The organism is Cellulosilyticum sp. ST5, assembly GCF_046529625.1.
Lineage (GTDB): Bacteria > Bacillota > Clostridia > Lachnospirales > Cellulosilyticaceae > Cellulosilyticum > Cellulosilyticum lentocellum.
Map to the genome: position 1 here is coordinate 115,344 of NZ_CP132338.1, position 461,373 is coordinate 576,716.

The window sequence follows — 461,373 nt, forward strand, 5'->3', positions numbered from 1 at the left end:
TAGGAATATTAATAACAATCATCATCTTGCTGCTAGGTTATATTGGAGTAATAGAAATGCAGATTAGAAGTATGAGTGAGCAGCTAGAAAGAAGACTAAAGGCGCATACACGTCAAAATATAAGCGTGCAGCTAGTCAGTAAAAACTTAAATCAATTGGTGATTTGCATTAATAAGTGCCTAAAGGCAGAAGAAAACTTACGTTTAAAAAGCATGCAAGAAGAAAAGCAATTTAAAGAAATGATTGCTAATATTTCTCATGATCTAAGAACACCTCTTACGGCCATTCAAGGCTATCAGCAGCTTCTTGAAAAAGGAGAACTCAGCGAAGAACAAAGAAAAAGGTTAGCAGTTGCCAGAAAACATAGTGAAGAACTAAAAGGTTTGATAGATCACTTTTTCGAATATGCTTATCTTTTAAATACACAGCCAGAAATAAAATTAAAGCATATCAATTTAACAGGGCTAGTAACCGATTGTTTAATTGCCTCTATCACAAGTTTTGAAGAAGCGAATAAGCCTCTTGAGTTTGAGGAAACAGCACCTGTTTATGTAGAAGCAGATGAAGAAATGGTAACTAGAATTGTGCAAAATCTTATTCGCAATAGTGTAGAGCATTCAGAAGGAACTATAAAAGTAGAGGTTTTAAGTAATAAAGAAGGAATACTTCGTTTCATCAATCCCGTTAGGGAACCGGAAAAAATAGATATCCAGAGATTATTTGAAAGATTTTATTCTGGGGATGAGGCCAGAAGCCGTATGGGAGGGCTTGGCTTATCTATAGTCAAATTATTAGCAGAGCAAATGAAGGGGAACGTTACTGCTGAAATAAAAGGAGATTTACTTGAAATTAAGGTGACATTACCATTAGCGCAATAAGAAGCTTAGGGAGGGATTATAATGATTGCGATTCAAACAAAGAGTTTGACTAAGAAATATGGGAAGAAAACAGCTGTTGATGGACTAAATTTATCAGTGAATCAAGGAGAACTTTTTACTTTATTAGGGGTGAATGGCGCGGGGAAAACAACCACTATCAAAATGCTTTCTTGTCTTATAAAGCCTACAGAAGGAGATGCTACATTACTTGGTGATAGCATTGTTAAAAGTCAGTATGCGGTAAAAGAGAAAATCAATGTTTCACCACAGGAAACAGCAGTGGCACCTAATTTATCAGTCAAAGAAAATTTAGAGCTTATGGCAAAAATCTATGGATGCAACAAAATAGAGAGTACCCAAAAAGTTGATGAGATGCTACGCATTTTTAGATTAGAGGAAGTGACAAATGATAAAGCGAAGACTTTATCTGGAGGCATTCAAAGAAGACTGAGTATTGCCATGGCACTTATTTCAGAACCGAAAATATTATTTTTAGATGAGCCTACATTGGGGTTAGATGTTTTATCAAGAAGAGAACTTTGGAGTGTCATTCAACATCTAAAGGGGAAAATTACGATTATTTTAACCACTCATTATATGGAAGAGGTAGAAGCACTCTCAGATCGTGTAGGCATTATGGCAAATGGAAAAATGAAAGCCATAGGAACAGTGGAGACTTTAAAGGAACAAACACATACAAAGAGTTTGGAAGAAGCCTTTGTATCCATTGCAACTATAGAGGGGGGGAAACAATGAGAGTATTTGCTTTTACATCACGAAATAGAAAAGAAATTTTAAGAGATCGTTTAAATTTGATGTTTGGACTTGGCTTTCCACTTGTGTTGTTGTTTCTTTTATCAGCCATTCAAGCTAACATTCCAGTAGATTTATTTGTAATTCATAAGCTTATTCCAGGCATTGCTGTATTTGGTCTTTCTTTTATCTCACTTTTTTCGGGTATGCTTATTGCCAAAGATAGAGGGACGTCTTTTTTAATGAGACTTTTTACTACTCCACTTACAGCATCTGATTATATTCTTGGCTATACTTTGCCGCTATTACCTATTGCGATTATGCAAAGCTTAATTTGCTTTATAGCTGCATTTTTTCTGGGGTTGGAGATTAGTATGAATGTCGTTTTAGCACTCCTTGTTATGTTACCAACATCTGTTTTATTTATAGGATTTGGCCTTTTAGCAGGTACTTTATTTAATGATAAACAGGTGGGTGCTGTATGTGGGGCACTCTTAACCAACTTAAGTGCTTGGCTTAGTGGAACTTGGTTTGATTTAAGCTTGGTAGGCGGTTGGTTTAAAACAGTTGCTTATGCCATGCCTTTTGCTCATGCTGTAGAGGCGGGAAGAGCCGCTCTAACAGGTAACTATAGTGAGATCATGCCCCATCTGTGGTGGGTGATTGGTTATGCAGTCGTTATTATGGCTGTTGCGATCATCATTTTTAAAAAGAAAATGAATAGTGACCAGATTTAAAAGAGAAAAGAAGTATTAAGTTATAAGGGAAAATGATAATTGTAAGCGAGGAATTACTGCGAATAGGTTCTAAACAAAAAGGAGAGTGTGTTTAACTAGATAACACACTCTCTTTTGATTCTCTAAAATAGGTTGTCAGGTTAATAATGAGGAAATAATTAATAAATTAAGCATAGTTCAAATAGTCAAGTTTTGATAATAGGTATCAATTAGATATTGACAATAAATCTCAACTAGAATATACTAAATTTAAGAAAAATGAAAATTATTATCAAGATATAATTTTTATCAAAATAAAGAGGGTGATGATATGCCTTTAACAATGGCAGGTATCGGAGAAAGCAACTTGATTAAGAAAGTTGGCGGTAAAGAAGAAGTAAGGAGATTTTTAGAAAGTTTAGGCTTTGTTATGGGAGGTAAGGTAACAGTAATCTCCAAATTAGATGGCAATGTGATTGTCAATATTAAAGAATCAAGAGTAGCTCTTAATAAAGAAATGGCTAGTAAAATTTTAATATAGAAAGGACGTACTATGAAAACGCTAAAAGAAATGAAATGTGGTGAAACCATTAAGGTAGTTAAGCTTCATGGTATGGGAGCTGTCAAAAGACGTTTGATGGATATGGGACTTACTAAAGGAACAGAGGTTTATGTGAGAAAAGTAGCACCTCTAGGTGATCCTATTGAAGTAACAGTTAGGGGCTATGAACTGTCTCTTAGAAAAGCAGATGCTGAAATGATAGAAGTTGAATAAAGATAGCAGAGGTAGAAGGGAGTAATCAAATGTCAATTAAAATAGCACTTGCCGGTAATCCAAACTGTGGTAAAACAACATTGTTCAATGCTTTAACCGGCTCAAACCAATTTGTAGGAAACTGGCCTGGCGTAACAGTAGAAAAAAAGGAAGGTAAGCTTAAAGGGCATGAAGATGTCATTATCATTGACTTACCAGGTATATATTCTTTATCGCCATATACTTTAGAAGAGGTGGTAGCTAGAAATTACCTCATTAATGAAACGCCAGATGTAATTTTAAACATTGTAGATGGAACAAATTTAGAAAGAAATTTATACCTTTCTACCCAACTTATTGAACTTGGTATACCGGTAGTTATGGCTGTCAATATGATGGATATAGTCAGTAAAAATGGCGATCTCATACATATAGATAAGCTTAGTCAAAAATTAGGATGTCCAGTTGTAGAGATTTCGGCTTTAAAGGGTAAGGGGATTAGTGAAGCTGCTGAAAAAGCAGTTCAGCTAGCAAAAGGTAAAAAAGCAGTTCAAAGAGTCCATGAATTTTCTGCGGAGGTAGAAAATGTACTTACCCATATTGAAAGTAAAATAGCAGATGATGTAAAAGAAAATCAAAGACGATTTTTTGCTATTAAACTTTTAGAACGCGATGAAAAAATAAATAGTTTAATGAATAAAGTACCAGATGTATCTGTAGAGATTAATGGGCTAGAAGAGTCAATGGATGATGATACAGAAAGTATTATTACCAATGAAAGATACCTCTATATTACCTCTATGATTAGTAAGTGCTACGTTAAAAAGAATAGAGATCAACTGAGTGTATCAGATCGCATTGACCGCATTGTAACCAATAGATTTCTAGCACTTCCTATCTTTGCAGTAGTTATGTTTATCGTTTACTATATTTCTGTAACCACAGTGGGAACTATAGCCACTGATTGGGCCAATGATGGTGTATTTGGTGAAGGATGGCAGCTTTTTGGTATGACTATCCCAGGTATTCCAGTTATTATTGAAGCCGGCTTAAATGCTATAGGCTGTGCAGACTGGTTAAAAGGATTAGTCTTAGATGGTATAGTTGGTGGTGTAGGTGCTGTTTTAGGCTTCGTACCACAAATGCTTATTTTATTTATATTCCTTGCCTTCCTTGAGGCTTGTGGTTATATGGCAAGAGTCGCTTTTATTATGGATAGGATCTTTAGAAAGTTCGGTTTATCAGGTAAATCCTTTATTCCTATGTTAATAGGTAGCGGCTGTGGTGTACCAGGAATCATGGCATCACGTACCATTGAAAATGATCGTGATAGAAAAATGACAATCATGACAACGACTTTTATTCCATGTGGTGCAAAGCTTCCTATTATTGCACTTATAGCAGGTGCGTTATTTAATGGCGCATGGTGGGTGGCACCAAGTGCTTATTTTGTAGGCATAGCAGCTATTGTTATTTCGGGTATTATTTTAAAGAAAACAAAAATGTTTGCAGGGGACCCAGCTCCTTTTGTTATGGAACTTCCAGCATATCACTGGCCAACAGTCGGTAATATCTTAAGAAGTATGTGGGAACGTGGTTGGTCCTTTATTAAAAAAGCAGGAACTATTATTTTATTATCGACAGTCATTGTATGGTTTACTTCTAACTTTGGATTGGTAGATGGTAAACTAATCATGGTAGAAGATTTGCAAGATGGCTTTTTAGCAGATTTCGGCAAGCTATTAGCCCCTATTTTTGCTCCTTTAGGTTGGGGAGACTGGAAGTCATCAGTAGCAGCACTTACAGGTTTAGTAGCCAAAGAAAATGTAGTAGGTACCTTCGGAGTATTATATGGTTTCTCAGAAGTAGCAGAAGATGGAACAGAAATTTGGAGCACCCTTGCAGGCCAAATGCCAGCACTTGCAGCTTATTCTTTCTTAGTGTTTAATTTACTTTGTGCACCTTGTTTTGCAGCTATGGGAGCCATCAAACGAGAAATGAATAATAAAAAGTGGTTCTGGTTTGCAATAGGTTATCAAACTGGCCTTGCTTATCTGGCATCATTATGTATTTTCCAAATTGGTCAGCTCATCACCACAGGCGCATTTGGTTTAGGTACAGTAGTGGCTATTGCGGTAATACTCATGGTGATTTATCTAATAGTTAAACCTTACAGTAAAGTAACGAATAGCATACAAACAAATGATTTAAAAGGCTTATAATGTATATAGCAAGGTTTATGATTTAAACAAGAAGGGATGTGTGCATATGGGAACTTTTATAGTGGGCAGTATAGTTGTAGTCATTATGGGAATAGCTATTAGGAGCATTATTAAAGATAGAAAGAATGGCAAGGCGTGTGGCTGCGGTCAAAGTTGTAAAGGTTGCAGTGGACACTGCAATCATTAGAAGCAGGTAGCAAAGGAGACATCTATGAGTAGAGCATGCATTCAATTAGAAGAAATGACCCAAAAGAAATTGGCAAAGCAGTTAGCTTTTCAATGTGCCCCTTTATTAGTGGGCATTAAAGTTTCTAATATCTTTATTGTAAGTATAGAAGATGAAGAGCATGTCAAAGCATTATTTAAAGAAAGTAGGATTTCGTATGATATCCTTTTTAAATGTGAAAAAAGAATAGTATTTTTCTTGTATCATAAAAAGCATTTACAAAAGCATCTTCTAGAAAGTAAACAACAGCAATTAATGAAGCAATTAGGATATGAGGAAAGTAGCCTAGAAGAAATTTTAAAACAAGTAGCAAGTAGGTATCAATGCTATATGAGTTTCAAACAACAATTCCCCCATGAACTAGGTATACTCCTTGGTTATCCACATGAAGACGTAAAAGCCTTTATAAAGAATGAAGGAAAAGATTGTTTATGTACAGGATATTGGAAAGTTTATTCTAACGTGAATCATGCTAAAAAAATATTTGAAAGCTATGATCAGGCAAAGCAAATGGTATTACAAATGGTTGCAAATGGTATGGACATTAAAGAGATTGTAGAAAAGTATCATGATAAGAAGCAAAGGCCATTGGCTGTTTAAGGTAAAAATAAAGAGGGTGGTAACAGACTGTATTTGAGGCTGTGTACCACTCTTTTAAGTTGGAATATTTAGGAAAATTAGCAGGAAAAGTTGCAAATGATTTGCAATAAGATTATAATAAGGGACAGTAGAGTATAGAAAGGAGGGGACCGAGGTGAGTGAAAAACATAAAAAGATAACAGTCATGCTAGGGTTATTGTTGATTGTTTGTATGTTATTTTCAATTGTGTATATTAATAAAGAAAGTCATCATGATTGTACTGGCCAAGGTTGCCCTATATGTTTACAGATTCATGTAGCTAGAGATTTACTTAACAGTATTAAAGGGGCTGTGCTAGGTGCATTATTAATTCAACCATTGTGCCTTATTAGAGTACATATCCAAGCTGGCGTAGCAGTGAATCTTTCTCAGTCATCGCCTATAACCCTTAAAGTAAAACTTCTGAATTGAAATGATGGTGTTTAAACAAAGAGAAGAACCATATTAAATTTGGAGGGATAGAAATGAATAAAAAAAGAACAGCATTAGCGAGTATTTTTCTCATATCAACAATGCTTTTATTTGGCTGCACAAATAAAGAAGTATCTGGGCCTCAGTCAGACAGGTTAAATATCGTGACTTCAGTTTTTGCACCCTATGACTTTGTAAGACAAATTGTAGGGGATAAAGCGGAGGTGAGCATGCTGTTACCACCGGCGGCAGAAAGTCATTCTTATGAACCGACACCACAAGATATTATCAAGATTCAAAATTGTGATGTCTTTATTTATGGAGGTGGAGATTCTGATGCTTGGGTAGATGGCATATTAGAATCTATTGATAATAAAGATATGAAAGTTATTAAGATGTTAGAATGTGTTGAACTTGTAGAAGAAGAAATAGTGGAAGGTATGCAGCATGAACACGATGAAGAGGATGAACATGCTAAAGCAGATGAACATGATGAAGCGGATGAACATCAAGATGAAGAAGCTCACCAGGAAGAACATGAGGAAGATCATGATCATGAAGCAGTTGAATACGATGAGCATGTATGGACCTCACCTAAAAATGCTATTAAGATTGTAAAGGCCATCGAAGCGGCTGTTATTGAAGCAGATGAGATAAATAAAACTGATTATGAAGAAAATACATCAGCTTATGTAAAACAATTACAAGATTTAGATGCAGCCTTTGAGAAAGTAATTGCTAGTGGTAAAAGAAAAGAAGTCATTTTTGCAGATCGCTTTCCACTACGTTACTTTGTAGAAGAATATGGGCTTAGCTATTATGCAGCTTTTCCAGGGTGTTCTACAGATACAGAGCCTAGTGCAGCAACAGTTGCCTTTTTAATTGACAAAGTGAAAGAAGATCAAATACCTGTGGTATTTCATATTGAGTTATCTAATGAAAGGATGGCAGATACCATTTGTGAGGCTACAGGAGCTAAAAAGCGCCTATTTAATGCTTGTCATAATATCACTAAAGAAGACTTTGAAAAGGGTGTTACCTACTTAGATGTGATGAAAGCTAATGTAGAAACCATTAAGGAGGCATTCAATTAAATGGCACTTATAACATGTAAAGAAGTGAAAATGGGATACGAGGGGAAGATCATATTAGACAATGTCAATTTTACTGTTAATCAGGGTGATTACCTCTGCATTATTGGAGAAAATGGTTCAGGGAAAAGTACATTGATGAAAGGCTTATTGAAACTTAAGTCAGCCTTAGGAGGGAAGATTGGTTATGGAGAAGGATTAGTAGCTAATCAAATTGGTTATTTACCACAACAAACAGATATTCAGCGTAATTTCCCAGCTAGTGTATATGAAGTTGTTTTATCTGGGAGGCTTAATCAGTTAGGCTGGAGACCTTTCTTCAACAATAAAGACAAAAAAGTAGTACTAGAAAAAATGGAATGGATGGGCATTAAGCATCTTAAAGGTCAGAGTTTTCAAGAACTATCAGGTGGTCAACAGCAAAGAGTTTTGTTAGCAAGAGCACTTTGTGCAACGCAAAAGTTATTATTACTAGATGAGCCGGTAGCAGGCTTAGACCCAGTTGTTACAGCTGAAATGTACGACCTTATTAAGACAATTAATGAGAAACATGATATTACAGTTATTATGATCTCTCATGATATAGAAGCAGCTATTAAGTATGCTTCTCATATATTACAGTTAGGTAATAAGCAGCTGTATTTTGGAACAACGAAAGATTATTTAAATAGTGATATAGGAAGAACTTTTGTAGGAGGTGGAGCCAATGCTTAGTACCTTATCAGAAATGCTAGCTTATCCATTTTTAGTAAGAGCACTCATTGTAGGGACTTTAATTTCCCTATGTGCAGCCCTCTTAGGTGTAAGCTTGGTGCTCAAAAGATATTCTATGATTGGAGATGGCTTATCTCATGTAGGTTTTGGAACCTTAGCGATAGCCACAGCTCTCAATATGGCTCCCTTACAGCTGACTATACCAGTGGTTGTGCTAGCTGCCTTCTTTTTACTACATTTAAGTGAAAGTAGTAAGATAAAAGGAGATGCTGCTATTGCACTGATTTCAAGTGGTTCTTTAGCAATTGGGGTAATGACCGTTTCACTTACAACAGGCATGAATACAGATGTATGTAACTACTTATTTGGGAGCATTTTATCCTTAAGTCAAGCGGATGCAACCTTAAGTATTTATTTATCTATAGCAGTTCTTGTTTTATTTGTCATTTTTTATGTACGTTTATTTGCCATTACCTTTGATGAAACCTTTGCAAGGGCAACAGGTACTCATACAAAAGCTTATAATATGGTAATCGCATTTTTAACAGCTATTACTATTGTATTAGGGATGAGAATGATGGGAGCCTTGCTTATTTCAAGTCTTATTATTTTCCCTGCTTTAACAGCTATGAGGGTGTGTAAGAAATTCTTATCGGTAGTAATCTGTTCGGCTATTATCTCGTTAGTTTGCTTTGCAACTGGAATGGTGATTTCTTATGAATTTGCTACACCATCAGGTGCTAGTGTGGTTTCTGTTAATATTGTTATGTTCTTAGTATTCTCAATGATTGGTATGATTAGAGGAGGGGTAAAACGATGAAAGAAGCAATACGTATAGTAACAATAGTACTGGGGCTTTCTTTCATCATGACAGGGTGTACTACTAATGAAACACTTAGTAAAGACCAAGGAAGTAAGACTCAGAAAGAGCAAGAAGCAGCAGAAGAAATCATATTACCCAGTGAGAATACGAACACAAGTGATATTGTTAGTGATGAGCAAAAAAGTGTATCCCCTAGTGAGAATGATGTGACAAGTATAAATGAAGATGTAGAGGTATTAGAAATCACAGAAAAAATGTATGTGAGCTATGTGAATGAGATTTATACTAATACAGCTGAATATGAAGGGAAGAAGATTAAATTAGAGGGTATGTTTACTTCTGCTTATGATGAAAGTACCAAGCAAACCTATTATTTTGTTTACCGAACAGGTCCAGGCTGCTGTAATAATGATGGAAGTATGTGTGGCTTTGAATTCACTACTAGTGACACAATACCTGAGGAAAATGATTGGATAGAAGTTATTGGTACTTTAGAGAGCTATGAGGAAAATGGCTATACGTATCTTACTTTAAGAGATGCAGAGGTAACTATTAAAACTGAACGTGGGCAAGAGATAGTTTATCAATAAAAGAAAGACACTTGTGAAAACAAGTGTCTTTTTATGCGTAAAAATATATTTTTTTATGTTACTAAGTTAAGAATAGCAGATCATGTATAACAAGTCTAGTATTTGAATGTATCATTTACTAATATAGTTATAGGATGACTATAACGATGTAGGGGGCAAGTGTATGTTAATATTAAGGCCAACGAGTATAGAAGAAGCAAAAATAATTACAGATATTAAAGCTAGGGCATACAATGATGAAACACGAAGGTTTGGACCAGGCAGAGATGGGGGACCTATGGGTTATGATAGCCTAGAGGAGAATCAAAGAATTATAACGTTGTTTGAAAATTATAGCATTATCTTAGATAAACAAATTATAGGTTGTTTTTGGATTCATTCCATAGAAGAAGCAACAGCAGAATTAGAAGACTTTTGTATTGACCCGAAATATCATAATAAAGGATATGGTTATGAGGTCTTAAAGCTACTAGAGACATTAGAGGAAAGATATAAAAGGTGGGTTTTAACAACGCCTTATTATAGCGTAAGAAATCAATACTTATATGAAAAAGTAGGATTTAAGAAGATAGGAATGCTTGAAAATGATTTCTTAGTTTTATATGAAAAAGTACTTGATTAATGGCGCATATTTTTTTCAGAAAAATACATGAGTTTGCTTGGTAGAGGTAGTAACAAGTATAATAAAATAAGTACATATTGGGTTAAAGTATTCCAGATGATAGTGAATGGATAAAAGAAATGAGGAAAAGTATGAAATATAGATATGTGGTAGATTACAAAGGGGACAAGAATTTAAGAGAGAGCTTTAATACGTTAGCTATAAAAACATTTGATATCAACTTTAATGACTGGTATGAAAAAGGACTTTGGGGAGAACAATATATTCCTTATTCCCTAGTAGATGGTAAGAAGGTGGTTGCTAATATTTCTGTTAATCTCATGAAATTTCAGCAAGATGGCATAGTTAAGAATTATATCCAACTAGGAACAGTAATGACAGATGAAGCGTATAGAGGTCAGGGACTAAGTAGATATTTAATGGAACAAATACTAGTGGAGTATAAAGAGAAAGTAGATGGTATCTACTTGTTCGGTAATGATAGTGTATTAGAATTTTATCCTAAGTTTGGATTTAAGCCAGCAAAGGAGTATCAATATAGTAAAAAGGTTTGTACGAAGAGCAATATGAAGACAGCCCAAAAGGTTAATATGTCAGAATGCAGTAACTGGGAAAAATTATTTACAGTTAGTAAAACAGCAGAACTAAATGGTAGATTAACTATGAGCAATCAAGGACTATTAGGTTTTTGGATAACAGGCTATAAGAAAAATAGCATTTATTATATGCCAGAACAAAAGGCCTATGTTATAGCAGATATAGAAAATGAGGTACTAACACTCCACGAAATTTTTGCAGGTCAAAGATTAGCATTAGATGAGGTAATTACTGCTTTTGGCGGTGGTATTAAAGAAGTAATATTAGGATTTACACCTTATGTGATTGAAGGGTATACAATTAAACCTTATCATGAAGAGGATTGCACCTTGTTTATTATAGGAGACAACTTAAAGATTGTTGAGGAACAAAAGCTAATGTTTCCAACAGTATCACATGCATAGTTTTATAAGTATTATTGAACTAATAATGAACAGAATGATATAATTAGCAATATAGAATATTTAAATTAATATTAAAAATGATGAGTTATTAAAGAGAAAGGAGAATTTTTATATGAGAAGATATGTTATTTGTGCATAGCAAGGGCTATTGCAGATTAAATTATGAAAAAATAGCCGTTGCTATTCCTAAACAATATTAATTTTTAGGAGGGCACAATGAGCTATAAGAAAGCTGAGGCAGTATTGCCAAATGAATTATTAGAGATGATACAAGAGTATATAGATGGGGAGTATCTTTATATTCCTAAGAAAGAAGAAAATAGAAAAATATGGGGAACCAATACTTCTATACGACAAGAACTTCAACTCAGAAATCAGCAAATCTATGCTGATTACAAAAAAGGAATATCTCCTCAAAAGCTAGGGGAGAAGTACTATTTGTCCTTGAAGAGTATTCAACGTATATTATTACAAGAGCGTAAAAAAAATGTATGAAAAATTATTTAGAGCAGCCAAAAGAAAGTAGTTCATGGCTGCTTTTACTATGGAGAAATGAAAGGAGCAACTATGATTATTTTAATAGGCGGTGAAAGTCACACTGGAAAAACTTTATTGGCACAAAGACTGCTTGAGAAGTATCACTTTCCATATACAAGTCTTGATCATATAAAGATGGGCTTAATTCGAGGGGATAAACATTGTGATTTTACAGCACTTGACTCAGATGATGTGATAGCTGAAAAGTTGTGGGGCATTGTTAAAGGGATGATTCAAACCTGTAGGGAGAATAAGCAAAATATCATTATTGAAGGATGTTATTTACCAGTGGAGAGGGTAAAAGAAGTTCTAGGGGAGGAAGTTATTGCATGCTATTTAATTTTTTCAAAGGATTATATTAGAAATCATTTTGATAAAGTACTAGAATATGAAAATGTTATTGAGCAAAGGAACTATTCAGAAGAAAGAAGTATAGAAACATTTATAGCAGAACATCAAAGGTTGAAAGCAAAGTGCATAGCCCATAGGGTTAAATATATTGAAATTACTGATGATTATAAAAGTGAGATAAAAGCTGCTTATGATTACATTGAAAGTAGTATGAAGCTAGAGTTAAGAACCTATGAGGAAGCAGACCTTACTGAAATTGGACAATTATTTTATGATACTGTTCATACAGTTAATGCTAAAGACTATTCCCAAGAAGCTCTAGATGCCTGGGCAAGTGGAAATATAGATGAGGTAAAATGGCATCAATCCTTACTGAGCCACTATAGTATTATTGCAAAATTGAATGATAAAATTGTTGGATTTGGAGATGTTGAAGGTAATTATCTCGATCGCTTGTATGTACATAAAGATTATCAAAATCGAGGTGTTGGTAGAGCTATTGCAGAAAGATTAGAAGACTATGCAAAGCAAAATAAAGAAACCACTATTACTACATATGCGTCTCTTACAGCAAGACCATTTTTTGAGAAAAGAGGCTACCTAATAATAGAAGAGCAGCAAGTTAAAAGAAATGATGTATTACTTAAGCGTTTTAGAATGGTAAAAGAGCTATAGATAAGTTATTAATCAAATAAAAAGAGGTCGTATTCATTCTGAAGAATATGGCCTTTTTACACTGTGAGAGAAAACCTTAAATGGAAAGTATAGGAGATATGACATCCGTTTTTTGTAAAAGATTCAAGTTAAATGTTAAATTTATGTTAAATAATAGGTTTTTAAGTAAAATTTCAGTAAAAAAACTTGTGTTTTATCATATATATGAATACAATAAGTGAGGAGGTGGAGAAAAAATGGCGACTATAAAACAGATTTCTGAAATGGCTAATGTATCTATGGCGACTGTGTCAAGAGTACTTAATAAGGATGAAACAATTGCTGTTAGTGCAGAGGTAAGAAACAAGATTTTTGATATTGCCCATGAACTCCAATATATTCCACCCAAAAAACGTCGCATGAAAGCCGAAAAAGGCATTACTATTGGCATTGCAGATTGGCATATCATTAGAAAAGATGCCCACCATGTTAAACTTTCAGATTATGTTGGAATCGCAAGTAGATTTTGCACAGATCCAGTAGAATTTAAAAGGATGACATATGGTGAAGACTTACAAGTAGATGGCATTATTGCTTTGGGACGCTTTTCAGAGGAAGAAGTACTCTATCTTAAGAAACAAAGCTATATGATTTTGTTTATTAATTCAGATAGACAAGATTATAAATATGACCGAATCATTATGGATTATAATGAAGGACTTATGCAAATGGTGTCATACATACTAGATGAACAAAAGTATGAAAGTCTAGGCTACATCGGCGCGTACTATGAGCAAGATGGTATTGTGATTGGAAAAACACGACATGAAGCACTTGTGACGATTCTTAAAGATAAAAATAAATATCAAGAAGAGCAATTTTTTATTGGTGAATTCAGTAAACAAAGTGGTTATGAAATGGCAAAAAAAGCTATTAGAGCTAATCATCTAGCCAAAGCAGTCTTGTTAGGCAATGACCAAATTGCAGAAGGTGCTTTAGAAGCTTTTGAAGAAGAAGGTCTTAAAGTACCAGAAGATGTTAGGGTCATTATTTATAAAGATATCGAGACATTAAGATCAAAATATCCTAGCTATATAGCTATTGAAATGTTTCCAGACTTTGTATGGGAAACAGCTATTAAGCTTTTAATAGAGCGTATAACAGGGGCAAGAACAGAAACGATGACTGTCATCTTACCTTCTAAATTTTGTGAGGGTAAAGTTTAAACTAGTTTTTAAAAACGTAAGTTTTTAAATATATACTTTTTAAAATTCAAAATTCTAATTGATGGAGGGAACAATGAAAAAATTTGGATCAATGCTTATGGCAATGGCATTAGGAATGAGTATGCTTGTAGGGTGTGGAAGTGGCACAGCTAATACAGGTACAACAGGAACAGAAGAAGGCGCTAAAACAATTGATAAATTAACAGTTGCATTCGTACCTTCTAAAGAGCCAGCAGAAATTGTAACAGCAACAGAGCCTTTAAAAGGAATGTTAAAAGAAGAGTTAGCTAAAGAGGGATACAACGTAGGCGAAGTAGAAATTACTGTAGGGACAAGCTTTGAAGCAGTAGGAGAAGCACTTAGTGCAGGGACAGCTGATGTAGGTTTAATTCCAGGTGGGACATACGTATTATACGATGATGGAGCAGAACCAATCTTAACAGCAACACGTGATGCATTAAGCATTGAATCTGATAATGCAAAAGACTGGAATGATAAAAAACCAACTACAGGTCTTGATGAACAAGTAACATTCTATCGTTCATTAATCATTGCAGGTCCATCAGAAAAAGGTCAAGAGCTTGCAGCTAAAGTAAATGCAGGTGAAGCATTAACATGGGAAGACCTTAACTCAGCAAACTGGAGCATGATGTCTACAACATCACCAGCAGGTTACATTTATCCATCATTATGGTTACAAGAAAATTACGGAAAAAGTCTTACTGATTTAGCAAGTGTAGTACAAGCAGATTCTTATGGTAGTGCAATGGCTCGTCTTGCATCAGGTCAACTTGATATCGTAGTTGGTTATGCAGACTTACGTCGTGACAATGAAGAAAAATGGACATCAGAATTCGGAAGAACAGCATCTATTTGGGACGAAACAAATGTAATTGGTGTTACACCAGGTATTTACAATGATACAGTAAGTGTAAGTACAACATCTAAAATTATGACAGATGAATTTAAAAAAGCACTTCAAAATGCATTTATCAATATTGGTAATACAGACGCAGGTAAAGAAGTTATTGCTATCTACAGTCACAATGGTTACCAAGTAGCGTCACCATCTGACTATGATAATGAACGTGCAGCTCAAAAATTAATTCAAGAACTTAATGCAGCAAAATAATAAGTCATATTAAGGTAATGGGTGAGTTTTTAACTCCCCATTATTTTTAGCGTAAAGATAAAAAAATTGTACTAAAATAATAATGTTAACACTAGTTCGCATTATTAAGGAATCTTATTAACAGAGGGAATGGAGCGTTATATGATTAAATTTGATAATGTAAGTAAAGTTTATCCAAATGGTTTTAAGGGACTTAAGAATGTTTCTCTTGAAATTGAGCAAGGTGAATTTGTAGCCATTATTGGCCTTTCAGGAGCAGGAAAATCGACACTTATTCGTACTATTAATCGTGTACATGATATTTCAGAAGGGACATTAACTGTAGACGGCACAGATGTAAGTACCTTAAAAGGCAAATCTCTTAGAAAATTCCGTAGAGGAATAGGTATGATTTTTCAATCCTTTAACCTTGTTACAAGAACAACCGTTATTAAAAATGTTTTAACTTCTAATATTCCAGATTTACCATTTTGGAGAGTACTACTAGGGTGTTATCCTCAGGAGCACAAAGTAGCAGCATTAGAAGCTTTAGATAAAGTAGGTATTTTAGACAAAGCGTATGTGAGAGTTGATCAACTTTCAGGAGGACAACAACAAAGGGTTGCCCTTGCCAGAACGTTAGCACAACATCCAAAGATTATGCTAGCAGATGAACCTGTTGCGGCCCTAGACCCTGTAACAGCAAAACAAGTTATGGATGATTTCAAGCGTATTAATAAAGAAATGAATATTTCAGTACTCATTAATATTCACCACGTAGATTTGGCACTTGAATATGCTGACCGTGTTATTGGTATTAGAGCTGGTGAAATAGTGTATGATGGTCCAAGTAAAGATGTAACTAAGGAAATCTTAGACCAAATTTATTGTGGTCAGGAAATTGGAGTAATGGAGGAGAAAAATGAGTTGGTACGATAAAATTTTTCCACCTAAGAAAATCCTATTAAGCGATGGCAAAGAAGTACTAGAAAAACGCTCACGTATGCCGTTGATTATTTTATTATTAGTTATTGCAGGGGCTATTTCTGTTAAAATCACAGGCTTTAATTTATCAACTCTTATGGAAAGAGGAAATGAGTTCTTTGTTATTTTAAAGAAAATGTTTCCACCAGAAACAAGCTATTTAAGTGCCATTTGGAAGCCTTTATTTGATACCATTAAGATGTCATTATTGGGCTCAGTTGTTGGTGGCATCATGGCAGTACCATTTGCTATCTTAGCAGCAAGTAACATCGTGAGTAATAAAGTGCTTGTAAGTATTATACGTTTATTTTTAAGTTTAGTAAGAACAATGCCAACTTTAGTGGTTGCCCTAATTGCTACTTATGTATTTGGTCTAGGAACCTTAGCTGGAACAACGGCTATTGCCATCTTTACTTTTGCTTATATTGGAAAATTACTTTATGAGCAAATTGAAACAGTAGATATGGGAGCTTATGAGGCAATGGAAGCTATAGGTGCTACAAAGCTTAGAGCCTTTCTTGCGGCAATAGTGCCACAAGTGCTACCAAGCTATATTGCTAACTGCTTATTCTGCTTTGAAGGAAATGTACGTTATGCATCTATTCTAGGATATGTAGGTGCAGGTGGTCTTGGACTTATTTTAAATGAGAAAATCGGTTGGAGAGAGTACAGCAGTGTTGGAATGATTCTTGTTACCCTATTTATAGCAGTTATGATTATAGAAGGTATCAGTCATTATCTGCGTAAGAAATTAACTTAATAAGGAGGGGAACGAGATGAATGCAGAAATTAAAAAACAATTAGAAAGACAACCTAAAACATGGGTTTTTCAAATCATTTGTGCACTTGTTTTTGTGATTCTTGTGGCTTGGTCTAGTAGTGCAGTTAAGTTTACAGGGCTAGCGCAAGGAGGCATGGATATTGCCAAAAATATTTTGGTTGGTATCTTTACGCCAGATCCAGAGCTATTATTTAACTTTACAAATCAAGGTGTACCGTATCTTTTATTAGAAACAATGTGTATTGCTTTCTTAGGAACAATTGTAGGAGCTATACTTGCTGTGCCAATTGCATTCCTTAGTGCAACAAACATTGTACCGAAGCCTGTTGCCTTAATAGGCCGACTTATTATCATGGCAGTAAGAACAATACCTGCTTTTGTATATGGGCTTATGTTCATTAGGGTAACAGGACCAGGTCCTTTTGCAGGACTTTTAACCATGTCTCTTTGTTCTATAGGAATGGTTTCAAAAATGTATATTGAATCCATTGAAGATATGGATATTAAAATATTAGAGTCATTAGATGCATGTGGATGTACTACCTTCCAAAAAATTAGATATGGGATTTTACCACAACTTATGCCAGACTTTGCATCAACTATTATTTATCGTTTTGATATGAACCTTAGAGATGCTACTGTTCTTGGACTTGTAGGAGCAGGTGGTATCGGTGCACCACTTATTTTTGCTATGAATGCCTATAGATGGAATGAAGTAGGTGCAATTCTAGCAGGTCTTATTATTTTAGTTTTAGTCATCGAATTTATTTCAGGTAAAATCCGTGTTAAACTGGCTAGGGGGTAAGGTGATTGGAAAGACGACTTAAAATTTATTACACATCAGATACGCATGGTTATCTTTTCCCTACAGACTATGTGAACAAAGAAGAAAAACCCATGGGCGTATTAAGCTGCAGTAAGTCTTTTGAAAAAGATGGTAATACCCTTATTTTAGATGGAGGGGATACCATTCAAGGATCGGCTTTTGCTAAATATATGTGGGAAAATCAAGCAGATGGCTGTGCTATTTCAGAAGTCTTTAACACAGCAGGGTATGATTATGTGACACTGGGTAATCATGATTTTAATTACGATTATAAAGGTGCGCATAGATATCTTAGTCATTTAAATGCGGCGTGTTTACTTGCTAATGTCATTGATCATAAAGGTGAACTTGGGTTAAATCCTTATGTGATTCATACCTTAGAAAATGGTTTAAAAGTAGGGCTGATTGGTCTTGTAACAGACTATGTATCTCTGTGGGAAAAGCCAGAGCACCTTCAGCATTTAGAAATATTAGATACCTTTGAAACAGCTCAACGTACCCTTGAAGAAATACGCCCTTTATGTGATATAACTATAGGGATTTATCATGGTGGTTTTGAAGCAGATCTTCAAACAGGAAAAACCTTAGCTAAAGGCAAAGAAAATGTAGGCTATCGCATGTGTAAGGAATTAGCATTCGATGTACTTTTAACAGCTCATCAACATATGCCAGTAGAAGGCACAGAAATTCATGGAACTTACGTTCTACAACTACCTTCTAATGCAGTAAAGTATGCAAAGCTAGAAGTGGTTGTAGGTGAAAAAGGTAAAGTGATAACAGCGGATTGCCTGACTCCAGAATCAATTAGTTTAAATGAAGTACCAGAAGCCTTAGTAGAGATGCAGGAGCAAGTACAAAGGTGGCTTGACCAAAAGGTAGGACGTTTTTCTAAACCTATTGAACCACTAAGTAAGTTAGAACTAGCCCTTCAAGGTTCTAAGCTAGCTGACTTTTGTAATAAGGTGCAACTTGCACACACAGGAGCAGATTTTTCTTGTACAAGCCTAGGAAATAATCCAATTGGCTTTAATGAGGAAGTCACAACAAGAGACATTATGGCAGCTTATCAGTTTCCTAATACCATTAAAGTATTAGAAATCGATGAGGCAACTTTAAAGAAAGCACTAGAACGCTCAGCGCAGTATTATACTTTAAAAGGCGGCGAAATAGTTATTTCAGAGTGTTTTGTAAGTCCTAAGGTAGAGCATTATAACTACGATTTCTTTGCAGGCTTTAACTATACTTTTGATATTTCTAAACCAATAGGGGAAAGAGTGATAAGTATCACTGTGAACGGAAAACCTCTAGAAAATAGGAAATATACAATTGCTATGAGTGATTATAGAGCTACAGGTACAGGTGGCTATGAATTTTATAGTGAATGTCCATTAGTAAGAGAATATGGTGTGGATATTCAAGAACTAGTTATTGAATACATTCGTAGTCATGAGTGTATTAGGATAGATGATAAAATTAATTTTGAAGTTAAATTTTAAAAAGTATATATAAAAAAGCCTTGATTATACTTGTAGGCAAGTATAATCAAGGCTTTTTCTAGTTGATGATATGAAATATTTGATCTTGTAAACAAAAAATATTTAATTATAATAAAAAAATAATTATATTTAGCAATTAATGATATAATTAAATTATATTTATTTCAACATAGAGGAGGCTAGAATGTCCATATATATTTTACTTGTAGCAGCAATTATATTGATATGTGTAGTACTCAATAAAATGTCCAGTAAGCTAGGTATTCCTATGCTACTTGCATTTATTGTGCTTGGGATGCTATTTGGTTCAGATGGTATAGTAAAAATCCCATTCGATAATTATGGTATCGTAGAGCAAGTTTGTTCGATTGCTTTAATTTTTATCATGTTTTATGGAGGATTCGGAACCAGTTGGAAACAAGCTAAGCCAATTGCCGTTAATGCAGTACTCCTTTCGTCAATAGGTGTTATTTTCACAGCACTACTAACAGGTCTTTTCTGTTATTTCTTATTAGGATTTGATTTTCTTGAAAGTATGTTAATCGGAGCTGTTATTAGCTCTACAGATGCCGCATCTGTATTTTCTATATTGCGCTCTAAACGACTTAATTTAAAGGATAATACGGCTTCATTATTAGAAGTAGAAAGCGGGAGTAATGACCCTTGTTCGTATATGCTTACAGTTATTATTTTAGCCATGATGAGTGGAGACTTTAGTGGTGGTCAGCTTGCTTACATGGTTTTCGCACAAGTTGTTTATGGCATTGCTATAGGAGCTGGGATTGCATTAATAGCAACTTGGTGTTTGACTAAAATTAAATTTGCAACAGATGGTTTTGACACTATATTTGTATTTAGCATGCCGCTTATTGCTTATGCAGCATCTACACTACTTGGAGGAAATGGTTATTTAAGTACCTATATTTTAGGTATTATTTTAGGGAATCAAGCGATACCTAATAAAAAATCATTAGTTTACTTTTTTGATGGTATTACAGGCTTAATGCAAATGTTAATATTCTTTCTTTTAGGCCTTTTATCTTTTCCATCTGAATTACCAAAAATCTTATTACCTTCATTAGCAATTGCTATCTTTGTAACTTTTGTTGCACGTCCATTAGCAGTTTTTGCTATTTTATCACCTTCTAAAGGAACAATAAATCAAAAGCTATTAGTTTCTTGGTCAGGGCTAAGGGGAGCAGCTTCAATCGTTTTTGCTATTATGGCTACTGTTAGTCCAACGTATATGAAAAATGATATTTTTCATATGGTATTCTTTATTGTTTTATTTTCAATCAGCTTACAAGGTTCTTTAATACCATTTATGGCTAAAAAACTTGATATGATTGATGATAATAGTAATGTTATGAAGACTTTCAGTGATTATTCAGATGAGGAGCCTATACAATTTATTAAACTTCCAATTTCAAAAAATCACTTATGGAGTGGTAAAAAAATAAAGGAGATTTCCTTACCCCCGGATATTTTACTTGTATTAATCATAAGAGGGAATAAACGAATTATACCTAAAGGGAGTACAACCATTCTCTCAGGAGATGTTATTATACTTAGTGCTCTTTCGTTGCAAGAGGATTTTGAAGCACATCTTACTGAAATGAAGATCGATAAAGATAATAATTGGATAGGAAAACCATTAGCAGAGATTACACTAGGGCCAGAAAAATTAGTTATTGTGGTTAAACGTAATCATAAAGTTATCATTCCAAATGGAAAAACAATCGTTAAAGAAAATGATATTTTAGTGATTAGTCAATTATAACAATAGTGAAATAATAGAGCTCATAAGCTAGGAGATTTATAGCTTGTGGGCTCTATTGTTGTATATTGAGTATAGTATAGCAGAAATAAATCAAAGAAACAGTAGATAAAATTGAATATTATGAAAAAAAGTTATATTATGTAGTTTTTATCTTGGTTTTAAGAAAAGTATTCATACAAAGCACTAACACTGTATATTTTCTACACCGTTTTCATTTGTGAAAAATGATAAAATTTAATTTAATTAGTTTTAAAAAATAGATAAAATACACATGAAATAATTAAATAGGATGAATGAAATGTTTTGGTGCAACCATAAAAGGTGTAAATATTTAACAATAATAAATGTCATATTGCACAATAATATAATTTGTATTATGAGTTAAAATGTAAAAAGTGTAGTTAAAATGATATATAATTTGAAGTAAATATAGAAAAAATGAAATTGAATTGAAAAGTTAAAATGCATTTAATAGAATAAATATAGTGTTAAAGTTTCTTACTGAAAAAAAAGGAGAATAATATGAAAAAATTTGTTAAAGCACGAACGAAAAAACGAACAGCTTTACTTTTAGCAAGTACCTTAGTGACGTCGACGATTATACCTTCATATGGAAATCCAATAAGTTTTCAAGGTGAAGAATTGATAGATAATACTAATTCTGTACTGAATAATTCATATGTAACTCAATATACAACAAATAGTGCTCTAGTAATAGGGTCAGAATTAATGCCAGAGCTAAATATTAACTATAGCTATGACTTTGCTAAGAAGCCAGAAGATTTTAGCATACCAACAGATGGAAATAAGATAGGAACGGTTACCTCGACAGATGGATTTGTTACTGTGGATGGTAAAGGGAGTATGTATTATAAGGATAATCAACATGGAGTTGCTGTAGCAGATGGCAATACCTTTCAAGTAAAGGTGGCAGGAAATGCTGTTATTACCTTTAAATTGTGTCAATATGGAAGTGGTGGTACTATTACAGCTGAGACTGATGCATCAGGAGGAAAGTTTTATCCAGAAGGTGGAATTGATTTAAAAGTTGTAGCGGATGGAGGAGAAGTAGCTTATGTATATAAAGGTGAGCCGGCAGTGCTTACTTTTACCATCAATGGAAGTGGTTATTTACATGGCTTTACAGTAAGAAATACTACTGAGGATGTGACACCTTGGATCGAAAAAGACTTCTCTATTTCTATTGGAAACACAAACCTCATAGCAACAGGTGCAACAACAGAAGCAGGTAAGGCATCAGTAGCAGTAGATAAAGGTGAAGTATATTATGCTCAAAGTAAAAAAGCATATGTGAGTATTGATTTAGGGAATGAAGTACTAAGTGAGGATTTATTAACTAATAATAGTCCGGATGTAGTAGAGTCTTTACACATAGCTGGTAATGGTGATGTTGTTGTAACTTTTATAGATAAAGAAACATACCCTCATACTTATAACATTAAAGTTCAGGATACAAGTCAATTTCAAAAGCCCACTATAACAGATGTATTTTCCGTAGATTATACAAAAGAGGCTAATATAGCAGATTTTACTAATACTAATCCAATTAATGATTTTTATACAGTAAATAATGGGATGTTATCAATTCGTAGAGGAATAAGCTCAAAGGCACCTTACTGGAAAGATCAATCCCATGGCTTATATTTATATACTGGGAATGAGATTAGTGTGGTAGTGGCAGGAGATGCTGAGATTACCTTTGCTGTCTGTATGTATGGTAAACCATATGGTATATTAAATGAACCTGATTTACCAGAAGGTGCAAATGGTTCATTTGTGTCAGGTGAAAATCATATGCAATCATCAGCATGTGGTAATACAATAACCTATCATTATACAGGACCAGCAACAACGTTAAGATTTGTATTAGCTTCTAGTGATAATACTTCAACAGGTGAAAATTATTTACATAGTACAACTGTAAAAAACACAGGTGAGTTAACAGGTTCAACAGTAGTAAATCCACAAGAGGCCATGCCAAATGAAGTTAACAAAGATGATACTTTCTCAGTTATACCAGTTGGACATAGATTAATGTTTGGTCATGATAATACATCTGCTTCAATTAACAATATGACAAATGTTGGTTATTATTTATTTGATGCTACAACAGATTTTTCGAGTTTAGAAGCAGATATTAAAATAACAGCCGTAGGAAACAGCACTAACTATGGTGTGTATACAGGTTTATTTGAACCAGAGAAGAATATTACTCAATTAGTGACATTAGGTATTCGCGGTGGTGGAAGTGTAAGAAATATTTATAATAAGACACCTAATAATACAATTGGTGCTGGTGGAATCAATAGTCAGTATGCTGTAGGTGATACTATTCATGTAAAAGTACAAAGAACACCTGAAGGCTTTTATTCAGAAATGACAACTAAAGAGGGGACAACATCTGCACTAGTAAAAAATTCAAATGCTGAGTTATTGAAAGTAGAAGGAGGAAGTGTACGTTTTGGTTTTGCCTTTGCTAATGTGAATGGTGTAATTAATAATCTAACTTATACTACTGAAGCAGGTAAAGTACTTTATAAGCAAACAGACTGTTATGAAGCAGTTGGTACGCCTCCTGTTGTAAATACAGTAAAAGATCCAGTATTATCAGAAGATCGCACAAAGCTAACTGTGACATGGACAGGAGATAATTGCGCAGATGATGGTGCCTATCAAGTTGAGTTATCTAAAGATGGAGGAAATCATTTCGAAGTACTATCTAACCAGGTAACAGAAAAGACATACACAGCAGAAATTGATGGCGATGGTACATATGTATTTCGTATTTCTGGTGTTTGCGGTGAAAATACAACACCAGCATTAGAATCTTTAAGTATTACGGTACAAGCGCCATTAGAAAGTCCTGTTTTAACAGCAGATAGTGGTGATACTCAAATTAATTTAAGCTGGACAGCTATTAATGAGGCAACTCAGTATCAAGTTTATAGAAAAGCATCTGAAGAAACAGAATATCAACTAATAAAGACAGTAGAAGGTTTAACTTATCAAGACGTTGCTGTAAAAAATGAAGAACCTTATTATTACTATGTAGTAGCTCAGTCAAATAATAATGAAAGTAATCCTTCTAATATTCTTTTGATGGTACCTACAGCAGGTCGCCAAGGAGAATATGTTTATGAAAATGAAGCTACTAATATTTTTATTACTAAGAAATCTTACGACACAGTTTATAAAAATGAAGCAACATTAGAAGGAGTTGTAGATAACAAGGGAACGCTTGCATTAGAAGTTAATAATAGTGTTCATGCTTCTATTAACCTCAATAAAAATGAGGCCTTTGCGTTTAAAGCCCCTTTAATAGAAGGTAGAAATGATGTGAATTTATTATTTACCGATGAAGAAGGAAAAGTAACACGTAAGACATTTAACTTTGTTTATTTAACACATTATGACCTTGTAGTAAATGAATCTTATACCGGGATAGATGGAGAAGTAGCTAGCGATGGAACCAATACAAAGATGTATCGTACATTGCAAGCAGCTGTGGATAGCATACCATTAAATAATACAAAGCGAGTTGTTATCCTAGTGAAAGAGGGTAATTACAGAGAGTATTTAAGAATTGCATCACCTTACATTACACTTATTGGAGAAGATAGAGAGAAAGTTAACATTAATTTCTTTGATAAAGATATAACTAAGCCAGGTGGCGATACTGATAAACGTTGTGCTATTCATGTGAAATCATCAGCTACTGGTTTTTCAGCAGAGAACCTAACCTTCGAAAATACCTATGAATATTTAGGCGACGGCAGTATTTCAAATGAATCAGCAGATGCAATACGTATAGATGCTAAAGAATCAACTTTTGTAAATGTTAAATTATTAGGCTATCAAGATACTTTGCAAGCTAATAGCAGTCAGCAGTACTTCTATAAATGTTATATTGCAGGTAATATCGATTATATTTATGGTAATGGACAAGCGCTATTTAATGATTGTGAGCTGGTATTTAGATATAATGCTACTAAAAATAGTGGTTATATCACAGCACCTAAAACAGATCCAAAAGTAGATTATGGTTATATCTTTAATAACTGTGTGATTACTGCAGAAGAAGGCTGTAATGGTTCTAAATATTTATTAGCACGTCCATGGGGGGCAGATGCTAGCGTTACGTTTATTAATACATATATGGGAAGTATCATTAACAAAGTAGCACCATATGCTGATATGAGTCCTAATTCATATAAGGAAGCACGCTTTAGTGAATACTATTCTTATGGACCAAGCTATGCCATTAACAGTGACCGCCCACAGATTTCAAAATCACAGGCGGAAACAATGCTTACACCAGCTTACTTAGGCTGGAATCCATATGATGTTTCAGAAAAAGTTTCTATGGACCACTTTGTAGGCAGCATTACAACACTAGGAGAAGAAAAATTCATTGAGACAGACTATACCAATGATAATGCAGATCCTGATGCAACAGATGATACAGGATTAGGTGCATTTAATCTAGAAGGCTATGCACAAAGAGTTACTGGTGGTGGAACGCTATTAGAGTCTTCTAATAGATACTATCAAGTAGCTACTGCGGCGGAGTTTTTAGAAGCACTTTCTACTATTAAGAAAACAGGGAAAGCAAGTGTCATTGAGTTAACACAAGATATTAACCTGGGTTCTAAGGAAATAGGGGATGTACTAAATAAATATAGTAGTATTATTAAACCTGTTAATAATCAACCTTTATTGCATCCTACACTTTTAGAAACAGGTATTTCTACACTGTATATTAAAGATATGAGTAATCTTACTATTTACTCTAAGAATGGTTCAGCAATTAAACATACTTGTATCGATATTAGTAATTCATCTAATATTATTATAAGAAATATTGTATTTGATGAATTATGGGAGTGGGATGAAGCTACTGCCGGGGATTATGACCGCAATGACTGGGATTATATGACTATTCAAAATGGTAGTACGAATATCTGGATTGACCACTGTACTTTCTATAAGGCTTATGATGGCGTTGTAGATATCAAGAAAGCCATAAGTAGTCAAACAACAGATGTAACTATTTCGTGGTCAAAGTTTTTACCAGAGAGTGAATCACGTTTCTTTGATGAAATGCTAGATTTATTAGAAGCAAATCCAGAGGCATATCCATATTATAATGAGTTAATTACTCATTATGATATGACTAAGGAGCAAGTTAGAGCTTATGCAGCAGCACAAAAGAAAACACATCTTGTAGGTGCGTCTGATACAGAAGCTTATACAGAAAACTTACAATTGACATTAGCAAACAACTACTATAAGAATTCAATGGACCGTATGCCTCGCTTACGTGGTGGGAATAGTCATGTTTACAATTGTATTTTAGATGCTTCAGAAATTTTAGAGCTTAAAAATAGCATTGAAAATCCAGAAGCAGCATTAAAGGTAGTAAGTAATGGGGCCATTTCAACTTGTGGTGCATCAGTGTTACTAGAAAATACATCAATTAATGGGATTATTAATGCTTTAGCAAGTGGTAATGGTAATAGCCCAGGAGGTTATATTAATGCTGTTAATTCTCTTTACTACTTAAATGGTGAACTTACAGATTTAGCAGTTACTGATAATGCTGGGGCAGGCATGATTCTTAATGCAGAAGAATTTATTTCTAAGCTACCATATAAAGATCATAAGTTATATGATGTAAATCAGTTGAATGCTAAGGTCTTACCTAAAGTAGGAGCAGGGGTTATTAACATGTCTAGTGTGCAATGGCAAAAGACAACTTATAATGATCCTTCAATTGGAGAAGACTTAGTAAAAGAATATGATGTTACCTTTGATTATCAAGGAGCAACAGCTAATAATACTATAACAACAATGAAAGTTACACTAGGTAAGGCTTATGGAGAGCTGCCAACACCTGAAAGAAGCGGATATACTTTCCTAGGATGGTATACACAATTATCAGGTGGTCAAAAAGTAACACCAAATACTATTGTTACTCAAGAACAGGAACATACGTTATATGCTAGGTGGAGTAAGCAAGATAGCGGCTCAGGTGATAGTAGTAGTGGCGGAAGTACGACCAAACCAGAAAAGCCGGAAGTAGAAGAAGTTAAGCCAGAAGGTACTGACAAAGAAGAAGTATTAGATACAAACTTTAATGATATATCAGGACATTGGGCAACTGAATCTATAGCATATGTTATTAATAAAGGCATATTAAAGGGTGTAAGTGAAGAGAGCTTTGCTCCTAATGCCCCTATGACAAGATCTATGTTTGCAACTGTTCTCTATCGTTTAGTAGGTGAACCAGAAGTAATAGGCAATAATACCTTTGTGGATGTAAAATCTGAAGCATGGTATGAAAAGGCTATTATCTGGGCAAGTAAGCAAGGTATTGTTAGTGGGATAGGAGCTCAGATGTTTGATCCAAATGGAACAGTAACACGTGAGCAAATAGCAACTATGTTATATAATTACATAACAGCTATGGAAATTGACATCACAAAAGAGACTCAGACAGTAGCATTTACTGATCAAAAAGAAGTATCACCATGGGCAAAAGATGCAATGACGCTCATGGGTGAGTTAGGCATTATCTCAGGAGATGAGAATAAGAAATGTAATCCAAAAGCACAAGCAACGAGAGCGGAAGTAAGTGCTATGATTCATAGATTCATGAAGCTAGTAGAAGAACAAAAATAAGAGTAAAAGAGCTATACAACTGACATGAGTTGTATAGCTCTTTTACGTCTACTATTTTGGTACAGAGTAGAAACATCTTTTTGGAGAGATAATACGTTCTTCAGCTTTAAGTTCTTTGATTGCTTTATCAAGGTCTTTTTTCTCAGCACCAAGAGCAGCTGCTATATCGCCAGGTCTCATAGCCTCTGAATTAGAAAGTAATTCAACAACTTTATCTTTTAATTCCATAGTCAATCACCTTTCTTTTATTACTAAAATGATATTAATAGCAATACTATAGCATAAGTTTAAATACTTATCAAATGATAATTATTCTTTTAAGTTTTTTAATAGTCTATTGTCGTTAAACGAAATAATCATGTGAGGATTCCAAATGGAAAAACATGATTAGGAATAAATAACTTTCAAATAGAAAACCCTATTTTAAACAATGAAAATAGAGGAAAAAGGAATGATAATAAAAGTTTCAAAAGAAGATAAGATGTCAGAATCTCTATTAATTGGTATGCTACTTGCCTTTGTGGGAGGATATTTAGATATTTACTCTTATTTGGCAAGAGGAAAGGTATTTGCCAATACACAAACAGGCAATTTAGTTTTACTAGGCTATAACATTGCACAAGGAGATATGAAAAAGGTTATTTATTACTTGCTCTCTATCTCAGCTTTTATAGTGGGGGTTTGGCTTGCTAAAATAATAGAGCACAAAGTTAAGGGTGGAAAGTACTTTTATTGGCTTCACATGATATTAGTCATTGAAATAAGTACTTTATTTATGGTGATGCTTATTCCAGAAGGAGCCTTTAATGTACTAGCTAATATGATGCTATCCTTTGTTTGTGCTATGCAGGTACAAAGCTTTCGTAAGGTAAATGGTAAAGCTTACTCCACCGTTATGTTTACAGGTAATCTAAAGAATCTAGCAGAGCAGGCCTCTCATTACTATATAACCAAAGAAACCGAAGCGCTAGAAACTAGTCTTATTTATTTAAGCATTATAGTGATGTTTGTTATGGGAGGATGGTTGGGGGCACTGACAACTATAGAATATCATGTAAAAGCAGTTGGTCTTATTAATATTGTTTTAGCCATTGTTTTAATTCTCTTATACCAAGAAAAAAGGAAAATATAGCTCCTTATTTTACTTCATAAATAATAATAAGGTAGTCTTAAGAATAAGGTGGGTATAAGATGAGAGTATAAGTGTTAGGAGATTGAGGGTGAAATGAAGTGAGTTATGAAACGATGAGTGACTTTTTTACAGCCAGAGTAGAAGGATATGACGCACATATGCTAAAAAATGTTGGGGGATGTAAGGAAGGGTATAAAAAATTGGCAACCTTCATTCCTAGGAATACTGTCAAGCTTTTAGACTTAGGTTGCGGAACAGGTCTTGAGTTAGATGAGATTTTTAAAGTTTTACCTGGTGTAGAGGTGACAGGAATAGACTTAACAAAAGCTATGTTAGACAAGCTTAAGGAAAAACACCCTGATAAAGCATTGAAACTTATTCATGGCAGTTATTTTGAGTGTGATTTAGGAATAGAACAATATGATATAGCCATTTCTTTTCAGACCATGCACCACTTTTCTCATGAAGATAAAGTTCAGCTTTACACAAAAATTTATAAAAGTCTTAAGATGGGCGGGCAATATATTGAATGTGATTATATGGTGGAATTACAGGAAGAAGAGGATTACTGGTATAGTGCAAATGCTAAAGTAAGAGAAGAATTACATATTCCAGCAGGAGCATTTTATCATTATGATACGCCTTGTACTGTATCTAATCAAAAGAAACTCTTTCAATTGGCAGGATTCAGTCAGGTTAAAGATGTATGGCGAAAAGAAAATACGACTATTGTAATAGGTAAAAAGTAAAAATAGAAAATGTCCAAGATGTACTTAAATCAAGTAGCACTTGGGCATTTTTCTTTTAGTTTAAATATAAAGTAAGATAAGTATTTATTAATTTATACTAAAATCAATCGAGGTGACAAATTGAGACAAAAAATATGAAAAGTTAAGTGTAAAATAAATAAGAGAGAGTAAGAAGATTTCGGAAGGTGGAAGTACAATGATACCAGAGCCGGTTTGTAGTAAAAAACAATATATACTCCATGAGATGGTGAATAAATATATATTAATCACTATTATAATATGTACATTAATTTTTTTGTTAGCTTCCTTTGGTTTTACTTGTATTATTTTGACATATGTGCAGTTTATGATAAGAGAATATATTTTAGCATTACCTCTAGGTATTACAATTGTTCTTGACCTTTTTTTAGTAAGCGTCTTTATAAATGCAAAAAAGCAAGCTTATGAGTATAATTTATTAAGTAATAAGCAGATTCAAATAACTATGGATTATTATAAAGAGTACACTATGGATGGTGAAAAGAAGATTCCATGGGAAGAATTCTTTAGTATCACAGAAAAAAATGAGCTTTATATACTAGTACTAGCAGAGGAACATCCTAGAATATGGGATAAAAGAAAATTGATTAAGGAACAAATAGAAATTTTGGAAATAGCTATTAAGAAAAATAAAACGAGAAGAAAAAGAAGTAAGGAGGAAATTAAGAACCAATTACAAGAGGAGGCTAAGGAAGATGACATACATGATATATCGTATGGATTCAAAACAAAATATATAACCATATTCTCTGCTGTTTATGGTGGAATATTACCTAATGTAGTGTTTACTCTACCCTTTATAGTAGGTATAGTAGCTACGATTGGTGGCGAATGGAATATTGCCTTATGGTGTGCATTAGGTGTAGTACCACAACTTATAACAGTTTTTGTATCAAGTTATTGGAACAGTGGATTTAAAGAAACTATAGTATTTTTGATTATTAATGAGGAATGCATATGGATTAGTGACCAGTTAGGAAAGTATAAGTTTGAATGGAAAGAAATTAAAGGTATTATGGAGAGCAAACATTTATTTTATGTGGTTATAGATAGTATTAGTAGGATACCTATCTATAAATATGTGCTTAAAGAAAATGAATATGCTTTATTAAAAGAAAAGACAAAACCTAGGAACTATTTTAAATGCTATTTTGGAAGGTAATCATAAATATTATAAATTCATTAAGAAAGGAGACAATATGGAACATGAAGAAAGAATACTAATTAATAGAATTTCTAAACAGTGTTATGTAAATGAAAGAGTAAAAATTGCATGTAAAAGTAAAGGATGTGTTGATTTAATTTATGTGTTATTAGTGTTTGTAATTTCAGTTAGTACATCTAGTGAAGCTCGAAGATTTTTATTAAATGATTTAGGAGTAGGTGTATTATTGTGTCTAGGTGTATTTTTAGTAATTGGATTTTTACTAATTGAGCGAAATAAGGCTAGTAGATATTATAATTTACATATGGGAAAACAAGGAGAGGAACAATTTGTTTTATTACCTAAAGGTTTAAGAAGACATGATGAAGAAAATATAATTAGTTGGGTAAGTTTATCTAAAGTGAAGAAAAAAGAGGGTATCATTAGTTTCCATAAAACATGGGAGGAGTTTTTTATTTGGAATGAAGAGTGCATATCAGCTGAAATAAAAGAGTATTTAGAAACCAAATTAAGAGGAATGAAGGAATAGTTAAGTAAAATGACATCTAAGAAAAATATAGGTATAGGCTAATCTAAGGATTAACGTCTATGCCTATATTTATTAAAAGAGAGAAATAGAATTTTAAGCAAGACTCTTAAGGTGCAAAGAAAAAGCTTTTCTGTTATAATGAATTCACAACATTAAATGAGTATACATGAACTTGAAGGCATAAATATACTAGTTTAGTATCAAGGAGGAACAAAAGAAATGCATAATGATATTTTTTCAATAGGTAGCATTACTATTCATGGTTATGGGCTCATGATAGCAATAGGTTTTATGGTTGCATTATTAGTAGGTACATACAGGGCGAAAAAGAAGGGTTTAGATCCAGAGGTAGTCAGTAGCATTGCTATGTTAGCCATTGTATGTGGTTTTTTAGGAGCCAAATTATTATATGTCATAGTTGAATTTGATGATTTTCTTAAAAGTCCAATGGATGTTATTGGTTCAGAAGGCTTTGTTGTTTATGGTGGTATTATTGCAGGGGCGTTATCAGCCATTATTTATTGTCGTATAAAAAAAATCAGTTTTATGAGCTATTTTGATTTGATGATGCCATCTGTAGCGATTGCACAAGGTTTTGGAAGAATAGGATGCTTCTTAGCAGGCTGTTGCTATGGCATGGAAACGCAATCGATGCTAGGTGTGATATTCCCAGAAGGCAGTTTAGCACCAGCAGGTATAAAATTATTACCAACCCAATTATTTTCTTCAGCTGGGGACTTCCTTATTGCAGGCATTTTGATTTGGTTTTCAAGAAAATCAAAGTGTAAGGGAGATACAGGAGCACTTTACTTACTTCTTTACGGGATTGGTAGATTTGCTATAGAATTTTTAAGAAATGATGAAAGAGGCATTGTGGGGATGCTTTCTACTTCTCAATTTATTTCTATCTTCTTTGTGATAGGAGCGCTGATTTTATTTTTAATCAATCATCGAAATAATAAAATGAATACAACGCTAGATGCTTAAAAGTAAGATAAGTAGATGGATTTTATTTAGATAAAATAGAAATAATAAGCCACAGTATTTCTTTCATGTAAAGAGAAACTGTGGCTTATTATTTTAATATCATTTATTTAGAAGGATATGAAATGTCCTAGTGGATGGTATAAGCTGATATACCATGTTCCATGGCATCAAGGCCTTTAAACTCTTCATCCGTATCTACACGAAGCCCAATAGTTTCAGAAAACAAAAAAATACTTGTAGAAAAAGATACAGTTGGATTATTTGTTAGTTTACCCTTGATAGGAAAGAAAAGTGATAATAAAATAAAACAAATCAAGTAGTTTATTTTACTTAAAAATTAAGGTAATCAGATAGTATTTTAACTAGAAAAATTAAAAATTTATTATTGATGGAGGTTCATTATGAATTACGGTTTTTTTGATGAAAAAAACAGAGAATATGTTATTACTAATCCTAATACACCAGCACCATGGGCTAACTATTTAGGTTCTCCTGAATATGGTGCTATTATTTCTCACAATGCAGGGGGCTATAGCTTTGTAAAAAGCGGGGCTAATGGTCGTATTTTACGTTATGTGTTTAACCAAGAAGATAAACCAGGCCGTTATATTTATTTAAGAGATGATGAAACAAGTGATTATTGGTCAGCGTCTTGGCAACCTGTAGGTAAGAGTCTTGAGACCTATAAAAGTGAATGTCACCATGGAACAGCTTATACTAATATTAAAGCGGATTACTCAGGAATTCATTCAGAAGCCTTATACTATGTGCCACTTAACAAGACTTATGAAGTATGGCGCTTAAAAGTAACCAATACTAGCGACAGGCCTAGAAATCTTTCAGTATTTGGTTATGCAGAATTCACTAACGAAAACAACTATGAAAATGACCAGGTTAACCTACAATATACATTATTCATTACACGTACATACTTTAAGGACAATAAAATTCTTCAAACGATTAATGAAAACTGTCACAAAGGCTGCAATGGTAGCAATCGTAAAGAACGTTTCTTAGGTTTAGTTGGCTCAGAAGTAGCTTCTTACAATGGTGATAAAGCCAGCTTTTTAGGACGTTACCGCAGCTATGGAAATCCTATTGCAGTAGAAAAAGGAGCTTGTGATAATGTTCTTAACTACAATAGCAATGGTTGTGGTGCACTTCAAACTAAGATTACTTTAGCACCAGGAGAAACCAAAGAAATGGCCTTTGTACTTGGTCAGTATAATGATGAAGAATCAGCAGCTATTTTAGCAAGTTATGAAAATTTAAGTAAAGTAGACCAAGAGCTTGAAGAACTTAAAGCTTACTGGCATGGTAAACTTAGCAACCTTTATGTGCAAACACCAAGCAGTGAATTTAATAATATGATTAATACATGGAATGCTTATCAATGCTTTATTACCTTTATCTGGTCAAGAGCAGCATCTTTTATCTACTGTGGCCTAAGAAATGGTTATGGTTACCGTGATACCGTTCAAGATATTCAAGGAATCATTCATCTTGATCCAGAAATGGCTAAAGAAAAAATTATCTTTATGCTTTCAGCTCAAGTAGATAATGGTGGAGGCTTACCACTAGTTAAATTTGATCATAATGCAGGACATGAAGATACACCAGATGACCCTTCTTATGCTCAAGCAACAGGTCATCCTGCATACCGCGCTGATGATGCACTTTGGTTATTCCCAACCATTTTAAAATACATTGGTGAATCAGGAGATAAAGATTTTATTAACGAAGTGATTCCTTATGCTAATAAAGACGAAGGAACAGTTTATGATCACTTAAAGAGAGCGATTAACTTTTCAATGGAACGTCTTGGAGCACATCATATGCCAGCTGGTTTGCATGCCGATTGGAATGACTGCTTAAGACTGGGTAAGAAAGGAGAATCTTCTTTCGTAGCTCTTCAACTTTACTATGCCATGAGTGTACTTCGTGACTTTGCATCAGACTTAAATGACACAGACTATATTGCTTACTTAGATGAAGTTCAAAAAGTATTAGGTGATACAATCCAAGAAAATTGTTGGGAGGATGACCGCTTTATCCGTGGATTTAAAGAAGATGGAGAAGTGATTGGCTCTAAGAAAGATCCAGAAGCAAGCATGTGGCTAAATCCTCAATCTTGGTCAGTTATCAGTGGTCTAGCAACAAAAGAACAAGCAGAGAAAGCTTTAGAATCAGTTTATAGGGAACTTAATACTAAGTATGGTGCACGTGTTATGGCACCATCTTATAAAGATCATGCCTTTGACGGTGCCCTTGCCTTACTTTTCAATGGTTCAACTAAAGAAAATGGTGGTATTTTCTCACAACCTCAAGGATGGATTATCCTAGCTGAAGCTTTAATGGGGCATGGCAATCGTGCTTTTGAGTACTTTATGGAAAGCTCACCAGCAGCTCAAAATGACAATGCAGATGTACGTATATTAGAACCATACGTACATGGTCAATTCACAGAAAGTGTTGAAAGTCCATTTGAAGGACGTTCACATGTACACTGGTTAACAGGTACAGCTTCTACTGTGATGGTAGGCTGTGTAGAAGGTATTCTAGGCCTTCGTCCTGACCTTGACGGTATTAAATTAGAACCAGCTATTCCAAGCGATTGGAAGACATTCACTATGGATAAAGTATTCCGTGGTAAGAAGTTACACATTACAGTTAATAATCCAAGTGGAGCTGAAGGTGGCTATAAAGCTTGTTACTTAAATGGAGATAAATTAGATAGCAATTATATTTTTGCAGCAGCGCTGAAAGATGAAAATGAAATTATTTTAGAGATGTAATAGAATGAAATACCACTCAAGTTATAAGCATGGATGACTTGGGTGGTATTTTTTGTTGAAAAGGTAATAGAGTATCTCATTTGGATACAAGCAGCTATTGACTAAAGTTGTATACTAATAACGTAAGTTAGAAGTATGATTTGAAGGGAGGAAGAGCAAATGTGGATGATTTTTGCATTTGGTTCAGCCTTGTTTGCAGGGCTTACAGCTATTTTAGCTAAGTGTGGTATTAAGCATACAGATTCTAATGTAGCTACAGCCCTTAGAACAATAGTTGTTTTATTCTTTTCTTGGATGATGGTTTTTATAGCAGGAAAGCAAGGAGAATTAAGTGCCATTGAAAGTAAAACCTTGATTTTTTTAGTATTATCAGGAGTGGCAACAGGAGCCTCATGGCTTTGTTATTTTAAGGCCTTACAGGTAGGAGATGTTAATAAAGTAACGCCTATTGATAAGTCTAGTACCATATTAACCATGTTATTAGCTTTCATTTTATTAGGAGAGCCAATAACATTCATCAAGTTAGTAGCCATGTTTTTAATTGGTGGTGGGACGTATTTGATGATTCAAAAGCAGGAAGGGGTTACAAAGGAGTCAAAAGGGAAATCTTGGCTTGCCTTTGCCATTAGTTCGGCTATTTTTGCCAGTTTGACCTCTATCTTGGGTAAAGTAGGTATTGAAGGTATAGATTCTACACTAGGAACAGCTATACGTACCATTGTCGTTTTAGTGATGGCATGGCTTGTGGTATTTATTACAGGAAAGCAACATACCATTAGAAAAATTGATAAGCAAAGTTGGCTATTTATTATTTTATCAGGTTTTGCAACAGGAGCTTCGTGGCTTTGCTATTATAGAGCGCTCCAAACGGGTCCAGCCAGTGTTGTAGTACCTGTTGATAAACTGAGTATTTTAGTAACCATTGGCTTTTCTTATGTTGTATTTCGTGAAAGGCTTCATAAGAAATCAGCATTGGGACTTTTCTTTATTGTAATAGGAACCTTAGCTTTATTATTATAAGTAGGTAAAAGAAAGTAGCTAGTAAACAACTGGGGGACAAAAGCAATAATAGACTAAAAGACTAACAAAGAAATGGGGCGATGAGATGATACAAGATTTAAGATCACATCACTTTCAAAATGAATATAGTTATAATGCACCGGTTCAAGGAGATATAACTTTTATATTTGCAGGAAGAGATGTACTTGTAAAAAAGCATGAAGGAGAAATAACTTTCCCAAAATATGAGGATTTAGCACATAAGGAAGTTAAATTCATTTACTTATTTACCATAGATGATGCGCAGTATTATTTAGCAGATATAAAAGGGCAACAAATCATAGAGGGCTATAGCTTTGAAAACATTAATTTATTACGAACGCTTAAGCCACAACATGTAGCCTTTGCAGCTGTCACAGCATATCATTTATTTAATTGGTATAGAACGAATCAATTTTGTGGTTGCTGTGGTAAACCTATGGTACATAGTGGAATGGAAAGAGCCCTATGCTGTAATGCCTGTGGCAATGTGGTTTATCCTAGAATTTCGCCAGCAGTTATTGTAGGTGTAACCGATGGCAATAAACTGCTTATGACTAAATATGCAGGGAGAGATTATAAAAAGTATGCCTTAGTAGCTGGTTTTTGTGAAATTGGTGAAGCGGCAGAAAAAACCATAGAGCGAGAAGTTATGGAGGAAGTAGGGCTTAAAGTAAAAAATATTCGCTACTATAAAAGTCAACCATGGGGGTTTGCAGGTGATTTGCTTTTAGGCTATTTTGCAGAAGTAGATGGTAGTAACGAGATTAAGCTAGACGAAGATGAATTATCAGAGGGTGTTTGGATGGAAAGGGAAGCTATTTCGCCAGAAGGTGATGGTATCACTCTTACTTCAGAAATGATTTTACACTTTAAGAATCACATGAAATAGTCAAGAACTACAGATTCTTATTTAATAGAAAACAATATACCAAAGAGAAGTGGCTTTTAAAGGCAATGTCATTAAGTTAAGATGACGAAAAAAGATCTCTATACCAATCAAATGGTATAGAGATCTTTTTTTGAAAAAGTAGTTGACAAGACAAAGAAAATGTGTGGCCGCTCTCACTACTGATTGAATAAAGAGGTAGTGAGAGCGGCCCTTGTAATTAAAGGAAACTTAGTTACAAGGAGGACACATATGAAACCCAAACAAATTAAAAAGCTTTTAGTAGATGAAATCCAAAAGTTAGCTGACAATCCGCAAGATTATTGTACCAATCCAGGTAGTGATTTTTTACGCAAAAGAAAATTGCCCATGAATAAAATTTTAGCTGGAATTATTGGAATGGGAAGTGGGAGCCTTACAAACGAATTATTAGATCTATTTGGTGCATCTGCAGATACACCCACTTCTTCTGCGTTTGTTCAGCAGAGGAAAAAGATAAAGCCCGAAGCGTTTAAGAAGATATTTGACGGCTTTTCAAGTAAACTTATAGATAACTTTAATGAAGATATGCCCATACTTGCTGTTGATGGGTCTGATGTACAGATTCCTACCAATCCTGATGATTTAAATTCATTTCATTCTGGAAAAGATGGAAGAAAATCATATAATCTTCTGCATATAAATGCGTTGTATAATATAAATTATTCTATTTATCATGATGTGATAATACAAAAATCTAAAGAAAAGAATGAACATAACGCTCTACAAGAAATGGTTGATCGTTCTGAAATTCCTAAAGCACTCGTGATAGCTGATAGAGGTTATGAATCTTTCAACAGCATGGCTCACATTCAAGAAAAAGGATGGTTCTTTCTTATTCGTGTCAAAGATGGAATTAATGGTATAAAGAATGGATTGGATTTACCCAAAACAGACTGTTTTGATATTGATATTTCTTTAAAACTTACAAGAAAGAAAACGAATGCAGTCAAAGAACTTTTCAAAGACAAAAATCATTATCGAAGTGTTTCTTCAGCCCAACCGTTTGATTATTTACCACTTAAAAACAAGAAATCTGAACCTGCTAAATTCTATGAATTACACTTCCGAATAGTGAGATTTCCTATTTCAGAAACTTCCTATGAAACAATAGTTACAAATCTAAATAGTGAAAAGTATCCTCCTGATGAGGTAAAAAAACTGTATGCTTCTCGTTGGGGGATTGAAACATCTTTTCGAGATTTGAAATATACGATTGGAATGTTAGATTTTCATTCAAAAAAGGTGATGTGTATCCAACAAGAAATCTATGCACATATGATAATGTATAACTTTGCAGAAATGATTACCTCCCACGTAGTCATTGAAAAAAAGCAAAGAAAGCATACATATAAAGCAAATTTCTCAGTTGCAGTGCATATGTGTAGGTTATTCTATCATGGAAAAGCAACATCACCTGATGTAGAAGCCATAATTGCAAAAAATCTCATTCCTATAAGACCTGATAGGCATAGGGAACGAAACTTAATTGTTAAGATTTTTCATGGCTTCCTTTATAGAGTAGCATAAATCTTTGTAAAAGAATATAAATTTTGAGGCAGATGCAAATCTGTCTATTTGTGGTACCTGGAAATAGAAAAAGAAGCTGAAGAAATAAATCTTCAACTTCTTTTCCTAGGGATGCGTTTCTATCACAATGTTAACTTAATGACATTGCTTTTAAAGGAAAGCCACTTTTTTAGTGAGCAAAATATTTCCATGTCTAATTCTGATTAAGTAGTGAAGTAGTTCCATTGATTGACCTACAAGGGACTCAAGTGAATGAACCTCTTTACACCCAAGAAAAGTTAAAAAGGAGCAAATTGATAAAACGAGTAAAATGATGTAAAATAGGTGAATATGTAGAATGAGGAGGAAATATGAAGAAGGTAAAATTATATCATAACTTTATTAAGCGTAATGCTTTTTATCTCTTATTAAGCTTATCTCTTATAGGAATGACAGGTTGTAATACTAATCCGTCACAAAATCCATCAGTAGAAGTGGCAGGAGAGGTGGAACAAACCCCTACTCCACAAGAAGAAATGCAGGATGGTACTGTAGCAACTGAGGCGCCTCAGGAGCAGATGCCACAGGAAAAAGTAACCGAAGCTGAGATTCATTTTATAGATACAGGGAATTCAGATGCTATTTTAATTATGGCAGAAAATCAGGCGATGCTTATTGATGGTGGGGACAATGATGATGAGCAGCTTGTTGTTAGCTATCTAAAAGATCAGGGCGTTACTGAACTAGAGTATGTCATAGCTACACACCCTCATGCAGATCATATTGGCGGCTTAGATGCAGTCATTGAGTCTTATAAAGTGAAGCAACTATTAGTAGCTAATGGTGATGCTGAGACCAAGACTTATCGAGACTTTATTAATGCAGCCATGGATAAAGGATTAAGTCCTAGTGTACCTTTAGAAGACAGTAAGTTTCCATTAGGTAATTCTTACTTTACAGTCATGAATACCAATGGCGGGGATGATACAAATAATCAATCCTTAGTCATTGAATATGTCAATGGCGAAGATAAAATGTTATTTATGGGTGATGCAGAGAAAGAAGTAGAAGAAGAGCTTTTACCAAAGCTTTCAAAGGTAGATTTATTAAAAGTAGGTCATCATGGTTCAAGTAGTAGTACAACGGAGGAGTTCTTAAAAAAAGTAAATCCAACTTATAGCGTCATCTTATGTAGTGCAGGTAATAAATATGGTCATCCACATAGAGAAACGATGATAAACTTACAAGGTACAGAGGTACATAGAAGCGATGAATGCGGTACCATTGTTTTTAAATCAACAGGAAAAGGCTTAGTAACCGATTGTAAAATAGGAAGCTACACATCAGGAAGTGATACTAAAGCAAGTACTTCACAAAGTGATACCTCAAACAATACCTCAAGTAATACTACTTCAAGTAATACTACCTCAGAAAATGATAATTCAGATAGTACTACTGCTTCAAATAATATAAATCAAAGTACAGGAAATACAGAGGTTGTTTATTGGACACCAAAAGGAAAAAGTTATCATACAACGAAAGATTGTTCTGCATTAGTTAATAGCAAAACTATCTTAAGTGGAACCATAAGTGAAAGCGGTAAATATGATCCTTGCGATAGGTGTCATTAATAGAATAAAAAGATAATGTATAAAACTGATTTAGGAAGCTATGATGATTCTTAAGTCAGTTTTTTATTTGTTGCCACTCTGTTGTTCCAAATATTCAGCCTAATATTTACTTATTGTGTCAGCTATATTAAGATTAGCTTAAGTGAATGTTAGTTTTGGGATATTTAAATTAAAAGACTTAAGATATATTGGAAATATGGTCATAGAGATAAAGTAATTTAAAAGAGGTGGTCATATGAATAATAGTATTTGTAGAAGCGCATTAGATAGTGAATATAAGATATTAGATCAATTAGCATATGGATCAGAGGCATATTGGCAATATAATCAATCTTACATGGATATATTTAAAGAAAAATACAATATAACAGCAGAGTCGATTAAGCAATATGAAGTACGAGTATTAGAGGTGGAAGGTGAAATTACAGGCTTTTGGGGAGCTAAACGATATAGAGAAAAACTTGAGTTAGAGTATTTTTATATAGAAGTAGGGCATATCGGTAAAGGCAATGGTAAACTTCTGTGGAAGGATTTATTAAGTTGGTGTAAGGCACAAGGCATTTTAGAAATGGAGTTTGTAACAAGTGAGCAAGTGATACCTTTCTATGAAAAACAAGGAGCAAAAGTTATAGGAAGGGTAAGCTCGGAGATAGATGGAAGAGCTATTCCTTTATTAAGATACAAGCTAGAATAGAGAGTGTGATTGATAAGTAGATTACATATAAAAGAGGGGGATAATAAGATGTTAAGACTAAGACCATTTAAAATGAGAGATGCAGCTTATTTAGTGAACTGGCTAAAAGATGAAAGAAGTTTCAAAATGTGGAGTGCAGATAAGTTCGACTATCCTTTGTCAGTAGAGCAACTAAAAAATTATAAAGAGATGTATGAAGAGGATGAATTCGGCTGGATTTTTGTAGCTTTAGATGATAAGGGAATACCAGTAGGACACTTTTTGATGAGGATGGCAGACTATGAGAAAAATAGTGTACATCTTGGCTTTATTATAGTGGATCCTAATATAAGAGGAAAAGGCTATGGCGTAGAGATGGTAAGCTTAGGGGTGAAATATGCTTTTGAAATACTCAAAGTAAAGAGAGTGACTTTAGGCGTATTTGATGTAAATCCAGTGGCAGAGGCCTGCTACAAAAAAGTTGGATTTGTTACAGAAACTTATCACAAAGATATTTTTACTTATGGTGATGAAAAGTGGGGAATATTTAATATGGCTATTTGTCGATGATTTAATTTGGTTATTTGAGCGTCATTGAGAGAGGTGGATTATCATCATAAATGCCCGGACAAATTTTGATTGAGTTACAATAAGCAACAACAATCTATTACAAAAGGGGATGAGGTAATGAAGAAGGTACGAAGGGGAGCACTTATTTTGGGCATCATTTTGTTAAGTGTTATACTAGCTATTATAGGTCATGCAATTTTACCAGCAGATTTGAACTCGGTAGAACTAAATAGTATATTAGTAAAGAAATTTGGTTTCCCAGTGGTGGCTTGCTTATATTTTCTTGTGCTTTATTGCCACTGTAGTATGAGTGTTTTTCGTTATGGAAAAGAAGCAAGCTTAAATAAATGGCAGATTGGTGTGCGTTTTGGTCTTGCTTTTGGACTTTTATATCAAGTAGGAATGCTGGAAATTACTCCAGATCTAACTTCTTTTACCCTAGAATTTGTAAAGCACCAATTTTTAATAGGATTAGGAGATTTCTTACCAGTACTCATACTTTGTGTATTACTAAGCTTATTATTGGAGCGGAAAGAAAATAATAAAAAATGTTTACTACCTCTAGAAAAGAAAACAGTAACAGTGATCGTGATTGCACAAGCCTTCTTTTTAGAACGTATTGTAGGTTATGAAATAGGAATAGTGGCTAGTGCATATGAAGCATGTAAGTGGCCTTGTGTTTTTTGGAATTTGGTCATGGGTATAACCTTTGGGGTTAGTTATGTTTTATTATTACCTATCTTTCAGCAGTATAAAAATAAAGCCATTCATCTAATGGGAGTAACAATAGGATTAAACTGGCTATGGTTTAATGGGTTTATAGTACTAGTAATAGAAGGGACTTTAGGTGTTATGCTTATAAGGGGACTATTAGATGTAGGAGTCTTAGTATTAGTAACCTTTTTACTAGAAAAAGGTTACTTAAGAGATGAGTTGGAGCTATAATTTTAGAAAAATAATTAGTAGCAAGTGATTGATAACATGGGATATTCTTATATTTAAAGTTGTCAGAAAAACGGGATCTTTATTAAGCTAATAGGTAGCTTCACCAATAAATAAGTCGGAGACCGGTAATAAATGGATCTCCGACTTATTTATTTTGTTTTATAGTTCAAGTGCTTCTACTAATTCAGGCTTAAGAATGCCTAGAATATTGCTACGATGAAGAGCATTTTCTGGACAATGATCAATAGCATAAGTGCCTATCAATCTTGTATTTTTCCTGGATGAAGGATAATTACCTTCAAAAGAACATTTAAAAAGCTGATAAGCAGGCTGTTGACTTCCAGGAGCTAGACAATCTGGCTTAATAACGAGTATCTTACCAGTAAAATTAATATAGTGAGTACAGGGAATACAGTCGTCCATGGTATAAAAGCTTGTTTTTACATTTTCCATTTTCATAATATCACCGTACTTATAAAGCTGCTTAATATATGTTTATGCAATAAGTTAAAAAATATTAGATGTATAATTGATAAATACCCTTTCTTAGATGATGGAGATGACTAAAAAGTATGTATTTATTCAAGAACTCTAGGTAGGACCATAATAAAGATAAGAATGTTATATAATGTTGAGACGGACATTTAGCGATAGTTAAAGTATATAATACCCCCTAGAATAATGAGATAGCATTCTAGAGGGGAATTTATTATTTTGTATAGTTATCGAAGTAACCTTGAATGAAGATGATAGGAGTACCTTTATCACCACTTCCACTAGTTAAGTCTGAAAGTGAACCGATAAGGTCTGTTAATCTTCTAGGAGTAGTACCTTGAGCTGCCATGCTGCCTACAAGATTAGCTTCTTTATTACGAATATAATCAGAAATAGCTTCTTTAAGGGCATCACCGCTTAAATTAGCGAAGTCATTATCAGCTAAGTATTTAAGCTTAACTTCATTAGGCTGACCATCAAGTCCTTTTGTATAAGCAGGAGAAACAACTGGATCTGCTAATTCCCATATCTTACCTACAGGATCTTTGAAAGCCCCATCGCCATAAACCATAACTTCTACTAGTTTACCAGTTTTTTCTTTAAGTATAGTTTGTATACGGTCTACTACACTTTGGCAGTCACGGGGGAAAAGCTTTACAGTTTCTTCTGTAGCTTTATTAGAACCAAGAAGACCATAAGCTTCGTTATAGCCACTTCCGTCCATAGATGTACATAGAATATCATCTAAGCCATAAATCGTTTCTGCTCCATTAGCTTTTAAAATACGTTTAGTACGAACTCTTGTATGGATATCACAGGTAAGCACATGCTTAGTATAATCTAAAATGGTTTTGGGTTGATTAGAGAAAATAACTTCACATTCGGCACCACAAGATTCTACTAAGCTTTTATAGTAATCTATGTAATCAACACCTGTAAATGTATGTTTGTTATAACCAAATAAGTCACGGAATTCTTTTTCTGTTAATACATCTGTCCAAGGATTGATTCCTTTTTCATCTAAAAGATCTAGGTCTACAAGGTGATTGCCTACTTCATCAGAAGGATAGCTGAGCATAAGAACAACCTTTTTAGCGCCCTTTGCAATACCACGAAGACAAATGGCAAAACGATTACGACTAAGAATAGGGAAGATGACACCAATTGTATGATCACCAAATTTGTTAGCAACATCCTTTGCAATGGCATCAACAGAAGCATAGTTTCCTTGAGCACGAGCCACAACTGCTTCTGTAACGGTTACGATATCTTGATCTTCAATACTAAAACCTTCAGCTTCAGAAGCTGCTAACACACTATTTACGACGATGTCTGCAATATTGTCACCTTCACGAATAATGGGTGCACGAAGCCCTCTAACAACAGTTCCTACCATTCTTTCCATTTCAAAATCTCTCCTTAAGTCTGTATTTTTAAAAAACTCATCTCTTGTACTATACACCATAACTATGATATAAGTAAAATAAATAGTAATGATAAAAGATATAAGGAGAAGTTATATGTCAGTACCATTAGGTTTATATAAGATATTTATAGAAGTAGCTAAGTGTCAAAGTTTCTCTAAGGCCTCCAAGAATTTGTATATTACGCAACCTGCAGTAAGTCAAGCTATTATGCAATTAGAGGAGCAGCTAAAGGCTAGAGTTTTTACTAGAACGGCTAAGGGGGTAATATTAACCAGAGAGGGAGAGTTGCTTTATGAATATGCACATTCGGCCATTAAGTTAATAGAGGCCGGGGAGAAGAAGCTATTAGAAACTCAAAATCTTTTAACTGGTGAATTGCAGATTGGCGTAGGAGATACCATATCTAGATATTATCTTTTACCTTATTTAGAAAGTTTTCATAAGAAATATCCTTCTATAAAACTTAAAATCATTAATCGTACAACAACTAAGCTATGTGATAAAATCAAGGCAGGAACCATTGATTTAGCCATATGTAACTTACCTATTGACGATAGCCAGATTGAAGTGAGAAATTGCATGGAAGTACATGATATTTTTGTAGGTGGTAAGAGCTATAAGCAGCGTTCTAAAGTGCCACTTAGCTTTGAAGAATTAAGTGACTTGCCACTCATTGTATTAGATCAGAACTCTGTTTCTAGAAGGTATGTAGAGCAGTTTATGCTTAGGAAGGGCGTAAAAATGAGACCGGATATTGAATTAGGTGCTCACGATTTACTTCTAGAATTCGCCAAGATTGAATTAGGCATTTCATGCGTGATTAAGGAGTTTTCAGAAGAATACCTAGAGAAGAAAGAATTATATCATTTAAAATTACAAGAGGAAATTCCATCTAGGTATATAGGCGCTTGCTATTTGAAAAGTGTACCGCTATCTTCGGCAGCAATGACATTTATAGAAGGTTTACAACTTCCTATAAAATAGAAAGAGATATTTATTTCGTAAATCGATATAGGTATAGCTGAAATAAAGCAGGATATTATATTTATGCACTCGTCAAAGAAATATTAAAAGGAAATAGAAAAGGAAGTTCAAAAAGCCAATCTAAAAAGACGTAAAACTTTTATAGATTGGCTTTTTGAAGTTATAAATATAAGTAACTTATCTCACTTGATTAAACACATATGAATTATTCTTCGTGCCAAGAAGGGTTTAAAGTGGTACCACTAACAACATATTTTTTATCAACGGGTTCGGCAAAGGTTTGTGAGAAGATAGTAGACCAAGAAGCAATAAACCAAGCTTCTAATACAACAAGATGAATATCAGTTGCACCTACGGGGACATCAATATGTTTATTAACACCAGCTGTAAAACCATCTGTAGTAGTTGAGATTTCTTGACCATTAAGCTTGTAGCTTACAGTAAATTTAGCAACATAACCCCCAGTGTTTCTAACAATGATAGTCCCACCTTTTTGATTATTCATTAGAAGCCCTACAGTTTGTAAATTTTGTTGTTCTGTTTGATTCATTATTTTCAACTCCTTTAAGATTGATTTGATATAGTTAGCATAATAGAAAAAGGAAGATGATAGGTGGATTTTCCTTAAGGAGAAAAAATAGGGGCTGTAGGAAAGAATTATTGACATGAGTGGTGAAAATTAATGACAGGTAAGGATGAGAAGACTATTTTCGACAAAAAAATCATTTGTTTTAATATATAATATTTAAAAAATGGAAAGTAGGCTTTATTAACTAATGAAAAGATTTTCTGAAAAACATAGAAATAGTAGTAAGTTATTTTTCTTGTTAGTCATTATAACACTATTAACAGTAATGATAATTTGTTTATCTTATACTGGTATAACTGTTGAGAAAAGAGAAGCTACTAGGGGGTATATGGATTTAGTATCCGAGAATTTTTCAGAAAAGGTTGTGAAGCTAGATGGAGAATGGGAGATTTATCCTGATCTATTAAAGAATGAGGATTTTAGAGCTGATGATTATATACAAGTCCCTGGTAGTTGGGGAAAAACAGAAATAAAGAAGGAAGCCATTAAAAAACAGACGTTTCTAACCTATAGATTAAAGTTGAAACTACCTAAGCCAGAACAGTATTGTTTAAAACTTCAATTTGTATCTAGTGCCTATCGTGTATTTATTAATGGTGAGCAAGTTTGTGAAAATGGTAAGGTAGGGGTTTCAAAAGAAGAAGAGAGGGCAAGCTGGAAAAATAGGCTGATTCCATTTTTTAGTGAAGGAAAAGAAGTGGAATTGATTATTCAGGTTTCTAATTATCACTGTACTAATGGTGGGATGATGAGGAGTATTTTGCTATCCACACAAAGTACTTTATATGATTATGAAACGTTAAATGTGATTAAGAGTGCTCTTTTTATAGGAATGTTTATTGGTATAGGGTTTTATCTAACTTTATTAAATCAGTCAATGCATAATCGGTATAATTACACCTATTTAGGTATGTTTTGTATGGCATCTATGTTATTAGGCACCATTATTGATGGAGGGATCCTATTTTACATATTTCCAAAGCTACCATTAGGTATGGCCATAAAGATAGAATATTTAGCTTATATGGTACAAGTTATAGCGATGCAGCAATTTATTTGGAATATGTATCCGAACCTATACCACAAACAATTTTATAGAATCATAAGAGCCATAAATCTCATTTATGTAGGGCTTATCCTAGTAACCTCTAATCTAACCGTTGTATATAGTAAACCTGTATATATATCAGTCTTGTTAGTTAATTTTATATGTTATTTAATCTTAATTATAAAAGCCATTATAGTCAAAAGAAAGTATGCTTATACACTACTAATAGGTTCTTGTATGATGTACTTAGGATGTATCATTGAGATTCTAAATAGTCAGTTCTATTTTAAAGAGCCCATCTTTAATAATAATTTCTATATATTAGGAGTGCTTATTTTTTTAATCTGTCAATCTTATGTATTAGCTAGTACCGTTGATGAAGCATTTATTCAGTCTAAGCATGCAAAAGATATGGAGATTGCTTTTTTACAGGCTCAAATTTCACCACATTTCTTTTTTAATATATTAAACAACGTCTATTACTTAATACATATTAATGCTGAACAAGCAAAAAAATTATTGTATAGTTTTTGTCAATTTTTAAGAGTAAAGTACAAATTTGATTATAGAAAAGCCGTTTTTTATTCCTTGAAAGAAGAGTTAGAACTAGTGGAAGCCTATGTGAATCTAGAAAAAAATAGATTAAATGGTTTATTAGAATTGACCATAGAAGTAGATGAGATGTTACTACAAACATCCGTTTTACCCTTGATTATACAGCCATTAGTAGAAAATGCTATTAAGCATGGTTTTAAATCTACATTAATGCATATTCACATTACAATAGAAAAAAAAGATAAAGAAATTCATTTTAAAATCAAAGATAATGGGAAGGGTATGAGTCAAGACCGTATGATTCAAGTGATAAGAGGAGAAGAGCTAGATGCGGGTATTGGACTCAAAAATGTAAATTATCGACTATCTAAGTGCTATCATACGCAGTTAATTATAAATAGTAGATTAGAAGAAGGAACAGAGGTAGCATTTAATCTGCCATTGGAGGTGCAAGATGAAAGTGGTTATTGTAGATGATGAGATCAATGCAACAGACTATTTAGTATATCAGTTACAGGTATATCAAGAGATAGAGATCAAGGCTGTATTTAACGATGCTTGTAAGGCTTTAGCCTATTTACTAAAAAATCCTTGTGATGTACTTTTTTTAGATATTGATATGCCTAATATAAGTGGCATCTATATTGCTGAACAAATAACAGGACTTTATTCAGATATTAAGGTTTGTTTTGTAACAGCTTATAATGAATTTGCTGTAAAAGCTTTTGAACTAAGTGCCATAGATTACATTTTAAAACCATATACTAAAGAAAGACTAGAATTATCACTAGATAGGCTTAAAAAGTATACGGGAGAGGTAAATCAGTCCCTTAATCAGTTAAGTGATGAATACCATTATGACTTAGAAATGATTTGTGGATATGATGAGGAAAATATTATTCTTATTAATTATCATGAGATTTTTTACATAGAGACCTTACAAGGTAGTTTGTTTATTCATACAAAAGATAAAATTTATAAGGGTAATAAGACCTTGAACTTTTATGAAGAAAAACTGAATAAACGAGCTTTCTTTAGAACACATAAATGTTATCTAGCTAATTTATCCAAGGTTGACCGTTTTAAGCCGCGTATTAATTATACCTATGATATGTACTTTAAAGAAATCAAGGACGTTATTCCTATAAGCCGTAATAAGGTAAAGGAAATGAAGCTTTTCTTTAATCAGTAAGAATAAGGGGTTTTAAAGAAAAAGGAGGAGAAAGAAATGCAGGTAGAACAAAGTGTAAAAATGGAGCAATTAAGACCAGGTGATATTTTATTATTTTCAGCCATTGAAACAGATTGGGAGTCTTCGTTAATAGCGCTGATTACTAACTCACCAGTGAGTCATACTTCTATTAGTTATTATACTAACGGATATATAGTAGAAGAAAATATGCCTCATACGCAAGTAGTGGACATCAGGAACTCGGAAAGCAGGAAAGTTAGAACCACTTATATTATGCGCATGGATACTACAGCAAAAAGTCTAGTTAAAGTTGTAGATATAGCAGATCGTTATGCACAGGTAGAATTAGCTTATCCTATGAGTGCACTACCTTGTGTAGCTATCTATTTAGTGATTAAAGACTTAACCTATTCTTTAAAAGCACAAGGCATTATCACAAAAATTGTTAAGTTAGCCATGGGCGCTTTGATTGCCTTTTTAAATCAAAAAGATGGTAAGGCAAATTTTCCTATGCACTGCTCACAATTTGCTTATCATTGCTATTTGCAAGCTAGTAAAGAAGCAGCATTAGAAGCAACTATTGCAGCCGAAGCAGCAGGAAAGTCAAAAGAAGAAATGATAGAAGCCGGGAAAGAAGCAGCTAAAGAATTTAAGATTGTATTAAAAGATGAAGGAAAAGAAAATCTTTTAAAAGCAGTAGCAACTTATATAGATAATCATTATGATCAGTTAGAAAAGCAATTAGTAGCTGGTGCAAATCATACTTTACAGGTAGAGCAAGAACGGATAGAAGAAAAAGAAGTACTTTATGAAATGCTTTATCATGAAATAAAAGAGGTTAAAGCAGTAAGTTGTAGCAGCAATCAGAACGCTGAATTAACAGAAGAACTAGTCATTACGATTTATCAGTTTTGTCACTTGTTAAATGAAGTATATGGTGAGAGAATTGGCGCCATTCAAGAAGGGATAATAGGAGGAGAAAACAGTGAGAAAGCACTAGAGAATGAAGTGGAAATTGCTACTGACAAAGTCAAAGTGCTTCATACTATAAACAAGATTATAGAAATGGGAGAATATTTTATTGCACCTGGTGATTTGCTAAGTCATACTGAGAACTTAAAGGGTATAGGGGTATTGGATTATAATTCATAAAAAGCATAGTTGCATATAATCTAGATTGAGTTGAGGCTATATAAGGCAAATAGAGGTAAGAATAAGTAGAATGTACTTTGAAAGCAAACGAATAGGTGCTAAAATGATATAATAGTATAGCACAATAACAAAAGCAAAGACACAAAATAAAAAGCACTAGGAGGTATCACATGGATAATTTTATTTTTAATGCGTATACAAAGATTTACTTTGGAAAAGGTATGATTAAAAATTTACCAGAAGCAATAGAAGTACATGGGAAAAATGTACTATTGGTATATGGCGGCGGAAGCATTAAAAGAAATGGGATTTATGATGAAGTGAAAACACTTCTTTCAGAATGCAAGATAATAGAGTTATCAGGTGTCGACCCTAATCCAAGAATTGAAACGGTTAGGGAGGGCGTGAGGCTTTGTAAAGAGCATCAAATAGATGTGATCTTAGCAGCAGGTGGAGGTAGTGTTATTGACTGTGCTAAGGTTATTGGTGCAGGTTACTATTATGATGGCGATGCTTGGGATTTAGTGGTAGAACCAAACAAGATTACAGAGGTTCTTCCTATCGTAACCATTTTAACCTTAGCAGCAACAGGCTCAGAAATGAACAAGAATGCAGTTATCTCTAATATGGCTATTAATGAAAAGCTAGGAACTGGTTCAATGAATATGATTCCTCAGGCTTCTATACTGGATCCAGAGTATCTGTATACATTACCTGCTATTCAAACAGCAGCAGGGACAGCCGATATTATGTCTCATATTTTTGAGAACTATTTTAAGAAAGAGGAAGATACCTTTATTCAAAATAAATTAGCAGAGGGCTTACTTGAAACTTGTATCAAATACTGTCCTATTGCTTTAAAAGAACCAGAAAATTACGAAGCAAGAGCTAACTTAATGTGGGCAAGTACCTTAGCGCTTAATGGGTTAGTAGGCGCAGGCAAACCAGGAAGTTGGACTTGTCATCCTATCGAACATGAATTAAGTGCTTTCTATGATATTACACATGGCATAGGTTTAGCTATTGTAACATCAAGATGGATGAGACATATTTTAAATGAACAAACAGTAGGTAAGTTTGTAGCTTATGCGAAAAACGTATGGCATTTACCAGAGATGACAGATCCATTTGCTTACGCTAATGCAGCTATTGATGCAACTGAAGAATTCTTTAAAAACTGTGGTATTCCAATGACCTTTAGTGAAATAGGTATTAATGAAGAGCACTTTGAAGTCATGGCAGAAAAGGCAGTTAGAATTGGTGGTCTAGGAGAAGCTTATGTACCACTTACAAAAGAAGATGTAATCAGTATTTTAAACATGTGTTTGTAAAATATTTTAAAAAGGCTATCTAAAGATTTGAGGATCTCTAGATAGCCTTTTTGCTTTGTCTTTGATAACCCTTTATTTCTTAGATAAGAGCTAAAAGGATAAAGTTCAAGATAAAGAGAACTGCAGCTACAGCAAGGATTGGATGAATTTCCTTTGCTTTCTTTTTGCAGATTTTAACGATGCAATAGAAAATAAAGGCAGTACCAATACCATAAGAAATGTTATAGCTTAATGCCATGAAAAGACCTGCAAAGAAAGCAGGAATAGCTTCATCGAAGTCAGCCCATTTAATTTCAGCAAAAGATGAAAGCATCATCATACCAACGATAACTAAAGCAGGTGCAGTTGCAGCAGAAGGAACAGCACTTACAAAAGTTGAAAGGAAGGCACTAGCAGCAAAGCAAAGTGCTACAACAACACTTGTAAGACCTGTACGTCCACCAGCACCGATACCAGCAGCACTTTCTACATAAGTAGTCGTGTTAGAAGTACCGAAAAGAGCACCAATAGAAGTAGCAGTAGCGTCAGCAAATAAAGCTTTATCCATTTTAGATTTGAAGCCACTATTAGTTTCCATTGATTTTTCATCCTCTTCACTAAAGATACCAGTGCGACGACCAGTACCAATGAAAGTACCAATTGTATCGAAAGTATCAGATAAACTAAATGAGAAGATTGTAATAAGTACTAATGGAATTTTAGAGACATCTGAGAATAAAGAACCCAGACCTTCAGCAGTGAAAATAGCTAAGAAAGTACTAGGTAAAGCTTTGCAAGCCTCTGAAAAGCTGATAGTATCAGCAGTTGTAGTAAGTCCCATAGGAATACCAATAATAGTAGTTGCTACAATACCGATTAAGATAGCACCTTTTACATGAAGTACTTGTAAAACAACGATTAATACAAGACCGATAATAAATAACCAGAAGACAGGTTGATTTAAAGTTGATAAAGCAGGAACACCGGCTTCAAAGTTAATAATACCTACATTAAGAAGACCAATGTAAGCGATAAATACACCAATACCTCCACCAATAGCATTTTGTAAGCTGTGTGGAATTGATTTAATGATGTATTTACGAATCTTTGTAACAGTAATAAGGATATTGAGGATACCGCAGATAAATACCATTGATAAAGCTTGTTGCCAAGTAAATCCTAAGGTGAAGCATACGGTATATACAAAGAATGCATTAAGACCCATACCTGGAGCTTGAGCATAAGGAACGTTAGCTACTAAGCCCATAACTAAGGTTCCAATGATAGAAGCAATAATGGTCGCAAGGAAAACTGCACCCCATTCCATACCAGCTTGGCTTAAAATACCTGGATTGACAATGATGATATAAGCCATTGCAAAGAAGGTAGTAAGACCAGCAATTACTTCTGTACCGACTGTAGTGCCGTTTTCTTTAAGCTTGAAAAACTTTTCCATAACTATTTTCCTTTCGATATTATGTAGATTAATATTTTGACTTTATGAAAAAATTATAAAGAACAAAACATAAATGAATTGTACTAATTATTAGAGAAATTATCAATATGTAAAATGAAATTTTATATCTAAATTTGTAGGAGGTTAGTTAGAAGCTTTACTAGAAAGCCCTTTAAGGTTCAGTAAAAAACAAATGACAACTTCTATTAGAAAGAAAAAAATGATAGACAAAGCTATTGTTTTATATTATGATAGTTAACATAATTTTAAAAAGCAGAGCATCGTATAAAGTTGAAGATATGGTTCAACAGTTTCTACCAAATCACCTTAAAGGATTTGACTACGATATGAATCTTATATTTTGCATATCTACAAGGGACTCATTATACGGTCATGCACAAAAAGCATGGAGGCGTCAATAATGAATGTAATAAGAAGTTTTACAAATGGGCAAGGAGCTAATGTGGCTAACATCTATAACTTAGATGGAAGAGTACCAGTAGCTAAAGCCATTCCTTTCGGGCTTCAACATGTTTTAGCCATGTTTGTAGCTAATATCACACCTATCATCATTGTGGCAGGGGCTGCAGGTCTTTCTAGCCAGCAAAGTGCTGCGCTTATTCAATGTGCCATGCTAATAGCAGGTATCGGTACTATTATTCAACTTTATCCTGTTTGGAGAATCGGTTCAAAAATGCCTATTGTTATGGGAATTAGTTTTACCTTCGTATCTATTTTGTGTTTTATTGCAATAGAGTATGGCTATAATGCCGTAGTAGGGGCAGTACTTATTGGTGGATTGGTAGAAGGCGTACTTGGTTTATTTGCAAAGTACTGGAGAAAAGTTATTACACCAGTAGTAGCGGCTAGTGTTGTAACTGCTATTGGTTTTTCACTTTTAAACGTAGGAGCCTATTCTTTTGGCGGAGGAAATGGCAGTCCTGATTTTGGTTCAGCTTCAAATCTTTTATTAGGAGCAGTAACTTTAGTGACTTGTTTAGTATTTAATATCTTAGCTAAGGCTCATTATAAACAATTATCTGTATTAGTAGGCCTTATAGTAGGTTATATTTTTGCTATTTTTTTAGGAAAAGTAGATTTTAGTGCAGTAGCAACAAGTGGCATTATTGCACTTCCTGAGTTCTTACCTTTTAAACCAGAATTTAATTTAAATGCGATTATTTCAGTTATACTTATTTTCCTTGTTTCAGCAACAGAAACAATTGGAGATACTTCAGCTTTAGCTGTTTCAGGCTTAGATCGTGAAGCTACAGAAAAAGAAATTTCGGGTTCTATTGCTTGTGATGGCTTTATTAGTAGTATTTCAGCACTATTTGGTTGTATGCCAATTACGTCTTTTAGCCAAAATGTAGGGCTAGTAGCTATGACAAAGGTAGTTAACCGTTTTACTATTTTAATGGGAGCTATCATTATGGTATTAGCTGGTTTATTTCCTGCCTTCGGTGCTTTATTAGCTACTTTACCTGAACCAGTATTAGGTGGTTGTACGTTAATCATGTTTGGCTCAATTGTAGTAAGTGGACTTCACATGCTTGCTAAATGTGGTTATAATCAAAGAAATATGATAATTGTAGCACTTTCGCTAAGTGTAGGTATTGGTTTCACACAAGTGCCAGAAATCTTTGCGATTTTTCCAGAAATCGTTCGTAACGTTTTAGCAGAAAACTGTGTAGCTGTTGTATTCATTATGGCCCTGGTACTTAACTTGGTACTACCTAAGAGCATGGAGAATAACTAAAAAAGTGGTAATCCATTTTAATAAGTCAATGCATACGTATTAAAAACTATAAGCAAAGAGAGGAATTGCAATGAAAGCCCTAAAGGAACGTATTATTAAAGATGGTAAAATTAGAGAAGGAAATGTACTGAAAGTAGACGCTTTCTTAAACCACCAATTAGATATTGAGCTTTTTGAACAAATGGGAGAAGAATTCAAAAGAAGATTTGAGGGGAAAAAAATCACTAAGATTCTTACTATTGAAGCTTCAGGAATTGCCATCGCTTGTATTGCAGCTAGATATTTTAAGGTACCAGTCGTATTTGCGAAGAAAACACAAACTAAAAATATTGCAGGAGATGTTTATACGAGTAAAGTAGAATCTTTTACTCATGGCAAAGTATATGACATTATTGTTTCAAAAGAATTTTTAAAACCAGAAGATCACGTTTTAATAATCGATGACTTTTTAGCAAATGGAAAAGCATTGCTAGGCCTTACCAAGCTTGTACAAGATGCAGGTGCTACGGTGGTAGGGGCAGGAATTGCTATTGAAAAAGGCTTTCAGGATGGTGGAAAGCTGATTCGTGAAAGTGGCATTCAGTTAGAATCTTTAGCCATTATTGATGCTATGAGTGTTGAAGAAGGTATTACCTTTCGCGAATAATAAATAAGAGTTAAGTAGTAATGGAAGAATAAATAGAAAGATAAAGAGAGTGAGCCTCAGATATAAAACGTATCTGGGGCTTTTTACATGTAGAGAAAAAGTACGATTTATTAAATTTATTAAAGTATAGCTACGATAAAATAATCTATTATTCTAAGGTATCCTAAAACAGACAAAATAATGGAAAGGTAAGTTATACACAAATAAGGATTAATAGCAGCATAACTTAACCTAAGAATTATACTTGATTCAGTTCTCTAAAAATAAAAAAGAAAAGCTTATAAAATTAATGTTAAAAATGTATTATTATTTCCAATAGACAGAATTAATTATTTGACAATAAATATTATTTGATATAATATATAAGTATAATAAATAGAAAAAATACATAAAAGTAAGGAGAGATTAATGATGAAAAAACTATTTAAATGTACGATTTGTGGATACGTAGCTGAAGGAGATGAAGCTCCAGAAATTTGCCCAAAATGTAATCAAGGAAAAGAAAAATTTGTTGAACTTAGCAGCGAAGATGCTGAAAAAATTTATGCTTCTGACAGAACTAACAGCATTCATGCAGAAATTATTTTATTAGCAGAAAAGATTGCTGAGCTTTCAAAAGAAGGTATAGAAATCAAACTTGATCCAATGTGTGTAGCTGCTTTTGAAAAAGCAAAGAATGAAGCTTGGGTTATAAAACAAAGATGTAAAGCAGAGCTTGCAGGACATATGTCTAAAGGTAAATGGTAAGCATTAGACTTACATAGAATTTATGCTATATCAGTTAAGGTATATCTATAAGCAATAAAAGAATAAATCCAAAAAGCTATAAAATCACTTCGTTGATTTTATAGCTTTTTGGGTTTATTCTTATTTGTAAGCGTTTAATCTAGCCTTATGTAGCGCAGAATAAATCTAAGAGGTAATAAGCTTCAAAAATGACTAAAAAGAGTAAAGAGAGTAATGATGACATTAGAGAATATAATAAAATGTTGTGAAGGCCTAACCCCAACAGAAAATCAATTAGCGCAGTACATTTTGCAAAACAAAGAACAGGTTCAAAATTTATCTATTCAAAGTCTTGCTGAGAGAACCTTTGCATCCAAGTCTGCCATCCACAGACTATGTAAGAAATTAGGACTTAATGGTTTTAATGAGCTTAAGGTAAAGGTAGCTCAGGATCTAGTAGAAGATCATAAAACTAGGACACAAATAGATGTTAATTTTCCATTTACGGCCCATGATACACAGAGGACAATAGCAGAGAAATTATTAAAATTATATGAAGCCTCTATTACAGATACGTACCATTCTATTGATATGGAGGATTTAAAAAAATGTGTTACCTTATTACATGACGCAGATATTATTGACATTTATACACAGGCACATAATCTAAATGTAGCTGAAAATTTTCAAGATAAAATGCGTTCCATTGGTAGAAGTGTTAATTGTCCCAAATCGACTTATGAGCAGCGTTGTATTGCAACTGCATCTAAGAAAAATCATGTAGCAGTTATCTTATCTTATTCAGGAAGAGCAAGCTTTGTATTACCTATTGTAGAAATACTAGGTAAAAAGCAAATAGAAACCATTTTAATAGGTAGACTAGGAAATAGTATGATGCAAAAACATATCAAGCATCATTTATATATAAGTGATAAAGAAGATCTTAGAAATAGAATCTCTCAGTTTTCTTCTCATATTGCTATGCAATATATATTAGATGTTATTTTTAGTTGTATTTTTAAACAGGATTATCAAATGAATATAGATTATATTCAAGAGGTCATGGGTCTTATTGATGATAGAGATATTAATGAGGAGAAATAATACTTCTAGAGCTTGTTAGTTTATTAACTAATAAGCTTTTTTATGTATAAAATGGATAAAAAGTATCAAAAAGTTTCAAGAGCATAAATAAGCCCATTCACATTTTTAGAAAAAAGCATCAGAATGCTCTGTAGAGGTTGAAGGAAATACATAAAAGAAATATATTAGAGATGCTAATAGAAATGAGGGATAAAAAATGAAAAAAGCGATATTTTTAGATATAGATGGTACCTTAATAGATTCTTTAGGTGGTCTTACAGAGATTTCACCAAAAGTTGAAAAAGAAATTCGTATGCTGCAAGAAAAAGGAGTCTATGTTTTCGTTGCAACAGGAAGGCCTTATGCATTTATCAATAAGTCCTTATTAGAATTTGGTTTTGATGGCTTTATTTTAACCAATGGTGCACAGGTTATGATTAATAATGAAACTATTTGTAGTAAACCGATGGGAAGTGACTTTATCAATCAATTGGTATCGACACTTGAGGAGAAAGGCATTCAATATGTTTTAGAAGATGATAAGCATGCTTATATGAAAGCAAGCCACAAAGCGTTTTATCAGTTTTATGATAGTGTAGGGATAGGAAAGGAATGCTTTATAAGTGATTATAATCTTGAAAAGCTTAATGTGTATAAAGTCGAGATCATGTGCCCTAATGAGGAGGTTTTAAATCAGTGTGTGGCGTTTATTAATCAGCATTCAGAGTATGGCTGTTTTCAGAGTATAGACGAAATTCATCTAGAAGTTTATTTTAAGGAAAATACAAAAGCAGCAGGCATAATAAAAGCTACAGAGTATTTGAATATTCCTATAGAAAACACCTATGCTTTTGGAGATGGAAGAAATGATATAGAAATGCTAGATATTGTTGGTTGCGGCATAGCCATGGGAAATGCTTCTGATGAAGTAAAGCAATATGCAAATGTAGTTACTGATACGGTACACAATGATGGCGTAGCTGTAGGGATTAGAAAATATATTTATGACAATAGATGAGAATTTTAGGACATCTGTGAGAGAGTAATTTATTAATGACTACTCCATAGATGTCTTTTTTATTACGCTTATGCTCTTTATTGAAGAATTTTCAAAAATAGGAATAGTATCTACAAAAATGCTTCACTATTATGAGGAGATGGGTTTAGCAAATAAATATAAAAATTACACAAAAGCCAATTGAGAATGAAAATCAAGGTTGGATAATATTACATCTATCGATTAAATGGGATTTATAGTAAAATCTAGAAAGACTTAACATGAATGCATTTGAGTACAAACAAATAAGAAGGAGAATACACATGAAAAAAAGTATAGCATTAATAATAAGCGTATTAGTACTGGCACTAGGTCTTGTAGGATGTACTAACAATAATCAGTCAGCAGAAACGCCAGATACGACTAATAATCAAATAGAAACAAAGGTTGTGACAGATGTAAAAGGTGAAGTAGAGATTCCTGCTAATCCTCAGCGCATTGTAGATATTAGTGGAGCCAGTGATATTTTATCTATTTTAGGATATGAGGTAATAGGAACAGCTAATAGTGATGGTTATGATTATACAAAATTCCCATCTTATCTAGAAGATGTATTAGGAGAAGCAGAAATTCTAGGTTATAGCATGTTAGCTGAAATGGACGTAGAAGCTATTATTGCATTAGAACCAGATCTCATTATTATTTCAACAGTTCAAGAAAAGATGTATGATCAGTTATCAAAAATTGCTCCAACTATTATGATTGAAATGAAACAAATGGATTGGAAAGAAGATTTCATGCATGTAGCTAAAGTCATGGGAAAAGAAGCAGAAGCAACAGCATGGATTGATAGTTACTTAGAAAAAGCAGAAGCAGTTGGTGCTAAGATTAAAGAAACTTATGGTGAAGATAGTTCATACTTATCTTTCTTAGCAAGTGGCGGTAGCTTATTTATTTTCGATGGTGCAGGGCTTGGAACCATTTTATATGATGATATGGGACTTGCTAAACCAGAAGGAATGCCACAGCAAGAAAATATTAGCTTGCCTGTAGTAAGCTTTGAAGGGTTAGCAGAGATTGATGCAGATTATATCTTTGCTATTGCAACAGATGAAGATATGGTTTCTTTAACAAACAGTTCAATTTGGAATGGTACAAAAGCAGTAAAAAATAATCATGTTGTATCATTACCTGCAAGTCCGTATTTTAATCAAGGATATAGCCCTATTGGTAGATTAGCATTCGTAGAAGAAGTTGAAGCTTTATTAGCAAGCATCAATGAATAAGAAAGTTTTTCTCTTAACGGTAGGTTGTAGTGTAATAGCAATAGTAGGGCTAGTTATTGCTATATGTGCAGGTGCAAAAAGTATTCCCTTACAAGTGGTATGGGAAAGTATTTTTAACTACCAAGATGTTCTAGATATGCAATTAGTCCGAGATGTAAGAATACCAAGAGTCATTAGTACCGCCTTTGTAGGCGGTATACTTGGTATGTCAGGCGCTATGATGCAAGGGGTGACGCGTAATCCAGTAGCAGAGCCTTCTCTAATGGGGATTACTCAAGGTGCTACACTTGCAATTGCCATTTTAGGTGCAAGTCCTATGATTTATGGCTTATTAGGCAATACGACTGCAGCATTTATTGGTGCCATGATCAGTGGCCTATTAGTATTAGCATTTAGTATGAAAAGTGCCCGTAATATGAATATTTCTAGATTATTATTGGCAGGAACGGCCTTAAGTACGTTTTTTATATCAATGGCAACGATCATTGCACTACTAACTAATAAATCACAAAACCTCGCATTTTGGATTTCAGGTGGGTTTAGAGCAGTTACTTGGGAGAGTGTTAAGCTATTAGTGAGTGTTGGCGGAATAACAGCCATTCTGGCACTACTTTTAGCACCTAAGATTAATATTGTAAACCTAGGTGAAGACGTTTGTATTGGACTTGGTCAAAATCCAACGAGAATACGTATGTATACATTGTTATTAATAATTCCTATGTGCGCCGTATGTGTTGCTGTGGCAGGAAACATTTCTTTTGTTGGTTTAATCGTACCTCATATTTTAAGAAAACTAATTGGACAAGATTATAGGAAGCTTATGCCACTGTCCTTTTTACTAGGTGCTACTGTTGTGATTTGGTCGGATATACTGGCAAGGCTAGTTAATCAGCCTTATGAAACACCAGTAGGATTATTTACCTCTTTAGTAGGGGTGCCACTATTTATTTGGATGGTTAGAAAGGAGAGCTAAAAATGAAAAAACGTATTTTAATCGCTAGTATCATGACTAGTCTTCTTTTGCTAGTAGCCATTTTGATAGCAATGAGTTGGGGAAGTTATACCATAAGTTTTCCGAATATACTTCAGACCCTTTTTGGAAATGGTAATAAGCTTCAAAGTATGACCATTTGGGATATTAGGTTACCACGCATTTTTGTGGCACTAGTGGTAGCTCTATGTTTATCAACATCGGGCTGCGTGCTTCAGGGAGTAACGAGAAATGAACTAGCAGAGCCTGGAATTATTGGAATCAATGCAGGAGCAGGTCTTGCAGTGGTACTACTCATTAACTATGGTGGAACGAATTATTATAGTCAAATTGGAGATTTATCATTATTTCTAATGCCTTTTGTAGCTATTATAGGAGCTCTTTTAAGCGCAATAATTATTTATCGTTTAAGCTATAAAAGAGGCATCTCACCAACTAGGCTCATTTTAGTGGGTATTGGCGTTAATGCAGGCATTAATGCGATTATTACTTTATATCAATTAAATATGTCAAAAGGTGATTATAATCAAGTGCTAACCTGGATTAGTGGAAGTCTCTGGGGAAGCAGTTGGAAGTTTTTTTATGTCATAGCCCCATTAGCTATTATATTTTTAGGCTTAGTCTTTTGGAAAGCTAAGACGCTAGATGTACTTGATCTAGGAGATGAAATTGCTACTGGATTAGGGGTTAAAGTAGAAAAAGAGCGAAGAATCTTAATGTTTTATGGTGTAGCGCTAGCAGCTATTGCTACTGCTGTTGCAGGGAATATTACATTTCTTGGATTACTAGGCCCTCATATTGCTAAAAAAATAGTAGGTCCTGTTCATAGAAGACAAATACCACTTGCTGCAATGATAAGCTGCATAATCATTTTGATTGCCGATACTTTTTCAAGAAATATATTCTCACCAATTGAAATACCAGCAGGTATTACTATTGCAATTATAGGCGTACCTTATTTTGTTTATTTAATGATGCGTGAGTAAACTTTTTAATTAAAAAGCTAGGAGGAACAAATGGAAGCAATTGAAGTAAGTCAATTACAAGTTGCTTATGAGCACAAGTTAATTATTGAAAATATGAATCTTAAAATTCCTATGGGAAAAATCACTATGATTATTGGTGCTAATGGTTGTGGTAAATCTACGCTATTAAAAACTATTGCACGTATTATTTCACCTAAAAAGGGAGAAATCAAATTAAATGGTATCAATATTCAAAAACAAGCACCAAGAGAAATTGCTAAAAAGATGGCAGTGCTTCCTCAAAGTCCGATAGTTCCTTCCGGCCTTTTAGTAAAAGAATTAGTGTCTTATGGAAGATTTCCTTATCAAAATGCTATGGGGGGAATGAAACAAGAAGATGTTGAGAAAGTCAATTGGGCAATGGAAGTTACAGGCATTTTAGAGTTTGCCGATCGCTCAGTAGATAGCTTGTCAGGTGGACAAAGACAGCGTGCTTGGATTGCTATGGCACTCGCACAAGAAACAGAAATCCTAGTATTAGATGAACCAACCACTTACTTAGATATGGCGCATCAGTTAGAAATACTAGAGCTACTACAAACCTTAAATAAGCAGCAAAATAGAACAATTGTTATGGTATTACACGAATTAAATAATGCCACAAAGTTTGCGGATTATATTATTGGCGTCAAAGAGGGGCAAATCGTATTTGAAGGCAAACCACTTGAAGTGATTACCAAAGAGAATTTATTTGAGCTGTATGGCATTGAGGCAACACTACAATTAGATGCAGCAAAACAATACCCAATCTGTGTAGATTTTAATTTAGCAAAGCACTAAGGCACATTTAACCCAAGGGGATTAAGAAAATGATTGGGGTTATGAGAGGGAAAAAGTAAGGAGACAATATGTCTAATCAATTATATAGTAAAAATTTTATGATATTAGTCATAGGGCAAATTATATCGCTATTTGGAAGTTCAATTCAGCGATTTGCCCTTTCTTTATATCTATTAGATTTAACGGGATCTGCTAGCATATTTGCCACTATTTTAGCTATTTCTATGCTACCCATTGTTTTAGTATCCCCTATAGCAGGAATACTAGCAGATAGAGGAGATAAGAAAAAGTGGATGGTCCTACTAGATACTATAAGTGGCGTCATATTAATGATTTATTCGCTTTTTATATTTCAAGGAAGAGACCACGTTGTCATTGTAGCTATAATGATGGTTCTGCTTTCTGTGATATCCACCTTATATCAACCTATAGTTAATACCTGTATTCCTATTCTGGTAGCTGATGATCAGCTAGTAAGAGGTAATGCCATTATTCAGCAGGTGGCATCATTAAGTAATTTCTTAGGACCTCTTATAGCAGGGGTATTATATGGCGTGCTGGGAATAAAAGGTGTTATTATACTTAATATTATAAGCTTTCTTTTTTCTGCAGTAATGGAAATGTTTTTAACCATACCCTTTACAAAGAAAGAAGGGGGAGAGCCATTTACCAAAGTATTCGCTAATGAAATGAAAGAAAGCTATCATTACTTAAAAAATGAAAATCCTATTATATTCCGTATGATTTTTATTTCAGGCTTATATAACTTATTTTTAGTACCTATTTTTAGTGTAGGAGCACCTTACATCATTAAAGTCATTTTTGGTATGTCTTCAGAAGTATATGGCATGGTAGAAGGCTTTATTGCACTAGGAATGATTATAGGCGGGATGATTATAGCTGTTAAGCCGAAGCTGTTCCATATTAAAAAGGTTCATAGAATTTTATACATCACAGCTGTATCTATTATGATGATGGGAGTAGCAGTTTATCTTCATAGCAATCGCATGATAAATGCGGGGATGAGCACCATTTTATTTGCCGTATTTGGCATGCTTATTATGCTCATATTAGGGATTGCTAATGTTTTAAGTGCCAGCTATATTTATCAAGCTGCAAAATCTTCAATGCTGGGCAAGGTATCTGCATTTGGGGCTGCCTTTGCTACTTTATGTATTCCTTTAGGGCAGCTCACCTTTGGGCTTTTAGTAGAGAGCTTTTTAACAAAGCTTGAGCTTATTCTTTATCTATCAGCAGTATTGACATTAATGGTTACATTATTAGTACGTTGGAATGTTAATCAGATTAAAGATGAGGGGTAAACAGACATAGTATTTTGTGAAATTAGAATATAATATTTTTGTGAATTATAGTTGAAATCTCATTTAAAATAGTGTACCCTAAATTTAGGTTCTGTACGACTGGCGGATAAGTGGGAGCACCCACAGGGAGTACAGAAATTTAGAAATGCCGACCGCCTGGGCGACCTTTGTAAGGTTACTCAGGTGTCGGCATTTTTCGTTTTTAGAAAATAAGATGATTGGGACTAAAGATGATGTTGGCACTGAGATGACTCAAAAGTAATTATAAATGATGAAAAGGAGAATGTAGATGATTTCATTAGAAAACGAATTAAAACAAAATCCATATCCAGGTAGAGGGATTATCATCGGCAGATCAAAAGATGGTAAAAAGGCAGTAACAGCCTACTTTATTATGGGGAGAAGTGAAAATAGTAGAAATCGTATATTCGTAGAAGACGGTGAAGGCATTCGTACACAAGCTTTTGATCCTTCTAAATTAATAGATCCAAGCTTAATCATTTATGCACCTGTTCGTGTACTTGGCAATAAAACAATTGTAACGAATGGAGATCAAACAGATACCATTTATGAGTTAATGGATAAACAGCAAACTTTTGAACAAGCCCTTAGAACCAGAGAATTTGAGCCAGATGGTCCTAACTACACACCTAGAATTTCAGGGATTATGCATATTGAAAGCGGTAAATATAACTATGCCATGAGCATTTTAAAGAGCAATAATGGAGATCCTTCAAGCTGCAATCGTTATACCTTTACATATGAAAATGCCAAAGCGGGTGAAGGGCGTTTCATCCATACTTATAAATGCAATGAAGATCCACTACCAAGCTTTGAAGGAGAACCAAAGTTAGTTGAAATTCCAAATGATATTGAAGATTTCACTCAGATGTTATGGGAAAGCTTAAATGAAGACAATAAAGTTTCTTTATTTGTAAGATATATTGATCTTGAAACTGGTAAATATGAGACACGTATTGTTAATAAAAATAATTAAAGACCAATAATAAAAATATGTATCATTAAATAGATAAAATTAAATAGACGAAGTAAGTCATCAAAAATGAAGGACTTGATTGGTAGTAATAAGCAGTCAAGAAATAATGGTGATAAACCATTTATATAGGATGTAAATAAATGAGTGGAGGGATAGGAATGAAAGAATTAGAATTGAAATACGGCTGTAATCCAAATCAAAAACCATCAAGAATTTATAGCGAAGAGGGTACACTTCCTATTGAAGTATTAAATGGCAAACCAGGTTATATTAACTTCCTTGATGCTTTCAATGGTTGGCAATTAGTTAAAGAGTTAAAGGAAGCAACTGGACTTCCAGCTGCAACTTCTTTTAAGCACGTTTCACCAGCTGGAGCTGCTGTAGGGCTTCCTCTTACTGATGTAGAAAAGAAAATCTACTGGGTAGAAGATTTAGGGGAACTTTCACCACTTGCAAATGCTTATGCAAGAGCTAGAGGTGCAGATAGAATGTCTTCATTTGGTGACTTTATTGCACTTTCAGATGTTTGCGATGTGGCTACTGCAAAGATGATTGCAAGAGAAGTATCTGATGGGGTTATTGCTCCTGGTTATGAAGAAGAAGCACTTGAAATTTTAAAAGGTAAGAAAAAAGGCGGTTATAATGTGGTTCAAATCGATCCTAACTACGTACCAAATCCTATTGAGCGTAAAGAAGTATTTGGTATTACTTTTGAACAAGGCCGTAATGAACTTAAAATTGATAAAGCGTTCATTAGCAACGTTGTGACAGAGAACAAAGAAATCCCAGAAAGTGCACAAATTGATTTAATTATTTCACTCATTACTTTAAAATATACACAGTCTAACTCAGTATGTTTTGCTAAGGGTGGTCAAGCAATTGGTATTGGTGCTGGTCAACAATCAAGAATCCATTGTACACGCCTTGCTGGCACAAAAGCTGATAACTGGTTCCTTCGTCAATCTCCACAAGTACTTGGTCTTCAATTTGTAGATGGCATTCGCCGTGCAGACCGTGATAATGCCATTGACCTTTACATTGGAGAAGATTACATGGATGTTTTAGCAGATGGTGAATGGGAAAGAATTTTCAAAGTAAAACCAGCTGTATTTACTAGAGAAGAAAAAAGAGCTTGGCTTGATCAGATGCAAGATGTAGCGCTTGGTTCAGATGCTTTCTTCCCATTTGGTGATAATATTGAAAGAGCTGTTAAGAGTGGTGTTAAATATATTGCTGAGCCAGGAGGTTCTATTCGTGATGAGCAAGTAATTGAAACTTGTAATAAACATGGGATAGCGATGTGCTTTACAGGCATTCGTTTATTCCACCATTAAGATGAAATAATCAATTCAATTTGAAATAGGATATTATAAGACATTATGTTTTATAATATCCTATTTTTGTATGCTTGGATGTAAACGGGTATTAACTGTTTAGCCATCCTTTTTGTTAAAGCAGTAGCATTGAATAATAAGTTCATAGAGCCTATAATACAAGAATGAATAATAAAGCATGCTAAGGATATGAAGAAAGAAGGCACAAATGATGAGAATTGACCCCACTTTATATACAACTATTCCTTCCCCAGAAGGTAGATTAGAAAAAGAAATGGCTATTTATCCCATTCTAGAACAGCTAGGTATTCCTTTTGAACGTTTAGATCATGAAGCAGTGGCAACTATAGAAGACTGCGGAGAAATTGATCGGTATCTAGGAATTACCATTTATAAAAATTTATTTTTATGCAATAGTAAAAAAGATCACTATTATTTATTAGTGATGCCAGGAGATAAAACGTTTAAAAGTAGTCCTATTGCTCAGCAAATAGGTTCTACTAGACTATCATTTGGTACACCAGAAGTATTAGAAGACTATTTAAATTTAACACCAGGCTCTGTAAGTATTACAGGATTACTTTATGATCAAGAAAAAAGAGTACAATTACTTATAGATGAAGCCATTTTAGATACAGAGTATTTTGGTTTCCACCCTTGTATCAATACCACTAGCTTAAAAATTAAGACTTCTGATTTAATAGAAAAATTGATTCCCTACTTGAATCATCCTATTACCTACGTAACAATATAAATATATTCGTAGCTATGCGTTGAATAATACTGCTATAAAGCCTTATAATACAAGAATAAAGTAAACCATTAAAAAGTGCCGAGGAGACTACTATGCCAATTAATAAAAAGATGCTAACGACACTCAGAAAAATGATTTATCCAGAAAAAGACTTAAGAGAAACATACAAGCTAGAGCGCAGAATGGTGAATTTTGCCCATCCTCATGTGCTTAAGCCCTTTTATAAAATTTGGGATCATGAGATTAAAGTAGGTGATCATCAAATTCCTGTAAGACTTTTTTTCCCTCATAAGGAAGGCGTTTATCCGCTGATGATCTTTTTTCATGGAGGAGGCTTTGTAACAGGAAACATAGATAGTTATAGCAAGGTTTGTACACGTCTCGCTAATAAGACAGGTCACATTGTTCTATCCGTAGATTATCGTCTTGCACCAGAGCATCCTTTTCCAGAAGGACTTGAGGATTGTTATGCAGTAGTTAAAGAAGTTGTATCTCATACCCTATTATTTAACCATCCGTTAGAAAAAGTGACCTTAATAGGAGATAGTGCAGGGGCTAATTTAGCAGCGGCTGTGTCTTTGTTAGCCAGAGATAGAGGGGAGTTTCAAGTAGAGCAGCAGATTTTACTTTATCCAGCCACCTATAATGATTATAGTGATGCTTCACCCTTCCCATCTGTTAAGGAAAATGGGAAGGATTATTTGCTGACTCAGACACGTATGACTAACTACCTCAGCTTATATGTGAGTGACCCTAAGGAACTTCAGAATCCTTATGTGGCACCTTTATTAGCGCAGGATTTAACTAATCAACCAAAAACCTTGATGATTACAGCAGAATTTGATTTGTTAAGAGATGAGGGCAGGGCTTATGGAGAAAAGTTAAAGGCTGCTGGTAATGAGGTAGAGCTTTATGAGATTCCAGAAGCTATTCATGGTTTTTTTGCACTACCCCCTTTGTTTGAAGAGGTAAAAACGTGTTATACTATAATTAATCGTTTTTTAAGTAAGGGGACAGAAGATGAACGAAACAAAAACACCAGCTTGGAGGCGTCTAGATAATGCTGCCAAGATTTTTCCACCCACTAGTAATAATCAAGATACAAAAGTATTTAGATTTGCTTGCCGATTAAAAGAAGAGGTTGAACCAAAACTTTTGCAGCAAGCTTTAGATAAAACCATGAAGTCCTTTCCGCTTTATGCTTCTATTATTAGAAAGGGCTTGTTTTGGTATTACTTTGAAACAAGCCGCTTAAAGCCTAAGGTTGAAGAAGAAAGTAAACCACCTTGTAGTGCACTATATCATGAGGATACCAAGAATCTATTATTTGAGGTGACTTACTATAAAAAGCGCATTAATTTAGAAATTTATCATGCACTAACAGATGGTGTAGGAGCATTGCAATTTCTAAAAACCATAGTGCGCCATTACTTGGTTTTAAAACATAAGGAAGTCTTTAAGGATTATATACCAGAAATCGACTATGATGCTTCTACGGCGGAGAAAGAAGCAGATGGTTTTAAAGCACATTTTTCCAAAGGTAAAAGTGCTAAAAATCCTTCTCTAGGAAAAGCCTATAAGATTAGAGGAGAAAGGCTAGAGGGGGATATTCTTAAAGTAGTTAATGGCGTTGTATCTGTAAAAGCAGTTTTAAAAGAGGCCCATGCGTATGATACAACCTTGACGGTTTATTTAGGTGCAATACTGATAGCTTCTATAGGGAAAGAGATGGCTATCAAGGATAGAAAACGTCCTGTGGTGGTATCTGTTCCCGTTAATTTGAGGCCATATTTTAAATCAGCTTCAGCACGTAACTTTTTTAGTGTGGTTCATGTACCTTATTATTTCGGAGACAAGGATCCAGAGCTGACAGAGATTATTAGTTATTTAAAGAGCTTTTTTGAAAAGGAATTAACGACAGAAAAATTCCAGCTACGTTTAAATCGTTTAGTTGCTCTAGAACATAATTATATAACAAGGGCTATACCATTAGTCCTTAAAAAGCCTACCCTACGTTTTGCACATCATTTATCTAGCAATGAGGTAACCACTAGTTTTTCTAATATTGGAAAGGTTACTATGCCAAAAGAGTTAGAACCGTATATTGATGCCTTTGACGTTTGTGTAAGTACCACTAAGGTACAGGTTTGTTTATGTTCTTATGGAGACAAGCTTTCTATTAGCTTTACTTCTCCTTTTATCAGCAGTCAGGTACAAAAGCATTTTTTTAGAACTTTAACAAGCAGGGGCATAGAGGTAGAACTTTCCACTAATGTAGTGGACAACTTAGGAGAAATCAGTGGATAAAGGAGGCGAAAAGGATGAAGTGGTGTGGAAAATGTAAGGTTAAAATCGTAGGAACAGAAAACTATTGTCCTTTATGCCAAAATGAATTAAGTAAGCTAGATACCATAGAAGAAGATTTATTTCCAACAGCTTATGAAGGAACAAAGGAAAGGCATATGGTGATGAAGGTACTTGCCTTTCTCATGACATTAATTGGTATTATATCTGTATTTCTCAATATTTTATTTCCAACTAAGATTTGGTGGGCACTTATAGTCATTGTTACCTTGATTTGTATTCGTATTAGCTTAAGGATTGCTATTGCTAAGCATAGAAATATTTTAAAGTACTTATTACACCAAAGTCTTATTATTATTGTTTTAACATTGTTTATTGATTATGTCACAGGACAGAATGGTTGGGCAGTTACTTTTGTTTTACCAATTATCTTTACTTTAGCCATGATAGTGATGTACTTACTTTCAAAGATTTTACATTTGCAAGCAGGAGAATACATGATTTATCTATTATTAGATGCCGCATTTGGGGTCATTCCCGTTGTATTTATAGCTACTAATAGTGTAAAAACACCCATTCCTTCACTTGTTTGTATCATGGTAAGTATTATTTCGGTAACAGCGCTTATTATTTTTGAAGGGACTGCTATGTATAGTGAGCTTAAACGAAGATTGCATATTTAGTGAAATGTTTTAAATTGAATGAAAAAGCAAAAGTGATATGATATAATCATCCTGTTAGATAAATCGTCTATAAAGGAGAATGAGAAATGAAAAAGAAATTAGGTATATTTTTACTAACTATGCTATTAGCTACATCTACAGTTTTTGGTGCAAGTATTAAAATTGTGGTTAATGGGGAAGAAGTAAAATCAACTGTGGCACCTGTTCAAAAAAACAGTACAACTTTAGTACCTCTTCGTTTAGTAAGTGAAAAATTAGGTGCAGAGGTAAAGTGGTATCCAGAATATAAAGGTATTACTATTTCAAAAAGTAATCTTGTTTTAACGATGTATATAGGAAAGAAGAATCTTAATATCTGGAATAGTTCTACACAAAAAGAAAAAGATATTGCTTTAAGTGTAGCTCCACAACAAATAAGTGGTGTAACAATGGTACCTTTACGAGCCATTTCAGAAGGATTAGGGTGTGAAATTGCTTATGAAAATGGTGTGATTAATATTATTTCTTCTGTTGAAGAAACCTACCAAACAACGGAAAATGAAGCTTATATTGAAAAAGAGTTAAGAAATAAATATAGCGTATGTAGTACAGATATAGGGAATATTAATATGTTTTTCTGGGTGTATGAAAACGTTAATAGAGATGAAGATGCTTCTTGGGATTATGAAATATACGGTAAATTTGAAGAGGCTGAGTTAAATAAAATATTCCAAATTAAAGATGCTACTACCCAAGAGAAGGTTAAAGCACAGCTTAAAGCACATATGGAAAATGCTGCTAAAGAGTTAATTGCAAATCATGCTAATGTAAAATTTGTAGGGGCATATGATTGTAGTTACTATGAGGATGTAACGGATTTAGATACGTATGTGCCTGTATTTTTCTGTAATTGGAGCAATTACATAGAAGATGAGGCTGGTACCTATTCTGGTAGTATACTTGATCAATTTGGATGGATTACTGAATGGGATTCAGAAGAATGGTAAAATAACAAAGTAAGGCGGCTATGAAAAAAAGCATAGTTGCCTTTTTTACATAGCTGCCTTATATAGCAAACAATTAAAATATAGGGTCACTTTTTATAGTAACTTCTACTCAAAGTATATAAAGTCGGGTACAATAAAATAAAACAAGAGAAAAGGGGGAAAATAGATATAATGTCACCAATAAGCATACATTTACTAGAAAATAGACATTTTGATGAGCTTTTTGAATTTGAAATCCAAAATAGAGCTTTTTTTGAGAATATGGGCTTTGGACGAGCTAATAATTATTATGATAAAAAGCAATTTGAACTTATTCAGGAAGAAATTATACAAGAGCAAGCACAAGGTAAACACTTCATGTATCTAGTAAAAGATAAAATAGGAGTTATTGTAGGGAGAGTTAATTTAATAGATGTGGTAAGGAGCAATTTAAATAAAGCAGAAATTGGCTATCGCATGGGGGCGGCTTATCAGAGTAAAGGATATGGAACTAAGGCGGTAAGCTTAGCTATAGAACAAGCTAAAAAGGTTCATCAGTTAGAGCGACTAGAGGCAGGGACTAGTCCTTATAATATTGGATCACAAATAGTACTTATAAAAAATGGTTTTCAGTTTAAAGATAGAAAAAAGCAATCTATTTACCACAATGGCAGGTGGGAAGATAGTATTTTGTTTGAAAAGGTTTTAGATGAAATGCTAATAAAATAAATTAAACAGGTAAGGAAGAGAAGATGTATAAAATAGGTGTTATATCAGATACACATGGTTTACTAAGAGAGGAAGTGATGAGTCAGCTTGAAGAATGTCAGCTTATTCTTCACGCAGGAGATATTAATAAGCCAGAAATCTTAATGTCTTTAATGCAGATTGCACCTTTAAAGGTCGTTAGAGGGAATAATGATAAAGGAGAATGGGCTGAGGCACTTCCTGAACAATTACGTTTTACTGTAGAAGGAAAAAACTTTTTCATGGTACACAATAAAAAGGATTTTATTAAGGATAGGACAGGTATAGACGTGATGATTTGTGGTCACTCACATAAGTATAGTTGCAATTTAGAAGGAGAGACTTATGTATTAAACCCAGGAAGCTGTGGTAAAAGAAGATTTGATTTAGCTGTTACAATGGCAATCCTTACTATAGACCAAGGACAAATAGAAATCACTCAAATAGACCTGCCACATTAACACATAAAAATTTTAAAATAGGCTCATTCTATTGGAGAAAGGATGTGTTATCATGGCTAATAAACCTGGCTCAAATAATCCAATGCAAAAAGGCGAACGTAGACAAAAACTTCATGAGGAGCAAAATAATCATGGAGAGCCAAAGAAAAAAACAAGCTATAGAACGCCAGTCAAATAGGTAATAGTTAAATAATAAAGGTGTACATAGGTATAGATTCTAAGTACACCTTTATTATTTTGCCAATTATTATACGCGTATGGTATTAACCTTATATATATCAAAAATAACCTTTTAACTTATTAATTTACCTGTTATCAGTAAAACAATATTATTTTTAATAATAAAGATATAATAGGGATGCAAGGAGAAAGATAGGATTGGATGAAATTTGCAAATAGGGATGAGAAGGGAGTCAGGTAAAGTGATAAGTGATAAGGTAGCGGCAAATGTGAATGAACAAGAGTTTAGTGTTACTGTCCAGACAAAATTGATGCAGAATTATAGGGTCGGGTCTATTATTCAGGGTGGAGCAAATATGTGCAGTACTTCTTGCATAGGGGAAGCAGGATATGAAGATGCACTATTTGTCACAGATTCGAGGGGAGAAATTTATTGTTTAAAGCAAGATTCAGGTAGTACAACTGGAATGGTAGGGGAAAAGATTGGAATGCATGGTAATCATGTTGCATTGGGAAGAGATAGTAATGGCAAGCTAATTATCTTTAGTAGCCAAGCAGAGCAGCTTTATTGCATGCAAGAGAAGAAGAAGGGAAGTTTTACGTTTAATTCCAGTGAAAATGTAGCCATTCCATTGCCAGTGAATGCTTCTTCTATAGAAGCCATTTGTGTGAAACAGATTAAAGAAGGAATGAGTATTGCCGTGTTTTATAAGACGCAGCTTGATGCAGCTTATTATGTGGCATATGGGATTTGGAAAGATCAGGCACCAGAATTTAGGTTATTGCCTTCTACTTTCGGCAATACAGCATGTATTTGGCTAGGGAGCCAAGAAGAAGATTTAGCTTTAGCTGTCGTTGACAATATCGTGGCTACTTATCATTTGGCTAGTAAAAAAATAGAAACTTATAGTTGTGATACGATTCTTCGTCCCATTGCTATTAAAAATGTAATTGGGCAAGCTGGTGAGGATATTATTTTTGCTATTATAAAAAATGGTAAGAATGCAGATTTGAGTGAACTTAAACTAAATCAGGACAAGAAAAACTGTGAAGTTATACCTTTATCTAAAGATAAATACTTTACTAGTTTTGATATTTGTAAGGTGCAAGAGGGTGAAATTCACTTATTAGGTATTGCTACAGATAATGTTTTATATCATGCAGTTAAGCAAATAGATGAAAGTCAAACGACATCAGATTTAACACCAATAAGTTCGGGTATAGCACAGGTAAGTTGTTGTGGAAGTTATGCTAAGGAATTGACGGCATTTATAGTAGGTACAACACAAAATAGAGTGGCCCACTTTATTTATGAATTAGAAACAGGCAACTGGAATAGGCAATATACAGATTTGCCAACGGATACAGAGCATATTGAAGTTTATTCTGCTTATACTTCTGAAGTAATGGCTTATGATCCAGCAGGTGCCCTGTTAATTGCTACACCTGTTGAGATTTGGGCATCAGAACTTACTAAAATTGAAACGAGGAGTGGGGTTTATTACGTAGGACCTCATAATAAGATTTTAACGTCAACTGATACAAGAGGTGTTTTATCCATTAGCCAAGAAACGAATATGCTTGCAAGTAGTGAAATAATCATCCATTTACCAGCAGTAATGGCAGAGGATGAGACGCTAGTGATTAAGCAATTTGAAGGAGTTCAAACAAAGCTATATCAAGTTGATTCCAACCAGTTAATGAACGCAAAAAAAGCAGATGGAACTTATTTATTAGAAGATACTTATCGTACAGCTGAAACAACTACAAGTTTAGCAAATGCTATTTCTAAGTGTATGGGAATGGTAGAGCAGGTACCTGTAGGGCATAAAAGTATGAATACTAGAGGAAAAGCAAAAGGTGTATATAAGGGGAAAATTATACAGTTAGACGAAATAAGAAAATTAAGAGTCCCTGAGAATCCTCAGCATTGGAGCTTAGACTTTAGTGGAAATCAAATGTGCTACCAAGATTTATCACTTGAAGAAGCTAATAATCAAATATTACTCATGAAACAAGGTAGTACCAATGTTCAAGGCATATTTAGCTGGATCACTAAGATCGGTGACTTTTTTAGAGGAGTTGTTGATAAAGTTATTGATGTTGTAAAGATGGTAGTTACTACTGTTGTTGAAGGCATTAAGGTAGCTTTTGATTTTATTGTAGACGGTGTTAAATATGTATTTGAACAAATTGTTACTTTTGTAGAGGAAGCTTTTGATGTGGTAGAGATCATTTTTGATAAGGTGAAGGTTGCTTTTAAAGAATTATTCCAATGGTTAGGCTTTATTTTTAATTGGGATGATATTTTAAGGAGTAAAGAAGTTATTAGTTATTTAATGCAACAACAATTAGCTTTTATACAAGGTTCAGTAGAAGGTACTAAGGAAATTGTCATGAAGGGTATTGATGGCATTCAAAGCAAGGTGAGTACAATTTTTGACTGGGCAATTAAAAATATTGCAGGCAAAGAATCTTTACTAGGATATATTAAAGAAAATACACTAGATGATCCAGAGATGGAAGAGGCGTATAGTAATAATTTTTTAATGGAGCAGTTTGAGAAAAATAGTCCTGCTATAGAAAGTGTAGTTTATGAAGCATTAGAGCAGGATAGTGTATTAGATGAATTTATTAAAGAACTAGAAAAGTTAATTGATTTTACAGAATCACAAGAAGCTTTTACAGAAGCTATAGCATATTTTAAGCAAATAGGTAAAGCACCAGATGAATTATTTAATAACCTATTAGCCGGCTTATTTAAAATAATAGAAGGGATTGTTCAAGCGACTTTATCAGCTACTCAAGCTGTGCTGGGTGCATTATTCGATATTGTAGAGTACATAGTGGGCGCAATAACTAAGCTATTAACAACAGAAATAAAGATTCCTTTTATTTCACCATTTTATAAAATGATTAGTGGTAATAGTGCACTAACATTATTAGATCTAGCGTCACTTATTATAGCAGTACCTGCAACTATTTTCTTTAAAATTGCTAAAAATAAAGCACCATTTCCTGACTCGGCAAGCATTGCAAGCTTTAAAGAACAGGTGAATGCAGAACGTATGTTAGCAGCAGCCGGATTTAAGGTGACGAATACTTTAAAAAGCTGTGTGGGTGCTGCTAGTGAGGTGGTTCAAGAATTATGCAAAGTCTTTGGAGCAGTTAGTAGTTTCTTTTTCTTTTCTTTTGCTGGAATTACTGATTGTATAAAAGATGCACCGAGTGCTATACAAATAATGCCTTTAATTGCAGAATTTTGTTGGCAAGGATTTAGCACACCTTGGATTGCATCAGATGGGGCACCAGATTGCTTTACAGAAGATGGGCAAAGCAAAGTAAATTGGATCTATGTTAATCTAGGGTTAATAATAGATGGTGCATTTTATATACTAACTAAGAAATATGCAGATAGTGCAGAAGATCCAGGTAGACTAACTACAGCTATATATGGTTTGTTGCACATTATACCGACTACCCTTGCTTGTCTTCATGCAAAACCAGTAGCTATTGCAGCTAATGCTATTTCTCCAATTGTAGAGATATCAAAATTATTACTCTTAACAGAGGTTAGTGCAAGTACAGAAGGCATAAGTATAGCTTGTGCAGGTGTTATTGATGGCATGGCAGCTATTGCAATGCCAATATTAGTGACCTGTTCATAAATCATTAATAAGCATTACAAAATAAAAATAAATAGGAGTGAAGTATATGGGAGATTTTAATAATGTTTTTATGAGACCCAACTTAAGTAGTCAAGGAACAGTGCCAGCATCAGGAGATTATGCATTTTCACCGGATATATGGCCATCAGGATATGAACCTATTACTGACTGGCAAGTTTCGCTTGTATCAGAGGATAGTTATACAAAACAATCAACAACAGATACAGTTCTAGGAAAAGATAACTATTTTTACATAAGGTGCAAAAATAATACCGATCGAACCATTTCTAGTAACGTTTCATTATATTATGCCCCAGCATCAACTATTACTTGGCCTAGTATGTGGCAAGATAATATTATTAAAACAGATTTAGGTGAAAACAAAGCACATATTGATTATTTAAAGCCAGGTAAAATAGGAACTATTGATAGACCTTTTGTATGGAGACATGTACCAAAGCCTAATAATGGAGATCATTATTGTATTATTGCTCAAATTAATGATGATCAAAATACGAATCCATTTCCAAGAGTAGATACACAGCTAGATCAAGCTAAATTAATGCTGAATAATCTGAGATGGGCTCAGAGAAATATTACTATTGTTGATAAAGGAGCACCTACTTTTTCTTATACGGCTGATATTAGTGTACCTATTAACATTACACCAGGTAGTAGAAAGTATAAAGTAAGTGTCATGCCTAAAGGATATATGGGTTGGGAAGTAGAATTTGTATGTAGTATGGGAGACTCTGAAAATAAGGCAATTAAGTTACAGAGAAATAAAATCACATCAGATAATATGATTTTAGGATGTAGCTGTACTTTGGATCCAGGTTATTCAGCTAAGATTACAGTATATATGTATAATACTTCAGGGCAGCCATCAGCAGCTGGCGCAGAAGTGCCTTTAGAAGTCTCCTATCAAATAGACGATTCAGAGTTAAGGGAAGCATGCCTAAGAGGATTAGTAGATCCTACGTATTCTAATCGACTTCATGCTGCAATAGAAGGTGTAGAAAACGGATTAAAAGGTGGTATTGTGTATTATACTAAATTAGGTTCTTATTCTTCTCTAGCAAAATAATGATTTTACGATATTTTAGGATATGAGAAGGTATCTGCAGCATTTATTATAAAATGAAGGATATATGAGCGATTTATATCAGGTAGTAGGTGGGATGAATTTTACACCTACGGAGATGTAAGATGATAAAAGGCGATTTAAAGAAGAGACATACTTCTTTAAATCGCTTTTTAGTTTTATATAAGTATAAGAAAAGTTGGCTTTTTATTGTCAATCTAAAAAGGTATATAAATGATATAATGAAGAAAAGGAGGCTTTAATGATGACAATTGCTGAAGTAAGTAGAAAATATAACCTTTCTCCAGATACACTGCGTTATTATGAACGTATTGGGCTTATTCCTGCTGTCCATCGTAATAAAAGTGGTATAAGAGATTATACGGAAGAGGCCTGTAAGTGGGTAGAGTTTATCAAGTGTATGAGAAGTGCAGGTATGCCCATTGAAGCGTTAATTGAATACGTAGCGCTATTTGCACAAGGAGATGAAACTATTGAAGCGAGAAAAGATCTTTTAATAGAACAGCGAAGACTTCTAGCAGAAAAAATGGAAGAAATCAGGGCAACTATAGAACGCTTAGATTATAAAATAGAAGGATATGAAAAGGGACTTGTAATAAAAGAAAAAGAACTAAGAGAAATGGAACTATAAGAGTGAATTGAAAAAGGTACTACTAGGATGGATGAAACTTCTAAGTAGTGCCTTTTTAGTTTTAAATAATAAGTTATTATATGAGCAAAGTAAATCAAGGCGTTTGCCATAAACATTACTACTATAAAAATACTGTTATAAAGAGTTTCAAATAGGATTAGTTCAAGTAAAGTCTTAAATTAACGAATTTAAAAGTGTTTTTATCTTTTAGCTCTAGAATTACTTTATAGGTATTACCTTCGCTTAAAGTCATATTTATAAATGGATAGTAACCTACCGAATTACGTCCAACCTCCCCTTTATTCACTAATTCATTAGTTGCTTCGTTATAAACTTCATAGCTGGCATTTTTACCAAAAGTAGTAACATCAAAAGTATAAGATCCAGTTTGAGTGGCGTCTACATAAAAAGTATATTTGCCATCACTAATAATGTTTTCGAGTAAATGAATACCCTTTAATTGCGTATTACTTCCCAAAAAGATTATTAGAACAATGGTAAGAATGCTCATTCCCCATATCCATGGCTTTTTTTAATCCATATATAAGTTTTTCTGCATATATGAAGACCTACCTTTACTTGAAATTTATTTTTGTAGATGGATGCATTTTTTGTAATACAATAATCCCATCATACGCTTGTGAAGGAATCATTTTTAAGGTGTAAAAAGTTTTAAGAGCTTTTTGCCAACTATTGAACTCGGCACCAATATTTGTCATAGCTATTTGGGTATCAAGTATTTCTTTAAGCTCATTATTTTCTTTTGCTGAGGTAAAATCCATGAAGTAGATATTATCCTCTAGATTTTCAAACTGAGATGTTAGAGCATTAGTATTGTTTAGTGTTATAATCATATCTTTTCCGGAACTATTTACAACATTAAAGGAGCTTTCTAAAAAATCAGTACCAATGGCGTAGTAAGCCTTACCATAGCTTTTTGCAAGTCGTTCTCCCATACAAGTAAATCCTGCAGATGAAGATGTTTTTTCTATGTGTCCATTATGACCAGTAATAAAAAGCATTTGATTTCCTTCGTAATTGAGTATCCAATCAATTTTATCTTTCATATATTGGTCTCTCATATTGGCATAATGCACCCCTGCGCTACGCAAGGTTGCATTTTCTTTAATAGACTGGGCGCATTGCAGGGCAAATGCAAATTCTTTCTCACTTGATTGAGCTATGAAATCATTCTTAGAGGCCATCATTATTTTCATTAATGCATCTACTTTTGTCACTGCAACCTTTACCTTGATTTGATTCTGAGTATAAACCGTTTGATCATTTAAATCAGAAAGTAGAGTTGAATATTGTTTTGAAAGCTGCTTATTTACTTTGTTAAGATAGTTAAACAAAAGCTCTTTGCTATTATCATAACGCTGCATATCAAAGCCATAGAACTTTAGCTTTTTATTTTCAGGTGCTGTTTGGTTATAATTTCTCATCCACTCAATTAAATCAGCCATTTCTTGGGTTTTATAAATAGCAAATCCTATCTCAGCAGCCGCCTCTTTAGCAGTGCCATTCCCTCCTGAAATATAGTCATTCACCTTTGCACTTCCACCAAAATCACCTTCTATTGCAAAGATGCGACAATTATTATGTTCTATTAAAGCTTTAAATACATCGAGCTTTAATGTCTGTAATTCACTATTGCCATGGGTTGCTTCGCCGAGGCCTACAATTTTAATATCTGGAGCTACAGCTATCTTGTCTACTGCTGAAATATAGTTTTGGATGGCTATAGATGGTTGAGCTTTAGTAGAGCTTACAAGAAAACAAATTGATAAAATAGCTGATAAGACTAGGTATCTCTTTTTTCTCATTTATACTTTTCTCCTATAACTTTTATGTTGATATTTCCAAGCTATGTATCTAACTAGTTTTATTAATAATTATATAATTGATTGAAACATTAATTAGAAACTTAATTAAAAAATAATATTTATCACTATATTACATAATGGATAGAGTAGAGAGAGAGTTTCATTATTGTGACCAGTATAGGACTTACAAAAGAAGAAATAGAAAAGATACAACAAGAATTATAAAAAACTAAACACCAAAAAGGCACTACTAGGAAGTATTAAACTTCTAAGTAGTGCCTTTTTGTTTCCAGACTCTTGTATTTTACCTTTATAAAAGCTAACCTGGCCTCAAAAAGAGCATAGTATGGCTCCTCAGCACTATATGATTTTTAGGGCTATGGGGATAGCGAGTATAAAAGTTAAACCAATGAGTGAGGAGCTCCTTAAAGTCTTGGCCGGTGCACCCTACTCTAGGAAGCAAAGACCTTAAGACTCTGGTTTAAAACTTTGTTTGATTAGTTTTTGCAATTATATATATGTGGGCAAGCAGTGGAATCCCAAATAAAAAATGAAAAATTTATGTGCTATTTTTGCATATAACCTACCATGACAATTGTCACCCCTAGCTTCGTTTTCTTGTCACTGTTTCGCACCACCTTACCCATGTTACATTATTATTATCAAATCACACCATTAGAGTACAAAGGGGAGAGGAGAAGCTATGGGAGCTTTTGTTGAGGTTAATAAATTAGTTAAGATGTATGGGGATTTTTGTGCTGTTGATCATTTGAGTATTAGTATTGAAGAAGGGGAAATCTTTGGGCTTTTAGGGCCCAATGGTGCTGGCAAGTCAACTACCTTAAGTGCTATTACCACTTTAAACAATTTTGAAAAAGGAAGTATTAAAGTTGGAGGTTTTGATATTGTAAAAGATAAAATGAAGGTCAAAGCATTAGTAGGAATGGTGCCACAGGATATTGCTGTTTATAAGCACTTAAATGCTTTAGAGAATGTGAAATTCTTTGCTTCTTTTTATGGATTAAAAGGAAAGGCATTGGAGGAGGCAGCATTAGAAGCGCTTGAATTCGTAGGACTAAGTGAAAAGCTTAAGATGAAACCAAGACAGATGTCAGGTGGTATGCAAAGACGACTGAATATTGCTTGTGGTATAGCGCATAGGCCAAAACTTATCGTTATGGATGAACCTACCGTTGGCGTAGATGCTCAGTCTAGAGAGCATATTTTAAATTCGATTCGTATCTTAAAACAAAGAGGGACTACGGTGATTTATACATCACATTATATGCAAGAGGTAGAAGAAATTTGTGATCATATTGCTATTGTGGATCATGGAAAGCTTATTGCTAATGGAACTAAAGAAGAGCTAGTATCCTTGGTAACAGATATAAAAGGCTGCAGTATCACAACGAGAATCACAAGTAAGGTAGATACTGAGCAGCTAAAAAAAGAACTTTCAGTACTACCTGGAGTCGTGAGAGTTAACTTAGACGAAAATGAAATCCACTTAGACTTATCTATTAAATGCGAAAATATCATGCCAATCCTGGAGATAATTAATGCTTATAAGCTGCCTATTATGAATGTGACAAGTGAAAAACCTAATTTAGATATGACGTTCCTAAGTTTAACAGGACGAGAGTTAAGATAGGGGAAAATTACATGAAAGATATAATTTTAAATGAATTTAAAAGTTTTTTGCGTAATCCCTATTTAATCCTTGTTCTTATTATATTTCCAGTAGTATTAGTTTATATTTTAGGAAGTTTCCTAGATGAGGTACAGACTGCTGACCAAGCTATTGGGGAGGTTCATTTAGGCTATTTCATAAGTAAAGATCAAGAAGATGAAGCAGAACAAATAAAAGCAGTACAAATAAGAAGCTTGCTAGAAAACACAAAAGAGAAGCTAAATAAAGCAAACGTTATATTTGAAGAAGTGTCTTTAAAGGAAGAAGGGTTAACACTTTTACAAGAGCAACAAGTTGATGCTTATCTTGTTTATGAGGCAGGTAGCTTAAAACTTTACGAAGGAACAGACGTTTATTTAAACCATACAGTCAAATGTATGATAACAGGTATGTTAAAGCAAATGCATGTTTATGAAATAGCTACTAATAGTTTAAAAACTAGCAGCTTTCATTTTGACGAAATGCAATCAGTGAGTGAAAAAACATATACAGTATCTAAAAAGTTACAAACACAAATGTCAATGATGGATTATTATGCTATTGCCATGACCATTATGACTGCTTTCTTTGGGAGCATTGGTTCTTGCATGGCGTTTACAGATGAGAAAAATAGTAAGACAATTAATAGGCTTATTATATTGCCACAGAATCGCTTTAAGCTTTTTGCGGGAAAAGTAGTAGGTTTGATGCCACAAGCTATTTTGCAGGTGACAGTTATTATGTTAGTAAGTAGCTTCGTTTATGGCGCTTCTTACGGCAAGGATTTAGCTAGTAATCTTCTATTATTTGCATTATTTGCAGGAACGTCGGTTACTGTAAGTGCTATTGGCATATTATTAAGTTTAATTTTTAAGAAATCTATGGTAGTCCTTTTATTTGCAGTGAATTGGCTCCTCTTGTTTTTTAGTGGTATATTTGCCATGGCAATGGCAATAAAACCGCTATGTGATTATTTGCCACCTTATATACTTAATCAAGCAGCTATTAAGCTCAGTTTATTTGGAGAATCCCAAGAGGTTTGGTACATCCTAGGTGTTGAATTAATCATTATAATGGGTGTTCTTGTTTTAGGTGGCATTATTTTTAGCAAAAAACAAGAGGAAAGGGGCTAAGTTATGAAAAATATAGTAACCTTTTTTGATATGAGTTTAAAGCGCAACTGGTTTTCAATTATTTTGGCTATTGCATTAGGTGTATTACTTTGTGTGATGCAAGAAAGTTTTGGTGGTAACTTTAATACAGCTTTTAGAGAAATGAAAGTGGCAGTTATAGATCAAGATAAAAGCGCTTTATCAAAGCAATTGATCAGCTATCTTAAAGAAGAAATTGGCATGCAAATTGATACAGGAAAATCCTATGAGGCTTATAGCAATGAGTTGCTAAACCGAGAGCTGTCAGCTATAATTGAGATAAATAAGAATCTTCAAAACGATCTAGTGGCTCAGCGCACTATTGAGCCTATTCAAGTGACTACCATTAATAACTATGCCAATGAAGCTTTTATCAAAGCCTATATAGAGGTGTATATGGAAAGTGTAGAAGTACTGGGTGCTACTAGTGGAGGAGATAGTAAGAGGTTCGAGATACTATTAGAGGAAATGCAAGTAGGTCATCATGGACTAGAGCTTATAAGTGCTAGTGAGACCATGATAGAAAGATATACAGCCGGTATTGGTTTTAAGTTAACACAAGGTTTTTATTTGAATTTTATTTTCTATATTGGTTTAATTATTGGATTAATGATTGTAACAGATCATGTAGAGGGTACTTTAAGGAGAATCCAGAGTACACCGATGAGACCAATGGAGTATATTTTAGGAATAGCTCTTTATGCACTCATTGTAGGTAGTATTTCGGCTGTTATTTATATAGGTTATCTAGGCTTTAAGCAAAGTGATGTAGGATTACCTTTTTGGATGGTGGCCTATTTGTTATTAGTATTTGTCTTAATTGTTATTGGCATTTCTATGATTTGTTCCTTTATAGTGAAGACGAAAGTGGGAGTGGTTTTTTCTATTTATGGTGCTGGATGTATGGCAGCTATTTTAGGTGGTGCTTACTTTGAAACCAATATGGCACCAGAATTTATGAGGCGTCTTGCTAAGATTGTGCCACACTATTGGTATATGGAATGTATTAGAGGTATGCAGGGAAGAGGAAGTTATAATCCTATGGGGGCTTTAATTATTTTAGGATTATATGCCTTGTTCTTTATGTTATTAGGAACAGTATTATTTAATAAGCAGCTTACAACGAATGAGTAAGCCATAAGGATGGGGAAAATGAAAGAAACAACAAGGGTATTTGCTATATATAAGGTGATTGCGTTAGCCATAAGCTTGGTTTTCATGCAGCAATATAGCAAGGAAGCTGTTTTTATAACAGGTTCAGCCCTTGCTTTTTTATGCATTTTTATAATAATGTATGCGCTTGATTTAAAGTGCAATGGGTGGAAAAGAGAAAGTCTAAAGGGTAAGTGGCTGGGGAAAGTAAATCTATTTTTAATTCTTCTTTTAGAGGGAGTATTACTCGGATTAGGAATAGAAGAATGGCAGCCTATTTTTATTGTATTAGGGATAGAACTTATAAGCTATTTAACAGAGGAACATTACTTCTATGGCTTGAGCGTAGCCGGGTTCATAGTGATGCTTGGGATTTACCCAGGGACTATTAACTTGGTTCTTATTAATATATTGGTATTAATAACCTTATTGATTACAATAAATGATAGTAAAAAGCTAAGTTTTTATAAAATACTTAATAGTGATCAAAGGGAACAACTGATTCACCTAGAAGAACAGATTAAAGATAATGAAAGGCTTTTTAAAACGATTAAATACTCAGCAGTCTTAGAAGAAAGAAATCGTTTATCAGCCAGATTGCATGACAAAATAGGGCATAGTATATCCAGTAGTATTATTATGTTAGAGGCAGCTATGCTTCAGATGAAGAAAGACCAAGAAAAGGCACTCATTAGTATGCAAAAGGCCACAGCTCATTTAAGAGAAGGTGTAGATGATATTAGGAAGGCATTAAGAGAAGAAAGGCCCATTAGAAGTGACCTAGGAAGTAATGATATTCAGCTTCTATTAGATGAAGCTAATGCAAAACATGAATTACATACTATTTATCGAACAGAAGGTAATCTAGAACAGGTTAACTTGGAATTATGGCAGTGCATTAAAGAAAATGTAGGAGAGCTTTTGACCAATGTATTAAAGCATTCGAAGGCTAGTGCTTTTACTGTGGAGATTAAGGTGATGACTGCTATGGTGAAGGTGAGCTACTATGATAATGGGGTTTGTAAAGGTAAGCTAATTAAAGGGTTAGGCCTAGAAGCAGTTGAAGAACGTACCATTAAATGTAATGGGAAATGCTTTTTTGAAATGAATGAAATGGGTTTTAAGGTGATAAATATCTTTTTAATTTCATAAGGGGGAATTTCTGTGATTCATATTGTTTTGGTAGATGATGATGCCATGATTAGAGAAGGGCTAAAAATGATTATAGAGACCCAGGAAGATTTTATTTTAGATTCTGTATGTGAAAATGGGGAGAAAGCCATAGAGGCCTGCAGACTTTATAAACCAGAAGTGACACTTTTAGATATCAGAATGCCTGGCATGAATGGTATTGAAGTTGCTAAGCTCCTTATAGAGGAGAACATTAGTAAACCATTGTTATTAACAACCTTTGATGAACCAGACTTGATTTTAAATGCCATGAAAGCAAATGTCTATGGCTATATTTTAAAAAGTGCTTCAGCAGATACCATGCTTTCTGCTATTCGAACAGTAGCTTTAGGAGGAAATGTTTTTCAAAAGGATGTTATGGAATTTATTACTTCTCAGGTATCAGAACAAAAGCAAAAGGAAAATCATTTATTTGATAGCTTAACAGAAAGAGAAGTGGAAGTAGCAGCGGCTATTGCAGAAGGCTTGTCTAATAAAGAGATTGGGAAAAAGCTATTTATTTCAGATGGCACTGTAAGAAATCACATTAGCGTTATTTTAAGTAAAACAGGACTTGAACATCGTACCCAAATAGCAGTAAGGTATTTGACTCGTTAAGAGGTGTAAGTCATTAAGGAGATGAAGGAAATGAATAGAGAAATGCTTTATAAACAAATGGAAGACTTAAAAGAAAAAGGACGTATAAAGGAACTATTTGAATTAGTAGAGAATGAACTCTTATCAATAACGAACATGTCTTGCACTTTACCATGTTATCAAGTATTGAAGGCTATTTCCTTTGAACAAATACCTTCTACACTCAGTAAATTAATAGTAGCTTGGTTAGCCTTTTTAAATGGTGATAATAACTATGCTTATGGCAATATGAAAAAGCTTGAAGAAGAAGAAATGACCAATAAGCAGTTAAAAGCTTTTTATTACTCGCTTCAAGCTTTAATGACCTTTAATACAGAAGCGAAGAAGAAGCTAGCCCTAGCAAAACTAAGTGTAGACATACTACCACCTGAGGAGAGTTCCTTATTTATGGCTAATGCCAAGCTTACCTATGGTCAAATGCTGGCAGGTTTCTTAAGGTATAGAGAAGCGACTAGATTATTTGATGAAGCTTATCGGATGTTTTTTAACCTGGGATTAGATTTCCCAGCTAGCGTAGCCCTTACAAACAAACTACTTAATTTATATTATCTAGGAGACATGAGAAGGGTGATTGAAGAAAGTAATCAAATATTGATTCAAATAGGCGATATGAGTGAGAGAGATAAGGGATATTGGGACATTATTTATTTACCACTTGGTATGTGCTATTTTCAAATGGGAAAGTTAAAACTGGCATGCAAGTATTTAAAATTAGCTAAAACGTGTATAGAAGATACACAAATGCTTCATATGCAAGGTGTAGTGGAGCCTTTTTTAATGAAGGCTTATTACTTGCTGGATGAACAAAGGCATATGCAAGAAGTGATGTCAGATCTTTTAGCTAGATTAGGGCATATGCATTATATTTATAGAGAACTATTTCAATGCTTGTACTATGTTTTAACAGAAGATACGACTTATACAAATAAAGAAGAAATAGAGGCAATGATTGAGCGCCTTGAAATGGAATTTACAAAAAATCATTATCAAGGGCAGTATCAAGTAGTGGAACTTTTACTCTTGCTTCAGCAAAAAGGGCTGAGCCATATTATAACCATTCCTTATTTATTAGATATGTTGAAAAAAGTGCGTTTTACAGGTATGAGGACACAGCTTCAAGAACTGCTTATTTTCTTAGCGGAAATTAACTTAAAAGCTAATAGGGAAAAAGAGGCTATCAGTTGTTTAAAGGAAGCTGTGCAAGTTCAAAGAGAAACAGGTATTGTAGCAAGCTTTTACTTATTGGGAAGAGAAATCCTACCTTTGCTAAAAAAGATAGATCAAGAAGTATACCTTCTCGTAGCACAATTTCATAAGGAGAATGAAACGAGTAAAGTAGGCATTAAAAAAGAAGAGTATCTTTTAACACCAAAGGAAAGAGAAATCTTAAGCCTAGTAGCAGAAGGAAGAAGTAATGCAGAAATAGGAGATCAGCTTTATCTAACGATTGGAACTGTTAAATGGCATATGAATCATATATTGGGAAAACTAGAAGTGAAAAATCGTATACAAGCAGTGAGTGAAGCCAGGAAGTTAGGGGAAATTACCTAACTTTAGTTAGGCGAAGGACGTTACCAACTTTGTTACAATGAAGGAGGTTTAACAAAGGAGGTAAGAAAATGGAAACTCTAGAAAGTCATTTTCATTTATGGTATGGTGTCATATTTTTTATTTTGCTTTATGGGATTGCTATTTTATTTGTGCCGTTTTATAAAAAGATGGATCGTAAACCAGCTACAGCTTACATGGCATTTGTAATTGCTTTTGCTATAGAAATGCATGGGATTCCTATGAGTATGTATTTTATTTCATGGCTTATAGGTAAGAGGCTTCCAGAAGGGGTATTATGGGGGCATACACTAGTAAATCAAATAGGATATTTAGGAATGTATCTCAATATCGCTCTAAGTATAAGTGGTATCATGATTATTGCTAATGGTTGGTATAATATCTATCATAAATATTGGGCAAAAGAATCAGGTAAAGGGAAAGTGGTTAAAACAGGCATTTATAAGTATATTCGTCATCCACAGTACACAGGCTTTATGATGATTACTTTGGGGATGCTATTAGAATGGGCGACACTCCCGATGCTTTTAATGTGGCCTTTTATTGTATGGCTTTATAATAGGTTAGCAAGAAAAGAAGAAAAGGATATGATAGAAGAGTTTGGTGAGGAATATCTCAGTTACATGGAAAGAACCAAGCGCTTTATTCCATTTGTAATATAAAGAGGAGAAATAGAAATGATACATTTTAAGACATTAATCATAGGGGTAGTAGGTCTTATAGTAGCAGTCACTAGTGGTTGTATGGCTGAAGAAGCAAGCAAGACGGTAGATGATATTTTAGGGAGAAGTTATCAGGAAATGAAGGTAAGTTCTACTTCTATTAATGAAGCAAATCGATTATTAACGCAAACAGTAGCTCAGAAAAAACAGAATGAGCCTCAAGGAGATAATTTAAGTCCAGCACTTAGCTTTGATGAAGTGGAAGGTGCTAACTGCTATGCTATTTATATGTTTGACAAAACAGCTAATCATTGGTTACATTGGCGTGCTATTGTAACGAATGCCACGGATTTAGAACAAGGTGCTTATACAGAAACAAAGGATTATATAGGACCCTATCCACCTAAAAGTAGAGACCATAGTTATTGTATAGAAGTTTATGCTTTAAAACACAAACCAACTAATGAGATAGGAAAGATGGATGGTACTAATTCTTATGAAAAGGTTGTTAAAGCACTTGACCATGTCAATGACGAGTCGGGAAATATACTAGGTTATGGCTCTGTCACAGGATACTATAAGCATGGAGACATGACAAAATAAAAATAATAGATATATTGAAATAATAAGGCCAAGAAGATAGTAACCATATTTTCGTGGCTTTATTATTGAAGGATAAAAAGTGACAAAATTTACTCAATAACCATGCTAAACTATTAAAAAAGATAGGAGGCAAGAGAAATGAAAAAGGGAGCAGTAGCTTTAATTGTAAGTCTTATGCTAATGACTATAGTATTTGCTAAAGAGCCAACAAAAGTATCAGTTGTTATTAAAACACAAACAATACAGTGTAATGGGGAAGCACAGAAGAAATTGGTTATCCAGCATAGAGGAACTACCTATGTACCATTAAGAGAATTAGGAAATCTGTTGAAGGTTAGTGTAAGTTATAAAGATGATACTATTATTGTAGGAAGTTCTCAAGCAGCAACTAGTGTACAAAGTACTGAAGTGGCTGAAGTAAAAGCACATATAGTGCAAGCAGAAATGAAGTATCAGCACTACCAGGGAAATAACGTGATGGGTGCAGGAAATATGATTATTTATAATGGTACTACCTATATGCCACTTCGAACCTTTGGAAAAATTGTAGATGCCGATATCTCCTATGAAAATGGGAATATTATCATAGGAACAGTAGGGAAAAAGGACAAAGAACTTAATCAATCTACTAATCAAACAAAGCCTGTTCCCCTAGGGACAGAGCAGTTAGTAACAGTAAAATCAGGATTAAAAGAATATAGTGCCAAGATTAAGATTAATGAAGTATTAAGAGGTGATGAAGCCTGGTCAGTATTAGAAGAAATAAGTAGTAACAAGCCCGCACAAGAGGGGAAAGAATATGTTTTAGTGAATTTTTTAGTGGAAGTGGTATCTGTACAGGATGAAGGCGTGGTAAGTTTTGGAACTAATCTGTCTGGAAGCGAAAGTACCAATATGAAAGGAGCAGTAAGATTATCCTACTATGACTTTATACCTTATAGTAACCAAAATACCAGATATGAGTCTCAATATGTAAAAATGCCATATACAGCACTTCAAGGAATAGTCAAATCGGGAGAACAATTAGATGCATGGGGTGTTTATGTAATAGATGAAAAAGATACAGCACCTAAATTACTATTTGGATATAATTTTTCAACTGCTACAGGTGGTACATGGTTTAGTTTGAGTTAAAGAAAAGAGTGATTGTGTATGTGTCAAAAGGAAACAGTATACTATAATCAATATGGGCAGATTGAAATAATAGAAGTAGTAGAGTCTCAGTTAAATTATAAGTTACATAACCATAGTCATTCATATACAGTTTTATCAGTCTTAAAAGGAAGTATAGAACTGAAACCAGAGCCAAACTATTTACTATTAAATAAAGGGGATATTTACTGTATAAAGCCCTATGAAGTACACAAAATTGCTTCCATAAAAGCGTATAGCTTAATAGCTATTATTTTACCAATTACCTATTTACAAGTAAAAGATGGGATTGCTATAAGAAAACAAGTCGAAAAAGGTTTAATGAAGACCTATCTTTATAGTCAATTAGAAGTTAATAAACGAAAAATTTTATTAGATTATATAGAGAATGTTAAGCAAGATGAAGCTGATTATGATTTTAATGAGGAGATAGAAAAGGTTATTCAGTGGTGTAAGCAACATCCAGAGAGATTTTTTTCGTTAGAGACGATAAGCAAAGAAACTTATTTTAGTCCCTATCATTATTTACGTACTTTTAAAAATCAAGTTGGGTTAACACCCCATCAGTTTCTGATTCAAAATAGAATTAGAAAAGCTCAGCAACTTTTAAGAGAAAATAGACAAGTAGCAGAAGTGGCTTTGCTTGTGGGATTTTATGACCAAAGCCACTTCATAAGACATTTTAAAGAATTAATTGGAATAACACCTAGTGCTTATAAAAAAGTATGTACTAACAAAGAGCAGGAATAAATTTAGCAAAGAGGAAGAGGCCTTCTTTACCTGCTATAACACGATGTGGAAGATTAGAGGGTAGAAGCGAAATAACTCCTGGGGTGTAGGTAAGTGTATTTTTACTAGTAATACAGGTGCCAGTACCATTAAGAATTTCATGAGTTTCAAATTGGATTTCATGAATATGAAGCCCAATTTCTTTGTGAGGGTCAATACGTACTAGGTGAAAGCTGAAAGCACCGTTAGTGTCTTTAGAAGTAATAAGGTGCTTCAAGGCAACACCATCAAAGGTGGGATGTGAAGACCAAGGGATAGAAGTAAAATCAATTGGTTTATCAGGTAAATACCCTGTTCCAGTTTCAAAGGCATTCAATAGATTCATCATAAACAACTCCTTTAATTTATTGAGTTTAAAAACCTTGATAATAGATAATATAACAGATAAATCCTAATATAAATTGTATAAAATTGCTGCATATTGGAGGTAAAAATGGAGGAGCTAGGATACCAAATAAGAAAAGTGTTAGTAGGAATAAGTCTAATAAGCGTAGCTTTATTGCTAGGATGTAATAGGATTAATACTCATCCAGAAACTATAAAAGAAAATAATTCAGGAACAGTGGTACAAGAAGAGGCTTTGATAGAACAGGCACCTATAGCTAAAGTAATAGATGACCTAGAGTGGAAATGGACGACAGATCCTAAGGAAGAAACCATGCTTAATGGGCAATTAATTTATCCTAAAACTTCTTTGTACTTAACAAGTAAGACAAATCCTACGCTCTGTATCGATTTAAAACATCAAGTAGTGGGGATTTACCAAGAAGATGAACAAGGAAGAGGCATTTATCCTAAAGATGCTTATTTACCTTTAAGTAATTGGTTTGCAGGCGGGGGAGAAAATATCATGATTAAATTAGAAAATGCTACGAGCTTTTATGTCATGGTAAATCCTGTTGAAGAAGGCACTCCAGATTATATAGGAAGAGGACCAAGTACGTCATGGCAAGATTATTTACCTATTGCCAAGGTGACCTACAAGTTAGATGAGAAGGGCAGTATAAAAGAAATGAGCGGTGAGATATATGAAGTAGATTACAGTGCCTTTTTCAAAGAGAGTAAGCCAGTTCCATTGCAACTTGAATATGCTGTATGGGAAAGAAAAACCAAGCATGGACCAAGTAGTTGGTATAGGCTTTATTTGAATTTAAAAACAAATCGAGAAGAAACCATAGATTTAGGTTTGTACTTATCTAAGCCTCAGTTAGTGGTTAAAGAAGAGATAAAGGATATAAAGTTGCCCAAGGAAACAATAGCTGTACTACAAGGAACATATGAGGAGCAGGAGCGTGTAATAAAAGAGTATTTTATACTTTATCTTAAAGATGATTATTTAAGGCTTCAATATACAGAGCTAAATAATGAAGAATTTACCTATACCAAAGAAATATATAAGCAGGCTGTAACAGATGGACAGGATATACAGTTAGGTGAAATGAAAGTACGAAGTCAGCCTTATATAGCGGATGAAGGATATCATCCTGTAGTGTGCAATGGGAGCTTGCTAGGTGGTTCAAAGGATAATAGGGTTTATTCTTATTTAGAAATGTGTCACTATATTCATCAAGATGAACATTATAAGGTTTATAGCCTAGAAAAGGGCTACATAAAGGAAATTGAACATTCTCAGTTTAGTTTAAAACAAGATAATGTGATCAATGCCAATTCCTATAGAGGGGAAATACAAATAGATGAAAAGATGCCTTATCTAGCAGTTAGTGGTACATGGGAAGCAATGCCTAGAATACCTAAGGCGCAAAGTATAGATAGTTATCAAAAGTTTTTCCCTAATGCTACAATTTTACAAAACTACCGTATTGATATTGAAGGAGACGGGCAAGATGAAGTGGTACTGATACTACAAGAAGAAGGAAATACAAAGCTAATACTTCGAAAAATAGGTAATGATGGCACTGTACATACTATGAGAGTGACTATTAATTTAGTTACAGGAGACAAAGGAAGGATTGTAGCTATTGCTGATGTGCAAAATGATGGTGTTATGGAAATAGTTGTTGAATCTGAAGAGTGGGGAAATCCAGGATATAAGGTATATGGTTATCAAAATGGCTCATTGTATGAAGTATTTGGTGATGTGGAAGATATACACTGTTGGCACTAAACGAAGATGTATTTTAAAACATAGATTGAGCCATAATAAGCAGAGTAATGTTTAATCATATAAAAAGGAGCATCATTTATGATCAGTCGTGTACTTTCTATACTTTTATTAACAACCTGCTTAGTAAGTAATAGTGGAAAGGCTCAGGTTATTCCTGCAGAGATCGATAGTTCTAGAGAAGCTGAAGTAATTAGGATTACTTTGCAAAAATTAGATCAAGTATTAAAGGATAAAAACGGTGTTCCTATGTTACAGGTTCAAGGCAATATCCCTGTAGTTACTATAGGAGGTAACCAAAAAGCTACTAAAAAGATGAATGATTTTTATCAAAATAAAAGGAAAGCTTTTGAAGTACAGCAAGCTATTGATTTTAAACAAGCCCAAGAGGATTATAAAGGGCGAAGTGAGGAAGAAAGAGCCTACTGGGAAGGTTATGGCTTAGGTATGAGTTATATGCCAGAAAGGCTAGATGAAAAGGTAATTAGTTTGATAGAAAATAATGATGAATATACAGGTGGTGCACATCCTAATAGTTGGCGTTATGCTCAAAATTTTGATCCTAATACGGGCAGGCGATTAACTTTAAAAGATATTACCACAGATGAAAAAGCAGCTATTACTTTTATTAATCAAGAGTTACTAAAACAAACTAATAAGTATGAATATAAAGAGTATTTTTTTGAAGGCTATGAAAAAAATATCAAGGATATTTTAACAGAAGATACTTGGTACCTTTCAGATAATGGGTTTGTGGTCATCTCTAACGAATATATTATTTCACCTCATGCGGTAGGTATTTTAGAATTTTCGATTCCTTATGAGGTATTCCCTTATTTAAAGAAAGAATATAGACCATTAAGCAAAGGAGTACCTAATGAAGTGACTTCGCCTATGGAAAATAAGGTATACTAAGTCGTTATATATAGGTTTGGTTTTACTAAGAAATGGTGTATGTATGAGTATATGATTTTGAAAAATGAGAGGGATAGAGCGCCTTAATTACCCCAAATAGCTATATGGATGTTAGAATAAAAGAGATATAAAGTACATCTTTTGTAGATAAATAAGATGTTAGGGAGGAGAAAATGAGTAAACAGGAAATAAACTATAATGAAAGGCGAGTCACTATCAAAGACATTGCAGAAAGCTTAGGGGTAAGCACAGCTACAGTATCTAATGTAATTCATGGAAAGACCAAGAAAATATCAGCCAAAACAGTTGAAAAAGTGCAGGAGCTTTTAGAGGTAAGTGGCTATATTCCTAATATGGCAGCAGTTTTATTAGCTCAAAATAGCTCTAAGATTATATGTGTTATGCTCTCAGATGATCAAAAATACAATGGACAAATGCTAAAGGATCCCTTTGTGAGTGATATACTAAATAGCTTATCTAAATGTCTTAATCAAAAGGGCTATTTTATGATGGTCAAGGAAGAATCACGTTTAGAACAGATTGTACAGTATGCTTCTATGTGGAATATGGCAGGGCTTATTTTAATTGGCTATTGTAATCAAGATTATCAAAGTTTAAGAGCAAAAATGCGCATCCCTTTTTTGGTTATTGATGGCTATGTGAATGAAGCTGAAAAATATTCAAATGTAGGTATTGATAATGAAGGTGGAGGCTATCAAGCAGGAAATTATTTAGTACATAAAGGTCATCGTAAAATTATGTTTTTATCAGATAATGATACTTGTGGCGATCATGAACGCTATATGGGCTTTAAAAGAGCACTTTTAGACAATCAAATAATAGTTATGCCAGAAGATTTTAAGTTATTGCCTTTTGATGAGAAAGAGCGTTTTGCTTATTATAAGCACTTATTGAAAGAAATAAAAAAATACACGGCTGCTTTTTGTGCGTCTGATGTATATGCCATTGAATGGATGAATTATCTTTTAGACCAAGGCGTAAAAATTCCAGAAGATTTTTCTATTATAGGATTTGATGATATTCAGCTAGATCAGTATGTAAGGCCCAAATTAACAACTATCAAACAAGATATGAATAAAAGAGCAGAAAAGGCTATAGAGCTACTTGAAGCGCTGATAGCAGGAGATGAAGCAATAGCAAACGTGGTACTTCCCACCTCCTTAGTGACAAGAGAAAGTGTAAAAGATATAGGTGATAAGTGACAAAAAGAAGTTGCTTTTTTTAGTTTAGGTTACGCGCTTAACCTGTTGATATATTCAGGTGCTATAGTAAAATAGGAGTATCTAGATAGGCTTTGCGCAAATGCCTCTAATAAAGAGGTGATGGTTTTGAAAAAAGAAAACACTACGTTTTATAAAGAACTTAAAAGCATTGCTGTGCCTATTGCATTGCAATGTGCTTTTCAATCTTCATTTAGTTTGGTTGATCAAATAATGGTAGGGCAATTAGGAAGTATTAGTATAGCAGGAAGTGGTATAGCTGTTAAATACAGTAGCCTTGTGACGGTTACATTATCTGCTATTTCAACTGTTGCTGCTATTATGATTGCGCAATATTGGGGCAATAAAGATGAAGAAGGGATGAATGTAAGCTTTTTTTCCAATTTATATATTGCTATAGGAATTGCTATTTTATTTTTAATTCCTTCATTAGGAATGACCAAGGATATCATGAGGATTTATACAAAAGATACAGCTATTTATTTAGCAGGTGCTAAGTATCTTTGGATAATAGCTCTAAGCTTTGTGCCAATGGCCATTACTATGGTTATTTCTGCGCTATTAAGAACCTTGGAAAAAAGTAAGTGGCTATTATATGGAAGTATAGTGGCTATGATGCTTAATATAGTAGGCAATTATTTCTTTATCTTTGGAAACGGTTCCTGCCCTGAAATGGGCATCGAAGGAGCTGCTTTAGCAACTCTTATAGCTAGAGTAGTTGAAATGAGCTTACAAATTGGATTTATTCTAGTACTCAAGAAAAAGAAACAAATCATACTTAAACCATTAGTACTTCCTAGTAAAGCGTTCTTAAAAAAGGTAATTATTATTGTTCTTCCCATCTTGGCGTGTGAGTTCTTATGGAGCTTGGGAGAAAATATTTATGCAGGTATTTATGGAAGATTAGGTAGAGATGCTTTAGCTGCGATGACATTAACTAGCCCAGTACAAGGCTTATTAATAGGGTTGTTTAGCGGCGTATCAGTAGCAACTGTTGTTATGGTAGGTGGTAGATTAGGAAAAGATGATTATGAAGGCGCTTATGCAGTTGCAAGAAAGCTTTTAAAAATAGGTGTTATAGGTTCCTTAGGAATTAGCATAATTTTATTGATTTGTGCCAGATTTTATGGAAGGCTATTCAATGTAACTGAGGAGGTAAGTCAGCTTACTTGTTATATTTTGTATAGTTTCAGCTTCGTTTTATTTGCCAAGATTGCCAATATGATTTTAGGTGGGGGTATTTTAAGAAGTGGGGGAAATACAAAATTAACTTTAATTATAGATATAATAGGAACTTGGGGATTTGGTATTCCCTTAGGCTTTTTAGCAGCTTTTATCTGGCATTTACCTATTTACTTAGTTTACTTTATCTTATCATTAGAAGAACTAGTACGTTTAGGGCTTTCTCTTATTTTATTTAAAAAGAGGAAGTGGATGAAGAATATTACATAGAACTAACAATAGGAAGTAAGGAGGCCTTTAAGAATGGAAATAATGAAGGTAAATGAAAGAGATTATGAAGTGGTGAAGCTTTTAGGTAAAGGAAAGGGCGGCTACTCTTATTTAGTAAGAAATGAAGAAAAAAGCTATGTGCTTAAACAAATTCATCATGAGCCTTGTGAGTATTATCAATTTGGAAATAAACTTGAATCAGAGTTAAATGATTACCAGAAATTATTAGCTATTGGTATTTTAATGCCTACTTTAATAGAAGTAGACCAGAAGAGAGAACGTTTGCTTAAGACATTTATTGATGGTGAAACCATATTTGAATTAGTGCTTAAAGATCAAATGAAATCATCTTATTTACAACAAATGCATAAAATGTGTAAAGTGCTTTATGAAGCGAAGCTGAATATTGATTACTTCCCTACTAATTTTGTGGTACAGGAGGGGTTGCTTTATTATATTGATTATGAATGTAACAGCTATATGGAGGAGTGGAACTTTGAAAATTGGGGAGTTCATTATTGGAGTAAGACTAAAATATTTTTAGATTACATAGCAACACATTGATAGTAAATGTACCTCTTAAGAAGATAGAATGGGAAGAAGGGTTGAAAAATTATAAAAAATATAATACAATTAATATGATTAATATGATTTTTATTAATTAAAATGTTGGTAAAAAGAAAGGAAGGTATAATATGAATTTAAAGGGAACTAAAACAGAGAAAAATCTACAAGAAGCATTCTCAGGGGAGTCACAGGCAACAAATAAATATACATATTATGCATCAAAAGCTAAAAAAGAAGGCTATTCTCAAATTGCAGCTTTATTTGAAGAAACTGCTCGTAATGAAAAAGAACATGCAAAGCTTTGGTTTAAATTACTTCATGGAGGCATTGGCTCAACAGAAGAGAACTTAAAAGATGCTGCAGGTGGTGAACACTACGAATGGACAGATATGTATGCTACTTTTGCTAAAGAAGCAAGAGAAGAAGGATTTGACCACATTGCCTTTTTATTTGAAGAAGTAGCTAAGATTGAAAAAGAACATGAAGAACGCTACTTAAAACTTCTAAGTAACCTTCAAGGAAATACAGTATTCCAAAAAGACGAAGAAATAGTATGGATTTGTAGCAACTGTGGACACATTCACAGAGGCAAAGAAGCACCAAAAGTTTGTCCTGTATGTGCACATCCACAAGGTTATTTTGAAGAAAGAGCAACTAATTACTAATAATAAAATAGGTTCTGTTAGATAAAATTGCGGATATAATCTCCCATAGAAGATTATATCCGCAATTAACGAATTTCTTTATTCAGCTAAAATCATAACGGTATCTAAGTTCTATAAGAATACCCCTACCAAAAAGTGAATATGTTGGTAGGGGTATTGAGTATTATTTAAGGTTGAGCATATTTCGGAGATAATCAGCACTAATTTGAATACTCCTAATCGGATCATTATCTATCCAATTTTTATGAGTTTCAAGGATAATGCCTTCTACACCATTTGCTAATGCAATTGATGTGAGAGTATCCAAATCTATATTTCCCGACCCTAATTCAGTCGCATCTTCTGTTAGTATCGGAGTCATATATGGTCCAGACTTGGTACACCCACGATCATTTATATGCCATAATTTCATTCTATCTCCAAGTTTCTCCATTAACGCATAAACATTAGCCCCTCCATCTGCTATCCAATAGCTATCAAACTCGAAGTTAATATATTCAGGATTAGTTTCTTCAATAAGAATGTCATAAGCTGTTTTAGTAGATGTTACCTTTTGCAGTTCACAATTGTGATTATGATAAAGCAGCTGAACCCCTTCATCTAAAAGAGCTTTTCCAGCGGCGTTAAGACGCTGAGCAAGCTTTGTTACTTCGCCTAAGTCGCTATAATCAAATCTATACATACCAGTTATAACCACAGTATTTGTTCCAAAACTTTTAGCTTCGTCTGCTACAGCCTTTGCGTCGTTTTCTATGCTAGAAAGATTACTGTGCAGACTTATTACTTTGAGTCCACTTTCTGCAATTAGTTTATGCCAATCGAGTCCACCGCCATCTCCAATAGGCATTCCAGAAAACTGAGTCATTAGTTTAACTAGTAGTGATGATTTATGGATCATAAAATCATTTAATTCAATTGCATCATAACCTGCGGCCTTAATATTTTGCAATGTCTGCAAGGCATTGTCATAGTTGTTGCATAATGACCCTATCATAATCTGTTGGACAGCTGTTGGAATGTGTTCAGCATTTGTAATAGTGCTAACCACCTCTTTATCATGTGCTTTAAGTATTTTATTAACTTGGTGAGTTTTATATGTTTTATAACCAGCAATAAATATCAGCATACCCATTATAATAAATAGGAAAATGCTTATTATGTTTCTAATAATTTTTTTCATTTCATAACTCCTTTTAGTAGTGTATCATATATAATAATATCAACATCTGTTGATTTTACAATCGACAAATAATACTCAAATGTTGATTTTAACGGAGGAACTATGACAGTGAAAAGTAACATTAGTAAGAGAGTGCTCTTAACAAAGGGTTTGGTACAGAACGCTTTGATACAAATGCTAAAAGAAGCTAAAATAAACAAAATAACTATACTAGAATTATGCCAAGTAGCCGGAATTAATCGTACAACATTCTATAAATACTATGGAAGTCAATATGATGTATTTGATGAAATTGTTAAAGAGTATTTACAACAAACATCATTTACTGTTTTAGAAAATCTTTCAGATGGTAAAAGTGGTTATGAATGTTTAAGAGAAACTCTGCAATATATAAAGGATCATCATGAATTTGCAAAACTTATGCTGCAACAAGATCATTATAGTCTACTTTCTAATATAAAGTATTTATTCCCGCAATTTGATGATATTATAATCAATTGCTTACCAGAAACATTAGATATAAATACAAAAAATGCTATTGCTACCTATGTTCAACATGGGTCAGTCAGTATCCTTAAGGAATGGGTCCTATCTGATTGCAAGGTGTCTCCAGAAGAAGAAGCTCAATTAATCTTATATATTGCTGGAAGATCAATGAGTATTCAATAAAGTTGATATTTACGATGAGTTAGTGACTATATAACTCATCTTTTTATATTCTTATAACTTATAAAAACACTGCCCCTCTGCCTCGATAAGTTTCTATTCTGGTATCTACGCAAGGGATTACACTATGAATAAGTATATTTTTGCTGCGTACAACTTCCTTTTCATCACAAAATAATTGGAGCCATTTGAACCAGCAGAGATAGTTGATAAGGAACTTTGTAGATACCCCTTTAAAACGACGTATCCAAGCTTTATACAGGCTGTGTAATGCGTTAAGGTGATTAATATGATAAATACCCTCTTTGTGCCTGCCACGCTTAATCTGCTTATGGTTCAGTTTGAAATCTTTAGCAAACTGAATGTAAGACTTATGCGAATCCGTACATATAATGGAGCCTTGTTCAATACGTCCTTCAAATAGACGTTCTAAGTCCTTGCTTGTAATCCTTCCGGTACATACAGGCTCAAGAATAATATTATTGTTACGATCTATTGCAGTAGCAATACATACCTGCTCATAACTGATACCACGTACCTTTACTTGCCCGCCTCTATGTCTTGCAGGGCGGGGCATAACAAATCCACTCTTCTTATGGTTCCCTTTGTAGCTGTATGCTTGAAAGGTTTCATCCATTTCCACAACGCCTTTAACTGCACCTGTCCCCATATATTCACGAATACAATCCAAGAGCTTATGTCTCATATAGAATGATGTTTTAACGCTAACCCCTACATGAGCAGCACATTTCCTAATACTTAGTCCGAGCAACATACATTTAGCATACTCCATCCATTTAGTTAATGGGAGTTTTGTGCATGATAAGACCGAAAGCGTTAAATCATTGAAGTTCTTTTTACAATCCTTACATTTATAGCGTTGCTTATCCCCTAACTTGCCATTTTTAACAACAGCAAGAGAGCCGCAATGCACACAGACTTGACCGCCATTGAAACGATGTTCTTTAAACTCAGTCTGAATATCTTTGGACATAAATTGAAGAGATAGTATCTCTCCTATAAAGTTAAATAATTCTCTTAGTTGTCCATCAGAAAGTGTTCGAATATCGTTAATTAACTTATTGAAATCTGTCATATACGGCTCCCTTAAAAAGTTTAATAGTTAAATTATACCATTTATTGGGAGTTCTATACAAATGTCCTCAAGTATGTCTAACAGAGCCATAAAATAAAATAAAAATGCAAAGCCTAGTAAAATAAGGCTTTGCATTTTTTTATGTATAATATGGAGCTTTCTTTTGTAGTACTTAGGCAATATAGTAGGAGAGAAGACAACATAGCTTGATTGAAAAGGCAGTGGAAGAACGATACAATTAAAATGATTAAAAGTACTAGTAATGCATTGCTAACAAGAAGATGGAGGAAAATTCAAATGGTATTATCTACATATCAAGTCAAAGAGATAGAAGCATTAAAAATACTAGGAAGAACTGCTAATAAAAAACAACCACTTACCTTGTTCTGGACAGGAAGTGGAATAGAATGTCATATAAGGGCAGCAGAGCTTTGGATAGAAGTAGAAGCTGACTACAGTGCCTATGAGCCTTGGATAAGTATTGTTATTAATGGTACCTATGTAAGTAGAAGAATGGTAGAGAAGGGAAGAAGTTGGATTTGCATTTTTAGAGGAATGAATCCAGAGGTTATTAAACAGGTAAAAATCATTAAAGAAGTACAAGCTATGTCAGGAGACGAAGATCATCTACTTCAGATCCATCAGCTTAAAACAGATGGTAGCTTCTTGCCAGTAGAAGAAAAACCTTACAAATTAGAGTTTATAGGAGATAGTATTACATCAGGAGAGGGAAGTATAGGTGCTAAGATAGAAGAGGATTGGATTTCAATGTGGTTTAGCACTGAAAATAATTATGCCAGAATGACAGCAGATGCTTTAAGTGCAGAATATCGTCTTATTTGTCAAAGTGGTTGGGGGGTCTATAGCAGTTGGGATAATAATCCTCATGCAGCTGTGCCACTTTATTATGAGAAAGTATGCGGCCTATTAAATGGCAAGAGAAATGAGTCACTAGGAGCAAAAGAAGAGAATGATTTTAAGGCATGGCAACCTAATGCCATCATTGTTAATTTAGGAACCAATGATGGTGGCGCTTTTAATTCACCAGCTTGGAAAGATGAGCTGACAGGTGAAAGCTTTAAACAACGTTTAAATGAAGATGGCTCTTTTAACAAAGAAGATATTGAGTGTTTTAAAGAGGCAGCAGTCACTTTTTTACATAAGCTAAGAAAATATAATAAAGAAGCTTATATAGTATGGGCTTATGGGATGTTAGGGGATGTTATGGCACCTTTTATAAAAGAAGCTATAGCAACTTATGAAAAGGAAAGTGGAGATAATAAAGTAAGTTTTATAGCGCTACCAGATACGACAGATCAAACAGTGGGAGCAAGGCAACATCCAGGAGAACTTTCACATAAGCAAGCTAGTGAGGTTTTAGTATCATATTTACAAAGCATCTTAGTTTAATACTTTCCATAACCTTTAGGTAGGCCGTAGGTCATTTACTTAAAGGTTTTTTCAATCTATCTAAAAGCATAGATAGAGCAGACAAGGATGTTATTGATAGGATAATGGTCAAATAGTAGCTACACATGTATATTATGTTACGAAAAGTAAATAATAAGATTGAATATTTATAAAAAGGTGATATAATAGAAAAACACCTTAGAAATGGAAATAAGCGGCTGAAAGATACGACGGCTTGGTAGGCATATCTACTAAGCTACTTTTTTGATGTCTAAAATGCAGAAAAGGAGAGTATATGAAAGCAGAGGAACACAAGGATTATAAAGAAGAAGCACATCAGTTAGAATTAACTAAGGCATGGATTACAGCTCAAAGTGAGACATTAAAGGAAGAAGGTCAGACATTAGAACATGAAATTGCAAGCTTGCGAAAAGAGGTAAGTAGTGCTTTTGATGAACGTTTAGTTTTGAAACTTCAGATGAGGCAAGGGCTAACAGAGGACTTAAATAAATATAGCCAAATACAAGCAGCACCTTATTTTGGAAGAATTAACTTCAAAGAAAATTTCACAGACAACTTAGAGGTTGTTTATATTGGTAAGTTCGGACTTTATGACAGTGAAAAGGGAGATATGTTAGTCTTAGATTGGCGTACTCCTATGGCTAACATTTACTATAGCGGTATTGATGAGGATGTAGCTTATAAGGCGCCTGATGGCATAGTAGAAGGTAAAATGCTTTTAAAGCGAAGATATGTCATAGAAGAAGGTAAACTCACAGAAATTCATGATGAGAAATCCTTGCAGGATAATTTAAAAGACAGCTTGCAGCAAGGAACGGGCTTTTTAATGGATGCTTTAAATAAGTCTACTAGTGGACGTTTAAAGGAAATTGTAGCCACTATTCAGCAGGAACAAAATCAAATTATAAGAAGTGAAAGCTTTTTGCCAGTAGTCGTTCAAGGTGTAGCTGGGAGTGGTAAAACGACTATTGCACTTCATCGTATGGCTTATCTTATTTATAATCAGCAAAATCCTAAAGCAAAATATATGGTAGTAGCACCTAACCAATTATTCTTAAAATATATCTCAGATATATTGCCTGATTTAGGAGTAGAGCATGTGGTTCAGACTACCTTTGAAGCTTGGGCACTTGATAAATTAGGAAAAGGGATTAAGCTAGGGAAACAAAGAGATAAGTTAGATACTTTATTAGTTGAGGCAGAGGAAAAAGCACAAATCTTAGCTTTAGCTAGCAAATTAAGAGGCTCCATTTTATTTGCTAAAATAATTGATAAAAAGTTAAAAAGACTAGAAACTAGTATTATTGCACCAGAGGGGATTCAATATGAGGGGATCACTATAGTAAGCTATAAGGAACTTCAACATATGTTTCTAGTAAGTAATGGAGGTCTCCCTTTAATGACAAGGGTAAAGCTATTAGGTGATTATATTAAGAAAAAGCTTCAAGACAAGCAAGCAGATATTAAAGAGTTGATCGAACAAATTTATGCTAGAAAACTAAAAGCACTCAAAGCTTCAGTGACAGATATAGAAACTGTACGTCAAGAAATTATTGCTCTTTATGATGAAAGAGATGAAAAAATCAAAGATATTAAAAAGTGGTCTATAGCTTATACAAAAGCTTATATCAAAAACATTGCTTTACCATCTGCACCTACTTTTTATCAGCAGATGTTTGAAGAAGAAAGTCTTTATAAATGGCTAGAAGGAAAAATGCCGGAGGAAGCACTTAAATCAGTTATTGTTTTAATACAAGATCAGCTTAGAAAACAATTTTTTGAAACAGAAGATTTAGGGCCACTTGTTTATATTCAAAGTCAGCTTTATGGTCTAGATGATGAAAGGCAATATGCGCATATCGTAGTAGATGAAGCACAGGATTTAGACGAAATGAAATTATTGGTGCTTAGAAAGGCTTCAACCAATGATGCCTTTACGTTAGTAGGAGACTTAGCACAAGGCATCTATGGTTATAAAGGAATTAATAATTGGCAAAGAGTCATGGATAGAGTCTTTGAAGGAAAGAGCTATCATTATTTTGAGATGACTACGAGTTATCGTTCTACCATTGAAATTATTGAATTAGCCAATAAGGTACTAGGAGCAAATAAGGATCGCCCCGTTTTATTAGCTCAGCCGGTTTTTAGACATGGACATAGGCCAGAGCTTATCCACTGCATAAGCGAAATGGACAGAGTAAATCAAATTTATAATAAGATTAAAGTTTATGAGGATCAGGGCTTAGTATCCATTTGCGTGATTACTAAAGATCTTGCAGAGGGTGAAGACCTATACCGTGCACTTAGAAAGAAAGGTCTAGAAATAGAATGGCTGCAAGATGAAGAAGAACAGTATAACGGACAAGTAGCAGTGATGCCAAGTTATTTAACTAAGGGATTAGAATTTGATGCTGTTTTACTTTATGATGTGAGTGCAAGTAAGTTTAAGGCAAAGGATTTAGATATTAAATTACTTTATGTCATGATTACGAGGGCACTTCACGAATTAAGTATGTACACCATAGACTTACCGACAGAGCTAGTAGCATCCTGCTTGTAACCGATGAAGTTGCTATTATAATTAGAAATTTGTCGTGGATTTTACGGACTATTTGGGCAAAACTGAGATAGGGTGGCTACCTGCCGTGGTTCTGCTCCGCATTTTCAGTAGACACTAAGTTCACTTTACTTATAGCAGATAGAGACAACAAAAATAGCTCTTCAAGTATAATAACTTGAAGAGCTATTTTGTGCTCCAGACTCTTGAAATGAACTTTCACAGCTAGCTAAATAGACCTTAAGCAAGGCGCAAAATGGCTCCTCAGCACGTATGCGTTATAGCGTAGTGCCTACTAAGACTAGCGATGAAAGTTAAACCAATGAGTGAGGAGCTCCTAAAAGTCTCGGCCGGTGCACCCTATGCTAGGAAGCTAAGACCTTAAGACTCTGGTTTGAAACTTTATTTGATAATGAGATGTATAAAAACATTTAAAACAACTTATAAGTGGCGCCTTCCTTGCAGCACACCAGTGAACATCTTCCTTAAGTCCAGAGGTACCTATAACAATAGATTGAGACTTGGCTGACCCGGTCAGTTCCTCAGGTTGAAGCTGTGGTAATTATGCCGTGGGAAGTTATTTATTTTGTTTTTACACTTATGTATATGTATTCAGGAAGCCGAATCCCTAATAAAAAATGAAAAATACTTGTCGTTATGCCTTCTTTCCCTACTTCGTCACTGTCCTTAAAGTTTATGATGTCAATAACATTTGTGAAAATGAGGGGGAGGACTGTCTGGAAGAGTGACTTGGGAGAATTTTTTAGAGGCACTTGGCGAACGTTTTGGATGGGTCTTAGCACGAGTGTTTGACCACCGGGAGTTTTCGTGCGTTCATCCAAATAAATGAGCCTAGTGCCTCAAAAAATTTGAACCGGAACTCTGGAAGACAGCCCTCCCCCTCATTTTCTTCCAAACGTTATTCTCATAAACGCCAAGGCAAATTTCTATTTGTATGATTGAATAGGCTTAGGCTATAAAAGGTCTAAGTTAACGGAAGAATAATGTCGATATATATCATAATCTATTGATGTATGAGATAAATAAGAGAGAATGAACACTGGGAGGAACTGAGATGGCACTAATAGCTAGAGATAAAGAATTAAACCAAATGATTGTGTATTTAGAAGCAGTCATAAGAGGAGAAGCACCTTTAAAGCCTAATTTTAAGAATGCTAAACACAATCGCCTTTTATATATATTTGAAGAAATTTTAGAGCTGAATAAAAACTATATGACTATAGCACTAGAAATATTAAAAAAGAGTGCGAGCTTAAGTGAATTTGATGTTAATATGAAATTTTCTTCTAATCAATTAAAAGATATTGTAGCAACAATGATTGAAGGCAGTTCTAATAATATGACTATGATTGAGGAAACTGCTACTAGTTTTAATGAAATGACTAATGCTGTAGAGCAAGGTACAAAAAATATTAGTTATATTAGTGAAGAGTCTCATCATTTAGTAAAACGTAGTCAAGATAATATCGCACATATTCATCAGATTTCTGAATTAAAAGAGGCCATTGGAGAAAATGCGAAGATTATGCTAGATAAAGTTACCGTTTTAAAGGATATGTCAGCTAAGGTAGATGAAATGGTAGATGGTGTAAGAAGCATTGCTGAACAAACCAACTTATTAGCTCTTAATGCCAGTATAGAAGCAGCTAGAGCAGGAGAACAAGGTAGGGGCTTTGCAGTAGTTGCTGAGGAGATTAGAAAACTAGCAGAAAGTACTAAACAAAAGCTAGAAGATATGCAAGGCTTTACAGAAGGTATCAGAAGTGCGACAACAGAAAGTATTAAAAGTGTTGAAGTGACTCATGTATCCATAGAACATATGAGTGGAACCATTGATACAGTGACTCATAGCTTTGAAGAAAGTGCTAAGGGTGTAGAACAGGCTATGAAGGAAATCAATCAGTTAAGCTATACGATGCAAGAAATGAATGCCTCACTTCAAGAAATGAGACAAGCTGTTTCAGTTATTAGAGATGATTCGGAGCAAATTAGTAATATGGCAGAAACTATTGGGATAGAAGCAGACCGCAGTGCTACTCAGTCTGAAAAAATAAGTGAAATAGATCAAAGTTTTTCTCATTATATAGAAGAAATGGTAAGCAGGCTCAATAAAGGAATACGTCCTATGAGTAATGAAGAATTTATAGTAGTTATTGACAAAGCCATAGCTTCGCATGAAGGGTGGGTTAATAAATTAAGTGATATGGTACAAAGCAGATGTATCGTGCCACTACAAACCAATGGAACAAAATGTGAATTTGGACATTTCTATGGTGCTTTAAAAGTAGAGCACAGTGCACTTAAAGATAAATGGCAAGCGATTGACCCGGTTCATAAGGCACTTCATCAGAAAGGTCATGAGGTGATTCGTGAACTACAAAAGAATGGTGGCGGTAGAGCAGAAAGTTTAATGGAAGAAACCAAGAAAATGTCCAAACAAATAGTCCAAGGTTTAAGTGAAATCAAGCAAATGACTAAGTCGTTAACAAGTCAAGGAGAAAAAGTATTCGATAGTATGATACTAAATAAAGCGTAGCAATAAGATAGAAAAGATAGTGATGGTGATGATAACAAAGTGGCGAAAGAAGCCTGTTATCATCACTATTTTCTTGTAGGTAAAAATATGTAAAAAGTATATTGACAGTGGTGTTTAGTAGTGATAAAATTTAAGGTTTGGTTTTTTGGGGTAAATGTGCTATAATGATAATAGGAATACAAAGAAGTAAATAATCTTGGAGGTGAAATAGATGTTTAAGGTTGGTGATAAAGTTTTTTGCCCTTTAAGAGGGGCGGGTATAGTTGCAACAATTGAAGAGAGAAAAATGCTAGATGAAACGAAAGAGTACATTATTATTAAGCTTCAATCTTCAAATACAACAGTTATGATTCCTACTGATAAAGTAGAAGCTTCTCATTTTAGATTCGTAAGTGATGAAACAATGACTAATGAAGTATTAGAGAAGTTAGCTGACAAAGAAACAGAGATTCATGCGTCTACTGTACTCAAGCAGAGAATGAAGGTTAATAAAGAAAGATTAATGGCAGGAAGCTTGGCTGATTATGGAGAGGTTATTAGAGAATTAACACATATTCAAAGGGGTAAGGCACTTAATGCCAGTGAAAATGCCATGCTTATGGAAGCAAGAAAATTCTTGGCAGATGAACTAAGTTTAATCAAATCTATTTCCATGAAAGAAGCAACAAAGTTATTAGATAAGGTTTTGGCATAAAAAAGCAGTTTAAACATATGTTTAAACTGCTTTTTTATAGTTATGCATTTAAGCTTGTGCAACTAATTTACTAAGTTCAATAATGGTCTTTGTAGCTAGAAGCATATGATTTACAACAGTAAACTCGTATTTACCGTGATAATTATAAGCACCTGTGAAAATATTAGGGCAAGGTAAGCCATTAAATGAAAGTCTTGCGCCATCCGTACCACCACGAATAGGTTCATGAAGTGGTGTAACGCCTACATTTTGAATAGCTTTTTCAGCTAAAGCCATAACCCTTGGATGTTGATCAATAATCTCTTTCATATTAAAATAACTATCTTTAAGAGTAACCTGGATAGTGTCTTTACCATATTTCTGATTAAGTTGGTCAGCAAGAGAAAGCATCATAGCTTTGCGTGCTTCAAACTTAGTTTTATCATGGTCTCGAATAATATAATGGAGTTCAGTATGTTCCAGAGTACCTTTCATATCATGAAGGTGATAGAAGCCTTCATGTCCTTCGGTAAGCTCTGGTACTTCATCAGCAGGCAAAAGACTTTGATATTCACAAGCAATGGTTAAGCTGTTTTTCATTTTACCCTTAGCATCACCAGGGTGTACACTAATGCCTTCAAAAGATACTGTAGCAGAAGCTGCATTGAAGTTTTCGCACTGAAGCTCACCTACTAAACCACCATCTATGGTATAAGCAAAGTGAGCATTAAATTTTTTAACATTAAAGTAATCTACACCTTTTCCAATCTCTTCATCAGGGGTAAAACCTATACGGATAGTTCCATGAGGAATTTCCGGATGATTAATGAGATATTCTATAGCTGTTAATATCTCAGCTATGCCTGCTTTATCATCGCCGCCTAGAACAGTAGTACCATCAGTTGTAATGAGCGTTTCACCAATAAAATCATTTAAAATAGGAAACTGCCCAGGGCTTAAAGTCACCCCGGTTTGAGCATTGAGAATGAGGTCACCCCCCTTGTAGTCTTTAACGACGTGAGGTTTAACATTTTTACCTGAGTAGTCAGGCACAGTATCCATATGGGCGATAAAGCCAACGATATCTGTGTCGTATGTTACATTACTAGGTAAAGTAGCCATGACATAGCCATATTCATCTAAGGATACATCTTCAAGTCCTAAGGCCTTACATTCCTCTAATAGCATTTTAGCAAACTCTAACTGTGTTTTTGTACTAGGAAAGGTGGTACTTGTGTCATCAGACATTGTATCGATTTGAACATATTTTAAAAAGCGATTTATTAATTTTTCTTGCATTTAAAGTCCTCCTTTACTGTCTTTTACTCTAGTATAGACATATTTGCAGATTTTCATCAAGTAGCTTTAGCTACTATATTTTTAATGAAGGATTAATGAATAATGATTTAAGACTATGATATAATACATTTAAATAAATGTAAGCGGAGGAAAATATGGCTAGTTTCAAAGCAATCTGTATAAAAGGTGGAGAAGGTATTGCTCAAGGTGACATTGTTAAGGCATGGAAAAGCTTTAATATCATGTTTTATAGAAAAGCATTTAGGTTTAAAGTAGGTATGTCACCTGAACAATTTTGGGAGCATTTTGTTTGCTTAAATCGTTATTATATAGTTGAAAAACCTACCATAAAGAGACGTTTTAGAAGACCAAAGAAACAATTTTTAAGAGTGGAGTTCCCTAATATTTCAGAAGAACAGCTTATTTTATTATATAATTATGCTTTCTCATATATTGAACTTATTAAGCAAAAAAATCCTGATCTTATTCAAACTTTTAATTATAGTATTGTATCTACACTAGAGAAATTAGAATACCTTTATGGTGTTCTTTCACCTTATGAATTTAATGAAGCAGTCAAAGATTCAGAGCAAGTATTTAAAGGAATATATAAAACAGCAATTAGTCTGGAACTGCAGACTTTCCCACAAAACATGAATTATAGCCAAATGCTTCAAAACTTTAAAGTGGATAATCAAATTCTAGGTGAATTTTTTAAGGAACTTAATAAATCAGAATAATGCGTTGGTAGAGGGAAAAAGTTAAATAATAATAATTGTAAAGTAATAATAGATTGCATATAGGTGATAAAAAGATTACAATAAAGATACTAGTTTAATATTATAGAATAGAGACAAAATGGAAAAGGACATAAAATTAGAGCATAAGGAGATTGAGCCATGATAAAAAGTAATTTATTATCAAGAGTAGAGACTATGCAATTTGTTTTACCGGAGCATTTGAATGGTATGGGGAATATGCATGGCGGAGAAATAATGAAGTTGATGGACAATACAGCAGGTCTGGTGTTTGTAAGACATGCAGAAGGAAATGCTGTAACGGCAGCTGTTAATGATTTAAAAATGATAAAACCTATTCCTGCTAAGTCAGTGGTTAGATGCGTAGGAGAATTAATAGAGACTGGTAGAACTTCCATGAAGGTATGTGTACAGGTTTTTATAGAAGATGTACAAACAGGTAGTACAACTTTAGCTTCAGAGGGATTATTTATTGGTGTGGCTGTTGATCAGGCAGGAAAGCCAAGGGAAGTAGCCAAAGTAAAAATTGAGAAAACAGCTTAAATAAAGAAGAAACGGTTTATACATAATGAAGGCTTGGCTTTGGATGAAGACAAAGAGCCGTAATGTGCAATAAGCCGTTTTTTTGTTAGTACTAAGTGGAGGTATACAATCATGTTTAAAATAAAGGCAGAAGAATATAGTTGCCCTGTTGAAGCGTTATCTAATATTTTAGGTAAAAAATGGGTGGCCACTATTATATGGACATTACAAAAAGAGGAGAAACGTTTTGGACAGCTTCAACGCGAAATAGACGGATGTACTAAGAAAATGCTTTCACAGCAGCTAGATTTATTAATGGAACAAGGAATTGTAGAAAATGAAAAAGTGATAAGTGGTAATACAATGGAATCTAAGTATTATTTGAGTGAAACGGGATTATCATTACTTCCTATTGTGGAGCAGATGATTGAGTGGGGAAATAATCATTTAACTTGTGATTAATAAGTGACCTGGTTACAGAAAAGTGTCTAATTGTTATGATACGCTATTTCTGATAGATTAATTATTGATACCTAGTGGATTGGTTATGTATGAAGAAAGTAGAGGTGAAGTGAGTGGAGAAGCTTAATTTAGTTGTAGTATTTATAGAAGGATTGGTATCCTTCTTATCCCCTTGTGTTTTGCCTATTTTACCAGTGTACTTAGCAATGCTTTCTCAGAACACTGATAATGAAGGACAAGCAAAACGTAATAGGAAAACATTATTAATTAACACCCTATTATTTGTATTAGGTATATCTACAACCTTTCTTATTTTAGGAACAGGGGTAGGATTTATCAGGCCGTTTTTAATGAGTAATAAGAATGTCTTTTTAGGTTTAGGAGGACTACTTATTATTGGTATGGGCTTGTTTTATATGGATCTACTCAAAATAGATGAACTTCAACGAGAGAAACGTATGCACTATCAAGTAAAAAAGATGAATCCTTTAGCTGCGTATATTTTAGGGTTTACTTTTAGTTTTGGTTGGACACCTTGTATAGGACCTATGCTAGCGTCTGTTTTGGTAGTAGCTTCTACAAGTAGTAATGCACTAACAGGTTACTTGTTAATAGGTGTGTATACTTTAGGATTTGTAGTACCATTCTTGCTTTTAGCAGTATTTGCGGAAAAAATGATAGAGCTTTTAGAACGTGTTAAGAGTAAGGGGCTAAGCATAAAAAGAATAGGTGGTATGTTACTTGTATTAACTGGGCTTGTTTTTTTAATGAATGGATTAACAGGACCGAAGGAAGTCATTACTAAGCCTACGAATGAAAAAGTACAAGAACAAAGTTCGTCAAAAGAAGAACAATCAAATGAAGAAGCAGAAGTAGATGAAGAAGCTGTTTTAGCACCGGATTTTATTCTGGAAGATCAATATGGTAATACACATAAGCTTAGTGATTATCAAGGGAAAACAGTGTTTTTAAACTTTTGGGCTACCTGGTGTCCACCTTGTAAAAAAGAGATGCCAGATATAGAGAAGCTTTATGAAGAATATGGTTTAAATGAAGACGAGGTGATTGTATTAGGTGTAGCCATGCCTAATATAGGAAGAGAAGGCAGTAAAGAAGACATTATTGCATTCTTAGAAGATGAAGGGTATACCTTCCCTGTTGTATTTGATGAAAGTGCTGAACTTATGTATAACTACCAAATCACAGCATTCCCAACCACTTTTATTATTAATCCTAAGGGTGAGGTTGCTTTATATGTGCCAGGAGCTATGGATTTGAGCACAATGAAAGAACTTGTAGAAAAATATTAATAAACAAAACAAAGGAGGATACAGCCATTAGCTGATCCTCCTTTGTTTTGTTTATTAAATAAAGGATGTCTAGTATAACGTATCAATAGCAGATTCAAAAGAGGTACATTGATAAACCATAAAATATTTAACGAATTCTCTGGTAAGGGTAGTAATATCACTAAATACATAATTGGTAGTACCTTTGATAAAGACAATTTCACTGCAAGTAGTATAAGCCATAGTTGGAATAAATTCTTTAAAAGTCCAGTCCATATCCTCAGCACCTGTTCCAAAGGCAGAGGTAACATCAATGACCATATTAGAAACCCTATATTTCTTTAAAAGATAAAGCGCATAGTAGAAAGGGTCACGATAGTCATTGCCAACACAAGGCTTTTTCCATTGCATAAAGACGATGTAGAGATCAGGTCTATAGCAAACATGACAGAAAGCTGTATCAAACATACTTTCACTCCTTTATAAGGTGGTCGTATTTTATTTATATATTCTAGTATAGCTTAATTGTACCTAAAATTAAATATATTTCGATTAATATGTTCATAAATTGTTAATCTTTTTACTTTGATGAGATTTTAAAATAGAAGATTAACAATTTAATGTGTCTTATTTTTATCAATTATCAAAAATTGTTTTAGAAAAATAATAATATATTAGGTGAAATTTGGCATAAAGATTGTGTTTAGATTAATAAAATAGAGATGTATATAAAAATAAAACAGATATAATAGAAGTGGCAAGTCACTATAGTCTGTAGGAGGGATTTTATGGATTTAGTAGTACTAGTACCTATTTGTTCAATCATTGCATTACTATTTGCAGTGTACTTCAGCAGAAAAGTACTAAAAATGAGTGAGGGAACAGAAAAAATCAAAGAAATTGCATCAAGTATACGGGTAGGAGCAAAGGCATATTTAATTAGGCAGTATAAGGGTGTGGCAATCTTTTTTGCAGGAATGTTTGTAGTGCTTTTTATTTTAAGTAGGCTTGACTATGTAAGTGTTTTTGTACCGTACGCCTTTTTAACTGGAGGATTTTTCTCTGGATTAAGTGGCTTTTTAGGTATGAAAATAGCAACATCCGCTAACTCTAGGACGACCTGGGCATGTACAAAGAGTTTAAACTCGGGACTTAGAGCAGCATTTTCTAGTGGTGCAGTAATGGGGCTAGTAGTAGTAGGTTTTGGCTTGTTAGATTTAAGTATTTGGTATTACATATTAGAATGGTATTATAGAGCATTACCAGAAGCAGAGCGTATTGTTTATATTACTTCTTCAATGCTAACCTTTGGTATGGGTGCTTCTTCTATGGCATTATTTGCAAGAGTTGGTGGAGGAATCTTTACTAAAGCAGCAGATGTAGGAGCAGATTTAGTAGGTAAAGTAGAAAAGGGAATTCCAGAAGATGACCCTAGAAACCCCGCTGTTATTGCAGATAATGTGGGGGATAATGTAGGAGATGTAGCAGGACTTGGAGCTGATCTTTATGAGTCTTATGTAGGTTCTATTATTTCTTCATGTGCTTTGGCTGTGGCAGCAGGCTTAGGGATGAAGGGTGTTGTTATCCCTATGTTGGTAGCGGCTATAGGGGTTATTGCTTCAGTTCTAGGTACCTTTTTTGTAAGAACAGGGGAAAAGGCTTCCCAAAAGATGTTACTTAGAGCTTTACGAAAGGGTGTTTATTTCTCAGCTATCGTCATTATGATTGCAGCTTATTTCCTCGTTGTTAATGTACTAGGACAGGAACATGTAGGTATTTACTTTGCTATTTTAAGTGGACTGATTGCAGGTATTGGTATTGGCTTTTTTGCAGAATACTTTACAAGTAGTCAATACAAGCCTACAAGACAATTAGCAGAGTCTGCCCAGACAGGTTCAGCTACTGTTATTATTAGTGGTATTTCAATAGGTATGCTGTCTACCTCTGTACCTGTTATTATTGTGGGTATCTCAGTTATTGCCAGCTATCTTTTAGCGGGTGGTGCTGATAACTTTAATATGGGCTTATATGGTATTGCTATTTCAGCTGTAGGTATGCTTTCTACATTAGGGATTACCTTAGCCACAGATGCTTATGGACCTGTGGCAGATAATGCAGGTGGTATTGCAGAAATGGCAGAGCTTGAAAGTGTGGTAAGAGAAAGAACAGATGCACTTGATTCATTAGGTAATACAACTGCAGCTACAGGTAAAGGCTTCGCTATTGGTTCAGCAGCCCTTACTGCTTTAGCATTTATTGCAGCATATAAAGATTCTATAGAACTGTTAGTCAAACAAAGAGGTTTAGATTTTACCTTTGATTTATCGATTATTAACCCACAAGTCTTAATAGGTTTATTTGTAGGTGGTATGGCTACCTTTGTATTTGCAGCATTTGCTATGAGTTCTGTTAGTAAAGCAGCAGGCAAAATTGTGGTTGAGGTAAGAAGGCAGTTTAATGAAATTCCAGGACTAATGGAAGGTAAGGCTAAGCCAGATTATGCTGCTTGTGTAGATATTTGTACAAAAGCATCTCAAAAAGAGCTAGTTAAAATTGCTTTATTAGGTGTTGTTTCTCCATTAGCAGTTGGCTTATTATTAGGTCCAAATGGTGTAGCAGGTTTATTAGCTGGTGCCACTACTACAGGTTTTATTCTGGCTGTAATGATGGCTAACTCTGGTGGTGCATGGGATAATGGGAAAAAGTATATTGAAGAGGGTAATTTAGGTGGCAAAGGTTCTGATGCACATAAAGCAGCAGTAGTAGGTGACACCGTAGGAGATCCATTTAAAGATACAGCAGGTCCAGCCATTAATATTTTAATTAAACTTATGGCGATGGTATCCATCGTATTTGGTATGTTTATATTAACCTGGTCTATCTTATAAATTTCAAATAAAAGGTTACTTCATTAGAGGTAACCTTTTATTTTTCTATACTATATCTTAATATATTCCATCTCATTGCTTAAGCACCATGTTTTAATTTGAAATTTATGTATCAATGATGTATCATGTCAATTAACTGATAGATACTGCTTTGGATAGGAGGTTGCTTATGCAAATGACCTATATTGGACATAATCATGTCCATGACATGGATTTTAAAATTGAACGTCCCGATGGATGTGGTGATTATCTTGCGCTGCTTATAAAAAGCCCTGCTTTATTTCATGTGAATGGACAAGATGTATATACCTCACCTAATATATTTTTTCTATACCAAAAAGGAACACCTCAATATTATGAGGCTTACAAACAGCCTTTTTCTAATGATTGGTTTAATTTTACACTTGATTCTGGTGATGAGGATTTCTTGAAAAAGCTACATATTCCATTTGAAAAGCCTATTCCCATCAATAACATGCAATACTTTTCTTTGCTGATTAAAAATATGACATATGAATATTACGCTGGGCAGAATTATGGCCGTGAAGCATTAGACCATTATATGAGGCTTTTTTTATTAAAAATAGCTCAGGTCATACCCGCTCTTAATAAGGGCATTGAAAAGATTCATCATGACAAATTCTCTCTTTTACGTAGCAAGATTTATAGCGCACCTTATGAGAAATGGTGCATTGAGGGTTTAGCACATGAGGCTACGCTTAGTCCTTACTATTTTCAGCGTTTATACAAAAAAAACTTTGGTGTCACATGCTTAAAAGATATTATTAATGCGCGTATTGAATATGCTAAATACTACTTATCACAAACCAATCTTTCTATTAAATATATTGCTGAAACTTGTGGCTATGAAAATGATGTACACTTTATGCGTCAATTTAAATCTAGCACAGGTTTGACTCCTAGTGAGTTTCGCTTACAACAATACAAATCTTAAAAAAGCATTTTTCATCAGTAAACAAGCAAGATTAGTCATTGTTAAGACCTTTTGTTAAGGCTATCATTAATCTATATGGATTAAGAAAGAGGTGGAACCAATGAGTTTTTCTAAAGATTTTATGTGGGGCGTGGCAACTGCTGCTTATCAAATAGAAGGTGCTTATAATGAAGATGGAAAAGGGCTTGGGATCTGGGATACCTATTCTAGACTTCCTAACACCATTAAAAACGGAGAAAATGGAGATATAAGCTGTAATCATTATCACCTTTATAAAAACGATATTATGCTTATGAAGGAAATGGGGATCAAGAACTACCGTTTCTCTATTAGTTGGCCTCGTGTATTTCCAGATGGCATAGGTAAAATTAATAAGCAGGGTTTAGACTTTTATTCTGACTTGGTGGATACCTTATTAGAAAATGGGATTACCCCTTTAGTGACGCTCTACCATTGGAATTTACCCAATGCCTTGCAAAGAAAAGGAGGGTGGCTAAATCCAGAAAGTAGCGATTGGTTTGCTGACTATATAAAGGTAATCGTTGACCATCTTTCTGACCGCGTAACTTATTGGATTACGATTAATGAACCTCAAGTTTTCGTAGGATTAGGTTATAAAGATGGGGTGCATGCGCCGTTTTATAAACTTCCTACAAGTGAACTGACACAAATGTCTCACAACATTCTTTTAGCTCATGGAAAAGCTGTTAGAACCATTAGACAGTATGCAAAGAAAAAAGCGATTATTGGCTTTGCTCCAACAGGTCCTTGTTCTATTCCTCATTCAAGATCAACAGAGGATATTGAAGTAGCTAGAAAGTGTAGCTTTGCCCTGGATCGAGATAACTTTATCTTTACAAATAGCTGGTGGGGGGACCCTATTGTATTTGGCCAATATCCAGAGGAAGCCTATAAAGCCTTGGGAGAGGATATGCCTTCCATTAATCCAGGAGATATGGCTATTATCTCAGAGCCTATTGATTTTTATGGTGCTAATATTTATCAATCTCAAAATGCTTTTGCTACTCCCAAATATCCAGGGCAACCAGTAACGAGTTTAGGATGGGCAATTACGCCGGAAGTCTTATATTGGTCACCTAAATTTTTATATGAGCGATATAAATTACCTATTTTAATTACTGAAAATGGTATGGCAGGTTGTGACTTAGTTCATCTAGATGGCAGGGTGCATGATGATTATCGTATTGATTTTTTGACTCGTTATATTAGTGCTTTAAAACAAGCTGCTGAAGATGGCATAGAAGTGATGGGATATATGCATTGGTCATTTCTAGATAACTTTGAATGGGCAAAGGGGTATGCGCCTCGATTCGGTCTTGTATATGTTGATTATCTTACACAGCGTCGTATCATCAAAAACTCAGGTTATTGGTATAAAAAGGTTATGGGTACAAATGGCGAAAGTTTATAAATTATTTCTATGAACCTATTAAGCTTGTTACATAAAAACAGAGAATTGCTGAGAGTACTGTAAGCTGTTCCCTGCCAAGTAGACAATTAAAAAATAAAAATTTTTTCTGCCAGTAGGTATAATCTACTGGCAGTTTTTATGATGCTTTAAATACATGTCACGTTTTTCACTGGGGCTAACACACCTAAATGTTTATGTACCATCTATAATATGTTAATCGAGACACATCACTAAGCTTGCATAATACACAGATAGTTTTAAAAAATTATGAGGATATTTAAAGAAAAATACAATTTGAAAATTGCAAAATATATTTACTTCAATTATAGTTAATATAAGCAAGGGGAAAATAAAATGACAAGAAGTAGGGTTAAAAAGAAAGGGGAGAAGAAATGAAAGGATTTAAAGCATTAGGAGCTGTAGTTGGATTAAGTGTATTATTGACTAGTACTATTATTTTAGGCGCAAGAACAAATCAAGAGACAAAGCTTGTACCTATAAAAGACGAAGCAGAATTAGTAAGGCTATTAACAGATAAAAAAATACTTGTAGAACCAGAAACTTTAAGTGAGTACGAAGTACTCAGAGGCTTAGAAAACACCGTGCCTAATACACAGGACATTGTAGCCAATGATCAGACTAGCGATATGAAAAGTGCCACATCAGAAGGTGGTTATTCAGAAACTAATATTCAAGAGCAAGGAGTGGATGAAGATGATGTACTAAAAAATGATGATAGATACATCTATAAACTAGTAGACCATAGTAAGATTATGATTATGGATACTCAACCTAGTTTGCATATTATAGGGAAGATAGAAAGTGATATGGTTCAGTTTAACAGCATGTTTTTAGAGGGTAACCAGCTTATTGTCATAGGTAGTGAAGGACGTCGTTATGAACCTAGAGAAATTCCAATTACTTTAGAAAACGGTGAAGTGGTTAATCAAATCGCTAGGCAGTATACCAATATTAGCATATACGATGTAAGTAATAAAAAAGAACCAAGATTAAAACGTGAAATTTCTGTACAAGGCAATAAACATACAATGAGAAAGATCGAAGATAAGCTTTATTTGGTTACAGAAAGTATGATTATGAGGAAAGCAAATAATGCTTATACAAAGGAAGATATATTGCCAGCTTATAAGGATAGCTTGCAAGGAGAAGAACTACAATTAGCTAAGCCTAACCAGATTTATGATGTACCCTGGGCTCAAACCAGATATATGTTAAATACAACTGTATTAACAACAATAGATTTAAAACAAAGTAAACCTACAGAGCTGAAAATGCTTTTAGGAGCTATAGGTAATGTTTATATGGATAAAGAAGCAATGTTTCTAGAAATCTATGGTGGCTATAGTACCATTAGCCGCTTTAATGTGGAGGGACAGAGCTTAAAGTATGTAGGAACAGGTGTCATAGAAGGCAGGTTATATAATCAATTTGCTATGGATTTATATGATAATTATTTACGCGTAGCCACCACTAGCTATAATCAGCAAACGTATGAAACCATAAATAATCTATTTATCTTTGATAAACAAATGAATCAAGTAAGCAGCTTAACGGGTTTGGCTCCTACTGAACGTATTTATAGTGCTAGATTTGAAGGGAAAACAGGGTATTTAGTAACGTATAAGCAAATGGATCCTTTGTTTGTACTAGACTTAAGCAATCCTAAAGAACCAAAGGTAAAAGGTCAATTAAAAATTCCAGGAGTAAGTACTTATCTCCATCCCATTGCAGAAAATTTAGTAGTTGGTATTGGAATAGCCACTATGGATGAAGAAGAAGGTGGCAGTCAATATAGCAATGCTTCGGCTCTGCAAGCAGGAATTAAACTATCCCTTTTTGATGTGAGTAATCCAAATGAACCAAAGGAAGTGAATAAAATTATTCTAGGAACTAGAGGGAGCTACAGCAGTGCCCAATATAATCACAAAGCAGTTACTGTTCATAAGGGAAAAGCAATGCTAGCTATTCCTGTTACAATTATTTATAATAAAGAAAAAAACTTAGAAAATTTTTATGGCGCGTATGTGTTTGCAGTAGAAAATGGTAAGTTGGTAGGAAAAGCTAAACTAGGAAGGCTTACTAATAGCTATGGGTATTATTATGGCTATAATGAAGATCGAGTGTGTTACATAGGTAACAAACTTTACTACTTATATGAAGATAAAATAAATGAGTATGAAATAAGTAACTTTAAACGACTTCAAACTTTAACAATGCAATAAAATAATTGTTACTTTCTTTAGAGGGGAGTATAATGTTGATTAAGAATTAAGAATTAAGAATTAAGAATTAAGAATTAAGAATTAAGATAAATAAGAAATAGCAAGGGAGCTTGTGGGAGCAGGCTGAGAGGAAGTCATCTAACTTCGACCTTTATAACCTGATTTGGATAATACCAGCGAAGGGAGCAACCAGTGAACTCATAGTAGGTCATACCCTAATGGTATGGCCTACTATTTTTAATTATATAAAAAATAAAGAAGGAGAAAGTCAATGCTTGATGATGTGATTGAGAAAGTAAGAAAACTAGTACCACTTATACATTGTATTACAAATTATGTAACAGTTAATGATGTAGCTAATAGCTTATTAGCAGCTGGTGGTTCGCCTATTATGGCAGATGATTTAGGAGAAGTAGAAGAAATGACAAGCTTATGTCAAGGTTTAGTCCTTAATATTGGAACGCTTAATCGAAGAATAACAGCTTCTATGCTCTCCGCTGGGAAAAAAGCTAATGAATTAGGACACGTAGTGGTACTAGATCCAGTGGGAGCAGGTGCTTCAAAGCTACGTACAGAAACAGCTCTTCAGCTAATAAAAGAGATTCACTTTGATGTTATTAAAGGGAATATTTCAGAGATTAAAACTTTAGTCTTTGGTGATGGGAATACACAAGGTGTAGATGCCGCAGAAGGTGATGTTGTAACAGAAGAGAATTTAGATGAAATGATTTGTTTTGCTAGAAAGTTAAGTGAAAGGACAGGGGCTATTATTGCTATTACAGGAGCTATTGATCTTGTGGTAAATACCAGTAAAGCTTATGTAATTCGTAATGGTAACCCATTAATGGCCAAGATTACAGGGACAGGCTGTATGCTCACAGGCATTATGGCAGCTTATGTAGCAGCTCATAGGGAAAAGGCTATAGAAGCGGCGGTGATGGCCATAAGTGCTATGGGATATTGCGGAGAAATTGCTTATGAAAAATTAAAGCAAATAGAGGGAGGAACCTCGACCTATAAAATGCTAATGATTGATGAGATAAGTAAACTAACTGATGAAAAACTAAAAGGGGGTTGTAAAATTGAAGTGCGATAAAAAGGATTTATTACTTTATGCTGTAACAGATAGAAGCTGGGTAGGTAAAGCCAGCTTAGAAGAGCAAGTCAAAGAAGCTTTAGAAGCTGGAGTTACTTTTTTACAACTAAGAGAAAAAGAGTTGTCAAAGGAAGCCTTTATTGAAGAAGCAAAAAGAATAAAAAAGCTAACAGATTTTTACCATATTCCTTTTATCATTAATGATGAAGTAGAAGTTGCCTTAGCAGTAAATGCAGATGGTGTCCATGTAGGACAAAAGGATATGGAAGCAGAGAATGTAAGAAAACTAATAGGACCTAATAAAATTCTAGGTGTATCAGCCCAAACAGTAGAGAAAGCCTTACGTGCAGAAGCTAATGGTGCTGATTACATAGGTGTAGGTGCTGTATTTTCCACCTCAACCAAGCAAGATGCAAAAGGGGTATCTTTTGAGACCTTAAAGGCTATTTGTAATGCTGTACATATTCCAGTTATTGCAATAGGGGGGATTACCAAGGATAATATGGTGCAATTAAAAGATTCAGGGATTGTAGGGGTAGCAGTGGTATCCGCTATATTTGCTAGTCAAAACATAAGAGAAGCAACCTGTGCCTTAAAGGAGAAAGCAGAGCAAGTAATAGGTAGGTGAAATAGAAATTTGTCGGGGACTTTACGGGCTATATGGGCGGAACTGAGAGAGGGTGGCTACCTATCGTGGCTTGGCTCCGCATTTCCAGTAGGCACTAAGCTCACTTTTTTGGATGAACGCCCACAAACTCGGTTCCCGGGGGCACGTGGGCTAAGTACCATCCAAAACGTTCGCTAAGTGCCTACTGAAAATACTCCGAAGTCACCCCGTCAGGCAGCCACCCTCTCTCAGTTCTACCAGCAATAACGCGTAAAGTCGCCTCCATTAAGTGTTTTCAAGAAAAAACAAAACTTGTTATTATCTTTTTTCTGCACTTTTCACTTAGGGGTTTGAACGCTTAAGAGATCAATAATGCTTGTAAGGCTCCCTAGCTTCCTTACAGAGCTACTTCTTGGCAAAACAGACTTATAGGAAGCTTTATACGTTATTGCCTTGGGCGCCTGCCCCCGGCTTCGAGTATTTTTTAACTGTCGTTACGCCTTCTTTCCACGCTGCTTCACTGTCTTGGATGTTTATGAGGTCAACAACGTTTGTGAAAATGAGTGGGTATGGGTGCCTGGAGTAGTGACTTGGGAGCATTTTTTAGAAGCACTTAGTGAACGTTTTAGATGGGTTTTAGGCAGCTGTTTGAACGAAGTGAGTTCTGCCGTTCATCTAAATAAGTGAACTTAGTGCTTCAAAAAATGTGAACCGGAACAACGGAAGGCACCCATACCCACTCATTTTCTCTCAGACGTACTTCTCATAAACGCCAAGACAAATTTCTATTTATGGTACCAATTGAATGGATAGTTATCAAAGAATAATAAAGATAAAGGGGTAATGAGATGAAAAAAATATTGACGATTGCGGGTTCAGATTGTAGTGGTGGTGCTGGCATTCAAGCTGATATGAAGACGATTACGGCGCATAAGATGTATGCCATGAGCGTGATTACAGCTTTAACAGCTCAAAATACCACAGGCGTTTATGGTGTAGTGGATGTAGCAGCTGATTTTGTGGGAAAACAGTTAGATGCTATTTTTACAGATATTGTACCTGATGCTGTAAAGATTGGTATGGTATCTAATGAAGGAATTATTAAAGTAATTGTAGAAAAACTTGTACAGTATGATGCAAAACACATTGTAGTAGATCCAGTCATGGTGGCTACTAGTGGTGGTAAACTATTAAATCTAGGTGCAGAGAGTGCTTTAGTAGAGAAGCTCTTACCATTAGCTGAAGTCATTACTCCTAATATTCCAGAAGCTGAATGCTTATGTGGTTTTTCGGTTCAAAGCAAAGAGGATATGTTAAAAGCAGCTGAAGTGATTTCAAATAACTTGTCAGGGGCTGTACTTATTAAAGGAGGGCATTTCACAGAAGGTGCTGATGACCTATTATATAACAAAGGAAAAGCGCTATGGATTGTAGGAGAAAGAATTGCTACAGATAATACCCATGGGACAGGGTGTACATTATCTTCAGCTATAGCATGTAACTTGGCAGTAGATTTCACTCTAGCTGAAAGCATAGAAAAAGCAAAGTTTTATGTAAGAGGTGCATTAGAAGATGGGTTAAATCTAGGTAAAGGGAACGGGCCTTTAAATCATTGTTATAACCTAAATAAATGATAAGCATCTTAGTAGAACAATTAAAGCCACCCAATATCCTTTAAGTAAAATCTATGAGGAGAGATTTGGTGGCTTTTCTTTATTTTAATTTAGAATGAGAGACTAAATAGTGTTTTCAATTTTAAAATTATTAATGTGAATAATTATTTATGAAATGTTTTTAAATATTTAGAGAAGATTTGTTACATCTGCTACGATCTGTTCTACTGTTAAGCGATTTTTATAAAGTACGTCATTAACATCATAGCGATCAAGGAATTCTTTCCTCAATCCATAATTGAGTACCTTCACATCTGAAGCACCATAAAATCTTGTAATTTTCTCACCAAAACCACCGTCTAATATACCATCTTCTAAGGTAATAACGATATCATGAGTTGCTTTAAGGGATTCTAATAATGGTTTATCAATGCCAGTAATATAGAGTGGATTGATAAGAGTTGGGGTTATACCTGTTTGATCAGTAATGGCATTTGCAACCTTAGTGCCTAGCGTATAGAATGTACCCAATGCCACAATAGCCACTTTATTTCCTTTGTGTGTGACTTGATATTCATTAAGTTTACTAAAATCCTTAATAGCAGGTTCACCAGTAGAAAGCATATTCCCTCCTGGCACACGGATAGCTACTGGATGTTCCTTTTGAGTAGTACTCCAATCAAGTAGAGCTAGATATTCTTCTTTGGTAGTAGGTGCTAAGTAAACCAGATTTGGGATATTAGCCATTAGAGGAATATCATAGATTCCAAGGTGTGTTACATCATTCATACCATATACGGAAGCAGCATACACAATGATGGTTGCTGGATTATTATTAATACAGAGATCTTGAGAAAGTTGATCAAAGGTTCTTTGAATAAAGGTGCTATAGACACCATATACAGGGATACCACCATTAGCTGCAATACCTGATGCAAGTGCAACAGCGTGTTCTTCAGCAATGCCCACATCCACAAATTGTTTACCGGCTTCCTTCCTTTTATCTTCGGTGAAGCCCAAGACTGTAGGCGTTGCAGAAGTAATAGCAACTAGGGCCCGATTTTCTTTCATTTTTTGTAGCAGAAAATCACTTGTTATACTAGAGTAATCCTCACCGTCAAAAGTAAGGGTAGGTTTCCCTGTCTCTATGTCAAAGGGCATACACCAGTGCCAAGACTCCTTGTTTTCTTCAGCTAAGGCATAGCCTTTGCCTTTTTGTGTACAAATATGAACAACGATTGGATGGTCAATATTTTTTACTTTTTCAAAAGCAGTAATAAGCGTTTGTATATCATTACCTTCTTTTACAAAAAGGTAATCAAGACCCATTGCTTTAAATAAGTTACATTCGGCCTTTCCTTCTGTCTCTCTAAGTAGTTTAAGGTTTTTGTAAAGGCCACCATGGTTTTCTGCAATAGACATATCGTTATCATTAACAATAATAATGAGGTTGCTATTAAGTTCCGGTGCAAAGTCTAATCCCTCTAATGCTTCGCCGCCACTTAAAGAACCGTCCCCAATAATAGCAATGATGTTTTCCTTATCTCCTTTTAAATCCCTAGCTTTTGCTAAACCACATGCAAGGCTGATAGAAGTTGAAGTGTGACCGATGGTAAAGAAATCATGTACACTTTCCTTTGGATTACTATAGCCGGTTATATCATCATAATGTGCTTCGTAAAGGAAAGCATTTTTTCTTCCTGTAAGCATCTTATGGCAATAGCTTTGATGAGAGACATCATACACCATTTTATCTATTGGTGAATTGAACACATGATGAAGTGCGATTGTAGCTTCCACCATACCGAAGTTTGGTCCAAAATGTCCACCACGTTTACTTAGTTTTTCTAAAAGTGCTTGACGCATTTCCTCTGCTAATTCCTTTAACTGCCTATCATTTAGTTTATGTAAATCTGATGGCTGATTGATTTGTTCTAAATACATTGTGTTTCCTCCTAACGATGTTAAATCTCTTTAATGGTTTGATTAATTCTAAGTAAGCTTACCTGTTTTACTCTATCTTCATAGTGTTCTACAAAGGATGAGTCTATTGTAAGCCTTGGAGTGAACTCCAAGTCAATACTTTTTTGTTTTTCTCTATTTTAGGATTAAGATAGGTGTAAGTTAGATGATTAAGGGCATAATAAAACCTCCAATAAACATGAAGTAGGTGCAGACTACTAAGTGTTTATTGGAGGTTTTCTGCTTTACTCGGCAGGTGTATTTCTAGATACCCATTGATTGTTAGTAGCAGATTTCTTTGCTTTATCGTGAAAATATTTAGTGCCTTCGGTGCTTTGATTAGATGAATCGCTGCACCATTCATTATTAGTGGGTGATTTAGGTGCCTTGGAATTACTCATAATATGTGGCCTCCAATATGATTGAGTTTAAGAGTACATATTTATTATGATGCAAGGACGCTAAAAACATACCGGAAAATCATGGTTGAAGGCAAAGTGATGTTTTTAATAAAAAGTAGAAGCTTTGACTCATGTAACTAAGTTACAGAGATAAAAGCCATTTATTAATAAGATAAAAGTAATTAGAAAAAAAGGAGGACATTTATGGCAATCCAAAAAAGAAAAAGATATGCAAGTGTATTAGAGAAAGAATGCGTGGCTTGTGGCACTTGTATTTTAGTATGCCCTAAATTAGCCATTACAGTACCGAGAGGCATTTATGCAGAGGTGAACACAGATTTATGCATAGGCTGTGGGCTTTGTAAAAAAGCGTGTCCAGCCTCTGTGATTGAAATGATTACAAATTTAGCAGAAGAGGAGATTAATAAAAATGAAAAAGAAAGAATGGTATAATTATTTATGGATTTTCTCTTCAATCTATTTGATTTTAGGGTTTATTAATATTCTTTTTGCATGGGTAGGATTAATTTGTTTCTTTGTTCCACTTATTATTTCCATAGTAAAAGGAAATAAGACTTATTGTAATAAGTATTGTGGTAGAGGGCAACTGTTTGAAGTTTTAGGCAATAAGCTAAAGTTATCTAGAAGAAAAGATATTCCTGCTTTTCTTAGAGCTAAATGGTTTCGCTATGGCTTTCTCATTTTTTTCTTAACCATGTTTGTGAATATGCTATTTATAACCTATTTAGTCTTTGCAGGAAATAAGGGTTTAAAAGAAGTTGTTACTTTGCTGTGGACGTTTAAGTTACCGTGGAACTGGGCTTATACAGAAAATATAGTAGCACCTTGGATAGCACAATTTGCGTTTGGCTTTTATAGTGTGATGTTAACCTCAAGTGTGATGGGCATCATAACAATGGTATTATTTAAGCCACGATCATGGTGTGTTTATTGCCCTATGGGTACTATGACACAAATGATTTGTAGAGGAAAACATCATTGATTTTAAAAGTAGCTGTTGCAAAAGGAAGGTGTTTGCAACAGCTACTTTTATACTTATAGACGATTGGATTATACAAGGATAAAATATATATCTTACATCAAATAAAATACATTTTAGTAAAAAATTAAACAATTATAAATAAATTTGATGACAAAATAAATAATATGTTGATATAATCAGTTTACACATTATTTAAACGAGGTGACTGGATGCTAGAATTGCTTTATTTAGAGGTAGATATATTAGGAATTGTTATTTTGATGATGTTGTTATTTAATCTCATAAAAAATCAGAGGAGAAAGATGCTACTCGACCAAAATTTATTTGCACTATTATTGATAACCAATCTATTTCTATTAATATGTGATGCGGTCATGTATCTTTTAAATCATAGACAATTTGCTTATGCCAGAGAATGGAATATAGTTATTACAACCATCTACTTTATTTTAAGTCCATTAATTTGCTTTTTTTGGCTGCTTTATAATGATTATAAAATAAATCAGAATAAGAAAAGATTATTAAAATATATGCCTATATATGTTATTCCCACTATAATAAGTACCTTTCTAACATTATTAAGCCCTATTACGGGATGGATTTATGCTATTGATAAATATAATGATTATCACAAGGGGAGTCTATTTATAGGCATTCCTCTTTTGGCATTTACTTATTTATTTTATGCGGCTTATTTAACCATAAAAAAAGGGAAGGAAAGTGATGATTTAACAAAAAAGGAATTATATCATTATATGCTTATACTTCCTATAGTCCCCTTTATTGGAAGTGTTGTGCAGTCATTTATATGTGGCGTATCGATTACTTGGATTTTGGTTACGTTGACGTTGCTAAATATGTATATTAATATACAAAATCATCAAATTTACACAGATCAGTTAACAGGTTTGTATAATAGAAAATTTATTGAAAACTACTTGTTAAATAATATGCAAAAGCCTAAGGATGGAATATTATTTGCATTATTTATTGATGTAGATAAATTTAAAGGTATTAATGATACCTTTGGTCATTTAATAGGGGATAAAGCACTTATTCAAATTGCTACTATTTTGAAGAGAGCTTGCAGTGTGAAAAAGGATTATTTAGCTAGAATGGGTGGAGATGAATTCCTTATTGTGGGGCGAAGAGCTAGTAGAGATGAAGTTGAGGCAATGACAAGGCAAATACAAGAACGAGTCGAAATATTTAATAAATCTGGACAAGCAGAATATATACTTTCCCTCAGTATGGGATATACCGTATTTGGTGAAAATAATATCCATACGATGGATGCATTTATTAATGGGGCAGATAAGCAAATGTATTGTCATAAACGCTCAAAGTAGTTAAAATGCAAATCGAATAGTAAAGTAAATTCAAAGGAAGTATCATATATGAACGTCAATAATAATAGAGGAGTGTACTAAATGCGTGATGCATTAGTTACACTTCTTTTTTGTTTGTGAAAATAAATATTTTTGAGTATGACTAAAGTCAGAAAGTCATATGACCAAAACATATGACCAAGGTTAGTTACCTAGACAGGTGGCTTTCGATACAATAATCATGTAGAAGCAGGGAGGCGTGAAAATGAGGATTTTACTAAAGTATACGATTAAATCTATGTTAGAAAAGAAGTCTAGGACCTTTTTAATTATATTAGCCATTAGTTTAGCTGGTGCTTTATTTTTAGCTTCTAGTCAGCTATCAGATAGTATTACTAGGATGTATGAAAATAATTTAAGGCAGGAGATAGGACAGGTAGATGTGGTTGTTAAGCCTAATAATCAATCTCCTTCGTCTTTTATAAACCCGCATTTAATGAGTGAAGTAAAAGAAAGCAAGGTGATTCCTTATGTAGGTGGTATGGGGGCATATAAGGTAGGTGTTAATACCTATGAAAACATCAGTATTAACGGCTATGAATTAGAGGATTATAAGGCCATTAATAAACTGAGTTTAGTGGCAAACAGTCAGGTAGAACCTTTCACTGGACCTAAAATCATTGTGAGTGAAAAAGCGGCAAAGCATTATGGGTTATTAGTAGGAGAAAGTATAACACTTAAAATAAATGGTGTTAATAGAAAGCTCATGATAGTAGGAATTGCTGAAAGACAAGGGATTTTCGCAGGTGAGGGAAATGGTTATACCAGTATAATGCCTATGGAGACTTTAAGTGAATATAGGGGTGGTAATGGAAAGCCTACAGCTTTGTATGTTCAATTGCAGGAAGGCATAAGTGAGGAGCAGCTGATAGGAACATTAAAAAGTATCTATTCACGTTATGATGTGGAAGCAGTTTTGGATAAAGCGGTTTTTAAAGAAAGCATTGCTTGGATGACAGACCCTTTTATGCTTATGACATACATGGTTATCTTTATGAGTTGTTTTATTATTTATTCTTCCTTTAAAGTCATTATGCTAGAAAAGTTGCCAATGATGGGTACCTTTAGAAGCATTGGTGCTAGTAAAAGAAAGATGAATCAAGTACTGCTTTTAGAAACTTGCTTTTATGGCGTAGTAGGCGGCTTAGTAGCAGTTATCTTAGGCATAGGCATTTTATACATCTTAACCTGGGTGATGTCTTCTAGTTATATTTCAGGGAAGGTAGAAATGAGTATTACATCTATAAGTTGTCTTTTAACGTTTGTGTTAGCCAACGTCATTGCTTTCTTTAGTACACTAGTACCTATTTTAAGCACGAATCATATTTCATTAAAGGACATTATTTTAAATATAAAAGCTCACAAATCTCAGAAGCGTTTTAGAAGTTTTTTAGAGGGAAGTGGCCTTATTGTTTTTGGTTTTATTTTAGGGAGAATGGAAAGTCCAAGTATAGGAACGGTATATGCAGTAGCAGCACTATTTCTCATCATTATAGGGATGATTAAAATTTTACCACTTGTTGTTTTATACAGTGCAGAGGTATTAGGCATTATTTTTGAAAAGCTATTTGGTAATTTAGGAGGTTTAGCAAGTAAAAATATTAAAAAGAATAAAAGCGTTTTAAATAGTATTACCTTAATTACTATAGGAATCAGTATTTTGCTGATGATTACTACTTTAACACAAAATGTATCAGATCAAATTTTAGACCTATTTGACGGTGTTTTTCATTTTGAAGTATGGGTAGAAACGGGAGAGATGGACGAACAAAAAGCAAGGAACATTCAAAGAAATGATGGTGTATATGAATCCTTAAAGTTCATGGAGGACTTTTCGGTAAGGGTAGATGAATTAGAAAATAGAGAAATAGCTATTGAAGCCTATAAAAATGATGACCTTATAAGGTTTAAGGATTATAACCTATTAGGTGATGCACCACAGCTATTAAAGCAGCTTCAAGAGGGGAGATATATCATTGTGAGTGAAAACTTAAGAAAGAAGTTTAAGCTCAAGGTAGGCGATCGATTAACCTTGAATTTTGACAAGGAGAAGAAGCATTATGAGATTATCGGGTTTATGGATACCATATGGGAAAATGGTAGGTTATGCCTACTTCCTATGAAATATTATAAACGTGATGCTGATAAAATTTACTATGATTGCATCCAAGTTAAGGTGAAAAAACCAGAAGAAGAACAGCAAGTAGTAGAAAGCCTAGGTAGTTCCTTTAAAGATACTTGGACCAATATTTATACGACTGAGGATATTAAAAAGTGGAATCAAGATAGTAATGCTTCTCTTATGGGGATGATTAATGCCTTTGCTATTTTAGCCATGCTTATTGGCATTATAGGAGTGGTCAACAATCTAGTTATTAGCTTCATTGAAAGGCAACAAAGTATAGCCATCTTACGTTCTATTGGGATGAGCAAGCGGCAAGTACTGGGAATGATTTTTATAGAAGCCTTGGGTTCTGGTTTAATAGGTGCTATAGGAGGTATTATAGGTGGCATACTGGTCATGCTCAATATGGATGCCGTTTTAAGTGCACTTAATCTACCAGTAAAAATGGAAATTATACCTCAGCTTTTTATAAGCTATTTGGTAGGAGGTGCACTCATTACTTTAATAGGTTCTATTTTACCAGCAAAGAGAAGTTCAAAGCTGCAGATTATTGAAGCTATTAAGTATGAGTAATCTGGTAGTAGGAGATAAGGAGGAGTAATAGTGTCAGAGGTTGTTATTGAAACGAAGGGCTTGTGGAAAAGCTTTGATTTAGGTGATGAAAAAATACACATTTTAAAGGATATTAATCTAACTATTGAAAAAGGAGGGTTTTATTCTATTATGGGACCTTCGGGTTCTGGAAAGAGTACCTTGTTGTATCTTTTAGGGGGTTTAGATAAGCCTAGTGAAGGCAGTATTAAAGTGAATGGAAAAGAATTAATGACCATGAAAGACCAAGAAGAAAGTATTATGAGACGAAGAGATATGGGGTTCGTTTTTCAGTTTTATAATTTAATTCCTAATTTAACAGTAGAGGAAAATATTATGCTGCCTATTTTATTAGACGGTAAAAAATTAAAAGATTATAAAGAAAGGTTAGAAGAACTGTTGGAGAAAGTAGGACTTACTGCTAGAAGAAAATATACACCGAGAGAACTATCAGGAGGACAGCAACAAAGAGTAGCGATTGCTAGATCTCTTATGAGCAATCCCAATCTCATCTTAGCAGATGAGCCTATTGGTAATTTAGATAGCAAAACAGGTATAGAGATTATGGAATTACTTCAACGTATTAATAAAGAGGAAGGAAAAACCATTGTGCAGGTCACTCACTCTAGAGAATCTGCTAATTATGGGACTCATTTGATTGTAGTGAAGGATGGACAGATTAGTAAGCTAGAGACTGGTAACAACGAAGTAAGAAAAATCGTTTGATATGGAAGGGGAAGATTTTGTGAGTATAAGAATAGGAGCTATAGTTTTAGGAATAGGAGCTTTAAGTTTATTAGCAGGTTGTTCTAAGGAAGTGAAGGCAGATGCTAAAATGGAAGAACAAGTTGTAAAGGCAGATATGAAAGTAGAAGCTTGGGGAGAAGTAGAAGGAACCATTATTAAAGAAATTTATGTTGATTTTCCAGCAACTGTAGAAGCCATTAAAGTAAAAGAAGGGCAAATTGTAAAAAAAGGAGAGGAACTAGTTCTTTTAAATTATGAGCCTTACAAGCAAACCATTTTAATGAAAGAGAAAGAAGCGACTTTAGAAAGTATCACAGCAGAAGCTAAGCTAACAGAAGCCACAGGGCAGGTGAAAAATATAGCCGCTTTAAATGAGGAGCTTAGTTTATTAGAAAAGCGTTTAACAGATGGTCAAGATCCGGAAATACTGAGCATAGAAAGTGAACTGACAACAATCAGGCAACAATTAGAAGATTTAGAAGAAGATTATAAGGTACAAACGGCTTTATTAGAGGTGGGAGGAAGTTCATCAAAAATAATCAAAGGCATAGAAACGCAAAAAACAACGTTGCAAACACAAATAGATACCTTAGAAGCTAAAAAAAGTACTTTAGTAAAGGAAAAAACATTAGAATTAGAGAAATTAAAAGCTGAAATCGCCAATGCTAAAGATGGGCTAAGTACTACAGAAAAAGGTAATAATGCCATGGTACAGACGAGTGCCTTGAAAGATGAAATAGGTAATTTAGAGATTTCAATGATGAGAGATAAATTTCAAAAAAGTTATATTAAAGACAATGCAATTATTACGGATATAGAGTCTGCTATCATATCTAAAATCAACGTAGTAGAAGGTTCTAGGGTGGGTGAACAAAGTGGTAGTGTACTTCACCTTATTGATCAAAACAGTTTAAAGATTACAGCCCATGTTCCAGAAGAATTTATTAAATCGGTAGCTATAGGGAGTGAGGTAGAAATTGTGCCCTATGCAGATAAGACTATTAGTTTACCTGGCAAGGTAACAGCTATTGCTGGTGAAGCTGTTAAAGAAAATGGTGAAACAGTAATTGATATAGAAGTAACTCCGGATGAAGTAAGTCCTTATTTACAAGCGGGTTATGGCGTAGATGTTTTTATTGGGTAAAAGAATGATGAATATAAAGAGTTGCCTAAATATTGAAACCAACAGACGTAAAGGGTTATAATGAAAAGAAAACATAGGGATAAAGGGGCTTTAGCATGAGTCAATTAGAACGCTATATTATTTATGTGATTAGTCCATTTCTGTTAATGACTGTTTTTTATTCAATGATGGTTAATACAGGGGGTCTAGGTTGGTTATATGTACCTATTATTTTAGTAGCCATACTTACGATTTACATGGAATTATTTATATTACCCAATCCAGCGTTAACAAGGCGCTTTTGGTTATTACTCATTTGCTTAGGTTTATGCAATTTGTTTATTGGATTATTTGAAACAGGTAGCACGTATCATATTTATAATTTTTTATTACTATTTGCACTTATGCGCTATAAGGGAAGAGGAAAAGCAGGGATTCTTTTAGCAATAGATTTCATTGTAATAGGAGTAGTTATTGCCTTTAAAATGCCTATAAGTGAAGTTTATTTCACTACTTATTTAAGTTGGATAAGAAACTATAGTATCGTCTTTTTGGGACTTTCAATCCTTCACTATATGATTATTCAAAATCAAGAATTAATGCTTGCTAAAAAGCAACTGATTGAAAAAAACCTAGACCTAAGTTATGCCTATGAGCAGCTTAAGAGAGCTTATGATGATTTAGAAGATTTCACCATTATGAAAGAAAGAAATAATATGTCTAGAGAGATGCATGACACAGTAGGGCATACGTTAACAACTTCATTAGTAGAATTAGAGCTCTGTAAAATGCTTGGAAAAGATAATGAGGAATTAATGAATAAGCTAGAGCATATTAGCAGTCAAGTGAGAAAAGGTTTAGGGGATTTACGTATGACAGTACGTAGGCTTAAAGAGGACTTGGATTGGGAACAAGAAATTTATGCCATAGGTGAGCGCTTAAATGAGTATACAGATATCAAAGTAAAATACATAGTAGGGGAATTAACAGGCATTTCCACACAGATTTTAAGATGTGTTTATCGTATTATACAAGAAGGAATCACCAATGGGATTAAGCATGGAAAAGCTACAGCGTTTATGATTGAAGTAAAAAGAGAAGAAAGACATTTATGGATTGAGATTTTAGATAATGGACTAGGAGCCATAGCCTTCAAGCAAGGCTTTGGCTTAAATGCTATGAGAGAACGTGTAGAAGCATTAGGAGGAACGCTTCATTTTGAAAGCTATAAAGATGAAGGATTTACTATACAAGCACAGATCCCATTAGAGGAATAAAGAAAGGAGCGAAATCATGATAAACATAGCTATTGTAGATGATCAAGAGCTTATGAGAGATGGATTAAGGCGTATATTAAGTACATACGAAGAACTTCAAGTAGTGGCTACTGGGAAAAATGGCTTTGAAGCACTAGAAATCTGTAAGCAACATCAGCTAGACGTTTTGCTCCTAGATATAAGAATGCCAGAAATGAATGGGGTAGAAACTGTAAAAAAACTTAAAGAAGAAAAATATAGGGTAAAAGTAGTCATGCTTACTACTTTCGAAGATGAAGAATATATTGTGCAAGCTATGGCTTATGGGGCTAGTGGCTATTTATTTAAAGATATGCCTTATGATCAATTAGCAGAATGTGTTAAAGAAGTGCATGAAGGACGTTTTATGATGCCTCAAAAGGTAGCAGAAGTATTAGCTAAGAATATTTATGCACCAGAGGCACTTAAAAAAAGGGAGAATCCTTATGATTTTACAGAAAGAGAAGTACAAATTGCAGAAATGATGAAAGATGGTTTTACCAATAAGCAAATTGCTAAAACCCTTTACATATCAGAAGGAACAGTAAAAAACTATGTTTCTAATATTTATGCTAAAACGCAAACAGAAAATAGAGTAGAAGCAGCTAATCTCCTAAAAAGCATTTTTTAAGTATAGCTAGCTAAAGATAGATGAGGAGTGAAATGATTCACTATCTATGACAAAAGAAACTTGACGCCCTATATTATTGGAAATGAGAGGAGGGAAAATATTGGACAAGCCTTTAAGCTATAGCACATATAGCAAAGGTAATCAAAAGGTGGTTTTTAGATATATTGTAAGTGTAGCCATCTGTATTATTTTGCTAGGTGTTACCAAAATCATTATTAACAGCCAAAAAGATGAGATGAATGTTTGGGAAATCAAGCACCACTATTATTCTCATTTGTATAGTAAAGGAAACGAAGTAGAACCACAACTGATAGAAAAGATTAAAAATCTAGATGATGTAGAAGGAATCTACCCGTATTACAACTATTATCAAGCCTTCCAAGGATTTCTGAGTAACATTGATAGTACAACTTACTTCTTAGAAAGAAAAGGGATTGTGAAAATAATGGAGCAGTTAGCGCCAGAATATGATACAAGCCGGATTCCTGAGGAAAATCAGTTTAAAGCCATATTAAGTCAAAGAGTAGTAACGAATAGAAAGTTACAGTTAGGTGATATGACCATTAAGGATAATCAAACAACGTATCAGGATACTTTTGAATCTACACTTCCTATAGGTTTTTGTCCCACAACTGTTGAGGATAATGGATACTATTATTTGATTTTAGCTAAAAAAGGTAGAGTTAGTCAGATGAATACGGCAGTAAGAGCGATGCTCCCGGAAGGAGTCTATTATGAGGATTTAGCAAGCGTTACAAAAGAAAATATGCACGGCTTTAGTGATTTAGAGCATACCTTCAATATTATTATGATGGTAATGACTTTAGTATTATCGGTAACTACCGGGTTTCTAACGTATATGCATTATTTGGCTAGACGAAGAGAAGTTGGCATTTTAAGTGCTATTGGTTATAGCGACAGTATGCTCATTAAAAGAATGTCTAAAGAAATTTTGATAAGTACGATTATAGCTACTATATTAGCTATATTGATTATTAGTGTGATTGTAAAAGGTCTCAATATTTTTTTAGCAAAACCTAATGGCTATATGCTTTTTAAGATGGACTTAAGTATTATCAAGCTATTAATCATTGTCCCACTTTTTATGATGATTTTTTCACTTATTCCAACTTGGATTTTATTACGTACGACGACACAAGTCACACTGGTTCAAAGGGGATATTAAATGTTTAAAGTAGAAAATGTGAGTTTGTTGTATGATTTAGATAAGGAAGATAAAACCCATGCTTTAACCCATATTAATTTAGAAATTAAGGAGGGACAGTTCTATGGTATATTGGGACCTTCAGGAAGTGGTAAAAGTTCACTACTTTATTTGTTAAGTGGGATTCAAAAGCCTACTAGTGGCAAGGTATACTATAAAGGAGCAGTTTTATCTGAGATGGAAGAAGAAGCTTTAGCAGCTATTAGATTAAAGGAGTTTGGCTTTGTTTTTCAAAAACATTTTTTAATTCCATATATGGACGTATTACATAACACCCTGGTACCACTTAATTCAAAGAAACCAGATGATGTGGAAAAAGCAAAAAGCTTACTAGAACGTCTAGGCTTAGAGCGAGAACTGAAGAAAAAGCCTTATGAGCTAAGCGGAGGACAATGTCAGAGAGTGGCAGTGGCTAGAGCCCTTATTAATGAACCTAAAGTCCTTTTTGCGGATGAGATTACAGCTTCACTTGACCATAGAGCAGCTAGTAGTGTGATGGAACTGCTAGAAGAAATAAAAGCACAAACAACTATTTTATTTGTAACCCATGATGAAACGAAGATAGCCATGGCAGATGAAATGATTTATTTAAGAGAGGGTCAATTAGGAGGCGATAAAGATGAGGACTAAGGAGGAATGGATGTACACTTTGAAAAGAAGCATTCCTACCTTAGTTGTACTTGTTTTACAAATAGGCCTTATTATTTTCTTGCTAAGTATAGGACATAGCGTTGTAGAAGGTATGCAATATGGATTGGGTTATAGTATTAGGCAGGTTATAACGATAGATGTTAACGGTGGAACAGATAAACAAAAAGAATCTGATATCAATACCTTAAGTCACATAGAGGGTGTAACAGAGGTGTTTGAGGGAGAATGCTATTATATGAGAACACCTATGTTGTTTTTTAACACAGGAGGAACGCCTTTTATTAAGGTGCAAGAAGGACAGTTAGAGGCTTTAATGGAAAGGTTAGATGTTAAGCTTATAGAAGGAGATTTACCAAAAGATGAAGATCAAATATTAGTAACAGCAGAGTCTTTGGCGCTCTATGATGCTCAGATAGGAGACTGGATTGGAAGGGATTATATCGACGAGGATTTAGATAAAAATTACCAGATCTGTGGCGTGATTAAAGGCAAGGCTAATATTTATTTATCAGAAATGTCAGGACCTACTAAGGGATATGTGGTAACTTTTGCGTTCCCTTATGGAGATGTAGTAGAAACTGAAGTTCTTCGTTTATTTAAACAAGTAGCGTCTATTGGTTGCTATAGTGAAACAAGACTTTTTGAAAAGACGTTAATCCATAATATGCTCATACTAGGAGGCGTTGTTGTTACTGTGTTTTTCGCAGGCTTAGTAGCTACTATACTTAATTTACTAAGCAATGAACTTAAAGGGAGATTAAGTGAAATTACTTTATTAAGGCTTATTGGTTATAGCTATGGAAAAATAAAAAGACAGCTTTTTAGTTATTATGCTATTCTACTTTCAATAGGTGGTTTAATAGGTGTTGGGGTTGGAGAGATAGGGGTTATTTTATTTAAGTATTTATACTGTGAAGCAAGGGGTATCTATTTCAACGCTTGGCACAATACGTTTATTGTGGTTCCGGCAATCATGATTTTGATTTTGTATGGACTAACAATAAGATGCATGAACTTAGAGTTAAAACAAAACAGCTGGCAGAAAAGTATGTATGAGTAAATAGAATTGTAAGCTACTACAAAGTATAAGGAAAGTTTATACTTTTTTTTACCTATAAGTTACAAAAATGAAGATAAGACTTGAAGAAGCTTGTAAAATATGGGAAACGGTATTAAAATAAAATAAGTTAAAAAAGTCAGAAAAATTAGAGGAGAAAGCCTATGAAAAAAATACTATTTGTAGCTTCAGAGTGTGTTCCCTTTATAAAAACAGGTGGCCTAGCAGATGTAGTGGGAACCTTGCCAAAGATGTTTAATCCAGAGAAGTATGATGTAAGAGTAATCATCCCAAATTATACTTGCATACCTGAACAATATAGAAGTCAGTTTGAATATGTAACCCATTTTTATATGGATATGGGCTGGTTTCAAGAGCCTTTACATGTAGGCATTATGAAAATGGTTTACGAAGGCATTACGTACTATTTTATTGACAATGAATATTATTTTAGTGGTTGGGCACCTTATGGTACCATGCGCTTTGATATCGAAAAATTTTGCTTTTTTAGTAAAGCAGCTTTAGCTGTTTTACCTGTTATTGATTTTAAGCCAGATGTTATCCATTGCCATGACTGGCAAGCTGGACTTGTTCCTGTATTTCTAAAGAGTTTATTTAGTAGTAACTCATTCTTTAGGAACATAAAAGTCATTATGACTATACATAATCTTAAATTCCAAGGAATTTGGGATGTTAAAACAATTAAAGGCATTACAGGCTTACCTGAGTACTTATTTACACCTGATAAGCTAGAATACTATAAGGATGCCAATATGTTAAAGGGCGGACTTGTCTATGCGGATTATATTACAACAGTAAGTGAAACCTATGCAGGAGAAATACAGATGCCTTATTATGGGGAAGGATTAGATGGACTACTTCGCGCTAGAAACCATGAATTATGTGGTATTTTAAATGGAATTGACTATGAGGTTTATGACCCTGTTAAAGATGAAAGCTTATATCAGAACTATTCTGCTAGAAATTTTAGAAGTGAAAAAATTAAGAATAAACGAGGCCTTCAAAAGCAGCTTGGTTTAGAAGTAAATGACAAGAAATTTATGATTGGTATTATTTCCAGATTAACTGATCAAAAAGGTCTAGATCTTATTGACTGGGTAATGAGTGGTATTTGTGATCAAAATGTACAATTAGTTGTTGTGGGCACAGGAGAACCTCAGTATGAGAACATGTTTGAGCATTATCAGTGGATTATGCCTGAACGTGTATCTGCCAATATTTTTTACTCAGATGATTTAGCTCATAAATTATATGCAGCGGCGGATACACTTTTAATGCCTTCACGTTTTGAACCTTGCGGCCTTGCACAACTAATGGCTCTAAGATATGGTACAGTACCTATTGTAAGAGAAACCGGTGGCCTAAAAGATACAGTACAGCCTTATAATGAATATGAAAAAACAGGTACAGGCTTTACCTTTGCAAATTATAATGCCGATGAGATGCTTTATGTTATTAATTATGCAAAGCGCATTTACTTTGAGCATAAACGTGAGTGGAATCAGATGATTGAAAGAGGTATGAATACCGATTTTTCATGGCGTACTTCTGCTAAGAAGTATGAAGCACTTTATGACCAGCTTACTTGGTAAAATGTTAAAAGGGACAAAACTATTTATATGAAGGTGACTAAATAATCATAAAAGATAGGAAGTAGGCATTGACAAGAAAAACTTTTAAAGCTATACTACGAAAAATATACTAAATTCAATGAAAAGGAAAGTATCCTTTTGAAAGTTCATACAGCGAGTTGGAACAGAGTGGAAGTCCAGCATGAAGTCATAGGGAGAAGAGGACCTTGGAGAAGCTATCTGAATTTCTAAATTTAGAATGTAGGATGTGACGTTAACTGCGTTAAAGTTTTCAAGTGGATTGCAGAGGCAATCAATTGGAGTGGTACCGCGGAATATTCCGTCTCTTATTATTTTAATAAGGGGCGGTTTTTTTTATTCTTTTTTATACTTTTATAGGAGGTTAAGTGATGGAGCAACTACAGATTTGCATATCAAAAGAAGTAGAAAAAGCATTTACGGATTGTGGTTATCAAGCAGAATATGGTAAGGTAGCTTGGTCTAATAGGCCGGATTTATGTCAGTTTCAGTGCAATGGTGCTTTAGTGGCAGGTAAAGTATATAAACAAGCACCATTACAGATTGCAGAAGAAATTGCAAGTAAGTTAAAAAAATCCAGTTTATACAAAAGTATTGTTTGTGTAATGCCAGGATTTATCAATATAACACTTACAGATGATTTCATTGCTAGGTACTTGAATGATATGGCAATGGCTCCTAAGTGGGGATGTAGCGAGATTGGGAAAGGAAAGAAAATGATTTTAGATTATGGTGGACCTAACGTAGCTAAGCCTTTACATGTAGGGCATCTCAGAACCGCTATCATAGGAGAGAGCCTTAAAAGAGTAGGGAGATTTTTAGGTTATAAGGTCTTAGGAGATGCCCATTTAGGTGATTGGGGACTCCCAATAGGATTAATCATTACAGAGTTAAAAAAACGTTCACCTAACTTACCTTATTTTGATTCAAGTCATATAGGAGCTTATCCCAAAGAACCGCCTTTTTTAATAGATGAATTAGAAGAGATGTATCCTACAGCTAGCAGATATGCTAAAGAAGTGCCTAGCTTTATGGAAGAAGCAAAAGAAGCTACTTATTTATTTCAGAATGGACATAGAGGGTATGTAGCTTTATGGAAGCATATTCTAGATGTATCTATAACAGATTTAAAAAGAAATTATAAACAGCTTAATGTTTCTTTTGATTTATGGAATAAGGAAAGTGATGTGCAAGGCTATATTCCTACTATGGTACAACAACTAATTGATCAAGGGGATGCTTATGAAAGTGAAGGAGCACTTGTGGTAGATGTAAAAGAAGAATCAGATCAGAAGGAGATGCCTCCTTGTATATTAGTCAAATCAGATGGGGGCACTCTTTATAGTACGACTGATTTAGCAACAATTGCTATGAGAAGAATAGATTATAATCCTGATGAAATTATTTATATTGTAGATAAGAGACAGGCAATGCATTTTGAACAGGTTTTTAGATGTGCAAGAAAGACTCACCTAATAGATGATAAAACGAAATTAATCTTTCTTGGCTTTGGAACTGTAAATGGAAAGGATGGAAAGCCTTATAAAACAAGAGATGGAGGTGTTATGCGTCTAGAAAATCTTATCAAAGAAGTAACTCATAAGGTCTATGAAAAAGTTAGTACTAATAAAAGTATTAAGTATGAAGAGGGCATGGCAATTGCAAGTAAGATAGGAATAGCTGCATTAAAATATGGAGACTTATCTAATCAGATTTCAAAAGACTATATTTTTGATCTTGATAGATTTACTGATTTTGAAGGGAATACCGGTCCTTATATTTTATATACCGTTGTACGTATTGGGTCCATTCTAAGTAAGTATAGGGAGGAGGGCCAAGATAATCTTGGAAGCAAGATAGAAGTGAGCGTACCATCTAGCAAGAGTGAAAGAGACTTAATGCTGAAGTTAACTAGATTTAATGAGATTATTGAAGCTAGTTTTATAAATTATGCACCACATAGAATTTGTCAATACATTTATGAGGTTTCTAATAGTTTCAACCATTTTTATCATGAGCATAATATTTTAAAAGAACAGGATAAGAATAAGCAGGTTGCTTGGATTAATCTTATAACCTTAACTCAAGCTATTTTAACCGTAAGTTTAGAGTTGTTAGGCATAGAGGTACCAGAAAAGATGTAGTGAAAATAGATAGAAATAAGAGGTGTAGCCAAAATGATATAAATACATTTTGATTACACCTCTTTAGTTTTTATTCTTGAATAAAAGAAAGCTCAATTTTAGTGGTCTGTGGTACTAATTGAGTTAGTTTTACCCCTGCAGCTTCAAACATTTTCTTTGAAGCTTTTACGGCGTCGGTATCGGCATATTTATCTGAAAGGTAAATGACTTCTTTAATGCCACATTGAATAATGGCTTTACAGCATTCATTACAAGGAAAAAGTGCTACATAAATTCTAGCACCTACTAAAGATTTACCTCTAGCGTTTAAGATAGCATTAAGTTCAGCATGTACAACAAAAGGATATTTGGTATCTAAAAAGTCTCCATCTCTTTCCCAGGGAAATTCGTCGTCTGAACAGCCTAAAGGAAGGCCATTATACCCCACACTTAAAATGGTATTTTCATTAGCAGAATCATGAGAAGCTCCACTCACAATACAAGCACCTACCTGTGTACTTGGATCCTTACTTCTCTTAGCTGCTAATAGGGCGATGCCCATAAAGTAATCATCCCAGGAAATATATTCTTGGCGTTTCATTTTATCCCTCCTCATGAAATAGCAATCTTTAATCATTACACCTAGTATAATATGATAGAAGTTATTGTTCAACACACTTCGTAGATAATTACCAAAATCAGTGAGGGATTTTTGATGTTTTTTTGTTAGCACTTTCTAAGGAAATTGTGTATAATAGAATTCATCAAAGAGGATAATAATTATTCTCTAAAATAAATTATTTATCAGTATCGAAAATGTTTCGGACGTTATAGATGCAAGACAAGATAAAGGAAACAATGTGAAGGTTAAGTAAAAGAGATGGGGTGTTCAGGTGACGATTGAAATTAGAAAAAGAGATGGTAGATTAGAGCCACTTTGTGCGAGTAAAACCAAAAAGATGGTAGAGTTTGCCTGCCGTAATTTAGCTGGTTGTGATCCAATAGAACTAGAGTTAGATGCTAAAATTCAATTTAGAGACAAGATGACAACTAGAGAAATTCAAAAAGTGCTTATTCAAACTGCTATTGAGAAGGTTATTCAGACTAATGAAGATGCTTATGGCAATCAAGTTAAACAAACGCATATTAATTGGCAGTATGTAGCAGCTAGGCTTCTAGTATATGACCTTTATAAAGAAGCGGCTATTAGTAGAGGTTATACGCATTTTGGATATGGTGACTATAAAGAACTTTATGAAGAACTAATTCATAGAGGACTTTACGGGGATTACTTAAAAATGAATTATACAGATACTGAAGTAGAGGAATTAGCAGCCTATATTAAACCAGAGAGAGATGACCTTTTTAATTATGAAGGCATTAAGCTTTTAGCAGACCGTTATTTAGTAAAAGGTTATAAGGGAGAAGTAATGGAATTACCTCAAGAAAGGTTTATGACCATTGCGATGCACCTTGCCATTCCAGAAGGCGAGAAAAGAGTTTATTATGCAAAGCAGTTTTATGATCTTCTAAGTCAGTTGAAAATGACAGTTGCAACACCAACTTTAGCTAATGCAGGAACGGCTTTTTATCAACTAAGTAGTTGCTTTATTTCTACTGTAGGGGATAATCTATGGTCTATTTATGATGTAAATCAAAAATTTGCTCAAGTATCTAAGCATGGTGGTGCATTAGGGATTTACTTAGGAAAAGTAAGGGCTTTAAATAGTGAAATCAGAGGGCATAAGCGTTCGTCAGGAGGGGTTATTCCTTGGGTAAGATTATATAATGATACAGCTGTAGCAGTAGATCAATTAGGTAGAAGAAAAGGAAGTGCTTCTGTTACATTGGATGTATGGCATAGTGATTTATATGATTTCCTTGAGCTTAAAACGAATAATGGGGATGACAGACGAAAAGCTCATGATATTTTCCCTTCTATTAGCATTCCAGATTTATTCATGGAAAGACTTTTAAAAAGGGAAAATTGGAGCTTGTTCGACCCTTACATGGTTCATAAGGAAATGGGCTTTTACTTAGAAGATTATTTTGACGATGAAGAGGATAAAGCCTTTACTACCCGTTATCTAGCTTGTGAGGCTAATGAAAAGTTAGAACGTATTACGATACCTACGCTAGATATTATGAAAAAAATCATGATTAGTGCAGTAGAAACAGGTACACCTTTTATATTCTTTAGAGATACAGTAAATAGAGCTAATCCAAACAAACATTTAGGCATGATTTATGCTTCTAACCTTTGTCATGAGATTGCTCAAAATATGAGTGCTAGCGAACTCATAGCAGAAGGGACAAAAGAAGTAAATGGTGAAATGGAAGTATATAGTCGCATTAAACCAGGAGATATGGTAACTTGTAACTTAAACTCTACAAATCTTGGCAGAGTTGAGAGAGAGGAATTTAAGGATATTATTCCACTTCAAATTCGTATGTTAGACAATGTTATTACACTTAATCAGCTTCCTGTTAAAGAAGCTCAGCTGACGAGTGATAGGTACAGAGCAATAGGTTTAGGTACAAGTGGTTATCATCATTACTTAGTTAATCATCATATTTCATGGGAAAGTGAAGAACATTTAAAAGTAGCGGATGAGCTATTTGAAGATATGGCATATGAAGCCATTAGAGGATCTATGGAGTTAGCAAAAGAAAAAGGGGCTTATCCAGGATTTGAAGGATCAGAATGGCAAACAGGTGTTTACTTTGAAAGAAGAGGGTATACATCCCCTAGATGGCAAAAACTTAAAGAAGAAGTAGCCAAGTATGGTCTTCGTAATGGCTATATTATGGCAGTTGCCCCTACAGGAAGTACTTCTAATATAGCTAATACTACAGCAGGTATTGATCCTATCTTTAAGAAATTCTTTATTGAGGAGAAGAAGGGAAGCTTTACACCAAAGGCGGCACCAGATTTATGTGCTGAAAACTTCTGGCTCTATAAAGAAGCTCATCATATTAATCAAAGCTGGAGCATTAAAGCTTGTGGTATTAGGCAGCGTCATATTGATCAAGCACAATCATTTAACCTATATGTGACACCAGAAGTTAAGGCCAAAGACATTTTACAAATGTATATCGATGCATGGCAAGAAGGGGTTAAGACGCTTTATTATGTACGTAATCAATCACTAGAAACAGATGAATGTACTAGCTGTTCAAGTTAAGGGAGAGGGAGAAAACATGTTAAAAAAACGTATATTTAATGAAAAAGGTGATCGTGGTACCCAACAAATGATTAATGGAAATACCACCAATCTAAGAGAATGGAACCGTATCAAGTATGATTGGGCACAGACTTTATACCGTACCATGCTCAATAACTTTTGGATTCCAGAAGAGATTGCTCTTAATGAAGATGTAAAAGGTTTTCCTTTTTTAACAGATGGAGAGCGTCATGCTTTTGATAAGATTATTGCATTTCTTAACTTCTTAGATTCTATTCAAAGTGAGAATCTGCCACACTTATCACGTTACATTACTGCTCCTGAAGTTGCTTCACTTCTTAATATTCAAGCTTTTCAAGAAGAGATCCATGCTCAAAGCTATTCGTATATACTAGATACAGTAACCAATCCTGTAACGAGAGATAAAATTTATGACCAGTGGCGAGAAGATGAAGAACTACTTAAGCGAAATCGCTTTATTGCAGATATTTATGAACGTTTTAATGAAGAACCTAATGACAAAAACTTTTTAAGAGCGATTATGGCCAACTATATTTTAGAAGGGATTTACTTCTATTCTGGCTTTAGTTTCTTCTATACTTTAGCAAGACAAGGAAAGATGACAGCTACTAGTACCATCTTTAAATATATTAATAGAGATGAAATTACTCACTTAGTAGTATTTCAAAATATTATTAAAGAGCTTAAAAAAGAAAATCCAGAACTATTTACTGAAAGTATGATAGAAGAGTTTAGAGAGATGATGCGTGTCGGTGTAGAGCACGAAATTGCATGGGGACAATATGTAACAGCTAATGAGATCATGGGTATTAATGACCAGCTAATAGATGCTTATATCAAGTATCTTTCTAATCAGCGTCTTAAAGCTATTGGTTTAGAAGAACTTTATCCAGAAATTACGACCCATCCTATGGCGTGGATTGATAGTTTTTCTAAATTAAATAATACTAAAACAGATTTCTTTGAGGCTAAGGTGACGAATTATACGAAAGCTGCAGCATTTGATTTTGATAGTCTAGAGTAGTTTAAGTAGACTTATAATGAAAATATTGGATGAAAAGATGGTGGCATTAAAAAATGCAACCATCTTTTTGATGTGGCAAAATATTAAGAATAAATAAATTATTGCATAGAAAAGATGCTTTTTATTTTAAAGTAAGGTATCCTTATAAGGAAAGGGGAGATAAGAATGATTTCACACAAAAATTTGTTTAACAATAATAATATGAAGGAGATTGCTTCATTAGGAAGTGTCAAAGTTTTTGAACATGAAAAAGATTTAAGTTTGAAAACACCAGAACAAGCTATCGCAGCTTATTATGCTTCAGAAATGAATATTCGTAAAAGGCAGGTACTTATTGAACTGAATAATAATGCCTTTACCATTAGTGCAGGTGCTATGCAGTGGATGGCTGGAGATGTTAACATGGTAGCAGACGTGAAAGGTATTGGAGACTTATTTGGTAAGGCGATATCTTCTAAAGTAACGAAAGAATCTGCCATTAAACCTAAATATCAAGGGACAGGCTTATTGATGTTAGAGCCTACGTATAAACATATTTTATTAGAAGATATTTCTACATGGGGTGGACTTGTATTAGAAGATGGTTTGTTTTTGGCCTGTGAATCTCAAATTACTCAGAAAGTCATTGCAAGAAGTAATTTGTCTTCAGCGGTACTTGGTAATGAAGGCCTATTTAATTTATGTCTAACAGGACAAGGCATAGCAGTTCTAGAAAGTCCAGTACCTAGGGATGAATTAATAGAAATTGAGCTAAAAAATGATGTGCTAAAAATAGATGGTAATATGGCTATTGCATGGTCAAACAGCTTAGAGTTTAAAGTAGAAAAATCAAGTAAAAGTCTGTTAGGCTCAGCTGTTTCAGGAGAAGGCTTTGTAAATGTTTATAGAGGAACAGGAAGAGTATTGATGGCTCCAACTGCTTAGTAATAAGAAGTTCTATTCGAAGTGCTAAATAACTCATTTAGATGAGGTATTTAGCACTTTTTTATTGAGCAAAGTAAGTGGAAAAAATTGTTTTAGTCGTTTCTTAAATTGCTAACTTACTTAATGTGCATATATTTTGAATTATTAGAATGTTAAAATTAGTAAAGAGTTAGTTAAAGGAGGGATGAGGGTGAATATTATTGAAGCGAGAGGAATTTATAAAGATTTCATAGTAAGAGAAAACAAAATAGAGATATTAAAAGGAATAGATCTAATAGTAGAAACAGGGAAATTGATGGTGTTTATGGGACCATCAGGTTCAGGAAAAACTACTTTGATTAATCAGCTCTGTTTGTTAGATACTCCCACCCAAGGAACAGTCTATTTGTTTGGTGAACGAATGGATGAATTAAGTGAAGAAAAAAAGGATGAAATAAGATGTCAGAAAATGGGTATCATTTTTCAATCTGTTGCTCTAATTCCTAAGTTAACAGCTTTTGAAAATATTGATTTTGTATTAAGAATGATGAAATATCCTCCAAAAGAGAGAATGGAGAGAGCTAAAGAGTGCCTTGCGCTAGTTGGACTTGAAAAGAGAATGAATCATATGCCGTATGAAATGTCAGGAGGAGAACAACAGAGGGTGGCTATAGCAAGGGCGATTGCAGGGAAACCGTTATTGATTTTTGCAGATGAACCTACAGCAGAACTAGATTCAGAAACAGGAGCTAGAGTCATTCATTTATTTAGGAATCTAGTAGAGACTCAGCAAACGACAATTATTATAGCTTCTCATGATCACTACACAACCAAGTATGCTGATCAAATTGTTTATTTGAGAGATGGGCAGGTGAAATTACAAGATGAGTAGTAGTGATAGGGCAATGATAACATGTGAAAGCATTTTTAAGATTTACAAATCTAAGGAAGTAGAAGTATTAGCTTTGCAAGGGTTAGATTTAACTGTAGAAAAAGGGGAACTTGTAGCTATTATTGGTAACAGTGGGAGTGGAAAATCAACCCTTCTTAATATGATAGGAGGTTTAGATAAACCTTCAGCAGGAAGCGTGATTGTAGCTGGGATTAATCTAGAAAAAATGAATAACAAAGAGTTACAACAATATTTTCTAAAAACAGTAGGGTTTGTATGGCAGAACAATGCCCGTAACTTAATACCCTATTTAACAGCAGTAGAAAATGTAGAGATGCCTATGATTTTAGCAAAAGAAAAAGAAAAAAGAAGTAGGGCATTAGAACTGCTGAAGTGTGTAGGTTTAGAACATAGAATAAGTAGTAAATTACAAGAGTTATCAGGAGGAGAACAGCAAAGAGTAGCCATAGCGTTAGCATTAGCTAATAGGCCTAGGGTATTATTGGCTGATGAGCCAACAGGTTCGGTAGATTCACTACAAACGAAAAAAATTATGGAGGTTTTACAAAAAGTTAATAAACAAGAAGGGGTGACAGTTGTTATTGTTACTCATGATCAAGAACTATCAAAAATGGTAGATAGGGTTATTAATATTCGAGATGGCAGAGTAAGTTCTGAGTTTTTAGCAAAACAAGAAGAGCAAGCAAAAGATGGGGAAGTAGGATTGGAGAATATTTCAAATACGCATGATGAGTGGATTGTTATTGATAAGGTAGGACGCTTGCAATTGCCTAAAGACATTGTAAAGGAGCTACATCTTAAAAACTGGGATAAGCTTCAGGTTCATATGGAAGAAGAACGTATCATACTAGAAAGGGGAAAATAAAGTGAAAATCAAATTACTGAGATGGGGAATTATAGGGTTAATAGTCATAAGTATAAGTGGGTGTTACTTTTTGCCGGAAGAAGAAAAGCCTGTAGAAGCCCCTGTATTAATTGAAACGCAAGAAGAACTTTATTCAACCACAGAAGCAACAAGAGGGGATTTACAAATCACTAGTGAAGGAATAGGTTCACTTATAGCTAGTGAAATGGAGGCTATTAAATTTAAAACAGGAGGGAAAATAAAAGTCTTTTATGTCCAAAATGGCGATACAGTCAAAACGGGAGATCTGCTAGCTGAAATTGAAGTAGGTGATATAGAAGAAGAGATTCTGTTAGCTGAGATTGATTTGGAAAAGCAGGGATTATTATTAGAAGAAACTAAATTAAACGCACAAAAAATGGCTAAGCAAAATAGTCAAGCATTAGAAAATAAAAAGATTGAGCTAGAAGGTTTAAATAATTCATTAGAAGAAACAGATAAAAGAATAGAAGTAAATCAATCCCTATACAACTTAGGGGGTTTATCTGAACAAGAGCTTAAAGCGAGTCAAAATGTATTAAAAGAACAACAACTTAAAGTGAAAACACTTGAAACAGAGATAGAAAATTTACAAACTAGTATTGATGCAAAAGAGCAAGAGATAGCTGTAAGGAAAGGTGAATTGGATTATAAGGAAGCTGACATTAGATTAGAATCTTTAAAAGAAAACCTGGCTGCGGCTAAGCTCTACTCACCCGTAGATGGTGCTATTGTGTTTAAAACAGATACATTAGAGGGTGAATACATAAGTTCAGAAGCTATTATTTTTCAAATTGCCAAGACGGATGATTTTTATGTGGAGTATGTAGGCGATTTAGCAGGACAATTTAAGGTAGATGAACAAGTAATACTTCAATATGATAACAAAGATTACAGAGGTGTAGTCATTATGAATCCTAGAACAGCACCAACAGAGAACGCAAGTGTTTACGAAAAAACAGCACGTTTTCGGTTTGATAACATAGGTGAAGTAGCAAATCCTATCAAAGGGAAATTAGTTAAGATTACGAAGCTAATTGCAGAAAGTAAAAATACGATTATAGTACCTTCTGATGTTGTGCAATCAATAAATGGTAAGCCTTATGTGAATGTGTTAGAAAATGATATCAGGGTACAAAAAAATGTAGAAACAGGTTTATATAATAATGCTTATACAGAAATCAAGCAGGGGATAGAAGAAGGAGAAATAATTATCTTGAAGTAATCCAATAAATAGAAAGGAGAAGCAAATGCTACATATTATTATAAAGAAGATGCAGAGCAATAAAACTTTGTTTATATGTCTAATAATAGGAGCTGTACTTGTAACTGCTCTTACTTGTAGCATCCCTCTTTATACATCAGGTGCTTCAACAAAAGTTCTTAGAGAAAGTCTAGAACAGATACGAAGTGATACTGATACTTATCCAGGAGAAGTGACGATCGAGTACCCTGTTCAGTTTGATACATCTGAGGGAAATCCGATGGATAAAGTAAATGAGATAGAAGCTAAGGAAGTAACCCCACTTAAACAGCAGCTGGGACTTCCTATTGCAACTGAAAAAACTACCATTAAGACTGCGGATGCTGACTTATATAGGCTTATAAAGCCAGATGATAAGGAAAATTATGATAAAGTAAGTGATGAAATATGGGCTATTAAAGATATGGAAGAACATATTTCAATTGTAGAGGGAAGAATGTTCCAGCAAGAGATAACAGATGACTGCTTGGAGATTATCTTATCAAGAGGAGCTTATAGTAAGTCAAGTATGACATTAGGTGAAGAAATCGCGCTGGTACAGCATGGGGACTGGTATGGAAGAGGTGAGATGCCCAAGAAGTATATCAAAGTAAAACTTGTAGGTATTTATGAAATGGATGACCCAAGTAATGATTTCTGGAGACTTAGTAAGATAGATTATGCTAAAGGTATTATGGCTCCTTATAATGCTTTGGTAGAGCAACTATTTGTAGAGCATCCTGAGTGGATGGCCAAAGTCTACTGGCAAATAGGTTTTGACTATAAGCAAATGGAAATTTCACAGGTTAGAGCTATTAGTAGCAGAATAGACAAGGTGGGAATACGCTTATTTAATCGTTTGATAAGTTCTAAAGTAATAGCAAAGTTTTCTTCTACCTTAAAAAGCTATGAGATTAAAGAGAAACAGCTGATTTTTACCATTTGGATATTAATTTCTCCTATCATGTTAATGTTGGTACTATACATTTGTATGATTTCACAACTCATTGTTATGAATGATCAAAATGAAATAGCAGGCTTAAAAAGTAGGGGAGCGAGTAAGTGGGATATTCTTAAAATTTATTTATGGGAAATTTTTATTATAAGTAGTATTTCTTTTATTGTAGGCCCATTATTAAGCCTATTAATATGTAAGCTTATAGGAAGCTGTAGCGGCTTTTTAGAATTCGTGGGACGAAAAGCCCTACCTATTAAGGTGAGTGTAGAGATATATGCTTATGCACTAATGGCACAAATTATCTTTTTTATGACCATGATTATACCTGTACTTATTTATTCGAAAGTTAACATTGTTGAGCACAAGCAAAAGAGTAAGAAGAAGAAAAACCTATGGCAAAGGACATGGATTGATATCATATTACTCGTTATTTGTGCCTATTGGTACTATAGTTATATGAGAAACGAACAAATGATAGTTACAGAAAATATTGATCCATTATTATACTTAGTAGCCACGTTATTTATTATTGGGCTGAGCCTTTTATTTATTAGGGTATATCCATGGTGCATTAAATTGATTTATACACTTGGTAAAAATAAATGGGCACCTACTTTATATGCAACTTTAAATCATATGAGTAGAATTAAGGGGGGCGAACAGTTCATTATGCTATTTATGATAATGGCCATTGCTATTGGTATTCTTAATGCAAATGAAGCCCGAACCATTAATACTAATAGAGAAAATAGCATTAATGCTAGGAATGGGGCAGAAGTGGTAGTAATACCTTCATGGAAAGACCGTAATGCCTTTTTTTCTAATAAGAGTGTAACAGGAGAAGAGTTAGGTGTTGTAAGAGTTGATTACTGGGAAGGTGGTAATGACTATGAGTATGAAAAACTAGATGAAGTTCAAGAGGTAACCAAAGTTGTTACTAAAGAAGCAGATAGGACTATGGTGGGTAGTGTGATTATACCATCTACTTCTACGATTATGGGTGTTGAGCCGACATCCTTTGGAAAGGTGGTATGGTCTGACCGAGAGATTTTACCTGTATCCATTAATGAGTATTTGAATATTTTAGCTAAAAAGAACAATGCCATGTTTGTATCGTCTAAAATAAAGGAATATGGCACAGTAGAGGTTGGAGACACCATACGTGTTAGTCTGAAAAATAGTAAGGGCATAAGTTTAGGAGAAGTAAAAGGTGTTATTTGTGGTTTTATTGATTATTGGCCTTCCTTAACTAATAAAGTATATAAACCAGGACATAAGAATGAAGACCCTTATCAAGATAATATGATGATTATTTGTAATTTAAATTACCTACAAAATAGTCTAGGAACACTTCCTTATAATATATGGCTCAAGAAAGCATCAGGAGTAACGGATCAAGTTTTATTAGATGTCATAAAAGAACAGGAAATAAGTTATAAAGAGATTCATTTTACTAGAAGCCAAATTATTGAGAAGAGAACAGATGCCTTTAATATGGGTATCAATGGTATGCTCACTTTAGGTTTCATTATTATTATGTTAATTACTTTAATTGGATTTATTATTTATTGGATGATATCTATTAAAGGAAGAGCACTACAATTTGGTATTTTAAGGGCTATGGGACTTAAACAAAAGCAAATGGTAATAATGCTTGCTTTAGAGCAGCTGTTTATATCGGGTATAGCCGTTACAGTAGGCATTTTAATTGGAGGGTTAACCAGTGACTTGTTTATTCCACTAGTATATAAAGCAGTAAGTGATGTAACACAAGGGTATCCCTTTAAAACGTTTTACTTAAGAATAGATTATTATAGAATATATATCTTTATTGTCATTGTATTAATGAGTGGATTAGGCATTGTAATAAGAGGTATGAAGAAGATGAAGCTTTCACAAATTATTAAATTAGGGGAAGAATAAGAAGAAAATCAGGGAGACCGTCAAAAGAAGCGATCTGCCTGATTTTTTTATTTGCATTGCCACCCCTTTTATAAAAAGCTATAATATAAAAATAGTCTATGAAGAAATATACTAGAAAGGGAGAATATAAATGACGAAATCAACTCCTTCATTTTATAAAATGGTATTGGCATTGGTTTTGCCCATGGCACTTCAAAATTTGATTAATGTCGCTGTTACTTCTGCAGATGTTATTATGCTAGGCAAAGTAAATGAAACAGTGCTTTCAGCCTCATCCTTAGCGGGGCAAGTACAATTTGTAATGACACTCTTTTTCTTTGGGATTACCTCTGGAGCGGCGGTACTTACAGCACAATATTGGGGACAAAAGGATACAAGAACCATTGAAAAAGTAATGGTTATTGCACTTAGAATATCCCTTGTAGTAGCACTATTTTTCACAGCTACTGTTCTTATTTTTACTGAGCCAGTTATGAGGATTTTTACTAAAGAAGTTGATGTTATTGCAGAAGGTGTGAAATACTTAAGGATTATTGCTTTTTCGTACATATTGACGGCCATTACCATGGTTTATCTTAACATCATGCGTAGTGTTGAAAAGGTAATGATTTCAACGCTGGTTTATTTGATTTCACTGATTGTGAATATTATTTTAAATGCTATTTTTATTTTCGGACTTTTAGGCCTTCCTGCCTTAGGCATACAAGGAGCTGCTCTTGCTACACTTATAGCACGTTTTGTAGAATTGTTAATTGTAATTGTTTATGCAACTAAGTTTAATCACACGATTCGTTTTCACATAAAAGATGTGTTTACTAAAAATCAATTGTTAGAGAAAGACTTCTATCGATATTCAGTTCCAGTTATTGCTAACGAACTGATGTGGGGAGCAGCTTGTGCTATGAATACAGTCATTATTGGTCACATTGGTAAATCAGTAGTAGCAGCTAATTCAGTAGCCCAAGTCACAAGGCAATTAGCCACAGTAGTTTCCTTTGGAATTGCTGGGGCAGCAGCGATTATTATTGGTAAGACCATTGGAGAAAAAGATGAGGAAACTGCTAAAGTGTATGGCAAGAAGTTTGTCCACCTTAGTTTATATGCTGGCGTAATAGGGGGACTTATTATCTTAGTCATTAGGCCAATTGTGATGAGTAACTTAGCACTTACTAAAGAAGCACAAGGTTATTTATCAATTATGATGTTTGTAATGAGCTATTTTGTAGTGGCACAGTCTTTTAATGCTAACTTAGTAGTAGGTGTTTTTAGAGCAGGAGGAGATACGAATTTTGGTCTTATTATCGATGTTGTAACTATGTGGTGTGGCTCATTATTATTAGGGTTTTTATCAGCATTTGTGTTTAAATGGCCAATTGCTATTACATATATTTTGTTAATGAGTGATGAGCTCATTAAGATTCCGCTTACACTTTATCGCTACAAGTCTATGAAATGGCTAAGAAATGTGACAAGAACCATTACTTAGCTGTTAAAGTAAAGGAGGAGAACGGTGAGTCAGAAAAAGAATGTAAAGGAGCTTTTAGCAGAAAGCTTCAAAGAACTTTTACTTGAATGTGCCTTTGAGAAAATTACTATTAAGATGATTACTGACCGAGCAGGTGTCATACGCCCTACCTTTTATAACCATTTTGCAGATAAGTATGAAGTATTAGAATGGATTTGCTATACAGATATTTTTGAAGCAGCTAGAATACTTATTAATACGGACATGTTGGTTGAAGCAGTAAAATTACTTTTTACCAAGTTAGAGGTTCATAAGGACTTTTATACAAGGGCAGTGAAAATAGAAGGGCAAAATGCTTTTGAAGAAATTTTTTATCAGCATTTAGTAGAATTGTTTGAGGAAAGTTTTAAGATAAAGGGAAAAGAAATAAAAGGGCATAATTTATTAACCAATCATAATGTATCCCAGTACTATGCCAAAGGATTAACTTTTTTAATTCAGCAGTGGCTCTTAGCAGGCTTACCAGTAGAAGCCAAAGAAGTCACCAAAAGCTATTATGATTTAATGTCTCATTCACTTGAAGAAATTATTGAGGGAAATTCATCCTTTAATTAATTAAAAGTAATAAGCGTTATACTACAAAAAATTTATACAGAATAATAATGATGTTTAAAAGCGGCTACATTAGCTGCTTTTTGTCGTTTTTAGGACATAAATCGGCGATTAATGTAGCTGTCATTTTGATCACCCCCTTTTTATAATAAGGTTAATTAAAAATATGAAGGAAAGGAGTGAAACAATGCAGTTTTGGGAAATCGTCATTGTAGCTATTGGACTAACCTTAGAGGCTTTTAATACAGCTATTATTAAAGGTGCAGGCCAAAGAAATTTAACTAAAGGGAAGTTATTTGGCATAAGTTTAGTGTATAGCATCATACAAATAAGTCTTTTAGGTCTTGGTATTTTTCTAGGTTGGTTACCGATGAAGCATTTACAAGGACAACATTTTATAGGAATAAGTGAATGGTTTTCAGCCTTTATTTTAATAGGCATGGGTGTTAAAATGCTAGCTATTATGATAAAACATAAGCAAATTACAGAGCAAAGAGAAAAGGATTTGAATTATAAAGACATCATTAAACTTGCACTTACCACTGGCTTTGATTTGATTGCATTCGGTGTAGTATTAGCACTTTTAGGTACCTCTATATTAAGGGGTTTAATACTTGTTTTTAGCTTAACGGCACTTCTTGTGACCTGTGGTTTATGGATGGGTTATAGACTAGGGACAAAATATAAGTATGTAGTTGATGGCTGTAGTGGCGTAATTCTCATCACCATGGGTGTAAAGGTGGCTTTACACTATTTTCAGCTTATTTAAAGGAGGACGGATTAAATGTTAAACGTAAAGTATCATGTGGAAAAAGCTGTATTAAAACAATTATTAGGTTATCTTAGGAAGGATCCGGAACAGCATTTAAGTAGTATTGTTTCTTTATTACGAAAGGTGGATACAGGAAAGCTTTATACTAGCCAATTTGATATGGTAGAGGAGCTTCTTAAGGAAGAAGATAATAACTGGGTAGAGCTTATGACTAAGCTGACCAAAGAAGTACATCCTCACATTTTAGAAACTATTTTTAGTAATTTCTTGTTAAATGCCTCTATTAAAGGATGGGAAGAAATAGAGAAAAATAGGGAGAAATATGGGCATGATATTCCGTTTACCTTGCTTATTGATCCAACCACAGCTTGTAATAAAAAGTGCATTGGCTGTTGGGCAGCAGATTATAATAAAGCACTTAATTTAAGCTATGATGAGTTAGATAGCTTATTCACTCAAGGAAAAGAATTAGGCATTTATTTTTATATCATGACAGGTGGCGAACCGCTTATTAGGAAAACAGATATTTTAAAATTAGCTAAAAAGCATAATGATTGTGTTTTCATGATTTTCACTAATGGTACCCTTATTGATGAAGCGTTTTGTAAAGCTTTGTGTGAAGTAGGTAATATTGTACCAACTATTAGTGTTGAAGGTTTTGATGATGCTACAGATGGTAGACGAGGTAAAGGTTCATGGGAAGATATTAAACGTGCTATGGCAGTTATGAGAGATAACCGTGTGCCTTTTGGCTTTTCAACTTGCTTTACAACAGCTAACTGCGATAGTGTTTTATCAGAAGCATTTATTGATATGATGATTGATAGAGGAGCTTATTTTTCTTGGTACTTTACTTTTATGCCTATTGGATGTGGTACAGATACCTCTTTAATGGCTACGCCTGATCAAAGAGAAAAGCTTTATCGTACCATTCGTCACTGGAGAGAAACGAAGCCTATTTTCAATATGGATTTTTGGCATGATGCAGAATATGTAGGTGGTTGTGTAGCTGGCGGTAGACGTTATTGTCATATTAATGCTAATGGTGATGTGGAGCCTTGCGTATTTTGTCATTACTCAAATGCTAACATTAAAGAGGTATCGCTAATAGAAGCTTTAGGGCAACCTTTATTTAGAGAATATCAAAAGAATCAACCTTTCAATGACAATCAATTTAGACCTTGTCCTATCTTAGACAATGCGCCTAAAATTGCTGAAATGGTGAAAGCTTCTGGTGCTAAATCTACAGAATATGTTAATCCAGAAGATGTGGATGATTTAGTAGCTAAGACCATAGAGTATGGTAAGACTTGGGCAAAACGTGCAGAGCCATTGTGGGAGGAAAATTTAGCAAGTAAAGCAAAAGTTAAAAAGCAGGGAAATACTTGTGGATAGTAAAGAAGTGAAAACAGGGTACAAAGGTATACGCATCATAGGCTTTACAAGTCTTATGCTTCTTTTAATCTACTTGTTTTTTAAAGATACATATGTAGAAATAGGTTTACAACTTAAAACAGCGGCATTAGGAGGAATTCTACTCATTGCTTTATTAGGAATAGCCTATGTCATATGCGATGGTATTTTAGTTGCTATATTTGCTAAAAAACATAGGTCTACCTATACCTATAAAGAAGGCATTTTAACTGTATGGTATGCTACTTTTTATAAAGGGATTACCTTTGGAAGTGGAACAAAGGTGGCACAAATGTATATGCTAAATGAGCAGGGAATACCACTTGGAATCAGTGGAAGCTTTTTAACTTTAAATTATGCCTTGCATAAGTTGTGCGTGCTTTTATATATGAGTCTAACTATTTCAGGATGGCAGCAACACTTAGCCCATTCCTATACAGGGTATATTTATTTTGGATATGGTCTTAATCTCGTTATTATTGGATGTTTAGTACTGGCATGTACTTGGAAAAGATTTCATGAGCTCATTTTGTGGCTGCTTCGTAAAGGACTGGAAGCTATTAATAAAATAGAACTTTACGAAGGGGTAGAAGCATTTTTAGTAGATTTAGAAAAAGAGAGCCGTACTTTCTTTAAGGCGAAAGGAAGACTTATTATTTGTACCCTACTTAATTTAATTAAATTAAGCTGTTGGTATATAATTCCTTATATTGCTTACTGGAGCATGACTAGAGAAATGCCACCTATAGACTTTTGGGAAGGAATGGCACTTGCCTCAGCAATGAATTTATTAGTAGGCGTCATACCAGCACCAGTAGGAATGGGATCTAGTGAACTGGTTTATTTAATGCTATTTAGCAGTTTATTTGGTAAGTTAACCACTGATTCTACTATGCTACTTTATCGAATGGCTAGTTATTATTTACCCTTCTTAATAGGAATAGGGGTAGTCATGATGAGGCGATTCAATAAAATAAAAGAGGGGGAACCCTGTGAAACTTAAAATTATAAATATCAATTAAGTTATATAGAAAAGAGAAGGATGATAAGTCTTTTAAGATGAGGCATCCTTCTTATTTTTTGCTAACTTTATAAAAGAAAATACTTAGGTGAGAATGGTAGTTGTTAATAAGCAATAGGATATGGAGCTGTCTACTCATTGAAATTATATAAGAAAATCTATGTCAGCAATCCTTCTATCAGGTGTATAATAATAAAAATAGTAACAAGGGAGTGGAAAGGATGAATTTATTTGAACATGAACTACAGATAACGAGTAGACAGATGCTTGTAGATATTACAAGTGCAGTAAAAAAAGATTTAGAAAAAAGTGGGGTAAAAGAAGGGATTGTAGTTGTTTACTGTCCTCATACTACTGCGGGGATTACCATTAATGAGAATGCAGACCCCGATGTCAAAACAGATCTTATTTATGGTTTTGAAAAGGCTTATCCTACTACAGACAAAGAGTACCTTCATTATGAAGGGAATTCTCATTCACATTTAAAAGCCAGTACAGTAGGAAGTAGTGAAACACTCATCGTACATGATAGTGAACTTATCTTAGGAACGTGGCAAGGTATTTATTTTTGTGAATTTGACGGTCCTCGTGTACGCCATTTTTATGTGAAAATTATGGAAGGCTAAGAATAAGCAAAAACAAAGTGATGGGGCAAGCTGCATAATTCTAAACCGTTATCCTCATAATAAAGGCAAGAGTTTCACAGCATAGATAATGAGAAAGGGTTTTTAGATGAAATATATAGTACTTTCCCCAGATCAAAAGCTTATTGGGTTTGAAGATAGCGAACATGTTCTTGAATATTGCTTGGAAGTAGATAATGATAGCTTAGATGATTATTGTGAAGAGCAAGAACTGGTTTATGAGACTATGACACCTACTGAAATAGGACAAATTTACACGAATATTGGTGCTATTTCAGGAGGCTGTCAGATTTTTTTAGTAAGTGATGTACTTAATCTAATGGAAGAAAATGCAGTAGATGATTATTATATTGAAGAGGCCAAGGCACTCTTTGAAGGCAAAAATCTTCTAAAAGAAATGACTTGCCCTGGCTATATAGAAGATCTATTAGGAGAACTGACACCTATTTATCCTTCTAATTTAACAGAAGGTATTTATTTTATGGAAAATATAGATGCACCTAATGATGAAAAGGATAATGGTTAGGACTGTCACTCAGTTATGCCCTCAATTTTACTAAGTATAAGGGAGGTGGCTTTAGTAAGGCCGCCTCTTAATACCTTATATTGCGCATGAAAGTCTTTAGGATAATGAGGAGATAAATTAGAATGGATGTAAAGTGAAGCTATGCCGCTATTATAAGCACCTTCACAGTCAGCATTATAATCATTACCAATCATTAAGCAATCTTGAGGAAGCAGTTTCTCATTTTTTAAAAGTATTTCATAAAAAGCTGAGTCGGGTTTACAGCAGCAGTAATCTGAAGAAAAATAAATACCATCAAAATAATCTTCAATACCTAAGATACGCATTTCTTTTAAGGTAAATTCTCGTTGGGCATTGGAAAGTACAAAAAGTTTCTTGCCAGCTTTTTTTAAGCTACTAAGTAATTCATGAACACTAGGATAGAGCTTAACATACTTAGTAGAGAGAATCCGAAAGAACTGCATAGCCGAAAGTGTTAAATCAGCAGAAGGTATGACTGCTTTAGCAAGAAATAAATCTCTAAATACCTGTTCTAAAGGAAAATCAGGATAAGGTGTATGTGTTTGCTTAGTTTTATAGATATTTACTTTTTCTATGTAGGCATCCTTTAAAGTGGTAGCTGTATAAAGAGCACCATTAAAAGCATAAAAAGAACTAAGCTTTTGCCAAAGTAGTGAAGATTCTTCATTAGTATGAATGTCAATTAAAGTACCATATAAGTCAAAAAGATAGTGTTTGTACATATAAATCTCCTTTGTGAATATTCTGAGTTTATTATAGTTATAAAATGAAAAGTTATCAACATTAAAAAGGATTAAAGAAATAGTAAAGTAGTAAGGGATTAATCTTAAAGGAATGAGGATGTAGGGAATGAAATATCAACCAACTGAAAATAATGTGAGTATATATGGAAGAACTTTAACAAAGGCAGGAATGCTTTATCTTGGCTATTCTTGTACAGGGATAGCTTTTACTTGCGCAGCTAGAAGTGTAAAAGCACGTTTATGGAGTAACAGTAATGCATGGGGAAGTGATTTAAAGGCAGTAGTGGCTGTTTTCGTCAATGATGAACTATATAAACGTTTTGTCTTAGAGGAAATAGAGGCCGATTATGTCCTTTATGAATCAGAGGAAGTGAAGTCTGTAAAAATAAGTTTAATCAAGTTATCTGAAGCGGCTTTTGCCAAGGTGGGGATTAAAGAAATTGATATAGAAGGAAATGATGTGCCAAGACCTATCGGGCCAAAAGCAAGAAAGATAGAGTTTATAGGTGATTCCATTACTTGTGGTTATGGGATTGAAGGAGAGTGGAACAAGTCTATCTTTAACACAAGAGAAGAAAATCCATGGGAAGCTTATGCAGCTACTACAGCCAGAGTACTTGAAGCGGATTATCATCTTGTTTCCTGGAGTGGTAATGGTATTATATCAGGGTGGACTGAAACAGGTGAAATCAATGATGAATGTTTGATGCCAGAGCTCTATGAATATACAGATTTAAGTTTAGAAAAGTCACTAGGGCATGAAAGTTATGAGAAATGGGATAGTAAGCGTTTTGAGGCAGATTGTGTAGTGGTTAATTTAGGAACCAATGATGCGAGTTATACTAAGCATGAGCCAGATCGTATAGCTGCTTTTGGAAGAGGTTATTATCAGTTTTTAAAACGTATAAGAGAAAAACAGCCTAAGGCTTATATTGTTTGTACTTTGGGAGTTATGGGGGCAGACTTATATCCTGAAATAGAAGCTCAAGTAGCACGTTTTAAAAAAGAAGAAAAAGATGAATGTATAGCTACTATGGCCTTTCGTTTACAAGAAGAAAGTGATGGAATTGGTACAGATTGGCATCCTAGCATGCTTACACAAAAAAAGATGGCAGAGCAACTTATAAATAAGCTTCAAGGTTTACTGAGTTGGACATAGATAAAAAGATTTTATTTAAAAATAAAATAACAGTTTGACAGTTGTATGGAAATCGTATATAATAAAAACGTACTTGATATATGTTTATAGATTTCACGCATTATTAGAGATTATAATATATATGATTAAGACGTATATATGTGATTTCTAACAATGCGTGAATTTTTGTTTATATCCATTACAACAATTATTCATAATAGGAGGTACCGCATAATGACAGGTACAGTTAAATGGTTCAACGCAGAAAAAGGTTTTGGTTTCATCGCTAGAGAAGATGGAGATGATGTATTCGTACATTTCTCAGCTATCCAAGGTGACGGATACAAAACTCTTGAAGAAGGTCAAAAAGTTAACTTTGAAATTACTCAAGGTAACCGTGGCGCTCAAGCAGAAAACGTTACAAGAGCTTAATTAGCGAACTAAAAGTCCAAGGGATTAGTCCCTTGGACTTTTTTTGCTATATTCTTTATGAGGTGAGAAATCTAATAGATGAAAGTCCTAAAATATATAAATGAATATTTTTACGATTTCTGAATAGAATGATGCTATTTTCATGCTAAAAGCTATTATAAAATTTAATTATAGATACATTTTAAGGAGGAATTAGCATGAAAGGAATAGAATTGAATGGTAAGTGGCAATTTAAAAGCCGAAAAGATCAGGATTGGTTAGAAGCTTATGTACCAGGCACTTTATATACAGATTTACTCAGATTAGGCAAGATGAAAGATCCTTTTTATGGTGAGAATGAGGAAGAAGTAAAGGCCTTATCAGAATTAGATTATGAATACAAGAGAAGCTTTGAGGTTTCAGAAGCATTATTGACTCAAGATAAAATTGTTCTTGAATGTAAAGGAATTGATACGATAGCAGAGATTTTTATTAATAAGCAAAGCGTCGGAAAAACTCAAAATATGCATAGAACTTATGAATTTGATGTAAAAGGTATACTAGAAGTTGGAATGAATGAGATTCATATTATTATTGATTCACCACTTCAATACATCAAGCAAAAGGATGAAGAAAAATCCTTATGGGGAGTATCAAGTACAGTCCCAGGTTATCAACATATTCGAAAAGCTCACTGCGCCTTTGGGTGGGATTGGGGACCACAACTTCCTGATATGGGTATTTTTAGAGAGATTGCTATTAAAGCATATAGCGAGGCAAGACTGACAGATTTATATGTCAAACAACAACATAGTACTGATGGTGTAAAGCTAGGAATAGAAGTAGAAATAGAAAAGCTTACTTCAAAGGAATTACTTGTTGAATGTCAAATAAGTGATGCTAAAGGGCAGATGGTTGCTCATACATACGAGGCAGCAAATGACTTAACAGCATTTAATATAAATATTGAGAATCCAGAACTATGGTGGCCTAATGGATATGGTAAGCAACCACTTTATGAAGTTAAGGTTATTTTAAAGAATGAAGATAAAGAGTGTGATGTTTTAAGGAAAAGAATAGGTCTGCGCACCTTAAGGATTAAGAAGGAAAAGGATCAATGGGGGGAAGGTTTCTGTTTTGAAATAAATGGCTTGAGTATTTTTGCGCTAGGTGCCAATTATATTCCAGAAGATAATTTGATGGGAAGAAATACACTAGAAAGAACGAGAAGAATATTAGAGACTTGTATTCGTTCAAATTTTAATTGTATACGTGTTTGGGGTGGAGCTTATTACGCAGAAGATTATTTTTATGACTTATGTGATGAACTAGGGCTTATTGTATGGCAAGATTTTATGTTTGCTTGTGCAGTATACAATTTAACAGAAGACTTTAAAGACAATATTATGGCTGAATTTGAAGATAATATTAGACGACTAAGAAATCATGCAAGTCTTGGATTATGGTGTGGTAATAATGAAATGGAATCAGCTTGGTGCTATTGGGGACTTCCTGAAGACCAGAAGCTGAGATTGGATTATCTTAAAATGTTTGAAGAAATACTTCCAGAAATGGTAAGAAAGTTTGATCCACAAAGATTTTATTGGCCATCCTCTCCTTCTTCAGGAGGCGGATTTTTTGAGCCAAGCGCACAGGATAAAGGAGATGCACACTATTGGGATGTATGGCATGGTAAGAAGCCGTTTGAGGATTTTGAAAATCAGTATTTTAGATTTGCCAGTGAATATGGTTTTCAATCCTTTCCTAGCATGAAGACCATTAGAACGTTTGCAGAAGAAAAGGACTTTAATATATATTCTCCAGTTATGGAGCAACATCAAAAATGTATTGATAATGGTCATGGGAATGCAACAATAATGTACTATATGGCTCAATACTATCCATACCCAAAGAATTTTGAGATGACTTTATATGCATCACAAATTTTACAAGGAGATTGTTTAAAAGTTGCTATCGAACATTGGAGAGGAAATCGTGGTAGATGTATGGGATCTACTTATTGGCAATTAAATGATTGCTGGCCAGTAGCTTCTTGGGCAACTATAGACTATTTTGGAAGATGGAAGGCATCTCAATATTATGTAAAAAGGGCTTATGCACCAGTGCTTATATCTGCTAAAGCAGAAGAGGGAGGATGCAGCTTATACATTACTAATGATACATTAGAGGTGTTTAAGGGAGAAGTAAGTTGTCAGATTGTACATCAAACTAAAGGAGTACTTCATGAAGAAGTATTTGGAGTAACAGCTGAGAGCTTATCAGTAAGGCATATGATAACCATTCCGTATCAGCAGTATATTACTAATAGAAGTGATGAAAGAAATATCTACATTGTTTATAAGCTCTACAGTGATAAAGTATGTATTAGTTCAGATACATTATTATTAGTTAAGCCTAAGCAATTTGAATTTAAGGAGCCTGGGTTAAAAGTTGATATAGTAGAATATGAAGACCATTTCGGAATAAAAGTAAAAAGTGATGTATTTGCAAGACGTGTAGGAATTGAGTTTAAGGAAATCGATACGATATTAGAAGATAACTATTTTGATGTATATCCTAATATAGTCAAAGAAGTTAAGTTGATGAAAGCAGACTTAGATAATGATATAACAAGAGAAATGCTACAAGATCAAATCAAGCTTACTAGTGTATATGATTTAATGTAAGCAACAAAGTGAAGAAAGGCAAACTGTAGTTGCAGTTTGTCTTTTTTCAATGCACAAATAATAAATTGAAAATTAAAAATAAATATAACTTTAAAAATTAGATAATTGAGTATACAATATATCTATACGATATATTTAGAGGAGGTGTTTAAGATTCTAGAGTCTATTGTTTTAGGTATGGTACTAGAAGATGATCTAACAGGCTATGATATAAAAAAGCTTATAGAAAATGGTATTGGTATTTTCTATAAGGCTAGTTTTGGTAGTCTGTATCCTGCACTGAAAAAGCTAACTGTAAATGGGCATTTAACTACTTACGAGCAACCTCAAGGGGGTAGACGAAAAATATTTTATCATATTACAGAGGAGGGAAAACAGCATTTCTTTGAGTGGCTTTCAGCACCTATAAATATACTTGATGGAACAAACACGCATTTAGCTAAAGTATACTTTTTTGATAAATTGCCACCAGAAATCCGTGAACATCAATTACTGGAACACGAAATGAATAACATTAATTATTTGAATAAACTTCAAGCGCTAGAAAAGGATTTTGATAAGATAGAAAATAAGGATGGCTTTTACTATAAGCTATCTACTCTTTACTATGGCATTTGTATAACACAGGAAACAATTCGATGGTGCCGCCATGTTCGGAGTCAAAAACAACTATCTGAATTAATTGAAGGAGAGGTAGAATAATGAATGGATTAGGAGCCAGGCGTTCTATACTTGTTTCATCGCATTATAGCTGTGAAATACATTGTTATCATTTAGATGGATATAAGGCAAAGAAAGGATGGCTTGTCTAACAAGTCAAAGGTGATGTTATGCTAATGAAATCTCCAAGTAATGCTTTAAGTCCTTATTACTATAAAGGTGGTTACTTTCATGGGATACATTATGGTAGCTATTATGATGATAGGGAAGCTTTGTTTTCTATGATGGAAAGAGAAGAAGTGTTCATTTTAAATTCTTCAGAAAGGAGAAGGATTTTAATCGATTTTTACGGAACAAGTGTATCTCAATTGATGTTAGACAAGGTTGTAGAGCATATTAGGCATTTAAGTCCTAGAATTATCAAACTTGCAATAGCAACTGATAAGAGAAGTCTATGGCATATTTGTAAAGCGATTAAAAAAGCAAATATATTAGAAAACGGACAACTTTACTTTAGTACAGATATGGAAGAAGGAAAAACATGGTTAGTTAGTGATGAATTTAGAAACAAGGCTTAATTTTAAAGTAACAAATAAAAATGAATAGCTTTCATTAATTAGGGCGTATTGCGTGGAATTGTGCAATATGCCTTTTTAACTTGAAAATAACCTTAAAAAACTTTTCTAAACCTTTAAGATTAATTTAAGGAACGGCTAGTATACTCATTACATAATCAGTCAGCTAAGCGCTATGATATAAATAATCAATAGGAAACGGAAAGGGAGGAAAAGCAATGGCTAGTACAAAAACCAATTATGTTTTTGAGCGTGTAGAAAAGAAGTACTTGCTAACGAAAGAAAAATATCAAGCACTCTTAAAAGCAATAGAACCTTATATGGCTCAAGATGAATATGGTATGCATACTATTTGTAACATTTACTATGATACACCTACCTATGATCTCATTCGAACTTCCATAGAGAAACCTAAGTACAAAGAGAAGCTTCGTCTGAGAAGCTATGGTAGACCTAATAAAAAGGATACAGTGTTTATAGAAATTAAAAAGAAATATAAAGGGGTTGTTTTTAAAAGGAGAGTTTCTTTAACGTTAGAAGAAGCAGAGCGTTACTTAAATAGTGGTATCAAGCCTAAAAAAGAGAATCAGATATTTAAAGAAATTGATTACTTTATGGCATTTTATAAACCTATTCCAAAGGTTTACTTAGCTTATGACAGAATTGCTTACTTTGGTAAAGAGGACTCTAATATTCGTATTACCTTTGACCATCATATCAGAAGTAGGCAGGGAGATCTAAGCTTAGGAAAAGGAGATTATGGTGATTTTCTTTTAGATAACAACGAGTACTTAATGGAAATCAAGGTACCCTTAGCCATGCCACTGTGGTTAGTGCATACGTTATCAGAATTAGAAATTTATCCTACTTCCTTTTCGAAGTATGGAAATGTTTATAAACAAAGCTTATTAGAAATGAGGAGGGAACAAAGATGCTTACAAGCATACTAGATACAGGAGCAGGAACAGGAACACTTCAATTAGGAAACGTTTTAATTTGTACAGGAATAGCATTGATTTTAGGTGTAATCATTGCTTTAGTTTACATGTCAGATGGGAAATATACGAAGAACTTTACAGTATCTTTGGTGATTTTACCAGCACTTATTCAAGCGATTATTGCAATGGTTAATGGTAATTTAGGAACCAGTGTTGCTGTTTTAGGAGCTTTTAGTTTAGTAAGGTTCCGTTCAGTACCAGGTAATTCAAAGGATATTTCTTATATTGTATTTGCCATGGCAATTGGACTAGCTACAGGTGTAGGCTTTGTTAGCTTTGCGGTATTAATGACAGTGATTATTGGTATAGCATTCTTCCTATTATTTAAAACAAAATTTGGAGAAAAACAATCTCCAGAAAAAGAATTAAAGGTAACTATTCCAGAAAATATTGATTATACCACTATATTTGATGATCTATTTGCAAAGTTTACAAACAAGGTAAGTTTAGAAAGAGTAAAAACGACTAATTTAGGTAGTATGTATGAACTACATTACATGATTGCTTTAAAAGAAGAGAATAAAGAAAAACAATTAATAGATGAACTACGTTGTAGAAATGGTAATTTGCCTATTGTATGTGGTAGGCCAAAAGTAACGAAGGAAGAACTGTAGATAAGACTGATTGAGAAGGTGGTATGATGAATAAGAGATTAAGAAAGAATATACGCTTGCTAGGCATGATAGTTTGTATAAGTTTATTTACAGGTTGCAGTAATAAAAAAACAGACATAGCTAGTCAAACGCAGCAAGAAACACTCACAGTAGAAGAAAATCAATCCAATAAAGAAAATACCATAGGAGAATCCTTAATAGCTCAGGTCGTTAACTACGAAGAAGATGATTACTATACATCATGGGAAAATACTGTGGCAGCAACTATTGAATTAAAGGAAGACCAAATTAGTTTTGAAGGAAATGGTGTAAAAGTAGAGGAAAGTACGCTTACTATTGAAAAAGCAGGGACCTACGTAATAAGTGGAACATTAGCAGATGGAAGTATTATAGTAGATGCAGCAGATAAGGCAGCAGTACGCCTTGTTTTAAATGGCGTAGATATTAATTGCACTACAACTGCTCCTGTTTATGTCAAACAAGCCGGTAAGGTAGTTTTAAGTCTAGAAGAGGGGACAACCAATCGCTTTACAGATGGAGAAAGCTATATATTAGAAGATGCCAGTAGTGATGAGCCTAATGCAACTATTTTTAGCAAGGATGATTTAACTATTAACGGAAAAGGTAGCTTAGAAGTAATAGCCAATTACAATAATGCCATTACCTCTAAAGATACTTTGAAATTAATGGAAGGCACATTACAAATAGAAGCAGTTGATGATGGGATCATGGGGAAAGATGCTGTCATCGTAAAAACAGGTAATGTTCAAATCACAGCAAAAGGTGATGGTATTAAAGCCACTAATGATACAGATGAGACAAAAGGGTTTGTAGCCATAGAAGATGGAAACTTTAATATAGTAGCAGGAGCTGATGGCATTCAAGCTAAAACAAATGTCTATATCGCAGAAGGAACGTATACGGTAGAAACTGGTGGAGGAAGTGCTAATGCAGTTAAAAAGCAAGAACAAAATCAAGTGGCTGGACCTATGGGAAAGGGCCAAACTAAGGTCAGCACGACAGCTACGCAAGTAGAAGATATTACAGCGACTACTACAACGGAAAATACAGATGAATCAACTAGCTACAAAGGCATTAAAGGAAGCAAAGCTATTTATATTAGTGGAGGTACTTTTACATTAAACACAGCGGATGATAGTATCCATAGCAATGATACCATTGCCATTAGTGGTGGAGACATGACTCTAACATCGGGAGATGATGGTATTCATGCAGATACCCAGCTAAATATAGGAGAAGTAAAATTGACTATTACAAAGAGCTACGAAGGACTAGAAAGTAGTGAAATTAATATTACTTCTGGAGAGATTAACGTAATGGCTAGTGATGATGGTGTTAATATAAGTGGAGGAAATGATGCTTCCGCTATTAATGGAAGACCTGGACAAAATAGTTTTGCAAATACAGAGGATGGCAAGCTCACTATTAGTGGAGGCACTCTTTTTGTAGATGCTTCAGGTGATGGTTTAGATGCAAATGGTTCAATTGAAATGTCAGGAGGCACAGTTGTTGTAAATGGGCCAACCAATGATGGCAATGGTGCATTAGATTATGATGGTAGCTTTAATATAACTGGTGGTGTATTCATCGCTGCTGGTAGTGCAGGTATGGCACAAGTACCTTCAAGTAGTTCTACTCAACCAAGTATAGCCATGACTTATTCAGCCAATAAGCAGGCAGGAGAAATGATTCATTTAGCTGATAGTAATGGTAATGCTCTACTGACTTTTGCACCTACTAAAGCTTACCGTTCTGTAGTCATTTCTACACCTGAAATAAAAACAGGAGAAAGCTATAGTTTTTATGCAGGAGGTAGCGTTGCAGGTAATGCTACTAATGGCTTATATGAAACAACTGCTGCTTATACACCAGAAGGAGAGGCTGTTAGCTTTACACCAACTGACATAGTCACCTATTTATCAGAATCTGGTGTGACAACAGGAAACAGTGGTTTTGGACCAGGTGGTAATGGTGGAGGTGGAAGAGGTGAAAAGCCAGATAAAGGAGCTGCAACTCAGGATGGTACTACACCTCCAGCTATACCAGATGAGAGTAATAGACCAGCTTTGCCAGAAGGTACAATGCCTTCAGAAGGAACAATAAAACAAGGTGAGGAAGGTATGACACCACCAGAAATGCCTACAGGGGATAATACTACAGAAGGTATGGCGCCACCAGAGAAACCTACTGGGGAAAAAGGTGCAAATGGAACACCACCAGAAAAACCAAGTACTGAAGGCAATGTAGATACTACAACAGCTCCAAGTGAGAATAGTAGTGCACAGTAAATAAAAGCAAGGACCATTGTCCTTGCTTTTATTGTTAACACTAATTAATTACCTGTTTTATATATCGTAGGTGCAGCTGCATAAGTATCCCAAGAAATAATAAGAGATTCTGTTAACTGTTCTTTATTATAGGTTTCTCTAATAGTTTTAACTTTATAGCCTTTATAGCCAGAAGAAATTAATGAACGTGTTCCTTTAGGTAGCGAACTATCTTTTTTATAACGAACAGGTGAAGGAATAACTTTGTAAACTTCACTTTTAAGGACATAAGTTGTATCTAATAAACTGTGATTAGAATATAAATCAATACAAAGCTCATTATCTTTTGTATAAGCGACGATATAAAGAGGATATTCTAAGGTATTAGTAAACTTAAAATCAATAGAATCCCAATTGATTGTAGCATCTAGTCCCAGAGGTACATAAGAAGAAGGCCTAGAATGAGGCAGTCTTTCTGTAGGAAGTAAGCCAATTTGCAAGATGGCATTATATAAAGTAGAAGAAACTTGGCATACACCGCCTCCAACACCCTGTACCATTTGATAGTTGGCAATAACAGGTGCATAGGTATAGCCTTTATCTAGCGTTGTATTACCTACTATACCATTAAAACTAAAGGTTTCGCCAGGCATCAGTAGGATATTATTAATGGTAGCAGCACAAACAATAATGTTGGTAGCGTTACCTGTACCTGGAGTAAAACGCGTGTGATAAGAGGTGACAAGGGTATCAACAGTTTTTAGTACTTCCGTAGTAATATCAGGATTGCTTGTTGAAATAAAAGAATTCATATCGATAGTTGTTATGTCAGCCAACTGTTTATAGTCCATTAGATAGTGATGAAGTTTTTCTAGAAGCGCAGTCTTATCAAAAGAAATGGTTGCAACATGAGGTGTTAGCTTAATATCACCGCTTGGTGTAATGTGAATAGCTGCATCTTTAGAATCAACAGTTTGACTAGTAATCAAATTGATTGCAGCTGTTTGTAATTTTTGCTCATCAAAATTTAATGAGATTTCAAAGTTTTTAGGGGCCTCTCCTTCTAATAAAGCTGTTTTATCTAAAAAAGATAACTGATTAGGATAGTGTAAGGCTTCCTGAATAATGGCCGTCAAGTTTGTATCAATTAATAAATCGCCTAAAGAAAGCTGAAGACGAGTATCACCTAATGTTAAGATTAATTGCTTATCTAAAATAGGGTTTAGATAATACTCGTTAACAACAGTGATGGCTTCTTCAGCTGTTTGATTACCTATATCTATATTATTAATAGAAATATTTTTATAAAGTCTTACATCGTACTGTGCAAAAATAGAAGAAAAACCTAGGATACCACTTATAATAATAGCTAGTCCACCACAAAGAAGTTGCAAAACAAGAAGTTTAAGTATGTAAATTTTATTTTTTATCATAGGCAACTAGTTTTTGAAGAAATTTAAGATATTATGAATACGAGTTTCTTCAGTTTCGACTAAAGTGGTTTCTTCTTGAATGAGTTTTTCTTTTAAGCGGACTTGTTGATGATACTCAGCAATGATGGCATTTAAGCGATCAATCTCTTGTTTAAGATTTTCAATATCATTAAGATTAGCAGTAGTATATTCATCAATAAACCCTTTTAACTTAGTTGAACGTGTATGACCATCATCTAATAGTTTATCAATATTCATAGCTGAGGCTTTAATGATATTATTGACGGTTGTTTTCTTGACAAAGTCAGGTAATTCTGCTGGTAAAGCATTGATTAAGTTTTCTAATAAGTAAACAGAATCTGTAACAGCAACAGTATCTAGGTCATACTTAGTATAAATTTCTTTAATACTTAAATGACGGTCATAAGTAGCTGCTTTTTTGATATCTTCTTCAGAAATAGGGTTTGGCATAGTCGGTGGCTCCTCTATTATTTCTTGTACTTTGATAGTTTCTTCAGTCTCAATTTCCGGCGTTACTTCTACAGCTTCTTCAGAGGTAGCGAAAGATGAAACTTCTTCATCGGTAGTGGAAGTATCTTTTTCAACAAATTTATACTTTTCCAATATAGACATCATTTTTCCCATCTAGTTGACCCTTTCTCTTATAATATTTTATTTATAATATGATATGTATTATGTAAGTGTTTAATAGGATGCCTCCTATAAGAATCAGAGAGGCGGATAAGATATAATAAGCCTTGCGGGTTAATTTATAATCTATAAAATGTAATAACCAATTAATGAAATACATTAAAACATTAATGATTATTACAGTTGAGCATGTCCCTATTAGTAGATAAAAAAAGAGCATTTAGGTACCTCTACATCATTGTTTAATAGAATCTTAATAAAAATAATAAGATATTTAACGTCATACAATATTATATAATATTAAATATCTTATATCAACATATTTAAAAAAATGATAAGATTCGAGAATTAAAATAATTTATAATGAGGTTTCTCTTCTCCAAAAAGCTGCCAGCGAATAAAATCATCTAGAAAAATAGCAGGCAAGGATAAAAAGAACCATATAAAGCTAAAGGGCAAGCAGACTTGACCTAATATGTTAAAAGGAAGATGGCTATAATCCCAAATAGCAAGATGTAGGCCTAAGTTGAGGATGACTCCAGCTACAAATTCTAAGGCAGTAATAAGAATGGCAGACATGGCCATTTGCTTAATTAAGGAAAAATCATAACTAAAGGTGCTATTGATAAGACCAATTAGAAGGAAGCAAAGGCCTCCTAAAATGCCCATAGTCCAGTGAGTACTTCCACTAAAAAGGATTTCAATCATCATATATAAGAGTCCACCTAGACTAAATAGGGTAAAATATTTAAAAAAAGTTTTCATATCAATTTTCCTTCCAAAGAAATGTTAAAGTTAGTATGAACGGGGAGGTATTGACTTATACTAAGGTTTAAGTTATAAAAGAAGGATATGTGAAACATAAATAAAGAAAACAGAGACAACATGGAGAAACTAGAAATGGAACAAAGTACTTTTTTGACACAGTTTTTATTGTTAAGTAATCCACTAACAGTGGCATTTATTGGTGTATTAATCATTTTATTTTTTGGTATTAGACAAATGGAAAAAAGAAAAATTAAGTTTTCCATTCGCATGATTATAAGTACAATAATTGGGCTTGTACTTGGACTTATTATTCAATGGGTAGCTGGATTTCCAGAGATACCAAAAGATATTGTGTGGTTAAGTGAAGTATCTAGCTGGTATGGGCTAGTAGGGAATGGTTTTATGGATCTTTTAAAGATGCTTGTCGTACCACTGGTATTTTTATCTATTGTGAGAGTTATTATGAATATGCAAGGAGAAGGTATTGGGAAGCTCACTGCCAAGACTATAGGAATGCTTTTAGGAACCACTGTTATTGCGGCTATTATTGGTGTTATTGTAGGACAAATCTTTGGATTGGGTTCAGGAGATATTGTGGTTATCCAAGATGCAGAAATACGTGAAATGTCATCTATTGTAGAAACTTTTAGAGGACTTCTTCCGGCTAATCCTGTTAAAGCCATGGCAGAAGCTAATATTGTTGCAGTCGTTATCTTTGCAGCTTTTATTGGTATCGCTATTAGAAGGATGAGCAAAAAGCATGGGGAAGTGATAGAGCCATTTGTAAAATGGATAGAGGCCTTTTACAAGATTATTTTAAGTGTAGCTATGACGATTATTAAATTTATGCCTTATGCAGTTATTGCACTTTTAGCTAATACAATTACTGCAAGAGGTGTAGGAGCCTTAAGCTCAGTGCTTCATTTTATAGTAGCTATTTATTTAAGTTTAGCCATTATGTTTGTGATTCATTTAGGAATAGCTCTATTGAATGGTCTTAATCCTATTCAATATACAAAGAATGTATTAGAGCCGCTAGTACTTGCTTTTACATCACGCTCTAGTTTAGGGACTTTACCTGTAACGATTGAAGCACTTCATAAGAATGTGGGAGTGGATGAAGGAGTGGCTAGCTTTGTAGGAAGCCTTGGCTCCAATATGGGTATGAATGGTTGCGCTGGTATTTATCCGGCTTTAATGACAGTGATGTTAGCCAATATGACAGGCACACCAATGGACTTTAGTTTTTATGTGATGTTAGTCATTATTATCACTATTAGTTCCCTAGGTATAGCTGGTCTACCAGGAAGTGCTACTATTGCGGTATCTGTGGTTATATCAGGAATGGGAATGGGTGCGTATTTCCCACTAGTAGGTGGGGTTATTGCTGTTGACCCTATCATTGATATGGGACGTACTATGGTTAATGTAAGTGGGACACTTATTAGTGCTACTACAGTGGCAAAAACAGAAGGTAAATTAAACAAAGAGATATTCAGTAAGAATGAATAAAAGAATATAAAGAATGATAAATAGAAATAGTTAAAAAGGAAGAATTTTAGAATAGTAAGTTCTAAAATTCTTCTTTTTTGCATTGCAAAATATTTACTCATATAAAAATATAAGATATAGTATAATTATGTAGAAATAAAGGGGGAATTATAGCATGAAGCAGTTTAAAAAAGTAAGTTGTATTTTATTAATGCTTCTAGCGTGTAGTACAGTGGTGCAAGCAGAAGAGATAACACCAGTAGTGACTACCAATCAAACAACTGTTTATAGAGATACAAGTGGAATGAAGTTAGATTATATACAGATACCGGGCTTTCTAGTAAGTCCTCTCCAACAAAAAGGAGAGGTGCTAGCACCTTTTAATCAATCTAGGATTGGCTATTTTCATCAAGGAATAGATATTAGAGCAGCTGAAGGAACCCCTATTTTTGCAAGTGCTGATGGCATAGTGACTAAAGCAGCACCTGATTCAAAGGGTGTCACTAAAGGCGGCGGACATATGATTTTTATTGATTATGGCAATGGTGTAGAAGCAAGATACATGCATTTAAGTGCTTATGGTGTAATAGCTGGTGATGATGTAAAAGCTGGTGATATTATTGGATTTACAGGAAACACAGGTGACAGTAGTACACCGCATCTGCATTTTGAATACTACATTGGTGGACAAGCTATCGATCCTGCTTTTATTTTTGAAGCAAGTGGCATTATTGGAGATGAAGTAGTAGTGCCTATCAGTCAGAAAAACAATGAAGAAAGCTTTTTGGTTATTCAGGGATAAAAAATTAAATTTATGGGAACCTAAAGTGAAAAGGATACGTCTAAACTAATGGCTAGTTAAGTTTAGCAGATTATTAATTGACTTTAGGAGAAACAAAAATGAAAATAAACAAAAAACTTTTAGCAGTAATCATGACATTGGTAATTGGAAGTGCAGCTTTAACAGGTTGTGGGCAAAAAACAGAACAACCATCAGTAACGCCAACTGAGTCTCCAGCGGTAGATGAAGTTACACCAACTGAAACACCAGTGGTAGATGAGAATGCAGGCGGAGTGACAGGAGAAGAAGTGACAGGAGAAACAGATCCAACACCAGCCCAAGAAACTTATTTTGTAGCAGTTGATGGTATTGAAATGCCAGCAGGAATGGCTATGGATAGCACTATGTTTGCTGATACTTATGGTATTGATACAAGCTTATTAAACAGCTATTATGTACAAATGCCAATGATGAATGTACATGCAACAGAGGTTGCTGTATTTGAATTAAAGGATACTAAAGATGCTGATAAAGTAATGGCTGGTATAGAAAAAAGACAAAAAGCTTTAGTAGATCAATGGAAAAGTTACTTACCAGAACAGCTTGAATTAGTTGAGAACTATAAAACAGCACAAAAAGATAATATGATCTTATTTGTTATTAGCCCAGAAGCAGATCAAATTGTACAAAAATTTGAATCAGCAAAATAATATAGAATAAATATAAACGAATAGGTGTAAAAAATAGAGATAATAAAAAGCCATGGATTCCCATGGCTTTTTATTTATAGTCCTAACTCACAAGCAACAGCTTCCACATGACCTGCTACTTTTACTTTACGATAAATTTTAGTAAGAATTCCCTTTTCATCAATCATAAAAGTACTTCTTTCAATACCCATACTTATGCGTCCATACATATTTTTTTCTTTAAGTACATCATAAAGTTTACATACCTCTTCATTGCTGTCCGAAAGGAGCACGAAAGGAAGATTGTATTTAGCAATAAATTTATCATGAGAAGCAAGGGTGTCACGGCTTATACCTAAAATAATAGTATTTGCATCAGCAAAGGCATTAAAGTGGTCACGAAAAGCTTCCGCTTCTCTGGAACAACCTGGTGTATTATCCTTAGGATAAAAATACAAAATAACTTTTTTACCTAAATAATCACTTAAACGATGCTCCTTTTGGTCCGAACCCATTAAAGTAAAATCAGGAGCAACCATACCTTCTGTTAAAATCACATCTGACATTATATAACCTCCTTAGTAATAAAGTTCTAATTAATAATTATTATCCTATAAAAAGTATTGTTTGTAAAGAGAATCGTGTGTAAAATAAAAGAAAAAGTATAAGGAGCGCCTATGTATATTATTATTTCACCAGCAAAAACATTTAAAATACCTGATAATACATCTCTTAAGCCTTATGTACCACTCACTTTTCACGAGTCTACTAGAACTTTAGTAAAGCAGCTTTCACAATATACCGTAGAGGACTTAAAGCAGCTCATGAAAATGTCAGAGGCTTTAGCAGAAGTAAATGAGGCCAGATACAAAGCATTTTTTAATCCAAGCCAAGACAGCTATGAAGCTATCTATGCTTTTTATGGTGAGGTTTATAAAGCCCTCCAAGTAGAAAGCTTCGATCATGAAGCTATAAGCTTTATGCAAAATCATATGGGCATTTTATCGGGTTTGTATGGTTTAATTAAGCCTTTAGATAGGATACAAGCCTATCGACTAGAAATGGGGACAACACTTTCAGTAGGAGAGAAGAAGAATTTATATGAGTTTTGGAAAGACGATTTAACAAAATATGTCTTAGCTCAGCTGGAAAGACAAAAAGAAAAAGGCTTTTTGGTCAATTTAGCTTCAGAAGAATATAGTAAAGTATTAGACTTAAAAGCAATTAGTAAACAATATCCAGTTATTCAAATGAGCTTTAAAGAAGCTAGTGGAGAAAATTATAGAGTAGTAGGTATGTATGCTAAAAAAGCTAGAGGTCAAATGTTACGCTTTATTTGTGAAAATAAAATAGAACAAGTAGAGGAGTTAAAGCAGTTTTCAGAATCTGGATATAGCTGGAATAAAGCACTATCTACAGAGAAACATTTAGTATTTACAAGAAATAAATAAAATGAAAAAGATGAAAAGGGAAAAGGCCTTCCAGGGGAGTTGGAAGGCCTTTATATGGGGTTAAAAATAGATAACTTAAGTATCTAGGATTACATCATAAAGGTTTAATGTGATGATTAAGTGAAGGGAAAATGATAATTAGAAGAAAACATAAAAATACAAAAAAACATTATCCATATATTCAAAAGTTACAGAAAATATGATATAATAATTTGTATAATATGATTAATAAATAGATGAGAAGAGGTGGTTATATGGGTGAAGCTGCTACAGTTGCTTGCCAGCCAATGACATTCCAAGGTGAAGAAAGTCGTCATAGCAATAATTTTTGTGTTAATCAGTTACCGCATAAAGATAAATTACTTTGGCATATCATTACGAAAACGGATACTGACACAGAAATTAGGTTTAATGTAAAAGAACATCATACGTACAAAGAGGATGATCTAAGATTTGAGAATATCCAAAATGGTACGATTACCCCGTATTATGCTTATAGAAACCTATATATATCAGAAGTAAAAAATGTCACTGGCCATTTTATTGTAAGAGTAGAAGCTATTGATTAGAATAATAAATTAAATATAATTAGAAAATATGAAAAAGATGTTCTTTTAAAGGACATCTTTTTATTTTGGGGTGTTTAAAGGAAGAACCCAAAGATGAGGAAGTAGTGGAATCAAAAGAAGAATAAGGTAATGCACTTTCTTCAATGGTGACAAATACCTTGCTAATAGGAATATTAACAGTATTTGTGTAAATAAGTGAAAAGAATAAGAAAATAATATATAATAAATGTAGTTGAAGAGAGGAGCGTAAGATGAACGCATTTGAAAAGAAATACAAACCATCTAAGAAGCAATTTATTATTCCTACTATTGTTTTTATTTTATGTGCGGTAACAAGTATTTTTTTGTTTTATCAGGGCAAGGCAAGAAGTATAGATCCACCTAAAACTAGTTTTCTTGTACCGGGAACTACTATACTTGATCTAACACAGTCAGGTCGATATACGATTTATTTAGAATTAGATACTTTATTTGAAGGTAAGCATTATGAAGCACCTGAAGTTATAGAGGGACTAAAATGTGAAGTGATGAAGGATGAGACTAAAATAAAGGTTGAAACAGCAGATTTGAGTTATAGTTATAATAGAAATGGTCAAAAAGGCGAATCGTATTTTAATTTTACTATCGAAGAGCCAGGAAGCTATACTATTATTACGACTATAGATAATGAGCAAATGAAGGAAGCTGTATTATCTGTAGGACTTAAAAATGAAAAAATGGTTAGAGTACTGCAATTTACTGTAGGTGCCAGTGTATTAATGTTAGTTGGAATATTTGAATTTATAGGTTACATGATTTATGGTCTTATTAAGTTAATGATTTATAAAACTAAATTAAAACAAAATACATATTGATAAGAGCTAAAAATAAAGAAGCTGGATATTAAAACTAATATAGCGTTAGCAATAAAAAATGGACTAGAATAAAACTATTAAAGGAGGGTGTATAATGGGAAAACTTTATCAATTCCCTGAACATAAGCGTTATAATTCCTATAAAGCACCTACCTATTCAGAGGATCAGCAGCTTTTACAAGGGATGATGCATGCGCTTATTGCAACTTATCAAGAAAAAATTGCCCAATTGGAGAGCTATAAAGAGGAAATTAGGGCGTTGAATGAAACAAAGTGTGATACAGCTAAGGAGATGCTACAGTTAGTTAAACAAATGCAGAAGTTATTTTTCAAGTATGGTGTTTATTGTAACTTCTATCGTTTTTATACTTTAAATCAATTATATATACTCTATTTTAACGATACAAATTTAATTTATACCTTTGAGGATAATCATCGAATGGATGTTAATCCATATACGCCAAGTCAATTTGAGGAACAGTTTAGTAATTATCCTTTTACTTTAAATTTAGAAGATGAAGTGTTTGAAGCTTTTGATAAGCAAATACAAGATTTGAGAATTACTATAATTACGCTGACCAATACACAAATTTAGTAGCTAGGAAGTTAATGTGAAAATTGTTATTTTAAAATCCAACAATAGTCTAATAAAATAGATTTAAATTCAAAAATTCTCAAAAATTGACAGTTAATTCGATTTACTATACGATAGAAATGATGTAAAAGGAAGTTGTAAGGTAAAGAGGATGTGATTGTTTGAGAGTATCTTTGAGAATAAAAGTAACGGCAATGACTTCATGTATTATTGCAGCCGTTTTCTTATTGACTGGAATTGTTTATTATGAAAGTATTCACAGCTATGCTACACATAGTGTATATAAACAAGCTTTAGGTATTAGCCAAGTAGGGCAAGCCATGATAAATGGTGATGCTCTTCAAAGAATTGAACAATTAAAGGATAAAGAAAATGAGGATTATAAGGAAGTTAAGCGTGTTTTAACAACATTAGGACACTTAATAGAGAGGGGAGATATATTTGCTATAAATACCTATGAACAAAATCTTGTTTATTTATCTGATAGCGTAAAAGAGAATTTTGTATTAAGTTATGAGCGTTTACCAAAAGAAAGATTTATAAGCGTGTTAAATAAATTAAAAATAGGAGAACCTTTCTATTTTAAAGACTATTATGATGAATATGATAAAAATATACTACGTGGCGTTTTACTGCCAATATTTAATTCCGATCAACAGCTAGTGGGGATGGTAGGCTATAAAATAGAAAGAGCTCTCTTTTATTTAGATTTATATTTGGTTAGATGGCTCATTATATTAAGTACAGTAGTGTCTGCATTGGTTTGTATAGTACTAAACTATTTTGGCTTTAAAAGGGTATTGAGACCTGTTGATAAGCTAATGAATACTATGAACAAGGTAGCTAAAGGTGATTTTAAAATAGAAGCAGATGTCAATCGGAAAGATGAGATTGGCAAAATTAATAGAAACCTAATTAAAAGTTGTGAACGTATTAGCCAGATGTTTGAGCATATTACTATTTCATCTACTAGCTTAAAAATGATTGCAGAAAGAATCTTAGAAACTTCCAAGAGGGGGTTAGTTGCTTTGGAAGAGATTACAAATTCAACCAGAGAAATTTCTCTTATTTCATATGAGCAAGTAGATAAACGAGAAAGTGCTAAATTGGCTATTACCTATTTAGAGGAAGATATGCGAATTGTTGTGGCTGAAGTAGATAAAGAAAAGAAGGAGTGCAAAGTGAGTGAGGAACTTATTGAACAAATGGCTACTCATGTAAGTACAATTAAGCAAAAAATATATGAGTTAGACCATGTGTTTGAGATTATTGATAAGCATACCGTTAATCTAGCAGCTGTTACAGAAAGACAAATGGCTGTATCAGAGGGATTTACAGCTATGGCAGAAAGTTTAAATCAAGAATCAGAAAGCTTGAATAAAAGTGTATCGCGGGTAAAAGTGTAATAGATAAAAAGAAGTATCTTTTGGAGGTTAGGTTGCAAAGGATACTTCTTTTGTTATATGATTAATATTAAATGTCCAATGCTATGACACAATGACAAACTTAAAGAATCAAAGGGAGAAAAATGATGTATAGTTTTAAAAATGATTATAGTGAAGGTGCTCACGAAAATATATTAAAAGCAATGGTAAACTCTAACTTAGAACAAACGTCAGGTTATGGAGAAGATGCTTATACAGAAATAGCCAAAAAGCTATTAAAAGAAAAAATAGAAGATGGCACAGCCGATATTCACTTTTTTGTAGGTGGAACACAGGTTAACTTAACCGCCATTTCAGCTTTTTTAAGACCTCATGAAGCAGCTGTTGCTGCAGAAACAGGACATATTAATGTTCATGAAACAGGAGCAATTGAAGCTACAGGCCATAAGGTAGTAGCAATGAAAGCTCAAGATGGAAAATTAACACCTGCACTTATAGAAGAGGCTTTAGATAGACATACAGATGAGCATATGGTAAAACCCAAACTCGTGTATATTTCTAATTCAACAGAGATTGGTACACATTATAACTTAAAAGAATTAGAAGGACTTAGTGAGTTTTGTAAGGCACATGGCCTCATTTTATTTATGGATGGTGCACGATTAGGTTCTGCTTTAACAGCCCAGGACAATGAAATCACCTTAGCAGATTGTGCGAGATTAACGGATGCTTTTTATATTGGTGGTACTAAAAATGGTGCATTAATGGGTGAGGCTTTAGTGATTACTAAAGAAGAGCTTAAAGCCGATTTTAGATTCCATATTAAACAAAAAGGAGCATTACTTGCTAAGGGAAGATTATTAGCCATTCAATTTATTGAGTTATTTAAAGAAGACCTATTCTTTGACTTAGCTGCCCATGCTAATCAAATGGCTAACCAATTAGCTGAAGGTATAAGAGCGGCAGGTTATAGCTTCTTAACAGAGTCAGTAACAAATCAAGTATTTCCCATTTTTCCAGATGTGCTTTTAGAGCAGCTTAAAGAGGAATTTGATTTTTCTTTCTGGGAGAGAAAAGACGAAACACATACGGTTATACGTCTAGTAACTTCATGGGCTACTAAGCCAGAAGAAGTAGAACGCTTTATAGCTTTTATTAATCAATAAGATAAAAATATGAGTAAGTATTTTACAGTATCCTCTCATTAAAAAGGAGACAAAGAGAAGTGCTAGGGGCTTCTCCTCGTCTCCTTTTTTAATAACAATAGGGTATGAAGTTACTATAGGTAGATTAATCAAATAGCTTCTTTTGAGAGTTTACATGCTTGATAACTATAAATACATAATAAGATATATCCAATAACTTGGAGATAAGATAAAATGAGTGGCATAAGTTGGTAAGAGAATAAGTAGCTATCTGTTAGGACTAAACTCATATTTAGCGTTTCTAAAACGCTAAAATAAACAAAGAAATGTAGCGTATTTTTATGTGGTCTATATAAATAAGCAAGAATGAGGCAAACAAGTGCAGGAAAAATATAGCGTTCATGCATATGATGACCCAAAGTGAAAATACCTGTAATCATTAAGGCTCCATAAAGCGCTAAGTTATTTTTAGTACTATCTTTAATGGCTAAAAAAGCAGTATAGCCAATGGAAAATAGGATACCTATAAGACCAATAAGCTTATAGCTTAAACCCAGGAAGGTGGCTGTATCAGGTGCCCAAAGACCATTAATAATAGCTATAAAGTTTGTGGCATTTAAAGAACCATAAGGATAAGATCCCATAGTTGAAAAATAAAGTTTAAAGAGCCATAAAGGGTCCTTTTTGGTAATAAGGAAAGGTAAGCAAATAAGGATGAAGACTCCAAGAGCAATCAGTCCAGAAATAAGAGTTTGCTTAATCACTGTTTGAGCTGGCTTTTCTTTGCAATAGTAATAGTAACCAATAACAAAGATAGGACCAAATAAAAACATCTGAGGCTTAATAAGTAAACCTAAAACAAAGGCTATACTTGCATAAAGGAGTCTCTCATTGTATAAGCTTATAAGCATTAAAATAACAAAAAAAGAAAAAACAATATCTACCTGTCCCCAGATACTAGAGGTTAATAAGACAGCCGGATTAAAGAAAAAGAAAGCGGCTAGTAGTAAGGGGCTTTTATGTTGTCCTTTTTCAGCATAATAATAAATAAGAAGTGTTGTTAATAAATCAAAGATAATAATAGGAAGTTTTAAAAGCATAGAGTGAAGTATATGAGTATAAGGTAATTCAGTAAGTCTTAATAAAATACCAATAGGCCATAAAATAAGTAAATAGCCAGGAGGATAATCAGCAAATTGCATGGACTCATAAAAACTTCCGGGACCGTAATTAGCCATGCCCAAAGCCCATCCGGACCAACAGGTCATATCTGTAGGATGTCCGGTATAAAAGAAAGCCAAAAAAATGCGTAAGCAGATTCCTGATATGAGCAGAAGGGCTAGCTTTGTTTTAGAAGAAGTCTTTTGAATAGTACTTAATAAAGTGAATTGTTTGTAAGTTAGAATGTAAATAACACTATAAATAATCATTAATAAAAGTATGATATTAGCAATTAATTGAAATTCATTTTCCATAATAATTTCCCTTTGGCAAAGTTTTAGCAATATATTAGCACAAAAATCAGATTCTTCCAAGGGGTAATAATCATTAGAACATTTTGATGGGTTAAACCTGATTAGGTTTGGCATGAGTGAATATATCTTCAATGTATTTTTCGTAGTTTTCTTTTTGTGTGTGTTTATTTCCAGAATAAATTTTATGTGAAGTAACGGCACTATTTAAAAGAGTAGGTGTTAATGAGGTTAAATGATGAAATTTACCTATGTCGTATAAATTTCTAAGTGTTTTACTGATTTTTAGAAGTGAGTCATAGTATTTGCCATTGGCAAAGCCCCTAAGTTTTGAGGCATCATGGGGTTTTGCATAAAAGAAAAGGGACTTAGCTAGCCACCCATGTTTAGCAAAGCCATCTTTAGTTGTATAGGATAGAACAAAGTTAAGGTAATCAGTAAACTCGGTAAATGGGCCCGTGGTGGTTTTTATACCAACAATAGGATACCATAAGTCTTTGATTTTCCCGCTATTGGTTCCAGAAGAGCTATAAAAAGCAAGAGTTACCTTTTCTATGCCATAAGGGTATTTAATGTCTACATTAATTAAGCCTATCATCCTAAATGGCGATACCGTATAAAGATTGACTTTAAAACTATCTTGATATATTCTGATTATTTCACTTGAGTTTGACATCATTATCACCTGAATCAAATTTATAAAATGTAATAAAGAGATAAACCATATAGTTATGGAGGGCGTAACTATATGGTTTATCTTTAAAGTTAAGGTTTATGCAAACTATAAGAAGCTTTCTTCGAGTTCTTTGAGATCACTTCTTATCTCGTCAAGTTCTACATAGCTTTCTTTAATCTCCAATAGTCGCTGAAGAAATACCTTTTCTTTTTCTGTTAAGTCCAGTTCATCGTACCAAGGTCTTTCTTCTTCGGTTTCATCAAAATAATAGGAGGTGTAATATAAATGAATTAAAAAATCCCCTAGATACCAGTAATCCATTTTTTTTACATATTTTTTATTGTCTATATAGCGAGCTAATCCAAAATCTATTAATATGAGTTCATTACTATCTGTTAAGATAACATTAGGAGGTCTAATATCACGGTGAACAATATTGTTTTTTTGTAGTATGGCAATAATGTCTAGCATTTTAAAGGCAATTTCATAGATTTCTTTTTTGGTAAACTGATGGCCATCTTCCATGAGTAAATCTTCAAAAACTTGACCTTCCATATATTCTAATATATAGCCTTTTGCATTAGGAAGATTAAATTTTCCCATAAACTTAGGAAAACAAGGGGAATCTAATTTTTTTAATAGTACTTCCTCGTAAAATAATTTTTCTTTTGTTTCCCTAAGCATATTTTTTTTGAGTTGTTTAATAATATATTTTTTGGACTCATGACTTTCAGCTAGATAAACTATGCCATATCGCCCTTCAGCCAACATCTCAGTAATAGAGTATCCATTTATTTGTTCTCCGGGTTTATAATATTTATCCATATACACAACATCTACTTTTAATTAATTTTTTGTGATTATCTGCTAAAAGAACGGCTACGACTGAAAGAACGACTACGACTGAAAGAGCGGCTACGGCTAAAAGAACGTCTAGAAGAACGTCTTGAACGGCAGCGGCAATTTCTACGGCCCCATGAATTGCAACCACAACGATTAAAACAATCACTTGAACGGCGACGACACCTTCTGCAACGTCTTGACCTACGACTAGATCTTCTAGAAGAGTCACTTGAACTACTATTAGAGCGACTTACTTTGAAATGATTATGCCCTCTACATGAATCTGATCTTAAACAACTCATAATACCATCTCCTAATAATATGATTTAACTAGAATATATATTAATATATTGTAGTCATGGTACATTATATGACTCGTATCTATTTATTGTGACAGGTTTGTACTTTGCACGACGTAAAATAATTCAACTATTTTTCAAACTTTCGATTTATTTCATCACTACAAAAGGCTATTTCACAAAGTAGATGATCTTTGTAAAATAGCCTTTTTGTTTTAGGCGTTTAATTGTAATTTCTATAATAACTGTTTGTTCCTTAAAGAAGAGTATAAAATCATAAGACGTATTAGTGCTATAATAAAGAAGATTAAATATATTCTTTTACAAGGTCGATAAAAGCTTTCATTGCTGGAGTAACACATTTATTTTTATGATAAAACACTTGTCCATACATATCTAACTGAAAATCTATGATATTGAGGGGATGAAGAAGTTGTGCTTGAAGTTCATTAGTAATAGAAAACTGAGGAAGAATAGAGAGGCAAATGCCTGAAGCAACAAATTTCTTGATGATTTCTGTATTACCAATTTCCATAAAAGTATGGAAGGGTAGTTTTTTAGATAGAAGTAGCTCCTCAAATGTATGACGATAGCTACAGCTACTTTCTGTAAAGATGAAAGTTTCAGAGGATAAATCTGATAAGTGAAGCGTGTGCTTATTACAAAGAGAATGTGATTTTGGAGCAATGACACATATGGGGTTGGCATATTCCAGCTCTTTAATCCAAAGATCAGAATTGATATGAGTGTCAAATGTCCATAGTAAATCAATAGTATTGGAATTAAGCATAGTAGCGAGCTCACCATAGGTACCTATTTTAATGATAGTATTTACCAAGGGATATTTTTTGTGATAGCTCTTGATGATTTGTGGAAGGTAAGTAATACATAATGATTCTAAAAGTCCAACTCTAAGTTCACCTGAAGGTATAGCAGAATATGACAGTTCTTGTCTGGCATTAGTTACAGCAGCTGTGATTTGTAAGGCATATTTCATAAAGGTTTTTCCGGCTGAGGTTAAGGATACGCTTCTACCAATCCTGTCAAATAAAATAGTATTAAGTTCATTCTCCAACTGCTTAATTTGCGTGGTAACATTTGATTGTGTATAGCCAAGTTCTGCTGCTGCTTTAGAAAAACTATTTAACTCAGCTACTTTTATAAATGAAATAACATTTCTAATCCCCATAAGTACTCCTATCAAAATTATTTATTCTAAATATAAAATGTATTAATTTTACTTATGATATACCGTATGATACGCTGAAACTATAAAATAAGCAATAGTTTTTGCAAAAAGGACGGTGCTATGATGAGAAAAATAAAGATAGGTTTTCTTGGACTTGGTGTTATAGGATCTAAGTTATTAAATATCATTCAAGAAAATAAAGAGAAAACAAAAGAAGCATTTGGAATTGAATTTGAAGTAGTTGTTATTATGGTTCAAGATGTCTTAAAAAAGAGGGATGTAAATACTGAAGGGATTAAAATGACTACTGAAGCAAATGACGTTGTTAAAGAATCTGATGTGGATATTTGCATTGAATGCATGGGTGGGGACGGAGTAGAGAAGACGAGAGAAACTGTACTTTTGGCACTTCAAAACCATAAGCATGTTATTATGTCTAGTAAAAAATGTCTAGCTATGTATGGAGACGAAATAATACAAATGGCACAAGAAAATGGCGTGCAGATTAGAGTTGAAGCTTCAGTAGGGGGTGGCATTCCTATATGTAGATCATTAATGCATATGTCAAAAGGAGAAACTATTATCAAGTTATTTGGAATAGTAAATGCTACATCAAATTATATATTAACTTCAATGAGTAAGAATCATGCATCATATGAGGAGGCATTACTTGGAGCAAAAGTAAATGGTTATGCAGAAAATGATTCATCTGAAGATGTTGATGGTTGGGATGCAGCATATAAATTATGTATTTTATCACGTTTATGTATGAATTTATCTATTAGGTATCAGGAGCTACGTCCTATTTCTTTAAGAAATAAGAATGCAGTAGATATAGATAAGGCAGAGCAAGAGGGGAAAATAGTAAAGCAGATCATCTATGCATATAAGAATAATACTGGGAAATTAGAGTGTTATATTGGTCCTTATGCTATTAGAAAAGACAGTCATTTGGCTATGGTTAGTGATAATAATAATATGATATTCATTGAGGGGGAGTATAGTGGAAAAAGAGCTTTTTATGGTGAAGGTGCAGGAGCTAATGCTACCGCAAGCGTTATGTATGATGATTTGATGGATGTTATTTTTGCAGAGTATAAGTATAGGAATGCAGTAACAAGTCATATAAGCAATATAGATGTATTAAGTATAGAATTGTAAATCGAATACTAGAGTAAAGTGGGTTAGTGATATGGAATGGAGGAGAAAAATGAAAGAGTTTGATTCAGAGTTTTGTCATGTAAAATGTATAGAAGAAGATGATGTGGTGCTACTTACTTGGAAAAAGTTTGCATGTGGTGATGATTATAGAAAACCAACCACCTTTGCTTGGGAACTTTTTAAAAAGAATAATGTAAGTAAATTTATAGTGGATGCAAGAAATGGTTTTGAAGATGACCCAGCCGATGTGGAATGGGGTTTCTCGGTATTACTACCTGGAATGGCTAAAACGTCTTGTAAGATAGTATGCTTTATTATGAATGAAGTAAGTTCTATTGAAGAAGAAATGGATATGTGGACTAAAGAATTCAGCAAGTATTTTAAGATAGTAAAAGCAACTAGCTACGAAGAATATTTAGAAAAGTTTAATAATATTTCTTGACCCTTTTATATTTTCTGCTTATCATAAGTTCAACAGGTTGTACGGCTCAATAGAGACAAGGAGAATAAATGGTGGTAAATGGGCTATATCATGTGATTTTCAAGAGAAAGTCTATAAGGAGGAAATGATGATAAGTTTAAATGAAGCTAATCAAATTTTCAAGGAAGCTTGCGAGTTGAATAAAGGTGATTGGATAGAACATTCTGAGTATGTTGCTAATCTAGCAAGAAAAATAGCTATAAAATCTGGTTTGAATTCAGAAAAAGCCTATATTTTAGGTCTACTTCATGATATTGGAAGAAGAAATGGAATAGTGCAAGCAAGACATGCCATTGAAGGGTATAAATACATGATGGATAAATGTGAAGAGATAGCCAGGATTTGCTTAACTCATACCTTTCAGTACAAAGATGTAATGGGTATATATGATACATGGGATTGCTCGAAGGAAGAGGTAGAAATGGTTAAAGATTACCTAGAGCATATTACATACGATGATTATGACAAGCTTATTCAATTTTGTGATGCAGTTTCTCTAGCTAAGGGGTATTGTATTGCTGAACAAAAGATGGTTAGCTCTGTTCTCAAATTTGGATTTAAAGAAACCACTATAGCAAAGTGGCAATCTATACTGTTACTAAAATCCTATTGGGATAGTAAGGTAAGTGGAAATGTATATGATTACTTTAACGAGTAAGAGGTAGAAATAAACATAGGAATCAGTTCTATTACTTCATAGAATATGGAAGTGACCTATGAATTAATTTGCAACATAAGATTACTCAGTGAAAGGAGTAGAATATATGAATGTTGTTATTATTAATGGAAGTAGTAGAAAAAATGGTGCTACAGCAAAAATATTAAAAGGAATATTTGATGGTGTATTTAAGCATTGGGAAAATAAGCAAATTAATTTTAAACATATAGAATAAGGATAGTAGATAATAAAATGGTTGATCAATGAAGAGAAAAGTTTTGAGTAATAAAAAAATATAACAGGGACTGAGAGGTACATTTGATAAGATGAAAAAGACAGCAGGAAAACATGAAGAAATCTCATATGAAAAAGGTAAAATGAGTGAGTTAGAGGACATCGTTAAGATTTTTAAAAATGCAGCAGAAGAAATGCTTCATCATCAGATTAATCAATGGGATGAAGTATATCCTAATGAAGCAATATTAAAAGCAGATATAGAAAATGAAGAATTATTTGTTGGCAAAATCAATAATGAAATAGCTGTTGTGTATGTACTCAATCAACTATGTGATGAGCAGTATAGTAATGGGAAATGGACAGAAGACCAAGGAAGTTTCAAAGTAGTTCATCGGTTATGTGTGAATCCTACTTATCAAAATAGAGGAGTAGGTAGGCAGACGATGACTTATATTGAAGAGGAATTAATTAAAGAGGGTAAAAGAGCTATTAGATTAGATGTTTTTTCAAAAAATCCCTTTGCACTAAAAATGTATGGGGCACTAGGATATAACGTGGTTGGAGAGGCTCACTGGAGAAAAGGGTTATTTTACTTAATGGAGAAGCTAATAAATAGAAATTTGTCTTGGCGTTTATGAGAAGTACATCTGAGAGAAAATGAGTGGGTATGGGTGCCTTCCGTTGTTCCGGTTCACATTTTTAGAAGCACTAAGTTCACTTGTTTAGATGAACGGCAGAACTCACTTCGTTCAAACAGCTGCCTAAAACCCATCTAAAACGTTCACTAAGTGCTTCTAAAAAATGCTCCCAAGTCACTACTCCAGGCACCCATACCCACTCATTTTCACAAACGTTGTTGACCTCATAAACATCCAAGACAGTGAAGCAGCGTGGAAAGAAGGCGTAACGACAGTTAAAAAATACTCGAAGCCGGAGGCAGGCGCCCAAGGCAATAACGTATAAAGCTTCCCATAAGTCTATTTTGCCAAGAAGTAGCTCTGTAAGGAAGCTAGGGAGCCTTACAAGCATTATTGATCTCTTAAGCATTCAAACCCCTAAGTGAAAAGTGCAGAAAAAAGATAATAACAAGTTTTGTTTTTTTCTTGAAAACACTTAATGGAGGTGACTTTACGCGTTATTGCTGGTAGAACTGAGAGAGGGTGGCTGTCCTAGCGGGGTGACTTCGGAGTATTTTCAGTAGGCACTTAGCGAACGTTTTGGATGGTACTTAGTCCACGTGCCCCAGGAACCGAGTTTGTGGACGTTCATCCAAAAAAGTGAGCTTAGTGCCTACTGAAAATACGGAGCCAAGCCACGTAGGATAGTCACCCTCTCTCAGCTTTGCCCCAATAGCCTAGTAAAGCCACCGACAAATTCCTATAAAAGACGAGGAGGAGCAATATGAATAAGCCATATTCATTAGTAGCAGGAGACAAAGTAGCCATTGTAAGTTTATCTAGTGGCATACTTGGAGAAGCATTTTGTAAGCATCAGATTGAATTAGGGAAAAAACGTTTAAAGGAGTTTGGTCTTGAAGGCGTTTTTATGCCAAATGCACTACGAGGAATAGAATATTTAAAAAGTCATCCTGAAGCAAGGGCAGAAGATTTAAAAACAGCGTTTTTAGATGATGCAATAAAAGGGATTATTTGTGTGATTGGAGGAGATGACACCTATCGTTTATTACCTTATTTAATGGAAGATCAGCTCTTTATTAAGAAGGTAAAAGAAAGCCCAAAACTTTTTACAGGGTATTCTGATACGACCATTAATCATTTAATGTTTTATAAGTTAGGGATGGGAACCTTTTATGGTCCTAATTTTCTGTGTGACTTAGCAGAGCTAGGAGAACAGATGTTACCTTATACAAAAACAGCTTTTGAGTTGTATTTAAAAGAGACAGATGAACCTCCTATTATACAATCAAGTGCCCACTGGTATGAAGAACGTACAGATTTTTCGGTAGATGCAATAGGAAAAGAAAGAAAGGCTCACCTTGAGACAAGAGGCTATGAACTTTTGCAAGGACCAGAAAAGTTTCAAGGTAGACTATTGGGCGGATGTATAGAGAGCCTTTATGATATGTTATCTAGCAATCGTTATGAAGATGAGAAAGTGGTATGTGAGCAATATGGCATTTTCCCTAGTCTAGAAGAATGGCAAGGTAAAATATTATTTCTTGAGACCTCGGAAGAAAAGCCATCTCCAGAAGAACTAGAGAAAGAACTTATGGCACTTAAGGAAAAAGGCATCTTTGAGGTGATTAATGGCATTCTTGTAGGAAAACCACAAGATGAAACGTATTATGAGGAATACAAATCAGTATATTGTAAGGTGGTAGATAAGGCTGATTTACCAATTGTTTATAATGTTAATTTTGGACATGCACAACCTAAGTGCATTATTCCTTATGGTATTGAAACGGAAGTGAACATGCAAAATAAAACAATTCGCTTTAAGGAGCCATTGTTTAGTAGAAAGTAAAGATAATAAAAACGACATAAGGGAATGAATTAAAAAAGTAAATTAATAGGAATTTGAAAGTAGATGAAAAAGGAGGAATGCTCAAGGTGAATAGTGAACCAATATTTAGATATGCAGAAGAAAAGGATGTAGCTTTAATTCTGGGCTTTATTAAAGATTTAGCAGAATATGAGAAAATGTTAGAAGAAGTAGTTGCTACAGAAGAAATGCTTCGATACTGGCTATTTAAAGAGAAGAAGGCAGAAGTCCTTTTTGTTATGGAAAACGAAAAAGAAGTAGGCTTTGCTTTATTCTTTTATAATTTTTCTACTTTTCTTGGACAAGCAGGTATTTATTTAGAAGATTTATTTGTGCTTCCAGAATATCGTGGTAAAGGCTACGGGAAAGCGATTTTAAAGCAATTAGCAAAGCTTACTATAGAGCGTGGCTGTGGTCGCCTAGAATGGTCATGTCTAGACTGGAATAAACCAAGTATTGACTTTTATTTATCATTAGGGGCAACACCTATGGAAGAATGGACCACCTATCGTGTAACAGGTGATACTTTAAAGAAACTATCAGGGCAGTAATGCGACAATTAGCTTACATATGGTTTAATATACATAAGGTCTTAAGTCATATAGTGGAACAAGACTGTTGGGAAAACAATTATAATAAAGAAGCTTATGATTTACACTTAGTAAGGGGGAAACGTATGGAATTAGAGGAAGTGATGTACAAAAGAAGGAGTTCAAGAGAATTTCTGACAAAGGAAATAGCAGATGAAGATATAGATACTTTAATGCACTACGCTATGAGTGGACCAAGTGCTTGTAATAAAAGGCCGTGGGAGTTTTACATTATTAAAAATGCAGGTATTAGAGGAGAGTTAAGGAAGGTAACAAAATATACAGACCATATGTCACCACTTATTATTATTGTTGCTGGTAACACAAAAAGGGCACTTGCTTTGCAGCTCAATGATTTTTGGATACAAGACTGCTCTGCAGCAATAGAAAATATTCTACTCGGGGCAACATCCTTAGGTATTGGTTCTTGTTGGTGTGGGTTAAAACCACAAGTAAGACCAGTAAAAAAGGTTCAAACTATTTTAGGTATAGAAAAACACATTGTACCACTAGGTTTAATTCATTTAGGTTATACGGCTCAAGAACCCGAGCAAAGAAGTCAATATGATAAAAAAAGAATACATATCATGGAATAACATATTTGGGGAACTTCTATTATTAGTGAGGGAAGAGTGTATGGAATTAGAGAAAGTCGTATATCAAAGAAGAAGTTCATCATCGAACTTATATCAATATTCGTAATACGAAGTAAAATCTTTTACTTAAAGGAGTGTAAGAAAATGAAATATGAATGGATTGATCAATATCTTCTAGAAAAAAAGGGTGTTACTAAGGATTTGAAGAAGGAATGGAATTGGATACGTTATTTGTTAGGGGATAAAATGTTTGCAGCTATTTGTTTGGATGAATGCGATAAACCCTATTATATTACTTTAAAATTAGACCCCATAGAGGGTGACTTTTTAAGACAGCAATATGATGATATTGTACCAGGTTATTATATGAATAAAGTACATTGGAATTCGATCAAACCAGATGGAAATGTTCCTGATGAGTTAATGAAAAACATGCTAGATAAGTCATACCAGTTAGTATTGTCTAAGTTAAGTAAGAAGAAGCAGCAAGAACTACTTCAAGGATAGAGTGCCCTATATATTAATAAATACAAAAACATGTCTTCAAAGAAGCATCAAAGCTTAATGAAGACATGTTTTTTAGTAACTAAGAACTATTTTACTATAGCTTCTTTATTATGCACCTTCGCTTAAAAAGCGATATTGTGCTTTATATAAATTGTAATAAAGTCCCTTCTGCGCTATGAGTTCCTCATGTGTTCCACATTCAGCAATATTAAGGTCGTTAATTACCATAATCTTATCGCAGTCACGAATGGTAGATAAACGGTGAGCAATAATAAAGGAAGTTCGTCCTTTAAGAAGCTCCTTTGTTCCTTCTTCTACTAAGGTTTCGGTTTGTGTATCAATATTAGAAGTTGCTTCATCTAATATCAAAATACGAGGATTAGCCAGTAGTGCCCTAGCAAAAGCTAATAGTTGTCTTTGCCCTAATGAAAGTCTAGAACCTCTTTCATTAATCTTCGTTTGATACCCATCTTCTAGGCGCATAATAAAGTCATGAGCATGAACAGCTTTAGCAGCAGATACGACCTCTTCGTCCGTAGCATCTAGCTTACCATAGCGAATATTCTCCATAATGGTATCAGAAAACAGGAAGGTATCTTGAAGCATAATTCCCATTTGCTCTCTTAAAGAACCAAGCTCTACTTCTTTAATATCATGTCCGTCAATTAAGATACGTCCCTCGGTAGGATCATAAAAACGGCTAATCAAAGAGATAATGGTTGTTTTACCAGCCCCAGTAGGACCTACTAAAGCGATTCTTTCACCAGGTTTAATCATAAAATTCACGTTGCGTAGCACTTCCGTTTTTTCATCATAAGCAAAGGAAACTTGCTCAAAACGTACTTCACCTTCGATAGAAGAAAGTGAAGGTGCATCTGTTTTACTATAAATGGTAGGTTCTACATCTAAAATATCAAAAATACGGTCAGCTGCTGAAAAGTTAGAAATCAGCGTATTATAAAAGTTACATAGATTCATAATAGGATTCCAAAACATTCCTACGTACATAGAAAAGGCCAGCAGAGTACCAATCTGAATTTCTCCAGAAGTAACCAATCGGTAACCAAACATATAAACTAAGACAGCACCTAGACCAGCAGAAATATCAACTAGTGGCCAAAATAAATCATTAAGCTTGACAGCATGAATAAAAGAAGAAGAAAGTTCACTAACGATTTCTTTGAAGTTACCTGCTGTTTGCTTTTCTTCTGCATAAGCTTCTACGACTTTAATACCAGAAAAGTCTTCGTGAGTAAAAGCATTCATAACAGAACGTTTGCTACGGTAAGCATCCCATCTACGTCTTGAGAAAACTTCAATATAAAACATGGCACCTATTAAAAATGGCAAAATGATTAAGCAACCTAAAGCCAATTTTACATTTAAAGCTAGCATAAAACAGGAGATGCCCACTAGTGTAAGAAGTTCTGGAATGAGGGACTGAATACTTTGAGTAAATAAATTCTGAAGTGCATTTACATCACCCATAATGCGAGCCAGTATTTTACCCACAGGCCTTGAATCAAAGAAATTAAAAGATAAGCCTTGAATGTGGGTATAAAGTTGATGACGGATCTCTACTAAAATTTTATTACTTACCTCTGCTACTAAAATATATCGTATTTTAGAAAAGCCCCAAGCAGCTAAGTTACAGGCGCATAAGAAAAGTCCCATAATCAGAAGACCGTTGACATTTTTATCAGCTACATAAGTATCTATAGCCCTTCCTAAAAGGAGGGGATTAATTAAATTACAAAGCATCACTAAGATCATGAGTGAAATAACAATTGCACTTTTTCTTTTATAAGGTTTTAAATAGCCTAACAATCGTTTAATGAGCTGAGACTTACTTCTAGATAAAACCTTTTCTTCTTTTCTAATGTTATTAGCAGACATAAGTCGCCTCCTTTAGCTGCTCCTCAAAGCTTTCAAATTGCTTTTGATAAATGGCATAATAACGACCACGCTTTTTGAGCAATGTTTCATGGTTACCTTGTTCTACGATTTTACCGTTTTCTAAATAAAGAATGATATCAGCATTTTTTACAGCAGAGATACGGTGAGCAATCATAAAGGTAGTTGTTTGATAATTTTTTTCTTTAAGATGAGTGAGAAGCTCATATTCAGTTTCAGTATCTAAAGCTGAGGTAGCGTCATCTAAAATTAAAATAGGTGCTTTCCTTAAAATAGCTCTAGCAATAGCGAGACGTTGTTTTTGGCCTCCGGATAAGCCAACGCCTCTTTCTCCTATTTGTGTACGATAACCTTCTTCTAATTCTGCAATAAAAGGTGTTGCACAAGCTAAATCACAGGCAGTTGCAACTTCTTCCATAGAAGCGTTTGGTTTTCCAAAGCGTACATTGTCAGCAATAGTATCTGAAAATAAGAAAGTATCTTGCATGACGATGGACATATTTTGTCTGAGTGTATGTAAATGCCACTTTGAAAGTGGTATGCCATCAATGAGGATTTCACCACTAGAGGGCTCGTAATAGCGTCCAATTAAATTTAAAAGTGAGCTCTTACCAGAACCGGTAGTTCCCATAATGGCTACAGTACTGCCTGCTGGAATGTCTAGGTTAATATGTGATAAAACTTCTTCACCCTCGTTATAATGAAAGCTTACATCCTTAAAGCTAATATGTCCGTTAAGGGTATCTGGACAGTAAGCATCATCAGGACTTGTGATTTCTGCTGGTCGATCTAGTATGGCAAAGATTTTCTTAGCAGAAGCAGAAGTACGAGAAAGCATATCGGTAAGCCACCCTAGTTGACGAAGTGGCCAGACGATATACCAAATGTAAGTATTAAAGGCTGTTAAGGTACCTAAAGTCATTTCTTCTTTGAGAACCATATAACCACCGAAGATAATCATGGCTACCAAAGCGGTATTAGTGAGAAAGTCAATAATTGGAAAATACTTAGACATATAGCTTGCTTGCCTCATGTTAAGTTCGTAGTAACGCTTATTTAGCTTTAAGAATTTTTTGACTTCATATTTTTCACGAGCAAAAGCTTTAATTAAGCGAACACCTGCAATATTTTCCTGAGCAGTGGTATTAATCACTGCTGTTTGATCACTGAGTTCTCCATAGCAAGCACCAAAAAGCTTTTCTAGCTTAAGGGTGATAAAGCCAATGGGTATTAAAAGGATTAAACAAATAAAAGCTAATTTAGCATTTAAGCTAAATAGAATAATAGTGCTTAATACAATATAAAAGATATTTTCAATAAGTAATCTCAGCCCAAATCCTAAGGTTTGCCAAATGTTTTCTAAATCTTCACCGATACGAGCCATAAGCTCACCTGTATTCATATGATCGAAGTAAGCAAATTCAAAGGATTGAATATGATTAAAAAGCTGATTTTTTAAATTGAGATGTACTTTAGTGCTCATCAAATCATAAAGAAATTCCTTGGTGTAACCCAAGATAGCTTTAAGCAAAGCTAAAACCAAAAGCCAAATCACTAAAGATACGACTAAATTGCTTTTACCGCCCAAGATAGCATCATCAATAAAAGATTTTTGAATGAGTGGTACAATCTGATCAATACCAATAACCGTAAACATGGCTAAAGTGGCAATACCAATCATGGCGGGATATTTAAAAACATACTTAAAAACACGAAGCATAAAACGTAACCTCCCCTAGAAAATATATTTTTGGCGTACAAAAAAAGGCCATGTTAAACCATGACCTTTTGGACGCAATAAAATATTAAAAAATTAATCAAAAAGGATATTCATGGTGAATAGCCTATCCGGAAATAGAGATAGGACTAATAACATTATTTAATTTTGTAAAGCCATACATACGAACATTTTTACGATTATTAAACATTAGTCCTACCTCCTTCTTTAAAATTTGAAATCTGTGATTATTATATACATAAGTATAATATTAAGTCAATGTTAAAATTTTAATTGTTAAAATTTGATTAAGAATGTACCAGTAGAAAATTTTCTTGTTAAAATAGCTAATAACTTATAAAAATTGCCAGGAAGTTTAGTTATTTAAATGGTTGATTGCAACAGAATTTATGATATATTAGAATTTGATATTTAAAATAGAATGCTATGGGGAAAAAGAGAGGGACGGTAGGATGTTACTCATTTATTTAATTGCAGCACTTTACTATTTAGAAAGTGTTTTTCGAATAGTGTTTAGTGGCAAATTTTTAAGTTCAGGACTGTTTTATAGCTTATTATTTGTTGTGCCAGTAGGTGTGTTATGCTATTTGATTTGTACGGCTTTCAAAGAAGAAAAAAGGAATACGGTAGGTTGCACTTTATTAGGTGTGATTACTTTTGTTTTTATATCACAGTTCATTTACTATAAGATTTTTAGGATGTTTTATACCTTATATTCAGCATCTAATGCAGGTCAGGTTTTTGAATTCTGGGAAATTATCATGATTAAATTAAAGAATGATATAGGACCAATCTCATTAATGCTTGTACCATTTGTATTATTACTTATTGTTAAAAAGTGGATTAAACCATTTAAAGTAGTAAAGGCTAAAGAAAGATTTGCTTTAGGAGGTATAGCAATACTAGCACAATTGATTGCTGTAGGTTTCCTTCATTTAGGAGCGAAGGATGCTTATTCTCCTTATGATTTATATTATCAGCATCATTATCCTATTATTGCAGCAGAAAAACTTGGCCTTATGACGACTTTAAGATTAGATGCTAAGCGTACTTTATTTGACTGGAACCCAGGTCTAACAGAAAGCAATCAAGAAGTTGTCCTGCTTTCACAAGCACCTGATGATGATATGGATTTTCCAGATAGTAGCGTACCAGCTATGAGCGAAAATGTAGAAGAAAATGTTGATTATAATGAGTTAGATATTGATTTTGATAAACTTATTGCAGAAGCAGATTCAGAAGAGATGAAAGCTATGCATACTTACTTTAAAAACGTAAAGCCTACAGCTAAAAATGAATATACGGGGAAATACAAAGGTTATAATTTGATTACGATTACAGCGGAAGGCTTCTCACCTTATGCTATCAGAGAAGATTTAACACCAACACTTTATAAGCTTTCCAAAGAAGGCTATCAGTTTACAAATTTCTATACGCCATTATGGGAATTAAGTACTTCAGATGGTGAATATGCTCTATGTACAGGGCAAATTCCAAAGAGTGGTATATGGAGTATGGCAAGTTCTGGAGCTAACGCAATGCCATTTACTTTAGGAAATCAGCTTGCAAAGGAAGGCTATAAGACTATGGCGTTCCATGACCATGACTATGATTATTATGATAGAGATATTTCTCATCCTAACCTTGGCTATGATTATAGAGCTAAGGGAAAAGGGTTAGATATAGAAGAAGCTTGGCCAGAGTCTGATGTAGAAATGATGGATGAATCTGCAGCCGAGTATGTTCATGATGCACCTTTTCATACGTACTATATGACAGTAAGTGGTCATATGAATTATTCCTTCTCAGAAAATGACATGTCTAAGAAAAATGAGGATTTAGTCAAAGACTTAGACTTATCAGAGACAGCCAAAGCTTATTTAGCTTGTCAGATTGAATTAGATAGGGCTATAGAAAGTTTATTAAAGCAATTAGAAGAAGCTGGCGTATTAGACCATACTTTAATTGCAATTACACCAGATCATTATCCTTATGGTCTTAATAATGAGTATATTAGCGAACTAGCTGGTAAAACAGTAGATGAAGATTTTGGTATTTATAAAAGTACTTTTCTTCTTTATACACCTGGCATGACACCTACAGTAATCGATAAGCCTTGTTCTAGCCTAGATGTATTACCAACCTTATCTAACTTAATGGGCCTTGAGTATGATTCTAGATTATTTGTAGGAACAGATATTTTCTCTTCTTCAGAGCCATTAGTGATGCTTTATAGTCGTAACTTTATTACAGGTAAAGGGCGTTATAATGCCTTAACCAAGGAGTTTACCACAGCTATAGGTGCTGATGTAGATGAAGATTATGTAAGAGATATGATTGATACAGTAGATGCTAAGTTTTACTATTCAGCCAAGGTACTGGAAGAAAATTATTACGAAAAGATTTTATCAGCTATAAAAGAATAAGCATTGTATTTGACAATGTGATATAGTACAATGCAAACATAGTGATAAAAAAGAAAGGAGCTTATGTTATGAAACTTTTTGCTATCAAACAAGGATACACCCCAATGGCAAGTAGCAGTATGTCAAAAACAGGTATGTTACTGTGGGTTGGGGATACTATGCCTTTTTTTAGAAAAAAGTGATGACATTAAGCTTTTTTTAGGTAAGTAGCTCCAACTCTAAAGAGGTTTCTTCAAAAGAAGGACCTCTTTTATTGTGCAAAAAAGAAACCAATAAAACAGAGAAAAATAGGAGCGAAATATGAAACGTATACAAAGAAATATTTTTATTAATTATATTTATACTGGCATTAAGTGCATGGATATGACGAGTTCCATTTGGGTGTTATATTTAGCTTATAGAGGGATGAATTTAGCTGAGATTGGACTTTTAGAAGGCATATTTCATTTGACTAGTATGCTCTTCGAGATTCCAACAGGTGCTATAGCGGATTTATTAGGTAGAAAGAAAACAATTGTATTAAGTAGGATAAGTGCTTTAATAGCCACCCTTCTAATGATTAGTGCTAATGGTTTTTGGGGTTTTGCGATAAGCTTCATTTTTTCAGCCGTTTCTTTCAATTTAAGCTCAGGCTCAGAAGAAGCACTGGTTTATGATAGCTTAAAGCAACTTGGAAAAGAAGAACAGTATGTTAAAGTAAATGGTCGTTTGAATTTTATTATAGAAGTGACTCAAGGTATAGGTGCTTTTTTAGGCGCATTACTAGCTGAAAGATCATACCTGTTAAGCTATAGTATTGCTATTATTTTTACTATAGTGGCACTGTTATTAGCTTTAGGTTTTGAAGAAGCTCTTATTTATGAAAAAGAGGAAAAAGTTAGTTTTAGAGTGCACTTTAAGTTAACTATGCAGCTTATTAAAGCTAATATGGAACTAGCCTTTTTGCTAGTCTATTATCCAATCATTTTAGCGATTTCAGCTATTATTTATTTCTATGGACAGCAGTATTTTGCAGAACAAGGAGTGAGTAAAGTAGGTATTGCCATTATTTTCTTACTCAATAGTGTTTTAGCTGGAGGAGGGGCTTTGGCCTCTAATTACTTAGTTAAGAAATTAAGGCACCATACTACAACTATAGTAGCTTTACTCATAGCGGTATGTATGGTAGGCTTTTATTGGAGTGAGCAGTGGTTTAGTATATTGCTATTTTGCTTTATAGGTGGATTAACAGCTGTTTTACAACCGATTAGTAGTGGAGCTATGAACAAACTCATACCTTCAAAACAACGAGCTACTTTAATTTCAGTACAAAGCATGGCTTTTTCTATTATGATGATTTTATTTTTTCCACTATCAGGAGTAATAGGTGATTTAGTTGGATTGAAAGTGACCTTTGTTTTACTAGGACTTGTTTTAGTAATCTGTGTTGGTATTGGATATAAAATAAGTAAGTATTTCCTAAGTTATAAAGGTGATAAAACGTATGTGCGTATATAAAATGGGAAAGCTAAGAATAAGTGCCACTAGGCAATGAAGACGGAAATGGATGATGAAAATAAGGAGGAACAAACAGATGGTTATCAAAGTAGATTTTGATTATGATGCAGATTATATTTATTGTCCGGATGGTGTATCATTAGATATGGATACGCTTATTAGAAGGTTTAATAACTGGATTTATGATGAAAGTATTAATCATCCTTTTTGGATAGATGATACACATTGTGGCGTTTGTTATCGTGGTGATGCGATCGCTTATTGGCTGAACGAATGTGTCTTAGAGAAAAACGAAGATGTAGCTAAGGTAATAGAGCAAATGATAAAAGAAGATAAAGCCTATGATTACGCTATTATGTTATAAAGTAAGTTAAATTGAAAAGCCAAAAGGATAAAGGTCCTTTTGGCTTTTTGTTTTAAGCAGAATACTTGTCACAGTATTATTGCATTGATGAATATTTATATTTATAGTAAAATAATTATAAATATTTAAACTATTGGGTTGTAATACTAGCTCAATCGTTCTAATCTTCAATAAATGAAAGTGGGGAGAGTATATGTCTAAGGATACATCTATACGTGATTTTGGAATTGGAGTTGTACTAGTTATTATAGGGCTTTATAACATTTTTAAAAATACAACTATTGGAGTTATATGGATTAAGCAGTTATTTGGGTTCAATTTGCCAGGAGGAGCAGTAACGATTCCGTTATTAGTAGGTATTGCTATTATCTTTTTTAATCTTAAATCACCTATAGGTTGGATTATTACTGCTATTGGTGCTATTGTCATTATGATTCAAATCATACTTAGTTTAAATATTATTTTTCATGCAACCAGTTTGATAGATTATATCTTAATGTTTGGTGGTACTTTTGGCGGGTTAGGTTTAATAGCAAAGGCACTTCTTCGCCACTAAATAATGATAAAAATCCTCTAGCTTAATTTCTTTTGTTTGTCGTATAATAAGAAAAGATAGTAGGATAAGGAGGAAGAAAATTGGCAGAAGAAAGAGAATCTCGAATGAAATACATAGGACAGCTTGTAACCTTATTCGCATTAGAAATCCTTATGCTGTTATTTAGAATAGCAGTACCTATAGGTGCTACTATAGGTGGGTTACGCGGAGAATACCAATGGCTTATTAGTGAAGTCATTTATATGGTCATAGAAGGTTTCTTAATTATTATATTAGTCAATCATCTTATTTTTAAAAATGCTTATAAAGAAATGGGTATTATAAGTTTTAAAGAAAATATTTTTTCATTATTAAGCAATTTATGCTACCTAGGTATAGCAGCTGGTATTACTTATGCACTCAATTATATCTCAGGAGGAAAAAGTGCTTATAGTGTCACTTATATCATAACTCATGTTTTAATCTTTTTTGTAAGTACTGCTTTTTTACAAGAAGTGATTTATAGAGGATGCATCTTGAATGACTTTTTAAAGCTAACGGGAAGAAAAGCCTTTCTATCGATTTTAGGAGCTACTTTGCTTTTTATGTTGGTTCATGTGCCCCTTACCATGCTAGAAACTAATTTTGAAAGTTTATTTGCAGGTAATATAAGTCAGGTAGCCATGGTGTCATTTGGGATAGGTCTTTATTTAAGCTTACTTTATTATTGGACTAATAATTTATGGATTTGCATCATTATACATGGGACTTATAACTGTATTAATGTAGTAGCAGATGGCTTGTTACAACCTGTTTTCAAAGTTGTTTATATTTTGGGAGCGCTTATTTATCTTTTATATGCAGGTATTCATTATATGAAAGGTGAGGTAATAGAAGACGAAGAAGAAGATGATGATGATCTGGAACAAGTCGTAGAAGAATCGATAAGTAAGTTACCAGCTACTGAAGAAGCAGAGGGTGGTTTAGCATATCAGATGATACAAGGGATAGAAGAACTAGAAGAAAAAGAAGTAGAAACTGAGATTAGTAGTAAAACGACTAAGCTAGATGAAAAAGCTAGTTTTTCAGAGGATTTAAACAAGACAGCTATTATTCCTATGGAGGAACAAAATAAAGACTTGAGTGAAGCAGCTATTATGTCCTTAGCACATCAAAAAGAAGACTTAAGTAAAACAACTAGATTTCCTATAGAAAAGATAGAACAAGAAAGTAGCCAAGTAGATTTAAATCAAACAGCTATTATTAATTTAAAAGATTTAGAAGCTACAGAGGAGCAAGAAGATCTAAGTAAGACGGCTATTATTAAAGTTGCGGATTTAGAAGCTGCTGATAGCAATTCTAAGCCCGCGAAAAAAGTAGTAGACTCAAAAGAAGGGGTTGTAACGAAGTTTAAAGAAGAACCAAGCTATATGAATCACTTAGAACGTTCCTTAGGAGAATTTGAAAGCATTTATAAACAAATAACGCCAACTGATCCTCCTATAGATATCTTATCTTTCCAAGGGGAAAAGTTTAATGCCCTAGTGACCAATGGCATGCGTTATCTGCCTATGAATGTACCAGAGTATCTTAAAGGAAATGCTTATGCAGAGCTTGTTATGTTTATAGATAAAAGCTTTGATATTTCAGATGAGGGATTTTTAAAAGAAGAAAATAGTTGGTTACTACAAAGCCTAAGAGATTTAGCAATGTATCCAAGACTGACTAATAGCTATTTAGGCTGGGGACATGCAGTTGGAAATGGAGAAGAGAGAACGCCTTATTATAGCGGTAGTGATTTATGTGGTATGCTGATTTATCCACCTGTTGTTCAAGAGGATATGAAGTTTTATACCTTTAAAGAGGGAGAAAAAACAACTTACATTTATAATGTTATGCCTCTTTATACAGAAGAAATTGACTTTATATTAAAGCATTCTGGTGATGCTTATTTCGATCGCATTCGTGAATTAGGGATCTCACAGGTAATTAAGAAAAACAGGCCTAATGCTTGTTTAGAATAAAGTAGTGTAAAAAATAAGTTAGCTTGTTATTTAACAAGCTAACTTATTTTTACGTGAAGTCATTTTTGCAAGATAGAAAAAGTATTTGTTTCATTGCTAAATGTAAACACTAGCCTACCTTTTTATGAAAATCTTTTGGGGGAGTGACAAAATGATTAACTAATAAACCAATTATAATGCCAAATAAAGTTTCAATAATACGGTTTAAAGTATAGTGAACAGGTGCCTTATAGGCATTGGCTGTTGTTACAGCTAAAAACACAATACAAGCAATAGGGATGCATCCTTGTCGTTTAAGTAGGTTAAGAAGATAAATGATGGTGATAATACCTAATGCAATAATAAGGTAAGTACATAAAGTACCTAAGTAGGATATGGGAATCGTTTGTTTAACAAAGCGGCATACATAAAGAAAACATAGACCTATAGCACCTCCAAGTATTGTACCAAAACCACGAATAAAAGCCATCTTGCGAGAGTTGCTAGAAGTATCTTGCAAGCAGAAAATAGTAGTCATACAAGCAAAAAAAGGCTCAGCTGGAAAAAGTGATAAGCATAAAAAAACAGCTAATGCCGTTTTAGTTGTACGTAAACCAATCTTGGGTAAATCAGGTAATTGCATAAAAATAATCCTTTTCAATCTAGTTTAATTTAAATCATTATCAATAGAATTATGTTAACCTTAAGCGGCTTATTTTGTCAATATTGTATTTAGGGTTGAAAAATTAATTTGAATATTGTATATTTATTGTAAAAGTTTACAGAGTTTTGAGAAAATATAAAATCAACTGATAGGAGAGGGGACCTTGATGTTTGTAATAAAACAAATACAAAGAGAACAAGTAGGGCTTGTAGCTGAGATTATTAGGGAAGCCTATAAAGAACAAGCTAGATTGCTTGACATAACAAAGGAGAATTATCCTAGTTATGCAGGGTTTGAAAGTAAAACGGATATAGAAGAAGCACTTTCAAAGGGCTTCAAAGTTTGTTTGCTTTATGAGGAAAAGCAAGCGATAGGAACCATACGCTACTGGATAGATAGGAATAATAAAGAAAAAGGGTATATTAGTCGTCTGGCAGTGTTACCTACATTTTGTAATAAGGGAGGGGGCTCACTCCTATTGAAACATGCTGAAAATGCGTTATATGCTCGAGGTGTGAAGCGTATAGAAATTTGTTTTATTAAAGATTGTAAGGAATTTGAAACTTTTTATAAGGAGAGGGGCTATAAAGTAACGACCGACTTAATGGTAAATGTCTTGCCATATGGCGTAAGATATATGGAACTTAATAAAGTTACTAATTGTCTGGTTATGGATCAATGTTAGGTGTATTCATCCTAAAATAGTTGTATACTATAGAGGAAAGAAAGGGTGAGTGAGACATGAATTTAGACATTAACAAAGACTACGTCTTAAATACAGCTAAGGAAATATTAGCACTGCATAGTCCTAGCGGCTTTTGTTATGAAGTAATAGATCTTATTAAGCAAAAAGCAAAAGCGTTTGATTATGCCTTTGAAACAACCAGAAAAGGTTGTGGTATTATTACCATTCCAGGGAAAAGTAAAGAACAAGTGATTGGCTTATCTGCTCATGTAGATACTTTAGGGGCCATGGTACGTTCGATTACTAGTGCTGGCACTTTAAAGTTTACTTTAATTGGTGGACCTATTCCTGCTACTTTAGATAGTGAATACTGTCAGATACGTACTAGAGAAGGGAAAGTTTACACAGGGACCTTTTTAAGCACAAGTCCAGCTGCTCATGTTTATGAAGATAGCAAAAGTAAAGAACGTACACCAGAAAAAATGGAAATCCGTATTGATGAAGTAGTTCGTACAAAGGAAGATGTATTGGCCTTAGGTATTGAGTCAGGGGATTTTGTTTTTATTGAACCTAAAACAGTTATTACAGAAAGTGGCTTTATCAAATCACGTTTTATAGATGATAAAGGAAGTGTAGCAGCGCTCATGGGACTATTAGAGCTTTTACACCGAGAAAATATACAGCCACACTTTACAACTAAAATTTTTATTTCAGTTTATGAAGAAGTAGGACATGGTTCTAGTTATATTCCAGAAGATATTACAGAAATGATTGCAGTAGATATGGGGTGCATAGGGGAAGACTTGAATTGTAGTGAATATGATGTTTCTATTTGTGCAAAGGATTCAGGTGGACCCTACGACTATGAAATGACTACAAAATTAGTAGAACTAGCTAAAGCAAACAACTTAAAGTATGTAGTAGATATTTATCCTATGTATGGTTCTGATGTAGGTGCTGCCCTTCGTGGTGGCAATAATATAAGAGGTGCATTAATTGGACCTGGTGTGCATGCATCTCATGGGATGGAGCGTACCCATTATACAGCCCTAGAAAATACCATTAAACTGTTATATCTATACCTAACTCATTAATAGCAAGTAGTAGAATGTTGGCTAGGGAATAAGTAATAGCTATTTAAATCAATGATATGAGCCAAATTTAAAATACTAATGTAAGCGTCACAGTGCTACAAGCCTGTGACGCTTTTTTAGATGGAGCATGCATTTCATACCCCAAAAACTTCAACTTAATAGGCCGAAAAAGTAACTTAATGGGTAAGTTATTGCTGAATGAGCTACTGTTACCTATAGTCATAGTATAAAGATCATAAAAGGGAAGGGGAAATAAGATGTACTGTATAGAAGTGAATCATTTAGTTAAACAGTTTGGAGAGGTTAAAGCTGTAGATGATATTAGTTTTAAAGTAGAACAAGGGGAACTCTTTGGATTTCTTGGTATTAATGGGGCCGGAAAATCTACTACGATTAATATGCTTTGCACGCTTTTAAAAAAAACATCGGGAGATGTTTATATTAGTGGGTTAAGTTTAGGAAGGGAAGATAAGCGTATTAGACATAAAATAGGAGTTGTCTTTCAAGGAAATACTTTAGATGAACGCTTAACAATCCGTCAAAACTTATATACAAGAGCTTATTTGTATGAAAGCAATGGGGAAAAGGTTAAAGCTAATATTAATAAGGTATGTGATATTTTTGATATTGGTGAACTGTTAAATAAAAGCTTTAAAGAACTTTCGGGAGGACAAAAGAGACGTTGTGAAATTGCAAGAGCTTTATTGAATGAACCGGATATTTTGTTTTTAGATGAACCAACTACGGGACTTGATCCTCATACAAGAAAGGTTGTATGGGAGCTTATTGAGGACTTACAGAAAACAAGGGGAATGACAGTCTTTTTAACGACTCATTATATGGAGGAAGCTGTAAGAGCTCATCATGTAGCAGTCATGGATGCCGGTAAAATAGTAGCTTTTGATACACCACAGCAGCTTAAAGAAAAGTATGCTAGTGACCAGTTGAAATTAGTACCCAATCACAAAACAGAGATACTTAACTACTTAAAGGCAGGTCATTTTGCTTTTGAAGAAGAAGGAGCACGTATTAATGTAGAATTACCTAATAGCTTAAGTGCTATAGAAGTACTCCAGGATTTAAAACAGTTTATGACAAGCTTTGAAATGGTTCAAGGCACTATGGAAGATGCATTTTTGAATATTACAGGAAAATGTTTGAGGGAGGCATAGAAGTGAAAATATTAGGTGTATTAGTGAAACGTCATATGTTAATGTATTTAAAAGACAAGCAGAATGTTTTTTTCTCTTTTTTATCCATGCTTATTATTTTAGCATTAAATACCGTTTTTTTAGGAGATGTCAATATTAAATATCTTCAAGAGTTCGCCAATATAGAAAAAGCCAAAGCACTCTATGTAACTAATAGTTGGTTAATGGCAGGAATTATGATTGTTAATGCTGTTATGATCAGCTGCACTATGCTAGGCATTATGATAAAAGATGAAGAAGACCATAAATTGCAAGGTTTTTTAGTAGCCCCTATTAGTCGTTTTAAATTAGTATTAAGCTATATTATTGCAGCCACTATTACAGCCTTTGCTTTTGGAATAGCCACCTTTATATTCTCTCAGTTTTATATTTTAGGAGTAGGAGGAAGCCTATTAAGCCCTTTGAGGATGTTAGCAGTTATGGGAGTGATGTTAGTCAACATTGTTTCTAGTGTGGCTATGTTATTTTGCATCACATCTTTTGTTCATACGATGAATAGTTATGGGGCTTTAACAACAACTTTAGGAACTTTAATAGGGTTTGTCTCAGCTATTTACTTGCCTATGGGAAGTCTGCCAGAGAGTGTGCAAAGTGTACTAAAGGGCTTTCCTATTTTATATGGCACTGCTATGATGAGAGAACTTTATACTACCCCAGCTATCAATACTGTATTTGAAGGAGCCCCTACAGAAGCTATTTCACTTTATAAAGAATATATGGGTGTTAGTATAACTTGGGGAGATACACAAATGAGTAATGGTATGAGTTTACTTATTTTATTAGGAAGTGCTATAATATTCACAATATTAGCAGGAGTGATTGCTAAAAAAAGAAGAATTTCCGATCGATAATGAATAAAGGGGAAAGGTATGAAAATTATTATTGAGGATGTAGTAGAGGGAGAAGAGGAAGCCATTATTATTAGATGTCATGAATTAGATGAAGCTTTGTTACAGACCATTTATGGCATTAAAATGCAACATCAAAAAATAGTAGGTTTTGATAAAGGGATCATTCATATGATTATTCCTAACGAGATTTATTATTTTGAAGCAGTTGATAATAAAATATTTATTTACTGTAAGGAAAAGGTCTATGAATCTAAACTAAAGCTTTATGAAATTGAAAATATGTATGCACATACAGACTTTTTTAGAGCTTCTAAATCTATTATTTTAAATTTAACTAAGATTAAGCATTTAAGTCCTGCCTTTAATGGAAGGTTTGAAGCTTTATTAGATAATGACGAAAAAGTTATTATCTCTAGGCAGTTTGTACCAGAACTAAAAAGGAAATTAGGGTTATAGGGGGAGCTTATGAAGGAAGAAATAAGACGGATTATGAATCAATTTTTTATTATTACCACTGGTACTGTGGGTGGAGCAACTTTGTTCACAGCATTTTTTTATGCTGAAAAAGATATATCTCCAAGTATTTTGTGGCAAATATTAGTCCTTTCATTCCTAACTGCATGCATGAATATTATTTTTCACTCTGCTAAGGAGTTAACGAAGAAACAAATGATATTTAGGCAAGGCGTACATTTTATAGTCATATTCATTATTTTAATGGTAGGAGGCCTTAGTTTTGAATGGGTTGAAGGAAAGGATATCAAACAAATCATAACGTTTAGTTTGATTATAGTAGCGGTATATGTTTTTGTTTGCACAATTGTGTACCTTAATGATAGAAAAACAACTGACAGGCTCAATGAGAAGCTAAAAGTTTATAGAGATAAAAAACAGCAGGAGGAGTAACGTTTATGAGGCATGCTACTGGGCGGAAATGAGAGGATAAGGACTACCTTCCGGAATTCCACTCCGTATTTTTTGAAGCACTAGGCTCATTTTTTTGATGAACGTGTGAAAACTCATTTCATTCAAACACTCACACTAAAACCCATCAAAAAAGTTCACCAAGTGCTTCTAAAAAATACTACGAAGTCATTCCTACAGGCAGCCCTTATCCTCTTATTTCTTACAAGCGTTATTAAGCTCATAAACGTTCATGCTCCTAAACGAGAAGAGCAGAAAAGAGAGATCAACAGTCATGCATAAAGCTACTGGCTTGATGTATCTTCCAAAAAAACAAAGCTTAGTTATTTTATTGATAGTAGTTAAAGACAACAAAAATAGCTCTTCAAGCAGTATCACTACTTGAAGAGCTATTTTTGACTCCAGACTCTTGAAATGAACTTTCACAGCTAGCTAAATAGACCTTAAGCAAGGCGCAAAATGGCTCCTCAGCACGTATGCGTTATTGCTTAGTGCCTACTAAGACTAGCTATGAAAGTTAAACCAATGAGTGAGGAGCTCCTAAAAGTCTCGGCCGGTGCACCCTAGGCTAGGAAGCTAAGACCTTAAGACTCTAGTTTAAAACTTTGTTTATCTATTTGTTTTTACACTTATGTATATGTATTCAAGAAGCCGAATCCCTAATAAAAAATGACGCATTGTTATTATTTTTTTGCACGCCTCGATTAGGGTCTTGAACGTTTATAATGTTTATATTTATTTTCTCTCAGATGTAATTCTCATAAATATCAAGGCAAATTTCTCTTTGTATGGCTGTCAGCTTTATTTTAAGGAAAAAGCATATCGGTAGGTCATGCACTGCTTAATACGTGCTTTCATTTTTAAATGGTAAATGCAATTACCATTGCTAAATAAGACCATTTTGAGTTACGTTTAAGCAACAGGTATATTACGCCATATAATAGGGCAAATGTCATAACGCCAATACCTGTATAAATGCTGCCTTTACTTAGAATGTGGACTGCTCCCCATGTGCAGCACAGTACTAGACCACCCCACGGAATTTGAGTTTTCTTTTGTAGTAAAGATTCAGCGAATTTCTGCCCAAATGCTACAATCAGATAAACCAAAACGACTTCAAAGAAATAGTACATGTACTGAAATATGAACAAGAGTAGTCCCTTTTTTTGAAATTCACCAATGATTTTTAATATACCCCAATCAAAGGCGTTTAGCACAATACAAGCAATAACTAGGACAGCACTTATTACCTGTCCATTTCTTGTGGGTTTTGAATCTGATAATACGTCGAAATCCAAACTCTTTTTAGAACTACGAATGATCAAAGTTGCAGTTACGCCCCAACATAGCATAGTGAGTAACCAATGAATAATAGTTTGTGCTGGTGTATAATTGCTAGTACTAATGCCACCGAACATCATAGGTTCGATCAAACTAATTAAAACTATTTCTAATCCTAATCCACCAAAAGCATATAGTGCATACCACAAGTAATCCCAAGTAGAAATTTTATTTTTCATTGAATAAACCTCCTCGTTATTGAATTTTATGTATATATTATAATATTAGAAATTATATAAAATTACTAAATTTAAGTGAGATATAGATGAGAATAATATTAAAGAATATCACAATTTCTTAACAACCATAGACGAGAAGCCATAAAATCATTATGATATATAGGGGAAGTATAAAAAGAGGAGGGCAAAATGAAGTCACATTCCAGTGAAAACGATTTAGTTTTAAAAGTATTAGATAAAAGCTACATAAAGCAAATTATGAATTTGCAAAGTGAGATTGTAAAACATATAGGAAATCCTGAACTATTTGCGGTGTCAAAGCAAGAAGAGTTCGAAGAAGCTATAGAAGAAAAAGGCTGTATTCTAGGTTATGTAACAGCTGATCATCAGCTTATTGCCATGGGAGCCTATTTAAATTTTGGTTATGATGAGAGAAATTATGGTTATGATATTGATTTAACAGCTGAAGCATTACTGAAGGTAGGACAAATAGAAGCGACAGTAGTTGCAGAAGCTTATAGAGGGTTAGGCTTACAAAGAAAGCTATGTACCGCTTTAGAAGAAGAAGCACGCAAACGAGGAAATGAACTTTTATGTGCTACAGCATCACCTTTAAATGAATATAGTGTAGCTAATTTCTTAAAATTAGGTTATACCATCGAAAAGGAAAAGCTAAAATACGGTGGACTTAGAAGATATGTACTGGTGAAAGCCCTATAAAGCGAAAAGGACTAAATGGCTATTACACTTAGTCCTTGGGAGAGAGTGATTCTATTTAAAAAAATAAATGTCACTAGATAAATCAGTATTATTTTACCATATTTGTAATTGGTAATTATATAGAGTAATTAACGGTTTTTTACTAAAAAAATTATTCAAATTGTCACATATAACTATTAAGGAAGTATTAAGATTACTCAGATATACTACAGATATAAATAAAAACAGTTGATAGATGATAGCAAGGAGGACGAGTATGTTATTTTCAAGTACTATTTTCTTATTTGTTTTCTTGCCTGTTGTACTCTTGTTATATTATGGAGTAACCAAAAAGCAAAACAGTAGGAATCTATTATTACTTATTTCAAGTTTGATTTTTTATGCTTGGGGCGAACCTAAGTTTGTATTAGTCATGCTCCTTTGTATAGGTGCTAACTATGTATTTGGATATTTTATTGATAAGTACCGCGGGCAGCAAAGTAAGACGACCCCTATTTTAGTAGGAATGTTAGTTTTTAACTTGAGTATTTTAGGGATTTTTAAATATGCAGGCTTTATTGTAGAAAATCTAAATAATCTTGCACATACGACTTTCCCAGTACCTAAAATTGCACTCCCTATAGGTATTTCATTCTTTACTTTCCAAAGTATTTCTTATGTGATTGATGTTTACCGTGAGAAAGGGAAAGCACTTAAAAACCCACTAGATGTAGGACTTTATGTGGCGCTTTTTCCACAGCTTATTGCAGGACCAATCGTTAGATATGAAACAATTGCTAACGAGATTCATGGAAGAAAAGAAACAGAATCTGATTTTGCATCAGGTATTGTAAGATTTATTATTGGGTTAAGTAAGAAGGTTTTACTAGCCAATCAATTTGCACTGATAGCAGATAAGGTTTATAACACGGGTGCAGGTAATATTAGTGTGGCCTTTGCTTGGCTAGGGGCTATTGCTTACATGCTACAAATTTACTTTGACTTTTCAGGGTACTCAGATATGGCCATTGGGTTAGGAAGAATGTTTGGTTTCCACTTTAATGAGAACTTTAATTTACCTTATACAGCGAAATCTGTATCAGACTTCTGGAGAAGATGGCATATCTCTTTAAGTACTTGGTTTAGAGATTATGTTTATTTCCCTATGGGAGGTAGCCGTGTTAATAGTAAGTTAAAACTAGGTAGAAATCTTTTGATTGTATGGCTTTTAACAGGTATATGGCATGGAGCAAACTGGACCTTTATTGTATGGGGCTTATATTTCGGTGTGATTTTAATCATTGAGAAATTTACAGGTTTAGATAAATGGATGGAGAAAAGTAAGGTTATTGGACATCTTTATACCTTATTACTCGTAATCATTAGCTGGGTATTATTTAGAGCAGCTAATATTGGAGAAGCTATTAACTTCATTAAAGCTATGTTTGGTATGGGAAATGGTATTTTAGTAGGTGATTTAGCAAGCTTTTATATCAGTGAAAGCGTTATGCTTCTTGTTATAGGAGTTATTGCTTCAATGCCCGTAGCTAAATGGATGAAGAAGCTTTATGTACAAGAAAACCAAATCATTCAGCAGTGTAATCGTGTATTAGCTATGAGTGTACTTGGTATACTTTTCTTCGTAGCAGTAGCGTATTTAGTAAAAGGAACCTATAATCCTTTTATTTACTTTAATTTTTAAGGAGGAAGCAAAATGAAAAAAGTGACATTACAAAGAGTTGGCATTTGCTTATTTTGCGTAACTCTTATTGGAGGGGGCATTTTAACAATAGGCCCCAATATCAAAAGTATTGCGAAACAAACTTTATCAGGTATGAAAAATGGCTATGCAGAAAAAGCTACTATAGAGGGACTTTTAAAAGGCACCATAGGAGGCATAGAAGCCGGTATATCTGATTCAGTTTTTGGAAAAGAAGCTTATATTAACTTATATGGCTTATCTGAGCGCCTTTTAGGGAAACATTATATTAGAGATACAAATCTAGTACAAAGTGTTATTAAAGATAATAACGGGCAATTACAATTTGCAACTAACAAGGTAGATACAACACCTTATGCAGAAGAAATAGGACAAGTTAATGAATTATTAAAAGAAAAAAATGTACCTTTTATATATGTTCAAACACCATTAAAGGTGATAGAGGGGTATACACAGCTTCCAGCATCAGTAATAGACTATGCAGAAATCAATACGGACACCTTTAAAGAACAGCTAGAAGAAAAAGATGTGGATGTATTAGACCTAAGGGAAAATGTTAAATCAGCAGGCTTAGATTATAGTACACTTTTTTATAATACAGATCACCACTGGCGTACGCAGACAGCTTTTTGGGCTGTAGGAGAAGTTGTTCAGTATTTAAAAGAAAGTACAGGAATTAACCTAGATCCAAATCATTACTATACAGATAGCAGTAATTATGAAGAAACCTTTTATAAACAAAACTTTTTAGGTTCACAAGGAAGAAGAGTAGGTAAGTACTATGGCGGATTAGATGACTATACCTTAATGACACCTAACTTTGATACGAGCTATGAGGTAAAGATTACTAAAACAAATGGGTCTACAGTAGCAGAAGGAACCTTTGAAGAAGCTATCATTAAGAAAAATTTACTCAATGCGACTAGTGTATTTACGAATCGTTATGCTTCTTATTTTGGCGGAGACTTCCCAGAGGTGGCTATTAAAAATAAAAATGCAGAAAATGACTTTAAAGTGCTTATTGTAAAAGATTCTTTTGCACTACCTTTTTCAGCCTTTTTCTCAACCATGGTAAGTGAAACGAGAATGTTAGATACAAGATACTATGAGGGTGAAGTAACAGATTATATTAATAGCTACAATCCCGATTTAGTGCTATATGTGTATAAATCTATTAATACACAAAAATAAGTTCAGTAAGTAGGAGATTATAAGAACCATGCAAACAAAGAATATTTTTCGTCAAACGAGAAGAAGAATTGTAGTAACAAGTCTGGAGATTGTTATAGGGGTTCTTATAATCTTTGCTATTGTCACTAGCAGCATTTTTGATAGAAATCTTTATCGAAGTATAGATCAACAATTACTCACTCATAAAAATATGACAATCAATGATATAAAGGTTATCTTAAAAGAAGATCAGGTAACGGAAGTGGTTATGCCAGTTCCACTTGCACAAAATCTCATTAGCTTTGTGTGGAAACAAGATGTTTTGATAAAAGGGAGTCCTCACCCTTATGTAGGTTCCAATCCATACCCACAGTTTCCAGCAGGCTCACAAGATAAGATAGTAACCCTTAAGGATGATGGACATACCTATAGAGGCATTACCTTTTCTACGCAAGATTTGAGAGTAGAATTACTTTTAAATGTAGATACAGAAGTCATGAAAGCAAAAGAACTACGTTTAGCTTTGTTAATGGCTGGAGGGATTGTTATTTTTATTGTACTAGGGCTTGGGTACTATTTAGCAACTATTACTTTAAAGCCACTTAAAAGAGCTTATGATAAACAAGTGATGTTTATTCAACATGCTTCTCATGAAATGAGGACACCGCTAGCGATTATGAAAGGAAGACTTGAGTTATTAGCGAGACATAACAATGAAACGATAGAGGCACATTTCGAAGAGCTCTCACAGATGATGGAGGAACTCAGAGGACTAGAAAAGTTAAATAGTGATTTATTTTTGATGTCAAAGGAAGATGTAGGCGGTAAACTGGAGCTATCAACATTTGAAGTAAACACCTTTCTGAAGGGGATTTACAGCTTTTATGAAGATTATGGTGAATTGCAAGAAAAGAAACTACATTTTACGGAGACAGGGCAGCCGATACAAGTTTATTGGGATCAGATAAAGGTGAAAAGGTGTGTCAGCATACTCATTGAAAATGCCTTGAAATATACTCAGGCTGGAGATGAAATTCATTTAAGTGTGATACCTAAAAGTGATAAAAGTCTTCAGATTGTTGTAAGCGATACAGGAATAGGAATAAAAAAAGAAGAACTCCCTCATATCTTTGAACGCTTTTATCGAAGTGGTGAAGTAAGGGCAGCAGGCATTGAAGGAAGTGGCATCGGCTTAAGTTTATTAGAATCTTTAGCTTATACCATGGGCATCAAATTAAAAGTAGAGTCTATTTATGAAAAAGGCACAACGTTTAAATTAGATATACCTATCAAGATGAAATAAAATAATAACCCCAAGTATACAAGAAGCAAGGTGCCAATTGTTTACTTGGGGTTATTATGATGAATCAGTTTATTTGAAAGCTTTACTTCATAGGAAGAATCACTAAGAAAGTAGTAGGACCTTCTAAGGTACTTTGTACTTCAATGCTACCTGCATGTTGGGTAACAATAGATTTAGCAATAGATAAGCCTAGTCCATACCCGCCAGTTTCGCGGGCCCTAGAAGGGTCTACACGGTAAAAGCGCTCAAAGATTTTATTGTGATGTTCTACAGGAATACCAGGGCCTGTATTAGTTACAGAAAAAACAAGTTTGTTTTTCGAAGCATCACGCCTCAGAGAAAAGTAAATATCACCAGCTTCATTGGCATTCTTAATGGCATTATCCAGTAAAATAATGGCTAGTTGTTTTAAACGATTTTCATCTCCATAAACAAGAAGGTCAGGTGTGATATCCATATGAAAATGCTTATTAGATTCAAAGATAATAGACTCAAAAGGTAAGCAAACATTAGTAAAAGCTTCACTGATATTAAATTCAGATTGATGGAGAAGCGCTTCATCATCATCCACTTTAGCTAAATAAAGTAGGTCATTAACAAGTTTAGTCATACGTTCTGTTTCAGTTTTAATGTAGTGGAGCCATTTACTTTGATTTTCTACGTAGTCAAAAGGATTACTGAGAACAACATCTGTATTAGTAGCAATGACAGTAAGGGGTGTTTTGAGCTCATGAGAAGCATCTGCCACAAACTGCTTTTGCTTTTCCCAAGCTTTAGCAACAGGCTTAATGGCCCATTGTGCTAAGTAAAGCGTAATGACAAAAAGAAGGGTAAAGCTTAAAAAGCCAATAAGTAAACAGATCATGAGGAGACGATTTAAGGTGTTTAATTCCTGGCTGCGATCAGAGAAAACAATAACCTTACCGGTATCTGTCATTTGTTTTAAAAATCGTACTTCTGTTGAGTTAACAAGAATAATACCTTCCATAGTATCTTGTGCTTCTGCTAGTTCCACGAAAGTAGGAATTTGTGCTAGTTGCTCTTGAGATTCAAAAGGCGGCACGATTTGAATGACTTCATCGCTACTTGAAATGCGTACAAGAAAGCTATCATCTCCTAAACGAGGCATTTCAGGTTTAGGCCGATAATTAGGATCTTGAAACATAGGAGGTTCATGACGAAAAGAAAATTGATCAGCTTTTGCTAGATTGCGCATGTTATTAAGAGAAGAATTTTTTTCACTTTGTGCCATGAAAAAATAAATGCCGCTAAAAATAACAAGCAATACCACTGCAATAAGCGACATCGTAATGAGTAAAAAGCGAGCTTTTAGTTTCTTAAGCATTTATTCACCTCCTAAACGATAGCCGACACCACGAACTGTTTGAATACCTACCTTTGAATGAATATGAGAAAGTTTTTTGCGAAGAAAAGAAATATAAACCTCTACATGATTATATTCAGCTTCTGAATCAAAGCCCCATATTTTTTCAAGTAGTTCTTCTTTGCTTACAATATGTTGGCCATGGCGAATAAGAAACTCTAAGATGCGAAATTCTTTGAGTCCTAAACGAATGGTTTTACTTCCACAGCTGAGTTCATAAGTAGAAAGGTTTAATGAAATATCTTCAAAATGAAGCGTATCGTCACAAATAAGTTCACCACGTCTTCTACCGAGTGCTCTTATACGTGCTAAAAGTTCATCAGTAGCAAAGGGTTTGGTGAGATAATCATCAGCACCATGGTCAAGGCCCTTAACCCTATCAGATACTTCATCTTTGGCAGTAAGTAAAATAACAGGTGTTTGAATCTTTTGTTCTCTAAGTTGTTTAAGGACTTCTAAACCATTTAATTTAGGGAGCATAATATCTAGTATAATGACATCATAGATACCTGTTAAAGCATGATCAAGGCCAGTAATACCATCATAAGCTGCTAAGGCTGTATATTTGTTTTTTTGTAAAATCTGAACTAAGGCTTCTGCTAAGCGGACCTCATCTTCTATAACTAATAGATTCATAATCTGTAAGCTCCTTTCGTCTGTATCCATATTAGAATAGATGATTTCATTTTATTTATGATAACATAGTAACCTTAAATGATTCTTAAATGCAACCTATCAAATATAATTCTCATTTTATTTTTAGTAAAGGTAGAAAAAAGGAAGATTTAGGTTGATTTATATAACAAGCTAGCCGATATAGTGTATAATAAAAGAGGACATCTCATAAAATATAAAAATCTATTATGAATGATACGATAACGAGGATTCTATGAATAAGATTAAAACAATAACCATAGTACTTATAATAAGTATGTTATTTCCCTTATTACTTTACGGGGAAATTCAAAAACCAGTCGCTCAATTTGCTTTAGGCAAAACAACTTATCAAGAGGGTGAACCTATAGAGGTAATTGAATCGAGCTATAGTCCTAGTGGACTAAAGATTGTTAAAAAGGAATGGAAAATCATTATTGATGGTAAACAAAAAACAAGTAGTAATGCCAAAAGTTTGATGAATAATATAAAACAAGGAGAATATACGCTTTACTTAAGAGTTAAAGATGTCAATGGTGTGTGGAGTGACTTTATAGGAAAGAAAGTAAAAATCACAGCACCAAGGCCATTTATACTAAAAACCTTTACAACAGAAAAAAGTACATATGCAATAGGTGAAAAAATACAATTCATATATGAGTATGATAATCCCAATGACATTAATTTAAAAAGTCAAAGGTGGCGATATAGAAACTTAACCACAAATGGTTATTTAACCTCTGGGAAACCTAATTATTTGAAAAAGCCAGGTAAATATGAGATTACTTTAGAAATGCAGGATGAATGGGGGCATTGGTCAAATAAGAAAACTTGCTATATTACCATTGGGCAAGAAGAGATAGTGAGAAATGGTTATTATCTTTTCAATAAGGGCAGACAGGGTGATTTAATAGAAGGCTATATTGACAAGGATTACAATACCTTTGATGAAGCCTTAAAGGTAGAAGTGCAGGATATACCAGGGACCTTAATCATGAGTAACTCACCAGAAAGTGTTCCTTCGAGTGGTATTCTTTATAGAGATACAAGTAGTGGCAAAGGGATTATGACAGTTCATCATAAGAATGCAACTGGATTACCCAAAAAGCTAGTCATTTTAGCGACTTCGAAAGAAACAACGGACCTTACTTTGACCATTAGCAATGAAGCTATCTTAGGACCTCATAGCAATATTTTAAAAACAGGGCAAAGCTCAGTTAATCAGTATTTTAAAGGAAAAGCTAATAAAGATTATGTACTTAAACCAGGTGAGACTGTATGTGTTTATGATAGCGGGGCGAAGAAAGCTTGGGAAAATGGAGAAATTATTTCTGGTTTATTTGATTTTAATAGTACAGGTAAAGTCACTTGGACTGTTGTGATCATGGATGAAAAGTCAGATTTAAGCAATGTTTCTAAGCTTCAAGTATTACCAAGAGATAATCATGTAAGAGGTACTTTCAATATTATTGAGAGAAAGTATGTCGTAGATGTAAGTGGCATCAAAGATCCAACGAAGCTTGTGGTAGGCAGAGAAAAAGAAGAATGGTTAGAAGGCGTAGATGCTTTAACAGGAGAGACTATTAGAAATCAAGGGAATTATGGTTTACCTATTACCATTGAAGTTAAAAATACAGAGGATATAGGTGTTATTTTAAATGCCAGAGGAGGCGCTTATTTAGGTGCAGTTAAATGGAATAAAACAAAAGTGTTTAACGTACCAGACGAAGAGATTCTAAGTTCTAAAAAGTTAGCCGCCCTTATTGGAAAAATTCCACAAGGCGAAGGTGCAGAAATAGTATACACATTGCCAAATGGTTCTTCAGCACCTGTATTATTTGGCTTTATTCCAAGTTCACTTTGGAAATAAGAGGAGGAGACAACAATGAAGTTACTTTTAATTATTGATGTACAAGGTGGTTTTATCAATGAAAACACCAAGCAAATTCCAGAAGATATTATAAAACATGTTAAGAATTACGACTATGATTTAATTATAGCAACGCGTTTTATCAATAAGGTTGATTCTTTATATCAAACAGAATTAAATATGAAGGAAATGACCATGCTTAGTCCAAAAACCAAGTTAGTGGAGGGCATAGGAGAATTAGCAGATATTGTGATTATGAAATCTACTTATACAGCTTTAACAGAAGATGTCAAAAAGCTTTTAAAGAAAAATGAGTTAAAGCAGGTGTATATTGCTGGACTCAATATGGAAGGTAGCATCATGGCTACAGCTTTTAATTTATTTGATAGGGATATTAAGCCCATCATATTATCTCAGCTTTGTGGCTCAGTAAAAGGTGAGTCAATGAAGCAAAGTACATTAGAGATTTTATCACATAACATAGGAAAAGATAATATTCTTTAAAAGGACCATGAAGGGGTAAGATAAGAAAGAGAGGGAACTATTAATCTGCAATGCCCTCTCTCTTTTTATTGTAATTCAACTAAATGTTTAAAATAGCGTCTAGGCATATAAGCATTACGTCTTTTGATATTAATACGCTCAGGAATAGTAGTAGAAGTATAGTAAGCTTTAAAGAGTTTTTCAAATGGATCATCTATTTGTGTCCTTAGAAGTACCTCGGCCTCATGAGGCGTAAGCTGTTGGATAAAGATTTCCTTTTGGTTATAAACAATCACTTCTGAGCGCTTTACATCGTGAATCATAAAGCATTGATCAGAAAAGCGCTTTTCAAAATGCTCTATTAATAAAGGTAAAATATGATGGTCAGGTTCAATCTGAGCATAAAATAGCATAGGACGTATTTCTTTAAAGCGAACAAAACCAACATAGCGATGGGCTTCAAAGCGGACGTGTTTTACAGCCAGATCCATAGCACGAATAATGTCATTGTTTTTGGCTAAATTGATCCTGTCTGTATAACGATAGCAGAGTTTAAGGTAGTTTAAGATAAGCGTTTCAACGCCTTCTTCTTCACTTAAGTAGGCACAATAAACATTTTCTAAAGTAGAAGTAGAAAGCTTATCATGAATGCTAGTATAAACCCGATCAGCTTTTTCAGCTTCCGTTACAATAGTTTTGGGAGAAGTAAAAAAAGAAGGAGCATAAAGCTGAGATTTATAAATATGGACTTCTTCACGTTCTCCATAACCATAAAAAATGGCAGTTAGTAAGCCATCAAAGGTGCCATCATATAAATAATCAATCATAAAGACCTCCTAAAAATAATCATTATAATTCACCAGTTAAAGCTGTGGGCGTATCAGATAGTAAAATATGCTGTTTGATACCGACTGTTTTAGGTAGTAAAAGAGCTGAGGTAGGTGATGTGATCATTTTATCTGGCGGTGGTGTTTGGAAGTTAAATAAACTGAGCTGCTCATAAGGTGCTGTTTCATCATAATAAGCATCTTGAGGAATTAATAGTCGTTTAATCTTATCTTCCTGCATATCCACCTTGCCATAATATTTAGTGTTACAAGTAATAAAGTACTGAGCCCTTTTAAGAACAATCCCCAATTTGCGTAAGTCTTCATAATGCAGAGGTGCAATACGCCTACTACTCATAATTTTTTGTGCACCACGAATGCCAATACCAGGAACTCGTAATAGCATTTGATAAGGCGCACTATTAATCTCTACAGGAAACTGTTCTAAATGATTAAGGGCCCAAGAGGTTTTAGGATCTAGGTGAGTATCAAATTGAGGATGTGCTTCGTCTAATAGCTCCGTCGCCTTAAAACCATAAAGTCTAAGTAACCAATCTCCTTGATAAAGCCTATGTTCTCTAAGTGTAGGTGGCTGGGTTAGTTCTGGTAAGTTCTTTCCCTTATTAACCGGTGTATAAGCCGAATAGTAAACTCTTTTTAAACCATATTTATTATAAAGCTTCTCACTTAGATTTAATATATTATAATCTGTATCTGGAGTAGCGCCGATAATAAGCTGGGTACTTTGACCACCAGGGACATAAAGAGGAGCTTTGCGAGACTTTTTACGTTCTTCTAGATGAATTAAGCTATTTTGATGTATATCATGCATTGGTTTAAAAATAGCTTCTTTTTTCTTGTCTGGGGCTAAAAGTTTTAAAGAATCGGCAGAAGGTAACTCGATATTAACACTCATACGGTCCACATGAAGGCCGGCCTCGTGAATTAACTCATCACTAGCGCCAGGAATAGCTTTTAAGTGAATATAACCGCCGAAGTGGTGTTCGGTGCGAAGCTTTTTAACAATGCTAGTGAGCATTTCCATAGTATGATTAGCATCTTTGATAATAGCGGAGCTTAAAAAAAGTCCTTCTATATAATTACGTCTATAAAAATTAATAGTAAGAGATACCACCTCCTCTACTGTAAAGGCTGCTCTACGTACATTATTAGAACGCTTATTAATGCAATAAGCACAGTCGTAAATACAATAATTGGTTAATAGAATTTTAAGAAGGGAGATACAGCGGCCATCAGGGGTATAACTATGGCAAATGCCGGCAGCTTCTGTAGAACCGAGTTGTCCTTTTTTAGGAGAACGATTAGAGCCAGAAGAGGAGCAAGAGACATCATATTTTGCTGCATCAGATAGGATTTCTAATTTTTCTTTAATATCCATGATTTCACCTTACCTTTAAAATTAAATCGAACATTTGTTCTATTATATCCCAAGATAAGCAAATAAACAAGGGGCCAGTGAAATAAGTAAGAGGAGGAGGTATAGATTGGTCTTAGTGGGTAAAAATAAGGTTATAGCATAATTGTAGATAATTAACCTTATACGATTAAATAAGGGATATTTTGACATGAATTTTTAGAATAAGGGCTCATATGTTTACTTAAAGCAAGAATTGTATTATCATTAATTTAAATACTAAACTTAACATGACTAGAAGGGAGGTCAGAATATGATTCATATTACATTACCAAAGACACTTGCAATAGTAGAAGGCCGTATTAATAAGGAAGAGCTAGAAGCTATTTTTGAAAAGGGAGGAAAATATCCTTCAATTAAAGAGCAGCTTATTTTAAAAGCTTATGAGATTACTGACACAACAAAGATGGTTTATGATTCTAAAGAATTAACAGTACTATCTAGTGAGAATCAAACAGGCACTTACTTAAGTTGTTTTAATAAAACAGAAGAAGAAATCAAATTAGAAATACCTCTTTCAGCTTTGGCGTTAGAAGAGAAATATAGTGCTTATTGTGTTTTAACCGCAGAAGAAATTGATATTTCTGAAGATATTTTGAGATTAATGATTCCAGATGAAGGTATATTATTAGTTAAACTAACACCGGAAGTATAAAACTAAGCATTGAGGGAAAAGCAATTTTTGAAAGAGATGGTAGAGATGAGATGAAGCATTTACCTAATATAAAAGACTACTATGAAATAATGAATAAGCTTCCCTTAAAAGCAAGTTATACGAGAGAAGAATTGATGATACCGGAGCTTTTAGTAGAAGCCGAAAAAGAGATAGAGCTTTATTATTGCACGCACAATGAATACATGAATCCAAGAGCAAAAGTATTTATTATAGGTATTACACCAGGCTTTACTCAGATGAGTAAGTCTATTAGCACGGCTAGAGCATGTATAGAAGAAAATAAGCCTTTAGAGGAAATGGTCCATTTGTGTAAAAAGGAAGGACGCCTAGCAGGAGTACTTAGAAAAAATGTAGGTGAAATGCTAGAAGCGTTAGACTTACCAAATGGCTTGGGAGTTGAAAGTGCCAAGGTACTTTTTGATGAAAGAGAAGACTTATTGCATACCACATCTATGATTCCTTTTGCAGCGTTTGTAAAAGGTAAAAATTATACAGGGCATAGCCCGCAGCTATTAAAAAGTGACTTTTTAATGAGCTATGTAGAAGCACATTTCTACCCACAAATAGAAGTAATGCAAGAAGCACTTATTATACCATTAGGCAGATGTGTAGAAGAAGTGATTAAGGGCTTAATTGCTAAGGGCAAAGTGGATGAAAATAAATGCCTACTGGGTTTCCCACACCCTTCAGGGGCTAATGTGAATAGAAAAAAGCAATTTGAAGAAGAAAAACAGCAGTTGTTGATTAAAGTAAAACAATTTTGTAAATAATAATAAGGGACTAAAGGTTTTATGTCGCACTATAGATAGACTCCCATCTATAGTAAAAAACGGTCATTTGGCAGTGAGGGTTGCCAAATGACCGTTTTATTTTACTAAGATGATTGCGGCTTTTACTTTTCAAGAGCTCCTTTGATTTCATCAAAAATGTCAGCCACTGTTTCTAAGTGGGTAGCTTTATAAGCGTTACTACCACAGAAAAGAAGTGCATGTTCAATATCTCCCTTGGCCGCAGCTATAAGTACTTTTGAAATACAATAAGGAATAGTAGTCACGCCGCATTTTTCAATACAATGATAAAAGCAAGCTTTATTACCAGGCGTATTTTTGATATAGTCATTTAATATAGCACGACCAGGCATACCAACAGGGCTTTTAATAATTTGAATATCTTCCTTTTCAGCTTTAATATAAGCTTCTTTATAGGCTGATGCAGCATCACATTCATACGTTGTTACAAAGCGTGTACCCATCTGCACACCATCTGCACCGCGCTCTAAAGCTAGGCGTACGTCTTCACCGGTGTAAAAGCCTCCTGCTACGATAACAGGAATAGCTTTTTCGTATTTATTTTCATAGTCTTTAACAACCTCTTTAACCTCTTTCATAATATCTAGAACATCAGGATTTTCAGCAATCGTTTCATGAGAAAAACCTAAATGTCCACCAGCTAAAGGTCCTTCTACAACAATGCAGTCAGGTGCTACTTGATGCTTTCTATCCCACATACGGCAGATCACACTTGCAGCTTTTCCGGAAGAAACAATAGGGGCTATTTTAGTAGCACTACCTTTGGTGAAAAGTGGTAAATCTAAAGGGAGACCTGCACCAGAAATAATAAGATCAGCGCCAGCTTCCACAGCTTTTTTAGCATATTCACCATAATGTTTTAAAGCTACCATGATATTAACCCCTATAATACCTTGTGGGGCAATAGCTTTAGCTTTTAGTAGCTCGTCTTTTAAGCTACGCAGATTAGCTGCTAAGGTATTAGTTAGAAAGTCAGGTTCGCGGTAACCTACTTGAGCAGCAGAAATAACACCAATCCCTCCATTTTTTGCCACATGACCTGCTAACTGATGCAAGGAAATACCTACACCCATACCACCTTGAATAATAGGAAATTTTGCTTTTAAATTGCCAAAAGGCAAGTGAATTAAGTTCATTTGATCAACTCCATGTATTAGATTAAATAGAATAGTAAACATATATTTTGATATTCAAAGTAAAGACTTTGATAATCAAAGTATATGAATAAAGCACAAAATTGTCAATAAAGAAATCAACTTATAAATGTAAAAAATTGTATTGACAAAATGAAGCTATCGTCATATACTTTGAAAATAAAATACTTTGAAATGCAAAGTAAAAGTATTTTTGTTTATTTCACTTGAAGGGAGGAAGGAAAATTGGAGGACTCAATTGAAATTGTAAATACCTTGCTTGTGAATTCCTTTAATAAAATTCTTACACTTGAGAAAGATGTGTTAAAAGAAGGTCCTTTTAGTGAATTAACCATTACAGAGTTACATGCTATTGAGGCCATTGAACTGAAAGGTAAAACCATGACTGAAACAGCTCATAAGTTAGGTATTACAGTAGGGAGCCTCACAGTAACGATTAATCGCCTTGTAAAAAAAGAATATGTCGTAAGAAGTGACAAGGAAGGGGATAGGCGTCTTGTTCAACTAACGCTCACTAAAAAGGGAAAATTAGCTTGGAGATTGCATGACCACTTTCATAGACATATGGTAAGACGTATGCTACAAGGACTAAAGGAAGAGGAACACCAAGTTTTAATTCAATCTCTAGAAAGTTTAGTACACTTTGTAGAAGAGCAACAAGCCTATTTTAAGGCCAAACAATTTGAGGAGAACAAGTTATGATTGGAATGAGGATAAAAGGATTAGGGAAAGCAGTACCAAAAAGAACCGTATCCAATGATGAACTTAGTCAGTTAGTAGACACATCAGATGAGTGGATTACCAGTCGCACAGGTATTAGATCTAGGCATATCGCTACGACTGAAACGACTACCACTTTAGCAATAGAAGCAGCTAGGGAAGCCGTAGTAACCAGTGAGCTGAGCAAAGAGGCTATAGACCTTGTAATCGTGGCTACGGTTTCACCAGATACCATGATGCCTAGTACAGCCTGTAAGGTGGCAGAAGCACTTGGTATAGAAAAGGCTACTTGCTTTGATGTAACAGCTGCTTGCAGTGGTTTTGTTTATGCCACTCAATTAGCTGATAGCTTAATTAAGACAGGCATAGCACACAATGCACTTGTTATTGGAGCAGAGGTCTTAAGCAAGGTAGTAGATTGGAAAGATAGAGGTACCTGTGTTTTATTCGCAGATGGGGCAGGAGCCGTCGTTTATGAAGGAACAGAGGATAATAAAATCTATCATATCGTAACAGGTTCAAGACCAGATGGTGCTGAACAAATTACCTTAGAAACAGCGGGCTTTGACCATACCTTTTACGAAAGGGAAGAAGTAAAACCAGCCATTAAGATGGATGGCAAAGGCGTGTATAGCTTTGCCACAACAACAGTACCTAGAAGTATAGAAGAAGTTTTAAGTGTAGCTAGTTATAGTGCAGATGATGTTGACTGGTATATTTTACACCAAGCTAATTCACGTATTATGGACCGCGTAGCTAGTCATCTTAAAATATCAAAGGAGAAATTTTTCAAGAATTTAGATGAACATGGTAATACATCAGCAGCTAGTATCCCTATGGCTTTATATGATCTAAGTCCTAAGCTAAAAGCAGGGGATAAGCTCATTGCTTCAGGCTTTGGGGCAGGCCTTACTTGGGGCACTATGCTATTTGAGTGGAGTAAGTAAAACAATTAAAAATTAAAAATTAAAAATGAAGAATTAAATAGCATCCATAGGCTATTAGCCTTTTAGGATAAATAAAAAACATTTTAGGAGGAATACAATATGTTAGAAAGATTACAAGCAGTTATCGCAGACAAATTAAGTGTAGAGGTAAGTGAAGTTACACCAGAAGCTACTTTCCGTGAAGATTTAGGAGCAGATTCATTAGATTTATTTGAAGTGGTAATGGGAATTGAAGAAGAATTTGGTATTAGTATTGAAAACGAAGACTTAGAAAAAATTCAAACTGTAGGAGATGCACTGGCCTATATTACAGATAAACAATAAACCATAAGGAGATAACAGTAATGAAAACAATATGTGATTTACTGGGGATTTCCTACCCCATTATTCAAGGTGGAATGGCATGGGTGGCTACTCATAGTATTGCCGCAGCAGTTTCTGAGGCAGGGGGATTAGGTATTATTGCAGCGGGGCACGCTCCTAGTGATTGGCTCCGCGCGGAAATCAGAGCTTGCAAAGCTTTAACTAATAAACCTTTTGGTGTTAACATTATGCTGCTTAGTCCTTATGTAGATGAAGTAGCTCAGGTTGTTGCAGAAGAAGGCGTAAGTATGGTGACAACAGGAGCAGGTAATCCAGGTAAGTATATGGAGCTTTGGAAAAGTGCCGGCATTAAAGTAATACCAGTAGTACCTTCTGTAGCACTTGCAAAACGTATGGAGAAGTGTGGTGCTGACGCCGTCATCGCTGAAGGTGGTGAATCAGGTGGCCATATTGGTGAACTAAGTACAATGGCCCTTGTACCACAAGTTGTAGATGCAGTTGATATTCCAGTTATTGCAGCTGGCGGTATTGGAGATGGTAGAGGTATTGCAGCTGCCTTTATGTTAGGAGCCCAAGGTGTGCAAATGGGTACCAGATTCTTAGTCGCTAAAGAATGTGATATTCCAGACAGCTACAAACAAAGAGTGCTTAAAGCATCAGATATCGATGCAGTAGTGACAGGTCGCTCAACAGGACATCCAGTGAGAAGCCTTCGTAATCAACTGACTAGAGAGTTTGCTCAGTTAGAAAAATCAGGTGCAACACCTGAGGAACTGGACAAATTTGGTACAGGTGCTTTAAGAAGGGCTGCTGTAGAAGGTGATGTGATGAGAGGATCAGTACTTGCTGGTCAAATCTCAGGGATGATTACTAAAGAACAAACTGCTAAAGAGATGGTAGAAGAATTAATACTAGAGCTCAATCAAGTATTAGCAGATAAAATAGAGGGGCTAGAAACCATGGTTAGCCAAATTAAAAACAAATAGGAGGTGGTAAAAATGAAAGCAGCCCTATTATTTCCAGGCCAAGGTGCACAGTACGTTGGTATGGGCAAGGACTTATACGATTCTTATATTATTGTAAAACAATTATTTGACGAAGCAGCTAGCGTTCTAGATTGGGACGTTAGAGAAGTATGCTTCACTGATTCTCATGCACTTATTAATCAAACACGTTATACCCAAGCTGCCCTTTTTACAACTAACTATGCGATTTATAAAGTACTAGAAGCCAATGGGTTGAAAGCAGATGCTATGCTTGGTTTTAGTCTTGGCGAATATGATGCTATTACTGCCAGTGGGGCTTTAGATTTTAAAACAGCTTTAACATTAGTTGATAAAAGAGCAACCTATATGGAAGAAGCAGCCAATAAAAATCCAGGTGGCATGTCAGCAGTTATTGGTCTTGGCATAGAAGAAATCAAAGCAGTTTGTGAGGCTATTAGCGAGGAGAGTCATTTACCAGTGGAAGTAGCTAATGATAACTGTGAAGGACAAGTAACCATAGCAGGCGTGAAAGAAGCATTAGAGCTAGCTAGCTTAAAATTAAAGGAAGCAGGCGCTAAACGTGTTTTACCTCTTAAAGTAAGTGGCGCTTTTCATAGTTCACTTATGGAAGAAGCTAAAGAAAAGTTAGCTAAAGAGCTTGTAACTCTTGATTTCAAGGAGCCACAAGTAGAGGTAATCAGTAATGTGAGTGCAGGGCCTATGAATAGAGAAGAGATTATAGAGAATATTCCTCTTCAAGTCGTTAAAGGTGTACGTTTTAGAGAAAGTATTCATTATTTAGTAAGTCAAGGCTTTGACACCTTTATAGAGGTGGGGCCTAAATGTACACTAAGTAACTTAGTTAAAAAGATGGCACCAGAAGCCACTATTTTAAACGTAGAGGATAGTGATACCTTACGAAATGTATTAGAAAAGGTAGGTAGAGGCAATGCTTAAAGATAAAGTAGCGGTGATTACAGGAAGTGTTCGAGGCATAGGAAGAGCTATTGCTATGTGCTTTGCGAAACAAGGTGCAAATGTTGTAATTAACTATAGTAGTGAGAAAAGGAAAGAAGAAGCTGATCAAGTTGTAACAGAAATTAAGGCATTAGGGGGAAAAGCTATTGCCCTTTGCGCTAATGTAGCCAATAGTGAAGAAGCCAAAGGACTTATTGAAGGAACCATAGCTGCTTTTGGTAAAATAGATATTTTAGTTAATAATGCAGGTATTACTAAGGATATGTTACTTCTTAGAATGACTGAAAAAGAGTTCCAAGAGGTATTAGATGTGAATTTAAAAGGTGTTTTCAATTGTTCAAAGCATGGGGCTAAAGCCATGATGAAAACAGGTGGAAGTATTATTAATATGACTTCAGTAGTTGGCATCAATGGTAATGCCGGACAAAGCAACTATGCAGCCTCCAAGGCGGGAGTTATTGGATTTACCAAATCAGTAGCTAAAGAATTTGCTGGTAAGAATATTCGTGTAAATGCAATTGCACCAGGTTTTATTACAACAGATATGACAGATATACTTCCAGAGCGTGTTAAAGAGAGTGTAATGACAAGTATTCCTATGAAACGTTTTGGAGTGAGTGAAGAAATAGCCAATGTGGCAGTATTTTTAGCAAGTGATCTTTCAAGCTATATTACAGGAGAGGTTATTAAAGTAGATGGCGGTATGGCCATGTAATAACGAGAAGGAGAAGTGAAGATGAATAATAGAGTTGTTATTACTGGAATGGGCGTAGTATCACCGATAGGAAATGACGTAGACACTTATTGGAATAGCTTAAAGGAAGGAAAATGTGGTATTAAAGTACTTCCAGAAGAATTACAAATTGAAGGCACTAATGTGCATGTAGCAGGAACAGTAACAGACTTTGAAGTAGAAAAATACATCGATAGAAGAGAAGCAAGAAGACTAGCTAGATTTTCTCAATTTGCTATTTATGCTAGCAAACAAGCTCTTGAAAATGCAAAGCTCAATATGGAAGAGGAAGATGCCCATAAGGTGGGTGTTATGATTGGAAGTGGTATTGGAGCCTTAGATGTTATTGAACAAGAGACGCTTAAACTTCATGAAAAAGGCGCAAAAAGAGTATCTCCTTTATTTGTACCTATGGCAATTGTCAATATGGCAGCAGGTAATGTAGCTATTCATACAGGTGCAAAAGGTGTTTGCTCTACGGTGGTTACAGCCTGTGCTTCTGGTACACACTCTATTGGAGAAGCCTTCAGATATTTAAAACAAGGTTTTCAAGAGGTGATGCTAGCAGGCGGCAGTGAAGCTTGTATTACGCCTTTAGGGATTGCTGGGTTTAATGCTTTAACAGCATTAACGACGAGTGAAGATCCTATGAGAGCATCTATTCCTTTTGATAAAGAACGTAGTGGTTTTGTTATGGGTGAAGGCGCAGGTGTACTAGTCATGGAAACTTTAGAGCATGCAAAGAAAAGAGGCGCTTCTATTATAGCAGAAGTGGTTGGCTATGGTGCAACAGGTGATGCACATCATATTACGACACCAGCTCCAGGAGGGGTAGGTGCGGCTAGGGCTATGGAAGAAGCTTTAAGAGAAGCAGGTATTGCTTCAGAAGCTGTGAATTATATTAATGCTCATGGTACAAGTACACAGTACAATGACCTTTATGAAACTATGGCAATTCAAAGTGTATTTGGTGAAGCTACTAAAGTAGCTGTTAGCTCTACTAAATCAATGACAGGCCATCTCCTAGGTGCAGCTGGTGCCATTGAAGCCATTGCCATTGCTAAGGCAGTAGAAGAAGACTTTATCCCACCGACAGCTAACTATCAGGTGAGAGATGAAGCTTGCCCACTTGATTATGTACCAGGTGAGGGAAGAGATGAAAAAGTCCAATATGCCATGAGTAATTCTCTTGGTTTTGGTGGCCATAATGCCACTTTAATCTTTAAGAAATGGGAGGAAGCTTAAATGGAAATCGAAACAATAAAAGAACTTATTAAAGCTTTTAGTGAAGCAGAGCTTACCAAGCTTTCTCTTAAATGCGAAGATTTTGAGCTAAAGCTAGGCAAAGAACAAACCATTTATCAAACAGTCATGACAGAAACAGCACCCCTAGCACCAAGTGTGCAAAGTCCTGCTTACAATAATGATGTTGTTATGAGTGAACCAAAGATGACACCTGCGGCAGAAGTACCAGCAAAGGCCATTACATCACCTATGGTAGGAACTTTCTATGCAGCTAGCAGTCCTAAAGCAAAGCCTTTTGTAGAAGTTGGTTCTAAAGTGAAAAAGGGCGATGTGGTATGTGTGATTGAAGCTATGAAACTAATGAATGAAGTAGAGGCAGAGATAGAAGGCGAAGTAGTAGAGATTTTAGCAGCTAATGAGTCTATGGTGGAATTTGGCCAGCCTCTCTTTATTTTAAAATAGAGAAGGAGTAAACCATGTTAAATACAAAGCAGATTATGGAGATTATTCCCCATAGATATCCTTTTTTACTGGTTGATAAAGCAGAATTACTGGAAGATGGCGGGGCAGCTGTAGGCTATAAAAATGTAACCATTAATGAACCTTTTTTTCAAGGACATTTTCCACAGGAGCCTGTTATGCCAGGCGTTTTAATAGTAGAAGCACTAGCTCAAGTAGGTGCTATTGCACTTTTGTCACAGGAAGCCTTTAAAGGTAAGATTGCTTACTTTGGTGGGATTAAAGATGCTAAATTTAGAGGTAAAGTAGTACCAGGTGATACCTTAAAGCTAGAGTGCGCCATTATTAAGCAAAAAGGCCCTATGGGTGTAGGTAAGGCAGTTGCTAGTGTAGAAGGTAAAAAGGTATGTGAAGCAGAACTTATTTTTGCTATCGGCTAATAGGAGGTGAAGGAGGATGATAGAAAAAGTACTTGTTGCTAATAGAGGAGAAATTGCTGTTCGTATTATTAGGGCGTGTAAAGAAATGGGTATTGCAACTGTAGCGGTGTACTCAACAGCTGATGAAGAAGCACTCCATGTACAACTAGCAGATGAAGCAGTATGCATAGGAAGTCCTCTTCCTAAAAATAGTTACCTTAATATAGAAAACATTATTAGTGCAGCCGTTTTAACAGGTTGTGATGCACTTCATCCGGGCTTTGGATTTTTATCAGAGAATGCTAAGTTTGCAGAAATCTGTGAGAAGTGTGGGATTACCTTTATTGGACCTACAGGTGAGATGATTCGCCTCATGGGAGATAAAGCCAAAGCAAGAGAAATGATGATTGCTGCAGGTGTACCAGTTGTCCCAGGTTCAGAAGGTAAAATTGACGACTTAGAAGAAGCTATGTGCCTTGCAGATCATATTGGTTATCCTGTCATTTTAAAAGCAGCTGCTGGTGGTGGGGGCCGTGGCATGCGTATTGTGTGGAAGAAGGAAGAGTTTGAAAAAGCTTTTTTATCTGCTAGTAGTGAAGCAGAAAATGCTTTTGGTGATGGCAGTATGTACCTTGAAAAGTATATTCAAAATCCACGTCATATCGAATTTCAGATTTTAAGTGATGCTTATGGTAATGTAGTGCATTTAGGAGAAAGAGACTGTTCACTCCAACGTCGTCATCAAAAAGTCATGGAGGAAGCACCTTCACCTTTCTTAAATAATGATATGAGAAAGCGTATGGGTGAAATTGCTGTTACTGCTGCTAAGGCTGTTAACTACCAAAATGCAGGAACGATAGAGTTTATAGTAGATGCCAGTGGTGAGTTTTACTTTATTGAAATGAATACCCGTATTCAAGTAGAACACCCTATTACAGAAATGGTGACAGGCATAGATTTAATCAAGGCCCAAATTAAGATAGCAGCTAAAGAGTCCCTTGCTGTCAAGCAAAAAGACATTCATATTAAAGGGCATGCTATTGAGTGCCGTATTAATGCAGAAAATCCATTACTCAACTTTAAGCCTTGTGCTGGAACTATAGAAGAACTTTATCTTCCAGGCGGTAGAGGTGTTCGCATTGAATCTGCACTTTATGAAAGCTATAAGGTACCACCAACCTATGATTCAATGCTTGCCAAAGTCATTACATTTGGTGATACCAGAGAAGAAGCGATTGCTATTATGAAAAGAGCTTTAGGAGAAATAGTGATAGAAGGCATAGAAACCAATGTGTTCTTCCAATATCAGCTTTTAAATGAAACAGCTTTCGTAGAAGGTAAATTTGATACCTCATTTATCGAACGCAACCTAGAAACAATTTTAGGAGGAGTGGTAGATGAAGCTTAATGGTTTTATAAAAAAGAAAACAAAGTATGCTATGGCAATAGGCGAGAAAGCTAAAAAGTCAAGTGTACCAGAGGGCATGTATATTCAGTGTCCTAAATGTAAAAAAAGCATTTACCGTGCTGATTTAAAAAGCCACCTAGGCGTTTGTCCACAGTGTGGTTACTATTATCCCCTATCAGCAAGGGCAAGAATCAGCTTGGTTGTGGATAAAGGAAGCTTTAATGAGTTTGATACTAATATGACTAGTAGCAATCCATTAGATTTCCCAGGCTATGAAGAAAAGTTAACAGCTTATCAGGAAAAAACAGGTCAAAATGAAGCCGTTATTACAGGCGAAGCAGAGATAGAGGGTCAAAAAACGATTATTGCAATTATGGATTCAAGTTTTATGATGGGAAGTATGGGTTCGGTGGTAGGTGAGAAAATCACTAGAGCCATTGAGTATGCTACCCAAAATCATTTACCTATTATTATTTTTACAGCATCAGGCGGCGCTAGAATGCAAGAAGGTATTTTTTCACTTATGCAAATGGCTAAAACAAGTGCAGCACTAGCAAAACATGATGACAATGGACTTTTATATATTAGTATTTTAACTGACCCAACTACTGGCGGTGTAACAGCCAGCTTTGCCACCTTAGGTGACATTATTTTAGCAGAGCCAGGAGCACTTATTGGCTTTGCAGGACCTCGAGTAATTGAACAAACCATTAATCAAAAGCTTCCTGAAGGCTTTCAGCGTAGTGAATTTCTTTTAGAACATGGTCAAATTGATAGCATTGTAGAACGAACAGAATTAAAAGCAACTTTAGGAAAACTCCTAAGATTGCATAGCAAGGAGGGGTGAAAGTGGAAGATATAGTGATTCGCTTAGAAGCTATTGAGGGTGCTATCACACACCTGAAGACTTTAGAGCAAACCCCAGATATAATTGACGAAATGGCAAGGCTTGAAAAGCTGGCTACTAAACTTCGCAAAAAGCTTCCAGCAGAAGAAAAAGCATGGGATAAAGTAGTATCAGCTAGGAAATTAGATAGACCTAGAGGTAACTTTTATATAGAAATGATCACTACAGATTTTATAGAGTGTCATGGTGATCGAAGCTTTAGAGATGATCCTGCTATTATAGGTGGGATTGGAAAAATTGGTGAGCACACTGTGACCTTGATTGTTCAAGGCAAAGGCAATACCTCTAAAGAAAATATGGCAAGAAACTTTGGAATGCCTCATCCAGAAGGCTATAGAAAAGCACTTAGGCTCATGAAACAAGCTGAGAAGTTTAATCGGCCAGTTGTTTGTTTAATTGATACACCAGGTGCCTACTGTGGACTTGGAGCTGAGGAAAGAGGCCAAGGTGAAGCTATTGCCAGAAATCTTATGGAAATGGCTAGATTAAAGGTACCTGTTATTGCAGGTATTATAGGCGAAGGCGGAAGTGGTGGGGCACTGGCTTTAGCTGTAGCTGATAAAGTCTTTATGCAAGAAAATACGATTTATTCGATTTTATCACCAGAAGGCTTTGCAAGTATTCTTTGGAAAGATGCTTCGAGAGCCAAAGAAGCCGCAGAAAAAATGAAGATTACAGCACCAGAGCTTTTAAATTATGGCATTATTGATGACATCATTTTAGAGCCAGTGGGAGGTGCCAATCTAGATCCCGTAGCGGCTGCAGATGCACTTAAGCAGTATTTAATGACGCAGCTCACAGAACTTAAAAAGCAAGGTGAAGAAGAGAGGCTAAGTAGCCGATATGAGAGGTTTAGGAGATTTGGAGTTATTACGCAGTAATGGTCAAAAGAGTATTGTACAGGATTAAAGTACAATGCTCTTTTTCTATTTGGAATAGTAATACAGAGAGTAATAAGCGTTTGAGAAGGAAATGAGATGGGGCGGCTATCCTTCAGTGTTCCGCTCCGTATTTTCGCAGGCACTAAGTTCATTTTTTTGATGAACGCCCACAAACTCGGCTAACGCCTCAAACACGTGGTCTAAAATCCATCAAAAAAATTCACAAGTTAGCTACTCTAAATGAAAACGCGCTATAAAACTAAAGATTATCTTAGTTTTATAGCGCGTTTATTGTTTATGTAATAGGAAACTATCTTGCTATTACATAGGCTTGCAAGGGGAGAATCCCCAGCTAGAAATAGTTACTTAAGGGTAAAAGATTTAACAATCTTTTCAAGCTCAGTAATACAATCCTTATTGGTATTAGCAAGTTGCTGTGTTTGGGTAGTTGCTTTTACCATATCACCAGTTTTTTCTGCAATATTCATAACACCAGAACTTGATTCTGCAATGGTGCCATTAATACCTTGAATGGCATCATTAATTTGTGCTGTAGTCTGGGCTAAGGCGTTAATCGCATTATAGATATGAGACATATTATCTTGAAAGTTATGAGCATCATCTGCATACTGTTTACCTACATCCATAAAGTTATCATAATCTGTTAATACGACGTTCTCTAAGAAATGACTAGTATCTACTAAGCAGGCAGACATATGAGATACAGCGTTATGAACTTCTTGGATAATGGCATTAATATCTTTAACAGTTTGTGTGCTTTGTGTAGCTAAAGTTGCAATCTCAGAAGCTACGATAGCAAAACCTTTACCAGCATCACCAGCGCGAGCAGCCTCAATGGAAGCATTAAGGGCAAGTAAACTTGTTTGAGAAGCAATATTATTAATAACGTTAGTAAGTGCATTGATTTTGTCTACTGCTTTTGCATTTTCCATTGCTAGGTTTGTTTTATCTTTAACTGTCATGTAAACATTTTGTGTTTGCTCTCGTGCTAAGGCTGTTTTATCATAAAGTGTATTGGCACGCTCCATTACTTGAGTTGCTAATACATTTCCATTAGCAGAAAGTGTACTAATTTGAGCTGTACTTGTATTAATATAGGCGATGCTTTCACTGATATGATCTGTAGTAGCAGAGGTTTCCTCCATACCAGCAGCTAACTGTTGGGTAGTAGCAGAGTTATCCATACACATGGCATTCATATTTTCTGTAACTGAGCAAAGAGAAGACACATTATGGTTAATCGTTTCACTCACTTGATCAATATTACCAACAATTGTTCTAAGTGATTGACGCATGGTATGTACAGCACGTGCCATTGTTCCTGTTTCATCTTTCAAGGCATAAAGCTGCTTAGTATTGGTGGTATGTCTAAAGTTAAATTGTGAAGTCTTTTCAATAATATCAGTAAGCATAGTAATAGGTTTAATAAGCCTTCTGCTAAAAATAATACTGAGCAAGAGAGCTAATAATAGGGCAATTGCTGCAGCACTTATAATTTTTAGACCAAGAGAAAGAGAATTTGAATAAATTTCCTTTACAGGTGCAGTTAAAGCTAATTTCATGCCATTTCCTAGAATAGAATAGCATAGATCTTTAGTTTGATTATTATAGTTATATTGTATAGAGGTATTTTGACATGATGTATCATTTAAGATGGCATTTAGGTTGCCAAAGCGTTCATCATTTAGACTTGTACCCATAGGCAGATTTTTGTGCGAGAGAATGGTGTTTTCTGCATTAGTTAGAAAAGCATAACCTGTATCATAAAGTTGAAGTTCATCAATGATATTCTGGAACGTATTAAAGTCAATATCCATACCTACCACACCAATAGAAACACCATCTTTAAAAATAGGTACTACATAAGAAACCATATAAACATTAATATTAGCGTTCATATAAGGATCTAACCAAGTAGCAGCTTTATTTTGAACAGGCGTATAGTACCAGCCAACATGGGCAGTATCAGTAGGTTCGTAGGTGCTAAAGTCAGTTGGTGTTACCTTCTCAAATTGGCTATTAACATCAGAACGAACTAGAAACAAACCCGAAGTAGGTTCAGTAAATTCTGGGTTATAACGTAGGTAAACAGAAAGTGCACCTTGGGTGTTATTGGCGAAATCTAAAATAGTTCTTTCCATAGAGTCGGTATACTCTTTGACATAAGTCGAATTTTGCTGAAAAGCTTTTGTATCTGAAATGTTATTAACTGTAGTAAGTGCAAGCGTATCAACAGATTGCTCAATGCGTGAGATGATGCTATTGAGTTGTGTACTTTTAAGCTGACTAGTAAGTTGCATAGACTTCCTAGCCTCTGTATTAGTAATATCAGTAGTAGTACTAATACTAAGCCCCCCAATAATAATGGCTGTAAACAATGTGATGAGCAAGGTCATTGACATAATTTTGTGTTTTAATGAATTCACTACTATTTCCCCCTATATAATTATGAAATAAGTATATATTATTTAGAATAATTAAGTAATTATAACATAATGATATTCATTTCACGATGTAGTATGTTGCTATATTTTTATTGAAATTTATAGAACCAAGTAATAAACTAATCAATAGGTATAAAGACAGATGACTGAGTAAAGAGATGGGATGGCGTATATATGAGTCAGATTATTAAACTAAGCTATTATGATGCATTTCGCTGTATAGGAGGAGAGTGTCCTTTTACTTGCTGCCAAGAGTGGGCAATAACAGTAGATGAAGATACCTTGGAAAAATGGCGAGAGATTAGTTTGGAAGAAATAGGAATTAAAGTGGAAAAAATTGCTATAGGGAAAAAACGAGTAATGTTATGTGACTGCATTGAACATGAAGAATCAGAGCAAGTCATTGAGCTAAATAGAGATAAGACTTGTCCTTTTTTAAATAAAGATAAACTTTGTGCTGTGGTAGTAAATTTGGGTGATGCTTATTTATCAAAAACCTGCACAACCTATCCAAGGCATATACATAAGGTAGGTAAAAGGGAAGAATATTCATTAGATTTTGGATGTCCAGCTGTAATTGATTTGCTTTATAAAGAAGAAAAAGGAATCCATTTTAAAGAAGGTGAAAAAGAAAGACAAGAAACTTCAGTCTTAGAAGAGATACGCCAAATGCTACTTGAACGTGTTCAAGATGAAGCCTATTCCTTAACTGAGGGGATTTTAATGGCATATTGCTGTTTGTTAGAACTTCTAGAGGAAGAAAAACTGACAGTAGAAATAGTACAAGCTTATAAAGAGAGAGATTATTTAGAGGCATTAGTAAGTGAAATGCGTACGATGCAAGTAGAGGCCATAGATTCTTTTTGGGAAAGAAATGAACAGTTTTTAGATCGCATTCAGCTTTATCGTAAGGATGAAACGTATACTAAGGATATAGAAGCCTATAGTGTTTTGGCTGAAAGGCTGGAGGAGTATTATTCAGACACATGGCTCTTGGAGAAAAATGAAGCCTTTGAAACGCAGTATCAAGGGTTTGAAAAGCTTTTAAGAAACTATTTAGCAGCAGAAATTTGGGCAAATGTTTTAAGAGACCATATGACGTTAGACGATATGGTTATGGTGTATCAGTGGGTGATACTAGAATACTGTGGGATTAAGCAATTAACTTTCCTTAAGTGGGTCTCAGAAGAACAAAGGATGGTAGATTACAGCATGGTAAGAGATGCTATTATGATGATTGCTAGAATGATAGCTTATGATCAAGATGAGATTGAAAAATGTTTAGCGTATAGCTTTGAAGAACCGATTTTAGATTGGGGAACTTTAGCCCTTATTGTTGGTAGTGGAAAGATGTAAGGGCTGAAGCAGGGTAGAAATATAATGAATAGCTAGTGAAAATAAATAGGAGATTATATGAGAGGTAAAGAACGTGCTAAGAAGTCAGTTTTTCAGGCGTATATATACATCTATAAGGTACGGATGCAGAAAAAGATATAAAAGTAAAAAGAAAATATTATAAAGATAATGAATTTAATGTATAATTTATGTGTGTATATGGATAGGTTTACTATTAATAAAATAATCAGGAATAGAGGGGAAATGTTATGGATCCAATTTTAAGTCAAATTCAATTATTTCCATTTACCTTTGCCATGGAAGGATGGATGAAGTGCGAAGGTCAGACGCTTAATATTATGCAATATCAAGCTTTATTTTCTTTAATAGGTATTACCTATGGGGGAGATGGTAGGACTACATTTAAAGTGCCTGATTTAAGAGGGGCAGAACCACTACCGGGAATGGCTTATTATATTGCAATAACAGGGCTTTATCCAGTAAGAGCATAAAAATGAGAAGAGGGCATTCCTACGTATTTTCCAATAGGAGTGCTCTCTTTATTTGTTTAGAAATTATTTATTAGGATTCTCAGCAGCTTCCGCATCAGCTTTAGTTTGATGAACAGTACCAAAAGGATGATGAGGAGGTGCATAGATAGAGTAAAGCTTAAGCGGTGTTGAACCAATGTTAAGGAGGTTATGCCAAGTACCAGCAGGTACAACAAAAGCATCACTAGCTGATACAGTTTGCTGAAAATTAAGTTGATTAGGCTGGTCCCCCATCATGACTAACCCTGTTCCATCTTCAATACGTAGAAATTGATCCACATCATTATGGATTTCAAGACCAATAGATTCTCCAGGAGGAATGCTCATTAAAGTAAGCTGCAGAGAGTCTCCGGTCCATAGAACTGTACGAAAAGTATCATTGGCTTTTGTAACCTTTTCAATGTTAACCACGAAAGGATAGGGTCCATAATCTTTGATGACTTGAGTTGAGTTAGGCATATTACGACTTTTTTTATGGCCATTTAAATAAGGTATTTGATAATCTTGTGAAGAAGTGTTTTTTTGAATAGTATGTTGATACGTTGGATTAAAATGAGGCATTTTGATAATCCTTTCAAAAATTTTACATTAACAGTATATGTAAAAAAAGATAATAAGTGAAGAAAAGACAAAGGTTTTAATAGAAAATCATTGACTTACTTTATAGTTGAGTTAGATTGTGGTATAATATTTAAGAAGTAATCTATAGGATTATGATTAAATTGATTTATATAAATAGAATAAAAGATAAGGAGAAATGAAATGGTAAACATTAAAGATGTGACATTAGATGAGGTGCAAGCACTTATTGTACCTATAAGTGAGAATGATATTCAAGAGAAAACTCTAGAAGCACTTAAAAGCAGTAAAGCTTTTTCAGGTAAAGAAGGAGATGTATTTGTTCTTCCAATCGTTAAAGAAACTGTTAAGTATATGATTTATGTAGGAATGGGGAATAAAGAAGCATTAACAGCAGAGGGACTTCGTCAAGCTATAGCAGAAGGTGTAAAAAAAGCAAAGGCTGCAAAAGTAACAGAGGTAGGCATTAAGCTAGTAGTAACAGACAACATTTGTGTAGGTGGTAATGTCAAAGCCATTACAGAAGCAGCACTTCTTGCAAGCTATAGCTTTGATGAGTACAAAACTAAGACAGAAGAAGAAGCACCAATGAAATTCTATTTAGTAGGTGTACCAGCTGCTAAAGTAGAACGTGCTAATGAAGTTTTAGCAGCTAGCTTAAAAGTTGCAGAAGGTGTAATCATTGCGAGAGACTTAGTGAATGAGCCTTCTAATGTACTTTATCCTGAAACTTTAGCAGAGAAAGCAGTAGAAGTTGGTAAAGCTGCAGGGTGTGAAGTGGAAGTTTTTGATGAAAAGCAAATCGAAGCACTTGGTATGAAAGCCTTTTTAGCAGTAGGTGCTAGTTCAGAGCGTAAGCCAAAACTGATTGTCATGAGATACATGGGTGATGCTGATAGCAAAGAAGTTTTAGGGCTTGTAGGAAAAGGTTTAACTTATGATACAGGTGGTTATTCATTAAAACCAACTGATTCTATGAAGACTATGCAAAGTGACATGGGCGGTGCAGCCGCTGTTATTGGGGCTATGAGCGCCATTGCAGGTAATAAAGTAAAAACGAATGTGATTGCTGTTGTAGCAGCTTGTGAAAACGTGATCTCAGGAGGAAGCTATAAACCAGGAGATATTATTGGTTCTATGGCTGGAAAAACCATTGAAATTCTTAACACAGATGCAGAAGGCCGTTTAACTTTAGCAGATGCTATTACTTACGCTATTGAAAAAGAAAAAGTAACTCGTATCATTGACCTAGCGACTTTAACAGGTGCAGCCTTAGTGGCTTTAGGAACAAGTACAACAGCTGTTGTAACTAATAACCAAGACTTTTACGAAGTACTTCAAGCTGCAGCTAAAAAATCTGGAGAGCAATTCTGGCAATTACCAGCGCATAAAGAATATGCGAAAATGAATAAAAGTACAGTAGCGGACCTTAAAAATACCGGTGGTAGATTTGCAGGAACGATTACAGCGGGATTATTTGTAGGTGAGTTTGTACAAGACTTACCATGGTTACATTTAGATATTGCAGGAACTGCTTGGGCAGATACTGCAGAAGGCTATATCACAAAAGGTGGTACTGGTGCACCTGTAAGAACCTTGTATCGTTTAGTAGAAGAGCCTTGTGGTTGTCATCATAATCATTAATAATGAATAATTGATGATTAAGCATAAAGAATGAATGATGCAGAATGAAGGCGTTAGCTTAGAATAGAAGAAAGAGTAGAGGGCTGTTATAAAAAGATAACAGTCCTTTACTTATTATAAGCTTGGGAAAAGGCATAGAAGTAGCTTGAGAATAATTACCAAAAAATTGATATTAATAGGTTTAACTTGAAAAAATAGGTAAAATCTATAATAATGGACAAGAGAGACTTGAAGTATAAGCAGCATCAATGCCGCATATGCTATAAGCAATGAAAATGAATAGGAGTATTCTATGAGAATAATTATAATTGGAGGCATTGCAGCTGGTATGAGTGCAGCAGCAAAGCTTAGAAGACTAGACAAAGAAGCAGAGGTAGTGGTCTATGAAAAGTCACCACATGTTTCATTTGGCGCTTGTGGATTGCCTTATTATGTAGGAGGATTCTTCGATAATGAAGCACAAATGTTAGCAAGAACACCACAGCAGCTCATAGCGTCTGGAATTGAACTTTATATAGAACATGAGGTGCTCCAGGTGATACCTGAGACAAAAACCTTACAAATAAAAGATTTACAAACAGGCACTATCAAAGAAGACCGTTATGATGCTTTAATGATTGCCACAGGGGCTAGTAGCATTATGCCACCTATTGAGAACTTGGAGCTTAAAAATGTCCATACCCTTCGCTCCATGTCAGATGGAAAAGTATTACGTGAGGCATTAAGAAAGCCAGAAGTAAAACGTGTGGGCATTATTGGAGCAGGGTTTATAGGTCTTGAAGCTGTAGAAGCTGCTAAAGCATTAGGAAAAGAAGTCGCTGTTTTTCAGTTAGAAGATCGTATTTTAAAAGAAGTATTTGATCAAGAGGTAACTGAGCTTTTAGAAGCAGAGCTTAAAGCCCATGATGTAGCGCTTTATTTAAACAGTAAAGTAACAGCTCTTCGAGGAGAAGGCTATGCCACCCACATTGTTACAGAAAATGAAGAGATCCCTGTAGACTTAGTGCTTTTAGCAACAGGCGTAAGACCTAATACAGCATTCTTAGACAACACAGATATCGAGCGCCTACGTAACGGTGCCATTGTGGTAGACCAAGAAGGAAAGACCTCACTACCAGGGGTATATGCAGCAGGTGATTGTGCTACTGTGCCTCACTTATTAAAAGGAGAACCAGCTTATATCCCACTCGCAACAAGCGCTAATAAACTAGGGCGTATTGTGGGCGAAAATTTAGCTGGTAATCATGAAGTTTTTGAAGGAACCTTAGGTTCTAGCTGTATCAAGCTGATGAATATGGAAGCAGGGCGCACCGGATTAAGTGAAGCCGAAGCTGAAAGCATGGGACTCGATTATAAAACTGTTTTTATTACTGATAAAAATCAAACAGATTATTATCCAGGCCAAGAGGATTTATCTATTAAACTCATTTATGATGCCAATACCAAGATATTATTAGGTGGGCAAGTAGTGGGAAGGAAAGATGCAGTGCAGCGTACCAATGTATTAGCTGTGGCTATTTATGCAAGGCTTACCACCAAGCAATTAGGGATGCTAGACTTATGCTATGCGCCACCATTTGCACGTACTTGGGATGCCATTAACATTGCAGGTAATGTAGCTAAATAAAAAGTAAAAAGGGAATTGTTCGTTTTAAACTGAACAATTCCCTTTTGTTACATATGCCACCAATTGCCTATATTACTTAGATGCCAGCCAGAGTCAGACTGAGTGAGCACCATCTGACTACAACCAATATGTAGCGTTGTAGAGCGCCATTTACTAGGATAAAGAATGATTTCATTTCCACTTACGACTTCTTCTTCAATTTGTAAAAAGAGGCCTTCTGTAAAAATGAGATCTTTAATATAACCCTCTTGTTGCAGTTTTTCAAAAGGAGCATTAAGGACGGTTAAGTTATATTTTTCTAAAGCGGTTAATAAAGCTGCTTTTCCCTTTTCATCTAAGCTAGTTAGCATAGAAGTATCAATGCCTAGATAACGTGCATTATCGTTAAACTCAGGATTTTGCTCCATAACCTCATCAATGGCAGCTACTAGTGCTTCTTCTAAAGTTGTCCCCTGCGTAAGTGTGCTAGAAGGGGTAGAGGTGGGCGTAGGTGTATCTTTTCCAAGGCTTGGCATACAGTAAAGCCAAAGTCCTCCTACGATAAGGACTGCGATAAGGGAAAAAATAAGAAAAGGTTTTTTACTCATAGGTCCTCCATTATGTAATGACTTTTAGTAAGCAACATGACCTTTAATAAGCCTGGATGCAAGCATTTACTTTTCTTTTATTGTAGCATAGGTTTTTGAAAATAACAGATAGAAAGCAAATTCATAGCAAGAAAAGTAGGGTAAAACAAAAATTTGAAAAAACGGCCAAGTTAGCATAAGATAAATCTATGAAGACATATAGAAGAGGGAGAGCCTATGCAAGTCGAACGGTTATTTGAGATTGTTTTTATTTTACTTCATAAAGAAAAAGTAACAGCTAAATGGCTAGCGGAAAAGTTTGAAGTATCTACTAGGACGATTTATAGAGATTTAGATACTTTAAGTAGCGCTGGCATTCCTATTTATACGAATAAGGGAAATGGTGGTGGTATTAGTATATTAGAAGGCTTTAAGCTTGAAAAAACTTTTTTATCTGAAGCAGAGCAAAATGATATTTTATTTGGTCTTCAATGCTTAGGGGCAACAGGTTATAAAGAAAGGAGCCAGGCGCTTAATAAACTAGGACAGCTTTTTAGACGCGAAGATTATCATTGGATCCAAGTAGACTTTACGCCTTGGGGAGACCAAGGCAACGTAGAAAATAACTTTAATGTACTGAGATATAGTATTATTCATAGACAAGTCGTTGCTTTTGACTATTACAGCGGGGTAGGCGAAAAAACAAGAAGGTGTATCTGGCCTTATCGTTTAGTTTTTAAAGGAAAAGCCTGGTATGTAGAAGGGTATTGTTTACTTAGAAAAGCCATTAGACTTTTTAAACTAACGCGTATTAGGCAAATAGAACAGGGAGAAGAAAGTTTTCTATTGGAAGTGCTAGAGGAAAAAATGAGAGAGGTGAAGCCGCAGCCAGAAATAGGAGAACAAGGCGATTGTATTGCTATTACCTTATGGGTAAGTAAGGCTCTTGCCTATCGTATTTATGATGAATTTGAAGTAGAGCAGGTAAAGCTTCTAGCAGATGGGAATTTTGAGGTGAATATAGATTATATAGAGTACCCAGAAGAGGATTGGTTTTATAACTATCTCCTTTCTTTTGGAAAGGAGATAGAAGTCAAATCGCCAGAAAGTGTAAGAGTGAGGCTAAAGGAAAAGATAGAAGCTATGCTTAGGCACTATTGTTAATAGTGCAGCTATTAAATAATATATTTTAAATCTTTATAGGGAAAAAGTGCATCTAATTCTTTCGTAAAGAAAGTTTTCATAGCTGCAAGCTGATCTTTAGGATAAATATATTTACCATAACCAAACTGACCATATTTGAATTGCCTTTCATCTTCTACCATGGGTAAGGTATTTTCCGGGAAGATTTCATTAATACGATTCTTAGCTCTTAGGGTATAGCGATGAGAAATAACCTCGAAAATAATAGGGTAAAGTGGTTTTACAGGAAAAGCTTCCTTGATTTCTAGAAGAAGCTGATGATATTCTTCTTCCCAATTCGGATAAAGAAAAACTGGAGCAAGGATAAAACCAACAGGATACCCTTTAGCTGCTAAATCACTACAAGCTTTAATCCTAAGCTTAGCAGAAGCCGTATGATGCTCATAGGCATTGATGATTGTTGGTGTATTTAAACTAAACCGAATTTCTGTATGACCATGATGAGGAAGATCTAGTAAGCCTTTAATATCATTATATTTACTAACAAAACGGAAACGTGCATGCTCCTCCTGACCAAAGAAGGTAATACATTTGGCCAGTGAATGGGTATAAGGTTCAACAGGGAGAGGGTCTGAGGTAGCAGCACCTTCAAAAAGCGTTATTTCTGGTAGACGTTCATGGATATAATGCGCTGCTTGTTTAAGAATATCATCTATATTCACATGGACCCGAACAAAAGGTTTATCACCAAGTTGCGTATTCAGATAGCAGTATTCACATTGTCCCATGCAACCACTTACAAGTGGAAGTTGATAGTGAGCAGAAGGCTTACAGCTTTGGAACTTAAGACTTTTTTTCACACCAACCACTAAGGTTTGTTTGCCATGCTGATATTGCTTATGAAGCTCATCACCAGGAATTTGACGTTTCACTTGATTAGTGGCTACTTGAAAAAGTTCAATGCCGCTTTGTTCATTAAAATAGTTATAAAGCTCAGTGCCTAAGGGATAGTCAAGGGCACCTTTCTCGAATATAACACGTTTGGGAATAAACATAATAGGTCCTTTCTAAAAGTATGAAATACTAATATTTTTGGCCAAATCTCTTTAAATATGTATGTATTTCAAAATGATTATGTACATAAAAGTACTCAATGGATGATACATACTATTCATTCAGTCAAAAAAAGAATGCTGTTTAATGTGCTAGCAGCATCTTTATCGGAAACATATATAATGCTATTTTAATTGATTTTCAATGCCTAGAAGTAGTAGTTCATAAGATAGAAGTCAAGTCCCAGAAAGTGTGAGCATCAAGCTTAAAGAAAATATACAAGCCATACTTCAGTTCTACAATGAAGCAGGAGCATTGCAAAAATAGAGGTAGATGAGTAAAATAAAAATCAGATACAAACATATAGAAAAATCAGAAAAGTGTTTTGGAAGGGGGATTTTAAGTGAAGATAAGAAAAGTGGGGTTTCTATGGCTAATAAGTATGCTGATAATAAGCAGTTTCATAGGTTGTCAAAGTAAGGATGAGCATTTGCAGGTTGATACGCCATCTTCTCATAAGCCTAAAGATGTGGCGCCAGAGGAAGAAGAGGTGAAATGGGAGGACTGGTTGTATTTTCGAGAAGATACTAAAAACACCTTAGTGCGCATGGCATTAGGGAGACAAAAAGAAGAAAGGGTAGCAGATCATATCAGTCAGTGGCTTTTAGAGGAAGATCAATTACTTTATACGACTCAGGAAGACTGGGAAAGCTTAGATACAAGTACAGAGCCTCTTACCATAATAAATGAAATACTGATTGCAAATCTAGATGGAAGTGAAGCTAAACTACTGGCAGGTAAGGAAAGTACCCTTGATGTAGCTACGCCATATGAAGGAAGGCAAAGCTATTTGAGATACGGACCTTTAGGGGTAGTAGACAGTTGGGTTTATTTTAATGTTTCCATAGGACTTTCTGGTACAGATGCTAGTCAAAGCATCATTTTTCGAATGCATTCTAATGGAGAAGATTTAGAAGAGGTTTGTAAACTAAAAAGCAATGACATGGTCTATTCCTTTGGTGTAATAGGCGAGACTATGTATTTTACCAGTGGTTATATGCAAGACAATTATGACCTTACCCTATATCAAGTAGACTTAGAAACAAAAATAAGTCAAGTCCTAACTGAGCGAGGGGTAGTATTAGGTAAGTATGAGGAAGCGTTATATTATGAAGAAACCACTGGTGATAATGGCGTTAATAATTATCAAATTAATAAGATAGTAAGTGGTCAATCAGAAAATTATATAGAGAAAGTGACTAGCATTGATCATACTAGTGACGCGCTCTATTTTAATTTACAGGAACATAACATTTATATAGGCCATAAAATCTTTAATGAGGGGTATGGTGAATTTGTTAAATATAATGAGGTGTATGATTTAAAGAAAAAAGAAACAAGAGTAAGTTTGCCTGATGAACAAGGCTTTCCAGGAGGAGGGGCAAGTACAAAGGTCATTAGTACAAAGGGTACAGCAACGTATTACTTACAGTACCTTAATGAATGGAATTGGCTTAGTGATTTAAAAGTAGTGGATACATCTACTAATACAGAGACTGTCCTTAAAAAAGAGATTATAGAACCTAAGCTGATACATCTGCAGGTGCAAAATAATCAGTAAAATGAATCAATCGTTCTTCACTAGTCATTCTGTATTTATCGCGTTATACAATAAGCATCAACTAAAAATTGGTGATGAAGGGGAGAGTATTAAATGAGAATAGGGAAAAAGGGGCTTATAGCCTTAGTGGGATTACTTTTATTTGGGAGTTTAGTAGGGTGCCAAAAGAAAGAAACCATGCAGCAAGTGGCAGGAACATCTGTTAAAGAATCAGAAAAGACCAAAGACACAGAGATAAAAGAAGAAGTCATTAGGGGAGAGGATTGGCTTTATTTTAGAGAAGACTATGAAGGACCTTTAATGCGTATGCAATTATCTACCCAGAAGGAAGAACAGGTGGTAAAAGGTATAAGCCAGTGGCTTGCAGCGGAGAATCAGCTTCTTTATTCTACAAATGAGGATTGGGACAGTTTATATACAAGTTCAAAGTCAATCGTGGTGATTAACGAATTAAGTATAGCAAGTCTTGATGGTAGCAAAGTCCTAAAGCTTGTAGGTAAAGAAAATGAATTTGATTTTAAAACGGAGTTTGATGCGAATAAGTACTATTTACGTTATAATCCCCTGGGCATTGCAGATGATTGGGTGTATTTTAATGTGATCTTGGGTATTCCAGAAACAGACGCTAGTCAAAATACTATTTACAGGATACGCCCTAATGGTAAAGAGCTAGAAGCCGTTTGTGAGGCAGGCCATGCGTATGTTTATGATTTTTATGTCGTAGATGATGCCATTTATTATGCCAGTAGCTATATGGGTGACTACTATATGGGGAATAACTATAGTATGATTAATCAAGTGGATTTAGAAACCAAGCAGGCCAATTGCTTAACAAACGAGGGATTTTTATTAGGGGCCTATGAGGATGCTTTATACTATGCGGAGATTGTAACAAAGGGAGCTGAAAGAAGCTGCAAGGTTAATAAGGTTGTAAGTGGCAAAAGAGGACAAAGCATTAAAGAAGAGGTAGCCTTTGAAAATGAGGGGGACCAAATACTTCTTCAGTTGCAGGAACATAAGATCTACATAGGTAAGCCTTTTGATGAGTATGGTAGTGTGAGCTATAGCAAAGCATATGATTTAACCACAAAAGAAGTGACACCTAGTTTACCCTATGAGCAAAGTTATTATGGCGGCAGTGCAAGTAGGCAAGCACTAAGTGCAAGTAATAATCAGATTTACTATTTAGATTATGCAGACCAGTGGCATTGGACGAATGAGTTAAAGGTGTTAGATGTAGCCACTAAAACGACTACAACTTTAAAAATGGATTTGATAGAGACTCAACTACTTCATTTATATCCTAAAACCAATAAGCAAATGAAGTTAAAAACAAACGTAGCGACAGCTGAAGCAAACCTAAACTTACAAGCTCAGCTACATGAAGAAACAGGTGTTTTTTATAGTACAGAAACAGGCTTGTATCGTATAGACGAAGAAGGCAAGAAGTCTACTAAACTTTATGATTTAGATAGTACTTCTACGTGGCGTGCTGTAGAGGTAAATGGAGAAAAGGTACTTTGCTTTAATGTAGCGAGTAATCTCTATAAAGGAAATTTACAAGGTACTTCACTAGAAATCTTAGCAGAAAATACAGCTAACACTTGGCGCTATTTTCAAGATGACCAAACAGGAGAAGGATGGTTCTTATGCGAAGATGATAATCAAAATGTTCAGGTAGTGAGCCTAGACGGTAAAGTGAGTTTTGCACTGCCTCATAAGAACATAGGAAATGTAGAAGCTTATAAAGGTAAAATAATATATAGCTTACAAACCTATCCTTATGGCGAAGCAGATGGTAATCCAGTAGAGCCAGTCATTTATAGCTGCGACATAAAAGGTGAAGCCAAGGCGTTTATTGATTTCAATGAGTTTTATACAGCCACAGAGGAAGTTTGGGATGAGTTAGGCAAAGTGTATAGTAGTTTAGAAGCTATAAGGGAGGATCAATTATACTTTACTGTTGCGGATTGGAGTAGGAATGTTGTAGAACTATTTGAGTATGATTTAAAGACCGATGAAGTGAAAAGTGTTTATAAGGTTCAACCAGGACTTGAGCCTTATCTAGAGGTAAATATAGATGACAAGTTTATTTATTTATCTTATGCAGAAGTGCGACATAGCTATGTGAATCTTCAATTAGATCGTAAGGATTTTACTGAGATAGATGCTGGGTATAAAATAGGTGAAGATGCTTCTTACATTTATAAGCTTAAATATGATGGGATTTATAGCTTAGATAAAGGAACAAAGCAATCCCACCTATTAACACAGGTATTTCCAATGTTTTGGTATGACGATTATAAGGAGATTTCAGCAAGACAATTAGGGGACTGGATTTACTTTAATGACTATGCTGTTTATCCAACGGACTCAGAATATAGTAACCGAGCTGAGATGCCAGATGTGATGTTTCGGGTCAATGTCAAAACAAAACAAAGACAACAAATGGAAGATGACCTCCGATACATCAACTACTATGTATCGGATACAAGAGAAATGGATGATGAAGGCTATTTCTATTTCGCATATACCAAGGAAGGAGACAATCAGATTATCAAATTAAAAGATAGTTTAGAAGTAATCAAAGTTATTGAGACTTCCTCTTATATTAAGCAGCTAGAGTACTTAAAATAATAAACAAAATAAAAGACCTAATAAAAATAGCTGATAAAAGACATTCTCTTTTATCAGCTATTTTTATTTAAAGTTCTTCACTTAAGCTTTCCCACTCTTCGTAGTACTTAGAAATGATTGCGTTAAGCTTTTCTTTTTCTTCAAGTAAGCATCTGCTTTTATCATAGTTACTGTAGACTTCCTCTAGGCAAAGCTGGGCGTCAATATCAGCTATTTTTTCTTCAGCTTCGCTAATAGCTGTTTCTAGCTTGGCCATTTGGTTTTGAATACGGCGTATTCTGGTTTGCTCTTCTTTTTGCTTTTGCCAATCTTCTTTATTAGTGGTAGCAGCAGTAGCTTCTTCTACAACAACGCTGGTTTGCTGAGTAGCTGAAGCAGCAAGCTCCTTTTTCTTTTCTATATAATAATCATAGTCTCCTAAATATTCCATGGTGCCGTCTTTAGACATATCAATGATTTTACTTGCTGTTTGATTGATAAAATAACGGTCATGGGAAACATAAAGGACAGTGCCTTCATAGTTTAATATGGCACTTTCTAGAATTTCCTTTGAAAGAATATCTAAGTGGTTAGTCGGCTCATCTAAGATGAGAAAATTGGCTTTAGAAAGCATGATTTTGGCTAATGCGACACGGCCTTTTTCACCACCGCTTAAGCTACTAATGGGTTTAAAAACATCATCATTCGTAAAGAGAAAAGCAGCCAGTACATTACGGATTTCTCCATTTTTAAGTTCTGGGAAAGTACCTTGGATTTCTTCCATAATGGTGTTAGAAGTATCTAAGGTAGCATGTTCTTGATCGTAATAGCCTACAATAACATTGCTTCCTAATTTTAGGGTACCCGTTGTAGGAGTCATTTGATCTAAAATCATACGAAAAACAGTGGTTTTACCAACGCCATTAGGACCTACGAGAGCTACTTTATCCCCTTTTTTGATTTCCATATTCATATGACTAAAAATCGGGCTGGTATCAAAGGTTTTACTTAATTCACTAATGCTTAAGACATCATTGCCACTTACAACTCTTGGGGTGAGCACCAGCTGCATAGGTTTATTATCAATCATTGGCATATCCATGACTTCTACTTTTTCTAAAGCTTTTTCACGGCTACGAGCACGTTTAATAGATTTTTCCCTGTTAAATTGTTTTAGCTTAGCAATAACCGCTTGTTGGTGAGCAATTTCCTTTTGCTGTTTTTCAAAGTGTTTCATAGCCACTTCATATTCTTTTTCACTTTTGATGATGTAGTCGCTGTAGTTACCGTTGTAAACAAAGCTACGTCCAAATTCTAAGTGAACGACTTTAGTGACGATTTTATCTAAGAAGTAACGGTCATGGGAAATAATAAGGACAGCACCTTTATAGCTACGTAAAAAGCCTTCTAGCCATTCGATAGCTTCAATGTCTAAATGGTTGGTAGGTTCGTCTAAGAGTAATAAACTAGGCTCTTGAAGTAGGAGCTTACCTAGAGCGACACGGTTTTTTTGTCCACCTGATAAAATAGACACTGGTTTATCATAAATGGTTTCATCAAAGCCTAAGCCTTTGAGAACGCCTTTGACTAAACTTTTGTATTCATAACCCTTACTATTTTCAAATACCATACGTTCAGCATCATATTTATGAATGAGTTCTAAAGAACCGGTCTTAGCGATTTCAGCTTCCATGGCATGAAGTTTTTCTTCTAAGGCAATAACTTCATCAAATACATGTAGGAGTTCCTCATAGACGGTAGCTGTAGAATCTAACTCCATATGTTGTTTTAAGTAACCTATGGTGCAGTCTTTAGTAGAAGTAATGGTACCTTCATCTGGTTCTAATTCCTTAGTTAGAATTTTAAAAAGGGTGGTTTTACCTACACCATTATTTCCTATTAAAGCTACTTTCTCATGGTCTTCGATATGAAAACTAATATTTTTTAAGATTTCTCGGTCAATAAATGTTTTCTTGATATTGCTACATGAAATAATCATAATATCCTCCTTGTAACGCCTTTTATTATTTTAGCAAATAAAAGCGCAAATTGAAAGAAAAGGGGCCAATAATCTACATTGACAAAAAAAAAACTTAAATGCTATACTAGGGTTATGAGTTTGCGTATATGAGGAGATGAGAAGGTGACGGAAGAAAGAAAGATTTCTATGAATGTAATACGGAGATTGCCACGTTATTACAGATATCTGGGAGAATTGTTACAAAAAGGAGTAACCAAAATCTCCTCCAGAGAATTAAGTGAGAAGATGAATGTGACCGCATCACAAATTCGTCAAGACCTTAACAATTTTGGAGGCTTTGGGCAACAGGGTTACGGATACAATGTGGAGTACTTGCATACAGAGATAGGAAAGATATTAGGACTTCACCAAAACTATAAAATGATTATTGTAGGCGTAGGTAACTTAGGACAAGCTATTGCTAATTCAACATCATTTAGTAAAAGAGGCTTTAAGTTAATCGGTTTATTTGACGTTAATCCAAGACTAATTGGTATGAGCATACACGGGGTAGAAGTACAAGATATTGACAAAATGGAGCAGTTCGTAAAAGAAAATGAAGTAGAAATTGCTATTTTAACAATGCCAAAAACAAGAGTAAAAGAGACAGCTGAGAGTTTAGCAAAATGGGGGATAAAAGGCTTATGGAACTTCTCACCTGTGGATTTATTCGTACCAGATACAGTACAAGTTGAAAATGTACACCTTTCTCATTCATTAATGACTTTGGCTTATAAGATTAATGAGGCTGAGGTTGAAAGAGAGAAGAAAGATAAGAGTGAGAGTATAGGGCAAATTGAAGAATAAAATGTGGGCTTAATGGATTTCTTTGGGAATGATGTTGAGTGGGGTGCAGTATAAAAGAGTGAATAAAGAAATGCCTGTGAGGCTTTTGTTGGGAAAACAGAAGGCTTATGGGCATTTTTTTGCGTTTAAAGAGATAGATCTTTAGGTAACAGGGGAGTAAAGGCGAAAAAGTGAGAACAAAGATAAAGTGAACGTTTCCTTTTGTAAGTAAGTTGCGATCAGAAGCTAATGGGAAGAAATGAGAGGGATGGCTACCCTCCGGGGTTCCGCTCCGTATTTTCGCAGGCACTAAGCTCATTTTTTTGATGAACGGTCGAAACTCGCTGGCGCTCAAACAGTCTCCCTAAAACCCATCAAAAAAATTCGCTAAGTGCCTGCTGAAAATACTCGCAAGTCACCCCTTGAGGACAGCCATCCCTCTCATTTCCATCAGCTTTCTGGCGTAAAGATGCTTTTTATAAAAAGAATAACTTAGATAATGTCGAAAATAGACGAACCCTTTTTGTTGTTATATGTATTTTATTAAGAGTACAATAAGTCTATAAAAGAATAGGCATGAATAGTGTTATAGAGGGAGAGGGTTATTTCGCGTTGTTTTTGTGTAAATTGTATGGGTGTGTTTATAATAAAATAAATTGGTTTATTAATACTTTGTGGCACTGTATATGGATAATTAAACTTAGAGAAATAATGACAATATGTAAGAGAAAAGGAATAACTATTTTTATATGTTTACTGTTGGGTAAGTTATTGTTAATAAAACAAAAAAGTGGATGTAGGAAATGGATATTTATTTATATTCATGATGTTCAACAGAAGAAAACAAGTAGGATATTAATAAATAAAAAGAGAATTTAAGAAGTGAGAACGAAAAGGATATCTATTGTTCATATGAAAGTGGAACTAGGATAGGCATAGTAGGAGCGAATAGATTACTAGGTAAGAAGGTGACTGGATATACAATTGTTATAATAAAAGTATCATGAATTATTAGAAGTACAAAGCAGTTATGTGAGATTATAGAAATGATTAAAATATTGGTATTTATAAAGAATAGAATTTGTGCATAAGAGAGTAAAGAAGGGGGATAAATTATTGGATGAGTATAGCAATATTAAAGCAAAAGTGAGAGACTACCAAAGGCATGCTATAGATACCATTGAGAAATATTTAAGTTCTGATTCACAGAAACAAGCACTTATAAAAATGCCTACAGGAACAGGGAAAACAGGTGTTATTGCAGTTGCATCTCATATGAGTATGGGGAATATATTGATAATCGTTCCGAATGCGATACTTCCAGAACAAATTAAATATGAAATAGAAGATGCATTTTGGGAAAAAATAAATTGTAATAATATAACTAATAAAAAAGATATTAAAATAATTAAGGAAGATGATACATTAGAATATATAGAACATATAAATATGCAGATTTTGATTATTACTATTCAAAGGTTATTAATTCTTAGTAAGGAGAAAAAAACAAATAGCTTTAGTAGACTAGTACAGTGCACAAAGGCTATCTTTTTTGATGAAGGACATAGGGAGTTAGCAGAAATATGGGCAATAGTAATTAAGGAATTTAAGTGTAAGAAAGTTTTATTTACTGCAACCCCATATAGAAATGATAAGGCATTATTTAATATAGATGAGCAATTTGTTTATAGGTATTCAATACAAGAAGCATTACATGATAAGTCAATATGTAATATCAAATTTGAAAAGTTGCACACTAGATTAAGGGAAAAAAATACAATAGATGAGTTGATTGATTTTATAATTAATTTAGTAGATAAACAAGACAAAAGAATATTAATTAGAATGGAAAACAAATATTCTATTGAAACAATGGTAAAGAAAATAAATGAAAAAATTAATAATATAGCTGCTGGATTTCATTCAGAATGTAGTAAGAGCCCAAATTTGTTTAATAAAGGGCAAGAAATATATGCTATCAAAAATCAATATAATGTATTTATTCATAGCGATATGTTAATAGAAGGCTTAGATTTTTGTGAATTAGACACCTTGATTATACTTGACTCTTTTTATAATTCAAGAAGTTTTATACAACAGATAGGTAGGGTTTTGAGAAATAATGAAGAGAAAAAACAAGCTATAGTATTTTTGTGGGAGAATGAGTATGAAAAATGGTTGGAACAATGGGAGTTATACATAAGAAATGATTCACAGGATCAAAACGTTGAATATATAGAGGGCTTTTTTAGAGAAAGGTTTCTATTCGAAGAAGATTTTTATAAAGAAGTCAAGATACCTAAGAAAGCAAATATATTTACAACAGACAAGTCAGTATTTAATGAAGTAAAGAATCGCATTACTGATAAAATTACTGGTAAAGTAGACCTTACATATAAGGTAGATTATGAGGAGAGAAAAAGAGAATATTTATTTTGGATAATGTGCTATGAAAAGCGTATGCCAAGTAAATTTTTTGATTTCAAATATTATGAAGATAAAAGTTTACAGATGGTGGTTTTGTTAGAAGTGAAAAAGAATAACAAATATTTCATATTTTATCAGGATACATCAAATTTTAGTGTTCCCATTTCAGAGCTAGATATTATACAAGTGGCAGCAGAAGATTTTTATAAATTAATTCCTGATGAATTTGAAATACAGAATACTAGGTATACACAAACAATGCAGAGAAGAATTGGCCCCCACACACAAGACATTACAGGTTTTAAGTTAAATTCAGTGCCTAATAACACAAATGAGAGAATGTCCTTTTGTAGAAATGTTTCAGGGGTAATGAGGGGAGAGAAAACAGTTAAACGATATGTGAGTCCTATTAAAGCAACAATATCTGATAAAGAAAGTGGTACATATATGGACTATGTAGATTGGGCAAGGAAAATTGTTGGTATTTGGATAACAAAATCAAGAAGTAATTTATACTTTGATAGATATTCAAAAATAGTAGCCCCTCCTACTAGTTTACCAACATCTATATTATTAGAGATAGATAAGAATATAAAAGATAGGAAAACAGGTAGAGAATTTTATTTAGAAAGTAGTTGCATACAGATTAATTCGAATAAACAGTTTACTATGATTATTAATCATGAGCCATATATATGTAATATAGGAAATCTAAGGACTAATAAGATATCGGTTAACACTCCGTTTAAAAATCGCTATGAAGTGGTTGAAAATAAGGAAAAAAATATATTATTAGAAACTTACCTTAATAAAGGAAATTTTAGGTTATACTATAGAGAAAAAAATATTATGTATAATGACAAAGTACATTTTTCACCTAATATTACAACCTATTATTCAAAGGCAGAAGAATGGTCAATGTGGAAAAGTATACAAGTAATTGATGAACTTGCAACATGTAAAGATGAAAAATTGGGTGATAAGACCATAACAACAACATGGCCTCCACAAAGTACATTTAATGTTATTATAAATGAGATAGAAAAAAATTATCCTTATATTAAATATATTGTATGTGATGATCAAAATGAAGAAATGGCAGATTTTATTGCATTGTCTGTAGAAAAAGAAAAATGTTATTTTATTCATTGTAAACAAAAGAAGAAATCCTTGAGTGCTTCAGATTTTCAAGATGTATGTGGACAAGCAATAAAAAATATACAGTACATAATAACTTCTAATTGGTCAGATTTAGAGCATATAGATAAGCACATTTCAAGGTGGAAAACTACATGGAAGTATACTCATACACCTAAAAAGGGAAGGGAGATTACATGGAATATAAATAGATTAGTTAAAGCTCCTAAAATAGAAGATAATAATGGTATAATTAGATATGGTACTATAGACGACTTTGTTGAACAATTTAAGAAAATTAATACTTCATATCAAGGGGAAAAAGAAGTATGGATAGTGCAAGGTGGATTATCAAAACAGGGATTAAAGAAAGAAATAGAAAGAGTTAAATCTTCTACTAAGCAAAAAGAGCAAGTAACACAATTAATTTGGTATTTACAAAGCACACAAGATATAATAATTAATGCAGGAGGAAAGCTGAAAATTGTGTGTCAGCCGTAATAGTATGAATTTTGTTTAATAGAAGATTTATGAAGCATAATACTAATATTATATAACAAGATAGCAAGAAATACGGAAAAACAAGTTATATATTACTTCCTATAAAGTTAGTAAATACCATATAAATATCTCTAGCATGTATAAAATGTTTTAAAGTAAAAAAATGATTTGGTATGTAATTATTAGTGAGACGTTTAAAGTAGAACTAGAACATACTTCTTTGAGTTTATTTTTCATAAATTAATTACATAGACTTGTATTATGGGAGAGAAGGTGATTTTATGGGTAGGCAAACAGAGGTATATAGACATATGCATCCAGAACAGTTTTCTGATTCTAAGGTTGTTAAAAGGGGTAAGATGGATAGAGATTTCCTTGATTATTATTTTGAGACATTAACAAACAAAAGTTTAGATAAACAATTTGAAGATTTCTGCAGACATATTGCAGAAAATGAAATTTGCCCTAATCTATTACCTCAAACAGGCCCAACTGGGGGAGGTGACAGTAAGGTTGATAGTGAAACATACCCGGTATCAGAAGAAATTGCAATTTTGTGGTATGTCGGAGAAGGAAATAAAGCTGCTTATGAACGATGGGCATTTGCAATTAGTGCCAAAAAGGACTGGAAACCTAAAGTAAAATCTGATGTTGCAAAAATTATAAAGGTTAATGAAGAAGAAAATCGGGGATATACAAAGATTTTCTTTATGTCAAATCAGTATATTTCGGATAAAAAAAGAGCGGAAATTGAAGATGAATTACGTAAGAAGTACAATATGGACGTTCGAATTCTAGACAGGACTTGGCTTTTGGATAAAATTTTTGGTAATCATCGTAATGTTGAGATTGTAATAAAAAGCTTTGGGCTATCTGATAGCTTTCATGATGAGATACAAGTTGGAGAAAGAGACTATAAGCGTAAAAAGGAGTATCAGGAAATTGAAAATCGCTTAAAAGATAATGATTTAAAACTGTCGGAGAAGGTTTTTCTTGTTCAAAGGGCTGTTGTTTTAGGAAGAGAACTTGAATTTTCAAAGAGCCAGATACTTGGATGCATTGATAGAAGTATCAGAATTTCAAAAGAATATGGCATGAAGATTGATTTGGCAAATGCATATTATGATGCTGCATGGACTACATATTGGTGGTATTCGGATGCAAAGCTTTACTATGAATATTACAAGGAATATGAAAATATTGCCTTGTTAGAAGAGAATTCAAATGTATTTAATCGTCTAATTAATTTGTGGATAAATTTATATACATTGGCTTTTGAAGAAGTAGATTTTCAGGTTAAAGAGCATACTGAAAAAATCCAGGAAAGATACAAAAAGTATCTTAATGATCAGTCAAAACCCAATTCAGCTATTGAAGTAAAGGCGACATATCAATCAATGCGTATTTTGCTTGGAGAGGATATTGATGACATTGTAAATGAGATGATTCAAATACTGGATGACAGTTTTGGTCATTTGGATTTGGATTTATATCCATTAAAACGTATTATTCAGGAAATTCCTATGATTGAAGATGCAAAACGCTATGATGAGTTGTTTGAACATATGGTATCTATTATGAGTAGTCATCAGCAAAAAACAGAAGCAGCCTTCATGCTCGCAAGTAGAGGACGTTCGTTGAAAAAGAAAAAACCGTATGAAGCATTGGTATATTTTAGTCGGACTCTAATGAGTTTTTTCAATCAAAAAGATAAAGAGTATTTAATTACTGTGGTTATGGAAATGGGGGAAATATTTGAACAAGTAGGACTTTTATGGGCTGCGAGAAATTTTTACTATTTTGATTTTTGTTTGTGCTTAAACCAATATATGAAATTTGGTGAGGTATCACCTTGGTTTTTTCTAAGTGCACATTCACTGAAATATATTGAACTACGTCTTGGACATATACTATATGCTACAGAATTTGATTTGTTAGCAAAGATTGCTGAAAAGTTGTATCCACAAGAAATAGAAAAGAGGGAAAGACAGGAAGAAGATTTTGATTATATCCTTGCTATTCAGATTCTGCGAACACAATATGATATTGAAAAAGAACTGGGACAATTGCCATTTTATTTAGAAAAGCATGGGCTTGTTTTTTCTGCGATGGTAATGAAATACGAACTGGGATATTATGATGAAGATATTCTAAACTCATTAAACGGAAACAAGGGTTCATTTGATGATCTTATAAGTAAGTGGAAAGAACACCCTGTACTTGAGAGGTTAAAGTATTCTCCATGGTATGGAAAAGAATCATCATGTAAGATGCAGACTAAAGTGTTGGGATGTACCATAGAAGTAGAGATTGAGAATTGCTATGACCATGGAGAAATTGAGATTGGTGCAACAATTTTGGCGACAATTGAAAGCTTCTTAGGAACAGGTATAACGAATCAGCTTATTTCATTGACAGGTAAAATAGTCATTGAAATCTGTTTTGACAGTAGCTATGAGTCATTAATTAGAGGAGAAATAGTAGCTGACAGGCCAAATCATATTAGGGTAATTTTCTCAGAATATGATGCCTCGAATACTATAGATGCTCAGAAAAAGTTTTCTGATTTTACCAATGATTTGTTAGGAATGATAATATTAATTATGTTTCCAAATGGTTCTGGTTTAAGAAATATAGAGAAGATGATAAAAAATGATGCAGCTTTTGAACGTTCATATACTTTTGCTAACAGTGTGTTCTATGGAATGGAAACACTTGGGAAGGATACATTTACTTTTGATACAATTTTGAGAGATTATGAAAATTTAACAATGCAACGTACTAACAAATGTGGCAATAGTGAAATAAAAAATACTAAGAATGTTGAAGAAATAGTAAATCCTAAAAAAGTACATTATAATATTTCAAAGGATAAGTTGAATTTAGAAAATGTTAGTAATGAGGACATTGTTACGCAGTCCATTATTAACATTCCATTATGGAATATTAGTGAATGGAAAGGTGTTATGTTTATATCAGACCCATATAGCCACTCCATTCCTCCTGTTCTTTCATTTGTTTTTGCGAAAGAGACTGGGAAAACGGTTTTTGAAGAGTGGATTAAAGAGATTGGAACTTTTGATAGTAAAAATGAGATTAGTATATGCATTATAAAAGGAATTGATAAGGCGCATCCCCATTGGTATAGAGTAATAGTTGGAACTGTAAGTTTCGAAGGAATAGAGAACAATAAGCCTAAAATAGTTGTACAATCTTCAAGAGTCCATACAATGACGCCAGAGAATAATACTAACCTTAGACGATTTGAAAATGAGATGCAAAGAGGTATTGATTATTGGCTATGTCCATCTATTATGCCAAATCAAGTTCAGCAACCGAAGATAATGAGCGAGCTGGCAATCAGAAAAAAAGATAAGAGTATAATAATTTGTAATGCATGTGATGTTCAGGAGAATAATCTTTTGGCGTATGGTGGAATTTTTCCCACTGACAATCCTATCATTCCTATAGGTAGGGAAGATGCCCCAATATTAAAAATGATTGCACGCAAAAGGAATACTTACAAAGAATAACCGTATAGGAGATTTTGTAAAAGTGAATTATCATAACTGATTAAAACACAAGCAAGTTGAATCAACAAATCTCCATTTTGCAGAGAAGATAAAATAATAGTTTTGAATAGCGATTGGTTACCCTTTACTTTTAGTTAAAAACAAATTGATCAGATAGAATACGTAGGAATAAATATAAGTTGATTTTATTGTGCCTCCATAGACTCTAGACAGTATCAAGATTTTTTTGAAAATTGTATTTCTACCATGGCAAAACTGTAGATATCCAACTATGTAATCAGATTCTTTCTGTAAATCTATTTCTTTGAGAAGATTCATGTTCATATATCGATTAACAGCCCATTTGGTAACAGCTACATGGCAGAGTCTGGCACGTAATAATATAAGTGAAATCTATCTATCAGGGAATGATCCTATGGCTTTTATACGTTTTTTTATCTCATGATTGATACACTAGATTGTGTTATTAGTACAAATATGTAATCGATGACATGGCGAAAAATTCATGTAAGTCAAAGTCTCAAGTATGCCATCGTTCACTTCCTTTGCCATCGACTAAACCTTTATCTCTCACAACCTAGTGACTACCTGCTGTGCCTTTTCTACTTATATGTTGGAATGCATTCCTAAGCGCATTTGGTTTTTAAGATGCAAGTAAGTACCTTATTAAAGATTTAAGAGCATTAGTTAATACTAATCGCTAGTAAACAATGAATAGGTATGGTGCAGCTATTACAGCAATGTATGTCTTAAAATAGCAATTTAATAAAAGCCTTAGGGAAATTGCTGAGACTTTTACTAGCCAAGAAAGTAATCAACTGCAAAAACCTCTGGATCGGTAACATTCATTTTTTCGATATAAAACCTTGCTATTTTAGATTTGGCAAAATAAATATTACCAGTAAATTCATCTAATAGTATAGGATATGGACCAGTAAATACCCAATAACGAGAGACTTTACCTGTGCATTGAATGCCGTCAATATCGGTTTTTAGTCTGTCCAGAATTGAATTTGAGTAGTCAGTATTTTGATTATACGTTTTATTATTTAAAAAGTTATTATATGCCTCAAGGAGTTGAGTGTGTAATAATTGAGATACTTCTTCTTTAGTTAGCCTTTTTTGAGTAGAATTTTCATCAACAGTAATAAGTGGATTTTTTAATAAATAAAAGGGTGATGATTCCTTATAGGGTATATAGTTTAAAGTAATAGGAAAAGCTTTTTCAAGAAAACGTAAAGGAACATAAAGGCTTCCGTTAATTGTACATACTTTATCTTCAGATAGCGCTTCAACTCCATTGATAAGAAACTTTTCTTGATTAGGCTTAACGGTAATCTGTAAAGCATTTTTTTGAATAATGGCAGTTTGAGAAGAAGCATCCCAGCGTACATTCATTCCAAGTTCTTCGCTTACGATTCTAAGAGGAATAAAGGAACGGTTATTAATGATTTGAATATTAGCAGTAGGCACAAATGTTCCATTAACCATTAAGAAAGGATGAGCTTCTTTAAACTTTAAGGATATGGTTTCTTGATTAGGGAAGGTGAAAATATAAAGCCATTTTGAAGTAAGATCTGGACGCCCTTGATAATTTAGAAGACAATAAGCTTCTGGAGTAGCAGCTTCAGTTGACAGGGGAAGAGCGATGGTTAAAAATGATAGCATTAACATTAATAGTGATTTGATTTTTCTATGCATGACACACCTCATTAGAATAAGATAAATGTATTATAGCATAATTTTCCAACAATTTAATCAAGTTTAAAATGAAGCTTATGGTGTAATGAACGCAAAAAAAGTAACCATGTATCGTGACACATGGTTACTTTTTTTGCTTGGCTCCAGACTCTAGTGAAACCTTCATAGCTCCTTAGTAAGCCTGATTCAAGGCATAAAGTGGCTCCTCAGCACTCTTCTGGCAATAGAAAGAGGCCTACTAAGGGGAGGTATGAAAGTTCAACCAATGAGTGAGGAGCTCCTTAAAGTCTTAGCCGGTGCACCCTTGTGATAGGAAACTAAGGCCTTAAGACTCTGGTTAAAAAACTTTATTGGGTAGTGCAAGGTGTAAAAACGTTTTTGGCAACTTATAGATGGCGCCTCCCTGCCAGCGCACTAGTGAACATTTTCCTTAGAGCCAGAGGTACCTGTAACGACAGATTGAGACTTGGTCGACCCGGTCAGTTCCTCAAGTTGAAGCTGCGGTGATTATGCCGTGGGAAGTTGTTTGATTTGTTTTTACACTTATATATATGTGGGCTACCAGTGGACTCCCTAATAAAAATTTAAAAATTTTATGAGCAGTTGGTTTGGCATTTAACGTATTTTTTTATTTGTCGTCATATGTGATATACTAGACCTATATTAGACGTAAAAGGACGGAGTGAAATGGAAAATTTACGTGGTGTAGTAGAGCGCATTACTTATGCTAATGAGGACACTGGTTATAGTGTGATTAAGATTAGGTGTAAAGGCTATCATGAGCTTGTAACGGTAGTGGGGAGTATGGCTACTGTTAATGTAGGTGCGGTTATTACTATGAAGGGGTTTTGGTCGAGCAATCCTAAATATGGTAGGCAGTTCGAGGCTAAGGAATGGGAGGAGACTTTGCCTGCTAGTATTTATGGTATAGAGAAGTATTTAGGCAGTGGGCTTATTAAGGGAATTGGGCCTGTGTATGCTAAGAAGATTGTTAATTTATTTAAGGAGCAGACACTAGATATTATCGAAGAAGAACCTGATCGGATTATAGAGGTTCCTGGGATAGGTAAAAAACGTGTAGAGATGATTAAGAAAGCTTGGCAGGATCAAAAGGAGATTAAGAACATTATGATTTTCTTACAATCCTATGGTGTATCCACTTCTTTTGGAAGTCGTATTTATAAATACTATGGCAATGAGAGTATTGAGGTGGTTAAAGAAAATCCTTATCAGCTAGCAGATGATATTTATGGGATTGGTTTTAAAACAGCTGATGGGGTAGCAGCTAAGCTAGGGATAGAGAAGGATTCTTTTAAAAGATGCCGTGCAGGGCTTTTTTACACCCTGAGTCAACTCTCAGAGGAAGGACACTGTTTTGCTAGAACAGAGCAATTAGTGGCTAAATGTGTAGAGATACTAGAGGTAGAAGAAACAAAGGTGATAATGACTATCGACCATTTGATTAAAGAAAAGGAACTGATTAAAGAAGAACCAGATGCCATTTACTTACCACCTTTTTATTTTAGTGAAAGAGGGGTAGCGAAACGTTTAAAGGAGATTATGGCAGGTCATACGCTAAGGCAAGTGAAAAAGAGTGATGAGGTTATTGCTTTCTTAGAAAGAACAGAGCAGATGACTTATGATGATATTCAAAGAGAAGCCATTCATCTTGCAAGTAGGTCTAAGGTGATGCTATTAACAGGTGGTCCGGGAACAGGAAAGACAACCACTACTCACGGGATTATTAGTTTGTTTAAAGAGTCAGGGATGGAAGTGCTGTTGACTGCACCAACAGGAAGAGCGGCTAAAAGGATGAGTGAAGCCACTGGTATGGAGGCTAAGACCATTCACAGGCTATTAGAGTGTAAGCCACCTGAGGGGTATAAGAAAAATGAGGATCATCCATTAGTAGGTGATGTCCTTATTATAGATGAAGCTTCAATGATAGATATTATACTGATGTATAATTTATTAAAAGCCATTCCAGATCATATGATTCTTGTTATTGTTGGAGACATTGATCAGCTTCCTTCTGTAGGCGCAGGCAATGTGCTTCAAGATATGATAGCTTCTGGCGTTATCCCTACCATTAAGCTAGAACGTATTTTTAGACAAGCTATGGGAAGTAAAATTATTACCAATGCCCACAAGATTAATAAAGGAGAAAATCCGGATTTAAGAGGTGGAAAGGATAGTAATTTCTTCTTCATAGAGCAAGAAGAGAGTCAGGGGGTTATTGATACGATTGTCAAACTATGTACCAAAAGGCTGCCTCAGTATTATAAAGTGAATCCAATCAAAGACATTCAGATACTAACACCTATGCAGCGTTCTGAAACAGGTGCTGCTAACCTCAATACAGTACTGCAATCAGCACTTAATAAAAATACGCTTCATTTAAAACGAGGGGCTACTGAATATAGGCTCAATGACAAAGTGATGCAGATACGAAATAACTATGATAAGGAAGTCTTTAACGGAGATGTAGGCTTTATTTCAGACATTGATTTAGAGGAGCGTACGCTTAAAGTGACCTTTGATGAGCGGGAAATAGAGTATGAAGCATTAGAATTAGATGAACTTGTACTGGCTTATGCCACCACGATTCATAAGGCCCAGGGAAGTGAATATCCTATTGTAGTCATGCCTCTTACTTTTAGTCATTATGTGATGCTCCAGCGTAATCTAATTTATACAGGTATAACGAGAGCTAAAAAGGTAGTGGTGTTGGTAGGTAATCGTCAAGCGATTTATGTTGCTGTGAAAAATAATGAAGTAAAAAATAGAAATACTAAATTAGCTGAGAGACTACAAAGTGAATCCGTGATTTAGGAGCTTACTCATGTATAATGAACGATACATCAGGATATTCTCGTTCTAGGAGATGTCATTATTGATAAAATCCTAATAAAAAGCCAAATAATTGTATAAGAAAATAAATGGTTTCTTGAAAAAAACATAGCTATCATAAAGATATGAATTTATTAAGGGAGGTATTTAATGAATACATACGATGTTTATTTACATGGCATGATTTTAAAGACCAATAGTTTTTTACTTAAGGATAAGTATCCTATAGCAGATACTTATGGTGAGATTAGAGAAAAGTATGAGCTACCTGGAGGTGAAACAGGGACTTGTGCTACTGTACTTAATAGCTTAGGGTGCACGGTAAAAATGGACGGTAATTATATGGGGGCTAAGACCTACCCTTTGATTAAGTCGTTTTATCAGGATAAAAAGGTGGATATAAGCGCTTTGACAGTAGAAGAGGGCTATGATGGACTTGAGGATTATGTCATTATTGACCAAGCGACAAGGACACCTTTTGGGATGTTTCAGGGATTTTATGGTGATACGGTAGAGCGGTGGAATCAGCCTAATAGGGAAGATATTAAAGCAGCTGCAGTTGTGGGACTTGATCCTTTCTTTAGAATAGCCTCAGAGGAAGTGGCAGCTTATTGTATTGAAGAGGGGAAAAAGTATGTGACGATCGATTGCCCTTATGATAGTTTTTTACATCAGAATGCTAGTATTACTATTTTATCAGGAGAGTTCTTTGGCTATACTTATCTAGATGAGGATAAAGAAGAGCTATTTGAACGTTATGTGGAAAATAGTGAGGGCTTAGTGATTTTCACAAGAGGTTCAAAGCCACTATGGTATGGTAGAAAGGCAACAGGAAGATTGAGTCTTGAGCCTTATCAAGTAGAAGTTAAAAGTACTTTAGGCGCAGGAGATACCTTTAAAGCTGCTTGTATCTATGCCTTATTAAAGGACATGTCAGATTTAGAAACGGTCAAATTTGCTAGTGCTACAGCAGCAGTAGCTTGCACTAGATTTCCACTACCTCTTAATCCACCGCAGTTAGAGGAAGTTATAGCGTTAATGAATAGCTAATATAGAGTAGAAAACCATTCTTTCCATTGGAGTAGGATGGTTTTCTTTTTTTTGATTGATAACAGTAAATAATGGAGCAAATTGATACAAACAACATACTCATTATGATAAAGATTGATTATTTAGAAAAAACATACTATTATATAAAATATATTTTGTTAAGGGGGAGTTTTATGTTTAAGGTAATTGGGGGTGTAGTCTGGGTATTAGGAACTCTAGGGAATCTGCTAGTTATAGTGGATAGCTATGATAGTGAAGGGAGTGTATCTTTACTAGGCGTAGTTATAAGTTTGGTGAGCGTTTTTTTATATGGGCTTTTGTTTTGGACTATAGGTGTTATTTTTGACGAGTTAAATAAAATGAGAAACTTAATCTTTGATTTAATGTATGGTATGAAAAAAGAAATAATAGATTCTTTAACAAAGGGAAGTAATAAAGACCAAGCTCAATCCACAGAAACACATATGGTGCCTATAGATAACGGTGTTTGGGCTTGTTCTAGCTGTGGCACTGTTAATACAAGTAGCACTATAACTTGTAAGGGTTGTGGACAATATAGATAGTAGTAGGTAGAACAAGGATGATCACAATCTATATGGCTGAATGATATTGAATTAGGGGGAATTTGATGTTTAAAGTAATAGGAGTTATTGTATGGATATTAGGAGGAGTAGCTAATTTATATCTGCTAACAAATTACTTTGGAAGTGGTTCTTTTCTTATATTAGTTATTGGTTCAATAGTTGCTTTTTTAGCCGGGCTTATTTTTTGGACTTTAGGAGTTCTCTTTAGAGAAATGAAAAGTAATAGGCAACTCATATATGAACTGAAAAAGGAAATAACAATAGCATTGGCGAAAGGTAGCAATAAACCATACCTTCAATCTGATGATTTTCGTATGATACCTATAAATAGTAGTGTGTGGCTATGTCGTTGTTGTGGAGCTGTTAATACAAGTAGCCTTATCACTTGTAAAATTTGTGGAAAATATAAATAGAAGTATTTTTGAGCTTATTCAGTGAGTCTACACTATACATTCTGAATAAGCTTTTGTTATTGAGGCTTAAATTGTAAATTGTCTGCATGAGTAACCGTTTTATTTACCGATATATATTTATATCTAGTGACTTAACAACGCAATCATCTAAAGTAGTCCTATATCGTACTAAGCAGTTGTCATTATAGAATAAATATAAGCTAACCATAGGATTTTATTCATTTTAGGTTTATAATAAAAGTAATAAAAATAGTTTAAACCCTAAGGTTAAAGGAAGGAGGAGAGATGCCAGTATGTTTGATTTTATGAAGAAAAAACGCCGCATTGTACTAAATGAGCAGCCTGAAGAAGAAGTGAAAGTTACCAATAGCAATGTTAATCTAAAGAAAGAGTACGTAAGTGATATTTTAAAAAGTAGGAAACTACCTATCGTACTTTTAGACCCTCTATGGCATACCATGAGAGATAGTATTCAAAGTGATATTATTAAGGCTCAGGAAAAAAACTTAAAGGAGCTTTTAAAGGAACAAGGTCGTTTAAACAATGACTATAAGGAATACAGCACTGTGAAACAAAATTTTTTAAAGGAAATTTTAAATTTAAGTGGCGAAGTACAAGTTGATGGGAATAGTGAATCTATTGAAGCACTTAATAAGCTCCATCAAAGTACGGTAGGTGTCAATCAAAAACTAGAGGATATTGAAAAGCGTATAAGCGAAGTGGAAGTGGAGATTGAAAGTGCTAACCGTGAGATTATAGAAGAAATGATTGCGGTAGGGTACGAGTATATTGATGTTTGCAAGGAAAAGGAAATACGCTTAGAAAGAGAGATTACACAGCTCAGAGAGCAAATGCTTTTGAAAACAGCAGAAAAGAAAAAGTGTGAAAAGCTCTTAAAAGATGTGTATAACTACCTTCATAGCATTGTAGGAAGAGAACAAATAGAAGTCATTGACAGAGGCTTAGGAGATAAAAAATAAGATGATTATAGGTATTGGAACGGATATCATAGAGATTCAAAGAATTGAAAAAGTCATTAGTAAGACACCACGTTTTTATAAAACGGTTTATACAGAAGAAGAACGTGCATACTATGAAGCAGGACATAAAAAAGTAGAGAGCCTAGCAGGGGCTTTTGCAGCCAAAGAAGCGGTTAGTAAAGCTTTAGGGACAGGTTTTAGAGATTTCTCACCTTGTGACATAGAGGTGAGGAGAAATGCCCTTGGTAAACCAGAAGTTCATTTACTCGGCGGAGCCAAACAAGTAGCAGATGAACTAGGGGTAGGGCGAATTCATTTAACGATTTCTCACTGTCAGAGCTATTCAGTAGCTTACGTGGTAATAGAGGGAGTGGAGGAAAAATGAAGTTAATGACACCTTCAGCCATGCATGCTTTAGATGAAGCAGCGATTAAAGAATATGGCATTCCAGGCATTTTATTAATGGAGCATGCGGCTTATCATTTATTTAAGCATTTGCAAGGTAGAGATAAGGCAGAATCTGTTGTTATTGTATGCGGACCTGGTAATAATGGAGGGGATGGTTTAGCTTTAGCGAGACAATTACAAACCTGGGGGCAGAGCAAGGTAAAGGTGTTACTTTTAGCCCCTAGAGAGAAACTAAGTGAAGATGGAAAAACCTATTTTGATATTTGCCAAAAATTACAGGTGGACATGATGCAGGTAGATAAGCAAAATAGAGATACGGCTTTTAAAAGTTTAGAAGCCGCCAAGGTGATTGTAGATGCTTTATTTGGAACGGGTTTAACAAGGCCTGTAGAAGGTTTATACGCTGAAATGATTGACCATATGAATCAAAGTACAGCTTATAAATTAAGTGTAGATATTCCTTCAGGTCTAGATGGCAATACCGGAAAAGTACAAGGCATAGGTGTGATGGCAGATTATACTATTACCTTTGTACTTCCTAAAAAGGGACTGTATCAGTATCCAGCACCGCTATATACAGGAGTGGTAGAGGTAGTGGATATTGGCATGCCTAAAGCGTTGGTAGAAGCAGCCCAAACAGATACCTTTTCTATAGAAGAAGAGGAGATGAAGGTGCTTTTACCAAGAAGAGCTATGCGTAGCAATAAAGGAAGCTTTGGAAAGGTATTAGTCATCGGTGGGAGTCAGGGGATGTCAGGAGCCCCAGCTCTAACCAGTATGGCCGCCTATAAGGTGGGTAGTGGTACTGTTACTGCTACCGTACCTTATGCTATATTAGAAATAATGGAACAGAAGTTAACAGAGGTAATTCATTGTGGTTTACCAGATGAAGATGGTTTTTTCAGTAAAGAAGCTGGAAAAATAGTAGGAGCCATGCTAGATCGCTATGATGTGATTGCTATAGGTCCTGGTCTTGGTAGAAACAGAAATGTATTGCCAGTGCTCATAGATGTTCTTATAAGTGATAAGCCCTGCGTCATAGATGCAGATGCACTTTATTTCATTCCAGAACTTACAGAGCTACTCCGTATTCGAAAAGCACCAACGATCATAACCCCTCATCCTGGTGAAATGGCAAGACTCACAGGACTTACGATAGCAGAAATACTAGAACAACCTTTAGAGATTGCCAAAAAAGTGGCACAGGATTTACGGGTGATAACAGTATTAAAGCTAGAAAGAACAGTGATAGCAGACCCTAATGGTGACATATATATAAACAGATATGGTAATTCAGGCTTAGCCAAAGGTGGAAGTGGTGATGTTTTAACGGGCATCATTACAGGACTATTAGCTCAAAGTTTAAAGGCAGGTTTGCCTGCAATGGCTGCAGCCAAGTTAGGTTGTTTCTTGCATGCTAAGGCAGGTGATGAAGCAGCTAAAGATTTGACTGAATATAGCTTCTTGCCAAGCGACACCATTCATTATTTAAGTCAAGTATTGAAGGCGCTTATTTAAGTATTAGGGTAAAGCATATAGGGGGGAATTGTATGCGTGCAAAAGATATTATGAATAGACCGGTTGTTTTTGTAAGAAATGAAGAATTGTTAGAAGATATTATTAACATTTTAATGCAACATCAAATTAGTGGCGTACCTGTTGTTGATGAGAACAACCAATTAGTAGGGGTTGTGAGTGAAAAAGATTTAATGACAAAGGAAAAAGGTTTAAATATTTCATCATATATAGCGTTTATGACGAGTATATTAGGTATAGATGGGAAAAAGCAGTTGGGAGAAAGTAGAGCAATACTACAAACCACAACTGCCAAAGAAGTGATGTCCACTCCTGCCTTTGCCGTACATGAGGAAGCTACTATTGAAGAGGTTGTATCACTTATGATGAACAGACATATTAATCGCATACCTGTTATTGATGAAAATAACAAGCTTGTAGGTATTATAGGTAGAACAGACTTACTTCCCTTATTGTTAAACCGTTAGGGGGATAGTATGAATAAAGTACAAAGGTTTGCTGTATTAAGCTTTTTACTTATGATGACATTAGCTTTATCAGGTTGTTTAAACAACCAAGGTGCTTCTAGTGTTAAAGATTTCTTTGATGATTTCAAGGGTTATGAAGCACAGGTAAAGGTAAGTTTATTGAAGGATTCAAAACCTAATGTACTAAGGATGAAACAAAAAGCCGATTTAAAAGGCAATTATGAATATATCTTAGAAGAACCAACTCATTTAAAGGGCTTATGTGTCACCTATGATGGAAGGCGCATTACCCAGTACCACCCAGCTACAGGTCAAACAGTTGAGTGTGAACCTAGTCAGGCTCGCCAAGAAATGCTTTTAACCAGTTTTGTAGAACGCTATCAATCCTCTAAAGAGGTGAAGAAAGATGTGGTTAAGCAAGATGGTAAAACTTTAGTGACAATTGAAATGCCTATAGAAGGTGGGTTCAAGTATATGGCTAAAGAAAAGCTTTATTTAGATGAGGAGAAACTGTTACCTATTCAAATGATTATATATGATGAAACAGGCAATATTACCTTACAGGTTGACTACGAAAGTTTCAAATACAATGATTAGATAAGAATGAGAACGTTAAGTTTCTCAGGGAGGTAAATATGGAATCTCTTAGACCACGTGTTGTTGCAGAAGTTAATTTAGGTGCAATAGAACATAATTATAAACAAATTCGTCAGCATATACCGAATCATACAGAAATGATGGCTATTGTCAAAGCAGATGGGTATGGTCATGGTGCAAAGGAAGTAGCAAACTTTCTACAAGAGCAAGGTGTCAATCGTTTTGCAGTTGCTATTGTAGCAGAAGGTGAGGAACTAAGAAGTAGTGGTATCACATCACCTATTTTAGTTTTAGGCTATACACCACGAGCAGATATTAAAGCGCTTATAGAAAATGATTTAACCCAAACTGTTTTTTCTTATGAAATGGCAAAAACCATATCTGACGAAGCAGGCCGCCTTGGTAAGACCGTCAATATTCATTTAAAGGTAGATACAGGGATGGGGCGCATTGGTTTTTTATCGTCACCTAAAAGTATAGAAGAGATTTTAATGATTACAAAACTTCCTCATATTAATTTAGAAGGTATTTTTACACACTTTTCTACAGCGGATGAAGAAGATACAAGTTATACAAAAGAACAATGGAGTATATTTGAAGGCTTTTTAAAAGAATTAAGTGAAGTAGGGCTTGAACTTCCTATTATTCATGCAGCTAATAGCGCAGCCATTATGTGTCATGAGTATACGCATTTAAACTTAGTAAGACCTGGTATTATTCTTTATGGATACTATCCTTCACCTTATTTAGAAGGGAAAGTACTAGACCTTGAGCCAGCCATGACACTTAAAACTCAAGTTGTTCATGTGAAAGAGCTGCCAGAAGGTCAGTACGTCGGCTATGGTAGAAAATTTTACACCCATCAGAAAACTAAAATTGCTACGATTCCAGTCGGTTATGCAGATGGTTATTCAAGAAATTTAGGTAATAAGGGCAGAGTTCTCATAAGAGGACAGTATGCGCCTATAATAGGAAATATTTGTATGGACCAATTCATGGTCGATGTAACTCATATCAAAGGTATATCCGTAGAAGATGAGGTTGTACTCTTTGGTAAACAACAAGATGCAGTCATTCCAGTTGAAGAAATTGCTCAAAGCTTAGGCACCATTAATTACGAGATTGTATGTATGATTGGTAAAAGAGTTCCACGTATTTATATAAAACCTTAAAAATTTGAATAACATCGTATAAATTTATGAAAAATCGGCAACAATGAAAATAGCTAGTTAGGAGTAAATCACGATGTTAGTAGGGAGTGATTTGCGAATGGCAAAGTCTAGAAGTGATTTTCAGTTGACCAAAGAAGATAGAGAAACAATCCCTGAAATCAAAAAAGAAATAAATACGATGAAAAAAGGCTATAAGGAGATGGCAGCGATTAATTTAGCGCTCTCAAACCTCTATTTTGAAATAGAAAGTGAGGCGGAGTCTTATTATGATCGCATAGCGGAGTGTGAGTAAAGTGCAAGTAAAACGTGGAGATATTTTTTATGCGGACTTAAGTCCAGTTATTGGTTCAGAACAAGGGGGTATTCGCCCCGTATTAGTAGTACAAAATGATGTTGGTAACAAATTTAGCCCTACAGTGATCTGTGCGGCAATCACTTCAAAGATTAACAAAGCAAAGCTACCTACACATGTAGAGATTGATGCAGCAGAATACGAGCTTGTTAAGAATTCTGTTATACTCCTCGAGCAAATCAGAACGATTGATAAGAGACGACTAAAGGAAAAAATCTGTCATTTAGACGATAGGCTTATGGCACAAGTAGACAAAGGGATTATGATTAGTTTTGCATTACAATAAAATACATAAAAAATGTATCTGGAGACTTTGTTTAAGTCTCCTTTTTGTTGCTTTTTTGCATAAAAGGATAGAGAAATAGTTAAAAGATAGGATTCTACGTCGATCGTTGAGCTATTCGAGGTGGGTTGTTTTTTAAGTAGCTAAGAAGTTTTAGTAGGGAGTGAACTTTCTGTGTTATTAATTGCCTACTAATGAGGTGCTATAAGTATTGTAAGGATATAATTCAGGAAATTGACTTTGACACTTGAATAAGATATGGTAGAATAAAGGTTAACATTAGGGGAAAACTAGAATTTGCATAGGACGACTTAAAGGAGATTTACATGGAATTAACAAAGGTTTACATACAGCTTGGCATTTTATTTATACTCATGTTAACGGGCTATCTATTGGGTAAACTTAAATTTTTTACAGCAGAAAATAATGCAACCTTTTCAAAATTTATTGTTAATGTAGCATTACCAGCAGTTATTATTTCTGGAATGAATATGCCACTGACAAAAGAAAATATGAATAGAGCACTCACAATATTTGGATTATCATTTATTGTCTATGCGCTGACCTTTATAATCGCTTGGTTCATACCTAAAGGGCTTACAAAGAACAATCAGCAAAGAGGGGTTTTAAGCTTTATGCTCATGTTTTCTAACTGCGCTTTTATGGGATATCCAGTACTTGGGGCCTTACTTGGGCAAGAAGCCATTTTTTATGTAGCTATTTACAATATTTGTTTTAATATTTTAGTTTATACTTTAGGTATTAAATTACTTGAAACAGGCAACAATCAAAGCAAAAGTTTTGATTATAAGCTTCTCATTAATCCAGGGATTATAGCAAGTTTAATAGGCCTTGTATTATTTGTGTCAGGTATAGAGCTGCCAGCATTTATAAGTGGAAGTATTGATGCTATAGGCAGTATTTGCACACCCCTTTCTATGATTGTTATAGGAAGCATGTTAAGTCTTTTGTCACTGAAGAAAATGTTTGGGGAAACAAAGATATATATTTTGGCAATTGTGAGACTTTTTTTACTTCCTTTCATTATTTTTACATTATTAAAGTATATACTAAGGATAGAGGATTCATGGCTTATTATGATTCCTGTTATAGTAGCAGGTATGCCTGTGGCTAGTAACGCAGCAATGATGGCAGAAGCTTATGAAAGTGATGCGGAGCTAGCTTCTCAGGGGGTTTTAATTACGACCTTGCTTAGTTGCATTTCTATACCGCTACTTATATACTTTATTTAGCTATTATGAAGAGATAAACATGCATATACTAGAATGAGGACATTCAGCCGAAATAAAAAATAAAAATAAAAATGGGAGGGCTTTAAAATGTCAGATGTATTCAGTAAATTAGGGGATAGTTTAAAATCAACACTTAAGGTAGCCACAGAACAAACACAAAAATCAGTAGATCAAGTAGCTTGCAGAACTGACTTAATGAATAAAAGAAATGAATTAAAAAGATTATTTACATCACTAGGTGAAGCACAATACAAATGCTATGTGGAACAAGTTGAATGTGAAGAAAGAGATGCACTTTATGCTAAAATTGATGCACTTAAACTACAAATCACAGAAATTGAACAGCGTTTAGGTGAAATTGTAACAACACAAAAGAGCAGCCTAGACTCTTATAAGAGAGAAGTTAAGTCAACTTGGAATGAACCAGAAACACAAGAGAAAAAAGCAGATCTTGAAGAAGATGGTATTGAGATTTTAAAGGTTTGCCCAGTATGTAATACAGGCAATCATGAATATGCAGCTTATTGTATTAAATGCGGTAACAAATTTGAATAAGCAAATAAAATGCAGCATGAGTACCTGAGACAAAGGAGATGAACAACATGGAAATTAAGTTTACACCACAGGCCCAAATGGCCATTGAATATGCTGAACAAGTTATGACAGATTTTAGACACGGTTATTTAGGAACTGAACATCTGCTTGTGGGGCTTATTCATGCCAAAAACTCTGTTGCCCAAAAGGCTCTTGAAGCATGTGGAATTACAGAAGAAGACATTTTAGATAAAATTAAAGATATTATTGGTATGGGAGGAAGTCCACTGGTAGCAACCAGGGACTTCACCCCACGTGTTAAACGTATATTTGAAATGAGTACCCAACTTGCAAAACAACTAGGCAGTGAGAGTATTGGAACAGAGTATCTTTTAATTTCAGTATTAAAGGAAAAGAATTGTATAGCAGTTAAATTATTAGAAACATTAGGCATTAATATAAGCAAACTTTTATCTGTTTTAATGGAGATGTTAACAGGTAGCACTCAAAAAACAGAAGCTAGCTTTAGTACGACTAAGGCTGGTGAACCAGTAACTAAGTCTACAACACCTACTTTAGATAAATATAGTAGAGATTTAACAACTTTCGCTAGAGAGGGTAAGTTTGACCCTATTGTGGGACGTGAAAAAGAGATTGATCGTGTGATTCAAATTCTTTCTAGAAGAACCAAAAACAATCCTTGCTTAGTAGGTGAGCCAGGAGTAGGTAAAACTGCCGTAGTAGAAGGCTTAGCACAAAAAATAGCATCAGAAGAAATCCCGGATTTATTAAAAGGTAAACGTGTGGTTTCTTTAGATCTTTCTTCTATGATTTCCGGTACTAAATACCGTGGTGAATTTGAAGAGCGTATTAATAAAGTGATTGAAGAAGTAAGGTTAGCAGGAGATGTTATCTTATTTATTGATGAACTTCATACTATTATTGGAGCAGGTGCAGCAGAAGGTGCCATGGATGCCTCTAATATCTTGAAACCTTCTTTAGCAAGAGGAGAGGTGCAGCTTGTAGGTGCTACGACTTTAGATGAGTACCGCAAACATATTGAAAAAGATGCAGCCCTTGAGAGACGTTTCCAACCTGTACAGGTTGAGGAACCTAGTGAAGAAGAGACCTTAGAAATCTTAAGAGGTATTAAAGATAAATACGAAGTGCATCATCAAGTTCAAATTACAGATGATGCCATTAAAGCAGCTGTTAAGTTGTCTGCTCGCTATATAGCAGACCGCTACTTACCAGATAAAGCCATTGACTTATTAGATGAAGCGGCTTCTAAAGTAAGATTACGAGCTTTTACAGCGCCTACTAATATTAAAGAATTAGAGGAACAGCTGAGTAGTCTAGGTGAACAAAAAGAAATAGCTATTATGAATGAAGAATACGAAAAAGCGAGTGAAATTAAACGTAAGGAAAATGAGATCAAAGAAAAAATCGCTAATGCGAAGGTTGAGTGGGATGCTAAGCATACGAAAAACAACCAAGTGGTTGGCGAAGAAGAAATAGCAGATATCGTAAGTAGCTGGACCAATATTCCAGTTAAACGTTTAGCAGAAGAAGAAACGGAAAGGTTAAAGCAAATGGAGAAAATCCTTCATGAACGCGTAGTTGGTCAAGAGGAAGCCATTGTTGCCGTTTCAAAAGCTGTTAGAAGAGGTCGTGTTGGTTTAAAAGATCCAAACAGACCTATTGGTTCCTTTATGTTCTTAGGACCTACGGGTGTAGGTAAGACAGAGTTAACTAAAGCATTGGCAGAAGCTATGTTTGGAGACGAAAATGCCATGGTACGTGTAGATATGTCTGAGTACATGGAAAAGCATACGGTTTCTAAGATGATTGGTTCACCTCCAGGCTATGTAGGTTACGAAGAAGGTGGCCAATTAACAGAGAAAGTAAGACGTAAACCATACTGCGTTGTTTTATTTGATGAGATTGAAAAGGCCCATGGTGATGTATTTAATATTCTACTTCAGATTTTAGATGATGGACATATTACCGATTCTAGAGGTAGACGTATTAACTTTAAAAATACAATTATTATCATGACTTCAAATATTGGGGCAAGAAGTATTATTTCACCTAAAAAGGTAGGTTTTATCTCAACTGAGGATGCAGAAAAGTCCTATGAAGATATGAAGAAAAACGTAATGGAAGAAGTGAAGAGAACCTTTAAACCAGAGTTTTTAAATCGTATTGATGAGACACTTGTATTCCATCCATTAAGTACAAAAGAAATTAGAGAGATTGCTGATATTATGATTAAGAGATTAATCACACGTATCAGTAAAAACGTAGGAATAGAAATTCAATTAACCGAAGAAGCCTTAGATTTCTTAGGTAAAAAAGGGTATAATCAAGCCTATGGTGCTAGGCCACTTAGAAGAACGATTCAGACCTATATTGAAGATAAGCTTTCAGATGAAATTTTATCAGGAAACTTCAAAGAGGGAGATGTTGTTTCGGTAACTGTAGATGGTGAAGTATGCGTATTTACTAAACAAGATCAGCTTGCAAAGGTAAAGTAAATAAGTCTTGAAATACTAAAATCAAGTGAATAAATTTAAAGATATTAAAATCAAGTAACTACACTTAAAAATACTAGAATCAAGTGATTAAGCTTAAATACACTAAAAATAGGTAAATAAATTTTAGAAACAATGAAATCAAATAAATAGGTTTTATAAGTGCTAAAATTAAGTGTTTGGGTTGAGTAAATTTGATAACGGTTATTTTTTGAATAAACAGACTAAGTAAATAAGTATATAATGTGAGGATAAAGTAAAATTGAATATAAATATTCATATACTTTTCACCTAGTATCATGTATAATAAAGGCATGAATAAGATTTAAAAATAGAGATAAACAAAGAGATAAAACATTGGAGGATTTAGCAATGGCAGTTGTTAATGAAATTATACGTGTTGAAGAAAACGGGGCACTTAGTTTTGGTAACTACGAACTTCAAGAGAAAACAAAAGTAGTAGACTTCGAAGTAGAAGGTAGATTTTATAAAGCAAAAACTTTTTACGAAGTAACTAAACTTAAAAGAGATGGTGCTTTAGTATATGAGTCATTACCAGGAACAGCAGTGCACCAGTTTAAAGTTACAGATAATGGTGTGAGCTTTGAAGTAGAAGGTAATGGTAGTTCACAAATCACCATGGAATTAGAACCAGCTACGGACTATAAACTTATTATTAGTGATGTAACAGTAGGCAATATTCGTTCAACTGTTTCAGGAAAATTAAGCTTTTCTGTAGACTGTGCAAAAGAAGCACAAACAGTAGAAATTAAAAAAGTAAAATAATAAAGTCTATAAGGTCGCCTAAGGAAGAAAGTTTCCCTAGGCGATTTTTTAGTGTGTTCATCATGATTATACACTGGTCCGAATAACAAAAATCATATGAAAGACGTATGTATGGATGAGCTTGATAAGTAGACCTAAGGTCCATAATACTTGATAATGAATATTATAAACAGTCAGATAGATAAGAAAATGGCATTTTTATTGAAGACTCAGAGATAAAGAACTAGAGTGAATTCCAAAGTTATATTCTAAGTAGTGATATAAATTGGAATGCCAAGAAGTCAGAAGGAATCATAGAAATTAAACTTCAATAAATGATTTTGTGTTTCTTATTCGATAGGCGAATAAAGGGTACAATTATCATGTGAATGGAAAAATTAATCCTAAATACGGGAATAATAGATATACTATTAGATATAATTTCTAAGTATCACTATATATAATGAAGAAAAAATAGTAAGTGCATTATATCTAATAATGCGTGCTAAGCAATGCATCCCTGAATCAAGGGAATGGAGAAAGAATAAAGGAAACAAAAGATCAGTAATGCGTTCATGATCAACTCATATGAGAAGTATAAGAAAAGTAGTTTTAAATGATAAAAAGGTTTATACTATAAATGATGCTCAAGGGACTGTAAAATAGCAGTATAGAATAAAAATGATAAGTTTGAGTGCAGGAAAAATTATTTTTCTTTATAGCAGTAAGGCACTAAAAACTTCTATGTATAGTAGAAGAGGGGTAGATTTAAATAAGGGATAGAAAAAGGATAGAAAAAGGATAGAAAAAGATAAAGATAAGAAAAGATAAATATAGGAAAATAAATAAAATAAATAAAATAAATAAAATAAAGAAACAAGGAAAAATAAAAAGATAGTATAAGATAAGAAAGGAATAACTATGGCAAAAGCAAAGCAAATTTATGTATGTACAAGTTGTGGACAAGTCTATTCAAAATGGCAAGGAAAGTGTGATGCCTGTAAGGAATGGAATACAATAGAAGAACAACAACCAGAGCCTGTAAGAAAAACAGGGGGTGCTAGAAGTAAAGGTTCTATTCCTACTAAAAGGTTAGTTGATGTAGAAAGTAGTACATCCGCTCGTATTATTACAGGGATTAGTGAATTTAATCGTGTAATGGGCGGTGGTATTGTTAAGGATTCTCTTACTATTATTACAGCTAGACCTGGAGCAGGTAAATCTACCTTGTTACTTCAGGTAGCTCAAGATGTAGCTAATCAAGGTATGAATGTTCTCTATGCTTCAGGAGAAGAAAGTGATAGCCAAATCAAAAATAGAGCAGAACGTATTTTAGAGAGTATTCATCCGAATATATGGATTCATTCAGATGTAAGTATGAATCATGTTTTAGATTTAATAGAAGAAGTAGAGGCAGACCTCATTATAATAGATAGTATTCAAACCTTTATCATGGAAGAGTATAACTCAAGGCCAGGCAGTCCTGTGCAAACTATGGAATGTGCTAATGCGCTGTTACAAGTTGCGAAAAATGGTACAAAGCCTAGGGCGATTATTATTGTAGGACAAATGACAAAAGATGATGAAATTGCTGGGGTTAGAGCACTAGAGCACTTAGTAGATGCTGTACTTATTATTGAAGGAGAAAGTGGCGAAGAACTGAGAGGAGTAATTGCATCTAAAAATCGCTTTGGTTCTACAGGAGAAGCAGCTTTCTTTGCTATGACAGAAAGAGGTATGGAACCTATTGAAAATCCATCAGAGTATTTTATGACCATGAGAGAAAAAAATGAGCAAGTTTCTGGGTCAGCCCTTACTGTGGTTAGAGAAGGTTCAAGGCCTATTATTGTAGAAATTGAAAGCCTTGTTAGTACGTCATTTACCCCTTATCCAGCTAGAATCAGTGAAAATATGAAGAGAGAGCAACTTAATACGCTTATTTCTATTCTAGAGCAACGAGGTAAGGTACAACTTTATGATAAGAACGTAGTTGTAAAAACAACAGGTGGTTTAAAACTTAAGGAACAAGCTGTTAACTTAGCTGTAGTCATGAGTGTTGTTTCCTCAGAAAAAGGAAAAGGTATACCAAGTGACACTATTTTTATAGCAGATATTGGCCTTACTGGTGAACTTAAAAGAGTACCAACTTTAGAAGCGAGGCTAAAGGAAGCTGATCGCATGGGATATAAAAAAGCTTATGTAGCTAGAAAGGCTCTTCAAAGAGAAGTGACATTTAAAAATCTACAAGTTATTGAGAAAAACACATTAAGTGAAGTGATTTGGAGTGTGTTTGAAGAAAGAAAGGACTTACCATTTTAAATATGACATACTATTGTCAAATTCCATAACTTATAATGTCCATATCATAGTATATGAAGGAGAGATAATAAAATGGAATATGAAATAGTTAATATAACGGAGAAGCTATTAGTAGGTGTAGGTGCTCGCACTAATAATCAATCGCCTAATGTAACACAGATTATAGGAGGTTTATGGCAGCAATTGTTTGGTGAAAACCTCTATTTAACAATGAATCAAAAGAAAGATGATACAACTATTTGTCTTTATGATCACTATGAAGCAGATTGGACAGGAGATTATGATGTAACAATAGGGTGTGAGGTAAATACTATAGAGGGGAATGAGGCTTATATAGTTAAGCATATTCAAGCGGGAAGATATGCCAAGTTTATTTTAAAGGGAGATATGAATCAAGTTGTACCAATGTTTTGGAATAAACTTTGGCAAATGAAAGAATTGAAGAGAAGCTATAAGAGTGACTTTGAACACTATATTAATAATGATGTACAGAATAGTGAGATTCATATGTATATAAGTATAGAATAAAACTTTTTACTTGCATGTATTAAGTCGGAATGAAACATGATTAGAGAAATAAAAAAGCAACGTGACAAATGTCACGTTGCTTTTTTATTTCTCTATAGTAATAGCATCAACTGGGCAGCTACTACAAGCTTCTTCAGCAGCTTCTACTAATTCATCTGCGATTGAATCTGCAATTGGTTCTGATAAACCGTCTGCGTTCATAGTAAAAACTTCTTCAGATATAGATGCACATAAACCGCATCCAATACATATATCATGATCAACGATTGCTTTCATATAAATATACTCCTTTTATAAAAATATTGCTCTACTATAAGTAGTAGAAGATATAGTTATTATAACACGAAGTAATATTAAAAGATAGTAGTTATTGATTATTTAATATTCAATAAAAAGATGGATAACTTCCAAAAGCGACGTATAAATGCAATTTTAAATGCATCAAGCTGCAAAATACTCAGTTCTATAAGTTTTTTGCTTATATGTAAATAAGATTTAAAAGGATAAGTAATGCTTGATTATCAAGGCTCTTTATATGTTATATGTTACATGTACATATAGTTTACATAAATTAACTGGTTAACGCTCTTGCAAAAGCTAAATCTTGTTGTTATAATAAGACCAGATTAAATGAGTTGACATAAAATAAAATGACAGCAGGAGGAAAAGTATGAAGACGGAAAAGAAAAGACAGAAAAAGTCTCTTATTGAGACGATTGGTAAGAAGATACCCGATCCAGTTATTATCTTTATGGGGTTATTTGCCATTACTATGGTTTTAACATATTTCTTAGGCGGAAAAGAGTTCTCAACTTTAGCAAAAGACGGTAGTACAATTACTTATCAAATTAAAAATATGTTCGAAGCAGAGAATATGAGATGGATTTTTGATAACGCGCTACTTAAAAACTGGTTATCATACGGAAACGGCGTATTAGGAACAATTCTTGTTGTTATGTTAGGTGTTGGTTTAGCAGAACAATCAGGTCTTTTATCAACACTTATTAAAAAGGTAGGTCTAAAAGTATCAGATAAGTTTTTGCCATTCATACTTGTATTCTTAGGGATTATGAGTAGTATAGCAACAGATGCAGGATATATTATTCTTGTCCCTTTAGCTGGTTTACTTTATGCAGGGCTTAAGAAAAATCCACTTATCGGTATGGCAGCAGCCTTTGCTGGGGTATCAGCAGGGTTTAGTGCTAACCTGATTCCAGCAACACCAAGTGATATTATTTTAGGTACTAATGCAAAAGCTTTTGCTGAGGCTCAAGGTATACCTTTTGTGACAGCAGCTGGTAAAGCTATTACACCAGCAACAATGCATTACATTTTCATTGTGGTATCAACAATTGCCTTAACACTTGTTGGTGGCTTTATAACGATCAAATTTATTAAACCAAAATTAGAAAAACAAGATTATACTATTCCAGCAGACATGAACTTAAATGAGTTTACTGTTAAACCAGAAGAAAACAAAGCTTTAAAATGGGCAGGACTTGGTCTTCTTATTGGTGGAGCGGTCGTAGCACTTCTTGCATTTGGACCTTTAGCTTCTTATGAAGTAGTAGATGAAGCAACTGGCGTGGCTAAAACAGTAACACCATTAATGGATAACATTATTTTAATCATTACTTTCGTATTCTTTATGCCAGGTTTATTCTATGGCTATAAAGTAGGTAAGTTTAAAAAGATGGAAGACGTTGTAAAAGCAATGTCAACTGCTATGAGTTCAATGGGATATACTATCGTGTTAACATTCTTCTCATATAACTTTTTGGCACTTCTTAGTGAGTCACAACTTGGAACCTATTTAACTTATTTAGGTGCCACAGGTCTCCAAAATATGGGACTTGCAGACTATCCAATTCTATTATTAATCGGATTTATTATTACAACAGCAATAATTAACTTGTTTGTTGGTGGTATGACATCAAAATGGATGTTACTTGGACCGATTTTCATTCCTATGTTATATAATGTAAATAGTTCAATGACACCAGATATGGTTGCAGCAGCATATCGTGTAGCAGACTCTTCAACTAATATTATTACACCATTAATGTCTTATGCAGGTTTAATTCTCGTATTCATGAGAAAATATAAACCTGAATACTCAGTGGGTGATTTAATCAGTTTAATGTTCCCATATTCTATGGCGTTCTTAGTAATATGGACAACTATCCTTATTGGATTCTTCACATTTGGTATCCCATTAGGATTCTAAGAAAATAAAAAGCGGTTACTATTTTTAGTTTTAGACACTAAAAATAGTAACCGCTTTTTATTGAGCCATCATTTATGATGAACATGGATAAAAGATAAGAGAATAATTGCTAAATCATTAAGAATCAATGTAGCATATAAGTTATCATCTTATTTTAAGTGGATTATTCTGTTTCAACTTGACCACGTTGGTAAACCTCATGCCCAACAAAACCAGTTTTTAAGTCCTCCCAAAATTGTTCTTTGAACACAGGAGGGAATATAGGAATTCCAGAAGATTTTAATTCCTGTTCAGAAATGAAGCGACATTCTTTAATATATTGTTCTACAACTTCAGGATCAGTACCAGCTTCTAAATCTTCAATATTATCTACAGTGGTTAAAAAAAACATTCCTAGATGATGTGTATTGATAGCATAATCCACATATTCACTCATATAAATAAGCTGTATAGGACGACAACGAACATGACACTCTTCTTCAACTTCGCGTACAATGGTATCAATAACACTTTCTTCAGGTTCCATACCTCCACCAGGAAGGGTCCACCATTCAAAGCCTGTACGGGGATCTTTTTGACGAAGAACAAGTAGTTCATTGTGTTCATTTAATATGACAGCGGCAGCTCTTGGTCGTAGATTCATAAAAGCCTCCTCAGACTAGTGTGTCATTAATCTACGAACATTATAGCACGAGTTATAAATAATAAATAGGAAAAGTATACAATTCTTAGACATTTTGACAAAATATTAGCGTAAGGAGTATTTGCCCAGTAGTTCAGTGCGGTATTTTTCTTTTTCTAATACATCTGAAAGCGAGAGGTCAAAAGTGTTAGCTATAGCACCTAAATAGAAAAGAACACGCCCTAATTCCTTTTCAAAAAGATCTTCACAACTAGGACATAATTTCCCTGAAATATGAGTACACATTGCATTTTTAATTTCTTCTATAGATGAACTTTCAGTGAAAGTATAGGTTTGTTTATGAGCCTCTATTGTAATGCAGCCACAGGTGGTAGTAGCTTTAGAAATAGTTCGGCAGAGGTGTGTGCAGGCATCTTGTAACTTAGTAGTTTGATCTAAGATACTCTTATTTCTTATTAAAATAGTATCGATGAAATCTTGAAAGGCTTCAAGTTCAGTTGACATATAAATCTCCTTCTTTATGGTAATTATACCTTATTATAGCATTTATAATCTAAAAAATAAACAAAATAATAAATGTTAATTAAATACTGACAAATATAGGGAAGGTTGTTTTTTGTAAAAAAATAAGATAAAGTAAGCTATATGTAAACTTAGATATGTACAAAAAACGCAAAAGTTGATATAATTAAAATGTTGTTTTGAGAAACATATATGCTTTATTAACAACTAAAAAAGGGGTATTAAGATGAAACTTAACTTTGATTACAAAGGCACCAAGATAACCTATGACTTAACGTATAAGAAAACAAAGGCGATATCTATCAAAATTACTGAAGAGGGCAAAGTGAACGTTATTGCACCAATAGGTACCTCTATTTATGCTGTCATGGATAAAGTAAAAGGAAATGCACCATGGATTATCAGTGAGCTATATCGCAATAGACCACAAGCATCGCAGTCGCAATTACTAGAACAATATACGTATTTAGGAAAGAACTATAAGTTAGAGATAGTAACTAGTTCTGAACTAAAAGAAATTAAAGTAAAGATGTTAAGAGGAAAACTTGTAGTTGAAACTTATACAGAATCTACTGCAGAAATAAGACAAGCTATTATTGATTGGTATAAGCAAAAAGTAAATGCGAAGATCAAAGAGCGTTTAAAGGCATATAAAGAAATGTTCGAAATGGTGCCAGCACAAGTTGAAGTAATGGATGATAATACAATTTTATTCCGTAGTGATGAAACCTGCATAACTGCCAATGTAAGAGTGGGAATAATGCCTGTAGAGATTATAGATTATATTTTAGTAAGTAGTTTATGTCGTATAAATGGTCTAGTAGATGGAAAAGAAGTAGGTAAAATGGAAGAAATTATTCCAAGCTTTGAAAAAAGTAAAGAATGGTTAGAAGAAAATAAGAATAAGTTAACTCTATAAAATGTGTTGACAAGTAGTGAGTATATCTAGTATAATTCATGAAGTCAGCACAAAACGGGTTGACTAAAAAGAAAAAATAATGCCTTGACATATAACAAGATAAATGCTATATTGTATAGGCGCTTGTACTTTGAAAACTAAATACAATCAATTATAGATTTGTAAGTTATAGCAATATAACTTGCGCCTAACGATAAATGTACACGCACATTAGTGCAAAAATGTTTGTCAGGGTGTAAAATCTACAATTTAACCGATAATAAATATTCTTTGTATTCAACGAAAGTTGATTAACAAGGCACCAATCATGTGAAAACATGATTAGGCCGCTCAATAATGAGCAATAGGTCAAGCTACTAAGAGCGTAGAGTGGATGCCTTGGCACCGAGAGCCGATGAAGGACGTGATAAGCTGCGAAAAGCTACGGGGAGTTACAAATAAACTTTGATCCGTAGATATCCGAATGGGGAAACCTGGCAGAGCAAACCTCTGTCATCCTATAGCCAATACATAACTATAGGAAGGGAACGAAGGGAACTGAAACATCTAAGTACCTTCAGGAGGAGAAAGAAACATCGATTTCCTAAGTAGCGGCGAGCGAAAGGGAAACAGGCCAAACCAGATTACTTGTAATCTGGGGTTGAGGACTGCGTCATGGCAAGAATGCGGATAGCTGAAGAGTCTGGAAAGTCTCATCAAAGAGGGTGATAATCCCGTAAGCGAAATCCAAGTGAAGCCTAGCAGTATCCAGAGTACCACGAGACACGAGAAACCTTGTGGGAAGCCGGGGGGACCACCCCCCAAGCCTAAATACTCCTCGGTGACCGATAGCGCATAGTACTGTGAAGGAAAGGTGAAAAGAACCCCGGGAGGGGAGTGAAAGAGAACCTGAAACTCTATGTTTACAAGCAGTGGAAGCGCCATATGATGCGCAACCGCGTACTTTTTGTAGAACGGTCCGGCGAGTTACTAGCTGTGGCAAGGTTAAGTACCAGGAGGTACGAAGCCGAAGGGAAACCAAGTCTGAATAGGGCGCCAAAATAGTCATTGTTAGTAGACCCGAAACCGGGTGACCTACCCATGTGCAGGATGAAGTTACCGTAAAAGGTAATGGAGGTCCGAACTCACATCTGTTGAAAAAGGTGGAGATGACGTGTGGGTAGCGGAGAAATTCCAATCGAACCCGGAGATAGCTGGTTCTCCTCGAAATAGCTTTAGGGCTAGCGTTGATAGGAGTCTAATGGAGGTAAAGCACTGAATTGCCTAGGGGGCCCACAAGCTTACCGAAGCATATCAAACTAAGAATGCCATCAAGATACCGTCAGCAGTCAGACTACGAGTGATAAGACACGTGGTCAAAAGGAAAACAGTCCAGACCATCAGCTAAGGTCCCCAAGTGTGTGTTAAGTGGAAAAGGATGTGAGATTTCGAAGACAACTAGGATGTTGGCTTAGAAGCAGCCACTCATTCAAAGAGTGCGTAATAGCTCACTAGTCGAGAGATCTTGCGCCGAAAATGTCCGGGGCTAAAACACACCACCGAAGCTATGGAATTCACAATAGTGGATTGGTAGAGGAGCGTTGTAACGACGCAGAAGCAGTACCGTAAGGAGCTGTGGAGTAATTACAAGTGAGAATGCCGGAATGAGTAGCGAGATACAAGTGAGAATCTTGTAGGCCGAATATCCAAGGTTTCCAGAGTAAAGCTGATCTGCTCTGGGTAAGTCGGGACCTAAGGCGAGGACGAAAGTCGTAGTCGATGGACAACTGGTTCATATTCCAGTACTACCTATTATCAGAACTGCAGGGACGCAGGAGGATAGGCAAACCCAGGAATGGTATCCTGGGCCAAGCACAAAGTCGCACCTAACAGGCAAATCCGTTAGGCGAGGATGAAGTGTGATGGGGATCGAAATAAAAGTAGAGAAGTTGCTGAATCCACACTGCCGAGAAAAGCTGCTATTGCGTGATAGGTACCCGTACCGTAAACCGACACAGGTGGATGAGGAGAGAATCCTAAGGCCGACGGGAGAAGCGTTGTTAAGGAACTCGGCAAAATGACCCCGTAACTTAGGGAGAAGGGGTGCCTACTTAGGTAGGCCGCAGAGAATAGGCCCAAGCAACTGTTTAACAAAAACACAGGTCTTTGCTAAACCGAAAGGTGATGTATAAGGGCTGACGCCTGCCCGGTGCTGGAAGGTTAAGGGGAGAGGTTAGTCTAAGGACGAAGCTTTGAACTTAAGCCCCAGTAAACGGCGGCCGTAACTATAACGGTCCTAAGGTAGCGAAATTCCTTGTCAGGTAAGTTCTGACCCGCACGAAAGGCGTAATGATTTGGGCACTGTCTCGACAGCGCACCCGGTGAAATTGTAGTACCAGTGAAGATGCTGGTTACCCGCGACAGGACGGAAAGACCCCGTGGAGCTTTACTGTAGCTTGATACTGAGGTTGGGTATTACATGTACAGGATAGGAGGGAGACTGAGAAATCTGGACGCCAGTCTAGGTGGAGTCGCCGGTGGGATACCTCTCTTGTAATACTTAACTTCTAACCATGGCCCGTTACCCGGGTCTGGGACAATGTCAGGTGGACAGTTTGACTGGGGCGGTCGCCTCCTAAAGAGTAACGGAGGCGCTCAAAGGTAACCTCAGAATGGTCGGAAACCATTCGAAGAGTGCAAAGGCATAAGGTTGCTTGACTGCGACACCGACGGGTGGAGCAGGTACGAAAGTAGGACTTAGTGATCCGGTGGTATGAAAGTGGGATTGCCATCGCTCAACGGATAAAAGCTACCCCGGGGATAACAGGCTTATCTCCCCCAAGAGTTCACATCGACGGGGAGGTTTGGCACCTCGATGTCGGCTCATCGCATCCTGGAGCTGAAGCAGGTTCCAAGGGTTGGGCTGTTCGCCCATTAAAGCGGTACGCGAGCTGGGTTCAGAACGTCGTGAGACAGTTCGGTCCCTATCCGTCGTGGGCGCAGGAAATTTGAGTGGAGCTGTCCTTAGTACGAGAGGACCGGGATGGACGGACCACTGGTGCATCTGTTGTCTTACCAAAGGCATAGCAGAGTAGCCAAGTCTGGATCTGATAAACGCTGAAGGCATCTAAGCGTGAAGCAGACCACAAGATAAGATTTCCCATCCGAAAGGAGTAAGACCCCTTAGAGACTATGAGGTAGATAGGTTGGAGCTGTAAGTGTAGTAATACATTGAGGTGACCAATACTAACGGTTCGAGGGTTTGACCTAGATAATAAAGGTTGAATAAAAAGATTGTATTTAGTTTTGAAAGTATAATATACTTTTATATTCCTCGATAGCTCAGCGGCAGAGCATCCGGCTGTTAACCGGAGGGTCGTAGGTTCGAACCCTACTCGGGGAGTTTCCTTTAGGAAAGTATAGGGGCATAGTTCAGTTGGTAGAACGTCGGTCTCCAAAACCGAATGTCGTGGGTTCAAGTCCTGCTGCCCCTGTTTTAATATGGTCGCTTAGCTCAGCTGGGAGAGCACCTGCCTTACAAGCAGGGGGTCATAGGTTCGAGCCCTATAGCGACCATTTATATGGCGGAATAGCTCAGTTGGCTAGAGCACACGGTTCATACCCGTGGTGTCGGGGGTTCAAATCCCTCTTCCGCTACTAATAAAAAATCACCTATGTAAAATACATAGGTGATTTTTTATTAGTACTATCTAGTTTTAGTATATATCTAGATAATAAAATGATTTAACTTCCGTTACAGTAATACTCTGAAGGGAAATGTTCATATTCAAAGAATACGAATACTTCTTCCGTTCTCAAGTTAAACATAGTCCATTGTTCTAAATAATATTGTTGGTAACAAAGGGTATGATATTCAGAATCAGAAAGATTAGTATCATCAAAGGTGTATACAGAGTAAAGAGGTGTAGAGCAGTCAGATACATATTGATAAGTAAAATCAAAGGCCTTGGTTTCAAAAGATATATAGGGTTTTAGGTTGTGGTAGATATCTAGATGAGAGGCAATAAATTTACCTAAACCATAGTAAGGAGCAAAACAAAATTGATGCCATTCACTTTTCTCAATTAAAGTTATTTCTTCTATAATGTTTAGTGGAAGAGGACAAATATATTCTTTATGCATGAGTAATGTTTGAGACTTACTGGTTCTTGTCATAACAATGAGGTTAGACATAAGAGGACCTCCTATAATTATATGTTAAATTGTATGTAGATATGAGTTGATAAAAATAGATTTAAGTACAAAAATAGTTACAAAAAATAGTAAAAACTTAGCAAAAAGTGTTGACATGAGTCAGTGGGTTTGGTATACTAACGAAGTATTCCTCGATAGCTCAGCGGCAGAGCATCCGGCTGTTAACCGGAGGGTCGTAGGTTCGAACCCTACTCGGGGAGTTTTCCTTTGGAAATAATATAGGGGCATAGTTCAGTTGGTAGAACGTCGGTCTCCAAAACCGAATGTCGTGGGTTCAAGTCCTGCTGCCCCTGTTTAAAGTTAGGCCCAGTGGTACAGTTGGTTAGCACGCCGCCCTGTCACGGCGGAGGTCGAGGGTTCGAGTCCCTTCTGGGTCGTTTTGGTCGCTTAGCTCAGCTGGGAGAGCACCTGCCTTACAAGCAGGGGGTCATAGGTTCGAGCCCTATAGCGACCATTTATATGGCGGAATAGCTCAGTTGGCTAGAGCACACGGTTCATACCCGTGGTGTCGGGGGTTCAAATCCCTCTTCCGCTATTAGAGCACTTAGATATAATCTAAGTGCTTTTTTTATTTTAAAAAATATGGATAATAAGTTGTTAGATATAATCAAATGAGAGTGTTTTAATATATTTGGGAAATATTATTGTTAATCTAATAGTAGCATTTGTGAAATAAAGGATAAGTTAAATTAATATTTGACACAGAATTTTAACAGATTATTCAGATATATTAATCTAATAATACACTAAAACATGACTATATACAAGTAAAAATGTAATTAAATGGAAATTTGAATGCTATAATATAATCGCATCTATGGACAATAGACATAATTAAGTATAAAATATATTATATAACATAAGCGGGGTGAACAAATGGATATTGCACAATTAAGTACGGCTATGGCTATGCAAAATACAAGTGTAGAGGTAAGTGTAGCAGTTATGAAAATGGGAAAAGAGCTTGTAGAACAAAATGGTAGTCAAATAACAAATATGATGAAACAAATGGAGTTATCCATTAACCCTCATATTGGTAGTAATATTGATGTGACTTTATAAAGAAGAATCCCAAGGGATTCTTTTTTTGTTAAAAATTACGCAAATATATAATAAGTAAAATGGAGTACAATAGTATGAAAAAGACAATATATATATCAGATTTAGATGGAACATTATTAAGTCAGAACAAAGAAATATCTAATGTTACTAAAAATATACTTAAACAACTAAAAAAGAAAGGTTGTAATTTTTCTATTGCCACAGCTAGGACACCTGCTACAGTAGAAGTAATTTTAAAAGAACTAGATATTCAGGAACCTATTATTTTAATGAATGGAGCAGTTTTGTATGATTTAAAGAATCATCGATATTTAGAGGTAGAGTTCATTTCACAGCAGGTTGTAAAGCAAGTATTAATGCAGTTGGATTATTTGATAGAAACGAGTTTTATTTATACAATAGATAATAATGAATTAATAGTACATTATCAGCAGTTAGAAAATGAGTATAAAATAGCTTTTTATCAGGAAAGAGCTAAATCACCATATAAATGTTTTACACAACAAATATTAAAAGATTATACTAAAGTTGCATATTTTGTATTTTTAGACACAGAAGATAGAATTAAAATGATTTATGAAAGAGTGAAAAAAATCGATGGGATTGCTTTAGTTATGTATAAAGATGTTTACAGCAAGGAAGGTTATATTTTAGAAATCTATAGTGATAGGGCTACCAAAGGAAATGCAATTAATAAGTTGAAGAGAAGAGGATATGAGAATGTCATTTGTTTTGGAGACAATCTAAATGATTTATGCATGTTTAAAGTAGCAGATGAAGCTTATGCTGTGGGAAATGCGATGCAAGAAGTAAAAGAAAATGCAACAGCAGTTATAGGAAATAATAATGATGATAGTGTAGCTAGATTTATTCAACTTCATTATGAAAAAATAAAAGAAAAGGAGAATGGATTATGTTAAGAGTTGGTATGGGATATGATGTTCATCAGTTAGTAGAAGAAAGAAAACTTATTATAGGAGGAGTAGAAATTCCACATTATAAAGGATTGCTAGGTCATTCAGATGCAGATGTTCTTATTCATGCCATTATGGATGCTCTTATTGGTGCTATAGGTGAGGGTGATATAGGAAAGCATTTTCCAGACACAGATCCTAAGTATAAAGGAATTAGTAGTATGCAACTATTAAAACATGTTGGACAGCTTTTAAAAGAAAAAAATGCATTAATTCATAATATTGATGCAACTATTATCGTACAGCAACCTAAGATGGCTCCACATATTATGAAAATGAGAGAAAATATTGCTGAGGTTTTACAAATTCAAGTAAGCCAAATCAATATTAAAGCAACAACAGAGGAGAAATTAGGTTTTACAGGTGAAGAAAAAGGTATTTCAAGCCAAGCAATTACTTTAGTTGATCTAATGGATTAAAATAGAAAATAGAATGTAGGGGATGACATGGAAGCAGAAGAGATTAATTTGAGACTACTTAAGTTTTTGGCAAAACAATATCCAACGATGGATCATGCCATTACAGAAATGATAAACTTACAGGCAATATTAAATTTACCTAAGGCTACTGAACATTTCGTATCTGATATTCATGGGGAATATGAGGCATTTTCTCATGTACTTCGTAATGCCTCAGGTGTATTAAAGACTAGAATAGATGAACTTTTTATAAATGAAATGTCAGATAAAGAGAGAAGAGCTTTTGCTATTTTAATCTACTATCCTGAGAAAAAGATGAAGCAAATTGCAGCAATCGAAGAAGAAATGAATGAGTGGTATAGGATTAATTTATTAAGAGTTATCAGACTCTGTAAAGTAATTTCTTCTAAATATACACGATCAAAAGTAAGAAAAGCATTACCAAAAGAATTTGCATATATTATGGAAGAACTACTTAATGAACAGGTAGATACACCTAATAAGGAACAGTACTACTATGAAATCGTAGATCGTATTATTAGTTTAAACAAGGCAGAAGCTTTTATGTGTGCTTTTTGCCATCTTATTCAAAGACTTGCTATAGGACATTTACATGTTTTAGGGGATATTTTTGATAGAGGTCCTCGTGCTGATAAGGTGATGGATATTTTACAGCAATATCACTCTGTAGATATTCAGTGGGGAAATCATGATATACTATGGATGGGAGCTGCTTCAGGTAGCGGAGCCTGTATTGCTAATATTATTAGAAATGCCTGTAAATATTCTAATTTAGAAACTTTAGAAGATGGGTATGGCATCAATTTATTGCCATTAGCCACATTTGCTTTAGACCAATATAAGGACCAAGATTATAGTTTATTTATGCCGGTTATAGATAATGAATGGGATACAAAACAAGACGATGTAAGATTAGTCGCATTAATGCATATGGCTATTACTTTTATTCAGTTTAAACTAGAACATCAACTTATTGAGAAATGCTTTGATAAGGAAATGATGAATAGAGATTTATTAGATAAAATTAATTATCAAGATTATACCATTGCAATTGATGGGGTGACGTATCAATTAAATGCTGATGTTTTTAAGGGGATTAATCCGAAAGCACCATATGACTTATCCAAAGAAGAAATAGAAGTAATAGATAGATTAAGAAGTTCTTTCTTACAAAGTAGTAAGTTACAAGAGCATATTCAATTTATGTTTACTAATGGGAGTATGTACAAGGTATATAATAATAATTTACTTTATCATGGATGCATTTTATTAACAGAAGAAGGAACATTTAAGCAGATACAATTAGATGATAAATATTATTCTGGTAAAGCATATCTAGAGCGTTTAGAAGCAATTGTTAGAGAAGGATATTTTAATGTATTAGATAAAGAAGCAAAACAAAAAGGTATGGATATGATGTGGTATCTTTGGTGCGGTAGTAATTCTCCGGTATTTGGAAAGCAAAAAATGACTACCTTTGAGAGATACTTCATACAAAATGAGGAAACTTGGAAGGAACCTAAAAATAGTTATTATGAGTACCTAGATGATGAGGAAATGGCAATGAGATTATTAATGGAGTTTGGTATTAATAGTGAAGAAGGGCACATTATTAATGGGCATGTACCTGTACAGGTGAAGAAGGGGGAAAAACCTATCAAAGCAGGAGGAAAAATTATTGTTATAGATGGGGGATTCACAAAGGCTTATCAAAAAATTACAGGTATAGCTGGCTATACTTTAATTTATAATTCATTTGGGCTACAACTTGCATCTCATGAACCATTTGAAGGCGTGGAAGAAGCAATTACTTCTGAGAAGGATATGGTAACTTCTATGAATGTGATAGAATACATACCAACCCGTAAACGAGTGAAGGATACAGATATCGGAAAAGATATTGATGGACAAATTAAAGCACTCCTAACACTTGTAGAGTATTATCAATTAGGTTTATTAAAAACAAAAGAAAGTTAGTAATACTAGTTAAGGAGATTGACATTGTTGATAAAGTAATATTTATTAAAAAGAACAAGGATGTGATAGGGAGGTGATTAAATGAAGGAAAAGGCATATTGTCCCACTTGTAAAAAGGAATTAGAACTAATTGCTGCATGTGGAGCTGCTAATTATTTTTGTAATTATTGTAAGAAATTAGTTTCGAGTAAAAGTATTTTAAAGGAAGAAGAAATACAAGAAGAATCACCAAAAGAACAATAAATTGAGAGAGTAATGAATTAAAAGAATAATGAATTAAATAAGAGTAAATCAAATAAACATAAATAAAAAGGGGATATATAGGCCCCTTTTTATTTATTAGGTATCTCATCATTTAGCGTGTCGTGATGTTTTAAATTTAATGATTTATGAAAGTTATTTAAGAGGTAGGATACGAGAAGTGATGTGTTTCATTAAGTGAGTATAAATATCATCTAGTATTGTAAAATCAGTGGCATCAATATAATACTTTTCCAGATCATCATGTAGCATCTTAGCATAAGTAAGATGTGAGAGGCCCTCTTTTACACAAAGTTTATAGCGTTTAGAAATATGAGCTAATTCTTTTTCATAAGTAAGGTCGGTGTCAGGAGAAATGAGTTGTTTATACATATCAATAGTATGATCATCTTCTCTTTTGGGAAAATACTCATGAGGTGAGGTACTGTCAAATATACAAACTTCAAGCTCTGGTATGATAAGCATATCTAAGCTATCAGGATCAAAGCCACAATGATAAACTTCTACATCTAAACCTCTAAGTTGAGCCGTAGCTAATAGTTTTTTGAGTAATGTTGATTTGCCAGAGCCAGGGCGCCCTTTAATAAAATAACGCTTTTTCATAGGTTCGATTAAATCTGGGACAAAGTCAAAGGCACCTTTAGGAGTGGAGCCACCAAAGAAGCGATGCATAATTGTACTTCGTTTAGAAAGTTGTGTGGTGCCTAATATTTCACTAATAACTTCCTGAGTTAAAACATTGGCTTTTTTGAAGTTCATATGATCGATATAAATTTTTTCCCATTCATCATGAATAGCAAGAGCTTCTGCAAATTTCTCATAAGCTTTTGGATAACAAGCAGCAATTTCTTCTTGTAGATAAAGAATTTCTTTTTTGTGCTTACTTAATTCTTCAATATTCCAAGCTATGCCTAGATTAATATATTCTTCTATAGCACCAGGTGCAGTAGGTTCTACTACATGAGGAGAAGTACCATCTACTATGCCTATACTAAGCGTTCTACAGATAAGACCATCCAATGAATCTGGATCGGAGGAGCAATGAATATATTCAACAGAGTATTCTTTTTCTTCTAATGCAGTACCTATTTTTTTCATAAGAGAGGATTTACCAGTACCAGGACCACCCTTTAATATATATATTTTATTCAAACTCTTTAAATTAGAAGGGAAAAAATTTTGAAAACCTTTGGCAGAGTTAGCACATACGAAATAATGCTTTGAAAATATAGTCATTAAAAACACTTCCTTAAAAAACAATGAGTCATACTTATCATATGATAAAGCAAGAGACATTGTGAAAGAGGAAAGAATATGAAATAGTATAGCATATTACTATTAGGTTGATTTATAATTGAATAGATGAGAGATAAGCTAGTTCTAGATGTAAGATATAACAGAAACAATGAAATGAGAAAATATATAAAATAAATATAGATTGAGAAGGTACCTGTGCTTATAAACTTATGAAGGGATTAGGTCCATAATGTAATAAAGAATAGGGGGAGGTCTATAATGCGAAAATTAGGGCGTATAAAAGAAAGTATGATCAGCTTATGCATTGTTATTTTTTGTTTACTGGGGATTTTTATTGTAATAATCATTACTCCACGTTTAGAAGCAAAGTATGAATCAAAAGATGAACACTTGGAGCAAGAAATGATAGAAGTTTTACCAGAAGAAGAGCAAGAGTTAATAATTGATATTGAAGCATTATTTGAATATAAGGGTACCTCTATTAATGATGAAGAAGAGTTGAAGGAACTAATAAGTATTTTACCAGAAGGAAATGAGATAGAGCAGATTATTATGCCTAATGAGGCAGGAAAGTATGGAATACAAATACAGTATAAAAAGGTATCGAATACTAGTGGGATAAATAGAAGCAAAGTTGAGCAGATGATGCTTTTAAATAGTACCCTATTAATGAGTCTGTGCAATGACTTAAATGCAGTTACAATGAAGACTTATATAGGAAATGATTTTGTGGAGCGATTTATTTATAGGGGAGATTTAGATAGCTACTTTCAAGAAGATATTAGAGCAAGTCGAACGTTAGAAGAGTTTAGGAAATATAGTGAGTGCTTTTTGAAACAAGAAGCTGTTACACAATATATGGGTCAAAAGTATACATACAGTACAGAGCTAGGAGAAAAAGTTGATCAGTTTTTTAAGTTAAATTTTCCAGTAGGTCAATTGGCAAATGCAGATAAAATGCCCTATATAGATGAGGACTTGGGAGAAGATTTAATCAAGGATTATGGATATCGTTTGTTTGTAGAAGGGTTAAAATATAATAATGACTATATCAATTATTATAGTGCATATCGTTTACTAGAATTTTATAGTATACCTGAATTAGAAGAAATGCTAATAGAGTTAGCTATCTGCAAAAATAGGACAAGCAATGAACAAGTTAAACTTGCATGTACTTATGTAATGGAAATACTGGGAAATCAATCTATACAGGAGCCGACTTGGATAACAAGGTTTAGAGAAAATACTTTTGGTGGTGGAAGAAAGGTATATATAATTCGAGAGGGGAAAATAAAAGAGTGGGGAGAATGGGAGATACCAACAGCTATCAAGGAGTTTTCTATATCACCTGACGGAGAAATGGTATGGTGTTATGGCGTAACATCAGAACAGGAGTATGCTTATGTAGCACCAATCGAAAATGAGGAATGTTATAGTTTGGGTAATATAGAAATTGAAATGAAAAATGATGAAGCTATTCCAGAATTAATGAGTTGGGCAAAAGAACAGTTAAAACGAAAATCACTCCTGGCACCTATAGATTTAAATAGCAATTTAGAGGTCAAAGCAGATTGGTTTAGTAAAGCCTTTTTAAAACTACAATTAATTTCAAATGAGCCCCAAAAAGCACAAGACCTATTTTATAATCCAGAAACACACCTATTAACACCAGTAACGCTTGATGATGAAGATTATAGCTTAACACAGTTGGTGTATGATTTAAATGAAACATTATCATTAAAGGGATATACACATATTACGCAAGGAGGAATAGAAGCAGAAGGGGTAAGATTATATTTAGGTGAGGATTATATAACAGTCTATGAATATAGTAGTATAGAGGAGCAAGAGAAAAGTAAGCAATCATTGCAAGAATTGATACTAGGGAGCAATACGAGTCGTACTAAGAAAAAAGTATACTTTTTTGAAAAGGGAAGGTTACAAATAGTTTATGAGGGAACTGAGCCTGAGATAATAGAGTATCTAATAAAAGAACTGGATCTTCCTGCAAATTAGCGCAGCTTGCTAAAATTTAAAAATAATCATATACTAATAAGGTTGTAATAAGTATTGACAAGGGGGAAACAGGGTGAATAGACAACAAGAATTAGAAAATACTTCTATAGGAAGATTATTATTAAAATATTCTATTCCTGCTATTATTGGAATGCTTGTAAATGCACTTTATAATGTAGTGGATAGAGGATTTATAGGAAATATTCCCGATGTAGGAAATGCTGCTATGGCTGGTGTTGTTATTACTATGCCAATCGTGACTATTATTTTAGGATTTTCCATGCTCATTGGAATAGGAACAACTGCTTATATTTCTATTAAGTTAGGTGAACATCAACGAGAAGAAGCAGAAAAAGCATTAGGAAATGGGTTTGTTATAGCTACGTTTATGGCACTTATTTTAATGGTACTAGGACTTATTTTTGCACCTCATTTATTGAAATTATTTGGTGGAAATGAAGAAACCATACCTTACGGAGCTCAATATATAAATATCTTTTTAGTGGGGACTCTATTTAATGTATTAGGGTTTTGTTTTACCAGTATTATGCGTGCTGATGGTAGCCCTAAGATGTCTTCTGTATGCATGGTAATTGGATGCGTACTTAATATTATTTTAGACTATGTATTTGTATTTGTTATTCAAATGGGTATAGAGGGAGCAGCATTAGCAACAATTATCTCACAAGCTGTTACTGCTATTATTGGCTTATGGCATTTTACAAAAGGAAAGTCAGGCTTAAAATTAAGAAAGCACTATTTTAAATGTGACTTAAGTGTCATTAAAAATATAGTTGCTATAGGTATGGCACCAGCAACTATGCAAATGGCGATCAGTTTAGTACAAGTAGTCATGAATAATGTATTAAATCGTACAGGAGGACAAGTAGCTGTAGCAGCTATGGGTGTTATAAGTGCTGTGACGATGCTAGTGCTTATGCCTATTTTTGGGATTAATCAAGGAGCACAGCCTATTATTGGCTATAATTATGGCGCTAAAAACTATAGGCGTGCGAAGGAAACAAGCATTCTTTCCATGATAGCAGCAACTATTATTTTAACTATAGGCTGTATTATTATTGAAATAATGCCGGGCTTCTTTGTTAGAATATTTGATGGCACAGGAGAGATTGCCCCTGTTGCAGTACCTGGAATTAGAATCTATGTTCTAACTTTACCTATTTTAGCAGTTTCTATTATGGGATCAAATTATTTTCAAGCTATTGGAAAAGCGAAGGTGGCTACAGTACTTAGCCTTTTAAGACAAGTATTGGTACTTATTCCTGTTATTTATATTGCCTCTTCTATAGGAGGATTAACAGGTGCGTGGTGTGCACAGCCAATTAGTGATGTGATTTGTACAGTGATAGTTGGTTTTGTGTTAATTAAAGAATTTAGAAGCTATAAAGAAAATAGCCATGAGGTATTATTAAAAAGCCAAACAAGTGAATAAAATAGATAAGCTTAAAAGATATAAGAGCATTTAAGAAAAGTTAAATAAGCAATTTATAGATAAATATAAAAAAGAAGCTACAATACTTAAGCGTATTGTAGCTTCTTTTTTGAATAGTAAAATTGACTATTGAGGATAATTTAAATTAGCATTTGTGAGCTTAAGAAGTACATTTTCTAGATACTGTTTAGCTTCATATCTTGCCATTGGAAGATTTAAATCTAAGTAGTTACCACAGTCTCTTGCTGTAGCACCAGGAATTTCTCCCTCAAAATGAGAAATGAATTCAAATAGCTCAGTAATAAGTGGTGCAATTTCTTTAGGATTTCTATTACCTTTTAAGATAAGATAGAAGCCCGTACGGCACCCCATTGGCCCAAAGTAAATAGTCTCATCAGCAAAAGTAGGATGATTACGTAAAAAAGTAGCACCAATGTGTTCAATGGCATGAATTTCAGCAGTATTTAAAACAGGTTCTAAATTAGGACGTTTCATACGTAGGTCATAAGTTGTAATAGTATAATCGCCAATAGCATCTACACGTGAAGTATAAATCCCAGGCAATAAGTCAATATGATTAACAGTAAAACTAGCAATCTTTTTCATAGTGTAATCCTTTCTTTAAATTAATATTTTTATAAAACACATGAACTACTACCAAGTTAGTAGATATAGTTGAATTTACCTCCATTATACTCTAAGAATGATTATTCGTATAGATGATAGTTTATAGTTTTCCCTTGATTTAGCAGAAGTTGTCTGATAACATAAAATAAGATAAAAAGATAAAGAGGTGCACGAAATGAGTGAACAAAAAAAAGTTATTTTTAGTGGCATGCAGCCATCCGGTATCATTACGTTAGGAAATTACTTGGGTGCCCTTAAGAATTGGACGAATTTACAAGATGAATATAATTGCTTATATTGCATTGTAGATATGCATGCTATTACTGTAAGACAAGATCCAGCAGTACTTAGAAAAAATGCAAGAGAATTAATGATGCTTTATATAGCAGCAGGCCTTGATCCTGAGAAAAATATTATTTATATGCAATCTCACGTATCTGCCCATGCAGAGCTAGCTTGGATTTTGAATTGTTTTACTTATATGGGTGAATTAAGTCGTATGACACAGTTTAAAGATAAATCTCAAAAACATAGTGATAACATTAATGCAGGTTTATTTACGTACCCAGCACTTATGGCAGCAGATATTTTATTATATCAAGCTGATTTAGTACCTGTAGGAATTGACCAAAGACAGCATTTAGAGTTAACAAGAGATATTGCTATTCGTTTTAATAATCTATATGGTGATACCTTTAAAGTACCAGAGGCTTATATTCCAAAAGTAGGAGCTAAAATTATGAGTCTTCAAGACCCTACTAAGAAAATGTCAAAATCAGATACAGATGTCAATGCTTCTATTAGTATTATCGATGATACAGATACCATTATCCGTAAGTTTAAACGTGCTGTAACAGATTCAGAAACAGAAGTACGTTTTGATGAAGAAAACAAACCAGGGGTAAGTAACTTAATGACAATCTATGGGGCTATTACTGGTCAAACCATGGAGCAAGTAACAAATGAATTTGCAGGTAAAGGTTATGGTGATTTTAAAGTTAAAGTAGGAGAAGCCGTAGCAGAAGAATTAAAGCCACTACAAAATCGATTTAAAGAATTATCTAGCGATAAAGCGTATATTGATGGTGTGATTAAAAAGAATGCAGAAACAGCAAGTTATTTAGCTACTAAGACTTTGCGAAAAGTACAAAAGAAAGTAGGCTTTCCACCTATTATTAGATAAGAAGCAAATAGGAAAGTAAAATAAACATAAGGATGATATGAAAAGAAAAAGGCACTTATCTTTAAAGTAAAAACTAAAGATAAGTGCTTTTTAGTATGCAAAACTGGAAAAATCATTTATTGTGAGGTAAGAGGCAAAAAGCCCTTACCATTTCCTATTACTTGTGAGGTTTCTGTTACAGTCATAAAGGCTTTTGAATCTATACGCAGCACTAGTTGTTTGGCTTTAGCAACTTCACGTATACTAACAGTTGTAAATAGAATGTACTTAGACTCTGAAGTATAGGCACCGATAGCAGGAATCATTGTAACACCACGATGTAATTCCTTAAGCAAGCATTTTGAAAGTTCATCTGCGTGTTCACTTTCTGTAATAATGTATAAGGTACGTTTTCTGTTAATACCATCTACTACAAAGTTAGCCACTTGACTACTTAAAAACATAGTACTAATGGTTAATACTGCTATATCTAAGCCAAAGAAGTAAATAGATAAAACAACAATGAGAGCATTTAAATATAAGGTAACAGTTGCCATATTAATAGAAAAGTATTTATTGATAATTTTAGCAATAATATCTGTTCCACCAGTAGAGCCATCAGCTCTGAAAATAATACCTGTACCCAGACCGTGTAAAAAGCCAGCAACAACAAGTGTAGAAAGGGTATTTCCCTGAGTAATAATAAGAGGATGTGTAACCTCTAACCAAAAAGATAGCATAAGCATGCCAAATAAGCTGTAGGTTAAATAAGTTTTACGAAGGAAAATAAGACCAAGTATAAAAATAGGGATGTTAAGTAAGATAACAGTAATACTAACTCTTGCATTAAATAAAAAATAAAGAAGCATGGAAATACCATTGACGCCACCACTTAAAAGTTGATTAGGAATAAGAACACCATTAGTGGCGATTGCGAGAAGTAAGGTGCCAATCATAATGCTAAAAATACGGTTGTAATTAATAAAATTATTTTTCATGAAACTCTCCTGAAGCAGTTAATAATTAATCTCCTATTACTATAAAGCACAAGCAACTAATAAGCAATATGTCGAAATACAATTTTTATATGAGAAATTATGTTATAATAAAGTATACTTTAAACGAAGGGATATAAAAAATGAAAATTTTAGCTGATATTCATACGCATACTATAGCAAGCGGACATGCTTATAGTACGATTACAGAAAATATAAAAGCAGCAAGTGAAAAAGGGTTAAAGCTTATAGCCACTACAGATCATACTGAAGGTATGCCCGGTGGAGCGCATGCTTTTCACTTTGCTAACTTAAGAAGTTTACCAGATGAGATTGATGGTGTGAAAATTTTAAGAGGAGCAGAAGCTAATATCATAGATTATGAGGGACATTTAGATGTAGATGAGGAGCTCCTTGGTGAACTAGATATGGCTATTGCTAGCTTTCATCCACCATGCATTGATTTTGCAGATGTGGAGACTGTGACAAGAGGTCTTGAGAAAGTGATGCAAAATCCATATATTTCAATCATTGGACATCCAGGAGATAGTAGATATCCCCTAGATTTTGAACGTATTGTAAAAATGGCAAAAGCAACAGGAACACTTTTAGAGGTAAACAATGCTTCTTTAAAACCAACTAGCTTTAGACCTGGGGTAAGAGAAAGTTTAATAGAGTTACTTACCTACTGTAAAGCCTATGAAATGCCTGTTGTTTTAGGTTCGGATGCACATCATATGAGTGTGGTAGGTGGGTTTGAAGAATCTATTATGCTACTTGAAGAACTAGACTTTCCAGAGACGTTAGTATTAAATACAAATCCAGAAGCACTTGTAGACTTTATTTCCCAAAAGAGATTGAAATAATCAATTTATTACTGTACAATGATAAAGTAAACAATATGGCGAAAGGGCGATTAGTAGGAAATGAATTCAAAAATCAAAGATGATGTAACAGATAAACTATTTGAAGCCATTTTGACACTGGAAAATGTGGAGGAATGCTATGCTTTTTTCGAGGATATATGTACAGTAAATGAGATTAAATCTCTCGCACAGCGCCTAGAAGTGGCTAAAATGCTACAACAAAAGAAGACTTATCAAGATATACAGCAAATTACTCATGCTTCAACAGCTACTATTAGTAGAGTAAATAGATGTTTAAGCTATGGTTCAGATGGCTATAAATTAATATTAGATAGAGTAGGCAAAAAGTAATTGAAAGCCTCATCATAAAACAAATAAGACAGCTTAAAAGGCTGTTTTATTTTTCCCTGAGTTCAAACTTAAAGGAGAAAAGAAAGATGGATTTTACAAAAGGACTTAATGAAAGACAAAAAGAAGCCGTATTGCATACAGAAGGTCCTCTTCTGATTTTGGCAGGAGCGGGATCAGGAAAAACAAGAGTGCTAACACACCGTATTGCTCATTTAGTAGAAAATAAAGGGGTAAAGCCTTGGTCTATTTTAGCTATTACCTTTACCAATAAAGCTGCAAAGGAAATGAAAGAAAGAATAGGAAACTTAGTGGCTGAAGATGCTGTTAATGAAATGTGGGTAAGTACCTTCCACTCTATGTGTGTACGTATTTTAAGACGGTATGGAGAACGTTTAGGTTATTCACGTTTCTTTACTATTTATGATACAAGCGATCAGAAGACGCTTATTAAAGATACTCTAAAGGCTCTTGATATAAGTGAGAAAAACTTCCCTGTAGGAACTGTTATGGGGGCTATTAGTAGTAAAAAAAATAAACTAGAAACCCCTAAATTAGCAATAATGAATGCTGGGGATGATTATAGAGAAAAAATGCTTGCTAAGATTTATGAGAAGTATCAAGGTAAATTAAAAGAGAATAACGCGATGGATTTCGATGATTTACTTGTTAATACTTATTTACTCTTTAAAGAGTGTCCAGATGTATTAGATTATTATCAAAGTAAGTTCCGTTATATTTTAGTAGATGAGTATCAGGATACTAATGGTGCTCAGTACAAGCTTGTAGAAATGCTAGCACAGGGGTATCAGAATTTATGTGTAGTAGGTGATGATGACCAGTCTATTTATGGCTGGCGTGGTGCAGATATTACTAATATTTTAGGTTTTGAAAAAGACTTTGCTGATGCAACGGTTATTAAGCTTGAACAAAATTACCGTTCGACTAAAAACATACTGGATGCAGCTAATAGTGTGGTTGCTCATAATAAAGGTAGAAAAGCAAAAGCACTTTGGACAGAAAGTGAAGAAGGCGAAAATATCTCTATTATTCCAACAAATAACGAATATCAAGAAGCAGAGACTATTGCTAATACTATCATTCATGCTATAGAAAATGGGGAACGTGAGTATAAAGACTTTGCTATTTTATATCGTACTAATGCACAATCACGTGTACTGGAAGAAAAACTCATTACAGGAGCTATTCCTTACCGTTTATTAGGTGGTACACGTTTCTATGAACGTAAAGAAATTAAAGACTTAGTTAGCTACTTAAAGGTTGTATGTAATAGTAAAGATGATATTGCTATTAAGCGTATTATTAATGTACCTAAAAGAGGAATTGGGGCTGCTAGTGTTAATAACATTGAGGAGTATGCTGAGCGAAATCAAATGGACTTTTTAGAAGCAGCTAGACTCTGCAAAGAAATGGGTATTTTAGGAGCAGGTCCAAGTCAAAAGGTACTTGGTTTTACTGGTTTAATAGATGAATTACAAGAACTAGCTGAAGAAAATGATATTAAGCTTTTACTTGAAACAATTATAGAAAAAACAGAGTTTAGAAATCACATTCGTATGACAGAAGGTGATACAGCAGAAGACCGTTTAAGTAATATTGATGAACTTGTTTCTAAAACGATTCACTATATGGAAACAGCGGAAGATCCAAGCCTTGGAGAATTCTTAGAAGAAGTAGCTCTAGTAGCAGATATTGATAATTATGATGAAGATAGTAACTCAGTAGTCCTTATGACACTTCATAGTGCTAAGGGACTAGAATTCCCAGTTGTATTCATGCCAGGGGTGGAAGAAGGCTTATTCCCAAGTTACATGAGTTTAACAGAAGGTGATGATAAGCTAGAAGAAGAAAGACGTCTTTGCTATGTGGGAATCACAAGAGCTAGAGAAAAATTATTTATGCTTTATGCAGACCAAAGAACAATGTTTGGACGTACTCAATATAGTGCGCCATCACGTTTCATTAAAGAGCTTCCCAAAGAAGTAACAAATTTAGCACAGTTAGATAAGGAAAATAATAGCAGAGGCAATAGACAGGCGTTTACAAGCTCTCATTTTGAAGAAAAGAAAAACTTCACAGGTGGTTTTGAAGGTGGAGTAGAGAAAAGAAGCTTTACTGCCACTACTGCAACGGCATCAGAAAAACGTAGTTTTGCCACAAGGGTACCAGAAAAGCCTGGCTTACCAAGTTTTAAAAAGGTTGGTATGCTAGGAAATATAGGTAAAAAACTGGATAATATACCAGAGCCAGTAGCAGACTTTGTAGCAGGAGATACAATAAGCCATATGAAATTTGGAAAGGGAACTATTCAATCTGTTGACAAGGTGAATAATGATATTTTTGTAACCATTGCTTTTGAAAATGGTGATATTAAGCAGTTAAGCACACGTTTTGCTAAATTAAAGAAACTGTAAAGTAAGCCATTAAAGTAAATAGCAAATTGATACAAATCAAGAGAATAAGAAGTAATAAAGAAAATAGAGTTAGATAATAAATAAAAAATCAAAAGAGAACTAGAACAAAGCTAATAACAAAGCATTGAAGGAGAAGGTATGGTAGAAGGAAATACCAAAAAATTATTAAGAAGTATCATGGCAAAAGCAGCATCTTATGTGGAAATCTTGATTAGTGCCTTACTTCTTATAGGGATTTTAATAGGTGCCATTAATTTAGGAACAGAGTTGATTGCTATGGGGAAAGTAGCATTAATAGCACCAGATATTACAATGCCTGTGGAAGAGTATTTAGCGACTGGATTGCAACTGATTATCGGTGTTGAATTTATTAAGATGATTTCCAAGCATACAGTAGGGAGTACGATTGATGTATTACTCTTCGCTATTGCTAGAAAATTAGTGGTTAGTCATGGTGGTGCAATAGATTTATTATTAGGCATTATTGCCATAGCTATTTTATTTATTATTAAAAGGTACTTTGGTAATAAATGTGAAAGGTGTCCTATTGATCCTGCTAAGGCTAAGCTTAAGGAAAGTTAAGGGAGACTTGGCTCCAAAAGGTAACTTTACTTTTTGGAGCTATTATATTTTGGGGAGTTTTCTATTATAATAGAAGTGAAACTAATAAAAACGAAATATAACACATATCTTAACTATAAAAGTATAAAAGGTTTAAAAGAAGAGGTGAAACAATGAAGGCTGTTGAGCGCATGAAAGAATTAGTCGACGTGCTAGGAAAAGCAGCATATGCTTATGAACAAGAAGATAGAGAAGTCATGAGTAACTATGAATATGATAAGCTCTATGATGAACTAAAAAGGTTAGAAGAAGAAACGGGTATCATATTAGCAGGCAGTGTAACACAAAAAGTAGGTTATGAAATAGCTAGCAGTTTACCTAAAATCACACATCCTAAACGGATGCTTTCTTTAGATAAAACAAAAGAAGTAAGTAAATTAAAAGCTTTTTTAGGAAATCAAGAAGGTTTACTTTCATGGAAACTTGATGATAAGTATACTTTTATAAATATAATTAGTTTATAAGAATATATAAGAAATAATCTAGGAATAACAATATATAAGAAATATGTTTATACTATAAAAAAACAAACTAAATTAAATAAATAGACGATATTATAAGTAGACAAAAATAGTGATTTCGTTTGTTTTCTTTAAGAAAGGCATAGGCAGATAGATGGAAAAAATGAGAAATAGAATAAAAGAATTAGTAAATAAATTGAATGAAGCATCAGAAGCTTATTATAATGATAAAGATGAAATAATGAGTAATTATGAATGGGATAGATTATATGATGAACTTGTAGAGTTAGAAAAGAACGCAAATTATGTATTACCAGAAAGTCCAACTCAAAAAACGGGTACAGTAGAGAATATTACAAATGGTCGCAGAGAACAACATGAATTTCCAGCACTATCTCTTGCTAAGACCAAGCAAATAGAAGAACTCCAAAAATGGGCTGAAGATAAAGAAGTTTGGGTAACAGGAAAGTATGATGGTGCTACATTAGTATTATCATATACTGATGGCATATTGGAGTCTATTTTAACACGTGGAAATGGATATGAAGGGACAAATATAACTTTTATGGCTGAGGGAATTAAAGGCATTCCTAGAAAGATTAAAGAAAAAGGACATATGGTTATTCGTGGAGAGGCTACAATATCATATTCTGATTTTGAAGAAATAAATAATACTATTGATGATGATGATAAGTATGCTAATCCACGAAACTTAGTGGCAGGTTCTCTAGGATTAGATGCAACTCGAATAGATCTTCTAAAGGAAAGAAAGATAACATTTAATGCATTTACCTTAGTTTATACAGTAAAAGATATAAAATCATGGGGTAAAAGAATGGACTTTCTTGATGAACTAGGATTTATTACAGTAGATAGAGAATTGACTAATGCTAATAAATTACCAGGAGTTATTGAAAAATGGACTGCCAACGTCGAAGCTGGGAAAATAGATATACCACTAGATGGACTTGTAATTACTTATGAAGATACAGAGTATGCATCAACAGGTTCAGTAACTGGACATCACGCAACAAGGGCAGGATTAGCTTATAAATGGGAAGATGAAGTGGCAGAGACAATACTAGACCATATAGAATGGTCTTGTGCTGTGAGTACAATTTCACCTGTAGCGGTATTTGATGAAGTACAATTAGAAGGAACGAAAGTTACAAGAGCATCTCTATGTAATATATCTGAACTAAAAAGATTAGGTATAGGGGCAGACAGAAAAACCAAGTTAAAGATAATAAAAGCAAATAAGATTATTCCTAAATGCATAGAGGCAGATAGTAATGGCACTATGTTTACTATACCAGTTCAATGTCCTGTATGTGGTGCTGACACGAAGATTCATATTAGTACAACGAGTCAAACAGAAACATTACATTGTGTTAACCCAAGTTGTACAGCAAAACATATAAAGAAATTTGAAAGGTTTGTGAGTAAGTCAGGAATGGACATAGATGGATTATCTAGGGAAACTATAGTGAAGTTTATTAACAAAGGATTTATTCATGACTTCTCAGATATTTTTCATTTGTATAAGTTTAAAAATGAAATTGTTCGTTTGGACGGATTTGGGGAAAAATCATATAATAATTTGATTAATGCTATTGAAAAAGCAAGAAATACTACTTTATCTAGATTTATTACTTCATTGGGTATTCCAATGATAGGTGTAGATGCAGCAAAGAAAATTTTTGCAACAATGGGAATAGATGAATTCGTTGAAAGACTAGAAATGGAGAAAAGTTTTGAAGATATAGATGGAATAGGTTATGAAAAATCAAAATCAATTCTTAATTGGTATCAGAATGAAAAAAATAGAGATGTTTTAGAAAAACTGCTACAAGAGATATCTATAGAAAAGATTCAACCATTATTAAGCAAAGATGGAGCTCTCAATAATATAGTTTTTGTTATTACAGGTGATGTGCATCACTTTAAGAACCGAGAAGAATTTAAGGAATATGTGGAATCACATGGAGGAAAAGTAACAGGTAGTGTTTCAGGCAAAACAAATTATTTAGTAAATAATGATGTTTCTTCAACTTCAGGTAAAAATAAGAAAGCTAAAGAATTAAATATACCAATAATTAGTGAAGATGAATTTATGAGATTATTTGTGAACTAAAAAGTAAACTTAAAGATATAGAATAGAAAGATAGTCCCTTCAAAATTGAAGGGGCTATCTTTGATATAATACTTAATGCTTTTAGACTTATAACTCAATTATTTGACTACTATGTATCAATCTAGCTTCTTCTTATTATTAGTTTGTTATTTCTATATTACACTCTTAGCCTGCTTACATATATTAAGGATTATGTATCCATTGAAGCAATGCGGTGCGCCATATCTTCGTCGTTGTCTTTATATCTTTGATAAAACTTATTTGGGATAGTATAGCAGGATTTACGATGTGCATAAATTTTACTCTGAATTTCCTGTAAATTCTCAATCTCTTTTATGTCAGGAGATTTAACTAGATTGTCGATTTCTTCTAAATTTTTAATATCTTTATTAAGTTGCTTAATTGTTTCTAATAACCATCGAAGCATTGGAAGAATAAATGCAAATCTTGAAAGCAAGATTGCTACAGATTCGTTCTTAATCATGCCTATTCCAAAGATACCTATTCCAAAAATTCCTATAACAATTAAACTCGTTAACCTGAAGCGTTTTCTCAGACTAACATCCCAATAAAAATTTTCTTTTTGGCAAATCAAAATTCCTTTTGTTAGATCAACAGTCCCTGCGGCTGGTGGGTACCAACCTAAGAGTTTCTCTTTCTCTTTTGGATTATTGAGTAGTAATTTGGATTTTTCAGATACTATACATGTAATATTGTTATGTTTACCAAATAATTTGCTATCCCATGGCATTTGATAAACATAGACATCAAAATGTTGTTGAATTTCGGCAGCATTGCTCTTTTTTTCTGATATACTTGAGCTGATAAAAAAACTAATAAGCATACTCATTATAGATAATGCATAAGATACTACATTAATGTTTTCAGTGTTTTCAATTAAATCTTGTAGTATTGCCAAAGATATAGGAAAAATTACTGAAAATAGTATAACTACTAAATCTAACTTTTTTGCTTCATTGTATAGTTGCTTCTGCGCAGCTAGATAATATATACATTTATCTTCATTTTGTCTATCGCATATTGTATTTCCCATACTTCCTCCTTAATATTTAATTACCAGTGTACCCAGGAAATGAACTGCCAAGTACCTCACTCCATTTACCTATTGCTTCCTTCTGCTTTTTATCATTTTCATAGTTCCATGCTTCGCATGCCTTGTTATAAGCATTATACAAGGCATTACTGATTTTAAGTCTATCCGCTGTATTGAAGTTATTTAAATTTCCTTGTAGACCCTTCGGATCCTTCACATCATTTTTAATTGCATTAGATAGCGCAGATAATAGATTCATGAACTCCAAATCAATCCACCAATTTTTTTTAGTCTCTTTTTCCTCATATATATTTAGAATCATGCATTCTAATAGATAAGAGCCTATTGTCAAGGTCACTTTTCTTTTATTCCAATATTTCATCAATCGAATGAGTTCTAAAATTTTTCCATTGTGCTTTTGATTTACGGTTGTTGTTCTCTCGTTATCAATCCGAGGATCTGTTTTTTTCCAGTTTCCACTACCATCTGGAATTAGGTAGAAATCATGTTTTGTATAAAAGCAAGGAATAATATCAAAGTTCCATGTATAAGAGTTCATTTTCAATGTGGCAGCTTCTTGATTTTTATGCATTTCAGCTTTGCTATAATCATTCAACTCAGATAGCTTTGATATTACACGATTAATGACTTTAGTAGAATTTATGTTATTAGTACCTTCTGTAAGCATCGCATTTGCTTTATCGCTATCATTTCCAGTTATATAAATACATTCTGTTGATTCAATATAGGTTCGAGTTGCTTCAGCAGATAAACATAACATCAAATCTATATCATCTAATTCACGGATTTTAGTTCTTCTAGCAAATGAACCAAATTTTAAATTTCTTTCTTGATAAATAGCAAAAAAATCGTCATCTCCGCTAAAACCATTTATATTATCTATAAGGTTATCCCTACTTGTCCTAGCTTTATTAGTACTATCTGGAATAAGATTAACTACATCTTTCATAAATTCTGAAAAGGCCTCATTTACTGTTATCGCCATATAATATTACTCCTCCTTGTTTAAATTAGTACCTGTTATTAAAATTACTAACTTAAGTATACTTTTAGTTTGTGAAATAATCTATATTTATTGGAAATATAAAAACTAATAGTCGTTTTTACTCTTTGTTTATTAAATTTATCTTATGAATAATTTAAGAATATATGGCTTAATATAACATATTTATATTCATAAGGTTCAACAGACTTCCTTAGTTTATAGTATAAATCCCATAATGTAGATTCTATTGATTTGCCATCATCTATCCTCCTTTGTGCTACTTATGTGTGAAATAAAATCTGAGCTAATTAGATTATTTTCAAGATATTGAACACATAATATATATATTTTATCATAGAATGTAATGTTTCTAAATATTTAGTATAAAATAAAAAATTCAATATAGATAAATAGCTATTTATAGGAATAATTATTCATGGGTATATATTGAAACGAATGGCTTAAACCAATTATGATTATGTTAAATCCTATTAATTGCTAGTTATATAGACTAGGTGTGAGGATTATATTAGGAATAGAGCATTAATCCCCAATTTTCATGTATTTAATTCTATGCCTTTAAATGCTATAATTAATATTTAAATTTTTTTTTAGGAGGCTTTAATTTTGCACCAAAAATTATCTCACTTATCGACACAAGAAATTCAAACACTCATGCAGCGCTATTATGCAATGAATTCTGGAGAAACGGCCAAGGTACTTATTGAGGAGTACGGTATTGATACTGCCCCATCAAATCTTATAAGACTATTTCCTAATATCTGCTGCGAAGAAAAGTGTGAATATTGTGGTGTGCCTTTAGAAATCAAGCCTATTGCTAAGTCTAACTTGAGAAGTCACATCTTTGATGAACCTAAAGCATGTCCAAACTGTAAGCATACACTTTCGTCAAAAGTATGCTATTGTGAGAATTGTGTTGAAAAGCGTAAAAGAGACCATATAGAAAAAGAAGGAATTGCTCGTAATCAAATAAGAGGTGTGTATGGTAACCCTTGTCCTTCTGTTAAATATGAGGAATTAAACTTTCTTCAAAAAGTATTCTTGGGGACACTCCTTAGAGGCTATTTGTCTGAGGATTTAATGACGATTGAAGGTATGGATCCTGATAAACTTACACCTGATGGCAGACAATCCAAAAGTTTATTGAAGCATCTTTATGAGGCTAATATCATTACTGTGAGTCCAGAATCACCTGTTTCTGCTTTTATAGAAGAAGATTTTCCGCATACTTATTATATATGGAGAGTAAAATACAACCTTAATATTGAAATTGTTGGAGATAAAAAGGAATATATACAATCTATTCTTTATCCTACAGCACTTTCAGAGGCGGATAAACATCTTGCATATGGCTTATGGGTTAAAATAGCTGTTGAGGAGTGCCTAAGTTATCTTAGGTATCAATTAGAACGTGTGAATTTTGATTTTGTACTCGGTGATAGAACATATATCATTTTTGAAGAGCTACTACAGCACTTCTCCACTGCTCAAATTTATTCGCTTATTTGGAAAAAAGTTTGTGAAGCAACAAGAGCTTATCAAAGTAATGAAATGTCAAAAGAGGATGCAATGCAGCGAGTTGTAAATGGGTGTCTTAGATATGGAGAGTCTGCTATTTCTAAAGGTTGGGAACTTCCATATTATAATAGACCTAAAACGGTACCTCAAACACTTATAAGTGAATACTTTTTCAATCAACTGCTAAAAATTCAGGAACTGGGGTTTGAAATGACGCCTACACCACTTTAAAAAGATACTTTTTTGTATAGATTTAAACGAGTAGAATAATAAGTATTTCTTTCTAAATGAAAACGTTTAAACAGAAATAGATAAGGAGACTGTTAAACGACTAAATTAATTAGTCTATTTAACAGTCTCTTTGCTTTAATAGGACAAAAGATACCAATAGTTTGGTGATACTTGGGATTTCTAGTTACAGGATTAAAGATAAATAAGAAAAATAACAGATATTAATTCAATCAAATACATGATAAAATAAAAAATATTCAGAACTTAAGTTTGCTAAGAATGATAAATTTAATTATAGGATGATGAATTATGAAAAAAATATATTTTGCACCCTATCAATATACATTAGTTGATGAAATGGGAGAAATACATAAATCCCTATTAATAGCAATGTATATAAATAATATGATAGTGCGAATAACAGACTATTCTCGATATGTTTCTAAAAGAAAAGGCTCTAAGTACTTATATGCTACTGATAATGATGGCATACGTAGGGTGTGTAATTTCCTTAACTTTGTATTAACTGAAAATAGAAGAGTATTTAAGGTGACTTGTATTGCGAACATACCATTTATTGCAGCTGAAATGTATATAAATAACTTTTCTAAGACTAAGAGAAATGGAAGATATCCGAGTAAACAATCTGTAGTTAAAGAAAGAGATGCAGTGTCTCATTTTATGTATAACCTAGGAAAACAAAGATATGATAGGGAAGAACACTATTATGTAAAACCTCTTCTTATTAAAGGTGGAGATAAAGAATTAATAATAAAGGGGAAGACAAATATTCAATGGGAATATGAAATTGAGGCAAAGTATTTATCCAATGATAATAGATATAATTTAATTCGAGATATTCCTCAAAAGGCTATTCCGCTTATATTAAAAACTATAAAGAGAGAAGCACCGGACCTATATTTGGCAGTTCTTTTGCAGTTAACAGCAGGTCTAAGGGCTGGTGAAGTGGTAAATATACGTAGACCAGATAGCAAATATCCAGGAGGAATAAAGTTTCGAACAGTAAATGGCGAATTTCAAAATTTTGAAGTAGATTTAACTAAAAATTATTTATTGCGTTCGGATGGCAATGAAGTAGGATATATTAAAGTAAAAAGAATGCAATCTGTGTATCCTATTTTTTTAAAAGAAATCCAACGAGCTTATGAGGAACACTTAGAGATTATTAATAGTATAGAGCTTGAGGAAGATAAGCCATTATTTGTTACAGTATATACAAATAAAAAAATAGGAAAGAGAATTGGCTTAACTAAGAAGGCCTATTGCAAAAGAATAAAACAGGTTATGAAAAAATATGTAGTTCCAGAACTGTTGAAATCAAAGGAATCAGAGCTTATAACATATGGCCTTTTGGTAAATGAAAATAGTTGGGGAGTACATGCATTTCGACATTGGTTTACGGTGCAGCTTGTGCTAAATGATGAAGATATTAATAGTATTGCTAGTTGGAGGGGAGATCGTTCATTGCAAAGTTCTTTTACTTACTTACAAAATAAAGGTGAGATTATGAAAAAGTATAGGAAGGCTAATGAAAACGTCGCGCAATGGACTATTAGCCAAATATTAGGAGAGGATTTTTATGAAAGTTTTAAAGAAACAAGATGAAATAGTAACGTTAAAAGAAGTTGCAAAATGTTTGGATGAACCTCTATGGAAAATGAATATTATTGTACGTGATAACTTAATAAAGACATATGGTATAGAAAGAGATATAGGAATTGATATAAAACTATTTGAAGAATGGAAAGCTGATTGGAATAGTTATATTCCTTTTTATAAATTATTAGATGAATTAATTATAAGGTATAATTCTTTAGTGACTAGAAGATTATTTGATAAATTACGAGTATATACGTTAGGGTATAAATGTTTTGGCGCAAGATACTCCACTATTTTATATTACAAATCATTTGATGAGTTTGCTTTATATATAAAAAAAGAGGATAAAGAAATAATCAGTGAAGAATTAAAAGATTTTATTAGTATTTATAATCGGACTTATGAAGAAAAATTGAGTTTTTTACTCAATAAAAAAGAGTTTACTTCTCTTCCACTGACTAGAAAATACATTGATAATTACTATAAATATCTAAGAAAAGGCTATGATAACTCATATTTAGAAGCGGTTAACTATATTCGCTTAAATATTAATAAAGAATTAATAGATATGAATGAAGAAGAAATAAGTGATTTTGTTAATAATGCCTCTAGGAATATCACCAAAACGGCGCTTACAACGCTTGTGGATTTATTACAATCTCTGAGAAAAGAGAAAGAATGTAAATTTAAACAATTAAACCTAAAGGTAGACAAAACTATTGTAGCTAAAAAGAAAGATGTTTCGGCATATGATGTGGAAACTTATTTATCTATTGCATATATGTGTTTTAATTCAGGTTTTATACAAGAACAACAAATGGTTGCGAAAGCCGTAGAAAGTGCAAAATTAGCAAGGGTTTGGTTATATCATGCAATGAATTTAGTATGTGATTGGAGAAAAAGTGATATTGAAAATACACTTCCCAGAATATCCTTGCCCTATGAAACCAATGAAATGAGAGAATTGATACTTATAGAAAAAATAAGTGTAGAAACGTATAAGCTAATAGCTGAAGAGGTAGAAATGCGAATAAACTATTTAGCAACTAAGCCACAAAAGATTCGTAAGTTTTCAAGAACAAGTCCCTTGCGAATACACATAGCAGAATCTTATATTGAGATAATAGGAATGCTATTTGCTATTTGTGAAATTCATTGTAGAACAAGTAAAATACTCATAAAAAAGGAGCATTTATGCCAAAGTAAGTCGTTCAGCAGGGAAGATGCAGTTAAACTTTTTGGAGAAGATTATAAAAGAGTATTTAAGGGGAGGATAATGTCTAATCTACGTATAAATAAGCAGCATATGAGTTTGATAAGTGAAGAAGGTAATAAACTTGGTACGGATGGATATTTAATTGCAGCGTATGCAAGAAGCCATACTGGAGGAATTAATACTATACCAGAAGTGACTGCTAGGTATGTTACTGCAAGAATGGATGGATATACTGTAAATGACATAACACGTATATTGTTTGAGCGTGGAGTATGTAGTTTCGTACCGTACTTATTTGCGGAAGCTGTGAAGGGAACTATATTTACAGAAAAATGTGAAGAAGAAAAAACAAAAGTTATGAATGCTTTATCAGTATCCCCTATGGAGATAGAAAAGGTTATTGAAACTGATGAAAGGCTAGAAGGAATTGTAAAGGGAAAGGTGCACAATATCCTTGAGGCTGTGACTGATGGAACTATAGCAGAAGTTATTTTAGAAGCATTAAAAAGTATAGCTAATGGGGAATCATCTGGAAAAAATACAGGTATTTATTGTTTAAAAAAGGCATGCAAGAAAGGGTGCACAGAAGAAAATAGAGAAATTTGTATAGGTTGTGGATATGAAATATATACAAAGGCTTTTATATTTGAGCTTATTAATGAATTAAAAAGGCAAGAACGTTATTATAGCACAGCAAAAAGTAAAGCTGAAAAATATAAACGTAAATGTATTTTAGAAAAAAGATTATATCCCGCTGTATATGAAGTAATGTCTGTAATGAAAAATATTTACCATTGCAATATTGAAGAATTTAAAACAATGTTATTAGAGGGAGAATAAATGGCAATTCTGGCAAATATAAGCACAACAAAACATATCAAACAACACCTTATAATTAATGAAATAAGTGAGAAGGAACAACAAATAGCAAGAAATAATTTTAGGGTTTTTAAAGAGAATAAGGTTATTCTATCCAATTTTAGTGATTCTGTATGGACTATTACTGATCAAACTAATACAGTTAGATTAGATTTTAGATGTGATGAAGTTTTGATAAAAAAATCATTGAAAAAGACGAGTGTTACGGAGTATATAGATTATTTAAAGTATTATATGTTGTTGTTGTTTGGAAAGAATAGTATTTTGTTGCTTCGTAGAACAGTAAAAAACATAATTATTGCAATAGAAGCCACAGAATGCTTTACAAATAAACCAAATGATGATGGTGTTTTATGGAAATATGGAGTTAGTGAGTTTATAGATTTAGCACCAGAGGCTACTCTTGTGGTAGAAGAAATTATGGAAGAAAGACAATATGACATTATACACAAGAGAGAAATTGCAGAGTTTCAGAGTTATTTTTTATTAAATGATATTTTAGAAGATTATTGGCAAAAAGCTAATGAAATGGAGAAAGACCTCTTCTACCCTATCTTACTGTGGTGGAAGATAAGTATGATTATTCCAGTACGTCCAACAGAATTCACCATAATTCCAAAAGATTGCATAAGAATAGAAAAGGAACATTATTTCTTGAAGATACGTCGAACTCATTTAAAGGGAACTAGAGGAACGCATATACGATATAATATAGAGAATGATTACACTATTTATGAATATGAAGTATCTAAGGAAATAGCGGAACTTGTAGTGGAATATAGGGAGAGAACAAAAAAATATAAAGAAGCAGAAATAGACAGTCTCTTTTCAGATGATATGTGTAAAAAGGTTTTAAGAACCGTGTTTAATCAGTCCAGTATAAAAAAAGAATATCCACATTTGAGACTTTCAAGATTTTATTTGATACTAGAATATTTTTACACATTTATTGTTCAGGACTTGTACGGATATAGAATCATAATGAAGGAAGAGTTACAAGAAGTAGATGAAATGGGGGAACAAAGATATCTTGAAGAAGACGAAATTATTCGTGTTACGTTAGGTGATTCTAGGCATATCTCGTTGCAAAATATGCTTCTAAATGGTTGCACAATTCTTATGGCAAAAGAAATTACTAAACATGATACTATTGATATGATATTTCACTACTCGAATAATATGAAAAACTTAGTGAAATGTAGGGCATACAATTTGTATCGCTTACAAACCAACAAGGTGGATACTATAAATTTAGATAGAGGCAGTGTTCTAAAAAAATGGTTGCCTGATAATACATTAGAAAGTATGGAGGTTGATAATGGAAAATGCTTTTCGCCTTCTTTTGTTAATGAGAATAATCCTATAGATTGTTATAAGGTGGCAGGTGATTGCCAATTGTGTAAATGGTTTAAAGGTGATTTGAGTAGTGAAAATAAGATATTAGAAAAACAAGAAAAAAAGCTTGAAGAAAAAATAGCACGTCTAAATATGTGGGTATCATCTTTGGCCAAAAGAAAGAATGAAGAAGAAATACAAATATTAGCAACTCAAATGGTAAGCGAAGTGAAAAATTTAGAAAATATGTATGTTAAAAAATTTCAAAGAGAGAACAAATAGATGAATAATGTAGGAAGGCCTAAGAAATATACTACCCAAGAATTAAAAGATATTATTGATAATTATGTAGCGAACACTAAGGGACTATATAAGATCAATGCAACAAAAGTTGCAAATTATGGTGTTGAGGTATTGGGATTTAAAGATTTAAAATACTATATTTTTAATAGAAATATGGAAGTAAAGCAATATATAAAGAATATGAATCAACTAACACAGGGAGAACATGAAATTTCACTAGGGGATACAGTATTTAATTCTTTAGATATACAAGCTTATTGTAAATTATCTTCTAGTGACCTTACTATTGCATTAAAGAATTTGAACCAATATATCTATAATGTTATTAATAGTAATACAAAAATACTAAATGAAAACAAAAGGCTTAAAGAAGAAATCTTAAATTACTCGTTAAAACAACTAAGTGATCAAAAGAATCGTTCAGAAAAAGAAATCTTATTAGCTAGTGAAAAAGAGTCTCTGAAAAGAGATATTGAAATAATAAAAAATGATTTAGGAAAGATAAAAAGTGAGAAGAAAAAATTAGAGACTGCTATTGAAATTTTATGGGAACAAGAAGCTACTAATATACTAAAAAGGTTAGGGCTTTTAACTTTAGAAAATGATAGGGAAATAGAGAGTAAACTAATAGTTGATAGCGTAAAGGAAGATATATCGAAAATAGAAAAAAGCTTAGAAGATATGATGCTCTACCAAGAGGAGGATACAATAATTACATTTGATTTTAAAAATAAAATAAGAGATTTGTAGGAGGAGAAATGGAAAATGATAAATTAGTCTTACAAACTTCTATTACAAGGGTGAAACCATATTTATTAAAACAGTGGGATTATGAAAGAAATGAAAGAATAGGATTTGATCCTAAAGTTATAAATGTAAAAAGTTTGAAGGCGGTATATTGGATATGTCCAATATGTGGTATGTCTTATCGCCATAAAGTGAAAGGTAAGCATAGAGATACAGATTGTGATAAATGTAGAGATCAACACATTAAGTCGCAAAGCATTTCTACAACACACGCCGAGATAATGGAATACTGGGATATTGAGAAAAATAGTAAACTTGGACTTGATCCTACTGTATTAAAGGCAAACAGTAGTTTTAAGGCATACTGGAAGTGTGAAAAAGGTCATGAAAGTTATTTGTGCAGAATTAATAAAAAAATTTTAAGAAATACCAGATGTCCAAAGTGCAGATCAGATTATATAAAAGACATAGATTATTTAAGAAAGGAATTTGACTATGAAAAAAATAATATATTAATTGACTACATAACAACTGGAAATGATGTTCCTGTTTGGTGGATATGTGAAAAGAACCATAGCTATAAAGCGCAGCCATATAGTCGAGTAAAGGAAAAAACAGGATGTCCATATTGTTCAAATAAAAAAGTACTAAAAGGATATAATTCATTATTTGATACTAATCCAGAGTTAGAAGTATATTGGGCAAAGAAAGAAAATAAAGAAATAGGATTAGATCCTTTTAAAGTTGGTAAGGCTAGTAAGAAAATAGCATATTGGGTGTGTGGAAATAAACATTTAACCCGAAGGTCTGTGCTTAATATGGTGGAACATCCCTTTTGTGAAGTGTGCAAATTAGAATCTCAGAAAATAAAAATAGTTACTTTATGTAAAATAAAAAATGACCAACATTTATTAGGACAATTTTCTGATGTATATAAGGCGGAGTATTTTAAAGCAATAAAGGAATATGATCTGATTTTTGAAAAGTACTGGGACTTTGATAAAAATGAAGACAACCCATACATATGGAGATTAAATGGAAGTAAAGCTTATTATTGGCGATGCAATCAAGGTCACTCATGGACTGAAAAAGTAGATGTATTAAAAACTAGACAAATTAAGTGTAGACAATGTGATGAAGAAATAAAGGGTAAAATTAGTAACAAAAAAATAGAAAGTAAAGTTAAAGAAAAAAAGAATATTAAGTATAGTGATATGATAGAAATGTTTTGGGATCATGAAAGAAATGGAGATGTCAATTCCTATGAAGTTTTAATGGCAACTGGTCCCTATTATTTTAAATGTGATAAGAATGAGTCACACAAGTGGGAAAAAGACTTCCTAGGAATGTGTAATTACAAGAAGTGCCCTTTTTGTGAAGGAATAGAATTTAGTAAGGAAAATTCTATTGCAAAAAAACATCCCCATGTAGTAAAATATTGGAACACCGAAAAGAATCAGGGAAAGGAACCTTCAGAAGTATTAGCAAGCAATATGAGAAATTTTTGGTGGACTTGTGAATATGGACATGAATTTATTCGTACATTAGGAAAGATGGTTATCTCATTAGAGAGTGAATTGATAGGCTGTCCTTACTGTAAAAAGATATTATCTAAGTATTCGTTAACTATATAAGATAAAGACAAACGAAATTAATAAAAGTAAAAGTATACTTATAAGATGGGCTTACCATTGTTTGCATTTATGAAGAAGGACAGCTTGTAAGTGCTGTAACAAGAGGAAATGGCTCAGTAGGAGAGGAAATTACTAATAATGCAAAAACTTTTAAGGAATTACCTCTTGCTATTGATTACAAAGAACGTGTTGTATTAAGAGGAGAAGCTATTATTACTTATAGCGACTTTGAACGTATTAATGAGGAACTAGGAGAAAAAGAAGAAAAGTATAAAAATCCAAGAAACTTATGTAGTGGAAGTGTGAGGCAGCTTAATCCACAAATTACAGCTGGTAGAAATGTAAGGTTATATGCCTTTACTTTAGTAGAGGGTGGACCGGATGTAGCAACAAAAGCAGAGCAATTAGAATGGCTTAAAGCGAGAGGATTTAAAGTAGTAGAGTATAAGCATGTGACAGCTAATAATATAGAAGAAACAGTAGCTTACTTTGCGGAAGCGATTAAGTCTCAACCCTTTGCTTCAGATGGGTTAGTACTTACTTATAATGATCGTGAGTACTCAGCATCATTAGGAGAAACCGCTAAATTCCCAAAAGATGCAATTGCTTTCAAATGGCAAGATGAGATTGTAGAAACGAAGTTATTAGAAATGGAATGGAACACTTCAAGAACAGGTCTTATTAATCCAGTAGCTATTTTTGAACCTGTTGAGATTGAAGGAACTACCGTAGAAAGAGCTAGTGTACACAATCTGAGTATCTTAGAAGAATTAAAGTTAGGTATTGGGGATACCATAAAAGTTTATAAGGCCAATATGATCATTCCTCAAATTGCAGAAAATCTTACTCAAAGTGCTAATGTAGAAATACCAGAAGTTTGCCCTGTTTGTGGTGCTCATACCATGATTATGAAAGAAAAAGAGGCTAAAACACTTATTTGTCCTAATAGTAACTGTAAAGCGCAACGTTTAAGAGCACTTGCTCATTTTACAACAAGAGATGCTATGAACATTGAAGGTTTATCAGAAGCCACTATTGAGAAGTTACTAGAAAAAGGCTATTTAAAGGATTTCACTTCATTATATCATCTAGATCGATATGAAGCAGAAGTCATTGAAATGGAAGGATTGGGAAAGAAATCCTTTGATAAGCTTATTAAATCTATTAATAAATCAAGAGATGTAGCGTTAGCTAACTTTGTATATGCCTTAGGTATAGCACAAGTAGGATTAGGAACTGCTAAGCTTATTTGCAAGCATTTTAATAACGAGTTAGACGAGATGATGAAAGCACGCTATGAGCAGCTTATCACAATAGATGGTGTAGGGCCAGTTATTGCTAAGGAATTTGAGGAGTACTTCAATTTAGAAGAAAACAAAGCAATGTTAGAAACCCTAGTAAAAGAAATACATTTTAAACTAGAAAATGTTACGATATCTCAAGAATCACCTATTTTAAATAAAACTTTTGTTATTACAGGTGATGTGAATTACTTTAAAAATAGAAAAGAACTTCAAGCTAAAATAGAAACATTAGGTGGCAAGGTAACGGGATCTGTTAGTAAAAATACAGATTATCTGATTAATAATGATAGTGAGTCAAATTCTAGTAAGAATAAGAAGGCAAAGGAGCTAGGTATTCCTATTTTAACAGAAGCACAATTTCTCGAAATAATAGAGTGATAATGAAAATATGTTAATTAATAATAAGAAGTTGAAAATTATTAGAAAATATCAAAATATCTTTATAAATAGATGTTAAATTAAATTGACATCTATTTATAAACCATATAATATAAGTGTTAAATTGTAGTAATGTTGTCATTCAACATCTATCCTGTCATATAAACTAATGTATTTTGAAATAGATAGGATGCAAAGAGTTATTAGAATTGAGTGCTTTTATTCCTATATGATAAAAGCATTCAATTATTTATAGTAGGATGTTTAAAGTCGAAGGAGGGAACATGATGGATATTATTCAAGCAGCTAAACAGGCTAGGGCAGCAGCTATTCAGTTAGCAGCCATAGATGGAGCTACAAAAAACCAGGCATTACAAGCTATTAGTGAAGCTCTCTTAGAAAATGTAGAGCGTATTAAAGCTGCAAATGCGATTGACTTAAAAAATAGTGAAGAGCAAGGTTTAGAGGCTCCTCTTATGAAAAGATTAAAGTTTGCAGAAGAAAAATTACAAGATGTGGTAGATGGTATTAAAAGTCTTATTGGACTTGAGGAGCCAGTAGGCAAGGTACAAATGCAAACAGAGCTAGATGAAGGACTAATACTAACAAGAATAGCATGCCCAATAGGGGTTATTGGTGTTATATTTGAATCACGCCCAGATGCATTAGTACAAATTTCAACATTAGGACTAAAAAGTGGCAATGCTGTTTTGTTAAAAGGTGGATCAGAAGCAAAAGAAACAAATCGTATTCTTTTTGAAATTATAAGAGAAGCCTCCGTTAAGGCAGGTATACCTGAGGGCTGGATTGTACTTTTAGAAAGTAGAGAGGATGTTAATCAAATCTTGGGAATGGATCAATACATAGATTTACTCATTCCAAGAGGGTCTAATGCTTTTGTAAGTTACATTATGAAGAATACTAATATTCCTGTAATGGGACACGCTGATGGGATTTGCCATGTGTATGTAGATAAAACAGCAGATATTGAGTTAGCAGTAGAGGTAGTAACTGACTCAAAAACACAATCTGTGGCTGTATGTAATGCGTTAGAAACACTATTAGTACACAAAGATATTGCAAGTGCATTCTTGCCTAAATTGAAGAAAAGCTTAGAAGCTAAAGGTGTAGCTATTAGAGGCTGTGAACGTACCCAAAAATTAATAGAAGTACAGGCTGCAACAGAAGAAGATTGGAAAACAGAGTATTTAGATTATATTCTTTCTATTAAAATAGTAGATGATTTAGAAGAAGCTATTAACCACATTAATACCTATGGTTCAGGTCATACAGATTGTATTGTGACTGATAACCAAGAATCAGCAGAAAAATTTATGATGCTAGTAGATTCTGGTAATGTATTCCATAATGTATCTACACGCTTTAGTGACGGATTCAGATACGGATTTGGTGCTGAAGTAGGAATTAGTACTTCTAAACTCCATGCTAGGGGGCCTGTAGGTTTAGAGGGACTTCTAATCTATAAATATAGATTATGTGGTCATGGACAGGTAGTAAATGATTATGCAACTAGAAAGAAAAGTTTTACCCATAAACGTTTAATATAAACAGAGTACTGAGTAAGGGAAAATAACCGAATAGCGAGTTAAGGGGGATGAGCTGTGGAGAATAAGGGACAAGGCCATGATTCCGTTCAAAAAGATAAAATCATCATGGTCAAAAGAATCCTTTTAATGGCAGCAGGGTTACTAATCATTTGCAGTATACTTACTCAAGTATTGTTTCTTTATTTGCAATATAAGTCACATGATACACAGGTGATTGTTTACGAATTAGAACAAGAAGAGAAGTAAACTGCTTAGCTATCAAGCAAAAAGACCATTGTACTCCAATGGTCTTTTTATTTTCTAATAAAACAAAGATTATATAATTTTAACGAGTTCTTAACGGCTATTATATTTTCTTTCATATTGTGTATATAATGCATAAGCTATAATAGAAAATAGAATAGGTCCGGCAGCTGCAAAGATTGTATCCATTAATTTATTTTTAATAAGGGCAGGCTCGATAATAGAGAAAATATTGGCAAAGCCAATCACACAAGTTACAATAATAGTTGCTGTTAAAGCAATACCATAGCTTTTATAGATTTCAAAGGGTTTATGAATGTGGCTTTTCTTCTTAAAGAAAGGAAAGGCAATAGCTAAAAACATATAAGGAATAGTCATAGCAACATTCGTCATATTAATAAGTGTATTAAAAAAAGCAGAAGCACTTTCACCACCAAAAGAAACAAATAAGATAAGTACACAAACAATAACACCTTGAACATACATAGCATTAAGTGGCATATCATTTTTTAAGGCACCTAATTTGCCCGGCCATAATTTTTCAGGAGTACCTTCAATGAGCTGTTTAAGTGGAGAATAAATAAGTGTAAAGAATGCACCTGTTAAAGCTAAGAACATAGCCAGACCTGTAAGGCGGGCAACAATATTACCTATATTTAAAGCTAGTGAAGTGCCAGCACCAAAGGCAGTAGCTAATTCATACCCTAAGTTTTGCATAATAATATAAGTAACATTAGCGGTATTAACACCTTCATTAGAAAGAACAGTATCCCAATTAATAAAGATACCATTACAGAAAATACCTATGGAGTAGCCTATGGAAATAACAATAGCAGCAATAGCAACGCCCTTAGGAAAAGTTTCTTCAGCTTTATGAGTCTGGTCTACCAAACCACCAACAGCTTCAATACCACCGTAAGCAAAAATAGCATAGGTTAAAAAAGAAAAGATAGAAGGTAAAGTTTGATAATTGGGATTAGGAGACTGATAAAAAGCACGTGTAGCTGTTTGGATAGGTTCAGCAAATTGACCACCATTTAAAGCTAAGACAATAAAGCCACCTAGAATAAGGAGGGCATTTAAAAACATAATGGCAGTACCGCCCACAGAAGCAACTTGCTTAATCCAACTAATACCTTTAGAAGAAATATAAGTTACAATAATAATCCAAAGAACGCCAAGTAGGCCAATAACTTGAGTACTATTTAAACCACCGATGGCAAGAAAGCCAGTACGGTCTTCACCAAATAGTGCATTAGACAAAGGAATCCATATACTAGAAGCTACATTAACTTGCCAAATTAAATAGGAGGCATACCACATAAACGTGCCGATAAAAGCATATTTAGGTCCAATAGAAGCACTCATCCAGGAATAGATTCCTCCTTTTTCTTGCTTAAAGGCAGCCCCATATTCAGCCATCATAAAAGCATAAGGTAAGAAGAAAGCTAGAGCTCCTAGAATATACCAAGGAATAGCACCATACCCCATAAGATAAAAAGCTCTAGGCATATTCGCAAAGCCGTAGACGGAGGTAAAGATCATCAGAACTAGAGAAGTAAGTGTTAGTTTTTTTGTGTTTTGTGTTGTCATAAAGACCCTCCCGGTAATGTATAACATTGAAGTCATTTCAATTATTATGTATTAGCGTGTGCAATAAATAGAAAAAAATACTTTTAATCAAAAAAAACATAAAAATATCATTGACAAATATTCTAGATGTGGTATCATAAATATATCCAAAGGATAATTATTATTATTTAGAAATAAAAATTATCTACGAAATTTTTCAAAAATGGGAGGAAATAAAAATGAAAAAATATGTATGTACAGTATGTGGTTATGTTTATGAAGGTGAAGCAGCTCCAGAAGCTTGCCCAATTTGTAAAGCAGGTTCAGATAAATTTAAAGAACAAGCAACAGAAGGCCTTGTTTGGGCTGATGAACACGTAGTAGGAGTAGCTAAAGGCGTAGATGAAAGAATCATTGAAGGTTTAAGAGCTAACTTTGAAGGTGAATGTACAGAAGTAGGTATGTACTTAGCTATGTCTAGAGTTGCACACAGAGAAGGTTATCCAGAAATCGGTCTTTACTGGGAAAAAGCAGCACATGAAGAAGCAGAACATGCTGCAAAATTCGCTGAATTATTAGGTGAAGTGCTTACAGATTCAACAAAGAAAAACCTTGAAATGCGTGTAGCAGCTGAAAATGGAGCAACAGCAGGTAAAAAAGAATTAGCAACACTTGCAAAACAATTAGGATTAGATGCTATTCATGATACAGTACATGAAATGGCTAAAGATGAAGCTCGTCATGGTAAAGCTTTCGAAGGTCTTTTAAATAGATACTTCGGTAAATAATTAATACATTTAACTTAAACCTTGTATTTTACCCCATAAGGAAATTTAACATTGGAAAGTGGCTACATAAAATGTAGTCACTTTTTGCTATTTATAAAGATAGTTTTTGTGTAAATTAACTTTATAAAGAAAAATAAATAGAAAATAGCATAGCTGTATTAACACTTTGTTAATAAAAATGTAAAAAAATGTTTGTTTATAATAAAACTAATACCAGTTATAATTAAATATATTTTAGGATAAAATATACTACAAAAATAAACAAAAAATAGACTAGAACGAGGATAGGAGAAATCATGACTACTTTAAACACTAAACTTATCAATCAACAAGGGTTACATGCAAGACCAGCTACTTTATTCTGTAAAGAAGCATCACAATTTAAATCAGATATTAAATTAGTATATGGAGATAAAGAAGGAAACGCAAAAAGCTTAATCGCTCTTTTAGCAATGGGACTTACATCAGGAGCAGAACTTCAAGTTGTAGCTGAAGGTGAAGACGAAGAAGCAGCAGCTAAACATATGGCAGATTTCATCGGCACTTTCCAAGAATAATTGCTAGCTTAGGAGGAAGAACATATGAAAAAAGGTATTGCAGCTTCCAAAGGCTATGCAATTGGTAATGTTTTTGTCTATGAAGAGAAAGAACTTATTATCACAGATGAAAAAGTTACAGATATAGCAGTAGAACTTGAAAAACTTCAAGGAGCAGTAGCATTATGCAAAGAGCAACTTGAGAAAATCAAACAAAAAACATTAGAAAATGTAGGTGAGCATGAAGCTGCTGTTTTCGATGCACATCTTCTTATCTTAGAGGATCCAGAGTTTGTAGGCTCTGTAGAAGCTGAGATAAAAAATAATAGTATCAATGCTTTAAAAGCCGTTGAAACAGTTTCAAATAGCCTTGTAAGTTTATTTGAAGCTATTGATGATGCTTACCTTAGAGAGCGTGCAGCAGATATTAAAGACGTCTCTAAACGTATGCTAGCTAATTTAGCTGGACATACAGTTGGTTTAGAGATTTCAGAGGATAATACGATTGTAGTAGCACATGACTTAACTCCATCTGATACAGCACAACTTGATAAAACAAAAGTAAAAGGATTTATTACTAATATTGGTGGTAGAACTTCTCACTCTGCCATTATGGCAAGAACACTTGAAATTCCGGCTGTTGTTGGTCTTGGTGATATTACAAGTGTAGTTAAAAATGGTGATAGAGTTATTGTAGATGGCATTGAAGGAATAGCTATTATTAATCCAGATGAAGCAACTATCAAGGCCTATGAAGCTAAAATCGAAGCTTTTGCAGCTGAGAAGGAAGAACTTAAAAAGCTTCTTAATGTAAAAGTTGTTGATAAGAGCGGCAAACATATTGAAGTATGTGGTAACATCGGTAAACCTAAAGATGCAGATCAAGTATTAGAAAACGGTGGAGATGGTGTAGGTCTCTTTAGAACAGAATTCTTATACATGGACAGAGATGCTGCTCCTACAGAAGAAGAACAATTTGAAGCCTACAAATATGTTCTTGAGACTATGAAAGATAAGAAAGTTGTTATTAGGACACTAGATATTGGTGGAGATAAAACACTTCCCTATTTACCATTACCAGAAGAAATGAATCCGTTTTTAGGTTATAGAGCGATTCGTTTATGTTTAGATCAAACAGGTATTTTTAAAGTACAGCTTAGAGCACTTTTAAGAGCGTCTGTGTATGGTAAGTTAGCAGTCATGTTCCCAATGATTTCAGGAATTGAGGAATTTGAACAAGCAAAAGCTGTGGTAGATGAATGTAAAAAGGAACTTGATACAGAAGGAATTGCTTACTCAAATGAGATTGAGTGGGGAATTATGATTGAGATTCCAGCAGCAGCAGTTATGGCTGATGAACTAGCAAAATATGTTGATTTCTTCTCAATTGGAACAAATGACCTTATTCAATATACTTTAGCAGCAGATAGAATGAGCGAAAAAGTTTCTTATCTTTATAACCCAATGCACCCTGCTGTTTTAAGACTTATTAAAATGACAATTGAAGGTGCTCATAAACATGGTAAATGGGTTGGCATGTGTGGAGAAATGGCAGGAGATGAAGCAGCTATTCCAACACTCCTTGAGTATGGACTAGATGAATTTTCTATGAGCGCAACCTCTATTTTAAATGCTAAAAAGATCTTAATGAATCACTAAAATAATTAATATCGATAAAAGGTATATAAAAGTAAAAATTTTATATACCTTTTATTTTTTTATTTACAATTAGTATACCGAGTGGTATAGTGAAACATATCATATGATAGAGAAAAATAGTAGAGTCATATAAAAATAGGGAGAATCCATGGATAACAAAGAAAAAATTCTAACCTGTGCATTAGAACTCTTTTCAGATAGGGGGTATGATGCAGTAGGTGTACAAGAAATTGTAAATGAAGCGGGAATAACTAAGCCAACTTTATATCATTATTTTGGAAGTAAAGAGGGATTACTTCAGTCCTTATTAACGTTGAAACATGAAGGACTGATAAAAAGGCTTAGCCAAGCAGCAGAGTATAAAGGCGATTTACCTTTAACAATGTATCGGCTTACACAAGCTTATTTTGACTATGCAAAAGAGAACAGAATCTTTTACCGTATGCTACTAGCCATGAGGTTTTATCCTCCGGCTAGCGATGGATATAAAGTGGCAAGGCCACTTGTTAATGAACAGATTCGAGTATTAGAGGAACTTTTTACTAAAGCGTCTATACAGCATGGTAATATGAAGGGAAGGCAAAGAACTTATGCCATTACTTACTTAGGAATGGTCAATGCTTATATTGAATTGCATGACAACGAGGATTCTTTAGAAGAGGATAATCTTATTAGAAAGGCAACACATCAATTTATGCATGGTATCTTCTCTTAAAAGGATAAGTTTGATATAAACAGAAGCTAATGAGATAGATGAAAGGGGTAGAAAAATGGCAGAATGGATTAAAGAGGCAATATTTTATCACATTTATCCTCTGGGATTTTGTGGAGCACCAAGAGAAAATAGTAAAGACTTGATAGTAGAAAATCGCATTTCCCGGGTAATAGAATGGATACCACATCTGAAAAATTTAGGTGTAAATGCTATTTATTTTGGACCAGTATTTGAATCAAGTCGTCATGGTTATGATACAATGGATTACTATCAAATAGATAGACGATTAGGTAGTCATTTAGATTTCAAGGAAGTTTGTAATCAGCTACATGCTGCAGGTATTAAAGTTGTTTTAGATGGGGTTTTTAATCATGTAGGGAGGGACTTTTGGGCATTTAAAGACTTACAAGCAAAAAGAGAACAGTCTCTTTACAAGGATTGGTTTGTTAATATTAATTTTGATGGAAATAGTCCATATAATGATGGGTTTTATTATGAAGGCTGGGAAGGACATTTTGATTTAGTAAAACTCAATTTAACACATCCAGAGGTAATTAGGCATATTTTCGGAGCGGTTAAAAGCTGGATAGAAGAATTTCAAATAAATGGCTTAAGATTAGATGTGGCTTATTGCATGGATCAAGAATTTTTAGGAAAGCTTGTAGCATTTTGTTTAGAACAAGATCAAGAGTTTTGGTTGATGGGAGAAATGATACATGGAGAGTACTCACGTATAGCGAGAAGTGGCTTATTGCATTCAGCAACTAACTATGAATGTTATAAGGGAATCTACTCAAGTCATAATGATAAAAATTATTTTGAGATCAACTATTCTTTAAATCGTTTATTTGGGCAAGGAGGAATATATAAAGACTTATTATTATATAACTTTATAGATAATCATGATGTTAATCGCATTACTAGTAGTTTAAAGAAAAAAGAGCATTTGACAAATGTATATACATTACTTTTTACTATGCCAGGAATCCCCTCTATTTATTATGGAAGTGAGTGGGGAATACTAGGTGACAAGGCAAATGGAGGAGATGAGGTGCTAAGACCTTGCCTTAATTTAAAAGAGTTATTGCAAGAAGATCAAAATATAGTAGAACATATTAGGGGGCTTGCAAGGATAAGAAAAAATTCAGAAGTTATTTGTAATGGTTTATATGAACAAGTATTAGTCAAAAATGAACAGCTAGTATTTGCACGTGTATATCATAATAAGAGAGTATTTGTCGTGCTAAACTTAGCGGAGCAAGAAGTAACATTATATTTTAAAGTAGGGCAAGAAAGTAAACTAAAAGACTTATTACACGATGAAAAGTATTATACTCCAATAGGAGGAAACGTGGGAATAAATATGCCTCCATTTTCAAGTACTGTTTTAGAAGGAAATTACTCTTGAAGAGGATAAGAAAATAAGGTAAGCTATGAGAACAAGATAAATATAGAGAGGGGAAAAGATTTGTACGATAATCTAAGTATAAGAGATGGCCATATGCATACACCATTTTGTCCTCATGGGACTAAAGATACTTTAGAAAGCTATATAGAGAAGGCGATAAAGGAAGGAAGAAGAGAAATAACGTTTACAGAGCACTTTCCTATGCCAGAGGGTGTTACTACAGAGACATTTCGAAGAGAGTGTACATTGTTAGAAGAAGAAATCCCAGCCTATATAGAAGCCATCGGAAGAGTAAAAGTGAATTATAAAGAACGTATAGCGATTCATTTGGGTTTTGAAGTAGACTATATAGAGGGCTATGAGAATAAGATTACAGATACTTTAAATCAGTATGCTACAACTATCGAAGACGGTGTTTTATCAGTGCATTTTGTGAAATTTGAAAATCAGTATTATGCGATAGATTACTTGCCAGACTTTGAAACACTCCTTACTAAGATACAAAGCCTAGAAAAAATTTATGATTTATATTTTGAGACAGTTCTTAAATCTATAGAAGCTGACTTAGGGAAATATAAACCTAAGCGAATCGGACATCCTACGTTAGTTCGTATTTTTAATAAAAAATATCCTATAGCGTATGAAAATGAATGTTTGTTTCAAGCAATCGTTACAGCTCTTAAAGAAAAAAAGTATGAGATCGATTTTAATATGGCTGGATTAAAGAAAGAGTTCTGCAAGGAGACTTATCCTTCTGGCAGACTTTTAGAACTTATAAAAAAAGAGCATTTGCCATTAATATTGGGGTCAGACGCACATTGCGCAGAACAGGTTAAAATAGACCTATCTTCTTTCTAGAAGATAGGTCTATTTTATAAATTATTTTATAAAAAGATTATATAATCAAGTATAACTTTTTATTTAAACATAAGATAATAATTGTGAAAATATAACTATTTTTTTAATAACTATTTACAATTTATATTCAAAATTATATAATAAGCATAAATTGATTGATTAAATTATATTTTTAAGTAAGGAAACTAAATTCTACAGTCGAAGAACATTGAGAAATGGGGGTAGCTTATGAAGAAGAAGCCATTTTTTTTGAAAAAACATGGAATCGATACCAATAACGATACCATAAAATCATTAAAAGTGAATCGTCACAAGTTTAAATTGAAGAATCAACTCATAGCCATTTTTATAGTCATTAGCTTAATCCCTACGTTGATTATTATGGCGATGAGTATGAATATTACAACTCGTTCTACTCAAAATGTCGTTGGAGATTATTCTCAAAAAATAGTGGAGCAGCTCAGTTATAATATAGAAAACTATATTTCTGTGGCTAGGACTACTATGGGTGATATTGTAGGCTTTCAAAAGTTACAGAATTACATAAAGAAAGTCAATCAAAATGATATGGTAGGAGCATCTACTTATTTTGGAGATGTTAAGGAAAGAGTAAGAAGCACTTTGAAAACACAACAAGCTATTTTAGGCTTTTGCGTATTGGTTAATGATAAGAAGATTTATCAAGAAGCTAATATCTCTTTTGATTTTGATGTAGAAGCTTTTTCTGCAAGCGAAGCTTATACAAGAGTTCAAGAAATACCAACTTCTGAATTTTATTGGTTTACATTAGAGGCTGATGGAGAACGAAATATTTATTTGGTTAGAAAAATGCTAAACTCTAATGATACATTATTAATTGCCCTTATGAATAAAGATTATTTAAATGAGCTATTAGAATTAGCAGATCTAAAAAAAGATATATCTATGATGATTGTAGATGCTCAAAATCAAGTTATTACAAGCAATAATAATGGTGTTATTGATGAAAAGCTTATTACTTATATGAGAGAATCATCAAATACAACAGAAACACTTAATCTTTCTGATAATTTGGTAAGCTTCGTAAAGACCAGTAATGGTTGGGGAGTTACTAGTAGTGCAGCTATGGATAGTTTATTAAAAGACTACCATGATGATAGTAGAGTAATCTTTATTGTTGTAGGTGTCATACTATTAGTGGTTATCTTGATAAGCATTCTTATTAGTAGAAAAATTACAAAGCCTATTGTTAAAATGGCTTCATACATGATGCGTGTAGAGAAAGGACAACTTAGTTTTAAACAGGAATTAGAACAAGAATTAGAATATAACAATGTAGAAATGCATATTTTAGTAAAAGGTTTTACGAGTATGCTAAATACCTTAGATAGTATGATAGGTAAAGCTAAAGCAGTTACTTCTTCTGTATATGAGCATACGCAGTCACTTCAAGATATGGCACAGGATACAAGTTTATCAGCAACAGAAGTAGGAAAGACAATTGAATCTGTAGCATTAGGTGCACAAACTCAGAACAAGGAAATAGAAGAATCTGTTACACTTATTAATGTGCTTTCAAATAATATTAATAAAGTAACAGATTCGATGGAACACATTAGGAAAGCTTCTAAACAAACAATGAGTATGAGTGAAGCAACTAAAATACGCCTAACGGATCTTTATAATGGAGCTCAAAATACTATTCGAATTAGTGAGAAAGTAAGCGAGTGTGTGCAAGAATTAGGTGAAGAAGCAGAAGGAATTCATAAGATTTTGGATATGATTCAAAATGTTAATGGACAAACAAATTTACTTGCATTAAATGCTGCCATTGAAGCAGCTAGAGCAGGAGAAGCTGGAAAAGGCTTTGCTGTCGTTGCAGATGAAGTAAGAAAGCTCTCAGTACAAACAGAAAGTGCTATATCTAATATAGCGAGTACACTGCAGATTATCGAAGAAAAGAAAAAGCTTACTTTAGAACAATTAATGATGGCCCTAGAAGTATTTAATAAACAATTACCAATGGTAAATGGTGTAACAGAAATATTCACAGATATTGATACTAAGATGAAAGAAGTGGATATTTCACTTAATAATGCCCATCATATGATTGGTAAAGTAGTAGAAGAGAAAGAAGCAGTAGAAAAGAAAATGAAATATATTGCTCAAGTTGTAGAAGAAGCTGTAAGTGTTACAGAGGAAGTTAGTGCTGAAACAGTTGAACAAATTGAGGCATCAAAAAGTATTACACAATTAGCTGATGAATTAGCGCTAACGGTTGAGCAACTTGAAGAAAGCTATAAGATGTTTAATTAAGAATTCTATTGGTAAAAATACATAAAAAAATAATTTAAAAAATATTATAAAATATATTGATTTTTTAATAAAAGACGTATAAAATGAAAATATAGAAATTGGAAACGATTTCGATGTTTATATTGTATAAAACAAAAAAATGGATATTACGATATAAATCAAATATGACTAAATTATTATTATAAAATAGTATAAGATTAGTGTAATGTATATAACCAAAAACAGCATGAGTAACTAGAAAAAAGCACATAACCTTGGGAACGATACCGTATCATAATAATTTAAAGGTAAAATCAGTATAAGTTATGATCAAAGTTCTTATGGCTTATATATAGTTATAAGAGTTTGATATAGATGAAGTAATTAATTATTTAAATGGGCGAAAGTCCAAAATAAGGGGGATATTTATGAGTAAAAAATTATCACTTGCAATGAGTATGGCATTAATCGGTGCAATGAGTGTATCAATGGTTGGTTGTAATAAAACAACACCAACATCAGAATCACCAGCGCCAGCAGAAACACCAGCTGAATCAGTAGCACCATCAGAAGCACCAGCAGAAACACCAGCTGAAGCTGAAGTACCACAACCAGAAGATGGCGCAAAACTTACTCTTTGGGGTGCAGCAGATGACCAAGAAATGTTAACACAAATGGCAGATGCTTTTAAAACAAAATATGCTGACAAAAACATTGAAATCACTTTACGTGTAAATGGCGAAGATACAGCTAAAGACGAAGTTCAAAAAGACTTAGATGCTGCAGCTGACGTTTTCTCAATCGCTCATGACCAACTTGGATCACTTGTTCAATCAGGAGCTATTTATGAAAATACTCTTTTTGCTAAAAATGTAACAGATAATGATTCAGAAGGTGCTATTACTGCAGCTACATATGATGGAAAAATCTATGGTTATCCAAGTGCTTCAGAAACATACTTCTTATACTATGATACATCAATCTTTAAAGCAGAAGATGTAGCATCTCTTAACACTATTCTTGATGCACAAGTACCAGATGGTGTAACAAAATTTGGTTTTGATATGGGTAATGCGTACTTCTCAGGAGCATTCTTCTTAACAAATGATTGCCAATTATTTGGTGAAACAGGTGCAGATGAAACAGTTTGTACATTCAACAATGCTGGTGGTTTAGAAATGGCTAACTTCATTGCTGGATTAAAAGCTAAAGGTGCTGCAGCATTAGATGACGCTGCTGCTGGTACTCAATTCGAAGCTGGTAAATTAGGTGCATATGTAGGTGGACCATGGAAAGCAGCTGATTACAAAAAATTCTTAGGTGATCGTTATGGTGTGGCTAAATTACCAACAATCAACACAGGATCTGCTGACAAACAAATGAAATCATTTGCTGGATACAAATTATATTGTGTAAAATCTAATACACAATATCCAGTTGCAGCAATGACACTTGCAGACTTCTTAACAAATGAAGAAAATCAAATTAAGAGATTTGAAATGAGACAACTTCTTCCAACAAATAAAACAGCAGCTTCAAATGAAAAAGTTACTTCAGATGCAACAGTAGCAGCAACACTTGCTCAACTTGAATTCGGTGTAGCAATGCCATCTGTTCCTAAAATGAGTAACTTCTGGACTCCAACAGGTGCATTCACAAAAGATGCATTTGATGGTAACATTCAAGCAGCTGATATGCAAGCTAAACTTGATAGCCTTGTAAGTGATATCCTTCAATAATAGGATTGCTTAAAACTAAATGATATGAGTAAACAATATTTGTTGCGACTTTAGTTGCAGCAAATATTGTTATATATGCATATTATTCTAATACTGACTGAATGGAGGAGCTTGTATGAGTGAAGTAGCAGTTGAAAAAACTAAAAATCAAAGACCCAAGAAACAAAGTACCAATATCTTCTCAGTATTTGCAAAAGGAGATGCATTAACTAAGCTTTCCTTCCTGATCATGGGAAGTGCAAATATTGCTAGAAAACAATTTTTAAAAGGAATCATTTATTTAATAGCAGAAATAGCATTTATCTATTATATGGTTGCTATAGGTGTAGATAAATTAATAGGATTTACAACATTAGGAACCCAAGCACAAACACAGGTATATGATGAAGTTATTAAAATTAATAGAACAGTACCAGGAGATAACTCCATGTTGTTCTTAATTTATGGCGTAGCAACATTAGCTATTATCCTTGTATTTATATTACTTTATGTAAGTAATGTTTATAGCGCTTATAAATTACAAAAGTTGATTGAAGCAGGCAAACCTGTACCAACATTGAAGCAAGAAATAAAAGAGTTATTTGATAAACGTTTCCATGTAACCTTAATGACACTTCCTGTTATTGGTATCATGGTGTTTACAGTACTACCACTTTGCTATATGATTTTAATAGCATTTACTAACTATGATATGGATCACCAACCACCAGGACAATTATTTACTTGGGTAGGACTTGCAAACTTTGGTGAAATGCTTAACCAAGGTTCGAAATTTGGTGCAACTTTTGGACCAGTTCTAGGTTGGACATTAGTATGGGCAGTTGTTGCAACCTTCTCTAATTATTTCTTTGGTATTGTCTTGGCACTTATGATTAATAAAAAGGGAATTAAACTTAAGAAAATGTGGCGTACAATATTTGTTATAACAATGGCCATTCCACAGTTTATTTCTTTATTAATCATGAGACAAATGCTTAATGATTATGGGGTTATTAATGTTGCTTTACAGAATTTAGGATTAACTTCTAAAGCTGTTCCTTTTTTGACGGATCCAACATTAGCACGTATATCTGTTCTTACTGTTAACTTGTGGGTAGGTATTCCTTACACAATGCTAGTAACTACAGGTATATTAATGAATATCCCTAATGATTTATATGAAGCTGCTGAGATTGATGGAGCATCCAAGTTGAAAGCATTTACAAAAATTACAATGCCATATGTTGTTTTCGTAACAGCACCTTATTTAATCACACAATTTATTGGTAATATAAATAACTTTAATCTTATTTACTTCCTTACAAAAGGAGAGCCTATGACGACAGATTATTACTTCGCAGGAAAGACAGATCTCTTGGTTACATGGCTCTATAGATTAACAGCTGATAGAAAAGATTATAGTAGAGCATCGACTATTGGTATTGCAGTCTTTGTATTATCCGCAATATTTGCCTTGATCGCTTTCCGCTTTACATCATCTAATAAGCAGGAGGAGGATTTCCAATGAGCAAAAATAAAATGGGTATGCAAGCCAAAAACAAAATTAGTAACACAGCAGTGTATGCTATATTAACAATCTTAAGCATTATATGGATAATACCTATTGTATGGATTATCCTTACCTCTTTTAGAGAAGAGCGAGGTGCTTTTGTCAATTATATTATTCCTAGAGGCTTTACTATTAATAATTACATTAATTTGTTCACTAATACCACATTTCCATTTGGAAAATGGTTTATGAATACTTTTATTGTTGCAGTAATTTCATGTATTTTAAGTACCTTTATTAATGTGTCAACGGCATATGTTATGTCTAGATTGCGTTTTAAACTTAGAAAAGCTTATATGAATTTTGCATTAATCATAGGTATGTTTCCGGGATTTATGTCCATGATAGCAGTATACTACATCTTAAAAGCAATTAATCTTACTCAAAGTTTAACGGCTTTAGTATTAGTATACTCAGCTGGTGCAGGTATTACTTTCTACATAGCAAAAGGTTTCTTTGATACCATTTCCAGAGAAGTAGATGAAGCTGCTATGTTAGATGGTGCTACTAAAGCACAAGTATTTACCAAGATTGTTATACCTCTTTCAAAACCAATCTTAGTAAGTACAGCACTTCAAGCCTTCATTACCCCTTGGATGGATTTCATTTTTGCTAAATTCATCATGGGTGATAATTATGAAAAATACACAGTAGCTATTGGTTTATTTACAATGGTTAGTAAAAAAGATAATATGGATCCATATTTTACTATGTTCGCCGCTGGTTGTGTATGTATCGCTATTCCTATTGTACTTTTATTTACATACTTACAAAAATACTATGTAAGTGGTATTACTGGAGGAGCCGTTAAAGGATAGGTGAAGCATGAAAAAAAGATGGTCTTTTATCATACTTGTGATGATTATATGCTTAATAGGTGGTTGCAGTCATGCAAAAGAAGAACCACTTATTCAGGATAAATATAGAAATTACTATGAGATTTTTGTGTACTCCTTTTGTGATAGTAATGGAGATGGTATAGGAGATTTAAATGGTGTAACCTCAAAACTAGATTATCTAGTGGATTTAGGTATTGATGGTATTTGGCTTACACCTATTATGCCATCGGATACGACTCACAAATATAATGTAGAGGATTACATGGCCGTAGATTCTACTTTTGGAACGATGGAGGATTTTGATCGTTTAATGGAAGAATGTAACAAGAGAGGAATAAATGTAATCTTAGATTTGGTTGTTAATCATACATCTACCAAACATCCTTGGTATTTAAAGGCTTTGGATGAGGTTAAAGCAGGCAAACCGGGGAAATATGCAGACTATTACTCCTTTGTACAAAATGAAGAAGAAAAAAATAGCCTAGACGATGAAGGGGGCTACCATTCAGCTGGAATTGGTAATTATATGTATGAGTATGCCTTTACAGATAATATGGCTGCACTTAATTTGGAAAATAAAGAAGTTGTAACTGAAATCAATAACATCGCTAAGTATTGGTTGGATAAGGGTGTAGCAGGTTTTAGGCTAGATGCGGTTAGACATTATTGTTTTGATCAAGCAAAGAGTATTAACTTTTTAAAGGAATTTTATAAATACTGTCAAACCATTAATCCTGAAGTTTACATGGTAGGAGAAGTATTTAGTAGTGGTAGTATGATTGAGACCTTTTATGAGACAGATATTGATAGTTATTTTAACTTTATGTTTGCAAAAGCTGATGGACGCATTACTTCTAACTTAAGAGGTAGGGCTGGTGCAGACTTTGTTCAAAGTCTGTATAAATGGCAAGAGCGTATTAGTAAGGTGAAAGCTAATTATATTGATGCTAATTTCTTATCCAATCATGATACAGACCGTTATTTTGGGGTCATTGGTAAAGACAACATCAAACAGAAAATGGCTGCTAGTATGTATTTGATGATGCCAGGTAATAGTTTTACTTATTATGGAGAAGAAATTGGTATGTTAGGTTCAGGACATGATGCTAATAAACGAGCACCTATGGTATGGTCAACAGAGTCAGACGAGGAAATGACTACTCCTATTCCTGAAAGTGACAATATACCTACTATAGAAAAAGGTGTTAAAGAGCAAGAAAAGGAAAAAGATAGCTTGTTTGCTTTTTATAAAAAAGCACTACATATAAGACAACAAAATCCTGAGATTGCAAGAGGTAGAATAGAGCCTATAGAATTAGAAGATAAGCAAATGGGTGCGTACACAACTATTTATAACGATTCTAAAGTTATTATTATTCATAATCTAGGAGATCAAACTAAAACGATAACGTTAGATACGAGTACGTATGACTATAGTAAAATTCAAGATTCCTTACTAACAGGCAATGAAAAAGCAACATTAAAAGGTAGTGAAATAACATTGCCACCTATGTCTACAGTAATCTTAAAATAAAGGGAGAGTTATACAAAAGCTACAAGTTTTAAGGCTTTTCTCATCCTAGCTTAAATGTTATGAGCTAGGATGAGAACGACTTAATCTTGTAGCTTTTTAATATGAAGTAAAAAGGGAAAAATACTTAATAAAAGGAATAAAATCACTTGACATATAAAAAGGGTTTAGGTATAATGATGAAGTCGACTGAAAAAGAGACAAGTTATTGTCGGGGTGTGGCTCAGTTTGGCTAGAGCGCCTGATTTGGGTTCAGGAGGCCGCAGGTTCGAGTCCTGTCACCCCGATGCTAAGACCAGTTAAGTTATTATGACTTAACTGGTCTTTTTGCTAGTTAAGAATTGCTATATAAAAATGATTATATTTTTAGTTCCTAATATAAAGAAGCTAACATTATTGTTAGGTAATTGTAAGGTGAAGTGACTAGTTAGGGTACTAAAGGTAGATTATAATAGTATAGGCTATGTAGCATGGGAAAAGAAGTTAGGAGAGAATGAATATGTCTATTTTTGAAGCGATTATTCAAGGAGTATTACAAGGAATTACAGAGTTTTTACCTGTTTCAAGTTCAGGGCATTTAGCTTTGTTTCAGCATTTTAGTAAGGTAGAAGCTGAGAGCTCAGGCTTTATTATGGCACTTTTGCATTTAGGAACTTTAGTAGCTATTTTTGTGGCCTTTCGTGAGACGATATGGGCTCTTATTAAAGAAGCATTAAGTATGCTAAAAGATATTTTTACTTTAAAGTTTACTTTAAAACAAATGAATGATGAACGTAAGATGATTGTGATGCTCATTGTAGCAACACTTCCGCTAGTTATTTTGTATCCATTTAAGTCGGTATATGATAGCATTGTAGCAAAGGGTGGTTTGCTTTTATTAGGCTTTTGCTTTTTATATACTTCTGCCATTTTATTTATTTCAGATCGAAAGGACAATGGTAAAAAGACTGTTAGAGAAATGAGTTATGGCAATGCTCTCTTTATAGGTCTATTTCAAGGGATAGCACTATTTCCTGGAATATCTCGTTCAGGATCAACTATTGGGAGTTCATTAATTGCAGGATTCTCTAAAGACTTTGCAGTTAAATTTTCATTTATTTTAGGTATTCCGGCTATTTTAGGAGGCTGTCTAGTAGAAATAAAAGAAGCAATGGAAACTTCCGTGCCTGTTGAAATCTTACCAATGGTAATTGGTTTTGTAGTGGCAGCAATAGTAGGTTATCTTTCAATTAAGATGATTGATTGGTTGGTTAAAACAGATAAATATAAAGTGTTTGCTTATTATACATTGGTGGTTGGAATCATTACCTTAGGAATTAATTTTTTAGGATAGTAAAATATAAACAAAAAAATGTCATGCATAGATATTTAAATCCTATGCATGGCATTTTTTACAATCAGGCTCATGTATTTAATTATATCACCTATTACAATGGCTAAAAAGACATAACAGTGGCTCATCAGCATTTTAATGAACTTTTTGAGGAAGGTAGTAGGTTATGAAAGCTAAATCAATGAGTGAGGAGCTCCTAAAGTCTTGGCCGTGCACCCTAAGCTAGGAGACTAAGACCTTAAGACTCTGAATTTAAACTTTTTTGTGAAAAACTTGTAAAATAGATAAAGCTTATAAATACTGCCCCGAGAAGAGTTATCCGTATGAATAGGACTGATAGGATATTAGGGGGAGACGTAAGCTTATAACTTTGTTTTATATCTCTATATATGTAGCGAGCTGATTAAATTCTTAATAGAAATATAAAAAACAGCTCAAGAAAGTTTCTTAACTATCTTGAGCTGATTAAAACATTATTATTAATTAAAGGGAGATGTTACAGAGTATGAATAAACTTTCTAAAATGAGTAAGTCCCTCTTGATTTAATTTAAAAACACCAGCGTCTTCTAATACACGAGTGAACTTCTTACCTAAGGCAGCTTGTATAAATGCATTGATTTCACTGCCGTCGTAAAGTGCTTTTAGTTCCTCAGCCCAAGGAAGATGATAGGGTTTAACCTCTACTTCTTGGCCTTGTATGTATGCCTTAACTTCTTCTAGTTCGTTAAGAAGACGTCCAGGTAAAATGGCAAGCCCCATGACTTCAATTAAACCGATATTTTCTTTTTTAATATGATGTACATCAGCATGAGGGTGGAAGATACCTAGAGGATGTTCATCTGATGTACGGTTGTTGCGTAGTACAACATACATCACATAATTTTCCCTAGTTTTTTTTGCAATCGGTGTAATGGTATTATGTCTAGTACCATCTGTTTCAGCTAAAATATTTACTTCAGCATCCGAATAAGTCTTCCAAGTTTCATAAATATAGTTTGTGCATTCAGCGACATCTTCTAATTGAGGGCTTGAGAGTTTAATAGTAGTAAGAGGCCAGTTGAGTATTTCAGCAGTAACACAAGGGTAAGTATTAAGTGTAAAAGTTTCGAGTGTTGTAGCACGATTAATAGGGAATTCATAACAACCACCTTGATAGTGCTCATGAGATAAAATGGAGCCTCCTACAATAGGTAAATCAGCATTTGAACCAATAAAATAATGAGGAAATAGCTTAACGAAATCTAATAGATTATAGAAGCTGTTTTTAGTTAAAGACATAGGTTCATGAGTTTGAGAAAGTAAAATACAATGTTCGTTATAATAAAGATAAGGTGAGTATTGAAGCATCCAATCTTTATTGTTAAGATGAAGGGCTATAGTGCGATGATTAGCACGATCGGGATGTGACAAAGTACCTGCATACCCTTCATTCTCAATGCAGAGCAAACAACTTGGATAGTGACTTGCTGGTACATTTTTTAATCTAGCAATTTCCTTTGGGTCCTTTTCAGGTTTGGAAAGATTAATAGTGATATCTAAAGACCCATAAGGAGAAGATGTCCTAAACTCAACATTTTTAGCAATACGATTCATTTTAATATAGTTTGAATTCTGGCTTAATTGATAAAAATAAGAAGTCGCTGATGTTGGGCTATGTTCATAGGCCTTCCAGAAATCGTTTTCAATTCCTTGAGGAGAAGGTAAAAAAACATTCATAATCGTACTAGTAAAGATATCTTTTTCGGCTAAGGTATCTTCGATGAATCCATTATTAACAGCTATATCAGCGAGAGCATCTAAAGTTTCATAGAAGTTTAAGGAACACTTCTCAGAGGGAACAGTATATTCAGTTACCTTATAAAGTGCCATAATACGATTACGTACATAAATAGCATCACGTTTGGTGATTAAAGTATTTTCTATAGCAATGGTAATGAGCCGATTAATAAGGTCGCAAAGAGATGACATAGATTATACCTCCTTATAGCCATGTGGATGGGCTTGATGCCATTTCCAAGCAGAAGCAATAATTTCTTCAATAGCGGTATATTGAGGTTCCCATCCTAAAACACGTTTTGCTTTTTCAGAAGAAGCAATGAGAAGAGCAGGATCACCTACGCGACGTTCACCAATTTGCATAGGAATAGGATGGCCTGTTACTTTGCGAGCAGCTTCGATCATTTCAAGGACAGAGTAGCCACTATTGCTACCTAGATTAAAGATATTACTTTCGCCGCCGTTCATAAGATATTTAAGGGCTAAAATATGAGCATTTACTAAATCTGTTACATGAATATAATCTCTGATGCAAGTACCATCTTCAGTTGGATAATCTTGACCAAATACAGTAATATGAGATCTTTGTCCTAGAGGAACTTGAAGAATGAGAGGAATAAGGTGAGTCTCAGTTGTATGAGCTTCTCCAATAGTGCCACTAAAATCGGCTCCTGCTACATTGAAATATCTTAAGCATACATAGTTTAAGTTATGAGCACCATGAGTCCATTTAAGCATCTTTTCAATAGCAAGCTTTGTTTCACCGTAAGTATTAGTAGGGCAAGTTGTCATATCCTCTGTAATAGGCATAGTTGCAATCTCCCCATAGGTAGCAGCAGTGGAAGAAAAGACTATATACTTAACACCTGTTTCTACTAATGCTTCTAGAAGAGATTCAGTGCCACCTACATTATTATTATAGTATTTAAGCGGATTACTCATCGATTCACCCACTAAAGAGTTCGCAGCAAAGTGGATGACACCATCTACTTTTTCTTTTTCTAAAATCTCTTTAACAGCTGATTTATTTCGAATATCAACTTGGTAAAAAGGGACATTTGAAGGAACACTTTCGATATGACCTGTTTCAAGACTATCTATAACAATAACATCAATTTGATTTTCTGTGAGCTGTTTAACTGCGTGAGAACCAATATAACCAGCACCACCAACAACTAAAATTTTCATATGCATACCTCCTAGGTTATTTCTGTTTTTATTTTAGCATAAAGCATTCAAGAAACAATGAAAACCGTATTTAAGCTAAACGAATAGGACCAGCATTAGCTGTAGCAATGTAAAAAGAAGCTGCGTATCCCATTACTTCTTGATATTGTTTTCCGACTTGTTCGATAAAACTATCAATCTTTTCTTCTGGAACAAGACTGATAGCACAGCCACCAAAACCAGCACCAGTCATACGGGCTCCTATAGCACCTGCATTTAATGCAGCTTCTACTAGTGTGTCTAGAGCTTTACCTGTTACACAGTAGTCGTCTTTTAAAGAAACGTGAGAAGCTGTAAGAAGCTCACCAAAGGTCTTCAAATTCTTATCAAAAAGGACTTTATGAGCGGTGATAACACGTTCATTTTCAGTAATAACATGTTTTACACGCTTGTAAAGCGTATCATTTTGTAAATAACCCTTAATATGATCTAGTTCCTGACTAGGTAAGTCACAAAGATGCTCTATTGTATAATGTTTCTTTAAAATAGCTAAGGCTTCTTGACATTCAGCAAAACGTTCATTATATTTAGAGTCCGCTAATTCGCGGCGCTTATTCGTATTCATAATAATAAGTTTGTAACCATCTAGTTCAAGGGGAATGTATTGATATTTTTGAAGGGCACAATCTAAAAGTAGTGCTTTATTTTTTTCGCCTAAAGCAATAGCAAATTGATCCATAATACCACTGTTAACACCAATATAATGATTTTCAACGTACTTGCCAATGAGAGCCATTTGAACAGGATCAAGGTTCAGTTCATAAAGATCAGAGCAAAGTTTACACATAAGCACTTCGAGAGAAGCTGAAGAAGAAAGTCCAGAACCATTAGGGAGTGTACCTAAAACAACTAGATTTAATCCACAAGTAATCTCATGATTTTGTTCTTGCAAGGTTTCAAGTACGCCTTTTATGTAATTACACCATTCATGTTTAGGATTGAAGCTTAAATCATCTAAACTAAAGGAAACAAGACCTAAAGATTCAAAGTTCATGGAGTAAGCTTGAAATAAGTTATCCTCACGTTTGCTTACAAAAGCGTAGGTACCTTGAGAAATAGCACAAGGAAAAACAAGGCCGCCATTATAGTCGATATGTTCTCCGATTAAATTAACGCGGCCGGGTGCAAAAAACGTAGCAGTAGGTGTTTCTTGGAATAAATCCTTAAACTTTTGTATAGCTTGTTCTAGTGACATAAAAATACCTCCTATTGATTAAGTTAGTTTCATTATAATATTTTAGTAAAATAAATCAAGTTGTTTTACTAAAATATTATAATTATTTTACTTGTTTAGGTTGATAAGTACATACAGTCATACTATAATAAAATAAAAGAGACAATAAAACGTTAATAGACACAGTTGTTACAGGATTATCATGATAAGCAATAGTTATTGATGAAAGTAACCTAACAGTAGGTGTCTTAGATGATATAGAAAAGTGAAATAAAATAAGTAGTAAAACGGTAGTAAAAGGAGGAAATAATAGTGGCAACTATGAAAGAAGTAGCGGAAAAGGCAGGGGTATCTATTGCGACTGTTTCTAGAGTACTTAATTTAGATACGACGCTTAATGTGTCAGAAGAAACGAAACAAAGAATTTTTGAAACAGCAGAAGCTATGCAATATACGACGCATCATAAGAAGAAAGAAAAACGTCAACTGAGTATAGGTATTGCTCAGTGGTATACACATAATCAAGAATTAACAGATCCTTATTATCTTGCTCTTAGATTAGCGGTAGAAAAAAAGTGCGATGAAGAGCAGATAAGCTTTAGAAGAATAGCACCGTATGAAAAGGATTCAGATATAAGGGGTTTAGATGGGATTATTGCTATTGGAAAGTTTGGAGAAGAAGAAATAGAAAGATTAGAAGCGTACAGTATTCCTATTACTTTTGTAGATTCATCACCTGATGATGAAAAATATGATGCAGTTATGACTGATTATAGAAAAGGTGTTTGGAAAGCCCTATCCTATCTAGTAGAAATGAAGCATAGTACTATCGGTTACATTGGTGGAGAAGAGTTTGTTGGAGGAAGTATAGAACCTTTAATGGATGAAAGAGAAGCAACGTATATTCAGTTTATGAAGGAACAAGGAAATTTAAATGAAGCCTTTATTTATAAGGGAAGATTTACACCTGAAGATGGTTACTTATTAATGAAAAAAAGTCTTGAAAACCCGGCTCATCCAACGGCTTACTTTGTAGCCAGTGATCCAATGGCCATAGGTGCGTATAAAGCGGTTGCAGAAGCAGGAATGGAAGTAGGAAAAGACATTAGCTTAATAGGATTTGATGATATTTATTCTTCTCAGTTTTTGATGCCAGCTTTAACTACTATTAAAGTGCATACGGAGTTTATGGGAAAAACAGCAGTAGAAACATTGCAAGAAAGAGTTAGGAGTCAAAGAGTGTTACCTAAAAAAATTCTTATTCCAACTAAGCTTATAGTAAGAGAAAGTTGCTGTAGTCAATAAAAGTTAAAAGTTATATAATATTTTTATTGTTTAGATTATGGTTAAATTAAAATAAGGATGGGAGATTAGCAAAGATGAAAATAGTAAGTAAGGACATAACCTTTGCTTCTGGTGAAAAGGTTACAAAATATGAATTAAGTAATACAGCGGGAATGACAGTGGAAGTGTTAAATTGGGGAGCAACACTCACTAAAATAGTGGTTCCAGATAAAGAAGGTCATTTTGAAAATGTCATTTTAGAGTGGGAAGATATAAATACCTACGAGAATAATCCTGGTAATTTTGGAGCGACAGTAGGTAGAATTGCTGGTAGAATAGCAGATGCAAAGGTGACTTTAAATCATCAGGTTTATCATTTTGTAAAAAATACCTATGGAAACACATTACATGGTGGTTTAGTTGGATTTGATAAAAAAGCTTGGACGGGTGAAATGCAGCAAACAGAGGATTCTGTTATTTTAACTTTAAGTTATTTGAGCCCAGATGGAGAAGAAGGATTCCCAGGGAATTTACATGTAAAAGCCATCTATCTATTAAAAGAAGATAATACACTTACTTTAACTTATGAAGCTACTACAGATAAGGAAACAATCGTTAATCTTACTAATCATGCTTATTTCAACTTGTCAGGAGAAGCGAAACGTTCTGTTTTAGAACAAGAAGTGTATATTAATAGTAGTCAGATTTGTGACTTAAATGAAGAACTTATTCCTACAGGTGCTTTTATAGATTTGGATAACGAAAGTGCTTTTGATTTTAGAATACCAAAAGCTATTGGAAAAGACATTGAACGAGAAAATCCTCATTTAAAAAATGGGTATGGTTATGATCATTGTTGGCTACTTAATAAAGGCGAAAAAGCTGCAGAATTATATGATCCTATATCAGGACGAGTAATGGAGATTAGTACTACTGCCCCAGGGGTAGTTGTTTATACTATGAATCACGCAGATGGTGTAACAAAGCTTTCAAATGGTAAGGGACAACAAAGAAGATATGGTGTGTGTTTTGAAACACAAAGAAAGCCTATTGGTAAAAATGAAGTATTTAAGGAAGAGGTTATTCTAAAACCTAGTGAAGTTTATAGACAAGAAACAACATTTAAATTTGGTAACAGATAAATATTAGTAAAAAGAGCCAAAAGCTAAGAGGAGCTTTTGGCTCTTTTTATGTAATTTTGTACTAAACTAACGTTGACAATAAGAGGACTACAATATATAATTAATTTGTAACAATTAGTTAATATTTTAAATAAGTAATTAATAAAAGCAATTATTTATTAACAGATCATCTATAAACAATCTTTAGGAGGATCCCATGAAGTATCATAAGCTGATAATGGTAGGTATTTTGGTAGCAGGTATAACAACACAAACACAAGCAGCAGTATATGGTAGTTTAAAGCAAGATGTACAGGTGAACACCGAAGCAGGTGAAAAGCTTGTAAAAGCAGCTGGTCAGGGTGTCAGTATTTTAGAAGTAGATGAACATAATTACTTGATTAATATTCAAGGTAATACGAATCAATACGTAAGTAAAAATCTTGTAGAGATAGCAGGAGTTATTACGACAACCTTAAGTGATGAAACAAAATTAAGAGAAGAACCTACAGGTGAGAGTGCTCTTTTAACTTATTTAAAAGCTAATACCATGGTAATGGTCTTAGAAAAGCAAAATGAATTTTATAAGGTAAAAGTAGACGATTCAGTAGGATACATATATAAGGGACAATTAAATACGGATGGTTTAGATGCAGTACCGAGTAAATCATCTTTAGGTGAAGAAATTGTTGATTATGCTAAAGGATATTTGGGTGGCCGCTATGTTTATGGTGGCAATAATCTAGAAACGGGTGTAGATTGCTCAGGATTTACAAGCCAAATTATGAAGCGTTTTGGCATTAGCTTAGAAAGAAGCTCAAGATCTCAATATAGCAGTAATGGCTATCGTATATCAGAAGGTGAACTTCAACCAGGAGACTTAGTTTTTTATGGAAATAATGGCTACATCAATCATGTAGCGATTTATGCAGGAAACGGGCAAATTATTCATGCTAGTGATGAAAGTACAGGTATACGTATGAGTAGCCTTTACTATGGTAAACCATTAATAGGATGTAAAAGAGTTGTTGATTAATATAGCAAAGATATTAAATATTTATATAGAGAAGAAATAATAAATCTGTAATCATTTTATGAATAACAGATAAAACCTTTGAGAGATTGATAGATAAAACAATAAATACATATAGGGGGACAGTATGAGAGGCAAACAATTAGGTATTTTAGGCGGTCTATTAATAGCGATGACAATGTTTACAACTAACTTATTTGCATCAGAAATTGAGATAGGAGTAGTTACTCAAAAAAGTAGTGCTTACTACTCTGCAGATGTATTAGGAGAAAAGGCAGGGTATGTCTTTGAAGGTGAAAGTTTAACCATAGTAGAAGAAGTAGATGGCTTCTATGGTGTCTTATTAGAAGAAGATGAATTAGTATATATAGAGAAGTCTTGTTTGCAGGTGGAACAGTTAGAGGAAGAAAAGGATGAAACTGAAGAAGTAACTACAACAAATGAAGTAGTGAATGAACCTCAACCAGTGAAAGAAGAAGTTGCCCCAGTTCCTAAAAAAGAAGAGGTTAAGATTTCAAAAGGTGAAGAAGTAGTAGCTTATGCTAAGCAATTTATTGGAACACCTTATAGAAGTGGAGGCAATAGTTTAACTAAAGGTGTAGATTGTTCTGGATTCACACAACAAGTCTTTTTAAAGTTTGGTGTGAAGTTACAAAGATCTTCTCGTAGTCAATATGCGAGTAATGGCAAGAAAGTAACCAAGGATCAATTGCAGCCAGGAGATTTAGTATTTTACGGTTATAATGGTAGTGTTAATCATGTAGCTATATACATAGGCAATGGTCAAATTATTCATGCACCAGTACCAGGAAAATCTGTTTGCATAGAACCATTATGGCAGAGAGGCTGTGCACCTATTATTGGATATAAACGTGTTGTTTAAAATATAAAAAGTATAAAAAATAGTTCTACTTCGTGTAGAGCTATTTTTTTGTGGGATAAAAAATTGAGAAAAAAGTAGATAGTGCTCTGATTTATTATGCAAAAAAATTAGTAGTTTATAGGAAAAATGGAGAATTAAGTGTGATAGAAGAGGTGCCGGTATATACTAAGAAAAAACAAAATTAGGTGAAGCGATGGAAAGACAAAAACAGCCACAAATAAGAGTAGGTTATGCTTGTATTAATTTATCTATAAAAGAATCTTTTAGAAACTTTAGATTATCAGCCGTGCAAAAGCAGGATGAGGAAAAAATAACAGAGGTTATGTGGCATAATATAAGGCTTTTAAAGAAGATTATAGATTATAATATCAAACATAATATATATGTTTATCGAGTGAGTTCAGATTTAATTCCTTTTTGTACACAACCTTATGTCAAAACACTTTATGAGGAAAGAGTATTGCAAAACCACGAGATGCAACAATATTTAAGAGATATTCACTCTTTACAAGAAAAATATCAACTTAGATTGAGTATTCATCCCAGCCAATTTAATGTCCTTGCCAGTCCGAAGAAAGAGGTAGTTAATAGGTCTATTGCAGAAATCAATGAGCAGACAAGATGGAGTAAATTGTTGGGCGTATCGAATGTGGTATTACACATAGGAGGAAGTTATGGCAATAAGGAGGAAGCCTTAAGGCGATTTAAGGCAAATGTAGGGTATGTGGATTGCAAGCTTATTTCTATAGAAAATGATGATAAGACCTATAATGCACAAGAAGTTTGCTCTTTGTGTCAAGATTTGAAATTAAAGTGGGTGTATGACTATCATCATTGTCGTTGTCATCCCAGTCCGGATTGTGCAATAGAAGAACTTTTGGAAATTTATCCACCAGATAAATATCACCTTTCTACAGGAACGCCTCATTATGATTCTAGACCCCATGCAGAGTTAATTAGTAAAGGGGATTATAGGGGCCTTATTAAGTTGCTGGAGAAAGGTAATATTTTAAAAGCGGATGTAATCTTTGAGGCTAAGCTAAAAAATAAAGCTATTACAGCTATTTTAGAGCCTAAAGAACAAGGATATTGGATTTTAAAAGGCGAGAATAAGGAATAAACTACTTTAAAATGAGAAAACTAATGCTGACCTAAATAAGTAATAAGGAGATAGCAAATTGAAAAATATTAAAAAGTATTTAAAAAGAGTAGTAGCCATTGGACTGGCGATCATGTGTAGTTTACCGGTTTTGGGAGCTCCTACCAAGAAACTTCCCATTTACTGTGTGAATACTAATGGAGAAAAGAAAGTGGCGCTTTCTTTTGATGCTGCATGGGGAGCAGATGACACAGATGAATTATTAGCTACTTTGGATAAGTATCAAGTTAAAGCCACTTTTTTTATTGTAGGAGATTGGGTTAGAAAATATCCAGATATGGTAAAAAAATTAGCAGATGCAGGGCATGATATTGCTAATCATTCCAATAAACATCCACATATGAACCAGATGAGTAAAGATGCTATTAAAAAAGATATTATGGCTGCTCATGAGGCTTTAAAAAATGTAACAGGACAAGAAGCTAATTTGTTTAGGCCTCCTTATGGAGAATACAACAATGCAGTTATTGAAGCAGCACAAGAATGTAATTACTACACAGTGCAGTGGGATGTGGACTCTCTAGATTGGAAAGAATATGGTTTGCAACAACTTATAGATAAAGTTGTTAAGCATAAAAATTTAAGACCAGGTTCTATTGTACTTCTTCACAATAATGCTAAATATACTGCAAAAGCTTTAGATAGTATTATAAAAGGGTTAATTGATCAAGGCTATACCCTCGTGCCAATTTCAGAACTTATTTTGAAGGATGTTCCCTACACTTTAGACCATGAAGGTAGACAACAACCAGTTCGTTAAAATAAAACTGCTTACGCGAAAAAGCATTTTATAAGTTTCTATGCAAGGAACTAAAAATGATTTAAGCTAGTAAGCAGTTTTTTATATATTGAATAGATTTATTCTAATTCCTCTATTTGTTTGATAAATAGAGGAAGCATTAATTGATCGAGTTCTATACTTAAACGAATAACTTCTGGGGAGAGCAGATTATAGTTATTTTGAATAATGATATGAGCTAGCTTTCTTTTTAATTTGATAATATAAGCAGAATTAGGTGTTTCCATGGAAATAGTGCCTCTCTTTATAATATAGCAACTTGGTGTTAAATAAAAAGACTATTATATCCTATGAAAGGATGAGCTAAAAAGTGAATAGTTAATAAATAATAATTGAATTTGGCATAAATCATTTATTTTAGGAATAAGATGTTAAAGGCAGACAAACCTGTTAAAGAACAAATAGAGGATAAGGAGAGGGTAGGAATGGTAGAACACATATTAGAAAACAATGAGGTTGTACTCATCGGAAAGGTAGTAAGTGATATAAAATTTAGCCATAAGGTTTATGGTGAGGGGTTTTATACTTTTGAACTAGAGGTACCTAGGTTAAGTAGTTCAGCGGATATTTTACCGGTTACCATTTCGGAAAGAATACTACCATCTATCGGCAATGTACAAGGAAAGGTTTTAGAAGTTCTAGGACAATTTCGTTCTTACAACCAATATGAAGAAGGTAAGAATAGACTCATACTAACAGTATTTATATTAGAAGTTAAAGAGGTTTCAGAACAAGAGTTAGCTAAAAATAAAAATTATATTTATTTAAATGGTTATGTGTGTAAAGAACCTATTTATCGTACAACACCATTTGGTAGAGAAATCACAGATTTACTGTTAGCAGTTAATAGATCTTATCATAAGTCAGACTACATTCCTTGTATTACTTGGGGGCGCAATGCAAGGTTTGCACAAAATCTAGCGGTAGGAGATCATATTCAAGTATGGGGACGTATTCAAAGTAGAATTTATCAGAAGAAGTTAGAAACAGGCGATACGGCTACTAAGATTGCTTATGAAATATCTATTAGTAAAATGGAAACAGTAGACGAGAATGGTAATAGTAGCAGTAGTACTGAAGTTCTAGAAGCAGAATAAAATACATATTAAGGCGATACTCTCAGGGTGTCGCCTTTGTTGTACAAAAATTTAGAATATGTATAGCTTATTTTTGGAGATATGATATAATAAAGGAGAATAAAAGATTAAACAAATTTATATAAAAATGTAATTATAAGGAAAAATAATCAAAAGTGATGGAATATATTATTATCAAGCAAAAGAGAAAAACAGCAAGTATAGCTATTGATAAAGATTTGAGAGTTGTTGTAAAAGTGCCGAAATATATGTCGCAAACAGCCATAAAAAAGCTAGTAGCTGAGCATGAAACGTGGATTGAAACAACACTGGAGAAGAAAAAAGTACTTTATGAAACACAAGATTTTATAAAAACAGGAAGACTTCTTTACTTAGGAAATTATTGGCCGGTTACCTTTGAAAATGGAAATAATCAGCAAGGGAAGGTAGTCTTTAATGAAACCAGTGGATTTAAAATTCAAACCACAGGTGATGAAAAACAAATAAGAGGATTAGTAGAGTTGTTTTTTAAAGAACGAGCTAAGATTTATCTAAAAGAACTTTCAGATGAGTATGCAGCACGTTTAGGCGTACAATATCATAAAATAACTATTAGAAAACAAGCCACTAGATGGGGGAGTTGTTCTAGGCAAGGTAATCTATCTTATAATTTAAAGATTCTTTGTGCACCAACCGATATGATTGCTTACGTGGTTCTTCATGAAGTAATGCACTTAAGGCATTTTAATCATAGCCAGGCTTTTTGGAAGGCTGTGGAAGAGGAAATGCCGGATTATAAAAGGCGCATGAATTACTTTAAGCAATTTGGACAAAACTTTATGATATAATGTATGGGTATCTAAGGAGGCAATAAAATGGAGAATGGACTTGTCCAAGTGTACTATGGTACAGGGAAAGGAAAAACAACAGCAGCTATAGGACTAGGTGTTAGAGCTATAGGAAATGATTATAAAGTTATTATGATTCAATTCTTAAAAAATGATATGACGGGTGAATGCCGTGTCTTAAAGGATTTAGAACCGTATTTCAAGGTATTTCATTTTGAAAAAAGACGAGGGTTCACTTGGCAATTAAATCCAGAAGAAAAGCAGGAGTTAAGAAGTGAAACAACTAATGCTTTAAAATTTGCAAGTAAAGTAATGGATACTGGAGAATGTGATGTTCTTATTTTAGACGAGGTACTTAATTCTGTAGAAGCAGGGATTATTTCTGAAGATGAACTCTATGAACTTATTTGTAATAAGTCAGACGATGTGGAGTTAGTGCTTACAGGGCGTAAGCTACCTATTCGTATTGCAGAAAAAGCAGATTATATTAGTCATATCGATGATATCAAGCATCCAACGGAAAAAGGTAGAGATGCCAGAGCTGGAATAGAATATTAATGATTACGGGTAATAAAATTAAAAGCCGAGAAGGTTGTAGAACTTAAATGTTATACAAACCTTCTCGGCTTTTTTAGAGTTCATTTAGTGCTTTGCATCTAATAAATGTTCCATATTATAAAGACCTGGAGCCTTATGAACTAAGAATTTAGCAGCATTAATAGCACCTACAGCAAAAACTTCTTTAGAAGTCGCTTGATGAGTAAGTGAAATGAACTCATCATTACCAGCAAAGAGAATTTCATGTTCTCCTACAATGGTGCCACCACGTACTGCGTGAATACCAATTTCATTCTTTGGTCTCTTTTCACGTACAGTAGTGCGGTCATAGCGATAGTTATAACTATGATCTAAAGTATCATTAATAGCATCAGCAATAGCAAGCGCTGTACCGCTAGGGGCATCAATTTTTTGATTATGGTGTTTTTCAATGATTTCAATATCAAAACCACTACCAGCTAGTACCTCAGTAGCACGTTTAGCTAAAGCGATAAGGAGATTAACACCTAAGGACATATTAGCAGAAAAGAAAATAGGTATTTGTGTACTTGCCTCTTTTAAGTAATCAATATCCTCAGGAGATAAGCCTGTTGTACAAACAACAGCAGGAATATGACGAGAAACGCAGTAATCAATAAGGCCTTTTACAGCAGTAGCTGTAGAAAAGTCGATAATGACATCTACAGGTACATCACATTCATCTATTTTAGCGAACACAGGGAAAGGATTGGGCGGGTCTAAATAAGGGTCTACACCTGCTACTAATTCAATGTCATCATGTTGTTTCAGCAATCTACTAATGGTTTGCCCGATTTTACCATTGCAACCATGCATTAATAATTTTATCATAGGGGTCATCCTTTCTTATACTAATAGGCCAGCATTTGTAAGTGCATTTTTAAGTCCTGGTAAGTGAGCTTCTTCTAATGTGGTAAGAGGTAATCTACATGGACCAGCTTCCATACCCATTAAGTTAAGTGCTGCTTTAACAGGAATAGGATTAACTTCACAGAAAAGTGCTTTAATAAGAGGAAGTAATCTTAACTGTAATGCTCTTGCTTCTTTTGTGTGGCCATCTAAATAAAGTTTAACAATATCGTGAGTTTGTTTTGGAGCTACGTTAGATAATACAGAAATAACACCTTTTCCACCTAAAGAAAGAATAGGAATAATCTGATCATCATTTCCAGAGTAAATAGGGAAATCATCTCCGCAAAGAGCAGCAATCTCAGCAACAGTCGAAATATTGCCTGTAGCTTCCTTGATTCCTTGAACAAAATCATATTTAGAAAGTTCATAAACGGTTTGAGGATTAATAGTCACACCTGTACGGCTAGGGACACTATAAAGAATCATAGGCAAATCAACAGCTTTTCCAATGGCTGTGAAATGTTCAACTAACCCTTTTTGAGTAGCTTTATTATAATAAGGTGTTACTTGAAGGGTTGCATCTGCTCCTAAAGCCTTTGCATTTCTAGTTAAATTAATACCATGTCTTGTATCATTACTTCCAGTACCTGCAATAACTGGAACTCTGCCAGCAGTACGGTCTACAGCTACTTTGATGCATTCAAGATGCTCGTCATCTGTCATCGTTGAGGCCTCACCAGTGGTGCCACAAATAATAATAGCATCTGTACCATTACTAATTTGGAAATCAATATATTCCTCTAGTTTACCAAAGTTAATGTCTCCATTTTCATAAAATGGTGTAACGATTGCTACACCTGCGCCTTCAAAAATTGCCATTGTATCATCCTCCGTTTTTATTATAGTGGTAGGACTAACTTTGATAAAAAATATCTTTTGCTACTAGTCTATTCAATGTATCGTATGAAAGATACTGTTATCAAAAATTAGTCAAATAAAAAAACCAGCTTCTAGAGGCTGGCTACACGCATAATCATCATAAAATAGATATAAATAAACTTATGATTATATGTAGCACTCCATCCTTATTGTATAATAAAGGATGACAGTTGTATAGCTATTAACCAGACAACCAGAAATAAATAGTACAAGCTATTTAATCTTCGGCGATTACCCCTTTTGACTATAATCCTCTTTTCTTGTAAAAATCCTATAATCTACTCTTGGCAACCGCGCCTCTACAAAATATTGAATTGTGTAGAATATAACATTTTAATACGAAAAAGTCAATAACAAAAGAAGTAATTGTTGATTAAAATTTAATAATTATAAAAATACAAATAAAATGTATAAAAAGTTTTATATTGCCACATACTCTAATAGATTTTATTGAGTTAGAGGAGTCGATGATATGAAAAATAAAGAAAAGCTATTTGATGCACTATCACCAGAAGACCAAATGAAGTTAGAAATAGCCGAAGAACTAGGCTTATTAGATAAAGTACAAGAAGGAGGTTGGAAGGCTCTTAGTGCCAAAGAGACAGGTCGTATTGGAGGGTTAATGACTAAGAAAAAGAGAGAGCTTAATAAAGCAGCAGAAGAAGCCAATAACAGCAAATAGAGCAGCTTTAAGAAAAGAGCCACTTAGGAGAAATAAATAATCTCTTAAGTGGCTTTTGTTATATATATTTATTTAAATAAGCTTTGTTAAATGTATTTACTTAAATAGCATCTTGATTTATATCTGATTTTAATAAAAGTCTCAAGCTATTAATACGATTATTAACTGTTTCTTCTACTATAAAGTTAATATTTTTATAGCTAATTTGTTCTCCTTCAGTAGGGAAACGATCGAATAGACCGATAACAAAACCACCTATAGAATCAAAATCATTGGAAATAATATCGAGTCCTAACTCTTCATTAACTTCAGAAATACGAGAAGTACCATCTACTACATATTCCTCTTCGCTAACTTTAACGAAGTCATCTTGAACAGAGTCGTATTCGTCATTAATATCTCCTACAATTTCTTCTATCAAGTCTTCCATACTGACAAGACCAGCGGTACCACCATATTCATCTAAGACAATAGCCAGGCCTATTTTTTGAAGACGCATTTCTTTAAAAAGCTCATTGTTATTTTTAAATTCATGAACAAAATAGGCTTCTCTTAAGTAATCGCTTACTTTAAAGTGTTGTGGTGAAATGCCATTAAAAATAAGATCTTTAATATGAAGAACACCTACAATATGGTCATGAGTTTCCTGATAAACAGGCATTCTAGAAAATTGTTCTTCTTTATATAAAGTGAGGATTTCTTCATAGGTTGCATCTAAATCAACGCATATCATGTCTGTACGTGGTACCATAATATCTTTTGCACAGGACTGACCAAAATCAAATACATTATAAATCATTTGTTTTTCCTCAGTCTCTAGGACACCTTCTTCGTGACTTACTGTCACAATTGTTCTAAGTTCATCTGTTGTAATAAAAGGTTTAGTAGCATCAGGCTTGCCACCAAGTAGACGAATGATACCATTAGTAATAAACATGAGAATTTTAACAACGGGTGTAAAAATAGTAACGATGATAGAGATAGGTCGTACGACTAACAGTGCTATCTTTTGTGCATTTTGAGTAGATAAAGATTTAGGTGTAATTTCACCAAAAATAAGAATGAGTAAAGTCATAATACCAGTTGCAATACCTACACCTAAGCTACCATCTGATCCGCCACTAAGATTAATGGCTATTACAGTAGCTAAGGAAGAAGCAGCAATGTTAACTAGGTTATTACCTACTAGAATAGCACTAAGTAGTTTGTTAGAATCTTCTAGGAGCTTATCTAGTAATTTAGCACCTTTAACATTTTGCTCAACCATATAACGCACTTCTATTTTACTAATGCTCATAAGTGCTGTTTCTGAAGCCGAGAAAAAGCCAGAGCCTAAAAGTAAAATAATTAAAATAACAATCTGTACCGATAACGATGGGTCCAACTTAAAATCACTCTCCTATAAATTAATTTAAAAATCAGTATATCTCCTTAATATGTATAAGCTATGAAAAGGAGAAGAAGAAATATAAAAAGATTACTACTAATATATTCCTAATACTGATATCATAACATACGAAATTAAAAAAACAATAACAATGACATAAAGTTGGTTTTATACGGTGAAAGGGCTAGCTTAAAAATGTAAAAATGGCTATAATAATAAGGTTAGAATAAATGGCGTAAAAGAGGTGTGGAAATGGAAAGCTATAATCAGTTTGCTAATGTATATGATTTGTTTATGGAAGATACACCTTATGAGAACTGGTTTTCTTATATAGAAGCGAGTTTAAATAAATACAATTTGAGTCCTAAGTCGGTATGTGAGCTTGGCTGTGGTACAGGTCAAATGACGTCTTTGTTTGCTAAAAAGGGAGTAGAAGTAATAGGAATTGATTTGTCAGCCGAAATGCTAATGATGGCTCAAGATCATGCCTTTGAAGATGAATTAGAAATTTTATATTTATTACAAGATATGGCTAGTTTTGAATTGGGAGAGCCTGTGGATTTTATTTGTAGCTGCTGTGATTCTATGAACTATTTATTAGAAGAAGAAGAACTACTACAGTCTTTTTTGAGAGTTAAGCGTTTTTTAAAACCCTCAGGATTATTTATTTTTGATATGAATACACAGTATAAATATAAAGAAGTATTAGGAAATCAAATTTTTGCAGATCAAACTGAAGAAGCGGCTTATATTTGGACAAACTACTATGATGAAGAAGAGGAAATCAATGAGTATGAAGTAAGCTTCTTTATTCAGGATGAAGATGGCAAATATGATAGAAGTATAGAGAATCATTATCAAAGAGCGTATAGCATGGAGCAAGTTAAGGCTTTATTAGAGAAAGCTGGTCTTGAGGTTTTAGAGGTGAATGATAACTATAGTAATAAGACATTAGTGGAGCTTTCTGAAAGAGCAACCTTTATTGTAAGAAATAATGGATAAAAGGACATAAATAGTTTGATAAAGAAAGGATGTAATAAAATGAAAACTAAAGACTATATGATTAGAGGAATAGATAAAGAAAGAAACTTTAGATTTTTTGGGACTAATACAAAGGAACTTGTCAATACTGCTTGCATTAATCATGGATTAACACCAGTAGCAGCTGCTGCTTTAGGTAGAACATTAACAGGAGTTGCTATGATGGGAAGCATGCTTAAAAGAGATGAAGACCGTGTAAGCATCATTATTAAAGGAGATGGGCCACTAGGTGGTATTATTGCTGAATCTAATGGGGCTGGAGATGTAAAAGGCTATGTTTATAATCCTCATGTAGACTTGCCACTCAATGAGTTTGGTAAACTAGATGTAGCAGGTGCTGTAGGAAATGCCAATATGACTGTGATGAAGGATCTTGGTCTTAAGGAACCTTACTCAGGCCAGGTACCTATGCTTTCTGGTGAAATTGCAGAAGACATTAGCTTTTACTTCGCTGTATCAGAACAAACTAATTCAGTCGTTATGTTAGGTGTTTTAGTGGATGTAGATTATAGTATTAGACAAGCAGGTGGTATTATTATTCAAGTGTTACCTGACGCAGATGATGATGCCATTACTCAATTAGAGGAAAAAATCAAAGGGTTTAAATCTTTAACGGCGTGCTTAGAAAAAGGACAGTCTATCGAGTATGTTTTAGAAAATCTTTTAGGTGAGATTGAAATCATGGATACAACAGAAGTAAGGTTTAATTGTGACTGTTCTAAAGAACGTATGGAAAGAGCCCTTATTAGTGTTGGGAAAAAAGACTTAGAAGAAATTGCAAAAGAAGATGAAAAAGCAGAGCTTGTATGTCCTTTCTGCAGTAACAAATATCAATTTACTAAAGAAGAATTAGAGGAACTCATTGAGCAAATCTAATTTATACAATTAAAAATAACCTGTCAGAATAACCTGATAGGTTATTTTTAATGATAGACAATAACATAAAACATCATTCATGAAATATTATATAGGATAATGCAAGGTGTCAAGCTTAAAGTTATATACTATATAATAAGAACTACAACTATCGAGGTATAAGCCATGTGCTATTATATGCTCTATACATCCAGGTATAAAAAAGAACTATTAGAGAAACTAGAAGAACTAGAGCAAGAAGAAGAAATGGCTAATGAAATAGAAGTAAGGCAAATAGGAAGTATCTATGAAGTAGCCTGTTTGATGGAAGATACTAAAGAATTTTGTGATGAGCAATTGGCTCATGTGATGAGTGATTTGGTTCAAAAACAGGTTATTAGTAGAGTTTGTATAACCTATTTAAAAAGTAAAGAAGAGTTGAGACATATAGATAAAAGAGATATTATGAATGCCTTTATTAATAATAACTATCTATCAAGGCAAGAAGGCTTTTCTTCTTTTACCTATTATTTATTATATGTACCTATTTTACAGGAAATAAAAAAAACAGGCGTATTTAATATAGAAGGTTGGATACAATTTAGAACTCAAAAATATCAGATTCTATTAAGCGATTTATTGGAACAATTTGTTTTGGATTATAGTATGAAGAAAGAGGTTGTAACTTTTATTAAGCTTATGAGAGATATGAGCATTTTAAGTGTACCATTAGAGGAAATACTACATCTTATTTATAATACAGAAGGGGCGCCTCAACTTTATAATAAAGACATGAAAAATATGACAGGCTTTTATATAAGGCAATACTGTAAGGAACTGTTATTAGATAGTACGTTAACAAGGGAAGATTATATTTTGCATATCCTTATATCGATTAGTCCTAAGCAGCTTATTATTCATCAAAGAGCAAAAGCCAGAGAACAGCAGTTTCTAAAGACATTAGAAATTATTTTTGATGATAATATTAACTATTGCAAGGGGTGCATGTGGTGCAGTAATTAATGTGTAAATGTTTATTAATTTTATAATATTTAAATAATAAAAAATATATTATATATTTAGAGGATTCAGTGTATAATAAAGGAGATTGATAGTGATTATTGGGGGAAAATAAATGGAGTGGTATGTAGGTGTTTTAAAAAAATATGCAGATTTTAGTGGTAGAGCAAGAAGAAAGGAATACTGGATGTTCTTTTTGATTAACATTATTATAGGAATTGTCCTTGGGTTTTTAGCGACAATTCTTAAGACCAGTATATTAAGTAATATTTATTCGCTAGCCGTACTTATACCAGGAATAGCGGTTTGTATAAGAAGATTACATGATATAGGAAAATCAGGTTGGTGGTGGTTTATAGCCTTAATTCCTTTAGTTGGCCCAATTTGGTTATTAGTTTTAGTCTGTACAGAAGGGGATAGTAGTAATAATCAATATGGTTCGAATCCTAAAGCAGTAGTTTAATTAAGTTATTTAATCTAAAATAAAATCAGTATCCAATCCAGTAAAAGAGGGTAAAGCTTGCATAATAAGGTTTACTCTTTTTTGATATTCAGATAAATCTTTTATTATTTAAGAGTTTTCAGGGGCAATAGAGGAAATTAGTAGTGATAATAGATTAATATTGATATGATTCTAAGCTCTAAGATAAAGAACAGTAACTTTGAGCATAGCAAGTATTGTACATATGGTATATTAAAAGAAACGATATAAATAAGGAAATAGATTTCCTAGAAATAACAATCAAACAATATTGACATAAGGGCATCAATTGATTAGAATAATTACATTAAGAACGACAAATAACTTCATAAAAATAACTTATTTTGAATAAGAAGAATTTGTTAATACCTATAATATTTATATTTATAAGTGAATACCAAAAAACAATGATGAGACGAGTAACTTATAACCCCTTTTTCAGAGAGAAGATGCAGTGGTGGGAGCATCTTTAAAGACTATAAGTGAAGACTACCTCGGAGTGATTGTAAAACAATTCGGTGACCCCGTTATCGTCAGTAAAGCGAGTGACTTTAACTTTGGTAAGTTTAAGCATGAATGAATAATTCTTTATAGGGAGGAATCATTCATATAATCTAACCAAGCAAAGTAACAAGGGTGGAACCGCGGGAATACATATCCCCGTCCCTTTTTAAATAAGATGATTATTTAAAAAGGGACGGGGTTTTTTAGGTTCTTTTAATTAAATAATCATTCATGGGTTAAAATAGTTTAAATTTGAAAGGAGTAGAAGCAATGATTAAAATTACATTAAAAGATGGTAGTGTTAAAGAGTGCCAAAAAGGCATTACTGTCCTTGGCGTAGCAGAAGAACTTAGCGCAGGACTTGCAAGAATGGCATGTGCCGGTAAAGTAAATGGGGAAATGGTGGATCTTAGAACAGAACTTAATGAAGACTGTAGTCTTGAAATCCTTACTTTTAATGATAAGGAAGGAAAATGGGCATTCCGTCATACTGCAGCTCATATTTTAGCTCAAGCTGTAAAAAGGGTTTTCCCAGAAGTAAAACTTGCAATTGGACCAGCTATTGAAGATGGTTTTTATTATGATTTTGATACAGAAAGACACTTTGTAGAAGCAGATTTTGAAAAAATTGAAGCTGAAATGAAGAAAATCGTTAAAGAAAAACTTCCGATTGAAAGATTTGAACTTCCTAGAGAAGAAGCTATTAAACTAATGGAAGAAGCAGAAGAACCATATAAAGTAGAATTAATACGTGATCTTCCAGAAGGTGAGAGAATCACTTTTTACAAACAAGGCGACTTTGTTGATCTTTGCGCAGGACCACACCTTATGAGTACAAAACCTGTAGAAGCTTTCAAAATCTTATCAGCAGCAGGTGCTTACTGGAAAGGGAATGAAAAGAACAAAATGCTTGCGCGTATATACGCAACAGCATTTACCAAAAAAGCAGATTTAGCAGCTCATCTTGAAGCTTTAGAAGAAGCTAAAAAACGTGATCACAACAAGCTTGGTCGTGAACTTAAACTTTTTACAACAGATGAAAAAGTGGGGCAGGGTCTACCATTACTTATGCCAAAAGGTGCTAGAATTGTTCAAACCCTTCAACGTTTTGTAGAAGATGAGGAAGAAAAAAGAGGTTATGTATTAACTAAAACACCTCTTATGGCTAAAAGTGATCTTTACAAAATGTCAGGTCACTGGGATCACTATAAAGATGGTATGTTCGTACTTGGAGATGAAGAAAAGGATAAAGAGGTATTTGCACTTCGTCCGATGACATGTCCATTCCAATTCACAGTTTATAATGCAGAACAACACAGCTATCGTGATTTACCAATTCGTTATGGTGAAACTTCTACTTTATTTAGAAATGAATCATCAGGTGAAATGCATGGTCTTATTCGTGTAAGACAGTTTACTATTTCTGAAGGACATCTTGTATGTACACCAGAACAATTAGAAGATGAATTTAGAGGTGTTATTGAGCTAATCAATTACATGATGGCAACACTTGGCATTGAAAATGATATCAGCTACCGTTTCTCTAAATGGGATCCAGCAAATACTGAAAAATATATTAATGATCCAGAGGCTTGGGAAAGAACAGAAAGTCTCATGAGAAATATCTTAGATCACTTACAAATTAATTACGAAGAAGCTGTAGGTGAAGCGGCCTTCTATGGACCAAAACTTGATATTCAATTTAAAAATGTACATGGTAAAGAAGATACAATCATTACTGTACAAATCGACTTTGCTCTTGGAGAAAGGCTTGGTATGACTTATATTGATGCAGATGGTGAGAAAAAGCATCCACTTATCATTCACCGTACATCTATTGGCTGCTATGAGAGAACACTTGCCATGCTTATTGAAAAGTATGCAGGACAGTTCCCAATATGGCTTGCGCCAGTGGCTGTTAAAGTACTTCCGCTTTCTGATAAGTATGCAGATTATGCAGCAGAAGTTGTTAAAGCGTTTAAAGACCGTGGCATCTTAAAAGTAGAAGCTGACTATCGCACAGAAAAAATTGGATATAAAATCAGAGAAGCACGTATGGAAAGAATTCCATATATCGTTGTTGTCGGTGCAGAAGAAATGGAAAATAAGACCGTTTCTGTTCGTAGCCGTCAAAAAGGTGATGAAGGTGCACAAAGTCTTGAAAGCTTTGTTAATCGTGTAGATGAAGAAATCAAAACAAAATTCAATTATCTTAAACACATGGAAATTGAAGAAAATAAATAAGATAGAAATAAATATTTTACGTAAAATAAAAGTTGACAAATAAAATAATGCATGTTAAGATAAATGAGGTTTTAAGGCAAATGATTGCCAGGCAAAGTAGAAGCTATTCTTCTCACCTTACAACAAAAGGGTTCGTAAGGTCATACTAATTAACACATGATTATATTTCATTTAGTATGGATTTTTAGAGAGGTGGATAGTTTCGGCTATCCACCTTATTTAGTTGATATAGCAAATAAATATACTAATAAGGGTATATTATTAAAAGCGGCTCACCCATCGCTTAAAGGGTGATTAAAATAATAAATTTAGGCAAACACAATTTAGGAGGTGCCCGTTATTAACGATTTAATGATCAACGAACAAATTCGTGACAAAGAAGTAAGACTAGTAGGAGCTGATGGAGAACAAATTGGTATTGTTTCTAGCAAAGAAGCACAAAAAATGGCAGCTGAGAAAAACTTAGACTTAGTTAAAATTGCTCCACAAGCAAAACCACCAGTTTGTAAAATCATGGACTATGGTAAATACAAATTTGATGCAGCAAAGAAAGAAAAAGAAGCGCGTAAAAAACAAAAAGTTGTTAGCGTTAAAGAAGTAAGACTTTCTGCTAGTATTGAAAAACACGACTTTGAAACGAAGATGAAAAATGCAGCTAAGTTCCTTAAAGCAGGGGATAAAGTTAAAATTTCAGTTGTATTCCGTGGGCGTGAAATGATGCATACTCATAGAGGTAATGAACTTCTTGAACAAGCGTTAGTTTTAATTGAAGAAGTTGGAGTAGCAGAACAAAAACCTAAATTAGAAGGTAGAGCAATGGTTATCGTGGTAGCACCAAAATAGTTACCTTTTGATACAAAATAATCAAATGAATAAAGGAGGATCATTATCATGGCTAAATTAAAATTAAAAACAAATAGAGCAGCTGCAAAACGTTTCAAAGTTACAGGAACTGGTAAATTAAAACGTAACAAAGCTTACAAAAGACATATTTTAACTAAAAAATCTACAAAAACAAAACGTAACTTAAGAAAAGCTGGTATTGTAGATAGCACAAACGAAAAACAAATGAAGAGAATTTTACCATATTTATAAGATACGATAGGAGGTTAAGACAATGGCAAGAGTTAAAGGCGGAATGTCTACTAAAAAAAGACGTAATAGAGTATTAAAATTAGCTAAAGGTTACAGAGGAGCTAAATCAAAACAATTCAGAACAGCTAAACAAGCTGTAATGAAATCATTAAACTACGCATATGTAGGTCGTAAATTAAGAAAAAGAGAATTCAGACGTTTATGGATTGCACGTATCAACGCTGCAGCTCGTTTAAACGGATTATCATATAGCCGTTTCATGAACGGATTAAAAAATGCTAACGTTAACATCAACAGAAAAATGTTATCAGAATTAGCAATCACAAATCCAGCTGCTTTCACACAATTAGTTGAAACAGCTAAAGCTAACTTAAAATAATGCTTTTTGAAGCTACTATTCATGTGATATTCACAGGAATAGTAGCTTTTTGCATCTGGTTGGTGAATTGTACAAATAGAAATTTGTCGGTGGCTTTACTAGGCTATTTGGGCAAAGCTGAGAGAGGGTGACCATCCTACGTGGTTCCGTTCCGTATTTTCAGTAGGCACTAAGCTCACTTTTTTGGATGAACGTCCACAAACTCGGTTCCTGGGGGCACGTGGACTAAGTACCATCCAAAACGTTCGCTAAGTGCCTACTGAAAATACTCCGAAGTCACCCCGCTAGGACAGCCACCCTCTCTCAGTTCTACCAGCAATAATGCGTAAAGTCGCCTCCATTAAGTGTTTTCAAGAAAAAACAAAACTTGTTATTATCTTTTTTCTGCACTTTTCACTTAGGGGTTTGAACACTTAAGAGATCAATAATGCTTGTAAGGCTCCCTAGCTTCCTTACAGAGCTACTTCTTGGCAAAATAGACTTATGGGAAGCTTTATACGTTATTGCCTTGGGCGCCTGTCCCCGGCTTCGAGTATTTTTTAACTGTCGTTACGCCTTCTTTCCACGCTGCTTCACTGTCTTGGATGTTTATGAGGTCAACAACGTTTGTGAAAATGAGTGGGTATGGGTGCCTGGAGTAGTGACTTGGGAGCATTTTTTAGAAGCACTTAGTGAACGTTTTAGATGGGTTTTAGGCAGCTGTTTGAACGAAGTGAGTTCTGCCGTTCATCTAAATAAGTGAACTTAGTGCTTCTAAAAATGTGAACCGGAACAACGGAAGGCACCCATACCCACTCATTTTCTCTCAGACGTACTTCTTATAAACGCCAAGACAAATTTCAATTTACAATATACGCTTTGCTAAGAGATGTTGTTTTCAAATTATTTGTAATATGATAAACTATTTATAAAAGGAGGGAAGGTAATGAAGAAAAAATATGTGGGGATTGTTTTAGTATGTATGCTCATTTTAAATTTGTTTCAAGGAATATTGCCCTTGGAAGCTACGCCCAATACGGAAAAACAATTAATTATTCATTATTACAGACCAGATAAGCAGTATGAGGAATGGAATCTATGGATGTGGCTTGACGGGAAAGATGGAAACGTTACCGAATTTACTGAAGAAGATGAATTTGGTGTAAAGGCTATTATTCCTTTAGAGGAAACAGCTAATAAGGTAGGTTTTATTGTAAGAACTAATGATTGGGCAAAAGACGTATCGGATGATCGCTTTGTGGCAACAACAGAAGCTATCAATGAAATATGGCTCGTGTCAGGAGATGAAACGATTTATACAGAAGAGCCTAATCTTTCTGGTGGTGCAGTAATACTGCCAGAACAAGTTACCTTGAATGTACATTATAATAGGTATGATAGAAATTATGAAGATTGGAAACTATGGTTATGGCCTGAAGGTAAAGAGGGGATAAGTTATAATTTTGAAAAGGAAGATGCCTATGGTAAGGTGGCAACCTTTACAGTAAAAGACATAGGATCAATACGTAAGTTAGGGTTTTGGCTCTATAAAAAAGATGTACAAAATAAAGATGTGGAAATAAATCGTTTTATTTCTACTACTAAAGCTGATGAGAATGGGAAAATTGATATTTACTTAAAGCAAGGAGAAGAAAAAGTGGGATACAGTAAAGAAGAAATGTACATTAAGCCTAGTGTGAGCTGGGCAACCATGGATACAATGGAAAGTATTTGTTTAGGTGTTAATGTTCCTTTTGAAACAAAGGAAGATCTTAAAGCGGATTTTAGTGTGACTAAAGCAGGGAAGAAAATAGCAATCAATAAAGTGGAGTTATTAAATGAAATGGAAGGTGGACTAGCTAAAGGTGCTAAGCTTTACTTAGCTGAAACCATTGACTTTAACGGTATTTATGAAGTAGCTAAAGAGGGGTATGAAGCAAAGATGGCTACAGCAGGAGAGATTTTTAATACAGAAGCTTTTAATCAGCTTTATTATTATGAGGGAGATGATTTGGGGGCTAATTATCAAAAAGAGCGTACAGCTTTTAAATTATGGGCACCTACAGCCAGTGAAGTCGAAGTCATCCTTTATGATGCAGGTAATGATGGTAAAATGCTACAAAAAGTGCCGATGACAAAACAAGAAAAAGGTACTTGGAGTGCTACAATTGAAGGTGACCAAAATGCTGTTTATTATACTTATAAGGTACGTATTAACGGAGAATGGCGAGAAGTTGTAGATCCTTATGCAAGAACAACTGGAGTAAATGGTATGAGAGCTATGGTGATTGACCTTGCAGAAACGAACCCAGAAGGGTGGGAAACACAAAAGGGACCAGAGCTTAAAAATCCAACAGATGCCATTATTTATGAACTACATATAAGAGATTTATCAACTCATGAGAATTCAGGGATTACGCATAAAGGTAAATTTCTAGGTTTAACAGAAACTGAGACGACAACTAGTACAGGTGTAAAAACAGGCCTTAACCATATTAAAGAATTAGGGGTTACACATGTTCATCTATTACCGGCTTTTGACTATAGTTCTGTTGATGAAACTAAGTTAGAAGAAAATGATTTTAACTGGGGCTATGACCCACAAAATTATAATGTACCAGAAGGCTCTTATGCCACAGATCCTTATCACGGAGAAGTAAGAGTAAAAGAATTTAAACAGGCCATACAGACGCTTCATCAAAATGATATAGGTGTCATTATGGATGTGGTTTATAATCATACAGCTAAAAGTGCAGACTCCAATTTAAATCTTATTGTACCAGACTATTATTATAGAAAGAATTTAGATGGTAGCTTTTCAAATGGTTCAGGTTGTGGCAATGAAATAGCTTCAGAACGGGCTATGGTAAGAAAAATGATTATAGATTCAGTAGTCTATTGGGCTAAAGAATACAAGATTGATGGTTTTAGATTTGACCTTATGGGCCTGATAGATATTGATACAATGAATGAAATCCGTACTGAATTAGATAAAATCAATCCTAATATTTTAATTTATGGTGAAGGCTGGACAGCTTCTTCCTCTACATTACCTACAAATAAGCAAGCGCTTAAAGTAAATGCAGGAGAATTAAATCACATAGCTGTTTTTAGTGATGATTTTAGAGATGGTATTAAAGGGCATGTTTTTGAAAGTACAGCTTCAGGGTTCGCAAATGGTGGAGCAGGGTTTGAAGAAACAATTAAATTTGGGATTGTAGGAGCAACTAAGCATCCACAAGTTGATTATGCACAGGTAAATTATTCAAAAGCACCTTTTGCAAAATCACCAAGTCAAACAGTTAATTATGTATCAGCTCATGATAACTTAACTTTATGGGATAAGATTGAACTCACTAATCCAGAAGATGGCATGGAAGAGAGACTAAAGATTCATAAATTAAGTAATGCGATGGTACTTACTTCACAAGGTATTCCTTTCTTACATGCAGGTGTAGAATTTGTACGTACCAAGGGTGGTAATGAGAACAGTTTTTCAGCAGGAGATGAGATTAATCAATTAGATTGGAGTAGAAAAATTGGATTTAAAGATGTGTATGATTATTATAGAGGTCTTATAGAGCTAAGAAAAAAACATCCAGCTTTTCGAATGACTACAGCAGAAGAAATTAGTGAGCATTTAACTTTCCTTGAAATGCCTACAGAAGAAATGGTAGGCTACAAAATAAATGAGCATGCTAATGGAGATGAGTGGGAAGAAATTGTTGTTTTATTTAATGCTAATAAGGAAGAACAAAAAATAGTATTAGATAGAGGCGATTGGGAAGTAGTCGTTAATGATCAAGTGGCGGGTATAGCACCTATAGAGACCATAGTAGGTAATGAAGTTGTGGTACCTAGTAGAAGTGCAATGGTATTAGTAAAAGCAAAAGGAGTAGAGACAAGTACAGAACAACAAGTAGATAGTCAAAATGAAACAACCAGGTCTCAAGCTAAAACAATAGCTTATATTGTAGGTGGTGTTGCAGTAGCAGTAGTAGCTGCTTTTGGTGTGAGAAGAAGGTTGAAAAATAAGCATTAAAGAAATGATGTTAGGCATTTAAAAAAGGCGCTATGATAAGATGAATCATAGCACCTTTTTTATGCAAAAATGAATGATGAAGTATTATATATAGATAAAAGCTAGGCTAAGAGCAATAGAAACAATGGTGCTAGTTAAAGCAATCATTAAGTGAACTCTCTTTTTACTAAAGAAATACACAATAACATAGAAACTTCCTAGAGCAAGTCCTAAAAAGGAAAGGAAGTTAGCAAAAGGTAGAAAAAAGTTGATCCCTATATAAAGTAAGAAGAAAGTAATAGCTAAGGTAAGGACATTGTAAATATGGGCATAGTCGATCACGTTACTTTTTGTGGGACGTTTCATAGAGACCTCCTAAAATGGACAATAAGTATTTATTATTAAGTTATGATAAAGTAGATAAAATATGCTTGTTTTTTTGAAAAATTCTTCTTTATAGCTACATAATGACATGTTATAAAGATAAGGTGGTGACAGAATAAAAGTACTAGTTAAAATAGTGAGTGAATGACTAAAGGGAGGGAAGATAGCCATAAAATTATAAGTTTTTTATTAATTAATTGAATTTTAATTGAAAATTAAGGATTGTCACTTATAATAATGGTTAGTAAGTATAGCGTTATAGCTATATGCAAAAACAAAGGCATTAAAGGAGGATTATATGAAAGGCAAAAAGAAGTACATCATTATTGGTGTAGTGGGTATTATGATTGTATTGGGTGTTATTGCAAGTATGAATAAACCAGAAGTAGAAGAAACAATCGGAGGTTATAAAGAAGGACCACGTGTACAAGTTGAGAAAATTAAAAAAGATAATATAGAGGCAAAAATTTCTTCAAGTGGTAAATTAAAAGCAGTTGATAGCCAAACTGTTTATCTTGATGCAAGTAATAAAATTATTACCATTAATAAAGAAGTAGGCGATACCGTAAAGCAAGGAGAAGTGATTTTAGTATTAGATCAGGAAGCAGAGCTTTCAAGTCAAAAAAACCTAGAAGCTTTAGAAGCACAGTTAGTAGCAGCTAAAGAGAGTTTAAATCAGTTACTTGGTGCAGCTTCTAAAGGAGATATTTTAAGCGCACAAGCTACTTTGACACAATTAAAAAACAACAGAAAAGATACAGAAACAAGTATAACAAATAAAAAAGTAGACTTATCAAATTTAGAAAAAGATTTAAAACAAGCTGAAACAGATTTAAAAGTGAATGAGGAACTTTTTGAAGCTGGGGCTTTATCACAAAAAGACTTAGATGATTCTAAAGATAAGGTGACAACTTTAAAACAAAATATCGATCAGATGAAAACTGCTATTACTAGTCTTGAATCAAGTTTAAAACAAATGGACTTACAAATTGAAACAGCTCAGTACAATTTGGATTTATTAAATAATAAAGTAGAAGATAGTAATAAAAAGCAACAAATTGCTTCAGCTGAAGGTCAAATTAAAAGCTTAGAAAGTCAAATTTATACCGCTAAAAATAATTTACAAAATACGTCAACAAGTGTAGTAGCCCCTATAAATGGTGTTATTACTTACTTACCAGAAGAAGAGGGGATGCCTATAACAGCAGGAAGTAAAATTTTAACGATTGTAGATCCTAGCAAATTAGAAGTAACTTGTGACATTTCACCTTATTACGCAGCAGACTTAAGAGTTGGTTTAGATGCAGTTATTAAGTATACAGGTTCTAAAACCATTGAAGTAGCAGGTAAAGTTGCTAAGGTGGCAGCTGTAGCAGATGTCAAACAAAGTTCTAGTGGTGAAACAGTTTCACTTCCAGTTAAAGTAGAAGTAACACAGCCGGGTGAAGTAATTAAACCAGGTTTTTCTGTAGATGTTAAGATTATTACTGATACAAGATCTGATGTATGTGTAGCACCTATTTTAGCAGTTATGGAAGATGATGATAAAAACTATTATGTTTATGTAGTGGCTGAAGATGGAACCATTAGTAGAAAAGATGTTAAGCAAGGTTTAAGCAATGGTCTATATACCGAAATCGAAGGGGTACAAGAAGGTGAACTAGTTGTAAGTAATCCAGCTGATTACTTAGCAGAAGGAACTAAAGTGTCTTATGAGAAGTTAGGTGATGAACAATGATAGATATTCAAAAAGTGAATAAAATTTATAGAAATGGTCGCCTAGAACTCCAAGCTTTATTTGATATTGACTTCAAGGTAGAAAAAGAAGAGTTCGTATCTATCATGGGGGCTTCTGGTTCAGGTAAATCAACCTTTTTGCAAATTCTAGGCTGTCTTGACCATGCTACGAGTGGTACTTACATATTAGATGGGATAAATGTTTCTGAAGCAAAGGATAAAGATTTCTCAAGAATTAGAAATCAAAAAATAGGCTTTGTCTTTCAATCCTTTAATTTATTACCTAAACTCACTATTACTGAAAATGTAGAACTACCTATGATGTATGCAGGCATCAAACCCAGAGAGAGAAGGGAACGTGCAGTTGATGCACTCATTAGAGTAGGGTTAGGAAATCGTATTAAGCATACACCCAATGAAATCTCAGGAGGCCAAAGACAAAGGGTAGCAATTGCTAGGGCCCTTGTTAATAATCCCGCTATTATTTTAGCGGATGAGCCCACAGGAAACCTAGATAGTAAATCTAGTGTAGAGATAATGAATATTTTTCAAGGTTTAAATAATGAAGGTGTTACAATTGTTATGGTTACCCATGAACCAGATATTGCAGAATTTACTAAGAGAAGAGTTGTATTTAGGGATGGTATCATTATTGAAGATGCACCTATACAAAATAGGAGAGGTATATCCTAATGAATATGTTAGGTGAAAGCATTAAATCTGCAATTAAACAACTCATGGGAAATAAGGGGAGAACTATCCTTACAATGTTAGGGATGTTTATTGGAGTAGGAGCCGTTATTATGATTTTAGCTTTAGGAACGGGCTTCCAAACCTATATTAAGAGTTCTTTTATGGATATGGGTTTAGGAGTTTTCCAAATTAGTGCAAAAGAGCAAAAATCAGAATATAAGATTGATGTAGAAGACATTAATTTGATTAAAGCGCTGCCAGAAGTGGATAGTGTCGTAAGAGGAAATGATAGTAGAGGTAGTCTTTACACACAAAAAGGAGATAGCTTTCAGTGTAATATTTCAGGTATTGAACCTGATTATGTCAATGAAATTTCACCACTAGATATTTTAGCTGGTAGAAATTTAAATGATAAAGATGAAGAGGCTTATAGCAATTCAGTGGTGATTGCAGATGTTGTATCTAAAGCACTTTTTGGTGAAAAATCTTATGAGCGTGTAGTGGGAGAACAGATTGAAATAACCATTAACAAGCAGCCTATTAGTTTTCAAATCATAGGTATTTACAAAACCAATAGTTCAAAGGATTTAAGTAGAAAAGAACTAGACCGTATGATTACTCAAAAGACTTTTTATATACCTTATAGCAAACTAGACCAGCTTTTAGGCTTAGGTGGTTCTGTAAGAACTATTGCAGGTATTGTAAAGGATGACTATGACCAAAGTGAAGTAACAACTAGGATAGGACAAATTCTTAATAAAAGGCATCATTTAAAAGATGGTTATTCTATTCAAACCTATGTACAAATTATTCAGATGGTAGACAGTGTCATGAATATTGTTACTTTATTTATTAGCGCTATAGCTAGTATTTCTCTTGTAGTAGGCGGCGTTGGTATTATGAATATTATGCTTGTTACAGTTAAAGAGCGAACGAGAGAAATCGGTATTCGTAAGGCATTAGGAGCTTCTAATAAAGATGTATTGGTACAATTCTTAATTGAAGCCTTGATGGTAACACTAATAGCAGGAATACTAGGCATGCTATTAGGATATATAGGTGCTATGATGATTGGTAATCAACTAGGTATTATGGCTGAGTTTACATTAGGGATGATCTTATTCGCAACCCTAACCTCAGTTACTATTGGACTTGTATTTGGCGTATATCCGGCTTATCAAGCGGCGCAGTTAGACCCTATAGAAGCCTTAAGAGCAGATTAAGAAAGGAAGGAAGAAAAAATGAGAGAAACGCTAAAAAATGCCTTAAGTCAGCTTAAAGGCAATAAATTAAGAACCTTCCTTACGATGCTAGGCATGCTTATTGGTATTAGTGCTGTTATTATTATTTTAAGCTTAGGAGAAGGTGTAAAAGGCTACGTTAATGGTCAGTTTAGTGGTGTTGGTAAAGGAACAATTCAAATTATGACTATGGATTATTCGGAGGATAATTTGTTAACACCAGAGGATTTTGAAGTGATTAGTCAAATCCCGGAAGTAATGGATGTTTTACCTTATCATGAACAATACATAGGCACAGCTAAGAATTATAAGAAGGAAGAAAAGACTTTAATGCTTTTTGGCATTACTTATGACTATGAAAAGGTACAATCGATAAGTCTTAAGTATGGAAGAATGTTCTTAGAGCAAGATGAGACTTTAAGAAGTAACGTAATCATAGTAGAAGATAATTTTGCTAAAATCATGTTCAATGTCAAGGATCCTAAATATGCTCTAGGAAAAACCATTGACATGAATATTGGTGGAGAAGTACAGAGTTTTGAAATTGTTGGTGTTACTAAAAGCTACTATCCTTCAGCAGCACCTGAGGAAATGATTGCACCTATTGTCTATTTACCATTTGCTACAGCAGATAAATATTTACAGGGAGGCGAAGGCAAATCCTATGAAGCGATGGTTGTTATTAATGACGACTATGAAGCTTCAGATTACAGTACACCAATTAGAAAGCTACTTGAGAAAAGACATGGTAAAGAAGATATTTATATGGTTATGTCTGTAATGGAAGCTTCTAATACGTATAATGATGTTTTAGATAAACTGAATTTATTTACGAGTATTGTAGCGGCTGTTTCACTTTTAGTAGGTGGTATTGGCATCATGAATATTATGATGGTGACCGTTAAAGAACGTACAAGGGAAATTGGAATAAGAAAAGCTTTAGGTGCTACTGATCGTCAGATTTTAACACAATTTTTAATCGAAGCGCTTATGTTGACTTTGTTGGGCGGTATAACAGGTCTTTTAGTAGGCTATTTTGGTGGGGTGTTAATTGCCTCAGCTATAGGAATAACAGCTAAATTAACATGGGGTATGATTATTTTTTCAGCAGGTACTTCAAGCAGTATCGGTATTATATTTGGTGTTTATCCTGCTTATAAAGCAGCTAAATTAGATCCAGTTGAAGCTTTAAGAGAGGAATAAAGTGTAATTTTAATCAAATTTTAATGACAATGTTATATAAAATTTAGAAATAAACCTTATAATAAATAGTAAGGTATGAAAATTAATAGCATGGAGAGGAAAGGAGTAAAATATGAAGATAGGAAAAAGTATAAGCAAAGCTATTTTAGTAATGACAGTTTTAACTGTAAGTACATCAGCTTTTGCTAATGACATAGTTAAAAAAGTATTAACTGTAGAAGAAGCTACTAAAATGGCTATTAGTAATGATAGTCAGCTTAAGACCAACAAGCTTAACTTAGAAGTTTATAAAGAAAAATTGAAGAATAACAATTTAGAGGTTTATCAGTATACAGATCTAGATATTAGCACTAAGCAATTAGAACAAACTATAAGTTTTTCAGCGGATAAGATTTCTAATGAGGTCTGGAGTCTTTATAATAATTACATTTTAACAATTCAAGAACTTGCTATTATGGAAGGAAGAATAGAGCTTTCCGATAAGCAGCTTATACAAGCTAAAATTAAAAAAGAAAGAGGCCTAATAAGCCAAGTGGACTATGATGAACTGCTCAATAAAATAGAGGCTTTAAAAGATGAAAATCGTGCTAAACAGCAAAGTATTAGTGATATGAATAAGAAGTTTAAAATGTTAGTAGGAGTAGATATAACGCAATATGAACTTCAAAACAATATAAGTTATGAGCTATTTAAATATAGAGATAATATAGATGGATATATTGCAGGAAAAGTAGATGATATGCTTAAGTATAGTGAGGAACTTGCTAATTATTATGACCAGACACGTATAGATCGTGCTTCAGATAAGGTGGGTGGATTAGCACCCTATTGGGTAGATTATTTAGATGTAAAAGCAGAAAGCAGTCAAAAATATACTACTATTACAAATAATCGACAAAAATATAAAGAATCTTTACTAAGTGTGTATTCATCTTTACTATCTAATGAAGCAAAGTTAGAGCAGGCTAAAGCCAATATAAGCGTGTTAGAAAAGCAATTAAAAGTTGCAGAGATTAAGTTTAATGCAGGCCTAATAAGTACATATGACTATGAATCAGTAAAACAAGATATGGCTGAAAAAGAATTTGAAATAGAATCATTAACATATGCGTGTGAACAAGGAAAACGCATTTTAGAGAAACCGTGGCTAAGTTAGTTAAAAATAAAAATCACTTTTCATTTTACTAAAAATGAAAAGTGATTTTTTATTTTTAAGGGAATTGTAACATAAATAATATTATAACAATAATTAATTTTCTGATTATTGTTTTGCTCTGAAAGGGGAACTTATACTAAACATTAAGTTTGGTAAGAATAAATTTTTTGTGGTTTTGTATTGACGTATTTAGAAGAAATATGTATAATTTTCTATGGCAAGTTTAATGAATGTAAACAAAAAGTTTATTTATATATACTGTAATACACAGAGGGGGCTAGATAATATGGATATTGGGGCTAAGATTAATCAGCTTCGTAAGAAGAATGGTTTAACCCAAGAAGAACTAGCAGATAGGTGTGAGCTTTCAAAAGGCTTCATTTCTCAAGTAGAAAGAGGTTTAACTTCACCTTCTATTGCCACACTCATTGATATATTAGAGTGTTTAGGCACTAATCTAAAGGATTTCTTTAATGAATCCAGTCAAGAAAAAATTGTTTTCACAAAAGAAGATGTTTTTGAAAAAGAGGATAAAGATCATAATAATATGATCACATGGCTTATCCCAAATGCACAAAAAAATGATATGGAACCCATCCTGATACATATTGAACCAGGAGGAAAATCTAGTGTGGGAGCACCTCATGATGGAGAAGAATTTGGTTATGTGATTGCAGGTAATGTATATGTTCACTTAGGTAATAAAAAGTTTAAAGCGAAAAAAGGTGACAGCTTTTATTTTAGACCAACAAGTGACCATTATCTTCACAATCCAGGGAAGACCAAAGCTATCGTTCTATGGGTTGCTACGCCACCAAGTTTTTAAAGGAGTAGACGGAAATGACAGAAGAGTTAACTACCAAAGATTATATTATTGATTTAAAGCATATTACCAAGAAATATGATGATAATTTAGTTTTAGATGATATTAATATGTATATAAGACGAAATGAATTTTTGACTTTACTAGGTCCTAGCGGTTGTGGAAAAACGACTTTGCTTCGTATTATTGGTGGTTTTGAAGAATGTACAAATGGAGAAGTCCTTTTTGAAGGTAAAAACATTGCAGATTTACCACCTTATAAAAGAAAAATTAATACCGTTTTTCAAAAGTACGCTTTATTTCCACATATGAATGTAGAAGATAACATTGCCTTTGGACTTCAAATTAAGAAGATGGATAAGAAAGTTATTAGAGAAAAAGTAAAAGAAATGTTAGCATTAGTTAATCTTGAAGGTTATGAAAAACGTTCAGTAGATTCATTAAGTGGTGGACAACAACAACGTATTGCCATTGCAAGAGCACTTATTAATGAACCTGAAGTATTGCTTTTAGATGAGCCTCTAGCAGCACTTGACTTAAAGCTTAGAAAAGGGATGCAATTGGAACTTAAGCGTATTCAACAAAAAGTAGGTATTACTTTCATTTTCGTAACACATGATCAAGAGGAAGCCTTAAGTATGTCCGATACAATTGCAGTTATGAAAGATGGTAAAGTACAACAAATTGGTAGTCCAATTGATATTTATAATGAACCTAAAAATGCCTTTGTGGCAGATTTTATTGGAGAAAGTAATATTTTACAAGGGACAATGTTAAAGGATTATAAAGTTCATTTTCATGGTAGAGACTTTGAATGTGTAGACTTTGGATTTAATGATGGCGAAACAGTAGATGTAGTTGTAAGACCAGAGGATATTCAAATTGTGAAAGCAGATGCAGGAATGCTTACAGGAGATGTAGAAGCGGTTACTTTTAAAGGTGTTCATTATGAGATGCTTATTCGCTCAGAAGAATTTTTATGGATGGTACATTCAACGACTATGTCACCAATAGGTTCAAAGGTTGGGATGATTATTAACCCACCAGAAATACACATTATGAAAAGGAGATAGGAGATATGAATAAAAAGTCGCTTGCATACCCATATCTCATATGGTCAGCTATTTTTGTGATTGTACCTCTTTTTCTAATTGTTTATTTTAGTTTTTTTATAGACGGACAATTTACATTAGCTAACTATGCAAAGTTTATGGAAGACTATTATATTAAAGCCATGGGGCGTTCTTTATGGATGGCACTTATTAGCACAATTATTTGTTTATTACTAGCCTATCCGTTAGCAATGATATTAAGTAGTAAAGAGATGTCGGGAAAAAGTATTATTTTAATATTGGTTGTATTACCTATGTGGATGAATTCTTTACTAAGAACTTATGCGTGGGCAAATTTATTAGAAAATAATGGTGTACTCAATAATATATTAAAGTCATTACATTTAATTGATAAAGAAATTCAGTTTTTATATGGTAATGGAGGTATTATCTTCGGGATGGTATATAATTTTTTCCCCTTTATGGTACTTCCAATTTATAATGTTTTAGTAAAGATGGATCATCATCTGATAGAAGCTTCTCATGATTTAGGAGCTAATAAATGGACAACTTTTAGAAAAGTTATTTTACCATTAAGTATGCCGGGTGTTGTGACGGGTATAATTATGGTATTTATGCCATCACTAACTACCTTCCTTATTACCAGATTATTAGGTGGAGGAAAAGTGATGCTTATTGGTAATGTTATTGAAGAACAATTTACAAGAACAGGTGACATGGGCTTTGGTTCAGCTATTTCAATGCTAATGATGATTGTAGTACTTGTTACTTTAGCAGTCATGTCTCGTAAAGGAAGTTTAGATAAAGGAGGCGGATTATTCTAATGAGATTTATAAAACGCTTCTATTTAGCACTTATATTACTTATTATGTATGCACCGGTAGCGTTATTAATGGTGTTTTCCTTTAATGATTCAAAATTACCTATTTGGAAGGGATTTACTTTAAACTGGTACGAACAAATGCTTAATGATAGTAGTATTCAACAAGCATTTTTATATACCATTATGGTAGCATTAAGTGCATCGGTGATTGCTACTATTATTGGTACTTTTGCAGCTATTGGCATTAATCAAATGAGTGGCTTTAAAAAGACATTTATGACTAATATTACGTTTATTCCTGTTTTAAGTCCGGATATTGTCATAGGTATTTCACTAATGATGCTCTTTAAAGTAATTCAAATACCTTTTGGCTTACCTTCATTAATCATAGCGCATACTACATTTTGTATTCCTTATGTGATTTTATCTATTATGCCAAAGCTTAAACAGATGAATTATAGCTTATATGAAGCTGCATTGGATTTAGGTGCTACGCCATGGTATGCCTTTAAAAAGGTTATTTTTCCAGAAATTATGCCTGGTGTATTAGCAGGGGCGTTTATTGCCTTTACGCTATCTATTGATGATTTTGTGGTAAGTTTCTTTAATACGGGAGCTGGTGTAGATACACTTCCTATTAAAATTTATTCTATGGCTAGAAAAGGTGTAAATCCTACGATTAATGCGGTATCTACACTCATGTTTATTACGATTATAACGATTTTAATAATTAATAACATAAGAGCTAATACTAATAAAAATAAATCTTTACCGGAGTAGGTAATAGATCAAGCTAGGAGATGAGAAGATAGATGAAAAAAGTAATAAGAAAAGCTGCAAGTTTAATAGTGATAGGCTGTATGACCATGGCGGTTTCTGGATGTGGAAATAGCAGTGGTAGACAAGTAGTCGTTTATAACTGGGGAGATTATATAGACCCAGAAGTTAATAAAATGTTTACACAAGAAACTGGAATTAAAGTTGTTTACTCTGATTATGCTAATAATGAAGAAATGTATAGTAAAGTAGAGTCAGGTACAGTAAGTTATGATGTTTTATTTCCTTCAGAATATATGATTGAAAAAATGATTAACAAAGATATGTTAGCAAAATTAGACTTAAGTAAAATTCCAAATTATGAAAAAATTGATGAGCGTTTTAAGTCTTTACCATATGACCCTAATAATGAGTATGCTGTACCATATATGTGGGGAACAATGGGAATCGTTTATAATAAAACCATAGTAAATGAACCAGTAGATAGCTGGAACGTGATGTGGGATGAAAAATATGCTAAGCAAATCTTTATGTATGATAGTGAAAGAGATTCTATCATGGTAGCTCTTAAAAAGTTAGGTTATTCAATGAATACAAGAGATGAAAAAGAGCTAGAAGAAGCTAAAGCAGAACTCATCAAACAAGCACCTTTAGTACTTGCTTATGTAGGTGATGAAGGAAAGAATAAAATGATTAATGGTGAAGCTGCTCTTATGTTAGCATGGGCTGGAGATGCAATGTTAATGCTTTCTGAAAATCCAGACCTTGAGTATGTTATTCCTAAAGAAGGCTCTAATTATTTTGTAGATAGTATGGTTATTCCTAAAAATGCAGCACATATGGAAGAAGCTTATGAATATATTAACTTCTTATGTAGACCAGATATTGCAGCTAAGAATGCAGAGTACATTGGATACTCAACACCAATTAGCGAAGCTAGGGAACTACTACCAGAGGAAGTTAAAAATAGTGAGGTAGCTTATCCAAGCGAAAATATAACAAGTGATCCATTAATGGAGATGTTTAATGATCCTTCAGATATTATAAGTGTTTATAATTCTATTTGGACACAAGTGAAATCATCAAGCTAAAACTATTTTAAGATTATGCTTTTTAGATTATAATAAGCTTAAAACAAAGTAGGGGATGATTACATGAAAGAAGATTTATTATTGAAAGAACATTTAGTAGATGAAGAACCTTGTCTTGACAAAGGAGAAGTAAAAATTTCAAATGAAAAGGGTGCAGGTGCAACAACTTCCTTGGTATTAGGCATTATTAGTTCTTTAGCATGGATTATTCCAATTATCGGTTTACCTATTACAGTTGTGGGGATTGTATTAGGGGCTATTAATATGAAGAGTAAAAAGCATAAAGGAATAGCGATTGCAGGTTTTGTAGTTAATATTGTGTTTTTAGCAGCAACAATTGCAAAGGGAATTTTAGATATTATTAAATGTTTCAAGAAAAGATAGTAAGATAAAAAAGCTCATCTAAAGGGATGAGCCTTTTTTATTAATAAGAGAAGAAAGAGGAATATTTAAAGTTTCGACACGAATTCACAGTTTTTATCCTCCATTCATAGTATATGGTAAGGGCAAAATAAAGGAGGAATCAGGGTGTATAAAAGTGTTATCATTATTAACGGCGATACACTAGGAAGAGGCGATGAGAAGGTAGGACAGACATTACTAGGGACTTTTTTACGCAAGGTACTTGCTAGTATGGATAAACCTGAAGCTATTGTCTTTTATAATTCTGGAGTTAAGCTCTTAACTAAAGAATCCTGCTACCTAGAAGTACTAGATGGACTTGAAGCAAGTGGCATAGAACTTTTAGCTTGTGGAACCTGTGTGTTTCATGTATGTGGTCAGCGTTCACTAGCAGTGGGGAGAATTAGCAATATGGAGGAAATAGCAGATTTACTTATTAAAGCGGAGAAAGTTGTCACGCTTTAAAGGGTACAAACTAGACGGTATAGTCAATAACTATACCGTCTAGTTTGTGTTTGCCCATAATAAATGAGCTGTTACCTTTTAGTAGTAACAGCTCATTAGTATTGATTAGGAATCTTCTTTAAGTTCTTGAATGTGCAGAGTAAGGTCTTCGATGACTTTTATAATCGCATCTATGTCATCTTCTTGAATGTAGTCTACGGAACCTTCTATATATTTTTGCTCAGAATCTGAAGAAAGGGAAAGTAGTGCTCTTTGAGTTCTAGCCCAGTTACTATAAATATTAGCATGAGATGTGATGATACGAATAGGAATATCACCTAAGTTGCCACCATCTAATACCTTTTGCCCATTTTCTTGAAGCTTTAATTTTTCAGAAATCATATTGCGATTCCAGGTTTTTTCTAAACCAATACCTTTATTGAGAGATTGAAGTGTGGGATCATAATCCTTATGAGTACCTAGCGTATTGTTTACCATGTTGGTACCACTAAATAAACGTAATACGCCTGTATTACGAAGGCCGTTAGTTAAGAATGATTCAATAATCATAATATTATTAAAGTCTACGCAAAATTGAGGCGAAGCTCCCTCGATAAGAACAATACCAGCTACATCTTCAGGATAAAGTTGGGCATAGCGCAATACTTCCAAAGAACCCATACCATGAGCTACAAAAATAAAAGGCTCAATATAAGTATCTTCATCATCAGGTATTTCGTCGCTATGTAGTAAAGTATAAATTTCTTTACAAATGGTATCAATATCTCTTGAAGCAGAGGTTGTCTCACTCCAACCATAACCTGGTTTATCGTAAACCTTCACAGGATGAGTAGCAGCCAGCTTGCTATGAAGAGGATAAGTCTCGACATAAGGAACATTAGCACCTATATCAGTAGTAAAGACGATAGGCATTTCACCAGAACCACCTTCATAAAGATGCATTTGAACATCATCCACTTCTACTAAACGACCTAAACGGCCTAGAGAACTGGCGGAGTAGTAAGTTCCGAGTTGCTGATAAACAATACCTAATAAAATGAGGCCAAGAATAGCAAAGCGGAAAATATGTTTTTTACGTTTTTCATGTTTTCTACTAAAACTTTTTATTTTCATGTTTTTATTTGGATCCATTGATTAATCTCCTAAAATATAACAAAATACATTAGCGCTTGACTTCTTTCTATTATATCATAAGTGAGTTATAAATTTGAATGCCTAATACAAAGATGTTTATATTTTCCTTGTAAAAAGTTTATGTCAAATAAGGGACTCTAACTAGTCAATTTAGGGAAAATAGTATACTATGAGAGGTAAGAAAGACGGTAATTGAGGTGAAACAATGAAAATTTTGCATACATCAGATTGGCATTTAGGCAGAAGCCTTCATGGCTATTCATTAATAGAGGATCAAGCTTATGTGTTAGAGCGTTTATTAGAAAAGATTAGAGAAGATCAAGTAGACCTTCTAGTGATTGCAGGTGATATTTATGATAAAAGTATTCCTACAGAAGCAGCTGTAGAGCTTTTTAATCATTTTATTAGCAAAGTGACCTTAGAGTATAAAATAAGTACCATTATTATTTCTGGCAATCATGATAGTGGTGAGCGTATCGACTTTGGTAGTAAGTTATTTGAAAGTCAGCATCTCTACATAGTAGGGAAATGTCCTAAAGGTTATCAAAAGGTTACGGTTAAGGTACAGGATGAAGAACTTGATGTTTTTATGATACCCTATATTGAGCCAGCTCATGTAAGAGAAATAGCAGAAGATGATACCATTAAAAGGCATGATGAAGCTATGGCTTATTTAATAAAAGCGATTGAAAATGAGAAGAGAGAAGTGCCTACTTTATTAGTGGCACATGCCTTTGTAGCTGGCGGAGATGTATCTGATTCAGAAAGAAGATTAAGTGTAGTAGGTGGAGCTGAGCTAGTAAGTGCTCAGCATTTTAAGAATTTTACGTATACAGCTTTAGGACATCTTCATAAGAGACAAGCTATGGGAGCAGAAAACATTCGCTATAGTGGTTCACTTCTTAAATATTCAGTATCTGAAGCTAATCAAAAGAAAGGCTATGTCCTTCTAGAGATAAAAAACCAGAAGCTTGTAGCTATTGAAGAAAAAGAACTAGCAACCAAACGTAATGTAAGGGTTTTAACAGGACTTTTAGAAGAGCTGATTGCATCAGCTAGCCTAGATGCTCATAAAGATGACTATGTATTTGTTCGTATTAAAGGTGTGCCTGTAGCAGATGTAACAGCAACACTCAGACATATTTATCCTAATATTTTAGGTAGTGAATGGGTAAAAGATGAAGCTTCAGGAGAAGCGGTTGAAGAGCAAAAACAAGTGGACTTTATGGCCACTAAGGAAAAAACAGTTACTGAGGTATTTATGGAGTTTTTAGATTTTATAGGTGAAACTGAATTTGATGAAGAAGAAACGAAGTACATCAAGGAAATTGTTCAGGAAATAGAGGAGGGAAAATATGAGGCCTAGATTACTTAAAATGACGGCTTTTGGGCCTTATGCAGGAGAACAAATCATTGACTTTGAACGTTTAGAAGATGCTAATATGTTTTTAATTTATGGTCCTACAGGTGGAGGGAAGACTACTATTTTAGATGCCATTTGTTATGCATTATATGGTGAAACCAATGGAGGGGAACGAAGTGGTGAAACCATGCGTAGTAAGTTTGCTGATGAAGATACTATTACAGAAGTAGAACTTTATTTTAAACTGCGTCAGGACGAGTATCGTATTGTGAGAAGACCTCAATATGAAAGAGCGGCTAAACGTGGCGGTAGTAGTGGTAAGCTAGTAAAGGTGGCTAGTGAGGTTGAACTTTATAAAAAAGAGGAAGATACTTATAAGTTAGTAACGGCCAAATATAATGAAGTTGGCGAAAAGATCAACGAGCTTTTGCATTTTAACATTGGGCAGTTTAGACAGGTCATTATGATTGCTCAAAATAAGTTTAGGGAGCTTCTCACCGTAAGTAGTAAAGAAAGACAGCAAATTCTTCAAGATATTTTTGAAACAGGTATTTATCAGAATGTAGAAAAAGCTTTAGAAGTCCTATATGCGGATATTAAAGATCAAGTGAAGGAAAAACAGTTAATTTATGAAAATACATTAAGTCAAATTGAAGCAGGAGAAGATGTTCGCTTAAAAGATTTTTTAAGTACAAAGGTCATTTATAATGCACCAGAGGTATGTGACATTTTAGAATGCATTTGTAGTGAGAAGACAGAGGAACAAGAGCAGCTAGAGCAAGAACTAAAAAAAGTTATGGCCCAATTAGAAGAGAGCCAACAGCAGTTAGTTAAAGTCAATAAACAGTATGAGGAAAAGCAGGAACAAGTCCGTTTAGAAACAGAGCTAACAGGCCTCATAGCTAAAAAAGAAGACTACAATCAGCTTGAAGTTAAAATTGAAAAAGCAGAAAAAATACTTCCTATTATCCCACTAGAAACCATTGTGCTAGAAGTTAAAAAAGAGTACTTGGCATGTGAAGAGACTTTAAAAGTACAAATAGCCTCTTTAAAAGAGATAGAAGATAAATTAAAGCTTTGTGAAACGAAATTAAAAGAACAGGAAAACTTACCTGTAGAAGTAGAAAAACTAAAGAAGGAATATAGCATTTTAGAAACCTATGTACCTAAAGTAGTACAATTAGCTGCTAAATACGAAGAAAGAGAGCAGAAGCAAAAAGCGCTTAGCATTGGAGAGGACACCTATAAAAAACTACTCGAAAAGGAAGTTCTATTAGATAAAGAAATAGAAGAAAAAGAGTTAACCATTAAACAAAAAGATACCCTTCAAAAAGAATTAGCTGAGAAGCTGGTCTTACAAAAAGAGATGTTAGAAATATTAAAGCAAAAAGCTGAAAGGGTAAAAGAAGAAGCACATGCTACCAAAGTCCTTTCAGAATTAGATAAACAGTACGAGCTCATTAAGCAAAAAGAGCAGCTCCATCGGCTACATGAAACGCATTATAGAGAAGCTTTTAAACTCTGGTTTAATAATCAAGCAGGGGTATTAGCTGAAACTTTAAAAGATAATGAACCTTGCCCCGTGTGTGGTTCCTTAAAGCATCCACAAAAAGCTGCTTTGACAAGTGATCATATCACGAAGGAAGCTTTGGACAAAATGGAGAAGGAAATTAAAGAGTTAGAAACAGAGTTAGGCAGTTTGAGAGAAACTAAATCAGCTTTAGAGAAAGAATGTAAGCTTCTTAAAGCGAGATTACAAGCATATGACGAGGCTTTAGTAGGTAAAGAGACTATTAGTGAAGAGGTTTTAAACAAACTAAAGGAGGAAATAACTACCCTAGAAGCAAAATTAGGAGAACTTGTCCAGATGCAAAAAGCCTTAGAAGCCAATCGCCTAGAGAAAAAGACGATTATAGAGCGAAAGGAAAAAGGAGCTACTTATATTGCAGAACAAAAAGAAGGTTTAAGTGAAGTAACAGCTTATATTACGAGTATTGAAACAGAAGTGCCAAAAGAGCTTAGAGAAAAGGTGGCTTTAGATGCTATGTTAGAGCAGTTAAAAGCTGCTTATACAGCTAAAGAAACAGCTTTTAAGACACTTAAGCAGCAGCAAGAAAGACAAAGTACAGAAAAAGCACAGCAAAGTACAAGAGTGCTCGAAAACCAGAAACGAGCAGTCACTTTAAAAGAACAAGGGGCTAAAAAGCGCCTTGAGTTTGAAAATGCCTTAGAAGCTGCTGGTTTCAGTGATATCGGAGATTTTAAGATTTACAAAATGACACCAGAAGATCTAGAAACGGCTAAAGCTGATTTAGGTGAGTATAAACAAAGAAGAAATTTACTCACAAGTCAGTGTAAAGAGCTTCAAGAAAAAACAAAAGATTTCTCAGAAGAAGAAAGAGTGAGCGTTACCAATAAGCATCAAGTATTGATGGAGCAAAGCACAGCTTTAAGTTTAAAGGTTAATGAAGTGAAAAATAATCAAATGAAGCATTTAAAGATTCAGCAAGCATTAACTCATCTTTATGATGAGGTTAAAACCATAGTAAAAAAACAAAGTGTTATTGAAAAAATTAGTAGCTATGCGAAAGGAAAGAATAAAAAGGGACTTTCTTTTGAAAGATATATTCAAAGTAGCATTTTTGAAGAAGTTTTAAGAAGTGCTAATAAGAAATTAAGGCCGATGACCCATAATCGTTATGAATTATTTCGTAGTGACGATTTATCTCGTGCTAATGCACAAGCAGGTTTGGATATTGGCATTAAGGATTATTATAATAATGAGACAAGGCCTGTAACAACCTTATCAGGTGGTGAAAGTTTTATGGCAGCACTAGCGCTAGCCCTCGGCTTATCTGAAGTGATTCAAAGATTAGCAGGAGCTACGCCACTAGATACGTTATTTATTGATGAAGGTTTTGGTAGTTTAGATGAAGAAGCACTAGAGCTAGCTATTAAAACTTTACTAAGTATTCAAGATACAGGTCGTTTAATAGGAATCATATCACATGTAAAAGAGTTACGAGAACAAATCCCAGTAGGTCTTGAAATTACTACAGGGGCTAGAGGAAGTTCAGCTTCGTTTAAACTATAAAGTAATTTCCTAATGCTTTTTAACAGGAATCTGTGTTACAATATGATGAAGATCAATACAATAAAATGGAAGCATTGTTTTAAGCATAAGGAGTTGAAATAATGGACATAAACAAGATTGTGCAGCTTTTATCTGAAAAGATACCTACTCAGCACATTTTAACCCATGAACCAATGAAAAATTATACCACCTTTAAGATTGGTGGTCTAGCAGATATAATGGTTAAACCAGAAAACAAAGAGCAATTAAGTACTATATTGCAGGTGTGCGCCAAAGAAAAAGTACCTTATTATATTTTAGGCAATGGTAGTAATTTACTTGTATCAGACGCAGGTTATAGAGGTGTTATTATTCAGCTTTATAATCAGTTTGCAGAAATCACTGTAGAAGATAACAGGATTACAGCGCAATCTGGTGCACTTCTTGCTAGAATAGCAGCTAAAGCATTAGAAAATGAATTAACTGGTTTTGAGTTTGCTCATGGTATACCTGGAACCTTAGGTGGAGCAGTAGTGATGAATGCAGGTGCCTATGGCGGTGAAATGAAGCATGTCATTGCTTCCTGTGAAGTTATGACACCAGAAGGAGAAATATTAAAGCTTTCTAATGAGGAATTAGAGCTAGGTTATCGTACCAGCGTTATTCAAAAGAAAGGCTATATTGTTTTAGAAGCTACCTTTATACTAGAGCCAGGAGATAAAGAAAAAATTCAAGAGCTCATGAAGGATTATGCAGGGCGTAGACGTGATAAGCAACCACTAGATAAACCAAGTGCAGGCAGTACTTTTAAAAGACCCGAAGGTTATTTTGCAGGAAAGCTTATTATGGATAGTGGTTTAAGAGGTTTTCAGGTAGGTGGCGCTATGATATCTGATAAACACTGTGGTTTTGTAGTCAATACTGGAGAAGCTACTTGCGAGGATGTGATTCATTTGATTCAAGAAGTGAAACGCATTGTTAAAGAAAAATTTGATGTAGAGCTAGAGCCAGAAGTAAAAATGCTTGGGTTTTAACGATAAAAGGAGGGGCTATCTTAATAGCCCCTTTATATAAAACTTGTATGATAAAGAAGTAAAGCGAAAGGAATAGGAGGGAGTCTTATGAACTTTGTCATTGTTACGGGCATGTCAGGAGCAGGGAAAAGTAGTGCTATTAACTGCTTTGAAGATATGGGTTATTATTGCGTAGACAATTTACCACCTACACTGATTAAAAGCTTTGCAGAGCTTATTGTTTCACAACAAAATAAGCTAAGTAAGGTTGTTTTAGGTATAGATACAAGAGGAGGCAGTTTATTTGCTGATTTATTTACGAGTTTAAATGAACTCCAAAAAAGTGGACATACTTATGAGATTGTATTTTTTGATTGCAGTGATGCAGAACTGATTAAACGTTTTAAAGAAACAAGACGTTTACATCCTCTAGCTCGTAGTGAAAGAATTGAAGAGGGAATTGAAAGAGAAAGACGTATATTAAGAGAAATAAAGGAAAAAGCTAATCATATCATCGACACTTCTTATATGCTCCCAAAAGATACAAGAGGCGTATTATATAAGATTTATTGCGAAGACAAGGCTTTCAATAGTTTAATGATTACTATTGTGTCCTTTGGATTTAAATATGGGATTCCTATTGATGCAGATTTAGTATTTGATGTCCGTTTTGCTCCGAATCCTTATTATATTCCTGAGATGAGACCGCATACAGGGAATGAATCTATTGTCAGTGATTATGTCATGCAATTTGAGGTAAGTCAAACCTTCCTTACAAAGCTTCAAGATATGATTACCTTTTTGATTCCTAACTTTAAAAAAGAGGGGAAAAATCAACTCGTTATTGCTATTGGTTGCACAGGCGGTAAACATCGTTCTGTCACTCTTGCTAATGCACTCTATGATTATTTACAAAATGAGGGGCACACTGTGATTAAACAGCATAGAGATATAGAGAAGGATAGTAAAAGAGGGAAATAAATGATAAAAACAACGCAGCAAAATAAAAAGATTGTAGTAATAGGTGGCGGAACAGGATTATCAACCATGCTAAGAGGCATTAAAAAATATACCTCACAGATTACAGCTATTGTAACTGTTGCAGATAATGGGGGAGGCTCTGGAAAACTAAGAGAAGAAATGGGGATTATTGCACCTGGAGATATACGAAACTGTATTGTAGCACTAGCTAACACAGAACCTATTATGGAAAAGCTTTTGCAGTATCGCTTTAAAGAAGGAACCTTACAAGGGCAAAGCTTTGGAAATCTTTTTTTAGCTGCACTGACGGATGTAACAGGTGGTTTTGAGGAAGCAGTGCGTGTAACAAGCAATGTTTTAGCTATTACAGGGAAAGTATTGCCCGTTACATTAGAAGATGTACACTTAGAAGCTACCTTTGACAATGGACAATGGATTTCAGGTGAAAGTGAGATTGTGGAATATGGTAAAGGAAGTGGACATAATATTACTACCATTAAGCTTGTACCTAGTATGCCACAGCCAGCTCCTGAAGTAATTGAAGCCTTAGAAGATGCAGACTTAATTATATTAGGGCCAGGGAGTTTATATACCAGTATCATTCCTAATTTGCTGGTAAAAAACATTAGTTGTTATATTAGAGAAGCTAAAGCTGAAAAGCTTTATGTAGCTAATTTGATGACACAACCAGGGGAGACTAGTGATTTAAGCCTAGAAAGACACCTTATGATTTTAGAAGGCTATTTGGGTAAAGGTGTTATTAATCAAGTGATTGTTAATAATGAAGTAATAGAAGAAACGTATTTAAGACAATATTTGGAAGATGGTGCAAGTGTCTTAAAGGTTGATGAAACGCATCCTATATGGGATAATATTAAAATAATAGAAGCCCCCCTTGTTAAAGTAGACCAAGATAAGAAATTCATTAGACATGATGCTGACAAATTGGCAAAATGTATTTTTGAGGAGATTTAGTACAAAAATTACATAAGATGAGGTGACTGAGATGTCCTTTTCTTCCGATGTAAAAAAAGAACTCACATGTGTACCGATAGGTGCCAGACATTGTATGATAGCAGAAATTGCAGCCATGATTATTATGGCGGGAGAAGTAAAATATGAAGCACATCAGTTTCGTATTAAATTTCAAACAGAAAATGCGGCTATTGCAAGAAAATACTTTACAATGATAAAAAAAGCTTTTAATATAAATACTGAGGTAGTCCTTAAAACACATAAAAAAATGCATAAAAAGCAAAATTATGTAATTGTCACCAAGACCAGTGAAGAAGCAGAAAAGATTTTAAGGGCAACTACATTATTAAAAGATGAATCAGGTCATCCTACCCTTAGAGATCATGTGGATTTAACCGTTATACAAAGTATTTGTTGCAAGAGAGCTTACTTAAGAGGAGCCTTTTTGGGAGCAGGCTCTGTAAGTGACCCAGAGAAGGGCTATCATTTAGAGTTTGTTAATCAAACGGAAAAACAAGCTGAATTCTTGAAGGATATTATGATTTCTCTTGAGATGGAGCCTAAAGTTGTACCACGAAAGAATAATTTCGTGTTATACTTAAAAGAAGGGACACAAATTGTAGACTTACTCAATATTATGGGAGCTCATATAGCTCTTATGGAACTTGAAAATGTACGTATTGTTAAAGAGGTAAGAAATAATGTCAATCGTATTGTTAACTGCGAGACAGCTAATTTGAAAAAAACAGTATCGGCAGCTGTACGGCAGATGCAAGATATTGAGTTCATACAAAACACAATAGGGATATCAGCATTACCTGAAAACTTAAGACAAGTGGCAACTTATCGTTTGGAGTATCCAAGTAGCTCACTTAAAGAGCTAGGGGAACTGCTTATGCCACCCGTTGGAAAATCAGGTGTTAACCATAGGCTTAAGAAAATTAGTGAAATAGCAGAGCAAATTAGAGAAACAAGAGGAGGAAGTAAAAATGGTTAAAGAAGTACTTAAATTAGAATTAAAAAATGGTCTTGAGGCTAGACCTGCAGCATTATTTGTGCAGATTGCAAGTAAATATGAAAGCCATATTTCAGTTACAGTAAATGAAAAACAAGTAAATGCTAAAAGTATTATGGGGATGATGTCTTTAGGTGCTATTAAAGGCCAAAACATTGAAATTGTAGCTGAAGGTCAAGATGAAGAAGAAGCAGTAGCTGCACTTATTAAGTTCTTAACAACACAAGAAGTAGCAGAATAATTAAGTTTAGTTGAAGAGGCTATTATAAAGGTGATTGGTACAATCGCTTTTATAATAGCCTCTTTTATTATAAGTAAGTTACATTTTGGAACTACTTGTAGATTTAAAGGAATGATGTAGTTTATAATAAAGCATGAACATATAGAATAGATACAGATTAAAATAAGGGGGCACATCAGTGAAGCGACAAATAAAAAGATACATAAGAGGTATACTATTTTTGGTTTTCATGTATAGCATGACTATTGTAACCATGGCAAGTGTGCCTAAGACGATTAAAGTAGGGCTAGAATCAGTTTATAAAAACCAAGGAACTATCGTTTTATCAGGCAATCAAAACTTTGAGATAGGTTATTTTGATGATAAAGGCTTTACTGCTTTAGGCACACTTAATGCTTCAAATTTAAGTTTAAGAACTACATCTAATAGTTATTATGATATAGGTTTAAGTTTTAATAACTATTCTTCGGCATTAGAAGCTGCTAAATTATATAGTAGCACAGCAGTAGTAGGTTATACTTCAGCAGGTACTTTTAGTGTATATAGCTTAGAAGCAACTAATAGTCTAGGAGCAGTACCAAGTAGCAACTTAGTAGAGGTCTATGATACAAGTAATCAACTTCTTTTAGTAACTGTTAAAAAGAGTGACTTAGTTTTTTGTAGTTTTGATCTAAGTTCAGGTTTATATTTAACGCAAGTAGGAAGTAGTAACCGCTATAGAGGGGCTATTGGCTTAGGCGGTGATAGCGGATTAACACCTTATAATGTTCTGTTTATGGAAGAATATTTATATGGCGTATTACCAAAAGAAATGTCGGTTTCTTTTCCAATAGAAGCATTGAAGGCACAAGCTGTAGCAGCAAGATCTATTGCTACTTACCAGTATAATAGATATAGTAGTTCTGGATACAATGTAGTTGATACTACCTCTACTCAAGCTTACGGTGGCTATAATGCGGAGAAGGATACGACGACTGCAGCAGTAGATATGACTTATAATGAGGTCATTCGTTATAATGGAGCTATTGCAGAAGCGGTATACTTTTCTACTAGTGGGGGAGTAACAGAAGCAGCTAAAGAAGTATGGGGAAGTGAGATTGCTTACTTACAGTCAGTAGTAGATTTGTATGAAACAGAGCCAGCTATGCCAGCGTGGACAGCCATGGTTTCAATGGATGAAATAGGAGCGGCTTTAACCCGTAAGGGAGTTAATATTGGAACGCCTACTAGTATTTCTATTACAGGAAGAAGTTTATCTGGAAGAGTAAAAGAGTTAACCATTTATGGAACAGTAGGAACTTATACAGTAAAAGGAACAGAAGTAAGAACATTCTTTTCGGGAACTACTGCCGGTTCTTTAAAAAGTACATATTTTAGTTTTTATGGTCCTATTGGAAATGTAAATAGCGGTGGTTCAAGTGGTAGTAGTAATACTGTTACGGTACTTTCTGGTTATGGCAAAGAGCAAGTAAGTAAGGATAGTCTAGTAGCCATGAATAGTACTAGTATGAGTACCTTACCTAGTAAAGTAGCTGTATGGTCAGAAAATGGTTTAAGCTATTTAAGTGGTAGCAGTGGAGCATCAGGAGCAACAACTCATCTAGGCTTAGAAACAGCAACAGGTAATGTGACGATTTATGGTGCTGGATATGGTCATGGGGTAGGAATGTCTCAAAGCGGTGCTAAAGGTATGGCTAAGGCTGGATTTATGTACGATGAAATTTTGAAATATTATTATAGTGGGGTAACGGTTTCTAGATAGCAATGAAAAGCCACTCTTGAGAAATATAAACAATAGTATTTCTATAAGAGTGGCTTTTATTTATAATCTTATAATTGAGTAGTAATCAAATGATTGAAAATATATAGTTTTATGTATTGATATATATAAATAAATAGTTAAAAAACGAAACAAATCGAGTCTGCTAACGTCTAATATATTAGATTGAATGGAATAAGGAGGAGGGGAAAATGGTGAAGAAAAGTCGTTTAAAAACAGTTATCACAGGTATTAGCTTATTGTTAATGATCTTAATAGTCATCATCGTAGCAAGAACGATTAAACAGAACAATGGAGACAATCAGCAGTTAGACTTAGTCAGTCAGGGAGATAAAGTCATAGCAAAGATCTATGACAGTCAGCAAGCGATTTATAATGAGGAAGGACAAGTGCCTAATGCAATTTATCATTTTTCTAAAGAACAGCTTATACAGTTAGCAGAAATGATGAATTTTAAAGATTGGAAAGCAGACAAAGGTAACATGATATATGATATGGCATTGAGTCTAGTGATTCAAGTAAATGACAAAGATTGTTATTATGTGTTTCCTAATGTAGAAAATCAAACTTATATAGAAATATATGATACTAGTCAAAGTGAAACGGGAAGCAAAAGATATTTTGCACCTAAAGAAGTTTATGAAACAGTCAAAGGTTATATCATGTCTCAGGGAGCATTAGTACAAGGAGACATGGAAAATAGTTTAACAGCTGAGATTACAGAAGTGAAGGATCAAATACTTTTAGTCAAAGGTATTGATGAGGCAGCACTAAAAAGTATAGGAGATGCTTGTTATCTTACCATTAATAAAGCAAGTACGACAATTCTAGACTCTGAAGGGCAAAAGGTGAATTTATCTTATTTAAAGACAGGTATGCAGATTAAAATAAAATTATTAGGTGGCATTTTAGAATCTTATCCTTGCCAAGCTGAAACCTTGGTAGTTCAGGTCATACAATAGGAAAAACAAATGACATTTGACTGCAGAAAAAGTGCCTTTCTTTTATTAAGTTTATACGCTATTATACCTGTTTTATATATGATAGAAGCTTTTCCCAATATTAATCTGACCTATTTAGCAGCCATGCTATTAGGAATTGTTTTATTGGTTAATATATCTTGTAATAATTATAAAGTGACTATTAATGATGAAGCTTTAATTGTTTATCGTGTAATAGGAAAAGAGGTACATATTGATTTAAAACAAGTGCATAAGATACAATTATTAGCTATTGGAAAGAACATGAAGCTTATAGTAATTACTGGAAATAAGCAATATACGTTTGCCATTAATGGCTTAGATGAAAAGCGAATCGCCTTATACTTAAATACTTTAGGTAATCAATCTGCAATAAAAATAGAAGTAGATTTACAATATGGGAAAAACAAACAGGCTTATGATATAAATAATTTTTCCTAAATCTTTTCATACTAAAGGTGTAATTTATTATTAATGGAGGAAATCGTATGGCAAAAGAAAAAGGTTTTGCAAGTTTTACCCCTGCTGCTGCTGAAGCCTTTAGTAAAGAAGAACAAAAGAAACGCCCTCAAACAGGACTTCAGCGTTACAAAGAAAAAATGGCAAAACAATCTGAGGTGAAATAAATGGATGAAGTAACCAAAAAGCTAGTGCCACAACAAGGGTCTCAAAAAAGTAGAAGTAAAGGTGGTTTAGAAGTAGATCCAGGAACTAAAGCTACTGACTTTAAAAAGCATTGGAATCATAACACAAAAAATAATCATTAATAACTTTATAACTAACGCAAAAGGGATTCGAGCTATGAGCAAAAGTGCTTATAGTTTGAATCCCTTTTCTTTATTTTTACTTTTGCTTATAAGTATCTACCTATTTGTATAAAGTATTAAAAAAATGATAAAATACAAGAGGAGGCACAAACTATGCGTATCAATAAATTACTAAGTAACAAGGGCATCTGTTCTAGAAGTCAGGCACATCAGCTGATTGTAGCAGGACGTGTAAAGGTGAATGGTCAGCTTTGCATACCAGGACAATGGGTTGAAGAAACGGATGAGATTTTATTAGATGATAGACCAGTTAAGCAGCAGGAGCGTCTGTATATTATTTTAAATAAGCCAGTCGGCATTGTTTGTACAGCAGCAGAGGATGTGGAAGATAATATTATCCGCTATATGAATTATCCAGCTTATTTATTTCCTGTGGGAAGACTTGATAAAGATTCACAGGGACTTATTTTGCTAACCAATGATGGAGATTTAGCCAGCGATATATTAGAAGCAGAGAAGGGACATGAAAAGGAATATGTGGTGCAAGTAGATCGCCCCTACGAAGAGGATTTTCTTCATAAAATGAGTCAAGGTGTTAACTTAGGAGATGGTGTTGTCACAAGGATTTGCCAAGTGAGTGCTATAAATAAGGATACCTTTCGTATTATACTAACCCAAGGCATGAATCGCCAAATTAGAAGAATGACAAAAGCTTTAGGCTATAACGTTGTGCGATTAGAGCGTATTCGTTTATTAAATATCGCTTTAGGCCCATTAGCTTATGGTGAGTGGAGAAAACTAACAAACCTAGAAGTAGAAACGCTAAAATCTGAGATTGAAGGTAATAAAGTTAATAAGATAGAGCAAAACAAATAAAAAACACGATTTCATAAGGATTAATATAGCCCGATGAAATCGTGTTTTTTGTATCATTTTTGTTAGCAATACTTTCTATTAATATCTTAAAGTGATTAAGCCTTTATCTTTGTATCTTGGTGTTCTATCAAGACGTTTTCTAGTGTATCATGAGCATCGGCTGCTGCTTCTCCTATATTGAATTTAGCAACAATGATTTCTCCCTTTAGTAGCACTAAGGTTTGAGAGCCATCAGGATTAGAGACAATCGTAGAATGAGATTCTTCTTTTTCGCTACTAGAAGAAGTAGTATTAATACTCGTAGGATTGGTTAAAGAAGAGTCGGAGGTATGAGCGAATTCTTCGTTTAAACGTTCTTTAGAAGCCATGCTTTTTGAACTTTCTTGTTCATAAGCTAATTGTAAATCAGAAGCCTTTGCTTCATCATCTGCTTCTGTAGGGAGTAGAAATTCACTATAATCGCCTTTAAAGCCGTATTGTTTTAATAGGTTTTTAGTAAACTGATTGTATCTGATAACATCAGCTTTATTTCTAAGAGGATGGGTTTCTAAATAAGCTTCTTGTTGTTTTTTGATAGCTTCTTTTTCTTCGTCAGTTAGGCCAGTGTAGTATTCATCTTGATAACCTTTAATCGCTTTATGAAATTGGTCTTTAAGTAAGACAGATTCATTTTTCGATGTTTCTTTCTCGTAGGGAGAGGTGGTAGTAGTTACAGAATTCATATAATCTGATATGTTCAAGGTAATAGCCTCCTTTGTTCTGGGCTAATGGATAATCCATACTGTAATATATATCGTCAATGAGTGCTAGTTGTATTACAAGTTAATTGATGTAATATTAAGAATAGAGATAACTGTTCATAATCGGCTTAATAAGCTCTATTTTTATAAGTAAGTTAAAAAAGAAAAAGTAATTGCGACAATAGAGTAATAAACGAAGGGGACTTAAGTATGAAAAAAAGTACTGCTCATAGTTGTCTGTCTATTAGGAATGGGGTAAAGCCTGTGGGTGCAGTCCAATGAAGCTTCTTTAGATGAATAGAGTCAATAAAAATGATGATTAAAGCGGAATGCTTATTTAAGAGTGCTTCATTTTTTATATATTGAAGAGAGATAGAATAAAAGCAGATTGGTTGAAATTGTATATAATACTATGTAGAATTAAAGGTAATAATAAAACGTGGATGATAAAATAAGGAGAATAGTAATGTTAAAAGCATGGAATCATTTTATGACGATTAATAAGCATAGATATATGGTAATGGTGCATTGTTATAAAGCAGGTATTTTTTTGCAGGGGTGTCTTCATGACCTTTCTAAATATAGCTTTTCAGAGTTTTTTGTTGGAGCAAAGTACTATAGTGGGAAAAGAAGTCCTAATGAAGCAGAAAGGGAAGCTTATGGCCATTCTAAAGCGTGGCTCCATCATAAGGGGAGAAATAAACATCATTTTGAATATTGGACAGATTATAATCCTACTACTAAGAAAATTGAGCCTGTTGAAATGCCTCTTCGTTATGTTAAAGAAATGTTTTGTGATAGAGTAGCAGCTAGCAAAACGTATTTAAAGGACGCTTATACAGAAGGACAACCATTAGAATATTTCTTAAACGGAAAAGAAAGGAGGAGCGGAAACATACATCCAGAAACATCTAAGCTTCTTGAACAGTTACTAATCATGTTAGCAGCAAAAGGAGAGAAAACCACCTTTAAATATATGAGAAGTTTAAAATAAGGATTGTAAGGGCTGTTATCCGCTTTTTGAAAAGAAAACAAGTTAATAATAAGAAATAAAGAAATTTATATGACATGTAGCTGTCATATTTAGAAGGTTATACTCTAAAAAAAAGCTAAGGGGGAGAAATCAGTGAAAATCATTAGAGTAACCAAGGAAAATTTAGAAGAAGAACATATATGCTGTGCCATTTCTAGCAATAAGGACTGCCAGGTGGTAGCTAAAAAGAGATGGATGTCAAGGCAATTAGAGGAGGGACTAATCTTTGAAAAAGCTGATGTAAGGGGAAAGGCTTTTATTGAATACATACCAGCTGAAAAAGCATGGTGTCCTGTAGATGCACCTGGTTATATGTTTATTAATTGCTTATGGGTATCAGGACAATTTAAAGGAAAAGGCATAGCTAATGAGCTTTTAAGCAGTTGTATTGAAAATAGCAAATCAGAAGGTAAACAAGGGATTGTTATTATTTCCTCAGCCAAAAAGAGACCTTTTTTAGCCGATCCAACTTTTTTTAAATATAAGGGTTTTACAGTGGCGGACGAAGCTAATCCTTATTTTACCCTCATGTATTTGCCTTTTAGTGAAACTACTCTTAAGCCTAAATTTAAAACTTGTGCAAAGAAAGGCATGACAGAAGAAAAAGGTGTAGTCATTTACTATAGTGCTCAATGTCCTTTTACTGCTAAATATGTTCCTCTCGCTAAACAAGTAGTAACGTCTAAAGGCATTGCCTTTAAAGCTATTGAATATAGGTCAGCAAATGAGGCTCAAGTAGCAGCTGTGCCATCTACCTCCTATAGTTTGTTTTATAACGGAAGATTTATCACTAATGAAATTCTAAGTGAGAAAAGGTTAGAAAAATTATTAGAGGAATAGTACTTCTTCAGTAAGTAGAAGAACTCAATTACAATGCGAGTCAATGTAAAATAGAGTAAGAGATAGGGGAGATTCCGTGAGGAGCTCCCTTTCTCTTATCCCTTTAATATCTCTCTAGAATGTGTTATGATTGTTGAAGAAAAATGCATATTGCTACGGCAATGAATGCTTATTAAACCAAAGATAGTAGGAGCATATAATGAAAACTTCAGATTTTTACTTTCATCTTCCAGAAGAGCAAATTGCTCAGGTACCACTTAAAGATAGAACGACTTCACGTTTAATGGTACTAGATCAAAAGACAGGTGAAATCGAACATAAACATTTTTATGATATTAAAGGGTATTTAAAACCAGGAGATTGTTTGGTATTAAATGATACAAGAGTTATTCCGGCTAGATTATTTGGAGCTAGACCTTCGGGTGGGAAAGTAGAATTTTTACTTTTGACAAGAAAAGAAGAAAAACGTTGGGAAGTACTAGTGAAGCCAGGTAAAAAAGCCAAAATAGGTGATGAGATTATTTTTGGAGAAGGCCTATTAAAAGCTAAGGTTGAAGAAATCATCGAAGATGGTAAACGTATTGTAAGCTTTGAATACGAGGGCATTTTTGAAGAAGTATTAGATGCCCTTGGAGAAATGCCACTGCCACCTTATATTCATGAAAAGCTAGAAGATAAAGAACGTTATCAAACGGTGTATTCTAAACATGAGGGAAGCGCAGCTGCACCAACGGCAGGGCTTCATTTTACCAAAGAATTACTAAAAGAGATTGAAGAAATGGGTGTCAAGATTGCTTATGTGACGCTTCATGTAGGTTTAGGAACCTTTAGACCTGTTAAGGTTGAGGATGTGCTAAATCATGAGATGCATTCAGAGTACTACAGCATAGATGAAGAAAATGCTACTATTATTAATAAGGCAAAGGCAGAGGGTGGACGTGTTATTGCAGTTGGAACAACGAGTACACGTACTTTAGAATCCAATGCAGATGGAAAAGGCCTCATTAAAGCAGGTAGTGGTTGGACAAATATTTTCATTTATCCAGGCTATACCTTTAAATGTGTGGAAGCACTTATTACGAATTTCCACTTACCAGAGTCCACACTGATTATGTTAGTCAGTGCTTTAGCCGGTAAAGAAGCAATTTTAAATGCATACAATACAGCAGTTAAAGAAGGCTATCGTTTCTTTAGTTTTGGGGATGCCATGTTGATAAAATAGGAAAGACATTTTAGAAATGTGGACAGTAGTCCGCTTTCTTTTTGAATAAAAGGGCTCTTGGTAGATAGAGGAATATGTTAGAGTGCCATAGAAAAAGGAAGGATTGGGGAGAATGAGTAGATTAAAAGAAAAATATCAAGTAGATTTTGATGTCGTAGATTTTACTGGGAAATTAAGTATTAATGGCTTATGTAGTTATATGCAGACTGTAGCAGCAAAGCATGCTACAAAGTTAGGGATTAACTTTTATAAGAATGGAGAAAAGCCAACTTACTATTGGATCTTATCACGAGTAAAATATGAAATTGATACTTATCCAAGATGGGAAGATTTGGTGTCTTTAGAAACTTACCCAGGAGGTTATGAGAAGCTTTTTGCAGTTAGACTTTTTGATTTGACAGATGAAAAGGGAGAACTCATTGGGCGTATAACAGGAGATTATTTATTAATGGATGCTGAAAAAGGACGTCCTGTCAGAATAAAAGGTGCAACAGGTCCATTATCCGTTTTAGATTTTCCTTATGAAGGCAGAAAAATAGATAAAATAGAAGTACCTGAGGTGATTTTAAGAGAGCAAATACGTAAAGCTTACTATTCAGAGTTAGATTTAAATGGTCATATGAATAATGCACATTATATTAGATGGACTGTAGATATGTTACCTCTAGAGGTTTTAAAAGAAAATGAGATAGTAAGCCTTCAAATTAATTATAATGCTTCTATTACTTATGGCGTTGAAACAAAGCTCATTATCGGCAAGAATGAGGCTGGAAATTACTTGGTAGCAGGAAATAGTCTAGATGATTCAGTGAATTATTTTACTTCGGAAATCATTTTAAGAAAGAATAAATAGAGGAGAGTTTATTTTCTATTTATAGCATAGGATATTTTAAAGGGAGTGCTGTTTATTGCTAAGCACTCCCTTGATTAGTTTAAGGTAAAAGTTCTGCTTGTAATAAAGCTAGGTCATCATAATCTGAGAGCCCTACGCAAAACACAGATGTTTTGGTGGTAAGGCTATAAATAGAGACATAATGGCGATATATAGGATGTTCTTGGTCATAGGTAATCGTATAAAGTAAATCATTTTGTATAAAGCTATTAATCAAACTTAAATCAGTGCTGGGTAAAGTTAAACTACCTGTATCTAAGAGTTCTAATTGTGAGTTGACTAAGGCGTAAAGAAGTGTACCGTTTTGTATGGTTAAGGCACCGATAATGTTTTTAGAAGAAATAATCTGTTCAGGTGTAAAAGATAGGTCTAAGCTTTTTAGACCAGTAGTGGTTAAAAATTTAAGGCCGTTCTTATGGGTGAAGATAGCATTGCCAGAAGTATCTAAGGCATATTGCTTACTAGATAAAGCGGTAGTATCTGTTGTTAAAGCACCAACTAGCGTTAAATCTAAGGCAGAAGGAGAGAAGGCATAAAGTCTAGCTTTTAAATTGTTAACACCAGCTGTAAGGATGTAATAAATATTATTTACCTCTTGAATATGATAAACATATTGAGGGTTATAAGCTTCTTCGCTTTTAATATGAGGTACACTAATTTCTAGGGTATTTAAGTTAACAAAGTAAAGAGCATTTAATCCCTCGCTAGATGAAACAAAAGCAAAGTCTCCAACTTCTTGATAATGATAAAAATAAGTAAGTGGTGCTAAAGACTGTTCTTGCCTATAGGTATTGACTGCCTCTAATAAGCGCCTATTTGTTTCTTGAGGTAAAAAGCCTTCTGTATAAGGAGCTAGTGCTTCGTTATTAACACTTAAATCATGAGACGTGAGCAAAAGACTTTTTAAGTGCTCCATGGCAGGATCAGCATAAAAAAGCTTTAGTTGGAAGCTTTGATCTTCTTGTAATTGGTTAAAGAAAATAGTTTCTTTAACGCTTCCTTCAGATGAAGAAAACGCTGAAAATTTATGAGCACAGATAATAGCGAGTAAACTGGCTAATAATAAGGTAAGAAATAAACTGATTTTTTTCTTCATGTTACCACACCTCATTAGGATTAAAACCATAAATTTGTAACAGTTCTAATAAAGGACTCATAGCCATGTTTTTAGGTGAAACAAAAAGACCACCTGTAGCATCTAAATCATAGCCAAAATGATTAAAAGCTTGCCATACCAGCAAAGAACAGTGAGTTTCATAGGGCTCTTCACCTTGGTTTTTATCAGCTAGTATATTGTAAGGCAAACCTTTTAAATGGGTGGCCGCATACTCTGCAATGTCATCTAAAGTACTTTGTGGGACATCTTTGAGTCTGAGCATTTTAACGGTAGGATAGTACTGCCATTTAGAAATAGGCTGTTCCATACTGTAAGTACCTGGGTTAAGTGCTTCTAAAGTAATACCTCTTACTTCATCAATAACAATACCAGCATGTCCATGTCGCCAATTGGCTGTATAGGTGGACTGAGTAAGGAGCACATAGCCATTATGATAAGGTCCTAGTTGAAAACCAGATTGGCTGGCGTCTAGTATTTCAGAAGTTGTAACAGGAGGCAGGTATTCACTGGTGATAGATACTTCTTTTAAATAGTTGTCTTGAAATAATTCCATTTTTTCTATAAAATTGGGCATGGTGCGCATTTCATCAATCAGTGGCTTAGTTACCCCAGTTTGTTCAAACAGTGTATTGTAGTCAGCTTCTGTAAAAGTGCTTTGGTTTAAGATAGGAGTTAAATCTTGTTTTTGAACTTGTGGCACATAACGTGGATGTGTACGAAGATAAAAACCACATAAAGCATAAACGCTTATGAATGTTATAAAAAATAAAATAAGAAAAGTTTTCAGTTTCAACGTTATTCACCACCTTTATCGAGTCTTGTTTAGTCTACAAAAAGTATTGTATCATAAAAAACCTAGAAACATAAACAAAGTTCTTATTTTAGAGGGGGTCTAACAGTATTTGAAATTTAGAAATTACTATCAGCTAGAAGTGGAGGACTTATGTTCAGTATTGTTGTTACTATTGTACTGATTCTCAATTTATTTGCTATTATCGCCGTTATTTTTTTAGAAAGGCGTAATCCTGTGACGACTATGGCTTGGTTATTAGCCTTAACCACTATGCCTTTGGTGGGCTTTTTCTTATACCTACTATTTGGAAGAGGGTTTACCAGTAAGAAAGCATTAAGTCTTCAGAAACAAGAAGAACGTTTTGTAAAACGTATTGTAGACCGTCAATTAGGAGATTTAAGTGGTGGGAGGGAAGTCAATGCCACTTATAAGCAATTGATGCAAATGAATTTAAAAGTAGATCAAGCTCTATGCACTAATAATAATGAAGTCAAGATTTATACAGATGGAAAAGAAAAATATGAAGATTTATTAAGGGATTTACAAGAAGCTAAGCAGTATATTCACCTTTTATATTTCATTATAGGTAATGATCAAATTGGAGAAGCTGTTTTTAAGGTTTTAAAAGCTAAGAAGGAAGAAGGGTTAGAGGTTAATGTACTTTTTGATGCTTTAGGACAAGTGAAAGATTCAATGAAGGTTTATAAAAAGTATAAAAAAGCAGGCATAGAAGTTAATATGTTTTCGCCGCTAAAAGCTACTGCTAGTTTAAAAGCGAATTATCGTAATCACAGAAAGCTTGTGATTATAGATGGAGAGATTGGCTATATAGGTGGTATGAATTTATCAGATAGCTATCAAGGAATGGATAAGAGATTAAAGCCTTGGAGAGATACACATCTTCGTATTGTAGGAGGGGCGGTTGCTTTAATGGAAATGCGTTTCATATTAGACTATAGACACGTTTCGGGGAGAAGAATGGAGCATATGGTCAAGTATTTTCAAAGAAAAGAGCATTTTACAGGGACTGTTCCTATTCAAATTGTATCTAGTGGACCTCATGAAACAACTGAAAATATTAAGCTTACCTATGTTAAAATGATTCAGGGTGCAGAAAATTATGTTTATATTCAAACCCCATACTTTATACCGGATGCATCTTTTTTAGATGCCATACGTATAGCGTGTTACTCGGGAAATGATGTGAGGATTATGATTCCTGGGCTTCCTGATAAACGCTTTGTTTACAAAGGAACTTTATCTTATGTAGAAGAGTTGTTAGAGATGGGAGCAAGAGTTTTTTGTTATAATGGTTTCTTACATGCTAAGGCTATTGTAGTAGATGACAAAATGTGTTCTATTGGAAGTGCCAATATGGATATTAGAAGCTTTAAGATTAGCTTTGAATCTAATGCCATTATGTATGACCAAGGGGTAGCAGAAGCTTATAGAGTCATTTTTCTAGAGGATGAAAAACATTGCAAAGAGATTTTACTAGAAGAATTTAAGAAAAGAAGCTGGTTTGAACGCATAGAAGAATCTCTTAGTAGGCTATTGTCACCACTCTTGTAGAGAATGTTATTTGCTAAGAAGCCTAAGATAGTGCTACAATAAACAGGGTAAAATAAAGAAAATAAGGAGGGAACACATGAAAATATTAATAGATGGTGATGGTTGTCCAGTCATTGACCTTACCTTAGAGGTGGCTAGATGCTATGCTATAGAGGTTATTATTTTTTGTGATACCTCTCATCATATTGAAAAGCCAGGAGCTATAACAAAAGTAGTGACAAAAGGTAGTGATGCCGTAGACTTTGTATTAGTCAACGATACAAAAGAAGGTGATTTAGTCATTACTCAGGATTATGGACTAGCAGCTATGGCCTTAGCTAAAAAGGCTAAGGCTATGAATCAAAATGGTCTTGTTTTTTCAGATGATAATCTGTCTACCTTGCTTTTTAGTAGACATATAGCCAAAGAAGTAAGAAGACAAGGTGGAAGAACAAAAGGTCCAAAGAAAAGAGATCCTAAGCAAAATGAAGCTTTTAAAGCTAGTTTAATAAAGGTTATTGAAGCGCAATGATACATGTGAAGATTGCTTTTGATAATAATCATGTACGTCAAGTAGTTGCTAAAGTAAGCAAACATGAAACAAATAGGAATGAGGAATTAAAATGAGTAGTCCAAAAGAAACGATTATTAAAGAGATTTTAAGCATTAGAAGAAGATTAAGCAAAGTACCAACAGATGAGACCAGAGAGATTGAACTTTTTGAAGAACAAATGAGTAAGGCGATGAGACGAGTAGATCAAACCAGCTATTTAGCTAAGAAGTTTGATATGAGGGAGCTGGAAGCGATTAAGGAAGCTTATCGTTCACTTTAAATAAAGTTAATGGTTAAGGAGAGGAATCATGAAATATAGGGTACCTAGTTATTTTGACACCTTTAGGTGTATAGGTGGTGCCTGCCAGGATACTTGCTGCGCAGGTTGGTATATTGCCATTGATGAAGCAACTTATAAAAAATATAAAAAGGTAAAAGACCCTGTGATGAAAAAGCGTTTAGATAAAGAATTAGTTGCTAAGAAGGGGCCGGTTAGTAGCGAACATGTAGCTAAGATTAAACTTAAGAATAACCGTTGTGCTTTCTTATCTTCAGAGGGACTTTGTGACCTTTACACTCATTTGGGAGAGCAGTACTTAAGTCAAACGTGTCAGCTCTATCCACGTACCTTTAATCAGGTCAATGATACCTTAGAGTGTTCTTTAGCATTATCTTGTTCGGAAGCAGCCAGAAGAATTTTGTTAAATCCAGAGGGAATCACCTTTAAGGAAGAAGAGCGAGTTGAGAAGCAAGTGGTGATTAGTGCAAGGCTTGCCGTTAATCCACAAAAACCAAAAGGTTATCAGGATTACCTTTTAGAGATAAGGCAGTTCCTTATTGAACGCTTACAAAAGCGAGAAGATCCTTTTCAACTTCGTTTCTTAAAATTAGAAGCTTATATGAGAGAGTTAGATCATTTAGTGAGAATAGGGGCCTTAAAGAAAATACCAAGTTTTATTCAAGAGAGGACATTTAATGAAAGGCAAAATAAAACCATAGTGTCTGAGGCTAGTTATGATGAGCGTGCATATATCATCTTACTAGATGCTTTAAAAAGCATGAGAAACGGTAAAAAGTGGCCTTCACCTTCCTATGAAGCCTTTTATGAAGAGATGCTACAAGGTTTAGACAAAGAAGGTGGTTTTAATAAGCAACAATTTGAAAAAGGTTGCCAGATTTATGAAGAAACCTTCTTAAATTCCTATAGCTATATACTGGAGAACTACTTTGTGAATTATATTTATGAACGAGCCGTGCCTTTGGATGGAGAAACTCTATTACAAAGCTTAGCTTATTTAAAATTCTATAAGCAGCTTATAGAATTACATCTTATTGGGTTAGTGCTCCATCATGAATCACTAACCAAGGAAAAAGTCGTTAACTTTTTACAAGCCTTTACCAAGGTTTTTGATCATAATGAACTCTATAGAAAGCAATTGATAAAAGCTATAGAAAATAAGTAAAAGTTGAAAGATGAATAAGAATAAGGAGCAAGTAACACTAGAAACAAATAAGAAAGGACAAAAGGCGTGGAAAATCTTAAAGAGCAAAATTTAATGGGATTAAGCCCAGAAGAATTATTAGCAAGTATTCATGGACAAGCACTAACTACAAAGAAAAGTATTTTAGAATATATGGATAAGCTGAAAAGGTTAAGCAAAACAGCGTTAGATGAAAAGCAATTGAAAGAGAGCTATAACTTAATTGAGGAAGCTATTAAAGCGATGTCGGAACAAGTGAAGCCTAACACCATTGTGTATCTTAAAAATGAATTAAAGACAAAGCTAGGTAAATATTCAGGTATGCAAGTAGGGCGTGAAAATGTTTTTTTAAACTTTTTCAAGGAAACCTATGATACAGCCAAGAAAACAAAGGAATATACATGGGTATTAGCCGATCTCACTAAAATCCGTGAGCAACAAATTTTAGATACTTTAAAGACTGTTAATACGTACTGCTTTAAGAATAAATTAACTCAAGGTGAAAAGAAAGATATTTATCCTATGCTGGAACGTATTGTAGATACACAAAATGTAAGGTACATTAATCAGCTTAGAAGTATGGAAGGAATTAGAAAAGCTTTTCGTATAAAAGTGATTGAAGAGGATCAGAAGTTTAAAATTATAAAGATTAAATAATAAGATTAAAAGAGTAAAATAAACTTAGAGATAGCTTTAATGACAAAAAGCTATCTTTTTTAATCCTTTTTATTAAATAAATCTAAAGTTTAGCCGTGGTCCACATAATATGATTATAATAAAAAGTGGGATCATAAAGAGAAGAGGGCTTATCATGGAGGATAAATGGCTAGAACAACTTAAAGAGGAGAAGAATAAAGCAGTAAGATGGGATATACTTAATATGATTCTGGCTATAGGTGCACTTTTAATAGCACAGCTCATAGGGAATAGTATTATCAAACTTGGGCTTCAATTAATGCCAAGCCTGTATAGTTATTTACCATTATTACTAGGAATTAATTTAATAATAAATGCAAGTTTAATGATTTTTTTGATTTATTTAAGTGTGAAATGCATAGAAGGAAAAGGGCTAACGAGTTTAGGTTTGATTTTTAGTCACAAGACCATACAAAGTTATGGAAAAGGCATTTTGACAGGGACGATGATGCTACTTGTGGTAGTGGCTATTGTAGCATTAGGAGGAGGAATAAGTTTTGAAATAAGAGGCATTGATCCCTCTCAGATTTTATCTTTTGGGATCGTTATACTTGCATGGATGATACAAGGAGCCTCAGAAGAAATTCTCATTAGAGGATATCTTTTACCAAGAATAGGTACAAGAAGAGGTTTTGCTACAGGTATTGTTGTATCCTCTGTATGCTTTGGAATGCTACATCTTTTTAACAGTGGTAGTAGTGTAATTGCCATTTTAAATATTAGCTTAACGGGTATTTTTTTGGCACTGTACACGCTCAGAGCGGGAAATCTGTGGATTGCATGTGGATGGCATACAGCTTGGAATTTTGTCCAAGGAAATATACTTGGTTTAAATGTTAGTGGCAATCCTATAGGGGTTACAGGTGAACTGATAAGAGGAAGTATGGAAAGTCGCAATACGCTTTTGACAGGGGGAGAATTTGGAATAGAAGCAAGTTTAGCTACAACTCTTGTTATGTTAGCAGCTATTATTATCAACTTGTTTTGGTATACTGAGGAAAGGGTAGAAGAGACGAGTAGATAATTAACTGGAGAGATAGGTAAATAAAAAGGTGCTGATGCAAAATAGAATAGTTGCATCAGCACCTTTTAGGTAATAGTAAATTGGTGATTAAATGATTTATAATGAGGATTATTTCTTTGAATAAAGTGCTTTAATATGGTCCATATTAGCACCTAAATCACATAAAATAAGGTCAGCTAGGGTAAGAGCGGCCATTGATTCTACAACGACGACAGCTCTAGGTACAATAACGGGATCATGTCTACCATGAATTTCGATTTGTGTATTTTCCCCAGAAGTATTAATGGTTTGCTGTGCCTTAGCAATAGAAGGTGTTGGTTTGAAGTGCGCTTTAAAAATGAGATCACTACCATCAGACATACCACCTAGTGTGCCGCCTGAATGATTCGTATGTTTATTTACCTTTCCATCTGTACTGTAAAAGGCATCATTATACTTAGAACCTAACATTTTAGCTGCTTCAATACCGCTTCCCATTTCAAAAGCTTTAACAGCGCCAATTCCCATAATGGCATAAGCCAGTCTAGCATCGAGTTTATCGAAGACTGTTTCGCCAATACCAGGTTTTAAACCTGTAATCATACATTCTACAACACCACCTACAGAGTCACAGTTAGCTTTAGCTTCAGCAATAAATGCGAGTGCTTCTTCGGCTACTTGGTTACTTGGCATATTAACAGGATTTTCTCTGCATTCATCTAGGCAAAAAGCTTCAGGTGCAACAGTGATAGGACCAATAGCGCGCGTATAAGCTGTAACAGTAATACCTAACGCCTCTAAGAATTTCTTAGCAATAGCACCTGCAGCAACTCTGGCTACTGTTTCACGGCCAGAGGAACGTCCACCACCTCTATAATCACGAATGCCATATTTTTGATTAAAAGTAAAATCAGCGTGAGAAGGGCGATAAACATCCTTAATTTGACTATAATCATGAGACTTTTGATTACTATTACGAATAAGCATAGCAATAGGTGTACCTGTTGTTTTACCTTCAAATACCCCAGAAAGGATTTCTACCTGATCATCCTCTTTGCGAGCCGTTGCCACTTTAGGATTACCAGGCTTACGCCTGTCCATATTCTTCATAATATCTTCTAATGCAATAGGTATATTAGAAGGGCAGCCATCTACTACTACACCTAAGGCTTCCCCGTGGGATTCCCCAAATGTAGAAATGCAAAACATTTTACCGAATATTGAACCTGACATGAAGATGCCCCCTTTATAAAAATTTTGAAATATAACTCATTTTATCAGAGGGTTACATATTCTTCAATAATAATTGTTTAATATTCGCGAAAAATGCTAAAAATAAAGTAGGCACTTATTGAAAAGAAATACATTTTCCTGTAAACTGATTAAAGAGTATGGAAAGATAGGAGACACCCCATGTATGAATTACTAAAAGTAGAGGGACGTGCAAAAAGAGGTAGATTTCATACACCACATGGTGTTATTGAGACCCCAGTGTTTATGAATGTTGCCACAGTAGCCGCTATTAAAGGAGCCTTATCTACAGAAGATTTAGAAACAATAGATACCCAGGTTGTATTATCCAATACGTATCATTTACATCTTAGACCAGGAGATAAGCTGATTAAAGAATTAGGCGGTCTTCATAAGTTTATGGTATGTAATAAACCCATTTTAACGGATTCAGGTGGATTTCAAGTATTTTCACTTGCTGCCATGCGTAAAATCAAAGAAGAAGGAGTATACTTTTCTTCACATATAGATGGTCGTAAAATTTTTATGGGACCAGAAGAAAGTATGCAAATTCAATCTAATCTTGGCTCAACTATAGCCATGGCATTTGATGAATGTCCACCAGCCCTTGCAGATCGTGCTTATATTATGCCTTCTGTAGAACGTACTACCAGATGGCTTAAACGCTGTATGGACGAGATGAATCGCTTAAATAGCCTAGAAGATACTGTGAATAAACAGCAAATGTTATTTGGTATTAACCAAGGTGGTATTTTGCCAGATGTACGTATTGAACATGCAAAGATTATTAGTGAGTTTGACCTTCCAGGTTATGCTGTAGGTGGACTAGCTGTAGGAGAATCTCATGAGGATATGTATCATGTGTTAGAAGCTGTTGTACCATACTTACCACAAAATAAGCCAACTTATTTAATGGGGGTAGGAACACCAGAGAATATCCTAGAAGCTGTTGATAGAGGAATTGACTTCTTCGACTGTGTATTGCCAGCTAGAAATGGTCGTCATGGACATGTTTATACCAATGAAGGTAAATTAAATTTATTTAATCAAAAACATGAAAAAGATATGGGACCTATTGCAGCAGATTGTAAGTGTCCAACTTGTCAGAAATATAGTAGAGCTTACATTAGACATTTATTAAAAGCGAAAGAAATGTTAGGCATGCGCTTATGTGTGATGCATAATCTGCATTATTTTAACAACCTTATGACTGAGATTCGTGACGCATTAGACAAAGGCGAATTTGCAGCTTACAAGAAAATGCGTTTAGAAGGCTATAAAAATAATAAATAAATGGAGGAAGACAAATGAACACAGTATTATTAACAACAACTGCAGGTGCTGGCGGTGGATTAATGAGTATGCTATTAATTTACGCCGTTATTATTGGTGTAATGTGGTTTATCTTAATTAGACCACAAAAGAAACAACAAAAACAAGTTGAAGAAATGCAAAATAGTGTAAAGATTGGCGATACTATTCTTCTTAACTCTGGACTATATGGTAAAGTTGTAGACATTATCAATGATACTTTTATTGTTGAATTTGGTCTTAACAAAAGTGTACGTATTCCAGTGGTAAGATCAACTGTTGCACGTGTTGCAGAGCCAAACTTAACAGTAGGTAAAAAAGCTGATTTAGTTGACGATGACGGTACAGAATATGAATATGTAGAAGTAGAAGTAGAAGTAGATGAAAACGGCAACGAAATTGGTGAAGTAAAAAAATAATAAAGTAAGCTAGAGGCGTATAAACCATGTTTATACGCCTTTTATAGTAAACGCACTTGACTTTTAAATCTTACAGATGTAATATTTGATAAAAGATTAATTTGAATAAAATAAATATTCGATAGTTAATCTTTTTTTGAATTTAAGTCTTACAAATGTAAGATTTAAATACGCACTGTAATAGGGGATAAAAAAATATATATACGTGGTCAGGTGAAGAAAAGATGAAAAATAAATGGGTTAGCTTATTAGGTATTTTAGGAATCCTACTGCTAGGAGGTTGTGCTGAAAGAAAATCTCCCTCAGGTGAAATAGTAAGTGAAACATTAACTAGGCGAGAGGTAGAAGTGGTGGAATATGATGATACAGTAGAACAAGAAAATTATAACCTCATAATAGAACCGGAAGAAAAGCAAAAAATAGAAAAAGAAGCAGTGCAGGTGGCTTTACTTTATAAAACTATTTATAAGGCAGCTGATAAGGGAGAGTCATATAATGTAGTGATTTCAGAAGAAATCGTTGAAGAAATTAAAGAATGTCTAGCTAGAAAGAATAAGGTTGTTATAGATGATGCTGGGCATTTTAATATGGCAAATAGTAAGCTTGCTCAAGTATTTTGTGAAGCAGCACTTTCAGGAGAGGAGGCTGAGGTAACCATTTATGAACTTCATAGAAATGGTGGATATTCAAGATTAGATTTTCATGTAAAAAATAAACAAATGGATTTAATGGTAGTAAGTGTTGGGTGGAACGAATCTATAGAACCTCAGGTAACTTATATGGAAAAGTATCAGTTGAAGAACTGGCAGTATACAGACAAAGGATATTTGATTTATGAAAGATATTTTTCACCGTTTATAGAATGTAGTGGCTATAGTATTCTTCGAGTTAGACCACTAAAAGAAGAATACCTAGAGCTTACTAATGCTTATATAAGGCCTATTGGATATCAAGGCAATAACTTGTTTTTAGCGAATTGGAACAAAGAGGATATGACACCTATTGCTTTTAATGATGTGTTTGAGTATTTTTACTATTTAACAAAGGGAGAATCTATAAATGTAGAGCGTTACAAGAAGGGTATCCCTGAGCTAGAATTTGAAACTATTTTATGTACTTATCTTACTATTACGGGAGAAGAATTAAAAAAATTCGCCTATTATGATCAGCAGACAAAATATTATAAGTGGCAAGTATTAGGTTGTGCAAATTATACGGCTACGCCAAAAGGTTACCCTGTTCCAGAGGTAATTGACTGTATAAGAAACAAGGATGGAAGTATAACATTAACGGTAGATGCTTTATGGGAAGAATATGGTACAGATTGTGCATTTACACATGAAGTGACTATTGTGCCTCAATCTGATGGTAACTTTTATTATATAGGAAATAGCATACAACCAAAAGGAAATCAAATCATTCCAGTTTATAGAAATAGGATAAAAATAGATTAAATTAAAGAAGGTGAGATTTTGAAAAGGTTAAAACGAATGATTATACTATTAGTATGCTTAACGGGTTGCAGTGGGTTAAGCCTACAGGAAAATGAAGCAATCTTAGAGGAACAATATACTGAAGAAATACAGCCAGAATATGTAAAGCTTCCTATGAGTGAAGAGGAGAAAAGGATTTGCAGTGAAGAGATACTTGAAGTAGCTAACCTTTATCGGGTGTTTTACCAGTCTAATCCTTTTATTAGTGAAGAGCAAATTAAAGAGATTGTGGAAATAGTTGGAGAGGCAGGAATCCCTGTTACAGATAGTGATAATAAGGTAAATATGAAAAATCCTCAGATTATAGAATCTTTTTGTAAAGAGGTAGAGGCAGGAGAAGATACTAAGGCTACTTTGTATAGGGTAACAATTGATGGTGGTATCGTGAGATTAGATTTTAATAAGGAAGAAGACAGTATGAGTGTGATGCAAACGGTTGTAAGTTGGAATGATTCTAAGGAACCAGAAATCACTTATATGGAAAAATTTATAATCTATCAATGGCAATATACAAGGAAAGGATATTTGCTTTATAAACGGTCATATGAGTCTCTTGCACCTTTTGGCATGGATTATAATGATGGTTATGAAGCTATTAGAGTCATACCATTAAGGGATGAATATCGCCAGTTATGTAAAAAGTATATTGAGTCTATAGGATATGAAAATAATAATTTATTTTTAACGAACTGGAATGAAAATGATTTAGGAGGACTCCAATTCAATGATTTATTTGAGAAGCTTTATTACTTAAAAACGGGTCATTGGATTAAGCTAGAAGATTATACTAAAGGGATAGAAACCGAAGTTTTTGAGGAACTTATCATGACTTATTTTGATATTTCAAAGGCAGAGATCAGAAGAAATGCCCTCTATGATGAGGTGCTTAAAAAGTATATTTGGTATAGTCGCTCTGCTGGTGAATATACTTTTCAAACACCACCACTACCAGAGGTTATAGATTGCATCAAGCATCAGGATGGGACTTTAACATTAGTAGTAGATGCCGTTTGGCCACAACATAGTACAGATAGTGCCTTTACTCATGAAGTAACCATTAGATTGAAGGAGCAAGGTAGATTCGTTTATGTATCTAATAGTTTAAAAGCTTCAGAAGAAGATATTTATCCAGCTTACATACCTAGAACAAAGGAAAATAGTACCATTATCTACAAAAACGAATAAATGGAGGTTAAGAGGCTTCATATAAGCCTTTTTCATTTAAAATAGAAATGGCAATGTCGGCAGCACGGGCTCCATCAGCATACTCTTTACTTGCTATATGGGTGGCAAAGATATAAGCTTTGCCACTTTTTTCTATGTATCCAATAAACCAACCACTTATATCCTTATCATTAACACGTCCAGTTCCCGTTTTACCTGAAAGAATATAAGTGGAAGACTCAGAAATTTTAATGGCTTGTTTTAAAGTAAGAATGTCTTTGGGATTAAAAGCTAAATCCTGCTTATAAAAAGCAGTTAGAAGCTGAACTTGTTCCAAAGGAGAAATTTTGAGGGAAGAATTTAACAAAAAGGTATCCATTCCACCCGATAAATCTTCATTACCATAGTGTAGCTTTTTAAGATAAGTAGCAAGTTTTGATGCACCTAGGGCTGTATCTAAGTCTTGAAAATACCAATTAACTGAATAATTCATAGCAGAAATTAGTGTCTGGTCTTGGTTCCAAGTTTCAAAAGGATAAATAGTGCCATCCCAAATACGTTTTGAATGTTCAGGAGTTATAGTATTGGCATCTAAAGCAAAGAGAGCGCTATAGAGCTTATACGTAGAATTGGGAGAAGTTCTTTCTAAAGCATGGGTTTTGTTGTAAATAGAATAAGTATCCTCTTCAAGGTCATATAGAACAAAAGTACCTATATAATCACCAAAAAAAGCATGTAAATCTTCTTCCTTAACATTGCTTGAACCAAAGTTAAAAGCTACCTTATTAGAAATAGGCCTAGCAATAAGTGGAAGTGTTTGTAGGGTAATCAAAACAACTAAGCCAAAAATAAAATAACTTTTTACCTTAAGTTTTTTTGAGGGGGATTGATAATGGGTAATATGAATAATTCGCTTTTTAAGTAATTCTTTACCTTGGCTCAGATTAGTTCTAGGTGCCAATGAATAGGAATGAGCTTGATCGGCAAAATGAATCAGGGTATAGCCGTAGTCAGCATATTGATTTTCTTCTAAGCCATTGAGTACAGAAGAGTCACAGACCAATTCACGGTCTAGCTTCATTTCTTTTAAGGCGTAAAGAATCAAGGGATGAAACCAATAAATTATGGTTAAAGCTGATATGATGTAATTTATTAAGATATCCTTATGTTTATAGTGTTGTAATTCATGAAGAAAAATGTAACGTACTTCTTGTATTGAGTAAGATTGAGTAAGAGTATGGGGTAAAATGATTTTAGGCTTTAGTAATCCTGTTAAAATTGGACTTTTAATAGAACTACTTAATCTAAGATCAATGAATGACGTGATTCCTAATTCCTGTTTACAAGTAGTCAATAAAGAAATAAGAGCGGAATCTGTGACGGGTTTTAAATACTTTTGTTTTTGATAAAAACGCTTATGATAGCATATAGCAATTAAAACAAGAAGTAAAATACCTGAGAGCCATATAACTTCAAAGCTAGTGATCAAAAGGTCGGGTAGCTGCTTGTCTGTAGAAATAGAAAAATCTTGTAATAAGCGTTGATTAATTATAGATAAGGTTTGCTTAGAATAATTTCCATACTCAGAGTATGTTGTAGAATCGCTAAAACTAAAAGGTAATAGGGTTCGTATATTCCAGTAAAAGAAGGTGTTCGGAATAAAGGGCACTAGTAAAGTAAAACAAAGGATAAAATCTAGATAATATTGAAATGTTGTAGAAAGCTGATTTTTAAAGAGGTATTTAACTAATAAAATACCTCCTATAAAAAAAGAAAGTAAAAAGCAGCAAACTAAAAAGTGAATAGAAAAAGGTAAGTACATTTTCTAATCTCCTTTCTCTTTTCTTGTATTTAAAATCTGTTTTAATGTGTGAATTTCTTCTTGAGAAAGTTTATCATTTTCTAAAAAGTTAAGAACCATCGCATTTAAAGCACCGTTATAAAAACGATTGAGGAAAGAAGTGCTTTCCTTATTTAAATAATCTTCTTGTCTAACTAAGGGAGTATAAACAAATACACGACTATTTTTTTCGTAAGTTAATACTTTTTTCTTAACTAAACGAAGAAGCATGGTTTGAATGGTCTTAGGACTCCATGATGTAGTGGATGAAAGTTTATCAATAACATCATTGGTACTAATAGGTGCATAGTTCCAAATGACTTTCATAACTTCATATTCGGCTTCAGAAATTTGGGGTATTGAATTCAAAAATAATAACCTCCTTAATCTTACATATGTAATAGATAAATAAATTATAGGCTTACTTTTTCTACTATGTCAATCATTAGGAATGAAATGAATGGTTTAAATGCAGTGATATTAAAATTTTGAAAAATGTAAAATATGTGTCATTTACGATATAAAAGTCAGAGTAAGCCTATAAAAAATGATAGTAACTTAAACAGGGTAAAAGAAGAATAGAATAATCCATAAAGTAAATAAGGACATGGTGGATTTGTGTTTGTAAATTTCAAGAGTAAGATTAATCATATTAAGATACAATATATAGATAAAAACAAACAAAAAAATGAGACTTATACAGTAAAAAATTGGATAAAATAAATAAAAATATTCATTTTCAATTCATATTTTATTAATAAAGGTAGTGTAATATAAGTATCAAGCAAGAGAATTAATCTTTTGCTTACAAAATCTCCCCATAATATATCTATTTTCCTGTTTATAAAATATGAACGGAACGAGAGAGGAAGCCAATCCCCAATGGCTTCCTCTCTTTACTTTTTATTGATAGTCAAAGCATAGAAGAAAATAAGAATTATCAAAAGAATTAATAAATCATAGCAAAACATGATTTATTCCTAACAAATTCCTAACAAGGAATTTTAAATATTAACTATGATAATCAATGAATTAGAAGACTACATATTTTTTGTAAGAATACAAAAAAGTTGCCCATAAAGGACAACTACTGAATTTTATTTATTTCATCTTTAAGTTGCTCTATTTGCCTGTGTGTATATACACGTTCTGTTAAATCAGCAATAGCATGTCCAACAATCAGTTTTAGACAATATTCATCTACTCTAGCTTCTTTTGCTCTAGATATAAATGTATGCCTAGTTTCATGTGGATTATGCTGTATATCTAATGCTTTCATGATTTTTTTATATGAATATCTGTATTGCTCATAATTTATGCCGAACAGCGTGGCATGCGCTGTATTCAGTCTATTTTGTATGAGAGAAATAATCTTATTGTGGATGGGCACAATTCTATCTATACCACTATCAGTTTTTATTCCCCCGAGCATTGTGCCGTTTTCTAAGCTTATATTATTAGGGTCTAAATCTGTAAGTTCGCTAGGGCGCCATCCGCTATAAATACCAATTAGTATTATATCCACATTTTCAATATGCAGGTTGTTCCATAGCTTTTGTATTTCTTCTTCAGTAAATATTTCGATTTTTTTCTCCCGATCATATTTGCCTATTGGATTAATAAGAGCAGAGTAGTCTTTTTTTGCAATATCATTCTTCATAGCGTATTTGTAAAGTTGATTGAAAAGACTCTTGATGTGTTGCTTAGTTGCTTGTCCTACAGTGCAGTTGTTTAATACTCCTTCTAAATGAGCAGCTTTAATATCTTTAAACTTCATGTTGTGTAGCAATATACACTTAGAATACGCTGATCTTGTTCCTCTTATCCTGGAGTCACTTATTTTTTCAAAGTGTTCCTTTGACCATTTTTCATATAGCTCAGAGAATGTAATCTTAGAAGCATCTATGTCATATGGATTTTGGTTATAATCAGCCAGAGCTTGAAGAGCTACGTCACGTTTCTCAAAATATCCAATCGTAGAAAGTATAGGTTTATATATTCCTTTTTCAGTATCTACTTCCCAATCAGTTGTTACTCTTACAATCCAAGGTCTACGGCGTTTCCCTTTAAGTTTATATACTTGACCGTATCCGTTGGGTAATTTCATAAAATCACTTCTTATTGATATTTAGGAGTGCATAAGTTATACTAAATATGCTAGGGTGTATAAATTATGCACTCAGTAGGGTTATGGTGTTGGTAGCATCATAACCCTATTTTATATTAGTGTTCTTTAACTCGATTAGAGTGCGAATCATACGAATTGATAACTCTTTATTTTTGGCTATTAAGTGTTCATAATTAGCACCATCATAAATAAGTAATTCAGCAGCAAATTTATTTGATTGTATTTCGATTATTCCACTTTTAGGTAATATAAACGAATCTTTCATTAGTTGTATTTGTTTTGTACTGTGAAGAACGTCATGCCCAAGTTCATGAGCGGCTGCAATGAGCGTACAAAGTTCATCTAAATTTTCATTTATACCAATATATCTATTGCCTAGTATTTTTTTGTAAATCCCCTTTATTTCACCTAAATCATAGTAGTCTACATCAATTCCCCTAAGTTCAGCTATTCGTATTGGGTCATGGGTATTGTACATGGATACTAGATTGTTAACTCTTCTAGCTATATCCACAGGCAATCCTCCTATTTTTTTGAGTGTGATTTGGCATATTTTTCTTTGTTTTTTTGTTTAGACTTCCAAAACAGATCATTCAGTGCGAGCATGAGCTTTTCTTTATCTTCATCAGACACATCTTCATCATCGAAGAGTAGCGCAGATTCATTCATAATTTTTTCATATTGATTTAATTCTACTTTTGTCATTTTCTTACCAGTAAGAGGATTCATTTGTTCTAGCGAAGGTTCATCAGTCCATCCCATAAGATAGCCTGTTGTAGTTTTTAGTATTTTGCTTAATGGTTCAAGAATGGTAATTGGTAAATTTTCAATTTCATTGCTCTCATATCTATATACAGTAGCTCTATTTTTTCCTAAACTATTTGCAACATCATCTACTGATAAGCCTAATTCTTTTCTTCTATTTTTAATTCTCTCGCCTATATTCATATTTAAATTACACCTCCATTGAATGTATTCTACACCAATAGTCGCATTATTGCAACTAAAAATAATGAAAATAATATATTTTTTGCATGAGTTGCGAAAAAAGTATTGACTTGTATTTTTTTTAATGTTACCATTTAGTAAATCGCATCATATGCGACTTTAAAGGAGGTGTAAATATGGTAAATGTGAACAAGTTAAAAGGGAAGATTGTCGAAAATGGTTTAACGATTAATGAAGTAGCAGATAAAATAGGGATTGACAGAAGCACATTGTACAGAAAAATAGGAAATAATTGTGATACTTTATCAATCAAAGAAGCTAACAAGATTGTTGAAGTATTAAATTTAAGTTGTGAAGAAGCAGTTTCAATTTTTTTTGCATCTAATGTCGCATGAAATGCGAATAAAGGAAGGGGATTATATGTCACAAAAAGTTACTATAGCAGAAGCTGCAAGAAGAATGGGTAAGGCTCCTCAATTTGTTAGGCTGTGTATGCAGCGTGGTCTGTTACCAATAGGAACAGCAACTAAGACAGGAAAGAAAAACTGGAATTATTACATAAGTCCTAAACTATTAGATGAGTATATCGGGAAGGAGAATGTGGATGAACAATGTGATTAATATTCCTATTGATAATGGGGAAGTTAGTGCTAGAAAACTACATAATGAATTAAAAGTTGACACTCGATTTAACGATTGGATAGCTAGACGAATTTCGGAATATGGATTTGAAGAAAACCTTGATTTTACAATACAAGAGTTTGATTACTCAAAAATGAGTAACCAAAAAAGAGGTGGAGATAGGAAGTCAGTTGAATACAAAATCACATTAGGAATGGCTAAAGAGTTAGCAATGCTAGAAAAGAATGAAATAGGTCGTCGTATCCGTAAGTACTTCATCAAGTGTGAGGAAAATCTTATTGAAGCTGTAAAGAAAAATATGATACCTAAGGAAATGTATTTAGATGCAGTACAAGAGCTAGAAGAAACATCAAAACAAAATGAGCAGCTATTACAAAACTATAATGACATACGGCTCATGTATCAGAATACAACCAATGAAGTAGCTGAATATGTTAACACTCAGATTAAATATTTAAAGGCAGGAAAAATAAAATGTAATGACTTATACAATCATTATTGCAGATGGTGCAGAAATACACCACACTACGAACCATATCCTAAGCAACAATTTGAAGATTTATTACTAGAGCGTATGGTTCAAGGTCACTCAATCAAGAAAGATGGTAGTAACTACATAGGAATAGAGGTGTGTAAGTGAAAGAACTGATAAAGGATATGCTAAAAGACTTAGGGCTAGCAATCGCAACAGTCGTTCTAGTAGGACTAGTATTAACTGTTACATGCTTCATTGATGAATTCATCATGAGTTGGGGATATGTATTAGTGTTATCCACAATCTTATACACATCTTGGAGGATAGGACAACCTTTAGTTGCTAGACGTGAAAAAGAAAAAAGAAGGAGGATGAAATGAAACATGGTACCAAGCCAACTAAAAAGCAATGCATTTTGATTTCAAGTAGACGTCTTGATCCTAAGAACTGGTTAGTAGAACGTGACACCAATGAGATGCTAGTTATTATATCTCGCTCAGGTAAACAAAAAAGAAATATTTATAAGGAGGTTTAATTGTGTCTAAGAAAGTATGCTTATTCGATCCGTTCACAGCTGAAAGAAAACTCACTGATTTGAATATTGTAGCTGGAATTACTGGAAGAACAGTAAACTCCGTGAGAGGTTCCATAGGATGCAAGCTTAAGATTTTAAACTGTTACTTATTAGAATTAGATACGCCACTAAGCGTGTTTAGAGAACTATTAGCAAAACAGATTATACCTGATGAAGTTTGGAGAGATATCCCGAATAGTTTATGGCAAGTAAGTAGCTATGGCAGATACAGATCATGGTTAAGATGCCAAGATAGATGTGTTTATCGCTTGCCTTTCTATGGAACAAAAAGCACGAGTCAGACTATGGCAATAAAAGTTGATGGAAAAAGGCAAGATTTTAGAGCTCAAGAATGGGTATATAAACTATTTATTGGTGAAGTGCCTAAAGGACATGTTATTTATCACAAAGATGGCAATAAGGCCAATAATAGAGTTGAAAATCTAGGTGCCATAAAAAGAAATAGACTTATGCAAATACAGTGTACTCCAGTAAGAACAGTTGAAGTTCAACAGATAGATTTAGATACTGGAGAAATACTTGCAGAGTATAACTCGTTAAAGAAAGCAGCCACAGTCAATTATACAGATGCAAAAACTTTAAGAGATGCAATCAAGAAGGAAAGACCTGCAATAGGCTTCATGTGGAAAATGGACCAAGAAAAGAGCATTATTTAAGTCGGCAAACTTAAATAATGCACACAAATAAAAATTTATCGTATTTATTATATCACAAAAAGAAGTGATGTAAATGAGAGATGTAAGAAAATAACGAGTTGGGAGTGAGATAGAGTGACCTATGGCAGAGAATGCAAGGTAATTAGAAATGAAAATGAAATAAGATGCTTAGAGGTTACTAAAGTCGAAGCTGCTGCACGAGCTGATAATTTAAAACAGCAGAACAGGGAACTAAAAGGAAAGCAGTTCAAAGAGTACATAAAAAAAGTAAGTATTGAACTGGTAACTACTTCCGAATACGACTATCACACTAATTATATGGGACGTTGCAGCTGTGGGTGTAATAAGGATCTATATAAAGGTATGACAGTAATATCTGTAAGAGGCTACATGGTACATATTGATTGTTTAAGTGAATTCTTAAAAGAGCACATGGTGGTGCTATAAAGGAGGATAAATTGTGAAATTACAGTTAAGGCAAATTGAAATCAAAGGATTTAAGCCATATAAGAACGTGAAGGTAGTTAGATTTAGTGAAAACACAGTGATTGAAGGGGACAATGGTCAAGGTAAATCAAGTATAGCAGATGCAATCTGTTTTGCATTCATAGGAACTGGCACTGATGGTGTAGAAAAAGCTGGTGGCAAGCTACTTAATAATGAAAGTAAAGATATGTACGTAATGCTCATGTTTGAGGTAGATGGTGAGGAACACATTTTAACTAGAGCGAAGAAAGGTAACAAAGCAGAGTTGATTCTAGATACTAATAGTATTGAGCAGGTAGAGTTAATGAACTGGATCAAGCAGAAGGATCTATTCCTAAGTATTTTTAATCCAGTATATTTTACAGCAATGACTCCAAAGGACCAGAAGGAATTACTACAGAAGTACTTGGGTGAAATAAGTTTTGATGAAGTGATTACTAAGATGGGTTCTGAAGGACAAGCATTAATGGATGATGCCTTCATGGTTCCACAGTTATATATTGACCGTAAGAGAGAAGAGCTTACAGAGACTGATAGCAGAGAGAATTTCTTAAAAGGATTTGTGGTAGGTAAAGGTGACATTGAAATTCCAGAAGAGAAGGTATTCACTCAGCAGGACGAGTTGAACAAATTAAAAGCGGAATTAGAAACACTCAATTCTAAGCCTATACAGTTACATGATATTTCGGTGCAGGTTGAAAGTCATAAACAATTAACCAATCAATTAAGTATATTAAGCACAAGAAAATATAAGTTAGAAACTGATTACGTTATATTCCCAGAAGAAAAGCAGTTAAACGATAAGAAGTTAGAGCGTGAAAGAATGCTTACTGAACATAGTAACTTAAAAGCTCAGCTTGAGATTATTAAAACAGTAACTTGCCCCAATTGTCACACTGAAATTGAAGCAGCACCTGGTATGAGAGAACAGATTGGACAGCAGATTAATGAAGTAGTTGCTAAAGGTAAAACAGTAGCGGCTGAAATATTAGATATTCAGGATATGTTGCAGAAGAAGAAAGAAGAACGTAAATCAGATGATACAAAAGAACTTGAAGAAATTAATAAACAGATGGCAAATATTCAGCAACAGATTCAAGGTAATGATATTTCTAAGCTTCAAGCTGAAAATAATAAATACTTTAATGATTTGCAGAATGAAAAAGCAAATATTCAGCAGCAGATTCAAGGCTTAGAAAATGAAAAAAGAGATATTGATAGCTTCAATAGAAATAGACAACAACTTATCGAACAACAAGAAAAAGATGCACAAGCAGTAGAAGCTGCTAAAACTGAATTAAATACTATTAAGCCACTCAGAGAAAAGCTTAATAGAGATATTGAGAGAGCTAAAAAATTTAATAGTACAAAGCTTAAAATGCAAGGTGAGTTTATAGGACAGTTCCTTGATAAAGTGAATGTACAGTTCCAAAAAATTATTAAAGCTACTGGAGAAGTTAAGGATGATTTCAAGCTTCAGTATGAGGATAAAGACTTCAATCTATTGAGCACATCAGAACGTATTAAAGCAGGACTTGAAATTAGTAACTTGCTAATGAATGCGACAGGATATGTTTATCCAGTATTCGTGGATAATGCTGAAAGCATTACAGTTATTCCGCAGTTAGAAACACAGATGATAGCAGCTAAAGTAAAAGAAGGAGAGGTGCTTAGATAATGGGAGTTGCGGTGTTACTTATAGGTAAATCAGGACAAGGTAAATCAACATCATTAAGAAATTTTGGAGAGGAAGAAATTTCACTAATCAATGTGAGTAAAAAACCTCTTCCGTTTCAAAAAAAGTTTAAGAAAACAATTGAGACAGATGATTATAACAAAATTCATCAGCTGTTAGATAAATCATCAAGTGACAGCATTGTTATTGATGATGCTAGTTACTTAATCACAAATATGTTTATGAATAAGCACAGTACAGCAGGTGCAGGTAATGCGGTGTTTGCTTTATATAACAATCTAGGCGACGAATTTTGGAGATTGATTGAACATATAAAAGCATTGCCTCCACAAAAGGTTGTCTATGTGATTATGCATGAGGATAGAAGCGATTTTGGTGAAATCAAGCCTAAAACAATAGGTAAATTGCTAGATGACAAGGTATGTATAGAGGGGATGTTTACAGTAGTGCTAAGATGCATGGCTGATAAAGGTAGACATTTTTTCCGTACTCAAACGGATGGAATGGATGTTGCTAAGTCTCCTTTTGGGATGTTTGAGCAGTTTGAAATAGATAATGACCTTAAGCTGGTTGATCAAACTATTAGAGCCTACTGGGGTATTTAGTAATGTTTAAGCTTAGGCCATATCAAGAACAGCTTATAAGCAACTTAAAGCAAGCATTAAGAGCAGGATTTAAAAGCCCTTGCATAGTTCTTCCTTGCGGTGGTGGTAAGTCTATCATCACCGCAGATATAGCAAAGGGCGCCACAGATAAGCATAACAGAGTATTATTCCTGGTACATAGGAAAGAGCTGTGTGAGCAAATAGAAGCAACGTTTCGTAAATATAGAGTAGATAAGAAGCTAGCTGATGTAATGATGGTCCAGACGGCAAGTAGGCGCTTAGAGAAGTTACCACAGTATTCATTGATTATTACTGATGAAGGTCATCATTGTAAAGCTAATACATATCGTAAGATTTATGACTATTTCGCACAGGTACCTAGAATATTTGTGACAGCTACCCCATGTAGGCTAGGTGGGGACAGTTTAAGCGGTGTATGTGACACCCTTATAGAAGGACCAACAGTAAAGCAATTAATAGCAATGGGGAACTTATCACCGTACCGTTATTTCGCCCCTACACTTGCAGATTTCTCTAAAGTGCATTCGGTAGGTGGTGACTTCAATATCAAAGAAGTTGATGAGCTGCTTAATAAAAATAAAATCTATGGTGACGTTATTAAATACTATCGTAAGTTAGCAGATGGTAAACAAGGTATTTGCTATTGCGTGAACGTGGAGCACAGCAAAGAAATGGCAAGAATGTTTCGTGAACATGGCATAAACGCTAGGCATATAGATGGTGACACAGAGGCAAGTGTGAGAGCTGATATTATAAGACAGTTTAGAACTGGAGAGTGCAAGATGCTTTGCAATGTAGGGCTTATATCAGAGGGATTTGACGTACCTAATTGTGACGTTGTGATATTACTAAGACCTACTAAATCTCTCAGTTTATACATTCAACAGTCTATGCGCTGCATGAGATATAAGCCAGATAAGACAGCTATCATTATAGATCACGTAGGTAATTATCTCCGTCATGGTATGCCAGATGATGATAGAGAGTGGTCATTAACTGAAAAGCAAAAACAGAAGAAAACTAAGTTTGATGAAGAAGGGAATTTAGTAGTTAGAACTTGTAAAGAGTGCTTTGCAACATACCCGAATACTGAAAATGTCTGTCCTGTATGTGGTGCAGCTTATATTACAGAACGTAAGGAGATTGAACAGCAGGCAGAGATAAAACTTAGTGAGATTAAAGAAGCAGAGAAGCAACAGGCAAGAGAGATAGCTAAGTCTAAAAGTAATATAGCTGAATGTAATAGCTATCAAGAATGTGTCGAGTGGTGCAAGGAAAATGGAAAGAAAACAGGTTATGCTTGGCACTTTTGGAACAGTAAAAATTATGGGGTAAGGATTGGGGGTTAAGATTATGGAAATGAATTTAATTACAGTGGGTGGTAAAACGTTTACGCGATTTAAACTATCACTTAAAGAGTATAATGACCCAAATAGCCCATACAAAAGAATTTTAAATAAGTATGGCGTAACAAATCCAACTAAGAAAAGTAGTAGATTTATTTATTTTGAAATGGAAGGTGACTGGCTAAATAAGAAAAGCTAGGAGGAGTGCTCATGAAATCAGAAACAACCATTCAAAATGAAATCAGATGTGCATTATCAATTCATGGGTTAGTAGTAAGGCAGAATGTAGGTAACTTCTACACTGAATACGGTGGTCGTGTACAGTGTGGATTCAAGGGACTTAGTGATCTAGTGTATTTCGGTAATGATGGCGTTGTGGCATTTATCGAAACGAAGACACCTAAAGGTAAGTTAAGCAAAGAGCAAAAACAGTTTTTAGCAAGAATGCGTTGTGCGGGCTATATTGCTGGCACAGCAAGAAGCATAGAAGAAGCACTTAAATTAATAGGAAAAGGAGAATAAGCTATGGCATTTACAGTAAATACAAACGACACGCAAGAACAACAAGGGTTAATGAAACCAGGTGATTATGAGGTAGTAATCAAAGAGGTTAAAGAAGGTCAAAGTCAGCAAAAGGGTACGCCTTACATTCAAATTGAATTGGTTGTCCGTAATGATATTAATCAGGAATACAAAAATAAATACCTTTGGTACACAATTTGGGATACACCAACTACTAGAGAAAAAGGTATTTATGCTAAGCAAATAAATACAGTTAGTAAACATGCAGGTATTCAAAACGGTGCTACATTTAATAGTTTCCAAGATTGGGGTAAGTTCTTATTTGGAAGGCCTATGCTTGCTACGGTTAAGCTTGAGGAATACAACGGAGAGCAAAAGGAACGTGTATCATTTTTATCAGCTACTAAGTTTCCGCAATGTCAGCACAACTTTCGAGTTGAAGGTCAAGGGAACACATCAAACAATCAAGGATCTAATCAGCAATATGGTAACCAAAATCAAAGTAACTACGGTACAGGAAGCCAGCAGCCTAGCCAAGCAGCTAACCCAAATTATAATAATGGACAACAAGGAAATCCAAGTAACCAAGGATACGGAAATCAAAATGGTGGAGCTCCTAACCAGGGAAATTATTATCCAAGCAATAATGTAGGTACTAATGTAGCAGGAACTGGTCAAGGGTGGCAAGGCAATCAACCACAAAATAACGTACAACAACCACAATCTGATGACGACTTACCATTCTAAATGAAAGGAGCCTAAGCTATGGCTAAACTTAAACAAAACAGCATACCAGAGGAACTTAAACAAGTTCCTAACTGGTGTTGCTATCAGCTAGTACAAGATGAAGCAAGGCCAGAAAAGCCTAAGAAAATACCTAAGAATGCTAAGACTGGTGGTAATGCTCAATCAAATAATACAGAAACATGGTGTACATATGAAGAAGCAGTTGAAGGACTTAAAAAGTATGGCTTTAATGGCTTAGGCTTCTTCTTCTCAAAGCCATATTTCGGTGTAGATATAGATGGAATAGATTATGACATAGATGCTTATAAACATGGAGATACCGACAATATCGTTTCAGAATTTATACATGGACTACAGTCATATGCTGAATACTCAGTGTCAGGCAAGGGTATTCATATCATATGCAAAGGTGAGCTTCCTCTCGGTGGTAGGCGTAGAGCCAATGTAGAGATGTATCAAGAAGGTAGATTCTTCATCATGACAGCAAATCCGGCTAGTGAATATACAGTGATTAATGATTGTACAGCTGCTATCAAACCACTTCATGAAAAGTATATAGGTGGCGAAAAATCACAGGGGGTAGCTAAAATTCAGCAGTTAGAGTTATCTGACAGTGAAATACTTAATCTAGCCTGTAATAGCAAGCAAGGGCAACTATTCCAGATGCTTTATAACGGACAATGGCAAGGATTTTACCCTTCACAGTCTGAAGCCGACATTGCATTTTGTAATATGCTAGCGTTCTGGTGTGGAGCTGACTTCTACAAGATGGATACATTTATGCGTAGCAGTGGATTAATGCGTGATAAATGGGATAGACGTCAGAGTGGGACTACATACGGTGCTATAGTGCTTAATAAAGCAATAAGAGATTGTAGAGAAGTATATACACCAAGGCAAGATGATGGCTATTCGATAACAATAGAAGGAGCGAAAAAACCACAATTTAAGAAGTCATACAGTTTTGATGATACTGGTAACGCTGAATGGTTCCTTGATATGTTCGGTGATGAATTAAGGTACAACTACACTAACAAGCAATGGATGTACTATGATGGCCGTAAGTGGTGTGATGATACCACTAACAGGGTTAAAGCATATGCAGATAAATTCATCGTAGAAATGCACAAGCAGCTTATCAAAGAATGTGATCCAGATGATAGCGACATGTTAAAAGCTATTCAGAAACATATTAAATCAGCTCGTAGTAGTAAGGGTAAAAAAGCATTAATAACTGAAGCCGAGCATATGGTTCCAGTTGAACAAAGAGATCTTGATAGTGATATTTATTTATTCAATACGCCTAATGGTGTACTAAATATGAAAACAGGAGAATTTCTACAGCATAATGCTGACAAGTTGATTTCAAAAATGAGCCTTACAGAGTATACAGATAAATGTGATTGTCCTCTTTGGGCTGAGTTCTTAGAAACTATTTTTGCAGGAGATAAAGAGTTAATCAGATATATTCAAAAGGCTGTAGGCTATTCACTTACAGGTAGCACTGCAGAGCAAGTTGCATTTTTCTTATACGGTACTGGTGGGAATGGTAAAGGAGTATTTGTAGAAACCATAGCACATATAGCTGGTTCATACGCTTCTAATATTCAAGCAGACAGTTTAATGGTTAAAGGTAACACAGTTTCAGGACAAGCTAACTCAGATATAGCACGATTAGCTGGGGCGCGGTTCGTAACTTCATCAGAACCTAATGAGGGCGTTAAATTAAATGAGGGACTTATTAAGCAGCTAACAGGTGAAGACAGGGTAACAGCAAGGCGCTTATATGGTAACGAGTTTGAGTTTAGGCCACAGTTTAAAATATGGCTATCCACTAACCACAAACCTATCATTCGTGGTACTGACAATGGTATTTGGCGCCGTATGAGACTGATTCCTTTCATAGTGCAAATACCAGAAGAAAAGCAGGATAAGAACCTGAAACATAAGCTACTCAAAGAAACACCAGGTATTCTAGCATGGGCGGTAGAAGGATTCCTTATGTATCTAAAGGAAGGCCTCAAAGTTCCTCAGTCTATCAAACAAGCTACTGCAGAGTACAGAAATGAAATGGATGTTGTTACAGCATTCTTAGAAAACTGTACTCGTGCTAATGAGAATGCAGAAGTAGGAGCAAGTGAATTATATAAGGCATACACTGATTGGGCCAATACAAACAATGAATACATCATGAGCAACCGTAAGTTTGGTGTAGAAGTAAGCAAGAAGTATGGAAAGTTTAGAAAGAGTACTGGACAAGTCTATTTTGGTGTTGAGCTTATTAATAAGCCGTATCAAATAAGAGTAGGAGCGTGATTGTATGAAAGGTGTTCTTAGAAAAGTAGATGGATTAGGTCGTGTATCTATTCCTATAGAGTTTAGACGACTTCAAGGGATTGAGAACGAGGCTAAAGTTGAAATTATTAATACTGAGGATGGAATACTTGTAAAACGAGCGAATTACAAGGCTAAACCTCTCACATTAGCTATACAAGTACTTGAAAAAGAAATCAAATATACATCAGACAAAAAATTGAAAGAAGAGCTAGAGCGTATTAAGAATGACATTAAGAAGCTAGGAGCGTGACTACATGGATATAGTCGAAATGGACAAGTTAGCGAAGAATGGAGCTCCAATGCCACCATGTTTAGCAGCTTTTGAACAGGCCTATTATCAAGCTAGTAAATCATTATATCAACAGTTTTATGATAATAAGCTTAATTTACTAGAATGCAGGCAAGAGAAACAGCAAATCATAGAGGCTTATAACTATGGTAAGCAGCAATGGGAGTTCTTCATTAGGTTAACTAACATAGAGGAACGACTTAAGAAGTTACAAGAACAAGGATTTAATAGCGTATTAGAATGGGAGATTTTAGATGAGATTGGTAGGGCTTTAGGATAGAAATATAAGTCTTAGCTAACTCCTAAAATAATTATATCACTAGGCATAAGAAAAGCACTAGTTGCAGGCAGTGCAACAACATTGAGAGCTTGCATGGAACTAAATAGAAATAGTTATGGGTTTGAAATATCTAAAGAGTTTTACAAGAGAGCTAAAGAAGAGATGCTTGTTTGTGAAGACAGCAACTATACTCAAATCAAGCTCTAACAAATTAATCTTTTAAAAGTATAACTTATCGAGACAGATTTTTAATTAAAGTCCATGTAGAAACAACTGATGCAAGAGTAGTTATAAACCAACAGGCAGCTTCTTCATTTGTAAAGGCTAAAACAACAATAATTATGTATGGTGATAAATAAAGAAGGATTTTAGATAATGATTTCTTTGTCAATTCATATCACTCCTTTTAGTCATAATAACACAGGAGAGATTAAAAAAATGTCGAATTAAAATTGACTTTTGTTTAGTCTTAAAAAGAGATGTTTATAAAAGATAGATTTAGAGCGTAAAAGTACTTTGATTTCACAAGCTGAGTTTATGAGTGCTTTTTGTCTTGAACGTAGGAATAAATTTGGCTAAGTACTCTATCAGCAGCAATTGTACTGGTAATAATAGTAATATCTAATATCTTATATGTAGTGGATAGCCTTTGTACATTTAAGGCGTCTAGTACCTTTAGATAACCCAAAGAAATTGAAGCGATAAGTACTAAAGAAAATATAAATATTTTTTTGATTTGTAGATCTGTAGGAGGTGTAAATTGGGGTTTGGATAAAAATGAAGATAAATCCCAATCAAAATAGCACCAGATGATACTTGATAATCCATAAAGAGTAAATGTAGTGTACCATTCAAGATTTGTCATGTTTCTATTGTGTGAAACATAGAGGATTGCAATGGTTAGACATGATATAAATACAATATAGATTGGTATATAAACGGTTGGGCCAGAAGGAACCTGAGTGTTTGGGAAAATATACCTTGTTAATAACATATCTAGCACTAATAAACCAAATCGATAGATACAAAATACAAATAAAGCAACAAGAAGTATTAATAACGTATTAATTATCATAAAAGTCTCCTTTATTTTAAACAGTCTTTTATGCTCTAAAGTCTAAAATGTAATTATATATTTAATGAATGGAAAAAATGTCGAAACATAGCACTAAACAAAATGAATTTTGAAATAAAAAAACGCCCCATATAGGGGCCGTGCAATACTATATTATTTGATATTAGCATACAAAAAAACTTGATTAACTAATGAATTAGCTAAAAAGGTTGCCTCTAGCGCTCTATATTGAATGGCTGGATCACTTGATGATAGAAACTCATATGTTTTGCCATAAATATAGGATAAGTAATCAGAAATTGTTATTAATGATTCTAAATTAGGATCAGTAGGATTTTTAGACTTAGCCGTTTGTAAGTCATTTTTAATACCATTAAGTTGCGACGAAAAGATATTAAGTTGAGATAGGAGTGTACCGTTTGGTTGACCATTCACGTTGTTTATATAACCATTTCTAGAAATTAAGTTAATTTGCTTTTGAATATTAAGTAGGGAGTCATAAGAATCACTAAGAATATTCTTATTTTTAGTATTTGAGCAATAAGCTGTAGTGGAAGAAAAAATCAAACAAAATGAGAGTGCCAATATAAGTAACTTCTTTAGATGCATCATTTGTATATACCTCGTAATTAAAAGGCCCCAATAAGGGGCTAGGTTGAATGAAAAATAGTGAACATCAATGTTACTACATTGCTAATATACACCAAAGAGTAAAATTTATGCATTGATAATAAAATCTTAAAAAGTAAAAAGCCACAATAAGGGGCAAGAAATGATTATCTAACTAAAATCAGTACAAATAATGCAAAAATTTTAGAAATGCCACATTACTAATATGTGCACAAATATAAAGTTTATGCATTAAATAATAAAAGAAGCCCCTAAATATAGGGGCAGGCTAGAAAAGGGGAGCCTAATGTATTGTATGCATAAATAAGCTATATGGTTCGTTTTGTAATAAAGGATTTTAAATGTAAAGGGCCCCAATGAGGGACCGGTGGTAGAGAGTGATGGATTAAACATATAGTATTTTACAAGTAACATATAGGGCAGCTATAAATACAACATACAGAAAAAGAAATTCATATTTTCTAAAAATATCTAGATTCATTGCTACACCTCCATTTACAAGTAATTTATGTGTTTATAATATTAAAAATATTTCATTTAATAAATGTAGTTTGTTGTAAAAATAATAAAGCTTATAGGAAAATACATCAAAATAAGAATTTTGATAAGTACTTTGACAACTGAATATTAGTTAGTGGTATACTCTTCTAAAAGGGGGATGCACATGTTTAATGAAATCTGCATATATGAGGCTAAAATCGATAAACAAGAGGAAATAGAAATGTTGATGAAAGAAGTTGCGGACTTTTATACAAGCCAGCAAGGTGTAATTGAGGTAAGATACATTAAAAGAACGCATAGACAGAAAGATTTTAATGCAGTAAAAGAAGGCGAACTACCTATTAGGTTAACGAAGAATGTAGGCAAGGTAACTTATGTTTTGTATTGGATAGTTGAGAATGAAGAAGTGCATGCGAGAGTATCTAAGCTTGGATTAGAGAAATTTTACAAGAGATGGAACAGGTGTCTGACGACAATGCCTAAGATTATACTAGGGGAGAATATTGTATAAAGTATCATCTATGGTAACATAAAAAACCACTAACCATTAAACGGTTGGTGGTTTTTTATTTAAATAAATTTGACATTGTTTCAGCAGCATAGCAGTGTGGGGGAGAGGCTAAACTGTGTATATTTAAAATTAATCCTTAAATATACATAACGATTGAGTATCAAAGCTTAACACTATATTTTAATCATGTGCCTATGTATGATTGAAGCCGTTTTCCTATCTTTATATATATATTTATTTTTTCTATAGATAAAGAGAAGAAAATAGAACAAATATACATTATAGGGAATAGAAAAACACTTGTAATCCATTGATAATCTAAGGCTATGTATGATTAAAATTTAAAAAGCAATCATACATTAAATATACATCATAAATACGAATGTCAAGAGGTTATGTAATTAAATAGACATAAAATTATTAAACATCTAACACATGTTCGATTATATGAGAAAGGATGATTTTTATGAGTAAACAGATTAAATATGATAAGAGGTACCACAATACTAGATTGTTACTTAGAAATTATGGTGATTTCAAAAAGCATTGCCGAGGGTGTTCAGAAAGCCTTAAAGAAATCAATAGGACAGTTGAAGACTGGGAGCAGAATTACGATACTTTTGAAAACTATCTTAAATCGGCAAGAAGAACCAAAGAACGAACTCAGGTTATAGTAGATCTAATTGATAGCTTTTTAAAATCATATAAGCAGGACGCTGTTAATCGAAACGATAGTAATAAGCTTTTAAGATATAAGGTAATCAATTTAGTATACATAGAAGATAACCTGACTTATGAGCAAATAGCCGAAAGATTAGAAGTAGACAGAAGTACGGTAAGCAGATATCATAACAGGGCGATTAATGAGTTAGCTGTACTCTTCTTCGGGGTAGAGGGACTAAAGCTAGAGGCTTGACAGCCTGCACAAAACTTGCACAAAAAGTGATATTTACACGTATGTTATGATTAAGATGTGAAAAATTATAAATAAGAAGCGTCCAGAATTGGGCGCCTTTTTTCATGTGAAGGAGGTGGCATTTATGGCCAAGCTCCAAAACAAACAAATACAGTGAGGTGGTGAGATGCCAAGAGAACCTAATCCTAAAATTGAACAAGGTAAGATGTTATTTGAACAAGGTAAGAAGCTTATTGAAATAGCAGAGCAGTTAGAAGTTCCTGAAGGAACAGTGCGTTCTTGGAAGAATCGCTACAAATGGGATTCAGAAGATAATGTAACGTTGCAAAAAGTAAAACGCAACGTTGCAAAGGGGAAGAGTCCTCCAACGAGTAAGAAACAAACAAAGCTTTTAGCTGAGGTTGAACAGGTGATTGACAATCCTGGCTTAACTGATAAGCAGCGGCTTTTTTGTTTGTATTATATTAAGTCATTCAATGCTACACAAAGTTATTTAAAGGCATATGAGTGTGATTATATAACTGCTAACACTAATGGACCAAGAATGCTTGTAAATGCTTGTGTAAAACAAGAAATAGAACGACTTAAAGAGATAAAGCGCCAGCAGATAGCCGTTGATGAATCAGACTTAGTAGAAATACATATGAGAATAGCTTTTGCTGACATGGGCGATTATGTTTCATTTGGACGAGAAGAGATTCAAGTCATGGGTATGTTTGGTCCTGTTAAAGATGAGAGTGGTAATATCTGCACTGAGGTTATAAATACCGTTAGACTTAAAGAATCTTCAATGGTGGATACTCAGCTAATCAAAGAGGTTAAGCAAGGTAAGGATGGTGTGGCTATTAAACTTATAGATAGGTGCAAGTCATTGGAATGGCTAGATAAACATTTCTTGATGAATCCTATGGATAGACATAAACTTGAATATGATCAGAGGAAATTGGCACTTGCTGAAGCCAAGGCAAATAGTGGTGGAGATGATGAAGAAATAGAGGATGATGGTTTCTTAGATGCTCTTAAAGGGCAGGTGAATGATGTATGGAAAGAATAATCAAGAAACGCAAGGCATCATTCAAATTTAAGCCATTTAGTAATAAGCAGCTTAAAATACTTACATGGTGGCTACCTAATTCACCTACATATGAGTGTGATGGTATTATTGCTGATGGAGCTATTCGTTCTGGGAAAACCGTATCAATGTCACTCAGCTATGCTATATGGGCCATGGAGTCATTTGATGGTCAAAACTTCGGTATGTGTGGTAAGACAATCGGCTCATTTAGACGTAATGTACTGTTCTGGCTTAAATTAATGCTTAAATCCAGAGGATATAGAGTGGTAGATCATAGGGCTGACAATTTGGTTATTGTTAGTCGTGGCAATGTCACAAACTATTTTTATATATTTGGTGGTAAAGATGAACGGTCTCAAGATTTGATACAAGGTATCACGTTGGCAGGCTGTTTTTTTGACGAGGTGGCACTTATGCCAGAGTCATTCGTTAACCAGGCTACAGGACGTTGTTCCGTAGATGGCTCAAAGTTTTGGTTTAACTGCAACCCTGATGGGCCTTATCATTGGTTTAAGGTTAATTGGATTGATAAGCAGATAGAAAAGAATCTGCTTTACCTACACTTTACCATGGATGATAACTTAAGCCTCTCAGAGAAGATTAAAGCACGTTATAGGTCAATGTATAGTGGTGTGTTTTATGACCGCTATATAAAAGGGTTGTGGGCTGTAGCAGAGGGTATTATTTATGATATGTTTCATAAAGAGAAGCATGTTGTTGATGTGCAGGAACGGATTGCAAATGGGCTCACTTTCTTAAATGAGAAGTATGTCAGCATTGACTACGGTACTCAAAATCCTACAGTATTTTTACTTTGGGAGTTAGCTAGTGATAAGAATTGGTATTGCACTAGAGAATATCACTACTCAGGACGCTCAGAAGCTACTCAAAAAACAGATAGTGAGTATGCAGACGACTTAACTGAATGGCTAGGAGGCACACAAGTAAAATTCATTATAGTTGACCCTTCGGCAGCATCTTTTATAGCTGAGCTACTCAAACATAAGTTTAAAGTGAAGAAGGCTAATAACTCAGTACTAGATGGTATTAGGCTAGTAGCAACACTGCTTACTGAAGGAAAGATATTCTTTGATATTTCATGTGTAGAAACTCATAAAGAGTTTGGATCCTATGTATGGGATGAAAAGGCTGCTAAACGAGGTGAAGATAAACCTATTAAAGAGAATGACCACTGCATGGATAGTTGTCGTTATTTTTGTTATACGATACTTAGACGAATGTCTGGTATTAGCGTATTAAAACCAAAAGAGAGGAGGTAGACAATGCCAGCTATAGAGTTAGAACAGTTTAAGAAGATTTTAGAACGATATAAATCTGGACATGATGAATATATTAAGCAATGTGAGATTGCCAGAAGGTATTATGCTCATGAAAATGATATTCTAAAAGACTCAGCTCCAGCTAACCGTAACAAACACAAAGAAGATAATCCTTTAAGAGCAGCTGATAACCGAATTCCTCATGATTACCATGCTCAGTTAGTTAACCAAAAGGTGTCTTACTTGTTCTCATTTCCCCCAACATTTGATACAGGAAATAAAAGCTTAAACAAGCAGATCAAGGAGCTCTTAGGAGATAGTTATGAGAAGTATTGTAATACCCTTTGTGTGGATGCTTCTAATTATCGTAATGCCTGGCTTCATGTGTGGAAGGATAGCGACAGTAATAAATTCAAGTATGCACCTATTAAACCTATTCAAATCATTCCAATTTACTCAAGTGGATTGATTAAAGGCTTAGTTGCAGTTATTCGTGTTTACTCAGAGTACTTTGATGATGGTACCACTTATTCTGTAAAGAACTATTACACAGTATATGAGTATTGGGATAAAGAGGGATGTACTACATTTCGTAAGAAACAGAGTTCTATTAGCTTGAATGATATCGAGACTATAAACAGATTTGTTTCAACTAACATTGATACTGGTGAGAGAACAGAGAGCAATTACTATCAGCATGATTTTGGGGAGGTACCATTTATTGAGTTTCCTAACAACAATATCAAAGATAGTGACTTAACCAAGATCAAGCCATTTATTGATGTAATGGATAATATTTTAAGTGGATATGTAAATGATGTTGATGATATTCAGCAAATTATATGGGTACTTACCAATTTTGGTGGGGAAGACCTAGATGAGTTTAGAAATGACCTTAAGAAATATAAGGCTGTAAAAATGCAGTCTATAGGAGCTGATGATAAAAGTGGTCTTCAAACCATAGCTATTGATATTCCAGTAGAAGCCAGAAACAAACTCTTAGAAATTTGTAGAAAACAAATCTATGAGCAAGGGCAGGGATTAGATCCTCATCCAGAAGGCGGTTTTGGTAATAGCTCAGGGGAAGCACTTAAATTCATGTATGCACCATTGGAACTTAAGGCTGGACTTATGGAAGTTGAATTTAGACCAGGCTTCAATAAACTTATTCGCTTAATGGCTAAGAGTATGGGGTATAATGAATACTTTCCAATCATTCAGACATGGACACGTAATGCTATTAAAAATGATAAGGAAACAGCTGAGATTGCACAAGCCAGTTTAGGGATAATCTCAAATAAGACCATCTTAAAAAATCATCCTTGGGTAGAAGATGTAGAAGAGGAACTTAAGCAAATAAAATTAGAAGAGCAGGAACTGGCTGAAAAGTCTAATGACTACAAAAGTACATTTAATACTACTAAAGGTGTTGATGTAAATGAAGAATAATCAGTATTGGAAAGAACGCTTTGAAATCCTTCAAGAATCACAAATGACTCAGGGTGAGGAGTATTACAGAGAGCTAGATAAGCAATATCGAAAAGCTATGAATGAAATAGAATCACAAATGGCCAGATGGTATGGTAGGATAGCTGAAAATAATGAAATTAATATGTCACAAGCTAGAAAGTGGTTAGAGGGTAAAGAACTTGAAGAGTTTAAGTGGACAGTTGAAGAATACATACAACACGGCAAACAGAATGCTATCAATGGAGTTTGGCTTAAAGAGTTAGAGAATGCTTCTGCTAGAGCTCACATATCTAGATTAGAAGCATTAAAGATTCAGTTACAACAGACAGTAGAGTCGTTGTACCAAAGTCAAAACATAGGATTAAGTGATGCATTAAGGCGCATATATGAAGATGGGTATTATCATTCGGCTTTTGAAATTCAACGAGGGTTAAATGTGGGTTGGACTATACCTGCCCTAGATTCAGCTAGAGTCACTCAAATACTTTCTAAACCTTGGACAGCTGATGGTTCAAACTTTAGTGATAGAATTTGGAAAGCTAAAGGAGATTTAGTTAATACACTTCATACGGAGCTTACTCAAAGTATTATCATGGGTAGAGCACCTGATAAAGCTATAAAGCGAATAGCAGAGAAGTTTAATACAAGCAGAACAAGAGCTGGCCGGTTAGTAATGACTGAATCAGCTTTTTTTGCATCAGCTAGTCAGCGAGACTGCTTTAATGATCTTGATGTAGAAAAATATGAAATACTAGCAACATTAGATAATAAGACATCTGAAATATGCCAAGAGTTAGATGGTAAAGTATTTAAGATGAGTGAGTATGAGCCAGGATTAACAGCACCACCGTTTCATTGTTGGTGTAGAACAACTACCATTCCACACTTTGATGATAACTTTGGAGAACGTATTGCTAGAGACGAGTCAGGAAGACAATACTATGTTTCTGATGATATGACCTATAGTGACTGGAAGAAAGAATATGTAAAAAACAATGTTTTAAATTCTCGAAATAGTGGTATAATGAATAATATAAATTGGTTGAGATCAGAATTTCCTACAACTAAAAAGTTTGAAAAGCATCTTGAAAAGCATCTTGATAATTATCCAGGACTTACACCGGAACAGTATTTACAACGAGCACAAGAACTATTGTCAGCAGAGCTATCTGATAATATTGAGGGATTCATAGATAAAGATGGATTTTTATTTAAATATGATAAAATAAATAATGATTTTGCTATAGGCAGGCCAGATGGGAAAATATCCACTCTATTTAAGCCAGAAGATGGAAATGAATATTGGAAAGGAGAGCGTGTAAAATATGAGCCTAAAAACTAAATGCGCATGTTGTGGGGAAGAAGTTGATAAGTTTGATATTTGTGAGGCTTGTGGTTGGCAGGATGATGGATTACAAAATGATAATCCAGATTATAAAGGTGGAGCCAATAAAAAGAGTTTAAATGAGGCAAAAGAAATTTATAAGAATGGGAAAGCAGTTGAATAAACGGCACTTACTTAGATTAATGAGTAGGTGCTATTTTTATGCACGAAATCGAGGTGAAAGTATGAAGTTTTTGGGTACGGATTATTCAGCAAAGTACATTAGATTTGAATTGGATGGAAAAGAATATGACATACATTTTAGGGATACCTTTATTAAAGGGACTCATGATATAAGTGTATGGGGTGAAAAAGGAAAAACAAATGCAAGAATTATAAGTGCCTATCCACATTTAGGTAAAAGAATTCTGGATATGGCACTTATAGCACGTATTGAATTAGAGGAGATTATAAAACGTCAGCTATTACATAACCGATAGTTCTAGCTTTGATGGTAATATAATTTGCGTTTTCTAATTCTTTTAAAGCTTTTGCTTCTAAGTCTTTGATAATAGGATCAGTTGAATAATTATATTGATCTCTAATTTTTAGAGCCTCATAAATTTGTTCAGCAAGTTCCGACATGTAAACACCACCTTTCATATATATTTCAGCTCTGCCAAGCTGATAAATATATTATAGTATAAAATTTAGTCTAGTTAGCACTCTTTTGGAGTGCTTTTTATGTGCCAATCTAACAAGTTTTAGAATTGGAATCGGCTTTAGTACGACCTAAGGCTGTTTTTTTATGCCTTTTAATAGATTGTAGGCGTAAAAGAATAATCTAGTCTAACAAAATCCAAGAGAAGCACACTCGTATAAAAGCGTAGGAGGAAACAAAATGAAAAGAGAATGGTTAAAAGAAAAATGCCCTAATCTAACTGATGCTGAAATTGATGCAATCATGGCTGAGAATGGCAGTGATATTAATAAGGCTAAAGGAGATACAAAGAAGTTAGAGGATGAGGTTAAAACACTTAAGGGTGAGAAAAAGAACCTTGAAGGACAATTAGAAACAGCTAATGGTACAATTGAGGATTTAAAAAAGGCTAATCCTGATGTAGAAGCATTACAGACTAAAATTAAAGAGCACGAGGCTACAATTGCACAAAAAGAGAAAGAGTATAAGGCAGAGGTAACCAAGTTAGCACGAGAAGCTATTAACACAGAACTCATTGGTAAATACAAAGCTAAGAATGCTAAGGCAGTAATGGCGCTTATTGATGAGTTTGAAGCTAAGGATGATGCTGATTATAAAACTTTGCTTGATTCAAAATTAAAGACATTATCTGAAGCAGATGATACCAAGTTTATGTTTGGTGAATCCCAAACCAAGCAAACATACAATCCAGGTGGTGGTGGTGATCCTGGAAAAGAAGGTTTAGGAGCTAGTATGGCAGCTCAAAGAAACACTACACAGGCACCAGCATTTGATCCATGGGCAACTAAATAAAGGAGGAATAGAAGATGTACGCAAAAACAGTGAATTATGATAATACGCCAGAATTTTTAGCAGCAGAGCATCATGTGTGCTTTTCAGCTACCGCAGTAAACACAGGTGTTACAGCAGATAGTAACGGTAAGAAATGGGTTATTGCCGGAAGTTTAATTGATGCAAATGGAAAGGTTGTTACAGTAACAGAGTCATCTGGAAACTATACACCTTCAGCAACACCAGTAGGAATTGCATTCCATACAGTAGACGTTACTGAAGGACCACAACCTATTTCCTTAATGGTAGAAGGTTATGTGATTGCAGAACGTTTACAAGGTGCAAATGTAGCAGGATATGTAGCATCAGCAGCATTTAAAACAGCTTTACCAGAAATTAAACTAAGATAAGGAGGGCTATACAATGCCAAGAATTGAAGAAATCTTAACCACAAAAGAATTAGTTGACTACACTAAAAGTAGAACCTTACCTGCAATGGTAGGTGAAACACTTTTCCCAAGTCAAAAAACGGATTCATTAGAAATTGAAATGATCAAAGGTGCTAGTAACTTACCTGTTTCAGCAAGTATTCATGCATTTGATACGGAAGCAGAAATCGGAAGTAGAGAAGGTGCTAGCAAGAGTTTCCAAGACCTTGCACTTATTAAGCGTAAAGAACGTGTGGATGAAAAAACACTCATTGCACTTAATAATCCAAGAACGCCTGCAGAAGAAAAACGTATTATTAACGAATTATTTAACTCAGTTGACCGCTTAGTTAATTCAGTACTTGTTCGTGTAGAAGCTATGCGACTGGAGGCCCTTTCAACGGGTAAGCTCCAAGTCAATGAGAATGGTGTAAAGGCTACAATTGATTATGGTATGAATGCATCACATAAGGTTGGAAAGACTTGGGCCACTGGTACACCAGACATCCTTCAAGATATTTTTGATTTATGCTCTACTATTAATACCAATACAGGGTTTAAACCTTCTCGTATCTTAACAAGTACGAAGAATCTTAACATCTTACTTAAGGATGCATCTATTCGCTCGGCAGTGTTTGGAGTTAATTCAGCGATGTTACTTACTCCTGCTCAGCTTAATCAGTTCCTAGTAGCTCAATCACTTCCACAGATTGCAGTATATGATGCTATGTATCGTGTACAAGCTAAAGGTGGTACATATACAACTAAACGTTATCTAACAGAAAATGCACTTGTGCTTATGCCAGATGGTAAGATGGGTGATACCTTCTATGGTCCTACTGCAGAAGAAATCGAGCTTGCTACAAAAGGTGATGTTGATATTGAAATGATTGGTAACATCTTAGTACAACAATATGCAACTAATGATCCAGTAGCCAAATGGATAAAAGCTGTAGCAACTGCTATGCCATCATTCCCATATGCTGACCAAGTAGGTGTAATTACAGTAGGTTAGAGGGACTTAGAGCCCTCTTTTTATATGAAAGGGTGATAAGTCTTGATAGAGAGATTAAAGCAATTATTAGGGATTAGTGCTGATGATGATGCTAAAGACATACTTGTACAATTTGCACTTGATGATGTAGAAAGTGTTATTTTAAATTACTGTAATCTATCAGCTGTTCCTGATGGTCTGAAAACTACGTGGCTTAGGATGGCACTAGAATTGTATAGAAACGAAAACTTAGGAAGTGTAGAAGGTAGCAAGTATGTTTCTAATATCTCAGAAGGTGATTCTTCAGTAAGCTTTAAAACAAACTATAGTGATTTTAAAGATAGCTTACTTAAGAATTATATAGCTCAACTCAATATGTATAGGAGGCTGAGAAAATGATTGATGCAATTAATCAAGCTAGATTACAAGCTAGGAGAGCCATGGAGTCATTATATGAGCATAACTGTACAGTAATTGAATATGGAAAAGTAAAAAATCCTGTAACTAAGATAACAGAAATGAAGGAAATAGCAGTATTAGAAAATCAACCATGCAAATTATCATTTTTCACTAGTAAAGCAGCTAATCAAACAGAATCAGCTAATCAAGTAACTCAAGTTATTAAACTATTTGTAGCTCCTGAGATAATAATTAAAGAAGGTTCTAAGCTTGTTATCACTCATAATGGTAAAGTAAGTGAGTATAAAAATAGTGGTGTTCCTTCAATATTCCCTACACATCAAGAAATAGTTTTAGAACTATTTAAGGGGTGGTCTTAATGGCTAGTTGGGGAAATTGTGATTTTAGGCAGCTACAAAGGTTACAAGAGAAGCTTGATAGATTACAAGGGGCTGAGACAATAGCTTTTTGTGAAGCTTGTGCTAAAGAATTATCTGCTAGGTTGCTTGCTAAAGTAATTAGACGAACACCTGTAGGCCAATATGAAGCTGGAACTGGTAAAACAGGCGGAACACTTAGAAGGGGATGGACAGCTAAGAGTCATCATGAAGCTCAGTCTGGTGGTAGTAAAAATGCTAAAGCATATGTTAACTCTCTAGTAATTACCCAATCAGGTGATACTTATCAGATTGAAATTACAAACCCAGTTGAATATGCTCCATATATTGAGTTTGGGCATAGGACTAGAAATCATAAGGGATGGGTACCAGGAAGATTTATGCTTACAATATCAGAGAAGGAGTTAGAGTCACAAGCTCCTAAAATTCTTGAAAGAAAATTAATGCAGTATTTAGGAGAGATATTCAATGATTAATGAACTAATGATAGGTATTTCGCAAGCGCTAGATGCTGCATTTAGTGATGTTGAAATACATACAGACCAGATTAAGCAAGGACTTGTTGAGCCTTGTTTTTTTATTATGCTGTTAGAACCTAGCCAAGAGCAAGTGCTTGGGCCTAGGTTTTATAGAGAGAACACTTTTGATATTCATTATTTTCCTAAGACAGATAACACATCCGAAATTAATGAAGTAGCTGACAAGCTAATGAATACTTTAGAGTACATTAAATTTGATGGTGGATTGCTTAGAGGAACTAAGATGCATAGTGAAACAGTGGCAGGTGTTTTACATTTCTTTGTGGATTATAACTTCCACACAATTAAAGATACAATTACTAATCCTTATATGGAACAGCTAAAGGTGAAAGGAAAGGTGAGAAATAGTGAGTGAAACTAAGTTGACTAAATCAAAAGAATCAACTAATGAAGTAGCATTTACAAAGGCCCAGCTTTTAAAATCAAAGAAATATGTTCATCAAACAGATGTGCTTAGTGTAATTTTAGAAGATGGTAAAAACTACACTATCAAAGAAGTTGAAAAGCTTATTGATAGTTTTATGAAGAAAGAGGTGAAATAGTATGGCTTTAGGTGGTGGTGTGTTTTTAACACAAAATAAAAAGATACCTGGTACATATATCAATTTTATTAGTGCTGCTAGAGCAAGTACTAACATAAGTGATCGTGGTTATGCAGCTATGCCATTAATCCTTGATTGGGGGCCAGATGGCGAGGTCTTTACTGTAGAAGTTGCAGACTTCCAGAAAGAGTCATTAAAGATTTTTGGATATGACTACACTTCTGATAAGCTGAAAGGCCTTAGAGATTTATTCAGGAATATCAAAACACTTTATGCTTACAAGCTCAATAGAGGTACTAAGGCATCAAATACACTTGCTACAGCTAAGTATAGTGGTATTAGAGGTAATTCTATTACAGTCAAAGTTGAAGCAAATGTGGATGATGAATCTAAATTTAACGTCACAACACTATTTGATGGCATTGAGGTTGATGTACAAGTTGTTAGTGCTATAACTGGTTTAGTAGCAAATGACTACGTAGGTGAATGGAAAACATCAGCTACTTTAGAAGCATCCGCAGGCATACCAATGACAGGTGGTACAAATGGAGAGGTAACAGGAACTGATTATCAAACTTTCTTAGATAAGATTGAAAGTTATAGCTTCAATACACTAGGTTGTTTATCTACAGAAAGTTCAATTAAGGATTTATTTGCTCAGTTCACAAAGAGATTACGTGATGACATGGGTATTAAGTTCCAAACAGTGCTATATAATCAAGAAGCTGATTATGAAGGTGTTATTAATGTCAAAAATGCTGTAACTGATGCAGGAGAAATTGAATCAAGCGCAGTTTACTGGGTAACTGGTGCAAGTGCTGGATGCGCAGTAAATAAGTCAAATACCAATAAGAAATATGATGGTGACTTTACTATTAATGTAGATTACAAGCAGAGCCAACTTGAAAAAGCAATTGAAGATGGTGAGTTTGTATTCCATAAAGTAGGTGATGAGGTACATGTTTTAAATGATATCAATTCATTTACAAGCTTTACAAAGGATAAGAATGAGGATTTCAGTATGAATCAGGTAGTCCGTGTTCTAGATCAAATTGCTAATGATATAGCAGTGTTGTTCAATAAGCAGTATATCGGGAAGGTTCAAAATAATGCTGCAGGTCGCATTGCTTTTTGGAATGACTTAGTAAGCTACAATAAAGAGCTTGAACGTATTCAAGCTTTAGAAAATGTTAAGAGTGATGAAATCATTGTAGAAAAAGGCAATAGCAAAGACTCGGTGGTGGTAACTAATCCAGTAACGCCAGTATGTGCTATGGCTAAGCTTTATATGACAGTAGTTGTATCTTAGAAGGGAGGAATACAGATGAAATTAGATTTGCAATTCTTTGCTCAGCAAATGCATGCAAAAGACACGGTATCAGCTTCTCTTGCTGAATGTTTCGTAACTATAGAAGGTAATCGCTACAATTTCATGCAGGCTATTAATCTTGAAGCTAAGTTTGAAAAGAATAAAACAGAGGTTCCTATTCTTGGCAAAACAGGAAAAGGCAATAAGGCAACAGGATGGAAGGGTTCTGGCTCTGCAACATTCCATTACAATACCTCTATTTTTAGAGAGCTACTAGTTCGCTTTAAAGAGACTGGAGAAGATGTTTATTTTGATATTCAGGTAACTAATGAAGATCCTACTTCTAGTGTAGGTCGTCAAACCATAATTTTAAAAGATTGTAACTTGGATGGTGGTATTTTAACTAAATTTGATGCTGATGCAGAATACTTAGATGAAGATATTGACTTTACCTTTGAGGATTTTGAAATGCCAGAGAAATTCAATATTTTAGCAGGTATGCAATAAGGTGCTCTATATGAGCACCTTTTAATTTTAGAAGGGAGAATTAAAAATGAGTGGATTAAGTGTATTCTTTGCAGAGAATGTAGAAAAGAATGAGGTAGTAAAATATGTTGCCTCTAAACGATTTAAGGATGAGAAAGGTAATCCTGTTGAATGGCAGATTGGATGTGTTACATCTGATGAGGATGAAGCCATTAGAAAGAGTTGTACCAGAAAAGTACCTATTCCAGGCAAGAAGAATGCTTATATGCCTGAAACAGACTTTGAAAGTTATTTAGGTAAGTTAGCAGTTAGATGTATTACTTATCCTAATCTTAATGACGTAGAGCTTCAGAATAGTTATGGTGTTATGGGTGCTGATAAGCTTCTAAAAACTATGCTTAAGCCAGGAGAGTATCAGGACCTATTAAAGAAGATTCAAGAAGTAAACGGATTTGATGAAACTATGGAAGATATGGTTGAAGAAGCAAAAAACTAATTGAAGGAGGTGATAGTGAAGCTAATTATGCTTACTATTGCCTCCACAAGCTTAAAATGATTCCTAGTGAGTTCTTAACTTTAAGTGAGAGGGATAAGGCGTTTGTTATAGCTTCAATTAGAATTAAACAAGAAAATGAAAAAAATGAAGAAAGAAAACTTAAATCTAAAGGCAGAAGGAAGTGAGGTGTTACATGGCTACGATTAGAACAGCAATTCAGTTGCAAGACAGATTTACACCTGTAATTAGAAATATGAGTAATGCACTTAATATGACTCTTAGTAGTTTTGAAGCACTTCAAAGAACTTCCCATAATGCAGTAGATACAGCCAGTATACAAGCTGCTAGACAATCACTAGCTAGTGTTGAGGTGGGCATTAATGAAATAGAGCAAGGAATACGAGAGGCTAGTGGCCAGCAACAACAATTTAATAATACTGTTCGTGGTGGCGGAAGTGCTATTGATAGCATGACAGGAAAGATTAAGTCAATGGTTGGTGCTTATGTAGGAATTAGATCATTAGGAGCAGGTATGCAAGCCACAGATACCTATATAAGTAATGGTGCAAGACTAGATTTAATTAATGATGGCTTACAGACACAGGCGGAGCTTCAAGATAAAATTTATCAAGCAGCACAGCGAAGTCGAGGTGAATATAATGCCATGGTGAATACAGTTGCTAAGTTAGGGTTATTAGCAGGTGATGCATTTAAAAGTAATAATGAGCTAGTAGCATTTACAGAGCTTATGAATAAGTCGTTTAAAATATCCGGTGCTAGTACGCAAGAATCAACTAATGCGATGTATCAATTAACTCAAGCTATGGCATCAGGAAGATTGCAAGGTGATGAGTATCGTTCAATTATTGAGAATGCTCCAATGCTCGCTAATGCTATAGCTGATTATTGTGGAGTCTCGCGGGGAGAGTTAAAGGAACTAGCTAGTGATGGTGCTATTAGTGCAGATATTATTAAAGCAGCAGTATTTTCTACAGCTGATGATATAGAAGGCAAGTTTGCAACTTTGCCAATGACATTTAGTGATGTATGGACAAGTATAAAGAACACGGCAGTACAGCAGTTTTCCGTTTTAATGCAGAAAGTAAATGGATTTTTGAATTCTAACACAGGCAAGAATATGGTAAATGGAATTTCTAGCGCTATTGGAACTTTGGCGATAGTACTTGGAGTAGTATTGGAAATGGTGATGGGTATATCTACTTTCTTCTCAGATAATTGGTTGACTATAGAACCGATCATATGGGGTATTGTAGGGGCTTTTGTAGTTTATAATAGCGTACTTGCTATATATAATATGTACAAATCAATAGCTACAGGGTTAGAAGCTTATCATGCAGCTAAAGTAGCATTAGCATCAGGAGCTACATTAGCGCAGGCGGCAGCTACTACAACAGCTACTGGGGCACAAGTAGGATTTAATACGGCACTTTTAGCATGTCCTATCACATGGATTATAGCTGCTATTATTCTAGTTATTGTTTGCATCTATGCAGTTATAGGGGCAATTAATAACATGGCAGGGACAACTTACAGTGCAACCGGATTTATATGTGGACTTATATTGGAAGTGCTTGCACTGATTTGGAATGTGGCAATTGGGACAATTAATGCTGTTATTCAAGCAATGTGGACTATGTTTGTAGAACCATTCATTTCAATTATTGAGTGGGTACTGAATGTTGCAAATGGTGGATTTAATAGCTTTGGTGATGCAGTAGCCAACCTTATTGGTCAAATTATTTCTTGGTTTTTATCACTTGGTAAAGTAGTTACTAAAATTATCGACGCTATATTTGGTACAAATTGGACAGCTGGACTTAACTCATTACAAGATAATGTTCTTCAATGGGGTAAAAATGAAAATGCAATAACACTTGAGCGTAAATCACCTAGTATTGACGCAAGAATTTCATATGGTGATGCATTTGGAATAGGTTATGATTTCGGTAAAGGAATAGATGATAAACTAGGTTCAGCTTTTAGCAATCCGAGTATGGATTTTAGTAATAATATGCCTGACTACTCATCAATGGGACAGAACATAGATAATATAGCAGGAGATACTGGTAAAATGTCAGATAGCTTAGATACGTCTGAGGAGGATTTAAAGTATCTTAGAGATATTGCAGAGAAGGAAGCTATTAATAGGTTTACTACAGCAGAAATTAAGGTAGATATGGGCGGTATAAATAATACAGTCAATAACAAAGCTGACTTAGATGGTATAGCTGATTATTTATCTGGCGTATTAGAAGAACAAATGCAAATAGCAGCTGAGGGGGTGCATGAATAAAATGGCATATATTTTTTACTTAGGAGAGGTGCAGTTACCGATTGCACCCTCTAAACTTCAACTTAAGATTAATAATAATAACAAAACAGTGACATTAATTAATGATGGTGAAATAAATATTATTAAGACTCCAGGACTTACAGAGATTAGTTTTGAAATACTACTCCCTAATGTGAAATATCCATTTGCGACTTATTATGAAGGATATAGAAAGGCCGACTACTATCTGAGTATATTAGATAATCTTAAAACATCATTAGCATCATTCCAATTTATTGTAGCTAGAACAAAGCCTAATGGTGATTATTTGTTTTCTACCAATATGACCGTTACATTAGAAGATTACACAATCACTGAGGAGGCTGATAAATATGGAACTGATGTAGGGGTATCCATCAAGTTAAAGCAATATAGAACCTACACCACTAAGACTATAAAAGTAGATACACCTAGTAATGCAGGCACGATAAAAACATCTACAAAAAAAGTAGCGACCGTTGTAAATTCTAGGCCAGCTACAAAAACAATTGCAAAGAATCATACAGTAAAGATAGGAGAGACACTGTGGTCTATATGTCGAATGGAATTGGGTGATGGATCTAAGTACAGTAAGATTGCAAAACTAAATGGTATCTCTAATCCTAATCTGATTAAGGTTGGGCAGGTGATTAAGCTTGGCTAGTATTGTCAATAGTATAGGACCAGTAAGAAAAAAGGTCACTTTGCAGATTATCAATGGTTCACTTTGGCAGGAACCTTGCGTAGAAGATGACGTTACGTTGGAAACAGAGAGGAAAGGCTCACCAGGTACACTAAAATTCAAAGTTATGAAAGATGCCACCCTTAATATTCAAGAAGGAAATGCAGTAAAGCTTATCGTGAATGACATGAATGTATTCTTTGGATTTATTTTTACAAAAGGAAGAGATAAGGGGCAAATCATAAGTGTTACGGCATATGACCAATTAAGATATTTTAAGAATAAGGATACATATAAATATAAGAATCTTACAGCGGGTGCATTATTAAAAATGTTGTGTGAAGTATTTAAATTAAAGTGGGGAAATATAGAAGATACAAAGTATATTATAGCTTCAAGAATAGAAGACAACACAACTTTATTTGATGCCATGCAGTATGCATTAGATGAAACACTTAGAAATAAGAAACAGATGTATGTTTTATATGATGATTTTGGTAAGCTAGCGCTTAAGAGTCTAGAAAACATGAAACTTGATCTTATTATTGATAGTGAAACAGGGGAAGACTTAGACTATAAAACTTCTATAGATGCTAATACATACAATAAGATTAAGCTAATTAATGAAGAAGGTGGAAAGGTCTATACTTCTAAAGATATAGAACATATCAAGCAATGGGGGGTGCTTCAATATACGGATACGGTGGACTCAAATACAAATGGACAAAGTAAAGCTGATGCCTTACTGGAACTCTATAACACTAAAACAAGAAATTTAACAGTTAAGAATGCCTTTGGTGATATTAGAGTAAGAGGAGGATCCATGGTAATTGTTAAGTTAAATTTAGGAGATATAAATGTATTTAATTATATGCTTGTAGAGAAAGTGAAACATACTTTCTCTAACGGACACCATTCTATGGATTTGTATCTAAGTGGTGGAACACATAAGGGGGTGCAATTTAGTGTCTAATCTAGTAGAAGTTATTAAAAAGGCAGCAGTTGAAGCAGTACAAGCCTCTAACCCAACAAGCTTAGTTGTAGGATTGGTAGAGAGTGCTGAGCCTTTAGTTATTACTGTAGAACAGAGGTTAACTTTAGATGAGGACTTTCTTATACTAACCAATCAAGTAAAGAATCATTATGTAGATGTTAGCCTGAGTTATAGTACTTCGAGCGAATCACATTCCCATAGTTGTCCTGAGGGTAGTACATCTAGCAATACACATGTGCATAAAAACAGTGGCAAAAAGAAAATGCTAGTGCACTATGGTTTGAAAGAAAGTGAAGAGGTATTGCTTCTGAAAATACAGGGTGGACAAAAGTATATAGTACTTGACCGAATAGGTGAGATACAGGTTGAAGGAGAGTGGGGTTAATGATTCCTACAGTCAATGATGATTTATTAGCAGATATTGAAATAGCTGAACAACCTTCTTTGACTTATGAGGTAAAGATAGATAAGGATAAGATGGGAAACTATGTAGATGGTATAGATGCTATTAAGCAGGCTATATATCACATTATTAATACAGAGAGGTACCAATATCTTATCTATAGTTGGAATTATGGCATTGAGTTAGCTGACCTCTTTGGTAAACCTATTGCATATTGCTATCCAGAAATTAAGAGACGTATAACTGAGGCATTGTTACAAGATGACAGAATAGAAAGCGTGAATAGTTTTGAATTTAGCTATAGCAAAGGAGATGTAATTGCTAAATTTAAGGTTATCACTACAGAGGGTGAAATTGAGATAGATAAGGTGGTGAGAATTGGATGAGTGAAGTAATTACTTTTAATGTACTATTACAAAGAATGCTGGATAGGGTACCTGATACGCTTGATAAGCGGGAGGGTAGCGTTATATATAATGCTCTGGCTCCTGCAGCAGCTGAACTTGTACAAGCCTATATAGAGCTAGAAGGATATCTTGATCTAGCATTTGTAGATACGTCTGAAGAAGGATATTTGGACAGACTAGGCAGCCAGTTTGGAGTAGATAGGCAGATGGCTACTTATTCCATACGAAAGGCTAGTTTTAAAAATGCCACTAACAATCCTTTTAATGTGCCTATTGGAAGTAGGTACACCATTAATACTTTATCCTATTCGGTAATAGAAAAGATAGGAGAAGGAGTATTTCAAGTAAAGTGTGAAATGACAGGAACTATAGGTAATACTTCCTTCGGTAAATTGGTACCAGTTGACTATATAGAAGGATTAGCAAATGCCGAATTAGAAGAAGTTCTAATTCCAGGATTGAATGATGAAACAGATGACTCTCTACGATTTAGAATTCTTAACAAACTTCAAATGCCAGCTACATCAGGAAATATTCATCAATATAAGCAGTGGGCTTTAGAAGTAGAGGGAGTGGGTGATGCAAAAATATTTCCTTTATGGAATGGGGCAGGAACTGTTAAAGTTATAGTCGTTAATGCTGATAAAGAACCTGCAGATGTGCCTATCTTAAATAGTGTTAAAGCATACATAGAAGAGGTACGTCCTATTGGAGCTACTGTAACTGTCGCAGCACCAACTCCTAAAACTATTACAATAGAAGTGTCTATAGAAATAGGAAAAGATGCATTTTTAGAGGATGTAAAACAAAAATTTAAGTTAAAGTTAGAAGAATACTTTAGAGAGATGGCACTAAAAAAAGTGATTATCTCTTATGCTATTATAGGAAGTCTTCTATTAGAGACAGATGGGGTTATTGATTATAGTGACTTGAAAGTTAACAATACAACATCTAACGTTAGATTAGCAGAAGAAGAGGTACCTGTCTTAGGATCATTAATAGTGGAGGTGTAGTAAGTGGGTTATTTAAAAGATTTATATGGCTTTATTAATAAATTAAATAAACGACAAGCACCTTATACTGTTACAGATGAGGTGCTTTTTTTGACAGAAGGAAAGTGGGAAGGATTTTTAAACCATGACAACGTTTTGAAGCAAACTATAGAAATTTATACACAACCTAATAAGCAGGGAGATAAAGTGTTAAATTATACGATAGAACTCAAAGACGAAACATGGAAAATGTATATTAAAGTATTTTCTCCAGGAGAAAAGGTCTACATTTCATACGAGACTTTAGGAGATACAGTAGAAGCAGAAGATATAAACAATCTCCAATGGGCTGTTGACAAGTTGGATGTTGGACTTGAAGAAACAACATCTAATTTAAATAATCACGCTTCCAACTCAAAAATACACATTATGCAAGCCGAACGTCTAGCATGGAATGATAAGGTTAACCGGGTAGATTTAGAACTGACTAATGAAGTGTTAAATGAGCATAAAAATAATAAGTTAAATCCTCATGGTGTGACTAAACAGCAATTACAACTTGAAAGAGTTGATAATATACAACAAGCTTCAAAAGCAGAATTTATACTTCATAAAGAAAACTATTCTAATCCTCATAACGTCACAAAAAGTCAAGTTGGACTTGAAAATCTAGATAATATCAAACAAGCCCCAAAGGTTGAATTTGATAATCACATTTCTGATATGGTCAAGCATATAACATCAGCTGAAAGAAACTCTTGGAGTGATAAATACACAAAAGCTGAAGTTGATAACAAGTTGTCTAGTTTGGAAACTAAAATCGACTGGAAAGAGTCGGTGGCAACATTTGAGGACATAGCAACAACTTATCCTTCACCAGTTGACGGTTGGACTGTAAACGTAAAAGATACCGATTATACATATAGGTTTAGTGGTACGGAATGGATAGTTATTAGTGCTAATGCAATTCCAAAGGCTACAACTTCTATTGATGGGTTATTGTCTAAAGAAGATAAAACAATCCTTGATGATGTTAACAATAAGAAACATACTCATGGTAATAAATCACTGATTGATGCAATAACAAGCACTTTAATTAGCAACTGGAATAATGCCTTCACACATATTTCTGATGCTGTTAAACATATCACAGCTGCAGAAAGAACATTATGGAATACAGTCAGTAATAAGGTTGACAAGGTAGATGGAAAGGGACTTTCCGCAAATGATTACACCACAGCTGAGAAAAACAAACTTGAAGGTGTGGCTGAAAATGCAAATAATTACATTCATCCTAACGACTCAGTAACACGTCACGTTACTGATACTGAAAAAGCCACATGGAATGGAAAAGCAAGTTCAGCACATCAACATAGCGAATATGTAACTAAAGATGAATTAGGTACTGCGGGTTATGGTGATATGTTGAAGTCAGTATATGACACTACTGGCAATGGTGTAGTAGATAAAGCTGAAAGTGTAGCGTGGACTGGTATTACTGGAAAGCCTTCTGCATTTCCACCTAGCACACATACTCATACCAAATCACAAATAACAGATTTCCCTACATCGTTACCAGCAAATGGAGGGAATGCCGATACAGTGGATGGTAAACATGCAAGTGATTTTTTAACGAGTACTGGTGTTACATGGAATGACTTGAAGGGGGTATGACGTTATGGGGTATGGTAAGGCACTCTATGGAGGGCATTTTTATGCAGATGAAAATAGTAATACAGAAGATGAAAAATTTTGCGTTGACCTAATGAAATACCTTCCCGAGTATTGGCATACAGTTGAAGAAATGAAGCTTATACAAAGTATACTTGGACAAGAAGTTGCTAGCGTAATTGATTGTAAGAAGGACATAATCAATCAAATGTTTATTGAAACGGCTACATGGGGCCTCAGCAGGTGGGAGAAGATTTTTGATTTAGAAACAGAGGTCAATAAGAGTTATGAATTTAGAAGGGAGCGTATTAAGGCTAAAATAAGAGGTTCTGGTACAACTACAAAACAACTGATAATTAACGTTGTAAGTTCATTTTCAGGTGGTGAAGTCGAAGTGATAGAACAACCTGAACAATCAAGTTTTATTATAAAATTTATTGGTGTGAAAGGTATTCCAGCTAATATGGTTGATCTAACCAACACCATAAATGAAATTAAGCCAGCACACTTAGCATTTAGTTTTGAGTACACCTATAATTATTGGAATACTTTAATTGATAGAGATTGGAGCACATTAAATAAATCAACTTGGGAACAAGTAAAAACAGTTTAAAGGAGGAAATAAAACATGAAGACAACTACAAATCATGGTCTAAAAAAACCTGATGGTACAGACACAGTAAACATTGAAGACTTGAATTATAATTCTGACGTACTAGATGGGTTATTAACACCAGCAACAATCACTACAAATGGATTTATGTCAAAGGAGGATAAGGTCAAATTAAACGGTGTTGCCACAGGAGCGAATAACTATACACATCCAGCTACACATCCAGTTAGTATGATTAGTGGTTTACATGCTGTTGCTACAAGTGGAAGCTATAATGACTTATTAAATAAACCTTCTGCATTTCCACCTAGCACACATACTCATACCAAATCACAAATAACAGATTTTCCTACATCGTTACCAGCTAATGGTGGTAATGCTGATACAGTGGATGGTTCACATGCGTGGGAGTTACAGACATTGAGTACATCTGGTATATCACATGGAAGTGGACAATGGATAGCAAAACTACAGTATAACGTAGACAATGATAATTACTTCAAATTCATTTGCGGAGATGGTAGTATTAGTGTCAAGGTTGAAAATGCTAATCTCGTCAAAGGAAGAGATTTAAGTGCAGAACTTGATGGTTTAAAATCTACTGTCGTTAATGGAAAAACAAGTGTTGCCAACGCCATTAACGGCAAATTAGGAACATCGTTGAGCAACCAAACCCCATTTGATGATATGGCTTATTATATATCAAATGGTCTCATTTCTTCACCCACTTCTGCAACTTGTGGAAGTTTTACCCTAACATTTGGTAATAACTTTACAACTAAAAGTTGTTACATTGTTAGATCTGCATATAAGATTTATTGTTATAGTCTTTATGGTGTTGCTGTTACCTATCAAGTATATAAGAAACCAAGTGGTAGTAGTCTTAGTTTGCTATATTCAGGGACCATTTCAACAGCTTCTCCTACTTATACCCAATTAACAGACGGAGATAATACCGCTGTTTATTTTATATTCTTTGGGGCAAGTGGGGTTACTCTTCACGCAACCAATGCTAATGGTAGCGGAAATGCTACTCTTGATTACTGCATATAGTGTATAGTTTTATAAATATGAAAGGAATCATTCATAATGAAAAGATTATTGATTTGTACTGATCAAGAACAAAAAAGTGTTTTATTACAACAATTCTTAGATGAAACTGACAGCATTACTTATTCTATTATTAACAATCCGCCAGTGATAGAAGAGGTAGATGGTAAAATTGGAAGATATGTGCTAGATGATGATGGAAATATTATTGTTATTTATGAGGATATTCCTAAATCAGAAGTTGAGTTGCTTAAAGCGGATAATGAGGCATTAAAGCAAGCAGTAACAGAACTTTCTATGATTGTATCTACACTCATGTCATAGGTATAGTAAAAATTATTTAGTAAGGAGTGATTCTGATGAAATTCACAAGAGATTCAGGCTTAGTAAAGGTATGGGTAGGAAATGTTCAAGCAAATCTTTATACTAAAGAACAGGTTCCTGAGCTTTTCAATCTAAAAGAAGTAGTTTGGGAAGTATTAGAAGAAAGCACAAAATAATTTAATAGATAGACATAAGAGAGCAGCTTAATAGGCTGTATTTTTTATGCCTAAAAGGAGGGTGCTATGCCACAGGACACACAAGATGTACTTCAAGAAATCAAAGAAAAGTTAGGAAGTATCAAAACTGCAGTTGACAACATAATGCCAACTGTAGACCTTAAGCTTGATAATATGGAAGACAAGCTTAAAGTAGCAAACCATAGAATATTAGACTTAGAAGAACAAAATAAGTGGCTATGGCGATGTATTGCAGGAGCAATAATTGCAGGAGTTATTGCAATGTACTTTAGATAGGAGGCACATATGACAGAAGAAGAAAAGAAGATCTTAGAGCAAGCAGAAGCTATTCGTAAAAAGGAAGCTTCTAAAAGTAAGCAGAAGAAAAAAGGTAGTTTTATGAAAGGCATCATTGTAGGTGTCTTTCTTTTTTTACTTGTTTTTATAGGAGTTGTACTCTGGCTTTTCTATAAGACTGGAAGTGAACCCAGCACCTTAATAGCGAGTGTTTTTGCAGTAGCAGTAGGAGAGTTTAGCATTTTAGGTAGTATTAAGAAAACGAAAGGATGATGTAGAATGTTAGAATTTTTATGGACCTCTTTAGTTGTGGTAGTATTATTATTTTTAAGTATGGTAGTTACTCCAATAATCAAGAGGTATTCCAATTTAGAGTACTGGGTTAAAGTAGCCATTGCCTATGCAGAAACACAGATTACAGGAAATAAAGTGGGTGAAGATAGGCGAGAGTATGTATATAACTTCTTAAGAAAGCGCTTTAAATGGTTTGATGAGAAGGCACTTAGGCTACTAATCCAAGGGACGTTTGACATTATGGATAAAGAGGGGCTTGTTAACACGAAAGAAGGTGTTAAATGATGGATGTTACTAAACCATGTAGAGATACAAAAGAATTATCAGCACAGGCTCAAAAGGCTTGTGTTTTATTTATGGAAGAATGTAAGAAGAACGGCTTAAATGTACTTATTACAGAAACATACCGTTCTCAAGAACGCCAGAATTATCTATATGAACAAGGACGTACACGACCAGGAAATAAGGTTACATGGACCAAATCATCTAGACACACATCACGTAGAGCTTGGGATATTTGTAAGAATGTTAAGGGCCAAGAATATAGCGATAAGACATTCTTCAAGAAGTGTGCAGAAGTTGCAGCTCTCCTAGGAATTACGTGGGGGGGAGATTGGAATAGTACTCCTGACACTCCACACTTTGAAATAGACCAAGCTTGGAAAGTACCCGCAGTTACCTCAGTTACAGATAATGAACTATTCAATGCAGTAAGTAGTATTATCAAGAATGGTGTACAGCTCACGTTTAATGCATGGAAACGCCTAGACTTAATTAACCTTAACAATGTACCAGCTTTAGTTTGTAAGCTTGTAGGCATTAAAATAGATGGTTCTGTAAGCGATTTACAGTACAAGCAGGCTATAGATAAGTTAGTGTTCTTAGGAGCTATATCTCAGCGTGTTATCTGGGATGAAAAAAGATACACAGTTAATAACATTAGATCATTACTAATTAAGTTTAGCAAATTGGGGTAGGGCCAAAAGCCTTACCCTTATTTTTTATGCTTAAAATGCAATAATGTATAATTTTTTAGCCGAGGCTGCTAGCAATGACTTTTTTAAGAACATAAAAACGGGGTGCATATTTCCTCTTCAAAATGTGAACTTAACAATACAATGATGAAGTTTAAGGAGAATGCAAGATGTATGATGAATGGAAAAGAAGCTAAGGGGAATCTAAAAATCAATTTACTTATTAGGCACAAAGAAATTAATCCTATTCATAATACTAGTAACAATTATAGGGAACAAGATGGAGTTGGTTTACACTTTAGAAGTATTATGCTAGATTCAGCATATAACAAAAGAATTAAAAATTTTACAGTATGCATATTTGATGATTACCTTAACTGAGGTAACTCATTAGGGGCATATAGGCACCTATTAAACAAAGCTAATTTCTGTACTGTACTGGAACTAGCTTTGTTTAGCACCTATTGATATCTATAGTTGTTATAGTAATCTATATACTCATCAATCATAACAGTAAAAAGTCTCAGGTGTGATTCATCGAAAAATAATAACGTTTTTTGATGAAAAGGTTAGAAAGTTGTCAACTTAAGGACAAGGAAAGAATACTATTATAGTACAAATATATAATAAGAAAGGGGTTTTATTAATGAAAAAAGACGACTGTTATGACGATTATGCTTACGAGGGGAGAAATTGCTGTTATAAAGTAAAAGATGTTGATATTCGACTTACTAAATTAGAACAGCAACAAAAGCAATTCCAAGCTCAAGTTCAAGCCCAGTTACAAAAAATGGAACAAAAGCAAGAACAATTCCAAGCACAACTTCAAACCCAAGCTCAACTCCAAGCTCAGCTTCAAGCCCAATTACAGGCAGTTGAACAGAATCAAGCCCAACTTCAAGCCCAACTCAATGCCCAAGCACAAGTTCAAGCCCAGCTTCAAGCCCAACTTAATGCCCAAGCACAAGTTCAAGCCCAGCTTCAAGCCCAACTTAATGCCCAAGCACAAGTTCAAGCCCAGCTTCAAGCCCAACTTAATGCCCAAGCACAACTTCAAGCTCAGTTGCAAGCTCAACTTAATGCTCAAGCACAAGCACAAGTTCAGGGGCAAGCATCTTCACAAAATGATTCAGAGACAAATACTATAGACACACCTAATACTAGCACTATAGATAATAGGTTTGTAATTCGTATTAATGTTGGTGGTTCAACTTCTACTGCAGACCCTGATAATGATATAGTTCCTGTTCAAGTAGGGGTACCGGTTCAAGTATCAGATGCTAGTGGTGGAACAGGTGGTACAGCTCAACAAGGACAAGGACAAGGGCAAGGACAAGGACAAGATCAAGGTCAAAGTATACTCTAATAAAATTTGATATTCTGATAGGCAATGATATAAATATAAGAAGAGGTATACAGGAAATGAAGGATTTTCTCTTGAATTTACTCCTAGGTAAACCGTTAGATTTACCTCTTTTTAACCTGATAGCAGATGGAAAGCTGGACAATGCCCACCCTGCATTTCCACATCTCTAGAAAACTATTGTATTATTTTCCTCACACGGAATGGGAGGTTTGGTCAGTAGACTTATCAGATAATTGTAGCTGGAGTATAGAGATTGGAGAAGGCTGATGCACAGTTTTGGATAACGCACGTCGTAGAAGGTTATTCTATCAGGCGAAGTAAAAGAAAACTCGTAAGTTCTTGGTTACCAATGACTTACGAGTTTTTGATGTTTATACAGTAGGAAAATAAATTTTATGATGAAATTTGATGAATTATCTTTGGTGTAAATTAGTGACTAATATAAGCGTTACATTACTAATACATATCCGAAGATCAAGTTTATGCATAAAAAGGTAAGGTGTTTTTAAATAAAAAAAGCCCCCATATTTAGGGGCAAGCTAGAAAAGGAGTGCCTAATGTATTGTATGCATTAATATATTACATGGTTCGACTTGTAATAAAGATTGTTAAATTAAATAAGCTTATAAAAATAAAACAAGAAGTTGTATATGCCAGATTAGGTAGAGAGAAAAAACGTAGATTTGTTTGCATTATTAGACATGAATTGCTTTTAGAAATATGCAGACTTGTTTAGTGCGATTTTTATGTATTGTAGAGAATACGTAGGATAAAGTGTAAAACTCAAAAATAAGGTATTTATGCATTTCTCATTTTAGTAGATTTTGTAGAGTTTCTTATAAAGGTATTTTATTGAATCTTAAATACTTATACATAAAGACAGCTTCCTATGAAATTGTTTTATCATAGAAAGCTACCAATAAATGTAATTTACACACTTGTTATAATACTATTAACTATTAAACCCTTGACATTCCCATTGTGTTATATAACCATTAGAAAAACTTTCGCGTCCACAACTATTACACCAGTATCTTATACGTGTACCTTTAGTTTGCTCAAAATCATAACCAAATTGATAATGTGCACATTTTTTTGAAGTTCCCGTATAAGACCATTTGCTATCTACATATACGATTTCGCTCTGTTCCCTTCCGCCACATATACATGGTTGATATCTTGCGTTAGGGTTTTGTTGAGCTTTAAACTCCTCATGCTCAGCCAAGGTATATCCACAATCACAAATGATTTCCCCATTTTCAAAAGTGAAATTTGTGTCTGCACTTGATGCGAATAGAGTAGTCACTAATGATGCCACTAATAAAGTTGATAGCAAAACCTTTTTAATTATTTTCATTTTAATTTCCCCTTTTTATAGTATGTAAATTACATCCTAATTATGACATGTTTTGTTGTAAAATAAAGTATTTTATTAAAATTTTTATTTTTTATAAAATTATGTTATTTTGGTTAATATACTATTTGTAAATAAAGCTTTGGATTAGTCCTTGGTGTATCTTTTGCGACTAAAAAGTAGTTTCTATAGAGGCTATAAATTAGTATGTAGCTCATTTTTTATGTCCCAAATGCGAATTTGTTTATCAAGAGTTTAAAGTCATATAAATGTAATAGAGTCGTAATGGATATATTAGATTAATAGATATAAGATTAAGATGATAGATATTCTTGATAAAGGGGAGAAGCAAGATGCTAAAAAAGCGACGGGGAATAATACTGATTTGTCTAATAATAATGACCAATACTATACTAGGGTGCTATATATATGTAGAGCCAGAGATGCTAGTTAAACGCTCTGATATGATTGTACTTGCTCAAATAGTGGAAGAAACAGGAATGACACACAAAAGTGAAACATTTGACAGGAGAGGTACAGAATCAGGATTTACAGCAGATACCCAGTGGAAGATAAAGGTTTACGATATTTTAAAGAATAGAACGGATAGAGAGATAATAAAAGGAGAAATGACAATAGTAACACCAGGTGCTAGAGAAGCAACAACACATATAAGCACAGATTATAGACTTGGAGAAATAGGGACATATACTTTATTATTTTTGACAGAATGTATGAATGGAGATAAAGAAATATACTATATGCCAATTACACCTCAAGGAATAGTTACACTTAAAGAAGTTTATCCAAATGATATAACTAAAACATTACAAATCAACAATCTAAAAGATAAGCCCGAAAAAGATACTTATTACGTTAAGTGTTTTAAAGAAATAGAAAAATGGATTACTAGAATAGAAAATAATGATTCAGTCTATATTTTAGAGGACAGTGTAAGGGGAAAATATGATTTAGAAGGCTTGATTAGAAAAAATCATACTTATTTTAGTTTAAAGGATTTAGGAGAAGTGCTAGGAGTCAAAGTTGAATGGATAGAAAAGAAACGTTTGATAGAGATAAATGGATTAGACAAAAAAACTATTTCTCTGGTATTAGGAAGTACAACAGCAAAAATAGATGGAACAGAAGTAACCATTGAATTAGCTCCTATTTTTGAAAATGGTAAGGCCTACTTGCCTGTAAGGATACTGGTTCAGTTACTAGGAGGAGATATTAGTTATATAAAACAGAATAATGATCATATCTATAAGATTAGTTCAACAAATAAACTTGAATAAAAGAATAGTTTGTTTAAAAGGTTAGATTTTTCTAGCCTTATTTTTGTGGAAGTGAAAATTATAAAACTAATTTGACAGTTATAATTAGATAATTACAGTAATTTGTACAAATTTAAATATTTATATAAATTTACAAAAAATATTTTTTATTAAAAATTTTATATAAATATTGAAAAAAATGTAAATAAGTATTATTATTTAATTATCTTAAAAAATGGCCATTTATACTAAGATAATTAAATAAAAAGGAGTTTGCTATAATATGAAAAAATTAAAGGGGAAATCTATTTTAAAGAAAGTATCTATTTTGTTTTTAGTGGGTTCGTTATTTACAGGAAACTTGTATGCAGCTACAATACCTAGTAATAATGCTTATACTACAACTGACGATATTTGGGATTCTATTAAATGGGAAGAGGTTGGAAATAAGATAATAGTTACCCAATATGATGAAAACAATCAGTTAGTTGAAAGATGTACATATGATAAGGTCACAGAGGAAGCTACATCATATACTCCAGACAAGGGAGAATGCGAGTTAATATTGCCTGAAATAAAAGCAGAGGAAATACCTGTAGTTAATACTTTAAATTCTAAAGACACTGTAATATCCAGAGCTGCAGCAGTACCTTCAGGATATACATACATATCAACTGTAGGAGCTGAAGTTTTTGGAACAAGCAAGACCAATAATATGGATGTTTATTATAAGGTAGTTAAAAATGGACAAACAAATTACACAATTCCTAGTTATACAGGAACACTTGCTAACCTCGTAATAGCAGTTGTTGCATCACTCTACTTACCTGAGTTAGCAGCAAAAAAATTCATTAGTGAAATAATTAAAGGTGGTATCGCTGTTTATGTAAGTAGTAACATTCTTAATATTGCTTCTTCACGTACATGGTCAGCTATTGAATACGGATATAATTATTTTGCTAGAGATCAAGTGGATTCTTCAAAGTATGCATATTGGACTAACGGGGGATATAGATATGAAATAAATGATATAGCTTACTCAGGGGCTAAAACTATCTATTATGATGGGTATTCATATACAGGAAGTAAGACGGATAATACATATTGGTGCATATGCGATACTTTAGCAACAAGAGTTTATGGCGATAGCTGTAATATTACTCTATAATATTACAAAGAAGTGTGATAATATTACATATATCACACTTCTTTTAAATGGGGGGGTTCTATTGGTTATAATAGGTGTTATATGTTTTATTATACTGATTATTAATATCTATAATTTCAGCAAACTTATTATAAAAAGTTTAAAGTATGATGAGGATTTTACAGAAGATGAAGATAAAGGGAAATTTGAGTACTGCCTTTTTGGTGTTGCCATAGTTATGTTTGCACATATATATGGTGGAGATATATTCTATGCTATTTCAACATATTTTTCGCTTCTATTATTATTATGTTTTATAGTAAGTAAATATAAAAAGAATGTGAAATTTAATTCACAAAAAATACTAAAGATACTAATTCCGTTTTTTGTATTCGCATTATTAAGTTTTATATTTTTAAAATAGAGCCAGAGTAAATATGGAATATTTAAAGGGTGATAAGTTAGTCTATAGTTGTTTTAGTTACTAATACTTATTAATATAAGGATATATTATATATCCTGTAATTTTATATGATAGAAAGAATAAAGTTGATTATACTATGAATTATGTGGACATATTCCTACAAAGGAAGGGATATGGTTTTTGATGTGTAGAAATTTAAAATAATAATAAATAGATAGTTTTAGATAGGATCAGGTGCAATCTTGGTCCTGTTTTTGTATAATAGAGAAAATGAATATTTGATAGGTTGATGAATTAGAATTTGTAGTGGAGATTATTTTTATATTAATATGAAAATGGTATGGAAGCGAGAAAGTATTACACAAGCTGAAGGGAGATATTATTATGGATTTTTTTGAGGTAGTACATAAAAGAAGAACAATTAGGGATTTTGAAAACAAACAGATAAAAGATGAAGATATTAAGAAAATCATAGAGGCTGGATTTTGTGCTCCAACAAATGATCATATGAGAGATTGGAATTTTATTGTAATAAAAGATAAGAAAACTGTTATAACATTACTTGATATTGTTCCTAAAGGTATTTCAGAAGAGGACATGAGTAATCTTATACGTGATTGGAACCTTAATGACAATGAACAACAAGCATGCTATAGAGATGCAGTTCCGAAACAATACAGAATGCTTGCTGATGCATCAGTAATAATTATTCCGTTGTTTAAGCAAAAAACGAAGATATTATCGGCAGATAATTTATCTCAATTAAATGGATTTGCCTCTATTTGGTGTTGTATAGAAAACATTTTTTTGGCGGCTACAGCAATGAATTATGGATGCAATCTAAGAATTCCGTTAGGCAATGAAGACGAGTGGTCAAAAAAAATTCTTGGATATCCGGATGAATATATGATGCCTTGCTTTATTGGAATAGGACAAGCTCAAAAAGATGCTGTTACGGTAAGGCAGAAGACTATTGATATCGATGAGAGAATTCACTGGAATAGTTGGATATAGCTCAAATTCATATAATACATTGAGCATAACACGAAGTTAACAATATCCAGGTTTTAGAGAGGACAATAACATATTTAAATTCCAGTTTATGAAGGTAACCCAATCAGAATATTCTACTAAGCAAATAGTTATTTAGATTAGTAATTAAAAAGATAGTTTCTGTAGGACCAGGTGAAAACTTGGTTCTATTTTTTATTGATTATATAGACGAAAATTGCCTGATAAGCCTTTACAAGTGTTTGTAGAAATCGCCTGAAAGTATCTTAAATCATGGATTTTTCGCATATTTCTGCTTATTGCTTTATATCTTCGTATAAGTTGGTTTTGTAAAGTTGGGCACCATTTTAGCACCACAAATAAGATGATGCACATAAGCACAGGGCAGTGTTATCATGCCAAAGGCAGTTTAGGACAACCTTGTTTTGCCATTATGTTACGCATTAGAGGGGCAATAGGCCTCGCAAATAAAGACTTTGCAAGAACCAAAACCGATGGTACAGAACATTTATACCTTTTCCCTCAAAAACGCCATTTAACTGCGTAACATTTCAAAGAGAAATGCTATCCGTTTAGATTATTCATTCCGTTCCTTTGTGAAAAGTTCCGTAGCGTAGCAAGCATAGGAAAGGGGTACCCTTTCTGTAAAAATGCCCTGTATATTTGTTTGTTGGGGATGCCCCAAACCCTTACAAATTATGTATTTACAATACTTCTTCTTTCCACTTTTTTAGGTTTTTCAAACGATTGGGGTTATGCCCGGTTTCAATATAATGCGTTAACTCTCCACAGGGTAATTTATCACACATACCGCAATGCTCAAAGCCTTTATTTTTGGCACATTTATAAATATCACATTCACCCCAAAAAAGGTTTCCATCCATTTCAATACAACCTTTGCAGTTTGTTTTTTCCTTGAAACTGCAAGTGGTGCAATCTGTTCCGCATTTTCCTTTAATAATATCAGCCATATCTTGATAACTCCTTTTTAATAAATTATTATTTGCTGATTTCTATGACATATACATTTTACCATATAAGTTGTGATTTTTTCTATCTTTTTTACCTTATGAAAGGTAGCAGAGCCTTTCACACTCGTCAACGGTCAAGATAAACGGGCTTCACCCGCCGTTGACAAGTGTATCTGCCCCTGCATATCTGGCAGACAAGAGGACGAAAGCAACGAGTGCTTTCGCCCTCGAAGATTATGATATTTCTTTACATCTGCTTATAGCATTTTATATCGTCATAGGAAATCAGGGCACCATTTGGGTACCAAAACATTAAAATTCGTTGTGGTTTCAAGTGCCTTGATAGGCGGAAAAGTCAGTATTTTCAATAGTTTTTAGGACTTAATGTTTTTTAGTGACTCAAAAACTAATACTATTTTTTATGTCTAAATTTCTACTAAGATGTCAATGCTCTAAAAAATAAGAAAGGAGCAATAAGTATGAAATACATTATCTTATTACATGTTGGAGATGTGGTAAAACCTATAGAAGAAGCTACTCCAGAAGAACGTAAAGCACTAGAAGAAAAGGTAAAAAAAGCTTTTGAGAAGTATATGGGTATTAAATACATAGGAGATGAAGTTAAAAATTAACCTACTGGGTGTGAAAATAGCAAATAGCATTAGTATATATTTTGTAGAGAGGTTATTATATATGACTAAAAGCTAAATTATAGGGCTACACTCTAAAATAAAAAGGAGTGTGGTCTTTTTTATCTATTTATTAATATGCAAATAGTCTCTCTTAATTGAGGGGCTTATTTTTATCATCTAAAATGCAGGCTTGTTTCGACAAAAAATGAGAATTAATTGTGATATTATTTATACAAAAAAGGGGAAATAACGGAATGGTACAACTCGTATTTGATTTTATATTAAGGTTTTCAGAAGAATTAATTGATGAAGGACCTAAATCACTAGTCATGGTATTGGTGGTATTAGGAGTATTATACTTAGTCGTAAAAGCAGTAGTGACTAGTGATACTATACGGAATAGAATATTCATGACTGATATTCAAGAAAATAAAGATATTAAAGCAAAGGATGCTGAGAAATACATTAAACGGTATTTGGGGATGATGATAGTTTTTTACCTCATTACTTGGATATTAAGTTTGGCATTTATAGTTGTAGCAATTATAGTGATGGCTATTACTAACACACCAGATTTGATTTATTTTATTAATCTAGAAGTTATTCTAGTTATTTGTATAATTATCTATTCAATAATAAATGGGCTATACATAAAAAGAATAAAAAAGAAAATGAATGGCTACTCCGATCAAAGTAAAATAATTAATTGTTTAGAATTAGTGTTTTTAGCTATGGTAGTATCATTCTTAAATTTCATATACACAAACTCATTATGGATACTAATACTATATATACTGCTTGTAATACCAACAACTCTATATATGGTATGGGTTACATCATATACCACAAACGCTCCTAGAAGTGTAGAATTTACTATATATGAAGGTCAACAAAATGCCTCCAATAATAC

General features: G+C 34.1%; 438 protein-coding genes, 10 tRNA genes, 1 rRNA gene, 1 pseudogene, 4 riboswitches and 3 other annotated features (2 of these 457 running past the window's edge). Of the genes and pseudogenes, 376 read left to right on the forward strand and 74 right to left on the reverse strand.

Annotation, left to right across the window (positions count from 1 at the left end; all coding sequences use genetic code 11):
• The 25 genes from QTL86_RS00565 to QTL86_RS00685 form a co-directional block, all read left to right on the forward strand.
• Window positions 1-878, forward strand: partial view of a sensor histidine kinase gene (locus tag QTL86_RS00565; protein WP_127067539.1) — the 3' portion only. The gene continues 13 nt to the left of window position 1, outside the view; the window shows 878 of its 891 coding nt (coding positions 14-891); its start codon lies beyond the left edge, outside the window; its stop codon occupies window positions 876-878.
• A 21-nt stretch (window positions 879-899) separates the two neighbouring features.
• Window positions 900-1,634: an ABC transporter ATP-binding protein gene (locus QTL86_RS00570; RefSeq protein ID WP_127067538.1), complete on the forward strand. Its 735-nt coding sequence runs from the start codon at window positions 900-902 to the stop codon at window positions 1,632-1,634.
• Window positions 1,631-2,368, forward strand: coding sequence for an ABC transporter permease (locus tag QTL86_RS00575; protein WP_013658230.1), 738 nt, complete (start codon window positions 1,631-1,633; stop codon window positions 2,366-2,368). The genes QTL86_RS00570 and QTL86_RS00575 overlap by 4 nt, the downstream gene beginning before the upstream one ends.
• Before the next feature lie 310 nt (window positions 2,369-2,678).
• Entirely contained in the window at window positions 2,679-2,888 is a 210-nt protein-coding gene (locus QTL86_RS00580) for a ferrous iron transport protein A (RefSeq protein ID WP_013658229.1), read from the forward strand.
• A 12-nt stretch (window positions 2,889-2,900) separates the two neighbouring features.
• On the forward strand, window positions 2,901-3,122 hold the full coding sequence (locus tag QTL86_RS00585) for a ferrous iron transport protein A (RefSeq protein ID WP_013658228.1): 222 nt from the start codon (window positions 2,901-2,903) through the stop codon (window positions 3,120-3,122).
• A 29-nt stretch (window positions 3,123-3,151) separates the two neighbouring features.
• A complete protein-coding gene (feoB, locus tag QTL86_RS00590) occupies window positions 3,152-5,323 on the forward strand; it encodes a ferrous iron transport protein B (protein WP_013658227.1) in 2,172 nt (723 codons plus the stop codon).
• 46 nt (window positions 5,324-5,369) lie between these two features.
• Window positions 5,370-5,510, forward strand: a complete 141-nt coding sequence (locus QTL86_RS00595; protein ID WP_013658226.1) for a FeoB-associated Cys-rich membrane protein — start codon at window positions 5,370-5,372, stop codon at window positions 5,508-5,510.
• 24 nt (window positions 5,511-5,534) lie between these two features.
• A complete protein-coding gene (locus tag QTL86_RS00600) occupies window positions 5,535-6,149 on the forward strand; it encodes a DUF3793 family protein (protein ID WP_013658225.1) in 615 nt (204 codons plus the stop codon).
• Between the two features lie 154 nt (window positions 6,150-6,303).
• Window positions 6,304-6,600 (forward strand): hypothetical protein, encoded by a 297-nt coding sequence (locus QTL86_RS00605; RefSeq protein ID WP_127067537.1) that lies wholly within the window; start codon window positions 6,304-6,306, stop codon window positions 6,598-6,600.
• A 53-nt stretch (window positions 6,601-6,653) separates the two neighbouring features.
• Window positions 6,654-7,694 carry a metal ABC transporter substrate-binding protein gene (locus tag QTL86_RS00610; protein ID WP_410496188.1) on the forward strand — a complete coding sequence of 347 codons (1,041 nt, stop codon included), beginning with the start codon at window positions 6,654-6,656 and terminating at the stop codon, window positions 7,692-7,694.
• Window positions 7,695-8,405, forward strand: a complete 711-nt coding sequence (locus tag QTL86_RS00615) for a metal ABC transporter ATP-binding protein (RefSeq protein ID WP_410496189.1) — start codon at window positions 7,695-7,697, stop codon at window positions 8,403-8,405.
• Window positions 8,398-9,225, forward strand: a complete 828-nt coding sequence (locus QTL86_RS00620; RefSeq protein WP_410496190.1) for a metal ABC transporter permease — start codon at window positions 8,398-8,400, stop codon at window positions 9,223-9,225. Before QTL86_RS00615 ends, QTL86_RS00620 begins: the two co-directional genes overlap by 8 nt.
• The gene (locus QTL86_RS00625; protein WP_410496191.1) at window positions 9,222-9,818 is read left to right on the forward strand and encodes a hypothetical protein; all 597 of its coding nucleotides are present in this window, start codon (window positions 9,222-9,224) and stop codon (window positions 9,816-9,818) included. The genes QTL86_RS00620 and QTL86_RS00625 overlap by 4 nt, the downstream gene beginning before the upstream one ends.
• A gap of 163 nt (window positions 9,819-9,981) precedes the next feature.
• Window positions 9,982-10,440 carry a GNAT family N-acetyltransferase gene (locus tag QTL86_RS00630; protein WP_410496192.1) on the forward strand — a complete coding sequence of 153 codons (459 nt, stop codon included), beginning with the start codon at window positions 9,982-9,984 and terminating at the stop codon, window positions 10,438-10,440.
• A 131-nt stretch (window positions 10,441-10,571) separates the two neighbouring features.
• Complete coding sequence (locus tag QTL86_RS00635) at window positions 10,572-11,441, forward strand: GNAT family N-acetyltransferase (protein WP_410496193.1); 870 nt, start codon at window positions 10,572-10,574, stop codon at window positions 11,439-11,441.
• 216 nt (window positions 11,442-11,657) lie between these two features.
• Complete coding sequence (locus QTL86_RS00640) at window positions 11,658-11,936, forward strand: CD3324 family protein (RefSeq protein ID WP_013658218.1); 279 nt, start codon at window positions 11,658-11,660, stop codon at window positions 11,934-11,936.
• Window positions 11,937-12,008: 72 nt separating this feature from the next.
• Window positions 12,009-13,004, forward strand: a complete 996-nt coding sequence (locus QTL86_RS00645) for a GNAT family N-acetyltransferase (RefSeq protein ID WP_410496194.1) — start codon at window positions 12,009-12,011, stop codon at window positions 13,002-13,004.
• A 236-nt stretch (window positions 13,005-13,240) separates the two neighbouring features.
• Window positions 13,241-14,209, forward strand: coding sequence for a substrate-binding domain-containing protein (locus QTL86_RS00650; RefSeq protein ID WP_410496195.1), 969 nt, complete (start codon window positions 13,241-13,243; stop codon window positions 14,207-14,209).
• A gap of 73 nt (window positions 14,210-14,282) precedes the next feature.
• Window positions 14,283-15,341, forward strand: coding sequence for a phosphate/phosphite/phosphonate ABC transporter substrate-binding protein (locus QTL86_RS00655; RefSeq protein WP_013658215.1), 1,059 nt, complete (start codon window positions 14,283-14,285; stop codon window positions 15,339-15,341).
• A gap of 141 nt (window positions 15,342-15,482) precedes the next feature.
• Window positions 15,483-16,259 (forward strand): phosphonate ABC transporter ATP-binding protein, encoded by a 777-nt coding sequence (gene phnC, locus QTL86_RS00660; RefSeq protein WP_013658214.1) that lies wholly within the window; start codon window positions 15,483-15,485, stop codon window positions 16,257-16,259.
• Entirely contained in the window at window positions 16,243-17,064 is an 822-nt protein-coding gene (gene phnE / locus QTL86_RS00665) for a phosphonate ABC transporter, permease protein PhnE (protein WP_013658213.1), read from the forward strand. The genes phnC and phnE (QTL86_RS00665) overlap by 17 nt, the downstream gene beginning before the upstream one ends.
• 16 nt (window positions 17,065-17,080) lie before the next feature.
• Complete coding sequence (phnE, locus tag QTL86_RS00670; protein ID WP_013658212.1) at window positions 17,081-17,890, forward strand: phosphonate ABC transporter, permease protein PhnE; 810 nt, start codon at window positions 17,081-17,083, stop codon at window positions 17,888-17,890.
• A gap of 5 nt (window positions 17,891-17,895) precedes the next feature.
• Window positions 17,896-19,407 (forward strand): bifunctional metallophosphatase/5'-nucleotidase, encoded by a 1,512-nt coding sequence (locus QTL86_RS00675; RefSeq protein WP_410496196.1) that lies wholly within the window; start codon window positions 17,896-17,898, stop codon window positions 19,405-19,407.
• 184 nt (window positions 19,408-19,591) lie between these two features.
• Entirely contained in the window at window positions 19,592-21,187 is a 1,596-nt protein-coding gene (locus QTL86_RS00680; RefSeq protein ID WP_410496197.1) for a potassium/proton antiporter, read from the forward strand.
• Between the two features lie 522 nt (window positions 21,188-21,709).
• A complete protein-coding gene (locus QTL86_RS00685) occupies window positions 21,710-27,889 on the forward strand; it encodes a pectinesterase family protein (protein ID WP_410496198.1) in 6,180 nt (2,059 codons plus the stop codon).
• Between the two features lie 51 nt (window positions 27,890-27,940).
• Here QTL86_RS00685 and QTL86_RS00690 read toward each other — a convergent pair whose 3' ends face one another.
• Window positions 27,941-28,117 carry a hypothetical protein gene (locus QTL86_RS00690; RefSeq protein WP_013658209.1) on the reverse strand — a complete coding sequence of 59 codons (177 nt, stop codon included), beginning with the start codon at window positions 28,115-28,117 and terminating at the stop codon, window positions 27,941-27,943.
• A gap of 223 nt (window positions 28,118-28,340) precedes the next feature.
• On the opposite strand from QTL86_RS00690, the gene QTL86_RS00695 reads away from it, so the two are divergent.
• The 5 genes from QTL86_RS00695 to QTL86_RS00715 all read left to right on the forward strand — a co-directional run bounded on the left by QTL86_RS00695 (window position 28,341) and on the right by QTL86_RS00715 (window position 32,490).
• Window positions 28,341-29,021, forward strand: a complete 681-nt coding sequence (locus QTL86_RS00695) for a YoaK family protein (protein WP_410496199.1) — start codon at window positions 28,341-28,343, stop codon at window positions 29,019-29,021.
• A gap of 98 nt (window positions 29,022-29,119) precedes the next feature.
• Window positions 29,120-29,770, forward strand: coding sequence for a class I SAM-dependent methyltransferase (locus tag QTL86_RS00700; RefSeq protein WP_410496200.1), 651 nt, complete (start codon window positions 29,120-29,122; stop codon window positions 29,768-29,770).
• A gap of 346 nt (window positions 29,771-30,116) precedes the next feature.
• Window positions 30,117-30,971: a YcxB family protein gene (locus QTL86_RS00705; RefSeq protein WP_410496201.1), complete on the forward strand. Its 855-nt coding sequence runs from the start codon at window positions 30,117-30,119 to the stop codon at window positions 30,969-30,971.
• A 37-nt stretch (window positions 30,972-31,008) separates the two neighbouring features.
• Complete coding sequence (locus tag QTL86_RS00710) at window positions 31,009-31,503, forward strand: hypothetical protein (protein WP_410496202.1); 495 nt, start codon at window positions 31,009-31,011, stop codon at window positions 31,501-31,503.
• A gap of 219 nt (window positions 31,504-31,722) precedes the next feature.
• Entirely contained in the window at window positions 31,723-32,490 is a 768-nt protein-coding gene (locus QTL86_RS00715) for a prolipoprotein diacylglyceryl transferase (RefSeq protein WP_410496203.1), read from the forward strand.
• A 127-nt stretch (window positions 32,491-32,617) separates the two neighbouring features.
• Here the strand turns inward: QTL86_RS00715 and QTL86_RS00720 are convergent, their stop codons facing one another.
• Window positions 32,618-32,806 carry an ammonium transporter gene (locus QTL86_RS00720; protein ID WP_127067526.1) on the reverse strand — a complete coding sequence of 63 codons (189 nt, stop codon included), beginning with the start codon at window positions 32,804-32,806 and terminating at the stop codon, window positions 32,618-32,620.
• 85 nt (window positions 32,807-32,891) lie between these two features.
• On the opposite strand from QTL86_RS00720, the gene QTL86_RS00725 reads away from it, so the two are divergent.
• From QTL86_RS00725 to QTL86_RS00760, 8 genes are all read left to right on the forward strand, one after another.
• On the forward strand, window positions 32,892-35,285 hold the full coding sequence (locus tag QTL86_RS00725; RefSeq protein ID WP_410496204.1) for a GH36-type glycosyl hydrolase domain-containing protein: 2,394 nt from the start codon (window positions 32,892-32,894) through the stop codon (window positions 35,283-35,285).
• A gap of 159 nt (window positions 35,286-35,444) precedes the next feature.
• Window positions 35,445-36,305 (forward strand): EamA family transporter, encoded by an 861-nt coding sequence (locus QTL86_RS00730; protein ID WP_410496205.1) that lies wholly within the window; start codon window positions 35,445-35,447, stop codon window positions 36,303-36,305.
• An 85-nt stretch (window positions 36,306-36,390) separates the two neighbouring features.
• The gene (nudC, locus tag QTL86_RS00735; protein WP_127067523.1) at window positions 36,391-37,215 is read left to right on the forward strand and encodes an NAD(+) diphosphatase; all 825 of its coding nucleotides are present in this window, start codon (window positions 36,391-36,393) and stop codon (window positions 37,213-37,215) included.
• A gap of 249 nt (window positions 37,216-37,464) precedes the next feature.
• The gene (locus QTL86_RS00740) at window positions 37,465-38,781 is read left to right on the forward strand and encodes an IS4 family transposase (RefSeq protein ID WP_127065015.1); all 1,317 of its coding nucleotides are present in this window, start codon (window positions 37,465-37,467) and stop codon (window positions 38,779-38,781) included.
• A gap of 350 nt (window positions 38,782-39,131) precedes the next feature.
• Window positions 39,132-40,391, forward strand: coding sequence for a ComEC/Rec2 family competence protein (locus QTL86_RS00745; RefSeq protein WP_410496206.1), 1,260 nt, complete (start codon window positions 39,132-39,134; stop codon window positions 40,389-40,391).
• A 235-nt stretch (window positions 40,392-40,626) separates the two neighbouring features.
• Window positions 40,627-41,085: a GNAT family N-acetyltransferase gene (locus tag QTL86_RS00750; protein ID WP_127067521.1), complete on the forward strand. Its 459-nt coding sequence runs from the start codon at window positions 40,627-40,629 to the stop codon at window positions 41,083-41,085.
• Window positions 41,086-41,133: 48 nt separating this feature from the next.
• Window positions 41,134-41,634, forward strand: coding sequence for a GNAT family N-acetyltransferase (locus tag QTL86_RS00755; protein ID WP_127067520.1), 501 nt, complete (start codon window positions 41,134-41,136; stop codon window positions 41,632-41,634).
• 117 nt (window positions 41,635-41,751) lie between these two features.
• Complete coding sequence (locus QTL86_RS00760; RefSeq protein ID WP_410496207.1) at window positions 41,752-42,579, forward strand: hypothetical protein; 828 nt, start codon at window positions 41,752-41,754, stop codon at window positions 42,577-42,579.
• A 159-nt stretch (window positions 42,580-42,738) separates the two neighbouring features.
• On the opposite strand, the gene QTL86_RS00765 is transcribed toward QTL86_RS00760, so the two are convergent.
• Both QTL86_RS00765 and QTL86_RS00770 read right to left on the reverse strand, forming a co-directional pair.
• A complete protein-coding gene (locus tag QTL86_RS00765; RefSeq protein WP_410496208.1) occupies window positions 42,739-43,032 on the reverse strand; it encodes a hypothetical protein in 294 nt (97 codons plus the stop codon).
• Between the two features lie 256 nt (window positions 43,033-43,288).
• On the reverse strand, window positions 43,289-44,479 hold the full coding sequence (locus QTL86_RS00770; RefSeq protein WP_410496209.1) for a coenzyme F420-0:L-glutamate ligase: 1,191 nt from the start codon (window positions 44,477-44,479) through the stop codon (window positions 43,289-43,291).
• Between the two features lie 115 nt (window positions 44,480-44,594).
• Here QTL86_RS00770 and QTL86_RS00775 point away from each other — a divergent pair, with 115 nt between their 5' ends.
• Window positions 44,595-45,485 (forward strand): LysR family transcriptional regulator, encoded by an 891-nt coding sequence (locus QTL86_RS00775; protein WP_410496210.1) that lies wholly within the window; start codon window positions 44,595-44,597, stop codon window positions 45,483-45,485.
• Window positions 45,486-45,690: 205 nt separating this feature from the next.
• On the opposite strand, the gene QTL86_RS00780 is transcribed toward QTL86_RS00775, so the two are convergent.
• Window positions 45,691-46,035: a thiol-activated cytolysin C-terminal domain-containing protein gene (locus tag QTL86_RS00780; protein WP_190283400.1), complete on the reverse strand. Its 345-nt coding sequence runs from the start codon at window positions 46,033-46,035 to the stop codon at window positions 45,691-45,693.
• A gap of 226 nt (window positions 46,036-46,261) precedes the next feature.
• On the opposite strand from QTL86_RS00780, the gene QTL86_RS00785 reads away from it, so the two are divergent.
• The 4 genes from QTL86_RS00785 to QTL86_RS00800 all read left to right on the forward strand — a co-directional run bounded on the left by QTL86_RS00785 (window position 46,262) and on the right by QTL86_RS00800 (window position 51,352).
• Window positions 46,262-48,154 (forward strand): sensor histidine kinase, encoded by a 1,893-nt coding sequence (locus QTL86_RS00785; RefSeq protein ID WP_410496211.1) that lies wholly within the window; start codon window positions 46,262-46,264, stop codon window positions 48,152-48,154.
• Window positions 48,132-48,869 carry a LytR/AlgR family response regulator transcription factor gene (locus QTL86_RS00790; RefSeq protein WP_410496212.1) on the forward strand — a complete coding sequence of 246 codons (738 nt, stop codon included), beginning with the start codon at window positions 48,132-48,134 and terminating at the stop codon, window positions 48,867-48,869. Before QTL86_RS00785 ends, QTL86_RS00790 begins: the two co-directional genes overlap by 23 nt.
• Before the next feature lie 36 nt (window positions 48,870-48,905).
• The gene (locus QTL86_RS00795) at window positions 48,906-50,021 is read left to right on the forward strand and encodes a hypothetical protein (protein WP_410496213.1); all 1,116 of its coding nucleotides are present in this window, start codon (window positions 48,906-48,908) and stop codon (window positions 50,019-50,021) included.
• Between the two features lie 170 nt (window positions 50,022-50,191).
• A complete protein-coding gene (locus QTL86_RS00800; RefSeq protein WP_410496214.1) occupies window positions 50,192-51,352 on the forward strand; it encodes an iron-containing alcohol dehydrogenase in 1,161 nt (386 codons plus the stop codon).
• 79 nt (window positions 51,353-51,431) lie between these two features.
• Here the strand turns inward: QTL86_RS00800 and QTL86_RS00805 are convergent, their stop codons facing one another.
• Window positions 51,432-52,787: an NCS2 family permease gene (locus tag QTL86_RS00805; protein ID WP_127067510.1), complete on the reverse strand. Its 1,356-nt coding sequence runs from the start codon at window positions 52,785-52,787 to the stop codon at window positions 51,432-51,434.
• A 261-nt stretch (window positions 52,788-53,048) separates the two neighbouring features.
• Window positions 53,049-53,150, forward strand: a riboswitch (purine riboswitch).
• A gap of 58 nt (window positions 53,151-53,208) precedes the next feature.
• On the opposite strand from QTL86_RS00805, the gene QTL86_RS00810 reads away from it, so the two are divergent.
• From QTL86_RS00810 to QTL86_RS00920, 23 genes are all read left to right on the forward strand, one after another.
• Window positions 53,209-54,546 carry a uracil-xanthine permease family protein gene (locus tag QTL86_RS00810; RefSeq protein ID WP_127067509.1) on the forward strand — a complete coding sequence of 446 codons (1,338 nt, stop codon included), beginning with the start codon at window positions 53,209-53,211 and terminating at the stop codon, window positions 54,544-54,546.
• 70 nt (window positions 54,547-54,616) lie between these two features.
• On the forward strand, window positions 54,617-55,192 hold the full coding sequence (locus QTL86_RS00815; RefSeq protein ID WP_410496215.1) for a xanthine phosphoribosyltransferase: 576 nt from the start codon (window positions 54,617-54,619) through the stop codon (window positions 55,190-55,192).
• A gap of 411 nt (window positions 55,193-55,603) precedes the next feature.
• Window positions 55,604-55,939, forward strand: a complete 336-nt coding sequence (locus QTL86_RS00820) for a rubredoxin-like domain-containing protein (RefSeq protein WP_041713062.1) — start codon at window positions 55,604-55,606, stop codon at window positions 55,937-55,939.
• Window positions 55,940-56,152: 213 nt separating this feature from the next.
• A complete protein-coding gene (locus tag QTL86_RS00825; protein ID WP_410496216.1) occupies window positions 56,153-57,022 on the forward strand; it encodes a MurR/RpiR family transcriptional regulator in 870 nt (289 codons plus the stop codon).
• 196 nt (window positions 57,023-57,218) lie between these two features.
• Window positions 57,219-58,019 carry an HAD family hydrolase gene (locus QTL86_RS00830; protein WP_410496217.1) on the forward strand — a complete coding sequence of 267 codons (801 nt, stop codon included), beginning with the start codon at window positions 57,219-57,221 and terminating at the stop codon, window positions 58,017-58,019.
• A 302-nt stretch (window positions 58,020-58,321) separates the two neighbouring features.
• Window positions 58,322-59,284, forward strand: coding sequence for an ABC transporter substrate-binding protein (locus tag QTL86_RS00835; protein ID WP_410496218.1), 963 nt, complete (start codon window positions 58,322-58,324; stop codon window positions 59,282-59,284).
• The gene (locus tag QTL86_RS00840) at window positions 59,277-60,257 is read left to right on the forward strand and encodes a FecCD family ABC transporter permease (protein WP_127067504.1); all 981 of its coding nucleotides are present in this window, start codon (window positions 59,277-59,279) and stop codon (window positions 60,255-60,257) included. The genes QTL86_RS00835 and QTL86_RS00840 overlap by 8 nt, the downstream gene beginning before the upstream one ends.
• Window positions 60,258-60,259: 2 nt before the next feature.
• Window positions 60,260-61,261 (forward strand): FecCD family ABC transporter permease, encoded by a 1,002-nt coding sequence (locus QTL86_RS00845; protein ID WP_410496219.1) that lies wholly within the window; start codon window positions 60,260-60,262, stop codon window positions 61,259-61,261.
• 30 nt (window positions 61,262-61,291) lie between these two features.
• A complete protein-coding gene (locus QTL86_RS00850; RefSeq protein ID WP_410496220.1) occupies window positions 61,292-62,080 on the forward strand; it encodes an ABC transporter ATP-binding protein in 789 nt (262 codons plus the stop codon).
• Between the two features lie 68 nt (window positions 62,081-62,148).
• Window positions 62,149-63,402 carry an MFS transporter gene (locus QTL86_RS00855; protein ID WP_410496221.1) on the forward strand — a complete coding sequence of 418 codons (1,254 nt, stop codon included), beginning with the start codon at window positions 62,149-62,151 and terminating at the stop codon, window positions 63,400-63,402.
• A gap of 85 nt (window positions 63,403-63,487) precedes the next feature.
• Window positions 63,488-63,571, forward strand: a riboswitch (ZMP/ZTP riboswitch).
• A 120-nt stretch (window positions 63,572-63,691) separates the two neighbouring features.
• Complete coding sequence (locus QTL86_RS00860; RefSeq protein WP_410496222.1) at window positions 63,692-64,399, forward strand: IMP cyclohydrolase; 708 nt, start codon at window positions 63,692-63,694, stop codon at window positions 64,397-64,399.
• 158 nt (window positions 64,400-64,557) lie between these two features.
• On the forward strand, window positions 64,558-65,733 hold the full coding sequence (locus tag QTL86_RS00865) for a phosphoribosylaminoimidazolecarboxamide formyltransferase (RefSeq protein ID WP_410496223.1): 1,176 nt from the start codon (window positions 64,558-64,560) through the stop codon (window positions 65,731-65,733).
• A 208-nt stretch (window positions 65,734-65,941) separates the two neighbouring features.
• The gene (locus tag QTL86_RS00870; protein ID WP_410496224.1) at window positions 65,942-66,487 is read left to right on the forward strand and encodes a prolyl-tRNA synthetase associated domain-containing protein; all 546 of its coding nucleotides are present in this window, start codon (window positions 65,942-65,944) and stop codon (window positions 66,485-66,487) included.
• Window positions 66,488-66,579: 92 nt separating this feature from the next.
• On the forward strand, window positions 66,580-67,548 hold the full coding sequence (locus tag QTL86_RS00875) for an alpha/beta hydrolase (protein WP_410496225.1): 969 nt from the start codon (window positions 66,580-66,582) through the stop codon (window positions 67,546-67,548).
• Window positions 67,508-68,794 (forward strand): hypothetical protein, encoded by a 1,287-nt coding sequence (locus tag QTL86_RS00880; RefSeq protein WP_127067494.1) that lies wholly within the window; start codon window positions 67,508-67,510, stop codon window positions 68,792-68,794. The genes QTL86_RS00875 and QTL86_RS00880 overlap by 41 nt, the downstream gene beginning before the upstream one ends.
• A gap of 14 nt (window positions 68,795-68,808) precedes the next feature.
• Complete coding sequence (locus QTL86_RS00885; RefSeq protein ID WP_410496226.1) at window positions 68,809-69,474, forward strand: DUF6320 domain-containing protein; 666 nt, start codon at window positions 68,809-68,811, stop codon at window positions 69,472-69,474.
• Window positions 69,475-69,560: 86 nt separating this feature from the next.
• Entirely contained in the window at window positions 69,561-70,460 is a 900-nt protein-coding gene (locus QTL86_RS00890; protein WP_410496227.1) for a copper amine oxidase N-terminal domain-containing protein, read from the forward strand.
• Window positions 70,461-70,631: 171 nt separating this feature from the next.
• Window positions 70,632-71,168 (forward strand): GNAT family N-acetyltransferase, encoded by a 537-nt coding sequence (locus QTL86_RS00895; protein ID WP_410496228.1) that lies wholly within the window; start codon window positions 70,632-70,634, stop codon window positions 71,166-71,168.
• 23 nt (window positions 71,169-71,191) lie between these two features.
• On the forward strand, window positions 71,192-71,647 hold the full coding sequence (locus QTL86_RS00900; protein ID WP_410496229.1) for a metallophosphoesterase family protein: 456 nt from the start codon (window positions 71,192-71,194) through the stop codon (window positions 71,645-71,647).
• 52 nt (window positions 71,648-71,699) lie between these two features.
• Window positions 71,700-71,825: a clostri-philic family protein gene (locus QTL86_RS00905; RefSeq protein WP_256372381.1), complete on the forward strand. Its 126-nt coding sequence runs from the start codon at window positions 71,700-71,702 to the stop codon at window positions 71,823-71,825.
• A gap of 244 nt (window positions 71,826-72,069) precedes the next feature.
• Window positions 72,070-75,495: a hypothetical protein gene (locus QTL86_RS00910; protein ID WP_410496230.1), complete on the forward strand. Its 3,426-nt coding sequence runs from the start codon at window positions 72,070-72,072 to the stop codon at window positions 75,493-75,495.
• A gap of 46 nt (window positions 75,496-75,541) precedes the next feature.
• Entirely contained in the window at window positions 75,542-76,582 is a 1,041-nt protein-coding gene (locus QTL86_RS00915; RefSeq protein ID WP_410496231.1) for a hypothetical protein, read from the forward strand.
• 262 nt (window positions 76,583-76,844) lie between these two features.
• On the forward strand, window positions 76,845-77,231 hold the full coding sequence (locus QTL86_RS00920) for a MerR family transcriptional regulator (protein WP_041713059.1): 387 nt from the start codon (window positions 76,845-76,847) through the stop codon (window positions 77,229-77,231).
• Window positions 77,232-77,388: 157 nt separating this feature from the next.
• Here the strand turns inward: QTL86_RS00920 and QTL86_RS00925 are convergent, their stop codons facing one another.
• Together QTL86_RS00925 and QTL86_RS00930 are read right to left on the reverse strand one after the other, a co-directional pair.
• Window positions 77,389-77,709, reverse strand: a complete 321-nt coding sequence (locus QTL86_RS00925; RefSeq protein WP_410496232.1) for a hypothetical protein — start codon at window positions 77,707-77,709, stop codon at window positions 77,389-77,391.
• Between the two features lie 97 nt (window positions 77,710-77,806).
• Window positions 77,807-79,057: an erythromycin esterase family protein gene (locus QTL86_RS00930; protein ID WP_410496233.1), complete on the reverse strand. Its 1,251-nt coding sequence runs from the start codon at window positions 79,055-79,057 to the stop codon at window positions 77,807-77,809.
• Between the two features lie 703 nt (window positions 79,058-79,760).
• Between QTL86_RS00930 and QTL86_RS00935 the strand changes: the two genes are divergently transcribed.
• The 10 genes from QTL86_RS00935 to QTL86_RS00980 all read left to right on the forward strand — a co-directional run bounded on the left by QTL86_RS00935 (window position 79,761) and on the right by QTL86_RS00980 (window position 89,592).
• Window positions 79,761-80,708: an ABC transporter ATP-binding protein gene (locus tag QTL86_RS00935; RefSeq protein ID WP_410496234.1), complete on the forward strand. Its 948-nt coding sequence runs from the start codon at window positions 79,761-79,763 to the stop codon at window positions 80,706-80,708.
• Between the two features lie 11 nt (window positions 80,709-80,719).
• Window positions 80,720-81,859 (forward strand): ABC transporter permease, encoded by a 1,140-nt coding sequence (locus tag QTL86_RS00940; RefSeq protein ID WP_410496235.1) that lies wholly within the window; start codon window positions 80,720-80,722, stop codon window positions 81,857-81,859.
• Between the two features lie 3 nt (window positions 81,860-81,862).
• Window positions 81,863-83,011 carry an ABC transporter permease gene (locus QTL86_RS00945; protein WP_410496236.1) on the forward strand — a complete coding sequence of 383 codons (1,149 nt, stop codon included), beginning with the start codon at window positions 81,863-81,865 and terminating at the stop codon, window positions 83,009-83,011.
• Window positions 83,012-83,029: 18 nt separating this feature from the next.
• Complete coding sequence (locus QTL86_RS00950) at window positions 83,030-84,181, forward strand: sensor histidine kinase (protein ID WP_410496237.1); 1,152 nt, start codon at window positions 83,030-83,032, stop codon at window positions 84,179-84,181.
• Between the two features lie 12 nt (window positions 84,182-84,193).
• Complete coding sequence (locus QTL86_RS00955) at window positions 84,194-84,817, forward strand: response regulator (RefSeq protein ID WP_410496238.1); 624 nt, start codon at window positions 84,194-84,196, stop codon at window positions 84,815-84,817.
• Between the two features lie 30 nt (window positions 84,818-84,847).
• The gene (locus QTL86_RS00960; protein ID WP_190283398.1) at window positions 84,848-86,407 is read left to right on the forward strand and encodes a response regulator transcription factor; all 1,560 of its coding nucleotides are present in this window, start codon (window positions 84,848-84,850) and stop codon (window positions 86,405-86,407) included.
• A gap of 68 nt (window positions 86,408-86,475) precedes the next feature.
• Window positions 86,476-87,087 carry a methyltransferase family protein gene (locus QTL86_RS00965; protein ID WP_410496239.1) on the forward strand — a complete coding sequence of 204 codons (612 nt, stop codon included), beginning with the start codon at window positions 86,476-86,478 and terminating at the stop codon, window positions 87,085-87,087.
• Window positions 87,088-87,102: 15 nt separating this feature from the next.
• The gene (locus tag QTL86_RS00970) at window positions 87,103-87,690 is read left to right on the forward strand and encodes a hypothetical protein (protein ID WP_127067481.1); all 588 of its coding nucleotides are present in this window, start codon (window positions 87,103-87,105) and stop codon (window positions 87,688-87,690) included.
• A gap of 138 nt (window positions 87,691-87,828) precedes the next feature.
• Entirely contained in the window at window positions 87,829-88,824 is a 996-nt protein-coding gene (locus QTL86_RS00975; RefSeq protein ID WP_410496240.1) for a stalk domain-containing protein, read from the forward strand.
• Between the two features lie 18 nt (window positions 88,825-88,842).
• Complete coding sequence (locus tag QTL86_RS00980; RefSeq protein ID WP_410496241.1) at window positions 88,843-89,592, forward strand: helix-turn-helix domain-containing protein; 750 nt, start codon at window positions 88,843-88,845, stop codon at window positions 89,590-89,592.
• Here QTL86_RS00980 and QTL86_RS00985 read toward each other — a convergent pair.
• Window positions 89,573-89,959 carry a cupin domain-containing protein gene (locus tag QTL86_RS00985; protein ID WP_410496242.1) on the reverse strand — a complete coding sequence of 129 codons (387 nt, stop codon included), beginning with the start codon at window positions 89,957-89,959 and terminating at the stop codon, window positions 89,573-89,575. The two genes, QTL86_RS00980 and QTL86_RS00985, sit on opposite strands and share 20 nt — an antisense overlap.
• Window positions 89,960-90,064: 105 nt before the next feature.
• On the opposite strand from QTL86_RS00985, the gene QTL86_RS00990 reads away from it, so the two are divergent.
• From QTL86_RS00990 to rbr, 6 genes are all read left to right on the forward strand, one after another.
• Window positions 90,065-91,756, forward strand: a complete 1,692-nt coding sequence (locus QTL86_RS00990) for an FG-GAP repeat domain-containing protein (protein ID WP_410496243.1) — start codon at window positions 90,065-90,067, stop codon at window positions 91,754-91,756.
• A 78-nt stretch (window positions 91,757-91,834) separates the two neighbouring features.
• The gene (locus QTL86_RS00995) at window positions 91,835-92,668 is read left to right on the forward strand and encodes a DUF3298 domain-containing protein (RefSeq protein WP_410496244.1); all 834 of its coding nucleotides are present in this window, start codon (window positions 91,835-91,837) and stop codon (window positions 92,666-92,668) included.
• A gap of 173 nt (window positions 92,669-92,841) precedes the next feature.
• Window positions 92,842-93,891 carry a LacI family DNA-binding transcriptional regulator gene (locus QTL86_RS01000; RefSeq protein ID WP_410496245.1) on the forward strand — a complete coding sequence of 350 codons (1,050 nt, stop codon included), beginning with the start codon at window positions 92,842-92,844 and terminating at the stop codon, window positions 93,889-93,891.
• 120 nt (window positions 93,892-94,011) lie between these two features.
• Window positions 94,012-95,361: an MATE family efflux transporter gene (locus QTL86_RS01005; protein ID WP_410496246.1), complete on the forward strand. Its 1,350-nt coding sequence runs from the start codon at window positions 94,012-94,014 to the stop codon at window positions 95,359-95,361.
• 33 nt (window positions 95,362-95,394) lie between these two features.
• Window positions 95,395-95,925: a hypothetical protein gene (locus tag QTL86_RS01010; RefSeq protein WP_410496247.1), complete on the forward strand. Its 531-nt coding sequence runs from the start codon at window positions 95,395-95,397 to the stop codon at window positions 95,923-95,925.
• 131 nt (window positions 95,926-96,056) lie between these two features.
• Window positions 96,057-96,593, forward strand: coding sequence for a rubrerythrin (gene rbr, locus QTL86_RS01015; protein WP_410496248.1), 537 nt, complete (start codon window positions 96,057-96,059; stop codon window positions 96,591-96,593).
• A 163-nt stretch (window positions 96,594-96,756) separates the two neighbouring features.
• Here the strand turns inward: rbr and QTL86_RS01020 are convergent, their stop codons facing one another.
• Window positions 96,757-97,725, reverse strand: a complete 969-nt coding sequence (locus QTL86_RS01020; protein WP_410496249.1) for a sugar phosphate isomerase/epimerase family protein — start codon at window positions 97,723-97,725, stop codon at window positions 96,757-96,759.
• 150 nt (window positions 97,726-97,875) lie between these two features.
• On the opposite strand from QTL86_RS01020, the gene QTL86_RS01025 reads away from it, so the two are divergent.
• On the forward strand, window positions 97,876-98,442 hold the full coding sequence (locus tag QTL86_RS01025; protein ID WP_410496250.1) for a TetR/AcrR family transcriptional regulator: 567 nt from the start codon (window positions 97,876-97,878) through the stop codon (window positions 98,440-98,442).
• Between the two features lie 58 nt (window positions 98,443-98,500).
• On the opposite strand, the gene QTL86_RS01030 is transcribed toward QTL86_RS01025, so the two are convergent.
• Window positions 98,501-99,535 (reverse strand): IS1595 family transposase, encoded by a 1,035-nt coding sequence (locus QTL86_RS01030; protein WP_410496251.1) that lies wholly within the window; start codon window positions 99,533-99,535, stop codon window positions 98,501-98,503.
• 297 nt (window positions 99,536-99,832) lie between these two features.
• Between QTL86_RS01030 and QTL86_RS01035 the strand changes: the two genes are divergently transcribed.
• The 4 genes from QTL86_RS01035 to QTL86_RS01050 all read left to right on the forward strand — a co-directional run bounded on the left by QTL86_RS01035 (window position 99,833) and on the right by QTL86_RS01050 (window position 106,774).
• The gene (locus QTL86_RS01035; protein WP_127067475.1) at window positions 99,833-100,945 is read left to right on the forward strand and encodes an SGNH/GDSL hydrolase family protein; all 1,113 of its coding nucleotides are present in this window, start codon (window positions 99,833-99,835) and stop codon (window positions 100,943-100,945) included.
• 295 nt (window positions 100,946-101,240) lie between these two features.
• Complete coding sequence (gene helD / locus QTL86_RS01040; RefSeq protein ID WP_410496252.1) at window positions 101,241-103,526, forward strand: RNA polymerase recycling motor HelD; 2,286 nt, start codon at window positions 101,241-101,243, stop codon at window positions 103,524-103,526.
• 1,072 nt (window positions 103,527-104,598) lie between these two features.
• Window positions 104,599-106,080, forward strand: coding sequence for a methyl-accepting chemotaxis protein (locus tag QTL86_RS01045; RefSeq protein WP_410496253.1), 1,482 nt, complete (start codon window positions 104,599-104,601; stop codon window positions 106,078-106,080).
• A gap of 211 nt (window positions 106,081-106,291) precedes the next feature.
• Window positions 106,292-106,774: a CarD family transcriptional regulator gene (locus tag QTL86_RS01050; protein WP_013658146.1), complete on the forward strand. Its 483-nt coding sequence runs from the start codon at window positions 106,292-106,294 to the stop codon at window positions 106,772-106,774.
• A gap of 48 nt (window positions 106,775-106,822) precedes the next feature.
• Here the strand turns inward: QTL86_RS01050 and pepT are convergent, their stop codons facing one another.
• Window positions 106,823-108,052, reverse strand: a complete 1,230-nt coding sequence (gene pepT, locus QTL86_RS01055) for a peptidase T (protein ID WP_410496254.1) — start codon at window positions 108,050-108,052, stop codon at window positions 106,823-106,825.
• Window positions 108,053-108,207: 155 nt separating this feature from the next.
• Between pepT and QTL86_RS01060 the strand changes: the two genes are divergently transcribed.
• From QTL86_RS01060 to QTL86_RS01075, 4 genes are all read left to right on the forward strand, one after another.
• Complete coding sequence (locus QTL86_RS01060) at window positions 108,208-108,792, forward strand: hypothetical protein (protein WP_013658144.1); 585 nt, start codon at window positions 108,208-108,210, stop codon at window positions 108,790-108,792.
• Between the two features lie 159 nt (window positions 108,793-108,951).
• A complete protein-coding gene (locus tag QTL86_RS01065) occupies window positions 108,952-109,353 on the forward strand; it encodes an acyl-CoA thioesterase (protein WP_013658143.1) in 402 nt (133 codons plus the stop codon).
• Between the two features lie 111 nt (window positions 109,354-109,464).
• On the forward strand, window positions 109,465-109,794 hold the full coding sequence (locus QTL86_RS01070; RefSeq protein WP_410496255.1) for a winged helix-turn-helix transcriptional regulator: 330 nt from the start codon (window positions 109,465-109,467) through the stop codon (window positions 109,792-109,794).
• 113 nt (window positions 109,795-109,907) lie between these two features.
• Window positions 109,908-111,104: a cytochrome c biogenesis protein CcdA gene (locus QTL86_RS01075; protein ID WP_410496256.1), complete on the forward strand. Its 1,197-nt coding sequence runs from the start codon at window positions 109,908-109,910 to the stop codon at window positions 111,102-111,104.
• 69 nt (window positions 111,105-111,173) lie between these two features.
• On the opposite strand, the gene QTL86_RS01080 is transcribed toward QTL86_RS01075, so the two are convergent.
• Window positions 111,174-111,551 carry a hypothetical protein gene (locus QTL86_RS01080; protein WP_013658140.1) on the reverse strand — a complete coding sequence of 126 codons (378 nt, stop codon included), beginning with the start codon at window positions 111,549-111,551 and terminating at the stop codon, window positions 111,174-111,176.
• Window positions 111,552-111,871: 320 nt separating this feature from the next.
• On the opposite strand from QTL86_RS01080, the gene QTL86_RS01085 reads away from it, so the two are divergent.
• From QTL86_RS01085 to thiD, 7 genes are all read left to right on the forward strand, one after another.
• Window positions 111,872-113,971 (forward strand): sodium-translocating pyrophosphatase, encoded by a 2,100-nt coding sequence (locus tag QTL86_RS01085; protein WP_410496257.1) that lies wholly within the window; start codon window positions 111,872-111,874, stop codon window positions 113,969-113,971.
• Between the two features lie 169 nt (window positions 113,972-114,140).
• A complete protein-coding gene (locus QTL86_RS01090; protein WP_127067469.1) occupies window positions 114,141-114,926 on the forward strand; it encodes an AraC family transcriptional regulator in 786 nt (261 codons plus the stop codon).
• A gap of 100 nt (window positions 114,927-115,026) precedes the next feature.
• The gene (locus tag QTL86_RS01095) at window positions 115,027-116,358 is read left to right on the forward strand and encodes a GH1 family beta-glucosidase (RefSeq protein WP_410496258.1); all 1,332 of its coding nucleotides are present in this window, start codon (window positions 115,027-115,029) and stop codon (window positions 116,356-116,358) included.
• Window positions 116,359-116,750: 392 nt separating this feature from the next.
• On the forward strand, window positions 116,751-118,601 hold the full coding sequence (locus QTL86_RS01100) for a beta-propeller domain-containing protein (RefSeq protein WP_410496259.1): 1,851 nt from the start codon (window positions 116,751-116,753) through the stop codon (window positions 118,599-118,601).
• 92 nt (window positions 118,602-118,693) lie between these two features.
• Window positions 118,694-118,803, forward strand: a riboswitch (TPP riboswitch).
• Between the two features lie 69 nt (window positions 118,804-118,872).
• Window positions 118,873-119,697: a hydroxyethylthiazole kinase gene (gene thiM / locus QTL86_RS01105; protein ID WP_410496260.1), complete on the forward strand. Its 825-nt coding sequence runs from the start codon at window positions 118,873-118,875 to the stop codon at window positions 119,695-119,697.
• Window positions 119,684-120,325 (forward strand): thiamine phosphate synthase, encoded by a 642-nt coding sequence (gene thiE, locus QTL86_RS01110; protein ID WP_410496261.1) that lies wholly within the window; start codon window positions 119,684-119,686, stop codon window positions 120,323-120,325. The genes thiM and thiE overlap by 14 nt, the downstream gene beginning before the upstream one ends.
• Window positions 120,326-121,152: 827 nt before the next feature.
• Window positions 121,153-121,938: a bifunctional hydroxymethylpyrimidine kinase/phosphomethylpyrimidine kinase gene (gene thiD, locus QTL86_RS01115; protein ID WP_410496262.1), complete on the forward strand. Its 786-nt coding sequence runs from the start codon at window positions 121,153-121,155 to the stop codon at window positions 121,936-121,938.
• A gap of 168 nt (window positions 121,939-122,106) precedes the next feature.
• On the opposite strand, the gene QTL86_RS01120 is transcribed toward thiD, so the two are convergent.
• Window positions 122,107-123,861, reverse strand: coding sequence for a 1-deoxy-D-xylulose-5-phosphate synthase (locus QTL86_RS01120; protein ID WP_410496263.1), 1,755 nt, complete (start codon window positions 123,859-123,861; stop codon window positions 122,107-122,109).
• A gap of 263 nt (window positions 123,862-124,124) precedes the next feature.
• Window positions 124,125-124,280 carry a hypothetical protein gene (locus tag QTL86_RS01125; protein WP_013658118.1) on the reverse strand — a complete coding sequence of 52 codons (156 nt, stop codon included), beginning with the start codon at window positions 124,278-124,280 and terminating at the stop codon, window positions 124,125-124,127.
• Between the two features lie 204 nt (window positions 124,281-124,484).
• Between QTL86_RS01125 and QTL86_RS01130 the strand changes: the two genes are divergently transcribed.
• The 13 genes from QTL86_RS01130 to argS all read left to right on the forward strand — a co-directional run bounded on the left by QTL86_RS01130 (window position 124,485) and on the right by argS (window position 139,891).
• Window positions 124,485-124,733, forward strand: coding sequence for a 4Fe-4S dicluster-binding protein (locus QTL86_RS01130; RefSeq protein ID WP_013658117.1), 249 nt, complete (start codon window positions 124,485-124,487; stop codon window positions 124,731-124,733).
• Window positions 124,711-125,283, forward strand: coding sequence for a 4Fe-4S binding protein (locus tag QTL86_RS01135; RefSeq protein ID WP_013658116.1), 573 nt, complete (start codon window positions 124,711-124,713; stop codon window positions 125,281-125,283). The genes QTL86_RS01130 and QTL86_RS01135 overlap by 23 nt, the downstream gene beginning before the upstream one ends.
• Window positions 125,284-125,492: 209 nt before the next feature.
• A complete protein-coding gene (locus QTL86_RS01140) occupies window positions 125,493-126,632 on the forward strand; it encodes a GGDEF domain-containing protein (RefSeq protein ID WP_127067460.1) in 1,140 nt (379 codons plus the stop codon).
• Between the two features lie 244 nt (window positions 126,633-126,876).
• Entirely contained in the window at window positions 126,877-129,369 is a 2,493-nt protein-coding gene (locus QTL86_RS01145) for an ABC transporter permease (protein ID WP_410496264.1), read from the forward strand.
• 30 nt (window positions 129,370-129,399) lie between these two features.
• Window positions 129,400-130,113: an ABC transporter ATP-binding protein gene (locus tag QTL86_RS01150; RefSeq protein ID WP_410496265.1), complete on the forward strand. Its 714-nt coding sequence runs from the start codon at window positions 129,400-129,402 to the stop codon at window positions 130,111-130,113.
• 19 nt (window positions 130,114-130,132) lie between these two features.
• Complete coding sequence (locus tag QTL86_RS01155; protein ID WP_410496266.1) at window positions 130,133-131,278, forward strand: HlyD family secretion protein; 1,146 nt, start codon at window positions 130,133-130,135, stop codon at window positions 131,276-131,278.
• A gap of 95 nt (window positions 131,279-131,373) precedes the next feature.
• Window positions 131,374-132,534 (forward strand): sensor histidine kinase, encoded by a 1,161-nt coding sequence (locus QTL86_RS01160; protein ID WP_127067456.1) that lies wholly within the window; start codon window positions 131,374-131,376, stop codon window positions 132,532-132,534.
• Between the two features lie 16 nt (window positions 132,535-132,550).
• The gene (locus tag QTL86_RS01165) at window positions 132,551-133,183 is read left to right on the forward strand and encodes a response regulator (protein WP_013658110.1); all 633 of its coding nucleotides are present in this window, start codon (window positions 132,551-132,553) and stop codon (window positions 133,181-133,183) included.
• Between the two features lie 100 nt (window positions 133,184-133,283).
• A complete protein-coding gene (locus QTL86_RS01170; RefSeq protein WP_190283395.1) occupies window positions 133,284-134,369 on the forward strand; it encodes an FtsX-like permease family protein in 1,086 nt (361 codons plus the stop codon).
• Window positions 134,370-135,038, forward strand: a complete 669-nt coding sequence (locus QTL86_RS01175; protein ID WP_127067454.1) for an ABC transporter ATP-binding protein — start codon at window positions 134,370-134,372, stop codon at window positions 135,036-135,038.
• On the forward strand, window positions 135,028-136,119 hold the full coding sequence (locus QTL86_RS01180; RefSeq protein ID WP_127067453.1) for an FtsX-like permease family protein: 1,092 nt from the start codon (window positions 135,028-135,030) through the stop codon (window positions 136,117-136,119). Before QTL86_RS01175 ends, QTL86_RS01180 begins: the two co-directional genes overlap by 11 nt.
• Window positions 136,120-136,280: 161 nt before the next feature.
• Window positions 136,281-137,729, forward strand: a complete 1,449-nt coding sequence (gene glgA / locus QTL86_RS01185; RefSeq protein ID WP_410496267.1) for a glycogen synthase GlgA — start codon at window positions 136,281-136,283, stop codon at window positions 137,727-137,729.
• A gap of 109 nt (window positions 137,730-137,838) precedes the next feature.
• Window positions 137,839-138,059 (forward strand) — a binding site (T-box leader).
• A gap of 59 nt (window positions 138,060-138,118) precedes the next feature.
• Window positions 138,119-139,891, forward strand: a complete 1,773-nt coding sequence (gene argS / locus QTL86_RS01190; RefSeq protein WP_410496268.1) for an arginine--tRNA ligase — start codon at window positions 138,119-138,121, stop codon at window positions 139,889-139,891.
• A gap of 70 nt (window positions 139,892-139,961) precedes the next feature.
• On the opposite strand, the gene QTL86_RS01195 is transcribed toward argS, so the two are convergent.
• Window positions 139,962-140,471 (reverse strand): deoxycytidylate deaminase, encoded by a 510-nt coding sequence (locus QTL86_RS01195; RefSeq protein WP_013658105.1) that lies wholly within the window; start codon window positions 140,469-140,471, stop codon window positions 139,962-139,964.
• A 292-nt stretch (window positions 140,472-140,763) separates the two neighbouring features.
• Here QTL86_RS01195 and QTL86_RS01200 point away from each other — a divergent pair, with 292 nt between their 5' ends.
• The 14 genes from QTL86_RS01200 to QTL86_RS01265 all read left to right on the forward strand — a co-directional run bounded on the left by QTL86_RS01200 (window position 140,764) and on the right by QTL86_RS01265 (window position 157,376).
• A complete protein-coding gene (locus QTL86_RS01200) occupies window positions 140,764-143,055 on the forward strand; it encodes a ribonucleoside-diphosphate reductase subunit alpha (protein ID WP_410496269.1) in 2,292 nt (763 codons plus the stop codon).
• 16 nt (window positions 143,056-143,071) lie between these two features.
• Window positions 143,072-144,100 (forward strand): ribonucleotide-diphosphate reductase subunit beta, encoded by a 1,029-nt coding sequence (locus QTL86_RS01205; protein ID WP_013658103.1) that lies wholly within the window; start codon window positions 143,072-143,074, stop codon window positions 144,098-144,100.
• 165 nt (window positions 144,101-144,265) lie between these two features.
• Entirely contained in the window at window positions 144,266-145,024 is a 759-nt protein-coding gene (locus QTL86_RS01210) for an AIM24 family protein (RefSeq protein WP_013658101.1), read from the forward strand.
• Window positions 145,025-145,214: 190 nt separating this feature from the next.
• Window positions 145,215-145,895: an ABC transporter ATP-binding protein gene (locus QTL86_RS01215; protein ID WP_330547557.1), complete on the forward strand. Its 681-nt coding sequence runs from the start codon at window positions 145,215-145,217 to the stop codon at window positions 145,893-145,895.
• A complete protein-coding gene (locus tag QTL86_RS01220) occupies window positions 145,888-146,781 on the forward strand; it encodes an ATP-binding cassette domain-containing protein (protein WP_207669749.1) in 894 nt (297 codons plus the stop codon). Before QTL86_RS01215 ends, QTL86_RS01220 begins: the two co-directional genes overlap by 8 nt.
• A 1-nt stretch (window position 146,782) precedes the next feature.
• Entirely contained in the window at window positions 146,783-148,024 is a 1,242-nt protein-coding gene (locus QTL86_RS01225; protein ID WP_127067449.1) for an efflux RND transporter periplasmic adaptor subunit, read from the forward strand.
• A 49-nt stretch (window positions 148,025-148,073) separates the two neighbouring features.
• Window positions 148,074-150,923 carry an FtsX-like permease family protein gene (locus QTL86_RS01230; protein WP_410496270.1) on the forward strand — a complete coding sequence of 950 codons (2,850 nt, stop codon included), beginning with the start codon at window positions 148,074-148,076 and terminating at the stop codon, window positions 150,921-150,923.
• 130 nt (window positions 150,924-151,053) lie between these two features.
• Window positions 151,054-152,409, forward strand: a complete 1,356-nt coding sequence (locus QTL86_RS01235) for an MATE family efflux transporter (RefSeq protein ID WP_127067447.1) — start codon at window positions 151,054-151,056, stop codon at window positions 152,407-152,409.
• A gap of 24 nt (window positions 152,410-152,433) precedes the next feature.
• Complete coding sequence (locus tag QTL86_RS01240) at window positions 152,434-153,003, forward strand: TetR/AcrR family transcriptional regulator C-terminal domain-containing protein (protein ID WP_013658099.1); 570 nt, start codon at window positions 152,434-152,436, stop codon at window positions 153,001-153,003.
• Between the two features lie 184 nt (window positions 153,004-153,187).
• On the forward strand, window positions 153,188-153,769 hold the full coding sequence (locus QTL86_RS01245; RefSeq protein ID WP_190283394.1) for a manganese efflux pump MntP family protein: 582 nt from the start codon (window positions 153,188-153,190) through the stop codon (window positions 153,767-153,769).
• 15 nt (window positions 153,770-153,784) lie between these two features.
• Window positions 153,785-155,167, forward strand: a complete 1,383-nt coding sequence (locus tag QTL86_RS01250) for a radical SAM protein (protein ID WP_410496271.1) — start codon at window positions 153,785-153,787, stop codon at window positions 155,165-155,167.
• Window positions 155,160-156,188 (forward strand): lysylphosphatidylglycerol synthase transmembrane domain-containing protein, encoded by a 1,029-nt coding sequence (locus tag QTL86_RS01255; protein WP_410496272.1) that lies wholly within the window; start codon window positions 155,160-155,162, stop codon window positions 156,186-156,188. The genes QTL86_RS01250 and QTL86_RS01255 overlap by 8 nt, the downstream gene beginning before the upstream one ends.
• Before the next feature lie 239 nt (window positions 156,189-156,427).
• Complete coding sequence (locus tag QTL86_RS01260; RefSeq protein ID WP_127067443.1) at window positions 156,428-156,832, forward strand: secondary thiamine-phosphate synthase enzyme YjbQ; 405 nt, start codon at window positions 156,428-156,430, stop codon at window positions 156,830-156,832.
• 106 nt (window positions 156,833-156,938) lie between these two features.
• Window positions 156,939-157,376, forward strand: coding sequence for a hypothetical protein (locus tag QTL86_RS01265; RefSeq protein WP_410496273.1), 438 nt, complete (start codon window positions 156,939-156,941; stop codon window positions 157,374-157,376).
• A 5-nt stretch (window positions 157,377-157,381) separates the two neighbouring features.
• Here the strand turns inward: QTL86_RS01265 and QTL86_RS01270 are convergent, their stop codons facing one another.
• Window positions 157,382-158,119, reverse strand: coding sequence for an HAD family hydrolase (locus QTL86_RS01270; RefSeq protein ID WP_410496274.1), 738 nt, complete (start codon window positions 158,117-158,119; stop codon window positions 157,382-157,384).
• Between the two features lie 127 nt (window positions 158,120-158,246).
• Between QTL86_RS01270 and QTL86_RS01275 the strand changes: the two genes are divergently transcribed.
• The 8 genes from QTL86_RS01275 to QTL86_RS01310 all read left to right on the forward strand — a co-directional run bounded on the left by QTL86_RS01275 (window position 158,247) and on the right by QTL86_RS01310 (window position 167,532).
• Entirely contained in the window at window positions 158,247-159,299 is a 1,053-nt protein-coding gene (locus QTL86_RS01275) for a GDSL-type esterase/lipase family protein (protein WP_410496275.1), read from the forward strand.
• A gap of 210 nt (window positions 159,300-159,509) precedes the next feature.
• Window positions 159,510-159,710 carry a cold-shock protein gene (locus tag QTL86_RS01280; RefSeq protein WP_242825805.1) on the forward strand — a complete coding sequence of 67 codons (201 nt, stop codon included), beginning with the start codon at window positions 159,510-159,512 and terminating at the stop codon, window positions 159,708-159,710.
• A gap of 197 nt (window positions 159,711-159,907) precedes the next feature.
• Entirely contained in the window at window positions 159,908-162,376 is a 2,469-nt protein-coding gene (locus QTL86_RS01285) for a beta-mannosidase (protein WP_410496276.1), read from the forward strand.
• A 144-nt stretch (window positions 162,377-162,520) separates the two neighbouring features.
• Complete coding sequence (locus tag QTL86_RS01290; protein ID WP_243118613.1) at window positions 162,521-163,078, forward strand: PadR family transcriptional regulator; 558 nt, start codon at window positions 162,521-162,523, stop codon at window positions 163,076-163,078.
• Between the two features lie 134 nt (window positions 163,079-163,212).
• On the forward strand, window positions 163,213-163,614 hold the full coding sequence (locus QTL86_RS01295) for a hypothetical protein (protein ID WP_243118612.1): 402 nt from the start codon (window positions 163,213-163,215) through the stop codon (window positions 163,612-163,614).
• Between the two features lie 215 nt (window positions 163,615-163,829).
• Window positions 163,830-164,561: a polyphosphate polymerase domain-containing protein gene (locus tag QTL86_RS01300; RefSeq protein WP_410496277.1), complete on the forward strand. Its 732-nt coding sequence runs from the start codon at window positions 163,830-163,832 to the stop codon at window positions 164,559-164,561.
• Window positions 164,543-165,223: a DUF4956 domain-containing protein gene (locus QTL86_RS01305; protein ID WP_013658087.1), complete on the forward strand. Its 681-nt coding sequence runs from the start codon at window positions 164,543-164,545 to the stop codon at window positions 165,221-165,223. Before QTL86_RS01300 ends, QTL86_RS01305 begins: the two co-directional genes overlap by 19 nt.
• A 26-nt stretch (window positions 165,224-165,249) precedes the next feature.
• The gene (locus tag QTL86_RS01310; RefSeq protein ID WP_410496278.1) at window positions 165,250-167,532 is read left to right on the forward strand and encodes a carbohydrate-binding domain-containing protein; all 2,283 of its coding nucleotides are present in this window, start codon (window positions 165,250-165,252) and stop codon (window positions 167,530-167,532) included.
• 44 nt (window positions 167,533-167,576) lie between these two features.
• Here the strand turns inward: QTL86_RS01310 and QTL86_RS01315 are convergent, their stop codons facing one another.
• The 3 genes from QTL86_RS01315 to QTL86_RS01325 all read right to left on the reverse strand — a co-directional run bounded on the left by QTL86_RS01315 (window position 167,577) and on the right by QTL86_RS01325 (window position 170,306).
• The gene (locus QTL86_RS01315; RefSeq protein ID WP_410496279.1) at window positions 167,577-168,944 is read right to left on the reverse strand and encodes a VanW family protein; all 1,368 of its coding nucleotides are present in this window, start codon (window positions 168,942-168,944) and stop codon (window positions 167,577-167,579) included.
• 6 nt (window positions 168,945-168,950) lie between these two features.
• Window positions 168,951-169,589 carry a hypothetical protein gene (locus tag QTL86_RS01320; RefSeq protein ID WP_127067436.1) on the reverse strand — a complete coding sequence of 213 codons (639 nt, stop codon included), beginning with the start codon at window positions 169,587-169,589 and terminating at the stop codon, window positions 168,951-168,953.
• 354 nt (window positions 169,590-169,943) lie between these two features.
• Window positions 169,944-170,306: a putative ABC transporter permease gene (locus tag QTL86_RS01325; RefSeq protein ID WP_410496280.1), complete on the reverse strand. Its 363-nt coding sequence runs from the start codon at window positions 170,304-170,306 to the stop codon at window positions 169,944-169,946.
• Window positions 170,307-170,480: 174 nt separating this feature from the next.
• Here QTL86_RS01325 and QTL86_RS01330 point away from each other — a divergent pair, with 174 nt between their 5' ends.
• From QTL86_RS01330 to QTL86_RS01340, 3 genes are all read left to right on the forward strand, one after another.
• Window positions 170,481-171,875 carry a cation:dicarboxylate symporter family transporter gene (locus tag QTL86_RS01330; protein WP_410496281.1) on the forward strand — a complete coding sequence of 465 codons (1,395 nt, stop codon included), beginning with the start codon at window positions 170,481-170,483 and terminating at the stop codon, window positions 171,873-171,875.
• 154 nt (window positions 171,876-172,029) lie between these two features.
• On the forward strand, window positions 172,030-172,656 hold the full coding sequence (locus QTL86_RS01335; RefSeq protein ID WP_410496282.1) for a M23 family metallopeptidase: 627 nt from the start codon (window positions 172,030-172,032) through the stop codon (window positions 172,654-172,656).
• A 98-nt stretch (window positions 172,657-172,754) separates the two neighbouring features.
• A complete protein-coding gene (locus tag QTL86_RS01340; protein WP_410496283.1) occupies window positions 172,755-173,345 on the forward strand; it encodes a DUF4358 domain-containing protein in 591 nt (196 codons plus the stop codon).
• A gap of 74 nt (window positions 173,346-173,419) precedes the next feature.
• On the opposite strand, the gene QTL86_RS01345 is transcribed toward QTL86_RS01340, so the two are convergent.
• Complete coding sequence (locus QTL86_RS01345; RefSeq protein WP_334290685.1) at window positions 173,420-173,878, reverse strand: peroxiredoxin; 459 nt, start codon at window positions 173,876-173,878, stop codon at window positions 173,420-173,422.
• Between the two features lie 123 nt (window positions 173,879-174,001).
• On the opposite strand from QTL86_RS01345, the gene yaaA reads away from it, so the two are divergent.
• The 6 genes from yaaA to QTL86_RS01375 all read left to right on the forward strand — a co-directional run bounded on the left by yaaA (window position 174,002) and on the right by QTL86_RS01375 (window position 179,344).
• The gene (gene yaaA, locus QTL86_RS01350) at window positions 174,002-174,775 is read left to right on the forward strand and encodes a peroxide stress protein YaaA (RefSeq protein ID WP_410496284.1); all 774 of its coding nucleotides are present in this window, start codon (window positions 174,002-174,004) and stop codon (window positions 174,773-174,775) included.
• 254 nt (window positions 174,776-175,029) lie between these two features.
• A complete protein-coding gene (locus QTL86_RS01355; RefSeq protein WP_013658077.1) occupies window positions 175,030-175,344 on the forward strand; it encodes a hypothetical protein in 315 nt (104 codons plus the stop codon).
• Window positions 175,345-175,595: 251 nt separating this feature from the next.
• On the forward strand, window positions 175,596-176,198 hold the full coding sequence (locus tag QTL86_RS01360) for a hypothetical protein (RefSeq protein WP_410496285.1): 603 nt from the start codon (window positions 175,596-175,598) through the stop codon (window positions 176,196-176,198).
• A gap of 94 nt (window positions 176,199-176,292) precedes the next feature.
• On the forward strand, window positions 176,293-176,793 hold the full coding sequence (locus QTL86_RS01365) for a hypothetical protein (protein WP_127067429.1): 501 nt from the start codon (window positions 176,293-176,295) through the stop codon (window positions 176,791-176,793).
• 161 nt (window positions 176,794-176,954) lie between these two features.
• Complete coding sequence (locus tag QTL86_RS01370; RefSeq protein ID WP_410496286.1) at window positions 176,955-178,199, forward strand: HAMP domain-containing protein; 1,245 nt, start codon at window positions 176,955-176,957, stop codon at window positions 178,197-178,199.
• Window positions 178,200-178,324: 125 nt separating this feature from the next.
• Window positions 178,325-179,344 (forward strand): threonine aldolase family protein, encoded by a 1,020-nt coding sequence (locus QTL86_RS01375; protein ID WP_127067427.1) that lies wholly within the window; start codon window positions 178,325-178,327, stop codon window positions 179,342-179,344.
• A gap of 128 nt (window positions 179,345-179,472) precedes the next feature.
• Here the strand turns inward: QTL86_RS01375 and QTL86_RS01380 are convergent, their stop codons facing one another.
• The 5 genes from QTL86_RS01380 to QTL86_RS01400 form a co-directional block, all read right to left on the reverse strand.
• Window positions 179,473-180,798: a hypothetical protein gene (locus QTL86_RS01380; protein WP_127067426.1), complete on the reverse strand. Its 1,326-nt coding sequence runs from the start codon at window positions 180,796-180,798 to the stop codon at window positions 179,473-179,475.
• A gap of 91 nt (window positions 180,799-180,889) precedes the next feature.
• A complete protein-coding gene (locus QTL86_RS01385; protein WP_127067425.1) occupies window positions 180,890-181,471 on the reverse strand; it encodes a hypothetical protein in 582 nt (193 codons plus the stop codon).
• Between the two features lie 105 nt (window positions 181,472-181,576).
• Entirely contained in the window at window positions 181,577-182,296 is a 720-nt protein-coding gene (locus QTL86_RS01390; RefSeq protein ID WP_410496287.1) for a protein kinase family protein, read from the reverse strand.
• The gene (locus QTL86_RS01395; protein ID WP_410496288.1) at window positions 182,289-182,462 is read right to left on the reverse strand and encodes a hypothetical protein; all 174 of its coding nucleotides are present in this window, start codon (window positions 182,460-182,462) and stop codon (window positions 182,289-182,291) included. Before QTL86_RS01395 ends, QTL86_RS01390 begins: the two co-directional genes overlap by 8 nt.
• Window positions 182,463-182,920: 458 nt before the next feature.
• Window positions 182,921-183,802, reverse strand: coding sequence for a LysR family transcriptional regulator (locus tag QTL86_RS01400; protein WP_410496289.1), 882 nt, complete (start codon window positions 183,800-183,802; stop codon window positions 182,921-182,923).
• A gap of 123 nt (window positions 183,803-183,925) precedes the next feature.
• Between QTL86_RS01400 and QTL86_RS01405 the strand changes: the two genes are divergently transcribed.
• From QTL86_RS01405 to QTL86_RS01445, 9 genes are all read left to right on the forward strand, one after another.
• Window positions 183,926-184,963 (forward strand): homoserine dehydrogenase, encoded by a 1,038-nt coding sequence (locus QTL86_RS01405; protein ID WP_190283393.1) that lies wholly within the window; start codon window positions 183,926-183,928, stop codon window positions 184,961-184,963.
• A 49-nt stretch (window positions 184,964-185,012) separates the two neighbouring features.
• The gene (locus tag QTL86_RS01410; RefSeq protein WP_127067420.1) at window positions 185,013-185,405 is read left to right on the forward strand and encodes a hypothetical protein; all 393 of its coding nucleotides are present in this window, start codon (window positions 185,013-185,015) and stop codon (window positions 185,403-185,405) included.
• A 127-nt stretch (window positions 185,406-185,532) separates the two neighbouring features.
• On the forward strand, window positions 185,533-186,102 hold the full coding sequence (locus QTL86_RS01415) for an HD domain-containing protein (protein ID WP_190283392.1): 570 nt from the start codon (window positions 185,533-185,535) through the stop codon (window positions 186,100-186,102).
• 106 nt (window positions 186,103-186,208) lie between these two features.
• The gene (locus QTL86_RS01420) at window positions 186,209-186,337 is read left to right on the forward strand and encodes a hypothetical protein (RefSeq protein WP_410496290.1); all 129 of its coding nucleotides are present in this window, start codon (window positions 186,209-186,211) and stop codon (window positions 186,335-186,337) included.
• A gap of 91 nt (window positions 186,338-186,428) precedes the next feature.
• Complete coding sequence (locus QTL86_RS01425; RefSeq protein WP_243118611.1) at window positions 186,429-186,977, forward strand: GNAT family N-acetyltransferase; 549 nt, start codon at window positions 186,429-186,431, stop codon at window positions 186,975-186,977.
• Between the two features lie 763 nt (window positions 186,978-187,740).
• Window positions 187,741-188,823 carry a S66 peptidase family protein gene (locus tag QTL86_RS01430; RefSeq protein WP_127067417.1) on the forward strand — a complete coding sequence of 361 codons (1,083 nt, stop codon included), beginning with the start codon at window positions 187,741-187,743 and terminating at the stop codon, window positions 188,821-188,823.
• Between the two features lie 77 nt (window positions 188,824-188,900).
• Window positions 188,901-189,392 (forward strand): GNAT family N-acetyltransferase, encoded by a 492-nt coding sequence (locus tag QTL86_RS01435; protein WP_410497281.1) that lies wholly within the window; start codon window positions 188,901-188,903, stop codon window positions 189,390-189,392.
• The gene (locus tag QTL86_RS01440; RefSeq protein WP_127067415.1) at window positions 189,392-190,027 is read left to right on the forward strand and encodes a nitroreductase family protein; all 636 of its coding nucleotides are present in this window, start codon (window positions 189,392-189,394) and stop codon (window positions 190,025-190,027) included. Before QTL86_RS01435 ends, QTL86_RS01440 begins: the two co-directional genes overlap by 1 nt.
• A 144-nt stretch (window positions 190,028-190,171) precedes the next feature.
• Window positions 190,172-190,534 (forward strand): MmcQ/YjbR family DNA-binding protein, encoded by a 363-nt coding sequence (locus tag QTL86_RS01445; RefSeq protein WP_127067414.1) that lies wholly within the window; start codon window positions 190,172-190,174, stop codon window positions 190,532-190,534.
• Between the two features lie 108 nt (window positions 190,535-190,642).
• Here QTL86_RS01445 and QTL86_RS01450 read toward each other — a convergent pair whose 3' ends face one another.
• Window positions 190,643-192,430: an ABC transporter ATP-binding protein gene (locus QTL86_RS01450; RefSeq protein ID WP_410496291.1), complete on the reverse strand. Its 1,788-nt coding sequence runs from the start codon at window positions 192,428-192,430 to the stop codon at window positions 190,643-190,645.
• Window positions 192,420-194,168, reverse strand: coding sequence for an ABC transporter ATP-binding protein (locus tag QTL86_RS01455; protein ID WP_410496292.1), 1,749 nt, complete (start codon window positions 194,166-194,168; stop codon window positions 192,420-192,422). The genes QTL86_RS01450 and QTL86_RS01455 overlap by 11 nt, the downstream gene beginning before the upstream one ends.
• 470 nt (window positions 194,169-194,638) lie before the next feature.
• Between QTL86_RS01455 and QTL86_RS01460 the strand changes: the two genes are divergently transcribed.
• From QTL86_RS01460 to QTL86_RS01480, 5 genes are all read left to right on the forward strand, one after another.
• Entirely contained in the window at window positions 194,639-196,612 is a 1,974-nt protein-coding gene (locus QTL86_RS01460) for an LTA synthase family protein (RefSeq protein WP_410496293.1), read from the forward strand.
• 300 nt (window positions 196,613-196,912) lie between these two features.
• Window positions 196,913-198,109 carry an MFS transporter gene (locus QTL86_RS01465; RefSeq protein WP_410496294.1) on the forward strand — a complete coding sequence of 399 codons (1,197 nt, stop codon included), beginning with the start codon at window positions 196,913-196,915 and terminating at the stop codon, window positions 198,107-198,109.
• Between the two features lie 76 nt (window positions 198,110-198,185).
• Window positions 198,186-198,473 (forward strand): hypothetical protein, encoded by a 288-nt coding sequence (locus QTL86_RS01470; RefSeq protein WP_410496295.1) that lies wholly within the window; start codon window positions 198,186-198,188, stop codon window positions 198,471-198,473.
• Window positions 198,474-198,666: 193 nt separating this feature from the next.
• Window positions 198,667-199,029: a hypothetical protein gene (locus QTL86_RS01475; protein ID WP_410496296.1), complete on the forward strand. Its 363-nt coding sequence runs from the start codon at window positions 198,667-198,669 to the stop codon at window positions 199,027-199,029.
• An 80-nt stretch (window positions 199,030-199,109) separates the two neighbouring features.
• Entirely contained in the window at window positions 199,110-201,032 is a 1,923-nt protein-coding gene (locus QTL86_RS01480; protein WP_410496297.1) for a suppressor of fused domain protein, read from the forward strand.
• Between the two features lie 109 nt (window positions 201,033-201,141).
• Here the strand turns inward: QTL86_RS01480 and QTL86_RS01485 are convergent, their stop codons facing one another.
• Complete coding sequence (locus QTL86_RS01485; protein WP_013658052.1) at window positions 201,142-201,654, reverse strand: FUSC family protein; 513 nt, start codon at window positions 201,652-201,654, stop codon at window positions 201,142-201,144.
• Between the two features lie 187 nt (window positions 201,655-201,841).
• On the opposite strand from QTL86_RS01485, the gene QTL86_RS01490 reads away from it, so the two are divergent.
• The 6 genes from QTL86_RS01490 (at window position 201,842) to QTL86_RS01515 (ending at window position 206,422) form a co-directional block, all read left to right on the forward strand.
• Window positions 201,842-202,360, forward strand: coding sequence for a GNAT family N-acetyltransferase (locus QTL86_RS01490; protein WP_127067407.1), 519 nt, complete (start codon window positions 201,842-201,844; stop codon window positions 202,358-202,360).
• Window positions 202,361-202,416: 56 nt separating this feature from the next.
• Complete coding sequence (locus tag QTL86_RS01495; RefSeq protein WP_013658050.1) at window positions 202,417-203,454, forward strand: M42 family metallopeptidase; 1,038 nt, start codon at window positions 202,417-202,419, stop codon at window positions 203,452-203,454.
• Window positions 203,455-203,711: 257 nt separating this feature from the next.
• Window positions 203,712-204,626 carry an ATP-binding cassette domain-containing protein gene (locus QTL86_RS01500; RefSeq protein WP_127067406.1) on the forward strand — a complete coding sequence of 305 codons (915 nt, stop codon included), beginning with the start codon at window positions 203,712-203,714 and terminating at the stop codon, window positions 204,624-204,626.
• Between the two features lie 2 nt (window positions 204,627-204,628).
• The gene (locus QTL86_RS01505; RefSeq protein WP_190283390.1) at window positions 204,629-205,516 is read left to right on the forward strand and encodes an ABC transporter permease; all 888 of its coding nucleotides are present in this window, start codon (window positions 204,629-204,631) and stop codon (window positions 205,514-205,516) included.
• Window positions 205,517-205,534: 18 nt separating this feature from the next.
• On the forward strand, window positions 205,535-205,972 hold the full coding sequence (locus QTL86_RS01510; protein ID WP_127067404.1) for a LytTR family DNA-binding domain-containing protein: 438 nt from the start codon (window positions 205,535-205,537) through the stop codon (window positions 205,970-205,972).
• A gap of 9 nt (window positions 205,973-205,981) precedes the next feature.
• The gene (locus QTL86_RS01515; protein ID WP_127067403.1) at window positions 205,982-206,422 is read left to right on the forward strand and encodes a DUF3021 domain-containing protein; all 441 of its coding nucleotides are present in this window, start codon (window positions 205,982-205,984) and stop codon (window positions 206,420-206,422) included.
• Between the two features lie 878 nt (window positions 206,423-207,300).
• Here the strand turns inward: QTL86_RS01515 and QTL86_RS01520 are convergent.
• Window positions 207,301-207,960 carry a hypothetical protein gene (locus QTL86_RS01520; protein ID WP_410496298.1) on the reverse strand — a complete coding sequence of 220 codons (660 nt, stop codon included), beginning with the start codon at window positions 207,958-207,960 and terminating at the stop codon, window positions 207,301-207,303.
• 189 nt (window positions 207,961-208,149) lie between these two features.
• Here QTL86_RS01520 and QTL86_RS01525 point away from each other — a divergent pair, with 189 nt between their 5' ends.
• The 4 genes from QTL86_RS01525 (at window position 208,150) to QTL86_RS01540 (ending at window position 212,852) form a co-directional block, all read left to right on the forward strand.
• Window positions 208,150-208,680, forward strand: a complete 531-nt coding sequence (locus tag QTL86_RS01525; RefSeq protein ID WP_127067401.1) for a GNAT family N-acetyltransferase — start codon at window positions 208,150-208,152, stop codon at window positions 208,678-208,680.
• 256 nt (window positions 208,681-208,936) lie between these two features.
• Complete coding sequence (locus QTL86_RS01530; RefSeq protein ID WP_410496299.1) at window positions 208,937-210,361, forward strand: MBOAT family O-acyltransferase; 1,425 nt, start codon at window positions 208,937-208,939, stop codon at window positions 210,359-210,361.
• 12 nt (window positions 210,362-210,373) lie between these two features.
• The gene (locus QTL86_RS01535) at window positions 210,374-211,570 is read left to right on the forward strand and encodes an alginate O-acetyltransferase AlgX-related protein (RefSeq protein ID WP_013658042.1); all 1,197 of its coding nucleotides are present in this window, start codon (window positions 210,374-210,376) and stop codon (window positions 211,568-211,570) included.
• Between the two features lie 28 nt (window positions 211,571-211,598).
• Entirely contained in the window at window positions 211,599-212,852 is a 1,254-nt protein-coding gene (locus QTL86_RS01540; RefSeq protein ID WP_013658041.1) for a sensor histidine kinase, read from the forward strand.
• A gap of 82 nt (window positions 212,853-212,934) precedes the next feature.
• Here QTL86_RS01540 and QTL86_RS01545 read toward each other — a convergent pair whose 3' ends face one another.
• Window positions 212,935-214,197 carry a sensor histidine kinase gene (locus QTL86_RS01545; RefSeq protein ID WP_013658040.1) on the reverse strand — a complete coding sequence of 421 codons (1,263 nt, stop codon included), beginning with the start codon at window positions 214,195-214,197 and terminating at the stop codon, window positions 212,935-212,937.
• Entirely contained in the window at window positions 214,198-214,872 is a 675-nt protein-coding gene (locus QTL86_RS01550; RefSeq protein WP_127067398.1) for a response regulator transcription factor, read from the reverse strand.
• Between the two features lie 253 nt (window positions 214,873-215,125).
• Between QTL86_RS01550 and QTL86_RS01555 the strand changes: the two genes are divergently transcribed.
• Both QTL86_RS01555 and QTL86_RS01560 read left to right on the forward strand, forming a co-directional pair.
• Window positions 215,126-216,760, forward strand: a complete 1,635-nt coding sequence (locus QTL86_RS01555) for a Two component regulator three Y domain-containing protein (protein ID WP_013658038.1) — start codon at window positions 215,126-215,128, stop codon at window positions 216,758-216,760.
• 15 nt (window positions 216,761-216,775) lie between these two features.
• Window positions 216,776-217,264, forward strand: coding sequence for an isochorismatase family protein (locus QTL86_RS01560; RefSeq protein ID WP_013658037.1), 489 nt, complete (start codon window positions 216,776-216,778; stop codon window positions 217,262-217,264).
• 65 nt (window positions 217,265-217,329) lie between these two features.
• Here the strand turns inward: QTL86_RS01560 and QTL86_RS01565 are convergent, their stop codons facing one another.
• Entirely contained in the window at window positions 217,330-218,070 is a 741-nt protein-coding gene (locus QTL86_RS01565) for a TIGR03915 family putative DNA repair protein (protein WP_013658036.1), read from the reverse strand.
• Between the two features lie 22 nt (window positions 218,071-218,092).
• Window positions 218,093-219,469, reverse strand: coding sequence for a putative DNA modification/repair radical SAM protein (locus tag QTL86_RS01570; RefSeq protein WP_013658035.1), 1,377 nt, complete (start codon window positions 219,467-219,469; stop codon window positions 218,093-218,095).
• A 289-nt stretch (window positions 219,470-219,758) separates the two neighbouring features.
• On the opposite strand from QTL86_RS01570, the gene QTL86_RS01575 reads away from it, so the two are divergent.
• Complete coding sequence (locus QTL86_RS01575; protein WP_410496300.1) at window positions 219,759-220,160, forward strand: hypothetical protein; 402 nt, start codon at window positions 219,759-219,761, stop codon at window positions 220,158-220,160.
• A 50-nt stretch (window positions 220,161-220,210) separates the two neighbouring features.
• Window positions 220,211-220,951, forward strand: a complete 741-nt coding sequence (locus tag QTL86_RS01580; RefSeq protein WP_410496301.1) for a hypothetical protein — start codon at window positions 220,211-220,213, stop codon at window positions 220,949-220,951.
• Window positions 220,952-221,073: 122 nt separating this feature from the next.
• Here QTL86_RS01580 and QTL86_RS01585 read toward each other — a convergent pair whose 3' ends face one another.
• Entirely contained in the window at window positions 221,074-222,126 is a 1,053-nt protein-coding gene (locus tag QTL86_RS01585) for an NAD(P)H-dependent flavin oxidoreductase (RefSeq protein ID WP_410496302.1), read from the reverse strand.
• Window positions 222,127-222,369: 243 nt separating this feature from the next.
• Here QTL86_RS01585 and QTL86_RS01590 point away from each other — a divergent pair, with 243 nt between their 5' ends.
• The 12 genes from QTL86_RS01590 (at window position 222,370) to QTL86_RS01645 (ending at window position 232,151) form a co-directional block, all read left to right on the forward strand.
• Complete coding sequence (locus tag QTL86_RS01590) at window positions 222,370-222,846, forward strand: MarR family winged helix-turn-helix transcriptional regulator (protein WP_013658031.1); 477 nt, start codon at window positions 222,370-222,372, stop codon at window positions 222,844-222,846.
• Complete coding sequence (locus QTL86_RS01595; protein WP_013658030.1) at window positions 222,843-223,811, forward strand: beta-ketoacyl-ACP synthase III; 969 nt, start codon at window positions 222,843-222,845, stop codon at window positions 223,809-223,811. The genes QTL86_RS01590 and QTL86_RS01595 overlap by 4 nt, the downstream gene beginning before the upstream one ends.
• Before the next feature lie 99 nt (window positions 223,812-223,910).
• On the forward strand, window positions 223,911-224,135 hold the full coding sequence (gene acpP, locus QTL86_RS01600; RefSeq protein WP_013658029.1) for an acyl carrier protein: 225 nt from the start codon (window positions 223,911-223,913) through the stop codon (window positions 224,133-224,135).
• Window positions 224,136-224,155: 20 nt separating this feature from the next.
• The gene (gene fabK / locus QTL86_RS01605) at window positions 224,156-225,121 is read left to right on the forward strand and encodes an enoyl-[acyl-carrier-protein] reductase FabK (protein WP_127067393.1); all 966 of its coding nucleotides are present in this window, start codon (window positions 224,156-224,158) and stop codon (window positions 225,119-225,121) included.
• Between the two features lie 12 nt (window positions 225,122-225,133).
• Window positions 225,134-226,078, forward strand: coding sequence for an ACP S-malonyltransferase (gene fabD, locus QTL86_RS01610; protein WP_013658027.1), 945 nt, complete (start codon window positions 225,134-225,136; stop codon window positions 226,076-226,078).
• Window positions 226,071-226,814: a 3-oxoacyl-[acyl-carrier-protein] reductase gene (gene fabG / locus QTL86_RS01615; RefSeq protein ID WP_127067392.1), complete on the forward strand. Its 744-nt coding sequence runs from the start codon at window positions 226,071-226,073 to the stop codon at window positions 226,812-226,814. The genes fabD and fabG overlap by 8 nt, the downstream gene beginning before the upstream one ends.
• Before the next feature lie 21 nt (window positions 226,815-226,835).
• On the forward strand, window positions 226,836-228,077 hold the full coding sequence (gene fabF, locus QTL86_RS01620) for a beta-ketoacyl-ACP synthase II (RefSeq protein WP_410496303.1): 1,242 nt from the start codon (window positions 226,836-226,838) through the stop codon (window positions 228,075-228,077).
• Window positions 228,078-228,539, forward strand: a complete 462-nt coding sequence (gene accB, locus QTL86_RS01625; RefSeq protein WP_013658024.1) for an acetyl-CoA carboxylase biotin carboxyl carrier protein — start codon at window positions 228,078-228,080, stop codon at window positions 228,537-228,539.
• A 14-nt stretch (window positions 228,540-228,553) separates the two neighbouring features.
• A complete protein-coding gene (gene fabZ / locus QTL86_RS01630) occupies window positions 228,554-228,976 on the forward strand; it encodes a 3-hydroxyacyl-ACP dehydratase FabZ (protein WP_013658023.1) in 423 nt (140 codons plus the stop codon).
• 16 nt (window positions 228,977-228,992) lie between these two features.
• Window positions 228,993-230,363, forward strand: coding sequence for an acetyl-CoA carboxylase biotin carboxylase subunit (locus tag QTL86_RS01635; RefSeq protein WP_410496304.1), 1,371 nt, complete (start codon window positions 228,993-228,995; stop codon window positions 230,361-230,363).
• The gene (accD, locus tag QTL86_RS01640; protein WP_013658021.1) at window positions 230,353-231,210 is read left to right on the forward strand and encodes an acetyl-CoA carboxylase, carboxyltransferase subunit beta; all 858 of its coding nucleotides are present in this window, start codon (window positions 230,353-230,355) and stop codon (window positions 231,208-231,210) included. The genes QTL86_RS01635 and accD overlap by 11 nt, the downstream gene beginning before the upstream one ends.
• A gap of 2 nt (window positions 231,211-231,212) precedes the next feature.
• Entirely contained in the window at window positions 231,213-232,151 is a 939-nt protein-coding gene (locus tag QTL86_RS01645) for an acetyl-CoA carboxylase carboxyltransferase subunit alpha (protein ID WP_013658020.1), read from the forward strand.
• A 362-nt stretch (window positions 232,152-232,513) separates the two neighbouring features.
• On the opposite strand, the gene QTL86_RS01650 is transcribed toward QTL86_RS01645, so the two are convergent.
• Window positions 232,514-234,598: a methyl-accepting chemotaxis protein gene (locus QTL86_RS01650; protein ID WP_127067381.1), complete on the reverse strand. Its 2,085-nt coding sequence runs from the start codon at window positions 234,596-234,598 to the stop codon at window positions 232,514-232,516.
• A gap of 192 nt (window positions 234,599-234,790) precedes the next feature.
• On the opposite strand from QTL86_RS01650, the gene fliB (QTL86_RS01655) reads away from it, so the two are divergent.
• Window positions 234,791-235,972 (forward strand): flagellin lysine-N-methylase, encoded by a 1,182-nt coding sequence (gene fliB, locus QTL86_RS01655; RefSeq protein WP_013658018.1) that lies wholly within the window; start codon window positions 234,791-234,793, stop codon window positions 235,970-235,972.
• A 248-nt stretch (window positions 235,973-236,220) separates the two neighbouring features.
• Window positions 236,221-236,463 (forward strand): phage tail protein, encoded by a 243-nt coding sequence (locus QTL86_RS01660; RefSeq protein ID WP_013658017.1) that lies wholly within the window; start codon window positions 236,221-236,223, stop codon window positions 236,461-236,463.
• A 63-nt stretch (window positions 236,464-236,526) separates the two neighbouring features.
• On the opposite strand, the gene QTL86_RS01665 is transcribed toward QTL86_RS01660, so the two are convergent.
• A complete protein-coding gene (locus QTL86_RS01665; protein ID WP_013658016.1) occupies window positions 236,527-237,063 on the reverse strand; it encodes a cupin domain-containing protein in 537 nt (178 codons plus the stop codon).
• A 201-nt stretch (window positions 237,064-237,264) separates the two neighbouring features.
• On the opposite strand from QTL86_RS01665, the gene QTL86_RS01670 reads away from it, so the two are divergent.
• Window positions 237,265-238,725, forward strand: a complete 1,461-nt coding sequence (locus QTL86_RS01670) for a leucyl aminopeptidase (RefSeq protein WP_410496305.1) — start codon at window positions 237,265-237,267, stop codon at window positions 238,723-238,725.
• A gap of 292 nt (window positions 238,726-239,017) precedes the next feature.
• Window positions 239,018-240,352, forward strand: coding sequence for a CoA-disulfide reductase (locus QTL86_RS01675; protein ID WP_410496306.1), 1,335 nt, complete (start codon window positions 239,018-239,020; stop codon window positions 240,350-240,352).
• Between the two features lie 47 nt (window positions 240,353-240,399).
• On the opposite strand, the gene QTL86_RS01680 is transcribed toward QTL86_RS01675, so the two are convergent.
• Window positions 240,400-240,939: a hypothetical protein gene (locus QTL86_RS01680; protein WP_410496307.1), complete on the reverse strand. Its 540-nt coding sequence runs from the start codon at window positions 240,937-240,939 to the stop codon at window positions 240,400-240,402.
• A 216-nt stretch (window positions 240,940-241,155) separates the two neighbouring features.
• Between QTL86_RS01680 and QTL86_RS01685 the strand changes: the two genes are divergently transcribed.
• Window positions 241,156-242,082, forward strand: a complete 927-nt coding sequence (locus tag QTL86_RS01685) for a helix-turn-helix transcriptional regulator (protein WP_013658012.1) — start codon at window positions 241,156-241,158, stop codon at window positions 242,080-242,082.
• 11 nt (window positions 242,083-242,093) lie between these two features.
• Here the strand turns inward: QTL86_RS01685 and splB are convergent, their stop codons facing one another.
• The gene (gene splB / locus QTL86_RS01690; protein ID WP_013658011.1) at window positions 242,094-243,116 is read right to left on the reverse strand and encodes a spore photoproduct lyase; all 1,023 of its coding nucleotides are present in this window, start codon (window positions 243,114-243,116) and stop codon (window positions 242,094-242,096) included.
• 401 nt (window positions 243,117-243,517) lie between these two features.
• On the opposite strand from splB, the gene QTL86_RS01695 reads away from it, so the two are divergent.
• Together QTL86_RS01695 and QTL86_RS01700 are read left to right on the forward strand one after the other, a co-directional pair.
• Window positions 243,518-244,735: a hypothetical protein gene (locus tag QTL86_RS01695; protein ID WP_410496308.1), complete on the forward strand. Its 1,218-nt coding sequence runs from the start codon at window positions 243,518-243,520 to the stop codon at window positions 244,733-244,735.
• A gap of 93 nt (window positions 244,736-244,828) precedes the next feature.
• Window positions 244,829-247,372, forward strand: coding sequence for a hypothetical protein (locus QTL86_RS01700; protein ID WP_410496309.1), 2,544 nt, complete (start codon window positions 244,829-244,831; stop codon window positions 247,370-247,372).
• A gap of 67 nt (window positions 247,373-247,439) precedes the next feature.
• Here the strand turns inward: QTL86_RS01700 and abc-f are convergent, their stop codons facing one another.
• On the reverse strand, window positions 247,440-249,350 hold the full coding sequence (gene abc-f / locus QTL86_RS01705) for a ribosomal protection-like ABC-F family protein (protein ID WP_410496310.1): 1,911 nt from the start codon (window positions 249,348-249,350) through the stop codon (window positions 247,440-247,442).
• Window positions 249,351-249,494: 144 nt separating this feature from the next.
• Between abc-f and QTL86_RS01710 the strand changes: the two genes are divergently transcribed.
• From QTL86_RS01710 to QTL86_RS01720, 3 genes are all read left to right on the forward strand, one after another.
• Complete coding sequence (locus QTL86_RS01710) at window positions 249,495-250,178, forward strand: redox-sensing transcriptional repressor Rex (RefSeq protein ID WP_013658008.1); 684 nt, start codon at window positions 249,495-249,497, stop codon at window positions 250,176-250,178.
• A 1,125-nt stretch (window positions 250,179-251,303) separates the two neighbouring features.
• Window positions 251,304-254,222 (forward strand): DEAD/DEAH box helicase, encoded by a 2,919-nt coding sequence (locus QTL86_RS01715; RefSeq protein ID WP_410497282.1) that lies wholly within the window; start codon window positions 251,304-251,306, stop codon window positions 254,220-254,222.
• Window positions 254,223-254,503: 281 nt separating this feature from the next.
• A complete protein-coding gene (locus QTL86_RS01720; protein WP_410496311.1) occupies window positions 254,504-257,755 on the forward strand; it encodes a hypothetical protein in 3,252 nt (1,083 codons plus the stop codon).
• 798 nt (window positions 257,756-258,553) lie between these two features.
• Here QTL86_RS01720 and QTL86_RS01725 read toward each other — a convergent pair.
• Window positions 258,554-259,456, reverse strand: a complete 903-nt coding sequence (locus QTL86_RS01725; RefSeq protein ID WP_410496312.1) for a copper amine oxidase N-terminal domain-containing protein — start codon at window positions 259,454-259,456, stop codon at window positions 258,554-258,556.
• Window positions 259,457-260,143: 687 nt separating this feature from the next.
• On the opposite strand from QTL86_RS01725, the gene QTL86_RS01730 reads away from it, so the two are divergent.
• The 18 genes from QTL86_RS01730 (at window position 260,144) to QTL86_RS01815 (ending at window position 278,081) form a co-directional block, all read left to right on the forward strand.
• Window positions 260,144-262,288 carry an ATP-dependent RecD-like DNA helicase gene (locus QTL86_RS01730; RefSeq protein WP_013658001.1) on the forward strand — a complete coding sequence of 715 codons (2,145 nt, stop codon included), beginning with the start codon at window positions 260,144-260,146 and terminating at the stop codon, window positions 262,286-262,288.
• A gap of 168 nt (window positions 262,289-262,456) precedes the next feature.
• Window positions 262,457-263,356 carry a carbohydrate kinase family protein gene (locus tag QTL86_RS01735; protein WP_410496313.1) on the forward strand — a complete coding sequence of 300 codons (900 nt, stop codon included), beginning with the start codon at window positions 262,457-262,459 and terminating at the stop codon, window positions 263,354-263,356.
• Window positions 263,357-263,529: 173 nt separating this feature from the next.
• Entirely contained in the window at window positions 263,530-263,919 is a 390-nt protein-coding gene (locus tag QTL86_RS01740) for a hypothetical protein (RefSeq protein ID WP_410496314.1), read from the forward strand.
• Between the two features lie 65 nt (window positions 263,920-263,984).
• Window positions 263,985-264,353 carry a hypothetical protein gene (locus QTL86_RS01745; protein WP_410496315.1) on the forward strand — a complete coding sequence of 123 codons (369 nt, stop codon included), beginning with the start codon at window positions 263,985-263,987 and terminating at the stop codon, window positions 264,351-264,353.
• A 293-nt stretch (window positions 264,354-264,646) separates the two neighbouring features.
• A complete protein-coding gene (locus tag QTL86_RS01750) occupies window positions 264,647-265,333 on the forward strand; it encodes a hypothetical protein (protein WP_013657999.1) in 687 nt (228 codons plus the stop codon).
• A 1-nt stretch (window position 265,334) separates the two neighbouring features.
• A complete protein-coding gene (acpS, locus tag QTL86_RS01755; RefSeq protein ID WP_013657998.1) occupies window positions 265,335-265,718 on the forward strand; it encodes a holo-ACP synthase in 384 nt (127 codons plus the stop codon).
• The gene (locus QTL86_RS01760) at window positions 265,715-267,259 is read left to right on the forward strand and encodes an NAD(P)H-hydrate dehydratase (RefSeq protein WP_410496316.1); all 1,545 of its coding nucleotides are present in this window, start codon (window positions 265,715-265,717) and stop codon (window positions 267,257-267,259) included. Before acpS ends, QTL86_RS01760 begins: the two co-directional genes overlap by 4 nt.
• Window positions 267,260-267,291: 32 nt before the next feature.
• Window positions 267,292-267,744, forward strand: coding sequence for a CBS domain-containing protein (locus QTL86_RS01765; RefSeq protein ID WP_410496317.1), 453 nt, complete (start codon window positions 267,292-267,294; stop codon window positions 267,742-267,744).
• A gap of 9 nt (window positions 267,745-267,753) precedes the next feature.
• Entirely contained in the window at window positions 267,754-268,341 is a 588-nt protein-coding gene (locus QTL86_RS01770; protein WP_013657995.1) for a LolA family protein, read from the forward strand.
• A gap of 38 nt (window positions 268,342-268,379) precedes the next feature.
• On the forward strand, window positions 268,380-269,513 hold the full coding sequence (alr, locus tag QTL86_RS01775) for an alanine racemase (RefSeq protein ID WP_410496318.1): 1,134 nt from the start codon (window positions 268,380-268,382) through the stop codon (window positions 269,511-269,513).
• Window positions 269,514-269,586: 73 nt separating this feature from the next.
• Complete coding sequence (locus QTL86_RS01780; RefSeq protein WP_127067355.1) at window positions 269,587-269,805, forward strand: hypothetical protein; 219 nt, start codon at window positions 269,587-269,589, stop codon at window positions 269,803-269,805.
• A gap of 1 nt (window position 269,806) precedes the next feature.
• Complete coding sequence (locus tag QTL86_RS01785; protein WP_013657992.1) at window positions 269,807-270,151, forward strand: type II toxin-antitoxin system PemK/MazF family toxin; 345 nt, start codon at window positions 269,807-269,809, stop codon at window positions 270,149-270,151.
• Window positions 270,152-270,474: 323 nt separating this feature from the next.
• Entirely contained in the window at window positions 270,475-271,401 is a 927-nt protein-coding gene (locus tag QTL86_RS01790) for an AEC family transporter (protein WP_013657991.1), read from the forward strand.
• Between the two features lie 87 nt (window positions 271,402-271,488).
• The gene (locus QTL86_RS01795) at window positions 271,489-271,956 is read left to right on the forward strand and encodes a hypothetical protein (RefSeq protein WP_013657990.1); all 468 of its coding nucleotides are present in this window, start codon (window positions 271,489-271,491) and stop codon (window positions 271,954-271,956) included.
• 47 nt (window positions 271,957-272,003) lie between these two features.
• Window positions 272,004-274,472, forward strand: coding sequence for an ATP-dependent Clp protease ATP-binding subunit (locus tag QTL86_RS01800; protein ID WP_127067354.1), 2,469 nt, complete (start codon window positions 272,004-272,006; stop codon window positions 274,470-274,472).
• A 369-nt stretch (window positions 274,473-274,841) separates the two neighbouring features.
• Window positions 274,842-275,255 carry a hypothetical protein gene (locus QTL86_RS01805; RefSeq protein WP_013657988.1) on the forward strand — a complete coding sequence of 138 codons (414 nt, stop codon included), beginning with the start codon at window positions 274,842-274,844 and terminating at the stop codon, window positions 275,253-275,255.
• Between the two features lie 900 nt (window positions 275,256-276,155).
• Window positions 276,156-277,553, forward strand: coding sequence for a DNA repair protein RadA (radA, locus tag QTL86_RS01810; RefSeq protein WP_013657987.1), 1,398 nt, complete (start codon window positions 276,156-276,158; stop codon window positions 277,551-277,553).
• 72 nt (window positions 277,554-277,625) lie between these two features.
• The gene (locus tag QTL86_RS01815) at window positions 277,626-278,081 is read left to right on the forward strand and encodes a GyrI-like domain-containing protein (RefSeq protein WP_013657986.1); all 456 of its coding nucleotides are present in this window, start codon (window positions 277,626-277,628) and stop codon (window positions 278,079-278,081) included.
• 84 nt (window positions 278,082-278,165) lie between these two features.
• Here QTL86_RS01815 and QTL86_RS01820 read toward each other — a convergent pair whose 3' ends face one another.
• Complete coding sequence (locus QTL86_RS01820) at window positions 278,166-278,357, reverse strand: ferredoxin (RefSeq protein WP_013657985.1); 192 nt, start codon at window positions 278,355-278,357, stop codon at window positions 278,166-278,168.
• 394 nt (window positions 278,358-278,751) lie between these two features.
• On the opposite strand from QTL86_RS01820, the gene QTL86_RS01825 reads away from it, so the two are divergent.
• Window positions 278,752-280,308 (forward strand): AbgT family transporter, encoded by a 1,557-nt coding sequence (locus tag QTL86_RS01825; protein WP_013657984.1) that lies wholly within the window; start codon window positions 278,752-278,754, stop codon window positions 280,306-280,308.
• Window positions 280,309-280,471: 163 nt separating this feature from the next.
• Here the strand turns inward: QTL86_RS01825 and QTL86_RS01830 are convergent, their stop codons facing one another.
• Both QTL86_RS01830 and QTL86_RS01835 read right to left on the reverse strand, forming a co-directional pair.
• Complete coding sequence (locus tag QTL86_RS01830; RefSeq protein WP_013657983.1) at window positions 280,472-280,951, reverse strand: NUDIX domain-containing protein; 480 nt, start codon at window positions 280,949-280,951, stop codon at window positions 280,472-280,474.
• Window positions 280,952-281,056: 105 nt separating this feature from the next.
• Window positions 281,057-281,455 carry a hypothetical protein gene (locus QTL86_RS01835; RefSeq protein WP_410496319.1) on the reverse strand — a complete coding sequence of 133 codons (399 nt, stop codon included), beginning with the start codon at window positions 281,453-281,455 and terminating at the stop codon, window positions 281,057-281,059.
• Between the two features lie 244 nt (window positions 281,456-281,699).
• Between QTL86_RS01835 and QTL86_RS01840 the strand changes: the two genes are divergently transcribed.
• The 6 genes from QTL86_RS01840 (at window position 281,700) to QTL86_RS01865 (ending at window position 286,028) form a co-directional block, all read left to right on the forward strand.
• On the forward strand, window positions 281,700-282,392 hold the full coding sequence (locus QTL86_RS01840) for a M48 family metallopeptidase (RefSeq protein WP_013657981.1): 693 nt from the start codon (window positions 281,700-281,702) through the stop codon (window positions 282,390-282,392).
• A 346-nt stretch (window positions 282,393-282,738) separates the two neighbouring features.
• Window positions 282,739-285,641: ribosomal RNA gene (locus QTL86_RS01845) — 23S ribosomal RNA — on the forward strand.
• A 61-nt stretch (window positions 285,642-285,702) separates the two neighbouring features.
• Window positions 285,703-285,774: transfer RNA gene (locus tag QTL86_RS01850), tRNA-Asn, on the forward strand.
• An 18-nt stretch (window positions 285,775-285,792) separates the two neighbouring features.
• Window positions 285,793-285,865, forward strand: a tRNA-Trp gene (locus QTL86_RS01855).
• 9 nt (window positions 285,866-285,874) lie between these two features.
• Window positions 285,875-285,947, forward strand: a tRNA-Val gene (locus QTL86_RS01860).
• Window positions 285,948-285,954: 7 nt separating this feature from the next.
• Window positions 285,955-286,028: transfer RNA gene (locus QTL86_RS01865), tRNA-Met, on the forward strand.
• Window positions 286,029-286,115: 87 nt separating this feature from the next.
• Here the strand turns inward: QTL86_RS01865 and QTL86_RS01870 are convergent.
• On the reverse strand, window positions 286,116-286,565 hold the full coding sequence (locus QTL86_RS01870; RefSeq protein ID WP_127067352.1) for a hypothetical protein: 450 nt from the start codon (window positions 286,563-286,565) through the stop codon (window positions 286,116-286,118).
• A gap of 149 nt (window positions 286,566-286,714) precedes the next feature.
• Between QTL86_RS01870 and QTL86_RS01875 the strand changes: the two genes are divergently transcribed.
• The 10 genes from QTL86_RS01875 (at window position 286,715) to QTL86_RS01920 (ending at window position 291,282) form a co-directional block, all read left to right on the forward strand.
• Window positions 286,715-286,786, forward strand: a tRNA-Asn gene (locus tag QTL86_RS01875).
• A gap of 20 nt (window positions 286,787-286,806) precedes the next feature.
• Window positions 286,807-286,879 (forward strand) — tRNA-Trp (locus QTL86_RS01880).
• 10 nt (window positions 286,880-286,889) lie between these two features.
• Window positions 286,890-286,963, forward strand: a tRNA-Asp gene (locus QTL86_RS01885).
• 4 nt (window positions 286,964-286,967) lie between these two features.
• A tRNA-Val gene (locus QTL86_RS01890) sits at window positions 286,968-287,040 on the forward strand.
• A gap of 7 nt (window positions 287,041-287,047) precedes the next feature.
• A tRNA-Met gene (locus QTL86_RS01895) sits at window positions 287,048-287,121 on the forward strand.
• A gap of 341 nt (window positions 287,122-287,462) precedes the next feature.
• Window positions 287,463-287,648 carry a YjfB family protein gene (locus tag QTL86_RS01900; RefSeq protein ID WP_013657979.1) on the forward strand — a complete coding sequence of 62 codons (186 nt, stop codon included), beginning with the start codon at window positions 287,463-287,465 and terminating at the stop codon, window positions 287,646-287,648.
• A 74-nt stretch (window positions 287,649-287,722) separates the two neighbouring features.
• Window positions 287,723-288,568 (forward strand): HAD family hydrolase, encoded by an 846-nt coding sequence (locus QTL86_RS01905; protein WP_190283384.1) that lies wholly within the window; start codon window positions 287,723-287,725, stop codon window positions 288,566-288,568.
• Entirely contained in the window at window positions 288,562-289,041 is a 480-nt protein-coding gene (ispF, locus tag QTL86_RS01910) for a 2-C-methyl-D-erythritol 2,4-cyclodiphosphate synthase (RefSeq protein WP_127067350.1), read from the forward strand. Before QTL86_RS01905 ends, ispF begins: the two co-directional genes overlap by 7 nt.
• 27 nt (window positions 289,042-289,068) lie before the next feature.
• Window positions 289,069-291,039, forward strand: a complete 1,971-nt coding sequence (locus QTL86_RS01915; RefSeq protein ID WP_127067349.1) for a fructose-1,6-bisphosphatase — start codon at window positions 289,069-289,071, stop codon at window positions 291,037-291,039.
• A gap of 81 nt (window positions 291,040-291,120) precedes the next feature.
• Window positions 291,121-291,282 (forward strand): zinc-ribbon domain-containing protein, encoded by a 162-nt coding sequence (locus QTL86_RS01920; protein ID WP_410496320.1) that lies wholly within the window; start codon window positions 291,121-291,123, stop codon window positions 291,280-291,282.
• A gap of 153 nt (window positions 291,283-291,435) precedes the next feature.
• Here the strand turns inward: QTL86_RS01920 and QTL86_RS01925 are convergent, their stop codons facing one another.
• Window positions 291,436-292,398: a PRK06851 family protein gene (locus tag QTL86_RS01925; RefSeq protein ID WP_410496321.1), complete on the reverse strand. Its 963-nt coding sequence runs from the start codon at window positions 292,396-292,398 to the stop codon at window positions 291,436-291,438.
• A gap of 417 nt (window positions 292,399-292,815) precedes the next feature.
• Between QTL86_RS01925 and QTL86_RS01930 the strand changes: the two genes are divergently transcribed.
• Together QTL86_RS01930 and QTL86_RS01935 are read left to right on the forward strand one after the other, a co-directional pair.
• Window positions 292,816-294,573: a hypothetical protein gene (locus QTL86_RS01930; RefSeq protein ID WP_127067348.1), complete on the forward strand. Its 1,758-nt coding sequence runs from the start codon at window positions 292,816-292,818 to the stop codon at window positions 294,571-294,573.
• A 73-nt stretch (window positions 294,574-294,646) separates the two neighbouring features.
• Window positions 294,647-296,026 carry an MATE family efflux transporter gene (locus tag QTL86_RS01935; RefSeq protein ID WP_127067347.1) on the forward strand — a complete coding sequence of 460 codons (1,380 nt, stop codon included), beginning with the start codon at window positions 294,647-294,649 and terminating at the stop codon, window positions 296,024-296,026.
• Between the two features lie 126 nt (window positions 296,027-296,152).
• Here QTL86_RS01935 and QTL86_RS01940 read toward each other — a convergent pair whose 3' ends face one another.
• Entirely contained in the window at window positions 296,153-296,632 is a 480-nt protein-coding gene (locus tag QTL86_RS01940; RefSeq protein ID WP_127067346.1) for an S-ribosylhomocysteine lyase, read from the reverse strand.
• 196 nt (window positions 296,633-296,828) lie between these two features.
• Between QTL86_RS01940 and trpS the strand changes: the two genes are divergently transcribed.
• On the forward strand, window positions 296,829-297,836 hold the full coding sequence (trpS, locus tag QTL86_RS01945) for a tryptophan--tRNA ligase (RefSeq protein WP_013657968.1): 1,008 nt from the start codon (window positions 296,829-296,831) through the stop codon (window positions 297,834-297,836).
• A gap of 116 nt (window positions 297,837-297,952) precedes the next feature.
• Here trpS and QTL86_RS01950 read toward each other — a convergent pair whose 3' ends face one another.
• On the reverse strand, window positions 297,953-298,813 hold the full coding sequence (locus QTL86_RS01950) for a YitT family protein (RefSeq protein ID WP_013657967.1): 861 nt from the start codon (window positions 298,811-298,813) through the stop codon (window positions 297,953-297,955).
• Between the two features lie 140 nt (window positions 298,814-298,953).
• On the opposite strand from QTL86_RS01950, the gene QTL86_RS01955 reads away from it, so the two are divergent.
• The 6 genes and pseudogenes from QTL86_RS01955 to ligA (QTL86_RS01980) all read left to right on the forward strand — a co-directional run bounded on the left by QTL86_RS01955 (window position 298,954) and on the right by ligA (QTL86_RS01980) (window position 305,675).
• Entirely contained in the window at window positions 298,954-299,676 is a 723-nt protein-coding gene (locus QTL86_RS01955; RefSeq protein WP_013657966.1) for a phosphatase, read from the forward strand.
• Window positions 299,677-299,736: 60 nt separating this feature from the next.
• Window positions 299,737-300,027, forward strand: coding sequence for a YerC/YecD family TrpR-related protein (locus QTL86_RS01960; RefSeq protein WP_013657965.1), 291 nt, complete (start codon window positions 299,737-299,739; stop codon window positions 300,025-300,027).
• Window positions 300,028-300,113: 86 nt separating this feature from the next.
• Complete coding sequence (gene pcrA, locus QTL86_RS01965; RefSeq protein WP_410496322.1) at window positions 300,114-302,459, forward strand: DNA helicase PcrA; 2,346 nt, start codon at window positions 300,114-300,116, stop codon at window positions 302,457-302,459.
• Between the two features lie 138 nt (window positions 302,460-302,597).
• A complete protein-coding gene (locus tag QTL86_RS01970) occupies window positions 302,598-303,041 on the forward strand; it encodes a hypothetical protein (protein ID WP_013657963.1) in 444 nt (147 codons plus the stop codon).
• 152 nt (window positions 303,042-303,193) lie between these two features.
• Window positions 303,194-303,508, forward strand: a pseudogene (locus QTL86_RS01975) (NAD-dependent DNA ligase LigA); the annotation flags it as partial.
• Window positions 303,509-303,695: 187 nt separating this feature from the next.
• Complete coding sequence (ligA, locus tag QTL86_RS01980; protein ID WP_410496323.1) at window positions 303,696-305,675, forward strand: NAD-dependent DNA ligase LigA; 1,980 nt, start codon at window positions 303,696-303,698, stop codon at window positions 305,673-305,675.
• Window positions 305,676-305,865: 190 nt separating this feature from the next.
• On the opposite strand, the gene QTL86_RS01985 is transcribed toward ligA (QTL86_RS01980), so the two are convergent.
• Window positions 305,866-306,729 (reverse strand): S-4TM family putative pore-forming effector, encoded by an 864-nt coding sequence (locus QTL86_RS01985; protein WP_410496324.1) that lies wholly within the window; start codon window positions 306,727-306,729, stop codon window positions 305,866-305,868.
• A 16-nt stretch (window positions 306,730-306,745) separates the two neighbouring features.
• Window positions 306,746-307,735, reverse strand: coding sequence for an SMODS domain-containing nucleotidyltransferase (locus QTL86_RS01990; RefSeq protein ID WP_410496325.1), 990 nt, complete (start codon window positions 307,733-307,735; stop codon window positions 306,746-306,748).
• Window positions 307,736-308,362: 627 nt separating this feature from the next.
• Between QTL86_RS01990 and QTL86_RS01995 the strand changes: the two genes are divergently transcribed.
• From QTL86_RS01995 to QTL86_RS02035, 9 genes are all read left to right on the forward strand, one after another.
• Window positions 308,363-309,505 (forward strand): hypothetical protein, encoded by a 1,143-nt coding sequence (locus QTL86_RS01995; RefSeq protein WP_410496326.1) that lies wholly within the window; start codon window positions 308,363-308,365, stop codon window positions 309,503-309,505.
• A 309-nt stretch (window positions 309,506-309,814) separates the two neighbouring features.
• A complete protein-coding gene (locus QTL86_RS02000; protein ID WP_410496328.1) occupies window positions 309,815-311,131 on the forward strand; it encodes a hypothetical protein in 1,317 nt (438 codons plus the stop codon).
• Window positions 311,106-313,181 (forward strand): hypothetical protein, encoded by a 2,076-nt coding sequence (locus QTL86_RS02005; protein ID WP_410496330.1) that lies wholly within the window; start codon window positions 311,106-311,108, stop codon window positions 313,179-313,181. Before QTL86_RS02000 ends, QTL86_RS02005 begins: the two co-directional genes overlap by 26 nt.
• On the forward strand, window positions 313,182-314,837 hold the full coding sequence (locus QTL86_RS02010; RefSeq protein WP_410496331.1) for a hypothetical protein: 1,656 nt from the start codon (window positions 313,182-313,184) through the stop codon (window positions 314,835-314,837).
• Window positions 314,838-315,608, forward strand: coding sequence for a hypothetical protein (locus QTL86_RS02015; protein ID WP_410496332.1), 771 nt, complete (start codon window positions 314,838-314,840; stop codon window positions 315,606-315,608).
• A gap of 8 nt (window positions 315,609-315,616) precedes the next feature.
• A complete protein-coding gene (locus QTL86_RS02020) occupies window positions 315,617-317,239 on the forward strand; it encodes a zinc-ribbon domain-containing protein (protein ID WP_410496333.1) in 1,623 nt (540 codons plus the stop codon).
• A 56-nt stretch (window positions 317,240-317,295) separates the two neighbouring features.
• Window positions 317,296-318,921: an NAD-dependent DNA ligase LigA gene (gene ligA / locus QTL86_RS02025; protein WP_410497283.1), complete on the forward strand. Its 1,626-nt coding sequence runs from the start codon at window positions 317,296-317,298 to the stop codon at window positions 318,919-318,921.
• Window positions 318,922-319,181: 260 nt separating this feature from the next.
• On the forward strand, window positions 319,182-320,489 hold the full coding sequence (locus QTL86_RS02030; protein WP_083801294.1) for a glutamate-5-semialdehyde dehydrogenase: 1,308 nt from the start codon (window positions 319,182-319,184) through the stop codon (window positions 320,487-320,489).
• Window positions 320,490-320,543: 54 nt separating this feature from the next.
• Window positions 320,544-320,735: a hypothetical protein gene (locus QTL86_RS02035; protein WP_013657960.1), complete on the forward strand. Its 192-nt coding sequence runs from the start codon at window positions 320,544-320,546 to the stop codon at window positions 320,733-320,735.
• Between the two features lie 90 nt (window positions 320,736-320,825).
• Here QTL86_RS02035 and yjeM read toward each other — a convergent pair whose 3' ends face one another.
• The gene (gene yjeM, locus QTL86_RS02040; RefSeq protein WP_013657959.1) at window positions 320,826-322,325 is read right to left on the reverse strand and encodes a glutamate/gamma-aminobutyrate family transporter YjeM; all 1,500 of its coding nucleotides are present in this window, start codon (window positions 322,323-322,325) and stop codon (window positions 320,826-320,828) included.
• Between the two features lie 218 nt (window positions 322,326-322,543).
• Between yjeM and QTL86_RS02045 the strand changes: the two genes are divergently transcribed.
• The 13 genes from QTL86_RS02045 (at window position 322,544) to QTL86_RS02105 (ending at window position 337,533) form a co-directional block, all read left to right on the forward strand.
• Window positions 322,544-323,092 (forward strand): NADH peroxidase, encoded by a 549-nt coding sequence (locus QTL86_RS02045; protein WP_013657958.1) that lies wholly within the window; start codon window positions 322,544-322,546, stop codon window positions 323,090-323,092.
• Window positions 323,093-323,388: 296 nt separating this feature from the next.
• Window positions 323,389-323,649: an HPr family phosphocarrier protein gene (locus tag QTL86_RS02050; protein ID WP_013657957.1), complete on the forward strand. Its 261-nt coding sequence runs from the start codon at window positions 323,389-323,391 to the stop codon at window positions 323,647-323,649.
• 24 nt (window positions 323,650-323,673) lie between these two features.
• Window positions 323,674-325,287, forward strand: coding sequence for a phosphoenolpyruvate--protein phosphotransferase (gene ptsP, locus QTL86_RS02055; RefSeq protein ID WP_013657956.1), 1,614 nt, complete (start codon window positions 323,674-323,676; stop codon window positions 325,285-325,287).
• Between the two features lie 148 nt (window positions 325,288-325,435).
• The gene (locus QTL86_RS02060) at window positions 325,436-326,002 is read left to right on the forward strand and encodes a TetR/AcrR family transcriptional regulator (RefSeq protein ID WP_013657955.1); all 567 of its coding nucleotides are present in this window, start codon (window positions 325,436-325,438) and stop codon (window positions 326,000-326,002) included.
• Between the two features lie 55 nt (window positions 326,003-326,057).
• Entirely contained in the window at window positions 326,058-327,410 is a 1,353-nt protein-coding gene (locus tag QTL86_RS02065; protein ID WP_013657954.1) for an alpha-amylase family glycosyl hydrolase, read from the forward strand.
• A 60-nt stretch (window positions 327,411-327,470) separates the two neighbouring features.
• Window positions 327,471-328,268, forward strand: coding sequence for a histidinol-phosphatase HisJ (gene hisJ, locus QTL86_RS02070; RefSeq protein ID WP_127067343.1), 798 nt, complete (start codon window positions 327,471-327,473; stop codon window positions 328,266-328,268).
• A gap of 228 nt (window positions 328,269-328,496) precedes the next feature.
• Window positions 328,497-330,563 carry a methyl-accepting chemotaxis protein gene (locus QTL86_RS02075; protein WP_127067342.1) on the forward strand — a complete coding sequence of 689 codons (2,067 nt, stop codon included), beginning with the start codon at window positions 328,497-328,499 and terminating at the stop codon, window positions 330,561-330,563.
• A 407-nt stretch (window positions 330,564-330,970) separates the two neighbouring features.
• The gene (locus QTL86_RS02080) at window positions 330,971-332,281 is read left to right on the forward strand and encodes an extracellular solute-binding protein (protein WP_127067341.1); all 1,311 of its coding nucleotides are present in this window, start codon (window positions 330,971-330,973) and stop codon (window positions 332,279-332,281) included.
• Between the two features lie 115 nt (window positions 332,282-332,396).
• Window positions 332,397-333,788 (forward strand): carbohydrate ABC transporter permease, encoded by a 1,392-nt coding sequence (locus tag QTL86_RS02085; RefSeq protein WP_127067340.1) that lies wholly within the window; start codon window positions 332,397-332,399, stop codon window positions 333,786-333,788.
• The gene (locus QTL86_RS02090; RefSeq protein ID WP_013657949.1) at window positions 333,785-334,648 is read left to right on the forward strand and encodes a sugar ABC transporter permease; all 864 of its coding nucleotides are present in this window, start codon (window positions 333,785-333,787) and stop codon (window positions 334,646-334,648) included. Before QTL86_RS02085 ends, QTL86_RS02090 begins: the two co-directional genes overlap by 4 nt.
• 7 nt (window positions 334,649-334,655) lie before the next feature.
• A complete protein-coding gene (locus QTL86_RS02095; protein WP_127067339.1) occupies window positions 334,656-336,203 on the forward strand; it encodes an alpha-amylase family glycosyl hydrolase in 1,548 nt (515 codons plus the stop codon).
• A gap of 209 nt (window positions 336,204-336,412) precedes the next feature.
• Window positions 336,413-336,487 (forward strand) — tRNA-Pro (locus QTL86_RS02100).
• A gap of 212 nt (window positions 336,488-336,699) precedes the next feature.
• The gene (locus QTL86_RS02105; RefSeq protein WP_127067338.1) at window positions 336,700-337,533 is read left to right on the forward strand and encodes an undecaprenyl-diphosphate phosphatase; all 834 of its coding nucleotides are present in this window, start codon (window positions 336,700-336,702) and stop codon (window positions 337,531-337,533) included.
• Between the two features lie 496 nt (window positions 337,534-338,029).
• Here QTL86_RS02105 and QTL86_RS02110 read toward each other — a convergent pair whose 3' ends face one another.
• The 3 genes from QTL86_RS02110 to QTL86_RS02120 form a co-directional block, all read right to left on the reverse strand.
• Complete coding sequence (locus QTL86_RS02110) at window positions 338,030-339,502, reverse strand: UDP-glucose--hexose-1-phosphate uridylyltransferase (protein ID WP_127067337.1); 1,473 nt, start codon at window positions 339,500-339,502, stop codon at window positions 338,030-338,032.
• Window positions 339,503-339,505: 3 nt separating this feature from the next.
• A complete protein-coding gene (galE, locus tag QTL86_RS02115; protein WP_013657945.1) occupies window positions 339,506-340,498 on the reverse strand; it encodes a UDP-glucose 4-epimerase GalE in 993 nt (330 codons plus the stop codon).
• 70 nt (window positions 340,499-340,568) lie between these two features.
• Window positions 340,569-341,732: a galactokinase gene (locus tag QTL86_RS02120; RefSeq protein WP_127067336.1), complete on the reverse strand. Its 1,164-nt coding sequence runs from the start codon at window positions 341,730-341,732 to the stop codon at window positions 340,569-340,571.
• 300 nt (window positions 341,733-342,032) lie between these two features.
• On the opposite strand from QTL86_RS02120, the gene QTL86_RS02125 reads away from it, so the two are divergent.
• From QTL86_RS02125 to QTL86_RS02150, 6 genes are all read left to right on the forward strand, one after another.
• Window positions 342,033-343,016 carry a LacI family DNA-binding transcriptional regulator gene (locus QTL86_RS02125; RefSeq protein ID WP_330547620.1) on the forward strand — a complete coding sequence of 328 codons (984 nt, stop codon included), beginning with the start codon at window positions 342,033-342,035 and terminating at the stop codon, window positions 343,014-343,016.
• Between the two features lie 74 nt (window positions 343,017-343,090).
• A complete protein-coding gene (locus tag QTL86_RS02130) occupies window positions 343,091-344,137 on the forward strand; it encodes an aldose epimerase family protein (protein WP_410496336.1) in 1,047 nt (348 codons plus the stop codon).
• 196 nt (window positions 344,138-344,333) lie between these two features.
• The gene (locus tag QTL86_RS02135; RefSeq protein WP_127067333.1) at window positions 344,334-345,152 is read left to right on the forward strand and encodes a C40 family peptidase; all 819 of its coding nucleotides are present in this window, start codon (window positions 344,334-344,336) and stop codon (window positions 345,150-345,152) included.
• A gap of 124 nt (window positions 345,153-345,276) precedes the next feature.
• Window positions 345,277-346,032 carry a C40 family peptidase gene (locus QTL86_RS02140; RefSeq protein ID WP_127067332.1) on the forward strand — a complete coding sequence of 252 codons (756 nt, stop codon included), beginning with the start codon at window positions 345,277-345,279 and terminating at the stop codon, window positions 346,030-346,032.
• Window positions 346,033-346,225: 193 nt separating this feature from the next.
• Window positions 346,226-347,152 carry a UV DNA damage repair endonuclease UvsE gene (uvsE, locus tag QTL86_RS02145; protein ID WP_127067331.1) on the forward strand — a complete coding sequence of 309 codons (927 nt, stop codon included), beginning with the start codon at window positions 346,226-346,228 and terminating at the stop codon, window positions 347,150-347,152.
• A gap of 58 nt (window positions 347,153-347,210) precedes the next feature.
• On the forward strand, window positions 347,211-347,951 hold the full coding sequence (locus tag QTL86_RS02150; protein ID WP_127067330.1) for a polysaccharide deacetylase family protein: 741 nt from the start codon (window positions 347,211-347,213) through the stop codon (window positions 347,949-347,951).
• 98 nt (window positions 347,952-348,049) lie between these two features.
• On the opposite strand, the gene QTL86_RS02155 is transcribed toward QTL86_RS02150, so the two are convergent.
• A complete protein-coding gene (locus QTL86_RS02155; RefSeq protein WP_127067329.1) occupies window positions 348,050-348,217 on the reverse strand; it encodes a Spo0E family sporulation regulatory protein-aspartic acid phosphatase in 168 nt (55 codons plus the stop codon).
• A 141-nt stretch (window positions 348,218-348,358) separates the two neighbouring features.
• Here QTL86_RS02155 and QTL86_RS02160 point away from each other — a divergent pair, with 141 nt between their 5' ends.
• The 3 genes from QTL86_RS02160 to QTL86_RS02170 all read left to right on the forward strand — a co-directional run bounded on the left by QTL86_RS02160 (window position 348,359) and on the right by QTL86_RS02170 (window position 350,472).
• A complete protein-coding gene (locus QTL86_RS02160) occupies window positions 348,359-349,087 on the forward strand; it encodes a single-stranded DNA-binding protein (protein ID WP_013657936.1) in 729 nt (242 codons plus the stop codon).
• 158 nt (window positions 349,088-349,245) lie between these two features.
• Entirely contained in the window at window positions 349,246-349,914 is a 669-nt protein-coding gene (locus QTL86_RS02165; protein ID WP_243118685.1) for a M48 family metallopeptidase, read from the forward strand.
• Between the two features lie 27 nt (window positions 349,915-349,941).
• The gene (locus QTL86_RS02170; RefSeq protein WP_127067327.1) at window positions 349,942-350,472 is read left to right on the forward strand and encodes a cob(I)yrinic acid a,c-diamide adenosyltransferase; all 531 of its coding nucleotides are present in this window, start codon (window positions 349,942-349,944) and stop codon (window positions 350,470-350,472) included.
• A gap of 84 nt (window positions 350,473-350,556) precedes the next feature.
• On the opposite strand, the gene dapB is transcribed toward QTL86_RS02170, so the two are convergent.
• Window positions 350,557-351,321 carry a 4-hydroxy-tetrahydrodipicolinate reductase gene (dapB, locus tag QTL86_RS02175; RefSeq protein ID WP_127067326.1) on the reverse strand — a complete coding sequence of 255 codons (765 nt, stop codon included), beginning with the start codon at window positions 351,319-351,321 and terminating at the stop codon, window positions 350,557-350,559.
• Window positions 351,322-351,336: 15 nt separating this feature from the next.
• Window positions 351,337-352,221 carry a 4-hydroxy-tetrahydrodipicolinate synthase gene (dapA, locus tag QTL86_RS02180; protein ID WP_127067325.1) on the reverse strand — a complete coding sequence of 295 codons (885 nt, stop codon included), beginning with the start codon at window positions 352,219-352,221 and terminating at the stop codon, window positions 351,337-351,339.
• Window positions 352,222-352,406: 185 nt separating this feature from the next.
• Window positions 352,407-352,591: riboswitch (Lysine riboswitch) on the reverse strand.
• Window positions 352,592-352,753: 162 nt separating this feature from the next.
• On the opposite strand from dapA, the gene QTL86_RS02185 reads away from it, so the two are divergent.
• Window positions 352,754-352,963, forward strand: coding sequence for a small, acid-soluble spore protein, alpha/beta type (locus QTL86_RS02185; protein ID WP_127067324.1), 210 nt, complete (start codon window positions 352,754-352,756; stop codon window positions 352,961-352,963).
• 100 nt (window positions 352,964-353,063) lie between these two features.
• On the opposite strand, the gene QTL86_RS02190 is transcribed toward QTL86_RS02185, so the two are convergent.
• Entirely contained in the window at window positions 353,064-354,347 is a 1,284-nt protein-coding gene (locus QTL86_RS02190; RefSeq protein WP_127067323.1) for a hemolysin family protein, read from the reverse strand.
• 255 nt (window positions 354,348-354,602) lie between these two features.
• Between QTL86_RS02190 and QTL86_RS02195 the strand changes: the two genes are divergently transcribed.
• The 9 genes from QTL86_RS02195 to pulA all read left to right on the forward strand — a co-directional run bounded on the left by QTL86_RS02195 (window position 354,603) and on the right by pulA (window position 365,990).
• Window positions 354,603-355,352 (forward strand): class I SAM-dependent DNA methyltransferase, encoded by a 750-nt coding sequence (locus QTL86_RS02195; protein ID WP_410496337.1) that lies wholly within the window; start codon window positions 354,603-354,605, stop codon window positions 355,350-355,352.
• Window positions 355,353-355,391: 39 nt separating this feature from the next.
• Entirely contained in the window at window positions 355,392-356,267 is an 876-nt protein-coding gene (gene hslO / locus QTL86_RS02200) for an Hsp33 family molecular chaperone HslO (RefSeq protein ID WP_127067321.1), read from the forward strand.
• A gap of 165 nt (window positions 356,268-356,432) precedes the next feature.
• Entirely contained in the window at window positions 356,433-357,269 is an 837-nt protein-coding gene (locus tag QTL86_RS02205) for a putative sporulation protein YtxC (RefSeq protein WP_410496338.1), read from the forward strand.
• Window positions 357,270-357,381: 112 nt separating this feature from the next.
• Entirely contained in the window at window positions 357,382-357,729 is a 348-nt protein-coding gene (locus QTL86_RS02210; RefSeq protein WP_410496339.1) for a DUF805 domain-containing protein, read from the forward strand.
• A 416-nt stretch (window positions 357,730-358,145) separates the two neighbouring features.
• Window positions 358,146-358,418, forward strand: a binding site (T-box leader).
• 103 nt (window positions 358,419-358,521) lie between these two features.
• Window positions 358,522-360,495, forward strand: a complete 1,974-nt coding sequence (gene thrS / locus QTL86_RS02215; RefSeq protein WP_410496340.1) for a threonine--tRNA ligase — start codon at window positions 358,522-358,524, stop codon at window positions 360,493-360,495.
• 88 nt (window positions 360,496-360,583) lie between these two features.
• Window positions 360,584-360,723, forward strand: a sequence feature (ribosomal protein L20 leader region).
• Between the two features lie 123 nt (window positions 360,724-360,846).
• Window positions 360,847-361,338, forward strand: a complete 492-nt coding sequence (gene infC, locus QTL86_RS02220; protein WP_127067317.1) for a translation initiation factor IF-3 — start codon at window positions 360,847-360,849, stop codon at window positions 361,336-361,338.
• Between the two features lie 48 nt (window positions 361,339-361,386).
• On the forward strand, window positions 361,387-361,590 hold the full coding sequence (gene rpmI, locus QTL86_RS02225; RefSeq protein ID WP_013657923.1) for a 50S ribosomal protein L35: 204 nt from the start codon (window positions 361,387-361,389) through the stop codon (window positions 361,588-361,590).
• A 22-nt stretch (window positions 361,591-361,612) separates the two neighbouring features.
• Window positions 361,613-361,969: a 50S ribosomal protein L20 gene (rplT, locus tag QTL86_RS02230; protein ID WP_013657922.1), complete on the forward strand. Its 357-nt coding sequence runs from the start codon at window positions 361,613-361,615 to the stop codon at window positions 361,967-361,969.
• A 925-nt stretch (window positions 361,970-362,894) separates the two neighbouring features.
• On the forward strand, window positions 362,895-365,990 hold the full coding sequence (gene pulA, locus QTL86_RS02235) for a type I pullulanase (protein ID WP_410496341.1): 3,096 nt from the start codon (window positions 362,895-362,897) through the stop codon (window positions 365,988-365,990).
• Between the two features lie 84 nt (window positions 365,991-366,074).
• On the opposite strand, the gene QTL86_RS02240 is transcribed toward pulA, so the two are convergent.
• Window positions 366,075-366,335, reverse strand: a complete 261-nt coding sequence (locus QTL86_RS02240; protein ID WP_127067315.1) for a hypothetical protein — start codon at window positions 366,333-366,335, stop codon at window positions 366,075-366,077.
• A gap of 316 nt (window positions 366,336-366,651) precedes the next feature.
• Here QTL86_RS02240 and QTL86_RS02245 point away from each other — a divergent pair, with 316 nt between their 5' ends.
• From QTL86_RS02245 to QTL86_RS02300, 12 genes are all read left to right on the forward strand, one after another.
• Entirely contained in the window at window positions 366,652-368,091 is a 1,440-nt protein-coding gene (locus tag QTL86_RS02245; protein ID WP_127067314.1) for an efflux RND transporter periplasmic adaptor subunit, read from the forward strand.
• On the forward strand, window positions 368,088-368,783 hold the full coding sequence (locus QTL86_RS02250; protein ID WP_127067313.1) for an ABC transporter ATP-binding protein: 696 nt from the start codon (window positions 368,088-368,090) through the stop codon (window positions 368,781-368,783). The genes QTL86_RS02245 and QTL86_RS02250 overlap by 4 nt, the downstream gene beginning before the upstream one ends.
• Window positions 368,783-370,006 (forward strand): ABC transporter permease, encoded by a 1,224-nt coding sequence (locus tag QTL86_RS02255; protein ID WP_127067312.1) that lies wholly within the window; start codon window positions 368,783-368,785, stop codon window positions 370,004-370,006. Before QTL86_RS02250 ends, QTL86_RS02255 begins: the two co-directional genes overlap by 1 nt.
• A gap of 18 nt (window positions 370,007-370,024) precedes the next feature.
• Entirely contained in the window at window positions 370,025-371,227 is a 1,203-nt protein-coding gene (locus QTL86_RS02260) for an ABC transporter permease (RefSeq protein WP_127067311.1), read from the forward strand.
• 112 nt (window positions 371,228-371,339) lie between these two features.
• Window positions 371,340-372,383, forward strand: coding sequence for a TolC family protein (locus QTL86_RS02265; RefSeq protein ID WP_127067310.1), 1,044 nt, complete (start codon window positions 371,340-371,342; stop codon window positions 372,381-372,383).
• Between the two features lie 286 nt (window positions 372,384-372,669).
• Window positions 372,670-373,209 (forward strand): helix-turn-helix domain-containing protein, encoded by a 540-nt coding sequence (locus QTL86_RS02270; RefSeq protein ID WP_013657913.1) that lies wholly within the window; start codon window positions 372,670-372,672, stop codon window positions 373,207-373,209.
• 14 nt (window positions 373,210-373,223) lie between these two features.
• Window positions 373,224-374,279 (forward strand): spermidine/putrescine ABC transporter ATP-binding protein, encoded by a 1,056-nt coding sequence (potA, locus tag QTL86_RS02275; RefSeq protein ID WP_127067309.1) that lies wholly within the window; start codon window positions 373,224-373,226, stop codon window positions 374,277-374,279.
• Between the two features lie 5 nt (window positions 374,280-374,284).
• Window positions 374,285-375,103 (forward strand): ABC transporter permease, encoded by an 819-nt coding sequence (locus QTL86_RS02280; protein ID WP_127067308.1) that lies wholly within the window; start codon window positions 374,285-374,287, stop codon window positions 375,101-375,103.
• On the forward strand, window positions 375,103-375,882 hold the full coding sequence (locus QTL86_RS02285; protein WP_410496342.1) for an ABC transporter permease: 780 nt from the start codon (window positions 375,103-375,105) through the stop codon (window positions 375,880-375,882). Before QTL86_RS02280 ends, QTL86_RS02285 begins: the two co-directional genes overlap by 1 nt.
• A gap of 32 nt (window positions 375,883-375,914) precedes the next feature.
• Complete coding sequence (locus QTL86_RS02290) at window positions 375,915-376,970, forward strand: ABC transporter substrate-binding protein (protein ID WP_410496343.1); 1,056 nt, start codon at window positions 375,915-375,917, stop codon at window positions 376,968-376,970.
• A 63-nt stretch (window positions 376,971-377,033) separates the two neighbouring features.
• Window positions 377,034-377,354 (forward strand): hypothetical protein, encoded by a 321-nt coding sequence (locus tag QTL86_RS02295; RefSeq protein ID WP_410496344.1) that lies wholly within the window; start codon window positions 377,034-377,036, stop codon window positions 377,352-377,354.
• Between the two features lie 144 nt (window positions 377,355-377,498).
• Complete coding sequence (locus tag QTL86_RS02300; RefSeq protein ID WP_127067305.1) at window positions 377,499-377,837, forward strand: DsrE family protein; 339 nt, start codon at window positions 377,499-377,501, stop codon at window positions 377,835-377,837.
• A 105-nt stretch (window positions 377,838-377,942) separates the two neighbouring features.
• Here QTL86_RS02300 and QTL86_RS02305 read toward each other — a convergent pair whose 3' ends face one another.
• A complete protein-coding gene (locus tag QTL86_RS02305; RefSeq protein ID WP_410496345.1) occupies window positions 377,943-378,968 on the reverse strand; it encodes an alpha/beta fold hydrolase in 1,026 nt (341 codons plus the stop codon).
• Window positions 378,969-379,176: 208 nt separating this feature from the next.
• Between QTL86_RS02305 and QTL86_RS02310 the strand changes: the two genes are divergently transcribed.
• The 13 genes from QTL86_RS02310 to QTL86_RS02370 all read left to right on the forward strand — a co-directional run bounded on the left by QTL86_RS02310 (window position 379,177) and on the right by QTL86_RS02370 (window position 392,035).
• Entirely contained in the window at window positions 379,177-380,337 is a 1,161-nt protein-coding gene (locus QTL86_RS02310) for an exonuclease SbcCD subunit D (protein WP_127067303.1), read from the forward strand.
• The gene (locus QTL86_RS02315; RefSeq protein WP_410496346.1) at window positions 380,327-383,428 is read left to right on the forward strand and encodes an AAA family ATPase; all 3,102 of its coding nucleotides are present in this window, start codon (window positions 380,327-380,329) and stop codon (window positions 383,426-383,428) included. The genes QTL86_RS02310 and QTL86_RS02315 overlap by 11 nt, the downstream gene beginning before the upstream one ends.
• A gap of 101 nt (window positions 383,429-383,529) precedes the next feature.
• Window positions 383,530-384,441, forward strand: a complete 912-nt coding sequence (gene murB / locus QTL86_RS02320; RefSeq protein WP_127067301.1) for a UDP-N-acetylmuramate dehydrogenase — start codon at window positions 383,530-383,532, stop codon at window positions 384,439-384,441.
• Between the two features lie 87 nt (window positions 384,442-384,528).
• Complete coding sequence (gene rapZ, locus QTL86_RS02325; RefSeq protein ID WP_127067300.1) at window positions 384,529-385,401, forward strand: RNase adapter RapZ; 873 nt, start codon at window positions 384,529-384,531, stop codon at window positions 385,399-385,401.
• A complete protein-coding gene (locus QTL86_RS02330; RefSeq protein WP_013657901.1) occupies window positions 385,402-386,376 on the forward strand; it encodes a uridine diphosphate-N-acetylglucosamine-binding protein YvcK in 975 nt (324 codons plus the stop codon).
• Between the two features lie 31 nt (window positions 386,377-386,407).
• Window positions 386,408-387,373, forward strand: a complete 966-nt coding sequence (gene whiA, locus QTL86_RS02335) for a DNA-binding protein WhiA (protein ID WP_127067299.1) — start codon at window positions 386,408-386,410, stop codon at window positions 387,371-387,373.
• Window positions 387,366-387,632, forward strand: a complete 267-nt coding sequence (locus tag QTL86_RS02340; protein ID WP_013657899.1) for an HPr family phosphocarrier protein — start codon at window positions 387,366-387,368, stop codon at window positions 387,630-387,632. Before whiA ends, QTL86_RS02340 begins: the two co-directional genes overlap by 8 nt.
• A gap of 178 nt (window positions 387,633-387,810) precedes the next feature.
• Entirely contained in the window at window positions 387,811-389,394 is a 1,584-nt protein-coding gene (locus QTL86_RS02345; protein ID WP_127067298.1) for a SpoIID/LytB domain-containing protein, read from the forward strand.
• A gap of 209 nt (window positions 389,395-389,603) precedes the next feature.
• A complete protein-coding gene (locus QTL86_RS02350; protein WP_127067297.1) occupies window positions 389,604-390,374 on the forward strand; it encodes a DUF3221 domain-containing protein in 771 nt (256 codons plus the stop codon).
• 9 nt (window positions 390,375-390,383) lie between these two features.
• Window positions 390,384-390,833: a hypothetical protein gene (locus QTL86_RS02355; RefSeq protein WP_127067296.1), complete on the forward strand. Its 450-nt coding sequence runs from the start codon at window positions 390,384-390,386 to the stop codon at window positions 390,831-390,833.
• Window positions 390,834-390,880: 47 nt separating this feature from the next.
• The gene (locus tag QTL86_RS02360; protein ID WP_190283382.1) at window positions 390,881-391,018 is read left to right on the forward strand and encodes a hypothetical protein; all 138 of its coding nucleotides are present in this window, start codon (window positions 390,881-390,883) and stop codon (window positions 391,016-391,018) included.
• A complete protein-coding gene (locus QTL86_RS02365) occupies window positions 391,019-391,159 on the forward strand; it encodes a hypothetical protein (RefSeq protein WP_013657894.1) in 141 nt (46 codons plus the stop codon).
• 153 nt (window positions 391,160-391,312) lie between these two features.
• Window positions 391,313-392,035 carry a pseudouridine synthase gene (locus tag QTL86_RS02370; protein ID WP_127067295.1) on the forward strand — a complete coding sequence of 241 codons (723 nt, stop codon included), beginning with the start codon at window positions 391,313-391,315 and terminating at the stop codon, window positions 392,033-392,035.
• A 95-nt stretch (window positions 392,036-392,130) separates the two neighbouring features.
• On the opposite strand, the gene QTL86_RS02375 is transcribed toward QTL86_RS02370, so the two are convergent.
• On the reverse strand, window positions 392,131-392,775 hold the full coding sequence (locus QTL86_RS02375; protein ID WP_127067294.1) for a hypothetical protein: 645 nt from the start codon (window positions 392,773-392,775) through the stop codon (window positions 392,131-392,133).
• A gap of 466 nt (window positions 392,776-393,241) precedes the next feature.
• Between QTL86_RS02375 and QTL86_RS02380 the strand changes: the two genes are divergently transcribed.
• From QTL86_RS02380 to QTL86_RS02395, 4 genes are all read left to right on the forward strand, one after another.
• On the forward strand, window positions 393,242-393,769 hold the full coding sequence (locus QTL86_RS02380) for a DUF5662 family protein (RefSeq protein WP_410496347.1): 528 nt from the start codon (window positions 393,242-393,244) through the stop codon (window positions 393,767-393,769).
• Window positions 393,770-393,901: 132 nt separating this feature from the next.
• A complete protein-coding gene (locus tag QTL86_RS02385; protein ID WP_410496348.1) occupies window positions 393,902-394,648 on the forward strand; it encodes a GNAT family N-acetyltransferase in 747 nt (248 codons plus the stop codon).
• Window positions 394,649-394,847: 199 nt separating this feature from the next.
• On the forward strand, window positions 394,848-395,870 hold the full coding sequence (queA, locus tag QTL86_RS02390; protein ID WP_410496349.1) for a tRNA preQ1(34) S-adenosylmethionine ribosyltransferase-isomerase QueA: 1,023 nt from the start codon (window positions 394,848-394,850) through the stop codon (window positions 395,868-395,870).
• Window positions 395,871-395,982: 112 nt separating this feature from the next.
• Window positions 395,983-396,723 (forward strand): acyl-[acyl-carrier-protein] thioesterase, encoded by a 741-nt coding sequence (locus QTL86_RS02395; protein ID WP_127067291.1) that lies wholly within the window; start codon window positions 395,983-395,985, stop codon window positions 396,721-396,723.
• 79 nt (window positions 396,724-396,802) lie between these two features.
• On the opposite strand, the gene QTL86_RS02400 is transcribed toward QTL86_RS02395, so the two are convergent.
• Entirely contained in the window at window positions 396,803-397,858 is a 1,056-nt protein-coding gene (locus QTL86_RS02400) for a hypothetical protein (protein WP_410496350.1), read from the reverse strand.
• Window position 397,859: 1 nt separating this feature from the next.
• A complete protein-coding gene (locus QTL86_RS02405; protein WP_127067289.1) occupies window positions 397,860-398,672 on the reverse strand; it encodes a hypothetical protein in 813 nt (270 codons plus the stop codon).
• A gap of 150 nt (window positions 398,673-398,822) precedes the next feature.
• Between QTL86_RS02405 and cls the strand changes: the two genes are divergently transcribed.
• From cls to QTL86_RS02435, 6 genes are all read left to right on the forward strand, one after another.
• Window positions 398,823-400,244 (forward strand): cardiolipin synthase, encoded by a 1,422-nt coding sequence (cls, locus tag QTL86_RS02410; RefSeq protein WP_410496351.1) that lies wholly within the window; start codon window positions 398,823-398,825, stop codon window positions 400,242-400,244.
• A gap of 76 nt (window positions 400,245-400,320) precedes the next feature.
• Complete coding sequence (locus QTL86_RS02415; protein ID WP_013657884.1) at window positions 400,321-400,755, forward strand: YaiI/YqxD family protein; 435 nt, start codon at window positions 400,321-400,323, stop codon at window positions 400,753-400,755.
• Between the two features lie 91 nt (window positions 400,756-400,846).
• Entirely contained in the window at window positions 400,847-401,056 is a 210-nt protein-coding gene (locus QTL86_RS02420) for a hypothetical protein (protein WP_013657882.1), read from the forward strand.
• 28 nt (window positions 401,057-401,084) lie between these two features.
• A complete protein-coding gene (gene fliB / locus QTL86_RS02425; protein WP_410496352.1) occupies window positions 401,085-402,239 on the forward strand; it encodes a flagellin lysine-N-methylase in 1,155 nt (384 codons plus the stop codon).
• A 66-nt stretch (window positions 402,240-402,305) separates the two neighbouring features.
• Entirely contained in the window at window positions 402,306-402,914 is a 609-nt protein-coding gene (locus QTL86_RS02430; RefSeq protein ID WP_410496353.1) for a hypothetical protein, read from the forward strand.
• Between the two features lie 154 nt (window positions 402,915-403,068).
• Window positions 403,069-403,977 carry a CPBP family intramembrane glutamic endopeptidase gene (locus tag QTL86_RS02435; RefSeq protein ID WP_410496354.1) on the forward strand — a complete coding sequence of 303 codons (909 nt, stop codon included), beginning with the start codon at window positions 403,069-403,071 and terminating at the stop codon, window positions 403,975-403,977.
• Window positions 403,978-404,085: 108 nt separating this feature from the next.
• Here the strand turns inward: QTL86_RS02435 and aroC are convergent, their stop codons facing one another.
• Window positions 404,086-405,189, reverse strand: a complete 1,104-nt coding sequence (gene aroC, locus QTL86_RS02440; protein ID WP_127067284.1) for a chorismate synthase — start codon at window positions 405,187-405,189, stop codon at window positions 404,086-404,088.
• Between the two features lie 180 nt (window positions 405,190-405,369).
• Here aroC and tgt point away from each other — a divergent pair, with 180 nt between their 5' ends.
• The 4 genes from tgt to QTL86_RS02460 all read left to right on the forward strand — a co-directional run bounded on the left by tgt (window position 405,370) and on the right by QTL86_RS02460 (window position 409,615).
• A complete protein-coding gene (gene tgt / locus QTL86_RS02445) occupies window positions 405,370-406,500 on the forward strand; it encodes a tRNA guanosine(34) transglycosylase Tgt (protein WP_013657877.1) in 1,131 nt (376 codons plus the stop codon).
• A 14-nt stretch (window positions 406,501-406,514) separates the two neighbouring features.
• A complete protein-coding gene (gene yajC, locus QTL86_RS02450; RefSeq protein ID WP_013657876.1) occupies window positions 406,515-406,937 on the forward strand; it encodes a preprotein translocase subunit YajC in 423 nt (140 codons plus the stop codon).
• A gap of 224 nt (window positions 406,938-407,161) precedes the next feature.
• Complete coding sequence (locus QTL86_RS02455) at window positions 407,162-408,391, forward strand: DUF6070 family protein (RefSeq protein WP_410496356.1); 1,230 nt, start codon at window positions 407,162-407,164, stop codon at window positions 408,389-408,391.
• An 18-nt stretch (window positions 408,392-408,409) separates the two neighbouring features.
• On the forward strand, window positions 408,410-409,615 hold the full coding sequence (locus QTL86_RS02460; RefSeq protein ID WP_410496357.1) for a DUF6070 family protein: 1,206 nt from the start codon (window positions 408,410-408,412) through the stop codon (window positions 409,613-409,615).
• Window positions 409,616-409,622: 7 nt separating this feature from the next.
• Here the strand turns inward: QTL86_RS02460 and QTL86_RS02465 are convergent, their stop codons facing one another.
• From QTL86_RS02465 to QTL86_RS02485, 5 genes are all read right to left on the reverse strand, one after another.
• The gene (locus QTL86_RS02465) at window positions 409,623-411,416 is read right to left on the reverse strand and encodes a BlaR1 family beta-lactam sensor/signal transducer (RefSeq protein WP_410496358.1); all 1,794 of its coding nucleotides are present in this window, start codon (window positions 411,414-411,416) and stop codon (window positions 409,623-409,625) included.
• Window positions 411,417-411,419: 3 nt separating this feature from the next.
• Window positions 411,420-411,803: a BlaI/MecI/CopY family transcriptional regulator gene (locus tag QTL86_RS02470; protein WP_013657872.1), complete on the reverse strand. Its 384-nt coding sequence runs from the start codon at window positions 411,801-411,803 to the stop codon at window positions 411,420-411,422.
• 718 nt (window positions 411,804-412,521) lie between these two features.
• On the reverse strand, window positions 412,522-413,541 hold the full coding sequence (locus QTL86_RS02475; RefSeq protein ID WP_410496359.1) for a tyrosine-type recombinase/integrase: 1,020 nt from the start codon (window positions 413,539-413,541) through the stop codon (window positions 412,522-412,524).
• A gap of 106 nt (window positions 413,542-413,647) precedes the next feature.
• Window positions 413,648-414,076: an ImmA/IrrE family metallo-endopeptidase gene (locus QTL86_RS02480; RefSeq protein WP_410496360.1), complete on the reverse strand. Its 429-nt coding sequence runs from the start codon at window positions 414,074-414,076 to the stop codon at window positions 413,648-413,650.
• A gap of 11 nt (window positions 414,077-414,087) precedes the next feature.
• Window positions 414,088-414,510: a helix-turn-helix domain-containing protein gene (locus QTL86_RS02485; RefSeq protein ID WP_410496361.1), complete on the reverse strand. Its 423-nt coding sequence runs from the start codon at window positions 414,508-414,510 to the stop codon at window positions 414,088-414,090.
• A gap of 176 nt (window positions 414,511-414,686) precedes the next feature.
• Here QTL86_RS02485 and QTL86_RS02490 point away from each other — a divergent pair, with 176 nt between their 5' ends.
• The 17 genes from QTL86_RS02490 (at window position 414,687) to QTL86_RS02570 (ending at window position 425,414) form a co-directional block, all read left to right on the forward strand.
• Window positions 414,687-414,905 carry a helix-turn-helix transcriptional regulator gene (locus QTL86_RS02490; RefSeq protein WP_410496362.1) on the forward strand — a complete coding sequence of 73 codons (219 nt, stop codon included), beginning with the start codon at window positions 414,687-414,689 and terminating at the stop codon, window positions 414,903-414,905.
• 25 nt (window positions 414,906-414,930) lie between these two features.
• Complete coding sequence (locus QTL86_RS02495; RefSeq protein ID WP_410496363.1) at window positions 414,931-415,131, forward strand: hypothetical protein; 201 nt, start codon at window positions 414,931-414,933, stop codon at window positions 415,129-415,131.
• Window positions 415,115-415,792 (forward strand): antA/AntB antirepressor family protein, encoded by a 678-nt coding sequence (locus tag QTL86_RS02500; protein ID WP_410496364.1) that lies wholly within the window; start codon window positions 415,115-415,117, stop codon window positions 415,790-415,792. The genes QTL86_RS02495 and QTL86_RS02500 overlap by 17 nt, the downstream gene beginning before the upstream one ends.
• Entirely contained in the window at window positions 415,789-416,007 is a 219-nt protein-coding gene (locus QTL86_RS02505) for a hypothetical protein (protein ID WP_410496365.1), read from the forward strand. The genes QTL86_RS02500 and QTL86_RS02505 overlap by 4 nt, the downstream gene beginning before the upstream one ends.
• Entirely contained in the window at window positions 416,004-416,162 is a 159-nt protein-coding gene (locus QTL86_RS02510) for a DUF6906 family protein (RefSeq protein WP_410496366.1), read from the forward strand. Before QTL86_RS02505 ends, QTL86_RS02510 begins: the two co-directional genes overlap by 4 nt.
• A gap of 2 nt (window positions 416,163-416,164) precedes the next feature.
• Window positions 416,165-416,878, forward strand: coding sequence for an HNH endonuclease signature motif containing protein (locus QTL86_RS02515; protein WP_410496368.1), 714 nt, complete (start codon window positions 416,165-416,167; stop codon window positions 416,876-416,878).
• A gap of 114 nt (window positions 416,879-416,992) precedes the next feature.
• Window positions 416,993-417,325 (forward strand): hypothetical protein, encoded by a 333-nt coding sequence (locus QTL86_RS02520; RefSeq protein WP_410496369.1) that lies wholly within the window; start codon window positions 416,993-416,995, stop codon window positions 417,323-417,325.
• Between the two features lie 13 nt (window positions 417,326-417,338).
• Window positions 417,339-419,042 carry a hypothetical protein gene (locus QTL86_RS02525; protein ID WP_410496370.1) on the forward strand — a complete coding sequence of 568 codons (1,704 nt, stop codon included), beginning with the start codon at window positions 417,339-417,341 and terminating at the stop codon, window positions 419,040-419,042.
• Complete coding sequence (locus QTL86_RS02530) at window positions 419,042-419,665, forward strand: AAA family ATPase (RefSeq protein WP_410496371.1); 624 nt, start codon at window positions 419,042-419,044, stop codon at window positions 419,663-419,665. The genes QTL86_RS02525 and QTL86_RS02530 overlap by 1 nt, the downstream gene beginning before the upstream one ends.
• A gap of 2 nt (window positions 419,666-419,667) precedes the next feature.
• Window positions 419,668-421,035 (forward strand): DEAD/DEAH box helicase, encoded by a 1,368-nt coding sequence (locus QTL86_RS02535; RefSeq protein ID WP_410496372.1) that lies wholly within the window; start codon window positions 419,668-419,670, stop codon window positions 421,033-421,035.
• 4 nt (window positions 421,036-421,039) lie between these two features.
• A complete protein-coding gene (locus QTL86_RS02540) occupies window positions 421,040-421,231 on the forward strand; it encodes a hypothetical protein (protein WP_410496373.1) in 192 nt (63 codons plus the stop codon).
• Window positions 421,232-421,242: 11 nt separating this feature from the next.
• Complete coding sequence (locus QTL86_RS02545) at window positions 421,243-421,554, forward strand: VRR-NUC domain-containing protein (protein WP_410496374.1); 312 nt, start codon at window positions 421,243-421,245, stop codon at window positions 421,552-421,554.
• Between the two features lie 3 nt (window positions 421,555-421,557).
• Window positions 421,558-422,301: a DUF669 domain-containing protein gene (locus tag QTL86_RS02550; protein ID WP_410496375.1), complete on the forward strand. Its 744-nt coding sequence runs from the start codon at window positions 421,558-421,560 to the stop codon at window positions 422,299-422,301.
• 18 nt (window positions 422,302-422,319) lie between these two features.
• Window positions 422,320-424,617, forward strand: coding sequence for a phage/plasmid primase, P4 family (locus tag QTL86_RS02555; protein ID WP_410496376.1), 2,298 nt, complete (start codon window positions 422,320-422,322; stop codon window positions 424,615-424,617).
• Between the two features lie 4 nt (window positions 424,618-424,621).
• Entirely contained in the window at window positions 424,622-424,888 is a 267-nt protein-coding gene (locus tag QTL86_RS02560; RefSeq protein ID WP_410496377.1) for an AbrB/MazE/SpoVT family DNA-binding domain-containing protein, read from the forward strand.
• A 4-nt stretch (window positions 424,889-424,892) separates the two neighbouring features.
• Window positions 424,893-425,207 carry a hypothetical protein gene (locus tag QTL86_RS02565; protein ID WP_410496378.1) on the forward strand — a complete coding sequence of 105 codons (315 nt, stop codon included), beginning with the start codon at window positions 424,893-424,895 and terminating at the stop codon, window positions 425,205-425,207.
• 45 nt (window positions 425,208-425,252) lie between these two features.
• Window positions 425,253-425,414, forward strand: a complete 162-nt coding sequence (locus QTL86_RS02570; RefSeq protein WP_410497284.1) for a DNA methyltransferase — start codon at window positions 425,253-425,255, stop codon at window positions 425,412-425,414.
• Between the two features lie 328 nt (window positions 425,415-425,742).
• On the opposite strand, the gene QTL86_RS02575 is transcribed toward QTL86_RS02570, so the two are convergent.
• Both QTL86_RS02575 and QTL86_RS02580 read right to left on the reverse strand, forming a co-directional pair.
• The gene (locus QTL86_RS02575) at window positions 425,743-426,282 is read right to left on the reverse strand and encodes a hypothetical protein (protein ID WP_410496379.1); all 540 of its coding nucleotides are present in this window, start codon (window positions 426,280-426,282) and stop codon (window positions 425,743-425,745) included.
• Between the two features lie 153 nt (window positions 426,283-426,435).
• Window positions 426,436-426,894: a hypothetical protein gene (locus QTL86_RS02580; protein WP_410496380.1), complete on the reverse strand. Its 459-nt coding sequence runs from the start codon at window positions 426,892-426,894 to the stop codon at window positions 426,436-426,438.
• A gap of 682 nt (window positions 426,895-427,576) precedes the next feature.
• Between QTL86_RS02580 and QTL86_RS02585 the strand changes: the two genes are divergently transcribed.
• The 8 genes from QTL86_RS02585 to QTL86_RS02620 all read left to right on the forward strand — a co-directional run bounded on the left by QTL86_RS02585 (window position 427,577) and on the right by QTL86_RS02620 (window position 434,489).
• Entirely contained in the window at window positions 427,577-427,924 is a 348-nt protein-coding gene (locus tag QTL86_RS02585; protein ID WP_410496381.1) for a hypothetical protein, read from the forward strand.
• 466 nt (window positions 427,925-428,390) lie between these two features.
• A complete protein-coding gene (locus QTL86_RS02590) occupies window positions 428,391-428,840 on the forward strand; it encodes a sigma factor-like helix-turn-helix DNA-binding protein (protein ID WP_410496382.1) in 450 nt (149 codons plus the stop codon).
• 166 nt (window positions 428,841-429,006) lie between these two features.
• The gene (locus QTL86_RS02595) at window positions 429,007-429,894 is read left to right on the forward strand and encodes a terminase small subunit (RefSeq protein WP_127067171.1); all 888 of its coding nucleotides are present in this window, start codon (window positions 429,007-429,009) and stop codon (window positions 429,892-429,894) included.
• Entirely contained in the window at window positions 429,882-431,195 is a 1,314-nt protein-coding gene (locus tag QTL86_RS02600) for a PBSX family phage terminase large subunit (protein ID WP_127067170.1), read from the forward strand. Before QTL86_RS02595 ends, QTL86_RS02600 begins: the two co-directional genes overlap by 13 nt.
• 3 nt (window positions 431,196-431,198) lie before the next feature.
• On the forward strand, window positions 431,199-432,644 hold the full coding sequence (locus QTL86_RS02605; protein WP_127067169.1) for a phage portal protein: 1,446 nt from the start codon (window positions 431,199-431,201) through the stop codon (window positions 432,642-432,644).
• Window positions 432,634-434,007, forward strand: coding sequence for a minor capsid protein (locus QTL86_RS02610; RefSeq protein ID WP_127067168.1), 1,374 nt, complete (start codon window positions 432,634-432,636; stop codon window positions 434,005-434,007). Before QTL86_RS02605 ends, QTL86_RS02610 begins: the two co-directional genes overlap by 11 nt.
• Window positions 433,991-434,173 carry a CPCC family cysteine-rich protein gene (locus QTL86_RS02615; protein WP_013657753.1) on the forward strand — a complete coding sequence of 61 codons (183 nt, stop codon included), beginning with the start codon at window positions 433,991-433,993 and terminating at the stop codon, window positions 434,171-434,173. Before QTL86_RS02610 ends, QTL86_RS02615 begins: the two co-directional genes overlap by 17 nt.
• Window positions 434,174-434,234: 61 nt before the next feature.
• Complete coding sequence (locus QTL86_RS02620; RefSeq protein WP_013657752.1) at window positions 434,235-434,489, forward strand: hypothetical protein; 255 nt, start codon at window positions 434,235-434,237, stop codon at window positions 434,487-434,489.
• Here the strand turns inward: QTL86_RS02620 and QTL86_RS02625 are convergent.
• Window positions 434,458-434,652, reverse strand: a complete 195-nt coding sequence (locus QTL86_RS02625) for a hypothetical protein (protein ID WP_410496383.1) — start codon at window positions 434,650-434,652, stop codon at window positions 434,458-434,460. The two genes, QTL86_RS02620 and QTL86_RS02625, sit on opposite strands and share 32 nt — an antisense overlap.
• 238 nt (window positions 434,653-434,890) lie before the next feature.
• On the opposite strand from QTL86_RS02625, the gene QTL86_RS02630 reads away from it, so the two are divergent.
• From QTL86_RS02630 to QTL86_RS02765, 28 genes are all read left to right on the forward strand, one after another.
• Window positions 434,891-435,502 (forward strand): phage scaffolding protein, encoded by a 612-nt coding sequence (locus tag QTL86_RS02630; protein WP_410496384.1) that lies wholly within the window; start codon window positions 434,891-434,893, stop codon window positions 435,500-435,502.
• A 14-nt stretch (window positions 435,503-435,516) separates the two neighbouring features.
• Window positions 435,517-435,891, forward strand: coding sequence for a hypothetical protein (locus tag QTL86_RS02635; RefSeq protein ID WP_127067166.1), 375 nt, complete (start codon window positions 435,517-435,519; stop codon window positions 435,889-435,891).
• 13 nt (window positions 435,892-435,904) lie between these two features.
• Window positions 435,905-436,924 carry a major capsid protein gene (locus QTL86_RS02640; RefSeq protein ID WP_410496385.1) on the forward strand — a complete coding sequence of 340 codons (1,020 nt, stop codon included), beginning with the start codon at window positions 435,905-435,907 and terminating at the stop codon, window positions 436,922-436,924.
• Window positions 436,925-436,966: 42 nt separating this feature from the next.
• Entirely contained in the window at window positions 436,967-437,302 is a 336-nt protein-coding gene (locus QTL86_RS02645; RefSeq protein ID WP_410496386.1) for a phage head-tail connector protein, read from the forward strand.
• Window positions 437,299-437,682, forward strand: a complete 384-nt coding sequence (locus QTL86_RS02650; protein WP_410496387.1) for a hypothetical protein — start codon at window positions 437,299-437,301, stop codon at window positions 437,680-437,682. The genes QTL86_RS02645 and QTL86_RS02650 overlap by 4 nt, the downstream gene beginning before the upstream one ends.
• Window positions 437,682-438,176: an HK97 gp10 family phage protein gene (locus tag QTL86_RS02655; RefSeq protein WP_410496388.1), complete on the forward strand. Its 495-nt coding sequence runs from the start codon at window positions 437,682-437,684 to the stop codon at window positions 438,174-438,176. Before QTL86_RS02650 ends, QTL86_RS02655 begins: the two co-directional genes overlap by 1 nt.
• On the forward strand, window positions 438,169-438,594 hold the full coding sequence (locus tag QTL86_RS02660; RefSeq protein ID WP_410496389.1) for a DUF6838 family protein: 426 nt from the start codon (window positions 438,169-438,171) through the stop codon (window positions 438,592-438,594). The genes QTL86_RS02655 and QTL86_RS02660 overlap by 8 nt, the downstream gene beginning before the upstream one ends.
• Window positions 438,587-438,781: a hypothetical protein gene (locus QTL86_RS02665; RefSeq protein ID WP_410496390.1), complete on the forward strand. Its 195-nt coding sequence runs from the start codon at window positions 438,587-438,589 to the stop codon at window positions 438,779-438,781. Before QTL86_RS02660 ends, QTL86_RS02665 begins: the two co-directional genes overlap by 8 nt.
• Window position 438,782: 1 nt before the next feature.
• Window positions 438,783-440,090 carry a phage tail sheath family protein gene (locus QTL86_RS02670; protein WP_410496391.1) on the forward strand — a complete coding sequence of 436 codons (1,308 nt, stop codon included), beginning with the start codon at window positions 438,783-438,785 and terminating at the stop codon, window positions 440,088-440,090.
• A gap of 15 nt (window positions 440,091-440,105) precedes the next feature.
• Window positions 440,106-440,597 carry a phage tail tube protein gene (locus QTL86_RS02675; RefSeq protein WP_410496392.1) on the forward strand — a complete coding sequence of 164 codons (492 nt, stop codon included), beginning with the start codon at window positions 440,106-440,108 and terminating at the stop codon, window positions 440,595-440,597.
• Window positions 440,598-440,643: 46 nt separating this feature from the next.
• On the forward strand, window positions 440,644-441,072 hold the full coding sequence (locus QTL86_RS02680; protein WP_410496393.1) for a phage tail assembly chaperone: 429 nt from the start codon (window positions 440,644-440,646) through the stop codon (window positions 441,070-441,072).
• A 193-nt stretch (window positions 441,073-441,265) separates the two neighbouring features.
• Window positions 441,266-443,386, forward strand: a complete 2,121-nt coding sequence (locus tag QTL86_RS02685; protein WP_410496394.1) for a tape measure protein — start codon at window positions 441,266-441,268, stop codon at window positions 443,384-443,386.
• Window position 443,387: 1 nt separating this feature from the next.
• Window positions 443,388-444,068 (forward strand): LysM peptidoglycan-binding domain-containing protein, encoded by a 681-nt coding sequence (locus tag QTL86_RS02690; RefSeq protein ID WP_410496395.1) that lies wholly within the window; start codon window positions 443,388-443,390, stop codon window positions 444,066-444,068.
• Entirely contained in the window at window positions 444,061-445,059 is a 999-nt protein-coding gene (locus QTL86_RS02695; protein WP_410496396.1) for a hydrolase, read from the forward strand. The genes QTL86_RS02690 and QTL86_RS02695 overlap by 8 nt, the downstream gene beginning before the upstream one ends.
• Entirely contained in the window at window positions 445,052-445,465 is a 414-nt protein-coding gene (locus tag QTL86_RS02700) for a DUF2577 domain-containing protein (protein ID WP_127067154.1), read from the forward strand. Before QTL86_RS02695 ends, QTL86_RS02700 begins: the two co-directional genes overlap by 8 nt.
• A complete protein-coding gene (locus QTL86_RS02705; protein ID WP_127067153.1) occupies window positions 445,465-445,869 on the forward strand; it encodes a DUF2634 domain-containing protein in 405 nt (134 codons plus the stop codon). The genes QTL86_RS02700 and QTL86_RS02705 overlap by 1 nt, the downstream gene beginning before the upstream one ends.
• Entirely contained in the window at window positions 445,866-446,903 is a 1,038-nt protein-coding gene (locus QTL86_RS02710) for a baseplate J/gp47 family protein (protein WP_410496397.1), read from the forward strand. Before QTL86_RS02705 ends, QTL86_RS02710 begins: the two co-directional genes overlap by 4 nt.
• Before the next feature lie 3 nt (window positions 446,904-446,906).
• Window positions 446,907-448,556, forward strand: a complete 1,650-nt coding sequence (locus QTL86_RS02715) for a hypothetical protein (RefSeq protein ID WP_127067151.1) — start codon at window positions 446,907-446,909, stop codon at window positions 448,554-448,556.
• Window positions 448,557-448,560: 4 nt separating this feature from the next.
• Window positions 448,561-449,166 carry a YmfQ family protein gene (locus QTL86_RS02720; protein ID WP_127067150.1) on the forward strand — a complete coding sequence of 202 codons (606 nt, stop codon included), beginning with the start codon at window positions 448,561-448,563 and terminating at the stop codon, window positions 449,164-449,166.
• 15 nt (window positions 449,167-449,181) lie between these two features.
• On the forward strand, window positions 449,182-450,219 hold the full coding sequence (locus tag QTL86_RS02725) for a hypothetical protein (protein ID WP_410496399.1): 1,038 nt from the start codon (window positions 449,182-449,184) through the stop codon (window positions 450,217-450,219).
• 36 nt (window positions 450,220-450,255) lie between these two features.
• Window positions 450,256-450,540 carry a hypothetical protein gene (locus tag QTL86_RS02730; protein ID WP_410496400.1) on the forward strand — a complete coding sequence of 95 codons (285 nt, stop codon included), beginning with the start codon at window positions 450,256-450,258 and terminating at the stop codon, window positions 450,538-450,540.
• 35 nt (window positions 450,541-450,575) lie between these two features.
• Window positions 450,576-450,716: a hypothetical protein gene (locus QTL86_RS02735; RefSeq protein ID WP_410496401.1), complete on the forward strand. Its 141-nt coding sequence runs from the start codon at window positions 450,576-450,578 to the stop codon at window positions 450,714-450,716.
• 66 nt (window positions 450,717-450,782) lie between these two features.
• Entirely contained in the window at window positions 450,783-451,013 is a 231-nt protein-coding gene (locus QTL86_RS02740) for a hemolysin XhlA family protein (protein ID WP_410496403.1), read from the forward strand.
• Window positions 451,014-451,022: 9 nt separating this feature from the next.
• Complete coding sequence (locus QTL86_RS02745; protein WP_410496404.1) at window positions 451,023-451,286, forward strand: hypothetical protein; 264 nt, start codon at window positions 451,023-451,025, stop codon at window positions 451,284-451,286.
• Window positions 451,287-451,292: 6 nt separating this feature from the next.
• Complete coding sequence (locus QTL86_RS02750; protein WP_410496405.1) at window positions 451,293-451,592, forward strand: hypothetical protein; 300 nt, start codon at window positions 451,293-451,295, stop codon at window positions 451,590-451,592.
• Complete coding sequence (locus QTL86_RS02755; RefSeq protein WP_410496406.1) at window positions 451,589-452,284, forward strand: M15 family metallopeptidase; 696 nt, start codon at window positions 451,589-451,591, stop codon at window positions 452,282-452,284. The genes QTL86_RS02750 and QTL86_RS02755 overlap by 4 nt, the downstream gene beginning before the upstream one ends.
• 141 nt (window positions 452,285-452,425) lie before the next feature.
• Entirely contained in the window at window positions 452,426-452,662 is a 237-nt protein-coding gene (locus QTL86_RS02760; protein ID WP_410496407.1) for a hypothetical protein, read from the forward strand.
• Between the two features lie 265 nt (window positions 452,663-452,927).
• The gene (locus tag QTL86_RS02765; RefSeq protein WP_410496408.1) at window positions 452,928-453,647 is read left to right on the forward strand and encodes a hypothetical protein; all 720 of its coding nucleotides are present in this window, start codon (window positions 452,928-452,930) and stop codon (window positions 453,645-453,647) included.
• A gap of 952 nt (window positions 453,648-454,599) precedes the next feature.
• Here the strand turns inward: QTL86_RS02765 and QTL86_RS02770 are convergent.
• Complete coding sequence (locus tag QTL86_RS02770) at window positions 454,600-455,004, reverse strand: hypothetical protein (protein WP_127066180.1); 405 nt, start codon at window positions 455,002-455,004, stop codon at window positions 454,600-454,602.
• Between the two features lie 395 nt (window positions 455,005-455,399).
• Between QTL86_RS02770 and QTL86_RS02775 the strand changes: the two genes are divergently transcribed.
• From QTL86_RS02775 to QTL86_RS02795, 5 genes are all read left to right on the forward strand, one after another.
• The gene (locus QTL86_RS02775; protein WP_410496409.1) at window positions 455,400-456,299 is read left to right on the forward strand and encodes a copper amine oxidase N-terminal domain-containing protein; all 900 of its coding nucleotides are present in this window, start codon (window positions 455,400-455,402) and stop codon (window positions 456,297-456,299) included.
• 262 nt (window positions 456,300-456,561) lie between these two features.
• Window positions 456,562-457,446: a hypothetical protein gene (locus QTL86_RS02780; protein WP_013656900.1), complete on the forward strand. Its 885-nt coding sequence runs from the start codon at window positions 456,562-456,564 to the stop codon at window positions 457,444-457,446.
• Entirely contained in the window at window positions 457,418-457,849 is a 432-nt protein-coding gene (locus QTL86_RS02785; RefSeq protein WP_410496410.1) for a hypothetical protein, read from the forward strand. Before QTL86_RS02780 ends, QTL86_RS02785 begins: the two co-directional genes overlap by 29 nt.
• Before the next feature lie 384 nt (window positions 457,850-458,233).
• The gene (locus QTL86_RS02790) at window positions 458,234-458,863 is read left to right on the forward strand and encodes a nitroreductase family protein (protein WP_410496411.1); all 630 of its coding nucleotides are present in this window, start codon (window positions 458,234-458,236) and stop codon (window positions 458,861-458,863) included.
• A 361-nt stretch (window positions 458,864-459,224) separates the two neighbouring features.
• Entirely contained in the window at window positions 459,225-459,407 is a 183-nt protein-coding gene (locus QTL86_RS02795) for a hypothetical protein (RefSeq protein WP_410496412.1), read from the forward strand.
• A 157-nt stretch (window positions 459,408-459,564) separates the two neighbouring features.
• On the opposite strand, the gene QTL86_RS02800 is transcribed toward QTL86_RS02795, so the two are convergent.
• Window positions 459,565-459,831: a DUF3795 domain-containing protein gene (locus QTL86_RS02800; RefSeq protein WP_410496413.1), complete on the reverse strand. Its 267-nt coding sequence runs from the start codon at window positions 459,829-459,831 to the stop codon at window positions 459,565-459,567.
• A 479-nt stretch (window positions 459,832-460,310) separates the two neighbouring features.
• Between QTL86_RS02800 and QTL86_RS02805 the strand changes: the two genes are divergently transcribed.
• Together QTL86_RS02805 and QTL86_RS02810 are read left to right on the forward strand one after the other, a co-directional pair.
• Entirely contained in the window at window positions 460,311-460,463 is a 153-nt protein-coding gene (locus QTL86_RS02805) for a hypothetical protein (RefSeq protein WP_410496414.1), read from the forward strand.
• Between the two features lie 254 nt (window positions 460,464-460,717).
• Window positions 460,718-461,373, forward strand: partial view of a hypothetical protein gene (locus QTL86_RS02810; protein WP_410496415.1) — the 5' portion only. The gene runs 136 nt beyond the window's last position; only the first 656 of its 792 coding nucleotides appear in the window; its start codon is at window positions 460,718-460,720; the stop codon falls past the right edge of the window.

Bases quoted from the DNA above. Each gene is read 5' to 3' on its own strand.
- QTL86_RS02330 (WP_013657901.1), top strand. From the start codon at position 385,402: ATGATAAAAACAACGCAGCAAAATAAAAAGATTGTAGTAATAGGTGGC.
- QTL86_RS00780 (WP_190283400.1), bottom strand. From the start codon at position 46,035: ATGAATCAAACAGAACAACAAAATTTACAAACTGTAGGGCTTCTAATG.
- QTL86_RS01060 (WP_013658144.1), top strand. From the start codon at position 108,208: ATGGCTAGTTTCAAAGCAATCTGTATAAAAGGTGGAGAAGGTATTGCT.
- QTL86_RS02795 (WP_410496412.1), top strand. From the start codon at position 459,225: ATGATGCACATAAGCACAGGGCAGTGTTATCATGCCAAAGGCAGTTTA.
- QTL86_RS02015 (WP_410496332.1), top strand. From the start codon at position 314,838: ATGAATAATGTAGGAAGGCCTAAGAAATATACTACCCAAGAATTAAAA.
- QTL86_RS02720 (WP_127067150.1), top strand. From the start codon at position 448,561: ATGGGGTATGGTAAGGCACTCTATGGAGGGCATTTTTATGCAGATGAA.
- QTL86_RS01770 (WP_013657995.1), top strand. From the start codon at position 267,754: ATGAATAAAGTACAAAGGTTTGCTGTATTAAGCTTTTTACTTATGATG.
- QTL86_RS00690 (WP_013658209.1), bottom strand. From the start codon at position 28,117: ATGGAATTAAAAGATAAAGTTGTTGAATTACTTTCTAATTCAGAGGCT.
- QTL86_RS01955 (WP_013657966.1), top strand. From the start codon at position 298,954: ATGAAAATTTTAGCTGATATTCATACGCATACTATAGCAAGCGGACAT.
- QTL86_RS01525 (WP_127067401.1), top strand. From the start codon at position 208,150: ATGAAGTCACATTCCAGTGAAAACGATTTAGTTTTAAAAGTATTAGAT.
- QTL86_RS02465 (WP_410496358.1), bottom strand. From the start codon at position 411,416: ATGTACTTACCTTTTTCTATTCACTTTTTAGTTTGCTGCTTTTTACTT.
- QTL86_RS01570 (WP_013658035.1), bottom strand. From the start codon at position 219,469: ATGGATATTAAAGAAAAATTAGAAATCCTATCTGATGCAGCAAAATAT.
- QTL86_RS02120 (WP_127067336.1), bottom strand. From the start codon at position 341,732: ATGTCACTAGAACAAGCTATACAAAAGTTTAAGGATTTATTCCAAGAA.
- QTL86_RS01660 (WP_013658017.1), top strand. From the start codon at position 236,221: ATGGATCCAATTTTAAGTCAAATTCAATTATTTCCATTTACCTTTGCC.
- QTL86_RS02475 (WP_410496359.1), bottom strand. From the start codon at position 413,541: ATGAAATTACCCAACGGATACGGTCAAGTATATAAACTTAAAGGGAAA.
- QTL86_RS01925 (WP_410496321.1), bottom strand. From the start codon at position 292,398: ATGAAAAAAATAGGTACTGCATTAGAAGAAAAAGAATACTCTGTTGAA.
- fabD (WP_013658027.1), top strand. From the start codon at position 225,134: ATGAAAGCAGCCCTATTATTTCCAGGCCAAGGTGCACAGTACGTTGGT.
- QTL86_RS02170 (WP_127067327.1), top strand. From the start codon at position 349,942: ATGGAGAATGGACTTGTCCAAGTGTACTATGGTACAGGGAAAGGAAAA.
- QTL86_RS01235 (WP_127067447.1), top strand. From the start codon at position 151,054: ATGACGAAATCAACTCCTTCATTTTATAAAATGGTATTGGCATTGGTT.
- QTL86_RS00865 (WP_410496223.1), top strand. From the start codon at position 64,558: ATGAAAGAATTAGAATTGAAATACGGCTGTAATCCAAATCAAAAACCA.
- QTL86_RS01490 (WP_127067407.1), top strand. From the start codon at position 201,842: ATGTTTGTAATAAAACAAATACAAAGAGAACAAGTAGGGCTTGTAGCT.
- QTL86_RS00785 (WP_410496211.1), top strand. From the start codon at position 46,262: ATGAAAAGATTTTCTGAAAAACATAGAAATAGTAGTAAGTTATTTTTC.
- QTL86_RS00975 (WP_410496240.1), top strand. From the start codon at position 87,829: ATGAAAAAGGGAGCAGTAGCTTTAATTGTAAGTCTTATGCTAATGACT.
- fabG (WP_127067392.1), top strand. From the start codon at position 226,071: ATGCTTAAAGATAAAGTAGCGGTGATTACAGGAAGTGTTCGAGGCATA.
- QTL86_RS01835 (WP_410496319.1), bottom strand. From the start codon at position 281,455: ATGTCAACTGAACTTGAAGCCTTTCAAGATTTCATCGATACTATTTTA.
- QTL86_RS01565 (WP_013658036.1), bottom strand. From the start codon at position 218,070: ATGATTGATTATTTATATGATGGCACCTTTGATGGCTTACTAACTGCC.
- QTL86_RS02775 (WP_410496409.1), top strand. From the start codon at position 455,400: ATGACCAATACTATACTAGGGTGCTATATATATGTAGAGCCAGAGATG.
- QTL86_RS02065 (WP_013657954.1), top strand. From the start codon at position 326,058: ATGGCAGAATGGATTAAAGAGGCAATATTTTATCACATTTATCCTCTG.
- QTL86_RS02535 (WP_410496372.1), top strand. From the start codon at position 419,668: ATGTTTAAGCTTAGGCCATATCAAGAACAGCTTATAAGCAACTTAAAG.
- QTL86_RS02790 (WP_410496411.1), top strand. From the start codon at position 458,234: ATGGATTTTTTTGAGGTAGTACATAAAAGAAGAACAATTAGGGATTTT.
- QTL86_RS02635 (WP_127067166.1), top strand. From the start codon at position 435,517: ATGTACGCAAAAACAGTGAATTATGATAATACGCCAGAATTTTTAGCA.
- QTL86_RS02655 (WP_410496388.1), top strand. From the start codon at position 437,682: ATGGCTAGTTGGGGAAATTGTGATTTTAGGCAGCTACAAAGGTTACAA.
- QTL86_RS01675 (WP_410496306.1), top strand. From the start codon at position 239,018: ATGAGAATAATTATAATTGGAGGCATTGCAGCTGGTATGAGTGCAGCA.
- queA (WP_410496349.1), top strand. From the start codon at position 394,848: ATGAAAACTTCAGATTTTTACTTTCATCTTCCAGAAGAGCAAATTGCT.
- QTL86_RS00810 (WP_127067509.1), top strand. From the start codon at position 53,209: ATGAATGTAATAAGAAGTTTTACAAATGGGCAAGGAGCTAATGTGGCT.
- QTL86_RS01635 (WP_410496304.1), top strand. From the start codon at position 228,993: ATGATAGAAAAAGTACTTGTTGCTAATAGAGGAGAAATTGCTGTTCGT.
- QTL86_RS00595 (WP_013658226.1), top strand. From the start codon at position 5,370: ATGGGAACTTTTATAGTGGGCAGTATAGTTGTAGTCATTATGGGAATA.
- QTL86_RS00650 (WP_410496195.1), top strand. From the start codon at position 13,241: ATGGCGACTATAAAACAGATTTCTGAAATGGCTAATGTATCTATGGCG.
- QTL86_RS01145 (WP_410496264.1), top strand. From the start codon at position 126,877: ATGAGGATTTTACTAAAGTATACGATTAAATCTATGTTAGAAAAGAAG.
- QTL86_RS01790 (WP_013657991.1), top strand. From the start codon at position 270,475: ATGGAATTAACAAAGGTTTACATACAGCTTGGCATTTTATTTATACTC.
- QTL86_RS01920 (WP_410496320.1), top strand. From the start codon at position 291,121: ATGAAGGAAAAGGCATATTGTCCCACTTGTAAAAAGGAATTAGAACTA.
- QTL86_RS00940 (WP_410496235.1), top strand. From the start codon at position 80,720: ATGAAAGATATAATTTTAAATGAATTTAAAAGTTTTTTGCGTAATCCC.
- QTL86_RS01340 (WP_410496283.1), top strand. From the start codon at position 172,755: ATGAAAATAAACAAAAAACTTTTAGCAGTAATCATGACATTGGTAATT.
- QTL86_RS01245 (WP_190283394.1), top strand. From the start codon at position 153,188: ATGCAGTTTTGGGAAATCGTCATTGTAGCTATTGGACTAACCTTAGAG.
- QTL86_RS00805 (WP_127067510.1), bottom strand. From the start codon at position 52,787: ATGGAAAAGTTTTTCAAGCTTAAAGAAAACGGCACTACAGTCGGTACA.
- QTL86_RS01830 (WP_013657983.1), bottom strand. From the start codon at position 280,951: ATGAATCTACGACCAAGAGCTGCCGCTGTCATATTAAATGAACACAAT.
- QTL86_RS01575 (WP_410496300.1), top strand. From the start codon at position 219,759: ATGATTCATATTACATTACCAAAGACACTTGCAATAGTAGAAGGCCGT.
- QTL86_RS01510 (WP_127067404.1), top strand. From the start codon at position 205,535: ATGAAAATTATTATTGAGGATGTAGTAGAGGGAGAAGAGGAAGCCATT.
- QTL86_RS00625 (WP_410496191.1), top strand. From the start codon at position 9,222: ATGAAAGAAGCAATACGTATAGTAACAATAGTACTGGGGCTTTCTTTC.
- QTL86_RS01205 (WP_013658103.1), top strand. From the start codon at position 143,072: ATGTTAAAAAAACGTATATTTAATGAAAAAGGTGATCGTGGTACCCAA.
- QTL86_RS00685 (WP_410496198.1), top strand. From the start codon at position 21,710: ATGAAAAAATTTGTTAAAGCACGAACGAAAAAACGAACAGCTTTACTT.
- QTL86_RS01465 (WP_410496294.1), top strand. From the start codon at position 196,913: ATGAAACGTATACAAAGAAATATTTTTATTAATTATATTTATACTGGC.
- alr (WP_410496318.1), top strand. From the start codon at position 268,380: ATGGAATCTCTTAGACCACGTGTTGTTGCAGAAGTTAATTTAGGTGCA.
- QTL86_RS01050 (WP_013658146.1), top strand. From the start codon at position 106,292: ATGTTTAAGGTTGGTGATAAAGTTTTTTGCCCTTTAAGAGGGGCGGGT.
- QTL86_RS01420 (WP_410496290.1), top strand. From the start codon at position 186,209: ATGAATGTTGTTATTATTAATGGAAGTAGTAGAAAAAATGGTGCTACA.
- QTL86_RS02800 (WP_410496413.1), bottom strand. From the start codon at position 459,831: ATGGCTGATATTATTAAAGGAAAATGCGGAACAGATTGCACCACTTGC.
- murB (WP_127067301.1), top strand. From the start codon at position 383,530: ATGGACATAAACAAGATTGTGCAGCTTTTATCTGAAAAGATACCTACT.
- thiM (WP_410496260.1), top strand. From the start codon at position 118,873: ATGCTTGATGATGTGATTGAGAAAGTAAGAAAACTAGTACCACTTATA.
- QTL86_RS02415 (WP_013657884.1), top strand. From the start codon at position 400,321: ATGAAAATATTAATAGATGGTGATGGTTGTCCAGTCATTGACCTTACC.
- QTL86_RS00610 (WP_410496188.1), top strand. From the start codon at position 6,654: ATGAATAAAAAAAGAACAGCATTAGCGAGTATTTTTCTCATATCAACA.
- QTL86_RS00830 (WP_410496217.1), top strand. From the start codon at position 57,219: ATGAAAAAAGCGATATTTTTAGATATAGATGGTACCTTAATAGATTCT.
- QTL86_RS00575 (WP_013658230.1), top strand. From the start codon at position 1,631: ATGAGAGTATTTGCTTTTACATCACGAAATAGAAAAGAAATTTTAAGA.
- QTL86_RS02560 (WP_410496377.1), top strand. From the start codon at position 424,622: ATGAAAGGTGTTCTTAGAAAAGTAGATGGATTAGGTCGTGTATCTATT.
- QTL86_RS01415 (WP_190283392.1), top strand. From the start codon at position 185,533: ATGATAAGTTTAAATGAAGCTAATCAAATTTTCAAGGAAGCTTGCGAG.
- QTL86_RS02500 (WP_410496364.1), top strand. From the start codon at position 415,115: ATGAACAATGTGATTAATATTCCTATTGATAATGGGGAAGTTAGTGCT.
- QTL86_RS02580 (WP_410496380.1), bottom strand. From the start codon at position 426,894: ATGATGCATCTAAAGAAGTTACTTATATTGGCACTCTCATTTTGTTTG.
- QTL86_RS01165 (WP_013658110.1), top strand. From the start codon at position 132,551: ATGATAAACATAGCTATTGTAGATGATCAAGAGCTTATGAGAGATGGA.
- QTL86_RS00860 (WP_410496222.1), top strand. From the start codon at position 63,692: ATGATTTCATTAGAAAACGAATTAAAACAAAATCCATATCCAGGTAGA.
- QTL86_RS01005 (WP_410496246.1), top strand. From the start codon at position 94,012: ATGGTTTTGAAAAAAGAAAACACTACGTTTTATAAAGAACTTAAAAGC.
- infC (WP_127067317.1), top strand. From the start codon at position 360,847: ATGATCAACGAACAAATTCGTGACAAAGAAGTAAGACTAGTAGGAGCT.
- QTL86_RS02245 (WP_127067314.1), top strand. From the start codon at position 366,652: ATGAAAGGCAAAAAGAAGTACATCATTATTGGTGTAGTGGGTATTATG.
- QTL86_RS02080 (WP_127067341.1), top strand. From the start codon at position 330,971: ATGAGTAAAAAATTATCACTTGCAATGAGTATGGCATTAATCGGTGCA.
- QTL86_RS00635 (WP_410496193.1), top strand. From the start codon at position 10,572: ATGAAATATAGATATGTGGTAGATTACAAAGGGGACAAGAATTTAAGA.
- QTL86_RS02745 (WP_410496404.1), top strand. From the start codon at position 451,023: ATGACAGAAGAAGAAAAGAAGATCTTAGAGCAAGCAGAAGCTATTCGT.
- acpS (WP_013657998.1), top strand. From the start codon at position 265,335: ATGATTATAGGTATTGGAACGGATATCATAGAGATTCAAAGAATTGAA.
- QTL86_RS02000 (WP_410496328.1), top strand. From the start codon at position 309,815: ATGAAAAAAATATATTTTGCACCCTATCAATATACATTAGTTGATGAA.
- QTL86_RS00755 (WP_127067520.1), top strand. From the start codon at position 41,134: ATGTTAAGACTAAGACCATTTAAAATGAGAGATGCAGCTTATTTAGTG.
- QTL86_RS01720 (WP_410496311.1), top strand. From the start codon at position 254,504: ATGGGTAGGCAAACAGAGGTATATAGACATATGCATCCAGAACAGTTT.
- fabK (WP_127067393.1), top strand. From the start codon at position 224,156: ATGAAAACAATATGTGATTTACTGGGGATTTCCTACCCCATTATTCAA.
- QTL86_RS01680 (WP_410496307.1), bottom strand. From the start codon at position 240,939: ATGAGTAAAAAACCTTTTCTTATTTTTTCCCTTATCGCAGTCCTTATC.
- QTL86_RS01375 (WP_127067427.1), top strand. From the start codon at position 178,325: ATGTATAGTTTTAAAAATGATTATAGTGAAGGTGCTCACGAAAATATA.
- fabF (WP_410496303.1), top strand. From the start codon at position 226,836: ATGAATAATAGAGTTGTTATTACTGGAATGGGCGTAGTATCACCGATA.
- QTL86_RS01315 (WP_410496279.1), bottom strand. From the start codon at position 168,944: ATGATAAAAAATAAAATTTACATACTTAAACTTCTTGTTTTGCAACTT.
- QTL86_RS01365 (WP_127067429.1), top strand. From the start codon at position 176,293: ATGGGAAAACTTTATCAATTCCCTGAACATAAGCGTTATAATTCCTAT.
- QTL86_RS02730 (WP_410496400.1), top strand. From the start codon at position 450,256: ATGAAAAGATTATTGATTTGTACTGATCAAGAACAAAAAAGTGTTTTA.
- QTL86_RS02110 (WP_127067337.1), bottom strand. From the start codon at position 339,502: ATGTCATCTCTTTGCGACCTTATTAATCGGCTCATTACCATTGCTATA.
- QTL86_RS02690 (WP_410496395.1), top strand. From the start codon at position 443,388: ATGGCATATATTTTTTACTTAGGAGAGGTGCAGTTACCGATTGCACCC.
- helD (WP_410496252.1), top strand. From the start codon at position 101,241: ATGAAAGCAGAGGAACACAAGGATTATAAAGAAGAAGCACATCAGTTA.
- uvsE (WP_127067331.1), top strand. From the start codon at position 346,226: ATGGAAAGACAAAAACAGCCACAAATAAGAGTAGGTTATGCTTGTATT.
- ligA (WP_410496323.1), top strand. From the start codon at position 303,696: ATGGAAAAAATGAGAAATAGAATAAAAGAATTAGTAAATAAATTGAAT.
- QTL86_RS02610 (WP_127067168.1), top strand. From the start codon at position 432,634: ATGAAGAATAATCAGTATTGGAAAGAACGCTTTGAAATCCTTCAAGAA.
- argS (WP_410496268.1), top strand. From the start codon at position 138,119: ATGGAGCAACTACAGATTTGCATATCAAAAGAAGTAGAAAAAGCATTT.
- QTL86_RS01270 (WP_410496274.1), bottom strand. From the start codon at position 158,119: ATGTACAAACACTATCTTTTTGACTTATATGGTACTTTAATTGACATT.
- QTL86_RS02355 (WP_127067296.1), top strand. From the start codon at position 390,384: ATGACATTTGACTGCAGAAAAAGTGCCTTTCTTTTATTAAGTTTATAC.
- QTL86_RS01080 (WP_013658140.1), bottom strand. From the start codon at position 111,551: ATGTTTGATACAGCTTTCTGTCATGTTTGCTATAGACCTGATCTCTAC.
- QTL86_RS00970 (WP_127067481.1), top strand. From the start codon at position 87,103: ATGATACATTTTAAGACATTAATCATAGGGGTAGTAGGTCTTATAGTA.
- thiD (WP_410496262.1), top strand. From the start codon at position 121,153: ATGAAAAAAATATTGACGATTGCGGGTTCAGATTGTAGTGGTGGTGCT.
- QTL86_RS02760 (WP_410496407.1), top strand. From the start codon at position 452,426: ATGATGAAGTTTAAGGAGAATGCAAGATGTATGATGAATGGAAAAGAA.
- QTL86_RS01230 (WP_410496270.1), top strand. From the start codon at position 148,074: ATGCAGAGCAATAAAACTTTGTTTATATGTCTAATAATAGGAGCTGTA.
- hslO (WP_127067321.1), top strand. From the start codon at position 355,392: ATGAAAACTAAAGACTATATGATTAGAGGAATAGATAAAGAAAGAAAC.
- abc-f (WP_410496310.1), bottom strand. From the start codon at position 249,350: ATGATTATTTCATGTAGCAATATCAAGAAAACATTTATTGACCGAGAA.
- QTL86_RS00570 (WP_127067538.1), top strand. From the start codon at position 900: ATGATTGCGATTCAAACAAAGAGTTTGACTAAGAAATATGGGAAGAAA.
- QTL86_RS01175 (WP_127067454.1), top strand. From the start codon at position 134,370: ATGTTTAAAGTAGAAAATGTGAGTTTGTTGTATGATTTAGATAAGGAA.
- QTL86_RS01025 (WP_410496250.1), top strand. From the start codon at position 97,876: ATGACAGTGAAAAGTAACATTAGTAAGAGAGTGCTCTTAACAAAGGGT.
- QTL86_RS00645 (WP_410496194.1), top strand. From the start codon at position 12,009: ATGATTATTTTAATAGGCGGTGAAAGTCACACTGGAAAAACTTTATTG.
- QTL86_RS00740 (WP_127065015.1), top strand. From the start codon at position 37,465: ATGAAACCCAAACAAATTAAAAAGCTTTTAGTAGATGAAATCCAAAAG.
- QTL86_RS01665 (WP_013658016.1), bottom strand. From the start codon at position 237,063: ATGCCTCATTTTAATCCAACGTATCAACATACTATTCAAAAAAACACT.
- QTL86_RS00855 (WP_410496221.1), top strand. From the start codon at position 62,149: ATGTCTAATCAATTATATAGTAAAAATTTTATGATATTAGTCATAGGG.
- QTL86_RS00705 (WP_410496201.1), top strand. From the start codon at position 30,117: ATGATAAGAGAATATATTTTAGCATTACCTCTAGGTATTACAATTGTT.
- pulA (WP_410496341.1), top strand. From the start codon at position 362,895: ATGAAGAAAAAATATGTGGGGATTGTTTTAGTATGTATGCTCATTTTA.
- QTL86_RS02685 (WP_410496394.1), top strand. From the start codon at position 441,266: ATGGCTACGATTAGAACAGCAATTCAGTTGCAAGACAGATTTACACCT.
- QTL86_RS01335 (WP_410496282.1), top strand. From the start codon at position 172,030: ATGAAGCAGTTTAAAAAAGTAAGTTGTATTTTATTAATGCTTCTAGCG.
- rpmI (WP_013657923.1), top strand. From the start codon at position 361,387: ATGGCTAAATTAAAATTAAAAACAAATAGAGCAGCTGCAAAACGTTTC.
- QTL86_RS01405 (WP_190283393.1), top strand. From the start codon at position 183,926: ATGAGAAAAATAAAGATAGGTTTTCTTGGACTTGGTGTTATAGGATCT.
- QTL86_RS01450 (WP_410496291.1), bottom strand. From the start codon at position 192,430: ATGTCTGCTAATAACATTAGAAAAGAAGAAAAGGTTTTATCTAGAAGT.
- phnE (WP_013658212.1), top strand. From the start codon at position 17,081: ATGAATGCAGAAATTAAAAAACAATTAGAAAGACAACCTAAAACATGG.
- QTL86_RS02780 (WP_013656900.1), top strand. From the start codon at position 456,562: ATGAAAAAATTAAAGGGGAAATCTATTTTAAAGAAAGTATCTATTTTG.
- QTL86_RS01435 (WP_410497281.1), top strand. From the start codon at position 188,901: ATGCTCAAGGTGAATAGTGAACCAATATTTAGATATGCAGAAGAAAAG.
- QTL86_RS02050 (WP_013657957.1), top strand. From the start codon at position 323,389: ATGACTACTTTAAACACTAAACTTATCAATCAACAAGGGTTACATGCA.
- QTL86_RS01440 (WP_127067415.1), top strand. From the start codon at position 189,392: ATGCGACAATTAGCTTACATATGGTTTAATATACATAAGGTCTTAAGT.
- QTL86_RS01455 (WP_410496292.1), bottom strand. From the start codon at position 194,168: ATGCTTCGTGTTTTTAAGTATGTTTTTAAATATCCCGCCATGATTGGT.
- QTL86_RS01360 (WP_410496285.1), top strand. From the start codon at position 175,596: ATGAACGCATTTGAAAAGAAATACAAACCATCTAAGAAGCAATTTATT.
- QTL86_RS02710 (WP_410496397.1), top strand. From the start codon at position 445,866: ATGAGTGAAGTAATTACTTTTAATGTACTATTACAAAGAATGCTGGAT.
- QTL86_RS01430 (WP_127067417.1), top strand. From the start codon at position 187,741: ATGAATAAGCCATATTCATTAGTAGCAGGAGACAAAGTAGCCATTGTA.
- QTL86_RS01195 (WP_013658105.1), bottom strand. From the start codon at position 140,471: ATGAAACGCCAAGAATATATTTCCTGGGATGATTACTTTATGGGCATC.
- QTL86_RS01095 (WP_410496258.1), top strand. From the start codon at position 115,027: ATGAGTTTTTCTAAAGATTTTATGTGGGGCGTGGCAACTGCTGCTTAT.
- QTL86_RS02530 (WP_410496371.1), top strand. From the start codon at position 419,042: ATGGGAGTTGCGGTGTTACTTATAGGTAAATCAGGACAAGGTAAATCA.
- phnC (WP_013658214.1), top strand. From the start codon at position 15,483: ATGATTAAATTTGATAATGTAAGTAAAGTTTATCCAAATGGTTTTAAG.
- dapA (WP_127067325.1), bottom strand. From the start codon at position 352,221: ATGGCAATTTTTGAAGGCGCAGGTGTAGCAATCGTTACACCATTTTAT.
- QTL86_RS02735 (WP_410496401.1), top strand. From the start codon at position 450,576: ATGAAATTCACAAGAGATTCAGGCTTAGTAAAGGTATGGGTAGGAAAT.
- QTL86_RS02370 (WP_127067295.1), top strand. From the start codon at position 391,313: ATGCGTATCAATAAATTACTAAGTAACAAGGGCATCTGTTCTAGAAGT.
- QTL86_RS01265 (WP_410496273.1), top strand. From the start codon at position 156,939: ATGAAATATATAGTACTTTCCCCAGATCAAAAGCTTATTGGGTTTGAA.
- QTL86_RS02650 (WP_410496387.1), top strand. From the start codon at position 437,299: ATGATTGATGCAATTAATCAAGCTAGATTACAAGCTAGGAGAGCCATG.
- QTL86_RS00770 (WP_410496209.1), bottom strand. From the start codon at position 44,479: ATGGAAAGAATGGTAGGAACTGTTGTTAGAGGGCTTCGTGCACCCATT.
- QTL86_RS01840 (WP_013657981.1), top strand. From the start codon at position 281,700: ATGAAACTTAACTTTGATTACAAAGGCACCAAGATAACCTATGACTTA.
- QTL86_RS01915 (WP_127067349.1), top strand. From the start codon at position 289,069: ATGGAAGCAGAAGAGATTAATTTGAGACTACTTAAGTTTTTGGCAAAA.
- QTL86_RS00990 (WP_410496243.1), top strand. From the start codon at position 90,065: ATGGAGGAGCTAGGATACCAAATAAGAAAAGTGTTAGTAGGAATAAGT.
- QTL86_RS01120 (WP_410496263.1), bottom strand. From the start codon at position 123,861: ATGTATTTAGAACAAATCAATCAGCCATCAGATTTACATAAACTAAAT.
- QTL86_RS02755 (WP_410496406.1), top strand. From the start codon at position 451,589: ATGATGGATGTTACTAAACCATGTAGAGATACAAAAGAATTATCAGCA.
- QTL86_RS01815 (WP_013657986.1), top strand. From the start codon at position 277,626: ATGGAATATGAAATAGTTAATATAACGGAGAAGCTATTAGTAGGTGTA.
- QTL86_RS00825 (WP_410496216.1), top strand. From the start codon at position 56,153: ATGATGACATTAGAGAATATAATAAAATGTTGTGAAGGCCTAACCCCA.
- QTL86_RS02030 (WP_083801294.1), top strand. From the start codon at position 319,182: ATGTTTAAAGTCGAAGGAGGGAACATGATGGATATTATTCAAGCAGCT.
- QTL86_RS01475 (WP_410496296.1), top strand. From the start codon at position 198,667: ATGTCTAAGGATACATCTATACGTGATTTTGGAATTGGAGTTGTACTA.
- QTL86_RS00620 (WP_410496190.1), top strand. From the start codon at position 8,398: ATGCTTAGTACCTTATCAGAAATGCTAGCTTATCCATTTTTAGTAAGA.
- QTL86_RS01685 (WP_013658012.1), top strand. From the start codon at position 241,156: ATGCAAGTCGAACGGTTATTTGAGATTGTTTTTATTTTACTTCATAAA.
- QTL86_RS02670 (WP_410496391.1), top strand. From the start codon at position 438,783: ATGGCTTTAGGTGGTGGTGTGTTTTTAACACAAAATAAAAAGATACCT.
- QTL86_RS00915 (WP_410496231.1), top strand. From the start codon at position 75,542: ATGGGAGATTTTAATAATGTTTTTATGAGACCCAACTTAAGTAGTCAA.
- galE (WP_013657945.1), bottom strand. From the start codon at position 340,498: ATGAAAATTTTAGTTGTTGGTGGTGCTGGTTATATTGGTTCTCACGCA.
- QTL86_RS00730 (WP_410496205.1), top strand. From the start codon at position 35,445: ATGTGGATGATTTTTGCATTTGGTTCAGCCTTGTTTGCAGGGCTTACA.
- feoB (WP_013658227.1), top strand. From the start codon at position 3,152: ATGTCAATTAAAATAGCACTTGCCGGTAATCCAAACTGTGGTAAAACA.
- QTL86_RS00725 (WP_410496204.1), top strand. From the start codon at position 32,892: ATGAATTACGGTTTTTTTGATGAAAAAAACAGAGAATATGTTATTACT.
- QTL86_RS00905 (WP_256372381.1), top strand. From the start codon at position 71,700: ATGGCTAATAAACCTGGCTCAAATAATCCAATGCAAAAAGGCGAACGT.
- QTL86_RS01285 (WP_410496276.1), top strand. From the start codon at position 159,908: ATGAAAGGAATAGAATTGAATGGTAAGTGGCAATTTAAAAGCCGAAAA.
- QTL86_RS01000 (WP_410496245.1), top strand. From the start codon at position 92,842: ATGAGTAAACAGGAAATAAACTATAATGAAAGGCGAGTCACTATCAAA.
- QTL86_RS02585 (WP_410496381.1), top strand. From the start codon at position 427,577: ATGTTTAATGAAATCTGCATATATGAGGCTAAAATCGATAAACAAGAG.
- QTL86_RS02490 (WP_410496362.1), top strand. From the start codon at position 414,687: ATGGTAAATGTGAACAAGTTAAAAGGGAAGATTGTCGAAAATGGTTTA.
- QTL86_RS01555 (WP_013658038.1), top strand. From the start codon at position 215,126: ATGAATAAGATTAAAACAATAACCATAGTACTTATAATAAGTATGTTA.
- QTL86_RS00715 (WP_410496203.1), top strand. From the start codon at position 31,723: ATGCATAATGATATTTTTTCAATAGGTAGCATTACTATTCATGGTTAT.
- yjeM (WP_013657959.1), bottom strand. From the start codon at position 322,325: ATGACAACACAAAACACAAAAAAACTAACACTTACTTCTCTAGTTCTG.
- pepT (WP_410496254.1), bottom strand. From the start codon at position 108,052: ATGCAAGAAAAATTAATAAATCGCTTTTTAAAATATGTTCAAATCGAT.
- QTL86_RS02705 (WP_127067153.1), top strand. From the start codon at position 445,465: ATGATTCCTACAGTCAATGATGATTTATTAGCAGATATTGAAATAGCT.
- rbr (WP_410496248.1), top strand. From the start codon at position 96,057: ATGAATTTAAAGGGAACTAAAACAGAGAAAAATCTACAAGAAGCATTC.
- QTL86_RS01745 (WP_410496315.1), top strand. From the start codon at position 263,985: ATGTTTAAAGTAATAGGAGTTATTGTATGGATATTAGGAGGAGTAGCT.
- QTL86_RS00680 (WP_410496197.1), top strand. From the start codon at position 19,592: ATGTCCATATATATTTTACTTGTAGCAGCAATTATATTGATATGTGTA.
- QTL86_RS02510 (WP_410496366.1), top strand. From the start codon at position 416,004: ATGAAACATGGTACCAAGCCAACTAAAAAGCAATGCATTTTGATTTCA.
- QTL86_RS01325 (WP_410496280.1), bottom strand. From the start codon at position 170,306: ATGATGATTGAAATCCTTTTTAGTGGAAGTACTCACTGGACTATGGGC.
- QTL86_RS00895 (WP_410496228.1), top strand. From the start codon at position 70,632: ATGTCACCAATAAGCATACATTTACTAGAAAATAGACATTTTGATGAG.
- QTL86_RS00800 (WP_410496214.1), top strand. From the start codon at position 50,192: ATGGATAATTTTATTTTTAATGCGTATACAAAGATTTACTTTGGAAAA.
- QTL86_RS01735 (WP_410496313.1), top strand. From the start codon at position 262,457: ATGAATACATACGATGTTTATTTACATGGCATGATTTTAAAGACCAAT.
- QTL86_RS02210 (WP_410496339.1), top strand. From the start codon at position 357,382: ATGGAGTGGTATGTAGGTGTTTTAAAAAAATATGCAGATTTTAGTGGT.
- QTL86_RS01400 (WP_410496289.1), bottom strand. From the start codon at position 183,802: ATGGGGATTAGAAATGTTATTTCATTTATAAAAGTAGCTGAGTTAAAT.
- aroC (WP_127067284.1), bottom strand. From the start codon at position 405,189: ATGTCAGGTTCAATATTCGGTAAAATGTTTTGCATTTCTACATTTGGG.
- QTL86_RS00775 (WP_410496210.1), top strand. From the start codon at position 44,595: ATGTCAGTACCATTAGGTTTATATAAGATATTTATAGAAGTAGCTAAG.
- QTL86_RS01545 (WP_013658040.1), bottom strand. From the start codon at position 214,197: ATGCTTAAGAAACTAAAAGCTCGCTTTTTACTCATTACGATGTCGCTT.
- QTL86_RS00965 (WP_410496239.1), top strand. From the start codon at position 86,476: ATGGAAACTCTAGAAAGTCATTTTCATTTATGGTATGGTGTCATATTT.
- QTL86_RS02590 (WP_410496382.1), top strand. From the start codon at position 428,391: ATGAGTAAACAGATTAAATATGATAAGAGGTACCACAATACTAGATTG.
- QTL86_RS02140 (WP_127067332.1), top strand. From the start codon at position 345,277: ATGAGAGGCAAACAATTAGGTATTTTAGGCGGTCTATTAATAGCGATG.
- QTL86_RS01295 (WP_243118612.1), top strand. From the start codon at position 163,213: ATGAAATCTCCAAGTAATGCTTTAAGTCCTTATTACTATAAAGGTGGT.
- QTL86_RS00640 (WP_013658218.1), top strand. From the start codon at position 11,658: ATGAGCTATAAGAAAGCTGAGGCAGTATTGCCAAATGAATTATTAGAG.
- QTL86_RS02305 (WP_410496345.1), bottom strand. From the start codon at position 378,968: ATGGATCCAAATAAAAACATGAAAATAAAAAGTTTTAGTAGAAAACAT.
- QTL86_RS02020 (WP_410496333.1), top strand. From the start codon at position 315,617: ATGGAAAATGATAAATTAGTCTTACAAACTTCTATTACAAGGGTGAAA.
- QTL86_RS02435 (WP_410496354.1), top strand. From the start codon at position 403,069: ATGGAGGATAAATGGCTAGAACAACTTAAAGAGGAGAAGAATAAAGCA.
- QTL86_RS01410 (WP_127067420.1), top strand. From the start codon at position 185,013: ATGAAAGAGTTTGATTCAGAGTTTTGTCATGTAAAATGTATAGAAGAA.
- QTL86_RS02540 (WP_410496373.1), top strand. From the start codon at position 421,040: ATGGAAATGAATTTAATTACAGTGGGTGGTAAAACGTTTACGCGATTT.
- QTL86_RS02240 (WP_127067315.1), bottom strand. From the start codon at position 366,335: ATGAAACGTCCCACAAAAAGTAACGTGATCGACTATGCCCATATTTAC.
- QTL86_RS02565 (WP_410496378.1), top strand. From the start codon at position 424,893: ATGGATATAGTCGAAATGGACAAGTTAGCGAAGAATGGAGCTCCAATG.
- QTL86_RS01700 (WP_410496309.1), top strand. From the start codon at position 244,829: ATGAGAATAGGGAAAAAGGGGCTTATAGCCTTAGTGGGATTACTTTTA.
- accB (WP_013658024.1), top strand. From the start codon at position 228,078: ATGGAAATCGAAACAATAAAAGAACTTATTAAAGCTTTTAGTGAAGCA.
- QTL86_RS01160 (WP_127067456.1), top strand. From the start codon at position 131,374: ATGAGTCAATTAGAACGCTATATTATTTATGTGATTAGTCCATTTCTG.
- QTL86_RS02545 (WP_410496374.1), top strand. From the start codon at position 421,243: ATGAAATCAGAAACAACCATTCAAAATGAAATCAGATGTGCATTATCA.
- acpP (WP_013658029.1), top strand. From the start codon at position 223,911: ATGTTAGAAAGATTACAAGCAGTTATCGCAGACAAATTAAGTGTAGAG.
- QTL86_RS01470 (WP_410496295.1), top strand. From the start codon at position 198,186: ATGGTTATCAAAGTAGATTTTGATTATGATGCAGATTATATTTATTGT.
- QTL86_RS01180 (WP_127067453.1), top strand. From the start codon at position 135,028: ATGAGGACTAAGGAGGAATGGATGTACACTTTGAAAAGAAGCATTCCT.
- QTL86_RS00695 (WP_410496199.1), top strand. From the start codon at position 28,341: ATGATAATAAAAGTTTCAAAAGAAGATAAGATGTCAGAATCTCTATTA.
- QTL86_RS02255 (WP_127067312.1), top strand. From the start codon at position 368,783: ATGAATATGTTAGGTGAAAGCATTAAATCTGCAATTAAACAACTCATG.
- QTL86_RS01940 (WP_127067346.1), bottom strand. From the start codon at position 296,632: ATGAAAAAGATTGCTAGTTTTACTGTTAATCATATTGACTTATTGCCT.
- QTL86_RS02675 (WP_410496392.1), top strand. From the start codon at position 440,106: ATGAAATTAGATTTGCAATTCTTTGCTCAGCAAATGCATGCAAAAGAC.
- dapB (WP_127067326.1), bottom strand. From the start codon at position 351,321: ATGATAAAATTATTAATGCATGGTTGCAATGGTAAAATCGGGCAAACC.
- QTL86_RS01760 (WP_410496316.1), top strand. From the start codon at position 265,715: ATGAAGTTAATGACACCTTCAGCCATGCATGCTTTAGATGAAGCAGCG.
- QTL86_RS01275 (WP_410496275.1), top strand. From the start codon at position 158,247: ATGAAATATCAACCAACTGAAAATAATGTGAGTATATATGGAAGAACT.
- QTL86_RS02595 (WP_127067171.1), top strand. From the start codon at position 429,007: ATGCCAAGAGAACCTAATCCTAAAATTGAACAAGGTAAGATGTTATTT.
- splB (WP_013658011.1), bottom strand. From the start codon at position 243,116: ATGTTTATTCCCAAACGTGTTATATTCGAGAAAGGTGCCCTTGACTAT.
- QTL86_RS01500 (WP_127067406.1), top strand. From the start codon at position 203,712: ATGTACTGTATAGAAGTGAATCATTTAGTTAAACAGTTTGGAGAGGTT.
- QTL86_RS00840 (WP_127067504.1), top strand. From the start codon at position 59,277: ATGAATAAGAAAGTTTTTCTCTTAACGGTAGGTTGTAGTGTAATAGCA.
- QTL86_RS00960 (WP_190283398.1), top strand. From the start codon at position 84,848: ATGAATAGAGAAATGCTTTATAAACAAATGGAAGACTTAAAAGAAAAA.
- QTL86_RS02615 (WP_013657753.1), top strand. From the start codon at position 433,991: ATGAGCCTAAAAACTAAATGCGCATGTTGTGGGGAAGAAGTTGATAAG.
- QTL86_RS01140 (WP_127067460.1), top strand. From the start codon at position 125,493: ATGCTAGAATTGCTTTATTTAGAGGTAGATATATTAGGAATTGTTATT.
- QTL86_RS01100 (WP_410496259.1), top strand. From the start codon at position 116,751: ATGAAAGGATTTAAAGCATTAGGAGCTGTAGTTGGATTAAGTGTATTA.
- QTL86_RS00745 (WP_410496206.1), top strand. From the start codon at position 39,132: ATGAAGAAGGTAAAATTATATCATAACTTTATTAAGCGTAATGCTTTT.
- QTL86_RS01125 (WP_013658118.1), bottom strand. From the start codon at position 124,280: ATGAGTAATTCCAAGGCACCTAAATCACCCACTAATAATGAATGGTGC.
- QTL86_RS02340 (WP_013657899.1), top strand. From the start codon at position 387,366: ATGGTTAAAGAAGTACTTAAATTAGAATTAAAAAATGGTCTTGAGGCT.
- QTL86_RS00935 (WP_410496234.1), top strand. From the start codon at position 79,761: ATGGGAGCTTTTGTTGAGGTTAATAAATTAGTTAAGATGTATGGGGAT.
- QTL86_RS01260 (WP_127067443.1), top strand. From the start codon at position 156,428: ATGAATTTATTTGAACATGAACTACAGATAACGAGTAGACAGATGCTT.
- rapZ (WP_127067300.1), top strand. From the start codon at position 384,529: ATGAACTTTGTCATTGTTACGGGCATGTCAGGAGCAGGGAAAAGTAGT.
- QTL86_RS02365 (WP_013657894.1), top strand. From the start codon at position 391,019: ATGGATGAAGTAACCAAAAAGCTAGTGCCACAACAAGGGTCTCAAAAA.
- QTL86_RS01310 (WP_410496278.1), top strand. From the start codon at position 165,250: ATGAATAAGAGATTAAGAAAGAATATACGCTTGCTAGGCATGATAGTT.
- QTL86_RS02400 (WP_410496350.1), bottom strand. From the start codon at position 397,858: ATGAAGAAAAAAATCAGTTTATTTCTTACCTTATTATTAGCCAGTTTA.
- QTL86_RS02420 (WP_013657882.1), top strand. From the start codon at position 400,847: ATGAGTAGTCCAAAAGAAACGATTATTAAAGAGATTTTAAGCATTAGA.
- QTL86_RS02075 (WP_127067342.1), top strand. From the start codon at position 328,497: ATGAAGAAGAAGCCATTTTTTTTGAAAAAACATGGAATCGATACCAAT.
- QTL86_RS00950 (WP_410496237.1), top strand. From the start codon at position 83,030: ATGAAAGAAACAACAAGGGTATTTGCTATATATAAGGTGATTGCGTTA.
- whiA (WP_127067299.1), top strand. From the start codon at position 386,408: ATGTCCTTTTCTTCCGATGTAAAAAAAGAACTCACATGTGTACCGATA.
- QTL86_RS01530 (WP_410496299.1), top strand. From the start codon at position 208,937: ATGTTATTTTCAAGTACTATTTTCTTATTTGTTTTCTTGCCTGTTGTA.
- QTL86_RS01540 (WP_013658041.1), top strand. From the start codon at position 211,599: ATGCAAACAAAGAATATTTTTCGTCAAACGAGAAGAAGAATTGTAGTA.
- QTL86_RS01220 (WP_207669749.1), top strand. From the start codon at position 145,888: ATGAGTAGTAGTGATAGGGCAATGATAACATGTGAAAGCATTTTTAAG.
- tgt (WP_013657877.1), top strand. From the start codon at position 405,370: ATGTATGAATTACTAAAAGTAGAGGGACGTGCAAAAAGAGGTAGATTT.
- QTL86_RS00890 (WP_410496227.1), top strand. From the start codon at position 69,561: ATGAAAAAGAAATTAGGTATATTTTTACTAACTATGCTATTAGCTACA.
- QTL86_RS02250 (WP_127067313.1), top strand. From the start codon at position 368,088: ATGATAGATATTCAAAAAGTGAATAAAATTTATAGAAATGGTCGCCTA.
- QTL86_RS01070 (WP_410496255.1), top strand. From the start codon at position 109,465: ATGTTTAAAATAAAGGCAGAAGAATATAGTTGCCCTGTTGAAGCGTTA.
- QTL86_RS02805 (WP_410496414.1), top strand. From the start codon at position 460,311: ATGAAATACATTATCTTATTACATGTTGGAGATGTGGTAAAACCTATA.
- QTL86_RS02160 (WP_013657936.1), top strand. From the start codon at position 348,359: ATGTTAAAGGCAGACAAACCTGTTAAAGAACAAATAGAGGATAAGGAG.
- QTL86_RS00985 (WP_410496242.1), bottom strand. From the start codon at position 89,959: ATGATGAATCTATTGAATGCCTTTGAAACTGGAACAGGGTATTTACCT.
- QTL86_RS00710 (WP_410496202.1), top strand. From the start codon at position 31,009: ATGGAACATGAAGAAAGAATACTAATTAATAGAATTTCTAAACAGTGT.
- QTL86_RS01030 (WP_410496251.1), bottom strand. From the start codon at position 99,535: ATGACAGATTTCAATAAGTTAATTAACGATATTCGAACACTTTCTGAT.
- QTL86_RS00945 (WP_410496236.1), top strand. From the start codon at position 81,863: ATGAAAAATATAGTAACCTTTTTTGATATGAGTTTAAAGCGCAACTGG.
- QTL86_RS00920 (WP_041713059.1), top strand. From the start codon at position 76,845: ATGACAATTGCTGAAGTAAGTAGAAAATATAACCTTTCTCCAGATACA.
- QTL86_RS02640 (WP_410496385.1), top strand. From the start codon at position 435,905: ATGCCAAGAATTGAAGAAATCTTAACCACAAAAGAATTAGTTGACTAC.
- QTL86_RS01870 (WP_127067352.1), bottom strand. From the start codon at position 286,565: ATGTCTAACCTCATTGTTATGACAAGAACCAGTAAGTCTCAAACATTA.
- QTL86_RS02310 (WP_127067303.1), top strand. From the start codon at position 379,177: ATGAAAATTTTGCATACATCAGATTGGCATTTAGGCAGAAGCCTTCAT.
- QTL86_RS02195 (WP_410496337.1), top strand. From the start codon at position 354,603: ATGGAAAGCTATAATCAGTTTGCTAATGTATATGATTTGTTTATGGAA.
- QTL86_RS02600 (WP_127067170.1), top strand. From the start codon at position 429,882: ATGGAAAGAATAATCAAGAAACGCAAGGCATCATTCAAATTTAAGCCA.
- fliB (WP_410496352.1), top strand. From the start codon at position 401,085: ATGAAATATAGGGTACCTAGTTATTTTGACACCTTTAGGTGTATAGGT.
- QTL86_RS00750 (WP_127067521.1), top strand. From the start codon at position 40,627: ATGAATAATAGTATTTGTAGAAGCGCATTAGATAGTGAATATAAGATA.
- QTL86_RS01825 (WP_013657984.1), top strand. From the start codon at position 278,752: ATGAAGACGGAAAAGAAAAGACAGAAAAAGTCTCTTATTGAGACGATT.
- QTL86_RS00900 (WP_410496229.1), top strand. From the start codon at position 71,192: ATGTATAAAATAGGTGTTATATCAGATACACATGGTTTACTAAGAGAG.
- QTL86_RS02770 (WP_127066180.1), bottom strand. From the start codon at position 455,004: ATGAAAATAATTAAAAAGGTTTTGCTATCAACTTTATTAGTGGCATCA.
- QTL86_RS01330 (WP_410496281.1), top strand. From the start codon at position 170,481: ATGGAGAAACTAGAAATGGAACAAAGTACTTTTTTGACACAGTTTTTA.
- QTL86_RS01740 (WP_410496314.1), top strand. From the start codon at position 263,530: ATGTTTAAGGTAATTGGGGGTGTAGTCTGGGTATTAGGAACTCTAGGG.
- QTL86_RS00885 (WP_410496226.1), top strand. From the start codon at position 68,809: ATGAAGTGGTGTGGAAAATGTAAGGTTAAAATCGTAGGAACAGAAAAC.
- QTL86_RS02085 (WP_127067340.1), top strand. From the start codon at position 332,397: ATGAGTGAAGTAGCAGTTGAAAAAACTAAAAATCAAAGACCCAAGAAA.
- QTL86_RS01305 (WP_013658087.1), top strand. From the start codon at position 164,543: ATGCTTACAAGCATACTAGATACAGGAGCAGGAACAGGAACACTTCAA.
- QTL86_RS01390 (WP_410496287.1), bottom strand. From the start codon at position 182,296: ATGGATAAATATTATAAACCCGGAGAACAAATAAATGGATACTCTATT.
- rplT (WP_013657922.1), top strand. From the start codon at position 361,613: ATGGCAAGAGTTAAAGGCGGAATGTCTACTAAAAAAAGACGTAATAGA.
- QTL86_RS01805 (WP_013657988.1), top strand. From the start codon at position 274,842: ATGGCAGTTGTTAATGAAATTATACGTGTTGAAGAAAACGGGGCACTT.
- QTL86_RS02680 (WP_410496393.1), top strand. From the start codon at position 440,644: ATGAGTGGATTAAGTGTATTCTTTGCAGAGAATGTAGAAAAGAATGAG.
- QTL86_RS01750 (WP_013657999.1), top strand. From the start codon at position 264,647: ATGTTTGATTTTATGAAGAAAAAACGCCGCATTGTACTAAATGAGCAG.
- QTL86_RS02260 (WP_127067311.1), top strand. From the start codon at position 370,025: ATGAGAGAAACGCTAAAAAATGCCTTAAGTCAGCTTAAAGGCAATAAA.
- QTL86_RS00875 (WP_410496225.1), top strand. From the start codon at position 66,580: ATGCCAATTAATAAAAAGATGCTAACGACACTCAGAAAAATGATTTAT.
- QTL86_RS01085 (WP_410496257.1), top strand. From the start codon at position 111,872: ATGGATTTAGTAGTACTAGTACCTATTTGTTCAATCATTGCATTACTA.
- QTL86_RS01045 (WP_410496253.1), top strand. From the start codon at position 104,599: ATGGCACTAATAGCTAGAGATAAAGAATTAAACCAAATGATTGTGTAT.
- QTL86_RS01560 (WP_013658037.1), top strand. From the start codon at position 216,776: ATGAAGTTACTTTTAATTATTGATGTACAAGGTGGTTTTATCAATGAA.
- QTL86_RS00820 (WP_041713062.1), top strand. From the start codon at position 55,604: ATGAAAAAACTATTTAAATGTACGATTTGTGGATACGTAGCTGAAGGA.
- QTL86_RS01580 (WP_410496301.1), top strand. From the start codon at position 220,211: ATGAAGCATTTACCTAATATAAAAGACTACTATGAAATAATGAATAAG.
- QTL86_RS02010 (WP_410496331.1), top strand. From the start codon at position 313,182: ATGGCAATTCTGGCAAATATAAGCACAACAAAACATATCAAACAACAC.
- QTL86_RS01950 (WP_013657967.1), bottom strand. From the start codon at position 298,813: ATGAAAAATAATTTTATTAATTACAACCGTATTTTTAGCATTATGATT.
- QTL86_RS02045 (WP_013657958.1), top strand. From the start codon at position 322,544: ATGAAAAAATATGTATGTACAGTATGTGGTTATGTTTATGAAGGTGAA.
- QTL86_RS02550 (WP_410496375.1), top strand. From the start codon at position 421,558: ATGGCATTTACAGTAAATACAAACGACACGCAAGAACAACAAGGGTTA.
- QTL86_RS01300 (WP_410496277.1), top strand. From the start codon at position 163,830: ATGGCTAGTACAAAAACCAATTATGTTTTTGAGCGTGTAGAAAAGAAG.
- QTL86_RS02135 (WP_127067333.1), top strand. From the start codon at position 344,334: ATGAAGTATCATAAGCTGATAATGGTAGGTATTTTGGTAGCAGGTATA.
- QTL86_RS02205 (WP_410496338.1), top strand. From the start codon at position 356,433: ATGTGCTATTATATGCTCTATACATCCAGGTATAAAAAAGAACTATTA.
- QTL86_RS00815 (WP_410496215.1), top strand. From the start codon at position 54,617: ATGAAAGCCCTAAAGGAACGTATTATTAAAGATGGTAAAATTAGAGAA.
- potA (WP_127067309.1), top strand. From the start codon at position 373,224: ATGACAGAAGAGTTAACTACCAAAGATTATATTATTGATTTAAAGCAT.
- QTL86_RS01520 (WP_410496298.1), bottom strand. From the start codon at position 207,960: ATGAAAAATAAAATTTCTACTTGGGATTACTTGTGGTATGCACTATAT.
- QTL86_RS01485 (WP_013658052.1), bottom strand. From the start codon at position 201,654: ATGCAATTACCTGATTTACCCAAGATTGGTTTACGTACAACTAAAACG.
- QTL86_RS01970 (WP_013657963.1), top strand. From the start codon at position 302,598: ATGGTAGAAGGAAATACCAAAAAATTATTAAGAAGTATCATGGCAAAA.
- QTL86_RS01820 (WP_013657985.1), bottom strand. From the start codon at position 278,357: ATGAAAGCAATCGTTGATCATGATATATGTATTGGATGCGGTTTATGT.
- QTL86_RS02095 (WP_127067339.1), top strand. From the start codon at position 334,656: ATGAAAAAAAGATGGTCTTTTATCATACTTGTGATGATTATATGCTTA.
- QTL86_RS01765 (WP_410496317.1), top strand. From the start codon at position 267,292: ATGCGTGCAAAAGATATTATGAATAGACCGGTTGTTTTTGTAAGAAAT.
- QTL86_RS02485 (WP_410496361.1), bottom strand. From the start codon at position 414,510: ATGAATATAGGCGAGAGAATTAAAAATAGAAGAAAAGAATTAGGCTTA.
- QTL86_RS02575 (WP_410496379.1), bottom strand. From the start codon at position 426,282: ATGATAATTAATACGTTATTAATACTTCTTGTTGCTTTATTTGTATTT.
- QTL86_RS02620 (WP_013657752.1), top strand. From the start codon at position 434,235: ATGAAGTTTTTGGGTACGGATTATTCAGCAAAGTACATTAGATTTGAA.
- QTL86_RS00930 (WP_410496233.1), bottom strand. From the start codon at position 79,057: ATGAGAAAAAAGAGATACCTAGTCTTATCAGCTATTTTATCAATTTGT.
- QTL86_RS02315 (WP_410496346.1), top strand. From the start codon at position 380,327: ATGAGGCCTAGATTACTTAAAATGACGGCTTTTGGGCCTTATGCAGGA.
- QTL86_RS01595 (WP_013658030.1), top strand. From the start codon at position 222,843: ATGATTGGAATGAGGATAAAAGGATTAGGGAAAGCAGTACCAAAAAGA.
- QTL86_RS02005 (WP_410496330.1), top strand. From the start codon at position 311,106: ATGAAAGTTTTAAAGAAACAAGATGAAATAGTAACGTTAAAAGAAGTT.
- QTL86_RS02270 (WP_013657913.1), top strand. From the start codon at position 372,670: ATGGATATTGGGGCTAAGATTAATCAGCTTCGTAAGAAGAATGGTTTA.
- QTL86_RS01960 (WP_013657965.1), top strand. From the start codon at position 299,737: ATGAATTCAAAAATCAAAGATGATGTAACAGATAAACTATTTGAAGCC.
- QTL86_RS01585 (WP_410496302.1), bottom strand. From the start codon at position 222,126: ATGAACTTAATTCACTTGCCTTTTGGCAATTTAAAAGCAAAATTTCCT.
- QTL86_RS02155 (WP_127067329.1), bottom strand. From the start codon at position 348,217: ATGGAAACACCTAATTCTGCTTATATTATCAAATTAAAAAGAAAGCTA.
- QTL86_RS02750 (WP_410496405.1), top strand. From the start codon at position 451,293: ATGTTAGAATTTTTATGGACCTCTTTAGTTGTGGTAGTATTATTATTT.
- QTL86_RS01495 (WP_013658050.1), top strand. From the start codon at position 202,417: ATGAATTTAGACATTAACAAAGACTACGTCTTAAATACAGCTAAGGAA.
- pcrA (WP_410496322.1), top strand. From the start codon at position 300,114: ATGGATTTTACAAAAGGACTTAATGAAAGACAAAAAGAAGCCGTATTG.
- QTL86_RS01535 (WP_013658042.1), top strand. From the start codon at position 210,374: ATGAAAAAAGTGACATTACAAAGAGTTGGCATTTGCTTATTTTGCGTA.
- QTL86_RS01425 (WP_243118611.1), top strand. From the start codon at position 186,429: ATGAAAAAGACAGCAGGAAAACATGAAGAAATCTCATATGAAAAAGGT.
- QTL86_RS02265 (WP_127067310.1), top strand. From the start codon at position 371,340: ATGAAGATAGGAAAAAGTATAAGCAAAGCTATTTTAGTAATGACAGTT.
- QTL86_RS02495 (WP_410496363.1), top strand. From the start codon at position 414,931: ATGTCACAAAAAGTTACTATAGCAGAAGCTGCAAGAAGAATGGGTAAG.
- QTL86_RS01445 (WP_127067414.1), top strand. From the start codon at position 190,172: ATGAAATATGAATGGATTGATCAATATCTTCTAGAAAAAAAGGGTGTT.
- nudC (WP_127067523.1), top strand. From the start codon at position 36,391: ATGATACAAGATTTAAGATCACATCACTTTCAAAATGAATATAGTTAT.
- QTL86_RS00795 (WP_410496213.1), top strand. From the start codon at position 48,906: ATGCAGGTAGAACAAAGTGTAAAAATGGAGCAATTAAGACCAGGTGAT.
- QTL86_RS02060 (WP_013657955.1), top strand. From the start codon at position 325,436: ATGGATAACAAAGAAAAAATTCTAACCTGTGCATTAGAACTCTTTTCA.
- QTL86_RS01020 (WP_410496249.1), bottom strand. From the start codon at position 97,725: ATGGGTATGCTGATATTTATTGCTGGTTATAAAACATATAAAACTCAC.
- QTL86_RS01035 (WP_127067475.1), top strand. From the start codon at position 99,833: ATGGTATTATCTACATATCAAGTCAAAGAGATAGAAGCATTAAAAATA.
- ptsP (WP_013657956.1), top strand. From the start codon at position 323,674: ATGAAAAAAGGTATTGCAGCTTCCAAAGGCTATGCAATTGGTAATGTT.
- QTL86_RS00630 (WP_410496192.1), top strand. From the start codon at position 9,982: ATGTTAATATTAAGGCCAACGAGTATAGAAGAAGCAAAAATAATTACA.
- QTL86_RS02125 (WP_330547620.1), top strand. From the start codon at position 342,033: ATGAAAGAAGTAGCGGAAAAGGCAGGGGTATCTATTGCGACTGTTTCT.
- QTL86_RS01010 (WP_410496247.1), top strand. From the start codon at position 95,395: ATGGAAATAATGAAGGTAAATGAAAGAGATTATGAAGTGGTGAAGCTT.
- QTL86_RS01380 (WP_127067426.1), bottom strand. From the start codon at position 180,798: ATGGAAAATGAATTTCAATTAATTGCTAATATCATACTTTTATTAATG.
- QTL86_RS00790 (WP_410496212.1), top strand. From the start codon at position 48,132: ATGAAAGTGGTTATTGTAGATGATGAGATCAATGCAACAGACTATTTA.
- QTL86_RS00850 (WP_410496220.1), top strand. From the start codon at position 61,292: ATGGAAGCAATTGAAGTAAGTCAATTACAAGTTGCTTATGAGCACAAG.
- QTL86_RS02350 (WP_127067297.1), top strand. From the start codon at position 389,604: ATGGTGAAGAAAAGTCGTTTAAAAACAGTTATCACAGGTATTAGCTTA.
- QTL86_RS00655 (WP_013658215.1), top strand. From the start codon at position 14,283: ATGAAAAAATTTGGATCAATGCTTATGGCAATGGCATTAGGAATGAGT.
- QTL86_RS00880 (WP_127067494.1), top strand. From the start codon at position 67,508: ATGAACGAAACAAAAACACCAGCTTGGAGGCGTCTAGATAATGCTGCC.
- QTL86_RS02625 (WP_410496383.1), bottom strand. From the start codon at position 434,652: ATGAAAGGTGGTGTTTACATGTCGGAACTTGCTGAACAAATTTATGAG.
- QTL86_RS02285 (WP_410496342.1), top strand. From the start codon at position 375,103: ATGAGATTTATAAAACGCTTCTATTTAGCACTTATATTACTTATTATG.
- QTL86_RS01130 (WP_013658117.1), top strand. From the start codon at position 124,485: ATGGCAATCCAAAAAAGAAAAAGATATGCAAGTGTATTAGAGAAAGAA.
- QTL86_RS01355 (WP_013658077.1), top strand. From the start codon at position 175,030: ATGGGTGAAGCTGCTACAGTTGCTTGCCAGCCAATGACATTCCAAGGT.
- QTL86_RS02165 (WP_243118685.1), top strand. From the start codon at position 349,246: ATGGAATATATTATTATCAAGCAAAAGAGAAAAACAGCAAGTATAGCT.
- QTL86_RS00870 (WP_410496224.1), top strand. From the start codon at position 65,942: ATGATGAGAATTGACCCCACTTTATATACAACTATTCCTTCCCCAGAA.
- QTL86_RS01320 (WP_127067436.1), bottom strand. From the start codon at position 169,589: ATGGGAAAAATGATGTCTATATTGGAAAAGTATAAATTTGTTGAAAAA.
- QTL86_RS01385 (WP_127067425.1), bottom strand. From the start codon at position 181,471: ATGTCAAACTCAAGTGAAATAATCAGAATATATCAAGATAGTTTTAAA.
- QTL86_RS02185 (WP_127067324.1), top strand. From the start codon at position 352,754: ATGAAAAATAAAGAAAAGCTATTTGATGCACTATCACCAGAAGACCAA.
- QTL86_RS01795 (WP_013657990.1), top strand. From the start codon at position 271,489: ATGTCAGATGTATTCAGTAAATTAGGGGATAGTTTAAAATCAACACTT.
- QTL86_RS02455 (WP_410496356.1), top strand. From the start codon at position 407,162: ATGAAAAATAAATGGGTTAGCTTATTAGGTATTTTAGGAATCCTACTG.
- QTL86_RS01250 (WP_410496271.1), top strand. From the start codon at position 153,785: ATGTTAAACGTAAAGTATCATGTGGAAAAAGCTGTATTAAAACAATTA.
- QTL86_RS00765 (WP_410496208.1), bottom strand. From the start codon at position 43,032: ATGGAAAATGTAAAAACAAGCTTTTATACCATGGACGACTGTATTCCC.
- glgA (WP_410496267.1), top strand. From the start codon at position 136,281: ATGAAAAAAATACTATTTGTAGCTTCAGAGTGTGTTCCCTTTATAAAA.
- radA (WP_013657987.1), top strand. From the start codon at position 276,156: ATGGCAAAAGCAAAGCAAATTTATGTATGTACAAGTTGTGGACAAGTC.
- QTL86_RS02090 (WP_013657949.1), top strand. From the start codon at position 333,785: ATGAGCAAAAATAAAATGGGTATGCAAGCCAAAAACAAAATTAGTAAC.
- QTL86_RS02660 (WP_410496389.1), top strand. From the start codon at position 438,169: ATGATTAATGAACTAATGATAGGTATTTCGCAAGCGCTAGATGCTGCA.
- fliB (WP_013658018.1), top strand. From the start codon at position 234,791: ATGAGTCAGATTATTAAACTAAGCTATTATGATGCATTTCGCTGTATA.
- QTL86_RS00980 (WP_410496241.1), top strand. From the start codon at position 88,843: ATGTGTCAAAAGGAAACAGTATACTATAATCAATATGGGCAGATTGAA.
- QTL86_RS02725 (WP_410496399.1), top strand. From the start codon at position 449,182: ATGAAGACAACTACAAATCATGGTCTAAAAAAACCTGATGGTACAGAC.
- QTL86_RS00615 (WP_410496189.1), top strand. From the start codon at position 7,695: ATGGCACTTATAACATGTAAAGAAGTGAAAATGGGATACGAGGGGAAG.
- QTL86_RS02630 (WP_410496384.1), top strand. From the start codon at position 434,891: ATGAAAAGAGAATGGTTAAAAGAAAAATGCCCTAATCTAACTGATGCT.
- QTL86_RS00845 (WP_410496219.1), top strand. From the start codon at position 60,260: ATGAAAAAACGTATTTTAATCGCTAGTATCATGACTAGTCTTCTTTTG.
- QTL86_RS02555 (WP_410496376.1), top strand. From the start codon at position 422,320: ATGGCTAAACTTAAACAAAACAGCATACCAGAGGAACTTAAACAAGTT.
- QTL86_RS02130 (WP_410496336.1), top strand. From the start codon at position 343,091: ATGAAAATAGTAAGTAAGGACATAACCTTTGCTTCTGGTGAAAAGGTT.
- QTL86_RS01905 (WP_190283384.1), top strand. From the start codon at position 287,723: ATGAAAAAGACAATATATATATCAGATTTAGATGGAACATTATTAAGT.
- QTL86_RS01065 (WP_013658143.1), top strand. From the start codon at position 108,952: ATGATAAAAAGTAATTTATTATCAAGAGTAGAGACTATGCAATTTGTT.
- trpS (WP_013657968.1), top strand. From the start codon at position 296,829: ATGAGTGAACAAAAAAAAGTTATTTTTAGTGGCATGCAGCCATCCGGT.
- yajC (WP_013657876.1), top strand. From the start codon at position 406,515: ATGAACACAGTATTATTAACAACAACTGCAGGTGCTGGCGGTGGATTA.
- fabZ (WP_013658023.1), top strand. From the start codon at position 228,554: ATGTTAAATACAAAGCAGATTATGGAGATTATTCCCCATAGATATCCT.
- QTL86_RS01725 (WP_410496312.1), bottom strand. From the start codon at position 259,456: ATGCATAGAAAAATCAAATCACTATTAATGTTAATGCTATCATTTTTA.
- QTL86_RS02395 (WP_127067291.1), top strand. From the start codon at position 395,983: ATGAGTAGATTAAAAGAAAAATATCAAGTAGATTTTGATGTCGTAGAT.
- QTL86_RS02740 (WP_410496403.1), top strand. From the start codon at position 450,783: ATGCCACAGGACACACAAGATGTACTTCAAGAAATCAAAGAAAAGTTA.
- QTL86_RS01780 (WP_127067355.1), top strand. From the start codon at position 269,587: ATGTTAGTAGGGAGTGATTTGCGAATGGCAAAGTCTAGAAGTGATTTT.
- QTL86_RS02380 (WP_410496347.1), top strand. From the start codon at position 393,242: ATGTTAAAAGCATGGAATCATTTTATGACGATTAATAAGCATAGATAT.
- QTL86_RS01990 (WP_410496325.1), bottom strand. From the start codon at position 307,735: ATGGCGATAACAGTAAATGAGGCCTTTTCAGAATTTATGAAAGATGTA.
- QTL86_RS02280 (WP_127067308.1), top strand. From the start codon at position 374,285: ATGAATAAAAAGTCGCTTGCATACCCATATCTCATATGGTCAGCTATT.
- QTL86_RS01670 (WP_410496305.1), top strand. From the start codon at position 237,265: ATGGTAAACATTAAAGATGTGACATTAGATGAGGTGCAAGCACTTATT.
- QTL86_RS00760 (WP_410496207.1), top strand. From the start codon at position 41,752: ATGAAGAAGGTACGAAGGGGAGCACTTATTTTGGGCATCATTTTGTTA.
- QTL86_RS00835 (WP_410496218.1), top strand. From the start codon at position 58,322: ATGAAAAAAAGTATAGCATTAATAATAAGCGTATTAGTACTGGCACTA.
- QTL86_RS00600 (WP_013658225.1), top strand. From the start codon at position 5,535: ATGAGTAGAGCATGCATTCAATTAGAAGAAATGACCCAAAAGAAATTG.
- accD (WP_013658021.1), top strand. From the start codon at position 230,353: ATGAAGCTTAATGGTTTTATAAAAAAGAAAACAAAGTATGCTATGGCA.
- QTL86_RS01730 (WP_013658001.1), top strand. From the start codon at position 260,144: ATGGAAAATTTACGTGGTGTAGTAGAGCGCATTACTTATGCTAATGAG.
- QTL86_RS01900 (WP_013657979.1), top strand. From the start codon at position 287,463: ATGGATATTGCACAATTAAGTACGGCTATGGCTATGCAAAATACAAGT.
- QTL86_RS02105 (WP_127067338.1), top strand. From the start codon at position 336,700: ATGTCTATTTTTGAAGCGATTATTCAAGGAGTATTACAAGGAATTACA.
- cls (WP_410496351.1), top strand. From the start codon at position 398,823: ATGTTCAGTATTGTTGTTACTATTGTACTGATTCTCAATTTATTTGCT.
- QTL86_RS00995 (WP_410496244.1), top strand. From the start codon at position 91,835: ATGATCAGTCGTGTACTTTCTATACTTTTATTAACAACCTGCTTAGTA.
- QTL86_RS00580 (WP_013658229.1), top strand. From the start codon at position 2,679: ATGCCTTTAACAATGGCAGGTATCGGAGAAAGCAACTTGATTAAGAAA.
- QTL86_RS01210 (WP_013658101.1), top strand. From the start codon at position 144,266: ATGATTTCACACAAAAATTTGTTTAACAATAATAATATGAAGGAGATT.
- QTL86_RS02785 (WP_410496410.1), top strand. From the start codon at position 457,418: ATGGCGATAGCTGTAATATTACTCTATAATATTACAAAGAAGTGTGAT.
- QTL86_RS00585 (WP_013658228.1), top strand. From the start codon at position 2,901: ATGAAAACGCTAAAAGAAATGAAATGTGGTGAAACCATTAAGGTAGTT.
- QTL86_RS02295 (WP_410496344.1), top strand. From the start codon at position 377,034: ATGAAAGAAGATTTATTATTGAAAGAACATTTAGTAGATGAAGAACCT.
- QTL86_RS01135 (WP_013658116.1), top strand. From the start codon at position 124,711: ATGAAAAAGAAAGAATGGTATAATTATTTATGGATTTTCTCTTCAATC.
- QTL86_RS01515 (WP_127067403.1), top strand. From the start codon at position 205,982: ATGAAGGAAGAAATAAGACGGATTATGAATCAATTTTTTATTATTACC.
- yaaA (WP_410496284.1), top strand. From the start codon at position 174,002: ATGTATATTATTATTTCACCAGCAAAAACATTTAAAATACCTGATAAT.
- thrS (WP_410496340.1), top strand. From the start codon at position 358,522: ATGATTAAAATTACATTAAAAGATGGTAGTGTTAAAGAGTGCCAAAAA.
- ispF (WP_127067350.1), top strand. From the start codon at position 288,562: ATGTTAAGAGTTGGTATGGGATATGATGTTCATCAGTTAGTAGAAGAA.
- QTL86_RS02765 (WP_410496408.1), top strand. From the start codon at position 452,928: ATGAAAAAAGACGACTGTTATGACGATTATGCTTACGAGGGGAGAAAT.
- QTL86_RS01550 (WP_127067398.1), bottom strand. From the start codon at position 214,872: ATGAATCTATTAGTTATAGAAGATGAGGTCCGCTTAGCAGAAGCCTTA.
- QTL86_RS01090 (WP_127067469.1), top strand. From the start codon at position 114,141: ATGCAAATGACCTATATTGGACATAATCATGTCCATGACATGGATTTT.
- QTL86_RS02360 (WP_190283382.1), top strand. From the start codon at position 390,881: ATGGCAAAAGAAAAAGGTTTTGCAAGTTTTACCCCTGCTGCTGCTGAA.
- QTL86_RS01800 (WP_127067354.1), top strand. From the start codon at position 272,004: ATGGAAATTAAGTTTACACCACAGGCCCAAATGGCCATTGAATATGCT.
- QTL86_RS01930 (WP_127067348.1), top strand. From the start codon at position 292,816: ATGCGAAAATTAGGGCGTATAAAAGAAAGTATGATCAGCTTATGCATT.
- QTL86_RS02290 (WP_410496343.1), top strand. From the start codon at position 375,915: ATGAAAAAAGTAATAAGAAAAGCTGCAAGTTTAATAGTGATAGGCTGT.
- phnE (WP_013658213.1), top strand. From the start codon at position 16,243: ATGAGTTGGTACGATAAAATTTTTCCACCTAAGAAAATCCTATTAAGC.
- QTL86_RS02605 (WP_127067169.1), top strand. From the start codon at position 431,199: ATGCCAGCTATAGAGTTAGAACAGTTTAAGAAGATTTTAGAACGATAT.
- QTL86_RS01460 (WP_410496293.1), top strand. From the start codon at position 194,639: ATGTTACTCATTTATTTAATTGCAGCACTTTACTATTTAGAAAGTGTT.
- QTL86_RS01985 (WP_410496324.1), bottom strand. From the start codon at position 306,729: ATGGGAAATACAATATGCGATAGACAAAATGAAGATAAATGTATATAT.